This window comes from Niameybacter massiliensis (assembly GCF_001282685.1).
Classification (GTDB): Bacteria; Bacillota; Clostridia; order Lachnospirales; family Cellulosilyticaceae; genus Holtiella; species Holtiella tumoricola.
On record NZ_LN875035.1, the window covers coordinates 2,777,402 to 3,238,774 of the forward strand.

At 34.0% G+C, this 461,373-nt stretch carries 373 protein-coding genes, 11 tRNA genes, 1 pseudogene, 2 riboswitches and 2 other annotated features (2 of these 389 only partly in view); of the genes and pseudogenes, 94 read left to right on the forward strand and 291 right to left on the reverse strand.

Annotated elements, in window-relative coordinates; genetic code table 11:
- Together BN2390_RS18700 and BN2390_RS18705 are read left to right on the forward strand one after the other, a co-directional pair.
- Window positions 1-66, forward strand: the 3' portion of a protein-coding gene (locus BN2390_RS18700) for a threonine/serine exporter family protein (RefSeq protein ID WP_053985811.1). The gene continues 378 nt to the left of window position 1, outside the view; 66 of the gene's 444 nt are visible here — the last part of the coding sequence; the start codon falls outside the window, past its left edge; its stop codon occupies window positions 64-66.
- A gap of 142 nt (window positions 67-208) precedes the next feature.
- Entirely contained in the window at window positions 209-1,885 is a 1,677-nt protein-coding gene (locus tag BN2390_RS18705; protein WP_053985812.1) for a methyl-accepting chemotaxis protein, read from the forward strand.
- Between the two features lie 64 nt (window positions 1,886-1,949).
- On the opposite strand, the gene BN2390_RS18710 is transcribed toward BN2390_RS18705, so the two are convergent.
- Window positions 1,950-2,978 carry a hypothetical protein gene (locus tag BN2390_RS18710; RefSeq protein WP_053985813.1) on the reverse strand — a complete coding sequence of 343 codons (1,029 nt, stop codon included), beginning with the start codon at window positions 2,976-2,978 and terminating at the stop codon, window positions 1,950-1,952.
- A gap of 154 nt (window positions 2,979-3,132) precedes the next feature.
- On the opposite strand from BN2390_RS18710, the gene BN2390_RS18715 reads away from it, so the two are divergent.
- Window positions 3,133-4,431: a hypothetical protein gene (locus tag BN2390_RS18715; RefSeq protein ID WP_053985814.1), complete on the forward strand. Its 1,299-nt coding sequence runs from the start codon at window positions 3,133-3,135 to the stop codon at window positions 4,429-4,431.
- A 35-nt stretch (window positions 4,432-4,466) separates the two neighbouring features.
- Here BN2390_RS18715 and BN2390_RS18720 read toward each other — a convergent pair whose 3' ends face one another.
- From BN2390_RS18720 to BN2390_RS18730, 3 genes are all read right to left on the reverse strand, one after another.
- A complete protein-coding gene (locus BN2390_RS18720; RefSeq protein ID WP_053985815.1) occupies window positions 4,467-4,862 on the reverse strand; it encodes a SoxR reducing system RseC family protein in 396 nt (131 codons plus the stop codon).
- Window positions 4,862-5,521 carry a hypothetical protein gene (locus BN2390_RS18725; RefSeq protein ID WP_053985816.1) on the reverse strand — a complete coding sequence of 220 codons (660 nt, stop codon included), beginning with the start codon at window positions 5,519-5,521 and terminating at the stop codon, window positions 4,862-4,864. Before BN2390_RS18725 ends, BN2390_RS18720 begins: the two co-directional genes overlap by 1 nt.
- Before the next feature lie 117 nt (window positions 5,522-5,638).
- The gene (locus tag BN2390_RS18730; RefSeq protein WP_053985817.1) at window positions 5,639-6,976 is read right to left on the reverse strand and encodes an MATE family efflux transporter; all 1,338 of its coding nucleotides are present in this window, start codon (window positions 6,974-6,976) and stop codon (window positions 5,639-5,641) included.
- Between the two features lie 140 nt (window positions 6,977-7,116).
- Here BN2390_RS18730 and BN2390_RS18735 point away from each other — a divergent pair, with 140 nt between their 5' ends.
- Together BN2390_RS18735 and BN2390_RS22310 are read left to right on the forward strand one after the other, a co-directional pair.
- Complete coding sequence (locus tag BN2390_RS18735; RefSeq protein ID WP_053985818.1) at window positions 7,117-8,238, forward strand: sodium ion-translocating decarboxylase subunit beta; 1,122 nt, start codon at window positions 7,117-7,119, stop codon at window positions 8,236-8,238.
- A 19-nt stretch (window positions 8,239-8,257) separates the two neighbouring features.
- Window positions 8,258-8,377, forward strand: coding sequence for an OadG-related small transporter subunit (locus BN2390_RS22310; protein WP_198524947.1), 120 nt, complete (start codon window positions 8,258-8,260; stop codon window positions 8,375-8,377).
- Between the two features lie 113 nt (window positions 8,378-8,490).
- Here the strand turns inward: BN2390_RS22310 and BN2390_RS18740 are convergent, their stop codons facing one another.
- The 5 genes from BN2390_RS18740 to BN2390_RS18760 form a co-directional block, all read right to left on the reverse strand.
- Window positions 8,491-9,417 carry a polysaccharide deacetylase family protein gene (locus BN2390_RS18740; RefSeq protein WP_242847697.1) on the reverse strand — a complete coding sequence of 309 codons (927 nt, stop codon included), beginning with the start codon at window positions 9,415-9,417 and terminating at the stop codon, window positions 8,491-8,493.
- 177 nt (window positions 9,418-9,594) lie between these two features.
- Complete coding sequence (locus BN2390_RS18745; protein WP_053985819.1) at window positions 9,595-11,886, reverse strand: copper amine oxidase N-terminal domain-containing protein; 2,292 nt, start codon at window positions 11,884-11,886, stop codon at window positions 9,595-9,597.
- A gap of 125 nt (window positions 11,887-12,011) precedes the next feature.
- Window positions 12,012-12,473: a hypothetical protein gene (locus BN2390_RS18750; protein ID WP_053985820.1), complete on the reverse strand. Its 462-nt coding sequence runs from the start codon at window positions 12,471-12,473 to the stop codon at window positions 12,012-12,014.
- Window positions 12,474-12,525: 52 nt separating this feature from the next.
- A complete protein-coding gene (locus BN2390_RS18755) occupies window positions 12,526-14,076 on the reverse strand; it encodes an LTA synthase family protein (protein WP_198524948.1) in 1,551 nt (516 codons plus the stop codon).
- 258 nt (window positions 14,077-14,334) lie between these two features.
- Entirely contained in the window at window positions 14,335-15,120 is a 786-nt protein-coding gene (locus BN2390_RS18760) for a hypothetical protein (RefSeq protein WP_053985822.1), read from the reverse strand.
- A gap of 149 nt (window positions 15,121-15,269) precedes the next feature.
- On the opposite strand from BN2390_RS18760, the gene BN2390_RS18765 reads away from it, so the two are divergent.
- The 4 genes from BN2390_RS18765 to BN2390_RS18780 all read left to right on the forward strand — a co-directional run bounded on the left by BN2390_RS18765 (window position 15,270) and on the right by BN2390_RS18780 (window position 17,669).
- Complete coding sequence (locus tag BN2390_RS18765; RefSeq protein WP_053985823.1) at window positions 15,270-15,671, forward strand: tetratricopeptide repeat protein; 402 nt, start codon at window positions 15,270-15,272, stop codon at window positions 15,669-15,671.
- 12 nt (window positions 15,672-15,683) lie between these two features.
- Window positions 15,684-16,580 (forward strand): DUF5685 family protein, encoded by an 897-nt coding sequence (locus tag BN2390_RS18770; protein ID WP_053985824.1) that lies wholly within the window; start codon window positions 15,684-15,686, stop codon window positions 16,578-16,580.
- Window positions 16,581-17,123, forward strand: coding sequence for a hypothetical protein (locus tag BN2390_RS18775; protein ID WP_053985825.1), 543 nt, complete (start codon window positions 16,581-16,583; stop codon window positions 17,121-17,123). It abuts the gene before it with no gap.
- 87 nt (window positions 17,124-17,210) lie between these two features.
- On the forward strand, window positions 17,211-17,669 hold the full coding sequence (locus BN2390_RS18780; RefSeq protein ID WP_053985826.1) for a DUF4430 domain-containing protein: 459 nt from the start codon (window positions 17,211-17,213) through the stop codon (window positions 17,667-17,669).
- Window positions 17,670-18,053: 384 nt separating this feature from the next.
- Here BN2390_RS18780 and BN2390_RS18785 read toward each other — a convergent pair whose 3' ends face one another.
- The gene (locus BN2390_RS18785; RefSeq protein ID WP_053985827.1) at window positions 18,054-19,886 is read right to left on the reverse strand and encodes a family 10 glycosylhydrolase; all 1,833 of its coding nucleotides are present in this window, start codon (window positions 19,884-19,886) and stop codon (window positions 18,054-18,056) included.
- A 629-nt stretch (window positions 19,887-20,515) separates the two neighbouring features.
- Between BN2390_RS18785 and BN2390_RS18790 the strand changes: the two genes are divergently transcribed.
- Window positions 20,516-21,643, forward strand: a complete 1,128-nt coding sequence (locus tag BN2390_RS18790; RefSeq protein ID WP_053985828.1) for a GNAT family N-acetyltransferase — start codon at window positions 20,516-20,518, stop codon at window positions 21,641-21,643.
- 121 nt (window positions 21,644-21,764) lie between these two features.
- On the opposite strand, the gene BN2390_RS18795 is transcribed toward BN2390_RS18790, so the two are convergent.
- Complete coding sequence (locus BN2390_RS18795; RefSeq protein ID WP_053985829.1) at window positions 21,765-23,543, reverse strand: M3 family oligoendopeptidase; 1,779 nt, start codon at window positions 23,541-23,543, stop codon at window positions 21,765-21,767.
- Between the two features lie 169 nt (window positions 23,544-23,712).
- Here BN2390_RS18795 and BN2390_RS18800 point away from each other — a divergent pair, with 169 nt between their 5' ends.
- On the forward strand, window positions 23,713-24,282 hold the full coding sequence (locus BN2390_RS18800; protein ID WP_053985830.1) for a hypothetical protein: 570 nt from the start codon (window positions 23,713-23,715) through the stop codon (window positions 24,280-24,282).
- A 78-nt stretch (window positions 24,283-24,360) separates the two neighbouring features.
- The gene (locus BN2390_RS18805) at window positions 24,361-25,221 is read left to right on the forward strand and encodes a tetratricopeptide repeat protein (protein WP_053985831.1); all 861 of its coding nucleotides are present in this window, start codon (window positions 24,361-24,363) and stop codon (window positions 25,219-25,221) included.
- Window positions 25,222-25,269: 48 nt separating this feature from the next.
- Here the strand turns inward: BN2390_RS18805 and BN2390_RS18810 are convergent, their stop codons facing one another.
- The 4 genes from BN2390_RS18810 to BN2390_RS18825 form a co-directional block, all read right to left on the reverse strand.
- A complete protein-coding gene (locus BN2390_RS18810) occupies window positions 25,270-26,259 on the reverse strand; it encodes a 3-oxoacyl-[acyl-carrier-protein] synthase III C-terminal domain-containing protein (protein ID WP_053985832.1) in 990 nt (329 codons plus the stop codon).
- A gap of 33 nt (window positions 26,260-26,292) precedes the next feature.
- Entirely contained in the window at window positions 26,293-27,822 is a 1,530-nt protein-coding gene (locus BN2390_RS18815) for a methyl-accepting chemotaxis protein (RefSeq protein ID WP_053985833.1), read from the reverse strand.
- Window positions 27,823-27,982: 160 nt separating this feature from the next.
- Window positions 27,983-29,257, reverse strand: coding sequence for a metallopeptidase TldD-related protein (locus BN2390_RS18820; RefSeq protein WP_053985834.1), 1,275 nt, complete (start codon window positions 29,255-29,257; stop codon window positions 27,983-27,985).
- 12 nt (window positions 29,258-29,269) lie between these two features.
- Window positions 29,270-30,697, reverse strand: coding sequence for a TldD/PmbA family protein (locus BN2390_RS18825; protein WP_330373824.1), 1,428 nt, complete (start codon window positions 30,695-30,697; stop codon window positions 29,270-29,272).
- A gap of 177 nt (window positions 30,698-30,874) precedes the next feature.
- Between BN2390_RS18825 and BN2390_RS18830 the strand changes: the two genes are divergently transcribed.
- On the forward strand, window positions 30,875-31,216 hold the full coding sequence (locus tag BN2390_RS18830; protein ID WP_053985835.1) for a hypothetical protein: 342 nt from the start codon (window positions 30,875-30,877) through the stop codon (window positions 31,214-31,216).
- A gap of 66 nt (window positions 31,217-31,282) precedes the next feature.
- Here BN2390_RS18830 and BN2390_RS18835 read toward each other — a convergent pair whose 3' ends face one another.
- The 10 genes from BN2390_RS18835 to BN2390_RS18880 all read right to left on the reverse strand — a co-directional run bounded on the left by BN2390_RS18835 (window position 31,283) and on the right by BN2390_RS18880 (window position 43,443).
- Window positions 31,283-32,641 (reverse strand): SGNH/GDSL hydrolase family protein, encoded by a 1,359-nt coding sequence (locus tag BN2390_RS18835; RefSeq protein WP_053985836.1) that lies wholly within the window; start codon window positions 32,639-32,641, stop codon window positions 31,283-31,285.
- A gap of 504 nt (window positions 32,642-33,145) precedes the next feature.
- On the reverse strand, window positions 33,146-34,510 hold the full coding sequence (gene bioA, locus BN2390_RS18840; protein ID WP_053985837.1) for an adenosylmethionine--8-amino-7-oxononanoate transaminase: 1,365 nt from the start codon (window positions 34,508-34,510) through the stop codon (window positions 33,146-33,148).
- 79 nt (window positions 34,511-34,589) lie between these two features.
- Window positions 34,590-35,282, reverse strand: coding sequence for a dethiobiotin synthase (bioD, locus tag BN2390_RS18845; protein ID WP_053985838.1), 693 nt, complete (start codon window positions 35,280-35,282; stop codon window positions 34,590-34,592).
- Window positions 35,275-36,243, reverse strand: a complete 969-nt coding sequence (gene bioB, locus BN2390_RS18850; protein WP_053985839.1) for a biotin synthase BioB — start codon at window positions 36,241-36,243, stop codon at window positions 35,275-35,277. The genes bioD and bioB overlap by 8 nt, the downstream gene beginning before the upstream one ends.
- 20 nt (window positions 36,244-36,263) lie before the next feature.
- Window positions 36,264-36,839 (reverse strand): biotin transporter BioY, encoded by a 576-nt coding sequence (locus tag BN2390_RS18855; RefSeq protein WP_053985840.1) that lies wholly within the window; start codon window positions 36,837-36,839, stop codon window positions 36,264-36,266.
- 70 nt (window positions 36,840-36,909) lie between these two features.
- A complete protein-coding gene (locus BN2390_RS18860; RefSeq protein ID WP_053985841.1) occupies window positions 36,910-37,698 on the reverse strand; it encodes a response regulator transcription factor in 789 nt (262 codons plus the stop codon).
- A gap of 40 nt (window positions 37,699-37,738) precedes the next feature.
- On the reverse strand, window positions 37,739-39,403 hold the full coding sequence (locus BN2390_RS18865; RefSeq protein WP_053985842.1) for a sensor histidine kinase: 1,665 nt from the start codon (window positions 39,401-39,403) through the stop codon (window positions 37,739-37,741).
- Between the two features lie 147 nt (window positions 39,404-39,550).
- Entirely contained in the window at window positions 39,551-41,206 is a 1,656-nt protein-coding gene (locus tag BN2390_RS18870; RefSeq protein ID WP_053986373.1) for an ABC transporter permease, read from the reverse strand.
- A gap of 7 nt (window positions 41,207-41,213) precedes the next feature.
- Window positions 41,214-42,332 (reverse strand): ABC transporter ATP-binding protein, encoded by a 1,119-nt coding sequence (locus BN2390_RS18875; protein WP_053985843.1) that lies wholly within the window; start codon window positions 42,330-42,332, stop codon window positions 41,214-41,216.
- A gap of 97 nt (window positions 42,333-42,429) precedes the next feature.
- Window positions 42,430-43,443, reverse strand: coding sequence for an ABC transporter substrate-binding protein (locus BN2390_RS18880; RefSeq protein WP_053985844.1), 1,014 nt, complete (start codon window positions 43,441-43,443; stop codon window positions 42,430-42,432).
- 233 nt (window positions 43,444-43,676) lie between these two features.
- Between BN2390_RS18880 and BN2390_RS18885 the strand changes: the two genes are divergently transcribed.
- Window positions 43,677-45,659 carry a methyl-accepting chemotaxis protein gene (locus BN2390_RS18885; protein WP_053985845.1) on the forward strand — a complete coding sequence of 661 codons (1,983 nt, stop codon included), beginning with the start codon at window positions 43,677-43,679 and terminating at the stop codon, window positions 45,657-45,659.
- Window positions 45,660-45,757: 98 nt separating this feature from the next.
- Here the strand turns inward: BN2390_RS18885 and BN2390_RS18890 are convergent, their stop codons facing one another.
- The 5 genes from BN2390_RS18890 to BN2390_RS18910 all read right to left on the reverse strand — a co-directional run bounded on the left by BN2390_RS18890 (window position 45,758) and on the right by BN2390_RS18910 (window position 50,574).
- Complete coding sequence (locus BN2390_RS18890) at window positions 45,758-46,705, reverse strand: calcium/sodium antiporter (protein WP_053985846.1); 948 nt, start codon at window positions 46,703-46,705, stop codon at window positions 45,758-45,760.
- Window positions 46,706-46,965: 260 nt separating this feature from the next.
- Window positions 46,966-47,934: a siderophore ABC transporter substrate-binding protein gene (locus BN2390_RS18895; RefSeq protein WP_053985847.1), complete on the reverse strand. Its 969-nt coding sequence runs from the start codon at window positions 47,932-47,934 to the stop codon at window positions 46,966-46,968.
- A gap of 27 nt (window positions 47,935-47,961) precedes the next feature.
- On the reverse strand, window positions 47,962-48,714 hold the full coding sequence (locus BN2390_RS18900; protein WP_053985848.1) for an iron ABC transporter ATP-binding protein: 753 nt from the start codon (window positions 48,712-48,714) through the stop codon (window positions 47,962-47,964).
- The gene (locus BN2390_RS18905; protein WP_053985849.1) at window positions 48,711-49,664 is read right to left on the reverse strand and encodes an iron chelate uptake ABC transporter family permease subunit; all 954 of its coding nucleotides are present in this window, start codon (window positions 49,662-49,664) and stop codon (window positions 48,711-48,713) included. Before BN2390_RS18905 ends, BN2390_RS18900 begins: the two co-directional genes overlap by 4 nt.
- Window positions 49,654-50,574, reverse strand: a complete 921-nt coding sequence (locus BN2390_RS18910; protein WP_053985850.1) for an ABC transporter permease — start codon at window positions 50,572-50,574, stop codon at window positions 49,654-49,656. The genes BN2390_RS18905 and BN2390_RS18910 overlap by 11 nt, the downstream gene beginning before the upstream one ends.
- 190 nt (window positions 50,575-50,764) lie before the next feature.
- Between BN2390_RS18910 and BN2390_RS18915 the strand changes: the two genes are divergently transcribed.
- From BN2390_RS18915 to BN2390_RS18935, 5 genes are all read left to right on the forward strand, one after another.
- The gene (locus tag BN2390_RS18915) at window positions 50,765-51,556 is read left to right on the forward strand and encodes a helix-turn-helix domain-containing protein (RefSeq protein ID WP_053985851.1); all 792 of its coding nucleotides are present in this window, start codon (window positions 50,765-50,767) and stop codon (window positions 51,554-51,556) included.
- Window positions 51,557-51,635: 79 nt separating this feature from the next.
- A complete protein-coding gene (locus tag BN2390_RS18920; RefSeq protein WP_053985852.1) occupies window positions 51,636-52,976 on the forward strand; it encodes an MATE family efflux transporter in 1,341 nt (446 codons plus the stop codon).
- A 166-nt stretch (window positions 52,977-53,142) separates the two neighbouring features.
- Complete coding sequence (locus tag BN2390_RS18925) at window positions 53,143-54,390, forward strand: MFS transporter (RefSeq protein WP_053985853.1); 1,248 nt, start codon at window positions 53,143-53,145, stop codon at window positions 54,388-54,390.
- Window positions 54,391-54,402: 12 nt separating this feature from the next.
- On the forward strand, window positions 54,403-55,497 hold the full coding sequence (locus BN2390_RS18930; protein WP_053985854.1) for an ArsR/SmtB family transcription factor: 1,095 nt from the start codon (window positions 54,403-54,405) through the stop codon (window positions 55,495-55,497).
- 78 nt (window positions 55,498-55,575) lie between these two features.
- Complete coding sequence (locus BN2390_RS18935) at window positions 55,576-56,688, forward strand: DEAD/DEAH box helicase (RefSeq protein ID WP_053985855.1); 1,113 nt, start codon at window positions 55,576-55,578, stop codon at window positions 56,686-56,688.
- 226 nt (window positions 56,689-56,914) lie between these two features.
- Here the strand turns inward: BN2390_RS18935 and BN2390_RS18940 are convergent, their stop codons facing one another.
- Entirely contained in the window at window positions 56,915-57,772 is an 858-nt protein-coding gene (locus BN2390_RS18940) for a DUF368 domain-containing protein (protein WP_053985856.1), read from the reverse strand.
- Window positions 57,773-57,941: 169 nt separating this feature from the next.
- Here BN2390_RS18940 and BN2390_RS18945 point away from each other — a divergent pair, with 169 nt between their 5' ends.
- The 6 genes from BN2390_RS18945 to BN2390_RS18970 all read left to right on the forward strand — a co-directional run bounded on the left by BN2390_RS18945 (window position 57,942) and on the right by BN2390_RS18970 (window position 63,141).
- Window positions 57,942-59,012 carry a sensor histidine kinase gene (locus BN2390_RS18945; RefSeq protein ID WP_053985857.1) on the forward strand — a complete coding sequence of 357 codons (1,071 nt, stop codon included), beginning with the start codon at window positions 57,942-57,944 and terminating at the stop codon, window positions 59,010-59,012.
- A 2-nt stretch (window positions 59,013-59,014) separates the two neighbouring features.
- Window positions 59,015-59,728, forward strand: coding sequence for a response regulator (locus BN2390_RS18950; RefSeq protein WP_053985858.1), 714 nt, complete (start codon window positions 59,015-59,017; stop codon window positions 59,726-59,728).
- Between the two features lie 127 nt (window positions 59,729-59,855).
- The gene (locus BN2390_RS18955) at window positions 59,856-60,128 is read left to right on the forward strand and encodes an OadG family protein (RefSeq protein WP_053985859.1); all 273 of its coding nucleotides are present in this window, start codon (window positions 59,856-59,858) and stop codon (window positions 60,126-60,128) included.
- 15 nt (window positions 60,129-60,143) lie between these two features.
- On the forward strand, window positions 60,144-60,509 hold the full coding sequence (locus BN2390_RS18960) for a biotin/lipoyl-containing protein (protein WP_053985860.1): 366 nt from the start codon (window positions 60,144-60,146) through the stop codon (window positions 60,507-60,509).
- A 74-nt stretch (window positions 60,510-60,583) separates the two neighbouring features.
- Window positions 60,584-61,711: a sodium ion-translocating decarboxylase subunit beta gene (locus tag BN2390_RS18965; protein WP_242847728.1), complete on the forward strand. Its 1,128-nt coding sequence runs from the start codon at window positions 60,584-60,586 to the stop codon at window positions 61,709-61,711.
- A 5-nt stretch (window positions 61,712-61,716) separates the two neighbouring features.
- Entirely contained in the window at window positions 61,717-63,141 is a 1,425-nt protein-coding gene (locus BN2390_RS18970) for an oxaloacetate decarboxylase subunit alpha (protein WP_082238870.1), read from the forward strand.
- Window positions 63,142-63,419: 278 nt separating this feature from the next.
- Here BN2390_RS18970 and BN2390_RS18975 read toward each other — a convergent pair whose 3' ends face one another.
- From BN2390_RS18975 to BN2390_RS18985, 3 genes are all read right to left on the reverse strand, one after another.
- Entirely contained in the window at window positions 63,420-64,277 is an 858-nt protein-coding gene (locus BN2390_RS18975) for a DUF368 domain-containing protein (protein ID WP_053985863.1), read from the reverse strand.
- Between the two features lie 153 nt (window positions 64,278-64,430).
- Window positions 64,431-66,293, reverse strand: coding sequence for a M3 family oligoendopeptidase (locus BN2390_RS18980; protein ID WP_053985864.1), 1,863 nt, complete (start codon window positions 66,291-66,293; stop codon window positions 64,431-64,433).
- A gap of 143 nt (window positions 66,294-66,436) precedes the next feature.
- Window positions 66,437-67,189, reverse strand: coding sequence for an exodeoxyribonuclease III (locus BN2390_RS18985; RefSeq protein WP_053985865.1), 753 nt, complete (start codon window positions 67,187-67,189; stop codon window positions 66,437-66,439).
- Window positions 67,190-67,425: 236 nt separating this feature from the next.
- Between BN2390_RS18985 and BN2390_RS18990 the strand changes: the two genes are divergently transcribed.
- Window positions 67,426-68,055 carry a superoxide dismutase gene (locus BN2390_RS18990; RefSeq protein ID WP_053985866.1) on the forward strand — a complete coding sequence of 210 codons (630 nt, stop codon included), beginning with the start codon at window positions 67,426-67,428 and terminating at the stop codon, window positions 68,053-68,055.
- Between the two features lie 94 nt (window positions 68,056-68,149).
- Here the strand turns inward: BN2390_RS18990 and BN2390_RS18995 are convergent, their stop codons facing one another.
- The 6 genes from BN2390_RS18995 to BN2390_RS19020 form a co-directional block, all read right to left on the reverse strand.
- Window positions 68,150-68,785 carry a YczE/YyaS/YitT family protein gene (locus tag BN2390_RS18995; RefSeq protein WP_053985867.1) on the reverse strand — a complete coding sequence of 212 codons (636 nt, stop codon included), beginning with the start codon at window positions 68,783-68,785 and terminating at the stop codon, window positions 68,150-68,152.
- A 39-nt stretch (window positions 68,786-68,824) separates the two neighbouring features.
- Window positions 68,825-69,565, reverse strand: coding sequence for an NAD-dependent protein deacylase (locus BN2390_RS19000; RefSeq protein ID WP_053985868.1), 741 nt, complete (start codon window positions 69,563-69,565; stop codon window positions 68,825-68,827).
- A 95-nt stretch (window positions 69,566-69,660) separates the two neighbouring features.
- Window positions 69,661-70,194 carry a GNAT family N-acetyltransferase gene (locus BN2390_RS19005; protein WP_053985869.1) on the reverse strand — a complete coding sequence of 178 codons (534 nt, stop codon included), beginning with the start codon at window positions 70,192-70,194 and terminating at the stop codon, window positions 69,661-69,663.
- 722 nt (window positions 70,195-70,916) lie between these two features.
- Window positions 70,917-72,368, reverse strand: coding sequence for a DEAD/DEAH box helicase (locus tag BN2390_RS19010; protein ID WP_053985870.1), 1,452 nt, complete (start codon window positions 72,366-72,368; stop codon window positions 70,917-70,919).
- A 15-nt stretch (window positions 72,369-72,383) separates the two neighbouring features.
- The gene (locus BN2390_RS19015) at window positions 72,384-73,727 is read right to left on the reverse strand and encodes an MATE family efflux transporter (RefSeq protein WP_053985871.1); all 1,344 of its coding nucleotides are present in this window, start codon (window positions 73,725-73,727) and stop codon (window positions 72,384-72,386) included.
- A 300-nt stretch (window positions 73,728-74,027) separates the two neighbouring features.
- The gene (locus BN2390_RS19020) at window positions 74,028-74,711 is read right to left on the reverse strand and encodes a Crp/Fnr family transcriptional regulator (RefSeq protein ID WP_053985872.1); all 684 of its coding nucleotides are present in this window, start codon (window positions 74,709-74,711) and stop codon (window positions 74,028-74,030) included.
- A gap of 185 nt (window positions 74,712-74,896) precedes the next feature.
- On the opposite strand from BN2390_RS19020, the gene BN2390_RS19025 reads away from it, so the two are divergent.
- Both BN2390_RS19025 and BN2390_RS19030 read left to right on the forward strand, forming a co-directional pair.
- Window positions 74,897-76,363 (forward strand): SLC13 family permease, encoded by a 1,467-nt coding sequence (locus BN2390_RS19025; protein WP_053985873.1) that lies wholly within the window; start codon window positions 74,897-74,899, stop codon window positions 76,361-76,363.
- A gap of 26 nt (window positions 76,364-76,389) precedes the next feature.
- Window positions 76,390-78,276, forward strand: coding sequence for an aryl-sulfate sulfotransferase (locus BN2390_RS19030; protein ID WP_053985874.1), 1,887 nt, complete (start codon window positions 76,390-76,392; stop codon window positions 78,274-78,276).
- An 840-nt stretch (window positions 78,277-79,116) separates the two neighbouring features.
- Here the strand turns inward: BN2390_RS19030 and BN2390_RS19035 are convergent.
- The 10 genes and pseudogenes from BN2390_RS19035 to BN2390_RS19080 form a co-directional block, all read right to left on the reverse strand.
- Window positions 79,117-79,356 carry a hypothetical protein gene (locus BN2390_RS19035; RefSeq protein WP_053985875.1) on the reverse strand — a complete coding sequence of 80 codons (240 nt, stop codon included), beginning with the start codon at window positions 79,354-79,356 and terminating at the stop codon, window positions 79,117-79,119.
- 8 nt (window positions 79,357-79,364) lie between these two features.
- Entirely contained in the window at window positions 79,365-79,742 is a 378-nt protein-coding gene (locus BN2390_RS19040; RefSeq protein WP_053985876.1) for an SHOCT-like domain-containing protein, read from the reverse strand.
- A gap of 20 nt (window positions 79,743-79,762) precedes the next feature.
- Entirely contained in the window at window positions 79,763-80,125 is a 363-nt protein-coding gene (locus BN2390_RS19045; RefSeq protein ID WP_053985877.1) for a DUF2089 domain-containing protein, read from the reverse strand.
- Window positions 80,126-80,408: 283 nt separating this feature from the next.
- On the reverse strand, window positions 80,409-83,267 hold the full coding sequence (locus BN2390_RS19050) for a glycoside hydrolase family 38 N-terminal domain-containing protein (protein ID WP_053985878.1): 2,859 nt from the start codon (window positions 83,265-83,267) through the stop codon (window positions 80,409-80,411).
- Window positions 83,268-83,397: 130 nt separating this feature from the next.
- Window positions 83,398-84,078, reverse strand: coding sequence for a YoaK family protein (locus BN2390_RS19055; RefSeq protein WP_053985879.1), 681 nt, complete (start codon window positions 84,076-84,078; stop codon window positions 83,398-83,400).
- Window positions 84,079-84,196: 118 nt separating this feature from the next.
- Complete coding sequence (locus BN2390_RS19060; protein ID WP_053985880.1) at window positions 84,197-85,021, reverse strand: XdhC family protein; 825 nt, start codon at window positions 85,019-85,021, stop codon at window positions 84,197-84,199.
- On the reverse strand, window positions 85,014-85,805 hold the full coding sequence (gene yqeB / locus BN2390_RS19065) for a selenium-dependent molybdenum cofactor biosynthesis protein YqeB (RefSeq protein ID WP_198524949.1): 792 nt from the start codon (window positions 85,803-85,805) through the stop codon (window positions 85,014-85,016). The genes BN2390_RS19060 and yqeB overlap by 8 nt, the downstream gene beginning before the upstream one ends.
- An 18-nt stretch (window positions 85,806-85,823) precedes the next feature.
- A complete protein-coding gene (gene yqeC, locus BN2390_RS19070; RefSeq protein WP_053985882.1) occupies window positions 85,824-86,546 on the reverse strand; it encodes a selenium cofactor biosynthesis protein YqeC in 723 nt (240 codons plus the stop codon).
- A 141-nt stretch (window positions 86,547-86,687) separates the two neighbouring features.
- Window positions 86,688-87,425 (reverse strand): tRNA pseudouridine(38-40) synthase TruA, encoded by a 738-nt coding sequence (gene truA / locus BN2390_RS19075; protein WP_082238873.1) that lies wholly within the window; start codon window positions 87,423-87,425, stop codon window positions 86,688-86,690.
- Window positions 87,412-87,708, reverse strand: a pseudogene (locus BN2390_RS19080) (undecaprenyl-diphosphate phosphatase); the annotation flags it as partial. The pseudogene BN2390_RS19080 and the gene truA, both read right to left, overlap by 14 nt.
- A 132-nt stretch (window positions 87,709-87,840) precedes the next feature.
- Here BN2390_RS19080 and BN2390_RS19085 point away from each other — a divergent pair.
- Entirely contained in the window at window positions 87,841-88,728 is an 888-nt protein-coding gene (locus tag BN2390_RS19085) for an alpha/beta hydrolase (RefSeq protein WP_053985885.1), read from the forward strand.
- 83 nt (window positions 88,729-88,811) lie between these two features.
- On the opposite strand, the gene BN2390_RS19090 is transcribed toward BN2390_RS19085, so the two are convergent.
- The 5 genes from BN2390_RS19090 to BN2390_RS19110 all read right to left on the reverse strand — a co-directional run bounded on the left by BN2390_RS19090 (window position 88,812) and on the right by BN2390_RS19110 (window position 95,662).
- The gene (locus BN2390_RS19090; RefSeq protein WP_053985886.1) at window positions 88,812-90,560 is read right to left on the reverse strand and encodes an ABC transporter ATP-binding protein; all 1,749 of its coding nucleotides are present in this window, start codon (window positions 90,558-90,560) and stop codon (window positions 88,812-88,814) included.
- A 2-nt stretch (window positions 90,561-90,562) separates the two neighbouring features.
- Window positions 90,563-92,287, reverse strand: coding sequence for an ABC transporter ATP-binding protein (locus BN2390_RS19095; protein ID WP_053985887.1), 1,725 nt, complete (start codon window positions 92,285-92,287; stop codon window positions 90,563-90,565).
- A gap of 203 nt (window positions 92,288-92,490) precedes the next feature.
- Window positions 92,491-93,327: a carbohydrate ABC transporter permease gene (locus tag BN2390_RS19100; RefSeq protein ID WP_053985888.1), complete on the reverse strand. Its 837-nt coding sequence runs from the start codon at window positions 93,325-93,327 to the stop codon at window positions 92,491-92,493.
- A complete protein-coding gene (locus BN2390_RS19105; protein ID WP_053985889.1) occupies window positions 93,324-94,205 on the reverse strand; it encodes a carbohydrate ABC transporter permease in 882 nt (293 codons plus the stop codon). The genes BN2390_RS19100 and BN2390_RS19105 overlap by 4 nt, the downstream gene beginning before the upstream one ends.
- 122 nt (window positions 94,206-94,327) lie before the next feature.
- Window positions 94,328-95,662 carry an ABC transporter substrate-binding protein gene (locus tag BN2390_RS19110; RefSeq protein WP_053985890.1) on the reverse strand — a complete coding sequence of 445 codons (1,335 nt, stop codon included), beginning with the start codon at window positions 95,660-95,662 and terminating at the stop codon, window positions 94,328-94,330.
- A 207-nt stretch (window positions 95,663-95,869) separates the two neighbouring features.
- On the opposite strand from BN2390_RS19110, the gene BN2390_RS19115 reads away from it, so the two are divergent.
- Window positions 95,870-97,654 carry a sensor histidine kinase gene (locus BN2390_RS19115; protein WP_053985891.1) on the forward strand — a complete coding sequence of 595 codons (1,785 nt, stop codon included), beginning with the start codon at window positions 95,870-95,872 and terminating at the stop codon, window positions 97,652-97,654.
- 15 nt (window positions 97,655-97,669) lie between these two features.
- Window positions 97,670-99,205 carry a response regulator transcription factor gene (locus BN2390_RS19120; RefSeq protein WP_053985892.1) on the forward strand — a complete coding sequence of 512 codons (1,536 nt, stop codon included), beginning with the start codon at window positions 97,670-97,672 and terminating at the stop codon, window positions 99,203-99,205.
- 78 nt (window positions 99,206-99,283) lie between these two features.
- On the opposite strand, the gene BN2390_RS19125 is transcribed toward BN2390_RS19120, so the two are convergent.
- From BN2390_RS19125 to BN2390_RS19155, 7 genes are all read right to left on the reverse strand, one after another.
- A complete protein-coding gene (locus BN2390_RS19125; RefSeq protein ID WP_053985893.1) occupies window positions 99,284-101,044 on the reverse strand; it encodes a glycoside hydrolase family 36 protein in 1,761 nt (586 codons plus the stop codon).
- Window positions 101,045-101,348: 304 nt separating this feature from the next.
- Window positions 101,349-101,849: a hypothetical protein gene (locus BN2390_RS19130; RefSeq protein WP_053985894.1), complete on the reverse strand. Its 501-nt coding sequence runs from the start codon at window positions 101,847-101,849 to the stop codon at window positions 101,349-101,351.
- 166 nt (window positions 101,850-102,015) lie between these two features.
- Window positions 102,016-106,401: a PolC-type DNA polymerase III gene (locus BN2390_RS19135; RefSeq protein WP_053985895.1), complete on the reverse strand. Its 4,386-nt coding sequence runs from the start codon at window positions 106,399-106,401 to the stop codon at window positions 102,016-102,018.
- Window positions 106,402-106,728: 327 nt separating this feature from the next.
- Complete coding sequence (locus BN2390_RS19140; RefSeq protein WP_053985896.1) at window positions 106,729-107,076, reverse strand: DUF1667 domain-containing protein; 348 nt, start codon at window positions 107,074-107,076, stop codon at window positions 106,729-106,731.
- A gap of 10 nt (window positions 107,077-107,086) precedes the next feature.
- The gene (locus tag BN2390_RS19145) at window positions 107,087-108,343 is read right to left on the reverse strand and encodes an NAD(P)/FAD-dependent oxidoreductase (RefSeq protein WP_053985897.1); all 1,257 of its coding nucleotides are present in this window, start codon (window positions 108,341-108,343) and stop codon (window positions 107,087-107,089) included.
- Window positions 108,336-109,796, reverse strand: coding sequence for an NAD(P)/FAD-dependent oxidoreductase (locus BN2390_RS19150; RefSeq protein ID WP_053985898.1), 1,461 nt, complete (start codon window positions 109,794-109,796; stop codon window positions 108,336-108,338). Before BN2390_RS19150 ends, BN2390_RS19145 begins: the two co-directional genes overlap by 8 nt.
- 195 nt (window positions 109,797-109,991) lie before the next feature.
- Window positions 109,992-110,558 (reverse strand): glycerol-3-phosphate responsive antiterminator, encoded by a 567-nt coding sequence (locus BN2390_RS19155; protein WP_053985899.1) that lies wholly within the window; start codon window positions 110,556-110,558, stop codon window positions 109,992-109,994.
- A 247-nt stretch (window positions 110,559-110,805) separates the two neighbouring features.
- Between BN2390_RS19155 and glpK the strand changes: the two genes are divergently transcribed.
- Window positions 110,806-112,296: a glycerol kinase GlpK gene (glpK, locus tag BN2390_RS19160; protein WP_053985900.1), complete on the forward strand. Its 1,491-nt coding sequence runs from the start codon at window positions 110,806-110,808 to the stop codon at window positions 112,294-112,296.
- A gap of 47 nt (window positions 112,297-112,343) precedes the next feature.
- Window positions 112,344-113,048, forward strand: a complete 705-nt coding sequence (locus BN2390_RS19165) for an MIP/aquaporin family protein (RefSeq protein WP_053985901.1) — start codon at window positions 112,344-112,346, stop codon at window positions 113,046-113,048.
- A 72-nt stretch (window positions 113,049-113,120) separates the two neighbouring features.
- On the opposite strand, the gene BN2390_RS19170 is transcribed toward BN2390_RS19165, so the two are convergent.
- The 3 genes from BN2390_RS19170 to BN2390_RS19180 all read right to left on the reverse strand — a co-directional run bounded on the left by BN2390_RS19170 (window position 113,121) and on the right by BN2390_RS19180 (window position 118,809).
- Window positions 113,121-114,080: an RluA family pseudouridine synthase gene (locus BN2390_RS19170; protein WP_053985902.1), complete on the reverse strand. Its 960-nt coding sequence runs from the start codon at window positions 114,078-114,080 to the stop codon at window positions 113,121-113,123.
- An 85-nt stretch (window positions 114,081-114,165) separates the two neighbouring features.
- Complete coding sequence (locus tag BN2390_RS19175; protein ID WP_053985903.1) at window positions 114,166-116,487, reverse strand: ATP-binding protein; 2,322 nt, start codon at window positions 116,485-116,487, stop codon at window positions 114,166-114,168.
- 192 nt (window positions 116,488-116,679) lie between these two features.
- Window positions 116,680-118,809: a sensor histidine kinase gene (locus BN2390_RS19180; protein WP_053985904.1), complete on the reverse strand. Its 2,130-nt coding sequence runs from the start codon at window positions 118,807-118,809 to the stop codon at window positions 116,680-116,682.
- A 156-nt stretch (window positions 118,810-118,965) separates the two neighbouring features.
- Here BN2390_RS19180 and BN2390_RS19185 point away from each other — a divergent pair, with 156 nt between their 5' ends.
- Both BN2390_RS19185 and BN2390_RS19190 read left to right on the forward strand, forming a co-directional pair.
- The gene (locus BN2390_RS19185) at window positions 118,966-120,000 is read left to right on the forward strand and encodes a TFIIB-type zinc ribbon-containing protein (RefSeq protein ID WP_053985905.1); all 1,035 of its coding nucleotides are present in this window, start codon (window positions 118,966-118,968) and stop codon (window positions 119,998-120,000) included.
- Entirely contained in the window at window positions 119,997-120,797 is an 801-nt protein-coding gene (locus BN2390_RS19190) for a TPM domain-containing protein (RefSeq protein ID WP_053985906.1), read from the forward strand. The genes BN2390_RS19185 and BN2390_RS19190 overlap by 4 nt, the downstream gene beginning before the upstream one ends.
- 7 nt (window positions 120,798-120,804) lie before the next feature.
- Here BN2390_RS19190 and BN2390_RS19195 read toward each other — a convergent pair whose 3' ends face one another.
- The 14 genes from BN2390_RS19195 to BN2390_RS19255 all read right to left on the reverse strand — a co-directional run bounded on the left by BN2390_RS19195 (window position 120,805) and on the right by BN2390_RS19255 (window position 134,531).
- Window positions 120,805-121,497, reverse strand: coding sequence for a response regulator transcription factor (locus tag BN2390_RS19195; RefSeq protein WP_053985907.1), 693 nt, complete (start codon window positions 121,495-121,497; stop codon window positions 120,805-120,807).
- An 85-nt stretch (window positions 121,498-121,582) separates the two neighbouring features.
- Window positions 121,583-122,908 (reverse strand): MATE family efflux transporter, encoded by a 1,326-nt coding sequence (locus BN2390_RS19200; RefSeq protein WP_053985908.1) that lies wholly within the window; start codon window positions 122,906-122,908, stop codon window positions 121,583-121,585.
- A 129-nt stretch (window positions 122,909-123,037) separates the two neighbouring features.
- A complete protein-coding gene (locus tag BN2390_RS19205; protein ID WP_053985909.1) occupies window positions 123,038-124,675 on the reverse strand; it encodes a glycosyl hydrolase in 1,638 nt (545 codons plus the stop codon).
- Between the two features lie 63 nt (window positions 124,676-124,738).
- Window positions 124,739-125,395, reverse strand: coding sequence for a DUF488 domain-containing protein (locus BN2390_RS19210; protein WP_053985910.1), 657 nt, complete (start codon window positions 125,393-125,395; stop codon window positions 124,739-124,741).
- Between the two features lie 185 nt (window positions 125,396-125,580).
- Complete coding sequence (locus BN2390_RS19215; protein ID WP_242847698.1) at window positions 125,581-125,970, reverse strand: diacylglycerol kinase family protein; 390 nt, start codon at window positions 125,968-125,970, stop codon at window positions 125,581-125,583.
- Between the two features lie 102 nt (window positions 125,971-126,072).
- The gene (locus BN2390_RS19220; RefSeq protein ID WP_053985911.1) at window positions 126,073-126,837 is read right to left on the reverse strand and encodes a helix-turn-helix domain-containing protein; all 765 of its coding nucleotides are present in this window, start codon (window positions 126,835-126,837) and stop codon (window positions 126,073-126,075) included.
- 196 nt (window positions 126,838-127,033) lie between these two features.
- Window positions 127,034-127,633, reverse strand: coding sequence for a TIGR04100 family radical SAM protein (locus BN2390_RS19225; RefSeq protein ID WP_053985912.1), 600 nt, complete (start codon window positions 127,631-127,633; stop codon window positions 127,034-127,036).
- 157 nt (window positions 127,634-127,790) lie between these two features.
- The gene (locus BN2390_RS22315) at window positions 127,791-127,919 is read right to left on the reverse strand and encodes a hypothetical protein (protein ID WP_271012924.1); all 129 of its coding nucleotides are present in this window, start codon (window positions 127,917-127,919) and stop codon (window positions 127,791-127,793) included.
- 32 nt (window positions 127,920-127,951) lie between these two features.
- Complete coding sequence (locus BN2390_RS19230) at window positions 127,952-128,761, reverse strand: class I SAM-dependent methyltransferase (protein ID WP_053985913.1); 810 nt, start codon at window positions 128,759-128,761, stop codon at window positions 127,952-127,954.
- 131 nt (window positions 128,762-128,892) lie between these two features.
- On the reverse strand, window positions 128,893-129,921 hold the full coding sequence (locus tag BN2390_RS19235; protein ID WP_053985914.1) for a ribonucleotide-diphosphate reductase subunit beta: 1,029 nt from the start codon (window positions 129,919-129,921) through the stop codon (window positions 128,893-128,895).
- A gap of 21 nt (window positions 129,922-129,942) precedes the next feature.
- Window positions 129,943-132,231, reverse strand: coding sequence for a ribonucleoside-diphosphate reductase subunit alpha (locus BN2390_RS19240; protein ID WP_053985915.1), 2,289 nt, complete (start codon window positions 132,229-132,231; stop codon window positions 129,943-129,945).
- A gap of 227 nt (window positions 132,232-132,458) precedes the next feature.
- Window positions 132,459-133,163 carry a DUF554 domain-containing protein gene (locus tag BN2390_RS19245; protein WP_330373829.1) on the reverse strand — a complete coding sequence of 235 codons (705 nt, stop codon included), beginning with the start codon at window positions 133,161-133,163 and terminating at the stop codon, window positions 132,459-132,461.
- Between the two features lie 125 nt (window positions 133,164-133,288).
- Window positions 133,289-133,957 carry a hypothetical protein gene (locus tag BN2390_RS19250; protein ID WP_053985916.1) on the reverse strand — a complete coding sequence of 223 codons (669 nt, stop codon included), beginning with the start codon at window positions 133,955-133,957 and terminating at the stop codon, window positions 133,289-133,291.
- A gap of 4 nt (window positions 133,958-133,961) precedes the next feature.
- Entirely contained in the window at window positions 133,962-134,531 is a 570-nt protein-coding gene (locus BN2390_RS19255; protein ID WP_053985917.1) for an NADPH-dependent FMN reductase family protein, read from the reverse strand.
- Window positions 134,532-134,655: 124 nt separating this feature from the next.
- Between BN2390_RS19255 and BN2390_RS19260 the strand changes: the two genes are divergently transcribed.
- Window positions 134,656-135,264 (forward strand): TetR/AcrR family transcriptional regulator, encoded by a 609-nt coding sequence (locus BN2390_RS19260; protein WP_053985918.1) that lies wholly within the window; start codon window positions 134,656-134,658, stop codon window positions 135,262-135,264.
- A gap of 6 nt (window positions 135,265-135,270) precedes the next feature.
- Here the strand turns inward: BN2390_RS19260 and fliB are convergent, their stop codons facing one another.
- From fliB to BN2390_RS19280, 4 genes are all read right to left on the reverse strand, one after another.
- A complete protein-coding gene (gene fliB, locus BN2390_RS19265) occupies window positions 135,271-136,431 on the reverse strand; it encodes a flagellin lysine-N-methylase (RefSeq protein WP_053985919.1) in 1,161 nt (386 codons plus the stop codon).
- 191 nt (window positions 136,432-136,622) lie between these two features.
- Window positions 136,623-137,825, reverse strand: coding sequence for a cation:proton antiporter (locus tag BN2390_RS19270; protein WP_053985920.1), 1,203 nt, complete (start codon window positions 137,823-137,825; stop codon window positions 136,623-136,625).
- A gap of 361 nt (window positions 137,826-138,186) precedes the next feature.
- Window positions 138,187-139,050, reverse strand: coding sequence for a radical SAM/SPASM domain-containing protein (locus BN2390_RS19275; protein WP_053985921.1), 864 nt, complete (start codon window positions 139,048-139,050; stop codon window positions 138,187-138,189).
- 77 nt (window positions 139,051-139,127) lie between these two features.
- On the reverse strand, window positions 139,128-141,002 hold the full coding sequence (locus tag BN2390_RS19280; RefSeq protein WP_053985922.1) for an FUSC family protein: 1,875 nt from the start codon (window positions 141,000-141,002) through the stop codon (window positions 139,128-139,130).
- A 563-nt stretch (window positions 141,003-141,565) separates the two neighbouring features.
- Between BN2390_RS19280 and adhE the strand changes: the two genes are divergently transcribed.
- Window positions 141,566-144,181 carry a bifunctional acetaldehyde-CoA/alcohol dehydrogenase gene (adhE, locus tag BN2390_RS19285; protein ID WP_053985923.1) on the forward strand — a complete coding sequence of 872 codons (2,616 nt, stop codon included), beginning with the start codon at window positions 141,566-141,568 and terminating at the stop codon, window positions 144,179-144,181.
- 73 nt (window positions 144,182-144,254) lie between these two features.
- Here adhE and BN2390_RS19290 read toward each other — a convergent pair whose 3' ends face one another.
- The 4 genes from BN2390_RS19290 to BN2390_RS19300 all read right to left on the reverse strand — a co-directional run bounded on the left by BN2390_RS19290 (window position 144,255) and on the right by BN2390_RS19300 (window position 147,086).
- Window positions 144,255-144,842: an accessory gene regulator ArgB-like protein gene (locus BN2390_RS19290; RefSeq protein ID WP_053985924.1), complete on the reverse strand. Its 588-nt coding sequence runs from the start codon at window positions 144,840-144,842 to the stop codon at window positions 144,255-144,257.
- Window positions 144,842-144,976: a cyclic lactone autoinducer peptide gene (locus BN2390_RS21500; protein ID WP_242847699.1), complete on the reverse strand. Its 135-nt coding sequence runs from the start codon at window positions 144,974-144,976 to the stop codon at window positions 144,842-144,844. Before BN2390_RS21500 ends, BN2390_RS19290 begins: the two co-directional genes overlap by 1 nt.
- A 115-nt stretch (window positions 144,977-145,091) precedes the next feature.
- Window positions 145,092-146,084 carry a sensor histidine kinase gene (locus BN2390_RS19295; protein ID WP_242847700.1) on the reverse strand — a complete coding sequence of 331 codons (993 nt, stop codon included), beginning with the start codon at window positions 146,082-146,084 and terminating at the stop codon, window positions 145,092-145,094.
- Window positions 146,085-146,369: 285 nt separating this feature from the next.
- On the reverse strand, window positions 146,370-147,086 hold the full coding sequence (locus BN2390_RS19300) for a LytR/AlgR family response regulator transcription factor (protein WP_053985926.1): 717 nt from the start codon (window positions 147,084-147,086) through the stop codon (window positions 146,370-146,372).
- Between the two features lie 170 nt (window positions 147,087-147,256).
- Between BN2390_RS19300 and BN2390_RS21975 the strand changes: the two genes are divergently transcribed.
- Window positions 147,257-147,409: a hypothetical protein gene (locus tag BN2390_RS21975; protein WP_198524950.1), complete on the forward strand. Its 153-nt coding sequence runs from the start codon at window positions 147,257-147,259 to the stop codon at window positions 147,407-147,409.
- 44 nt (window positions 147,410-147,453) lie between these two features.
- On the opposite strand, the gene BN2390_RS19305 is transcribed toward BN2390_RS21975, so the two are convergent.
- From BN2390_RS19305 to BN2390_RS19325, 5 genes are read right to left on the reverse strand one after another with little or no spacing between them, the layout of a single operon-like run.
- On the reverse strand, window positions 147,454-148,668 hold the full coding sequence (locus tag BN2390_RS19305; RefSeq protein ID WP_053985927.1) for an ABC transporter permease: 1,215 nt from the start codon (window positions 148,666-148,668) through the stop codon (window positions 147,454-147,456).
- Window positions 148,665-150,461 (reverse strand): HlyD family efflux transporter periplasmic adaptor subunit, encoded by a 1,797-nt coding sequence (locus tag BN2390_RS19310; RefSeq protein ID WP_154668859.1) that lies wholly within the window; start codon window positions 150,459-150,461, stop codon window positions 148,665-148,667. The genes BN2390_RS19305 and BN2390_RS19310 overlap by 4 nt, the downstream gene beginning before the upstream one ends.
- 22 nt (window positions 150,462-150,483) lie before the next feature.
- Window positions 150,484-151,323, reverse strand: coding sequence for a carbohydrate ABC transporter permease (locus BN2390_RS19315; protein WP_053985929.1), 840 nt, complete (start codon window positions 151,321-151,323; stop codon window positions 150,484-150,486).
- A complete protein-coding gene (locus BN2390_RS19320; protein WP_053986376.1) occupies window positions 151,320-152,180 on the reverse strand; it encodes a carbohydrate ABC transporter permease in 861 nt (286 codons plus the stop codon). Before BN2390_RS19320 ends, BN2390_RS19315 begins: the two co-directional genes overlap by 4 nt.
- On the reverse strand, window positions 152,167-154,329 hold the full coding sequence (locus BN2390_RS19325) for an ABC transporter substrate-binding protein (protein WP_053985930.1): 2,163 nt from the start codon (window positions 154,327-154,329) through the stop codon (window positions 152,167-152,169). Before BN2390_RS19325 ends, BN2390_RS19320 begins: the two co-directional genes overlap by 14 nt.
- 171 nt (window positions 154,330-154,500) lie before the next feature.
- Between BN2390_RS19325 and BN2390_RS19330 the strand changes: the two genes are divergently transcribed.
- Both BN2390_RS19330 and BN2390_RS19335 read left to right on the forward strand, forming a co-directional pair.
- A complete protein-coding gene (locus BN2390_RS19330) occupies window positions 154,501-155,181 on the forward strand; it encodes a response regulator transcription factor (RefSeq protein WP_053985931.1) in 681 nt (226 codons plus the stop codon).
- On the forward strand, window positions 155,174-156,478 hold the full coding sequence (locus BN2390_RS19335; RefSeq protein ID WP_053985932.1) for a sensor histidine kinase: 1,305 nt from the start codon (window positions 155,174-155,176) through the stop codon (window positions 156,476-156,478). Before BN2390_RS19330 ends, BN2390_RS19335 begins: the two co-directional genes overlap by 8 nt.
- A 64-nt stretch (window positions 156,479-156,542) precedes the next feature.
- On the opposite strand, the gene BN2390_RS19340 is transcribed toward BN2390_RS19335, so the two are convergent.
- The 15 genes from BN2390_RS19340 to BN2390_RS19410 form a co-directional block, all read right to left on the reverse strand.
- Window positions 156,543-157,223, reverse strand: coding sequence for a Dph6-related ATP pyrophosphatase (locus BN2390_RS19340; protein WP_053985933.1), 681 nt, complete (start codon window positions 157,221-157,223; stop codon window positions 156,543-156,545).
- Window positions 157,224-157,242: 19 nt separating this feature from the next.
- The gene (locus tag BN2390_RS19345) at window positions 157,243-158,040 is read right to left on the reverse strand and encodes a Cof-type HAD-IIB family hydrolase (RefSeq protein WP_053985934.1); all 798 of its coding nucleotides are present in this window, start codon (window positions 158,038-158,040) and stop codon (window positions 157,243-157,245) included.
- Between the two features lie 117 nt (window positions 158,041-158,157).
- A complete protein-coding gene (locus BN2390_RS19350) occupies window positions 158,158-159,516 on the reverse strand; it encodes a TraB/GumN family protein (protein WP_053985935.1) in 1,359 nt (452 codons plus the stop codon).
- A 26-nt stretch (window positions 159,517-159,542) separates the two neighbouring features.
- Window positions 159,543-160,253, reverse strand: a complete 711-nt coding sequence (locus BN2390_RS19355) for a DUF3169 family protein (protein WP_053985936.1) — start codon at window positions 160,251-160,253, stop codon at window positions 159,543-159,545.
- Complete coding sequence (locus BN2390_RS19360; protein WP_456299453.1) at window positions 160,240-160,431, reverse strand: helix-turn-helix transcriptional regulator; 192 nt, start codon at window positions 160,429-160,431, stop codon at window positions 160,240-160,242. The genes BN2390_RS19355 and BN2390_RS19360 overlap by 14 nt, the downstream gene beginning before the upstream one ends.
- Window positions 160,432-160,573: 142 nt before the next feature.
- Window positions 160,574-161,089: a P-loop NTPase family protein gene (locus tag BN2390_RS19365; RefSeq protein ID WP_053985938.1), complete on the reverse strand. Its 516-nt coding sequence runs from the start codon at window positions 161,087-161,089 to the stop codon at window positions 160,574-160,576.
- Between the two features lie 27 nt (window positions 161,090-161,116).
- Entirely contained in the window at window positions 161,117-161,629 is a 513-nt protein-coding gene (locus BN2390_RS19370; RefSeq protein WP_053985939.1) for an NUDIX hydrolase, read from the reverse strand.
- A gap of 176 nt (window positions 161,630-161,805) precedes the next feature.
- On the reverse strand, window positions 161,806-163,185 hold the full coding sequence (locus tag BN2390_RS19375) for an MATE family efflux transporter (protein WP_053985940.1): 1,380 nt from the start codon (window positions 163,183-163,185) through the stop codon (window positions 161,806-161,808).
- Window positions 163,186-163,358: 173 nt separating this feature from the next.
- Window positions 163,359-164,138 carry a histidinol-phosphatase gene (locus BN2390_RS19380; RefSeq protein ID WP_053985941.1) on the reverse strand — a complete coding sequence of 260 codons (780 nt, stop codon included), beginning with the start codon at window positions 164,136-164,138 and terminating at the stop codon, window positions 163,359-163,361.
- A 48-nt stretch (window positions 164,139-164,186) separates the two neighbouring features.
- Window positions 164,187-165,311 carry a YibE/F family protein gene (locus BN2390_RS19385; protein WP_053985942.1) on the reverse strand — a complete coding sequence of 375 codons (1,125 nt, stop codon included), beginning with the start codon at window positions 165,309-165,311 and terminating at the stop codon, window positions 164,187-164,189.
- A 172-nt stretch (window positions 165,312-165,483) separates the two neighbouring features.
- Window positions 165,484-167,013 carry an alkaline phosphatase gene (locus tag BN2390_RS19390; RefSeq protein ID WP_053985943.1) on the reverse strand — a complete coding sequence of 510 codons (1,530 nt, stop codon included), beginning with the start codon at window positions 167,011-167,013 and terminating at the stop codon, window positions 165,484-165,486.
- Between the two features lie 133 nt (window positions 167,014-167,146).
- Window positions 167,147-167,779, reverse strand: a complete 633-nt coding sequence (locus BN2390_RS19395; protein WP_053985944.1) for a pentapeptide repeat-containing protein — start codon at window positions 167,777-167,779, stop codon at window positions 167,147-167,149.
- Between the two features lie 123 nt (window positions 167,780-167,902).
- On the reverse strand, window positions 167,903-169,327 hold the full coding sequence (locus BN2390_RS19400; protein ID WP_053985945.1) for a carbon starvation CstA family protein: 1,425 nt from the start codon (window positions 169,325-169,327) through the stop codon (window positions 167,903-167,905).
- Between the two features lie 120 nt (window positions 169,328-169,447).
- Window positions 169,448-170,203: a LytR/AlgR family response regulator transcription factor gene (locus BN2390_RS19405; protein ID WP_053985946.1), complete on the reverse strand. Its 756-nt coding sequence runs from the start codon at window positions 170,201-170,203 to the stop codon at window positions 169,448-169,450.
- The gene (locus BN2390_RS19410) at window positions 170,200-171,900 is read right to left on the reverse strand and encodes a LytS/YhcK type 5TM receptor domain-containing protein (protein WP_053985947.1); all 1,701 of its coding nucleotides are present in this window, start codon (window positions 171,898-171,900) and stop codon (window positions 170,200-170,202) included. Before BN2390_RS19410 ends, BN2390_RS19405 begins: the two co-directional genes overlap by 4 nt.
- A 136-nt stretch (window positions 171,901-172,036) precedes the next feature.
- Between BN2390_RS19410 and BN2390_RS19415 the strand changes: the two genes are divergently transcribed.
- The 3 genes from BN2390_RS19415 to BN2390_RS19425 all read left to right on the forward strand — a co-directional run bounded on the left by BN2390_RS19415 (window position 172,037) and on the right by BN2390_RS19425 (window position 174,504).
- Window positions 172,037-172,606 (forward strand): LemA family protein, encoded by a 570-nt coding sequence (locus tag BN2390_RS19415; RefSeq protein ID WP_053985948.1) that lies wholly within the window; start codon window positions 172,037-172,039, stop codon window positions 172,604-172,606.
- A gap of 62 nt (window positions 172,607-172,668) precedes the next feature.
- Window positions 172,669-173,373, forward strand: a complete 705-nt coding sequence (locus BN2390_RS19420; RefSeq protein WP_242847701.1) for a TPM domain-containing protein — start codon at window positions 172,669-172,671, stop codon at window positions 173,371-173,373.
- 189 nt (window positions 173,374-173,562) lie between these two features.
- Window positions 173,563-174,504, forward strand: coding sequence for a 2-hydroxyacid dehydrogenase (locus BN2390_RS19425; RefSeq protein ID WP_053985950.1), 942 nt, complete (start codon window positions 173,563-173,565; stop codon window positions 174,502-174,504).
- Here the strand turns inward: BN2390_RS19425 and BN2390_RS19430 are convergent.
- The 8 genes from BN2390_RS19430 to BN2390_RS19465 form a co-directional block, all read right to left on the reverse strand.
- On the reverse strand, window positions 174,497-176,635 hold the full coding sequence (locus BN2390_RS19430) for a transglutaminase domain-containing protein (RefSeq protein WP_053985951.1): 2,139 nt from the start codon (window positions 176,633-176,635) through the stop codon (window positions 174,497-174,499). The two genes, BN2390_RS19425 and BN2390_RS19430, sit on opposite strands and share 8 nt — an antisense overlap.
- 11 nt (window positions 176,636-176,646) lie before the next feature.
- Window positions 176,647-177,663 (reverse strand): DUF58 domain-containing protein, encoded by a 1,017-nt coding sequence (locus BN2390_RS19435; RefSeq protein ID WP_198524951.1) that lies wholly within the window; start codon window positions 177,661-177,663, stop codon window positions 176,647-176,649.
- 172 nt (window positions 177,664-177,835) lie between these two features.
- Window positions 177,836-178,792 carry an AAA family ATPase gene (locus BN2390_RS19440; RefSeq protein WP_053985953.1) on the reverse strand — a complete coding sequence of 319 codons (957 nt, stop codon included), beginning with the start codon at window positions 178,790-178,792 and terminating at the stop codon, window positions 177,836-177,838.
- A 161-nt stretch (window positions 178,793-178,953) separates the two neighbouring features.
- Window positions 178,954-180,903 (reverse strand): cellulose biosynthesis cyclic di-GMP-binding regulatory protein BcsB, encoded by a 1,950-nt coding sequence (locus tag BN2390_RS19445; protein WP_053985954.1) that lies wholly within the window; start codon window positions 180,901-180,903, stop codon window positions 178,954-178,956.
- Between the two features lie 9 nt (window positions 180,904-180,912).
- A complete protein-coding gene (locus tag BN2390_RS19450) occupies window positions 180,913-182,163 on the reverse strand; it encodes a glycosyltransferase family 2 protein (RefSeq protein ID WP_053985955.1) in 1,251 nt (416 codons plus the stop codon).
- On the reverse strand, window positions 182,160-182,804 hold the full coding sequence (locus tag BN2390_RS19455; protein ID WP_053985956.1) for a hypothetical protein: 645 nt from the start codon (window positions 182,802-182,804) through the stop codon (window positions 182,160-182,162). Before BN2390_RS19455 ends, BN2390_RS19450 begins: the two co-directional genes overlap by 4 nt.
- Window positions 182,794-183,639 carry a GGDEF domain-containing protein gene (locus tag BN2390_RS19460; RefSeq protein ID WP_053985957.1) on the reverse strand — a complete coding sequence of 282 codons (846 nt, stop codon included), beginning with the start codon at window positions 183,637-183,639 and terminating at the stop codon, window positions 182,794-182,796. Before BN2390_RS19460 ends, BN2390_RS19455 begins: the two co-directional genes overlap by 11 nt.
- A gap of 19 nt (window positions 183,640-183,658) precedes the next feature.
- Window positions 183,659-184,762: a glycosyl hydrolase family 8 gene (locus tag BN2390_RS19465; protein ID WP_053985958.1), complete on the reverse strand. Its 1,104-nt coding sequence runs from the start codon at window positions 184,760-184,762 to the stop codon at window positions 183,659-183,661.
- Between the two features lie 333 nt (window positions 184,763-185,095).
- On the opposite strand from BN2390_RS19465, the gene BN2390_RS19470 reads away from it, so the two are divergent.
- Together BN2390_RS19470 and BN2390_RS22320 are read left to right on the forward strand one after the other, a co-directional pair.
- Window positions 185,096-185,605, forward strand: coding sequence for a hypothetical protein (locus tag BN2390_RS19470; protein WP_053985959.1), 510 nt, complete (start codon window positions 185,096-185,098; stop codon window positions 185,603-185,605).
- A 134-nt stretch (window positions 185,606-185,739) separates the two neighbouring features.
- Window positions 185,740-186,840, forward strand: a complete 1,101-nt coding sequence (locus BN2390_RS22320; protein WP_053985960.1) for a DUF305 domain-containing protein — start codon at window positions 185,740-185,742, stop codon at window positions 186,838-186,840.
- On the opposite strand, the gene BN2390_RS19480 is transcribed toward BN2390_RS22320, so the two are convergent.
- Window positions 186,841-187,281, reverse strand: a complete 441-nt coding sequence (locus tag BN2390_RS19480) for a GNAT family N-acetyltransferase (RefSeq protein WP_053985961.1) — start codon at window positions 187,279-187,281, stop codon at window positions 186,841-186,843.
- Between the two features lie 147 nt (window positions 187,282-187,428).
- Here BN2390_RS19480 and BN2390_RS19485 point away from each other — a divergent pair, with 147 nt between their 5' ends.
- Window positions 187,429-188,772 (forward strand): MATE family efflux transporter, encoded by a 1,344-nt coding sequence (locus tag BN2390_RS19485; protein WP_053985962.1) that lies wholly within the window; start codon window positions 187,429-187,431, stop codon window positions 188,770-188,772.
- A gap of 515 nt (window positions 188,773-189,287) precedes the next feature.
- Here the strand turns inward: BN2390_RS19485 and BN2390_RS19490 are convergent.
- Window positions 189,288-190,790 (reverse strand): UDP-glucose--hexose-1-phosphate uridylyltransferase, encoded by a 1,503-nt coding sequence (locus tag BN2390_RS19490; protein WP_053985963.1) that lies wholly within the window; start codon window positions 190,788-190,790, stop codon window positions 189,288-189,290.
- 20 nt (window positions 190,791-190,810) lie between these two features.
- Entirely contained in the window at window positions 190,811-191,974 is a 1,164-nt protein-coding gene (locus tag BN2390_RS19495) for a galactokinase (RefSeq protein WP_053985964.1), read from the reverse strand.
- Window positions 191,975-192,295: 321 nt separating this feature from the next.
- Between BN2390_RS19495 and BN2390_RS19500 the strand changes: the two genes are divergently transcribed.
- Together BN2390_RS19500 and BN2390_RS19505 are read left to right on the forward strand one after the other, a co-directional pair.
- The gene (locus BN2390_RS19500) at window positions 192,296-194,833 is read left to right on the forward strand and encodes a glycoside hydrolase family 84 protein (protein ID WP_053985965.1); all 2,538 of its coding nucleotides are present in this window, start codon (window positions 192,296-192,298) and stop codon (window positions 194,831-194,833) included.
- Window positions 194,834-194,853: 20 nt separating this feature from the next.
- Window positions 194,854-195,891 (forward strand): aldose epimerase family protein, encoded by a 1,038-nt coding sequence (locus BN2390_RS19505; protein WP_053985966.1) that lies wholly within the window; start codon window positions 194,854-194,856, stop codon window positions 195,889-195,891.
- A 76-nt stretch (window positions 195,892-195,967) separates the two neighbouring features.
- On the opposite strand, the gene BN2390_RS19510 is transcribed toward BN2390_RS19505, so the two are convergent.
- From BN2390_RS19510 to BN2390_RS19560, 11 genes are all read right to left on the reverse strand, one after another.
- Complete coding sequence (locus tag BN2390_RS19510; RefSeq protein ID WP_053985967.1) at window positions 195,968-196,969, reverse strand: LacI family DNA-binding transcriptional regulator; 1,002 nt, start codon at window positions 196,967-196,969, stop codon at window positions 195,968-195,970.
- 273 nt (window positions 196,970-197,242) lie between these two features.
- The gene (locus BN2390_RS19515; RefSeq protein ID WP_053985968.1) at window positions 197,243-198,277 is read right to left on the reverse strand and encodes a carbohydrate ABC transporter permease; all 1,035 of its coding nucleotides are present in this window, start codon (window positions 198,275-198,277) and stop codon (window positions 197,243-197,245) included.
- Window positions 198,267-199,166 (reverse strand): carbohydrate ABC transporter permease, encoded by a 900-nt coding sequence (locus BN2390_RS19520; protein ID WP_053985969.1) that lies wholly within the window; start codon window positions 199,164-199,166, stop codon window positions 198,267-198,269. The genes BN2390_RS19515 and BN2390_RS19520 overlap by 11 nt, the downstream gene beginning before the upstream one ends.
- 17 nt (window positions 199,167-199,183) lie before the next feature.
- Window positions 199,184-201,748 carry a DUF5696 domain-containing protein gene (locus BN2390_RS19525; protein ID WP_053985970.1) on the reverse strand — a complete coding sequence of 855 codons (2,565 nt, stop codon included), beginning with the start codon at window positions 201,746-201,748 and terminating at the stop codon, window positions 199,184-199,186.
- A 4-nt stretch (window positions 201,749-201,752) separates the two neighbouring features.
- On the reverse strand, window positions 201,753-202,379 hold the full coding sequence (locus BN2390_RS19530; protein ID WP_053985971.1) for a Yip1 family protein: 627 nt from the start codon (window positions 202,377-202,379) through the stop codon (window positions 201,753-201,755).
- A gap of 13 nt (window positions 202,380-202,392) precedes the next feature.
- Window positions 202,393-203,862, reverse strand: coding sequence for an NHL repeat-containing protein (locus BN2390_RS19535; protein ID WP_053985972.1), 1,470 nt, complete (start codon window positions 203,860-203,862; stop codon window positions 202,393-202,395).
- Between the two features lie 14 nt (window positions 203,863-203,876).
- The gene (locus BN2390_RS19540) at window positions 203,877-204,764 is read right to left on the reverse strand and encodes a carbohydrate ABC transporter permease (protein ID WP_053985973.1); all 888 of its coding nucleotides are present in this window, start codon (window positions 204,762-204,764) and stop codon (window positions 203,877-203,879) included.
- A 1-nt stretch (window position 204,765) separates the two neighbouring features.
- The gene (locus BN2390_RS19545; protein WP_053985974.1) at window positions 204,766-205,686 is read right to left on the reverse strand and encodes a carbohydrate ABC transporter permease; all 921 of its coding nucleotides are present in this window, start codon (window positions 205,684-205,686) and stop codon (window positions 204,766-204,768) included.
- A gap of 19 nt (window positions 205,687-205,705) precedes the next feature.
- On the reverse strand, window positions 205,706-208,600 hold the full coding sequence (locus tag BN2390_RS19550; RefSeq protein WP_053985975.1) for an extracellular solute-binding protein: 2,895 nt from the start codon (window positions 208,598-208,600) through the stop codon (window positions 205,706-205,708).
- A 34-nt stretch (window positions 208,601-208,634) separates the two neighbouring features.
- A complete protein-coding gene (locus BN2390_RS19555; protein ID WP_053985976.1) occupies window positions 208,635-210,653 on the reverse strand; it encodes a hypothetical protein in 2,019 nt (672 codons plus the stop codon).
- Window positions 210,654-211,165: 512 nt separating this feature from the next.
- On the reverse strand, window positions 211,166-213,526 hold the full coding sequence (locus BN2390_RS19560; RefSeq protein ID WP_053985977.1) for a chitobiase/beta-hexosaminidase C-terminal domain-containing protein: 2,361 nt from the start codon (window positions 213,524-213,526) through the stop codon (window positions 211,166-211,168).
- Between the two features lie 159 nt (window positions 213,527-213,685).
- Between BN2390_RS19560 and BN2390_RS19565 the strand changes: the two genes are divergently transcribed.
- Genes BN2390_RS19565 through BN2390_RS19575 form a run of 3 tightly spaced genes read left to right on the forward strand, consistent with a single transcriptional unit; the run spans window position 213,686 to window position 218,509 of the window.
- Window positions 213,686-215,209: a sialidase family protein gene (locus BN2390_RS19565; RefSeq protein ID WP_053985978.1), complete on the forward strand. Its 1,524-nt coding sequence runs from the start codon at window positions 213,686-213,688 to the stop codon at window positions 215,207-215,209.
- A 16-nt stretch (window positions 215,210-215,225) separates the two neighbouring features.
- Complete coding sequence (locus tag BN2390_RS19570) at window positions 215,226-216,848, forward strand: DUF4838 domain-containing protein (RefSeq protein ID WP_053985979.1); 1,623 nt, start codon at window positions 215,226-215,228, stop codon at window positions 216,846-216,848.
- 38 nt (window positions 216,849-216,886) lie between these two features.
- On the forward strand, window positions 216,887-218,509 hold the full coding sequence (locus BN2390_RS19575; RefSeq protein WP_053985980.1) for a DUF4091 domain-containing protein: 1,623 nt from the start codon (window positions 216,887-216,889) through the stop codon (window positions 218,507-218,509).
- A 56-nt stretch (window positions 218,510-218,565) separates the two neighbouring features.
- Here the strand turns inward: BN2390_RS19575 and BN2390_RS19580 are convergent, their stop codons facing one another.
- Entirely contained in the window at window positions 218,566-219,351 is a 786-nt protein-coding gene (locus tag BN2390_RS19580) for a Cof-type HAD-IIB family hydrolase (RefSeq protein WP_330373837.1), read from the reverse strand.
- Window positions 219,352-219,558: 207 nt separating this feature from the next.
- Between BN2390_RS19580 and BN2390_RS19585 the strand changes: the two genes are divergently transcribed.
- Together BN2390_RS19585 and BN2390_RS19590 are read left to right on the forward strand one after the other, a co-directional pair.
- Window positions 219,559-220,284, forward strand: a complete 726-nt coding sequence (locus BN2390_RS19585; RefSeq protein ID WP_053985982.1) for a DeoR/GlpR family DNA-binding transcription regulator — start codon at window positions 219,559-219,561, stop codon at window positions 220,282-220,284.
- 672 nt (window positions 220,285-220,956) lie between these two features.
- Window positions 220,957-221,652, forward strand: coding sequence for a peptidoglycan recognition protein family protein (locus BN2390_RS19590; protein WP_053985983.1), 696 nt, complete (start codon window positions 220,957-220,959; stop codon window positions 221,650-221,652).
- Between the two features lie 428 nt (window positions 221,653-222,080).
- Here BN2390_RS19590 and BN2390_RS19595 read toward each other — a convergent pair whose 3' ends face one another.
- From BN2390_RS19595 to BN2390_RS19630, 8 genes are all read right to left on the reverse strand, one after another.
- A complete protein-coding gene (locus tag BN2390_RS19595) occupies window positions 222,081-223,898 on the reverse strand; it encodes an ABC transporter permease (RefSeq protein ID WP_053985984.1) in 1,818 nt (605 codons plus the stop codon).
- The gene (locus BN2390_RS19600) at window positions 223,895-224,578 is read right to left on the reverse strand and encodes an ABC transporter ATP-binding protein (protein ID WP_053985985.1); all 684 of its coding nucleotides are present in this window, start codon (window positions 224,576-224,578) and stop codon (window positions 223,895-223,897) included. The genes BN2390_RS19595 and BN2390_RS19600 overlap by 4 nt, the downstream gene beginning before the upstream one ends.
- Window positions 224,579-224,653: 75 nt before the next feature.
- Window positions 224,654-225,691 carry a sensor histidine kinase gene (locus BN2390_RS19605; protein WP_053985986.1) on the reverse strand — a complete coding sequence of 346 codons (1,038 nt, stop codon included), beginning with the start codon at window positions 225,689-225,691 and terminating at the stop codon, window positions 224,654-224,656.
- 8 nt (window positions 225,692-225,699) lie between these two features.
- Window positions 225,700-226,386 carry a response regulator transcription factor gene (locus tag BN2390_RS19610; RefSeq protein WP_053985987.1) on the reverse strand — a complete coding sequence of 229 codons (687 nt, stop codon included), beginning with the start codon at window positions 226,384-226,386 and terminating at the stop codon, window positions 225,700-225,702.
- A 578-nt stretch (window positions 226,387-226,964) separates the two neighbouring features.
- The gene (locus BN2390_RS19615; RefSeq protein WP_053985988.1) at window positions 226,965-229,526 is read right to left on the reverse strand and encodes a transglutaminase domain-containing protein; all 2,562 of its coding nucleotides are present in this window, start codon (window positions 229,524-229,526) and stop codon (window positions 226,965-226,967) included.
- 60 nt (window positions 229,527-229,586) lie between these two features.
- Complete coding sequence (locus tag BN2390_RS19620; RefSeq protein WP_053985989.1) at window positions 229,587-230,873, reverse strand: alpha-L-fucosidase; 1,287 nt, start codon at window positions 230,871-230,873, stop codon at window positions 229,587-229,589.
- A gap of 98 nt (window positions 230,874-230,971) precedes the next feature.
- Window positions 230,972-231,997, reverse strand: coding sequence for a glycoside hydrolase family 18 protein (locus BN2390_RS19625; protein ID WP_053985990.1), 1,026 nt, complete (start codon window positions 231,995-231,997; stop codon window positions 230,972-230,974).
- 37 nt (window positions 231,998-232,034) lie between these two features.
- On the reverse strand, window positions 232,035-233,465 hold the full coding sequence (locus BN2390_RS19630; protein ID WP_053985991.1) for an alpha-L-fucosidase: 1,431 nt from the start codon (window positions 233,463-233,465) through the stop codon (window positions 232,035-232,037).
- Window positions 233,466-233,658: 193 nt separating this feature from the next.
- Between BN2390_RS19630 and BN2390_RS19635 the strand changes: the two genes are divergently transcribed.
- Entirely contained in the window at window positions 233,659-235,305 is a 1,647-nt protein-coding gene (locus BN2390_RS19635) for a DUF4091 domain-containing protein (protein ID WP_053985992.1), read from the forward strand.
- 32 nt (window positions 235,306-235,337) lie between these two features.
- The gene (locus tag BN2390_RS19640; RefSeq protein ID WP_053985993.1) at window positions 235,338-236,591 is read left to right on the forward strand and encodes a Gfo/Idh/MocA family protein; all 1,254 of its coding nucleotides are present in this window, start codon (window positions 235,338-235,340) and stop codon (window positions 236,589-236,591) included.
- Between the two features lie 51 nt (window positions 236,592-236,642).
- On the opposite strand, the gene BN2390_RS19645 is transcribed toward BN2390_RS19640, so the two are convergent.
- The 9 genes from BN2390_RS19645 to BN2390_RS19685 form a co-directional block, all read right to left on the reverse strand.
- Window positions 236,643-237,812, reverse strand: a complete 1,170-nt coding sequence (locus tag BN2390_RS19645; protein WP_053985994.1) for an AI-2E family transporter — start codon at window positions 237,810-237,812, stop codon at window positions 236,643-236,645.
- A 233-nt stretch (window positions 237,813-238,045) separates the two neighbouring features.
- Window positions 238,046-239,545, reverse strand: coding sequence for a sulfatase family protein (locus tag BN2390_RS19650; protein ID WP_053985995.1), 1,500 nt, complete (start codon window positions 239,543-239,545; stop codon window positions 238,046-238,048).
- 46 nt (window positions 239,546-239,591) lie between these two features.
- Window positions 239,592-241,859, reverse strand: a complete 2,268-nt coding sequence (locus BN2390_RS19655) for a hypothetical protein (protein WP_053985996.1) — start codon at window positions 241,857-241,859, stop codon at window positions 239,592-239,594.
- A gap of 82 nt (window positions 241,860-241,941) precedes the next feature.
- Window positions 241,942-244,023: an alpha-N-acetylglucosaminidase gene (locus tag BN2390_RS19660; protein WP_053985997.1), complete on the reverse strand. Its 2,082-nt coding sequence runs from the start codon at window positions 244,021-244,023 to the stop codon at window positions 241,942-241,944.
- Between the two features lie 19 nt (window positions 244,024-244,042).
- On the reverse strand, window positions 244,043-246,001 hold the full coding sequence (locus tag BN2390_RS19665; RefSeq protein ID WP_053985998.1) for an alginate lyase family protein: 1,959 nt from the start codon (window positions 245,999-246,001) through the stop codon (window positions 244,043-244,045).
- A 10-nt stretch (window positions 246,002-246,011) separates the two neighbouring features.
- A complete protein-coding gene (locus BN2390_RS19670; protein ID WP_053985999.1) occupies window positions 246,012-248,189 on the reverse strand; it encodes an ABC transporter transmembrane domain-containing protein in 2,178 nt (725 codons plus the stop codon).
- Between the two features lie 27 nt (window positions 248,190-248,216).
- Window positions 248,217-248,675: a DUF1854 domain-containing protein gene (locus tag BN2390_RS19675; RefSeq protein WP_053986000.1), complete on the reverse strand. Its 459-nt coding sequence runs from the start codon at window positions 248,673-248,675 to the stop codon at window positions 248,217-248,219.
- Window positions 248,672-250,924 (reverse strand): ABC transporter ATP-binding protein, encoded by a 2,253-nt coding sequence (locus BN2390_RS19680; protein ID WP_053986001.1) that lies wholly within the window; start codon window positions 250,922-250,924, stop codon window positions 248,672-248,674. The genes BN2390_RS19675 and BN2390_RS19680 overlap by 4 nt, the downstream gene beginning before the upstream one ends.
- A gap of 14 nt (window positions 250,925-250,938) precedes the next feature.
- Window positions 250,939-252,099, reverse strand: a complete 1,161-nt coding sequence (locus BN2390_RS19685; protein ID WP_053986002.1) for a glycoside hydrolase family 88 protein — start codon at window positions 252,097-252,099, stop codon at window positions 250,939-250,941.
- A gap of 233 nt (window positions 252,100-252,332) precedes the next feature.
- On the opposite strand from BN2390_RS19685, the gene BN2390_RS19690 reads away from it, so the two are divergent.
- The 3 genes from BN2390_RS19690 (at window position 252,333) to BN2390_RS19700 (ending at window position 258,374) form a co-directional block, all read left to right on the forward strand.
- Window positions 252,333-254,057, forward strand: a complete 1,725-nt coding sequence (locus tag BN2390_RS19690; RefSeq protein ID WP_053986003.1) for a glycoside hydrolase family 35 protein — start codon at window positions 252,333-252,335, stop codon at window positions 254,055-254,057.
- A gap of 154 nt (window positions 254,058-254,211) precedes the next feature.
- A complete protein-coding gene (locus BN2390_RS19695) occupies window positions 254,212-256,560 on the forward strand; it encodes a glycoside hydrolase family 95 protein (RefSeq protein WP_053986004.1) in 2,349 nt (782 codons plus the stop codon).
- A 26-nt stretch (window positions 256,561-256,586) separates the two neighbouring features.
- Entirely contained in the window at window positions 256,587-258,374 is a 1,788-nt protein-coding gene (locus BN2390_RS19700) for an alpha-1,3-galactosidase-related protein (RefSeq protein ID WP_053986005.1), read from the forward strand.
- A 114-nt stretch (window positions 258,375-258,488) separates the two neighbouring features.
- Here BN2390_RS19700 and BN2390_RS19705 read toward each other — a convergent pair whose 3' ends face one another.
- From BN2390_RS19705 to licT, 5 genes are all read right to left on the reverse strand, one after another.
- Window positions 258,489-258,905, reverse strand: a complete 417-nt coding sequence (locus tag BN2390_RS19705; RefSeq protein ID WP_053986006.1) for a DUF1284 domain-containing protein — start codon at window positions 258,903-258,905, stop codon at window positions 258,489-258,491.
- Window positions 258,886-259,434 carry a biotin transporter BioY gene (locus tag BN2390_RS19710; protein ID WP_053986007.1) on the reverse strand — a complete coding sequence of 183 codons (549 nt, stop codon included), beginning with the start codon at window positions 259,432-259,434 and terminating at the stop codon, window positions 258,886-258,888. The genes BN2390_RS19705 and BN2390_RS19710 overlap by 20 nt, the downstream gene beginning before the upstream one ends.
- 304 nt (window positions 259,435-259,738) lie before the next feature.
- The gene (locus tag BN2390_RS19715; RefSeq protein ID WP_053986008.1) at window positions 259,739-261,160 is read right to left on the reverse strand and encodes a 6-phospho-beta-glucosidase; all 1,422 of its coding nucleotides are present in this window, start codon (window positions 261,158-261,160) and stop codon (window positions 259,739-259,741) included.
- A 67-nt stretch (window positions 261,161-261,227) separates the two neighbouring features.
- Entirely contained in the window at window positions 261,228-263,105 is a 1,878-nt protein-coding gene (locus tag BN2390_RS19720; RefSeq protein WP_053986009.1) for a beta-glucoside-specific PTS transporter subunit IIABC, read from the reverse strand.
- A gap of 141 nt (window positions 263,106-263,246) precedes the next feature.
- The gene (licT, locus tag BN2390_RS19725; protein ID WP_271010861.1) at window positions 263,247-264,101 is read right to left on the reverse strand and encodes a BglG family transcription antiterminator LicT; all 855 of its coding nucleotides are present in this window, start codon (window positions 264,099-264,101) and stop codon (window positions 263,247-263,249) included.
- A 365-nt stretch (window positions 264,102-264,466) separates the two neighbouring features.
- On the opposite strand from licT, the gene BN2390_RS19730 reads away from it, so the two are divergent.
- Window positions 264,467-265,597, forward strand: a complete 1,131-nt coding sequence (locus tag BN2390_RS19730) for a sensor histidine kinase (RefSeq protein WP_198524953.1) — start codon at window positions 264,467-264,469, stop codon at window positions 265,595-265,597.
- Between the two features lie 10 nt (window positions 265,598-265,607).
- Window positions 265,608-266,315: a response regulator transcription factor gene (locus BN2390_RS19735; RefSeq protein ID WP_082238882.1), complete on the forward strand. Its 708-nt coding sequence runs from the start codon at window positions 265,608-265,610 to the stop codon at window positions 266,313-266,315.
- A 53-nt stretch (window positions 266,316-266,368) separates the two neighbouring features.
- Here the strand turns inward: BN2390_RS19735 and BN2390_RS19740 are convergent, their stop codons facing one another.
- The 6 genes from BN2390_RS19740 to BN2390_RS19765 all read right to left on the reverse strand — a co-directional run bounded on the left by BN2390_RS19740 (window position 266,369) and on the right by BN2390_RS19765 (window position 282,728).
- Complete coding sequence (locus BN2390_RS19740; protein WP_053986011.1) at window positions 266,369-270,415, reverse strand: glycosyl hydrolase family 18 protein; 4,047 nt, start codon at window positions 270,413-270,415, stop codon at window positions 266,369-266,371.
- Window positions 270,416-270,699: 284 nt separating this feature from the next.
- Window positions 270,700-272,922, reverse strand: a complete 2,223-nt coding sequence (gene pflB, locus BN2390_RS19745) for a formate C-acetyltransferase (protein ID WP_053986012.1) — start codon at window positions 272,920-272,922, stop codon at window positions 270,700-270,702.
- A 264-nt stretch (window positions 272,923-273,186) separates the two neighbouring features.
- A complete protein-coding gene (locus tag BN2390_RS19750; protein WP_053986013.1) occupies window positions 273,187-277,101 on the reverse strand; it encodes a glycoside hydrolase family 2 TIM barrel-domain containing protein in 3,915 nt (1,304 codons plus the stop codon).
- A gap of 170 nt (window positions 277,102-277,271) precedes the next feature.
- The gene (locus BN2390_RS19755; protein WP_053986014.1) at window positions 277,272-279,065 is read right to left on the reverse strand and encodes an aminopeptidase P family protein; all 1,794 of its coding nucleotides are present in this window, start codon (window positions 279,063-279,065) and stop codon (window positions 277,272-277,274) included.
- A 261-nt stretch (window positions 279,066-279,326) separates the two neighbouring features.
- Entirely contained in the window at window positions 279,327-281,000 is a 1,674-nt protein-coding gene (locus BN2390_RS19760; RefSeq protein ID WP_053986015.1) for an amino acid ABC transporter ATP-binding/permease protein, read from the reverse strand.
- The gene (locus BN2390_RS19765) at window positions 281,001-282,728 is read right to left on the reverse strand and encodes an ABC transporter ATP-binding protein/permease (RefSeq protein WP_053986016.1); all 1,728 of its coding nucleotides are present in this window, start codon (window positions 282,726-282,728) and stop codon (window positions 281,001-281,003) included.
- A gap of 1,201 nt (window positions 282,729-283,929) precedes the next feature.
- On the opposite strand from BN2390_RS19765, the gene BN2390_RS19770 reads away from it, so the two are divergent.
- Both BN2390_RS19770 and BN2390_RS19775 read left to right on the forward strand, forming a co-directional pair.
- Entirely contained in the window at window positions 283,930-284,208 is a 279-nt protein-coding gene (locus tag BN2390_RS19770) for a CD3324 family protein (RefSeq protein WP_053986017.1), read from the forward strand.
- 139 nt (window positions 284,209-284,347) lie between these two features.
- Window positions 284,348-285,001, forward strand: coding sequence for a FusB/FusC family EF-G-binding protein (locus tag BN2390_RS19775; RefSeq protein ID WP_053986018.1), 654 nt, complete (start codon window positions 284,348-284,350; stop codon window positions 284,999-285,001).
- 114 nt (window positions 285,002-285,115) lie between these two features.
- On the opposite strand, the gene BN2390_RS19780 is transcribed toward BN2390_RS19775, so the two are convergent.
- From BN2390_RS19780 to BN2390_RS19840, 13 genes are all read right to left on the reverse strand, one after another.
- Window positions 285,116-285,595, reverse strand: a complete 480-nt coding sequence (locus BN2390_RS19780; protein ID WP_242847702.1) for an N-acetyltransferase — start codon at window positions 285,593-285,595, stop codon at window positions 285,116-285,118.
- Window positions 285,588-286,454, reverse strand: a complete 867-nt coding sequence (locus BN2390_RS19785) for a DUF4037 domain-containing protein (protein ID WP_053986020.1) — start codon at window positions 286,452-286,454, stop codon at window positions 285,588-285,590. The genes BN2390_RS19780 and BN2390_RS19785 overlap by 8 nt, the downstream gene beginning before the upstream one ends.
- A 219-nt stretch (window positions 286,455-286,673) precedes the next feature.
- Window positions 286,674-287,522 (reverse strand): carbohydrate ABC transporter permease, encoded by an 849-nt coding sequence (locus BN2390_RS19790; protein WP_053986021.1) that lies wholly within the window; start codon window positions 287,520-287,522, stop codon window positions 286,674-286,676.
- Window positions 287,522-288,364 carry a carbohydrate ABC transporter permease gene (locus tag BN2390_RS19795; protein WP_053986022.1) on the reverse strand — a complete coding sequence of 281 codons (843 nt, stop codon included), beginning with the start codon at window positions 288,362-288,364 and terminating at the stop codon, window positions 287,522-287,524. Before BN2390_RS19795 ends, BN2390_RS19790 begins: the two co-directional genes overlap by 1 nt.
- Window positions 288,365-288,444: 80 nt before the next feature.
- Window positions 288,445-289,791 carry an ABC transporter substrate-binding protein gene (locus BN2390_RS19800; RefSeq protein ID WP_053986023.1) on the reverse strand — a complete coding sequence of 449 codons (1,347 nt, stop codon included), beginning with the start codon at window positions 289,789-289,791 and terminating at the stop codon, window positions 288,445-288,447.
- A gap of 87 nt (window positions 289,792-289,878) precedes the next feature.
- Window positions 289,879-292,251, reverse strand: a complete 2,373-nt coding sequence (locus BN2390_RS19805; RefSeq protein ID WP_053986024.1) for a glycogen/starch/alpha-glucan phosphorylase — start codon at window positions 292,249-292,251, stop codon at window positions 289,879-289,881.
- Window positions 292,252-292,254: 3 nt separating this feature from the next.
- Window positions 292,255-293,739: a 4-alpha-glucanotransferase gene (malQ, locus tag BN2390_RS19810; RefSeq protein WP_053986025.1), complete on the reverse strand. Its 1,485-nt coding sequence runs from the start codon at window positions 293,737-293,739 to the stop codon at window positions 292,255-292,257.
- A gap of 145 nt (window positions 293,740-293,884) precedes the next feature.
- Complete coding sequence (locus BN2390_RS19815) at window positions 293,885-294,889, reverse strand: LacI family DNA-binding transcriptional regulator (RefSeq protein ID WP_053986026.1); 1,005 nt, start codon at window positions 294,887-294,889, stop codon at window positions 293,885-293,887.
- Window positions 294,886-296,832, reverse strand: coding sequence for a molybdopterin-dependent oxidoreductase (locus tag BN2390_RS19820; protein ID WP_053986027.1), 1,947 nt, complete (start codon window positions 296,830-296,832; stop codon window positions 294,886-294,888). The genes BN2390_RS19815 and BN2390_RS19820 overlap by 4 nt, the downstream gene beginning before the upstream one ends.
- Before the next feature lie 10 nt (window positions 296,833-296,842).
- A complete protein-coding gene (locus BN2390_RS19825; protein WP_053986028.1) occupies window positions 296,843-297,067 on the reverse strand; it encodes a hypothetical protein in 225 nt (74 codons plus the stop codon).
- 185 nt (window positions 297,068-297,252) lie between these two features.
- A complete protein-coding gene (locus BN2390_RS19830) occupies window positions 297,253-299,148 on the reverse strand; it encodes an endonuclease MutS2 (protein WP_053986029.1) in 1,896 nt (631 codons plus the stop codon).
- Between the two features lie 552 nt (window positions 299,149-299,700).
- A complete protein-coding gene (locus tag BN2390_RS19835; protein ID WP_053986030.1) occupies window positions 299,701-301,404 on the reverse strand; it encodes a methyl-accepting chemotaxis protein in 1,704 nt (567 codons plus the stop codon).
- A 181-nt stretch (window positions 301,405-301,585) separates the two neighbouring features.
- Window positions 301,586-303,613, reverse strand: coding sequence for a methyl-accepting chemotaxis protein (locus BN2390_RS19840; protein WP_053986031.1), 2,028 nt, complete (start codon window positions 303,611-303,613; stop codon window positions 301,586-301,588).
- A 404-nt stretch (window positions 303,614-304,017) separates the two neighbouring features.
- On the opposite strand from BN2390_RS19840, the gene BN2390_RS19845 reads away from it, so the two are divergent.
- The 4 genes from BN2390_RS19845 to BN2390_RS19860 all read left to right on the forward strand — a co-directional run bounded on the left by BN2390_RS19845 (window position 304,018) and on the right by BN2390_RS19860 (window position 308,584).
- Entirely contained in the window at window positions 304,018-305,604 is a 1,587-nt protein-coding gene (locus BN2390_RS19845; RefSeq protein WP_198524954.1) for a GHKL domain-containing protein, read from the forward strand.
- 20 nt (window positions 305,605-305,624) lie between these two features.
- A complete protein-coding gene (locus BN2390_RS19850; RefSeq protein WP_053986033.1) occupies window positions 305,625-306,353 on the forward strand; it encodes a LytR/AlgR family response regulator transcription factor in 729 nt (242 codons plus the stop codon).
- A gap of 187 nt (window positions 306,354-306,540) precedes the next feature.
- Window positions 306,541-307,455, forward strand: a complete 915-nt coding sequence (locus tag BN2390_RS19855) for a 5'-methylthioadenosine/S-adenosylhomocysteine nucleosidase (RefSeq protein WP_198524955.1) — start codon at window positions 306,541-306,543, stop codon at window positions 307,453-307,455.
- A 157-nt stretch (window positions 307,456-307,612) separates the two neighbouring features.
- Window positions 307,613-308,584 (forward strand): alpha/beta hydrolase, encoded by a 972-nt coding sequence (locus BN2390_RS19860; protein WP_053986034.1) that lies wholly within the window; start codon window positions 307,613-307,615, stop codon window positions 308,582-308,584.
- Between the two features lie 94 nt (window positions 308,585-308,678).
- Here the strand turns inward: BN2390_RS19860 and trxA are convergent, their stop codons facing one another.
- The 7 genes from trxA to BN2390_RS19890 form a co-directional block, all read right to left on the reverse strand.
- Entirely contained in the window at window positions 308,679-308,993 is a 315-nt protein-coding gene (gene trxA, locus BN2390_RS19865; protein WP_053986035.1) for a thioredoxin, read from the reverse strand.
- A gap of 85 nt (window positions 308,994-309,078) precedes the next feature.
- Complete coding sequence (locus BN2390_RS19870) at window positions 309,079-309,309, reverse strand: glutaredoxin domain-containing protein (protein ID WP_053986036.1); 231 nt, start codon at window positions 309,307-309,309, stop codon at window positions 309,079-309,081.
- Between the two features lie 2 nt (window positions 309,310-309,311).
- A complete protein-coding gene (locus BN2390_RS19875) occupies window positions 309,312-310,247 on the reverse strand; it encodes an NAD(P)/FAD-dependent oxidoreductase (RefSeq protein WP_053986037.1) in 936 nt (311 codons plus the stop codon).
- Between the two features lie 11 nt (window positions 310,248-310,258).
- Complete coding sequence (locus BN2390_RS19880; RefSeq protein ID WP_053986038.1) at window positions 310,259-311,635, reverse strand: FAD-dependent oxidoreductase; 1,377 nt, start codon at window positions 311,633-311,635, stop codon at window positions 310,259-310,261.
- Window positions 311,636-311,841: 206 nt separating this feature from the next.
- Window positions 311,842-312,015, reverse strand: a complete 174-nt coding sequence (locus tag BN2390_RS21980; RefSeq protein ID WP_198524956.1) for a DUF6472 family protein — start codon at window positions 312,013-312,015, stop codon at window positions 311,842-311,844.
- A 79-nt stretch (window positions 312,016-312,094) separates the two neighbouring features.
- Window positions 312,095-312,652 (reverse strand): TetR/AcrR family transcriptional regulator, encoded by a 558-nt coding sequence (locus BN2390_RS19885; protein WP_053986039.1) that lies wholly within the window; start codon window positions 312,650-312,652, stop codon window positions 312,095-312,097.
- A 147-nt stretch (window positions 312,653-312,799) separates the two neighbouring features.
- On the reverse strand, window positions 312,800-314,878 hold the full coding sequence (locus tag BN2390_RS19890) for a methyl-accepting chemotaxis protein (protein WP_053986040.1): 2,079 nt from the start codon (window positions 314,876-314,878) through the stop codon (window positions 312,800-312,802).
- Window positions 314,879-315,109: 231 nt separating this feature from the next.
- Between BN2390_RS19890 and dhaS the strand changes: the two genes are divergently transcribed.
- Window positions 315,110-315,685, forward strand: coding sequence for a dihydroxyacetone kinase transcriptional activator DhaS (gene dhaS, locus BN2390_RS19895; RefSeq protein WP_053986041.1), 576 nt, complete (start codon window positions 315,110-315,112; stop codon window positions 315,683-315,685).
- Here the strand turns inward: dhaS and BN2390_RS19900 are convergent.
- Complete coding sequence (locus BN2390_RS19900; protein WP_053986042.1) at window positions 315,678-315,923, reverse strand: hypothetical protein; 246 nt, start codon at window positions 315,921-315,923, stop codon at window positions 315,678-315,680. The two genes, dhaS and BN2390_RS19900, sit on opposite strands and share 8 nt — an antisense overlap.
- A 214-nt stretch (window positions 315,924-316,137) precedes the next feature.
- On the opposite strand from BN2390_RS19900, the gene BN2390_RS19905 reads away from it, so the two are divergent.
- Window positions 316,138-317,907, forward strand: coding sequence for an oleate hydratase (locus BN2390_RS19905; RefSeq protein WP_082238883.1), 1,770 nt, complete (start codon window positions 316,138-316,140; stop codon window positions 317,905-317,907).
- A gap of 69 nt (window positions 317,908-317,976) precedes the next feature.
- Here the strand turns inward: BN2390_RS19905 and BN2390_RS19910 are convergent, their stop codons facing one another.
- From BN2390_RS19910 to BN2390_RS22325, 26 genes are all read right to left on the reverse strand, one after another.
- Window positions 317,977-319,656: a DUF4932 domain-containing protein gene (locus BN2390_RS19910; RefSeq protein WP_053986043.1), complete on the reverse strand. Its 1,680-nt coding sequence runs from the start codon at window positions 319,654-319,656 to the stop codon at window positions 317,977-317,979.
- Between the two features lie 189 nt (window positions 319,657-319,845).
- Complete coding sequence (locus BN2390_RS19915; RefSeq protein ID WP_053986044.1) at window positions 319,846-320,763, reverse strand: lipoate--protein ligase; 918 nt, start codon at window positions 320,761-320,763, stop codon at window positions 319,846-319,848.
- Window positions 320,756-322,471 (reverse strand): dihydrolipoyl dehydrogenase, encoded by a 1,716-nt coding sequence (gene lpdA / locus BN2390_RS19920; protein ID WP_053986045.1) that lies wholly within the window; start codon window positions 322,469-322,471, stop codon window positions 320,756-320,758. Before lpdA ends, BN2390_RS19915 begins: the two co-directional genes overlap by 8 nt.
- A 72-nt stretch (window positions 322,472-322,543) precedes the next feature.
- Complete coding sequence (locus BN2390_RS19925; RefSeq protein WP_053986046.1) at window positions 322,544-322,897, reverse strand: carboxymuconolactone decarboxylase family protein; 354 nt, start codon at window positions 322,895-322,897, stop codon at window positions 322,544-322,546.
- Between the two features lie 137 nt (window positions 322,898-323,034).
- Window positions 323,035-323,457: a MarR family winged helix-turn-helix transcriptional regulator gene (locus BN2390_RS19930; protein ID WP_053986047.1), complete on the reverse strand. Its 423-nt coding sequence runs from the start codon at window positions 323,455-323,457 to the stop codon at window positions 323,035-323,037.
- Window positions 323,458-323,597: 140 nt separating this feature from the next.
- A complete protein-coding gene (locus tag BN2390_RS19935; RefSeq protein WP_053986048.1) occupies window positions 323,598-325,694 on the reverse strand; it encodes a methyl-accepting chemotaxis protein in 2,097 nt (698 codons plus the stop codon).
- 357 nt (window positions 325,695-326,051) lie between these two features.
- On the reverse strand, window positions 326,052-328,697 hold the full coding sequence (locus BN2390_RS19940; protein ID WP_053986049.1) for an FtsX-like permease family protein: 2,646 nt from the start codon (window positions 328,695-328,697) through the stop codon (window positions 326,052-326,054).
- Complete coding sequence (locus BN2390_RS19945; protein ID WP_053986050.1) at window positions 328,697-329,377, reverse strand: ABC transporter ATP-binding protein; 681 nt, start codon at window positions 329,375-329,377, stop codon at window positions 328,697-328,699. Before BN2390_RS19945 ends, BN2390_RS19940 begins: the two co-directional genes overlap by 1 nt.
- A gap of 70 nt (window positions 329,378-329,447) precedes the next feature.
- A complete protein-coding gene (locus tag BN2390_RS19950; RefSeq protein WP_082238885.1) occupies window positions 329,448-330,644 on the reverse strand; it encodes a sensor histidine kinase in 1,197 nt (398 codons plus the stop codon).
- Window position 330,645: 1 nt separating this feature from the next.
- Window positions 330,646-331,314, reverse strand: a complete 669-nt coding sequence (locus tag BN2390_RS19955; RefSeq protein ID WP_278308277.1) for a response regulator transcription factor — start codon at window positions 331,312-331,314, stop codon at window positions 330,646-330,648.
- A 161-nt stretch (window positions 331,315-331,475) separates the two neighbouring features.
- Window positions 331,476-333,047 (reverse strand): Na+/H+ antiporter NhaC family protein, encoded by a 1,572-nt coding sequence (locus tag BN2390_RS19960; protein ID WP_053986051.1) that lies wholly within the window; start codon window positions 333,045-333,047, stop codon window positions 331,476-331,478.
- 136 nt (window positions 333,048-333,183) lie between these two features.
- Window positions 333,184-333,359: riboswitch (Lysine riboswitch) on the reverse strand.
- A 118-nt stretch (window positions 333,360-333,477) separates the two neighbouring features.
- Complete coding sequence (locus BN2390_RS19965; RefSeq protein ID WP_053986052.1) at window positions 333,478-333,738, reverse strand: diguanylate cyclase domain-containing protein; 261 nt, start codon at window positions 333,736-333,738, stop codon at window positions 333,478-333,480.
- 78 nt (window positions 333,739-333,816) lie between these two features.
- Window positions 333,817-334,023, reverse strand: a complete 207-nt coding sequence (locus BN2390_RS19970; protein ID WP_053986053.1) for a hypothetical protein — start codon at window positions 334,021-334,023, stop codon at window positions 333,817-333,819.
- A 72-nt stretch (window positions 334,024-334,095) separates the two neighbouring features.
- On the reverse strand, window positions 334,096-335,244 hold the full coding sequence (gene fucO, locus BN2390_RS19975; protein WP_053986054.1) for a lactaldehyde reductase: 1,149 nt from the start codon (window positions 335,242-335,244) through the stop codon (window positions 334,096-334,098).
- Window positions 335,245-335,395: 151 nt separating this feature from the next.
- Window positions 335,396-335,944: a TetR/AcrR family transcriptional regulator C-terminal domain-containing protein gene (locus tag BN2390_RS19980; protein ID WP_053986055.1), complete on the reverse strand. Its 549-nt coding sequence runs from the start codon at window positions 335,942-335,944 to the stop codon at window positions 335,396-335,398.
- A gap of 19 nt (window positions 335,945-335,963) precedes the next feature.
- Window positions 335,964-336,377: a peptide deformylase gene (locus BN2390_RS19985; protein ID WP_053986056.1), complete on the reverse strand. Its 414-nt coding sequence runs from the start codon at window positions 336,375-336,377 to the stop codon at window positions 335,964-335,966.
- Between the two features lie 72 nt (window positions 336,378-336,449).
- Entirely contained in the window at window positions 336,450-337,028 is a 579-nt protein-coding gene (locus tag BN2390_RS19990) for a hypothetical protein (protein ID WP_053986057.1), read from the reverse strand.
- Window positions 337,029-337,182: 154 nt separating this feature from the next.
- Window positions 337,183-338,457, reverse strand: a complete 1,275-nt coding sequence (locus tag BN2390_RS19995; protein ID WP_053986058.1) for an alkyl/aryl-sulfatase — start codon at window positions 338,455-338,457, stop codon at window positions 337,183-337,185.
- A 132-nt stretch (window positions 338,458-338,589) separates the two neighbouring features.
- Window positions 338,590-339,408 carry a PepSY domain-containing protein gene (locus tag BN2390_RS20000; RefSeq protein ID WP_053986059.1) on the reverse strand — a complete coding sequence of 273 codons (819 nt, stop codon included), beginning with the start codon at window positions 339,406-339,408 and terminating at the stop codon, window positions 338,590-338,592.
- 94 nt (window positions 339,409-339,502) lie between these two features.
- The gene (locus tag BN2390_RS20005; protein ID WP_053986060.1) at window positions 339,503-340,864 is read right to left on the reverse strand and encodes a sensor histidine kinase; all 1,362 of its coding nucleotides are present in this window, start codon (window positions 340,862-340,864) and stop codon (window positions 339,503-339,505) included.
- Window positions 340,861-341,535 carry a response regulator transcription factor gene (locus tag BN2390_RS20010; RefSeq protein ID WP_053986061.1) on the reverse strand — a complete coding sequence of 225 codons (675 nt, stop codon included), beginning with the start codon at window positions 341,533-341,535 and terminating at the stop codon, window positions 340,861-340,863. The genes BN2390_RS20005 and BN2390_RS20010 overlap by 4 nt, the downstream gene beginning before the upstream one ends.
- Window positions 341,536-341,744: 209 nt before the next feature.
- On the reverse strand, window positions 341,745-342,779 hold the full coding sequence (locus BN2390_RS20015; RefSeq protein WP_053986062.1) for an S-layer homology domain-containing protein: 1,035 nt from the start codon (window positions 342,777-342,779) through the stop codon (window positions 341,745-341,747).
- 194 nt (window positions 342,780-342,973) lie between these two features.
- A complete protein-coding gene (locus tag BN2390_RS22360) occupies window positions 342,974-343,582 on the reverse strand; it encodes a hypothetical protein (protein ID WP_330373843.1) in 609 nt (202 codons plus the stop codon).
- Window positions 343,583-343,598: 16 nt separating this feature from the next.
- Entirely contained in the window at window positions 343,599-345,176 is a 1,578-nt protein-coding gene (gene abc-f / locus BN2390_RS20025; RefSeq protein ID WP_053986063.1) for a ribosomal protection-like ABC-F family protein, read from the reverse strand.
- Between the two features lie 183 nt (window positions 345,177-345,359).
- Entirely contained in the window at window positions 345,360-346,091 is a 732-nt protein-coding gene (locus BN2390_RS20030; RefSeq protein WP_053986064.1) for a TVP38/TMEM64 family protein, read from the reverse strand.
- Window positions 346,092-346,294: 203 nt separating this feature from the next.
- A complete protein-coding gene (locus BN2390_RS22325; protein ID WP_082238886.1) occupies window positions 346,295-350,695 on the reverse strand; it encodes a glycosyl hydrolase family 18 protein in 4,401 nt (1,466 codons plus the stop codon).
- Between the two features lie 53 nt (window positions 350,696-350,748).
- Window positions 350,749-350,835: riboswitch (cyclic di-GMP riboswitch) on the reverse strand.
- A 134-nt stretch (window positions 350,836-350,969) separates the two neighbouring features.
- Between BN2390_RS22325 and BN2390_RS21830 the strand changes: the two genes are divergently transcribed.
- Both BN2390_RS21830 and BN2390_RS22005 read left to right on the forward strand, forming a co-directional pair.
- A complete protein-coding gene (locus tag BN2390_RS21830) occupies window positions 350,970-351,698 on the forward strand; it encodes a LytR/AlgR family response regulator transcription factor (RefSeq protein ID WP_053986065.1) in 729 nt (242 codons plus the stop codon).
- Between the two features lie 503 nt (window positions 351,699-352,201).
- Window positions 352,202-353,026, forward strand: a complete 825-nt coding sequence (locus BN2390_RS22005; RefSeq protein WP_198524958.1) for a sensor histidine kinase — start codon at window positions 352,202-352,204, stop codon at window positions 353,024-353,026.
- 45 nt (window positions 353,027-353,071) lie between these two features.
- Here BN2390_RS22005 and BN2390_RS20050 read toward each other — a convergent pair whose 3' ends face one another.
- The 6 genes from BN2390_RS20050 to BN2390_RS20075 all read right to left on the reverse strand — a co-directional run bounded on the left by BN2390_RS20050 (window position 353,072) and on the right by BN2390_RS20075 (window position 359,402).
- A complete protein-coding gene (locus BN2390_RS20050; RefSeq protein WP_053986067.1) occupies window positions 353,072-354,757 on the reverse strand; it encodes a hypothetical protein in 1,686 nt (561 codons plus the stop codon).
- Between the two features lie 246 nt (window positions 354,758-355,003).
- Window positions 355,004-356,323, reverse strand: coding sequence for a helix-turn-helix domain-containing protein (locus BN2390_RS20055; RefSeq protein WP_053986068.1), 1,320 nt, complete (start codon window positions 356,321-356,323; stop codon window positions 355,004-355,006).
- A 93-nt stretch (window positions 356,324-356,416) separates the two neighbouring features.
- Entirely contained in the window at window positions 356,417-356,851 is a 435-nt protein-coding gene (locus tag BN2390_RS20060) for a hypothetical protein (RefSeq protein ID WP_053986069.1), read from the reverse strand.
- 248 nt (window positions 356,852-357,099) lie between these two features.
- The gene (locus BN2390_RS20065) at window positions 357,100-358,266 is read right to left on the reverse strand and encodes an iron-containing alcohol dehydrogenase (RefSeq protein WP_053986070.1); all 1,167 of its coding nucleotides are present in this window, start codon (window positions 358,264-358,266) and stop codon (window positions 357,100-357,102) included.
- Between the two features lie 43 nt (window positions 358,267-358,309).
- On the reverse strand, window positions 358,310-358,879 hold the full coding sequence (locus BN2390_RS20070; RefSeq protein ID WP_053986071.1) for a DapH/DapD/GlmU-related protein: 570 nt from the start codon (window positions 358,877-358,879) through the stop codon (window positions 358,310-358,312).
- A 19-nt stretch (window positions 358,880-358,898) separates the two neighbouring features.
- The gene (locus BN2390_RS20075) at window positions 358,899-359,402 is read right to left on the reverse strand and encodes a cyclophilin-like fold protein (protein ID WP_053986072.1); all 504 of its coding nucleotides are present in this window, start codon (window positions 359,400-359,402) and stop codon (window positions 358,899-358,901) included.
- A gap of 164 nt (window positions 359,403-359,566) precedes the next feature.
- Between BN2390_RS20075 and BN2390_RS20080 the strand changes: the two genes are divergently transcribed.
- Window positions 359,567-360,448: a LysR family transcriptional regulator gene (locus BN2390_RS20080; protein ID WP_053986073.1), complete on the forward strand. Its 882-nt coding sequence runs from the start codon at window positions 359,567-359,569 to the stop codon at window positions 360,446-360,448.
- 73 nt (window positions 360,449-360,521) lie between these two features.
- On the opposite strand, the gene BN2390_RS20085 is transcribed toward BN2390_RS20080, so the two are convergent.
- Window positions 360,522-363,785: a hypothetical protein gene (locus BN2390_RS20085; RefSeq protein ID WP_053986074.1), complete on the reverse strand. Its 3,264-nt coding sequence runs from the start codon at window positions 363,783-363,785 to the stop codon at window positions 360,522-360,524.
- The gene (locus BN2390_RS20090; RefSeq protein WP_053986075.1) at window positions 363,778-366,210 is read right to left on the reverse strand and encodes an efflux RND transporter permease subunit; all 2,433 of its coding nucleotides are present in this window, start codon (window positions 366,208-366,210) and stop codon (window positions 363,778-363,780) included. Before BN2390_RS20090 ends, BN2390_RS20085 begins: the two co-directional genes overlap by 8 nt.
- Window positions 366,211-366,357: 147 nt before the next feature.
- Between BN2390_RS20090 and BN2390_RS20095 the strand changes: the two genes are divergently transcribed.
- Entirely contained in the window at window positions 366,358-366,924 is a 567-nt protein-coding gene (locus tag BN2390_RS20095; RefSeq protein WP_053986076.1) for a TetR/AcrR family transcriptional regulator, read from the forward strand.
- Between the two features lie 167 nt (window positions 366,925-367,091).
- Here BN2390_RS20095 and BN2390_RS20100 read toward each other — a convergent pair whose 3' ends face one another.
- The 4 genes from BN2390_RS20100 to BN2390_RS20115 all read right to left on the reverse strand — a co-directional run bounded on the left by BN2390_RS20100 (window position 367,092) and on the right by BN2390_RS20115 (window position 370,118).
- A complete protein-coding gene (locus BN2390_RS20100; RefSeq protein ID WP_053986077.1) occupies window positions 367,092-367,433 on the reverse strand; it encodes an arsenate reductase family protein in 342 nt (113 codons plus the stop codon).
- 686 nt (window positions 367,434-368,119) lie between these two features.
- Window positions 368,120-368,620, reverse strand: coding sequence for a hypothetical protein (locus BN2390_RS20105; RefSeq protein ID WP_053986078.1), 501 nt, complete (start codon window positions 368,618-368,620; stop codon window positions 368,120-368,122).
- A 302-nt stretch (window positions 368,621-368,922) separates the two neighbouring features.
- Complete coding sequence (locus BN2390_RS20110; RefSeq protein WP_053986079.1) at window positions 368,923-369,582, reverse strand: DUF4367 domain-containing protein; 660 nt, start codon at window positions 369,580-369,582, stop codon at window positions 368,923-368,925.
- Complete coding sequence (locus BN2390_RS20115) at window positions 369,582-370,118, reverse strand: RNA polymerase sigma factor (RefSeq protein WP_053986080.1); 537 nt, start codon at window positions 370,116-370,118, stop codon at window positions 369,582-369,584. The genes BN2390_RS20110 and BN2390_RS20115 overlap by 1 nt, the downstream gene beginning before the upstream one ends.
- Before the next feature lie 309 nt (window positions 370,119-370,427).
- On the opposite strand from BN2390_RS20115, the gene BN2390_RS20120 reads away from it, so the two are divergent.
- On the forward strand, window positions 370,428-371,120 hold the full coding sequence (locus BN2390_RS20120; protein ID WP_053986081.1) for a YjjG family noncanonical pyrimidine nucleotidase: 693 nt from the start codon (window positions 370,428-370,430) through the stop codon (window positions 371,118-371,120).
- 128 nt (window positions 371,121-371,248) lie between these two features.
- Here the strand turns inward: BN2390_RS20120 and BN2390_RS21835 are convergent, their stop codons facing one another.
- Both BN2390_RS21835 and BN2390_RS20125 read right to left on the reverse strand, forming a co-directional pair.
- On the reverse strand, window positions 371,249-371,389 hold the full coding sequence (locus tag BN2390_RS21835; RefSeq protein WP_154668862.1) for a hypothetical protein: 141 nt from the start codon (window positions 371,387-371,389) through the stop codon (window positions 371,249-371,251).
- A 300-nt stretch (window positions 371,390-371,689) separates the two neighbouring features.
- Window positions 371,690-373,096 (reverse strand): MATE family efflux transporter, encoded by a 1,407-nt coding sequence (locus BN2390_RS20125; protein WP_053986082.1) that lies wholly within the window; start codon window positions 373,094-373,096, stop codon window positions 371,690-371,692.
- A gap of 222 nt (window positions 373,097-373,318) precedes the next feature.
- Between BN2390_RS20125 and BN2390_RS20130 the strand changes: the two genes are divergently transcribed.
- Window positions 373,319-373,750 (forward strand): MarR family winged helix-turn-helix transcriptional regulator, encoded by a 432-nt coding sequence (locus tag BN2390_RS20130; protein ID WP_053986083.1) that lies wholly within the window; start codon window positions 373,319-373,321, stop codon window positions 373,748-373,750.
- A gap of 243 nt (window positions 373,751-373,993) precedes the next feature.
- Here BN2390_RS20130 and BN2390_RS20135 read toward each other — a convergent pair whose 3' ends face one another.
- A complete protein-coding gene (locus BN2390_RS20135; RefSeq protein WP_053986084.1) occupies window positions 373,994-374,284 on the reverse strand; it encodes a hypothetical protein in 291 nt (96 codons plus the stop codon).
- 219 nt (window positions 374,285-374,503) lie between these two features.
- On the reverse strand, window positions 374,504-374,677 hold the full coding sequence (locus BN2390_RS22010) for a hypothetical protein (RefSeq protein WP_198524959.1): 174 nt from the start codon (window positions 374,675-374,677) through the stop codon (window positions 374,504-374,506).
- A gap of 268 nt (window positions 374,678-374,945) precedes the next feature.
- Here BN2390_RS22010 and BN2390_RS20140 point away from each other — a divergent pair, with 268 nt between their 5' ends.
- The gene (locus BN2390_RS20140; protein WP_053986085.1) at window positions 374,946-375,296 is read left to right on the forward strand and encodes a MerR family transcriptional regulator; all 351 of its coding nucleotides are present in this window, start codon (window positions 374,946-374,948) and stop codon (window positions 375,294-375,296) included.
- Window positions 375,297-375,385: 89 nt separating this feature from the next.
- Window positions 375,386-376,210, forward strand: coding sequence for a nitroreductase family protein (locus BN2390_RS20145; RefSeq protein WP_330373845.1), 825 nt, complete (start codon window positions 375,386-375,388; stop codon window positions 376,208-376,210).
- Between the two features lie 388 nt (window positions 376,211-376,598).
- On the opposite strand, the gene BN2390_RS20150 is transcribed toward BN2390_RS20145, so the two are convergent.
- From BN2390_RS20150 to BN2390_RS20205, 13 genes are all read right to left on the reverse strand, one after another.
- Window positions 376,599-377,045 carry an HIT family protein gene (locus tag BN2390_RS20150; protein ID WP_278308285.1) on the reverse strand — a complete coding sequence of 149 codons (447 nt, stop codon included), beginning with the start codon at window positions 377,043-377,045 and terminating at the stop codon, window positions 376,599-376,601.
- 203 nt (window positions 377,046-377,248) lie between these two features.
- Complete coding sequence (locus tag BN2390_RS20155; protein ID WP_053986088.1) at window positions 377,249-377,434, reverse strand: hypothetical protein; 186 nt, start codon at window positions 377,432-377,434, stop codon at window positions 377,249-377,251.
- 294 nt (window positions 377,435-377,728) lie between these two features.
- On the reverse strand, window positions 377,729-378,358 hold the full coding sequence (locus BN2390_RS20160; RefSeq protein ID WP_053986089.1) for a sce7726 family protein: 630 nt from the start codon (window positions 378,356-378,358) through the stop codon (window positions 377,729-377,731).
- Between the two features lie 695 nt (window positions 378,359-379,053).
- On the reverse strand, window positions 379,054-379,533 hold the full coding sequence (gene rlmH / locus BN2390_RS20165; protein WP_053986090.1) for a 23S rRNA (pseudouridine(1915)-N(3))-methyltransferase RlmH: 480 nt from the start codon (window positions 379,531-379,533) through the stop codon (window positions 379,054-379,056).
- 615 nt (window positions 379,534-380,148) lie between these two features.
- Window positions 380,149-380,283 carry a hypothetical protein gene (locus BN2390_RS22330; protein ID WP_278308278.1) on the reverse strand — a complete coding sequence of 45 codons (135 nt, stop codon included), beginning with the start codon at window positions 380,281-380,283 and terminating at the stop codon, window positions 380,149-380,151.
- Between the two features lie 82 nt (window positions 380,284-380,365).
- Window positions 380,366-381,205 (reverse strand): glycoside hydrolase family 25 protein, encoded by an 840-nt coding sequence (locus BN2390_RS20170; RefSeq protein ID WP_053986091.1) that lies wholly within the window; start codon window positions 381,203-381,205, stop codon window positions 380,366-380,368.
- A 204-nt stretch (window positions 381,206-381,409) separates the two neighbouring features.
- Window positions 381,410-383,056 (reverse strand): ABC transporter ATP-binding protein, encoded by a 1,647-nt coding sequence (locus BN2390_RS20175; protein ID WP_053986092.1) that lies wholly within the window; start codon window positions 383,054-383,056, stop codon window positions 381,410-381,412.
- Window positions 383,050-384,693 (reverse strand): ABC transporter ATP-binding protein, encoded by a 1,644-nt coding sequence (locus BN2390_RS20180; protein WP_053986093.1) that lies wholly within the window; start codon window positions 384,691-384,693, stop codon window positions 383,050-383,052. The genes BN2390_RS20175 and BN2390_RS20180 overlap by 7 nt, the downstream gene beginning before the upstream one ends.
- Window positions 384,694-385,438: 745 nt before the next feature.
- Complete coding sequence (locus BN2390_RS20185) at window positions 385,439-386,143, reverse strand: ABC transporter ATP-binding protein (RefSeq protein WP_053986094.1); 705 nt, start codon at window positions 386,141-386,143, stop codon at window positions 385,439-385,441.
- The gene (locus BN2390_RS20190) at window positions 386,127-386,906 is read right to left on the reverse strand and encodes an ABC transporter ATP-binding protein (protein WP_053986095.1); all 780 of its coding nucleotides are present in this window, start codon (window positions 386,904-386,906) and stop codon (window positions 386,127-386,129) included. The genes BN2390_RS20185 and BN2390_RS20190 overlap by 17 nt, the downstream gene beginning before the upstream one ends.
- A complete protein-coding gene (locus BN2390_RS20195; protein WP_053986096.1) occupies window positions 386,906-387,979 on the reverse strand; it encodes a branched-chain amino acid ABC transporter permease in 1,074 nt (357 codons plus the stop codon). Before BN2390_RS20195 ends, BN2390_RS20190 begins: the two co-directional genes overlap by 1 nt.
- Window positions 387,980-387,982: 3 nt before the next feature.
- A complete protein-coding gene (locus BN2390_RS20200) occupies window positions 387,983-388,873 on the reverse strand; it encodes a branched-chain amino acid ABC transporter permease (RefSeq protein WP_053986097.1) in 891 nt (296 codons plus the stop codon).
- A gap of 171 nt (window positions 388,874-389,044) precedes the next feature.
- On the reverse strand, window positions 389,045-390,220 hold the full coding sequence (locus tag BN2390_RS20205) for an ABC transporter substrate-binding protein (RefSeq protein ID WP_154668863.1): 1,176 nt from the start codon (window positions 390,218-390,220) through the stop codon (window positions 389,045-389,047).
- A gap of 192 nt (window positions 390,221-390,412) precedes the next feature.
- Between BN2390_RS20205 and BN2390_RS20210 the strand changes: the two genes are divergently transcribed.
- Window positions 390,413-390,967, forward strand: a complete 555-nt coding sequence (locus BN2390_RS20210; protein ID WP_053986098.1) for an FUSC family protein — start codon at window positions 390,413-390,415, stop codon at window positions 390,965-390,967.
- On the opposite strand, the gene BN2390_RS20215 is transcribed toward BN2390_RS20210, so the two are convergent.
- The 3 genes from BN2390_RS20215 to hisS form a co-directional block, all read right to left on the reverse strand.
- A complete protein-coding gene (locus tag BN2390_RS20215; RefSeq protein ID WP_053986099.1) occupies window positions 390,953-392,863 on the reverse strand; it encodes a glycosyltransferase family 2 protein in 1,911 nt (636 codons plus the stop codon). The two genes, BN2390_RS20210 and BN2390_RS20215, sit on opposite strands and share 15 nt — an antisense overlap.
- Window positions 392,864-393,235: 372 nt before the next feature.
- Complete coding sequence (gene aspS / locus BN2390_RS20220) at window positions 393,236-395,041, reverse strand: aspartate--tRNA ligase (RefSeq protein ID WP_053986100.1); 1,806 nt, start codon at window positions 395,039-395,041, stop codon at window positions 393,236-393,238.
- A 65-nt stretch (window positions 395,042-395,106) separates the two neighbouring features.
- Complete coding sequence (gene hisS, locus BN2390_RS20225; RefSeq protein WP_053986101.1) at window positions 395,107-396,372, reverse strand: histidine--tRNA ligase; 1,266 nt, start codon at window positions 396,370-396,372, stop codon at window positions 395,107-395,109.
- Window positions 396,373-396,503: 131 nt separating this feature from the next.
- Window positions 396,504-396,713, reverse strand: a binding site (T-box leader).
- Window positions 396,714-396,901: 188 nt separating this feature from the next.
- Between hisS and BN2390_RS20230 the strand changes: the two genes are divergently transcribed.
- Window positions 396,902-397,402, forward strand: coding sequence for a GNAT family N-acetyltransferase (locus BN2390_RS20230; protein ID WP_053986102.1), 501 nt, complete (start codon window positions 396,902-396,904; stop codon window positions 397,400-397,402).
- A 57-nt stretch (window positions 397,403-397,459) separates the two neighbouring features.
- Here BN2390_RS20230 and hemZ read toward each other — a convergent pair whose 3' ends face one another.
- The 7 genes from hemZ to recJ form a co-directional block, all read right to left on the reverse strand.
- Window positions 397,460-398,890 (reverse strand): coproporphyrinogen dehydrogenase HemZ, encoded by a 1,431-nt coding sequence (hemZ, locus tag BN2390_RS20235; protein ID WP_053986103.1) that lies wholly within the window; start codon window positions 398,888-398,890, stop codon window positions 397,460-397,462.
- 27 nt (window positions 398,891-398,917) lie between these two features.
- Window positions 398,918-399,556, reverse strand: coding sequence for an MBL fold metallo-hydrolase (locus BN2390_RS20240; RefSeq protein WP_053986104.1), 639 nt, complete (start codon window positions 399,554-399,556; stop codon window positions 398,918-398,920).
- Window positions 399,557-399,605: 49 nt separating this feature from the next.
- A complete protein-coding gene (locus tag BN2390_RS20245) occupies window positions 399,606-400,013 on the reverse strand; it encodes a hypothetical protein (RefSeq protein WP_053986105.1) in 408 nt (135 codons plus the stop codon).
- Window positions 400,014-400,071: 58 nt separating this feature from the next.
- Window positions 400,072-400,521 (reverse strand): D-aminoacyl-tRNA deacylase, encoded by a 450-nt coding sequence (gene dtd, locus BN2390_RS20250; RefSeq protein WP_053986106.1) that lies wholly within the window; start codon window positions 400,519-400,521, stop codon window positions 400,072-400,074.
- A 9-nt stretch (window positions 400,522-400,530) separates the two neighbouring features.
- Entirely contained in the window at window positions 400,531-402,768 is a 2,238-nt protein-coding gene (locus BN2390_RS20255; protein WP_053986107.1) for a RelA/SpoT family protein, read from the reverse strand.
- Window positions 402,769-402,900: 132 nt separating this feature from the next.
- A complete protein-coding gene (locus BN2390_RS20260; RefSeq protein ID WP_053986108.1) occupies window positions 402,901-403,413 on the reverse strand; it encodes an adenine phosphoribosyltransferase in 513 nt (170 codons plus the stop codon).
- 17 nt (window positions 403,414-403,430) lie between these two features.
- Entirely contained in the window at window positions 403,431-405,743 is a 2,313-nt protein-coding gene (gene recJ, locus BN2390_RS20265) for a single-stranded-DNA-specific exonuclease RecJ (protein WP_053986109.1), read from the reverse strand.
- 134 nt (window positions 405,744-405,877) lie between these two features.
- Between recJ and BN2390_RS20270 the strand changes: the two genes are divergently transcribed.
- Complete coding sequence (locus tag BN2390_RS20270; RefSeq protein WP_053986110.1) at window positions 405,878-406,240, forward strand: S1 RNA-binding domain-containing protein; 363 nt, start codon at window positions 405,878-405,880, stop codon at window positions 406,238-406,240.
- Between the two features lie 314 nt (window positions 406,241-406,554).
- Here BN2390_RS20270 and BN2390_RS20275 read toward each other — a convergent pair whose 3' ends face one another.
- Window positions 406,555-408,531, reverse strand: a complete 1,977-nt coding sequence (locus BN2390_RS20275) for a methyl-accepting chemotaxis protein (protein WP_053986111.1) — start codon at window positions 408,529-408,531, stop codon at window positions 406,555-406,557.
- Window positions 408,532-408,745: 214 nt separating this feature from the next.
- Here BN2390_RS20275 and BN2390_RS20280 point away from each other — a divergent pair, with 214 nt between their 5' ends.
- Window positions 408,746-410,239 (forward strand): methyl-accepting chemotaxis protein, encoded by a 1,494-nt coding sequence (locus BN2390_RS20280; protein ID WP_053986112.1) that lies wholly within the window; start codon window positions 408,746-408,748, stop codon window positions 410,237-410,239.
- A gap of 206 nt (window positions 410,240-410,445) precedes the next feature.
- Here the strand turns inward: BN2390_RS20280 and BN2390_RS20285 are convergent.
- The 6 genes from BN2390_RS20285 to BN2390_RS20310 form a co-directional block, all read right to left on the reverse strand.
- A tRNA-Lys gene (locus BN2390_RS20285) sits at window positions 410,446-410,518 on the reverse strand.
- A gap of 132 nt (window positions 410,519-410,650) precedes the next feature.
- Complete coding sequence (gene secF / locus BN2390_RS20290) at window positions 410,651-411,592, reverse strand: protein translocase subunit SecF (RefSeq protein WP_053986113.1); 942 nt, start codon at window positions 411,590-411,592, stop codon at window positions 410,651-410,653.
- A 3-nt stretch (window positions 411,593-411,595) separates the two neighbouring features.
- Window positions 411,596-412,864 (reverse strand): protein translocase subunit SecD, encoded by a 1,269-nt coding sequence (gene secD / locus BN2390_RS20295; RefSeq protein WP_082238890.1) that lies wholly within the window; start codon window positions 412,862-412,864, stop codon window positions 411,596-411,598.
- An 81-nt stretch (window positions 412,865-412,945) separates the two neighbouring features.
- On the reverse strand, window positions 412,946-414,301 hold the full coding sequence (scfB, locus tag BN2390_RS20300; RefSeq protein WP_053986114.1) for a thioether cross-link-forming SCIFF peptide maturase: 1,356 nt from the start codon (window positions 414,299-414,301) through the stop codon (window positions 412,946-412,948).
- A 112-nt stretch (window positions 414,302-414,413) separates the two neighbouring features.
- A complete protein-coding gene (gene scfA, locus BN2390_RS20305; protein ID WP_053986115.1) occupies window positions 414,414-414,551 on the reverse strand; it encodes a six-cysteine ranthipeptide SCIFF in 138 nt (45 codons plus the stop codon).
- A gap of 72 nt (window positions 414,552-414,623) precedes the next feature.
- Window positions 414,624-415,034 carry a TIGR04086 family membrane protein gene (locus BN2390_RS20310; RefSeq protein WP_053986116.1) on the reverse strand — a complete coding sequence of 137 codons (411 nt, stop codon included), beginning with the start codon at window positions 415,032-415,034 and terminating at the stop codon, window positions 414,624-414,626.
- Between the two features lie 97 nt (window positions 415,035-415,131).
- Here BN2390_RS20310 and BN2390_RS20315 point away from each other — a divergent pair, with 97 nt between their 5' ends.
- Entirely contained in the window at window positions 415,132-415,968 is an 837-nt protein-coding gene (locus tag BN2390_RS20315; protein ID WP_053986117.1) for a PHP domain-containing protein, read from the forward strand.
- A gap of 56 nt (window positions 415,969-416,024) precedes the next feature.
- Entirely contained in the window at window positions 416,025-416,513 is a 489-nt protein-coding gene (locus tag BN2390_RS20320; RefSeq protein ID WP_053986118.1) for a hypothetical protein, read from the forward strand.
- Between the two features lie 66 nt (window positions 416,514-416,579).
- Here the strand turns inward: BN2390_RS20320 and BN2390_RS20325 are convergent, their stop codons facing one another.
- From BN2390_RS20325 to BN2390_RS20335, 3 genes are all read right to left on the reverse strand, one after another.
- Window positions 416,580-417,212 carry a hypothetical protein gene (locus BN2390_RS20325; protein ID WP_053986119.1) on the reverse strand — a complete coding sequence of 211 codons (633 nt, stop codon included), beginning with the start codon at window positions 417,210-417,212 and terminating at the stop codon, window positions 416,580-416,582.
- 338 nt (window positions 417,213-417,550) lie between these two features.
- On the reverse strand, window positions 417,551-418,147 hold the full coding sequence (locus BN2390_RS20330) for a carbohydrate-binding family 9-like protein (RefSeq protein ID WP_053986120.1): 597 nt from the start codon (window positions 418,145-418,147) through the stop codon (window positions 417,551-417,553).
- Between the two features lie 172 nt (window positions 418,148-418,319).
- The gene (locus BN2390_RS20335) at window positions 418,320-419,054 is read right to left on the reverse strand and encodes a UTRA domain-containing protein (RefSeq protein WP_053986121.1); all 735 of its coding nucleotides are present in this window, start codon (window positions 419,052-419,054) and stop codon (window positions 418,320-418,322) included.
- Between the two features lie 177 nt (window positions 419,055-419,231).
- Between BN2390_RS20335 and treP the strand changes: the two genes are divergently transcribed.
- Both treP and treC read left to right on the forward strand, forming a co-directional pair.
- The gene (treP, locus tag BN2390_RS20340; RefSeq protein WP_053986122.1) at window positions 419,232-420,653 is read left to right on the forward strand and encodes a PTS system trehalose-specific EIIBC component; all 1,422 of its coding nucleotides are present in this window, start codon (window positions 419,232-419,234) and stop codon (window positions 420,651-420,653) included.
- Complete coding sequence (gene treC / locus BN2390_RS20345; RefSeq protein ID WP_053986123.1) at window positions 420,646-422,277, forward strand: alpha,alpha-phosphotrehalase; 1,632 nt, start codon at window positions 420,646-420,648, stop codon at window positions 422,275-422,277. The genes treP and treC overlap by 8 nt, the downstream gene beginning before the upstream one ends.
- Window positions 422,278-422,379: 102 nt before the next feature.
- Here treC and BN2390_RS20350 read toward each other — a convergent pair whose 3' ends face one another.
- The 5 genes from BN2390_RS20350 to asrA form a co-directional block, all read right to left on the reverse strand.
- Window positions 422,380-422,802 (reverse strand): VOC family protein, encoded by a 423-nt coding sequence (locus tag BN2390_RS20350; protein ID WP_053986124.1) that lies wholly within the window; start codon window positions 422,800-422,802, stop codon window positions 422,380-422,382.
- A gap of 260 nt (window positions 422,803-423,062) precedes the next feature.
- Complete coding sequence (locus tag BN2390_RS20355; protein ID WP_053986125.1) at window positions 423,063-423,389, reverse strand: nucleotide pyrophosphohydrolase; 327 nt, start codon at window positions 423,387-423,389, stop codon at window positions 423,063-423,065.
- Between the two features lie 207 nt (window positions 423,390-423,596).
- Complete coding sequence (gene asrC, locus BN2390_RS20360; RefSeq protein ID WP_053986126.1) at window positions 423,597-424,559, reverse strand: sulfite reductase subunit C; 963 nt, start codon at window positions 424,557-424,559, stop codon at window positions 423,597-423,599.
- A gap of 11 nt (window positions 424,560-424,570) precedes the next feature.
- Window positions 424,571-425,365, reverse strand: coding sequence for an anaerobic sulfite reductase subunit AsrB (asrB, locus tag BN2390_RS20365; protein ID WP_154668864.1), 795 nt, complete (start codon window positions 425,363-425,365; stop codon window positions 424,571-424,573).
- On the reverse strand, window positions 425,362-426,372 hold the full coding sequence (gene asrA, locus BN2390_RS20370) for an anaerobic sulfite reductase subunit AsrA (RefSeq protein WP_053986128.1): 1,011 nt from the start codon (window positions 426,370-426,372) through the stop codon (window positions 425,362-425,364). The genes asrB and asrA overlap by 4 nt, the downstream gene beginning before the upstream one ends.
- A 203-nt stretch (window positions 426,373-426,575) precedes the next feature.
- On the opposite strand from asrA, the gene BN2390_RS20375 reads away from it, so the two are divergent.
- The 6 genes from BN2390_RS20375 to mobA all read left to right on the forward strand — a co-directional run bounded on the left by BN2390_RS20375 (window position 426,576) and on the right by mobA (window position 432,958).
- A complete protein-coding gene (locus tag BN2390_RS20375) occupies window positions 426,576-427,268 on the forward strand; it encodes a Crp/Fnr family transcriptional regulator (RefSeq protein ID WP_053986129.1) in 693 nt (230 codons plus the stop codon).
- 71 nt (window positions 427,269-427,339) lie between these two features.
- Window positions 427,340-429,412, forward strand: coding sequence for a molybdopterin oxidoreductase family protein (locus BN2390_RS20380; RefSeq protein ID WP_053986130.1), 2,073 nt, complete (start codon window positions 427,340-427,342; stop codon window positions 429,410-429,412).
- Window positions 429,413-429,424: 12 nt separating this feature from the next.
- Window positions 429,425-429,829 (forward strand): 4Fe-4S dicluster domain-containing protein, encoded by a 405-nt coding sequence (locus tag BN2390_RS20385; RefSeq protein ID WP_053986131.1) that lies wholly within the window; start codon window positions 429,425-429,427, stop codon window positions 429,827-429,829.
- Window position 429,830: 1 nt separating this feature from the next.
- Window positions 429,831-431,069, forward strand: coding sequence for an NAD(P)/FAD-dependent oxidoreductase (locus tag BN2390_RS20390; RefSeq protein ID WP_053986132.1), 1,239 nt, complete (start codon window positions 429,831-429,833; stop codon window positions 431,067-431,069).
- Window positions 431,070-431,082: 13 nt separating this feature from the next.
- Entirely contained in the window at window positions 431,083-432,045 is a 963-nt protein-coding gene (locus BN2390_RS20395; protein ID WP_053986133.1) for a TDT family transporter, read from the forward strand.
- 322 nt (window positions 432,046-432,367) lie between these two features.
- Window positions 432,368-432,958, forward strand: coding sequence for a molybdenum cofactor guanylyltransferase (mobA, locus tag BN2390_RS20400; RefSeq protein ID WP_053986134.1), 591 nt, complete (start codon window positions 432,368-432,370; stop codon window positions 432,956-432,958).
- On the opposite strand, the gene BN2390_RS20405 is transcribed toward mobA, so the two are convergent.
- The 11 genes from BN2390_RS20405 to BN2390_RS20455 form a co-directional block, all read right to left on the reverse strand.
- Window positions 432,941-433,978, reverse strand: coding sequence for a sulfate/molybdate ABC transporter ATP-binding protein (locus BN2390_RS20405; protein ID WP_053986135.1), 1,038 nt, complete (start codon window positions 433,976-433,978; stop codon window positions 432,941-432,943). The two genes, mobA and BN2390_RS20405, sit on opposite strands and share 18 nt — an antisense overlap.
- The gene (modB, locus tag BN2390_RS20410; RefSeq protein ID WP_053986136.1) at window positions 433,979-434,635 is read right to left on the reverse strand and encodes a molybdate ABC transporter permease subunit; all 657 of its coding nucleotides are present in this window, start codon (window positions 434,633-434,635) and stop codon (window positions 433,979-433,981) included.
- A 4-nt stretch (window positions 434,636-434,639) separates the two neighbouring features.
- Complete coding sequence (modA, locus tag BN2390_RS20415) at window positions 434,640-435,434, reverse strand: molybdate ABC transporter substrate-binding protein (RefSeq protein ID WP_053986137.1); 795 nt, start codon at window positions 435,432-435,434, stop codon at window positions 434,640-434,642.
- A gap of 24 nt (window positions 435,435-435,458) precedes the next feature.
- The gene (locus BN2390_RS20420; protein ID WP_053986138.1) at window positions 435,459-435,953 is read right to left on the reverse strand and encodes a MogA/MoaB family molybdenum cofactor biosynthesis protein; all 495 of its coding nucleotides are present in this window, start codon (window positions 435,951-435,953) and stop codon (window positions 435,459-435,461) included.
- Window positions 435,946-436,383, reverse strand: coding sequence for an MOSC domain-containing protein (locus BN2390_RS20425; protein ID WP_053986139.1), 438 nt, complete (start codon window positions 436,381-436,383; stop codon window positions 435,946-435,948). The genes BN2390_RS20420 and BN2390_RS20425 overlap by 8 nt, the downstream gene beginning before the upstream one ends.
- Window position 436,384: 1 nt before the next feature.
- Complete coding sequence (moaA, locus tag BN2390_RS20430) at window positions 436,385-437,368, reverse strand: GTP 3',8-cyclase MoaA (RefSeq protein ID WP_053986140.1); 984 nt, start codon at window positions 437,366-437,368, stop codon at window positions 436,385-436,387.
- 17 nt (window positions 437,369-437,385) lie between these two features.
- Window positions 437,386-437,883: a molybdopterin-guanine dinucleotide biosynthesis protein B gene (gene mobB, locus BN2390_RS20435; protein WP_198524960.1), complete on the reverse strand. Its 498-nt coding sequence runs from the start codon at window positions 437,881-437,883 to the stop codon at window positions 437,386-437,388.
- Window positions 437,855-438,340 (reverse strand): cyclic pyranopterin monophosphate synthase MoaC, encoded by a 486-nt coding sequence (gene moaC / locus BN2390_RS20440; RefSeq protein WP_053986141.1) that lies wholly within the window; start codon window positions 438,338-438,340, stop codon window positions 437,855-437,857. The genes mobB and moaC overlap by 29 nt, the downstream gene beginning before the upstream one ends.
- Window positions 438,341-438,344: 4 nt before the next feature.
- Window positions 438,345-439,562: a molybdopterin molybdotransferase MoeA gene (locus tag BN2390_RS20445; protein ID WP_053986142.1), complete on the reverse strand. Its 1,218-nt coding sequence runs from the start codon at window positions 439,560-439,562 to the stop codon at window positions 438,345-438,347.
- A gap of 2 nt (window positions 439,563-439,564) precedes the next feature.
- A complete protein-coding gene (locus tag BN2390_RS20450) occupies window positions 439,565-440,590 on the reverse strand; it encodes a molybdopterin-binding protein (RefSeq protein WP_053986143.1) in 1,026 nt (341 codons plus the stop codon).
- A 258-nt stretch (window positions 440,591-440,848) separates the two neighbouring features.
- Window positions 440,849-441,880 carry a M42 family metallopeptidase gene (locus BN2390_RS20455; RefSeq protein WP_053986144.1) on the reverse strand — a complete coding sequence of 344 codons (1,032 nt, stop codon included), beginning with the start codon at window positions 441,878-441,880 and terminating at the stop codon, window positions 440,849-440,851.
- 228 nt (window positions 441,881-442,108) lie between these two features.
- Here BN2390_RS20455 and BN2390_RS20460 point away from each other — a divergent pair, with 228 nt between their 5' ends.
- Window positions 442,109-443,299, forward strand: coding sequence for a pyridoxal phosphate-dependent aminotransferase (locus tag BN2390_RS20460; protein ID WP_053986145.1), 1,191 nt, complete (start codon window positions 442,109-442,111; stop codon window positions 443,297-443,299).
- Between the two features lie 336 nt (window positions 443,300-443,635).
- Window positions 443,636-444,373, forward strand: coding sequence for a MerR family transcriptional regulator (locus BN2390_RS20465; protein WP_053986146.1), 738 nt, complete (start codon window positions 443,636-443,638; stop codon window positions 444,371-444,373).
- A 735-nt stretch (window positions 444,374-445,108) separates the two neighbouring features.
- On the opposite strand, the gene BN2390_RS20470 is transcribed toward BN2390_RS20465, so the two are convergent.
- The 13 genes from BN2390_RS20470 to BN2390_RS20530 form a co-directional block, all read right to left on the reverse strand.
- On the reverse strand, window positions 445,109-445,327 hold the full coding sequence (locus BN2390_RS20470) for a DUF4318 domain-containing protein (RefSeq protein WP_053986147.1): 219 nt from the start codon (window positions 445,325-445,327) through the stop codon (window positions 445,109-445,111).
- 159 nt (window positions 445,328-445,486) lie between these two features.
- Window positions 445,487-445,559 (reverse strand) — tRNA-Phe (locus BN2390_RS20475).
- Window positions 445,560-445,565: 6 nt separating this feature from the next.
- Window positions 445,566-445,637: transfer RNA gene (locus tag BN2390_RS20480), tRNA-Gly, on the reverse strand.
- Window positions 445,638-445,673: 36 nt separating this feature from the next.
- Window positions 445,674-445,746, reverse strand: a tRNA-Lys gene (locus BN2390_RS20485).
- Between the two features lie 36 nt (window positions 445,747-445,782).
- Window positions 445,783-445,857 (reverse strand) — tRNA-Pro (locus BN2390_RS20490).
- Between the two features lie 21 nt (window positions 445,858-445,878).
- Window positions 445,879-445,950 (reverse strand) — tRNA-Glu (locus tag BN2390_RS20495).
- Between the two features lie 18 nt (window positions 445,951-445,968).
- A tRNA-Phe gene (locus BN2390_RS20500) sits at window positions 445,969-446,041 on the reverse strand.
- A gap of 6 nt (window positions 446,042-446,047) precedes the next feature.
- Window positions 446,048-446,119 (reverse strand) — tRNA-Gly (locus BN2390_RS20505).
- A gap of 36 nt (window positions 446,120-446,155) precedes the next feature.
- Window positions 446,156-446,228: transfer RNA gene (locus BN2390_RS20510), tRNA-Lys, on the reverse strand.
- Window positions 446,229-446,264: 36 nt separating this feature from the next.
- Window positions 446,265-446,339 (reverse strand) — tRNA-Pro (locus BN2390_RS20515).
- 21 nt (window positions 446,340-446,360) lie between these two features.
- Window positions 446,361-446,432, reverse strand: a tRNA-Glu gene (locus BN2390_RS20520).
- 230 nt (window positions 446,433-446,662) lie between these two features.
- Complete coding sequence (locus tag BN2390_RS20525) at window positions 446,663-447,646, reverse strand: hypothetical protein (RefSeq protein WP_053986148.1); 984 nt, start codon at window positions 447,644-447,646, stop codon at window positions 446,663-446,665.
- Between the two features lie 182 nt (window positions 447,647-447,828).
- Window positions 447,829-449,337: a DUF1846 domain-containing protein gene (locus BN2390_RS20530; protein ID WP_053986149.1), complete on the reverse strand. Its 1,509-nt coding sequence runs from the start codon at window positions 449,335-449,337 to the stop codon at window positions 447,829-447,831.
- Window positions 449,338-449,855: 518 nt separating this feature from the next.
- Here BN2390_RS20530 and BN2390_RS20535 point away from each other — a divergent pair.
- Complete coding sequence (locus BN2390_RS20535; RefSeq protein ID WP_053986150.1) at window positions 449,856-450,476, forward strand: GDSL-type esterase/lipase family protein; 621 nt, start codon at window positions 449,856-449,858, stop codon at window positions 450,474-450,476.
- A 135-nt stretch (window positions 450,477-450,611) separates the two neighbouring features.
- On the opposite strand, the gene BN2390_RS20540 is transcribed toward BN2390_RS20535, so the two are convergent.
- The 5 genes from BN2390_RS20540 to BN2390_RS20560 all read right to left on the reverse strand — a co-directional run bounded on the left by BN2390_RS20540 (window position 450,612) and on the right by BN2390_RS20560 (window position 456,192).
- Window positions 450,612-451,172 carry a hypothetical protein gene (locus BN2390_RS20540; protein WP_053986151.1) on the reverse strand — a complete coding sequence of 187 codons (561 nt, stop codon included), beginning with the start codon at window positions 451,170-451,172 and terminating at the stop codon, window positions 450,612-450,614.
- A gap of 318 nt (window positions 451,173-451,490) precedes the next feature.
- Window positions 451,491-452,882, reverse strand: coding sequence for an asparagine--tRNA ligase (gene asnS, locus BN2390_RS20545; RefSeq protein WP_053986152.1), 1,392 nt, complete (start codon window positions 452,880-452,882; stop codon window positions 451,491-451,493).
- 69 nt (window positions 452,883-452,951) lie between these two features.
- Window positions 452,952-453,191: a binding site (T-box leader), on the reverse strand.
- Window positions 453,192-453,323: 132 nt separating this feature from the next.
- Complete coding sequence (locus tag BN2390_RS20550; protein WP_053986153.1) at window positions 453,324-454,115, reverse strand: TrmH family RNA methyltransferase; 792 nt, start codon at window positions 454,113-454,115, stop codon at window positions 453,324-453,326.
- Window positions 454,105-454,770 carry a potassium channel family protein gene (locus BN2390_RS20555; protein WP_053986154.1) on the reverse strand — a complete coding sequence of 222 codons (666 nt, stop codon included), beginning with the start codon at window positions 454,768-454,770 and terminating at the stop codon, window positions 454,105-454,107. Before BN2390_RS20555 ends, BN2390_RS20550 begins: the two co-directional genes overlap by 11 nt.
- Window positions 454,771-454,785: 15 nt before the next feature.
- Entirely contained in the window at window positions 454,786-456,192 is a 1,407-nt protein-coding gene (locus BN2390_RS20560; RefSeq protein WP_053986155.1) for a TrkH family potassium uptake protein, read from the reverse strand.
- Window positions 456,193-456,380: 188 nt separating this feature from the next.
- On the opposite strand from BN2390_RS20560, the gene BN2390_RS20565 reads away from it, so the two are divergent.
- Window positions 456,381-457,586, forward strand: coding sequence for an FprA family A-type flavoprotein (locus tag BN2390_RS20565; protein WP_053986156.1), 1,206 nt, complete (start codon window positions 456,381-456,383; stop codon window positions 457,584-457,586).
- Between the two features lie 58 nt (window positions 457,587-457,644).
- On the opposite strand, the gene pyk is transcribed toward BN2390_RS20565, so the two are convergent.
- From pyk to BN2390_RS20580, 3 genes are all read right to left on the reverse strand, one after another.
- Window positions 457,645-459,408, reverse strand: a complete 1,764-nt coding sequence (pyk, locus tag BN2390_RS20570) for a pyruvate kinase (protein WP_053986157.1) — start codon at window positions 459,406-459,408, stop codon at window positions 457,645-457,647.
- 39 nt (window positions 459,409-459,447) lie between these two features.
- Entirely contained in the window at window positions 459,448-460,419 is a 972-nt protein-coding gene (gene pfkA / locus BN2390_RS20575; RefSeq protein WP_053986158.1) for a 6-phosphofructokinase, read from the reverse strand.
- 148 nt (window positions 460,420-460,567) lie between these two features.
- On the reverse strand, window positions 460,568-461,373 hold the 3' end of the coding sequence (locus BN2390_RS20580; protein WP_053986159.1) for a DNA polymerase III subunit alpha. Its footprint extends 2,686 nt past the window's final position; 806 of the gene's 3,492 nt are visible here — the last part of the coding sequence; the start codon falls outside the window, past its right edge; it ends in the stop codon at window positions 460,568-460,570.

Below are 461,373 nucleotides of genomic sequence, written 5' to 3' on the forward strand. Positions count from 1 at the left end.
GCAGGTGCTATCATTATGGCAGCCCTTTTACCACTACTTTTCCGTCCTCGTAGACAAAAAATATAAGGAAGTGCTTTATAGCACTTCCTTTTTATTTACATCAGTTCAAACTTTACATATTTCTAATCTCTTTTTAACCAAAATTTAACCTTCTTTGAGTAAGCTAACCCTATATTACTTTATATTTACTACTCAAGGGGGCTTTCCATTGATAAAACATTTGACACGTTGTTCTATACGCCAAAGAAATCTTATAGGATTCTTTTCTCTTATTTCACTTCTTATTATGGTTTCTAGTATTTCATTATTCAGCCTAGATATCCTTTCCCGTAATACCGAGTCATTATATAACCAATCTTTTTCAACTGAACACTATAGTTGGGTTATTAAAAATGGCTTTAATACTTTAGAAAAAGAAATGTACAAAATCATCATCAATAATAGTACAAGCTCTATCCTTCAAACAAATGCAGATATGTTAAATGCCATTGGAAATCTCTATAGTATTAATGAAAATCCAGATATAACATATTTAGAGCAATTAGAAAATCTGGAACTTTATCTCAATGAACTTAAAGTATTTCATCAAGATATTCTAGCAGCTAGCTTAGCATCAGATACAGAACGTGCATTGTCTATTTTACAAAATGATTATGTTATAACAATCTCTAAAGCACACACTATTGCTACAAATCTTACAGATTATGCTCAAATGTCTGCTCAAGCTAAAATTGAACAGATCTTACTCTTAAAAACTATTGTAATCTCAATTATTGCTTGCCTTACTATAGTCAGTATTCTATTAGGCCTTTATATTTCATTTATTATTACAAAAAGCATCACACAACCTCTAGATACCTTTAAAGATTGCCTTACAAAATTTGCTGGTGGACATCTAAATATTACTGTTCCTTATAAAAATAATGATGAAATTGGTCAGCTTGCAATTTGCCTTGAAGAGTCTACCTCTACGCTTAAAAGTTATATTGAAGATATTTCTCATACACTTTCTCTTTTAGCGAACGGGCACATGGACATTCAGATTGCAAGCCATTATAAAGGAGATTTCAAAACAATTGAACATTCTATTTTACATATCTCTAATTCTCTTAATACAACCTTACATCAGATCCATTTAGCTACTCATGATGTAAGTGAAAATGCACTTCATGTGCTAGAAGGCTCTAAAGAACTTGCTGCACAAAATATTCATCAAAAGGGACTCATTACTCAACTTTTCAAAGTCATTGATGATGTATCTGTAAAATCTAATGAAAATACATTATCTGCCCATTCATTGTATGATCTATCTCTTGAACTTACTTCCTTTATCGAAGATAATAGTGAACAAATCATTGCTCTCACTCATACTATGGACGATATCAAAAAATCAACCTTTGATATTAAGCAGATTATAGAAGTTATTGATGGTATTGCTTCAGAAAGTCATCTTCTATCTCTTAATGCAACTATTGAAGCTTCTCGCTTTGGTAGTCAAGCTAATGCATTTAATCTCATTGCTAGGGAAATGCACGAACTCTCTATTAAAAGTGCATCCGCTGTCAAGAAGTCTACTACCCTTATTGAAAACAGTATAAATACTACCTTGAAAGGTAATGAAATCGTTCAACAAACAATAGATATATTAGACGTGTTAATTACCAAAGTCCACTCTACCTTATCTCCTATTACTTCTATTACATACTCTTCTAAAGAACAAGCTACAACACTTACTCATATGGAAGAAGATATAAAAGAAGTTTCAACTATTACTACAGATATTGCAGACTTTGCATCTAAAAGCGCTATGATTTCTGAAAATCTGGCTGCCAAATCTCAAGAACTTAATCTTCTGTTAAGTCAATTTACTTTTAATATTGAATAAATAAAGAGGGCTACCTACTAAAGGTAGCCCTCTTTATTTATATCTATCTACAATCCCACTTAAATTAGTTTCTAGGTTCAGGTCTTCTAGGAGTACATCCACAACCTTGTTCTAAACATTTTGGTCTTTCACCTACGTTAAGAGGTTGGATACATGGCTCAAGAAGATCGCCATCACAGAATTCTTTACAGCTACTTACTTCTGTACTGTTAACTGCTAAGAATTTAGGAGGTACACAAAGTCCTTCATGATGGAATTTGTATTGTACGAAGTAAACAACTTTGAAATACATTGTAAGACCAATTGCCATACAATCGTCATCTTTACCAATAACTTTTGCAAGACCTTGAGCTGAGATTCCTTGACGTAAGCTGTTGTTAGCTTCAAATTCACGGAATACATGATGTGGTTCTGGGCAGTTGCAGTTTTGGCAATGTTGATTTTCTACGAAACCAATATAGTTAATTGTTGGAACAAGTTTGTTACAACCTGCTGGGTTTTCTGGAGCGTAAGAAATACCATATGGTGTATAAAGATCAAATGCGATGTTGCTAGGATTAGTGTCTTCTGAGTAACCTGGGCAGTTTTCGCCTGGAAGGTATCTTAATGTCATCATACCTTCTTTACAAACTTTACAAGTAGAATCCATGATGCTTACTACGAATGTTACGTCGATGTCTCTTAATACTACTCTTGATAAATTAGGTGTGTTCTTGCTTGGTTTAATTTCTGAATATCTGCAGGTTTCTGGGCATATAAAATTGAAGTCGATATCTACTACTTTAACTTGGATAGTGTTTGCATTTTTCAAATCTAAAGTTGTAAGACCATCGAACACGATGTCTGTTGTACGATTTGTTGGTCCTTCACATGCGTCTACTAAATCATCTATTGAGAAAACACGGCAAAGATTAATACCGCATTCATCGAATACAACAGGAGCCATCATGGTTAAACATTTTGGTTCACCAATTGGTGGACACATTGCAGTTGCTTCAAGTTTAGTTGTTGTTTCACATGGATGACATATATCACAAATACCTGCATTAGGTGTTTTGAAAAATCTTGTGTCTGTATTTGAACATTTGCTCATAAAATTCAAACCTCCTACATGTTTGCTAAGGTGCATCATAAAATGTCGTTTTCAATACTATAATATGGAAATTCTAGTAAAAGGGTGACATTTATGTATAAATTAATTTTTAAATAAATATGATTATATTAAGTACTCAATAGGAGGTATCTCTATGCCCTTTTTATTACGTATTTCCGATGGTTTTATTATTGTAGATGAAAAGCCTAAACAAGGAGTCTTTTATCAACTTTACAATAAAGACGGTTTTCAACGACCTGTAATGATCTACCCAAGCTCTTGCTTGGCTTATAGTGTTGCCCTAGATCCACAAGATGTACTACATGTAGCAGTAGAAGGTACAAATCGCCAAGTTACTTATTACTGTTTTTCTCCTACTGCTCCTAGTAAACGTGTAGTTTTAGAAGATAGCAGGTCTATGTACTTATTTGAAAATCTCTCAATTCAATGGTTGGAAAATGAACCACATCTATTTTATACCGTTATCCACCCTAATGGACTCCATCGTTCATTAGTTCATCAAACGCTTTCATCTACTTCACCTACACTTGAAAATTTAGTAACTTCCTTACCACTTAGAACATCTCTAACTTATTACAAGATAAATTCTACCCTTTATATTCTATACCCTAACTTCGAAGAAAGTTACTGTCTAAACATGCTCTCTTTTACAAATCAAGAAAAAAGTGTTACAACTCTGGTCCGTTCACCTATTCCTATTATTGATTGGAATATGTGTAAACATCAAAATGCACTTTATCTTCTTTGCAAAGCAGACCAATATGGACATGCAAACTTCTATCTTACTAATTTAAGTACTGGAGAAAATCTCCCTGTACAGCTTCCAGATAATGCTAATAATCCAGTTCTCCTTAGCTATTTAGATACTTTATGGATACATTATGAGTCAAATAACCACTATTATACACTCCTTGCTCTGCCTGAAAATCAAACCTTTAGCAGTCCTATCTCAAGTAGCTTACAAAATCATATCAACACTTACACTTATATTGATTCGCTTCATGAAGACCTAGATGCCTCTGTTATCTATGCGAGCCTTTCTAACACCTTAAGATTATCTACGATCGCTGACTTAGATATCCGCAATATTCATCCTGACTTAGTTAATAAAGATGAACTTGCATTATTTTTAGAAGGCATTAACTTTAAGAGAACCCAATCCGTTGCATCTGTTTTGCCGCCTCCTTCTAGTCCTATAGATACAACTTTAAATACATCTTTTCAAGTACAACCTAATTTTATGAATACCTTTAGCCAAACCCCTATACCCTTTACACCAGACGCACCAATAACACCTTTAAATACACTACCTTCTTTATCTGATATTATGCCTACTTCATCATCTACACCACCTAGCTTTACTGCAACAAAAAAAGACCTCCATTCTTTATCTGAGGCCTTTATGAATACTGGTAATACTTTTGATTCTTAAAAGAGCTGTTATACATAACAGCTCTTTTTTATAATCTATTCCAAAACACGTACCGCTGCTGGGAGCATTTTGTTGTATTTATTCTTTTTATCTCCCCATTTTACACCTGCATAAATTAGTCCCATACAGATGATCCCTAAAACAAGAGAGGCTAGTTCCGATATAAAATATCCCATTCCTATTCCTAGTAAAAGTCCTAAAAGAGGTAAGCCATACATAATAAGAGTCGCTTTTAAAAAGGATGCTTTAGCTACATCTACTTCTACCTTATCCCCTATCTTACTATGGCACGAATTAACACATTTAAGGGTACATTTCTTAGTTTCACCCATCAGTTCACATGCATGACATTCACCACACATATCTTGTCTTTCCATCGTTACAATCGCAAATCCTCTTTCTAGCTTATCAACTGTCCCCACTACTGACATTAATGGTCCTCCTCATCGTGTGACTTTTTCGTTTTAATAAAACTTCTTGCAATAAGAATAAGCCCAATAAGTACCACAATAATTGCTGTAATATTAAAAAGTATAAGTCTTGCTACTTCTCCTAGCCCCATAGTAATAATGATAATTCCTACAATACCTAAAACTAAGCTAGGAATACCAGCCCATACCTCTTGTTCAATAAGAAATATAATAAAGAATGCAAGTGCAGTAAAGACAAAGCCCATTCCTAAAATCATGCTAAATCCAGAAATCACATCTGCAGAAATAAGAAAGATAAAGATTCCCCATGAAGTTAAAAGCGCTCCTGGGATTAAAAATGAAGACATCCTTTTAACAATAAATGCTACCATAAACATAAGTCCTGGTATAATAAAAACGCCTGAAAAATAATTCCATCCTTGAATATATTTATCAGCAATGAGTAGGATTCCATTAAAAATGAAGAAACTTGCTACCATTAAAGTTGAGAATCTTTTATTTCTAAAATAAGCTACAAATATTACGACTCCTATAATTAAACTTATATAATCACTTAGATATTCTCTTGGTAATAAACCATTTAAGTCAAGAAAAGCTACAATACCACTTAATACTAATAATAGACCTATATAAAGTCTAACATTATTCTCTCTCTTCACTCATTACCATCCTCTCCTATTTATAGTATATATCATATAATATCTCATTATAAAGTATATTCTATTAAACAACAATAGCAACCCCTTTAATCTCAAGAATATTATACAATATTCCTTCTATATCAAAGCACGTCCTCGCCAAGTTCCTTTTTTCCATCTTCTATAAACAAGAATGGCTCTTATAATCTCATCAAGGGCCATAGCAATCCATACCCCTACTAATCCCATACCTAGAATAATACCAAATACATATGATAATAGTGCCGCTACACCCCACATTGATAGTATCCCTATCATAACCGGATACTTGATATCTCCTGCTGCTTGCATCGAACGTATAATTACTAAATTAAATGTTCTTCCAACTTCTAAAAAGATTTGTATAAACATAATCTGTTTTCCCAATGCCAACATAGCTGGATCCTTTGTAAATAATCCAAAGAAAATATCACTTCCTAGATAAAGTAAAATGGCTACTACTAATGAGATAAGTACTGTTGGCCTAAGGATTTTCATTACTAATTCATCTGCATCATCAATATCTCCTGCTCCAATTAAGTGCCCCACAATAATTTGTACAGCCGATGAAATAGCCGCTGAATAGATACAAGATATATTCGTAATCATTGTACTATAAACTCTTGTTGCAACAACATATGTACCCATTGTATTGACAAATGCTAAAATACACATTTGCGCAATATCATAAGATAGTGACTCACCTGCCGATGGTACACCTATTTTTAATAAACTTGCTAAAGTTTCCTTAGGAAATGGTCTTAAATATTTGATGCTTATCTTGGCATCTAACTTTTTGCTAAATAACCACATAACTACAATAAGCCCTATGGATCTACTGATAACACTTGACATGGCAACCCCTGTTACACCCATTTGTGGCAAACCAAATAATCCATTTAAGAATATAAAGTTCCCTACTACATTAATAATGTTAATAATCATGGAAATAATCATAGTTTGCTTCATAAGACCATTACTTCTAAAAATAGCCGCATAAGACATAAATACACCTTGTAAAAAAATCATCCCACCCACAATAACAATATAAATGGTTGCATCTTGATATAATTCAGCTGGCATATTCATGAGTGTAAAAATAGGTTTATGGAAAATAATCATAATACTTCCTAAAACAATACTAAAAAAGAGATTTGTATACGTTGCTAAAGAATAAATCTCTGATACTTTTTCCTTATTATTAGAACCTAAAAATTGTGAAACTAAAATTGTTGTAGCCATAGTAATGATGTTAAAAGTAATAAGAAGAAGTGTCATAATCTGATTGACATTTCCAATAGCTGCTACTGATGTTTGTGAATATCTACTAATCATCATCTGATCCACATTTCCAATAAGCATCTGCAATAATAGCTCTACAATAATAGGCCATGTTAGCATAAATAGTGAAGTATTCTTGTTAATTTTTGTATTCATCTTGCCTCCTCAGTTGTTGTACGATATAAACTGTTTTATTATATCAATAACGCTTTCAAACTTCTACTGTTTTGGACTATTTATTCTTTCAATCTAATATATATAACTATAAATTATCCTTCGCTTAGGCAGGTGTTATTATGGAAATCTTGTACGAAAGCTTTAAACAGTTCACCTTTGGTCACTTCTTTATGATTCTCATCGGCTTTCTCCTCATCTATTTAGCTATTGTAAAAAAATACGAGCCTACACTTTTACTCCCTATGGGTTTTGGCGTACTTCTAGTCAATATCCCTCTTTCGGGTGCTATTACACAGGCTACCGAAGGAACCTCAATGGAAGGAATCTTAGATCTACTCTTTAACAATGGAATTGCCACTGAACTCTTTCCTTTACTTATCTTTATAGGGATTGGTGCAATGATCGATTTTGGTCCTCTACTTGAACGGCCTTTTATGCTCTTTTTAGGTGCTGCTGCTCAATTTGGTATTTTCTTTACACTCATCATTGCATTACTTTTTGGTTTTTCTCTACCCGAAGCTGCTTCTATCGGTATTATTGGTGCTGCTGATGGACCTACTTCTATATTCGTTGCAAGTAAACTTGCTCCAAACTTACTAGGTCCTATTTCTGTAGCTGCTTACTCTTATATGGCTCTTGTACCACTTATTCAGCCTATAGCTATTAAGTGTGTAACAACAAAAAAAGAACGTTGTATACGTATGACTTATACCTCTGGCCATATATCAAAACGTGCTAAATTATTATTTCCTATCATCGTAACCTTAGTTGCTGGTTTTATAGCGCCTCACTCTATTCCACTCATTGGTTTCTTAATGTTTGGAAATCTTATGCGTGAAAGTGGTGTCGTAGACCGTCTAAGCCAAACCGCACAAAATGAGCTTGTAAATATTGTTACCATTTTACTCGGTCTTGCTATTTCTTCTACTATGCGTGCAGATACTTTCTTAAAGACAAGTACAATCATTATTATTGCTATGGGACTTATCGCTTTCGTTTTCGATACTATCGGTGGTGTTCTTTTTGTAAAACTCATTAATCTTTTTAGAAAAGATAAGATTAATCCTATGGTAGGTGCAGCTGGTATATCTGCTTTCCCTATGTCATCTCGTACTATTCAAAAACTCGCTAAAGAAGAAGACCCTCAGAACTTTGTTCTTATGCAAGCTGTAAGTGCTAATGTTGCTGGACAGATTGCTTCTGTTATTGCTGGAGGACTGATTTTAGCTCTATTACTTTAATTTCAATAGGAGGCGTACTATGTTACAAGAAGGTTTTATGATTATGTTGGGTGGTATGGGTGGTATCTTTATTGTTATGGGTATCATCTATATAATGATTAAACTACTTAACTTTTTTGCTAAATCTCATTCTAAATAAACCAATCACATAATTCATATCTATTGCTACACATAAATAAATGAGCTCTAAAACTAAATTTATATTAGTTTTAGAGCTCATTTTGCATTAAGTAGTCTACTTCTTCATAGCTACTATTTTTTTGTTTTAATACGATAATAAAATTCCTGTGTCTGCTCATTAATAGCTTTAAAAACATATCCTTGAGATTTATAATAATTAATAATTTCAGGAAGTGCATTATAGGTATTCTTATTATTTGAGTTACAATGTGCTAGAATAATACGTTTTGTTGTATTACGGCTACATTTTTTTGCATTTTGAACCATCTGACTTGGTGATAAATTTGGATTCACACCATCTTCTAAGCTTACATTCCAATCATAAATTTTATACTCTTCATCATGTAGCTTATTTAAAAGTCCTTCACTAAGTCTTCCTGAACTACCACCTGGGAAGCGAATAATCTTTGGATTTACATCCTCGCCAAGTACTTCATGTATTTTGTCTGTTGTCTTTTCCATTTCTGCTAAGAAATTTTCATCGCTAGCATAAATAGATTTTAAGTTATGAGAATAAGTATGAAGTCCTATACTATGTCCTTCTTCGTGAATACGTTTAAGTACTTCTTCCCTTTGTATAATTTCCTTTCCTACTACGAAGAAAGTTGCTTTGACATCATGTTCCTTCAATATATCTAATATTTTTTCTGTCACTTTTCCTGTTGGACCATCGTCAAAAGTTAAATATACAACTTTCTCTTCCTCATCTACATTTTCTTGAACTTGTTCCTTTGATTGATTCTTTTCGGGATCAGGTTTAGGAATGAGAGGCTCTTCAATAAGTTGTTCCATTGTTTCATCTTTTATTTGTCCAATTGCTTTTTCTACATTGGGTTCTGTAGAATGCTCTTCATTTTTTTCTGCTGGTTGAGTCACAAATTGTTCCATAACCTGTTCACTTACTTGTCCTATCTCATGATTTAGGATAAACTGATTGCACCCAAGGACAACTAAGAAAGCTATCACAATATAAGATAGACTTAAAGTAATTTTTTTCATTCGACCATCTCCTTTGGGCTTATTATGTGCCATTTCATAAAAATAAAAGAGAGCAAAAAGATTGTAATTTCTACCAATCTTTTTGCTCTCTTTATTATTTCCGCTATTTATGTTAATTATCCTATTTCTCTATATGGATATTTTAAATCCTGACTTTTTAACTTTTTTATAAATAATCTATTTTCCCCATTGACTTTCTGGAATAAAGCCAAAGAGTACGGGTGCAGAAGATCCATTTGGTAACATATAAGTAAATGTTCTTGTTTCACCTGCTTTAATTACACCTACAAATGCAGCACGATTAGAACTTGGGAAATAGCCAGAAGTTGGTGTTAAGTAGGCTTTATCATTCTCCCACTTGATCGCACCTTTAAACATATTACCACGAGGATTTAAAATAACTGCTGTATCCTCTTTAGCAGTTACTGTAACATGATAGTTCACACCAAAGTTACCTCTATTAGCTGACTCTGTACCAAGTAAAGCATCATAGCCTTGTACCCATTCTGTTGCATCTTTTCCAATAACTAATTTTGTGTTTTCCTCTTCATCCCTTAGGTCTATCATAATATTTTTATCTAAAATGCCAAATGTTCCTCTTGGGTGTACATCTCTATCTGGTCTTGGCATAAGAGGGATATTTTCGATTGTATCATTTTGTCCAAGTAGTGCTACTGTAAAGGTTACAGGACCACTTAATTCTACATCAAACATTCCGGAAATTGCTTGACCTTTTAACCAGTTTTTATTTTGACTATCATAAATAATTTGCTGTGCACCTGGTTGTAAGTTTAGGCTTTGTACTGAATTATTATCTAAATAACTTAAAAGAAGTTGCTGTCCTACAAAGAGTACATCATCAGAAGGACCTTTTGTTGTAAGTTTAGAAATTGTTCCCGCTACAGGTGCTTCAGTATTATTTTTTGCAATAACAACAAGACGTTTTTTATCTAATTGGTTATCTGTACTGTCAAAGTTATTAATATGATGGAACATAACGCGTCCTGTTCCAATTAAAGTATCTTCATAAAGAAGTCCTTTTTGTGTCACTACTTCAGGAGAGTTACTCATCATAAGTAATCCTTTAGTATCTTCTAAGTACATTGCATCTGCTTCTTTATAGGTTTGATAGTTTGTTCCTTCAAAGTTTGCAATAGTGTTGCCTATATTACCCGATTTAAAGATTGCTTCAAACTCAGTTTGTAACGTTTCATCTGTTACTTCCACTGTTGTTTGTGCTTTTGTACTCCAATTTCCATATGCATCTTTTAATTCTAATGTTACTATGTATTCGCCTTCTGTGTAAATGGCAGTTGGTTTTGTAAATAAGTAGTTGTTTGCTGGATCTTTTGTACTACGATAAGTCCATTTTTCAGCTACAATATCTTCCCATTCTTCATTATCGTACTCATAATCGAAAGTAATTGCTTCACCTTGCTTATAGTGGCTCTTAACAGTCTCAAATGTTACAACTTCTGGAGCCTCATTTGGTAAAATCATAATAGTCTTTGTTGTCCATTCACTCCAAAGACCTCTCTCATCTCTAACCTTTAAAGCAATTTCATAATACCCTTGTTTTGGTGTTTTAAAAATCTTTTCAAGACTTGATGCTGTTTTCGTTTGATCGCCATCAATCATCCACTGGCGTTCTGTAATTCTATGTCCATCTGGATCAAAACTTGATTCTATAGTCTGTACAGTTTGACCTGCTACATAACTTTCTGATACAAATTCAAATTGTGCAATAGGTGGAGTATTGGGAACTTCTACAGGTTTTTCAATAGAAATTGTACGTGTTGGTGCATCGTATTCAATAAGAAGTTCAAATTGCTCTGCCATGAAACGTAGTGGTAAAAGTGTTGTACCATTTTCTACAATAGGTATAGCTTCTATTGCTACCTCTTCACCATTTACAAATGCCTTTGCTTCTTTTGTGCTTAGTACAACTTCTCTACCATCTTTTGTCACACGTACTTCTTGTGTTTCAGGCAACCACTCCACTTGAGCTTGTAGGATTTCTTCTCCTACAAATCTAAGTGGCAAATAAGTACGCCCTTCAACAACTTTAGGTGCTAAAAGAAGTTCTCTTTTTTCTCCATACAACCATACTGTTGTCTTATCTAAAGTAAGTAATACTTTATTAGGATCTATAACCTGTTCAGTTTCTCCTGGTACTTCCTCTGACACTTCCCCTTCCACTTCTGTTTCTTCTTTAGGTATTGTTTCTTCTAGAGTCCCTTCTGGTAATACAGGTGTCTCCTCTACTTTATCTTTTTCTGGTAGCACACCTGGATTATCACCAATTGGATTGCCATCTTCACCAATGACGATACCTAAGTTTTCATCTTTCCCTTGACTAGTTTCTATACTATCTAATACCTCTTTGATTGGATCGAGTTCTTCTGCTTGCACATAAATTGGGCTAAAAAAAAGTGTGCCAGCCATGAATAATGTCCAAATTTTTCGCATATATTCTAACCTCCTTGCCGGTTTAAACGCGTTCATTTTTAGTAACATCTTTCATTTTAACACACTTTAAATTTTTGTTAAGTTAGTTTAATAGAATGTTATCAAATTTTAACATTCTATTCTTATTATAAAATTTCTACCAGATACTCTTTATTTTCATATTGAGGAAATTTAGCTCTTTCCACTACAAGACCACATGGGAAGGTTGCAAAAAGTACCTCTTCAAAAGTTCCAGATAACTCACCTTTTGCCACAAGTTCATTAAAAAGTATTTCTGCCTGTTCTCTATGGCTTTCAAGAATAATATTATATGTCCCTACATGCCCCATATTCTTGCTAATTTCCCCTGTTTGAAGACGTTCTTGCACACGGTCATTTTGCATATCTATCATAATCTCTGCGATTAAAAGACTTGCAATATCATGCTCTAAAATAGCTTTAATACGTTCTTTAAGATCCTCATCATCTGTTCGATAGTATAATTTTGTAAGAGCTGTTAAGTTTGGCATTTTTAATTCTTCACCATTTGCTTTTACAAAAATCACTTCATCATTTGTATATTTAAGTGTATCAAGTTGTTTCATCATCAGTGTCATCTTCCTTACTGTAGTCTATTTTTATTCTTTTATTAGCTTATCATCAATTTTCTTCAATGCCAAGTCTATTATACTGAATCATCCATAAGTTATTGAGTGTTATTTTTTCTTGTTCTGTTAAGTCTTCTAAAGTTTTAATCTGCCCTTTTCCATCAATAACAAAATGCTCTCCATAAGCCTTTAATATCTTACTCGTATCTAAAAGGTAGTTCATATAGGCATCTTTATGATAACCAATATAATCTAATACTTGACCCCCTAAATACGTTGCATCAATGGTTCCAAAATCCTTCTGAGGTAAATTATAATTATTCCATATTACAAAAGGTGTTTGATAAAGTTTTACACAGTCTTCCTTATCAAAGTTCCCTTCTATAAAATGACTATCTTTATATAGTTCATATTGTTCATCTAAGGCTGGTAAATGATCACCGTACATAACAATAACCGTTGGTTCATCTACTTGACTAAAATAATCTATAAGCTGCTTCAATGCCTTATCTGAATCCTTTATGCTATTTACATAACTGGTTAAACTATTTAGCTGTGTATCTGATAAATTAGGATGGGATACCGTAATATTATTCGCTGTATAGGTATCACTATAAGGCATATGGTTTTGCATGGTTACAACATGATAAAACAAAGGATTATTATCTTTATGCTCATATAGATCTATAATTTTGTCTACTAAAGCTTCATCCGAGATATAGCCCCTTGCTAACTTAGGATTTTCAAAATCCTCACTTGCAATAAACTGGTCAAGCCCTAAGTTTGGATAAGCTTCATCACGTGAAAAGAACTTCTTCTCATATCCATGTAAAGCAACTGTCTTATAGCCTTCTGCCTTAAGTAACTTTGCCATACTTTGAGTATCTTCATGTACAAACTTACTATATGCAATATTGCTTGGGTCCGTAAAATATACAGATTCTCCTGTAAGAACCTCGTACTCTGTTTGACTCGTACGCCCACCATATATAGAAGTAGCAATACTTCCTTTTGCAAAGCTATTTTGATAATCTTTAAAGTTACTTAAAGGATTCTCTGAAAAACTTACTTCTTCTAGCTTTGTTACATCAAAGAACGATTCATTCATAATCATAATAATATTAGGTTTAACTTTCATTTCTTCTTCTGTACCCATTTGATAAGGTGCCAGCAGTCTTTGCACCTCTTCTTCACTGTAACCTTCTGGCTTCTCTAGCATAAGTTCCATAATTTCTTGAGTAAAGCCAACTATAAACCCATTTTCATTATACTGCTCATTTACTGTAAGATCTGAGGAATGAACGCTGATGTCCTTCTCACTAGGACACACTTTAACGCCTACTATTGCTGTTGTAAAAAATAAAAGAGCACAAAGTATTGTTCCAACAAAGCGATAACCTTTTTTTAACTCAATCCATTTACATTTAAATGCACTAATAATGATAGTGATAGACAAAAGTACGCCTATTACAACATTTCGCTCTATTCGTATATTCATCTCTTTACTAATACTCGCAGCTTCCCCTGCAAGTGCTAAATCTGCCGGTACTAAATATTCTCCACTAATGACAAACTTATAAAAAGAGATGATACATAGTGTCATATAGATTCCACCTACAATCAATACACTAGTTCCTATCTTATTAAACATTATGGAAAATATCATAAGTAAACTAAAAATTAAAATCCAATTTATAATAAAGCTTTTAGGATAGTCACATACCCACTTAAAAAGCCCAAAGAAATTCTGCCTGAGTAGTGCTTCCCCACAAAATAAAATAAGAAAACTAAATAGAATCATCCATCCTGAACTTATATAAAATTCTTTTTTTAAATCCCTTTTCATTCCCTCACCACATTCTTATAAAATCTTTTTACACCATCCTAGCATCTCTTCTCTAGTTCCTTTTTTATAGTCAATAACTCCAATTACTTCATCTTTATTAACAAAAATTCTATCATCTTTTTGAGGCAAATGCCAATAAAAACAACCTTCAGAGTTTACTCTTTTACTTAAATGTTCTATTTTAGTGCCTCCAAAAAGTTTTTTTACATAGTGATCGTATTCTAAAACTTCATCTCCTTTTTTTACCCATGTTTCATCTGCAATCAATGAGTTCAAATCTACAATATCTTCAACATGCAAATACTGTTTTTTCCCTTCTTCTTTTCTTTTATATAACGTTGCAGGGCTAAGTACTAATTCATATCGTAAGGTGGTTTCATACTTACTCCAATCCATATCTAATACATACTTATAGATGTCAGCAACTGCAGCAGGAAGTTTATCTGCCTCTTCCTCATGTTCATTACCTTCTTTTATTATACGCCCTTGCTCTTTTTGTACAACCTCTAGCATTGGTTCTATACGTTCGGCATAGATTTGTTCACTTTGTGCCACATATCGCTTTGCCTTCATAAGCCATTCATAAAAGCGTATGTCGTCAAAAAGAAAAATGAGACGGTTATTTTTAAAATTATTATACTTAAGAGGATATTGCATATATTCCAATAGTTTTTCAAAATCCTCATAATGATACACTTCCCACGAATCTGCTTTCTCAAATTTAACTTCTTTAATTTTCTCTTTGTAATAATCTCCTACGTATATTTCATGCTTATAATATAAAAATATAATTGTATCCATTGTTCTCATCCTACCTTCTGCTATTCAAATCATTAACTATTGTATACCTATTTTAATCATTAGACCACATTAATTTGTTATAGTATTTATGTACTTAACTTGCTATAATAGAATAAAATAAAAATGATAAGTAAAACGAGGTGATTTTCATGTCTTCCACTTATGAGGAAGTATGTACCCTTCTTTCTAATAGGGAATTTAAAAAAGCGGAATCTTGGCTCATTGGTCATCCTATTAAAGATGATAAATGGCATTTTTTATATAGTAAAGTATTAATGCAAAAAGCATGGTTTGACTCAGCTAAAAGTCATTTAGAAAAAGCTATTGCACTTAATCCTTCTAATGAAGGTTATAAAAAGCAACTTGCTAGCTTTATGGCTAGACCTGGTCGTTATAGTGATGACTACTATAATGCTAGACGCTATAGAAGACGTAGCGGATGCTGTTGTTGCTGTTGTGACGATGATTGTTGTCACTTTAGTTGTCTTGATCTTATCTGCCTAGACTCTTGTTGTGAATGTATGGGTGGCGATTTAATCGAATGTATTTAAAGGGGGCTTCTTATGTTTGGTTATGTTACACCCTTAAAAGATGAACTTAAAGTACGTGAATTTGAAGCCTTTAAAGCCTATTATTGTGGTCTATGTTCTCATATTAAGCAAAACTTTGGTCAACTTCCACGTATGGTTCTTAATTACGACCTCGTTGCACTGGCTCTTCTTTTAGATGGATTAAGTCCAAATAAAGCTTACGTACAAAAACGTTCTTGTATGGTACATCCTGTCAAGAGCAAACCTATGATTGTTAATAATGAAGCTTTAGACTACGCAGCAAGTATGAATGTATCCTTAGCATACTATAAACTTCTAGATGATGTAGAAGACGAACGCAATCTTAAAAGTGAAGCCTTTGCTTCACTTTTAAAACCCTACAGTTCTAAGTTTAGCCCTGATGTAGTCAAAGTTAATCACTTAATTGAACGTGAATTAAAAAATTTACATGTTCTTGAAAAAAATAAGGATTTTGATTCTATTGATGAAATCAGCCATCCTTCTAGCTTGATCGTGGCTAATATTTTAAAACACTATCCTTATTCTTTTGAAAATGATAGCCCTGAACTTCGAGAACAGCTTTTTGATTTTGGGTATGCCCTCGGAAAGTGGATTTATGTTATTGATGCATTAGATGATTTAGAAAAGGATATGAAAACTGGGCAATTTAATCCTATTGTTATTCTTTATAATCATGAAGATTTAAGCTATGAAACTTTAGTTAAAAAAATTCGTGAACCTATTAGTTTTACACTTTTAAACTGTGGCTATAACTGTAGCCATCTTTTAAAAGCATTACCACTCAAACGTCATCGTGTACTACTTCATAATATTATTAATTTAGGCATGATGGATAAATATAATAAAATCATTTCTCCTTGTGCCCATCATTGTAAGGGAGGTAAATAGATGTCTACAAAGCAACTCGTAAGTGGTAGTATTTTAACTGCACTTACTATTATTATCTTGTATTTAACTTTACTCATTCCAACAAATACACTGACTTTGCTTACATTAGCATCTATTACTGTACCTATTGCACTTATTCGAGAAAATGTAAAGACTTCCTTAATGGTCTATATAACCTCTAGCTTATTAGGGGTTATTCTTTTACCACTTAACATTAGTTTACTTTATATCTTATTCTTTGGCTGTTACGGAATCATTAAATATTTTATTGAAAAACTAAATCGTATTCCTCTGGAATGGTTACTAAAACTTATTTTTTTCAATATAATGTTTACTCTCGCCTATTTTTTATTTGATAACTTAATAACCCCTGGTGCTTTTGCTGGACTGATTAACTTAATACATCAGTTATTTCCTGGTTTACAACTTCCACCTACTGTTATTATTTTTGTTTTAGCTCAAATTGGTTTTATTATTTTCGATTATGCATTTACATTACTTATTGATTTTTATTATACTTACTGTGAACAACATATAAAGTAATATTATACTCTCTGTATTTGTAACTTCTTTTCTTTTATAGAATAGACTAAATACAGAGAGTATTTCTTTTGTTAAAGGATGATGACTATGAATAATTTACTTCCGTTAGCAGCACTAAGCTTGTTTTATTTAAATCATCAAAAAGCATCTTATAGACAATCTGACTCAGATACAATGCCAATTACTTTCTCTGTACTCGGACCAAGTGCTGCTACAATTTTACTACCTCCTACTCCAGAAGATGTTACTATTGGTGATTCCGTTCTTCAAGCCTCAATAGAAGTATTTACTAATCAAAACATCCCCTATGTATTAGGTGGAAAAAATAATAACGCTTATATTACAAGTATTAATAATATCACTCAAAACGATTATGGTAGCTCTAGTCGTTGGTTTTATAAAGTAAATGGTACCTTTTCATCTCTCCCTCCTACTGATTACACACTTAAAAGTGGAGATATTGTTGAATGGGTCTATACAACCAATGATGGCATAGATATTGGCGTACCTTTTAAAAACACTGCAGGAAAAAATAATACACCTTAAATAAATCTTAAACATACAAAAAGGAACGCATTCATCATTAAGATTCTGCGTTCCTTCTTTATTAATACCTTCTATAGATATTATTACTTTGGATATTCCGTTCCCCTACGTTCTCTATCTCTTATAGCACTTCTATCCCCTTATAGTACTGCCATCCCTTATAGCAATACTACTTCTTTTATTCCCCTGTTCTTGCTTTCCCCTTATGAGAATAGATTATATCTACTTTTTAGTGCCTTTTTTTATTTATGTAACGAACACTACAAACTTATGTAGTGAACTAAGTTATTTAATATAAATTAATATATGACTTACAAAAAATTAAACATAACTTTACAAATCAATAAAAAAGTAGTGTGTAGTTATCCTACACACTACTCAACTCTATTCAATTGTAATAATTTTACTACTACTATTCCAATCAACTTTGGCTCCTAATTTTTCACTAATAAAGCGAATGGGTACCATTGTTGTTCCATTAACCATTTGCGGTGCCTCAAGTAAAGTTTCAGTCTTCCCATTAACCATAGCCTTTTTGCTATCTATAGTTAAAACCATCATATTATTATCTTGTTGAATAATAATACTTCTACTTTCACTTTCCCATTCTACCTCTGCACCTAAGTTTTCACTAATAATACGAAGTGGTACAAGTGTTGTCCCATTTTGAATAAATGGTGCTACTGGTGGCTTAACTTGTTTCCCCTTAATAATTAGTTTGATTGTTCCATCACTTACTGTTTGATCATTTGAATTAGGTGGAATAATTACTTCTTGATCCTCCTCTTCAACTACTTCATTATCTCCTAGTATACGAACATAATTAGAACTTACAAAACCTACTTGTCCATTTGTAAGTCCTACTTGATACCATCCATTTGCCTCTGCAAAAATAGTTACTTTTGTCCCTTTATTCAATTTGCCAATGCTACTATAAGTAGTTCCTGGTCCTTCTCTAAAGTTAAGACTATCTTCTGTAACAACGCCCATTTTCCCTACTAATTCTGGATTAGAAGTATCACCTATTTGCCCACTATCTACCTGGTCATCCTTGATCTCATCATCACTATCATCTACCCAGGAGCCTTTATAGTAAGTTTGTAATGCTGTTGAGACACCTTTCCTATTATTCATTAAATCTTTCATACTGAAATAAATACTACCTTCAATCTGAGGGTATTTTTCATTTTCTTTTAACTGAGTAATCATTTCTTCTGCTACAGTATCTTTGTAGATACCTTGCCCTATGTAAAGTTTTACCTTTGTTCCTTTAACTTCATTTGACCACCACTCTACAAGTGTCTTGTAGTTAGCTGTTTGATGTGTTGTCTCCCAATAAATCTGAGGTACTACATAATCAATCCATTCATTTTGTATCCATGTTCTTGTATCTGCACAAACAGTGTAGTAAGACTCTCCTCCACCTGTGTTAGATCCTGTTGGATCACTTTTTTGGTTTTTCCAAATACCAATTGGACTAATCCCAAACATCACATTAGGCTTTGTACGTTCAATAACCTTGCTTACACGTTTTACCATATCATTAATATGTTCTCTTCTTGCATTTGCAGTAGGCCCATCTCTATCTTCACCTACTGGAAGTGGATAATTAGATGGATAGAAATAGTCGTCAAAATGAATACCATCAATATCATAGTTTTTTACAAGTTCTTCAACAGTATCTACAATGTGTTGCTTTACTTGTTCTAATGCTGGATTATAGTAATAAGCATTGTTATAAGACATTACCCACTCTGGATTAAGTCTCGCTGGATGGGTTAAACTTAAACTATTTAAATCTGTTCCTGATTGCGTTACACGATATGGATTTAACCATGCATGGATATCCATTCCTCTCTTATGTGTTTCTTCAATCATAAACGCTAATGGGTCATATCCTGGATATAATCCTTGTGTTCCTGTTAAAACATCTGACCATGGATTAATATTTGAGACATATAAAGCATCTGCCTTTGGTCTTACTTGCACCATAATCGTATTAATCCCAATTTCTTGCATACGATCTAATTTTTTGATAAATTCTTGTTTTTGAGCTGTGGCATTATTCTTATTTTGTACGCTTGGGAAGTCAATATTACTTACTGTTGCCATCCATACTGCTCGCATATCATCAGTATGCTGAGCTGCTTGTATTTGGCTTGGAAAAATACTTACCAAGGAGAATATAACAAGTAATGCCATCATTGTTTTTTTCATCTTTCTTCTCCTTTTTTGTCTTATTTTAATACGTTTTTATTATACTCATCTATTATATACCATAATATGCCTGTTTAGGGTTTTGTCATGAAATCGTAAAGAATTTGAAAAAAGGGTATGATTTTATACCTTTTGATAATACTAATTTATAAGAATCAACCAAGGAGGACATCATGAACAAACATTATAAAGATAATGGCAAAACATCTAGTGACCCTAAAACAGGTAATACAAAAGGTCATATTTCTTCAAAAGCAGGTATCAAAGATCCTGATACTAAATAAGACATCACATAATCCTATACTCTTACAACTTTAAAAGCCATGCATAGATTGTAACTATGCATGGCTTTATATTTATAACTGAATAAATTTCTATTTTACACACTCACTATCCTTTTACAGTATCTACAACAATCTCTTTAATAATATGTTTTTGACAAGTTAAATAACTATGCTCCCTATTACATTATCTATTTTTTAAATATTAGGTTTTTCAATCTCATAATTAATTTTATATTCTATTTGGACTAATACTCTTTTTTCTCGCTACTTCTTTAAAACTCTTGTTCCTTACTTTATTTTACTCTACAATAAAATTATATCTAATTTATTCTTATAGGGGGATTTATGATTAATTATACCATTGGTACATCATCTGAATACGCTGATTTATTGGATTTCGGTAATTACGTTTTTAAAATTGATTTTAAAGAGCTTCTTCCTAAGCTCTATGATGGAAGAGAAGATTTAGCACCTTATCATTTTATAGCTAAAGAAAATGACCGTATTAAAGCTATGGTAGGATGTTTTCCACTAACTTTACAAACTGGAGATCAACTTTTAAAAGGTATGGGAATTGGTACTGTTTCTGTTCATCCTTATAGTCGTGGGCAAGGACATATGAAACAACTTATGAAAAACGCTATGTCCTTTATTGAGACTGAACAAGCTGACTTTGCTATTTTAAGTGGCCAAAGACAACGCTATGAATACTTTGGCTTTACACCAACAGGCTCACTAATACATTTAGTTGTTGACAAAGTAAACTTAAAACACAAAGGAATTACTCATTCAACTACAGATACACTTAAGTCTTTTGATACGCTATCTCAAGATGATCTACAACAAATCTCAAATTGGCATCATGCTAAACCACTTCATAGCATTCGTCCATTAAAAGATTTTGTTGCTATTTGTAAATCTTGGGAAGCAAAGCCTTATGCTCTTTATAATGATGGAATTCTAAAAGGATATATGATTCTTGCTGGCTCTAATATTTTAGATTTCTACATTGAAGATACTAGCCTTCTTGGCTCATTCTTATCTTTAATCTTAAATAAACTAGATTTAGATGGTGTTAACTTATCTATTGGCTTACACGATCAAGAGAATCTTAAATACTTGATGAGTTTTGCGGAAAACTATAGAATGGCTACGGCAACACAACTTAAAATTGTAAACTATCAAAATTTCATTCAAGCCTTCCTAGAACTAAAAGCAAGCTATGAACCTCTTGAAAAAGGAAAACTTATTTTAGAAATCAAAGATCAAGTAATACTCTCAATTGAAGTTAGTGATACTATCCAAGTTTCACCTACAACACATACACCTGACATCAGTCTATCTCACTTAGAAGCCACACACTTTATCTGTGATCCAGTTAGCTTCATTCCTCAAGAACTAAGAAGTTTTAGTCACATTATTCACTCTTGGTTCCCACTCCCATTTAGCTATTGTCATACTGATAATGTGTAAGTATATAAGAAAAGGACTAACCTATTACAATTTAATAGGTTAGTCCTTTTTACTATAAAATAAATATTTGGTTAAGTGTGAGGGCATGTAAGTAAGCTTATTGTATTCCAACTTCTCAAATTTAAATTTCGTAGCTTAATTTGATAAATGTATCAATATCTTCTTCTATTGTTTTAAGAGATGCTTTCCAGAACTCAATATCATGAACATCGATGCCTGCGGCCTTTGTAACATCTACGATTTTATTTTTACCTGTAAGTGCAAGGATTTTCTCATATTCTTCTGGGAAAGTCTCTGGTTTTTTACAGTATTCTGCGTAGAGGCCTTTTGCAAAAAGAAGACCAAATGCATATGGGAAGTTGTAGAAGTTTCTGGTTGTGAAGTAGTAGTGTGGTTTCCATGTCCACATATATGGATGTAAATATTCTGGGTCCAAGCCATCACCATAAGCTTCTTTTTGTGCATTTAGCATGGCATTCTTAATTTCTTCTACTGTAAGTGGACTCACTTTACGTTTTTCAAATACTTCTGTTTCAAATAAATAGCGTGAATAAATATCTACAATAACTTGTGTTGCATCAGAAATCTCTGTTTCCAATATAGAAAAGGCTGCTTTTTTATCTACTTCCTTAATAGCAGCTTTTTTCACAATAGTTTCACAGAAAGTAGATGCTGTTTCTGCAAGCGGCATTGGATAAGATGTATTAAATGGTGATTCATTATTTAAACATGCACCATGGAACCCATGTCCTAACTCGTGAGCCATTGTAATAACATCACTAAAACTATTGCCATAATTAAGTAAAAATCTAGATTCTTTGATTGTACGAATTGTAGAACAGAATGCCCCACCACGTTTACCTGCTCTTGGATATACATCAATCCAGTGATTATCAAATGCTTTAACTGCATAGTTACCTAAGTTCTCACTGAACTTTCTAAATTGCTTTTCTACAAAAGCTTGCCCATCTTCATAACTATAAGTCATATCTGCATCACATACTGGTGCATACATTTCATAAAATGGTAACCCATTGTTATAACCTAAAAGTTCTGCTTTTCTTCTTAAATAACTTCTAAACTTAGGGAAGCTTTCACGCATTGCACCAAGCATTGCCTCAAGTGTCTCACGGTCCATACGAGATTGATTAAGTGTCATCTCAAGTGGAGATTCGTATCCTCTTAAAGCACATACAGATATAGCCTCTCCTTTAATACCATTAAGTGCAGCTGCTACACCATCCTCAATTTTTTTATATGACGCAATTTCAGCATGATATGCACGTTCTCTTACCTTTTTATCTGTGTCATATGCCATATTAAGTGCAACTGTTAATGGATACTCTTTCATCCCCTCTTCTTCTTCAATCTCTACTTTATGAGTAGAAATAATAAGATTCTTATAATCTTCCCATGCTGAAGAACCTGTTTCTTTTAATTTTGCTAACATGGTTTCTTCTTTTTCACTTAAGCTATGTGCATTGTTAGCTACAATTTCACTTAAGTAAAAATTATGTTCTTTAAGAAGAGATGACTTTTCTAATAATGTAGCTAAATCTTCAATTTGGGCAATCCATTTATTCACTTTCGCCATAGGTCCTGCTAATTCATTTCTTTTTGCTTGCAAAATTGCATTGTTCTTAATCGCAGGTTCATTTTTTGAATTTGTACTAAGGGTTAAATGAATAAATGCGCCTAATCTTTCTTGATAGCTATATAGTTCTAAATCTTTTTTCATAAAGTTCTCTAATTTTTCAACTTCATCCTCATGATTATTAAAATTTATGTCTATCCATTCTTTCATTTCATCAACTAAAATCGAACTTTTTTTTAAATCTTCTTTGAATTTCTCACTTTCAAATGAATCATATAAAGGGGTTAAGTCCCACTCTAATGCCATATTCACTCGCCTCACTTTCAATTTACTTTATTTTTTAGTTTTTGTTATATATTTCATATTATAAGTTAACATTTGACTTATGTCCATTAATCTTGTTTTTTTCTGTCATGTATATTTTTTTTATACTTGCAGATAATAAATGACAAATATTACTTATTGGAGGTTTACTATGAAACGTAAATTAGCTTTATGGGGCGTCATTGCTCTAACCCTTTCATCATTATTAGGAACTGTTTGGGCAGCCAATAAACTCTATCCTATCAAGGCATCCTTAAATAATAATTATAAGTATACCCTTGATGGCAAACAAATTATGAAGAACGTTCCTGCCATTATTTATAACAATCAAGTTTATGCTCCTATTTATAACCTAGCTAAAGATCTTGGCTATAGCGTAACAGTTACAGAAAGTGAAACAAATCTTGTAAAACCAACTACTAGTACACCAACTACTCCAGCTCAACCTAGTGATACTGTTACTATTGATCGTGCGCAAATCATTGCAATTAACTTTGCAGATGATACAGTGACAGTTGTTCCTGCCGGAAAATCTACTGATACTAAAAATCAAATCGTACTTAAAGTTACACCTGAAACAACTATCCAAAATAGTAAAAACAAAAAAGCTTATAAACTATCTGATTTAAATACAGGTATTGATGTAAAAGTTGTTCATTCTTCTGCTATGACTAAATCTATACCTCCTCAAACAACAGCTTATAGTATTACCATTTTATAACTTTACTCAATATTTTTCCTTCCTTGCTTTATATGCTATAATAAGAGCTAAACATTTATAAAAAGCAGAGGAAGAATTATGGATATAACACAGTTGGGCGAAATAGCCTACGAAGATGGTAAATATTTAAAAGCACTTAATTACTTTTTACAAGCTTACAACGAAGATCAAGATACCTATACTCGCTTAAATATTGCACTATGCTATCAAGCGTTAAATAATAAAGAACAGGCTTTTTCAACTTATGAAGCTATTATCAAGGAAGATCCAGATGAATCTATGGCCTATTATGGTATTGCTTCTTTATATGATGATGATCAAAACTATGAAATGGCCATTGCTCATTATCAAAAAGCTATTGAAATAGATCCTTTTTATGATAGAGCCTATTTTTTCTTGGCTAATGCCTATGATATCTTAGGAGAAACCTCTAAAGCTATCGAAACGTATAAAGCACTTCTTGAAATGGTTCCTGATGATTTTTGGGCACTTACTAATCTAGGATCTATTTATGAAATTCAAGGTATGATTGACTTTGCACATCAAATGTTTAAGCGTGCGCTAGCATTAGAACCACATCATTCAGTGGCACTCTTTAACATGGGTGTTATAAGCTCTAAGCTTAATCGTTACACCGAAGCCATTCATTATTACAAGCAATCTTTAACTCATGATACTTCTTATCCTTATACTTATTTAAATCTGGCAGTTCTCTATAAAGAACAAGGTGAAATTGAAACAGGATTAGAAATTCTCAATGATGGTATCTCTCATATTGTTGAGGAGGGTTTTCTCTATTATAATAGAGCTTGCTTCCACGCCTTACTTGGGCATCTTGAAGAAAGTAAAATAGATTTAGAAAAAGCAATCAAGCTTCATACTGGCTTTTTAGAATACTCTAAAAAAGACCCAGATTTAAAAGCTGTTTTATCTCATTAAAAAAAGGACCTTATAGGTCCTTTTTTGCTACTCATAAACTTTTATTACTTAATACTTCATAAGAATACTTACTATTGTCCAATGTGTCCCTACTGTCCACATGTTAATTAAATCGCCTCTTTGTATACGCTTTTCTTTTATAGCTTCATAAAGTGCTATAAAAGGTGACGATGTTCCTGTATAACCATACTCATTCCCTATGTATATAAACTTATCCCTTGGCACATCTAATGCCTTACTACAGTTTTCTACCAATCCTAATGCATATTGTGAAGAACAAACGAGTTTAATATCTTCTAATGTGTAAGCATTTCTATCTAACAGTTCTATTAATGCATCTTTCATATATCCCGCTACAAAATCTGCGTCAAAAGGTGTCCACTTCATATATAGTTCTTCTACCTTTTCTGTTACACATTGTGAAAAACCTTTTTGAGGGTACGTTACTAATCCCCATGTCTTACCGTCTGTACGATATGTACTATCAATAAAACCAGATTCTTGTTCTTTTGTTCTTTCTAAAATAACTGCACATCCTGCATCTCCAAATATAGGATAGGTATACTCATCTTTGTCTGTAGTTGTAAAAGTTAAGCACTCAGCTCCTACAATAAGTGCTCTTTTAAGATATGATTTGGCCTGCATAATTTGTACTACAGTATCAAAGCCAGTTAACATTCCTGCACAGTTAACATTGATATCCATAACCTGTGCCTTTCTACTGCCTTCAATAAGTCCATGTAAAATAACTGCCTGTGAAGGAATTAAATACTCTGGACTTTGAGAACAAAATACTATAATGTCTATATCTTCTCCCTTCAAACCCTCTTTTTCTAAAAGTACTTTTGTAGCTTCATACCCCAATGATAATGTATTTTCTTTTTCTCTATCAGCTATATAATACTGTTCTCTTCCATAACCTTCTAATAACCGCTCAATATTTTTTCCTTGCTTTTTAAAATGCTCAATATAAGAATCAGCGTATACAACATTTTGTCCTCGCTGAACTTCAATACCTCTAATTTTTATATTTGTCATCTGATATACCTCTTTTATTAGATATTAAAAGTATTATTTTAGCAAAGCTTGGATCTCATCAATAATTTGGTTTAAATCTTCGATATGACATACAATTTGTTCTATAGCATGTTTATTGTCTTCAACTAATTCTGTTATTCCCTCTACTTGAGTCACTTCATCTTTCATGCTATTTGTAACTTCTTCATTAAATTCTACCGTCTGCTTCGTATACCCATATTGTTTTTCTGCCAATTCATCTACAACGGTTACTTTATTAGCAGCTACTTTTAGCTGTTCTAACATCTGATTAATATCTTGTCCCATTTGAGTAATTACATTGTTATGATCCCCTATTTGCTTTGTATTTTCTCTCATAAGACCTTCTACTAAATTAGCATCTTGCTTGAAGTTATTAATCACTTCATTTACATTTTGTAAAGATTTTGTAGTGCTATCGGAAAGTTTCTTCACCTCATCAGCTACAACTGCAAATCCTCTACCATGCTCCCCAGCACGTGCAGCTTCTATTGATGCATTTAATGCTAATAAATTAGTTTCATTTGCAACCTGTTCTATAATATTTAATAGGCTATCCACTTGAGTTGTTTTACTTTGTAGCTCCTGTGCAACTTCTAGTGTATGATTGGTAGAAGTTGCAATTTCTTTATTAATATTTAAAATATTATTTAGCTGTTTCTCATTATTAATAAATAACTGCACAAGCTCATTAGAAATATTTTGTGTTTCTTTCATTTGGTTTGATATATTGGCTACCCCAGTTTTTAGATTTAAAAGATTTTCTCTACTTTGTGATGACTTATCAAGCATCTTAGTATTACCTTGTACGATTCTTCTACTCACTTCATATATATTTTCCATAGAAGCTGTTTCCTCTTGTGCAATACAAGTTAAGGAATGAGAAGCATCTGTCAACTTATCCATTAGTAAGCTTACTTTACTAATAATCATCTTTAATGCTTGGTTATTTTTCATCATACGTTCTTGCCCTACATTTGCCAAAATATGTCCTGAGAAATAGCTCATAACCACAATAGCAGCAGTATTTAACCCTCCAACTAAAATCAGTGCAATCACTTCATCTCCTACAGGAACACTTTTAAGCACTGTTATAGGGTGTGTCATAAAATACATTACAATGATGGCAATATTTATGATGACATTAATCACTGTAAGCTTAAAATCTTGCTGTAAGGCTACTAAAACTGTAAAGAAAATACACGTTGTCCAAAGTATTAATGATGGCATTAAATTAATTACCATTCCAAAGTTTAAAATACATATAATAAGTACACATGCTTTAAACTTTTGGTACGTCTTAATTACTATTTTATTTCCATCATACATTTTTTTTAGAATGTAACTTAAGATTATTATCTCTAATATTCCAATACATTCAAAAGCTATAAATCCTCCTATCGGTTTAGATGTGTAAAATCCAAATAACCTACACCCTAATGAAACAACCATCGCTGCAGCAATAGCCCCAACAACGATCCAATACGTAGCTTTTGCTACAGACGTCTGATAAAACTCTAACGTTGTCATCTCTTGATTATCCATATTGAGTTCTCCTGCTTTTTATATTTGTTTATGGGTAGCATAAATATTATATAATATTTTAAACACCAGTTCAAATTAGAATTGATAATTAAATTATGTTTTCAGTCTGATTTCATAATAAAAGAGACTATTGTGTCAATAGTCCCTTCCTTATTTTAACCTATTCTCCTGCAACCATTATATCTTCTAAGCAGATAGATACTGGACCTTCATAACCTTTTCTTACTTGACATTCCTTTGAAAGCATCAAATTATGCTGTACTTCTTGAATATTACCTGAAATTGAGCCACCTGTAAGTGGTGTAACTTTATCCCCTTCATGATAAAGAGCAAGTCTCATTTCTCCACCAAAATCTCCAGTAAAAGGATCTATTTGAAAATCGGAAAAGCTAAGGACTTCTAAATAAGTTCCTTGTTTCATTTCTTCTAATGTATGTGTACCTTCTGCAACTTTCACAGTACCATAAGACCCTGTTGGCTCTATACCTAGATAATGAGCAAACTTACATGCTCCATGAATAGTTTTTAAAACACCATCTTGAAGTAATACACGGTCTACCATTTTGATACCTTCACCACTATAGGGATCTGTTGCTTTTAATATAATATTTAGCTTATCCCCTTTTACATCTTCCCCTTGCACACAGTCTTCTACTTTAAAATTAGAGTACTTTGGATAAACCATGCTAGATGCAGATTTAAAGGTATAGTAATCTAATAAAGTTGCTATATGGATATCTGATAATATAACTTTGTACTTACCTGTACGAGGATTGTCTTTTGCTTGTGCTCTTAATGCCGTTGTTTCTAGTGCACCTTTTACTTTAAGTGCAAGTGCCTCACATTCTAAGTTTTCATAATAGAACTCATGATAGGTCTCTACATCTTGAGGCACTCTACATTGAACGACAAACTCTCCTTTTGCACAGTATTTTTCATAGGATACATCTATCCCTTCTGAATTTAAAATATGTATTGTACGTTTTTCAACGAAGACTTCACTTGAATTTATAAAAGTTTCTTCTTGCGTATCATATTTAAATAAGGCATCTGTAAGCTTTCTAATACATTCTTCTAAAGAATAACTTGCTAAAGAGGTCTGAGTACATATCTTATCTTCTTTCTCTCCTTTAGGTAAAGGATAGTAAAGATTGTTTGCAAAAGAAGCAGCATAATATGCATCTTTAAGTGTATCATCTACTTCTTCATAAGACATACTTGGATAAATCTTTGCTGTTGCAGAGCCTCTCATCTTTGTACCATCTTTTTCAAAATCACGAAATACATTAACAACATAGTGTGTTACTTTTTTCATGCGACTCATATCAAGTTCTTTTTTTACAAAGAATAACTCTACAGACTCTACTTCTGCTTCATTAATAAGATAGGTCTCTATCTGATTTGTTTTAAGTGCTTGTAAAATTTGTTCTTTCATCATCTTCCCCCCTTATCCTAATCTTACTCGTGTTTTAATATATGGACCACCAGTAGATACTTTGACCCATTCTTTATAGCCTTTACCACAAGCACCTGTACCTACTAATTGTAGATCCTTAGATACCATAGAAATCGATTTTAATAAATCTGGTACATATCCTGTTAATACAACTGGTGAAAAGATTTTACCTGTTAACTTACCATCTTTAATTTCTCTTGCAATACTTACCATACATTGGATTCCCCAGTTTTTAGGGTCTTCCATACCACTAGCACTTGCATCAAGTAGATAGCCATCTTGAATGGAAGCAATCATTTCCTCTAAACTAGAATCTCCTGGTTTAAAATAGGTATTAGTCATACGTGTATACGCTTTTCTTTCATAGCTTTCACGTCTACCATTGCCTGTTGGTCTAGTATCTAATTTCATAGAAGTTAATCTGTCACTAATACCTTGTTTTAAGATCCCTTTATCGATAATAACAATATCTTGGGCAAGTGTGCCTTCATCATCAAAGAAATAAGAACCTGTATTTTCTACACCAACTGCCCCATCATGCATTGTAACAAGAGGGGAGGCCACATATTCATCAATGTATTCTTTTGCAAGGGCACGGTCTTTAACAAACATATCCATCTCTACACCATGTCCAAAAGCTTCATGTGCAATAAGACCTGATACATCCGGTGCACAAATCACATCATATGTACCTGGTATCATTTTTTCACTATGTAGAAGTTCACAAGCTATTTGTACAATTTCTTCTACCGAGCTATCCATTTCATTTAATAGCTCACTTCCACAAGCCCCTGAGAAACCTTTATAATGATAGTTATTTTTGTTACCATCATCGCTCATACACATTAATGCACCCGTTGACCACATCAGGCTTTGCTCCAAATCTTTATTATTAGATAAAAAGCATTTACTAATTTCTAGGTATTCAAAATCTGCACGAAAATCAACAACTCTCTCATCTAAAGATTTTCCTTTAGAATGTAATGCTGTTAATATCTCTATGATTTTTTCATCCCCTAAGCTGCGTGGATGTTGGTCTATTTCTTTTGCTTTAGAGAAAGTACAGCTTTCTTCTTCAAGCTTTTCATATTGTCCTTCGGTAAGATTATCACTCAAATCTTCCGGCAACTTATTTACTTTCATAATTTGGTTTAAAAGTTCATCTATACTATTTGCATCTATTTCATTAAAAACATACTCACTATAGCCTATACCATTATAAACTTTAGCAACAAAGCCTCTTTCATCAAACATGCCATTTCCAATATTGGTCCCTGCACGTGATACCCGATAACTTTTCCCTTTAGCATCTGTCCCTAAAATAGAAGCATATGGGTAAACTTCTAATAACTTATTTAATAAACTTATCAAATAAGGCTTAACCTGTTTTAAATAAGGGCTCATTTCTACTTTCATCATTTCACCTTCCTCTTCTAGATTGTACTATACTTTTTTATTCTATTATGTAAAAATTCTAAATTCAACTCTATTTTCATATATTAAACATTAATTTTTGTTAATAAATAGTGCTTTTTATAAACTATATGGTATACTAAGACATATTAACAAATGAGGCGAAAAGCCAGGAGGTACTTTATGAAACTATCTGACTTTCATGTTCAAATAGGCACTAAGTCCATCAATGGAATATGGGCTGCCATTCTTGCAATCGTCATTGCAATCCCTATCCTTGCACTTGTAGGTGTTATTTTAGCAGGGGTATTTTCTATTGTTGGTGTCATCATTACAATCGCATTAGGTATAGCAGGTATTGCTATTATTATAGGACTTCTTTCACTCCTTATTCCAAAAAGCTGGCGTGAAAAACTAGGTATTCATGTAAACTTCTCTCGTGAGCATGCACAAACTTCTAAACCTAAAACGACGCCTGATGGAAAACCTATTATTGATGTAGACTTTGAAGAAGAAAATAAATAAAAAAGCTACTGCATTTAATGCAGTAGCTTTTCTTATATCTAATACTTCTAAGTAATTATGTACTTATTATACTTCTAACTTATAAGCCAACTGTAGCATTTGAGATTTTTCATTCCATAAGCCCAGTGTCTTAACTGCTCCATGAAACATATTAAGATGTCCTGCTGCCCCTGGGTGAATACAGGATTCATCCCCAGCTGCAATCCAACCACCGCGTTTAATCATTGCCAGATGAGCTTGGCCCATTTGCATCCATTCATCATAATGATTAATCAGTATAATTTCATTTTCTTTTGCACATTCTTTTATGGCTTCTACATATGGAATAAGTCTTATACCTCTTTCACTTGGTGCATCTAAACAAGGATTAGGTGCACGGAGCACAGGGATAGCCCCAACTTCTTTAATATCTTTTACTATTTTATAAAGATTTTTTCTAAAGGCTTCTAAACTCACGTCACTTACACAATCATTGGTTCCAAACATAATAAAGACCACATCCACATACTTTTTGTACATCTCAAATCGTGCTTTATAGTTTTCAAGTTGGTCTTTTGTTGTAGCACCTGATACAGCTGTGTTAATAACCACATCGCCCACTCTTCCATACTCATCTTTCAAAAATTGCTCAAAGAGTTGAGGAAAACTTGCATACCCATGTGTATGCAAGGCACCATGTGTAATACTATCTCCTATAAACAACCAACGTAATGGTTGATCTTTATCTCTTTGAATAAGTGACTTAATAGAGCAAGCATATGGATTTTCCTCTAGCGTACTTTGCCCCTTCTGATATGTCTCCACTACTTCATCTAATGCAAAAGTTGTTACATCACCAATAGTTCCCTGCATCAACTGGTAGCCTATCTCTAAATGTCCGAGTGTATCTAATTCACCTTTACTATAACTTTTTCCTTTGGTCACACATTGATTATAATGATCTATTAGTATAATCATATGATCTTCTTTTGCCATCTCTATCATTACCTGAGCACACTTGTGAGCTTGCTGATTAAGATCATCTTCTTTTGCAGGTACAGGAGTCTGCAGTATAACTACAGCACCTATTTGTTTTACTTTTTCTACAAATATTTTGAGTGCTTCTTCAAACATACTCACCGTTTCAAATTTACCGTGATAATCTTCTGGTCCTGCTAAAAAGGCTACTGCCTTAGGTTGATACATACTTACTAATGTATCAAATTTCTCATTAATTGATTTTATATTTTGACCTGCTTGAGCAGTATTGATTGTATAACGTTCTCTTGTCCCAACATGGTCATTATCTCGCTTTTCCCATCTAATATGTTCTTCAAAATGTCCAATGAAGTTTCTAGCGCCTTGTGTTTGATGCCATCCTCCTTGTACATTTATTCCTCCTGTAAATACCCATGTGTTACCACTCTCTAGATTAAATAAGTCCATGTAACCTTCTCCTTGTACATTTATATATAGAAAAAGCTAATTTAAGTTGTCCCCCCTTAAAACACATAGACAAACTTAAATTAGCTTCTTTGTAGTGCCCATTGAGCTACTACTACGCTATATTCTCCTTTATAAAACCTTCCTAGTACTATACTTTGCTTACCAGGTGCAGCAGTCCTTCACCTAATTCCTCTCTTAGTGAAAAAAGCATCCCTCTTTTTATTATACACTGCAAGGTTTCAATTTAGGCACCCTACACTTATGGATTACATTAAGTATAAAACTAGTCATGTCTATAATCTTATAGAATGTAGCTTAATCGTTAGTGCTATATAATAGCCACTTTTACTATTATATAGTTAAAGAATTGATAGCAATTCTTTTTACAATTTAATTATATAAACGTTTTTTAGACAAGTCAATAATATTTTGCTATCAATCAAAAATATACTTATTATAAATACCTAATATATATCTTATATAATGAAGAAACTCATTTTAAAATCAAAGCTTAGATTTGTTAATTACTCCATTAAAATAGGTTTCTATACTTGCTTTGCAAATTGCAATCATCTCATCCATTTCTTCTTCTGTCATACTAAGAGGTGGATTAAAATAGAGTACATTGCCTAATGGACGTAGTAATAATCCTTTTGACACTGCTATTTTATAAATCTCATATCCTATTCTTAACTCACTTGAAAATGGCTCCTTTGTCCTTTTATCTCGTACAAGCTCAATGCCATTAATAAAACCAATATGACGGATCTCACCTACGTAAGGTAAATCTCCTAGCGCATCCTCTACTTTCTTATGAAATAAAGCATTTCTACTTGGTAATCCTTCTAGTATTTTTTCGTCTTCAAAAATATTTAGTACTGCAAGTGCGCAACTTGCACCTAGAGGATTGCCACTATAAGTATGGCTATGCATAAAAGATCTCCCCTCTAAATAATCTGCATAAAAGGCGTCATATACTTTATTCGTAGTGGCTACTAAAGCCATCGGCATATATCCACCAGTCAAACCTTTAGAGAGACAAATCATATCTGGGCTTATACCTGCATGTTCACAAGCAAACATTTTCCCTGTACGCCCAAATCCAACAGCTATTTCATCTGCTATTAAGTGGATGTCATACTGGTCACATGCTTCTCTTAGCTTCTTCAGATAAATAGCTGGATATATTTTCATCCCTGCTGCTGCTTGCACCAAAGGTTCTATAATAAAAGCTGATACTTCTTGTCCATACATCTTTAATTCCTTTTCTACTTTCTCAAAGCATTCTGCTTGACAGTTCTCTCTACACTTTCCATATGGACAGCGATAACAATCTGGTCCTTGTACTCTTGTTACATCTATCATAAGTGGCTTATAAACTTCTGTATAAATATCTAAATCTCCCACTGATAATGCACCTATGGTCTCACCGTGATAAGCATCTGTCAAAGCCATAAAACGTTTCTTATTAGACTGCCCCGTTTGTGCATGATAATGGAAACTCATTTTAAGTGCCGCCTCTACAGCAGCGGAACCATTATCCGTAAAGAAAAACTTATCTAGCCCTTTAGGCAATACTTTATGCAACCTGTCACACAGTTCAATGACAGGCTTATGTGTAAAATTAGCAAAAATCACATGCTCTAAACTTTCTACTTGTTTGCAAAGTGCAGCATTGATTTTAGGATTTGAATGTCCAAATAAATTACACCACCAAGAACTTACTGCATCTAGATATACATTACCATGTGTATCATAAAGTCTAAGCCCCTTTCCTTTTTCTATCACTATAGGCTTAAAGCTTTCATAGTCTTTCATCTGAGAACAAGGGTGCCATATATATTCTAAATCCTTTTCTATATAATCCATTACCTCTTCACCTCTTCCCATTTCATTAATACCTATTCATTTTTTATTTAAATGAGTTTATTAGCATGAGCTCATCTAGCTAACTATATAGTTCAAGAAGCTTCTCTATATCTAACTCAGCTTGCTTCTCTTTGCATTTCATTCTTGGAATAGTTGCTATAACCTCCACTTTACTTAGACGTTCTATCATTTGCCTATTATCCTCATGTAATCTATTACCTATTTCATACTCATTAAGAATAATCCCTTTAATAGGTATTCCTAATTGTCTGATATAAGCAACTGTTAGTATGGTATGATTGATTGTTCCAAGTCCTGCACGTGCTACAATCACCACTGGAAGTTCTAATAACTTTATAATATCTTCTAACAAAATCACTTCTGTATCACTTACTTGAATAGGACAAATAATACCGCCACTTCCTTCAACAGTAATATACTCATATCTTTTAGAGAGCGCCTCATAATCTCTTTTGATCTTATCAAGTTTAATAGGTCTTCCTTCTATTTGTGAAGCAAGATGAGGAGAAACTGCTGTTTCAAAAGTATAGGAAACACATCTATCATATTCTTCCTCTATACCTGCTCTTGTCAAAACTTCCTTTGCATCACCTGGTATAAGCTTACCATCCTCATAATAACCACCACTTAAAGCTGCCTTATAATATCCTACTTGTATACCCTGTTTTCTAAGTGCCTCTACCATCAGACTGGTTACAAAAGTCTTTCCCGCATCGGTATCTGTTGCTGTAATAAATATTCCTTTACTCATCTAACTTCACCTCATACTCTAATCCTTCTAATAGTTTAAAGTCATCTTGAATGGTATTACCACATGTCGTAAGTAAGTTTCCACTAATCGTGGCATTGGCACCACCTTTAAAAGCATACCTACCTGCATCAGTTAACTGACTTCTACCTCCAGCTAAACGGATTTTAGCATCTGGATGAATAAATCGATAGATGGCTATGGTTTTTAAAACTTCTTCTTCTGCAATAGGCCTGATCCCTTCTAACGGTGTACCTGGAATTGGAACAAGAACATTAATAGGAATAGACTTTACTTCTAATGCCCTTAAGTCAAATGCCATATCTATACGATCTTCTAAAGTTTCTCCCATTCCAAATAAGCCTCCGCTACACACTTCCAATCCCACTCTTTTGGCTGCTTGTAATGTCTCTAGTTTATCCTCGTATGTATGTGTTGAACAAATAAAAGGAAAATAGCGTCTAGAAGTTTCTAAGTTATTATGATAACGCCTTACACCACTTGCCTTTAACTTCTTCATGTCCTCTTCTCCTAAAAGTCCATGAGAAGCGCAAAGTGAAATCCCCACTTTTGTATGTATTTGTTCATATATAGGAATAATAGCTTCCATATCTTTTTGATTTAAACGTTTACCTGAAGTCACAATGGAATAACGAAGTACACCTTCATCCTTATGTTCTTTACCATCTCTTAAAAATGTAGCTGCCTCTTGTAGAGGATATACCTCTGCTATTCCCTTATAGTGAGCTGATTGAGCACAGTACTTACAGTCTTGTGAACAAGCTCCACTTTTCCCATTAATAATCGCACACATATCAAAACTGTTCCCACAATGCTTTAATCTAATTTCATCTGCATACTGACTCAGTATAGGTTGAGGATACTGCATGAGCTTCATTGCTTCATCTTTTGTTACTTTGTAACCTTCTAATACCTTATCTTTAATTGCTGTAAGCCAATCCATCTTCTGACCTCCTAAAGTTATTATGCCACTGCTCTCATCTTCCTAAGAATAGGAATAAGTTTGGTACCAACTACTGCTGTTACAGCACATAGAAGTATATCACCAGGTGCACAAATAATTGCACCACCCCATACTGCACTCCAAAGTCCCATTTCATTTCCTATGTAAAAGTTATAAATGGCATACATGTAGATTACACCCAATACATACACCACTAATAATCCTACTAATGAAGCTATAAATAAATTTTTAAAGTTAACTGTTTTTAAGTATTCCATGCATTTCCCAATCACATAAGCCCCTACTATAAAGCCTATTAAATATCCAAATGTAGGTTTAAGTATATAGTGAAATCCACCACCTTCTGTAAAAATAGGAATACCTACTAACCCTACTAAAACATAAATAAGTTGAGATAATCCACCTATTTTAGCACCTAATAATACACCTGCTAGTGCACTAAATAGAAATTGTAGCGTAAAAGGTACTAGTGGTGGTGGTAATGGTATTTTAATAAATGCTCCTATAGCTGTTAATGCTGCAAATAATCCACATAATGTTAACGTTCTTGCATTAAATTGCTTAGTATTTTCCATATTTTTTTGCCTCCTTTAGTTTAAAAATAAGTTAACATACAAAAAAATATAAGTCAACTTAATTTTGCATTTAAGTTGACTTATATTTTTGATTCATAAATTCTTTTGGCGAAAGTCCTACCCATTTTTTAAATACTGTACAAAAACTCTTATACTCAGAAAAACCTACCTTTTCAGCAACTTCATAAATCTTATATTCATGACTTAAAAGTAACTCTGTTGCTTTTTGAATACGATAGCCATTTAAAATTTCTCCAAAGGTATGACCTGTTACTTGTTTAAACTTTCTACTCAAATAGCTACTACTAATTCCCATTTCATCTGCTATCAATTCAATACTTAAATGTCCGGTATATTCTTGCGCAATCATTTCTAATACTTTCTCAACTTGAGGTTGGGTCCCCTTTGCCTGCTCTAATAAAATGGCTGGGTTATAGAGTCTCTCTTGTTCTTTCGCTAATTGTTTAATATCTTGAATTTGACCCTTTTCTTCAATTTTTTGTCTCAGACGTGTTAATGCACTTTTTAGATTCTCCTCATCTACAGGTTTTAAAAGATAGTCAAAAACTTGTAACTTAATTGCTTGTTTCGCATATTCAAATTCCTCGTAACTAGTAAGTAAAATACTTTCAAAATCATGTATCTTCTTCCCTTTTCTAATCATCTCTATCCCATCCATTACAGGCATACGAATATCTGTAATTACAACATCTGGAAGATATTCCTCAATAAGTTCTAGCCCTTCTTGCCCATCACTTGCTTCTCCTACTATTGAGCATCCCATCTCTAGCCAATCTATTGTGCTTATAAGCCCTTTACGAATAATCCACTCATCTTCTACAATTATTATTTTTAGCATCTTTGTTCCCCCTACTACCTTGCTGCAGTCTCCTTAAATCTTATGAGTTCAAAAGTGGTAGTGTAATTTTAATAACTGTCCCTTCATCAAGTTGACTAATAATACTTAATCCATATTGCTCTCCATACATCAATTGTATACGTCTATGCACATTATATAATCCTATATGTTGATTGCCCTTCGTATGTAAAATTTCATTAATACTTGCTACCTTCCCAGCACTCATTCCCTTTCCATCATCATAGACCACAATAACTAGTTGTTCCTCTACTGCACGTATGGAAATCTTAATGGTAAGCTTCTTTTGGTTATTAAAGCCATATTTAATTGCATTTTCAATGAGTGGTTGTATAGTTAGTTTGGGTACTTTATAAATCTCTGCTTGATCATAGACATCTATAGAATATGCAAAACGTTCATGAAATCTAAATTGTTGAATTTCTAAGTAACTTCTTGTATAACCAAGATCCTCTTCAATAGTTACCTCCGAAAGGCCTCCATTAATGCTATAACGCAAAATAGATGATAGATTCAAAATGATTTTATAAGCAGTCTCTTGATCTAGTTTCATGGTATACCTTAACATTTCTAACGTATTAAATATGAAGTGAGGATTAAACTGACTTTCTAATTGTTTAATTTCTGATTGAATACTGTGGCGTGCCTTTTCTTTATTCAGTTCGATTAAAGCTTTAATGTCCTCTAACATTTGGTTATAAGCAGTTGCAATAAATTCAAATTCATCTTGTGTTTTTATGTCTAAATAAGTTTCTAAGTTACCCCTTTGGACTTCCTCAATTCCTTTTACAATCTTATCAATTACCTTTGTTTTATCATTAGCCACCTTCTTTGCCGCAAAAGATAGAGCACCTAATAATACAATAATCATAATAAGTAAGAACAAAAAGCCCATTCTTAATAAATCATCTAAGAAACCTATAAATGAAATCGTATAAACATATAAATTTTCTTGAAAAAGTGTAGATCTTGATATATAGACATCATTATCTATTAGTTTTAAATATCCCGTTTCATCTGCTAAGTCATTCCTGACTTTGCCGTTTTCATTTTTAAAGCTCTCATTGGTCGTAAGAATAATATTTTTATGCCTGTCTGTAATCATGATATTATACTGACTATTTTTCCCTACCATATTCTTTAGGCTATCTTCCTTAATGTCAAATACAATAAAGCCTACTATTTCTTCACCTTGGGTAATCGCCTTGCCTATAGAAAGAATCGTAAACTTATCATGTCCTAAGTAAGTTCTATTTGGCATAGTCCATGCTGTATCAGGCTCGAGTCTCATCTTCTTAAAAATCCCCCAATTATAAGTCTGTGTACTATATTCAGGAATTAACGTTGTATTACTCATAAGAATTTTATAGTCTGTATCAAAAATATAAAAGTTACATTGTAACTCTCTTTGGCGCATGAACGTATAAATATCTTCATACCATTTCTTCTCGTCTAAATGACTTATCTCTTTATTTAAAAGGTCTGCCAACTCCTCTGCCTTTATCTCATAAAAGTTTAATTCACTTTCTAGTTGACTTGCTAATACTTGTGTATTTTGCTCATTTCTTTTGGTTTGAGCAATATAACTCATACTATATAAAAAGATATAGCACCCTACACATAATAAAAGGGTTGGAATCAATGCATAAACAAAGAAAGACCTTCTTATCTGTTCACTAAAACGCATTCATCCCACCCCTTATTAACTTATTCACATTTTAAATACTGTCATTCTACTTTTTGCTAACGAGTTATGCACATACTACACATTATTTTGTTAATTATTTATTATTTTCTATTAAATTTTAACACATTTTCTTTTTATCCACAATCCTTAAAGACTAACCTCTTTACTTCCAGATAACTTAAAGAATATGAGTAAAGAAATAACTGTCGTTAAAGTTAGAATTGTAGATAGCGCTGCTGCTGTTCCATAACTGGCCCTTATAACTTCCGTATAAATTGCAACAGACATAGTCCTTGTAGAACCCGTATATAAAATAACAGAAGAACTTAACTCATTAATAACTGTAATCCAACTTAAAATAGCACCAGATAATACCCCTGGTAGCATCATCATCGCTGTGATTTTGAAAAAAGTCTTGACTGGTGAGGAACCTAAACTAATAGAAGCCTCCTCCATACTTGGACTAATCTGATAAAGAATAGCCGATGAAGACCTTAATGTGTAGGGCAAACGTCTAATGACAAAAGCCACAATCATAATCATAGCTGTTCCACTTAGTAGAAGGGGCTTGCTGTTAAATGCAAGCAATAATGTAATACCTATAACAGAACCCGGAATAATATAAGGGAACATGGTAACTGTATCAATAAATCCTGTAAAAATATTACGTCTTCTTGTTGAAAGATAAGCTATAAACATCCCTAATAATATAATAATCACAATTGCTACTAGCCCAAATAGATAAGTATGAGTAATACTATCACCAAGCTTATTGAAAACTTTAATATAGCTATCAAAGGAGAACTCTTTTACAAACATAGAACCCTTAGTCTTTAAGAAAGACGTGTAGATCACTGTAAGCTGAGGAATAATAGATAAGAATACAACAAAATAGATAAACAAATGCATAAGAACATTTTTATAACCTTTTAATGCTTTAGGTTGAATAGGTCTTAAAGAACTCATGACAAAAGATTTCTTATTTACAATATACTTCTGCCCTAAGAAAAGAACGGCAGTAATCAAAACCATGATTGTTGCCATTGCTGCTGCAAAATTACCATTCCCCCCCATCTCACCTACAAACTCTGAATAGATAAGAACAGGCATAACATTGTATCCTTCTCCAATAAGCATTGGCGTACCAAAGTCTGCTAATGCATTCATAAAAACTAATAGTGCGCCTGATAAAAGGGTAGGTAATATAAGAGGCATAATAATGGTTACCACTTTCTTCACTGCACTACATCCTAAACTTTCTGCTGCTTCACTTAAAGACACATCTATTTTCTTTAAAGCACCGGAGACATAAAGATAAATAAAAGAATATAACTTTAAAGTAAAGACAAGTACAATCCCATTAAAACCATAAATAGTTGGTATTTGTATATTAAAAACTTGGTTAAAGAATTGTGTAATCACACCACTACGTCCACATAAAACAACCCAAGAATAGGCCCCAATAAACGGTGGTGATAGCATAGAAATAATAATCAATATTTCCATCAAACCTTTTAACTTTACTTTATAAGAAGTCATAAAATATGCCATTGGTACACCTATGAGTACTGCACACACAGTAGCACAGGTCGTTACTGCAAAACTATTAAATAACCCTTGATAATAATATTTCTTAGTGAAAAACCGACTAAAGTTCGCTAGACTCCAAGCTCCCGTTGCTGGATCTTTAAAGCTACTTATAAGCAATGAAAATAATGGATAAATTAGAAAAAGGGCAAAGAGCAGAAAGATGATAATGGTAATCACTGACCAAAAATCCCATTTTATTTTTAAGCGTTTCACCTTTGTTTCATTCATATCTTTTCACATCCTTAATGAGACTCTTCTCACCATCTGCTGTAAACACATTCATCTTTTTGGCATTCGGTACCAGATGTACCTTCTCCCCTACATCATAGATACATGTTGCATGCCCAATATCTTGTGAAACTTCTACTGGTGGTAAATTAGGTACAATCATCTTCTCCTCAACTTCTACTTGATACGTGTTATATTTCCCGAGAAAAGTACTTGTATGAATCGTTGCACTTAATCCATCTTCTGCAAATTTAAATTCTTCTGGTCTTACTGCAATACATACTTCTTGCCCATTTTCAACTGTATCTAACAAATTATCCATCTCAACTTCATATCCATCATTAAAGACTACAAAGGTATGCCCTTCAAAGCACTTGATATGTCCTTTAAATAAATTGGAAGAACCTATAAAAGTTGCTACAAATTGATTATAAGGTCTTGTATAGAGTGTATGAGGCCTATCAATTTGTTGGATAACCCCATCCTTCATAACCGCAATACGATCTGAAATAGAAAGTGCCTCTTCTTGATCATGAGTAACATAAACCGTTGTAATCCCTACTTCTTTTTGAATTTCCCTTATAGCTGAACGCATTTCAATACGTAATTTGGCATCTAAGTTAGAAAGAGGTTCATCCATCAGAAGTACACTGGGATGGATCACTATTGCACGTGCAAGTGCAACACGTTGCTGTTGCCCACCTGATAATCTTTCTGGTAAACGTTCTTGATAATCACGAATCTTAACAACATCTAAAATATGATCAACTTTTTCTTTGATTTCTGCTTTATTAAGTTTACGTAATTTCAAGCCATACTCTACATTTTCTCTAACTGTCATATGTGGGAAGATAGCATAGTTTTGAAATACCATTCCAATATTACGCTTATGCGCTGCAACATCATTAATACGTTTTTTGTCAAAATAAATGGAACCATCTTCTATGGAATTAAATCCTGCTATCATACGTAATAGAGTGGTCTTGCCACATCCGGAAGGTCCAAGTAATGTAAAGAATTCTCCGTTTTTTACTTCTACTGATAAATCTGGAATAATAGTCGTTTCCCCAAACTTTTTAACTACATTTTGAATTGTAATAGCAACACTCATGGAATCCCCTCTTTTCTACGTTAAAAAGGGCTATCGCAAAAGCCGCCCTGCTCATCTTGGGAGAAGGCATTTTTACGATGGCCCCTTTGCCTAAACATTATTTTGTATAGATTTCTTTGAAACGATCAAGCCATACTTGTTTATTAGAGTTAACTACATTAATATCATCTTCAATGACCTTAATATTTTCATAAGGTTCAAGACCTTTTCCACCTGTAATATCACTACGTACAGAACGTCTATTAAGTTCTTCAGTAATCATTGTTTGAGCATCTTTGCTTGTTGCAAAATCTACAAAAGCTTTAGCATTGTCCATATTCTTGCAGTTTTTGATAATATAGATTCCATCTGGTTTAACAATCGTTCCTTCTTCCATGTAAACTACTTTTACAGGAGCGCCTGAATTAACATATTTAGCAGCACCTTCTTCAAATGTAAGCCCTACTGGATATTCACCATCTGCTACACCTTTATAAACAGCTGATGAACCTGAAAGTAATGTATTGTTTGTATTCTCCATGAATTTCTCTACATAGTCCCAACCTTGTTCTGGGTCACCATTGCCCATTGCATAAAGCATATTTACTAGGTGCTCAAAAGATGAGGAAGATTTAGCTGGATCAGCCATTGCAATTTTACCTTTAAGTGCTGGATTTAGTAAGTCTTCATAACCATTAACTTCAATATCCCCAATAATATTTGTGTTAATCATAATAACACTCGGTACAGCAGTAAAGCGTGTCATATTACCTTCTACATTCTTATAAGCATCTAAAATAGCTTCTTCATTAACAGAGGTATAAGGTTCAAAATAATCCTTAATAGGTTCTACTGTTGTGATTGTTCCTCCCCAAAGAATATCACCTAGTGGATTATCCTTTTCAGATTCTACACGCTTCATAAGCTCTCCAGTCCCAGCAGCAATTACTTCTACAGATACACCTGTTTCAGCCTCAAATTCAGCTACAAGTGGATCAATAAATTCAAGTGGATGAGGGCAGTATACAACTAAGTCTCCTCCCTTTGCTTCTGCCCCACCAGAAGCTTTAGCACAGCCACCTAAAGATAATGCCATTGTAAGGGCCATCAAACCTGCTACTAATTTCTTCATATAAAATCCCCCTTCATTCTTAACGCTTACTTATACTTATATCCTATCATTTTTATCATTTTTTTCTATCCTTATATCTTTTTATTTATACTTAATACTGAACAATTTAACAACATTTACTAACTCATATAAATAACATATAATATAAGATAGTATTTAACATCATATTTTCAATACGCTTGAAAAGAAATATTTCGATTTTACTTATAGAACTACATCAAGGAGAACTCAATATGAATACTAAAAAACGAATACCTATTCAAAGAGCAATCTTACAGATTTCTCTCACCTCAATTATTATTACTAGCTTAATTTTATCTGGAATGTTTATCACCTACACTATTAAGTCTAGCCAAGCTTTACTGAATAACACAATGGAAAGCTTTAATACTAGTGTTTTAAAAGAGATTAATGCACCCATTGAACAAGCTACACAAGTTCTACAAAATATAAAAGATACGCCTATTATTAAATCTTGGAATGGTTCAGATAAAGCAGTACAAGATCTAATGAAATTTTTCAATCAAATTTTAGCTCAATACCCTCAATTTACCCATATCTATGTAGGTTTTGAATCTAAACAAATGATTGCCACAGGCTCTGTGCCACCAGGCTTTGATCCAACAACTCGTCCTTGGTATCAAGAAACTAAAAATGTTAATCACTTAACAGTTAGCAAACCTGCAATAGATGTGGCTACGAATCATCTTGTAGCTTCTATCAGTGCCCCTATTACTACTATGAACGGTGTCTTTAATGGTGTAATTGGTGTAGACGTGGACCTCTATACTCTGGATGACATTATTAAGGAGCAATTAGACAGCCTTCTCTTTAAAGAAAGCAAAGTCTTTGCCTATTCAAATGATTTAATGGTTGTTGCTTCTTCTGAAGAGGATATTATTGGAGCAAATTTGAACGATTTAATTCCTAACTTCTCACCTGATCTTGATGAAATTGAAATGGATGGAACAACTTATTTAACAACAGCTACACAAGATCAAGCAGGCTATCAACTTATTACACTTGCTCCTAAAAACTTAGTGTATGGTTTTGTCTTTAAAGAAATGTTCATGGTTTCTGCTGTTGTACTTATCATTCTTATTGTTGCTTCTTTACTTATTACATTCTTTACAAGAAGGTTAGTTAAACCTATAGAAGTAATGGCTAGTGTTATGAACGCAGCCAGAGAAAAAGACTTAACTAAACGTGTAGATACCAATACTATTCCTATTCAAGAGTTATTCCTTGTGTCTGAGAATGTTAACCTCTTAATGGATAGTATGACTGCACTTATTGATACACTTAGTCATTCTTCAGAAACGCTAGCTTCTGATACACATTTTGCTCAAACAGCTATCAAGGAAAATTGTATAACCTGTGAAGAAATTGCTTCAGCCGTTACACATATTGCTGAAGGTGCAACAGCTCAGACAATGGCTACTCAAGAAAGCATTGCTATTTCACAAGAATTACATAGTTGTATTCAATACAGTGTTGAACAAACAACACAGATGTTACGCTCTTCTTCCTTAGTAACTGAAGCTATTGGCGATGGTGTCAATCATGTAAGTTTACTAGAAAAAGCTTTTGAAAATAATAAAGTTACCTTAGCATCTCTTCAGACACAAAGTGTAACGATTGATGATAACTCTAATAAAATCCAAAATATTGTAGGTACTATCCAACAAATTGCTGCTCAAACTAATCTTCTCGCCCTAAATGCCTCTATAGAGGCCGCACGTGCTGGTGAGTCTGGACGAGGATTTGCAGTGGTTGCAGAAGAAGTACGTAAACTAGCAGAAACTTCTTCTCATTTTGCTTCTGAAATTGAAATGATTGTTTCTGAGAATATTAAAAATGTTAAACTTCTCAATCACCATGTTGAATCTTTCCTTACTTCACAGCATACTATGCAAGAACATGGTTTAAATACAAGCAAAAGCTTTGATAACATTCAGCATAGTATTGAAGATATGGACAAAGTTATCAATGACATTGCACAACAAATTCATGTCATTGATCAAGGTAAAAATACTTTAGTAGAAAAAATTGAGCAAGTAGCTAATGTTGCTACAAATGCAGCAAGTGCTACAGAAGAAGTCAGTGCCTCTACTGAGGAGCAGGTAACTGCCCTAGAAAATATAATTAAAGGCACCACACATATTGTTGAACTTGCAAATGATTTTAAAACTATTACAGATGAATATCATATCTAAATAAATTAAAAGGGATGTATTGAAATGACTAAGTCATTTCAATACATCCCTTTACTTATAAACAAATATTAATATATATACCTAACTTTACTACATTATTATCTCACAATAATATAAGCCATATATGCTACATAAGTTGCTACAAGAATGCCACCTTCAACTTTATTAATACGTTTACTCATAGCAAAGAAGTAAGTTACAACTGTAATAACAATCATAATAAACATATCTGTAAAGATTGCACCACCCAGTTCAATTGGATTAATCGTTGCAGATACTCCTAAAATAAGGAAGACATTGAATATACAAGAACCAATAACGTTACCTAATGCAATATCACTTTCACCTTTTCTTGCCGCTACAATAGATGTAACAAGTTCAGGTAATGATGTTCCTACTGCAATAATTGTAAGACCTACTAATGTTTCACTCATTCCCCATGCAAGAGCAATATTGGTTGCACTATCTACAACAATATCTCCACCAATAACAATCCCTGCAATACCACCTAATGAAAATACAATGCCTTTCCAAAGAGGCATGCCTTCTATTTCTTCTTCCTCTTCACCATTTGCTCTAGCTTGAAGAGCAACTTCAATTAAATAGTACATAAAAATACCAAAGAAGATGAGTAACATGATTCCATCTGTACGAGATAATATATTAGCTGATCCACTTCCTAATACTGTATCTATTGCCATAATGAATAATGCTATTCCAGCAAGAATTGTAAATGGGAATTCTTTAACTAAAATAGACTTTTTAACAACTAAAGGACAAATCATAGCGGATACCCCAACTACCATTAAAACGTTAAAGATGTTTGATCCAACTACGTTCCCAACAGCAATACCGTTTTGTCCTTTCATAGCTGATGTAATACTTACTGCAAGCTCTGGAGCACTTGTTCCAAAAGCTACAATTGTTAAACCGATAATAAGTGCAGGTACTTTTAATGTTTTAGCAATAGAAGATGCACCATCTACGAAGAAATCAGCACCTTTAATTAAAAGTACAAAACCAATTAATAATAAAATATAATCCATCGCCTTATCCCTCCTGTTTCCTCTTTAAGTCAAGTAGCATAAAAAAACCTTCAGAATAATAGGTAGCACAAAGCTAGCTTATTATTCTGAAGGTCTTGCATCAAGATCGTTCTTGTTAATTAACCGAGTACCAACTTGGTACTGTCATGACGACTAATTATCACTATAAATAGTGTAGCTACTCCCCTTCAAGGTGTATAAAGTTGTCTACACGTTATTATAGCATATTTTCTTGGTTTCGCAATATTAATCCTTTCGCATTATTGAATCTTGGCACCAATTGCTGTTGCAATATCTTCTAACATAAGTTGTGTAGAAGTAAATCCACCACCTGATAAATACCATGGCTCAGGACTTAAGTATACAATTTGTCCTTTTTCATAAGCTTGTGTCTTTTTGACAAGTTCATTTTCAATAATTTCTTTAGCAGGTGTTGCATCGCCCATAATGGCTCCTCTATCAAGGACAAATAAGAATTCTGGGTTTTTCTCTAAAATATATTCAAATGAAATCGTTTGTCCATGTGTTGCATCTTCTAATGTTGTATCAACATTGCCAAATCCTAAATCATTAATGAATGAGAAACGTGAGTTGTTTCCATATGCATTAACTGATCCATCATTTACAAGTGTAATAAGAGCATTTGCATCTTCTTCTTTTACCTTTTCAGCTACAATAGCCATATTTTCTTCTAATGCTTGTAATTTTACTTCAACTTCTTTTTCTACACCAAAAAGTTCACCAACAAGTGTCATGTTATCTCTAAATGAATTAATGTACTGTGTATTGTCTATTGCCATAGAAATAGTAGGTGCAATCTCACTTAATTTTTCATATAAACTTGCTTGTCTACCACCAATGATAATAAGGTCTGGTTGTACGCCATAGATTTTTTCCATATCTGGTTCTTTTACTGAACCTACATTTACAATATCTTCTGTGTTAAAACCTTCAAGATATGATGTTAAACTATCTGTTGGGACTGCTGCAACAACTTCTTCTAATCCAAGTTCTTGAAGTGCATCTAAAATACCAAGTTCAAATACAACAACTTTTTTAGGATTTTTAGCTACAGGAGTTTCTCCTAAAGTATGTGTTACTGTTAAAATTTCAGCTTCATCTCCTGCTCCTTCTACTGAGGCTGTGCCTCCCATACCTTTTAATGCTACAAATCCTGCTATTATAAGGAGAATAATACCTCCTACAATTATCCCTACTTTTTTATTCATTCTAAATCCCTCTTTTCTTTCTTTTTATTAATAATACACACAGATGTTTTGTCCATTCAGACTATGAATGTCAAAATTCATCTCATAAATTTCTTCTAAAACTTGTTTTTTGATAATTTCTTCTGTTTTACCTGCTGCTGCTACACGACCTTTTTTAAAAGCAACAATATAATCAGAATAGCAAGAAGCAAAGTTTATATCATGCATAACGATAATCACGGTCTTACCTAACTCATGAGCTAACTTTCTAATGACTTGCATCATTTTTACTGAATGGTGCATATCCAGATTATTAAGAGGTTCGTCTAATAAAACATATTCTGTATCTTGGGCAATAACCATTGCAATATAAGCACGTTGTCTTTGGCCCCCACTTAATTCATCTAAATATTTATGTTCTATATCTGTAAGCTCCATATAATGAATTGCCTCATCTATTTGCTTTTCATCTTCTGGTGTCAAACGACCTGCAGAATGTGGGAATCTCCCAAAGCTTACGAGTTCTCGAATAGTGAGCTTAAGGTGATGATGATTAGATTGCTTAAGTATAGCTAACTTTTTCGCTAAGTCGTTGCTCTTATAGGCTTCTAGTGCTTGTCCATCTAACATAACTTCACCATTATCTCTAGCAATGAGTCTTGTAATCATTCCAAGCACTGTACTTTTACCAGCTCCGTTAGGGCCAATAAAGGATGTTACTTGACCTTTTGGGATAGTTACAGAGACCTCTTCTACTACTGTTTGTTTGCCGTATTTTTTTATGAGGTTTAATATTTTCATGTTTGTTTACTCTCCTTCAATAAAAGGTAGATAAAGTACAGACCACCTATTAAATTCACAACTACACTTAAAGTTGTTGTAAAGCCTAATACTTGTTCAACAATCAACTGCCCATAAAGTAAGGTAATACCGCCAAGCATCATTGAACCTAGTATTAAATAACTATGTTTATACGTCTTTAAAATTTGTCTTGCCACATTTACAACTAATAGCCCAAGGAAAGTAATCGGTCCAATTAAAGCGGTTGAAATGGAGATAAGGATAGTAACAACCACTATTAATTTTTTCACAATCCTATCATAATCAACCCCTAAGTTAATTGCATGGTCTCTTCCTAATGTCATAACATCTAAGTATTTTAAGTCATCCCATACAAACGGAATGAGTAAAAGCATAATAATAATTGCTATAGTAAGAATAGATGTATGTATGTTATTAAAACTGGCAAATAAATTATTTTGCAAAGCTAAAAATTCATTTGGATCAATTACACGTTGCATAAAGGATGATAGGCTTCCAAACAAAGTTCCAAAGATCATCCCCACAAGAAGTAAGAACATGACATCGCCTTTACCTCTTTCAAAAAGCACTTTATATAGTGCAACTGAAGCAAAGATCATAGCAGTTAAAGCAATCATAAAATTATATTGTTTGTTAACAATAAGTGGACTAGTTGAACCTAGTACAAAAACGATAAAGGTTTGAACTAATACATAAAGGGAATCTAGCCCTAATATACTTGGTGTTAAAATATGATTATTACTGATGGTTTGAAACACTACTGTTGCACCACCTATACAAAAGGCACTAAGTAGCATTGCAAATACTTTAGGAATACGATTTTTCATGGCATAGTCAAAATATGACCATTCCACTCCCACAAAGAGGAATAATACAATGCCAACGATGAGTAACCCTGTGAGCCAACCTATTTTACGTTTAGCTTGCATAGTTTTTCCTCCTTAAAATTAAATATAAAAAGATAACGCTTCCCACTACACCTACTGTAAGTCCTATTGAAATCTCATAAGGATAAATCACAATACGCCCTACTATATCACAAGCAAGTAAAAATACTGCTCCAATTAATGCTGTATCAATAAGCGTTCCTTTTATACGATCACCTTTATAAAGCGAAACAATATTAGGAACAATAAGTCCTATAAAAGGAATGCTTCCAACTGTAATAACAACACTTGCTGTTACCAGTGCTACAACACCTAATCCCATATATAAAATACGGTTATAGTTCACCCCTAAGTTGGTTGCAAAGTCTTCACCCATACCAGCAATATTAAAATGATTTGCATAGATGAATGCAATCATTACAAGTGGTATACAAAGATAAAGCATCTCATAGTTTCCTTTTAAAATCATAGAAAAATCACCTTGCATCCAAGCGCTTACATTTTGCATAATGTCATACTTATAAGCAATAAAAGTGGTAATAGATCCAATAATATTCCCAAACATAATCCCTACTAATGGAACAAACACTACATTTTTGAAGGTTATTTTACGAATAATAACCATAAATGTTACTGTACCAACAAGTGAAAAAATAAATGCCATCCCTGTTTTAAAAGCTATTGTTGCACCTGGTATCATAACCATTGCAATAACTATTCCTAACTGTGCAGCATCTATTGTCGCACCAGTTGTAGGTGATACAAATTTGTTGCGACTTAATTGTTGCATGATAAGTCCACTAATACTCATTCCCACTCCTGCCATAATCAAACTCACAAGACGTGGCAAACGACTAATAATGAATACATCTGTGTTTAAACTGGTAGCACCAATCAAAAGTGATGCTAAAGATAATGTAATCATAAGTATAATTAATAGAAAACGTTTCATTATTTTGTTCCGTCTCTTTCGATATTGATAATTCTTTTCACTTAGTGAGTATACACTTAGTTGATAACTATTGTCAATAAATTTTTAAGAATAATTATCATTTACAGCTTTGCTTGCAATTTTTTTCTTGTTTTTGTATTCTAAAATCAAAAGTTTTACTTAAAATTAAAGCCTAAATTTGAGGTGAATGATGAAACATTATTTAATTGGAGATGTGGCAAAGCTCCTACCTATAAGTAAAGATACGCTACGCTATTATGATAAATTAGGGCTTGTGAGTCCAAAAAAGTCTACACAAAATAATTATCGTTACTATACAAAGGAAGACCTTCTTACACTGACTTATGTTCTCGTTTTAAAGGATCTAGAATTACCATTAGAAGAAATCAAATTACTCATATGTAATAATTCTCTAGAAAGTTTCAAGCAGCTTCTAGAAAGACAAGAACAAATTATAGACTTACGTCTTGCAAAGTTACAACATCTAAAATCTAAGCTACACTATTTCAAAGAAGATATTGAAAAGGTACCTCAGCATTTTAGAAAAATCGATTGTATTATGAGCCCTTCTTTTGTTTATAAGACCCTATCTTCAGAGTTTGACCCTAATTATTCGAATATTATGACTGAAATGGAAGAGGCCCCTTATATTAAGGCCCCTGTATTTTCTGCTCTTATTTCAAAAGATACCTTTTCTACTAACAATCAATTTGACTTATTAGTTGTAAGCGGTCTTGCTGATGAACAAAGATTTTATCACTATCCTAAAAACTATAGTTATCTCAAGCCCACTTTATGTCTTCGTACAATTTTAACTATTGGTGAAACCATTTTAGAAGAAGATTTTGAACTTATTCGTAACTATTTAGAAAAGCATGAACTGACTCTAAACGGTGATATTCTTGCTCGTTGTATTGCCTTTGAGCATCATGATGAATTACCTGTTGAATACTATGAAGTTTTCATTCCCATTAAAAATTAGCAAAAAAACCTTGACCTTAGACTTACTCCAAGGTTTATTCTATTAAGATGAGCAAAATTTTTTAAAAGGGGGTTATCAGATGGATCATACTTTAGAACTTGGAACCGAACGCATCGGGAAACTCTTCTTGAAATATTCAATTCCTAGTATTATTGCTATGCTTTTCTTCTCTATATACATAGTGATGGATGGCATTTTCGTAGGGCAAGCAGTAGGGCCTAGTGCCTTAGCTGCTATTAATATAGCTATGCCATTTTTCAGTGTAGCCATGGCTATTAGTATTATGGTTTCTGCTGGTGCAAATACTATTGTTGCTATTGAACTGGGTCAAGGGCATGCAGATAAAGCTTGCAAAACTTTTAGTTTAGCTTTTTATACATTAATGGCTTTATCTATTACCGTTTCACTCATTACAATTATTTTCTTAGAACCTATTTGCCGTGCCTTAGGTGCAACAGATGAACTTATGCCTATGGTTAAAGAATACCTGGTTATTCTTTGTATCTTTGTTCCTGTATTTACAGGTGGTGGCTTACTTGCAAACGGTATTCGTAATATGGGTAAACCTAATTATTCTATGTTTTGTAATGTTATTGGTTCTGTCTTAAATATTGTATTTGACTATGTATTTGTTATGGTACTTGGCATGGGAGTCTTTGGTGCTGCATTTGCATCAGGACTGGCTTTTATGGTTTCATTCCTACTTGCTTTCTTCCCATATTTCAAGAAATCTAACATTCTTCATTTCACTAAATGTACAATAGATATTAAGAAAATTGGACGTTTCTTCTATAATGGTTCTTCCGAGGCATTAACAGAAGTTGCCGTTGCTTTTTCAACTTATATTTTCAATATTGTACTTTTAAAACAAATAGGTGAAGTAGGTGTCTCTGCTTTTTCTATTATCACTTATGTAACATCATTAGTTGTTGCACTTCTTCTAGGAATTGCAACAGGTATTGCACCGATTACAGGCTATAACTATGGTGCTAACAATAGTGAGAGAATTATTGCACTGAATCGTTTAGCCTTTAAGGTTATGCTCGTTATTGGAATTATTTGTACAGGTGGACTCTTCTTATTTGGAAAACCACTTATTTTACTCTTTGCACCAAATGATCCTGAGCTTATTGAGATGACTGTATGGGCTACTAAACTTTATGGTTTAGCCTTCCTCATCAACGGTATCAACATTTTAGGTTCTGCATACTTTACTGCACTAGAAGATGCCAAAACATCCGCTCTTATCTCTTTCCTTAGAGGAATGGCTTTCATTATCGTAGGTATTGTCTTCCTTCCTTCTATACTAGGAGAAGCAGGTATTTGGCTTACAGTATTCTTTAGTGAAGCAGTTACTTTAGTCTACACCTTATACCTCTTTAGACGATCATTTAAACAACTTCAAACTGAAGAATCTTAAATCACTTGATTCACATAAAAACTAGGGATATTGCCTAATGCAATATCCCTAGTTTTTTATTCTATCTATGCCTTTTCACCAAAATCTAAATTTAAATTTGACTATCATCTAAATTTATTTTATACTCATCACATAATATTAGATATTCATCTAAAGGAGTGTTTTTATGAACATCAATAATTCTTACAAAGCATTAAAAGGTGAAAAGGAATATTGGAAACTTTTCATCGCACATAATATTAGCCGTTTCGGAGATTCTGTAGATGCCATTGCATTTAGCTGGATGGCCTATGAAATTACAGGTTCTGCTAGCTGGTTAGCTATTATCATGGGGATTAATGCTATCCCTACTATTCTTTTTCAGCCACTCGCTGGTGCACTTGTTGAACGCATCAACAAAAAAATGCTTATGGTTCTTACAGACTTTGGTCGTGGTTTACTCGTTCTTCTCATTGCTATGCTTTTCTTATTTGGAGAACTCTCCCCTTGGACCCTTGCCATATGTACTTTCTTAATGTCAACTTTAGAAGCCTTTGGCTTACCTGCAAGTATGGCAATCTACCCTAAAATTATTTCTAAAGAGAAGTACACCGTTGCCACTTCTTTGAATCAGTCGGCATCCCAAGTCTCTCAAATTATTGGTATGGCGTTAGCTGGTGTCATCATTGGCTTTGGGGGAACTAGCGGTGCTCTCGTTGTAGATGCTATTACCTTCTTCTTATCAGGTCTTATTCTTTGCTTCTTAAAAACGAAAAACGATGTAGATACTTCTAATAAAAGTACAATTAACTTTTCAAGCTATAAGAAAGACTTCCAAGAAGGGCTTACATATTTTAAAGGTCATAAGCTTATCCTCATTATCTGCGCTATTGGGAGCTTTATGAATGTTGTTATCTTCCCCATTGGATCTTTACAAGCTGCCTATATCAATGAAAGTCTACAACTAGATGCTATTGCTCTCTCGGTAGCAAGTATTTCTTTAACCGTTGGTATGACAATGTGCTCTTATTTGTATCCTTTTATTAGTAATAAAGTTAAACGTTATAAGCTTTTTCTTTTCTCTTGGTTTATTATGATGATTTTATTTGTTGGACTTTTTATTAATGGACCACATCTTCCACTTTGGCTTATTTGGGGACTCTTAATCCTTCTTCTTTTCCTCGTTGGATGTTGCTGCTCTCTTATTAGCTTAGCGGTTAATGTATCTTTTATGGAACATGTTGAAGAAAACTATTTAGCACGTATTGGCTCTTTATTTAACAGTATGGTTATGCTAGCAACGCCTATTGGGTCATTCATTTTTGCAGGCATGGCAAAAGTGATGCATGTTAATCAAATCTTTCTATTTACTGGATTATTTGGTATGATACTCTTTATTATAATGTGTTTAAACAAAACTATAAGAGAATTATAAGAGGTGACATCATTGAACTATACCTTACACGAAACACTAAGTCCTATTTTAGAAGCTTACTTTGCACTTAACATGGTAGCAAATGGATCTAATCCTAAAGAAAAAGAAGCGCCACTTCTAAAAAATAATCCAGAGTTAAAAGCAGAATTTGATTCTATGATAGCATTGCCTTGTAAATTATATGACCTTGTAAAAGAACACTGCCCTTGTACCAAAGAACGTCTTCTCTTCTTTTTCAAACATTGGGAAGATCCTGGGCAATGTATTGCTAACCTTTTTCTCTATCCTTCATTAGATACTTCTTTTGAAGCTTTACAGATACATCTAAAGACATTATCGGATGATGAACGCTTTGAGTTTTTAAAACAAATTGTTTTACTTAGTACTTCTCTAGAAAATTTAAAAACTGATTTTAATGCCTTTACTTTAAAAACCGAAAGGGAACTGTTTCAATTTATAGAGCAATTAAGGCAACTTTCAGATTTAGAGAAATATCATATTACACTTGTTTATTATCAGTATGATACCTTGCTTACAGAATTGTACCAAGTGCTACAAGAAACCGCCCAACTTATTGCACCACTTCTAGAAGAAGCTAAGCCTCTCGTAAATACTTTTGTTACTGCTTTAGATGCAACACTTAAACAACAAGGTATAGACTATTTTAAAAATGCTTTGAATATTGCCTTACCACCTGATAGTAACATGATTATTTATCCTTCTCTTAGTGCCTATAATAGCCTTACCTTAGAAAACTTTCTAGGTGCTGGTGCTTATGATCATCTTGTCTTTGGCATTCATATTAGTAGATTAATAGAAATACGTAATGCTTATGTTAAGCAAGAAATGGATCTTACACCTTTTCTTAAAGCTATTGCCGACTCTAGTAAATTAGATATTTTACGCTACTTAAAAGAGGAACGTCTTTATGCAAGCCAGCTAGCTGAACGACTTGGTATTAGTAATGCAACCGTTTCTCATCATGTTTCAACATTACTCAGTTTAGAACTTATAAGCTGTGAAAAAGAACAAAATAAAGTCTACTTTATCTTAAATCAAACAAAGATTCATGATTATATTGATATTCTTAAATATCTTTTTGAGTAAACATGTCCTTTCCCTCATACACTATAATGTGTATAATAGGATTTAGTAAAATTTTTGAATCTAGGAGCATACACAACTATGGAAAATACATTTCAGGCCTTAGGCGTATCTGAAGAACTTATCAACGGCCTTTCAAAACAAAATATTACATCACCTATGCCAATTCAATCTTTAGTGCTACCAGTGGCTAAAGAAGGTAAAGATTTAATTGCTCAAGCACATACTGGAAGTGGCAAAACACTTGCCTTCTTACTTCCTCTTTTTGAGAAAATTAATCCATCTTTAAGACAAACACAAGCACTTATCTTAGCCCCTACTCATGAACTTGTTATGCAAATTCAAGAGCAAATTAGACTTCTTAATGAAGGATCTAATGCTGGCATTACTAGCCTAACCATTATGGGTGGTATGAATATTGAAAAACAAATTGAAAAGCTTAAAAAGAATAAACCACACATTGTTGTAGGTTCAACGGGTCGTATCTTAGACCTTATGAAAAAGAAAAAGATTACCGCTCATACCATTAAAACAATTGTTTTAGATGAAGCTGATAACCTTTTAGATAAAAATCAAAGTCACCCTATTAAAGATATTATTAAAGCAGTAATGAAAGATACTCAAATCATGCTCTTTTCTGCTACTATTAATCCTTTCACACTAACTAGTGCTAAAGAATTTATGAAAGAGCCTGTTATGCTTAATGCATGTACAGAAACGATTTTAAATCCAAACATTACTCATCTTTATACTGTAACTGAATTCCGTAAAAAGTTCGAAACACTACGTAAGATGATTAATATTCAAAACCCAACAAAGTCACTTGTATTCCTTAACAATAACCACGAAGTTGAAGTTGCTGTAGAAAAACTTAACTACCATGGCAAACTTGCTGGTGGCTTATATGGATCACAAACAAAAGAACAGCGTAAACAAACTTTAGACCAATTTAGAAGTGGTAAATTAGAAGTACTTGTATCTTCTGACTTATCTGCTCGTGGTTTAGATATCCAAGATATCACACATGTATTTAGCATGGATTTACCACCAAGTGCTCATGACTATCTTCACCGTGCAGGTCGTTGTGCACGAGGACATAACAAGGGGACTTCTCTTTCGATTCTGACACCAAGAGATTTAGCAACGGTTAAAGAATATGAGAAAAAACTTGGTATTAAAATGGAAGAAGTTTAGAAAAATATAAAAGGGGCCATAGATATGGTCCCTTTTTTTGTATAGTATGTTGAAAGCTACAGTCTTCTACTCATTAAAGCATAAACCATCTCTCAAACCAAGCGGCTCTAAAAAACAAAATAAGCAAGTAGAATAACGATTTATAGCTCTCCACTTGCTTATACGACCTTGGTTATATATCTCCTGTCCCTATTACATTCCTGAGGAGTGTAATAGGGACAGGAGGCTACTTGGCTAAGTTGTAGGCAATAAAACTCCCTAATACAAAACATAGGGTCGCTGTAATCCAGCTGAAGATACCATTTACAACTACTCCAGATGTAATCCATATAGCAATAGGTGATCCAATTACTAGCCCTATAATAGCCCAGTATACTAATGTCTCACATCGTTCTAAAAGGAATTCTATTATTTTAGCTATAAGAAAAATCCCAACAACTACACCTATTCCAAATGGAACAAGAGGCATTCCTGAGGCAATACAGGTTACCCAGTCTAAATGGATTAATGCTTTTATACAATGATTAATAGTTTCTATAATAGGTAAATAAAAACCCATAAGTGCTAAAATCATAGAACCACTTACTCCAGGGATAACCATTGTCGCTGCAGCTATAATACCAACTAAAAATAGCTCTATCCCTCCAGCTATACTCATCGTTAAGACCTCTTGCGTTGTACTCGTTTCTTTCATTAAACTCATTCCTACTACAATGACAAACATAACTAAAAAAGCTAGTATATAATTTCCTTTTACTGGTTTTCCCTTAACTTTTTTATATAGAATAGGTAATGCACCTATAATAAGTCCAATAAAGAATAAATTTGTTTCTAATGGATAGTATTTAAAAAGCCATTCTATACAAAATGACAATCCTATTATCCCTGCTACTGCTCCTATTCCATAAGGTAGTAAGGTTGTAATACTCCTTTTAGGTTGCTTGAAAAATTGTGTAATGGCTTGTATGATTTGATCATAAATCCCCATAGATACTGCAAGTGTTCCACCACTTACCCCCGGAATAATATTGGCTACGCCAATGATGGTACCTTTTAATATTTGTTTAACAAATGCTCCACTCATTATTTCTCTCCTTCGCGAGTGTTATTTATATATGTTCTATAATTTACCATCTGATTCCTTATTGCTCAATAGATTGTCTAACTTCTTAACAGTTTCTTAGCAGTCCTAAGCTATTGTCTTTTTTATTTATTATTGTATAATTAATCATCATTAAGATAGGAGATGTTTTATGTTTAATTCAAAGCTTAAAGAAACTTTATACAATCTTTGTATAACTGCTACATTACTTCTTTCAGCCACTGGATTTTCTTTCTTTTTTCATCTAGTCACCCAAAATGTAGCTAATGTTACTATTTTATATATTCTTGCACTTGTTCTTATTGCACGTTTCACCACCCATTACTGGCCTGGTATTGTAGCCTCTTTAGTTGGTGTAGTATGTGTTAACTTCCTTTTCACATATCCTTATTACGAACTTAACTTTTCTTTAAAGGGGTATCCTTTAACCTTTATGGGTATGCTTACTATTGCACTTATTACAAGTACGACGACTTCTCATATGAAAACTCAGTCACGTATTATTCATGAAAGAGAGAAACTTTTATTAGAAGCTGAAAAAGAAAAAATGCGTGCTAATTTATTAAGAGCTGTATCACATGACTTACGTACACCTCTTACAAGCATTATTGGTGCTAGCTCTACTTACCTAGAGCATGAAGCACGCCTAAAACCTAATGAACAATTAGATCTTGTACAACATATTCATGAAGATGCACATTGGCTCTTAAATATGGTTGAAAACCTTCTATCTGTTACCCGTATACATAACAATTCTACAACGGTTACTAAGTCTCTAGAGCCTGTTGAAGAAGTTCTTTCTGAAGCTATTTTTCGTTTAAAGAAGCGGATTCCAGATGCATCTATTACAGTTAAAGTGCCTGATGAACTCTTGATGATTCCTATGGACGCTATGTTAATTGAACAAGTACTTATCAACCTTTTAGAAAATGCCATTATTCATGCACATTCAACCCAACCTATAGAATGTACAGTTGATCATGATACAGACTCTGCTATTTTTCATGTTCGAGATTATGGCATAGGTATTAATAGTGAACATATTGACCATCTCTTTGATGGTACCTATTCCTTAAACACATCTAGTCCTGATTCAAAAAAAGGATTTGGTATTGGATTATCCATCTGTCAAACAATCATTGTTGCACATAATGGTACGCTCTGGGTAACACCTAATGCAATTGGCACTACCTTCTCTTTTAAACTTCCAAAGGAGGCCTAATCATGCCTAATAAATTATCTATTTTAGTTGTAGAGGATGAAAAGAATATCTGTGACTTTATTTGTACTACTTTGATAGCCCAAGAGTACAAAACCTTTAAGGCTTATTCAGGTTCTGAAGCTTTAGCACTTATTGCTTCTCATTGTCCTGACCTTATACTACTTGATCTTGGCTTACCAGACAGAGATGGCATGGAATTGATTCAATATGTACGTAGTTGGTCTCATATTCCTATTATTATTATTTCTGCACGTACACAAGAAAAAGATAAAGTAGATGCTCTAGATCTAGGTGCTGATGACTATATTACAAAACCCTTTGGTACTTCTGAACTCTTAGCACGTATCCGTACAGCCATTCGTCATAGTCATAAAACCATTTCCTCCTCTCATATGACTTCCCATCTTTTTAAAGCTGGTAGGCTGGAAATTGATTTTGATAAACGATTAGTGCTTATTGATCACCAAGACATTCACCTCACTCAAGTTGAGTATAAAATTGTATTACTACTTGCCGAAAACTCAGGTAAAGTCATAACTTATGATACCATTATGGCCCATATTTGGGGGCCTTATACCGATACAAACAATCGTATTTTACGTGTAAATATGGCCAATATTAGACGTAAAATGGAGCGTAATCCTGCTGAACCTGAATTCATCTTTACTGAAATCGGTGTAGGTTACAGAATGATTGAAGAAGATATTCATCCATAATACTTTCCCCTTTCTTGCTAAGATTCTGCTAAGAAAGGGGTTTTATTATTGTATACCCTTGAAAGTGATGCTATCCTAATCTTGTTAAATTTATACCATAATACATTTTTATAAAAGGAGATATTCTATGGAACCCTCAAATTTATTTGTATGCCTTATGGGGATGGGAACTGTATTCGCTTGCTTAATTTGTATTATTCTACTTTGTATGCTGATGAGCTTCTTATGTCAAAAAGTTCAGCCCACCCATACTCCTCCCGCTCCTACTCCATCTACTCCATCAGCTTCTTCGTCTATTCCAAATCATCAAGAGTTTGTTGCTGCTGTCTCTTGTGCTATTGCTGAGGATTTAGGCGAAGAAGTTAGCGGTATTCGAATTGTTTCTATTAAAAAACTATAAGGAAGGTGTCATGCTATGAAAAAGTATAAAGTTAATGTTAATGGAACTGATTATGAAATCACTGTAGAACTCCTTGGTGAAGTTCCTTCTCAAAACATCTCCTCTACTTCTAGTGCCTCTTCAACCTCACCATCTAATGTAAGTCCTACCCCATCTACTAATTCCTCTGTGACTAAAATTACTAGCCCTATGCCTGGTACGCTTTTAGCCATTAATGTTTCCCTTGGTGTAACTGTCAAAAAAGGTGATACACTTATGATTCTTGAAGCCATGAAAATGGAAAATGAAATTCTTGCACCTAAAGATGGTAAAATCTGTGCACTTCATTTCACAAAGGGAGCAACAGTGGAATCTGGTACACTCCTTTGTGAAATTCAATAGTACTTATCTAAAAGGAGATACATACAATGGAAACCTTTATAAATTTTCTTAATCAATCAGGTTTTTCTCTTATTATGGAAGATCCTAAAGTCATTATTATGCTCTTTATCGCTTGCTTCTTAGCTTATCTGGCTATTGTCAAAGGCTTTGAACCGCTTTTGCTTCTTCCCATTGCTTTTGGTATGTTGATTACTAACTTACCTGGTGCCGAAATGTATCATGAAATTCTATTTGCAGATGGCTATGTGCATTGGGATTTATTTGGAGGTCACTCAGGTATTACGCCAGGTTTAGTAGACTTTTTATATTTAGGTGTAAAACTAGGTATTTATCCTTGCCTTATTTTCTTAGGGGTAGGTGCTATGACAGACTTTGGCCCACTTATTGCTAATCCCAAAAGCCTCCTTCTAGGAGCTGCTGCCCAACTTGGTATATTCTTAACCTTTGTTGGTGCTAGATATTTAGGTTTCACACCTGCTGAAGCAAGCTCTATTGGTATTATCGGTGGTGCAGACGGTCCTACTGCTATCTTTGTTACAACCAAACTTGCGCCTCACCTACTTGGCCCTATTGCAGTAGCTGCCTATTCTTATATGGCCCTCGTGCCCGTTATTCAACCACCTATTATGAAAGCCTTAACAACTAAGAAAGAACGACAAATTGAAATGAGAGAACTTCGTCCTGTCTCTAAAATGGAAAAGATTGTCTTTCCTTTTGTCGTAACCATATTCATTGCGCTTCTTGTACCTTCTGCTACACCTTTAGTAGGTACATTAATGCTTGGTAACCTTTTTAGAGAATGTGGTGTTGTAGACCGTTTAAGCAAAACAGCACAAAATGGACTTATTAATGTAGTTACCATCTTCCTTGGCATTTCTGTAGGTGCAACTGCAACTGCGTCTACTTTCTTAAGTACTTCCACACTTAAGATACTGGTTATGGGCGTAACAGCTTTTGCTATTGGTACTGCCGGTGGTGTGCTTCTTGCTAAATTTATGAATCTCTTCCTTAAAAATAAGATCAATCCACTTATTGGTTCAGCAGGGGTATCCGCTGTTCCAATGGCAGCACGTGTCTCACAAGTAGTTGGTCAAAAAGAAAATCCTGGTAACTTCTTATTAATGCATGCTATGGGTCCAAATGTAGCTGGTGTTATTGGTTCTGCTATTGCTGCAGGTGTTCTACTTGCACTTTTCGGTTAAAGGAGATGGTACTTATGAGTCAAAAAATTTATATTACAGATACAATCTTAAGAGATGCACATCAGTCTCAAGCCGCTACACGTATGCGTATAGAAGATATGCTTCCTGCATGTAAATTGTTAGATGAGATAGGCTATTGGTCCCTTGAGTGTTGGGGCGGTGCTACCTTTGATGCTTGTATGCGTTTTTTAAATGAAGATCCTTGGGAACGCCTACGTACCCTTAAGGCACATATGCCTAATACTAAACTTCAAATGCTACTACGTGGGCAAAATATACTGGGCTATAAACACTATGCAGATGATGTAGTAGAAGCTTTCTGTAAGAAATCTATTGAAAATGGTATTGATGTTGTACGTATTTTTGATGCTTTAAATGATACTAGAAATATGGAAATGGCTATGAAATGTGTTAAAGAATATGGTGGTATATGTGAGGCTGCCATAAGTTACACAACTAGTCCCGTTCATAATGAAGACTACTTTGTTAAATTAGCTATTGAGCTAGAAAAAAAAGGAGCTGATGTACTTTGTATTAAAGATATGGCAAATCTACTCCTACCTTTTGAAGCTTATAACTTAGTCAAACGCCTTAAAGAAAATCTCTCTATTCCCATTCATCTACACACACATAATACAACGGGTACAGGTGATATGACTTATCTTTTAGCTATTCAAGCAGGTGTTGATATTGTAGATTGTGCCCTTTCTCCCTTAGCAAATGGTACATCTCAACCCGCCACAGAGTCACTTGTCGCTACCTTAAAAGGTACTGATTATGATACGGGTCTTTCACTAGAAAAATTAAGCCTAGCTGCTAGCCATTTTCGTACCGTAGCAGCTAAGCTTAAAGAAGAAGGTTACCTTGATTCAAAGGTTCTATCTGTTGATACCAACACCCTCCTCTATCAAGTTCCAGGTGGCATGCTATCCAACCTCATTTCTCAACTTAAGGATGCAAAAGCTCAAGATAAATACTACCAAGTCTTGGAAGAAATCCCTCGTGTCCGAAAAGACTTTGGTTATCCTCCTCTTGTCACTCCAACAAGTCAAATTGTTGGTTCTCAAGCTGTACTTAATGTCTTATCTGGGGAACGCTACAAAGTATTTACAAAAGAATCTAAAGGCTTGCTTCGTGGTGAATATGGTAAAGTACCTGCTCCTGTCAATCCTGAAGTAAGAGCTAAGGCAATTGGTGATATTCCCCTCATCACTTGTCGTCCTGCTGATTTAATTGAGCCTGAACTTGCAAAGTATCGCCAAGAAATTGGTACGCTTGCTCTCTCAGAAGAAGATGTTTTAAGCTATGCTCTATTCCCTAAAGTAGCTCAAACCTTCTTTGAAAATAGAGAAAAAGCTACTCATTCCTCTAAGTTAAATGTAGATAAAGTACGTTACCTTTATGTACAAGATGATTCTTTCTCTAATTGATATAACTTTCCCAATCCTATTCCATTTCGTTCCTCATTTCAAAAAAACACAGAGATTATTCCTTGATCTCTGTGTTTTTTACTTCGTCTATACGATCTATTATTTTTATACCTTCTATACTATTTCTATTTAAGTCTAATACCTATATTAGCTCAAATACCCGATTCCATCTATTGTCTAGATCATAACCGACATCTTAATACAAAAATTAAAGTCTTTAGCTCTTTTTAACCATTTAAGAAATAAACCCCTATATCCTTTTAGGAATAACCCAAAAGCTACTGAGCTAAATTATATGCAATGAAGCTACCTAGTATAAAGCATAAAGTTGCTGTCACTAAACTAAATATACCATTTACAACAACTCCTGATGTGATGAGAATCGCAATAGGTGAGCCTACTACTAGTCCGATAATTGCCCAATATACCAGTGTCTCACATCGCTTCAATAGGAACTCTATCATCTTTGCAATAAGGAATGTTCCAATAACAATACCTAACCCAAATGGTACTAATGTAATTCCTGTAGTAATACATGTAGCCCAATCAAAAATTACTAAACTTTTAATACAACTATTAATGGTTTCTATAATAGGTAAATAAAAGCCCATAAGTGCTAAAATCATAGATCCACTTACTCCTGGTATAACCATTGTTGCTGCAGCTATAACGCCAACAAAGAATAGTTCAATACCTCCACCTAAACTAATACTTAAAACCTCTTGTGTTGGTTTTGTATCTTTCATAAAGCACATACCTACTACCATTGCGAACATTATAAGAAAAGCTAGTATATGGCTTCCTTTTTTACCTTGCCCTTGAACCTTCCTATACAAAATAGGTAGCGAACCTATAATAAGCCCTATGAAAAATAAGTTAGTAGCTAATGGAAAATATTTAAAAAGCCATTCAATACAAAATGATAATCCTATTATTCCTATGACTGCTCCTATCCCATAAGGTAGAAGTGTAATAATACTTTTTTTCGGTTGTTTAAAAAATTGTGTAATGGACTCTATGATTTGATCATAAATCCCCATAGATACTGCAAGTGTTCCTCCACTTACCCCAGGAATAATATTGGCTACTCCAATAATTGTCCCTTTTAGTATTTGTTTTATAAATGCTCCACTCATGCTTTTTCTCCTTATCGAGTGTTTGATATACCCTCTAATCTATCACTGTATCCGTTATTTTTCAACAAGCTTCTTTACTAGTTTGTAGTCTTGTCTGAATTTAAGCCAATCATCCTTGGAGTCTTCCCTGTAATCTCAAAGAATATGCTGCACTCACTTTGTAAACGTTTCAAGCTCATCAATATATGCTTCAAAATGATCTGCTACCCTTTCATAATATTCTGGACTAGCTAAATTCATTCCTAATATTTCTTTTGTTAACTCATAACCTGTCTTATTTCCTCCACTTTCTAAAAAGTGCATCCAATTGGTCTGCATCTCTTCATTTCCTTTAATAACTTCACTTATAATAATTTCCGATGCTACTGATGCCGTAGCATATTGGAAAGTATAAAAATTCTCAAAGATATGAGAAATACTTGCCCATTCTCCTTCAATCGGATTACTTTCTCCAAAATAAATTCTATTTGCTTCTTTCCATAAACTATTAAGACGATCTGCCGTAAGGCTTTCTCCCTCTGCTACAAGAGTATATGCTTTTTCTTCAAAGGTTGCTATAACCATTTGATAGAAAAGGCTATTCATTAAACTGTCTGCCTTTAGAATTAAAGCTTGCTTCCTCTGCTCATTGGTTGTCCCTTTCTGGTACATCGTTTCATAAGCACTCTTTTCTGCCGTTAAAGAGGCAATCTCTGAAGCAAAAATATCTGTTTTCCATGTATTATAAGGCTGATTTGCTCTTGCTAATTCATAGTGTACGGCGTGTCCTAATTCATGAGCAACAACACCTAGTCCATAGGGCGTAGCCTCATAGTTTAAAATAACATAAGGATGCGTATCATAACTTCCTATTGTAAATGCCCCATCTATTTTATACGCTTCTTTAAATGGATCTATCCAATTTTCTTCAAAAGCTCTTCTTGCAACATCTGTATATGCAGTACCAAATAACCCATAAGCTTCCTCTATTAAGGTAGGTACCTTGTTATAATGATAAGTATCTTGAGAATAGCTTAAACTCAACTTTTTTCTTATTTCTAAATAACGCTCTAATAGGGGTTGCATTTTCATAATTTCTTCTTTTGCTGTTTCATAGACTTCTAAATCAACACCTTGCTTATCTGTTAGATACTCTATAATATTGTCATATCCTAATGCTTCACTAAAGATTATTTCTTTAGATACTTCCATATTATAAAGAGCAGCTAAGCTATATTGTTTTTCCCTAAGCCTTTTAACATAGTCTATATTCCCTTTAACCTCTCCATTATCAGCATATAAAATTTGTTCGTACACCGTATCTATCTGTTCTAGCATGGTCATCATTTTCACATAAAAGGTATAGCTCTTTGTATCTAGACCTTCTTCATAGATTTCTACTGCAGCTTCTAAAATTTTTTTATAAGGTTGAAAAACTTCCTTTTGTTGTAATGCTTCTATATCACTTAAACCATATTCACCTAATTCTAATAGTATAAATTCACTCTTTTGTATATACTCTGAAAGTAGCTGCCCTATCTTTCCTTTTTGTCCCAAGGCCTGTTGGTCAGACTGGTCTAGGCTGGTCTTTAATACTGTGTAAACAGATAATTGATGAATATTCCTACTGATTTGTTCATCTAGTTTTAAGCATTCTAGTAACTTATTTTCATCTTTTAGCTGGCCTTCATAATTTGTAAAGCTTGTAATGTCTTGAGTAACTTGCTTATAAGCTTTCTCCCATGCATTACTTGATGGATACAAATTTGTTAAATCAATTAAACTTTCCTTTACATTTTCCCCATTATTTTGAGGCACTAAATACTCAAAAAAAGGTATCAAAAGCAGTATAATCATTAAACTACAAACACATGCAATGATTCGTTTTTTTAATCGTTTTTGTCCTTGTTTTTCCTCTTCTAACTCATTTTCTATTTCTAATTCTCTTATCTCTTCTTCTATTTCATTTTCTTCTATTATTTTATCTTTCACTTCTTGGTGTGATTCTTTATCTATTTTATTAGATTCTTCATTCACATCTATCACTCCTATTTAACTTTATAACTTATTATAACATTTCCTTATCCGCTTTCATCTTATAATAATAAAACATATTTAAATTTTTTATAAAATTAAAAGAGGTCATCTCTATGACCTCTTTTCTCATATCTATATTCTTTTTATTTAAGTTCGATTCCTACTGGGCAATGGTCTGAACCCATAACCTCATTGTAAATCGTTGCTGTTTCAACTTGTTCTTGAAGGCGATTAGAAACTAAAAAGTAGTCAATACGCCACCCTGCATTTTTCTCCCTTGCTTTAAAACGATAAGACCACCAAGTATAAGCCCCTTCTTGGTCTGGATTAAAATGACGATAAGTATCTGTGAAACCACTTGCTAAAAGCTCTGTAAATTTCCCGCGCTCTTCATCTGAGAAACCTGCTGACCCTCTATTAGTTTTAGGATTTTTAAGGTCAATTTCTTGATGAGCTACATTTAAATCACCACAAATAATAACTGGTTTCTTTTGATCTAACTCTACTAAATAGGTTCTAAAAGCATCTTCCCACATCATACGAAAATCAATACGTGCAAGTTCTGATTGTGCATTTGGTGTATAAACTGTTACAAAATAAAAGTTTTCAAATTCTAGTGTGATTACACGACCTTCTGTATCTAATTCTGGGATACCAAGCCCTAACTTCACTTCTAATGGCTCTTGCTTTGTAAAAATAGCTGTGCCTGAATAACCCTTTTTCTCAGCATAATTAAAATACTGATGATATCCTGGTAAGTCTAACTCTAACTGTCCATGTTGCATCTTTGTTTCTTGTAAACAAAGAATATCTGCATCTACCTCATTAAAAAATTCCATAAAGTTTTTTTGTACGACTGCTCTTAAACCATTAACGTTCCATGAAATACATTTCATCCTTTGTCCTCCTCATTTTTCTCTATATAATCAATAAATAATAGTTATTCTTATTTAGCTAACTTTATTATAATCTATTTCTCTATCTAAATAAAGAATATCTGGTATACTTACATTATAATCACATATTTTCTTTTTATAGCATTACCTTATTAATAACCTTTTATTGATTAAAGTATAGTTCTTGGCATGGAGGTTATGATAATATTAACACATTATATCTTAGGAGGATTTATATGTATAACAAAATTGATTTACCTTATGCTTATAATGCTTTAGAACCTTATATCGGAGCTGCTACTGTTGAAACACATTACAGTAAACACTTACAAACTTATGTAGAAAAACTGAATGCCACTTTAGAATCTTGGGGCGAATGGGATTCTAAAACCCATTCTCTTGAAGCTTTACTCGCTAATCCTGAACAAATTCCAGTTGGTATTAGGCAAGCTGTTATTAATAATGGTGGTGGTGTTTATAATCACAATCTCTATTTCTCTATACTCTCTCCAAATCCTAAAAAACAACCTGAAGGTAAATTACTTGAAATGATTAACAAAACTTTTGGTGATTTAGCAGGTTTAAAAGATCAACTTACTAATGCCGCTATTAATCAATTTGGCTCAGGCTATGGTGTACTATGCAAAGATTGTAAGGGTGCTCTCTCTATTAAACAAGTAAAAAACCAAGATACGCCTCTTCCTGAAGGATTGACTCCTATCTTAAACATTGATGTTTGGGAACATGCTTACTATCTAGACTACAAAAATTTACGTATTGATTATGCTAATAAGATTTGGAATATCATTGATTGGTCAGCAGTAGAAACCCTTTATACTAAAGACTTAGACTGTCTTTGTAAATAATCCTCTCCTCTCACCCATAAATATACAAACCCCTACCTTCTAGTCATTTACTAAAAGGTAGGGGTTATTAATAACCTATGACTATTAAATATTTTTACATTTCTTCTGTAGGATTGATGTTTTCTGCTGTATTTAAAAGTGGTAAAACTACCTTTTCTACCCTTGGTAAGAAAAATTGTACTATTGGTCCAATAAGTAGAATACAAAGTATTGTTCCTATCCCAACTATACCGCCTAAGCTAATCCCTACTATAGCTGATACACCATCACATGCCATACGTACTTTTCCATATGGCTTATTAAGTTTCTCTACAAACATAAAATACATAAGATCATTAGGAGGTATGCCAAGGTCTGAACATTTGAGAATAGAAAAACCTATTCCAATAATTATACATGCCAACATGAAGAGTAAAATACGTACTCCAAAGCCATAACTTCCCATTTGTAAGGGTGCAATCAGTGCTAAATTAAAATCAATAGCAAATCCTACGAAAATCATACAAAGAAACGTTCCAAGCTTGATACTCTTACGATCAAGTATAAATAAAATCCCTAAAAATACAAAGGTTATAAGTCTATTTGCCCAACCAGGTGTGATATGTAAGATGGTTGCTAATCCTTGTGTAAATAAAGTAAACGGATCAGAACCTAAATTTAATTCAAGTAGCATTGCTACTCCTAAATGCAAAAATAAAAGTCCCCCAAAAAATGCAATTAATTTCTTCACGTTTTATCTCCTTCTTATATGGGTACTATTTGATTAATTTTATTGAATTCCTATTACTGCTTCACTCAATACTTGACCAATTGGCTCATGAATCACTAAATCTGCTTGATTGTCATAAGGTGTTGAACTCTTATTGATCAATATGAGATGTTTACCTTTAAAATAATTAATCAAACTAGCAGCTGGCTGTACTGCTAAAGAAGTACCTCCAATAATAAGCGTATCTGCCTCTCTAATTGCACGAACAGCTTCTGTAATTGTTGTATCATCTAAACCCTCTTCATATAAAACCACATCTGGCTTAACTGTCCCTCCACATGCACTACATGTAGGTACACCTTCTTTTGCCATAATATAATCTAAATCATAAAAAGCATGACACTTTGTACAGTAATTACGATTAACGGAACCATGTAATTCATATACTTTCTTACTTCCTGCAAGTTGATGAAGTCCATCTATATTTTGAGTAATAACAGCTTTAAGCTTACCCATTTCTTCCAGTTGTGCTAATGCTAAATGAGCTTTATTTGGCATAGCTTCTTTATAAATCATCTTTTCTTTATAAAACGTATAAAACTCTTCTGTGTGTCTTTTGTAAAAGCTATGAGAAAGCATAGTTTCAGGTGAATAGCCTTTGCCATTAGATGCTTGATATAGCCCATTTTCTGAACGAAAATCTGGGATATTACTTTCTGTAGACACACCAGCTCCTCCAAAAAAGACTATATTATTACTACTACTTAAAATCTCTGCTAACTGTTCTATCTTTTCGCTCATGTAGTCATCTCCATTTTTTATCATAGTATATTTATATACTCAATAAACCCGTCAAAATACTTCATTTTCACTTGATCTACTCTGAATATTTTAAGTTACATCTTATTAAGCGGTAATTCGTAAAGTTTAAACCAAACCAATTCAGGAATACCTAATCTTAAATCCACAATACCTGCTTCTTTATATCCACACTTTGTATAAAGTGCTTGGGCTGGTGCATTACCAATAGAGGCATCTAACCTAATTGCTTTAATCCCCTGTTCTTTTCCATAGTTTGCTGCAAACTCTAAAAGCTTCGTTGCAATACCGCGGCCTGTATACTCCGGGTGTATGGCCAATGTGTGTACTACTAATACCTCTTCGTTGTTTAATTCCTCGCTCCAGCTTCCTTCTTCATAAGCATCTGCCTGATCATGATTTAGAATAACTGTCCCAGCTAAATGCCCTTCTTCGTATATAACAAATAACTCTTCTTTTTGAATACCTGTTAATGCTGTTTCAGCATTGGGATACACACCCTTCGTCCATCCTGTATAATTCACATGGGTTGCTAAATAATCATTTAAAGTATCATATAAATCTCTCACCGCTTCTACATCTGCCATCATTGCACGTCTAATTTGATTCATTTGTTAATCCTCTTCGTTCTTATATTCCTTCCCTATTGTAACCACTTTTATATTGTTTTTCAACTATTCCTATGGTAATATACTTTCTACTAAATATAATGCCTAGAAGATTATTTGTCATTCTTCTAGGCTTTTATTTATATACTCTATTTTAAATATACTTTATTTTAATATGAAAGGAGAACTGATTATGTCTCGTACTACTCAACTTACCTTACAGCTCTTAGAAGATACCTATGGCGTATGTCGCCTAGCACCTACTCAATAAAAGTTACCTAGCCAGGTTCTGTAGAGCACCCCATCCCTCTCCGTTTATCAAGTCTACTAGAATGTGCACGCTCTTACTTTATGGGTTAGGATTCCATTTTCAAGGCGTCTTATCGAACACTTGGAGGCTTTGCCTTCAAATAAGAAATATTCACTCTAGTCTCTTCACCAAGATGTGTCACTGGAAGTGAAAACTTACTTCAATGAGTAGAAAAGGCCGGTGATGCGTAGGTGACCTCACTGGAGCTTTTTTCGAGGATGGACTTAGAATGTGTTAACGAATATGAAGGAAGGATTTTGTGCGAGTGTTTGAGCGCCAGCGAGTTTTCGCACATTCTGACTGAGTATGAGTTTACACCTTCTTAGTCCATTTGAGCAAAAGCAAAAGGGAGAGCGCACACGTAGTGCCGACCCCTCCTTCTTAACTGCTAAGTTTTCACTCTATAAGCTATTTACTACCTATCTGCCTTTGTAACTTTACGTATTCTTCCTTTAATCGGTGTGGTTTGAAGTTGATTAAGAACATCTTCACCTTTTCCATTTAAGATTTCTACGAAAGTTGAAACATCTTGTACGTTAATAATCCCTACATCATCGGCACTCATACCTTTTAAGTTGCACAATGTACCTACGATATCTACTGGGCGCATTTTGGTTTTCTTACCTGCATTAATATGGAGTTTAATAATGTCTTTAGATAACTTTTCACCTTTTGTTGGTGCAAGCTTAAGTGTTTTTTCATGGGTTTCATTAAACTTCTCAAGAGCTGCTTCTACATGTGCTACATCTGGTGGTGTTGTAACAGGTACTTCATAACCAATATAGTTATAAATAGCATCTAAGAATCTTTTATCTTGTTTAGTTGTAAGAGTAATAGACTTCCCTGCACGCCCCCCTCTTCCTGTTCGCCCAATACGATGTACATAGCTTTCTTTATCTTCTGGCACATCAAAGTTAATAACATGAGTAATATGGTCAATATCAATACCCCTTGCTGCTACATCTGTTGCCACTAAGTAACGGAACTTACCAGCTCTAAAGTCCTCCATAACACTAAAGCGGTCTCGTTGCTCCATCCCACCATGTATTTTTAGGATACGTACATCTTTTTCTTGTAAATAAGCTTCTATCTCATCTACTTGATCTTTTGTATTCGCAAAAATCATACAGCACTCTGGATTGTTTGAAACGAGTGTATGATAAAGTTCAGTTAACTTTTGCTCTCTTTCCACTAGATAGCAAACTTGTTCAATCTTATCTGCTGTAAGCTGTTTACTTTCAATACTAATATCTACTGGATGATTCATATACTTTTCACTAATACTTTGTACATTAGGCGCTAATGTAGCTGAGAAAAGTAAAGTTTGACGGTTATTAGGTAAGGCTTTCATAATACTTTCTAATTGGTCTAAAAAGCCCATTTTGAACATTTCATCTGCTTCATCTATAACCACATAGCGAATCTCTTCTGCTATAAAAGTTTCTCTTTCTAAATGGTCTAATACACGTCCTGGTGTACCTACAACAACGTGTGTTTTTTGTTTAAGCTCTTTTTGTTGAATATGAAAAGGAGCTTTTCCATAAAGCCCTACTGTTTTAACACGTTTAAAGCGTCCGATGTTAAAGAAGTCCTCTTTGACTTGTAGTGCTAGCTCACGGGTTGGTGTTAATACCAATACTTGTGGCTTATTTTCTTCCCAACAAAGCTTCTCACATAAAGGTATAGCAAAAGCTGCTGTCTTTCCACTTCCTGTTTGAGACTTAACTAATAAGTCCTTCCCTTCTAAAGCCCTCGGAATAACTGCTTGTTGTACAGGGGTAGGCTGTGTAAAATGAAGCCCCTCTATCGCCTTTAATAATTCCTCACTTAAATTATAATCTTTAAAGTTATTACTCAATGTTGTCATATTTTCTTCCTTTCTTTATTCGATCACAGTCTTCTTCCACCTGCCTGTTTTCATATAGATTACACAAATCACTATAGAAACCATAGAGGCAATAGGTGCTGCAAGACCTATTTCATAAAGTGTCATCTCTGTCAATCTACTTAAACCATAAGCAATTGGAATACGTACTAAGAAAGTAGCAATTAAACTATGTATCATAGCAAATAAGCTATGTCCACAACCACTTAAAAATCCGTTCATACAAAAGATTACACATACCATAAGGCAATCTATACTATAGGACCTAAAGTATAAGCTACTGGCTACTATAACCTCTTGGTCCTTTGTAAACATTCCCATCAAAAGGCTACTGTCTCCTTGCCCATAAAGTAAGCATAAGAGACCAAAGATTGCAGAACATCCAATACCTGTGTAGAGGCATTTTTTCGCACGTTCTACTTTCCCTGCACCCATATTTTGAGTAGCCATAGCTGCAATAGCTGAAGCAAAAGCTGTTGGAGGTAACATTGCAAAGACAATCACCTTTTCTACAACACCTACTGCTGCTGCATCTATAAGTCCTCTTGAATTAATAATAGCTGTAATAATTAAAAAGGATATATTTACAAGGGCATCTTGTAAAGCAATAGGTAACCCAACCTTAAAAATAGCCTTGATCTTTACTGGGACAAAACGAATATGCTGTCTACCAAACTCAAAAGGCACACCTTTTTTCTTCAAATAGACTAATGCCAACAAGAAACTAAGTCCTTGAGCTGTAATCGTAGCAACTGCTGCTCCTCTTGCTCCCCATTTTAATGCACCTACTAAAATAATATCTACTATAATATTAATCATACATGCAATAGCCACAAAAATTAAAGGGGTCTTTGAATCACCTAGTCCTCTTAATATACCACTTACACTATTATAACCTGTAATAAACAAAATACCTAATGCACAAATGTTTATGTAGTGAATCGTATCTTTCAATGCCTCTACCGGCGTATGCATAAATTGAGCAATTGGATTTGCCCCAAATGCCATAATAACTGTTAAAATGCAGGCAATCACAGCAAACAAACTTATCATATTACCTACAATTTCAGAAATAGCTTCTTTCTTATTTGCCCCTAAATACTGACCAATAAGCACTGTTCCTCCTGTTGTAAGGCCCACTACAATGCCTGTAATCGTCTGCATAACCTGACTTCCAGTAGCAACAGCCACAACACCTGCTGCATCTGCAAAATAGCCTACAATCACAAGGTCTGCTGCTCCATATAACGCCTGTAATAAGTTGGCAATTAAAAAAGGAATAGCAAATTTCAACAATGTAGGAAAAATACGTCCTGTTAAAAGTTCTTGATTGTTCTTCATTATTTTTTCCTCCTTTATTTTTACTTATCTTTGTGTCTTGCTTGCTTTTGTGTTTTGCTTGTTTCTGTATTTATCTCTTATCTATTTCATTAACAATCAAGGTGTTCTAGGAATACATATCTACTTGATTTTAATGTGAAAAATTAATTTAAAACAAAAAAAGAGCTGGATAAAATCACTAATTAACATTAGCAATCTTATCCAGCATATTGTATTCTATATACCCTCCGATTGAGCAACTTAATGGTATCACAGCATATTTTGGGTGTCAAGCCACCCTCTAATTTATTAGACTTTAGATCATAAAAACTCTTCGTTTCTCATATTTTGTGCCACTTCTAACAGTGCACCTTTATTTTTTATAATAATTTGATGGCCTCTTTTTTCTACCATTTCTTTTTTCTTAAATGTAGCCATAATACGTGATATAGTCACTGTATGTACACTTAAATACTTAGCAATCTCTATATAGTTAAAATGCTTATCTAATCTATCTTCCCCATCTATTTCACGACTTAATTTAAGTAAAAAACGACTTAGCCTTACATGGGTATACTCTTCTTTCTCCTCATGGACATGTCCTATAACTTGATGAAAATTATAAGCAATACTATGAGAAATAATATTGGCAAGCATTGGCTCTTGCTGAATGGCACTATTTAGTTGAGTATAGTAAATCTTATAAATCTTACATGTAGTCTTGGCTAAAAAATAAGATCTAGCATCACTTTTATAATTATAGCTACTTGGCTCTTCTGCTAAATTAAAGTACACCCCTCCCAAAATATCTCCAGCTTGAAAGTAATGATAGACAACTTCCTCTCCTGCTTTTGTATATCTTACAAGGCCACATACTCCCTCTTCAAGATAATAAATAGCATTTGCTACTTGATTATTTTTCCCAAGGCTTTCACCTTTTGTAATAACTTCACTAATACCTTGTTCCATGATTACATTAATAAGTTTTTGTCTCATTTGATTCATTTTACCATTATCCCCTTTCTGCCTATAAAAATTTAAAATTTTTAACATATGCTATATTTTTTTCTTTATAACACCTAATTCTTAATGTACATTATTTTTTTCATATCAAATCAATGTTATATTCAAGTTAGTTAATTTTTTATCTATCAATGGCGCCATTGGATTTTATTTTATTAGGAGGTCTTATGAAAAGTTCATCATCAAATGTTACAAAAAGCATCAATTCATCTCGTTCTCACTATATACATTGTCTAATAGGTTTTGCTCTTATGTTCATATTTTGGGTAATACCTCCCATTAATTGTATCACACCTTTAGGTATGCGTGTAGTAGGTATTTTGCTCTGTACCCTATATCTTTGGACAACAGTAGATACTATATGGCCTAGTTTTGTAGGTATACTTTTCTTAGGTATTTCAGGCTTTGCTCCAATGAATAGCGTAATTACCACTACTTTTGGTAATCCTCTCGCTATCCTTCTTATGTATGTTATCATTTTAACAGGTGCAATCTCCGAAGAAGGTATCTGTGAATATGTTTCAAGATGGTTTGTTACACGTAAAATCATTAATGGTCGTCCTTGGATGTTCTCTCTTATGCTCCTTTTAGGTGTTTATCTCTTAGCAACACTTACAATGGCAACTGCTACAATCTTTATGTTTTGGCCTATTCTTTATAGCCTTTTCCAAGTCCTTGACCTAAAAAAAGAAGATAAGTATACAACATTAATGCTTATCTCCGTTGTAATGGTAGCAACATTATCTTTTGCTTCTACACCATTTAAAAGTATTTTACCTGGATTACTAAATAGCTTTAAAGAAGTAACAGGCTCTAACATTGAATATCTTCCTTATATGTTTGTAGGAACTTGTATCTCTCTTGTAAGCATTCTAGGTATTATCTTACTTATGAAATATGTTTTTAAACCAGATGTAAGTAAGCTTAAAAATATACATACTGATATGTTCAATCAAAACCCTTTACCACCTATGAACACACGTCAAAAAGTTCTTATTGGTTTAGTAGGCATCTTTATTCTTTGGATGCTTGTCCCTTCACTCCTTCCTGAAGGGCCTATTAGAACCTTTTTAAATAGTACACAAAATGCCTCTCCTATTTTATGCATTGCACTAGGCGGGTTCCTAAAAATAGATGGCAGACCACTTATTCCTTTTGCTAAAATCACATCTAAATATATGTCATGGCCAGTATTCTTAATGGTTGCGTCTTCTAACTCTATCTTAAATGCACTAACAAGTGAGCAAACAGGTGTTACACCATTTTTACAATCTGCATTAATGCCTATTTTTGAAGGTAAAAGTGTACTTGCCTTTACAATACTCATTATGGTGATTTGTATTATTATTACAAACCTATGCAATAACATCGTAGTCGGAATGCTCTTTATTCCTATCATTAATATCTTTGCAAGTCAAAATAGCATTTCTCCAATTCCAATGGGTATAATTATGCTTTTTGTTGTATGTCTTGCACTGGTTACACCTGCATCTTCTGCACTAGGAGCTGCCTTACACAGTAATCAGGAATGGTTACAGGTCAAAGATATTTACAAATACACAATTATTATGAGTTTATTAACACTTATTGTAGCTTTTGTAGTTGGTCTACCACTACTTAATCTTATATTCTAATTATACCACTAAAGGAGGTCTTTAATATGTCAACTGAAATTAAACAAATCAAACACATTATTCATACCCAAGCTGAAGCTGAGAAAGCTTTTCTACAAGAATTTGAACAAGGTCATTATACTTTTTCCAATCCTCTTGTTAAATTAAATCCTTATACCATTTGTCCACTTACTGCACTTATTCTATTTAAAACAGAAACACCAGCCAGTGTAGAACTCACAGTAAAAGGTAAAGCATCTGCTGCAGATGTTACTCATCATTTCCCAGAAAATACTGTACATTACATCCCTGTTCTTGGATTATATGGTGGATATACTAACCAAGTTGTTTTAACACTTTCTACAGGTGAAATACATATTGTTTCTATTGAAACACCTGGTTTACCAGATAACGTTTATGCTCCAACCAAAATGGAAACAACAAGTGAGTATATGCAAGATAACATTATGTTTGTTACTTCTGCAATGCGTTCTGTAGCTGCTGGTTATGACTACAACGGAGATTGCCGTTGGTTTACAACTGAAAATCTTACTTTTGACTTAAAACGTATTAGTAATGGACGTATCCTTATTGGTTCTTACCGTTTCTTAGAAAAGCCTTATAATACTGTAGGTATCTTTGAAATGAGCTTACTCGGTAAAGTTTATGCTGAATACCGTATTCCAGGTGGTTATCACCATGATAAATGGGAAATGGAAGATGGTAATATTCTTATCCTTACTCAAGATTTCACTTCTCATACTGTAGAAGATATGTGTGTTCTTGTTGATCGTCACACTGGAGAAATTCTTAAAACTTGGGATTACAAAAAATTCTTACCACAAGATGTAGCTAAGTCTGGTAGTTGGAGTGACGATGATTGGTTCCACAACAATGCCCTTTGGTATGATAAAAAAACGAATAGCATTACACTCTCTGGTAGACATCAAGATATTCTTGTAAATATCGATTACGAGACTAGTGAAATTAACTGGATGCTTGGTGATCCTGAAGGTTGGCCACAAGAAATGGTAGATAAGTACTTCTTCACACCTGTTGGTGAAGGAGATTTTGATTGGCATTATGAACCACATGCATGTGTTATTACAGCTGAAGGCGACGTTATGGTATTTGACAATGGTCACTTCCGCTCTAAAAATCCAGAACACTACTTAAAAGGTGATGATAACTTCTCTCGTGGTGTACGCTACGCGATTAACACAGAAGATATGACCATTCGTCAAGTATGGCAATTTGGTAAAGAAAGAGGTAAAGACTTCTTCTCTCCATATATTTCAAATGTTGAATACTATGCAGATGGTCATTATCTTGTACACTCTGGTGGTATGGCACAAGAAGATGGTGTGACAGTTGAAGGTATAGGCAGTCGTGCTGCTCTTAACAATCCAAATATCAAACTTTCTTCTATTACAGTAGAAGTATTAAACGATAATGTAGTCTTTGAAATGCACTTACCTGCAAACTACTATCGTGCAGAAAAAATGCCTCTTTATGATGCAAGAGATCTCTTTACATTAGGTGAAGGTAAAATTCTCGGTACACTAGGTGTAACAGCTGAATTTGATACACCTATTGATGGCACTAGCCAAGCTACTGACCTAGCAAGTGAAAAATTTAATGCACGTTTCGAAGAAGAGTGTGACCGTTACGTATTCCACGCTGCTTTTGAAAAAGGCCAACTTGTTATGCTCGTACTTGAAGGGGATAACAATGAAGTTCATCGCTACTATATCTCAACTGCAGCAGGTGCTCCAAATGCCGCAATGTGCGTAGGTGTATTCCAAACAACTGATGAACGTATCGTACGTATGAACTTAAGTAAAGAAGGATTAAAAGGTTCTTTCGCTGCTAAACTTATTGTTGATATGGAAACTTATGATTTAGATACAACACTTACTTTCTCATCACTGTAAAAAATAAAATGTAGCCCTACACTTTTTACTTGAGGCGCTACATTTTATTTTTTTATCTTTTTATTTTATATTTTTCTTCATTTTCTACTTTAACTTAGTTAAATCTACTAATTAGCTTTTTTCATTTTTGCTTTATTTACTTGTATAACTTGTCTATTTTTGCTTTTTTATTTTAGATATTTTAACAACAAAATAGCTCTTTTCCTAGAAATTCACTTTTTTCATTTAGAGATAAAATCGATTAAAATTACTCCTATTTCACCTTGAAACCTCTTTTTATTTTTGTGAATAATGTCAATTGTATTTACACTTTACTCAGGTGTATAACTTTACTATAGTCACTACATTACAACAAAATCTAATATAAAAGTTTAGATGAAATCACCATCCTAGGCACATGGTCTTATCTAAACCACTAAGAAGAAGTTTGAAAAGTTTTAGCCTCCCCCTTCTAAGGCCATTTAAACTTATTCTTAGGCACTAAATGGGTTGACCGTGGCAGTCTTCTCATTTAGTTACATATCTATTGACACTTTTCTTAAAGCCATGTTCAATGCTATAACACACTTCATCTAAAGGTATGATTCAGATCTCTTTGCTTACGGTTAGTTACCCAGACAACCTGCAGTGATAACTATAATAATAGCTCTTTCACCAACGGAACCTCTGTTATACACACCAACACAAATAGTTCATACTCTCACCTTTATATGAATGATTCTATCGTACTGAACCCGTGCCTTACTCTTTAGTCAATAAATCATATTGCCACAAACACAACGAGCCAACCGAAGTCAGCCCATTTTAAGGGGGAGGCTAATTTCGGTTGGCTTGTTGTGTTTATACGATAATCTTCACTTCATCTCCATCTGCACTTTGTACATCTACAAGATGAAGTCCTTTATAACCCTTTAATGATTTTTTTATTACTTTACAACATTGCAAAATAGATTTCTTTTGCTCCTTAGATAATTGCTCCTTCACAGCAAACCTCATAGCAGCTCTTACACCTACTCCGCTTAAGCAAAGTGGAACAGGAATAAAGAATCTACGTCCCTCTGTCTTAATAATGATTCGCATAGTTTCACCTACTCAATAACAATTCTAACTGTATCTCCATCTGCTGAATCTACACTTACAATCTCACCCATTACTTCACTATCTAAGCAAGCAACAACAGTTTCTACAAGTTCTTCTACATTAACACCTTGTAATTTCCCCTTCGTTATAGGAAGTGTCCCTGAAACTTTTAGAATTTCTTTAATCACTTTAACTGGTAATTGTACATTAACTTTATCCCCATCAGCACTAAATACTTTGATTCTTAAAAATTTATCTTCATACTTTTTGGTACTTACTGCTGGTACATTAGAACTATTAAAAGCTTCCATTAATTCCTTTGCTTTATCTGCTGAAATCTTACCTTCTTCTACCATTTTTAATATACGTAATACTTCTTCATTCATTATATATTCCTCCCAAATCCCTATTTTTTTAATTCCTTAATTGCATCATCTGCTGAAATCTCACCTTTTTCTAAAGCATCTAAAATATCACTGTTTGCTTTAGACTGCTTCCCTTCTTTAGGTGTAAATCCTAAACTTATAATCACTTCATCTAACTTCGCTCTTACTGTGGGGTAAGAAATCCCTAGTTCCTTCTCTACCTCTTTAATACTTCCTCTACATCTAATAAAAGTCTCAATGAAATAAAGTTGCTCTGCTGATAAATAATCAAACCTTGAAAGCTTAAAATTATTCTCGATACTAGTATCACAATGTTGGCATTTCAAACGTTGTGCTATGAGTTGATGTGAACATACAGGACACTGGCTAATTATATTGTGCATTCATTCACCTCTTTCTAAATTCATTATATTCAGAACTACTCATTTTGTAAAGTGATATTTTAATTTTTTTATATTTAAAATTAAAAATATTAATATCACACGTATCATTATTTGATATTATCAATTTTAATATTAATTTTTTTAATTTATCTTTTTTATATTTTATGGTTCCATATTAAAAACACACCTATTAGAAGATTGAAGCGTTTATCTGTATAAAAAACCTATAGAATAGATTTTCACTATCTATTCTATAGGTTCTATTTTTAAATCCTTGGAAATTTTATTTAGCTTTAATACATAAAGTTTGAATACTATAAGGTGCAATGAGACTACTTACACAGTTTCCTTCTACTGTAAGCTCTTCCCCTACTTGTCTTTCTAAGAAATCAACAGGGTAGGCTGTCTCAATTTCTCTTGCAAATTGGCATGCAACAGTTGTCTCTAAGCCATTTACTTCATGGTAGCGTACAATCCATGCTTGATCTAAGCCCTCTGCCTTCTTAATAGTATCAACGATAATCCCTTCTCCTTCTACTTTAAGGAATGACATGGTTTGTGGCAAACTTCCTTCTTGATTTGGTTTACAACCAATGACATCCACTTGGTGGTTAAGGAGTGCGGCTTCTTGTCTAGCTTCTTCAACTCTACCTACACCTATTACAAAGTCAAAGCTATGTGTACCATTTTCAGGATGTGTATCTGGATGATGACTGCTTCTAAGAAGTGAAAGCGCTAAACTATTTTGAAGTCCTCTATAGCCATATTTAGATTCACTTGTTAAATAAAGTCCATAGTTAGACTGACAATGTGCCCATCCAAAGCTACTTGCTGGTACATCTTCTACAAGTGGCAAGCGAGTCACTTCGCCCATTGGCACGTCATAGATAAATTCTCCTGTATGTTGTTTTAAGTGAGCTTGGAAATTAAGTTGTGGTGTATAGGTAGTATCGCCTATTTCATTCCACATAGTCTCTACATGATATTCCACTGAATGTTTGCCTTTGTAAAGGGTTGCTGTCACCTTAAGTGTAGAATGAGCAAGTTTCATTGTATAGCTTAGACTCTCAGCAGTTGCCCCCTTATGTTTCTTAATATCAATACATTCTCTTTTTACATCATCTATGGTTACATAGCGCCCAACAATCCATGCATTAGCTTCTTTACCATCTTCTTTAATATAGTGGAAGCCTGCACCTTTTCCCTCTTCTAGCATTTCTTCTTCTCTTACTTTGTCAAAGAGTGAAGTCATATCTAGTGTTGTAGGATCAAAAGTTGCTCTTACATAATCATTTTCTAATGTATAATCCATATAAGTGTTCACACGAGAATCTTTTGCAAAGGCTGATGAATGACTCATGTCTTCTTTTTGTGTCACTAAAATGGTCTCATAACCATAGCTTGGAAGTGCCACTTCTACTAAAAGTCTAGTATACCAATGGCCCCAATATTGATTATATCCATCTTCTTGCTTTTCGAAGTTAAGTGCTTCTCCTTTTGAGTTGTATACTGCTAACTGATTCAAGTCTTCTTTGTAGTCCCATATCATCACTTCTACATAACGCATAGCTGTATAAGCTGTATGATTGAATAAAGTATAAAGTCTTGTTGCACCGCCATATCTGGCATTTTGTGAAAGGCCTAAGTTAAAGGATACGCCTTCTTTACCAATCATACGTCTTGTATGTACACCAACTCCAGCACCTTCTGCTGTTTCTACTTCATGGCTCAACTTACTTGTAATCTCTGTTGTATCAATTTGTCTAACTAGATTTTCTAACTCCAGTTTTCTTATGGTATTTGCTCCAGCCATAATGTCTTGGAATTTGCCTAATGCATATTCTCTTGTAAAGTTTATACCACATCCTGGTAAGATATCGTGGAATTGGTTAAAGAGTGTTTTTTGCCAAGCATCTTCAAAACCTTTATTAGAGTACGGTCTGCCTAATAAAGCATGTGTCATACTATTGATATATTCTGAATCTACAATTACATTTTCACTATAACGGTTTGCCATTTTTATACGTGAAGAAGATGTAAAACATCCTGTAAGTGTAAAGTTTAATTCATGATCCACAACAGGTAATGTGTCTTTTGCATGTTCGACAGCTTTGAAATAATTATGATAGGTACTGAATTTTAAAGTTGGATAAATTGGCCAAGTATTCATATCTTGAAGTTTTTCAATATCTCTTCTTGTTGGTCCGCCCCCATGGTCACCTACACCATAAACATACAGACCATCTTTAACCCCAAATGGATTACAGATTTCTGGAATATGACTAAAAGAATTACCTGTAATAGAATTCGCATACCAAATAGGTTCCCTATAAGCTAAAAGACTTGCGCCTGATGGAGATTGCCATTTGTATAAACTATGACCTTCTAAACCTCTACAGTGATAATAGTATTTCACACCACCATTTGCTAAAATTTCTGGAATATGGGCTGAATGTCCAAAGCAATCTGGCTCAAAATCTAATTGTAATGTATCTACATCTATATCAAAAAGTTTGGATAAGTAGTTTTTAGTATAAAGAATATGTCTTGCAAAGCTTTCCCCACTAGACATATTACGATCATTTTCAACCCATGTAGAAGCAGCTAGTTCCCATCTGCCCTCATGTACATATTGCTTGATTTCTTCAATCATCTCTGGACAATAGTCCTCAATGATTTGATAAGTAGATGCCTGTGATTGAGAATAGGTAAAATCTTTATATTCCCCTAAGAGATTCAACATGGTTCTAAAAGTATCAATGGTTACTGACACAGTCTCATGCCATCCCCACATCCAGTTCATATCAATATGAGCATGTGCCACACAGTGTACCGTATAAGCCTTCATTTTCTCACTTAAACTTATCATTTCTTGCTCAAATTCTAATACTTGCTCTTTTGTAATATAACCTTGTGTCTTTTTAAGGTTTAGGACTTTCTCACTAACACTTTCAATAAGAGCATGATCTGTGCCCTCTTGTGCTAATGAACATGCCATGGCAAAACGTATTTGTTGTAAAATACGGTCTTCCCAATAGCTTGTACCTCCATCTAGAGCTGGGTTATTCACCTCAACCATTTGATTCCAATAATGCCCGGTATAATCTTCTCTGTACTTCATCAGTTCATTATATGCTTTCATATCTTGATCATCCTTTTTAGTAGAGTGATTTTGCTATACCTCAATTATACCGAATTCTATCTCCTATCAACATGTCCTATCTTATCCTTTTCATGTACTTTTTTACCTATCTTTGACCCTACTAAATAGATTAAATATCTCTTCTTTTTTCTATATACAATAAAATAAAAACTAGTCCTAACACAATATTTGCAAGGCCCACAGCTTTGGCTTCATATTCCATTGTTATTAAAGCCCCCAACCATCCTCCTATTACGAACATAAGGGTAATCCCTAAATAGATCATTCCATTTTCTAATGCATCCGATTCTTTAGTTATAGAATAATGTGAAAAGCGCTCTGCCACGTTTTTTAAGTTACCTGTAAACATCACTGTTGAATAAGAGTTGCCATTGACCTTACGAAAGCCTTGTACTTGTAAGGCACATACAAAAGAAACCATAATATTCGCAATGACATTAAGTTTCCCCTCTGGAATAAACATAACGATAAATAAAGCTACTATCTCAATACCTAGTAAAAAGTGTAACCAGTCAAAGTACTTCCCTTCCTTCATTTTGAACTCTATAATTTTGGCAAGCCAAATTCCCCCTACAAAAGATGAAATAGGTAAGATATAATAAAGTACTTTTTCCAAATTACCTTGAGCAATATTATATCCTAACAAAACTAAATTGCCTGTCTGTGTATTGGCAAAGACTTTGCCCCTTGCTAAATAAGAATAAATATCTAAATAACCACCTACAAGTGCAAGGAGCATGGCAATACTAAAAGACTCTGCCAGTTTATCTTGCTTTAAAAGTTGCTTCATTGTTTTATCCTCTATCCTTATTTTCTTTAAAAATAGAGTTGTCCACTCTGCTTACTTTTATTCCAAAAAGAATCCACTGTTTATCGTTTTAAGCAGTGGATTCCTCTTATAACTTTTCCTATTCAACTATGGTTTCAATGAGTACTTTAACAATACCACCGCATACCATATTAATATTACCTTTTGCCTTACTTATCATATTACAGTCCATATATTCTGTAGTGTTTGTTCCTACTAATTCTTTTGCTCTTTCTATAACAAGGTTCTCTACATTGCCACCACCAACTGTACCTATAACTGTACCATCTTTTTTCAGTACTAAAGTAGATCCTATGCCTCTAGGCGCACTTCCTTTTTTCTCTACAATTCTTGCCAATACTGCTACTTCATCCCTTAACATGGCTTGAGTTACATCATTCCCTACATAGCCTTCACTACTTAATGTGTTTTTCACCTGTACAAGCTCTGCTGCCACACTTACTGCAATCTCTGCTGGTGTGATTGCACTACATGGAAGGCCTATTGGTGTATGTACTTGTTTAAGTAAAGCTTCATCATAGCCGACTTCTTTCATATGTTCCATAACTACTTTAATCTTAACTTTGCTTCCCATCATACCCACATATGCAAAGTCTCTATCAAGTACTGCTTTTAAGCAATCTGTATCATGTGCATGCCCTCTTGCAACAATGGTAAAATAGCAGACTTCAGGATGTTCAATCTCACGAATCGCCTCTACAAAAGGCTTACATATAACTGTTGCATTTGGAAATCGTTCTGTGTTGGCAAAGCTTTCTCTATCATCAATCACAACCACTTCAAAGTCTAGCATGTGGCCCATCTTGGCTATATAGTAGCCTACATGACCTCCACCACAAATAACAAGGACTGGTTTAAATCTTTCCATTTCTTGTGCAAGTTCCCTTAACGCTTCTCTATTCATTTTTACATGCTCCTCTCATAACGGCTTCTAATACGCCGCCACCTATAGATCTACTTTTATCAGATATACTAAAGCAATGCTCTCTTACGCATCTTGGGTCAATATCCCCACATTTAAAGCCTTTGGGCACCATCATGTTGTCTATTAACATCCCTCTTACTATTCCACTTAACTCTGCTAAAATAGGTGTATCATCTACATAGGCTACAATATCTCCTTTTTGTACCTGATCACCTATATGTGCAACAGGTTTAAATACCCCCTCTTTAGTTGAACGAATAATACGTTCTGTAGTATAGCCACCTATATCACCTGGAACACCTGTGTTAGGTATAGCACTTCCTTCTACAATAACACGTCCTAGATAATGTCCACGTTTTGTTTCTACTACATAATCACAGTCTTGTCCTGCTGTAAAGCCTGGTCCAACACCTATTACAATGGGTGCATCTTCTTTTTTTGTTCCTATATTACGCTTGGCTATAATGGCATCTACTACTGCATCTGGTTTAAGTGACTTGATAATTTCTGCTTCAGGATCAATAACTACTGGTATTTGCTTATGCTTTAAGGTGTTTTCTACCTCTTGTAGATTGTTACAAAGTACTGCTGTTACACCCTCTACACAGATACTTCCTGTATAAACTACGCTTGCAAAAGCTACGGTATGTCGTACAACTGTAGGCTTTGCAATCTCTGTCATCACAACATCAAATCCAGCTACACTTAATCTATAGCCAATGCCTGTGGCTAAGTCCCCTGCACCTTTTATAATGACTAACATCATCATCCTCCTCAATTCCTATTGAACTTGTTTCCAATATCCTTGGTTAATTGCTGCAAGTACAATTGTGTCTTTATAGTTTTCTTTTAAACACTGTGAAAAGCATTCTAATACTTTTGCTTCTATTAAATCAATCTGATTGATAAGGATAGTTTGTGCTTTCTCATCTATGCCTTTTTGCAATCCTACTTTACTTGTTATAAGGGTTATAATATCCATCTTACTGATGAGATGAGATGCCTGTACTTCTAATAGTGCCATTGCTCTTTCTTTTCTAAAACAGCAGGATTCAAGAGGTACATTTAAGGCTTTCATACCTACTACAATAACCACCTTCTGGGTAGATTTAGGGATAACAGGTTCATGCTCAGCTGGTACTTTGATAGGTAGATGCTTGGAGCCATCTCCTTCAACTAATACATATTCAGCCAACTGCTCCATCATCTCAATTTGTTCATCTGATACACTTGTAATTTTTCCTTCTTCATGACTTTGCCCTATAACAATGAGTGTGTTTTGCATTAAAGCTTCTCTTATTCGCTCCTTAGCTGGATTGATTAGGACAATTTTTGCTTGCTCTTTAGTCGGATAATACATCTTGGTCGTCGTTGTAACAATAACACTTTTATTTTGTGCCTGTAATTCCTTAGCTACTTGAAAAATAGACGAAGTCTTGCCTCCTCCTCCAACAAAAGTGGTTACCCCTGGATTAATCTCTAGACACTCTATAAGTTTTTTCATTTGCGTTCCTTCTTTTATAGTTTCCTATATTTAACAAATTCTACTTCTATTATAACTTACTTTACAATAATAGTGAACTAAAAAGCCCTTGCTAGAGACATTAACTTATATCTCTAGCAAGGGCTTTAAAATACCTTTATATTAATACTTTACTTCTACTAATGAAAGCGCTTTAGGTTTAGCTATAGGATAGCCTGCAGCCTTTTCTTCTTTATCCATTACTTCTTGTGTTTGTTTTGCTGTTACTGTACCTCTACCAGCTTCAATGAGTGTTCCGATAAGCATTCTTTGCATATGAAGTAGAAAATCATCTGCTGTTATTTTAATCTGAATCATATCTTCTGATTTAATAATTTCAATGCTATGAACTGTTTTTGTTGTTGATTTACCATTTGGTTTTAAACTAGTGAAGCTTTGGAAATTATGTGTCCCTTCAAAAACAGCAGCAACTTTTTGCATGTTTTCAAGATCAAAGTCCTCATCCATATGATGCACATATTTTCTTGTAAAGACATTTCTAGTCTTTCCACAATTAATAGTGTACATATAAGTTTTAGCTTTTGCATTATAACGGGCATGGAAACGCTCATGCACTTCTTCTATACTTTTTACCACAATATCTTCTGGTAAAAACTCATATAAATAATCTAACATAAGCTCAGGGCTTAATGTACATTCTGTTTTAAAATTTGCTACATAGTTTTCTGCGTGAACCCCAACATCTGTGTGACCACACCCAATAAGCTCTACTTTTTCCTCTGCCATCTTCTCAAGCACAGCTTCTATTTTAGCTTGTACTGTAAGATCTGTGTCTTTTTGAGTTTGAAAACCTTTATAACGACTTCCATCATATTGAATAACCATTTTAAAATTTCTCATTAAATTTACCTATATACTTTCTTTTGAATGTAGCCTTTATTATAACGTTGATTTTATGATTTAGATAGTCCCTTTTATTGGCTCTCCTTATAAATACAGTGAAGTGATGTTTCTTAATGTATTGCATTAACCCTTTAATAACTATAATAGATACTACAACGGCTACTACCATTGCCACTAATAATATGGTAAGCTCTGCACTTGTAAAGACAACTCCAAACTTAAGTACTTTAAGCAAGCTTGCTCCAAACATGACCGGAATAGCTAAGAAGAAAGTAAATTTAAACATTAATTATCAACGCTCTCTCATTCTAAATCATTGTTTATTAGACTTGCTTCCTTATTTACTTGTAATACTCTAGGTCATTATCTGTATATAAATGAGATGAATACTTTTATATTGGAGGAATATGCTATGGATTTACCTTTTCTTCCTGAAGAAGCACAAGTAACCTTTGATTTTTCTTCTATTAAGCGTAAATGGCTCAATGTCCCTTATGCAAATAAGTCCCCTGCCCAAAAACTTGATATTTTCTTACCTAATGGAAATGGCGACCATTATCCTGTCATTATTATTATTCATGGAGGTGGCTTTCGTTTTGGTGATAAACAAGGTATTGAATTAAAAATGGCTTTAGAACCTGGTGTTAAGCGTGGTTATGCCATAGTCTCTATTAATTATCGCTTGAGTACAGAGGCTACTTTTCCTGCTGCTCCCCAAGATGTTAATGCCGCCATCCGATTTATACGTAAAAATGCTTCTCTATATCACTTAAATCCTGACAAAATTGGGCTATGGGGTTCTTCCTCTGGTGGTAATTTAGCTGCTTTAGCAGGTACAACAGGATATACCCCTGTTTTTGTAGATTCAAGCTTGGGGGCACCTAGAGTTCCTTGGAATGTTCAGGCTGTAGTTGATTTCTTTGGACCTATTAACTTCTTAACTATGGATCCTCAATTTGTTATTAATGGGATTGCAGGTCAAGTTCATGATAGTCCTGATTCTTTTGAATCCTTATATTTAGGTGCGCAAATCACTAAAGTTCCTGGCAAAGTTAAACAAAGTAATCCAGAGACCTACTTAAACCGCAAAGCCCCTCCTTTTCTTATTGAACATGGTACAAAAGATAAAAATATTCCCTATCAACAATCTGTCGTCTTCTCTCAGCAATTAATGTATAACATCCCAGATACATTTATTAATCTCCGCCTTATAGATGGTGCTGGTCACGGTGGACCTCTATTTGAAACGCCTGATAATATTGACTTAGTCTTTAACTTTTTTGATCTTTATTTGACTTAATATATAATTGTCCTTTTATAACATAAAAAACTCTCAAGCTGTGGTATATCACAGTTTGAGAGCTTTTGTATTTTCGCTCTATTCTATATTGCAAATTGGCTATTATAAAGTTCAGCATAGAAACCTTTTTGCTCTAAAAGGCTTTCATGGTTGCCCTGTTCAATAATCTTGCCCTCTTTCATCACTAAAATGACATCTGCATTTTGAATGGTAGAAAGTCGGTGAGCTACAATAAAGGTTGTTCTACCTTTCATCAATTTATTGAAGGCACTTTGAATTTGAATTTCTGTTCTTGTATCAATAGATGAGGTAGCCTCATCTAAAATCAACATAGGTGGCTTACAAAGCATTACTCTTGTAATACATAAAAGCTGCTTTTGTCCTTGTGAAAGCATGCCGCCATCTTCACCAATAATCGTATCATACCCCTTAGGCAGACGTTTGATAAAGGAATGGGCATGAGAAGCTTTCGCTGCTTGAATGATTTCCTCTTCCGTAGCACCTGGTTTACCCATAATAATATTTTCTTTGATGGTTCCTTTTTTGAGCCAAGTTTCTTGAAGCACCATACCATAATTAGATCGTAGACTTTTTCTTGTCATCTGACGTATATCTGTTTCCTCTACACAAATTGTACCTTGATCTACATCATAAAAACGCATGAGTAAGTTGATAATCGTTGTTTTACCACAGCCTGTAGGTCCTACAATGGCTACCTTTTGTCCTGGCTTGATGGCAATATTAAAGTTTTCAATAAGTTTTTTCTCTGGTACGTAAGAAAAACTTACATCATTACAAGTAACTTCCCCTTGCACATCTTCTAATACAATAGCATTTGCTGGTTCTTCTACTTGTGGCTCTTCCTCAATAAGTTCAAAGATACGCCCTGCACAAGCAATGGCATTTTGAAGTTCTGTTACAACGCCTGAAATTTCATTAAATGGCTTTGTGTATTGATTAGCATAACTTAAGAAACAAGATAATGCTCCCACTGTCATTTTTCCTGTAATAACTGCAAATGCGCCTGTAAGTGCTACGCCAGCATAAACAATACTATTTACAAAACGTGTACAAGGATTCGTTAAAGATGAGAAGAAAATAGCGCGCAAAGAGTATTGAGCAAGTCTATCTCCAATTTCATCAAACTGCTTCATGGCTTCTTCTTCGTGACCATAGGCTTTAACAACTTTTTGATTGCCTATCATCTCATCGATGAAAGCTGTTTGTTCACCACGTGCTTCAGATTGTAATTTGAACATACTGTACGTTTTCTTCGCAATAAAACTTGCTACAAAAAGAGATAGTGGCGTTACAAGTACAACGACAAAAGTAATCCCTACATTAATCGTAAGCATAAAGATGAGTGTCCCTACAATGGTCATTACCCCTGTAAAGAGTTGTGTAAATCCGAGGAGTAATCCATCTGCAAATTGGTCTACATCTGTAATGACACGACTTACAATCTCACCTTGTGAGCGTCCATCTAAGTATTTAAGAGGAAGAATTTCTATTTTATCAAAAGCTTCTTCACGAATATCACGTACAACTTGATAGGTCACTTTATTATTGATGGTATTCATCATCCACTGGGCAAGAGCTGTTACACCTACCATGATTACAACGTTAATCAAGTGTCCTAAAATGCCTTCAAAATCTACACCACCATATACAATACCATCTATGGCCTTACCTATTAAAATAGGTACATAAAGGGTTAAAATAACAATCACAACAGCAAGTAGAATGGAAAGCGCCATCAGTCTAGTATATCTTTTAATATACTGCATGACTTTCTTAAGGATAGCTTGTTGGCCTTTTTTATCTTGTTTCATCCTTATGCCTCCTCTCTTTTAAATTGAGAATAATAAATCTCATTATACACTTCACAGTTTACTAAAAGTTCAGTATGTGTCCCTTTACCAACCATCTTGCCATCATCTAATACAATGATTTGATCAGCATATTGAATGGAAGATGCTCTTTGAGAAACTATAAAGACTGTGGGACTACCCTCTAATTCCTTAATTGCTTTACGGAGTTTAGCATCTGTTGCAAAGTCTAATGCGGAGGTACTATCATCTAAAATTAAGATTTCAGGTTTCTTCACTAGCGCACGTGCAATACTCATCCGCTGTCTTTGCCCACCTGATAAGTTCTTCCCTGCTTGGTCAATTTGCCCTTTCAAGCCTCCCTTACTTGCAACCACATCACTTCCTTGTGCAATCTCAATGGCTGCTTCTAGCTCTTCATGGGTCGCATCTTTTTTACCCCATTTAATATTACTTTCAATATCTCCTTTAAAAAGGACTGCCTTTTGCATGACAATCCCTATCTTATCTCTTAAAATGTCTGAAGCATAAGCTTTAACATTCTTTCCGTTGATGAGGACCTCACCGGATGTAGCATCATAAAATCTAGGAATCATATGTATAAGAGATGTTTTACCTGAACCCGTTCCACCTATAATACCTATTGTTTGGCCTTTTTGTACACTAAAATCTATTCCTGTTAAAGAAGCCTCCCCTGCACCTTCATAAGTTAAAGATACATTTTTAAATTCAACAACAGGTGCCTTGGTAGCTTGGCCAAAGATTCTTTCTAAGCCTTCTTCCATGCTGGATTGTATGTCAAATACTTCCGAAATACGATTGCCACAAGCTACAGATTTATTAATGGTAATGATCAAACTTGCAAGCTTAATCAGCTCCACTAAAATTTGAGACATATAGTTATAAAGAGCAACCACTTCCCCTTGGCTCAGTACACCATGATCCACTTGGATAGCGCCTGTCCATATCAATAGGACAATAGCCACATTAATAATGACATAGGTAAAAGGATTCATTAAAGCAGAAATTCTTCCTGCTTTTTGTTGTATCTTTGTTAACGCTTCATTTTTGATTGCAAAAGCTTCTACTTCCTCTTCTTCTTTACAAAAAGCACGAATAACACGCACACCTGCTAGATTCTCTCTTGTACTACCAAGTACACCGTCTAACTTTTGTTGAACTGACTTAAGCATTGGGATATTTAATAACATAATCCCAAAAACTACAAAAGATAAAAGAATAATCGCACCTACAAACAACATGGCTGACTTTACATCAATAGTAAATGCCATAATCATTGCGCCAAATACAACAAACGGTGAACGTAAAAATAGGCGTAACACCATGTTTACACCATTTTGTGCTTGATTGACATCACTTGTCATACGGGTAATCATTGTTGAAGTTCCTATTGTATCTACTTCAGTAAAGGATAACCCTAATAAATGCTCAAAAAGTGAATGTCTTAACTTGGTTCCAAACCCTACAGCAGCTTTAGCTGAAAAGTACTGGGCTGTGACAGAGCAAATAAGACCAATGAGTGCTAATAATACTAAAACGACAACCATTTTAGTAATGTATCCCTGATCACTAAGCCCTATCCCTTGGTCAATAATGGCAGCAACTACTAATGGCACAAATAATTCAAAAGAAGCTTCTAACATTTTAAATAAAGGTGCTAGTACACATTCTTTTTTATAATCTTTTAGATAGACTAATAATTTTTTCACCCGTTCATCTCTCCTTTTCTACAGTATATAGTATGACTTCAATTTAACTTCTAGTCAATTTAAACAGTCGTTTAAGTCACATACTAATATCTATTATAAATCTAACAAAAGAAGCTACACCCTTTGTTTACCAAAGGATATAGCTTCTTTTACTTTATTTTCATCTTTTCCTAACTGCAAATAACCTCTTTCTATACTCGTCATTATCCTTTTACAGCACCTGCTACCATACCTTCAATAATATATTTTTGTGCAAGAAGATAGACAACAATAATTGGTAAAATGGTAATAACAATAAATGCACATACATAATTCCACTTATAAGTCATAAATCCCACAAAATTATAAATTCCTAAAGGCAACGTTTGCATTTTGGAATCTGATAAGAAATAAAGTGAAATTTGGAAATCATTCCACACCGCCATAAAAGTTAAAATAATGTTCGTAAAAATAACTGGCTTTAGAAGTGGAAAAATAATATTAAAGAACATTCTAAATGGGCCACAACCATCTAACATAGCACACTCATCTAATGATACAGGAATACCTTTAATAAAACCTGTATAGAGCATAACACTTAGTGGTAAGCGTATAGCTATATGAATCAAAATAGGTGCTATGTAAGTACCACTAAGGCCTAATAACTTTACTATAACTACTTCTGGAATAAGCGCTAGAGGTGCAATAAGTCCAATAAGAAAATATCCATAAGTAAACTTTCCAAACTTATCATCTCTTCTACCTATAACAAATGCTGTCATTGAAGCAAGAATAACTGTAAAAAATACCACTGTACAAGTAATAAGCATACTATTTCCAAAGGCTCTAAAAAGCTTCCCTTCTTGAATAACATGAGCATAGTTTTCAAACATAAACTTTTCTGGTAAAGAAAAGTCTATGATAGCTGCCTCAGAGACACTTTTAAATGAGTTAAGAATTACAAGTGCAAAAGGAATAAGGACACATAATGTCATTATAGTGCAAAAAATATATACTATAGAAAGCTTAATGATCTGTTGTCTTTTAGCCGCTGTCATCATAGATCAATCTCCTTTCTTCTTAGAAACTTCAATAATGGTCCAATAATAAGAGTAATAAGTAAAAATTGAACTAAATTAATAGTTGATGCATAACCTAATGTTCCCACCGATAATGCATCATAAGAAAGTTTACTAAGTACTTGCGTTGCACCATTTGGCCCCCCATTAGTCATTGACATTACAATATCAAAAATATTAAACCCGCCAATAATACATAATGTAATGGTTACATTAAGCGCTGGTCTAATAAATGGCATTGTAATATTTTTAAACTTCTGAAATGCTGAAGCTCCATCAATACTTGCTGCCTCATACAACTCTTCTGGAATTGCTTGAAGCCCTGCTAGAACAATACATACGTTAAACCCAATCCACATCCATGACTCTACAATACATACTGAAAATAAAGCTACTTTGGGATCGCCTAACCAATTTAGTGCAAGAACATCAAGATTCAAAAATCTTAAAAACTCATTAAGAATACCTGTCTCTGGTTGCATGATAAAACTAAATACATATCCAATAACAAGTGCACCAATTGTACATGGTAAAAAAATAGCCGCTCTAAAAAAGTTTCTACCTTTAAATTTATTGTTAAGTAATAGTCCAAGGCCAAGGCCAAAACTTACTTTAATTAAAGTTGTAAGTAGTGCAAAAATACACACATTCATAAGGGCTTTAAAAAAGCTTGGTGACGTAAATAACATCTGAAAGTTATCAAATCCTATAAATTTAGGGCTATCAAAGTTAAAGATATTCCAATTAGTAAAAGAAAAAATAAATCCCCCTACAATAGAGCCAATATAAAAAATCGTAAAAATGACCAATGCTGGAACTGTCATATAGGCTGGATAATATTTTTTTTGATATTTTGTCATGTTCGTATTCTCCTTTCATTAAATGCATTTATATAGATTCCTCATATAGTCTCATAAAAAAAGAAGACAAAACATATCCGCTCTGCCTTCTTTTTAACATATAGGCTTATCAACTACTCCCTTTATTTATCAAATCCTTCAAATCCTAGTTGTCTACCTACTTTAACAAGCTCATCACTCCAGATCTTAGCTGCTTGCTCTGGTGTTTTTTGTCCTAAAAGTACAGATAAAAATGCACTGTCTGCCTCTGCTGAAGGTGTTACGATGTATGTTTGATTGTAGTGTTTTTGACTCATGTTATTATCAAAGTATACTTGTGAATCTGCAAGCGTACGACTTAAATTATCATTTTGCATATTTGTCCATACAGAAGTACATTTATTTGTATCAAATAAGTATTGAACAGCTTCTTCTGATGACATATAATTCAAGAAATCTTTAGCAACATCAATATTATTTGATTGGTTGGAAATCATCATTCCACCAGGCCCTGCTGCTGCTAAATAGCTTTTGCCATCTTTACTTGGTGCTGCAAACATACCAATCTTTCCTGCACCTGATGGTTCTGTTTTTGTATATTCTGGATCTGCCCAGTCTCCCATATACATCATTGCAGCTTCACCACTAGCTATTGCTTTTTGTGCCATTTCATAGCTTGCTGTTGCCATATCACTATTTACCCAACCATTATCTACCCATGATTTCATACGTGTAAACATATCTACTACTTCTGGTACTTCATCCCATCTTATTTCATTATTATTAAGCGTTTCCAGTAATCCTTCATTTGCTGCTAAAATATTCGGCCATTCACCATTCATAATTTGATTTACTGTCCAGCCATCTTTCATTGAAATATAAAGAGGTGTTACTCCTGCTTCTTTTAATGTGTTACAAACCTTTTCAAACTCTTCAAAAGTTGTTGGAATTTCTATATTATTTTTTTCAAATACTTCTGTGTTATAAACTATCCCAAATGAGTTAATCCCCCCTGATGGTAAGCAATATACTTTATCGTTTACACTAGCAAATTCTTTTCCTACTTCACTTAAATTTTGTACCCAATTCTCACCTGAAAGATCTACTAGATTTTTCTCATGGTTATATTTACTTCCTTGTGTCCCTGTTTCACCAATGAAAATATCCCACATACCACCAGAAGCCATTTTTGTAAGGAGAAGCTGATCAAATTGATTATCATCTACTGCTTGGATTTCTAAAATATTGCCTGTTTTTGCTTCCCATTTTTCTTTGTGCTCTTTAATCCCTGATATTTCAATATGAGTTGCTGGCATACCAATTGTAATAGTTACTGGTTTTTTAGATTCTTCTTGCTTTTGTGTTGTGTTGCTTTCTACTGGTTTTGTAACAGGCTCCTCTTTACTACCACAAGCAACTAAACTTGTTCCCATTAACCCTACTAATGCTAAACTTGCAAAACGTTTGATTGTTTTCATCTTTAAATCCCCTTTCATATCTGCATTATGTACTATATGGTCATTATAAAGCTATCATTATGACTTGAGAATGTACAAATCATAAATAGGCCCATGTATTTTTTTGACATATTAGCCTATACACAACTTTATCCATTTACTTTTTTGCACAAAAGTGCTAACATTTGATATATTATTTTTTGATTTATTTATACTAAGGAGTCTATCATGTACAAATCACACTTTAAAAATAAACTTTTTTTTTACTTTGCTTTAATCGCCCTTATTATTACAAGTATTATTTCTTTTATATTTTGTAAATTGTCCGTTGATAATCTTTTAAAGGCTCAATTGAAAAATAGTTATCAAATCACAAATAATATTTCTATACAAATTGATAATATGTTTAAGCCCTTGGAGATCGCAGCTACCACTCTTTCTAACGCCCCTCAACTAGCACCCCTTATTTATGAGCTTAATCAAGAAGAATCTATTTCTTCTTATGACTTATTAAAATCTGAGAATATTATTATGCAAAATTTAAATAGTGTACTATTTTATCTCAATTATGTAAGCGATGTTATTCTCTATAATAGCGAGAAACCTTATTTCTACTATAGCGGCCTTTTTATAGAAAAAAATCCCTACTTTTTCAAACAGCTTAATAATCTCTCAGATTACCAAAACTTTATATCTCAAGATGTACCTTTTCTACTTCTTCCACCTCATAACAATCTATGGCGTGGACATAGTGCACCAGTTACATCACTTATAAAAAAATATAAAAGTGTTTCTCATAATGAAACTGCTCTTATAGAAATTCAAATTCCTTATAATTATTTAGATAAACTTTTAAGTTCTCAATCTTTCAACGAAAATGCTCAAGTTGTCTTACTTGACCAAAATTTCCAAGTCATTTACCCATTCAAGCAAGAGGAACTAAAAATTGATCTAGATATCGTGGATGCCGTTCAACAAAATATTTCTAAAGGTATTACTTCAGACTATACTTATAAACATCTTTATAGCGTAATTCCCTCTGACTATACGGGGTGGTACACTCTTTTTATTCAAGATGGCTACTTTATACAAAAACAAATCAATTACTCTATTTTAAATAGTCTCCTACTAGGTATTGTCATTCTAGGTATTATCCTCTGTGTACTCCTACTTATTTTGACAAGACTTACTCAACCTTTAAACCAACTTATTTTACATATTAATAGTGCTACTGTACACGATCTTAATTTACGTGTTTTTTCAAAAAACATGAATGAATTTAATATGCTAAATGATACTTTTGATAAACTTTACATACGCCTTAAAGACTCTATAGATCAACTTTATGAAACAGAATTACGTGAGGCCCATGCTCAATTTGCAGCACTTCAAGCACAAATTAACCCTCACTTTTTATATAACACGTTAAATGCCATTAGTGCTGCCAGCGAGGTCTATGGAGCTCATACCACACCTATCATGTGCCAGCAACTTGCTAATATGATGCGCTATGTAACAGAACCTGGATCTACTACTTTACTAAAAGATGGCATTGCACACACACGTGATTATCTAGAACTGATGCGAGTACCTAATGAAGGCCTTTTTACTTATTCTATTAATATACCTATAGAATTAAGCTTTACCATTATTCCAAAGCTTATTATTCAGCCTATTGTTGAAAATAGTTTTAAGCATGCTTTCAAAGAAGTTCTCCCACCTTGGGAAGTTCTAATTAAAGCATGTATTATTTCTGAAACCCAGTGGTCTCTTATCATCACAGATAATGGTTCTGGCTTTCCTCATCACGCTTTAGAGGAAATTAATACATTTATGGCAAACTACCCATCTATCAAAACTACATCTCTAGAAATGCCTTTAACAATTAATGGAATGGGCTTAAAAAATATTTTTGCAAGAGTTTTTATGTATTTCGATAATCAGTGTGATATAAAAGTTGAAAACTTAGACTGTGGATGTTCTATCACTTTTATTTTTCCTATTACCTATTAAGGAAGGAGTTTTATAATGATTAAGATTTTTATTGCTGAAGATCAGCCCCTTATTTTAAGGGATATTTGTCAAAAAATTATGCGTTGTGGAGATCCCTTTGAAATTATAGGAGAAGCTACTAATGGAAAAGATGCTTATGAAAAAATTATGCAATGTCATCCTGATGTTATTTTTACGGATATTCGCATGCCTCTTATGGACGGGCTTAACCTTATTGAAAAAGTAAAATTAAGTCTCCCTGATATTAAATGTATCATTATCAGCGGTTATAAAGATTTTGACTATGCACGTGCTGCTATGAAACTTAATGTGGATGAATACTTACTAAAACCTATTCTTTTTGAAGATATTGAATTTGTTCTTAATCAATTAAAACTTAAAGTGTCTATTAATCAAGAGTCCTATGAAAAAGAAATGCTGAATTCCATCTTAAATGCATCACATCATAATCATCCAAGACTTCATATGCCACTTACCTTCAATGAATGTTACATAGTACTTTTAAATGCAGGTCCTTTTGCTCATTTTACCATTGACTATCTTAATCCTTTTGGTGCTGTCTGGGATAATTTAGATATTGAAAATTTAGGTGAAAATATTCTTCAAGAAAATGAAAAAATATATATTTTTGATGGTAAAACCCAAAATGAAAAGCTTCTTTTTATCGGTCTTAAAAATACTTCTTATAGCGCTATCTTACATTTTTTAAAGGACCTAGCTATAATGTTTGAAACCTTACATGCTATACTCTCTATTGCTGTTAGTAAACCTATGTATAGAATAGATAATATTGGTATTGAGAGTCAAGTCTTACGTACTTTAATGAAAAAAAACATCTTATTTGGGCAAGCTACCTTTATTGAATGCTCTCATATAAATCCTTATCTCAAACCTTATCGCACATTTATTTCTAGCTTACTTGAAAGAAAGTTTATTTTAGCTATACAAAATCATCAGAAAAAAAATTTCATCAAAGAATTAGAACTTTTAATTGACCAATTTCAAAGAGAACAATCTACTCAATATGAGATTACCAAAACACTCAAATATCTTGTATCTCTGTTTAATAAGGTAGATCATCCTCTTGCTCCTCCCTATATGGATATTGAACTAGAAATTGAAGAAACATTATCTAATGTCCATGATTACCACACGCTAAAAGAAGGTATATTATTTTCTTTTACTAATTTTTTAGATGCTGTCTTTTCTACTGCTATACCTGCACAGTCTTCTCTTCACTTAATCGATGATGCAAAACATTATATTGACCATCATTTTAATGAAAGCTTTACTATTAATGATTTAGCAAGTCGTAGTGCCTTAACACCTGCTTATTTCAGTAGACTCTTTAAAGAACGTCTCGGTGTAACACCTATTGAATACCTCACACAAATCCGTATTCAAAAAGCATGTGATCTTATTCTATCTCACAACTATACTTTTAAAGAAATTGCGGAACTCTGTGGTTACTCTGACCAATTTTATTTTAGTCGTACTTTTAAAATGATTATAGGCAAATCTCCATCTCAATATAAAGTTGAACATAGTTAACATACTATACAAAAAGCGAGTAAAACACCTTAATTTCAAGGCACTTTACTCGCTTTTTACTTTGTAAATCCTATTACCTTATCTTTGATTTGATTGGCATACTATTATTCCTGCTGGTGGTACATTAAAAGTATGTATACCTTTTATTAATTTCCCTAAATAAGATTCGGTTATAACACCTTCACAGTTATAAATAATAATTGTATCAAAACTTTGAGTTTCTCTAACCTTCACAATACATTCCTCTGTTAATGTACTATTTATAATAACAATCTCTTTTTTATTTTCCTCTATTGTTACAACTGATGAGCTATAGTACCCAATAATCTCTCTTTGTTCATCTACCACTTTTAAAATGTTATAATAATTAAATGGATTGAGTGGCATAAATTGCCCCTTTACAATAGTCTGTTGGTACTTATTCCACATATCAAGATAGAACTTAAGCATACGCTTATGACTTGGCTGTAAGTCTTCAATTTTCACAGATATCTGAGGAACACTAAAGAAAATATTCGTCAGCTGCATCGCTGCACTTTCTACTGTATCCTCTAAATGCCACATAATCATATCTGCATGTGTTGCACTTTTACCATTGAGTAATCTAATATCGGTTGTACGTACACGATTTTCAAAAGCATCCATTGGACAATCTACTGCCCTAAAGATATTACCATAGCTTCTCATAGCAGGTCCTGTATATGTTTGCCTAAACTCAATCATGACATCTGGTTTAATTTTACGCAGGCGCATTAAACACTCTTTTAGTAGTTTGTCTGATGCTTCTAATAAGCCTTCAATATCTCTTTTTTCATTTGGTTCTGGATAGTCATCTCCATTCACTACAAATTCATCAATAAAATCTAATTTAAAACCATCTAAATCCCAATCTAATAATGCCTTTTCATAGGTCTCTATAATAAACTCTCTTACTTCTTTATATCTAGGGTCCAATACAGCCCACTCATCTGTAATATAGGTTACCAACATATCCTTAAAACGCTCAAAGTTTTTAGACTTAGTACCAATAAAAGGAACTGGATACCAGACCATAAACTTCATACCTATTTGATGAACTTCTTCTACTAAAGTTCTCATATCTGGTATTTTAGAAGTTGCCACCTCCCAGTCACCACAATATGCATAACCACGGTTATTATCATCTGTTTGCCAACCATCATCCACAATGATTGCCTCACAACCATACTTTTTTGCTTGCCTACATTCATCTATAAGTTCTTGGCTACTAAGTTTTTGATGGTAAGTATACCATGTAGAATACATAGGTTTGTTGGCACACTCTGGTACAAAAGCAGGTTTATTATATTCATAAGTTCCCCACCACTTTTCAACACCTTGGAGGGCCTCATAATATGGAATATTTCTTGTATCAATGCGTAATTCAGCTGTATAAGGCTTACCCTCTAATACTTTGTCCTTAAATAACTCTAATGTACAACACACTTGTCCTGATTCTTCTACAATCAAAGATGTAATTTTTGTTTGATGGATAGTATCAGAAAAGGCCCATGTAAGTTTATTCGTATTATTAAAGTCCATCATACATTCTACTGGTGCTCCCGTTAAAGCATTACTCATATTAATGTTTTTGAACCAATCTAACGTACACGCTTTAATAAGATTGATTTTTGAGTGCCATCTATAATGCATCCCCATAGCTGTCATATGCCATTTTATTTTTAAGTTCTCTTTACTTATCTTTAGATTTTCTATTTGAAAGTGAATAATCGCCAAATCTTCTTCTACATTTTCTATATCTACCTTAACCTGATTTGTGTCTTGTATTTCAATCTCAAAATCCTCGATATCCCAATTCATCCTAGTTCCTCCATCTAATAATATCTTTTATCCTATATTATCTATTTTTTGCAGGATAAACTATGGATTATTTTATCTTCCTATATAGATTATTTATCAAAATACGCTTTTAAAAATTCTAGGCTTTAAAGTGTTTTTATCCATCCTTTATAATACATAAGTTAAGCTGAAGTATGAAAGTTTTAAATGCCCTAATACTACTGAAAAATACTCATTCTTTTCTTGCATATAACAAAAAACTCGTAAGTCATTGGTAGTCAATAACTTACGAGTTTCATTTTATTACACCTGATAGGATTCTAACCTATATAAACTGCTGAATGAAGTCTGCAAGTAAATAAGTTAATTCACCTGCATCATATACTTTTTCTGCCCAAGATTGTTTCTTAAGTCCCCCATCTTGATAAAGTACTTCTTCAAATCTATAAGCCTCATCTTCTAGACGAATAAGTAAGCCATAAATAAGGTTCTCACCTAGTTCTAAATCACCTAAGTCAATCCCTTTGTAATTTTGCTCTCTTCCATCAAAAACAATGAGTTGCTTCCCATCATCTACTGCAAAAGAAACAAATAAAGCATTTTCTTCTCCTTGTGCTAAATAACGGTCTACACCTTTTATGATGGTTGCAATGTTCATATGAGGCTCTATCACATCATAACGGTTACGGCAGTATTTGCCTTCTAAGTCATCATATTCCATAAGGACAAATGCTGCTTCTACATTATCTGCTACACGAATAAGGCCTTCTAAATCATAATCTGGTGCATAGTAAGTTAAATCGCTAATTTCTACGTGGTGTTCCATTGTCTTTCCTCTTTCTATCTCATAGCCTAGGAAGCTTTACTAGACTTCAGCTTCCTAGCCGTACTTTTATCTGTCTACTATTGTATTGCATCACTTTATCCCATGACAATATGTTTGGATAATAATTTTTCCCTATACGTTTAGACTTATTGGCTTAAGTATACCCCTATGCAAATAAATCTAAACTTAATTGGTTGGATTCAGATAAGTTTTGTAAAATACCTAACTCACACATCTTATCTGTAATGGTCTTACTTGCTTTTGTACGGTTTCTAAAGTCTTCTTTTGAAAGGAATGGACCATCTTTAATGGCATTCACAATACCTTCTGCCGCTTTTTCACCAAGTCCATCAATGGCACTTAATGATGGCATAATCTTACCATCAATGATTTGGAAGTTCTTATCATGTGCAATTTCTAATTCAATAGGTGCGAACTCAAATCCTCTCGCATACATTTCTTGTACAAGACGCATATCTTTAATTGTATCTTGCTCTTTGGTAGTCTGATTCTCTTTACCTTTACTTTGCAGTTCTTTCATATTGTACTCGAGACGTTCCTTTCCAAAGCACATAGTTTCGTAAGAGAAAGCAGATGCCCTAATACTAAAGTAAGCTGTATAGTAAGCCAGTGGATAAAATACCTTAAACCAAGCAATACGCCATGCCATCATAACGTAAGCTGCCGCATGGGCTTTAGGGAACATGTACTTAATTTTCTTACATGAATCAATATACCAGTCTGGTACATCGTGAGCAAGCATTTCTTCTTCCCATTCTGGCCTTAATCCTTTCCCTTTACGTACACTTTCCATGATGGTGAACGATAACCCTTTTTCTACCCCTTGATTGATGAGGTAAGTCATAATATCATCACGTGTACAGATTACGGTAGAAATGGTTCCTTTACCCTCTTCAATTAAAGTTTGTGCATTCCCTAGCCACACGTCTGTACCATGTGAAAGTCCAGATATACGTACTAAGTCAGAGAAACTTTGTGGTTTTGCATCTAGTACCATCTGGATAACGAAGTCTGTACCAAACTCTGGTACTCCAAGACAGCCTAACTTAATCCCACCTATATCTTCTGGCTTAATTTTTAGGACTTCAGTTGAGTGGAATAAAGACATAACCGCTGGATCATCTAACCTAATGGTCTTAGCATCTATACCCGTAATATCTTCTAGGCGACGGATAATCGTTGGATCGTCATGCCCTAGAATATCTAGTTTGAGTAAGTTATGGTCAATGGAGTGGTACTCAAAGTGAGTTGTAATAATTGGGGTTGTCGTATCATTAGCAGGGTGCTGTATCGCTGTAAACTCATAGATTTCTCTATCATGAGGTACTACGATAATCCCTCCTGGATGCTGTCCTGTTGTACGTTTAACACCTGTACAGCCTTCAGCAATACGTCTCATCTCAGCACGTCTTTTGTGGATACCACGTTCCTCATTGTATTTAAACACATAAGCAAGCGCTGTCTTTTCTGCCATTGTACCAATGGTTCCTGCACGAAAGGCTTTTCCTTCTCCAAAGAGTACCTCTACATATTTATGTGATTTAGCTTGGTAGTCTCCAGAGAAGTTAAGGTCGATATCGGGTTCTTTATCACCTTTGAATCCAAGGAATGTTTCGAATGGGATATCATGTCCTTCCTTATTTAAATCATGTCCACACTCTGGACATTTTCTATCTGGCATATCACATCCTGATCTTCCTGCATAAGCCTTAACTTCTGGTGAATCAAAGTCACAGTAATAACAGTTTGGACAAATATAATGTGGTTCAAGAGGATTAACCTCTGTAATCCCTGACATGGTTGCTGCAAATGAGGATCCTACAGATCCCCTTGATCCTACTAAGTAACCATGGTCATTAGAATCCCATACTAGTTTCTGTGCAATAATATACATTACGGCGAAACCATTGCTAATAATAGAGTTAAGCTCACGTTCAAGACGCTCTACTACAACTTCTGGTAGATTAGGTCCATAGATTTCATGGGCCTTATCATAACAAATACTTCTAAGTGTTTCATCTGAGTTTGCAATCTCTGGCGGACATTTATCTGGAAGTACAGGAGATACCCGCTCAATCTGATCATTGATTAAGTTAGTATTGGTAATAACAACTTCTCTTGCCTTCTCTTTCCCTAGATATTTGAACTCATCTAACATTTCTTCTGTTGTACGTAAATAAAGAGGTGGTTGATCATCAGCATCCTTAAAACCTTTACCTGCCATAATAATACGTCTATATACTTCATCTTCTGGATCTAAGAAGTGTACATCACACGTTGCTACAACAGGTTTATTATGACTTTCTCCAAGCTCTACAATCTTACGGTTATAGTCCATTAAGTCTTCGTTTGTTGTGGCAGCATATTTATCACTTCTAAGCATAAAACTGTTGTTACCTATTGGCTGTATCTCTAAATAGTCATAGAAGCTTACAATACGTGCAATCTCAGCTTCATCCTTTTCACGTAAAATAGCTTGGAATACCTCTCCTGCCTCACAAGCTGAACCTATAATAAGACCTTCACGGTATTTTTGAATCAGACTCTTTGGCATACGTGGACGACGTTGGAAGTAATCTAAGTGAGATGCTGAAACAAGACGATTTAAGTTAATACGACCCGTTTCATTTTTCACTAGAATAATCCCATGGTATGTTGGAAGCTTCTTAATATAATCTGGTGACACATCTACTAAATCATTGATTTGATCTAGTGTATGCACTTCCTTTTCTTCTAGCATCTCTATAAACTTCATAAAGATTTCCCCTGTTGCAGTAGCATCATCTACTGCACGGTGGTGATTTTCTAGACTAATACCTAAGTGTTTAGCAATATTATTTAACTTAAAATTCCCTAAGTGTGGCATTAAAACACGTGCTAAAGCAACAGTATCTAGAACCGTGTATTCACAAGGTAATCCTTGTCTATCTGCATTCGCCTTAATAAAGCTCATATCAAAGTCAGCATTGTGAGCAACCATAATACTACCTTCACAGAAATCCATAAACTTAGGTAAGATAACTTCTATAGTCGGTGAGCCCATAACCATACTATCATTGATCCCTGTTAAGTTCTCAATTTCATAAGGGATAGGAACTTCTGGATTGACAAACTCACTAAACTGATCAACGACTTTACCATTTACAACCTTTACTGCCCCAATCTCAATAATACGATTTTGATGTGCACTAAATCCTGTTGTCTCTAAGTCAAAGACTACATAGCTTTCACGTAAACTTTGATTCTTTGAGTTAATAATCATCTCTTTTAAATCATCTACAAAGTAGGCTTCTACACCATAGATAATTTTAAAAGGTTCATCCTTAGATACACAGTGGTTGGCAATAGGGAAGGCTTGTAAACAACCATGGTCTGTAATCGCTATGGCTGGCATCCCCCATGATTTGGCACGGTTGATCATCTTCTTAATGTCTACAACACTATCCATATCACTCATCATTGTGTGTAAGTGAAGTTCTACACGTTTTTCTTCACTCATATCCATACGCTTTGTTGTAAAATCTGCAATAGGCTTAATCCCTTGTACAGAACCAATACCTACTTCTCTATCATACTTATCTAAAATCGCCATACCTTTAATACGGTAGAAACCACCTTTTTTCAAGTTACCCATAATCTCTGGAAGGTCTTCATTCTTCACAAAAAGCTTCACTGTAATGGTATCTGTAAAGTCCGTAATATCAAACATAATGATTGTTTTTTCCATACGAATCTCACGGGTATCCATACCAACAATTTGTCCTTGGATAACAACTTCACCGATTTCATCCTGAATTTCATCAATGTTTGTCACTTCACCATCGCAAGAACGTCCATAAAATACATCTGGATCTGCTGGCTGTTTGGTATATTTCTTTGGTGCTGGTTTTTTCTCTTCTTCTTGTTTTTTGGGTTGCTCTTCGTCACATTTTGGTGTTTGTCTTACATTACCCATAACAGTATGCACCTCTCTTGCTAGCTTGTTTTCATTCTCTTCCATAAGTGTATTGTTAGAGAATGCTCTAAACTCAAATATAATTTGTGCATTCATGCTAAAACGATTCATAAAAATATCATGAAGTTGCTTCTTAATCTCTTCTGAACGTCGTCTTGCAAATAAACTGTTATCTAATGTAACGGTTAATGTATCACCTTCTACTTCCCATTCAGATAAACGCATTAAAGCAGAAAACATTTCACTTTGTGAACCTATTTCGTGAAGTAAACTACTTTTGTACTCCTGAACTAAATATTTCAATGTATACTGTTCTGACAGCACATACTGTTGGTCAAGTCGTACAGTTAAATCTGTTGTTGGAAATAGTTTATTTTTAATAGCATCTTGCATTTTCTCAATCTGAGCAAAATGAACAATCTGCCTACTTCTCATATGAATGGCTAGTGTGGTGGTAGCATTATCAAAAACAACTTTGTCTACCACTATGTCACGAAAAAGCTGATGAAGCTTGTCGTCTACTTTAAGTTCTGGCAATACTTCAAAAAAGCTTCTTACTTCTGTATCTTGACTCATGCTCTCTCCTCCACAATTTTTTTCAATATACCTATTTTATAATTGTTTGCTACAAATAACAAGGAACGTTAAGAAATTCTACTTCTTTATTTTAGAGTATCTACCATTCACCATTTACAAGTAATGAAGGGATTATCTAAAATACAACTCAATTACAAGAGCCTTGAAAACATTGATAATTTCAACATTTTCAAGGCTCTTGTAATTTTCTTAAAATATTTTTAAACAGTATAAGGGAAATTTGGGTGACCGGTACTTTAAATGGTTTAGTGGGGACGTCATCATCTAAAGCTAACGGGGATTGTCACCCAAAGGTTACGCTATCTTTTATTGATCTCTTGAAGCTACAAGTTCAACTCCAGTACCTAGTAAGTCAGCAACAAGTACGTCACCCATCTTAACTGGTGATTGAACAGTTAAGCTATTAATCACTTCCATACATTCCGGTATCATTTGCTTTGGAATATCTCCATTGGTTTTAACAGGCAAAGTTGGATGAATGGAACCTTCTATTTTTACTGTTGAAGTAACAACACGTGTTGGGGCAGTAACTTCCTTTACACCATATTCAGCACCTTTTGGGCAAGTATTGCCTGTTACACTTAATGTTTCTTCACCTGATACAGTTAATCTACAACCTTTAGGACATACAATACAAATAAGTTGTCTTTCCATTTTCTTCACCTCAATTAATCTCAATTTGGATTTCATTATACTCTGATTTTAAAAGCTTCTTAGGTAATACTAAGCGTTCCATTTCCGCTGGTAACATGTGTTCACGTTTAGCTGTTGTAATCACTTCATCACCTGCCTTTACAACAATATTCACATCATGAAGTACTTGATTGACTCTAAAGAATACTTCTACAAAGTTACCTACTCTATCGTATTCTACCTTCTGTGGTACTGTATAGTTAATGCAATTACCATTTTTGAGGGTGATGACTTGATTTGAATGTGTATAGTGTGACCCAATATACTTGGCTGCGGATTCACCTGCACGCATACTTTCTTTGGTTACAAAGTCAACAAGGTCATGTACATGGAGTGCATTTCCACAAGCAAAGATCCCTTCACATTCTGTTTGCATATCTTCATATACAACCGCACCATTTGTACGTGGATCAATAGCAATATTTGCGGATTTAGTCACTTCGTTTTCTGGAATAAGTCCAACGGATAAAAGAAGTGTGTCACAGTCAAAAGTCATTTCTGTACCTTTTATTGGTCTTCTATTTTCATCTACCTGACTTACAATAACTTTTTCAAGACGTGATTTACCTTCTACACCTGTTACAGTGTGAGAAAGGTATAATGGAATATCAAAGTCTTCTAAGCATTGTACAATATTACGGCTTAATCCATTTGAATATGGCATAAGCTCAACAACAGCTAATACTTTAGCACCTTCTAATGTCATACGTCTTGCCATGATTAGTCCAATGTCTCCTGATCCAAGGATAACAACACGTTTACCTACCATTTGGCCTTCCATATTCACATAACGTTGTGCTGTACCTGCTGTAAATATTCCTGCTGGTCTATCACCAGGAATAGCAATGGCACCTCTTGTTCTCTCTCTACATCCCATTGCTAAAACAACTGCTTTTGCCTGAATTTCCATATAACCTTCTGTACTATTCATTGCATAAATATGTTTATCTTCAGTAAGTTCAAGTACCATTGTATCTGTCATGACTTCTACAGTTGTATCTGCTAACATATGGATAAATTTTTGTGCATACTCTGGACCTGTTAACTGCTCTTTGAAGTAGTGTAAACCAAATCCATTATGTATACATTGATTTAAAATCCCGCCAAGTTCTTTATCTCTCTCAATGATTAAAATACTTTTTACACCTGTTTCATAAGCTTTATAAGCTGCTGCAAGACCTGCTGGTCCACCACCAATAACAACTAGTTCATAATTTCTATTATTCATGGTCAACGCCCCCTTTATTAGTTTTACCAATTAAGATATAAGAATCTAAGTCTTCTTGTCTTACTGCTTCTAATGGCATATTAAGTTCCCTTGCAATAATCTCAACAACCTTAGGGGAACAGAAACCACCTTGGCATCTTCCTGCCCCTGCACGTACACGTCTTTTAACGGCTTCTACTGTAGTTGCTGGTACTGGTGAATGAATGGCTTCAACAATTTCACCTTCTGTAATCTTTTCACAACGACAAACAATACGTCCATAAGCTGGATTTTCTTTGATTAATGCTTGTAACTCCTCTTTTGTAAGTTTCTCTAAAGACTTCACCTTTCTTATACCTTTAAATTCTGCTTTTGTTGCTAAGCTAAGGCCACTTTCTTCAAGCATTTTTACAATATCTATTGCAATGGCTGGTGCTGAGGTTAAACCTGGTGATTTAATGCCTGCAACGTTGATGAAATGTGCATTGGTTTTTGCTGGTCCTATAATAAATTCATCACGATTAGTTAATGCACGATTGCCTGAGAAGTTACGAATATTATCTCTATATACGATGTTACTGCATGTAAGTGCAGCCATTTGTCTTACATAGTCTAATCCACCTTGTGAGGTTGCTACATCATGTTTAGCACTTGCATCTGCGGCATCTGGTCCTACAATAAGATTGCCATGAGCTGTTGGAGAAACCAATACCCCTTTCCCCTTTGCTGTTGGACATTGGAAGATAACATGATTTACAAGTCCACCTTGTGCTTGATCTAAAAGGTAATACTGTCCTTTATTAGGTATAATATGAAAATCAGTAGGTTCAATCATATTGTAAACATCATCTGCATGAAGTCCTGCTGCATTAATGACATAGCGTGCTTCCATTATCTTAATTTCTTTTGCAGTCTTTACTTCTACTTTGAATAAACCATCTTCTTGATGAATATCTACCACTTCATGGTTAAGGAATACTTTGGTACCATTTTCTACTGCATTATCCATAAGTGCAATAGCAAGTTCATAAGGTCCTACTACCCCAGCAGATGGTGCATAAAGGGCACCGTGTATCTCTTTATTAATAGATGGCTCTTTTTCTAATACTTCTTCTTTAGTTAGAAGCTTTAAGCCTGGAACTCCATTTTCCACGCCTCTTTCATAAAGCTTTTGTAGATGTAATAAATCTTTTTCGTCAAAAGCTAGTACTAAAGAACCCACTTTTTTATATGGAACATCCAGGTCTTTGCATAACACTTCAATCAACTTGTTGCCTTCTACATTGTATTTTGCCATAAGTGTACCTGGTTCTGGATCATAGCCCGCATGTACAATTCCACTATTAGCTTTTGTTGTGCCTGATGCAAGATCATTATTTTTTTCTACAACTGCTACATTTACCTCATATTTTGAAAGTTCTCTTGCAATACTTGCCCCACATACGCCCGCTCCAATTATTATTACATCATACATCGTTAATGCCTCCTCTATAAAACTTGTTTTTGAAAAGCAAAAAAAGAGCAACGCAAACAAAGGTATTATATCCCTGTTTAGCATTACTCTTTTTCTCTGCTATCATGTATTGAATTATCTTTATCATATCTAATTTAGTTATATTTGTCAATTTTATTTAAAATTTAACAAACATTATATGTATATCGTCCAACTTTACATTTCCCAAACTTTTTGATTAGTTGTAGAAATAGCTATTGCACCACTTTGCAATACTCCTATAACGTCTTCTTTGTCTGCAATTAATCCACCTGCAATAAGAGGAATATCTATCTCTGCTACTAGCTTACCAATAATCTTTGGCGCTACCCCTGGTAAAATCTCAATAAAATCAATAAGATCTGGCTCTACAAGTTTCTTTATCCCCTCTAAAGACATAGAATCTAAAGCAAAGAATCGCATTACTGTTGCTAAGCCTTGTTTCTTAGCCGCTTTAATTACAGCAATCTTCGTAGAGATAATCCCATCTAATAAAGTATTTTCTTTTAAAAACTTTACACTAACACTCTTTGCTTCTAATCCTTCTACTAAGTCTAAATGAACCATTACAGTTTTCCCATGATCTTTTAGACGTTTAACGATTCCCCCTATATTGCAAATATCTCCATATAAAACAAAAACTACTTGGCTTGAAGAAGTTAAGCATTTTTCAAGTCCATTGTCATCCTTTATAGCTGCTACAATAGGTGTATCCTCTAATTGGTCAATAATTGTTCTATTCATCGCATAACATCCCTTCTATATACTCTCATTTCCTCCATATCACTTTACCATAATTTATACACTTTTCAAATTTCACTTGACAAATAATTAACTTTTGCAATCAATATTGACTTATAAAATTTATTTAATTATAATTCATTTATAACTTTTGCACAAGAGACCAAGAGTAGTGCACAAAAAACTTCAACAGTTTTTTTGTGCACTTTTTTATTTTGTGTAGAAAATAACCATTCGAGGGGGAATTGCAATGGCAAAATATGTTATGGCTTTAGATCAAGGTACAACAAGTTCAAGGTGTATTCTTTTCAACGAGAAAGGACTTATCGAAAGTGTGGCACAGAAAGAATTTACTCAAATCTTTCCTACTCCAGGTTGGGTTGAACACAATCCAGAAGAAATCTGGTTTACTCAACTTAGTGTAGCTCGCGAAGCTTTACAAAATGTTGACGCTACAGCTAGTGATATTGCTGCAATTGGTATCACAAATCAACGCGAAACAACTGTTGTATGGGATAGACACACAGGGGCTCCAGTTTACAATGCGATTGTATGGCAATGCCGTCGTACATCTAATATTTGCGATGAATTAAAAGCTGAGGGCTTTGATCAAATCGTAAAAGCTAAAACAGGTCTTATTATGGATGCTTATTTCTCTGGCACAAAAGTAAAATGGATTTTAGATCATGTAGAAGGTGCAAGAGAACGTGCTGAAAAAGGCGACCTTCTCTTTGGTACAATCGATACTTGGCTTATTTGGAACCTTACAAAAGGTGCTGTACATGTTACAGACTACTCTAATGCATCACGTACAATGTTATTCAACATCCACACCTTAGAATGGGATAAAGAAATCTTAGAAAAATTAAATATTCCACTTTGTATGTTACCAGAAGTTAAACCATCAAGCTGTGTATACGGCATGTCTGATCCTTCACTTTTAGGTGGTGAAATTCCTATTGCTGGAGCTGCTGGTGACCAACAAGCTGCTTTATTTGGTCAAACATGCTTTGAACCAGGTACTGCAAAAAATACATACGGTACAGGTTGCTTCTTGCTTATGAACACAGGAGGGCAAGCTATTGAATCTAGAAACGGCCTTTTAACAACTATCGCTTGGGGTATTGGTGATAAAGTTGAATATGCTCTTGAAGGCAGCGTATTTATGGCTGGTGCTGCTATCCAGTGGTTACGTGATGAATTACGTATTATTGATCATGCATCACATACAGAAACTTATGCAAAAGCTGTGCCTGATACAAATGGTGTCTATGTTGTTCCTGCATTTACAGGACTTGGGGCTCCATATTGGGATCAATACGCTAGAGGTGCTATCCTAGGCTTAACACGTGGTGTTAAAAAAGAACACTTCATCCGTGCTACTCTTGAATCTTTAGCATATCAAACATTTGATGTATTAAAAGCAATGCAAGAAGACTCTGGCATCGAACTTAAAACACTTAAAGTTGATGGCGGTGCTTGCGCAAATAACTTCTTAATGCAATTCCAAACAGATATTTTAGGAGTACCTGTACAACGTCCAGAAGTTATTGAAACAACTGCTCTTGGTGCAGCTTATCTTGCAGGTCTTGCTGTAGGCTACTGGAAAGATCTTGAAGATGCTCGCAACAACTGGGCTATCTCTAAAACATTCAAACCAAAAATGGCTGAAGAAAAACAAAATGAACTCCTTGAAGGTTGGCATCGTGCTGTTGGTCACTCACTTGGCTGGGCAAACTAATAAGCAAATTAATCAAATAAATAATTTAATAAACTGGGGGAATTAATATGTCAACATTTCTTGCGGAATTTTTAGGAACGGCTCTTCTTATCCTTTTAGGGAATGGTGTTGTAGCAAACGTATCTCTTAACAAATCAAAAGGTAAAGATGGTGGGTGGATTGTTATTGCTACTGGTTGGGCATTAGCCGTAGCAATTCCTGTATATATCTTTGGACCTATTAGTGGGGCTCACTTCAATCCTGCTGTTACACTTGCAAATGCATCAATCGGTAACTTTGCTTGGGCAGATGTACCAATGTATATCATTGCCCAAATGCTCGGTGCCATCTTAGGTGCTTGTCTTGTATACCTTCACTATCTTCCACACTGGAAAGAAACTGATGACAAAGGCGCTAAACTTGGTTGCTTTGCAACAGGTCCTGCTATCGAAAGTACAACTAGTAACTTTATCTCTGAATTTCTTGGAACTTTCGTTCTAGTATTTGCCTTACTTGGTATTGGTAATACAGTTATGGTAGATGGTCTTTCACCTATCGTTGTAGGTCTTGTTATTTGGGTAATCGGTCTTACACTTGGTGGACCTACAGGCTATGCAATCAACCCTGCTCGTGACTTAGGACCAAGAATTGCTCATGCATTTCTCCCTATTCCAAACAAAGGGGATTCTAACTGGAAATATGCTTGGATCCCAGTTGTAGCACCAATTTGTGGTGGTATTGTAGCTGCTTTATTATTCAATGTAATCTTCTAATCATACAAAGATATCATTTCTATAATAACTAAAAATAGGGATCACTTCATTTAATGAAGTGATCCCTATTTTTTACCATTTTAAAGCCAGTAACTTATTTTCTAAGTCATACCCTTCGTGACTTCTATTAAGCCCTTGTTGTATTAGTCTTTCCATATCTTGAGATAGCGGTGCCGCTATTTTCATATATTCTCCTGTGATAGGATGATAAAAGGCACAATAAGCAGCATGTAGCCCTTGTCTTGTAAGCATGTAATTATTCTCATTGTATAAAAAATCTCCAAGAAGAGGATGGCCTATAGCAGACATATGCACCCGTATTTGATGGGTACGTCCTGTCTCTAGTTGTAATGCAACAACTGACACTGCTTGCCCCTCTATTTGAAATACTTCGAGTCTACGATAATGAGTTACTGCACTTTTACCCTCTTTTTTATCTATTTTTCTTTTAATGATACTATCTTCCATTCTTCCAATAGGTAGATCAATGGTACCTTCTTCTTCTGTAATACCTTCTACAAATGCTACATAGATTCTACTTAAATGGTGTTCTTTCATTCGCCTTGATAGAATACTTCCACTAAGTAAGTTCTTTGCAATAATGGTTACGCCTGTAGTATCACGATCTAATCGGTTAATACAGCGAAATATATAAGGTCTATTCTGCTGATGGTAGTAATAGCTGATGGCATTTGCCAAAGTATTATCATAATTATTAACTGATGGGTGGATAGGTGTATCATAAGGTTTATTAACTACAAGAATATCTTCATCCTCATACAAAATATTTAATCTACCTTTCTTAGGAACAATATTTTCAGAATATGCCTGTTCTGCTAAACAAATCTCTAGAATATCCCCTGTTTTTATAATTTCATTTACACCTGCCCAAGTACCATTTCTTTTGATGCCTGCTTGTGTTTTCTTAAGTTCTATAACAACTGCTCTTGAGTACTCCTTTTCCTTTAGAAACATCCCAATACTCTTGCCATTATGTTGTTTTTGTATCTTATATTGTAACCTTCGTGTCATTTCTTCTCCTACTCTTTTGTTCTAATCAAAGTATAGTCATTTAATAATTAAATTATATCATAGTTTCAAAAGGTTACTGTAAAAGTTATATCTTATAAATATCCGAAAACTCTATATGGCATTTTTCAATTCTTCTTTGACTCATTTGACAATCATCTATATTTTCTATTAATAATTCTTCTTCAGCTTTTTGTATACGAGGTAATCTTATTTCAAATCTTGTTCCCTCTCCTAGACTACTTTCTACATCTATTGTTCCTTCATGAAGTTCTACTAGAGACTTCACAAGTGATAACCCTATACCACTTCCTTCACAATGTCTCGTTAAAACATCATTTACTTGCATAAAACGTTCAAAAATATAAGGAACCTTTTCAGATGGAATACCTATTCCATTATCTTGTACTATAATAAGTACCTCTTTTCCCTCTACTTCCATACTTACTTGAATCTTCCCTTCTTCTAAAGTGTACTTAAGTGCATTAGAAAGTAAATTAAGTATGATTCGTTCTATCTTCTCAGGGTCACAAGCAATGACTTCTTCTTCTACTTCTGTATCAAATATAATTTCTATCTCTTGATTTTTTGCATACTCTGCCACCGACATGACAATTTCTTCTACTACATTAATAATATTATAATTATGCATTGTTACTTCATAGTATCCTGCATCAATTTTAGTAACATCAATAAGGTTATTGACTAACCTTAGTAACCGATAACTATTTTGTCTCATAATACCTACATATTTAGTTGTTAATGATTGATTTTCTAATGAATCATTCATAAAACCTTCTAACATTTGCAAAGCAGACATAATAAGAGTAAGAGGTGTCTTAAATTCATGAGATAGATTAGCAAAGAATTCATTTCGCACTTTTTCTATTTGAAGTACCTCTTTTGCTAACTTTTCCTTCATCTCTAACTCTATCTCATAAGTAATATCCTTAGCCGCCGCAATAAACATGCCATTTGTTTTTTTATAATAGCCATCCCATCTAAGCCATTTATAAGTTCCATCGCTACATCGATATCTATTGATACAAGGTTCTTGTCTACCATATTGAATCCATTTTTTTTGTTTGATTTTTGCATTTTCATAATCATCTGGATGAATAATATCTTGCCATTTCATATTTAAAAATTCTTCTTCACTCCATCCTAATATTTGCATGCACCCTTCATTTCCCCATGTAAAGTAGCCTTGTGTATCTACTACTATAATAAGATCCGTAACAATACTTACAATCTTCCTAAGATCATCTTCAACATTAATTCTTTGCTCACATTCTTTTTGTAATTGATTACTTAAATATTGTGTAGCCAAGATAATGGCTATATGCTGACAGATACTGTTCATATAATAATTTTTCACAACAAACTGTTTAGGTTCTTTATCTAATATAATATTTAATAACCCTAATAATTTATTTTCATATACAATAGGATAATATAACGTATAAAAAATAGGTTTTGTTTGATCTAGCCTAATATTGTTTCGTCTAAATGGAAACGTATTGCTCCTAACAACAACCTCACCTCCATTTTTGATCCTTTCTGCTTGATGCTTTAATAATGGTAAATCTATACGTCCCCCAAATGCTTTCTGAATCCTTTCTATATTAAAGCAAGGTGTTATACACTCCTTTTCTTGGTTATAAAGCCATATATTTACTTGATTCGTCTTAAAATATTCTTTTAAACTTTTAACCGTGTGGTGTAACTTTGATAACTTATTATTTTCAGATTGATCTCTAACCAATTGACTATATAATATTTTTTGAAGTGTTATATCTTTAATTAAAACACCTATGTAAGTATCCTCATGTACAATAGGAAATTTCGTTGTTTCAAAATATTTTTCTTCTTCAACTACTTTTTCTTCAATAACGCATTCCATATTTGTTTCTAAAGTATAATCATCACTCTCTTTAAAAAATGTACTGTATTGTTCGCCCCAATAATTCTCATCTCTTTTGCCCATTATTTCATCTTCTGTAGCATTGATCCTCTCACGATAATGCCTATTTGCATAGATATAATTACCTAGCTTATCTTTAATGCAAACACTTTGGTTAAGATTCTCTAAGAACGCTTCTAACAACTGAGCTTTTTTCTTTTTATCTAGTATATCACTCCATTGAATTTTACCTAAGAAACATTGCTCCTCTTCAATAGTGATTTCATATGTCTGTAATCTTCCTGACTTCCACTTACCTTCACTATTCTTTATATATAAATGTATTTGTTCTTTATCAAACACAATTTTGTACTCTAATATCTGCATATCTATTAACTTATTTACATAACCTATACTTTCTTGGGAGGCCTTATTTAAGTACATAAGCTTTTTATTAATATCTAATATGCACATACTGTCTTCTAGTGTATTTAAAAACTGTTTCATACTGTCTCCTTAATGTGGATTATAATGCACTATCTACATTATAATATTCTAACTCATTTTTTTAGTATTTTGCATCTATTCTTTATTTAATATCTTTATATTTATCCATAAAATAAAGAAAGCTAGGATATGATTAATCATATCCTAGCTTATAACTCTATAAAACTTACATATCTCTATTTTATTTATGGCCTACTCTACTGGTCTTTGTGCTACCTGTGGCATTTCTACAATCGCTTTAAATAAGTCCCCATCTATCTCTAACTTTAGCGTACCACCTTGTACTTGTGCTAAGCTTGTTGCAATAGCAAGGCCTAGCCCAGAGCCTTCACTGCTTCTAGAGGATTCCCCTCTTACAAAGCGCTCAGTAAGTTCACTTGGTTCTATGGCCAGCGGCTCTTTTGAAATATTTTTAAGGATTAAGCACCCTTTACCTTCTTTTCTTACTACATCAACATACACCCTTGTATTTGGCATAGCATACTTACAAGTATTTGAAAGTAAGTTTTCTATAATGCGCCACATGTGTCTCCCATCAGCTAAGACTTCTACTTCTTCCGTTTGGTTAAATACAACTTCTAGTTCGCTTGCTTCTAAACGGTCTGTATATTCACCTACAGCTTGAATAACAAGTTGGTCTAATCTTGTTGGCATAAGTTCTGCCTTTATATTACCTGTTGCTGCTTTTGACGCTTCTACCAAATCTTCTACTAATTGTTTAAGTCGATGACTTCTTTCATCTAAAATCTCAATATACTCTGTTACTGTCTTATTCTCTATAGGTTCTTCTTTTAATAAATCAATATAACTAATAATAGAAGTAAGTGGTGTTTTTAAATCATGGGATACATTGGTGATTAGCTCTGTTTTTAATCTTTCACTTTTAAGACTTTGTTCAACGGCTGCTTCTAAACCGCCTCCTATATGATTGATCTGATTGGCTGTACGATTCATAACTGGCAAACTTAGTGATAATTTTACTTGTGAGTTTAAGTTACCTTTTGCCAGTGTCTCTATTCCCCTTGAGAGCCTCACATAGTCCATAGTGATTTTAATCATTAATAAAAGCATTAAACCATTAAAGCTAAAGAACATCAACCACATCAGCAGATTAAAAAGTCCCCACACATTACAAATCATATAAATAAGTCCTAAATTAATTACAACATAACCTATAATAACTAAGGCCGCTGCTAATGGTAAAGTTTTTTCATTCAATAAATCTTCTTTTGCCCATTTTCCTAGACGCCATACTAAGATGTAGCTAGACATACTTTTATTTTTAAAGTGTCTGACAAAACTTGATAAGACTACAAGAGTTATAGCTACACCACTTGCAATGAGTACCATGAGTACAAATTCTTCTGAGCTAAAGATACTGCCTAATGTATAAGGTACCCAACCTCTACTCACCATGATATCATTAATCCAGAAGAAACTAAAACTTGCCCATATAAACATAATAAACCCAAATCCAATGGCTTGTATTTCGAACGGAATCTTATCAAAGAAATTTAAACTTACTTCTCCACCTGGCTCTTTTTGTCCAATCACTTTAATCCATCCTATCAAATTAAGAAGCCCAAGAACAAAACTTAATGCACCAAAGACATAAATCATATCTTTATTTGCTGTAGCCTTTTCAAAGTTCATAGCCCTTTCATAAAAGCTATCTCCTGGTTGTAAATTCTCTTTAGTACGTACGTATATGGCATAGTTTTCCTTATTCGCCACACCACTTCCATTGTAGTAATTGCTATGAAACGTCCCTACACCATCAATATAGTTCCATGTTCTTTCCTCTTGAAAAGAACGTTTAATTTTTTCTCCATCCCCTGTAATTAGAGTTGGAGACTTTAAAAAGTCATCTAATACTGCATCCAAATTACTTCCTTTATAAAGTGGACTATTCGTAATAACTTTTCCTGTTCCTTTATCAATGCCTATATACTCTACATTCACATTATCTCTTACTAGTTGATCTTGAATAAATTCATAGTAATCATGGCGATCGGATAGTATACCCGCTATTGCCTGTTCATCACTTGTTACAGATGTATCTGCTGTACGATAGCGCTTAATATCCGCCGAGCTTACGCCGTCCTTCTCAAGGATTTTTTCATCTGCATAGCGTACAATCCAGTCCCTTACATAACCTGCTTTAGTAATAAGTTCATACTCATATCCATAGCTAGAATAATAATTTTTTTCTCTTGGCATTCCAGCTAACCCATACAAACTATAAATACCACCTATGCTGAATGCAACCATAGATATGTATAAAAGCAACTTCACGAGTTTGCTGTATCCTATATTTTTCATCTGTGATACACCACCTTTTCTTTCTTTATATCACTAGTCTAAAAGCTAGACTTTACAAAGACCTTCATAAATTTATTACGGTTTCTTCATATTTTATTTATTTCTGTTTAATGCTATAATAAACTCACAATATTTAAAATATAAGGAGTATACTAAATGTCTGTTGTTAGCTATGTGTGCCCACATTGTAGTGCCAAATTAGTCTTTGACCCCGAAATGCAAAAGTGGGCGTGTCCTTTTTGTGAAAGTAGCTTCGATCAACATGCTCTTGAAGCTACAGAGTCTACTCAAACCATTCAAGAACCTTTTACTGATACTGTAGATGCTACCATTATTTATAGCTGCCCTAGTTGCGGTGCCCAGCTCGTTACTGAACCCAATACCTCTGCTACCTTTTGTTGTTATTGCCACAGTCCTGTTGTTTTATCCCACCAGCTAAAAGATGACTTTAAACCTTCTAAAATCATTCCTTTTAAAACAACTAAAGAAGATGCTATTACATCCTTTAAAAATTGGTGTCGTGGCAAATGGTTTCTACCTTCAGACTTTGCTTCCCCTAGCCAACTTCAAAAACTTACAGGCATCTACCTTCCTTATTGGCTGATGAGCTGTGGTACTTCCGGCAACCTGGTTGCTAAAGCAAAAAATATAAGAAGTTGGTCAGATTCTAGCTATTATTATACAGAGACCCAAGACTATCTGATTGAGCGTGCCGGTTCTATGCGCTTTGATTACATACCTCATGATGCTTCGAGTAAAGCTGAAGATGCCGTAATGGCTTCTGTTGAACCCTTTAACTTTGTAGACCTGATAGACTTTTCTTCACCTTATTTATCTGGTTTCTTAGCAGAAAAATATGATGTGAAGCAAGATCAAGTTTATCCATTTATACAAAAACGTGTAGAAGCAGCTACTACTGAAGTATTCCGTGAGTCTATTAAAAGCTATAATAGTCTAGCAGTAACAAACTGTAATATTAACATTCAAGATGTACACTTTGACTATACACTGCTTCCTATTTGGGTACTTACTTATCTCTATAATGATAAAACCTACTTCTTTGTTATGAACGGTCAAACAGGCAAAATATTTGGTGAACTTCCTATATGTAAGAAGAAAGTAACTTATCTCTTCTTTATTTTAACCCTTGTTATCTTCCTTATTTTATTTATCGGAGGTGGACTATTGTGAGAAAAGTAACTTTATCTTCTATTAAACTTATGGTATTCCTTAGCCTTTTAGTCAGTTGTATTTTCCCTATGTATGGTGCTACAACTAAAATCTTTGATCAAGCAAACCTCTTAAGTAGCAGCGAAAAAGCTACTTTACAAACACAAATGGATGAGCTTATTAATACCTATGAGATAGATATTGGCATTGTAACGACTGATTCTATGAACGGTAAGTCCTCTCGTACCTATGCTAATGACTTTTATGATCAAAATGGATTGGGTATTGGTCAAGACTATAGTGGTCTACTTCTACTTATTAATATGGAAGACCGTGAAGTCTATATCTCTACTTGTGGTGAAGGTATTCGTTACTTTACAGATGCACGTATTGATTCTATTTTAGATGCCATGACAAGTAGCCTTGCTAACCAAAACTACAGTGCTGCTTGTACCACTTTTCTATCCAAAGTAGAATCCAATCTAATCTCTGGTATACCAAGTAATCAGTACACTGAACCAGAAGGCTTCAAATTCTCCTGGTCATCTACACTTCTTTATTTGGTTATCTCAGTTATTATAAGCTTTATTATTTGTCTTTGTGTAAGTAAAAGCTACAAAAGACCAACCTCCATATCCGGTCAGGCATATCTTAATCATGGTTCTGTTCACTTTACACGCAAAGAAGATACTTTCCTTGGACGTCATATTTCTAAGCGTAAAAAAGAATCCTCAAATAATTCTTCCAGTGGTGGGCGCAGTTCTACCCATACTTCTAGTAGTGGGCGCAGCCATGGTGGGGGTGGAAAAAGTTTTTAATTCATCTTTAAATCTTTTCCACCATATACCCACTTCCCCATACGACTTTTAAGTATTTAGGATCTTTAGGATTAATTTCAATTTTTTCACGTAGTCGTCTAATATGGACGGCTACTGTGTTTTCTGGGGCATAGGCCACTTCTTGCCAAACATTTTCGTAGATTTGATGCATAGAGAGGACTTGCCCCATATTTTTCATCAGATAATATAAAATTTTATACTCTGTTGGTGTTAACTTCACCATCTCACCATCTAATGTTACCTTCCCCGTTTCTGCATCTAACCATAAGCCACCTGTAGACAAAATTTGAGGTTCCACTACCATACTGCCAAGCGTTGTATAACGTCTAAGTTGTGACTTCACACGTGCTAGTAATTCTAACGTATTAAATGGCTTTGTAATATAATCATCTGCCCCAAAGTTTAATCCTGCAATTTTATCCGTATCTTCACTTTTGGCTGATAAGATGATAATAGGAATATTCTTTTCTTGTCTAATACGTAATGTCGTTGATAACCCATCTAACTTTGGCATCATGATATCTAATAAAATAAGATGGATTTTTTCTTTTTCTACCGCTTCTAAAGCTTCCATTCCATTAAAAGCTTTGACAACGCGGTATCCTTCCTTTTGTAAATGTAGTGCTATAGAATTCACTATAAGCTCATCATCATCACATACTAAAATGGTATATGTCATTTGTATGCCTCCCTAACTTTCAATCTTTGTAACTCTATTGTATCTTATAATTCCTACAATCACTTAATAAATTTCTTACGATTTCTTAAAAACTGGTCAATTCTTTAACTTTATAGCCATTATACATGATAGCTATAGCAAAACAAGCTGTGATTGCTTCTGTAAAAACAAAAGATACCCATACACCATTTAATCCAAATAGCATAGCTAATCCTATTACACTTGGAACAATCACAACAAGCCCTCTTAAGATAGAAATACTAAATCCTTTTTTTGTCTCTTCAATTGCTGAGAGGTAAGCTGCGCCTACTATATTAATTCCTGCAAAAATAATACCTATAAAATAAATATGCATTCCTGCTATCGCAAGTTCTGCAAGCATTAAATTTTGTTCTTTATTAAACACTGCTGCAAGAGGGCTAGCAAAAATATAAATGCCTATATATAAAATCACACCTAATCCTACTGCCAAGCATAAAGCATATTTTAATACTTGATACACTTTCTTCATGTCACCATCACCATAGTAACGACTCATAAGTGGTTGTATACCTTGTGCAATACCTGTAAAAAGTGCCAAACAGACTAAAGAGATATTTGCAATAATACCATATGCTGCAACTGCCACATTGCCAGCTAATTTCAAGATTACCAAGTTAAATACAAGTAATACAATTCCTGTTGAAAGCTCGGTTATAAATGCTGAAAGGCCCAAGCTACAACTATCTTTAATGGTACTTATTTGCACCTTACATTTTACAAAGTGTAAGCTATTGTGCTCCTTAAAGAAATGAGTTGAGAGTATACCAATGCTAATCATAGGTGCAATCCCTGTAGCAAATGCTACACCAAACATTCCCATTCCAAGAGAATAGATAAACACATAGTCTAATATAATATTGATTAAGCTTCCTACTACCATAGCCATCATAACTAACTTAGGTCCTTTATCATTACGTACAAAACAAATAATAATATGATTCAAAATAAAGAATGGTGCTAGAGATAAAATAGTTTTTAAATAGCTATTCATCATATTAAAAGTCACTGCATCTGCTCCAAGCCAACCGCAAATAGTCTTTGCCCCCATTAATCCAATGATACTAAGTACAAGACCAATGCCAACGCCTATCATTATGGTTTGACTAAATACTTGATTTGCCTCTTCCTTCTTATTTCTAGCCATAAGAATCGTATATCTTGTTCCACTCCCTATCCCAAGTAGTAGACCCATACCATTCATAAGACCAAAGATAGGTAATGCCAAGTTTAGAGCTGTTAGAGCATCTGCTCCAATACCATTAGCGATGAAATATGTATCTGCTAAGATATAGCAAGATATCCCAAGCATCCCTAACATATTCAAAATAACATAGCTCATAAAAGTTTTAAGTGTGTGATTGTTCTTCATAAATGCCTCCCTCTAATTTTACCGTTCAAACAAAAAAGTGCCTAAAATCACATTCCTTCTAAGACCTACGGAATATGTTTTAGACACTTCTATTTGCTTAATCCGGTGATTAAACAATAAGTGTATTATTTATTTTTGAATCGTGATGCTTTCTGTCTTTGCAACACGACTTTTTGAGTCGAACACTACAGCTTCTAATGTATTTTTTCCACTTTTAAGTTTAGCATATGGAACGGTAATTTCATATGGTGCAGTTGCACAAACTTCTAAGCGTTCTCCATTCAATTTATAAACAACTTGTGAAATATAAGCATCATAAGACTTCACCCAAGTACGTATTGTCATATCTTTTGTTGCTTTAACTGAACCTTTAATTTGCTTACTTGCTTTTGGGAGGTTGACTTGTTTTTCTACAAGAGGACCATTTACTACATTACTTAAGAAATATGGATCTTCTATAATTTTTTTGTAACGTTCTAGTACACCTTTACCTCCACCTTCTAGTAAGCTATAGTTTACACGATTTTTGCTTTTATCTGCTAAGTTATAGTTATTGGCACTATACCATTGAATACATTTTACACGTGGATACTTTGTTTTAATACTTTCATAGAAATAAGTCATCTTTGCCATGGCAAACTTAGAGGTATCTTGTTTGTTAGGTGCAAAACCTGCTTCATGACTGGCTGCATATTCACTAATCATAATCGGTTTTCTAGATGCATACTTGTTATAAATATAATCTAGTGATTCTAATGGGTTTCTTCTATCTGTAGGTTTTGTAATATCTCCGTTCTCAAACTGAGCACTATAAATACTAATACCTACCCAATCTACATAAGCATCTCCAGGATAGTACGCATCGACTTGGTCTAATGGCATTTCTGATGGTGACCATACCATCGCTACATTAGGTGCGATTTGTTCCATAATGTCATGTACCATCTTCCACTTTTCAATATATAAGCTTGGATTACCATTCCATGGCACCCATTTTCCATTCATCTCTGAAGCATAACGTAAAAATACTGGTACGCCTAAGTCTCTTAATTCTTCAGCATACTTTGTAATGGCTTCCTTTGTTACTTCTTGCAACCCACGATTTGGTTCGTAGGCAATATGTACTGCTGCACCAGCAGCTTTTATATCTTGTTCTTGTTCTTGTTGTTGTAAACTTTGATTAAGTGTTGTTCCTATTGAACCATAATCAAAGAAAGTCGCATGTTTCTTCCCTGTCATTTCATTGAACTCTTCAAATTCATTAAGGTCTCCACCCCAGTTGTAACTTGTATCTTTGAACTTTTGTTCTCCACCAATGAAAGCACCTATATAGGCCCCTCTTGCTGGTTCATACTTGGCAAGTTGTACTGTCTCAGCTGGTGCTTCTTCTACTTGGTAAAATTCTATGGTGCTATTAAGTTCATCAGCTTTACGAAGTGCTGCAAGATAGCTTTGTTGATTTTCCCCTTTATTTTTATAAAGTGCTGCTTGCTTATAGTAATGATCTGCTGCAAGTTGATATTTTTCTACCTTTTCATAAGCTTTTGCAAGCTCACTATGCACTGCTGCTTGGTCTGGTAGTTTAGTTGCAGCATATTTTAGTTCTTCTACAGCTTTTGCATACTGACCTTGTTGCATATAACTCATACCTTTTTTGTAACAGTTCCATCCATTACCACCACAACTTGCCCCTGCATAAGTCGGTATAGCAGCAAGCATCATCATTGTCCCTAATGCTAGACAAACCTTTTGTTGAAATGTTTTCATCTTCCATACTCCCTTGTCTAAATTTCTAGTAATTGCTAAAGTAGTATATCATAAATGCTCTACTCACGCATTAGGGTTAGGTTTTGGGAAATCATAATCATCTTTTAGTACACGCTTAGCATTGACAATAAAAATTTCTTTGCTACATTTTGCATAGGCTTCTTCTAACCTATCTTCTTCTGACTGTTCGCCCCTAAATAAATCAATCTGTCCATTGTCTGGTGCAAACTTCTCTTTCATTCTTTCTTCCATGTGTTGATGAGTTTCTACACTTCCATCATATAGAATATGCTTCACCTCATACCCCATTTCATAAAGTGCCCTTGCTACAAGTGTACTTCTATGACAATCTGTTGGATCTTTTTCGGCGCACATAAATGCTATATGATAACCTTTTTCTAAGCCATTTTGAACACGTGAAACGCCTTCTAGAAACTTATCTGTCTTAGCTAGTTTAGTAAAATCCAAATACCCTTCTTTAGTATTCAGTTCAATCTTATCCTTTATAATTCCAAAAGGTTGATCCATATGCAAATAAGCTATTCCATGTTGTTTGAGGTAAGCCTTAATAATTTCTTTATTAAATTGAGGATGAAATCCTGAATAAGCCATTGTACGTACATCAATCACACAGTTAATATGATATTTTAATAGAAGTTCTAAAAAACTCTCCTGTGTATGATGGGCGTAACCAATTGTATAAATAACCTGCTCTTCCATTACCGTGCTCCTTATATTTAGTTTTTTTCTTAGTATACAACGAGTCTTAAAGAATTATTAACTAAACTATTTTCTTATAAAAGCTATTCTTAGTATAACAAAAGGATATTGTAAAATAGCATAATAAGTAACTATTTTACAATATCCTTTTATTATTGATAATTTTTATCTATGATTTAATGATTCTATTTCAAGAGTATAGAAAAAATCTTAGGTACAAAAATAATCCCCCCTACAATTAATGCACTAATAGCACATACTAAAACAGCTGCTGCTGCTGTATCCTTTGCTACTTTCGCCTTAGGATGAATATCTGGCATTACCATGTCCACAATGGCTTCTACGGCACAATTAACAAGTTCTGCTCCTATGACCATTCCACATAAGATAACACAAATACACCATTCTATTATACTTATCTTAAACCCTATGCCAAATAAGATAACAAGGCACATGGCACATAGATGAATTTTCATATTTCTTTCGTTTAATATTCCTACAGCAATTCCCTCAAAAGCATGCTTAAAACTTGAAATTAGTGATTGTCGTTGATGTGACTTTTGCTTGATAGACACTTATTTTCCCCTATACTATTATTTTGATTCGTATAGTTAGCTTACTACAAAATAATACACACTTCTACCACCCGATACCAATTTATTTATGATTTCTTCTACTTATACGATTAATAATTGATCCATATGTTTTTTGTAATTATAAGGTGTATAAGAGGTGAAGCGTTTAAATTCATTGATAAAATGTGCCTGATCATAATAACCTAGCTGTTCATAGATTATACTCTCCTCATTATCTTCTATAAATCGAATAGCATTTTGGCATCTGATAATACTTGCATATCGCTTTAAAGTGATCCCCATAAAACGTTTAAAAACTCGGCTAATATAGCATTGGCTATATCCCATTTTTTCTGCCAAATGCCTTACACTCACCAAACCTGACGTTTTAACAATCTCTTCTATAGCCTTTTGTATAATATGATTAGTTTCATAGAATACTAAGTCTCCAAACTGTTCTACAAAGTATCTTACTAAGTCCTCTAATCTATCATGGCTAGCCAAATATTCTATCATCTTACTTGTTGGTAATTCTAAATCTCCCTCTTGATTTAAAACATATCTATTATTAATGAGTTCCTCTATGCTTATATGATCTATATCAGGAATAATACCTAGATTGAATTTAATCCCAAAACATCTATCATATTGCCCTATAGAAGATACACTACCTTGTAGAAAGCTCCCACACAAATGGATCTGGCCCTTTCCTTCTTGCCATACGAATTGTATATCCATACAACCATCCGGTATAACCGTAATAGGTTCATGGTTAGGATTATTAAATAAATAAAACTTATTATACTTTGAATGTTCTACTTGTATTTCTTGATAATCCATACTTCTTCTAATACAAAAATTTTTCATATCCCACCTCAATCTTTTCTTTATTAAAGTGTGTACGACTCCTTTCTACCATCTTTAAACTAAAAAAGGCGCCCTAGGAATAACTCCTAAGACGCCTTTGTCTATATCTTCATATGTAATTGTATTCAATTTCATTCTTTTAATATAATATATTATACTCATTATTCAAAATTTGTATTGTAAAAAATGATACTCTTTATTTTATCATTTCTCTTACGCGAAGTGCAATACCCATTTCTGATGCTAGCCTTTTACACCCTTCTATCTGTTCCCCACTAAGAATGTCTACAACTGAAAAAGTTATTTGTGGAATAACCTTTTTACATTCACTCGCAAAGTAAAGAAGATGGCTAAAACTTATCTCACCAAATTTAGGTCTTGCTATTTCTAAGTAACTCTCTACATCTGGAGCATTTAAACTAATAGAAATAGAATCGACTAATCCTTCTAATGTTGGAGCTGTTTCTTTCTTATGAATCAAATCTGCTAGCCCATTTGTATTAATACGTATAGGTGTTTTACTTTTTGCTTTAATCCACTTACATATCTCTACCACTGTATCTAGTCTTTCAAGAGGCTCACCATAACCACAAAATACAATTTGATCATAGTCTTCTAAATTATGTTTTTCAAACGCATCTATGATTTCTTCTAAAGTTGGTTCTTTCTCTAACCACAAACTTTCACATTCCCCTACACTATCATGTTCTAGTCTTACGCAAAACACACACGCACAAGGACATTTATTCGTTATATTTACATATAAGCTATTGTCTATCTTATATAAGATGGTCATCTCCATCCCTCCATTTACTCAAGAATACCCATACATTTTCATGATCTATGTAAAAGGTATTTTTACATAAATGAAATAGAACTTCAATACATCCTCATGTCCCTTTTGAACGAATTACAATCTATACCGATACAATTCATTTCTTATATAACTTAGATTATTTCCTCTTCCCTCTACCTTCTCTTGTCCAAATTAAATAAGCTATTATACCTATAACAAAAATCCAAAAGAGTATATCTATGCCTAATGGTACCTCCTCAAAAATAATCGCTCTATTCATATACATTTCTCTATTCCCCCTAGAATATGTCTACTTCTCTAAATTTCCTTCTTTACAATCATTACAACATGTTCTGTTGCATCTCTATATTGAGGAAGTTCTGCATATTCACATGCCTTTTCTACATAGTTTGCATAGACTTCAGGCATATAGTTTGCTAAGTTACTAAGTTCTACGTGCATTCCTGATATATAACTTTCAGCACCTGCATAAGAAACCAACTGTAATCCTGACTTTTCTATCTCTTCTAACACCTTTGGTGGTGTTGTAAAATAGGTCTGGGTAAAGCTTTCTTCTTCACTAAACTTCAAGTCTCCATTTATATATCTATCAAAATGCTCCTTGTCTAAAAAGCTCTCTGGAAACTCATATAGGCTCGCCTTAAGTGCGCCCCACGTATTGATATATGCAATAAGGATTATGCCTTCATCTTTTACAATTCTTTTGGCTTCTCTTAAAATATGTAAACGGTCTGCTTCTTCATGTAAATGATACATTGGCCCCATGATTAGTAACCCATCGAAACTATTATCTTTAAATCCTTCTAACTCTAAAGCACTTTGGCAATAATAATTTTCTGCCTTCAAACCTGCCATCTCTATTTGATCTTTTGCAATATCCAATTCCCTTTTTGATAAATCTAATAAAGAAACTTGATAACCTTGTTTAAGGAGGGCTAATGAATAGCGTCCAGGGCCTGAGCCAATATCTAAAACATGACCATTCTTTGGAAAATACTTTTCTATAAGATGTAAAGTCGTTTTGTATTCCACTTGACTATAAGGATTGGCAAGTCTTTGCCACTCTCTTTCTGCTTCTTCATCATAGTATTGTTTTACAACTTCCATTACAACGCCTCCTTTTATTTTTCAGAATATATTGTTCACTATCTTATCCCATATTAAATCTTCTGTCAATTCTTTTTTTATAAAAAATAATCCTAAGCCTCTCACAAGAAACCTAGGATCATTTATACTTTTTATTCTAATTCATCTATATCAAAAGCGGCGGCTTTGGTATAGGTTGTTACTTTTGCCTCGAAGAAATCAGTCTTTGTATTATTTAAGTTTGCAAAGCTTTCTATCCATTCCATTGGATGTGTTGTAATCTCTGGGTAAAGAACATTTAATCCGATTGCCTTTAATCTTAAATTGGATAAATATTTGATATATCTATCAATAAGCTCATCATTTAAACCTAGTATTTCATTATTGGTTACATATTGTCCCCAACTGATTTCATGCTCAACAGCGACCCTCATCATCTCTACTAGTTCGCTTTCAAATGCTGGTGTAAAGATACTTGGATTCTCTTTTTTAAGTTCTTTTAAAACATTTTGGAACAACACAAGATGAGTAATTTCATCTCTATTGATATATTTAAATAACGTACTTGTTGCTGTCATTTTACCTTGTCTTGCTAATGTATAGAAGAAGCTAAAACCTGAATAAAAGTAGATACCTTCTAAAATATAATTTGCCATAACAGTTTTAATAAAGCCTTCTTCTGTAGCTTCCTCATTAAATGCTTGATAAATACCTGCTATAAATTTATTTCTTTCTAATAAGTGCTCGTCATTTCTCCACATATCATAGATTTGATCTCTTGTAATGGGATTGGTAACAGAGTCTAATATATAGGAATAACTTTGTGCATGTATCTCTTCTTGAAAAGCTTGAATATTTAATAAGGAGGATACTTCTGGTGCTGTAATATATCTAGAGAGATTTGGTAAGTTTTCACTTTGTATAGAATCTAAAAAGTTGAGGAAAGAAATGATTCTATCAAATGCTCTTCTTTCTCCATCTGTTAGATGAGGAAATTGTTTAACGTCTTCACCTAGTGAGATCTCCTCAGGTATCCAGAAATTATTAAGCATCCCTCTATACATAGTATTTGCCCAATCATATTTGATTCTGTTCCATTCTCTTAAATTAGTTGTATCTCCACCAATTAAAGAATGGGTACCTCTTATTCCATTTTCATTAAATATCATTTTTTTCTTCATTATCAATACTTCCTTCCACTCTTAGCTTGAACAGCTTGTACATTCATCCATTTCTAAAGATTGGTTTCTGATATAGTAAATCGTCTTTACACCCTGTCTCCATGTTTCCATATACATTTCTAAGATATCTTTCGCTTTTATTTCTGGTGTAATATAAAGGTTAAAGGACTGTGCTTGATCAATATGCTTTTGTCTTACACCACAAGCCTTTATACTCCACTGTTGATCAATTGTATGAGCTTCTTTATACGTCCAAAAGTTTTCCACTGATAAATCTGGAGCTGTCTTAGGTGTAAAGCTACCTTTCTTCTCTTCAATGAAGAACTTTTTAAATATAGGATCTATCCCTGCTGTAGTATTTCCTATATTAGATGTACTTCCCGTTGGCGCTATAGCCATAATATACCCATTTCGTACACCGTACTTTTTCACATCTTCTTTTAACTTAAGCCATCTAGAAGATGTGTAACCACGTCTTTCAAAGTAAGCACCTGTATGCCATTCAGAACCTTCAAACTCAGAATAAGCACCTTTTTCTTTAGCTAACTCCATAGAACCTTTTATAGCCTGATAAGCAATTTCTTCAAATAAAGTATCTGCTACTTCTAAGTGTTCTTGGCTTTCCCACATAATATTTTTCTTCACCAGGTAATGATGATACCCACTTGTTCCTAGACCAATTGCTCTATATTTATCACTTGTTAACTTCGCTTCAGCAACAGGTAGGTCATTAAGAGACACTACATTATCGAGCATTCTAATTTGTAGAGGAACTGTTTCTTGTAACTCCTCTAATTCTGTTTTTCCTAGATTGATAGAGTTTAAGTTACATACAACCATATCCCCTGGAGTGATGGTACTTCTAATTTCTTTTTTACCTTCACCTATTATTTCTTCATTTTCAAATACACTTTCACTTGTATTTTGAGTGATTTCATGACAAAGATTTGATGCATAAATCATTCCAGCATGCTTATTGGCATTGTATTTGTTCACTGTATCTCTAAAGAATATAAATGGTGTGCCTGTTTCAACAGCACTCTTTAGTATCTTTTTCATAATATCTAAAGCATCTACCTCTACTCTAGGTAACATTGGATTATTTTCACACTCAACATATTTACGTGTAAATGCCTTATCCTCTACATCATCAAAAGCATCCTCTAAGTAGTACCCCATTAATTTATGAACACTATAAGGATCAAACAATGACCACTTTTGTCTCTTTTCTAATCTCTGCATAAAGAGGTCTGGTATAGATAATGCAGTAAATAAGTCATGGGCTTTTCTTCTATCATCACCATTATTGGTTTTAAGATCTAGAAAATCGTAAACGTCTTGATGCCAGATATCCAGTGTTACTGTTGCACCACCTTTTCTTTTCCCTAATTGATCTACTGCTACAGCTGTATCATTATATAAACGTACCCAAGGGATAACGCCCCCTGATGCATTTTTGTAACCTCTAATCTCACTATTTAGAGCTCTTATTTTTCCTAAATAGATACCCATTCCTCCACCATGTTTGGATACTTGGGCGAATTTCTGATTGGTATCATAGATAGACCACAAATTATCTCCCACTGTTGAAATAAAGCAACTACTTAATTGATAAGTCGGTGTTCCTGCATTACCTAATGTAGGTGTTGCTACTGTCATCTTTAACTGGCTAAGTAAATCATAGAATTTTTTTGCATAATAAACTTTGTTTTCTTTTTCAGGAATAGCTAGATGCATAGCTATTGTCATAAATCTTTCTTGTGGCAACTCTAATACTTCTTTTCCAAATCCTCTTATCAAGTATCTATCCACTAAGAGCTTGACCCCTTCATAGTTAAATAAGTAATCTCTTTCTGGTTTAATATATTCTGCAAGTTCAAGAATCTCTTCTTTCGTATACTCCGTTACGAGATACTTGCCGTATAGCCCCTTCTCTTCTAATTTATATATAAGCTCTAAGTAACTGCCATACCCGAAGTGGTCATATCCTCTATTTTTCTTTGCTTCTTTATATAAATCAAATAATAATAATCTAGCTGCTACATATTGCCAATTAGAGTGGGTTACCTTTGTACTTCCACCAAATTCATTTGCTTTTGTTTGTATAACCTTTCCTATCGCTGTTTGTATAAGTATCTTCTGTATCTCAGCTGTTGTCATCTCTTCTCTAAACTGAATGCAAGAATCTAATTCAAGTTCTATAGGGTCACATCCTTCAATCCCCTCGCAAGCCATATTAATCATTCGTTTTGTTTTCTCTACGTTTAATTTTTCCAACCTACCGTCTCTCTTACGAATCAATATATCCATTAGTCAGGCCCCTTTTCTTACCATTTGTATATCTATTAAAATTATTGTTTTTTAATAATATTTATCTTTTACGTATATCTATGATAGCATACTCTATTTATTTTTTGTACAACAACTTCAGTCTAAAATTTCCTCCCTTCTTCTCACCCCTTGGTATATCTATATAAACTTTATAAAAAAATAAAAAAGATGAGTAACTGTCTATAGCTACTCATCTTTTCTCTTCTCTAACCTACTATTAAAAACCATATAATCGGGATAATCAACGCTGGCAATAGGTTTGAGACCTTTATTCTCTTAATGTCTAAAAGGGATAGACCTATTCCAATAAGTAAAATACCACCTACTGCATTCATCTCTATCATCATTGCATCACTTAAATACGGCTGCACTGTTTGTGCCATTAAAGCAATACCACCCTGATAGATTAAAATAGGAAATGCTGATAGGGCTACGCCTATACCCATACTACTTGCAAAGATTAGAGCTGAAATACCATCCATAATACTTTTTGTATATAAGATTGTATGGTCCCCTCTAAGCCCACTATCTAGTGCACCCATTATGGCCATCGAGCCTACACAAAAAAGTAGAGTAGCCGTAACAAATCCCTCTCCTATTCTACTTTCTTCTTCTAAACCTGTTCCACCCTTCCCCTTTACTTTATCTTTTAACCAATCTCCAACTTTATTAAGCTTACTATCAATATCGATCCATTCTCCTATCAATGCACCAATTACTAAACTTACCACAACGATTAGCATATTCTGTGATTTAATTGCAAATGTAATACCAATAACAGCAGTTACTAGTCCTAGTGCACTCATAATCAAATCTTCATAACGTTTTTCTATGCCTCGCTTTAATAAAATCCCTAATATACTTCCTACTAATATTAATAATACATTTACAATGGTCCCTAACAAAATCATCCCTTTATCACTCCTAACTTACCTCATGTTATAATCATTCTTTATATAACCGATAGTACATCATTGGATAAAATTATAATTTATATTTATACCAAAGTAAACATACTTATAAAAATTGAAGTAAATTAATAAATACGTTGTCTTATCATTTTTACGGACACTTTTCCCTTTTTTGCCCTATCCTTCCAAAATTGATTCCCCATTTGATTGAACATCCAAATTGGTATTTTAGGACTTACTAATAAATCTTGTTGTTTTGTTTCTTCTTCATTTAAAATAGCTCTGCTTAAAACTCTAAGAGCATTACCTATTTGACGTTTTACAACAAACTCCATAGGCATCTGATCACGTGTTGCATACATCATTTCACCTGCACCAAGGCCTAGTCCAAACTGCCAGCTATAACCTATTTTTTCTGTAAAGAATCTAAGATTTCTTAAAGCATACTTATTTTGCTCTCCTTGTAAAAATCCATTATTACATAATGCATATACCCTGGTTTTAGGTTCTCTTAAGTTTGGATAAACTTCTAAATAAGTTTCAAATCCCTCTAAGAAAGATAGTAGACCAGCGTATAATGTATCTACATAAAGGGAACAACCTATCACTAACTGATCTACCTGCGTTAACTTTTTATAAGTACTGTCTAAATCCTTCTGCTTGATTACTTTGGCTACATAGATTTCTTCACATTCCACCTGTTCTCCTAAAAGCTTTTTTAACTCTTCTATGTAATAATGAGTAACACTGCGTTCTTGCTTTGGACTACCATTTAAAAATATTACTTTTTTCATTTTCTTATACCTCCAGCCCTTTACAAAGTTCTATTAAGGCACTAACAATCTCTTCTACTTTCTCTTCACTTTCACAAATGAATGTATAGCCTTTTGACTTTTTCATATTAATACTATTTGCATTGATAATCCCTTTAAAAGTCTCTACTTCTTCCTGACTTAAATCTTCTCCATAGCCTACAACAATAAACTCTGGGTACTTTTTGTAACGTGGTTGATGGTGTGTCTCACCTTTAACTGTTTCAAAAAAAGGTAATACATTAGGTATGTTACGGTCTAACATATTCTTAATCACCGGCTCATACGTTCCATATTTAATTTGAGTAATCAGAATCACAGTATCATTACTTATATATGCTTTGCTAAATTCAGTTTGTTTATCTTTGATGACACATGTGCCAGGTGTTTTTACCCAACACCCAAAACATCCTAAGCAATTTTTACTTTCTTCTATATTGGCACCAAAAGTTTGTATAGGATATTCTTGTTCTTTCAACCTACTAAGTATTTCCTCACGAAGCCTTTTACCAAGAATATGAGTTGGTTTTTCATTATATGATACAAGTACTTTCATTTTTACACCTCGCTTAAGTTGACACTGTCAACCTTTTTGCCATTAATATAGCACCCTACGTTGACACTGTCAACCCAGAGTGCTATACTTTTAAAAAAATATATTAAATAAGGATGAATTTATTATGACACCCTCTCATGTGACTGATGACTCATTACGCACTAAACTTATCCAGACCGGACTACGCCTTATTGCTACAGAAGGCTATAATAATCTCTCTCTTAGAAAAGTAGCTAAACTATGTGAGGTAAGCCATAATGCCCCTTATAAGCATTTTGCAAATAAAGAAGAATTGGTTCAAGCCATTATGCAAGAATCAGCTAAGGAATTTCAAGCTGCCCTAGCCCCTATTCTTACTCATTACCACGATGCCCCTAAAGAACAGATTATAGAACTGGGTGTAGCCTATGTCACCTTTATGGTAGCTAATCCTGACTACTTACAGTTTTCCTTTATGAATCAATCTCCTATACCTATTTGTATAGAAAGTGGTATGTTCCATCCATGTTCTAATCCATCTTTTAATGCTTTTAGAAGCACAGCGCTTCGTTATCTAGAAACAGTAGGAGCTGACCTAGCACTTTATGATACTTATGTGCTTTCTATGTGGAGCCTTGTCCATGGTCTTGCTTCACTCTTTGCCAGCGGAAGCATTACAAGTGTAGAGCCTGCAGAAGTCGTTGCACGACACACAATTACAACCAGCCTAAATACTATGTTTGATTCCAATTAATGATTATTAATCTGTAAAATAACTTAAATAGCCATCATTATGGTCATAAGTTTTAGTAAAGGATTGAATAAGCTTGATAGCTTGTTCCTCCTTTATGACTTTTCTGCCTGCTGGTGTAGCTAGGCCCATTCCTATGAGATGTACTTTAATAAGTGTATAGTATAATAACATCCATTCATAACTTTCAATAGGTGTTGCACCATCTAAAGGTATACAACGCTCATAGATATAGTTCACTAAATAATTTTCTAAAATATGGCCTTTTTGTTCTAAGAAGTCCTTATAGCAACTTCTCTCACCCTTTAAGTAAGTTTTATAAGCTTGCTGTAAAGTTGCAGTCTCCTTTGTTAATCCTAACCCTTCTAATACTTGGTCTAAGCACTCAGCATAACGCTCAGATGGTAGTTCCATATCTTGCTGTAAGAAATACATTCTTTCAATTAGAATGCCCGCATCTACTTCTCTTTCACCTTTAAAGTTTTCACCTGTATACTTTTGCACAAATCCTGGTATTTGTTTTGTTTTTCCTTTTAATGCAAGTTCTGTAATTCCAAGCATTAATCCTTCTACATGTGTTAATCTCTCTTCTAAGTAGAAATTCCTATTTTGTAATAGACCAATCGCCTTATCTCTTATAATAAAGAAATAATCTTGCCATTCTTTTGGGTTTTCTATATTTAAGTCCACATCTGCACTAATTGTTGATTCATTAAATAGCTTTTCTGATAAGCTAAAAGTTATTGGTTTTTCTTGTAATAAGATTTGACGTGCTGCTTCTGGACAAGAAAATGTCATTGAATATTCCATAGTATTATGGATGCGATTTAATGTTCTTGGATAGAGTCCACAAGTATGGCTTAAATAGGATTCACCTAGGCCACTATAGATATCACACCATCCATCTTGACTTAAAAATGCACAACGGTTATCTTTTAATTTAATTTGTGCTGCACAAGCCTTAGTTGCTTTTTGCTTACAATCTACAATGTCTTGACTAAATCTATTTTTAAGTTCTGCATGCTCAACTTTTTTATATTTATCGTAGGTACCAGCATCTACTTCAATGGACCATCCTGCACAGCAAGTATCTTCACATTTACCACCTATACATTTAAAGTCCTTAATATAAGAAGGTACTATACGTTTATATTGTTTTTGTTCCGGCATTTAATTCATTCTCCTTAACCTGACATGTTTCCCTTATTGTATCGAATTTCTAGCTAAAACTCTAGTCTCTATATTGAAAACCTTTGTAAATAAATAGAATTTCATATCTTTCTATATAAATAAAGCTAGTAGAATCTAAACTTAATATTAGTTTAGATTCTACTAGCCTAGTTTGGTCTGCTAGCAATTTGCTATTGTACACAAGCAAGCGTACTTTTCTCCACTTGATCCTCTTTTTTATAAAGTAATTTTAGTATAATTGGTGTTATAACAGATGATACAATAACAAGGAAAATAACCGCTGTGAATAAACTTGGTTCCATAAGTCCAGCACTTAAACCTTTTTGTGCAACAATAAGTGCCACTTCTCCTCTTGCCATCATTCCTACACCTACACGCAATGCTTCATGTCCAGAGAATCCTATTAGTTTTGCACCTATACCACAGCCTATTATCTTTGCAAGTAATGCTACAAGCACAAAACATACTGAGAATAATAATACTGTCGTTGTTACACCTGTAACTTCTGTCTTAAGTCCAATACTTGTAAAGAATATAGGGCTAAACAACATATAAGAATTTATATCAATTTTTTCAACAATATACTCTGAAGACTGTATATTACATAGGATAATTCCTGCTACAAAAGCGCCTGTAATATCAGCTATACCAAAGAAATGTTCTGCTATGTACGCCATCAAAAGGCAAAGTACAAATCCGTAAATTGGGATTCTCCTTTTATGAGGATACTTCTTATCAAAGTATTTAAAAAGTAAATTAATTATTACCCCTCCAATGATAGCAATCACAAAAAATGCTACTGTATTAAAAACAACTTTCATTGGAGCTGCTTCTGGATTCTTGAGTCCAATTACAAAAGTCAATAAAATAATCCCTATCACATCATCTACAATGGCTGCACTTAAAATAGCTGTGCCTACTTTTCCTTTTAATTTGCCCATCTCACGTAAAGTCTCAACAGTAATACTTACTGATGTTGCTGTAATGATAATCCCTATAAAAATTGCTTGATAAAAGGCCTCACTTCCTACAGGTGCAAAACCATTAAAGCAGGAATAAAGTAGATAGCCACCTCCTAAAGGTACAATAACACCTAATGAAGCAATGCAAAGTGAAGCAAGTCCTGTATTTTTAAGTTCTTTTAAATCAGTTTCAAGGCCTGCAGTAAACATGAGCATAATTACTCCAAGCTCTGCCATCTTGACTAAAAAATCACTCTCTTTTACAATTCCTAACACATTAGGACCTATAATAAGCCCTGCAACCAAAATACCTACTACTTGCGGTAAATGGATCTTTCTAAAGGCAATACCAAATAATTTTGATGCAATTAATATAATTGCTAAATCTAGAAAGAACTCATAAGAAAGCATATATTTCCCCACCCTTGTTCAATATTTTTTATCCAATTACCTATTATATACCCATTAGTTTAACTTTCAACTTTTGTAATGTTTTTCATTTGATTCTCATTTAAAGATCTCAAATTATTTTATTAATTTTTTATACTATTTTTTATATAAAACAAAATATCATGTAATATTTTTCATTTTTATCCGATTCATCATATGCATTTATTACAATTTAAACTCTAGTATATTTATATTTTTCTACACCTATTTCATTAAATTATTTAATTTTTCTAATTCCTTCAAATCTGCTTTTAACTTAAAAATTGATTTAATAAAAAAAGAGATATTCTAATTAAAAGAATATCCCTTTTTTATACTTTAATTAATAACGTTTTGCATATCCGCAACGTTTACAAAGTTCTTCTACTGCTTGACGATTTGAGAAACCTTCATAAATTCTCCTAGCCCTTGGTCCTTCTATTATTTCACCTAAAGTCTTCTCAAAAATATTTCCTAATGGAATATTTCCTTCACTATCTAAACAACACGGTACTACTGTACCATCTACATGAATACCTATTTGATCTCTAAGCCCATAACAAAATACTTGCTTGGCTGTATCTATCTTATCTATGTCTGGCCACTCAAACTTTTCTGCCATATTAAGATATAAGTGATGAGCAAGCTTACCGCCTCGCTTCTCTAGTAATAACTGTCTCACTTGTAGGTCTAAGTTCTCCTCTAATAGGCTAATAATATCTTCATTTAATGCATTATCTGCCTTTAGTTCTTCTGTATCCATATTCCACAATCTAATAGCACAGATAATATCTGTTTTCTGAGTAGCTTCCTTTACAAACTCTGTAACCTCTTTCACATATGTTTTAAGATCTACTTCACTACTATTTGCCTCAAAACTATGAAGTGAAATATTAACTTGTCTTAAATGACTTGATGCCAATAAAATATCTTTGACCTTAGGTAATAATGTTCCATTAGTAGTTATATTAACTGTTAACCCTGCTTGATTACTTATCTCCAAAAATGTTTCAAGTTGAGGATGCAGGGTAGGCTCCCCCATTAAATGAAGGTAAATATAATCTGTATAAGGCTTAACTTGTTCTATTATATGTTTAAAAGCTTGTGGCTCCATTACTTGTAATTTTCTTTTTGTCTTAGGACAAAAATTACAACTTAGATTACATATATTTGTAATTTCAATATAAACTTTTTTAAATCTTTTCATTGAGTCGTATCCTACTTTCTAAGGTATGTCCTTTTATACTCTATTTGTATTATAACATAAAAACTAAGGAGCCTTACTTACTCCTTATTTTTTATACTTTCTTCTTCTTGTAGAATCTCAACAATAATACTTAGAATAACCTTATCATAAATATCTTCTGCTAATTGAATTTGTCTTTGACCTTCTTCAATAGCTGGTATTAATTCAGCTTGGTTACCTTTCAAAAGGTTACCTATATCCACTAAAACATGCTGTACATTTACACTTATCTCATGATGAGTCGCCCATATATAAAGCTCATAAATAGTAATTAAAAATAGCCTATAGTCTTTTACCATATCCTGATTTTCTATATTTACTGCTAACTGATTATTAAGTTTGATTCTGTCTTCAATTAAAGAGGTTAAGATAAAAAGATTCTTTAACTTATGCTCATTACCATTTCCTCTAGTCATTTCATATACAGTATTCATCATATCTTCGATTGTTATTCTATACAATTTCTCAAGTTGTTTATTATGTGTTTCTAATCTATATGGAAGAATAAATCTATTAATCACTAATGCAATGATTGCTCCAAATATAACAAAAAGAATACGACTTTCTGATAGTACTAATGCATCTCCCATCAATGCTGCTGCACCAATAGCTGAAACAGTCACACAAATGGTTGTATGTCGATACTGTTTTAAGTAATTCCCAATATATCCAGCGCCCATTAAAATTATAGTACGTATAGTTAAATCATGAAAAATACTAAATAAAATAACAACTATAATCGATCCTATAATCGTTGCAAAGATACGATCCTTTAGTTTCTGCTTTGACTGTTCATATATAGGCACAATCAAAGAAAAAACTGTAAACATAATCCATCTTCCCTCTGTTAACTTAAAAAAGTCTGTTAAAAAAGCCGCTAATGTAATACCTATAGCAAGACGGCATGCATAAGAAAACTTAATAGAATTTCTATCTAACTCTATTTTAAAGACAAAATGTTTCTTAAATCTCTCTAAATTATATTGGTTATTTTCTATCTTACTTAATTCTTCTAAATTATTTTTAATAAAGCTCAGATGATTAAGAAGCTTCAAAACTTCTATATCATTAATTCTTTCTATCTGATATTTACTTAATAAGGTCTTAAAGATCTCATCTAAGCAGTCTATTTCTGCTAAATCATTAAAGCATTTACTTATTTGATCCAGTATGCTAATAAGGTCATCAATCATTTCTTGTTGCTCTGCTTCATACTTAACTTTGTCTAAAAGATAAGAAATTTTTTCTAAAGAAACAGCTAAGTTAAGCTTGATCATTCCCTCCTCCGTTAGATAAAAATCTTCTTCTCTTCTATCATAAAGTAGTGTAGTGAATAGATGAATCTGTTCTCTAATATCTTTATCTATCCCCTCATACTGTTGGTTTACCTTAATATACTCTGCCTTTTTAATAATATTTTTACACAGTTGTGCTAATAGCTGATTACCTACTTTTTTAAACTTATTTTTATTAATAACTAATTGAGACACCATAATAAAGATTGCTCCACATACTAAGGCGCTTAGTCTGTTAGGTATCAACTCTATACTAACTGGCGTTGCTAGTATAAACAAATACTCTAATACGAAAGGCATATACATAGGCTTCTTCAAATTATATAAAAGGCTATAGCCCAAAATAAAAATAGCTATAAAGTTAATAGGAATACCTAACCAAGTATTCATACTAGCCAGTGTGCTTGCACATCCAATAAATAAGTTTAAAGCAATAAGAGTAAAAGTATTTTTCCACGGTGCTAAAGTTAAATCTCTTTCTAAAAACATTAGCATAGCTGTTATGGTGGTAACACCGATTAAAGTATTTTCATTTCCAAAAATACTTTTGAAGATAATAATAAATCCTATAATTGCTACAAATAGAATTGTCTTTGACATAATGAGCTTTTTATTCATTTATATTCCTCCCCTTCCTATATACTTTTATTAATTTCTTATAGAGGTTCATTCTATACTTCTTTTCAACCATCTAATTACATTAATTACTTTACAACTTTTTTGTTGCATTCGCAACTTTTGACTTAGTAATAGATATTTCTTTAACAAAAAAAGATATTTAATAAAAAGACTGCTATCTTAATATAGCTGTCCTTTTTATTAGATATCTCCTTATATTTTTAGCTATAAAAATATTGTTAAAAATTAAATTTTCATATATTCCTAATATATATTTTAAAATTATTTAATAAAAATAGTTTATTTATTATTTCTGCCAATCTATTTCTCAAGATTTTTTTGTCATATAAGCTATTTTTTTATAACATATGTTTATTTTTTTATGCAATTAATGCATTTTTCTTTGACACTTACCACTTGTTAAATAATTGACAATTTTAAACTCCAGTAGTATTATTACAATGTATTCAAAATAAATATTAATTTTATATATTTATATGTAAATTAATAGTATATATAACAAATACGATATCTAATTATTGTTTATAAGGGAGGCTGTTATTATGGCTACAGAAAAAAAAGCACCTGTTGAAGCTCCTGTTGTGGATGCTCAAGCTATGGTTAATGAATTAGTTGAAAAAGCAGATAAAGCACTTGAAGAGTACATGAAACTCGATCAAGAACAAATTGATAAAATCACTCAAGCTATGGCCCTTGCTGGTCTTTCAGCTCAAATGAAGCTTGCTAGAATGGCTGTTGAAGAAACAGGACGTGGCGTTTTTGAAGATAAAGTTACAAAAAATATCTTTGCTACAGAATATATTTATCACAGTATTAAACATGACAAAACTGTTGGCTTAATCGAAGATAATGAAGATGAAGGTTATATGGAAATCGCTGAACCAGTTGGTATTGTTTGCGGTGTTACACCTACTACTAACCCAACTTCAACTGCTATGTTTAAAGCAATTATCTGTGCAAAAACACGTAATCCTATCATCTTTGGTTTCCATCCATCTGCACAAAACTGCTCACGTGAAGCTGCTAAAATCGTAAGAGATGCTGCTGTTGCTGCTGGCGCTCCTGAAAACTGTGTTCAATGGATTGAATATCCATCAATTGATGCTACTACAGCTCTTATGAACCATCCAAAAGTTGCGATGATTCTTGCTACTGGTGGTTCTGCAATGGTTCGTTCTGCATACTCAGCTGGTAAACCAGCACTTGGTGTAGGCCCTGGTAACGTACCTGCTTTCATTGAAAAAACAGCTAACTTAGAACAATCTCTTACAGACCTTATGCTTTCAAAAGCATTTGATAACGGTATGATTTGTGCTTCTGAACAAGCTGCTATCATTGAAGCACCTGTTTATGATAAAGCAGTTGCTTTCATGAAAAAATTTGGTTGCTACTTTGCAACTAAAGAAGAAATTAAAAAACTTGAACCAATTGTTATCAACCCACAAAAACAAATGGTTAATCCAGATATCGTAGGTAAATATCCATATGAAATTGCTGCTCTTGCAGGTATTACTATTCCAAAAGAAACAAAAGTACTTTGCTGTGAAATTGATGGCGTTGGCGAAGAATATCCTCTTTCAAGAGAAAAACTTTCTCCAGTACTTGCTGTTGTAAAAGCTAAAGATGCTGAAGATGGTATCAAAAAAGCTGAAACAATGGTTGAACTTGGTGGACTTGGTCATACAGCTGTTATCCACTCTACTGATGAAGCGCTTATTGAAGAATACGGTGAAAGACTTAAAGCTTGTCGTATCATTGTAAACTCTCCTTCTGCTTTTGGTGGTATTGGTGATGTTTATAACTCAATGATGCCTTCATTAACTCTTGGTTGTGGTTCTTACGGACGTAACTCTACTTCTTCAAACGTTACAGCAATGAACTTAATTAATAAGAAAAGGGTGGCAAAGAGACGCGTGAATATGCAATGGTTTAAAATTCCAGAAAAAATCTATTTTGAAGCTGGCTCAGTTCAATACTTAGCAAAAATGCCAAATATCTCTCGTGCATTAATCGTAGCTGACCCAATGATGGTTAAACTTGGTTATGTTGATCGTGTAACATACCAATTAAATAAAAATCCTAATAAGCTTTCTATTGAAATCTTCAGCGAAGTTGAGCCAGATCCAGACCTTGAAACAGTAAGAAAAGGTGCTGAAGTTATGCGTTCATTCCAACCAGACGTTATCATCGCTCTTGGTGGTGGTTCTGCAATGGATGCTGGTAAAGCTATGTGGCTATTCTACGAACACCCAGAAGCTGACTTCGTTGGTATGGCACAAAAATTCTTAGATATTAGAAAACGTGTTTACAAATTCCCACACATGGGTAAAAATGCTAAATTTGTAGCTATTCCAACAACATCTGGTACTGGTTCAGAAGTAACATCATTCGCTGTTATTTCAGATAAATCTAAGAATATGAAATACCCTCTTGCTGACTACGAATTAACACCAGATGTAGCTATTATCGATCCTGAATTTGTAATGAGTGTACCTGCTAGTCCTACTGCAGATACAGGTCTTGATGTATTAACACATGCTATTGAAGCATATGTATCTGTACTTGCTTCTGATTTCACAGACGCTCTTGCAATGAAAGCTATTCAACTTGTATTTGAATATTTACCACGCTCATACAAAAATGGTGCTAAAGACCCTGAAGCAAGAGAAAAAATGCACAATGCATCATGTATTGCAGGTATGGCCTTTACTAATGCCTTCTTAGGTATTAACCACTCACTTGCTCATAAACTTGGTGGTGAATTCCACATTGCTCATGGTCGTGCAAACGCTATCCTTCTTCCACATGTTATCGCATACAACGGTGAAACAAATCCAACTAAGTTTATGGCATTCCCTAAATATGGTAAATTCACTGCTCCTGAAAGATATGCTGATATCGCTAGAATGTTAGGACTTCCTGCTTCTACTCCTGAAGAAGGTGTTAAATCTCTTGTTCAAGCTGTTCGTAACTTAATGAAAGAACTTAATGTTCCATTTACATTAAAAGAAATGGGTATTGATGAAAAAGTATATCTTGAAGCAATCAAAGACCTTTCATATAAAGCATTCGAAGACCAATGTACAACAGCTAATCCAAGACTTCCAAAAGTTCCTGAATTAGAAGACCTTTACAAAAAAGCTTACTACGGTAAATAAAACATTAAGAAGAGGTAGCCCATATGGACTACCTCTTCTTAATGTTTTTCATAGCTTTAACCTTTTTATATCTTTAATCAGTTTGTCTTACTCCTATGTAGTTCTTGATTTGTCCTAGGGTTACCATAACCCCTACACTAATAATAACTACTTTTAAAGTTATAACTATTTCTTGATTGCCTAGAATACTAAACATTATCATCATTACTAGTAACAAAGATAAAATAATTAATGCTATTTTTTTAAATACTCGTTTTTCATTCAAGCTTAATGGCTTATTAGTATCTTGTACTGGTACTAATGTTACTATTATGCCTAATGCTATGCACAATAGTAAATTCCCTATTCCTTGACTCTTGCCTAGTAGATCTATTCCCATAAAACATACTATAAGCATTCCAACCGAAAACAAATAGCACCTTATCCTTGTCTTTGCGTGATATCCCCCTGCATATGACCTTAATGGAATATATGCCATCATAAAAATAAGACTTGCTAATAGTTTATTAAAGAACATACCCAGAACCAGTGTTGTACATATATTAATACCTATTAATATTACTTGTTCAATCCCATAGATATAAATGGGTTTATCCTCAGGTACAATAACTTTATTTTCTATTAGATAATCCGCCATTTGTTGACTTATTGCTGATAACATTAAAATTTACTCAACTTTTTAGCTTCATCTGGAAGTTCTGGTTGGTGTACAAGAAAAACACAAGCACTATTTGAATTAAATGCAGTGATTACTAGTGCAAGGCTTGCTACAATTCCACTTAATTTTAATAACATATTTTTCATCTGGCTCTCCTCCTTCAGCTATATTTACACTAGTAATTATACTACTTTTTCACAATATTTGTCTATTTATGTAATAAATTATAATATTATTTTTAATCTCTTATTTTCAATCAATATACATTAATGCTAGAGCAGAAAAAACATTTTCTGCATACTCTATTTCTAAGGAACCATCATACTTTTCCAATGTACGTTTAATGCTTTCTAATCCTATACCATGATTTTCTTTATCTTGATGGGTTGTCAGTATAGACTCTCCGTCTTTTTCTATCACACCATTAAAAGTATTTTCAACTTTTATAATCAGTACTCCTTTTGTATACTTTATCTTGACATGAATATATTTATGTTCCTCTATTTTATTTACTGCATTGATAGCATTATCCAATAGGTTTCCTAAAATAACAGACATGTCAAAGGAAGATAACTCTAGTTCAAAAGGAATATATAGTTCAGCAATTACTTTTATATTCTCTTCTACTGCTTGTTGTAATTTAAAATTTAAAATACTATCTATTGCAATATTACCTGACTGAGCATATTCTTGTTGTAACTCACAAACATCCATTATCTCACTAATATGTTTGATTGCATTGTCTTTCTCATCTCGTTCAACTAAGGCAAGTAACATATATAAATGATTTTTTAAATCATGCTTTATTGTTCTTGTTGTTTTTACTGAAGATTTCATCATATTAAATTGTTTTTCATAATACATATTTTGTTGAGCAATCCACTTTTTCTCAGCTTCTTCACTATACATTTTTGAAATAACATCATATAAATAAAATGTTCCAAAGTTCATCAATAATAATAATGCAATTATAATACACATAACAACATTTGAAATAACATATGTTTTGAAAAGTACTAGAATAATATATAGTGACGCCACTGGCATAAGCAATAAACAAACCCAGTATGATATTTGTACCTTTTCACCATCTTTAATCCTTTTAAATTTGCTTAAGCACGTAATTATACTGTAGTTTGCAAGTGCTAACACTACTAGTGTATAAGATAAGGAATAATCATTTTGAGCCATAATATCAAACTTTATACCCGAAAGCATAGTAATAACGATAATTTCTATACACATTGAAATTAAATAAATAAAGGCAACTGCTATCGTTCGTTTTTTTAAAGGTGCTTTGTAGTTTAAGGTCAAACAAAAATAGGCAATTATATTCGTCATTAACATGATAATGGGTATCTTAACAACCAAATACATAAATGAACTACATAAAAAATATAAAATATAAGATAACTGCTCTATCCTTTTATTGCAATCTTTATTATAAAAAAAGATCATCATAAACTTATACAATGTATAAGTTCCTAAAATATTAGTACATAAATATACTCCCTCATATAATGTCATAATCTAATTATCCTTTTCTAAACTTAATTGGATTTGTCTTATTTCTTTCCTTCTAGACTGTCCTATAGGCAATAAATCATTATTTGTCATAATGACTGCATCATATTTAAATCGACTTATATGTACGTAATTAACTACATAAGATCTATGTATTTGAAGAAATTGGTACTGTCCTACTCTCTTTAAAACATTTTCTATAGAATCATAAAAGGTTTCTTCACCTTTTATATGTACCATACGTATTTCTCGATTTAGGCTTTCAAAATATAGAATATCTTTGATAGGTATACTATATTTTTCAAACCCTTTTTTATATGTAAAAGATCCTCTTCTTTTATCTGCTAATCTTATAGCTAACTTCACATCTTCAATTACCTTGTCAGCTACTAGTGGTTTGGGTAAAAAATGCATTGGCTGTACATCAAATAATTCTCTGTCATAATGATTTTTTGCTGAGATATAAACAATCTTTGTCTCATAATCATCCATAATCTCTCTTATAATTCTTCCAACTTGAATGCCATTAAGTTTTTTCATTTCAATATCTAGGAATATTAAATCAAAACTATTCTCTTTTTCTAGATACTTACATAAAGATTCTCCATTATAAAAAATCTCTACCTCTATCTTCATAGTAATAGTTTCTTGAAAATTTAAAATAAGCTGCTCTATATCGGCACATATTAATCGGTCATCATCACATACTGCTATTTTAAACATAAATATTTTTTTCTCCCTCTGATATCATTATTCACTGAAATATATTATACATTATGTAGGCAAAAATAAAATAAAGATTTATTTTATTTATTCCGTATGCAATTATTATTCTTGCTCATACTAATAACGTGCAAATTATTTTTACTATAATCCTAGGGAGGTATTTCAAAATGGGAAAAAAACCAAAAACTCCAACCTGCAATGCATGGGTTAGTAATACAAGTGATGAAAGCGTGAAATATTTTCATGATAAAGCGAAGAAATCTGCTGGTGATAACCAATGGACTTCTACTTGTGTAACAAAAGGATTATTAAACAAATAATAGTACATCAAAAAGGGTGTTGCATAAGATTATGCAATACCCTTTTATTCTTCTAAAATAGTTCTCCATTTATTTATTAAAGCATGTATACCTAAAAGTAGAGGAATACTACACCAAAAGGCTGGTATAATCAACACACTACCCTCTATTATATAAATACTTATAATGCTTATAAAGCTTATGATTATTGACATCAGTATACATCCAAAATACTCACTTGTTTCTTCAAATACTGCCTTTTTAATAATCATTATACACCCTAGTAAACTCACAATAAAGCTACTCATGAGTACAACATACACCTCTTGATACCACCCATCTGCTATAGAAGTTGGTAGCATTTTTAGCATCTGCTCATTGGCTCTAAACTTCTCTAACAAGCTGGACCAAAATGCAAAGTCTGACCACCTATTGGGTATAATGTAAGAAGGTAATTGTATCGAAAGCTGTAATACCTCACCCGTAACCCAAGTTATACCTATAGCTATTATAGAAAGAACAATTGCAGATATCCAATATCTATGGGTTCTATAAATATAGAAATACAGCTTAAGCATTCCATACACACCTAATAGACAGCCAGGTATAAGCGCTAGATAACTTAACAAAATACTTTTTAAGGATAAATTGTTGTATATTCCCTTTGGTAAATTATATTTGAACTGCAAAGTATTAAGTGTTTCCTCAACATTGTCATTATCTATAAACTCAATTCGAGCTACATTAAATTTAGCTTCTTCATTAGTTGTATCAGATTGGACAATAATACTTTTTGATTTGTCTTTTAATATACCTCTTATAGTATAGTCTTTATCTTGAAGTGTAATCTGCTTCCCTACTACATCTGTATTTCCCCATAATTCATAAGCTACTTGCTCTGTAATAATGGCTCCTTCTAAATCATTTTCATAGAGTCCATTTCCTATTAATTCTTTGGTTTCAAATAATAATCTCGTATTACCATAAACCTTAAGTTGATTTCCTTCAATACTCCTCCCAAGATCTTGATTCTTCATGGTTTGTTGCGTTTCCTGATTCCAAGCTACTAGACCACTAATAATTCTATCTTTACTTTCTAGCTGGTCTTTTAATACACTTTCTAGTTGATCTCCTGTTAATCCTTCTTTCTCATAGTGTAACTGCACCACATGATCTAAGGCTTGTATTTTCTGTGCATTGACTAAGCATATACCCCACGCAAATAAGGTAACTGCTAGAATACTTATATAAATGAGCACATGCTTAGTACACTTTATCATTGCTCCATCAGGCGTACTCTATCGCCTGACTTAATTGGTTTATTCGACTTGATAATAATATTATCTTGTGGACTAAATGCCCCTTCTACAGCTACAGAACTTTCATTACTCTCTTTTTTCATCACATTAACTCTTTCTGCAACCATTTCTTCTCCCAAAGTTGTTACCTTTTTCTTTGCCACAAGTACATAATAGCTTCCATTATCTTCTTTTAATGCTTCTACTGGCACGATCGAATTATATTGTTCCGATTGATTTGTTACTTCAAATGATGCATTCATACCTGGAATGCCTTCTGGTACAGAAATACTTATTTTTTTCTTACTTCCACCTTCACCTTGGACATATGAAATATTTTCTACTATTGTATTTTCTAACGGTCTTTTTTCGCCTTCAAGGGTTACAATAACCTGATCCCCTACTTGTATGCCTTCACTTTTTTCCTGACTAAGTTCTACCTCTAGTACATACTTACTATCATCACCTATAAATGTAACTAATTCACCACCAGTAGTTACTTGACCTTTTTCAACTTTAATTTCTTTAATCATTCCATCTGCTGGTGCTACAAGCTTACCGCCTTCTGCTATAATCTTTTGAATACGGCTAATTTCCTTTTCTTTAGCTGCAATATCCACTTGCATAAGTTGCTTTTCTATTGCTTGTTTTTGCTCAGATTGTTGCTCTTCTAAATCCATATTATTTTCTTTTTGTACTGCCAATTCTACTTCTTTTTTAGCCGACTCTATTTGTCTATCTAGATCTTTAATAAGCTCTTCTTGTTCTATAATAAGGTCTTCTTGTAAACGTTTCTGTTCTTCTACTACACGCTCCGCTGCTTTTACTTTTTCTTCTTCTTGTTTTAAAAGTTCTTGGTCAACTTCGCCATTTTCCAGTTGAATCACTTTGTCTTTAGCTTTTTTAAATTTTTCTTCTGCTTCTTTTACATTTCTATCCCAATCTGACTTTGTAATGTTATATTCCATTTGGGCACGGTCTACAGCTTGCTGAGCACTGGTAATATCCACACCTTGGCCTGCTGTCATCCAGAAGTTTTCTTTGGCTTCATTTAAAACCTGTTCTGATCTTTTAAGTGCTTTATCTCTTTCATACTTTTGATTTTCTAAATGGCGCTTAGCTTCATCTTCTTCTTCACGCGCCTTCTTAAGCTGCTCTTCCAAATTACTTCCTTTAAAAGCTTCTAAATCTTTCTTTGCACTAAGCAAATCTTCTTCTGCTTGTTTAATTTTCTGTTCACCTCTACTGATTTTAACTTTCCCCTTCTCAGTAGCATTTAACTTTTCTTCCTCAAGCTTTGTAACTTTGTTATTCGCCTCTTCAAGAGGTGAAAGTACTGTACTATAATCTTCATTTAACCCTAATTGTTGTAATCTTAATTTTAGTTTTGCTAAATCATCCTGAGACATCTCTAACTTTTCTTGTAACTCTTTTGCATCTAGTTCTAAGATAGGCTCACCTTTTTTAATACGGTCATCTACTTCTACAAAGATGTCTTTTACTTTAAGCCCACTGCTTGCTTCCATACTCTCTTCATCTTTTGCTTTTAATACACCATTTCCTTGTATTTTGTGTTCAATACGCCCTCCCTTTGGGAGTGCAATTGTAACTTGTGGTGTTGTTAGTGCATTCGCTGTTCTTGACAGTCCTGTCAAAGTGACCATAATAATCAGAAATCCTGCTAGACCTTTGATTGCCACTTGTTTTACTTTATCTCTATCCTCTTTTGGCGAGGGTAATTGTCTTTGAAGTTGCTGCTTTAATTCTATTTTCATCACGCTTACCTTTCTTGCCACTCTACTCTTTTAAACCTGCAACTCGAATGCCTGCTTCTAAATCATTTTGTCCCCATAAGAAGACAAGAAGAGCTGGTATAAGCATAATAACTGAAGCAACAATAGATACACCTAACTTATCTATTGCTATATTAGGCAGATATAAAGATAGTGGCCATAATGATTTATTTTGTAAAAATGTTAAAGGCTGTTCTATCATATTCCAGTACTCTAAAAAGCCTAACACAAGTGCTGATACAATTCCTGGTGCTCCAAGGGGTAACCCTATGTATAAGAACGTTTTAAAATGTCCTGCCCCATCTATTTGAATAGCTTCTATCATAGCTTCTGGGATAGATTTAAAAAATCGATACATAATGAATACTGGAAAAGTGGAAAAGATAGCAGGCAAAATAATCGCAAGCCTTGTATCTAAAAGTTGTAACTTATCTAATACTAAATAGTTAGGTACCATCGTTACCTGAAATGGCATTAGCATTAAGGCTATGTACATTGTAAAAATCGTTTTCTTAAAAGGAAATCTAAACCTTGCAAACGCCCATGCCGCCGGCATACCAAAACATACTTGCCCAATAAGAATAGGTACTACAATTTTAACTGAGTTCCAAAACATAGCAAAAAACTCTGGTGAATCTAACAATAGCTCAACATAAGGCATAAGCGTTGGATACTTAGGGATAAGAGGCCAGTTAGCAAGGCCAGATTTTCCAGCAAGTACTGGTCCAAATCCTGCCCTTATTTCATCTAGTGGCATAAAAGACCCACTAAAAAGCATCCACAAAGGTAACCATACAATGAGGGCCAGTATACTTACAAATGCAATCGGTATATACTTTTTCATCCTTCCTCATCCTCCGCCCATGTTTTTTGCAAGATTAAAATTAATATAAAGATTACAAGAGATACAATTGTTGCTGCTGCTGATAACTTATCAATATCAAGGGATACAAACCAGTTATTAAACAGATGCTGTAACATATACATACTGTCATGAGGGTAGTCCCCTGCGATCAAATAGGCTTCTCTAAATACTTTAAAGGAATTAAGTAATGAAAGCACAACAATTGTAAATAAGGTTGGTAAAAGCTGAGGAATTGTAATCTTAGTAAATTGCTGCCATCCATTTGCCCCATCTACCCTAGCTGCTTCATATATAGCAGGTGATATAGTGCTAAGCCCTGCTAACCATAGCACCATATCATACCCTATATTACGCCACAAATAACTTAATATTAAAATCCAAAAAGCCCAGTCACTTTTCATCCAGTCTACACTTTGTCCTCCAAGTGCTAGAATGCCTTTACTTAATAATCCATTTTGATGAAATAGAACTTGCCATAGTAGTACAACTGAAGCCACTGGGATTGCCATTGGTAAAAGAAAAGTCATTTTAAAGACTTTAGCACTTTTATTTAGCTTGTTAATAAGAAGTGCTAAGCCTAGAGAAGTAATGACGAGTACTGGAATACAAATGGCTATAAACTTCAAAGTATTCCCTGACGCTAGCTTAAAAGCTTCATTTTGAAATATAGTGCTATAGTTTTTAAGCCCAACGAATTTACCACTCATTGCTCCAAAAAAAGACCTTCTAATAACATCCATGAAAGGAAGCATAATAAAAATCATAACCCCTAATAAGCTAGGTAATAAGAAGCAAAATGCAACCTTCCACTCATTCTTTTTTTTATTCTGCCAAATAGGCTCTTGTACGTTTTGCAACTGCACTTGCAGCTTCTTCGGCTGTTTTCTCACCATTAAAGTATCCTTTCGTTTCTTGTATAATTAAATTTAATAACACTTCATCTTTTACTACTGGTATAGTAGCTTTTTCTGCAAGTTCCTTCACTTTTGAATAAACTTCTTGTGTTACCTCTATCATTGCAATTGGTTTTTCAAAGCTTACTGGATACGATATAAAGTTTTGTTCTGGGTTTAATACAGCTTGCTCTTCAAAAGTTTGTTTATGAACAGGTAATCCATCTCCTAGATTTACACTTTGTACTTCTTTTGACATTGCTAATTGAACAATCTCTCTTGCAATATCTTGATATTTACTATTTGCATTAATTCCAATAATACCTCTAGGCTCAAATGTACTTTCTTCACCTGCAAATATTAAGTCAAAATCTCCATCTCCTTGTTGAGTGATCGCAGAATATTGATAATTTAGGCCATCAAAACCAGAAATATTTTCTAAATGAAGTTCTGTATCCTTACTAGCCATATACTCTGTTGAAAGGAAGTTCCAAGCTATCTCATCTTGTTCTCCCATGTTATCTACCTGAGTTAATTCTTTTATAGCTTCTAAGAAAGTTATGAATTCTGCCTCTTTAATTTGTCCTTTTTCATCAATCCAAGTATGAGCTGTTGGGCCATATAGAAGATTCATAAGTTTTTCAGGTGACATCTTATAAAATACTTCTTTGTCTGGGTTAGACTTCGCCCATGAAGCAAGGTCCTCTATACCTTTAATATTTTCTATAATAGCTTTATTTCCCCACATTGTTGGAAGTGAAAATCTAAGAGGTAATGTATAGATAGAATTCTCCTCTTGAAAAGCACCAACAATATTTGGTAACCATTCTCCTTGTTCAATTTTCTCTTTTGCCCAATTACTCATATCTAACAATACACCTTTTTCAATATAAGATTGTACTGGTAGACCATCTAAAAGTAATAAGTCCGGTCCTTTTCCTGCTAATAATTGTGTGTTAAGGGTACGTATAGCATCTGCTTTTGTCATACTTCCCCCTTCTTCAACCCCTACTTGAATATTAATAAATACACCAGGATTTTGACGTTGATACGTTGCTATTGCTTGTCGCATGGTTACATTATCTTCTAGCATATAGAGGTTTACTTCTGTAGTTGGCTTAGTTGGTGTATTTGGATCAAAACGATAATGGCTCAGTTGATATCCCATATCTCTATCATAGAAGAGGACTAAAAACTCTTCATCACCTTTAACCATTCCATTTTCTATATATAGTGAAGGCATTCCAAAAGAACTAAGTTGTCCTTCAATAATTTGTTCCCATACACTTCCGCCTTTTGCAAGTCTGCTCACCCCTTCTTCATTGATGAGATAAGCATTTCCATCTGAACTCACTTCTAATTTGCTTCCCCATAATGAACCTTCACATGGAATAAATGTTTTCTCCTTGGCTGTTTCTAAGTCAAAAGTAACTAGCCCACCTCTTAAGGTATCTAATAACATGACTTCATCTTGATTAAAGCCAAATTCACGGTCCATTCCTGTACTTAAGTATTCTTTAATCACTGCTCCTGTTGTACTATCTAAGACTACAACGCCGTTATACTGTAACCCTACGGCAATGTTACCATCAGGTAAAGCTTTTATCCCTGTTACAGAATACGCTAAATCATTTGTATCATAGGGTACTTCTTCTAATGCTTCATTATTTACTACTTTTGCTATATGTATCTTGTAATCATCATCAAAATAGGATACATAGATAGTGCTTTTACCATCATGAGCAATTTGTATCCCCATATTATTCTCTTCTACTAATTTTTCAAACCACTTAGCTTCTTCTTTCACCCATTCTTTACCATCTTTTGATGTATAAGTAACCCCTTTATTATTGGCAGTATATCCATATACTTGAATACGTTCATCTTCTAAAACTTGATAATGTACTAAGCTTTTTAGATCCTTTGGAAGTTCTATATTTTCTTCTATATAACGACCCATAGGTGTATCCTTAGAATCTTGATTGGTTGTATTTACTTCACTTTTTATTTCTTGATTGCTACATGCAGTTACTGACATCATTGTTGTTACTATAAGTAAACTTGCCATTAATCTATAAATATGTTTTTTCATTTTTGTTCTCCTCTTCGATTTCATTAACCTTATCTTAATAGACTTACCTCTAAATAACCTCTAAAACTTAAAATTTCTTTGTACTAATTTTATCCATTAAAGGATATTTAGAGATAAATGGGTTAAAATTGAATTATAAAAAGAAGCAACTCACTATAATGGAGGAACATTATGCGTATTTTACTAATTGAAGATGATCAAACTTTATGTAATACCATGGGCTTACAACTTCAAAATCAAGGCTATACTGTAGACTGCTGTTATGATGGAGAAGAAGGTTTATTCTATATCAAACAACAAGTACATGACCTTGTTATTTTAGACCGTATGCTCCCATCTTTAGATGGTATTCATATTCTTAAAGCAATGAGAATGCTACATATTAATACACCTGTGATTATGCTCACTGCCCTCAATAGTATAGGAGATAAAGTCGTTGGTTTAGATGCTGGTGCAGATGACTACCTAGCAAAACCTTTTGCCATCGAAGAACTCCTTGCACGTATTCGTGCCCTTAGCAGACGCCCTGTGGATTGGAGTACCACTGAACAGCTTATATTTGGAGATGCTACTTTAGATGCCACCGCTCTTACACTAACAGGACCAAAAGCTGTTTGCTCTCTTTCTAAAAAAGAAGCTGAACTCTTTGAAGCCTTTTTTAAACAACCTAGGACGGCACTTCCCCGTGCTTTCTTGCTCTCTAGAGTTTGGGGACCTGATACTGAAGTAGAAGAAGGAAATTTAGATAACTATATGCATTTTCTAAGACGTAGACTACGTACAGTAGGGTGCCATATAGAAATTAAAACCCTTCGAGGGGTTGGATATAGCTTGGAACATACCCATGCTTAAAGGACTACGTTTTCAACTTGCTCTAATCTGTAGCACAATCACAGGTTTAATCTTATTTATCATCTGTCTTATCTCTCTACAAATTTCAGAATCTCAACTAAATAGTAGAAATCAAATAGCCTTTGAGAATCAGCTTCAGACTATTTCTTATCAGCTTCAAACACAAAGAAATATTAAAGCTTCTTGGCTTGCTCAATTAGAGGCAGACAACAAACTTATTATTTATATAGAAGATAATGGTCATCCCTTTTTCTTCAAAGGTGCCTGGTCTCCCTCTACACCTCGTCATGACCTTCTTCAACAAGCTCATAAAGATGCACTAGAAATTCATGGTTTTGATAAAGATGTACCTGCGACTTCAACCTTATCTATTGATAAGATATTTTTTAGAATTCAAGGTGATACGAATGACTCCTACCGTGTAGGTATTGCACGTATCCCTTCTTCTGTAGGCAGCTATACGCTTACACTCCTTCAAGACCTTTCAACTGAAAAAGCGACGATTATTGAAACCCGTATCCTGTTTATTTTGATTAGCTTTACTGGTATTTTGCTTCTTAGTTTATTTAGTTATTGGTTTGCTGGACGAGCTATTATCCCTATTGAAGAAAATCAACGTAAGCAAGTTCAGTTTATTGCCGCTGCTTCACATGAGCTTAAAACGCCTCTTGCAGTAATAAGAAGTAGTAATGCTCTCATTCAAAGTCAAAACCACCAAGAAGCACAACTCTTTACTTCTCAAATTGAAAGAGAATGTACAAGGCTCACACGTCTTATTAATGACTTACTTCTTCTTGCAACAGCAGATGCACACACTTGGTCTATTCATAAGGAACCTGTTGATTTAGATACACTTCTGATAGACCTCTTAGATACATTCTTACCTCTTGCGGCGCAAAAACAACAGCATCTTACTCTTCATCTTCCTGATGAGATGCTTCCACCTATTCCATGTGACCAAGAGCGTATTGAACAAATCATTACTATCCTAATTGACAATGCCCTGCACTATGTACCAACAGGTGGTCATATTACTATCGAGCTAAACAAAACGCCAGGGTCCTATATCATTAAAATTATGGATGATGGACCTGGCATCTCCAAAGAACATGCACCCCATATCTTTGACCGCTTCTATAGAGTAGATGCTGCAAGAAAAGATAAAAATCACTATGGTTTAGGACTCAGTATTGCTAAAGAAATCATTCATCTTCACAATGGTTCTCTTACCCATTCTCCTACGCCTGGTGGTGGATGTACTTTTAAAATAGAATTGCCTTATTTACCTACGAAATAAAAGAAAGGTTGCAGCCCTATATCTATGGGCTACAACCTTTCTTCTTATTTGTCTAAAGCACTTTTTATCTATCTAATGCAAGTGATAAATACATATATTCACCACGGCTTGTTATTTCACCATCTTTTACAGGGATTGGCTTTTTGAATAATGGTCCATCTATGACTGTAGTATGGAACTCACCCGCTTCACCACAAGGATCTATACCACGTTCTTCTAACTCTTGCATATACTCTTTTGTTAGAATTCTGCCTAAATCCTCTGCTCTCATTCCTTTATTTAAATTAACTGTTACAATCTTAGTAATAAAACCTGCCTCAATAAAAGTTTTAACAACTTCTCTATGGTCCATTTCCCATAAAGGCATACCTAATCCCAGTCCTACACTTTCTGTTACACGTTCATGCCAACATTCATGTTCTGGTACATCAATATCGCCTGTTACAAGCACTTGTGCACCTTTTTCTTTAGCTTCTTGTAGTAACTTTATGAATACTTCCTCATATCCTTCCCAACTGGCACAACCTATATAAAGAGGTACACCAATAGCTTCTGCTTGAGCTTGTAGCATTTCCTCTGACAATCCATGAGATCTAGAACGTATTCCCTTTTCTTCCATCATAGCAATAATACCAATTGCTTCTCCTTGTTGCATGGCTTGATAAAGTGCTAAGGAACTATCCTTACCTCCACTATAAGAAGCAATAAACTTTTTACCTACTGCACCCTGTTTCCAATTTTTCATTGATAGACACTCCTATTTTCTAGTTATTTAAAATATATTTTTCAATCCCTATAGCTACGCCATCATTATGTACAGTATCTGTTACAGCCTTAGCATATTGCTTGACTTCATCAGTTGCATTTCCCATAGCAATACCATAGCCTACTGTTTCTAGCATCTCAATATCATTTTTTCCATCTCCAAAACCATAACTATCTTCTACTGGAATACCTAAATATTTAAGAATTCTTAAAATTCCTGTTGCCTTTGTATTACGTCTTGGATAAAGTTCAAAAGCCTTAGCACTAATGCTATGCCAATAATCATAATCTGGATGTGCCTTGATAAAGTCTAGGCATGTTTCATAGGCTTCTTCTGTTGGACAACGCATTTCTATCTTTTGTACTTCAATTGTATCTATGTCATACTCACGTTTTACAAGTTGTGGAGATGCACCTACACCTAAATAAAAATTATAGTATTCTTCATAATCTGCTTTCATATAAGAGTAGTATTCATCTTCTAGTATGTATTCCATTCCTAGTTCTTCAAATGTTTCTACTGCTTTATTTACAAATGCTTTATCTATTTTATCTGTGAATAGTGTTTTATTATTTAATATAACTTGTGCACCATTTGCTAAAATCAGACCATCGAATCCAAAGTTCATGATTTCATCGCTTATAAAAGCATAAGGTCTACCTGTTGCAATAAATACATAATGGCCTTTGGCTTGTACTTTCTTTATTGCTTCTTTCACCTTCGGTGTTATATCCATTATTCCATCCCAGCTATTAATTAATGTTCCATCAATGTCAAAAAATATTACTTTTCTCATGTTGCCTCCTCTAATGCTGTCAGTGTCACCCCCTATTATAGCATACAAAAAAGCCTACGAAATAATTGATTAATCATCTCGTAGACTTATTATATTTCAAACTATTTTAACAAAATCCTATCTTTCTACTACTTTAACAGTATAACCTAATTCTTGGAGACGTTTAACAATTCCTTCTTTTCCTATCATATGACCTGCACCTACAGCTACAAAGTAATTTGCATCTGTTGTGTCATTTAAGTATTCTACTACTTTTTCTGTCATATGTGCATCACGCCCTTCAAAGAGAGCTTTAGTCATAATATCTCCACTTTCAATACCTGAATCTTTAGGATAGCTTGCTTCAAATCCTTCTATATCTCTTACCTTCATCATTTGTATCCAGCTATTCATCATTTCTACTTCAGCTTGTGCAGCTTCTGCAGTTTCTGCATTGCCCTCACCAGATTGTATTGCCTCTACCATATCTAATCCTGCTTTTAAGCTTTGAATTTGATAATCCACAGGTATGCCATCAAGTAAATCTGCTTGGAAGGCATAGCCTTCAATTTCTAAGATTTCTTTGTCTTCTAATAGGGCTTTTGAATAAACATAAGCATCTATAACTGGATAGGTTGCTACTGCTTCTAAGCTTTCTGTATCTTGTGCTGTTAAGGCTGTTAATGTATTAGAAAGTGCCCAAGGTTTATAGTATTTTGTTTGTTCTTCTGGTACTCCATATTGTTCCATAAGCGCGACAATACGTTTATAGGTTTCTTCATCTACATGATTATCTAATGTTGTACCATCTAAGTACATTTGCTTTTGTGCTAAATACATCATTCCTTCTTGATTGGCAAAATCTACTTCAAAAGATACTTTATCAGAAGCTTCAATAGCTTTCCTTAACCCTTTGCTTAATGGATATACTTCTGATTTCCCAATATGTACAGTACCAAGTAAATAAATTGTATTATTTTCATCGCTTACTTCCCATAAGAACCCATCTGTGCCTAACCCAAGTTGGTCATATACGCTTTCTACTACACGTGATGCAAAAACAAGTGCTTCTTGTACCGTACATGGTTGCTGTAATCTAAGGTCCTCTTTACCATAACCTTTGATAATTTGATTTTCGCTCATATAAGCTATGTAGTCATTCTTTAAGTCTAATCCACTATAATCTTTAAGAACAGTATAATAAGCTTCTAATACTTCTCCTCTTGTTGTACCTAATTTAACTTCTGTATTTGTACTAGCAACAAGTTTTGCTTCTATACATTTATTTCTAAGCCCTTGTATAATAAAACTCATTTGTTCTGGAGATACAACATTATTCAGTCCTTTTTCAAAATCTTTTGGTGCTACGCCATAGGCCTCTGCATCATTTAATTCACTTAATGCCCATTTTGCTGGATCAACTTCCCCTGCAAAAACTGAAACGGAGCTTGCTAACATGACTGTCATTAATCCTAAACTTAAAACCTTTTTAAACATCTTCAAATACCTCCCACAATAATTTATTATTTGCTCTTACTATAATCTTTGTTGCTATAATAAGTCATCAAAATAGTTTGTACTGCCCAAATGATTCCAATTGGTAAACAAATAACTGGGCTAACGTTAAATACCAAACTTATTCCATAACATAATAAGAATAAAAACACATAGATAGGTGTCATCATTGATATTGTTTTAAAACACGCTTTCCCTACTTTATCTTTTTCAAATTCATCTAGTTTATCAAAGTGATCTCTATTAAAGTTCACTTCTAATGGATCTGCATCAAGTTCTGGTCTAACCTTTTTGACTAAAGCAATATGTGCTACCTCTCCCCAAAAAGCTAATATAACATTTACAAAAAATAATGTGGCAAAAGGTGTATCATTAAAAATATTTATGCCTAATGCAGTAAAGTTTATGACTGCACATAAGGTAGAGCACATCATCACTACACTCATTGCTTTTTCATGAGTATCGTAGAAAGAGCCTTCTTCATCACAATAATGTTCTTTTTTCAGTTTCCCATTAAAGTAAAAATACCCTCCAATTCCTATGATACCTGATATAAGACCAATTATATATAAACTTGGTGATATCCCTTGGGCAACGCTTATAATTGTATTTAAATAATTACTTCCTTCTATCATGTTCATCAAAACTCCTATTAACCCACCAATAAAACCACTTATTACAATAATCCCAATTCCCTTTTTCCAATTATAGCTTTTCATTTTCTTCATCCTCCAGCCAAAATAGCTCTTCTACCTGCTTATCAAATATATGTGCAATCTTGATTGCCAATACAATTGAAGGATGGTAGTCTCCACGTTCAATACTACTTACTGTCTGCCTTGATACCCCACAAAGCTTCCCAAATTCTGTCTGACTTATACCCTTTTCTTCTCTCATCTGTTTCACACGATTGTACAGGGGCATTCCATTCACCTCCAACTTGACAAGTATACTTGTCATAGTGAAAGCATATCACTGACAAGTATACTTGTCAACACAAAAAAAATAAGAGTTTATTTTAAACTCTTATTTAATACCCCTATCCATCAACAAATTCTAGAATTTTATCTTCTTTTATATAGACATCTTTAGAACGTCTTAGAAGAATTAACTTATCACCATATTTAAAAAGCATCTTTTCAAATTTGTCTCTACTTTTTTCAAAGTCATCTGACCAGTTATACATAGACCTGAGCATGCTTAAAGTAGGTGTATAATGGCATTTTTCTAGACCACAAATTTGTTTAAGGTATCTACTTAAAATCCTTACTTTACGCTTCCATAATGGAGGGTCTAAAAAGACAATTTTATCTGCTATATCTAAAAGTTGATGACAACTTTTTCTATAAGTACCTTCGATAATCCAATCACCTTTTTGGTCGATTTTCTCTATAATCATTAGTTGTTCTTCTGGCGTTCTTTTATATCTTACGCCATCTTTCTTCCCATATATAATGCAGTCTAGTTCGTAAAAAGGTATGTCTAGTTCTTCTGACCACCTTCTAGCCAATGTTGTTTTACCACTTGCCACTATCCCTACAATATAAATTTTCATTGTGTTCTCCCCCAACACCTATTACTTTTATTTATTAAATATAAAACGTTCAACATCCTCTCTTATAGGTAGTAATCTTTTTGCAACCGGTCCTGCAATAAGCCCTGACTCTATCATTTCATCTAATACTTCTAGACTTACCCATTTAGCATCTACAGTTTCACCTTCTTGCATCACTAATTCATCACGGCCTATATCTTTTCTTACAATGTATAAATCCACAAAAGCACTCTCTTCTTTAATGGTTCGTAAAAAGTAAAGTTCTTCCTCTTCTACCTTTATACCTGTTTCTTCTAATAGTTCTCTTCTTGCACCTTGTCTACTTGTTTCTCCTGCTAAGACTGAACCTGCTGTATTCTCCCAAAAGTTTGGGTATTTATCTTTTTCCGGATGTCTTAACGTAGTGAGTACTTCATTTTTACTATTTACAGTCCAAATACTTACCACTACATGATATTCACCTAGGACCATTGATTCTGGTCTATTATGTGTTCTATTTAAAGGTTGTCTTTGTTCATTATATAAATCCCATTTTTCCATTGTGTTTTTTCCTAGCCTTTCTATTTTAAGAAATTCTTTTATCTAACGACTACATGTCTGAATATTTCTATTATATCATAGGATACCTTTCTCTATTCTTAATTTTATCTTACAATTTCTATACATTAAAAAGCTGTTATACATATGTACAACAGCTTTTCTTATTTCTAATCTCTTTAATCTGTTACAAGATTTTGTATCCATACACCTTTTCTCAGTAATATATACCCTAGCATGCATTTGAAAATATCAACTAACTGACACATTAAATACACTACTAGAATATTAATGCCTGTATAATAGGCTAGCATAAAAGCTAAAGGTATACTTACTAACCATAAATAAACACTATCAAATATAAAGGTAATAATCGTCTTGCCACCTGAGCGAAGTGTAAAGTAAGTTGCATGTAAAAAGCCGTATATAGGCATACATATGGCTGCAATACGTATAAACCAAGCTGCTAAATCTTTAACTTCATCTGTCGTATTATAAAGCATCGGGAATGCTGGAGCTACAACTACCATAACCCCTCCTAGTATTAAGCAACAACAAACAGAAAAGAAAATCATCTTGTAAGCTGTTTCTTTCGCTTCATCCATTTTACCTGCACCTAATAGTGGCCCTACAATAATCGCTACTGCATTACCTAATGCTAAAAATACTATGTTAAATAAATTGGCTATAGTATTGGCTATATTAATCCCTGCTACTACTGATAATCCTCTAACTGAGTAACATTGCATCAATACTGCCATACCACCTGCCCACAATCCTTCATTAAGTAAAAGTGGCATACCTTTTATGATAATTTTATTTGTGAGGGCTAGTGGTACCCTTAATGTTTTATAAGCACCTTTTATAAATGGATTCTTTTCGTGATGTCTATGCGTCCATACCACTACAATAAGACACTCTATAAATCTTGCGATGATCGTACCTATAGCTGCTCCTGCAATACCTAGTTTGGGGAATCCAAAATGTCCAAAGATTAGTAAGTAATTTAAAACTAAGTTTACTAATACTGCAGCAATCCCTGCCTTCATAGGTACTATGGTTTCTCCTGTCTCACGTAAAGTACCACAATACGCTTGTGAAATGGCAAAAGGTATAAGCCCAATTAACATGATACGTAAATACTCTTCTCCATATGTAAGCGTATTACCAATGTCTCCCGAGCTACTTCCTTCATGTAAATAAAGGGCGATTAAACTACTTCCACATGCTCCAAAAATAAGTATTGCAATAGCTGTAATCATTGCACAAATAATAATTTTGAAACGAAAAGTATCTCGTACCCCTTCATGATTTTCTTGACCAAAAAATTGTGCTGTAAAAATCCCAGCACCTGATATCCCACCAAAAATACATAAATTAAACACAAATAGCAATTGATTAACAATGGCAACCCCAGACATAGAATCTGTCCCCACTTGGCCCACCATAATATTATCTATTAATCCTACAAAGCTTGTAATTCCACTTTGAATCATAATAGGTACTGCAATGGCCAATACCATCTGATAAAACTTTTTGTCACCTATCAATTTCTTCATGATAGTTCTCCCCCCGGTATCTTCGCTTATTTCATTTTCATATTATTTTCTCATAAATACAAAAGACACACAAGTGATTATTCTCCATCAACTTATGTGTCTTCTCTTACATCTCATGTTATCTATTCTTTCATCATTCCTTTGAATGAATAGGTATTTAAAAAAGTCTATGTTTACCATACAAACTCAACTTTTTTTAATCCGTATTGATCTGCAATCTGATAACCCTCTTCAACTTTTGCAATAATATCAGTTGGTTTATGTGCATCTGAATTAGCTAGTACCTTGCAATCATACCCAGCTGCTAGCTCCCAGAATCCTTTTAGTGGATACTGTTTTCTATAACCTTGTGGTGTCATAATCTCTGGTTTTCTTAATCCGTATCCATTAATCTCTAATGGCATATTATAGTGACTTGCTGCTTCAATAATATATTTAGAGGCTGCAATCGCTTCTTCATCCCATGGTAAATAAAAGTGTCCAAACACATCCGGATGTGCTACAAACTTAAATAATCCTGTTTCCATTGCTTTTACTAGATAGTTGGCATAGAGTTTAAGCTCTTCTTTATCACTTTTAACCATACCTAGCCTATTCCATGGTGAAGTTCCATGAATCATATGCCCTGCTAAAATTAAATAATCTGCCCCATATTGTCCTCTTAGCACTTCATTATAAAATGAACTATAATCTTCAATAAATTCACATTCAAACGCCTTTAACAGTTTGATTTGTGGATATTTTGTTTGTGCCTCATCAATCTCCTTAATATAGTCATCTAATTCCTCATATGCCATTCTTACTTCTGGCCAAAGGCTATTATTTGGAAATGGAGTATGATCTGACATCCCTAGTATTTCTACACCTGCACTTACTGCTGCTTCTACGTAATCTATAACTTTTCCTGTTGCATGCTTACAACATTCCGTATGCGTATGATAATTGGCTAACATAATAAACTCCTTTATGGTCCGACATTCATCGCTACCCATTATAGCACACTATTTTTCCTTTTTGTATACATAGCTACAGATCATCGTTGTAAGTGGTGAGACAATCACTAGACCTATACAGCCTACAAATGTATGTAAAATTTCACCTGCAATAGATTTGGAATTTAAAATACTTATCATTGGTGTACCTTGTGCCATATAAACCATCATAACTGTAATAAAACTTCCCATATAAGCTAAGAGTAATGTTGTCGCTTGAGATCCTACTACAGACCTTCCGATTCTCATACCTGACACCCAAATCTCTTTGCTTGATATGTCTGGCTTTTTCTCTACCACCTCTTCTAGTGCAGCAGATAAATCCATTGCTAAGTCTACAATTGCTCCTGAACAAGATAAGTAAATTGCAGCTTGATAGATTTGTGTTAAGTTTAAGTTTTCAAACCCCGCGTATAGTAATGATTCAGACCACGCCATAACCGTTCCATCTATTTTGAAGATGGCTCCAAACCCCATTGCCATAAAACATGTCAATATAGAAGCGAGCCCCGTACCTGCTATTGCACAGTAGGCCTTCTTTGTAAACCCTCCAACTAAGATTAAAGTTACTGTAGCCATTGTTAACCCAATAACTAATCCTAATATCATAGGCTGATAGCCTTTTAAAAGCATTGGAATTAGTAATTTCCATATACAAAGTAAACTAAATATAAAAGATATAATCGTTCTAATACCTACTGTTCCAGAGAAAATAAGTAATGCTGCCATAAATACAAGTACAATAAACCATTCAGCAGATAGCCTATAATGGTCAAGCATATTCACAAATAGGATTTCTCCTGATTGAGATTTTTCAACTAATACAAGTGCTGTATCACCTACTTGAAATAACTTATCAAACTCTAACTTACCTGTTAGAAGATTGACTGCCTCTACTTGTTCCCCCTTAAAGGTTCCACCTAATAATTCTACTTGGCACACTTGGCTTCCTTGTCTAAGTAGACCATTGTTATATACTGTACTTTCGTTAGTTTCTAAGACCTTTGCCTTAACACTTTCTGCATTGACATACATTTGTTTTTCAAACCCTGTAGGAATGATAAGTAGTATGCCTATCAATATAAGACATAAAAGCGAAAAGATAACATTTTTATTTTTGAGAGCTGCTTTCATTGATCACCTTACTCCTATCCATTGATTCTATATTTCAAGTCTAACCATCCTATAGACTTATTCCTATTTAAACTATAAAAGGTGAGGATAACTTTTATTTTTAAGTCCCCTCACCTTTTACTCCATTTAGACTTTTTTTAATAACCCAACCTTACTTACTGCTATGTATTACTTATTCAAGGCCACAGATTGTTACAAGTTTATTGAAGATATCTGTGTTATCATAAGCACCACTGAAAAGTTCTTGACCTTGGCCCATTGCGTATACTGGTACTGGTACACCTGTATGTGAGTAAGAAGTCCAGCCAATACCTGCTTTATTATTAAGAAGGTGTGTAAGTGTTACACTAAGTGGTTCATATCCACCGTAGAGAAGACCTGCTTCTTGGTCTTTAGAGCGATCTGCTGATGCTTTCATTGTTTCTTCAAATGCTTTTTCTAACTTGTTGTATTCATAATCTGTAAGCACAAACTCAGGGTTTTTGCTTGCATCTTTATCTTTTGATGTCATAAGCCCAAAGTTTTCTTTGATCGTTGGAAGAAGATCTTCAAGTTTTGCTGTCTTAATATCTGTAGTCGCTTTATAATCAGCAATGAGTTTATCAAACTCTACATAACTCATTGTTTGATTTTCTAACATATCAAATGTTGTATTGTAACCAGTTGTTGAGTATCCGATGCTCATACCACCTGTTTCATGGTCACCTGTTACAAGGATTAAAGTTTCTTCTGGGTGTTTGTTTGCAAAGTCTATAGCTACTTGAATGGCTTCATCTAATGCAATAACATCCCCAATGTTACTTCTTGCATCATTTGCATGACCTGCCCAGTCAATTTTTCCACCTTCAATCATCATGAAGAATCCATCTTCATTGTCTAATACTTCAATACCTTTTTTAACGAAATCTTTAAGTTCTAAATCCCCTTTTTCACTATCAAGTGCATAGCTCATAGCATTTGACTCTTGGAGTTTTGGACTGATTGCATAGACTTTACCAGAATCGCTATCTAATGCTGCAATCTCTTCTTTTGTATCAGCAATTGTGTAGCCATTTTCTTCTATAATTTCAAAAGCACTTTTTTGATCTTTATTTTTACCATTTGGTTGTGCTAATGAACCACCTGCAAAGTAATCAAAATCGCTTTCAGCAAGTTGGATTGCAATATTGTACATATTACTTCTTGATACTTCATGAGCATAGAAAGCAGCTGGTGTAGCATGGTCAATAGAAACACTACTTACGATACCAATTTTATAGCCATCTTCTTTAAGTTTTTCTGTAATACTTTCTGGTTTTGTTTCTTTGTCAGCGTTGTAACCAATTACACCACTATGTGTTTTAACCCCACTAGAAATCGCTGTAGCTGTTGAAGCTGAATCTGGACAGAAAGATGTAGAATCTTGTGTTGTTGCTGAACCTACAACTGGGAAGCTACTTACTGCAAGTTTGCCTAAGTTAACGCCTCCTTTTTCTGTCGCACCTTTGTATACTTGTGCTGCATTAAGCTGTACATAAGACATACCATCCCCAATGAATGTAAAGATATATTTTGGTTTCTTATATTCTACCTTCTTGGTATTTGCTGCAGCAGCTGCTACGATTGGTGTTGGACTTGCTTGCATTTGTGTTACCCCTACAAATGATGATGCAAGTACTGCCATTCCTACTAGTGCTATAACGAATCTTTTATTTAATTTCATGTTTTGATTTCCCCTTTATTATCTGTTTTCTTCAGTTAAAAGAATAATATTATGAGGTTAAATCCACATTGGACAAATATTAGATTTATATTAAATCTTTGTTAAATAAAAAAAAGACTGCATAGGCAGTCTTTTATAGAAATCCGGCTTCTTTATAAGTCTCTAACATTTTAAGTAAATAACTTAGTGTACAGAACTCTTTGTCTAAACGTGGTTGCATAATTTTGAATCCACGAATAAGTGCTTTTTCCTCGTAGTGTGCAAGTAAACGTATTACACTAAGTGTATTAATGTCACCATCTTTTGTATCTAGTACACGTGAAGCTTTCACATATTCATTTTCCATAAGGCTTAAGATGGCAGCTCTAAGTTCTTCACTCATTTCAAGTTCTGGCATACATTCATAAACTGTAATACCTTCATCATTTAAGTTTAAGTTAGCTGCTACACTTACATCTGTATTTAGAAATACTGTATTTTTAAATGTTGCTCCACTGAAGTCTGCACCATTTAAGTTAACCCCTTCAAAAATAGTATCTTCAAATTTAGCTTGTTTGAATTTACTCTTCTTACAATTTGTTCCTACTAATTCAGCTGATTTAAAGGTACATTTATAGAAGTTACATCCTTTGAAATGTGCCCCTCTTAAACTGGTAAAGTCAAAATTTGAACCTGAAAAGTCTACATCAAAACAATTACTTTTCTTTAAGTTATTGTACATGAAGTTCTTCTTAAGCTTTTGTGTATTCTTAAAATTAATAGCCATGTATCCTCCAGCTAAAACAAAATGTTTTAGTTTCCTATTTATTATCTTCTTATACTATATAGGATAATCGATTAAAGTCAATCCGCAAGGTATATTCAGATATTATTTTAGTGATGCTGAAGTCTATGCATCTAGGCTACTTTCCTCTTTTTTACGTAATATGGTTGTTTTAAGGAATATTCCTAAACATACTATCGCAAAGATTGCGCCTACTGGATAAGAAATAGCTGTTGAAAGCTTAAAGCCCTCTGGTGCTTGTAAAATATAAGTACAAGAAACAGCTGACATAAAGGCTGCTGGTGCTGCTGCAATCCAATATTTTGCTTTGCTCTTATAAAGATATACCGCTGCTGCCCAAAGTGCGATCATGGCTAATGTTTGATTTGACCAAGAGAAGTATCTCCAAATAATATTAAAATCTATTTGTGAAAGAAGTCCACCTACTGCTAAAAGTGGCACTGCAAGGATTAATCTATTTTTCATTGGTAATTGATTTTTGCCCATCCAGTCTGCAAGGGTAAGTCTTGCGCTTCTAAATGCTGTATCGCCTGAAGTAATAGGACATGCAATAACACCAATCATTGCAAGTACGCCACCCATAGGCCCTAAAAGTTTAAATGAAATATCATAAACAACACCTGCTTGACCGCCCATTTCAGTTAGTGCTGCTGATAAACCGCCTGTTGTTTCATAGAAGGCAACACCTGCTGCTGCCCAAATAAGAGCAATAATCCCCTCTGCTACCATTGCACCATAAAATACTTTGCGTCCATCTTTCTCACTTTTAATACAACGTGCCATCATAGGTGATTGAGTTGCATGGAATCCTGAGATGGCCCCACAAGCAACGGTTATAAACATCATTGGCCAGATTGGTAAATTATCCGGATGCATATTAGTAAGTGTTAACTCTGGAATATGATATCCCTGTACTAAAATACCACCACCGATTCCGAGAGCCATAACAATAAGAGCTAATCCAAAAACTGGATAAATCTTTCCGATTAATTTATCAATAGGTAATAATGTTGCTAAGAAATAATATATAAGTACTACAATAAGCCAGAAATTAGTTGTAAGTGTATCGGGTGTAAGTCTTGCTAGCAATCCTGCTGGTCCTGTCATAAATACTGTACCAACTAATACGAGAAGAACCACAGAAAAAATACGCATGACTGTTTTCATACCATTCCCTAAGTACATACCTACTATTTCAGATATACTTGCACCATTATGTCGTACAGAAATCATACCTGATAAATAATCATGTACACCACCAGCGAAGATGGTTCCAAATACAATCCATAAGAATACAACTGGTCCCCACAATGCACCAAGTAGTGCACCAAAGATTGGCCCAAGACCTGCTATGTTTAGAAGTTGTATCAAAAATATACGTCCTGTTTTCATCGGTACAAAGTCTACACCATCTTCCATCGTGCTTGCTGGTGTCAGCCTGTCATCAGGGTTAAATGCCCTTTCAACTATTTTTCCGTAAACAAAATACCCTCCTATAAGTAGGGCAAGTGCAACAAAAAATGTAATCATAAATATCCCTCCTTGTTTTATTATATATTAACAAATTTATAGCAAAACGTCAGAATTTTATGTTTAAAATGTATATACTCTTGTTTAAAAGGTTTGATTTCACGTTTTAAATGCACAGTTTTAACTTAAAAAGTATTCTTTCAATTTCTTAATATGATTACGACTTACAGGAAGTGCCTCTCTCTCGAATCCTCTTAGCTTAACAACGTACATATTATTAAAACTTGGTTCTATTTCTGTTACATACTTTAAGTTAATCATATAGCTCTTATGTATCCTTAGAAAATGTTCCTTCCCTAACTTTTCCTCAAAATACTTTAAGGGTTGCCCACTTTGCAGTGTACCCTTAAAAGTATGTATTTTGCACGCACGTTCATCTACTTCTATAAAGGCAATCTCTTTAATATCCACTAAATTTAACTTTTTATCTGTACCTATAGCCAGCTTTCCAATTTCTCTTGCTTGTTCTTTTACCTGTAATGCTTCTATAGATTGATCTCTTAAAACTTGCTTTCTCTTATGTTGCCTCATAATCTTCTTCATAGTAAGCTCTATTCGCCTTTCATCAAAGGGCTTCATAATATAATCTATTGCTTCCATTTCAAAAGCTTTTACAGCAAATTCATCATATGCAGTAGCAAAAACAATACTCACCTCAGGTAGAACGCCTTTGACTAAAGCCGCTAACTCTATGCCTTGTACATCTCCTAAGTTAATATCTAAAAAAATCACATCAAAAGGTATCTCTAAAACTTTTTTCATAAGACCTTGTCCACTATTTGCCTCTTCAATCTCAACATAAGGCAAATACTTTTCAATAAGATATCTTAACTCACTTCTCGATGGTCTCTCATCATCTACAATAGCAATTTTCATGCTACTTCCCCCTTTCTCATCAAAGGTATATGTATGGTACAAATGGTACCTTTACCTATATTTGAATCAATTTGTAAACCATTCTGCTCTCCATAAACACTTTTTAACCTTCTATGTACATTAGATAAGCCTACTTTCCCTTTTGCCATTTTATTTTTGTAGAGATCTTCTAGTAAACCTTCTTCTATCCCTTTACCATTATCACTTACTGTAATGATAACTTCTTGTGCTTGTTGTGTGACAGCAACGATTACTTTACCGCCCTCTGCTCTACTCATGGCACCATGTTTCACAGCATTTTCTACAATAGGTTGTAAAATAAAGTTGGGCACTGTACAGCAAATCCCTTCTGGCATGTCTATTTCTACTTGTAACCGCTCTTCAAACCTGGCTTTTTCTAACTGTAAATAGGCTTTAACATGCTCTATCTCCTTAGCTAAACTTATAGAATCTAAGCTTTCCTCTAAAGTATTTCTAAAATAAGTACTTAACACAATAAGTAACTCTCTTGCACGCTCTGGTTTCTCCCTACACAATGCACTAATTGTATTTAAAGCATTAAAAAGAAAATGAGGATTAATTTGAGATTGTAAGGCTTGGTATTCTGCCCTTTGCCTTAACTTAATTTGATTATCTAGTTCTGCTAACTCTAATTGGGTTGAAAATAATTTGGCTAAACCATCTACAAAGCCTATTTCTGCTTGTATGGCCTTCTTAGATTTGTTAATGAGAACAACCATGCATCCTAAGCATTCATTATGTTTTATAATAGGTGCAATGACTACTGTAAACATCTTAAAAGATTTAAAGATTTTTTCCCCTAGCTCATGCTTATCTGCTACTTGTATCTTACCTGTTATACATGTTGTCTTAATGAGTTCCTTTAAATAGGTACATTGACTAAACTGTGCCTTTTCTAATAATCCTGCACAACTTAATATTTCTTGTTCATTTGTCATGGCTACTCCTGATACATCAGACATCTTTAAAATAGTTTGAGCCATATCCTGTAAATTTTGTTCATTATAAAATCCATTTTTAAAATAGGGTAAACATCTATCGACTATTTTTAAAGACAGCTTAATACGTGTTGCAGCTTCATAGTCTCTCTCCATAACAATAAAATCTAAAATATTAATAAAGACTCCTACACCTACTGCATTTAGAAATACCATAGGTATAAAGATTGCTTTTACCACTTCTACTGCTTGATTAAATGGCCTTGCTACAAGCAAAATGACACTCATCTGTACCAGCTCAGCCAAAATAGTAACACCTATTATATACATCCCTCTTTGTTTTGATTTCTGTATACGATTTGAGAATAATCCTGCTATTAGCCCTTCAAGTATAGTAGAAATGGCACATGCTGTTGCCGTAAATCCCCCTATATTAATAAGGTATCTATGTACACCTGCTATAAGTCCAGCACCTACACCTGCTACAGGCCCCCCGATGATTCCTGCTGTTACAATAGCAATAACCCTTGTATTTGCTATTGCACCTTGTACGCTGATTCCTGTATAGGTTGAAACAATCCCCATTCCTCCAAATATAACTGCCAGAATAATCTTTGAGTATAATCTGTCACTATCATTAAAAATAAAATCTTTTATTATAGGAATACGTGTAAATAAATAAGCCATAAAAACCAACATACTAATATTTAAGCAAATATTTCTTAATATTGGATCCATCATTATCACCCTAAAATTGTATTTTATTTTCTAACTTTTTAAATTTATTATAGCATAAATATTAAGGTTTGTTCATTCTATAATCCTGTTCATTTCTACACATACTATTTCTATATTAAGAAAGGAGTTTGATAAGATGAAAACAGGCTGGAAAGTACTTATTGGTATCATTATTGTGATTGTACTCCTTGCTATTCCTACTGTTGGCAGTTACAACAATCTGATTACGCAAGAACAAAATGTCAATACAACGAAGTCCAATATCGACACACAACTTCAACGTCGTATGGATCTTATTCCAAATCTTGTAAATACTGTACAAGGCTATGCAACTCAAGAAAAAGAAATTTTTACAGACATCGCCAATTCTAGAAGTAAACTTGCTGGTGCGACTGATGTAAAAGAGCAAGCTGCGGCGGATAGTGAATTAAGTAATGCTCTATCTAGATTACTTGTCATTGTAGAACGCTATCCTGACTTAAAGTCTAATCAGAACTTTCAAGACTTATCTATTCAGCTAGAAGGTACTGAAAACAGAATTGCTATTGCAAGACAAGACTATAATACTGCTGTAGCAAGCTATAACAATCAAAAAAGACGTTTTCCTACTAATATTGTAGCTTCCCTATTTAATTTCCCAGATTATCCATTATATACAGCTACTGCTGGTGCTAATGAAGCACCGATTGTAGACTTCTCTGGCTGATTATGCTAAATAAATCTAAACATTGGAAGCTCATAACTTTAGTTCTAATAACTGTTACACTTTTGAACTTTGTTTCTTTAGCTGCTACACCATCTCTCCCCTCACCTACAACATACAAATACATTAACGATTATGCTGGCGCAATCTCTAAGCAAGGTCTAGATTATTTTGTAGAAGTAGGTACACAAGTAGAGCTCTCAACAGGTGCACAAGCTATTGTTGTTGTGGTCCCTTCAACTGAAGGTATTCCTATTGAAGACTATGCCATTAAACTTTTTAGGAGCTGGGGTATTGGTCATGCGGAGGAAGATAATGGTTTGCTTATTCTCCTTGCTACAAAGGATCAGCGTTGGCGCGTTGAAGTAGGAAGAGGATTAGAAGGTCTTATTCCTGATGCACTTAGTAATCGTATTATGACCAATATAGCAAAACCCGAATTTATAGAGGGCCGCTATGAAGAAGGTCTTATAAAAGCTTATGATAGCTTTAATGCTATTTTATTTGAAGAATATGGCGTTACGCCTTCTACAAATACACAACCTCATAAACAAACTTCTATTGCACCTATCATTATTGTCTTACTTCTTCTAGATATTGTTCTAAATAGAGGACGTATTCTCTCTAGCCTACTACAAATCTTCTATATTTCTAGTATTACTGGTGGTGGCAGAGGTCGTGGAAATGGTGGTGGTCCTGGTGGATTTGGAGGAAATGGTGGTTTCGGAGGCGGCTCTTCTAATGGTGGCGGCTCAAGCGGTGGATGGTAATAAAAAAGAGGTCGCAACTTTGCGACCTCTTTTTGAGATGTCCTACTCTTAAAATATTTAGTTGTACCAGAACTAAAATACTTCCTTCATTAGTATGGCACCTTTCAAAACAAAATAATCATATCTGTTTGACTTTCTCCCTAATCCTTTCTAAGATAGAATTAACAAAACTATAGAGGGGTGTTAGAAATGAAATTAGTTATTATAGAACCATTAGGGGTAGATGAACAAAAGTTACTTTCTTTAACACATGATACTTTAGGACAAGACATAGAAGTTATTTACTATGATACACGTACAACTGATACGGATGAACTTATTAAACGCGGTCAAGATGCTGATATCATCGCTGTATCTAACTTGCCTTTATCTCGTGAAGTCATTGCAGGGTGTACCAACCTTAAGATGCTTGCGGTTGCCTTCACTGGTGTAGATCACATTGCACTTGATGCTTGCCGTGAACGTGATATCACTGTTTGTAATTGTTCTGGCTACTCTAATGCTGCCGTTACAGACTTAGTATTTGGCATGGTGGTTGGACTCTATCGTAATCTTATTCCTTGCAATGAAGTAGTACGCCAAGAAGGTACAAAACAAGGTTTAGTTGGATTTGAATTAGAAGGAAAGAAATTTGGCATTATCGGTACGGGGGCAATTGGTATGCGTGTAGCTAAAGTGGCTGCTGCTTTTGGATGTGAAGTCTATGCCTATAGCCGTACTGTTAAAAATGAAGAAGGCATTCATTATACTGATTTAGATACACTTCTTAAAACTTGTGATATTGTCTCTTTACATGTCCCACTTACACCATCTACAACACATCTTATTAATGCAGACAAATTAGCACTTATGCAACCACATGCTCTTCTCATTAATACAGCACGTGGTCCTGTTGTAGACACTAAAGCCCTTGCTGATGCACTTTTCAATCATCAAATTGCCGGTGCTGGTATAGATGTCTTTGAAGTAGAACCTCCTGTACCTTCTGACCATCCACTCTTTAGTGCTCCAAATGTTATTGTGACACCACATATTGCTTTTGCCACTATTGAAGCACTTGAAAAACGTGCTGTTATTATGCTAGATAATGTTAAAAACTTCTTATCTAATACCCCTACAAATGTTATTTAAGTATTTTCCTTAAAGATGTGTGAAGCCCACGCATCTTTTCTTTTTGCTCCTGTGTCATGCCTTGATTGCTATATTTTGCGCGTAAATAGAGTTTTGTCATTTCTTCAAATACATTTGTGCCAAGTCTTTCATCTACTCTTTTAGCAAAAATAAGCTCAGTTTCTCCTTCTTCTACTTTAAGTCCTTTCATTGCTAGCCTTGTTAATCCATCAGAATACTCCTCTAAAATATATTCCCTTGGTAATAGCTTATCCTTCTTCATCCTTCTTACAAAAATAATACTCCCCAAAATAACAAGTATAGTACTTACTAGCATACCCATTATACCCTTTAGCTTGCTATAAGACTTGATCACAGGTGATTGTGGCTGTGAGTTGTTTATGTTACTATCCTCTAGCTCAATAGGCTCCATTTCTGGATAATAGGGATCTGTCGTCCCTACATATCTTTGTCTTAATACCCCTTGATAAGCTGGAGTTGGTTCAAAGAGCATCCACCCAAATCCTTCAAAATACACTTCTACCCATGCGTGTGCTTGCTTATTGGTAATCATATAAGTACTGGTTCCTTGTTGATAAACTGCTGGTGTTACATAACCTTCAACATAGCGACTAGGTAAGTCTATGCATCTAGCTAAAACCGCCATTGCTGTTGCAAAATAGGTACAATAACCTTCTTTTTTTTCAAATAGGAAGGTATCTACAAAATCTTTACGTACATTATTTTCTCCTGGTGTCAAAGTATAAGTATATTGAGAGGCCAAATAGCTTTCTATAGCACGTACTTTATCATAAGCATTTTCATAGTCTTTTGTAATTTCATAAGCCAATTCTCTTACCCGCTCAGGCACAGTATTGGGTAACTGTGTATAGGCCTCTTGTATCTCCTCAGCCCTTATCATCCACTTCCCTAACTCTTCTCTTGTTAGAACACTTGTATCACCTATTTTCCTATATTCAGCGTACAGACCTTTTTTACTTTTCCTGATAGCCTCTTTAAACTCTTCTGTATTATATTGTGGGGTATAGCCATGAACACTATAAGTAAATCCCTTTCCAAAGGCTGACCCCATATATAAGTTATCTTCATGTATTTGGTAAAACTCTTTTACTTCTTGAGACACAGCTAAATTACTACTTTTAGTTGGGATAAACAAAGACTGAGTCAATATATCTTTAAACTTAATTCGATACAGTTGATCTCTATATAGTCTATCTTCTGATGCATTGGATAATAAGCGCATACCTTGTATCATTTCAAGGGTATCTAAAAACTGATACTCACCAATACTTTTTACAACAGGGTTCTCTTCTTCATTAGTCCAGTAGTTCCCTCTATAAATACTTTTTGTATCCGCTTTAAAATAAGTACTTTTTGTCGTTGTTACCTCTAGTACTTCTTCATTGCCTAAGACAATATCCCCACCTAACTTACCTTTGTAAGGATAATATTTTGTATAGGCATCTTTATGTTCTCCTGACTCCTTCTTATCTAATAGTCTATGTAATGCAGTAAATTTAATGGGTGCTGTAGAAGCACTAAATACAGTGAGTACAAATGTTAAACCACAAATTAAGCTGGTGATTTTGAAATAACTCATTTTCATCTTTCTACTTTCTTCTGCTTCATCTAAAAGCTTCAAATAATAATCGTAGAAAAAATATAGTAAGGCGATTATCACAAAAAGCATTAGCCCTACTCCATTAAAGTCCTTTTCCCAGAAAATAATAAAACCATAAAGACATACCCCTACCATCATAAGAAGTACTTTATTAAAGTATTTTTGGGTTAAAATATATACAACGAGTGTAATACCTAAGGTTATACCAAGCTCCAATCCATTTGCTTTTATATATTGCCCCAATTGTTCTATACTACTTGTCCACTTTTCATGATTTTTTAAAAGGATTGTTGCAGCACCAATAAGCCCTATACTCCCGGCTCCTGCTATAAAGGTATAGAAATTCTTCAAAACTAAACACCATATGATATAACCTATTATCGTCGCTATAGCCACTAACATATATTTCCCGGGAATACCTATTAAATAAAGTGCACCATAGATTAAGCTTATGCTCATTCCTACTCCAAGACATATTTTAACCCATTCACTAAAGAAGTTCCGTTTCATCCCTTCCCCTCCTAGCTATTTAGAACTTGATTAAGTTCATCGTCTATATTTATTTCATAATAGATTGCACCTAAACGAATAAGTGCTTCACTAATCACATTCTTTTCATCATTTACAATGCCACCAACTTGTTCTGGATTCACGTAAATCAAAATGACTTGTTTATCTTCACTTATACACCTATTAACTTGATCATAAAGCTCATAATTAAGGTCACTGGTTATACCTATCCAATAACTACGACATACTTCAAGCTCTGGTATCATCTCAAATACCTTATCTATTGGAACCTGACTTTGAAACTTCATTTTGAAGAGTAACTCGTAAAGTTCATAGAAATAGGCTAAATCTTTACCTTTATGAATACGAAGTTCCTTTTGGAAATAGCAAAAAGTTGTAGGAATTTCCTGATTTAGGCAATAGTATAAAACAGCTACTGCACATTCTACCAACTTATCTTCTAAAATGGTTTGCGCCTCTATTTCTAAATAACCTTGTGGCACTAAATCTAATACCACATAAACTTTAGCTATAGCCGTCGCATCTTCGCTTTTCACCATAAGCTTTTGCTCCTTTGCACTAAGCTTCCAATGCACTTTATGCATACTATCTCCATAGGCATACTCACGTACATCTGAAATAAGCCCACCACCACTTTTAATACCATTGATAATCATTTCTGATTCTTCTTCTGCATTGGGATAAATAGGTAACTTCTCTAGCACTACGATTTTAGGATATACTGTTACCTCTTTAGGCTCCATGACTTTATAAGGCATACGAAAAATGCCTAAAAAATCCGTAATGTAGACTTTATGAACACCTATTTCATAGCAACCTCTATATTTACATTCAATTTCATATCGAAAGGTCTTTTTACTTTTTGCTGGTACGCACATTCTCTTGGTCTCAAAGTATTTAATTAAAATGCTATCTATTCCATAAAACTCAACTTCTAAATTAGGATAAAATAAAGACGTTTCATTTGAAGTACTAAAGTTAAATTGAATACGTTCACCTTTAGTCATAAATTTCTTATTTATTTCTTGTGTATAGGTAAATTTAGAGTAAATATATAAAACATGAATCAAACATATAATGGTTAAAAAAATAAGGGGATAAGCCAATAACGAACTTCCTATCCCTCCTTTAAAATAACAAAAAACTAAGGTTAATAAGAGTAATATGCTATAAAGTATTCTATTTTTGATCATAAGCTTTCACCCTAGGCATCCTAATGCCTTTCAAAATACGTCCTATAATATATTCAGTCGTAATTTGTTTAAGTTTTGCTTCATGCCTAAGATGAATACGATGTTTGAGTATAAAGGGTGCCATCATCACAACATCATCTGGAATCACATAGTCTCTTCCCTCATAAAATGCCCACCCTTGAGCTGCTCTTAACAAGTTTAAAGACCCTCTTGGACTTGCCCCTAATAAAACTTCTTCTTGTGATCTTGTTGCACTTACAATCTCTACAATCAACCGATTAATAGTTTCATGTACATAAACCTTTTGAACTGCTTCTTGTACCGCTATAATCTCTTCCCCTGTCGCAACAGGCTCAAGTGTATGTAATGGATTCTCTTCTTTATATTTACTCAGCATAGCCACTTCACTTTCATAACCTGGATAACCAACACTTAACTTCATGAAAAAGCGGTCTAACTGTGCTTCTGGTAAAGGAAATGTTCCTAAGTGCTCTACTGGATTTTGTGTTGCCATAACCATAAATGGTGTTGGCATTACATAGGTTTTACCATCAACGGTTATTTGTCCCTCTTCCATTGCCTCTAACAAACTAGATTGGGTTTTTGGTGGTGTTCTATTAATCTCATCTGCTAATATAAATTGTCCTAAAAGTGCACCTTTACGGTATTCAAACTCCCCTGTTTTTGGATTAAACATTGAAAATCCAAGTAGGTCAGACGGTAATACATCTGGTGTAAATTGTATTCTATTAAATGTTCCATCTATAGATTTTGCTAGTGCTGCAACAAGAGTCGTTTTCCCCACTCCTGGAACATCTTCTAAAAGTATATGACCCTTACATATTAAGGTGAGTACGGCCATTTCTATTGTCTCTCTCTTACCTAACATAACTTTTTCTATATTGTCTACAATTCTCTTCACTACCTCTTGATTATGATCCATAGCCTTCCCCCTTAGACGTCTATTATCTTCTCAATTTAATTGTAGTTCGCCAAATTATCATTTGTCAAAGTTAAATAGTCTGTTTTATCTAAATTCGTTATTATAGTCAAAACAAAGGTCTAGATAAGCATTTTACCTAGACCTTCCTTGTACAAAACTACCTATTTATTTTTTCTATAGACAAAGTAAACAATGATTAATCCGCCCATCAGCACAAATATACTAATCACCAAAATACCTTCTTGTATTCGCCCTTCTGTAGGCTTATTAGCAGAAGGATTATTTACAGTTTCTTCTTTAGAAGTTGAAATGATTTGGGGTACTTCTATTACCTCTGCAAGAGAGGTTTGTCCCTCACTATCAATGATTAACTTTTGCCCCATTAAAGAGGTTGGGTTCACTTTAGTATTTAGCAAACGATTCAGTTCCTCATGAGATGCCACACTAATCTTTAACTCTCCTTGCTCTTTACCTTCTTTAGGTTTTATCGTACATACTATACTTTCTGTATTAAAAGTTGTCACAGCACTCTGAGGCACCACTTCATAAATAATACTTTGATATTGATTATACTCTGGGTCTACTGCTTCTCTTGTAATATAAATGCTTCCTGCTCGTTGTGACATATTTGCCCCAATCTTTGTAAATAACCTTGAAAGCACTTTAAGATCTGCTTGATTTAAATCTTTTGGTAACACAAGTTGTATAGGCTGTAATACGCCCTCTTTTACAAAGGGGTAAGGAAACATTTCAAAGGCATAGGTTTTTACTACACCTGCTGGCAAATAGAAATAGGAATCTTTTAAAATAAGTCCCCATGGTGTATCTTCTTCCCTTGTTATACATTCAGCTTTATTAATTTCTAAATCAAAAGCTATGGTTACTTTTGTATTATTTTTTATTCGTATATCTTGTGGGATAGTGAGCTCTATTGTATCATCATCTGCTCTACTTCTATCTAATAAACTACTAGAAACAGCTTGATCATTAATATAAAGGGTTACTAAAGCATGTTCAAAATCTAAGTTTTTACTATATCTTGTGTGTAAAACCAACTTAGCACCTTTTTGTAATATCAATTCATTAGGTACTTTTAAAAAGATATTTGCTTTATTTCTATGCTGACCTGTTATATAGATAGAATCCAGTCCCATTTTCTCTAGTGTATAGTGACTTTTACCTTTTTCTATCTGGGCTTCTTCAAAAGCATTCTCTTCGTTTATAACAAGATAATTAGACTGTACAAGACTTCTTACCTCTTCTGCTCCCAAGAAATCTATACCACGCTCTAGTGCCTCCTTCGTATTCCCACATAAGATAAGCCTATCATAATCTGATGTCCTATCAAGTAATATACCAACAGATTGTTCTCTTGGTAATGTTAACTCAGGATAGTAGATACTAAGCATTTTTTCATTGCCTATAATGATGCTTTTCTTATATTCATCTAAATTATCCGTTGGCTTGATAAAGAATTCATCGCCTTGGCTGGTATACTCACCTAAAGTTGTGATAATTTCTAATGCTGCTGCTAGCTCCTCATCTGTATAATCCTTAGCAATAATAATAGGAATGGTATCTTCTAATTGCTTTCGCATAATAGGATAGGGGAATTGGCCTATTGTTAGCTCATTGGCTTCTGTATACGTAAGTGTAAGCTGTGATTCTTTAAATAAATTGAGCCAGTTTGCAGGATTCACAGAATCTGTACATCTTTCTTCAGATAACCTTAGATAGCCTTTTATACTTAATTTATTAAACCCTTCTTTTATATTTGCTAGAGGTATCCCTACCTCTAATTGATCTGCTTCAAACTTTTGGCTAGGATTAAATGAATAAAAAGGTTCATCGTTTAAATAAAGTGTTATTGTAGACATATCTGTTCGTATTAATTGAGTTGTTAAATAGACTAAGTTTAACTTAGCTCCTGTAACTTCCCATGGTTCCTCTACATAAAAGTACCAATCCTCTTTTCCAAAGTTACCATTCACTTGTCTATTGGTCCCTAGTGTATAACTTACCTCACCTGTTCTAACAGCTCCAAACACTGGTTGTATAAAGCATATAACCAGAAGGATTATTAGACCGGTCCATTGTTTTAGCATTTTCATTATGTCCTCCTAAAATCGCTCGGTCTTGTACCATTTAACTTCTGTCTTTAATATACTATCCTTAATATAATGATAAAGTCCCATCAGTGTTACAACTGCCCAAAGCTTGGAATAGGTAAAATACATGAGCATGGCTATTAAAATATTCTCGGCATATAATTCACCCTTTTCTAGCATGAGTGCCATAGATATAGAAAGTATATACACCACATAAGCTAGAAACCATAAAATCAGACTATATCCTACTACATTGATTGTAATAAGATGTGTTAATCCAAAAATAAATAGTACATCTGAAACAACACTTGCTGTTAAACCAAAAATATAAATTGCTGTAAAATAGATAATATCGAATTTAACAGGTCCACTTTTTGGATCAAATACATATTTCAAATCTTTGAAAATCACATAGATATTTCCCTTGGCCCATCTTGTCCTTTGCTTCAACCAAACTTTGATGGTTTGTGGCTCTTGCTCCCATGTAACAGCCTTTGGCATAAACATAATTCTATAACCCATTCTATACATTCTAAAGCTAATCTCTGTATCCTCTGCTAAAGCCTTTGTATCCCATCCACCTATTTCATCAATAATACGCCTTCTTAGGATAAAATTAGTACCTGGAATTGTACATAATTTGAGAAGTTTCCATCTCCCTGCTTGAGCCATCCATTGAAAGAATAACGTTTCTATATTCACAAACTTAGTCAATAAGTTATGTTCCTTATTTCGTGTTCTAAACTTCCCAATTACTGCTCCTAATTTGTCATCTCTTACAAGAGTCGTTACCAAATAAAGTAGAGCCTTTTTCTCTGGTGTATTATCTGCATCATAAATAGCAATAAACTCACCCACACTTTCCTTATATCCAATATTAAGTGCATTAGACTTACCTTTTCCTCCTGTAACTGCATCTGTATTGATTACCTTTAGACATACAGGATGCCCTTCATCTTGGATACGCTTTAAAGTCTTAGCTGAATCATCACTAGAGTTATCATTAATAACGATGACTTCATACCTATCTACGGGATAGTCAAAGCTTAATAGAGACCGAACTGTCTTTTCAATAACTATCCCTTCATTATGAGCTGGTACCATAATAGACACCATAGGATAGTATTCTAACTGTGTATCAATCCAAGTGTTATCCATTTCTTTGCTATACAAATAGCCACCTATTCCTAATACTATATTTACAAGAATAACAACCCATATAATAATTAACGAAGCAATAAATAAATACTCGATTAGACTCATATATTTCCTTTCTTATAAAATTTTCTTTTTTCTCTTTTCCTGCCTTCTCTAATGAAATAGATAAAGGCGATAATAGCTAGAATCATGACCCATCTTATCATACGATTAAATCTGCTTATATCTATTACCTCTTGCTCTATATTTTGTCCTGTATTTTCTTCTATGATCTCTTGTTCTATATATTTAGGCATTCTAAGTAGTCTTACATACTGCTTCGGTAAAGGACTTATTGGGATTTCTAGATCCCCCATATTTTGTATAACTGTTTTTATATTTTCGGTAGCTGCATCAACTCGAATAGCTATTGGTTGTTGACTCGTTGTAAAAGCTTCATAGCCATGTAAATCTAATTCACTACTCTCTATCATTGTAAATAGACTGATCTCTTTTAGAATGGTATTTCGCTCCATATAAGGCTCTGCCTTCTCACCTGGTAACAGAATGCCTACCTCTTCTTTATCTAATTCAAGAGTATAGGGAATATGTGCTGCTTTTAAATATTCAGTAGCCACTTCTAACCTATCTCCTGCTCCTCTATCATTACAGGTTAAAATCAAAAATCGAGGTCCTATATCTTGTCCTACTAGATTGAGTATGGTGCATAACCATACACCTATAACAACTACGATTCTATACATCATATTCTAATTCTCTATTCACTTGCTCTATATATTCAAGAGGTGAAGCTATACCTTCATGATACTGTTTAAAAGCAATTCTTAGCTCAATCTCAATACCTTTAAGAGGTGATGTTTCATCAAATTCCAATTCTGTTATCTGTTGTTTAATACGCTCTCTAATCACTTCTTGATAGGTCTCATCCATGACTAAAATAGAAGCAAAACTTTCTTCTTCTCTTAGACTATACGTTGCATCTTCTTCACGTAGCGTACTAATAATAGCCTTGCCAATCTGCTTTTGTAATTCATCATATGCTTTTTGTCCAATAATGCCTTTAATGCGCTTCCCATAACGTAATTTAACGATCATGACGGTTAGAGGTAGCTCTTGTCTACTACATAACTTCATATACATTTTTAAATGTTCTAGAAAGGCACTTGTATTCTTTAATCCTGTTAACTCATCTATTCTTACTAACATTTGTTTTTGTAAATTCAATTGTTTATTAAATTTTTGTAGATTGTTGATGGCTTGTCCTAAAGCACCTATGCTCAGATAAAAGGCGGGTAAAATAATAAAACCACTTGCTTCAAAAAATGTAACTACTCCTTGACTTTGATGAATCATAGCAAGCAATATGGTACCGTAAATAAAATCTCCTATCATGCTTAAACAAAGGGCCACACCAAATCCTGTATAATACGAAATAATTGATCCTATACACAGTGCGCCCATAAAATAATAAACGATAAAGTCCGCTCGCTGTATACCTGTTGTTAACAATAAAATAAATGTAAAAATAATCATCAAACTTATTCCTGCATAAATGTCTGCTTTTATTCTAGTTATTTTCATAGTATCACTTCCTTTATTTCTAGAAAGCTAAAAGTGCTTGTAAATTGTCATAAGAATATATTTCTTCACTTGCCTCGTCTCCAAACGCTCCTTTTAACACACTATTCTCCGTTTGAATTTGAAAGCTTAACATTTTATCCATTGCGAGATCATAAAGTTCTTGATTACCTATCACCTTACCTATTTGAGCTATGCCGGCATAAATGGCTGTAGACTCTATATCCGTCGTTGGCATACCTGTTAAAGTATTATATGTTCCATAAACTGCTCCATTTTTTAGCTCCTCTAATAACCATTTAATCGTCTCATCTTTATGTTGTCCCACCTGTGCTAATTGCAAAATAGTTAAAACCCCTTCTGTCATACGCCACTCCTTGCCATGGTCATACGATTTGGTTTCATAATCATATTGAAAAGCGTAAAAGGGAAATACCTTGCCTAGAAATCCTTTTTCTATTGTTTTCAAACTCTTCCTATATACCTTTTTCCATGCTGGATTAATATCACTTAACTTCCACATGGTTTCAAGATCAAAATAGCAAAGAGGTATGGTGTCTACAACCTCTTCTACAAGCCCATCATAACATCCATACAACCGCCCTTTAACTACATTAGTGTTATAAAACTTTTCTTCTATTTGTTGTACCAATGTACTGTACTCAGGATTATTCCATTTAATACTTGCTTCATAAAGTGCCCTTAAAATTCTTAAGTCATCAATCGCTGCATTGCTACTTGCAAGCGTCTCATCTTCTTTGCTACGCCATACCAATATCCCATTTGCATTTATCAAATATTGATTAACAAATGTTACTGCTTGTTCAAATTCTTCTGACTTATCTTCTTTTACTAAATACAACATATAGAGTCCTTGTGATTCTGAAAGTACTTCATGTCCTGTAGCCCACTCATTGGCCATTGTAGTAGGATGGTAATTTGTATAAATTCCTCCTAATTCATTCATGAGATATTGCTTTATAAAGTTATAACAAGCTTCTTGCTCTTGACTATTACTCATAACTTCAATTACTTTATTATTAACTACGGGGCCTTGGTACTTAATAATAGCAATGCTTACTATAATCAATACACCTATTAAAATTACAACATTTTTTTTATACATATAATATTCCAATCTATAATTTTCGCTTATGGTCTTATGATTTTCTCATCTTTATTATTATATAATTTGAGAGACTTTATTTATATCTATCTACTTTTAACCTATCTAAATCTATTCAACAGAAGATATAACATAAAACATATTAAATAGTAATAGGTATTATAACCAGTCTATAACTATATTAAAATATTTATTTTAATATAAAAATAAGTTACGTTTTAAATCCATAATACAAATTCTAAAGAAACCTTAAGAATTTAGATATTTCATTTTAAGAAGTTTCCTGTACACTATATTTATAAAATAAAAATAATCTATGGGAGATTTAAACTAATGGAAAAAAATCGCTTTTTAACTTTTCTTTTTTCACTTATTCCGGGGGCAGGACATATGTATTTAGGACTTATGAAAAAGGGTGTCTCACTTATGCTCGTTTTCGGACTTGTATTCAGCTTATGTAACTTCTTACATTTTGGACTTATCAGCTTTATTCTACCTGTTATTTGGTTCTACTGCTTCTTTGATAGCTTAACACTTTCTCGTTTTAATGCACAGGATCGTGCCATCGATGAAGCCAACTTCATGGAAAAAATGAATCAATTATTAAAACAAGATTGGCAACAAATTTTAACGACTTATCGTACACCTATTGGAATCGCTGCACTCATTATTGGGATTTATGCTTTCTTTTCTAATTTTGTAATGCCATATCTTTATCAATTTGGTAACTGGGGACATAGATTCTATAGCTTATTCTACAATATTCCTACTGCAATCTTTAGTGTTGCCCTCATTGGTGTCGGTATTTATCTGCTTACACGCTATCATGCAAATAATGATTAATTATAAAAAGGACGTATAAAACGTCCTTTTTTGTTTATTCTCCAATTTTAACCATGTATCCTACTTTTGCATATTTAGGTTTTACTCTATACATAATAAATAATAAATTTTTAATATAAAAGGAGATTTAAATTATGTCTAACCGTTCAAAAAAATGGATTCTTCTATTAGGAGCATGTGTTTTATGTAGTGCACCACTTTATGCTACTATTACAGAATCTACAAATACTCGTGGAGAAAAACCTTCAGTAACACAACCTCAAGCTAAACCAGAAACAAAACCTACACCAGCCCCTACTCCTGGTCAAAGTACTAAACCTGCTCCAGCTCCTACTCCTGGCGAAAGTACTAAACCTGCTCCAGCCCCTACTCCTGGTGAAAGTACTAAACCTGCCCCAGCTCCTACTCCTGGCGAAAGTACTAAACCTGCTCCAGCCCCTACTCCTGGCGAAAGTACTAAACCTGCCCCAGCTCCTACTCCTGGTCAAAGTACTAAACCAATGCCTGCTCCTACTCCTGGCGAAAGTACTAAACCTGCTCCAGCCCCTACTCCTGGACAATGTACTAAACCTACTCCAGCTCCTACTCCTGGACAATGTACTAAACCTACTCCAGCTCCTACTCCTGGTCAAAATACTAAGCCAATGCCTGCCCCTACTCCTAACTGTAAACAAACAGGCTACTATAAAGCATTTGAAAAGGCTATGGCTGGTTACGAAGAAACCACTTCAAAACTTCAACCATCTGGATTCGTTGATATTGACTTCTTAGAAGAAATGATTCCTCATCATGAATTAGGTATTTCAATGGCTGAAAACATCTTAAAAACTGCAAAAAATGATGAAGTTAAAGCCATTGCAACTTCTATTGTAGAAAGCCAAAAAGCTCAAGTAGGACAAATGACTAAACTTGAAGAAAAATTAAAAACAAAAAATTGTAAATGCGACAAAAATAATTCTTGCGCAAATGAAGAAGAAGCTAAATATTTAGCTAAATATAAAGAAATCAATGAATCTATGATTAAAAAGATGAAAGCTCTTGTTGCTACTTGTAACGATGATGCAGATTTCATTGCTGAAATGATTCCTCATCATGAAGGTGCAGTTGAAATGGCTCAAAACATTCTCGAATATAGCCATAATCGTGCAGTTAAAAAAATAGCTAAAAACATAGTTAAAGAGCAACAAGCACAAATTAAACAAATGCAAACTTTACTTGCTACTCTTCAAAAATAATTAATTACTCTTCTTACCCATTAACACCATATCTTCGTAGTCTTTATAACCTCTACGTTGATAGTACCCCTGTGTAGCCTCAGCTCTACAGGTTAATAAAACAATATCATTAATACCTTTTTCATAAAGGTGCTTTTCAAATTCATTAAGGAGTTTTGTGCCTCTTCCGCCACCACTAAGTGTAGGATCGGTACAAAACTCTTTTATTTCAAACTTAATCCCATCATAGTATTGTTCTTCATATCCTAATATCATGCCAACAAGCTTGTCTTCTTCATAGGCTACTAAACCATATGAAGCCTCATGACTTAACATTTGTGAAAGCCTTTTACTTGCAGTTTGTATTGTCCATTTATCATTCCATGGTGATGCATTAAATGCCTTAATATAGATATTAGCTATTTCATTTAGATGTTCTTTTGTTAATCTTTCAAATCTCATCTTTTACGCCTTCTCTCTTAATAAATATAAGTATCTACTATTATATATGTTAATCCATATTTTTGTCACAAAATAATTGCATTCTCTATATGATAGACTTAGAATAAATGAGGCAATTAAATTTGTTTTACATAAGGAGATTTTATCGTGGATCATTCAATGAAAAAAACGGTATGGCAAAACTACGTAAGCTATTTATTACCTACTGTTATCGGTATGGTAACCTATAGCTTATACTGCTTGGCTGATGTTCTATTTGTGTCGTTAGGGGAAGGTAGTAATGGACTTGCAGCTTTAAACATTTCCCTTCCTATCTTCACCATTTATTCTGCATTAGCTATTTTAATTGGGGTAGGTGCTTCTATTACAATTGGAGTTTTAAAAGGAGAAGGAAATCTAGATGGAGCCCATAAAACGTTGACTATGGCTATTTCCACAGTTACATTACTCGGTACTTTGTTCACTCTACTAAGTATCCTTTTTACTAAAGAATTAGCGCTACTATTAGGAGCAGATACGACTATATTAAAAGACGTTATTGGCTACTTAATCCCCGTATGCTATGGTGTCTTATTCTATATGCTTGCAGGTAGTCTAACTGTGCTTGTTCGCTCAGATGGTAATCCAAAACTTGTTATGGTTGCAGGTATGACCGGTAATCTGATTAATATTATTTTAGACTATATTTTCATTATACCTCTTGGTTGGGGAACATTTGGTGCAGGCCTAGCAACCGCTATTGGATTTACCATTAGCATGTGTATACTTTGGTTACACTTTATTATGAAAAAAAATACAGTTCATTTTACAAAATCGTATTTTGATATAAATTTATTTATTCGTATGATTAAAAATGGTTTAGGTGCTAGTTTATTAGAAATATCTACGGGTGTTACAATCTTTCTCATTAATCTAGCCCTTATGAAAGTAAGTGGTGCAACCGCTGTAGCCATATTTAGTGTCATTTCTAATATCGCCTTCATCGCCAAAGGCCTATTTGGTGGTATGGCACAAGCTAGCCAGCCTATTATTAGCCTTAACTTTGGTCTTAAGAATTTCGGGGTGATGAAACTTGCCAATAACTACGCAATGTGGGTAGCTGGTAGCGCAGGTCTTATTTCCTTTATCCTATTAGACCTATTCTCTAGACCTATTATCAGTGCTTTAGTCTCTACTGACCCTCAAGTAATTGAACAAGGTGCACTGGCTATACGCCTTTACTTCTTCGCCTTTGCCTTTACTGGATTTAATACAGTACTTATGTATTACTTCCAGTCCATAGAATGTTCTTTCTACTCTACAATCATGGCATTTTTACGAGGTATTGGACTTATCTTCATCCTTCTCCTCATACTTCCACGTTTCTTAGGAGAAGCAGGCATCTGGCTCGTACTACCAGTTACAGAACTTATCATCTTTGCAGTATTCTTCAGTGTTAAACAGCTCTACAGCAACAAACACTTAAATCATACTCTAGGTGTTTCTGCCTAAGCACATATCACACCTAATAATAGAGACAACATAAACAAGGCAACGACTTGATCAAAAGTCGTTGCCTTGTTTTATAGGATGAAAACTTTTAGTATATGATGTAGTCCGATCGGCACTGCCCTTTTCTACTCTATGAAGTAAGTTTTCACTTTCAGTGACACCCTTAAAGAAAAAAGTTGGGTAAGCATCTCTTCTTTGAAGGTAAAAATTTCATGCACCCTATCTATCTTTCTACCGGCAGAATCTAGAAAGTAAGGGCATGCATATACAGTAGACTTGAGAAAGCGAGATGGTTAGGTGTGTTCTCTGGAACCTGCCTACGTAGCTTTCAGAGAAGAAATGTGCGAAATGAAAAAATAACGGTTTTAGGTGTGCTGTCTGAACGAAGTGAGTTCACACCGTTATTATTTTTGAATGAGCTACATTTCTCTGAAAGCGAAGTGTAGCAGGTGAAGGAGAATCCACCTAGCCAACACGCTTAAGTACACTAAATATAATCATGCCCTTACTTAACCCTATTCTGCTAAACTTCCAAAGGTTTCAATAAAGCGTTTGAATCCAGCTATACCTTCTTCATTTAATTTATAAACACCAGCATCTTCAAGTACTCTTACGAATTTATCTCCAAGTGCTTGCTTAATATACTGTTCTATATCCATTGCTTCATTATAAGTAGCTTTTAATCCATCTGCCCAAAGCATATGATTTTCTGCTACGTCAGCTACTTCTCCACGTACATACTTCTTCACTTCTTCTAATTCAGTTAGAAGTCTACCTGGTAAAATAGCGAGTCCCATTACTTCAATCAGTCCAATATTTTCTTTCTTAATATGTTGTACATCTTGATGTGGATGGAATATTCCTAGCGGATGTTCATCTGTTGTACGATTATTACGAAGTACTAATCGCATCACATACTTACTGCCTTCACGCTTACAAATTGGTGTAATCGTATTATGTGGTGTATCTTCTGTATAGGCTAAAATATCACATATTGGATCACTATATGCTCTCCAAAGCTTTAAGATTTCATCGCTACATTTCGCTAATTCTTCTGTTGACTCACCTACTAGCTCAATCGTTGAAAGAGGCCAGTTTACAACTTTCCCTTGAATACTTTTGTATTTAGGTAAAGTGAACTCAAAGAGTGTTGTTGCTTCATCCATAGGGAATGTATGACGTCCACCTTGGTAATGTTCATGTGAAAGAATAGATCCTCCAACAATAGGTAAATCTGCATTAGAACCTATGAAATAGTGTGGAAACTGTGTTGTAAAGTCTAATAAATTATTGAAAGTGCTTGCTGTAATTTGCATTGGTGTATGCGTATCAGATAATATAATACAATGCTCATTGTAATATAAGTATGGTGAATACTGCATAAGCCATTTTTTATTATTTAATTCTAAACGAATCATACGATGATTTGCTCGATCTGGGTGTTTGATTGTACCTTCATATCCTTCATTTTCTTGACATAAAAGACATGTTGGGTAATTACTACTTGGAGCTAATCTTTCTAGTGCAATTTGCTTAGGATCTTTTTCTGGTTTTGATAAGTTAATTGTAATTTGAATTTCTCCATATGGAGAATCCACATTAAATTGTTTGTTCTTCGCTAACTGTCTCACCTTGATATAAGTAGAAAGTTGGCTAAGTTCATAGAAATAATCTGTTGCAGCTTTTACATCATTTTTATAAAGTTCAAAGAACTTTCTATTAACGCCTGATGGTTTATCTAAAAATAGATCCATAAGGTGGCTAACGAATTGATCCTTAGCCGCCATATGTTCTTCAATAAGTTCTTTTTCAAGTGCAATCTCTAAAAGTGCATCTAAAGTTTCATATTGATTGGTTTCTACTTTTTCTGAAACCTCATAATAGTCTTCTTTAAAAAGTGCTAACACTCTATTTCTAATGTAGATTGCATCCATTTCTTCAATAAGATGATTCTCTATATTAAGTTCTATAAGTCTATCGATAAACCCACATAACTTCTTAGTTAAATTCTTTTCCATCTTTACACGCCTCCTAGGAATTAATCCACTCTAATTGGTCCATCTCCTATATTCGCTACAAAGAAAGAAGCTTCATATCCAATAACTTCTTTATACTTTTTGCCTACTTGTTCAATAAAGTTATCTACGCTTTCATTTTCTACAAGTGCGATACCACATCCACCAAAACCAGCACCTGTCATACGTGCTCCAAGTACACCTTCTGCTTGCCAAGCAGCTTCAGCTAATGTATCTAATTCAATACCTGTTACTTCATAATCTTTACAAAGTGAAGTATGAGAACTATTAAGTAATCGGCCTAATTGAACTAAGTCACCTTCAGCTAAAGCTGTTGTAGCTTGTTTTACACGCGCATTCTCTGTAATAACATGGTGTACTCTACGGTATTCAACTTCTGTTAAAAGTTCTTTATTGGCTTCTAATTCTTCTAAAGTAATCTCACAAAGGTTATTTGCCGTGCATACTGTTTGAAGTTTTTCTAAAGCACTTTCACATTCACTACGTCTTTCATTATATTTAGAATCAGCTAATTCTCTACGTTTATTAGTATTCATAATAACAATGCTATGTTTTTCTAATTGTAATGGATGATAAGAGTATTCTAATGTATTACAATCTAATAAAATCACATGATCTTTTTTTCCTAAAGCAATGGCAAATTGATCCATGATTCCACTATTTACGCCTATGTATTGATTTTCAACTTTTTTACCTAATAATGCAGCTTCAACTGGTGTAATTGGTAATTCAAATAAATCTTTAAAAATTGTAACAGAAAGCATTTCAAGTGATGCTGAAGAAGATAGACCTGAGCCATTTGGTATATTGCCATATACAACAATGTCAAATCCATGTTGTAACGCATAATCTTCTTCAATAAGTGCTTTTGCCACACCTTTTAAATAATTTACCCAGTTATGTTCTTTATTGTATTCTAAGTTATCTAAGCTAAATTCAATAATCCCTATTTCTTCAAAGTTTATTGAGTAGGCCCTTACTAACTTATCTTCTCTTTTACCTACTAAAGCATAGGTTCCTAAGGTAATAGGACTTGGGAAAACTAGCCCTCCATTATAGTCAATATGCTCACCTATAATATTAATTCTACCAGGTGCAAAGTATTTTCTGTCTGCAGCTTTACCAAATTCCTCTTGGAACTTTGAACTCATTTCTGCAAAATCCATTTAATCAACTCCTTAGTGTTTTTTTACTTTATTTTACCTTATATTATCATATGTTTACTAAAAAAACCACTGAAAATTTTATCTGAATTTTATTTTTTATAATTTATTTTTGGAAACCTTTTTCTTCATATAGTTTCTATGCTAGTTTTTATTGTAAATTCTAATTTCATATACTATTTTTCATATAGATTTTACAAACTCAGAGGCCAAATTCTAGTGACAATACCTAAATTATAAAAAGTACATGAAAAATAGTAAAAAATATAGTAAAATATTAATAGTTACAATCTAAACATATTAATTTTAAGAGAGGTATTCATCATGTGTACGACTTACACTATTTTTCCTGTACCACAACAAGTTATCTATAATAACAAACAACTTACAATCACTAAAAATGTTGCTATTTTAGCAGAAGCAAAACCAAAAACAGCAACACTTAATGCATTAGAAAAAGCACTATCTTCTATTGGCGTAAATTATGAATTTGTAGAGCAACCAGTAGATGGTCAAACTCATATTTATCTAAAAGACCAAGCAACTTCTACTACTGCTTTAGAACTTAATAAAACAGAAGGTTATACACTTTCTATTACAGGTGATACATATTGTGATATTACAATTGCTGGTTGCGATATTGATGGTATTCATTATGGGGTAATTACACTTAGTAAAATTTTTAGCCAGTTAAACAATAATACAATTGAATCTTTATCAATGACTGATTATCCTCAAATCCTTTACAGAGGTTATATTGAAGGTTTCTATGGATTCCCATGGAGCCATGAAGATCGTAAAGACTTAATGGTATTTGGGGGAGAACAAAAGCTTAATACATACATTTATGCTCCAAAAGATGATCCATATCATAGAAGTCACTGGAGAGAACTCTATCCAGCTGATAAAGCAAAAGAAATTGCAGAACTTGCTTTAGTTGGACATGAGAATAACGTAAACTTTGTATGGACTATCCACCCTGGTGATTCTATAGATTTAGACTCTGAAGCAGATTTCAAATCAACCATTGCAAAGTTAGAACAGCTTTATGATCTTGGCGTTCGCCAATTTGGTATTTTATTTGATGACATCGGTGGCTATCCAGACGGGGCTCAACAAGCACGTTACATCAACCGTGTAGATAGTGAATTTATTAAGCCAAAAGGAGATGTGCGTCCACTTCTTACTGTAGGTACTAGATATTGTGAAGCTTGGGGACCTTCTATGGAGAAATACTTCAAACCTTTTGTTGAACTTCTTCATGATGATGTTGAAATTATGTGGACTGGCTCTGCTACAATGTCTAATGTGTCTAAAGAACAATTTGATGCACCAAAACGTACGATTAACTCTGATAAGAACTTATCTGTATGGTGGAACTATCCAGTTAATGACTACTGTGATGCAAAAATGCTTATGGGTAAAATTGAAAACCTTAATCCTGATGTAGACAACATTAACGGTTTCTTCTCAAACCCTATGAACCAAGCTCAAGCTTCTAAACAAGCTCTTTTCTGTATTGCTGACCACAACTGGAATACAGCAAGCTATGACTGTGAAGCAAGCTTTGTACATTCATTCAAGGCTATTGCACCTGAAGTTGCTAACGAACTTCAAATCTTCGCTTCTAACTGTTCTTATGTAAAAGAAGACGGTGGTGTAAGTGGCACATTCTTATTTGATGAGTCATGGTACTTAGCATCTGATATTGAAGCCCTTGCTACTCATTTAGAAAACGGTACAGATTTAACCCAAACTAGCAAAGCACTTCTTACTGAATTTGCTAAAATGGAAAAAGCCATTGATACGATTGATGCTAAATGTACAAATAGTGCACTTGTTGCAGAGCTTCGTCCTTTCTTAGACGCTACTCGCCTTATGGGACAAGCTGGTCAAAACACTATGGAAGCACTTCTTGCATTACAAGCTCATGATATTAAAACAATGGAAGCAAGAAATGAAGCTGCACTTAAACAACTTGAAGCAATGGAAGATTGTAAAGTACTCCGCCTCAAAGATGGTGCCGAAAGATACTTTACTGTAGATGTTGGTACACTTCGTATCAAACCATTTTTAACAGAAACATTAAAGAAATCTGCTATCCTTGCTGGTATTGAGACTGCTCCAATCACACTTAATTATGATATGAATAACATTGCACTTGCATCTTGTGGTGTAACTGCTTGTGCTTCTGGTGAAGTACAAAAAGATCAAGAACCAGAAAAAGTAATTGATGGCACAATTAGAAGTGGTAAATGGTGTTCTCGTGATTACAGACCATACTTAACTCTTGACCTACAAGAAGTTAAAAACATTAAACAATATCGTATCATTAACTGTGGTCACCCTGAAGCTGGTGAAACACGTATTTGGAATACAAAAGCTTTACAAATTCTTGCAAGTACAGACGGAGAAAATTATACTGTAGTTGATGAAGTTAAAGATAATACTGAAGATATTATTAACAGAATGCTCTTTACACCTGTAGATGCTAGATATATTCGTTTACAAATCATTGAGCCAGCTCAAATTAGCATCAATGGTGGCGGACATACAAGAATCTATGCATTTGAACTCTTTGAAGAAGGTTATCCATATCAATCAAGAAAAGTTCAACCTTCTGAAATTGAATGCACTACAGATAACCAAGTTGTTATCCGTAATGTAGATAAAGGTGATGTGATCAACCTTTACACCGATTTAGATGCGACTACACCTGTTGTAACTTCACCTGAAGTGCTCGACGGTGAGACATCTGTATGCTTCAATAATCTTCCACTTAATACATTTAATACGCGAATCTTTGTAGAACGTACTGCTAAAAACTATCTTCCAAGTGTTAGAACTTCTAAAGGATTATAATAAAAGGCTGGAGGGCATATATGAAAATTAATGTAGAAACGATTAAACTAGGCACACTTTCAGTACAGAAGATCAACCTTACCAATGATTTAGGTATGGAATTAGAATGTTTAAACTTTGGTGGTGCTATTACAAAGCTTACAGCACCTGACCGTAATGGTGTATTTGAAAATATTATACTTGCTTACAAAAGCTTAGAAGATTATCTAGAAAATCCTTCTTTCTTTGGTACTGTTATTGGACGTACAGCTGGTCGCATCCACAAAGGTCAAGTGACTATTGATGGGCAAGTTTATCCTTTAACACCAACTCAAGGCATCCATACACTTCATGGTGGTAAGGAAGGTTTCCACAAAAAACTTTGGGATATTGAAACATTCGAAGCAGAAAATAAAGTAGGGGTACACTTCTCTTATACTAGTGCTGATATGGAAGAAGGTTATCCAGGTAATTTAAATGTAAAATTTACTTATACCCTTACAAACGAAAATGCTTTAGAAATTTCTTACTGTGCTACAACTGATAAAGATACGGTTGTCAATCTTACTAATCATTCTTACTTCAACTTATCAGGATATATGAAGCAAAATATTGCACCACAAATCCTACAAGTTAGTAGTAACCAAGTTCTAGAATTAGATAATGATAATATTCCTACTGGTACTGTATTAGATGTAAAAGAACATACTACTTTTGATTTCAATGCACCTCGTGCCATCGGCGTACATATTGAGGATCCATTTATGAATCCACAAAGAGGTTACGACCATCCTTGGCTTCTTACACCTAATACTTCTGCGTGTGCTAGTCTCTACGATGAAGTATCTGGAAGACAAATGATAGTTTCTACAACTGAGCCTGCTCTTGTTCTTTATACAATGAACTTTGCAGATCCATACATGCTAGATAATGATACACTTGCTTCTCCTCGCCGTGCTATTTGCTTCGAAACACAAAAGCCACCTATTGGCCATAACGAAAGTTTCAAAGAATATAGCCTTTTAAAAGTAGGTGAAGTATTACACTCTACTACAGAGTATAAATTTACTGTTAGATAATCAAAAAGAATGCCCCTAAAACATTTACTTAATGTTTTAGGGGCATTCTTACTTTATAGATTATTTACTTTATAAGTTATTTGCTTATTTTTTTTGTACTTTCTCTTATAACGAGTTTGTTAGAAACGATAATTTTCTTACTGATGCTACTTCCCTTTTCAATCTCATCAATAAGAATCTGAATACCTGTTTCTCCCATTGCATCTGGATAAATCTTAACTGTTGTAAGTGCAGGACTTAAAAATTGAGCTGTTTGAATATCATTGAAACCTACAATACTAATATCATCTGGTATATTAAGACCTTTTTCATTAATAGCACGGTAAGCACCTATAGCCATTGTATCACTTGCTACAAAGCAAGCTGTTGGTCTTTCATCCTTTTCAAGTAAGCCCTTCATAAGCTTGTATCCATCTTGTAAGCTAAAGTTACCCTTATATACCCACTCTGGATGATATTCTAAATTTGTAAACATATATTGTATATAGGCTTTTTCACGAGGATCTTCAATCTTTTTAGTACCATTGTTGATAACCTCTTCTCCACCAATGTATGCAATATGTGTATGCCCTAATGATTGTAAATGTCCAAGAGCTGCTATTGTCCCATGTTCATAATCTGTTGTCACACAATCATATTTATTATAAGCTTCAATATAGTCAACAATAACAATATTTTTACTAATAGCTTCTAACTTACCAATTTCATCTTCTCCAAACTTACCAATTCCTATAATACCATCTACATCTTTGTATTCTCTAATATTTTGAATACTATCGATAGTCTTATATGCATACCCTCTTTCTTGACAACGCTTTTCCGCTGCTAAACGAATAGCTAAGTAGTAAGGATCATTTAGTTCTTGCTCTTGTGTATACCAATTTAAAATACCTATTGTATACTTGTTACTTTTACTTTTTCTTACACGTAAAGTTGTATAGTTTAATTCCTCTGCTGTTTCAAATACTTTTTGTTTTGTTGCTTCTGAAACATTAAGTGTCTCATCATAATTTAGTACTCTCGAGACTGTTGTAATGGATACTCCAGCTTTATCAGCTATTTCTTTAATTGTAGCCATATTTTCCTCCTTATTTTCATATTCTTATATTTTTACACATATATCTCGTATTATATATCCCACGCTTGATCCATAACTATCATCTATCATACTCTATCTTCTTTTATTAGAAGTAAATGACTGCTATGCCCCTAAATAACAACTTCTAAACTAAGAGGTCTGTTTATGAAATCATACCACTTTCATATAGTGTCTGACAAGCTATTTTTTACTAAAAAAAGCCACAGACTTATATTGTCTGTGGCATTTTTTTATCTGCTGCTTAGTATCTTATTATCCAACGATACCTGAACGCTCTAAACTTTCTACTAAGTTTCTTTGTACGATGAAGTATACAATCAGTAGCGGAATTAAGAAAATGATTAATGCCGCTTGCTTTGTTGCATCAAATGTAAGCTGGCTTGTTAAGAATACATTGAACTGATCGAAAAGAATAGAGTTAATTCTATCTCTTTGCTCTGCACCGAATAGACGTTGTAGTACAACACTTAAATATGGTCCATCTGGATGGAAGTAGTTCGTATAGTAAACATCCCCATAGTTCCATACGAATGAAAGAACACCAACTGTCATAATTGGAGGCATTGCGTTAGGGAACATAATTTTAAAGTATGTACGATAGAAACCACAACCATCAATTACAGCTGCTTCTTCAAACTCATTTGGCATAGTAATAAAGAACTGTCTAAAAATGAAGATGAAGAGCCCTTGTTTTACCCCAAATCCTAAAAAGGCTAATATATAAAGTACAAATGGTTTATTAATAAGGTCTATTGTCGAACCATTCATAAGTGTAATTAAGCCAAAGATATCAAATTGTTTGAAGTGAAGGTATTGAGAAATTAATAATGCTTGTGGTGGTACTAAGAATGTAAGTACTACTAAAGCAAATATAATATTTCTACCTTTGAAATCAATTCTAGCAAGTGAGTACCCTGCCATTGCACTCATAAATACTTGAATTACAGCCATACTTAATGCGTAAAGAAGTGAAATGATAAGCCCCATAAAGCTTCCACCTAAGGCAATCTTGAAGGCTGCCTTAAAACTAAGAAGAGAGAACTCTTTTGGAATCCAGATAACGTCAGGGTTACCTAAGTCAGCCATTTCTCCAAAAACTAGTGGGAAAAGTTTTAACATAGGATAAAGGATTACAAAACATAATCCTAGTATAAGTGAGTAAAAGCAAAGTTTGTACCCAATACCCATAGCTTCTTTTTTAATACGATAGCCATCCCATGGGATCTTTGCACTTTTTAATTCTCTCGCTTTCACAAATCTGTCGTTACTAACTACTTTATTTGCCATAATCTAGTTTCACCACCTTCTTCAAGAACCAGCTAATAAATACAAGTAATACAATTGCATTAACAATAAAGATAATAGAAAGTGCAGAACCTACACCAATTTTACTCTTAATAAAAGCAAAGTTATGAATTTCTTTTGTTACTGGTGAGCTTAAGAATAGCTCAACAAGTGTGTAGATTGCTACGAAAAATGTAATGTTTGCTGTTGAAGGAATTGTAACCTTCCAGAATGTTTCGTATGTCGTTGCACCTTCAATTTTTGCTACTTCATAAAGAGCAGGGCTGATAGATTGAAGACCCGCTAAGAAGATTAAAGTTTGTACCCCTGATTTTGTAATCAGTGTAAAAATACCTGTTATCGTACTTTGAATAAAGGCTACAACTTCTGGAGGTAATCCAGTAAACTGCAGTATAGACTCCGCAAAAGACGTTTCAGCAAATACTGCTGTTGTTGCTGCTTGTGTCATCATACCTGTATCAATACTCATCATGCTTACTACAACATCTAATCCAAGAATAATTGGTAAGAAGAAAATGATACGTACAATAGCTCTTCCTGGGAACTTAGCATTAATAATTAATGCTAAGAACAAGGAGAAGATTACTGTAAGTGGTACATTGATTAACATCTTTTGATTTTCTTCAACAAGTAGTCTAAGTACTTGAGTATTCTCTGTTGTTACTTCTGTTTTAAATAGATCTATATAGTTCTGTATACCTGAGAATGCTAAATTCATCCCTCCAGCTTCCCCTACAGATACATGGTTAAAAGAATAAACTGTTGTGTTAATAATAGGTATTGCAAAGAATGTAATAAACCCGATTATCCAAGGCAAGATAAAAATAAAGCCGTGTATTTTTCTCTTTGTTGAATATTTTAGTGCTCTCATTTTATATCCTCCCTCAATTATTTAATAATCTCATACCCTACTGCATCAATTGTACGTCCTTCAACTTGTACTGGATATGGATTGTAGTTTACAAGCACTTTTGTACCATTTGCATACTCTGTTTCAAAGGCACCTGCTTCAAGCATTCTATGATTTTTAATTTCTCTTGTACCAATTGTATTAAATGCTTCACTGTATTCACTATAAAGTGCTTCCATCTCTGGTTTAAGTGTGTTGTAATCTACACTTAAATACTCTCTATATTGTGAATCTTTTAATACATCTTGGTTTGTTGCACTTATTGTAAATTTAGGATAACTACCTACTTCTAAAGCTTGTAATAAGTAATAATCTTTACTTTCTTTAGACATATTCACATTAAGCGTTGTATACTCTACTAATCCATTCATTACAAGTTGTCTAAATGGAATACTTGAATACATTGTTCCATAGTTACTGCTCTCTCTTGAGATATTTACTGCATAATCACAGTAAGGTAATGTATTCATGTTTGGATTGTTAAAGGCTAATACCTTATTCTCACTTAACTGAGCTAATCCATTTTCAATCATCACATTTGCTTGTACAGGTGTTAAGATCTCTTCTTCTTTATAATTTGCATAATAAGTATTTGGTACATCACCAACTGAAATGTTATTAATTCCTTCTGTACCTTTTACAAAACGATTAACAATATCTCCAAAGAATTTTGGATGCATACGATAAGTAGGTTCAAATTCTGGTGAATATTTACCTGTTGTGTAATCGTAATCATAAATTGCTACTGGTTTACTATCATAGTTATAAAGACCATGCACTTTTGCACTAAATGGATAACTTGTATCTTTGATTGTCATTAAGTCTGTTCCAAAGAAAATTTGATCATTACTAGCTTCTACTGCTTGCACTAATGCGTCAAATTCTTTTTTACTACCATTTTCTTTTACAAGGCTTGCTTTTGATTGAAGACCTGTTTTCTCTCCACCAAAGAACGCACCTTCATAGTTAAGAACAAGATTCATATCGCTAAGCTCTTCCACTATCGCTTGCGCTTGTTCATAAGTAGTCATTGAAATGGTTTTATCATATGGTACCCCAGCAATACGTGCTGGAATAGTAAGTGCGCCAAGCATATCTATATACATTTTTGGCTCAGTTACATAATTTTGTGTTAAACCATGTTTCTCAGTTAAATATTCTTTATAGGTATTTGCCATATCAAAATAGGTTACTGAGTCGTTGAAAAGTTTATAACGTACTGTATAGTCCATATCAATTTTGCCTGTAGATGCTAAGTATCTACTATCGTTATCACTATATGGTCCCATCAGCTTAACCCTTGAATATTGCATTACATCTACAGATGGATAAACCTTGTTGTTTACACTTCCTCCTGTAGAGATATCGTTCGTCCCCAGACGTACATTAACTGTTGCGAGTTCTGCTCCTGATTCAATAATCCCCATAAATCCATGCGTAGCATTTTCATCTTTGCCATAAGTCATACCAAATACTGGCATATGAATGTCTTCTTTGAATGTTGGCATTTGATACATTTGATCATAGTATGTATTATCATAAACTGGTCTTGAATATTGTGGGTATGCTGCATTGTAAGAATTTAATTCAAATAATGCCCCAGCTCCATCAGGAACCATGATATATCCATCTTTAACATCTTCTGAAGATGCGTGTCCAAAAGTAGCATAAGCTTCAATGTTTTGTAATTCGAAATAATCATTTCCACTTGTACACTCAGAAGTTGGTACATTAATAACTAAGTCTTCTCCATCAAGTGTAACATCTACTACAATTTTAAAGCTTGCAATTTGTGGAATTTCAATATCTAAACCAGCAGCCTCATTATCTGCTTTTACCATTTCTTCTGTATAACCAATGATTTGTACCATTTCATTAAGTTGTTTTACAGCACTTGGTGGTAAAGCTTTGGCATCAACAATTTTAAATCCACCTTTTGTTAAGTCTTTCATATAGACTTTCTTTAAAATGTTTTTGTAGTTTGCAGCTTGTTTATCAGTGATAGCCCCTTCTTTGGCCTTCTTCTCTATTTCATCATAAAATCTTGAGTTAAGATATTCACTTTCAATATAACTTGGTAATAACTGATCAGGCTTTTTAGTTGAAGTTTCGAAGTATAAAGTAAGTTTTACCCCATCTTCAATTCGGTCAATACTATAATTACCTGGTTCAATGACGTCTACAAAAGCGTCCCATTCGTTCTTTTTATTATCTCCACTTAAATAAGAGATCGTTAAAATCGATTTATCCTTGTTATTACTTGGTGCTGCAACTTTACTTGTCCACTCTCTGCCACTTACTTTATCTGCTACTCTAATATCAAGTGTATCAGTATCTAAGTGAAGCTCTTTAGTTGCAGATTCTGCAACTAAGAGTTCGCCTTTTTTAATATCTATAGATCCTTTAACCTCTTTTATCCCTTCTCGTTCAACACTTGCAACTTGTGCTGCTTTAAGTGTTAGGTGAGGAATGACCTTAACTGTTCCTGCTACTAAAACTACTACTGCTACCCCTAGAATAATATTACGTATCTTTTTATTCATTCTCTCACCACCTTCTAATAAATTCTTGTCCTAATGTTGATATAAAACTAATAACTTGTTCCATTAAAGAGAAGTAAAGTACACTAATGAAAATAATAACGATTGCAGCAACTGCTGTAGTAATTAATGTAATTACACTCTCTTTAGCTGTATATTCATGTACAGTTGTAACACCACAGAATACTAAATAATAGAACCATAACATTCCTACTGCATTAAAAGCAAAGAGTAAACTTGCTTCCTCTAAAATAATAATGTTACTGATTGCAATTGTAGCTACTTGGAATAAAAGCATTGGGCAAATCGCATATCCTATAACCATGTAAAGATCTTTGATTTTTCCTTTACCATTACACAAAGTAGATACACTCCAGTTACTTACAATAAATAGAAGTAATGGTGCTACTGTTAAAACAAAAGTAGCAATACTATTGATTTTATACGCTGGGAAACTATTAACTACAAATCCTGTATATTGATTATTTAAAATCATTGCTATTCCATATGCTAAAATTAAAACTGTTGCAAGCCATATGTTACCTTTTCCACGCCATTTAATTTCATAAAAAGCATCGAATGGGTGAAAAAGCGTATATTTTAGGTATTTAAGCTCTTCTACAACTTTATTCATTTTTACACCCTCCTTACATTTTCTGCTTTTTATAATAGCGCCATTCAGAGAAGATTACCCCGCCTATCACTAATACAAATGTAGCAAAAATCCAACCAAAATGATCTTTAATCCAAATACTTCTGTAGCCATTAAATGCTTTAGAATAGTATTCTTGGTTGTCTCCAAGTTTAAAGTAATACATAGCTGTTTCATAATCTTCTTTCATCAGATAGGATTTACCAATGGTTGAATAAGCCATTTCATAGTTACCATTGATTGCAACAGCATTTAATAAAAGTTCTGTTGCTTTGTCCCACTCACCATTAAAGTAAGCTTCTGAAGCACTAAGCGCTAATTTACCAAATTCAGTTGGCGCATAAACATACGCTGCTTTCATTTGTTTATCTGTTATAACAAGCTTTTCTCCAAGCCATGCAATAGAAGAAGGATCTGCAAATTCACCTTTCATGTAACCTTTACCACCAAAGATGTTCATAAGTTCTCCATCAAAGTTATAAATGAAGATACGTCCTTTTTCTTTATCAAGTACTGCATATGTACCATAGTCAGTAAGCGCAATATCTGTAAATTTACTAATACGTGCTACTGATGTTGATGTTGGATCTGTATTTAAATCACCACGTACTTTCCAGAATCCATTTTCACGAAGTACATTTTCCCCTTTTGGGTTAAATCTAAATACTGCATCTTGTGCACTGCTATCTTGTGTTGTTGCATAAATAAAACCTTCATCATCAATTTCGATATTGTTGAATGATGGCGCTAAAACTTTTTGCATTTTAGCTTTTTGTTCTTCAGATGCTTGTTGTCTCCAGAAGTAATCAAGTAAATTTACTTTTGGTTTGTTAACCCCAAAGTATCTTACAAACTCACCATCTTGGTTAAGTTCAATAATCCCTTCAAATCCTGATTGTACAACTACATAGATTCTATTGATTCTATCTACTGCAATCTTTGAAGGTTTAAATACAGTTTGTCCAACCATATTTGTTGGTTGATTAATAATTTTCTTAAGTGAAAAGTCTTTTTCATTTAAGACAACAATTCTTTGGTTACCAGTATCAGCAATATAAATCTCTTCTTCTGGTTCATGTACGAATACACCTTCTGGTGCATTAAGTACAATTTGTTTTTTTGTTTTTTCGTCAACTGCAATTTTTCCTTCTGCATTACGTACTACTTTAATAGAAGTGATAAGCTCTAAATCTGGATTAAATACATTTACTCTAGATTCTACGCTATCAACAATATAGATTCTGTCGCCTGATACCGTTACATCATCCATACTTGAAACTTTTACTTCTCCCATACTTCCTTGATCTATCGTTGTATACAGTTCAAAGAAAGGAATATCTTCAATTACTCTACCCCAATAGTCATACGCGTAATTCATCTCACGTGTGTTTTGTCCATATACAAAACTTGGGATACAGAGCATTACTATCAAAAGATAGGCAAAAAAGTTTTTCCCTTTACGCATCTTACTCACCCCCATTAGTCTTTCATTCCTGATGTTGCCATAGTCTCAATAACGTTAGATTGAGAAATTACAAAGACAGTAACCGGTACGATCATCATAATTAGCGAAACAACTGATGCTACCCCTGTTCTTGCAATACCCCCTCCAATAATTTGAGATAATGAGTAACTAATTGGCTTTAAGTTTTCAGAATAGATAAAGTTACCACCTGTTGCTCCCCAAAGTGTTTGGAAAGATAAGATACAAAGTGTAATCCAAGCTGGTTTACAAAGTGGAATAATTACAGTCCAGAATACTCTTATTTCACTTGCTCCATCAATCTTAGCTGATTCAATAAGTGCCATTGGAATCTGAACGATAAAGTTCTTCATCAGATAAAGTCCAAGTGTTGAACCAATAACTGGTAAAATAACTGCCCAATATGTATTAACCATTCCTAACTTACTCATGATGATATAGTTAGGTATAGCTGTAACTGATGCGTTAAACATAAGTGCATAAACGATGATATTAGACATCACTTGTGAACCTGGGAACTTATACTTAGCAAGTGGATACGCTGCCATTGTTCCTAAAAGTACTGTACCAAAGGTTCCAAGTAATGTTATAAGAAGTGTATTAAATATGTATCTTGAAAATGGAACCCAAGAGTTATTGATAATTGTTGATAAATCATAAAAGTTATTTAAAGTAGGGTTTTGAACAAAGAGTTTTGGTGGGAATAAGAAAATCTCACTCATCGGCTTAAATGCATTGTTGATTGCATATAAGAGAGGATAAGCACTAAAGAGTGCAAACCCTCCAAGAAGGATCATCAGACCAAGGTCGCCACCAATACTTCTATTTCTACGTGTAAATTTTCTACTATTAATGGATTGTTTAACTTTTTGTATAACGTTCATATTAATCCCCAACCCTTCTCAGCATTTTTTGAACGATGATATTGGCTATTAACATAACGAAGAATAATACTGTCGCAATAGCACTTGCATATCCCATTTCAAATCTTACATTACCGTAGTCATGTAAGTGAGTAAGAATGGTATGACCTGCATAATCTACTGATGGGAATCCCGCAAGCTCAATAGATATAGCTGATACAGATAGTGAGTTTGTAATCTGCATTACCGCACCGAACATAAGCTGTGGTTTCATAGATGGAAGTGTAATGTGCCATAATTCTTGCCATCTATTTTTAATACCATCCATAGCTCCTGCTTCATATAATGACTTGTCTACAGTTTGTAAACCAGCGATGAATGCCAGGAAACTTACCCCAAGACTTAACCATAATTGAACTACAATTAAGATTGGTAAGATGTAATCTGCATTTTCAAACCATAAGATTGGTGAATCAATAAGACCTAATTTCATAAGCCATGCATTTGCAAAACCATACATATCAGATGAGAAAATTAATTTCCAAATAAGATATACGTTACCTGATATTGATGGTGCGTAGAAAATAAGTGTTAAGATTGCACGTGGTTTTGGTGGTAATTCGTTGATTAACCACGCAAAGATGAAACACATAATATAACTTATTGGCCCTGTAATAAAAGCAAGTAATAACGTATTTTTAACGGCTATAAGAAAAACTTCATCTCTTGCCAAAAGTTCGATATAGTTAGCAAGTCCAACAAAGTCTGGTGCTTCTAACATGTTAAAGGATGTAAAACTAAGTCCCATTGCTACAAGTACAGGCACTAAGTTAAAAATCACGAAAATAATCGCAAAAGGCATAATGAGTAAATATTTTTCTTTATGTAGTCTCCATGCTTCCTTTAAGGGTAGGCGCCCTTTTTTGTTTGTTGTTGTTTCCATGCTACCCTCCTCATTAAATTTATTCTGATTCTACAGTTGATAAATTAAATTCCTTACGTTTTTTTGTAAGCTCATCATTAATTTCTTTAGCATTTAAGTAAAGTGCTTCTCTTGGGTTTTGACCATCTGTTACAACATTTTTGAATGCGTAACTTACCATACGAGATGTCATATAACCACCTGGTACTTCAGGTAATCCTTTAGTTGCTCTAAACTGTTCTTTTAAAGCTCCTGCATCTTTAACTGACCATGGAAGTTGTTCTACAACATCAACATTAGCACTTGGATAACGTGCTGCTGGTCCCATAATCCCTTCAATAGTGGTTCCGTATTCAAGCTGTACTTCTTCGCTTGTCCACCACTTCATAAATTCCCAAGCTGCATCTCTATTCTTACCTTGTTCAAGCATAATACATTGTGTTGTACTAGAAACAAGTGTATTATCTACCGTACCATCTTCTTTTACTTTTCCTGGTACTGGTGAGAATGACCAAAGTCCACGAATTTCTGGAGCTGATACTTGTAACTGACTATATACCGTATAAGGTGCTATACCCATTGGTACTTCCCCTGTTCTGAAACGGTTAGCAAAGTCTGCAACTACTGGTAAGTGATAACTTGTAAAGAACTGTGTATAATCTTGGAAGGCTCTCATTGCCCCTTCTTCATATAAACCTGTTTCAATACCATAGTCATTTCCTTCTCCAAGATACATATCATTTCCACCTTGGAATACTAGTGATGCATACATTGTTCCATTTGGATCTGCTGTTCCAGCTGGCATATAGAAGTCGTAGTTATGCATTTGCAATACTGGGATAATCGCTTTTACTTCCTCCCATGTAGTTGGTACTTCAAGTCCTAATTCATCTAAGATATCTTGTCTGTAGAATAACATCATAAATGATTGTTGTTCTGGCATCCCAAAGATACCTTCTTGGAATGTAATACCTTCAAATGCACTTGGCTCATACTGTGTATACATTTCGCTAAAGCCATCAAACTCATTTAAATCTACAAGTGCATTACGCACTGCAAAGTTCATAGCTTGTTGCTCTGTAATACCCGTTACAATGTCTGGGCCTCTTCCTGCAAGAGTAGCAGGAATGATTACACTTTCTGGAATAAGTTCTAATTGAACATTAATACCTGTAAGTGGTGTAAAGCGTTCTTCAATTAAGTTCATCATTACTTGAGCCTGGTCACGACCTGTCCCAATCCAAACTTTAATTGATTCTTGCTTTTTATCAACCTTCCCTGACATTTGCGTATTATCATCTATAAAAGTAGATAAGAATCGTTGTGATTCATACGCAAAGTTCTCAACAAAGCCTGCTTCTGTTTGTATAAGTTCTTTTTGCTCTGTACCTAATGTAATAGAATCTACTTCAAGTGGCATAGATGCTACTTCCATATTCCATAGACCTAGTGAAGAAATATTATTTTTTAACTGGCTAAGCTCTTTAACAACAAGTTCTGGATTTTTTGCCAGACGTCCAAGTTGTATGACAAGCTTATCGATAATAACTGAGTCTTCACCTTTTTCACCTGTAATGCTGATAACTTCTTCTAGTATATTTCCAAGTCTCTCTGATTCTTGCGTAAATATATCTTTAACTTCTGGAAGTTTTTTCTCGATTTCATAGTCAATGTAACTGTCTGGAACCGTACCTGTTAACTGAATAATTTTACGGTAAGTTTCATTGAGGACAAATAAACTTTCTTGAACTTCTGTTGTGGCCCTATCAAATTGGCCTAATACTGTCTCTAATGTAATTGTGTTAATTCCCTTTTCAAGAGGAATTAAATAGGCTCCATCATCATTTCCAATAACATAGTTCTTAAATCCTGTGCTATATGGGAAACCTATACTATTCGCTTCTTTAAATGGAACTTTTCCATTAACTAATAATTTTCTGTATGATACTCCACCACGATTACTGCTTTGTCTTGCTGTAAAGGATACTTGATAGAGTCCTGATTCAGGAACTTCAACTTCCCATGTTATACCATCCCCTGGTGTTTTCCAGCTGTCTCCACCAATTGTATTAAATACTAAATTAGATGGATGTGATGGTTCTATTCTTGGACTAGAATAATTTGTATTAATTAATATTGCTCTTGAAGATTTTAATACATTTTTTGTGATGCCTTCGTTGCGCTCTGCTTGCCCTACAAGAAGGTTACCCTCATAAAGAGGGTAAGTGCCTTGTAGTTTATTAATGGTTTCTTCATAGCTAAGGATTGGCTCATCTGCCTTAAAGACAAGATTTGTGATTTTTACAGGTTCTTTGATTGCTTCAAAAGTAAGAGTATGTGTTCCTTGTGATAAGTAAAACTTATAAGGTTCTGTTCCCCTTCTTTGAGCATCTTCTACAAAGGTTTGTTTTGGATTGATAAGTTCTACGGTATTTGGTCTTATTTCATTATCGTTTCTAACTTCAATTTCAGCTGTCTCATTTGCCCATGTACGTTCAAAACTTAATTGTTCCATACCTTTAAAGCAAACTTGATCATCTAGGTACATTTTTCTTTCGATAGTAGAATTTTTACCTTCTACAGGTAAAAATCCTACTTCTAAGTTATAAAAACCTGGTGTTTTAACGTCAAACTGCCATGTTACTTTACCCTCTTCAGGTGTAATTACACCTTCTTGGTCTGTCGTTACACGAGTGCCATCTGCAGCAGTATAGTTATTAATATCTACTACAACTTCACCTTTTGACATATTTCCTTGATATCCGTTAGAACTTAAGTAAGACGCATATGTACTTTCATAGAATTCTTCTCTATCCGTTGGTACACCTATCGTATACACACCTTGCTTTGAGTCGTTAGCACCCTTATAGCTATAACCAATGGCAGCAAGGGCAACCAATGATAATATCAAGCTTCCTACAAGCTTCTTATTCATTGCCTCGCCTCCTAATATGACTAATTACTTATTTTTACTCTGCTACAACTTGTACTTCAATTGTTTGTGTTGCTTCGTTGCCTGCATAGTCTGTTACTGTAATTGCAACATTGTATGTACCAGCTGTTGTTGTATCAATTTCTGATAAGTCCGCTACTACCATTGATTTAAGGTCTAAACCATCTTTATCTGTAGCTGCTTCTACGAAATCGTTAGCCCAGTTAATGTTTGCTGATTCTTCACCTACAGTGATTGTTCTTACTTCTTCTTTCATTGTAAGTGTTGGTGCTGTTGTATTATTACCATCATAGATTGTGATATTGATGTTTTGTTTGCCTTCATTTTCATTTGAATCAGAGATTGTACCTACAACACCTTTTGAGTAAACGCCTACTGTGTTGAAGTCTGTTGCTGATGAATCCCATTTAATGTTTGCTGCATCAAGTTTACCATCAACATTATCTGCTACTGTAAATTCACTAGCCCAATCAATTGATGCTGGATCTGTTCCTTTAGGGAATGCGTATGTTTTACCTGCTTCTACTTGTGTAAATGCTGGTGCAATATTATCTTTTACTTCTGTACTATTTAATGTTGCTTCTACACTTGCAATTTTATCTGTGATAATTGCTTTTTTAGCTTCTACTGCTACTTCGTAGCTTGGTGAACCATCTACACCGAAGATTGAGTCTCCTGCAATCTTCATGAAGTCCCAATAAACGCCTGTCATGTTAGAAAGTTCGTTTACAACTGTTGCTTCTGTACTTGAATAGTAGATATCTTGCATATCAGCGCCAATTTCTTCATGGAATAAGTCAATTCCAATTCTGATTGGTGCTTTTTCATCTGCTCCACCATTTACTTCTTTTGTTAATTTTTGAACTTCTGAGTTAAATAATTGGTATGTTTGAATTGCTACTGGAATTTTAGCTTCATCTACACCACGAAGGATTGCCCATGATTCTCCACCTGTACGAACTTGTCTGTAGTTTGGATCATCAAATGCCATACTGTCTGGTCTTGGGAAAGGAATAAATCCTAAAGATTGACCACGATCAGCCGCTTTTGCTGCCGCTCCACTTGAACGCCAGTCTTCGATATTTGTGAATACTGATTCACCCATTTCGAATGGTGCACCTTGTGCATTGTAAGGTCTGTTACTTGTACCTTCTACAACTTCTGTAACAAGTAATCCTTTGTTGATTAAACCTTCAACGTATGCTACAGCTTCTTTTGTACCTTTAGATTCAATTCCAAGCCCTTCTTGGCCGTAGATACTTCCACCAGCTGAATGCATTGCTTGGATAAGTGTTTCTGTGTAGTCTGTTCTGTATGCATCAATTCTTTTTTCTGGTCTTTCTGGTGCCTGACTATTTGCATAGTGTGCATTGATTTTAGCTAAGTAATCTTCAAATACACTCCATGTCCATTTACCTTCTTTATAAAGATCTGTTGGGTAAATTGTTTTGCCGTTTTCTTTTAAAGCGTCAACTTGTTCTATGTAATCAATGTTATAGAATAATGGTGATAACGGATGTGTTCCACCGCCTGATACTTCAATAAAGTATTGTTTACCATAGATTGGTGCTGGAATCTCACAATCTGGTAAAAATGCGTCCATATAATTATCTAATGGTTGAAGCACGTTTTGTCCTAAAATAGTTCCTTGTGAGTTAGCATATAAGTTAACAACATCCGCAACCGGGTCACCAGCCATTACACTTTGTAAAAGTACTTCTGTTGTATCTCCAGGGAATTGTACCCACTCAATATCAACGTTTAATTCATCTTTTACTTTTTGCATTGCCTGAATACGGATTTCTCTGTCAACTTCATTCATTGCATATTCGCCTGTTACAGGATCTTTGTAGTTAGGATTCATAGAGTTTGCAGCATGTGATCCAATACGGATTACTGTTGTTTCACCTTTATCTCCTTTTGGAGCTGTATCAGTATTATTACCTGTTTCAGCACCTTTTCCCCCTGCACAACCTGTTAGAGCTATTGCACCCGCTAAACCTAATGCAAGCACTTTAGAAAATTTCTTTAGCATTTTCTGCTACCTCCTCTTGATGTGTTTTTAAGCTTACAATTTAAATTTTTCCCTTTTCCCAGATGTTAATTATTGTGTACTTAAAAGAGTTACTTTAACTTGCAAGTCTTATCTATCTTGATTGATTACCAATTAAGACCTTTAAGAATTTCACTAAAACTTTTTACTAAAAAAACCATTTGTTAACTAATTTTTACATACTTGTTAGAAAAAGTTTAATTGCACTTTTACACAAAAATCATTTTTTTATTCGTGTAATTTAAGTATATTTTACAACATTTAGTTCTAACTTACAATACAAATATAAAATTTTTACTTTTTTTAGCACTATTTTTTTATTTTAAGTTCAAAAAAACTAGATGGCCCAAATTTTACCACCTAGTTTTTTACCAATTTATTTACCTATCTTATTTTACTACTTTATTTTACTACTTTACCGTAACCCTAATTTTTATAGATTTTCACACAAAAGTTATGTTTTTTCTTTATAGTTACTTAACTTTTCTGTTACTTTATCTTCCTTGAACAATAATTTCATCTGCAAAAATGAAATAGAACTTATGTGGCTTAGCTTTAACTCTTACATATCTTGCCTTTGCTTGTAGCTCCATTACAATATCCTTAATTTCAATATCAGGATCTCCACTTTCAGCATGTACATGATTTGTTCCTACTTCTTCAAACATTTCTCCATCTTGTGAAATATAGAAAGTTACATAATCAGGATAGTATGGACCTGATCTTTTACTTTGCATCAATCCAATATTAATACTAGAAATTTCTCTTTCTACGCCTAAGTCTACTACTACATCTAATACGTCTGTTGTAATGAGCCAGCAGTTATCTACATAATTAAGGCTACCTTTCTCACCATCAATTAAGTCATTTGCCCCATTACGGTTAAATACTTTTCTTTCATCAAACTTGGTAGGACTTGTAATAGCTACCCTTGGTAATGTATTAAAATATTTAGCCTCTATTACGTCACTTGCAATACGCCCTTCTTTAAATGCACGTGCTTTAATGACACAATCTTCTCTTACTTCAACAGCTTCCTTATATATAGAAGATTCTTCTGTTGGATCTGTACCATCTACTGTATAACGAATCACTCCACCATCATTGATATTGGTCATTGTACAGTATACAACCTCATCATATTGCTTTACTTTTGCACGATGAGACATGATTGGCTTAATAAGCTTAATCTTTGAGATTTTTTCTTCATCAACCTCTACAGCTTTTTCTACTTCTGCATCAAAAGCCACTGCATGAGTTAAGTACTCTTCATTAAAGATTTCTAATTGCTGTAATTCTACACAATCATTCATGATAAAGGTACAGTTAGAATCTGTTGGTATAATCATTACACCGTCATCTTCTTTTATACATTTTCCATTTTCTACTTTCATACCATAAGTGAATCCTTCATGAGTACAAATTAACTTATTATCTCTAATTTCCTCTAGAACAGGTAATGTATTGATTCTAATACCCCATTCTATTTCAGTTTCTTTACTTTCCACTTCAAATTTCATAGCTGCTTGGGTATGGGTGATGATCATTTTAGCTTGACCTTCCATATTCCATGTAGCAATCCATATCTTTTCATCTTCTTTTGCTTCAAACTGAACTGATTCACCTTTTAATACTGCACCAGTCTTTAAATTGATAAAGTCAATACTTGCTCTTTTTTCCTTTGTGCTCCAATAACAAGCATTGAGTATTGGTAGTGCATCAAAAATACTTTCATTATTATCTATGTAATCATTAAGATATCTTGACTCATACTTTTCATCAAATAAATATAAATCTCTAATACTTAAAACACCTTGATCTAGCATCAAACTGCTACGATAGAAACGACTGCTATACCAACACGTTTTAAGATCAAATGTTTCGTTCCAGTCTGTAGTTGCTGTATAGGTTACAGGTGGTGTAAGTTGATACTTCTTCTTAAACCACATAGAAGAATCTCTAAGACTTTCTACTCTAACTTTATTTTCTTTTCTAAGGTCTGCAATATGACGCATTTGCATTTCAAATCCATCTCCAACATTCCCCCAGATAAAGCTATTTTCTTGACCTGCTTGTGTATAGCCATAACCTAATTGTTCTTCTTCTGTAATACAATTAAATAACCATTTTACCCATGTTTCTGACTGACCACATGTCCAAGCTGGCTCTAATGTATAAATACCACCTGCTCCTGGTCTCACTTCTGCTTCAAAGTTATAGATTGGATCTGGTCCTAGTAATTTAAAGATAGGCATATTCACTTGCATCTCATGGCTTTGAGCTGGAATATTCTCATTCACTTTACTTGGATAGTAAGCACCATTTACATATCCGCCCCAAAGTGTAAAACCATCTATTCCTTTTTGATCTCTACAAAGCGCTCCACCTATAACACCATATTTTTCTTTTGCATACTCAAAAGATACAATATCCATTACCCATGAACCAATTGTTTTAGGATAGTAACCATACACTTCTTTGAAGTCTTTCATATAAACATCTATAAGTTTCTTTCTTTCTTCTGGTGTATAAGCAAGGGAGTACCCAGCCTTAACATGAAGGTCAATCACATCACAACCTTTCCATGTTACACCAGCTTTATCTGCCATCTCTTGTGTAATTTCCCACCAAGCGCCTACTTCATCTTTTTCATCAATCATAGACTTAATAAGTTCTGTATAACGTTCATCCATAACTGCATCATGTTTTAAGGCATAGGTTGCTGGAAGTTGATGTTGCTTTAAAATGTCCATTTCATTTTTCAATGTATCAAAATCTTCCTGAGTAAAAATGCCATCATTATAAGTTGACTTACGAACAAAATGATAAATATTTACTAATGCTTGTTTTTTCATGCTTTAATCCCTCTTTTATAGTCTTTTTGTTTAAAATAGATAAAATCTATCATACAACATAATTAACATAATTCATATATTTTTTCACTTTTTTATAGTAAAATTTTAGTTTTTATTTTATTATAGGAGTATTACCACGAGTTTGAAAGGAGCATTAGTATGTTTGCACAAAATGTTTTACCTCAATCAATAGTTTTTGAACACAATCAAGATTTCAATTCAAATTATTTCCGTATCCCATTTATGACTATCACCAAAAAAGGTACGCTCATTGCTGGTAGTGATATTCGTTATGTAGATGCTAGCGACTATAATATGATTGATATCGGTATTGCTAGAAGTGAAGATGGAGGTAAAACTTGGATAGATAAACAAATCGTTCATCATAGACGCGGTATCCATCCTGAACATTCTAGAAAAATGGATGGTTGTATCGTTGTTGACCATGTGACTGGACGTATCTTCTTATTCGCTTTAGCACTTGACTTACATATGCATTTAGATTCTGATAACCACAAAATGCAAGACTTAGTTTATGCCTATTCTGATGATGACGGTAAAACTTGGTCTGAAGAAATTAGCCTCAAAAAATTCTATGACGATGGTTGTAACCTCTTCCTTCAAGGACCAGGTAATGGTATCCAATTAGAAGATGGTACATTGGTTATACCTATTCAACGTTGGGTTCCACCAAATACTAACATTCGTTCAACAGCGGGTATTGTCTACTCTACTGACCACGGCGAAACTTGGCATCAAGGTGAGACACGCATTGATACCTATACTTCAGAAAGTTCAGTTGTAGAATATAAGTCAAATGAAATCCTTATGTCCTGTCGTGCACCGCTTACTGATGCACGTGCCTTCTATACAACTTCTGACTTAGGTAAGACTTGGGTGCCTCATATTTCTAATAATACTATTTACGAACGTGGAGGCTGTCAATCTCCTATTCTTAAATTCACTGCACCAAACCACAAAACTTATGGTGTATATGCCACACCTCAGCATTCAGGCATTTCTTGGGAACGTAATAAGCTTACACTTATGGCTACTGATGACTTCATTCACTGGAATACTATTGCTGAAGTTATTCACGACTCTAATGATGGTTATTCTTGCTTTACTTATGACGAGACAAACCAAGCCCTCTACCTTCTTACAGAACAAAGAGGAAATATTGTTTGCCACAACTTAAGTTGCTACCTTCCTGCTATTATGCAAAACCATACAACTTATGATCACCAAGCAATAAGTAAGGTACACCGTTTCCCTGTATACTCTATGGGACATTACCTTAATATGACACACCAAGATGAATGGTACAAACTCCTTACATTAAAACTTAAGGCAAATAGCTTTGCTTTACTCAATCTTAATGTCTTAGGTTTCCATCATAATGACACCATCATCTTACGTGCTAAGCAGCACAATACAGATGCACATGATTTAGAGCATATAGAAGTAACTTCTACGTTGCCACTTCAACTTGTTCCAACACTTAAAGAAGATGATTACTTTGTATACGAACTCTATCTTCAAGCAACTACTCTAGATACATTAAGCTTAGCTGTTCAAAACTGTATGATTTCTGATTTAGAACAAGCTGTTCTTCAAATCACAACATCTTTCCAAGATGCCACCCTTGAAAGCAGCGTAGAAACACTTCCTACTACTATCTAAAATTTTGGAGGCTTTTATGGACTTTAATTTTGCTAAGAACAACCAAGTACTATGCAGTATTCATCCAACTGACACTAGCTACCGCAGCGCTACTATTCTTGCAGATTATCTAAAAAAAATCACACATCTTAACTTCTCATTAGACTCTAATGAGAAGTTAAGTCATCAAGTTATTTTCAAAACATCTAACGCCTACGGACATAACGGCTTCGCTTATTACACTGTGCAAAGCACTGATCATACTGAGCTTATTTTTGAGGCAGAAAACGAGCAAGCTTTTGTTTATGCTATTTATGATTTTTTAGAAAGATTAGTGGGTTGTCGCTACTTCACACCAGATATAGACTTCATTCCAACATGCCCTAACTTATCTGTTGAACTGAATCACTATAGTTATATCCCTCCTATTGAATACCGTGAAATTTATTATAAAGCTTTTGAAAATAAAGCTTTTGCAGAAAAACATAAAGCTGCTCAAAGTAAAGTTCATGAAGGTTGGGGATTTTGGTGTCACTCTTTCCAAGAGCTTTTACCAAGCAAGGAGTACTTCGAAGCACATCCTGAGTATTTTGCTCTTCTAAACGGTGAGCGCCATCCTCAAGGAGAACCTTGCTTAAGTAATCCTGAAGTTCAAAAGATTATGATCGAAAACCTTAAAAAGTTTATGGATGAGAAACCTGATTGCCTATATTGGTCTGTTAGCCAAAATGATGACAACAACTACTGCCAATGTGAACACTGTAAAAAGCTTGATGATTATGACGAAAGTCCTATGGGGTCTGTCCTTAACTTCGTTAACAAAGTAGCCAATAGCTATCCTGACAAAGTTATTTCTACACTTTCTTATTGGTATACAAGGAAACCACCAAAGCATACCCGACCTGCAAAAAATGTACATATTATGACTTGTAATATAGAAGCAAATAGAGGCCTTCCTATTGCCATAGATCCTACTTCAAAAGAAAGTAAGGAAGAATTAGAATTTTGGGCAAGCATCTCCGAGAATGTTTCTCTTTGGGATTACAATATCCAATTTAGAAACTTAGTGAGTCCTTTCCCTAACTTACGTACCCTTGCTCCAAATATGCAATTCTTTGTCAAAAATAATGTGAAGCTACTCTTTAGTCAATGCAATAGAGAAATAGGTGGCGAATGGAGTGATCTACGTGGTTACTTACTAGCAAAACTAGCATGGGATCCATACTGTGATATAAATATGCATCTAGAAGATTTCTGCAAAGGGTATTACCAAGAGGGTGCACCTTTTATTCTTGAATATATTAAGACCATTCATGATGCACAAGAAAAACACAATCATCGCCTAGATATCTTTGGTAATCCTGAAGATGCTAAGAAGACCTTTTTAACTAAAAAGCTTTTCAAATACTATGTAGAACTCTTTGACAAAGCAAAAGCAAGTGTAGCATATGATGAAGACTTATTACTTCGTGTTCAAGTGGCTGCACTTCCTATAGATTATGCGGGTATCTATCTTAAGTACGGTACATCCAAACAACAATTAGAACGTATTGCACGTTTTGCAAAGGTTGCAAGAAAGTGCCAACTTCATATGGTTGAAGAATGGAAGATTACTGTTGACCAATTTGTTACTGACGCATTATCCCAACTTGATTTATAAATTTACTATATCATCCAAAAGGAGATTGTTATAAAGTCATGAAGCCACATTTTAACGTAGGTATTTTCGATGAATTAGATGCTTTATATCCAGATACAAATGCACATTTAGGCAAAGAAATTTATCAAATCAGTAGCGCTTCTAATAGTTTTGCTAGCGCTCATCTTATGGTTTCAGACTTAACACCAGGCGATTGTGTTACTTTTGAAATTATAGGTCCTCATGGAAACTATAAGCTTTTTGAACTTGTTCCTGTACCCGTTGAACATAATACAGGCCTTACTACTCGCACCGAATGTATAGATCATATGTATAATCCTTATACCATTCGCCGTGCACCTTTTATGATTTATGAAGCTTTAAGACCTATGCGCAATATCTTACAAGCAACTGGTACTTCTTTAGCTGTAGCCTTTAGATCTCTTGTAAACGTATCTAAGTATACTCAGCAAAAATGGGATATTCTTATTACAGTTGGCACTTTAACAAGAAAGGTAACACTTATTGTAGATGCCTTCCCTGTATGCGTACCACCATGTGGCAAAGACTCTCATAAGTATGTCAATTGGATCAACTTAGATAACGTAGCCGAATTACACTATTGCACACCTTGGAGTGACAGATGGCTTGCACATGTAAAATCCTATTTCAAATTAGCGCATTATGGAAGGCAGAATACAGCTTGGCTACAACCTACTCTTTTCTTTGAACAAACCAAGGACCATACACTTGTACTTAATGAAAAGAAACTTGATAAACTTATTCAAATCATTGATGAATGTGGCCTGTATTATATTCAATGTGCTACTGTAGCTGGCAGAAAAGATGGGGATTGGATGGCAAGTGAGGCCGAAGTGATGATTACTGGTGAACCTATCCCAGGCTCCGGAGAATCTACACTCGCTTCTATTGGAGAACAGCTCTACACTTATCTTGTCAAACACAATTTAGAAGAACGTTGGATTCAAAGCTTCTTTGATGAACCCTTAGATGTTTCTAGTACTGTCTACAAACAGGGTGTATCTATTTTGAAGTCTGTTATGCCAAACATTCCAATTGTAGATGCTAACAAAACTTCTAGAGCTATTGAAGGAAGCCTTACTATCTGGTGTCCTAATGTTGCTGATTACGAACATGACTTAGACTTTTATAATCACCGTATCTCTGAAGGGGATCGTGTATGGGTTTATACATGTTTAGAACCTACTGGCCCATACCTCAATCGCTTACTCGATATGGAAAGAATCCGTACTGTACTTTTTGGTTGGGTAGCTTCTTTATATGATGTAGATGGCTTTTTACATTGGGGTGGAAGTTATTTCAAAGTCAATCCTTACGAGCAATCTTGTGTATGTATGAATACTGAGGAATATACAAACTACCATAGCGATTATGCTTCACAGCTTCCTGCTGGTGATTGTGGTATTTTCTACCCTCATTTCAGTGGCGCCATTTCTTGTACACGCCTAGAAGGGCATCGCATTGGCTTTGAAGACTTAGAACTGATTCAGTTACTTAAAAAGATGAATCCAGCACTTTGTGATCAACTTGTACATACCTTAGCACGTGGTTATAAGGATTATGAAACAGATCTAGCGCTTTATCGCCAAACTAAGCACACCCTACTTTCTACCTTGAATGCATTGCAAACTATAGATTAATCACTGTATACATAAAAAAGCTGGCTTCTCACCTTAAGAGAAGCCAGCTTTCTATCTTAAATAACCTTAAAATGTTTCAATGCATTCATAATACCATTATCATCAACTTCTGATGTAATATAATCCGCAACAGCTTTAACATCATCTGTTGCATTTCCCATAGCTACTCCAATATTGACATATTGAAGCATATCTTTATCATTGCCTCCATCACCAAAGGCCATTGTTTCAGTAAGATCAATATCATAATACTCTAGCACCTTCCCAATACCCGTATTCTTCCCACCATCTTTAGGAATAATATCTGTGAACGTTGGATGCCATCTAGCTGCTTTACAATTTGGAAGATATCTTAGCACTTCCTCTTCTTCATCTTCTGTAATGTATATACTTAATTGATAAGTTGGTTGAGTCAGTGCACGCACAGCTTCATCTACATAGAGTTTAGGCGCAGCAGTTCCTAACTTCGCCCAAAGATTATTAACCTTTTCATTTGCTTGATTAAAATATACATAATCGACTTCTACAAAGCTACAAGCAATCTCTGATCTTTCTTCTAAGTAAGGAAGTATACTTTCTATATCCTCTTTTGATACCGTTTGCTTATGAATAACCTCCTTTTGATTAAAACAGTATTGTCCATTCATAGCAATATATCCATCAAACTCAAAATCAATGTATTCTTTAAGCACTGATAACTGTGAAGGAGAACGCCCCGTTGCAATAAATATTTTAATGTCTTTTTCTCTTAATGCTTTTAATGCTTGTTTTGTCGTTTCAGGAATTTGATGGTTTTTAAAACTTACTAATGTCCCATCGATATCAAAAAAGATTGCTTTCACCATAGCTAATAAGTCCTTTCCGTTATTAAATAAAATATCACGCTAAGCTTGACCTTATCACGCTATTTTTTACTTACACCCCTATTATAATCCTTATATTAGACAAAATCAATACAAATTAATACAGAACAATAATAAACAATAATAAGTAATATTTCTTATAAAGCTATGTTATAATATTCTCATCTTATAAGCGAGGTAAATAAAATGTTTTTAGAAGAACGCCACAAAAGAATTTTAAATAAACTTACTGCCGAAGGTCGAGTAAAAGTCAAGGACTTAGCAAAGGAATTCAATGTCACTGAAGATTGCATAAGAAAAGACTTACGTGAACTTGAGAATAACCAAAAACTAAAAAGAGTCTATGGTGGCGCCATTCCACAAAGAACTCACCAAGATCTAAAAACTATCGATGAAAGAAAGAATATTAATCTTGACGAAAAAAGAAAAATCGCCAGAAGTGCCTTAACCTTTATTCAAGAAAACGATACGGTTTTTTTAGACACCTCTACCAATACCCTTGAGATTGCAAAAGAATTAGCAACAGCCAACAAGAAAGTCACTGTTGTAACCAATATGTTAGAGATCGTATTCCAACTTAAAGCTCATCCACATATTAAAATCATCTGTATCGGTGGTGAATTCAACCATGAGGTTGGTGCAATCGTTGGAACAGCTACGGAACACTACATTAGAAGTTTTACTTATGATCTAGCTTTCATTGGTGCTTGCGGTGTCAACAAAGATAGCGGCTATGTCAGTACTATTAGCCTTGTTGATGGCACCACTAAAAAGACCATTATTGAATGTGCTAATAGAAGTTATCTCGTTATTGAAAAAGAAAAGTTCAACTATGATGCTTTTTATAAATTTGCACGTTTAGAAGAAATTACCGGTATTATAACGGAAGATGAAGTTATATTGGAGCCTTAACTTCCATCAAAGGATGTAGCTACTTGTTTTAAGTCTCATTAGGTAACTTGTACAATGCCGAACCAAATTTTTTAGTATAATTAAATAAATTTTATTTTTTCATTAGAAAAAGTAAGGAATTCCCTCTCTCAATTTGTATATATAGAGTGTAAGGACAATATGGCTAACAAATCCAGGCTGTTAGTGATATCCCTTACCTAAGAAAAAGTCCAATACATATCTAGGTCCTCCCTCTTACCTTCATGTGTACACACTTTTTCTTAACAACTAGATCTGCTACGAGTGGTGGCAAACTCCACAGGTCTAAGGTACTACCTACTCACTTTCTTTTAAGCCACGTTAAGCTTCTCCTATATCATAAGCACTTCTGGTCTACGCTCATAAAGTGATGCCTCCTCACAAGTCCTTTAAGAAGCCAATCGCCGTGATACATGCACTGCATCCCTTTCACCAACAAACGCTTACTTCAAGCACTTGCAAAGATACACACCTACAGCCACTACCTTCCTTGCTTATTCACTTTGAAGTTTAACGTAACTTATTTTGTGAGCCCTTTTGCCACAAACACAAAGAAGCTAACTTAAGTCTGTCCATTGATAAAAGAGGGAAGACAGCCTTAGGTTAGCTTCTTGTGCTTTTCAGTTATATTCTGCTAGAAAGGAGGTGAATTCCATGCCACTTTCCATACAACAAGCACTTCTTACACCCAATATCTATAGCCGCCCTCAACTTCCACTTAAGCAAGTCAAGAAGCTTGTCATCCACTGGGTTGCTAACCCAGGCAGTTCTGCACTTGCCAATCGCAACTACTTCGAGAATCTTAAAAATGGCACCCGAGGCATCTATGCTAGCAGTCACTATATCGTAGGACTAAAAAGAGAGATTATCCAGTGCATCCCCGAGACAGAAGTGGCTTACCATGCCAAAAATGCCAATACCTACAGCCTCGGTATAGAAGTCTGCCACCTAGATGCTACAGGCGAGTTTAGCCCTACTACCTATGCAGCACTCATAGAACTTTGCACCCACCTATGTTATACTCATACACTAGACCCAGCCACTGCTATCATCCGCCACTACGATGTTACCGGCAAAATCTGCCCTAAGTACTACGTCCATAACCCAGCCGCTTGGAGCAAACTCAAACACGATGTGGTCGCTAGCCTTAATGCACATTACTTACAAGTTTATCCCGATAACTTACCACAGCTTCTACCCCTTCAACTCAACGGTACCCTTAGGCAAGTATCAGGTTTTGTTAAAGATGATCAATACTATGTCAAACTACGAGACTTGGAAGATTCCTATATTCAGATCGACTATGACGAAGTAAAGAAAATGCCTGTGCTAAACCTTAAACCATTGTAGAATTACAACCCCAGCTTGAAAATCATTTCGGCTTATGATTTTCAAGCTGGGGTTATTATTTAAGTTATCTATTGTAAAGGATGATATCATAGTGAATAGCCTGATAGGATTCGAACCTACAACACACAGTTTAGCAAACCTGCTGAATTGTCATATAGAGTTCATTCACTAAAGGCTATACTCTTTGATTTCCAACGAATATGATCTTTTATTGTTTTATTTTTCCACTTTATTCTAAATTTTATTTAAGATTTTAATACAATACTCATTTTTCATGTCATTAAAACCTTTTGTGTTTTTTGTATCTTATCATTAATAAATCTATATATTAATAAAATTCATTCTACCACTTACAGTTTCTGCTAGCAATAAAAGGATTATTCGTGTTCTTCCTTGTTTAAAAACAAATTCTGTTTAGTACTGATTTGCTACATGTTATGCTCGTTTATTGTATCAATTATCACCATGTTTCGAATTCGTTTTAATGGTGCATATATCGCAGCCGCAACCGCAAAGCATAAAAACAAAAGAATTATGATGATCGGCAAAACTGGAAAACTCCAAGTTGCATAGCTAAAATGGCTGGTAATAAGACTGTTATATAAAAATTTACTCATACCCAAGCCAATTGCACAGCCAGCAATACATCCAAACAACGCATAAGTAAATGCTTCAGCCGCTATCATTTTTGCTATTTGATGTGTATTCATCCCTACTGCACGCATTGCTCCATATTGTTTCATTCTAGCAGACACGCTCATAGAAATATTATTCATAATATTCAATATAGCAACCAACGTAATAATGATTAAAAATGCATATATGCATAAAACGAATGCTATATAAGTGCCAGAAGTCCGTTGGTCTCTCTGATCTCTAAAGATATATTTATCATCTGTTAGGTTACGAATTGCTTCCACGTTTTCATCAGTAGCTCCTTTTTCCATTTGAATCATAACAAGTGAATAATTCGTTTCTCCTATTAACCTCTGAAATGTTTTGTCTGAAGTAATGATTGTCATCTTACCGTTAGTAACTCCATCATTACTGAATGGATCACATTTTAATAAGCCTGCAATTTCTAATTTTTCAGTGCCTACTCTGATTTTATCTCCGATTTCCCAATTACTGTCTTTATCCCAAGTCGTTAAAACATAATTGCTATCTCCATATACTTTTGAAATGTCACTACCTCTTTTTAGCATATTATCTTTTGTAAGACAATCTAAATCAAATGCATCATAAGAGATAATATCTACCACATTTGATGACATGTTCTCATTGTTCATTTCTACTAGAACATCAAATGAACTTCTGCGTCCAAAAATATGCTTTATCTCCTGCATATCGTTCATATTATCAAGCAGTTCACTGTCTATTGAATTCGAACCGTCTATACTCCAGATTTGAAGATCAGCAGTACTATACGATTGTGGCATAAGGTAGCCAACGAAATCAATTAGAACCGAAAAACACAAAAAGAGAATTATACTAATTGCAAATGATCCTGTCATAAGTATTAGTTTTTTCTTTACTTCTACTGCATGATGAATGCCAAGTGCAGTCTCTATCTTAAAAACATGCGTATTTATTTCATAATATGCCTTACTCTTATATTCTGAATTGCTTGAAATGGCTGTAGCAGGAGATACCTTTGCTGCCTGTTTTGCCGGAGTTCTAGCAGCAATCAAAACGGTAACTGTTCCCATCACCACTCCACTGATTATACCAATTATACTAATACCAAACAGTGGGATAGTCGTAAATTCTTCACCAACACAAAACCGTAAAATCGCACATAATCCCCATGTAGCTACAATTCCAAGTAGAACTCCTATTGGAATTGCTACTGTACACCAGTTAAGAGCTTCTAGCCTTACAAAACGGATAATCTGCTGTTTACTCATTCCAATACATCGCATCATTCCAAAGAATTTTGTTCTTTGGGCAACATTACTATTTATACTACTTGAAATCATTAATGTACCTGCTATCATGATCAGTATAAATAATACAATAGCAGTTGGGAAAAGTGTTTTCCCCATTTCACTACCCAGAATATCATGAATCTTTAGCGCCCCATGTTTGGAAACTAATCTTGTTTCCTCCATTCGGATGCCCATCTCTGCCATGCTAAAAACTGCCGTTACTAAGAATACTGCAAAAATAATACATAGAAGTGTCATGCGATTTTGACGTTTATGCATCTTTGCGGAGATTGAGATAAGATCTAAATAACTTTTCATTCCACACACCTCTCAAAATCAGTTAAGACACCGTCCGATACTTGTAAGACACGATCTGCAGTCTGGGCAATTCTACGACTATGCGTAATCATGACAATCGTTTGCGCATAGTTTTTGGAAGCTTCCTTTAGCAATGCGATTACTTCACTGCTACTCTTAGAATCCAAATTACCTGTTGGTTCATCAGCTAATATTAGAGACGGACGCGTAATTAACGCACGTCCAATGGCAACTCTTTGTTGTTGCCCACCAGATAATTGACTTGGTAGATGATTTCGCCGTTCTTTTAAGTTCAATACTGTCAGCAGTTCTTCCAAATACTTTTTATCTGTCTTTTGATAATCAAGTAGTAATGGGAATATAATGTTCTGCTCAACTGTAAGTTCCGGAATTAAGTTAAATGCCTGAAAAATAAATCCTATATTTCTACGGCGAAAGACTGTAAGCTCCTTGTCTTTCATTTGAAAAGTATCATTTCCATCAATAAAAACAGTTCCAGAAGTAGGCGTATCGAGAGCTCCCAATAGATTAAGAAGCGTACTTTTGCCAGATCCAGACTCACCAACTACCGCCACAAATTCTCCTTTTGGAATAGAAAAGCTTACGTTTTTTAATGCTTGTACAGCAGCTTCACCTCTACCATAAGTTTTAGAAATAGATTTCACTTCTAATAAGTTCATTCTATTACCTCTCTTTCTGTTTCAAACTATATCCAAAGAATACTGTACGAATCCTACTAAAAAATGAATTTCACCTTACAATTTTGTAGGAATTAAAAAATTAATAACAAAATTAGTACCAATGCCTAATTCACTATCCACTTCAATCACACCGTTATGCGCCTCAATAATAGCCTTAGAAAGCGGCAATCCTAGCCCAATTCCTGGAATATCTTTTGAAAATCTACTACGATAAAAGCGTTTAAAAATAAAGTATCGGTCCTCTGGGTAGATTCCGCTGCCATTATCCTTTATCATAATCTGCACAACTGAGGCAAATTGCATCCACTCAATATGTATTTTGTCACCCTTTTTGGTATGATCAAGTGCATTTTTTACAATATTATCAATTGCCTCAATGAGCCAATCCTGGTCACATAACAAGGTTATGGTTTCATCTCCAGTCAAACTAATTTCCTTTTCTTCCTGTTTTACACGAAATAAAAAATGTTTTTGTACTCGTTTCATCATTTCTGATACGTTCTCTTCCCTTTTATTAATTAAGATAGTTCCCGCATCAAACTTTGCAATTTTCAAGAGATTTTGTACAAGTGTTTCTATTCGATCCAGTTCCTGCTCCGAAAGATCTATGAATTCTTGGATTGTTGGCAGATTTTCTGCTTCACCTTGTAGAATACCGTTATATATATTAAGGGCTGCAAGCGGTGTCTTTAACTGATGAGAAATATCTGCTATCGTATTTTTCAGGAACTCCTTTGATCTTACTTCATTTTCTACATGGGCACTTAAAATCGAAGCTAAGGAATTTACCTTGTGGAATAACTGATACAACTCCCCCTCTTCATTACAAGCAATCCGGGCATTTGGATTACCCTTAATATATTCTGCAACTTGTTCAGTAGCTGTTTCAATGATCTTTTGCTGCTCCTTAAAATACCTGTAACAAACGATCATAATTATCATCGCCATGCACAAGGAACATAGAAAGATATAAAGTGCTGAATTCTTAACACCATACTTCATAAAAATAACTGCTGCAATAGAAAAGGAGGCTATACACGCCCATATTCTATAAAAAAGAGTCTTTATTTTATTATTTACTAGTATTTTCATTACTCACCTCAACCAATCAAATTCCATTTGTATCCCATACGACGAATAGTAATAATCCTTTTAGGGTTGCTTGGGTCATCCTCAATTTTCTTGCGCAATCTACGAATGTATACAGTTAGTGTATTACTATCTACATAGTTTTCATTGCAATCCCATAACTGCCCTAAAATTTGTTCTGCTGAAAATACTCTTCCGGGATTCTCCATAAATAAGCACAGCAACTTATATTCTCCTGTGGTTAATTCAATCAGTTGATTATTTTTATAAACTTCACTTTTTAGAAGCTTTACTTTTATGTTATTTGAATTCAATTCTGCTTCTGTCTGGGCAAAATTATTACTTCTACGAAGCAATGCATTTATTCTGGACATAAACACAGCTAGCTTAAAGGGCTTTGTAATGTAATCGTCTCCGCCTAAATCAAGTCCCATTATAATATCAGTTTCTTCATCAGCCGCTGTTAGGAATATAATGGGCACCTTTGAGGTCTGTCGAATTTTTTTACATATATCAAAACCACTGCCGTCCGGCAAGGAAACATCTAAAATTACTAAATCGTATTTGCCATCTAACCACATAGTATCAACTTCGTAACTAGTACGAGCAATGTCCAATTCATAGCCCTGTTTTTTTATAGAAAAAGTCAGTCCATTAATTAAACTCAAATCATCCTCAACTAAAAATATCCTTTTCATTTACTTTTATCATCCTTTAATTTATTGAGTTTGTACTCATATTAGTAGTTTACTCTACATCTCTCAGAATCACCTAGAATGTCTTATTTTTAAGTTCTAAGCATATTACATGCAATAATAATTGATTTTCATTATACCCCTTTACTCTAATAAAATAGTATCAACAGAATTATATTAAAAATTAATAGAATAGCTATTGAACTTTACTTCAGTATACTATACTCGCACTGAAACATTAGGATTTTTTTCATCCTGCCACTTCCTTACACTAATTCATGACTTAATCAAATTAATATTTCCTTATGTAATATGTTCTTATGAATATAATTTACTAAAGCAAAATACTTATAAAACTGTCATTCGCTATATCTCAATGAGTGTCCTCCATTTGACGCCCTAAAGATGACGACTGCTTGGAAAAAGGTGCTATTACTCATCACTAATTGTAATTTACCGTTATCTCCTTATTAAAGCAAAAAGCCCTACAACCCTTGATAACCAAGTAATTGTAAGGCTTTATTCATTGCACCTGATAGGATTCAAACCTATCACATACGGTTTATTAAACCGCTAAATTATTATTTACTTTCAAGATATTTAAGAAGCATTGTTCCAATACCTACGTTATAGCCTGCAATTGCCATACTTGCAATCATAGGTTTATTCATAACAAAGGCAAGAGGGAATTTCTTATCTAAGATATCAAAGTCTTCGTATAAGTATACGAGGTCTTCTTTCTTATAGCCTACATAGACTTGAATAAATGGCAGTGCTTGTAATGTTTTTTGTAACGTTGGATTCTCTAAATCCTCTGTTTCTTCTACTACAAGGACAACATTTGGTTTTTGTTCTAAGTACTGCTCTTTTGCTTTAATCATTTCATTGAGAAGATGTTCTGTTGGCTCTGCACCTGCATCAAGGAAGGCTACAATATTTCTTGTGTCTTCTATCACTTCTGAAAGCTCACATATATCTCCATTTGTATTCATGAAGTTTGTTTCTTTTACTACGATTTCTTTTTGATGTGCGCTATTTACTTCTGCAAGCTTCACACCTAATTCTACTGTTTCATTTTCTTTAATTGCTACATAATAAAGGTTAGCATGTACTGTACCTGATGCTTCTCTATTGACAGTGATTACACGGTACTCACCTGCTTCAACAAGATAGCTCATTTTGCCCTCAGCCCAGTCACCTGTCTCTAACCAAAGTGTACGGTAAACACCATTTACATAGCGCCCTACTGTATAAGTCTTCATATATTCATGAACAGTTTCATCTTCAGCTTTTAAAGTAAGTGTGCTATTTTTAACGACTTCTTCTTGTTGTACGCCTACTTCAATTTCTACCCAAGTTCCATCTTGGAAGTAGCTCATATTACCATTTTCTTTGTTTAATCTTGCTGGGATACCAAGTGTTCTACAAATCGCTACAAATAGAATCTTTTTAGATGCTACGTGTCCAAGTCTTACTTTCATAACACCTACAGGTAGTGCACATAAGTAACCATTTTGAGCACTTGTAGCTGTTGCAATATATTCATCTACAAAGTCATAAATACTTCTTGGATTTTGTTTAAAGCTTGCAACTTGTGCCCCGTCAAAGAATACTTCTAGTCCTTGACGGTAAGGTGTGATCTTTTCTGTTGCAATACGTGGTGCTAAGATCCCTTTTACAAATACTGTTTCTTCAAAGTTATCTTTGAACTGCATTGCATGTTGTAAGTGTGCTTTTAAAGTTTCACAGCTTGTATCTGAAAGATCTTTTGTATTCATTGTATCAAGCATCTTCACTTTATAAGCGAGAAGGTCTTTTGTTGCTTCATCTGTAAAGAATGCTTGAATCTCTTCATAATTACCACGTGCAGATTCTAGGTGTTTAGCTACACCTTCTTCAAATGGTGCAAAATCCTTTGCCCATTCACGTGCTTTATCACCTAAGAAGAATGTCCCTGCAAAGGCATTTCTTATACTTTGTGCCTCTTGATGGCGTGCTTCATGACGTTTTTTAGTTTCTTCGTCAATGGCATTCTCATCTGGAGATGCACCTTTTGGTGGTACAAGTGTAATCGTTTCTACAAGTCCTGGTGTACGTTCTTTATCTGTAAGAACAATAGTTAAATGATCTTCTAAACGTACATCGATTTGGTCATACGTTGCAATGCCATCTTTATGTACATAGATTAATAGATCTCCAAATCCTGTTGTAAACTTGGCTTGACCTAATGCATTTGTTTCAAGCTCTGTAAGAGGGAAAAGTTCTCCGTAGTTGACTACTTCAAATCTTACTTTTGCACCTTCTACTGGATTGCCTGCTGGATCATTAACTGTAATCGTAATTTCTTTTGTTGCTGCATAACGATCTAGAGTATTGACTTCTGTTGCACTGTCTGTTTGACGTGTAATCAGTTCATTTTCTACCGTTGTTGCAAATACTTTGCTACCTATAAGCATCCCACGAGATGCTGAAAGTTGGAACCAACCTGAATCAAGTGTCGCTTCTGGCTCACAAGCACCTAAGAAATGCCACTCACCGTCTGTCCATACTTCTACCCATGCATGGTTATCATCACAGTGTGCCCATCTTGGTGTGTAAGCTTGTCTTGCAGGAATCCCTACACTTCTAAAGGCTGCTACGCCAAGTACAGATTCTTCTCCACATCTTCCATATGCATTACGGATAGTTGTAAGTGGATCTGTTGTTCTTGAATCTGTTGTTTGATATGTTGCTTTTTCAAAGCACCAATAGTTGATAATAAGTGCTGCTTCTTGCATGCTCTTACCTTCAATTCTTGGGTAAAGCTCTTCAAAGAAATCATCTTTATAAAACTCAATGTACTCATTACTCATACGGTATTGAAGGACATAGTTTAAGAATAACCCACCTGTAAGTTTATCTCCCCAAGGTACTATTTGACGTACTTTAAGCGCTTGTCTTACAAACTTAAGGAAAAGTGCACCATCATGGTTTGCAAGGTCTTGTTCTGGCATGAATGCATAAAGGTATTTTAAGCAAATAGCTTCATCTTCATTACACTCAGTAAGTACCCCAAAAAGCTCCTCTTCTCTATGTTTAGCTGCTTCCCTTACAGCTACGAAGCGTTCTTCAATAATCTGTCTGTGTTCATTACTTACTAACATAATACGCCTACTTTCTAGTTCAACATTTTGTTGTTATTTATCTCTTCTATTATAAACAATTTAGTTATGAGTAACAACTGCTCCTGATCCACCATACATATCAATTTCATCTTCTAATTCAACTTTTATAACTGTAATATGTTCATGTGCATCTTCTGGTGAAATATTGATCCAAGTTGTACCTGGAATATTGAACCAAGGCACACCACCGTGTACGACATGCGTTAATTCCTTACCTGTATGAAGGACAGTGATACGTTTGATAGGTGTTGATAAACCTTTTAAGCATAAGCTTTCTTGTGGTGTATCATGTACAAATAAATAAACTGTTTTCTTATCTTTAGAAAGGGTACTTCCTCCAGCCCAGTAACGAAGCATAATGCCTTCATTTGTACCAAATACAGCTTCTTCATTTTCTTTAATCCATTTACCAAGACCTAATAAAATTTCTTCTTGTTGTGGTGGAATTGTACCGTCTTCCATTGGCCCAATATCAAGAAGCATATTCCCTCCCATACTGATACAGTCTACAAACATTCTAAGAATTTGTTTAAGTGTTTTGTAGTGTGTATCACGTGGTTGATACCCCCATGAACGGTTAATGGTTGTACAGAATTCCCATGGACCGTCTGGACGTGTGATTGGTATACCTTGTTCTGGTGTTTTGTAATCTCCATGTCCTGCAAAGCGTGAGTTAATAATAATATCTTTGTTGAAGCTTTGTAGGTAAGTTTTGAACTCTGGTAAGCCCCATTGCTCAGCACTTCTTTCCCAGTCCCCATCAAACCAAAGTAGATCAACTGGACCATAGTTTGTAAGAAGTTCTCCTAATTGATTACAGTTGAATTGAATAAAGTTTTGCCATCTTGCTTCATCTTGTACACCATCTGTTGGACTTGTATATTTGTTCACTGTACTTAAGTCTTCTGGTACTCTGCCCCCTTCATATACACTTGCATAGTCTGGATGAGACCAGTCAATAAGTGAGAAGTATACACCTGTTCTAATACCTCTTTTTTGGATAGCTGCATTAAACTCTTTGACAATATCTCTTTTGGCTGGTGAGCGTTTTACTACACTTAAATCACTATACTGTGTATCAAACATAGCTACACCATCATGGTGCTTAGATGTAAGTACTGCATAACGTGCACCTGCTTTTTCAATAAGCTCTGCCCATTTATCTGCATCAAAGTTCTTTGCTGTAAAGCCATTTAACTGATCTAAGTATTCTTCGTGTGAAAGTCTACCGTGATAGAATGACCAAGATTCTGATACCCCTTTTACTGCATAAATTCCATAATGAATAAAAATTCCAAGCTTCGCTTCGCTAAACCATTGTTGCATTGTTCTATCTCCTTTTTCTATCTATTAATCTATTAATCTATTATTTTATTTTCTCTGGTAAATACATAGAAGGGGTAAGGCATTTCTGCCTCACCCTATTAGCCTTCTATTTCTTTTCTCATAACACCTGTTAAGGTTCTTGTTGTATCTGTACAATATTCCCAGTACATAATACCACCTAAATTTTGCGATTTCATATAAGCAACCTTATGATGAATAGATTCTGGATCATCATAAGAAATGAATGTATTCCCATTAAATAAGTATGGTGCTTTTGCTACATCATCCCAATGTCTCACAAATCCATTTTTATTGATATACTCTTCTACTAGCTTACAGTAACCTGGTCCATATGTACCTACAGTCTCTGCCATTTGTAAATAACCATGGTCAACATCTGGTACACCTCTCCACATTCTGCTATAGAAAGCTACACCAATCACTATTTTTTCTGCTGGCACACCAGCTGCCATAAAGTCATCTACTGCTTCCTTTGTACTAAAGTCGAAAAGGTCTAATTCTGAAGGATATAAGTTGGTATGATGCCCTGTTAAAGTTTGGAATCCACCTCTTAGGTCATAGGTCATAAGCTGTACATAATCTAAGTACTTAATTGCTTCTCCCATCTCCACACCTTTTAAGTAGTACTTCCCACCACCCGCTGCAATGGTAAGCATATACCCTTTATTCTCTTCATCAAAAGCTTCTCTCATCTCTTTTAGAAGTAGAGTAAAGTTTTGTTTATCTTCTCTACAACCTTTAATCCCTGCTACTGTGTAAGATGGATACTCCCAGTCTAGGTCTATACCATCTAAGTTATATTTCTTTATCCAATAAAGTGCGCTCTTAGCTACAGACTTTCTACCTTCTTCAGTAGCTGCTGCTTCTGAGAAACCACCTGCACTCCATCCACCTATAGATAAAATAAATTTGAGTGTTGGATTAAGCACTTTTAATCTCTCCATTTGTTCCACCACGTCAAAAACATTCCATTCTATAGCACTATTTATAATATGTCCAAAGGCAATATTAATAATATCTAAATTTCTTGCATCATCATCTGTTACCGTCTTTAGATCTTGCGTATGAACATATCCTATTAATCTATGTTTGTTTAAACTCACTGTCTTCTTCCCCCGTTGTTCCTATTTCTAGCATCAATTATTGTGCCTCATAAATGCCAACAAATTTAAGTGTTGGATAAATTCTAGATGCTGTAATACGTACTTCTACAACATCTGTATTTACTGTATCAAACTTACAAATACGTTTTGAGCCTACTACAGTTTTTCCATAAACTTTTTCCATCTCATTAGCTTTTTTAACCCAGATTTCGAAGTTTTCAATACGTTGACTTTCTGTAAGCTCTTCTTGTAATACAACATGATTGATAACATAAGCTTGATCAAGCTCAAAGCGTAAAGTAACACTTTCTTCGTTTTGTGCTGACTTAAAGTAGCCTCTATCTTCTGTTAAAACATGAGTTACATCATATGCGTTTTCATATGCAGTATCTGTTGTGACTTTCGCTTTTGGTGCAACATTTGAAGCAAAAGCTTCCTTAATATATGTACCTAGTTCTTCTAAACGTTTTGCATCATTTTCATGTACTAAACCTCTTGTATCAACTGGAATATTGAGAAGTAAAGAGGCATTTCCACCTACAGAATTGTAGTAAATTTCTAATAAAGTTTCTAAGCTTCTTACTTTGTCATCTTCGTGTTGATGATAGAACCAACCTTGACGGATAGATGTATCCACTTCTGATGGATACCATACAAATTCTTTTTCGTCTTTTAGAACTTCTAAGCTACCTAGATCTTGATCTAAGAAAGAAACTGGTCTTTCTCTAAAGGCTTCATTATCTTCTTGTTGTGAATGCTCTGCTGTATAAGCAGGATCTGTTAAACGTTTTGGTACCACGTTCCATTCAGACTCTCTACAATGTCCAGCTTCATTTCCACACCATCTAATATCTGGTCCTGAAATATTGATAACTGCGTCTGGTTGAAGTTCTCTGATACATGCGTAGTATCTTTCCCAATTGTAAATTTGTTTTTTACCATTTGGTCCTTCTCCACAAGCACCATCAAACCATACACTAAAGATTGGTCCATAGTTTGTAAGAAGTTCTGTAAGTTGATTGATGAAGTAGTCATCGTATTTTTCTGAGTCACCATATACTGGGCTGTTTTGATCCCATGGTGATAAATAGACTCCAAACTTCATGTCGTATTTTTTACAAGACTCTGCAAGTTCTTTTACAAGGTCCCCTTTGCCATCTTTGTATGGGCTATTTTTGATACTAAACTCTGTATATGCACTTGGCCATAAGCAGAAGCCATCATGGTGTTTGCATGTAAGAAGAATGGCTTTCATCCCTGCTGCTTTAATAGTTTGTACCCATTGATCTGTATCTAATTCTGTAGGGTTAAATCTAGCTGGATTTTCTTGCCCATTCCCCCACTCACGATCATAAAAAGTATTAATCCCAAAATGAATAAAAGCATAGAACTCTAACTCATGCCAAGCAAGTTGTCTTTTAGAAGGGACAGTACTTACTAATCTTTCTACTAACGTATTTTGTGACATTTACTTACCTCCTAGAATATGTGTCCTTTCTATTTTACTATGTTTTTGATAAAAAAACAGTAAAATTAATTATATTTTTTATTATTTTTTGTCTGTTTTTTTATTGACACTCAATTTTTATACTATTATAATTTATACAATCTAGCATTATATAATTTATACAATAAAAATTACATTAAGGAGATTACATTAGATGTTATCTACAATTTTACTTTCTTCTTTAGAAAAAGTTTTTCCTCAAGAACAACCTATTTCTACTCTTGTATCACAACCTTCTATCTTCAAAAACGAAACTTTCAACTTCCAAGTTGCTTATCAAAGCACAGACCATGCTTGGCTTTGGAGAGGCCCTGTTACTGTTTCTATTGAGTCACCCCTTAAAGAATATATTAGCGTTACATCTGTAGGCTTAGTACCTTCAAACTATCCTGCACCTCCAGATGCAGAGGAAGAATTCTTTACAAAGATGCCTTGTTTACTTCCTGATGTACTTGAGCCACTAGATAATAATTGTATTAAGATTATTCCAAATCATTGGAAAAGCTTATGGATTGAAGTTACAAGCACAAATACGCTTCCTGCTGGTACTCATCCTATTACAATCCTCTTCCAAGATGCTTCTGGTGCTGAAGTAGCAAGAGAAACACTTAACTTAGAAATCATTGACGGACTTCTTCCTAAACAAACCCTTATTCATACAGAATGGTTCCATACAGACTGTATTGCTAACTTCTATCATGTAGATGTCTTCTCTGAAAAGTATTGGGAGCTTGTTGAAGCTTATATGCAAACAGCTGCTACTCATGGTATCAACATGATTCTTACACCACTCTTTACACCACCTTTAGATACTGAAATCGGTGGTGAACGTCTTACAGTTCAACTTGTTGACGTAACTGCAGACAATGATACATATAGCTTTAACTTTGATAAATTAGGTCGTTGGATTGAAACTGCTAAAAGAGTGGGTATTGAGTACTTTGAGATGTCTCATCTTTTCACTCAATGGGGTGCATTTGCTATACCTAAGATTATGGCAAATGTAAATGGTGAACTTACTCAAATTTTTGGTTGGGATACTTTAGCAAAAGACCCTGCTTATAAAACTTTCTTAGATACATTTTTACCACAACTTTTACAATACCTTGAAAGCTACGGATTAAAAGATAAATGTTACTTCCATATTTCAGATGAACCAAGCTTAGAGCACTTAGAATCTTACAAATTTGCACTTAGCTTAGTAGAAAAACACCTAGAAGGCTATCCAATTATTGATGCACTTTCTAACTTAGAGTTCTATCAAACAGGAGCACTTAAATTACCGATTCCTGCAAATGATCATATTCATCCATTTATAGAGGCTGGTGTACCTAACCTTTGGACTTACTACTGCTGTGGCCAAGTTCACCAAGTAAGTAACCGTTTTATGGCACTTCCTAGCTTCCGTAACCGTATTATTGGATTACAACTCTTTAAATATGATATTGTTGGCTTCTTACACTGGGGTTATAACTTCTACAATACACAATACTCTAAAAAGGCTATTGATCCTTACAAAATAACAGATGCTGGTTCTGCTTTTGCTTCTGGAGACTCCTTCTTAGTATATCCAGGTGAAAATGGACCTGTTGGTTCTATTCGTCTTAAAGTATTTACAGAAGCATTATATGACTTACGTGCAATGCAGCTTCTTGCATCACTTACTTCAAAAGAACATGTATTAGAACTTATGGAAGGTAGCCTTGATACACCTATTACTTTCTCAAACTATCCACATGATGCAAATTACTTATTAAACTTTAGAGATGTCATTAATAACGAAATTAAAAAGCATTTATAAATAAATCTAATTTACTTTAAAGGAGCTTAATCATGAAAACTCAACTTAATATCGGTCTTATTGGTGCCGGTGCACGTGGTATGGGCCTTTTACATGGTGTTATTTTACATATGGAAGATATTAATATCGTTGCTGTATGCGATACTTATGCTGACCGTGCTGAAGGTGCTGCTAACGCAGTGAATGCTTCACGTGGTACAACACCTGTTGCTACAACTGACTACAAAGAAATCTTAGCAATGCCAGAAGTAGATGCTATTGTCATCTCAAGTGCTTGGACTGGACATATTCAAATTGCTATAGAAGCTATGGAAGCTGGAAAATATGTAGGTATGGAAGTAGGCGGTGCTTACTCTGTAGAGGAATGTTGGGATCTTGTAAAAGCTTATGAAAGAACAGGTGTACCATGTATGATGCTTGAAAACTGCTGCTATGGTCGTGAAGAGCTTATGGTACTTAACATGGTTAAAAAAGGAATCTTTGGTGAAGTAGTTCATTGCCAAGGTGGATATCAACATGACCTTAGAGAAGAAATTGGATATGGGAAAGAAAACAGACATTATCGTCTCGTAAACTACTCAAACCGTAACTGCGAAAACTACCCTACTCACGAAATTGGGCCTATCGCTAAAGTGCTTGATATCAACCGTGGAAACCGTATGCTTTCATTAACTTCTATGTCCTCTAAAGCACGTGGTATGCACGAGTATATTGCACAGCATAAATCTGATGATGAAACACTTATGAATAGACACTTCACTCAAGGTGATGTGGTAACAACATCTATCAAGTGTGCTCATGGTGAAACAATCATTATCACTTTAGATACCACTCTTCCTCGTGCTTACTCTAGAGGATTCAGAGTACAAGGTACAAAAGCAATGTTCCTAGAAGATAACATGACTTTATTCCTAGATGGAGAACATAATCAATATGACTTCAAATGGAATGAACAATGGGGTAACGTTGAAAAGTATAGAGAACAATATGATCACCCACTTTGGAAACAATTTTTAACTGAGGGTGTACAAGGCGGTCATGGTGGCATGGATTGGCTCGTTCTTAAAGCCTTCTTTGAATGTGCTAAAGCAGGTAGTGAAGTACCTATCGATGCCTATGATACGGCTGCTTGGATGTGTATTGGTGCATTATCTGAACAATCTATTGCCATGGGTAGTATGCCTGTTGCAATCCCAGACTTTACAAATGGAAAATGGATGCATCGCCAAGAAGAGACTGCAAGCAAATACTGCTTAAGTCGTGTATGCGATGAACTTTACAAATAAACAATAAAAAAAGAGACCGTTTATAAAACGGCCTCTTTTTTTATCAGTATTCTAATGCTTATTGTCTTGGATTTTACCTTCAATTTTTTTGTTATTAACATGTTTTTCATTTAAACGCTTATAAGTATCTTCTCTTAGAAGAGTATAGATAACTGAGCACATTGGCACCATAACAAGCATACCTAATACCCCAAACATATTCCCCCCTATTGTAACAGCAATTAATACCCATATTCCAGGAAGCCCTATTGAACCGCCTACTACACGTGGATAAATGAAATTTCCTTCAACTTGTTGGAGGATAAGGAATAGGATGATAAACCATACAGCCTGTACTGGTGATGTTACAAGGATAAGGAATACCCCTATAAAGCATCCTAAAAAAGCACCAAAGATAGGAATTAAAGCTGTAAATCCTATTGTTACTGAAATCATTAAAGCATAAGGGAATCCTGTTAAAGACATGGTTATAAAAAATAGAACACCTATAATCACAGCTTCTAAACATTGTCCCGTAAAGAAATTACTAAAAGCTTTATTCGCAATTGCTATAATACGTAATACCTCGTCTACTCTACGCTCTTTTCCATATGCATAGAATACCTTTCTCACTTGCATTGCTAGCTTTTCCTTTTGTAATAAAACATAAATAGCTAAAACAAGCCCTAGTACAAAGGTAAATACACCACTAAAAGTAGCTGATATTGCACTAAAGGTTGATCCCGCAAAAGCTGCTGCTCCATGTTGGACCCATTCTAAGATTTTCTTACCTATTTCTGCCCAATCAATAGAAACCGTAATTTGATTTGCTAAATCTGGGAAATGTTCTAATAAATTATTAAGTATATTTTGTACTTGTATAACAAATCCTGGAACACTATCTTTGATAATTAAAATAGTACGTATAAGCTCTGGTACAATAATAACCATAACAAGAATAACAATAGATACCATTAATACCATAGATAATACTAAGCTTATTGGTCGTTTAATTTTCTTTACAGTTTCTGTTTGTTTTCTAAAAAACGTTTTTTCTATGGCCCTCATTGGGATGTTGATTAAAAAGGCAATTGCAAGCCCTAGTATTATAGGTGCAAATAAACTTATACCATTATTAATCCAAGACATGACTTCTATATTATTTTGTAATGCCCAATAGAATATAATAATTGCTATAATACCAAAAAATATTTTTTTTAAGTTTTCTTTTTTTATTTCCATTCTTTAGTCTTCTTTCTATTGATTTTATATTACTCTACATTAGAGGTTATTACTTTGTATAACCCCTCTTACTCCCCATGTGTTTTGACTCTTACATAGTTTCTTTATATACTTTTATGCTATTACTGTCAAGAAAATAGTTATTCTTATAAACACATTTATACTTTAAGATAAATAATTTAGTTAAAACTAGAACAAGCTCACCTAAAGTGAGCTTGTTCTAGTTTGCCTATTTATTGCTGAATAAATACTGTCTTACCTTCTTTATAAATACCACAACGTCCAATTTGCCCTAACCCTTTGACTGGCTCTGCTTTGCCATCTACTCGTGGATCTACATATTTATAGTACCATCCCTCTAGACGTGCAAAGAGTTCTTCTTTTTTGTCTTGATAATCTGGGTGATTTACAAGATTCACTTTTTCTCCTGGATCATTGACTAAATCATAAAGTTCATGTTCTCCATATGGATAACGGTGAATGTATTTCCATTCCTCAGTACGAATCATACGGGTTGGACCGTATTCATCCATAATAATAATTTCACCTTGATCTACTGGCTCTTCACTTTTTAGAATTGGTAAGAAACTTTTCCCAGGTAAAATAGACATATCAATATTATGGTCTACTTGTAAGTAGTCTAATAGTGTTGGTACAACATCATAATGACTTACAAGTTCTTTCTTCACTTGCCCAGCCTTAATCCCTTTTGGATATCTGATTAGCCCTGGTACCTTTACTGCACTGTCATACATATTAAGTGGGTATGTTCCATTACCCTTTCCGATAATCCCATGCTGACCTACACTCATACCATTATCTCCTGTAAAGAAAACAATGGTATCATCTGCTAGGCCTTGTGCGTCAAGATAGTCAAGAATATCTCCTATCCCCTTATCCATTGCAGATATGGCAGCATAGTAACCTTTTAAGCAGAATTCTTTTACTTTTTTCATCTGCTCTTTTGTATGTCCTTTATATCCACTCCATGGATGGCCTTCTTCATCTTCTACTGATTCACATGGACAATTTTCATACATACTGTAAAATTCTTCTGGATGTTCATGTCTATCAAAAGGCGCATGAGGCGCTGTATAATGTACACTTAAATAAAATGGTTCGTCTTTACCTTTTTGCATATGTAAAAAATCTAAAGCTTTATCTGTAATGTGGTCTGTTAAATATTTACCTTCTGGCAAGATATCAAACTTCCCATCTACTAGTACTGCAGAATTATAATAATGGTCTCCACCAAGTGCTATGGTTTGCCAATAGCTAAACCCTGCTTGTGCATGTCCACTATCTCCTAAATGCCATTTCCCACTTAAGCCACAAGTATAACCTTCCTTAGCTAATACTTCTGTAAAACAAGTATGCCCTTCTAAATAGTTGACCCCACGGTCACCCTTTAGCTGCTGTGTAATCCATCCAAACTTTGGTTCAACTTGTTCTTTGTACATCTCCTTTAAAAGTCCTTCACTAGCGTCTGATTCATTAGCATGGCCTTTACTAATCCAGTCATGTACACCATGTTGTGATGGAATCTTACCTGTAAAGAATGAAGCTCTTGCTGGAGAGCAAACTGGTGATGCACAAAAGAAGTTTTCAAATCTTACACCTTCATAGGCAATACGGTCCAAGTTTGGTGTTTTAAGTTCTTTGTTTCCTGCACATCCTAAAGACCAATGTCCATGGTCATCTGAAATAATAACAACGATATTAGGCTTCTTCATCTTAAATCCCTCTCTTCTCTCTTCTTTACTAGATTTTTTATTTAAACTATCTTAAAATACTATGCATACCTGCTTCTAAGTGCTGTGTTTTATCCCATCCTTCAATATGTACTGTACAAGGTCCATTTATAGAGATAACGATTTCTTCTACTAGATCTTCACTAGGAGTAATAAACATCCCCTCAGCTGTTTGAGCTACTTTGCAGTTATAGTTTAAGAGTTCCTCTTGATCTTGGTGAACATAAGCTTTTGTAAGCGCTACTTCCTCTAAACATTTAAAATGCTCATGTACATCATTATCACAAGCACCACCTTTATAATGCCCCTCTTGTTCTCCACGATTTGGAAAAGCATAGCAATGGGTTACTTGTTCTTGGTCACACTTCCACCAATCTGATACCATAGAGATATATTCTTCTCCCACTACTTTAGATACTAGCTTACCTTGTCCTGGTACTTGTTCATTGGGTACAAAGATTTGTGCTTCCACATAAGGGTCCACAATGAAAGCCCATCTTAACTCTCCTGTTTCAATATCAATTACTTGCATACTTGCCCCTAATGTATCCATTGTATCTTTAAGATACGCCTTGTCTCCTGTTAGACGATATAAGTAATAGGTTGCATAAGTCTTCCATGATGTCCATCCATGTGGACTTGTCATCATATTTTGTGGAATCATAACATCATACATGGTTTCCCAGAATCTAAGAGTTGCACCACGCATACGACAATCTGGTATTTGTTGTAGTTCTAAGCACTTATGTTTTTCTAACATATAGCGGGCTACTTCTTCATACCCAGCTCTCGCTTCTAAGTCTTCTTGCATCAAGGCAAAAAGTCCTAGTTGTAAACTACTACAAGAAATCATACCATCTTCAAAAGTCATCTCACCTTCTGTTTGAATATCATCTCTAGAATCTCGTAGTTCATCTATTGCACGCTTAATGCTTATATAATGTTTATCTGCTAGGTTTTGCCAGTAATCTTCTTTTATTTGTCTTTCTACTTGGTAAAGTTCTATAAGGCTCTTAGCAATATAGATAACACAAGTATAATGCACCCCATACCCGCATCGGTAAGCACCATCTGCACTTTGATACTTCATAACGTGTTCTGCCAGTCTTGCTCCACGTTCTAAGTACATTATATTTTGAGTAGCCTCATAAGCATCTGCTAAAAGGCTAATCATCAGTGCCGTATTTTGAATACGTCCTGGCTCTGCTGTACCTACTGGCACCATTTGCTCCATATCATGCATTACTCTAAAGACTTCTTCAAACTTCTCTTCTAATTGTTTGTCTAACGTTGCATCTGTTTGATACTTTCTAGCTAAGAAACTAGAAAAGAAGCCATACCATCCTTCTGTATGTGTTCCTGCTTTTTGTTCATACTTCAGTGTGGCTTTACGTGCTTCATAGAGATAATAAGACCATGGTTTTCTTACATAAATAAGTGCTTCACTTACTTTATCATTATAAGAAGCAACCACTTGCCATACACCGTATTCATTAAGTGCTTCCATCTGTTCTTTTGTATAGATTTTCCCTGAAGGAGATGTATAGGTTACTTCTCCCTTACAACTTATAGAAGGCTTTTCACCATATTCGTAAGTGTACTTATCCATAGTTGGTAACGCTGCTTGTGTATAGGCTTCTACAACTGGTTTAATCTCTGCTTCACTCTCTACCAACTTAAGGAGGACTTCAAAAACTTTGGTCTCTCTTGGTTCAAGGTGGTCTAAATCTTGTGGGTGACGTTTAGGTAGTGGCCCTTTATTCAAGAGGTCTAAGCTCATTGTATAAATACGATGTCCTGTATCTGTTGTAGAACCGCCATAATCTGCACGACTATAACAATGATGCCATGATGCGACTGGACCTTTTGTGGCAATAGCTACTACTTTGCCTGCTGGTGTACGCATATATCCCCAAGTATGAGTCTTTTCTGTACGTAACATAGTACAGAAGAATTTATCATTCCACTCTGGGTAGCCTACCATATAAGTATCTATGCCTAGTCTCAGCTCACACTTTTTAGGTGCAAAGATTTCTTCTCCTTTATTCATCAGAGCAACTTTTATTTCTACCCCTTCATTTTCTTCTACATAACTTAGTTCTACGTCCACCTTACCATATTGCCCTACAAACTTATCATCACTTACTTTATTTACAATAATATAGGTTGGCTCAGATTCTTTTTGATGAGGCCATATGAGAAGCGCTGGCCCTCTATACCCATCTTCTCTAAATTGAATGGTTGTATCTTTCCAAGTAATGCTTTGGAGTATCCCATTTGCTGTTAATTTAATCATTTCACTCACTATCCTCCATGTGCTTTTACCCTTCGTAGTGTTTAAAAAATTAATCTTTTAATTACTCAAAATAAGTATTCACTTAAAAATAAATGTCTTGAATATGTTTAATAATTTCTTTCAAATTGCCTTGTGGCTCAGTTGGATAAGTATTATGACCTACTGTCCATGTTTGTTCCAACTTATACCAGTCAATCTCTTCTAACGTTGTATTTGATTCAAGTGCTTCTTCTAATGCCTTAAAGTAAAGTGCCCATCTTTTTGCATAGAAATCTTTTGTGAGCCCGCCCCATTGACGATGAGAATAATCACGTAAAAGTACCGATCCTTTCTCATTAGCCCATAGAGTAATAATGGTTCTAGCATTCCATTCTAAATAATCTTTTTCTTTCTCTGTCCCACCTAATGCTCTTGCCTGCTCTAGATAAGTTCCCAGTAAAAAGTCTGGATGAGCACTTAGTAATTCATCCATCTTCACTACCATCTCTAAAAATGTTTGACTTTCTCTTTTAAAGGTTTCAAGTTCTTTATTTTGATAAGCTTGAGCCCATTTTTCATATTGAAATCTTCCAATATCGGATAAAGCTTGTCTTGTCACATCTACAATATCATATAAGTAACCTTCTGAATCCTTCAATATTTCATAGTCTACAAACAAGTACTTGCTTGCCTTAACCATAGCTTGTTGGTCATAGTAATAAGACTTAGGCCCCCAAGTTGAAACGTTCTCAATATCTAATCTTGGTCTGCCACAAAAGATACTTTCTACGCCACCTTCTTGCCTTCTTGTACAATTGTAGATACTTTCTCTTAAAACTTTCCAAGCTGCTTTACTAGCCTCTGATGCCTTACCATATCTTCTTAAAATATAGTTTTCTATCCACTCTTCTAGTACAACCTTCTCTTGGTTCCAGCTGGTATCTAAAAGTAAATCCCATACTACCGGATTATTATCGATCCCTTCCATGGTCATGCCTACACCGAGCATCTTACCTGCTTCTTCATTATGATAGGCCTCAATATGACCATTAGCAGTAGCTTGCAAGTTACCATAGAGACCATTTTTACCTCCAAAGTTACCAAGTACGCACCATAACCATGGTATGCCTTTATAAGCTTTTCTCTCTTGCCATGTTGGGTTTGCTTCGCACCATAGGTCTAAAATGAGAGTATGAGTTGGATCTAATGCCTCTACTGTTACATCATCTGGGTTGCCACCCCAGCCCTGAATAATCCAAATTGCTTGTGGGTCATGTTGTAACATTTTATCTTGAATCATCTTGATACAGTGTCCTACATCTAATCCGTCTCTATTGCCTCCTTCATGGAACGGGTCAGTACAGTAAAACGGACTCTCTACACCAAAGATTTCTTGTTGTTTAGCATAGAAAATATCTGCTACTTTATCAAACATAGGCGTACCTGGAATGAGTAAATCTGGTCTATTTAAATCACACCAAAAACCTTGTTGCAATGTATTTACATCTTCATAACGTTCTTTGAAATTTCTAGGAATCATTCCACTATATCCTTGCATAGCAGGTATAATCCCAAGTTCTTCCATACGTGTATGAATTTTCTTAGCTAATGCTACACGTCTTTCGAACCATTCATCTGTATAATCACTTCCCCAGCCTTCAATATTTTGCATCCATTGCCATGGCAAGAAGGCTGGACCACATATAAATGCTTTAGCTTCTTCATTACTATAACCAAGTTCTATCAGTGTTTGTCTCCAAACTTCCTCATGTCCTACTAAGCTCAGTGCTAGATTGATACCATTTAGAGCCATCCAATCCAGTTCCTTTTCCCATCTATCCCAGTCCCAAAAAGCCATGGAATAGCCATATGTACAGTAATTCATATAGTACTTATAGGTATAAGGTGTTTGCTTGTAAATCGTTTCTTGTAAAGTTGGCCATTCCCCTTCAATCTTCTTTTGACACCCACACCAAGTTAAATTGATCTTTAAATAATGCTTTAAATACCAATGTACTCCCGATGCAGCTGCTAATGCTGTTGAAGCTATGACCACTATTTTATTATCCTTACTACTTAGCTCAAAGTAATCTGTTTGTGTTTTTCTATCTTCTAGTCTTATCACAAATTGCTCTGCTGCACTTTCTCCTAGAACACGACTTACCAAGCCATCAATAACTTGCATGTATTTACCTCCTCTAGCTTTATCCAACAATGGTATGTACTTTAGTTTGATCTTCTGTTTGCTTAATGAGTGTCACTCTACCATAAACATCTTGCCCTTCTACAACAAAAAGACGTCTATAAGTCTCGTCATGTTTAATAACAAGGGTATATTTTTCATTTTCATAAGTAATTCTAATTGCCTCTAGATGCTGCCCATTTGGTACTTCTTTACCCTCTGTATAAACAGGAACATATTCTACTTGCTCTCTACTTTCCTTATGAACATCTCCTAAAATCATAACGGTTATAATACTTCCACTTCCCTTATGCTTTAATGTGGTCTGAAGGACTTGTTGAGCTTGAAGTTGATTATACGTCTTGGAGGTTATCCCCTCTATTACTTTTTTATCTATTGGCTGTAAATGATATAAGTTTGCCTTTACATTATTTCCTTTGAAGGTAACTGCTTCCCCAACTTCTAAATGACCCTCTCCAAAATGAAAATACTGTTCATAAGTATGCTCTTCTTTTGCAGTAAACTCATCGACTAATACAACAATATTGGGCTTAATCACAATTACTTTACGATTGATAAATACAGGATCATCTAGATCCATATATCCTAGATGTGCTCCTTCTACATAATCATAAAGTTCATGATTCACAAACTCTCTTTGTACATGAGGTGCTACTTTACCATAGCCCCATGTATCAATAATTTTAGTAAATGGGACGCCATCTACCACAACTGTATTGTGTGCTGTCGCACTTTTTAAGCTATAGCGTTCTTTAGAGTCTGTATAAGTATAACGTCCTTGATCCTTTAAGACATCTTCTCCTAAATAAGCCACATCTACATGAAGTAAATCTACATGCCCATGTCCTCCACCTAGATTGCCACACTTAAAATGAACATAAATACCGTCTTCATCCCAAGTATGACGCATACAATAGTTGCCACTTTCTCTTAAAGCTTTTGAACAAATTTCTGGATAATAGCTTTCTAGGTTGTCATATACCTTTACACCTTGCATACCTATATCCCAAATACTTTCAAAATCTACCTTTTCATAGCCTAATGCTTTATAAATAGGATTTTCATATAAGTAAGCACCTCTTACCAATATATCCCTTAAATCCATAGCATCACTATCTCCATTTGCTAATTGGATATGATTTGGCTTAGTCATATAAATATGTGCTTCTAGCATTTTATTAACTACTTGATGATAATGAGGGGCTAATGTAATCCCATTGTTTTTTGCACATATCCCTACATCTACAAGTGCTCTTAAAACTTCGTTGTGATAAAGCTGTGATTGTTCCCAGTGCAATCCATCATCTAGAACTTGGAGCTGTACTGCTTTATAAAGACGTTCTTTGGCTACTTGAACATAATGGTCATTCCCCAGAAATACACCAGCTACAAATAGTCCATGATTTTCTATAACACCCCAGTTACTCAATCTTCTAAAGTCATCATTGTGAGCTAAAATATGCTCACAATGATGTTTTAAACTTTCTTTTAAAGCAATAGTAACTTCCTCATTCCACTGTAGGCTTGTGCTAAAAATCTCATAAGCTTTTATCCAATTCTCACAGCGTAATCCTGTCTCTATTGTACGCCAAGTAGTATATTGACTTTGATCTGTCAAAGGTTGATGTTCTATCCAATGCATCAAAAGTCTAATACCTTCACTGACGTACTCTTCTTTTTCTGTTAGAGCATAAGCTTGTGCTAGTGAAACAAAGTAACGATGGCGATTCATAGCATACATCCACTCTGGATCTCCAAAAGGTACTAAATCCCATCCTATATTATCTCCTTCAAAGGTTACAGCGTCATAAGTTCTCTCCATTTCCCACTTGCTTTCAAACAAGAATCTATGACCAAGTACATCTTTTGCAACTTTCAAAGCTAAGATACTTTCCTCTTCACAGTACATCTTACAATAACTTACAATTTCTTCTAAACCTTCTCCAATATATGTTTGCATACCCCACCTCTTATTGCTTCATATGTGTAGTTTGTTTTTGAGCCATAACTAAGTTGTAGTAAATACCTTTTTTCTCTAATAATTCTTCATGTGTTCCCATTTCAGCAAATGTTCCTTTATCAATAACAAGAAGTCTATTTGCCTTTTGCAAAGTAGAAAGCCTATGAGCTATAGCAAAGGTTGTTTTACCTTGCTTAAGTCTTTCTAATGCTTCTTGAATTTTTTTTTCTGTCTCTGTATCTAGTGCTGAAGTTGCCTCATCTAAAATTAAAATCTTTGGATTATGAAGTACAGCTCTAGCAATAGCAACGCGTTGTCTTTCTCCACCTGATAGAGTATGGCCTTTTTCACCAATTACTGTATGGTAAGCATCTGGTAACTTAACAATGAACTCATGTGCATTGGCAACTTTAGCTGCTTCTATAATTTCATCAAGTGTTGCATCTGGTTTAGCATAACGGAGATTATCTATAATCGTTCCTTCAAAGAGGAATGTCTCTTGAAGTACAACACCAATCTGACTTCTTAGAGCCTGTGTCGAGTAACTTCTAATATCTATCCCATCAATTGTAATCTTCCCATCTGCTACATCATACAAGCGCATTAATAAGTTAATAAGCGTTGACTTACCTGCTCCTGAATGCCCTACAATCCCTATCATTTCTCCTGCCTTAACTTCAAATGATACATCTTTGAGTACTGGTTCATAAACTTTGTAACCAAAACTTACATCTTGGAAAACTACATCTCCTATAATTTCCTTTTTAATAGGTTCATCAATCTCTTCCATCTCACATTCTTCATCTAGAAGTTCAAAGACTTTCCCTGCACTTACAAATACATCTGCAAATACCCTCGGAAGTTGAATTGCCCATCTTAAAGGTACATAAATCATAGTAATATAAGTTGTATACTGAATCAGTTGCCCCAGTTGCATTTTCCCACCTAATACTAAGTAACCACCCATCCATAGAACTAAAAACTCTCCAAGTCCCATTAAGTATCCTATGTAAGGATAAAACTTAGACCAAAGTGTCTCTGCATTAATCATGGCATCTTTAACTTGGTCTACATTTTCCGTATATTTCTTAATTTCAATTTCTTCATTTCCGTAGGCTTTTACAACACGAATACCACTTAAAATATCATGAAGTGCACTACTTGCCTTTTCATGTTTACGCCATTGTTTCCAATATCTAAGTCCCATCTTATCCTGCATTTTTGTAACTGCATATAAAACAGGTGGAAGGGGTACTAATACCATAAGTGCTAAACGATAGTCCATCACAAAGAGTAAAATACTTAATACAATCAAGGAGAAGATACGATTAATGGCATCTCGTCCATAGTTTGATATAAACTCTTGTATTTTCTCTGTATCACTATTAATACGATTCATTAACTCCCCTGGTGTACGGTTAGATACCGTACTTAATGAAAGCTCTTGAATCTTTACAAATACTTGATTACGTAAATCTCTTGAAATACTATTTGAAAGAAGATTGGTCCACTTCATAACAAAGCGTTCAAACCAAGTAATGGTTGCAAATACAGTTAAATAAACAGCTAATAGAATCAAAAGATGTGGCACATTTTGATTCTTTGGTACAATATAATCATCAATGATGACACGTAATATGTACGGATTAACAATCCAAAGCACTTCCATTACAAGTGTTCCAAGTAAGGTATATAAAAAGACCTTCTTATAATCTTTACCAATTGCAAAAATCTTTCTCAGTACTTTTGTTTTACTTTGACATTTAAAACATGTCTTACTCCCATTTAAAAGTGGGAAACCACATTTCGGACAGATATATTCTTCTTGCTCTTCTTCATAAGTGCTGTGCTCACCTGTCTTGTGGTAATAATTGATAAGCTTCGCAAGTTCAACATAGCGCTTAAACCATTTCGGTTTAAAACCACAAATCATCTGTTCTTCTTCATCTATTTTTGCACTAAACAATCCACTTCCTACAAGTTGCTTTGCTTCACAATCTTGTAGTTTTTCTAATGGATAACTTGCTTCTAACACTTTATTTTTAAAAATATAAAATAGACTTTTAGTTATAACAACATTACCTTCCTCACTTTTGCCATCAAAACTCAGGTCAAAAGGAAGGGCATAGAGAATGTCCCCTTCTACTTCACGGCTTACCTCTATGGGAAGTTCAAATTTCAGTCTCATAGATTTTCTCCCTCTAAACTTATTAGATTATAAAAATACGTCTAACTTCTGTTTACTCAATTGGTCTAATGTATTGAAATCACTAATGCGATATTTATTTCCTTCTACATCTGTAATACTTAAAATCTTATTTTTAATTAAACGGATATTACTTACAAAGTCTGCAATACATACTTCTTTTTTTCCTGCTGTTGTATCAAGGTCTACATATAAGAAGCCCATCTTTTCTTTTACTTGATTTACTTTTGTGATTTCTGGCATGTAGTATTTGTAACTTAAGTAGTCTAAAAGCAAAGTACGTTCTTCTTCTCTTAAGTCATTGAGATCCTTTAAAATTGTAATTTCTTTATTCTCTTGATCTAACAATGCAATATATTTTTTCTCATATTGATAAGGAAACAGTCTTACAACATTGACTTTTTCATAAGTTTCCCCATCTTTTATAACCTTCAAAAATCCACTTGGCATCTTTTCTATTTGAATCATACGCTTATCTGTCCTTCTTCCATAAATTTGATTGCTTCTGCTTGAAGCTGGTATAAGTCATAATATTTACCTTTTTGTTCAATGAGTTCCTCATGTGTACCTTGTTCTAGAAGCTTCCCATCTTCTATAACTGCCAGTTGGTCTGCATCTCTTAAGGTTGAAAGTCTATGTGCAATGGCAATAATTGTACAGCCTTCTTTTAATTCATCAATTGCTTCTTGAATCTTTCTCTCTGTTTGCGTATCCATAGCTGAAGTCGCTTCATCTAAAATAAGTAGTGAAGGCTTCTGCAAGATTGCCCGGGCAATGGATAAACGTTGTCTTTCTCCACCAGATAATCCAACACCTCCTGCCCCAATAATGGTGTCATACGCATCTGGAAGCTTAATAATAAATTCATGAGCATAAGCTGCCTTAGCCGCTTCAATAACTTGATCCATAGTTGAATCTGGATTTGCATAACGGATATTATCTGCTATAGTTCCTACAAATAAATAGGTTTCTTGAGAAACAATACCTACATGTTTTCTTAAATCATGATTTTTAATCTCTTTAACATTTACACCATCTATTAAGATTTCACCATTTGTTGGATCGTAAAGACGTGAAATGAGATGGATAATAGTTGATTTACCAGCACCGGTCTTTCCTACAATCCCAAACATTTGACCTGCTTTTACACGAAGTGAAATATCTTTAATAATAGGACGACCTACTTCATACTCAAAACTTACTTCTTTAAGCTCTACGGATTCACGAATTTCTTCTAAAGGTACAGGATGTTCACTCTCTGTCACAGTTGGTACTGTATCAATAATCTCAAACATTCTAGATGCTGCATCCATACAGTTAGACCATCTATTCCCAATATTTGCAAAGAACATGACTGAGCTTTCAATCATCCCTGTATAGGAAAAGAGTATGTATAAGCTACCTAATGTTAAACTTCCAAAAATAATTGAAAATGCACCAATAGCTAATACTGCTACATTTGAAAATCTATAAATTAAACGTACCTTAGGCATCATATAAGCTGTGCGATCCCCTATTTGATAGCTTACATGATAAAACTCTTTATTCTTTTCATCATATCTTCTTACTTCTTCATGTTCCTTAGCAAAGGCTTTGACTACACGTTGCCCATTTAAGGATTCACTTACAACGGCTTGTGTTCCCTTAACAGCACGGTGTCTTCTGCGCCATAATTTTCTTTGTTTTTTTCTAAAGTTCTTTAGAATCATTGTAATCAAAATAACTGATCCAAACATAACAAGGGTAATCTCTACACTAATCCATAGCATAATACCAAGAAGCCCTACTATGGTTACAAAGCTTACAATCCCATAAGGCAATACATCTACGAAAAACCAATAAATGTTCATGGCATCATTTTCAACTCTTGTCATAAGAGACCCTGTTTGTTTACTAGAAAAGAATGCTACAGGCAATGTTTGCAACTTAGAAAAAATCTCTACTTTAATATCTCTTGTAATCTTTGGTGTAATATGTGCTAAAATGAGCCCATATACCATGGATAAAATAACACCAATCAATTTAACTAGTGCAATTAAGATAACAATCAATGTTACCTTTCCATACCAGCCTCCACCTTCTGTAAGTACCTCATCATATAAAAGGCGTGTACTAAAGTATGGTGCAATTAAGTTAAAGATAGTACTCAATGTAATCATAACCATAACAGTTATAAATTCTTTTTTGTAGTTAAGGTACTTTTTAAGTAACCTTTTAAAAGTTGTTTGCTTATCCATACAATTCGGACATACTTTACGCTCTTGATTTGGGTATCTTGTATGGCATAATGGACAGTGCGTTTGTATCTCTTCAAGTAACGTATCATCAATTGTTTCTTTATTTTTTGTTTTTAATAAGCGTTCTTTAAACTTGTCAAAGACGTCACTCATCCCTAGTGAGAATCTTACAAGAGGTCTTTCCCCCTCTTTTGTAGTCATAAGCAAAATAGCTGTTGTACTATAGCGATAAATACTTAAATCTTCTATTTTGTCTAATGGTATTTCTTCATAAGATTCCACTTCAAATTGTTCTACATCTATCTTTTCATAACCCTTTAAGATATACAGCTGATCTTTGTCAAAAGTAAGATGTACATCTATATAACAACCTTCTTCATCTAAGTCTGCCTTAGCACAGTAAAGTAAGCCCTCTTCCTTAACCCCTCTTTTTACAAAGGCTTCTTCTACATACCACGGCATGTCATAAAAATATTTCAAAGTCTTGCCCCCTTCTACCAATACGACTTCCAGTCTTTTAATAGTCTTACTATAGCTTCTACATAATAGTAATCTCCCCATACATTACACTCATCTACACCATTATCTTGTACCGTATTATAAGGAGATTGTTTTGCATAAGTTCCATGCAAAAGTTGCCCGTTAGAAATCTTAGTATCTTTTACTGAATAATTATCGATTAAAGATTTCAAGATTTTCTTTGCAATGGATTGATAATAAAGTGCTGCTTCTGGTTCTAGATACTTGCTCATTTCTAGCATACCGCATACAGCAATTGCTGCTGAAGATGAGTCTCTTGGCTCATTACTGCCATCTGTAAAGTCAAAATCCCAGTAAGGCACTAAATCTTCTGGCAAGTGTTCAATAAAGAAATCTGTTACCTTTCTAAAAAGTTCGATATAACTTTCATCTTTTATGTATTTGTAGCTTAGAGCTAGGCCATAAACGCCCCATGCTTGCCCTCTTGCCCAAGCTGATCCATTTCTATAGCCTTGCGCTGTAACCCCTTTTACGCCATCCCCTGTTTCAGGATCAAAGTAGTAGGTATGATAAGTTGAATGATCTTCTCTTACAATATGTTTAAGACAAGTTTGAATATGTTTTCTGGCAATCTCTTCATACTTTTTGTCTTCTGTTACCTCTGTTGCCCAATATAACAATGGCAAGTTAAGTAGACAATCAATAATGAGCCTGTAGTTATCTGGTGCACCAAGTGTTCCCCAAGCCTGAATGAATTCCCCTTTTTCATGGAATCTACTTATTAAATTATCTGCTGCAAGAAGCGCTGCCTGCTTTCCCTCTTCTGATCCCACTAACTTATAGGCTGCTACACAAGATAAAGAATATAAAAATCCCATATCGTGGTGATCTACACCTATACGTTTTTCTATTCTCTCAAGAAAACTTTCCACATGCTGAAGTGCTAAAACCTTAAATTTCTCTTCACCTGTCATTTCATAAGCTAACCAAAGTTCCCCGGTATAAAAACCTTCAGTCCAATCATAATTTCCTCCTCCTTCATAAAATCCATTATGACTTACACATTTTTTGAATTGTTTCCCTAGGCTACTCATAGCATTTTCCGTCTGTTTAATGCAGTGTGTAAGTGCTACTTGTAGTTCCATTTGTGAAACTTCCAAACTGTTTACTCCCATCTTTACTTTCTCCCATCTGTGTTTTTAGTATTTTTTTACTGTCATCATCTATGTAGGTCTACCATGTTGTTATAAAAATTTCACAAAAATAATTGTAAAATAAAATTTACAATGTACTTTTGTTTATATTATACTATAATTAACTAAAAAACATCTAGTTAAAGTTATTTTTTATGCAGTAAAAATCACTTAACTTTTTACTAATTTAACTTGACACACAGAAAGGATTACTTATGCTATCATTAACAAACCAAGAACAACCTATTATCAGTGGTGCCATACACTACTTTAGATTACTCAAATCTGATTACAAAGACCGTTTACTCAAACTCAAAGCTTGCGGTTTTAACGCTGTGGAAACTTATATTCCTTGGAATCTTCACGAACCTAATAAAGGGGAATTTGTATTTGATGGTCACTTTGATCTTGAATACTTTTTAGAACTTGCAAATGAACTTGAAATTGCAGTTATTTTACGTCCAGGTCCATATATTTGTTCTGAATGGGACTTTGGTGGGCTTCCTGCTTGGTTACTCCAAGATCGTAATATGGTACTTCGCTGCTACGATGAGATGTATTTAAAACATGTAGACGATTGGTTTGATGAACTTATCCCTCGTATTGCACGCTTCCAATCTACAAGAGGTGGCTCAGTAATCGCTGTTCAAGTTGAAAATGAATATGGTAGTTATGGAGACGACAAAAAGTATCTGAACCATATTAAAGAAGGACTTATCAATCGCGGTATTGATGTACTTCTGTTCACTTCTGATGGTGGCCCTGACCATATGCTTACAGGTGGTACGCTTCCTGATGTATTTAAAACAGTTAACTTCGGTTCTGGTGCTGACTGGAACTTCTCTCAACTTAAGAACCGTCAGCCTGACCTTCCTGTAACTTGTATGGAATTTTGGGATGGTTGGTTTGATCACTGGGGTAAGGAACATCATACACGCCCAAGTCATGAGGTTGTAGAAGTTTTAGAAGATATGATTAAGCACCAAGCGCATATTAACTTCTATATGTTCCATGGTGGTACTAACTTTGGTTTCTATAATGGGGCAAACTACTATGACAATGATGGTGGTTACTTACCTACTGCAACAAGCTATGATTACTGCGCGCTTCTTACAGAAGCTGGTGATATTACAGAAACTTATCTTAAAGTACGTGAATGCCTTGAAAAACACTTCGGCAAAATTCCATATGAAGTGCCTGCTAATACAACTAAGAAAGCTTATGGTAAAGTTCAATTTGAAAAACAAGCGCTACTTTTCGATAACTTAGATCATTTAGCTACAAAACATGAATCTGCCAATGCACGCAACATGGAACATTGGGGACAAGACTATGGCTATATCCTTTACCGCAAACATGTAGAAGGTCCTCGTCAAGAATTACATATTGGATTATTAGAAGTAAGAGACCGTGCTCAAATCTTTGTAGATCATAAAGAACTTGGTATCTATATGAGAGGAGAAAAACAAAACTTATCCTTCCCTATTCCTAAAGATGGTGTACAACTTGATGTGCTTGTAGAAAACTTAGGACGCGTTAATTATGGTCCTAAACTTAAAGATTATAAAGGGGTTTCTGAAGGGATTACTCTAGGCGGTTGCTTTACTTTCGGATACGACGTTTACAACTTAGATATGAAAGACTTATCAAATGTAGCATTTAAAGAAGGTATTTCTGAAACTGATAAACCATGTTTCTATCAAGCTACACTTATGGTAGATGAAGTGGCTGATACTTTCCTTAAATTTGAAAACTTAACAAAAGGCTTTGTAGTTATTAATGGATTCAATATTGGTCGTTACTGGAATATAGGACCACAAGAAACATTATTTGTACCAAGTGGCTTACTTAAAGAAGGTGCAAATGAAATTGTTATCTTTGAACAACATGGTACTAAAGAACCAAGTATCGAATTTATCGATCATGCTATCCTTGGATAATCTCTAAATAGCTATTCTTCACTCCTTAAATGATTTTGAAACATTTAGGCTTAAAGGTAACTTTAGGGTATAAGATTCTATATCTTATACCCTAAAAACTTACGAAACGTTCTATTTTTATATTTTATTATACTTCTTAAAGGGGTCATAACAGATGAACACACTTAAACTTTGGTACAAACAACCTTCTCCTATATGGACCCATTCACTTCCTCTCGGGAATGGGCATTTAGGTGCTATGGTAGACGGTGGTATTTATAAAACACGTTTTCAACTTAATGACGATACACTTTGGTCAGGCTACCCTCGTGATCTTCATCTTGTCAATGATGCAACTGCTTATGAACAAGCTAAAGAAGCAACTTTAAACCAAGACTATCAAGAAGCTGAAAAAATCTTAGAAGACAAGTTACTTGGAGGTTGGACAGAGGCCTATCTACCTCTTGGTGAACTTAGCCTATCTTTTCCTTTTGATCCAGCTCTTGAGATAACAAACTATACACGTACGTTAGATTTAGAAACAGCTTGTCATACTACCCAGTACACTATTGGTAATACTACAATCTGCCAAGAATCTTTTATTAGTGCACCTCACGATGCACTCTATATTCATTTAACAAGTAGTACTAAAGGTTTTTTATCTACAACAATCAACCTTACTAGTCCATTAAATGCTACAACTCAAGTCAAAAACGATGGCATTGAATTAGATGGCATTGCTCCATCTCACGTAGAACCAAACTATGTACATTGCCTACCTGAAGAAGGCGTTCTTTACTTTGATGAACCTGAGAGAAAAGGTATGCGCTTTGGTACTACCCTCAAAGTACTTACTGAAGATGGTGTGTGTTCTTACAACAATGATGGGATAGTCGTTGAAAATGCTACAACCATTACTATCGTGCTCAGTGCTAAAACAAGCTTTAATGGTGCATTTAAACACCCTTATCTAGAAGGCATGGACTACAAAGCTTATCTTGACAATACATTAGCACAAGCTACTGCTATTGACTTTGCTACTGCAAAAGCTTTACACATTGCCGATTATACAAATTACTTTAACCGTGTAACATTAGAACTTCCTACAAATGAGCAAGAGGCACTTCCTACAGATGAGCGTCTTAAAGCTTTCACCCAGGATCAATCTGATACTGGTCTTGCTTCTTTACTCTTCCACTATGGACGTTATTTACTCATTTCCAGTTCTAGACCTGGCACCCAAGCCGCCAACCTTCAAGGTATATGGAATGAGGAACTACGTGCACCATGGAGTTCTAACTATACAGTCAATATAAATACTGAAATGAATTACTGGCCAAGTGAAGTATGTAACCTCTCAGAACTTCATACACCTCTCTTTGACTTAATTCATGACATTAGTATCAAAGGACAAGAAACAGCTAAAAAATACTACAATGCTTCTGGTTTTGTAGCCCATCACAATATTGACCTTTGGCGACAAACAACACCTGTAGGCAATCACGGTGCTGGTAGTGCTGTTTATGGCTATTGGAACTTAGGAAGTGGTTGGTTAAGTACACATCTTTACCAACACTATCTCTATACATTAGATCAAAATTTCTTAAAAGAAATTTATCCAATTTTAAAAGGTGCAGCTTGGTTCTATAGTGATTTACTCGTTCAAGATTCCAAGGGGCACTACTTCTTACCAATGTCTACGTCACCAGAAAACTGCTTTAACCATAATGGCCAGTCTTTAAGTGTATGTGAAACAACAACTATGACTACTGCTATCGTTAAAGAAACCTTCAAAAACTTTTTAGACGCTATGGTAATCCTTGGTCTTGATGATGCCCTTCAAGCTACATTATCCACTCAGCTCACCAGTTTCCTTCCTTACAAAATAAGTGAACGTGGTACCCTTACTGAATGGTCACATGATTTTGCTGAGACAGACCAAACACATCGTCATGTATCACACCTTTATCCATTATTCCCTGGTGAGGAATTTAGCTTTAAAGCAACACCTGAACTTGTAGAAGCAAGTAAACAAAGCCTTCTTGTTCGTGGTGATGATGGTACGGGGTGGAGCTTAGGTTGGAAAATTAACCTTTGGGCTAAACTACGTGATGGTAATCATGCACTCAAACTTGTAGAACGTCAACTTCGCTTAGTAGATAATACTTCAACCGAAATGTATCACGGTGGTGGTACTTATACCAACCTCTTCGATGCCCATCCACCATTCCAGATAGATGGTAACTTTGGTGTAACCTCTGGTATTTGTCATATGTTGGCTGAGAGTCATATAGGAGAAGTTTATCTTCTACCTGCTCTACCGGACAAATGGCATACAGGCAAAGTAACAGGCATTAAAATTAAAGGTAATATTACATTAAATATGAATTGGAAAGACGGACAGCTTTTAGAAACGACTTTTGTTTCTCCTATTTCTCAAACACTAACCGTACATTACAATGGCCGTACAACTTCCATTCATCTATTAGCAAACCAGCCTTATTCTTTTATAAAACTAAGATAATTCTATATTCCTTAAGGAGCATTACTATGACTACACTTAATACGATTTATGCTAAAGATTTTGGTATCCTACCAAATACTAATCAAGATATGACTAAGCTTTTCCAAAACATGTTTGAAGCACATCCAAATCATGCTCATTTTGTACTTGAAAAAGGTACTTATAAGTTTTCTTCCGATGAAGCTACACAAGCTGACTACTATTTTTCTAATACAGATCAAGAAAATCCACGTCATCTTTCTATCCTTATTAAAGACATGGACAATATTATTTTAGACGGTGGTGGTAGTACTTTTATCTATGCTGGTCAAACTACACCTATTGCCATTGACCACTCATGTAACATTACTGTAAAAGATATTACTATAGATTGGGATATTCCTCTTTCTGCAGAAGGTGAAATTGTTGCTGCATGTGAAGAATATGTAGATATGCATATTGATAACAAGCTCTTCCCTCACTATGTAAAAGATAACCTACTTTGGTTCAAAGGGGAAAACTGGGATTCTAATACTTCCGTACTTTATGATCCATTCTGTGAGTTCAACCAAGTAACTAAAAAAGTGGCTTATCGTAGTGGTGATGCATTCCATCCTCATGGTCATACACAACTTGAGAATGGGCTTATCCGTTTCCATGGCCCATTTCCTCATATCCCTACAGTAGGAAACTTTGGTGTACTTAGACACAATAGACGCTTACATCCTGGTCTCTTCCTTAACCAAAGTAGTGATATTGCTCTTCACAATATCACTATTCATAATACTGGCGGCTTAGGGATCTTAACGCAATTTTGTGATACTATCCATTATAAAGCTGTACGTTTTGAACCAAACCGTACAAAAGGCCGTCTGGTCGTAAGTGGGCATGATGATGGACTTCATTGTTCTAATAATAGAGGAGCTATCACAGTAGAAAATTGTTGGTTCTATGGTCTTATGGATGATCCTATTAATGTTCACGGTACTTCCGTACGCATTACAGAAGTTGTAGATAGCCATACTTTAAAAGGTATTTTTGTTCATCACCAAGCTTACGGATTTGACTGTTGGGCTGAAGTTGGTCATGAGATTTCCTTTATTGAAAACTTATCTATGGCTCCTTATGGAACAAGCAAAACAAGAGACTTTAAGCTCCTTTCTCCAACAGAATTTGAGATTACTTTTGAGGAAGCTATTCCTCAAGGCATTAAATCTGGAGATGCATTAGAAAACCTTACAAATTCACCAAGCTTACTTTGTAGAAATAACTACTTTGGTAGCTGTAGAGCACGTGGTGTACTTGTTTCTACTCCACGTCAAGTAATCATTGAAAATAATGTTTTTGACTCAGCTGGTTCAGGTATTTTAATTGCTGGAGATGCTAACTATTGGTATGAGTCAGGTGCTTGTACAGATGTTATTATTCGCAATAACCACTTCAATGAATGTGTAAGTTCTATGTACCAATTCTGTGAAGGTATTATTAGTATTTGTCCTGAAATTCCACAACCAGCACTTGATAAACCATTCCATAGAAATATCCGCATTACAGATAATACATTTACAGCTTTTGACTATTCTGTACTCTACGCTCTTAGTGTAGATGGTTTAGAATTTAGTAATAATAAAATCATTAGAAGTTATATGTATGAACCATATGGTAACCGTCATCATATGATCAACCTAGAGTATTGTCAGAATGTTCGCATTGAAAATAATGCACTGATTGGTGAGGTTCTCGGTCAAGATATCCACACAAAAGGTATGAACTCTGGTGATAACCTAGAAGAAGTCACATCTATTTCTTCTACAGGGGTACTACAAACATTATAGAAGTCATTAGCTTCTTTATATTATTAAACATATTGCAATAAGATTCTCTTACTAATCACCTCGGTAATTAAGGTACATGTAAAAAAAGGTATCGCTTCTAGGCCATACCTTTTTTTAGTCTATCCAACTACGTTGTTGTTTTTCTATTTTATCTTTACTACATACACCTTTTTTATACCATTCACAGCTACTACAAATAAAACTAAAAAGCTCATAAGAATAGTCACTATAAATCTCATCTATAATCTGCTTAAAAGGATAAATCTTATGTTCCTCTAATTTATATTTATCTAATGTTCCTTGGTCTAGTAATTCTACCTTTTGAGAACTTCTACATATAGAATCTTCTAGATAAGGGCAAGCTTTACACAGGCTATCACTTCTTTTTTCTAGCAGTATCAACTGCTCCTTATCCTTTCGTAGCTGCTCTACAATCTGAGTCATATTACTAACAAAGTCCTCACTATATCCTTTGCCTTCATAAAAAAATATACAATTTATATGATGTGGTCTAAGCCTTAATACTTTCATTTAATATCCCTCTAAGCTGTTTTTTCATTTGGAGTCCCACTCCAACAGCTACTCCTGTTAAAATAAGGTCTTTTATAATATAGGGATATACTCCTGCAACCATTGCTTCCTGGAATGATAGATTAAGTACCCCTTTTAGTTGTAATGTCCCTATGAAATAGTTCATTATAAGTCCTATGTAAGCCCCTAATATAAGTATTTTTTTATTCTTTTGCTCTGCTGCTTTTCCAATAATAAATGCAAGCACAATAAATCCTGTTATATATCCACCAGTAGGTCCTACTATCACGCTAAACCCTCTACTAAAATTAGCAAATACAGGAATACCTATAGCTCCTATTAACGTATAGACAATCATGGCTAATGTAGATATCTTTGCTTCTAATATAACTGCTAATAAGACAGCCCCAAAAACTTGTAATGTAAGTGGAACGGTTGGAAATGGAATAGCTAACTGTGAAAATACACCCATCAATGCAGCGCTTAGACCTACAAGTGTCATCTCTTTTGTCGTAATCTTTCCCTTCATCTTAATCCCTCCCTTAGTTTCTTAATAGTTATATCATAACTTATCCATTCTTTTTAGTAAACCTTTTAACTCCAATAAAGTTTACTTTTAAACCTTATCTTTTATTTAATTACATTTTATATATCTTCTATTTATAATAATATACTCATCCTTTATTTAATCTTATTACCCTATATTAATCTCCTTATATTTCTATAATCATTTAGTTACTAGAGATAATCTATGGTATCTGTTTCCTCCTATGGAACAATAATTCCTTATACAAAAAATAGAGTGTCTGAATAGACACCCTATTTTCTATTTATTATAACCCGTTATTAGCAATAACGTTTTTGTACCAATCAAATGATTTTTTCTTGTAACGTTTTAAGTTTCCATTACCTGCATTATCTTTATCTACATAAATAAAACCATAACGCTTCTTCATTTCACCTGTTGATGCACTGACTAAATCGATGCATCCCCAAGTCGTATAACCTAATAAATCAACGCCATCTAATTCAACAGCTTTAATCATTTCTTTAATATGTGCTTCTAAATAAGCAATACGATAATCATCTTCTACTGTTTCATTTTCACCCAGTACATCTACTGCACCTAATCCATTCTCTACGATGAAAAGTGGTTTTTGATATCGATCGTATAAGGCATTCATTGTAACTCTAAGTCCTATTGGGTCAATCTGCCATCCCCATTCACTCGCTTGTAAGTGTGGGTTTTTCAGTGTAGCAATAACATTTCCTGCTGTTCTTTCTCCCACATTTGGATCTTTGCTTGCAAGTCTTGATGTATAGTAGCTAAAGGCAATATAGTCTACAGTGTTTTCTCTTAAAATACGTTCATCATCTGCGTCAACTTCTAATTGGATATTATTTCTTTCTAAGAATTTCTTAGCATAAGCTGGATAAGCTCCTCTTGATTGAACATCTATAAAGAAATAGTTATTTCTATCTTTCTCCATAGCTTCTAATACATCCTCTGGCTTACAGCTATATGGATAGAATTGACCTGCTGCTAGCATACAACCCACTTTATTTTCTGGATTAATCTCATGAGCTAACTTGGTTGCAAGTGCAGAAGCCACGAGTTCATTATGAGCTGCTTGATATTTAACTTGTAGCTCATTTTCTCCTTCTTTAAACATAATACCTGCACCCATAAATGGTAAATGCATAAGCATATTAATCTCATTAAATGTCATCCAATACTTAACTTTGCCATTAAAACGTTTAAAGATGACTTCACAATATTTTACGTAAGCATCAATCAGTTTACGACTTCTCCATGAACCATATTCTTGTTCTAGAGTTAAAGGTACATCAAAGTGACAGATGGTTACAACAGGTTCAATGTTGTATTTAAGAAGTTCATCAATAAATGCTTCGTAGAATGCTAAACCTTCTTCATTTGGTTCACTTTCTAATCCTGTTGGGAATATTCTAGACCAAGCAAATGAAAAACGATAGCACTTAAAGCCCATTTCTGCAAATAATGCAATGTCTTCTTTATAATTATTGTACATATCAATGGCTTCATGAGAAGGGAAATATGCATCTTCTGATAAAGCATTATAATGTAATTTTCCTTGCATTACTGCTCTACGATGTTCTCCCCAAGGAATCACATCTACTGTGCCAAGACCTTTACCTCCATCTAAATATCCACCTTCACATTGGTTGGCAGCTGTTGCACCACCCCATAAAAAATCTTTTCTTAATCCACTCATTCTCGTTCCTCTTTTCTCAAAAGGGGGACATAACTATGCCCCCTTATCATTTCATTCTATTGTTTTATTATTTAAGTACTTTGATGATTTCATCCCCTAATTTTACTAAGCGATCATCAATTGCAAAGATATTTGTAAAATCATCTGTATTTGTAATTAATACTGGTGTAATAACGTCGTATCCTTCTGATTTAATGCCTTCAATATCAAAGTCTACAATAGGTGTTCCAACTTCTACTTTATCTCCTGCTGATACATGTGTTCTAAAGTATTTTCCACCTAATTTTACTGTATCTAAACCGATGTGCATAAGAAGTTCTACACCATTTTCATCTGTCACTGCGATAGCATGCTTTGTATCAAAGATCATTGTTACTGTTCCTTTTACTGGTGATACAAGTTGTCCTACAGTTGGAATGATAGCCATTCCTTTACCCATAATTTCTTCTGCAAAAGTTGGATCATTTACTGCTTTTAGAGGTACAGCTTCACCCATAAGTGGTGCACAAATTGTTGACATTTCACCTGTATGAACTTCTACTTTTTTCTTATCTGTTACTACTACTGTTGTATTTGTTTCTTCTTGTTTTGGATCTTTGTAAAGAATTAAGCACGCTACGAATGCTACAACAATACTGATTGCTGCACCAATACATGCATAAACGAAGTTAGACATGCCGTCTCCACCAATATAACTTGGTAAAGTTAAAACCCCTGGAGAACCACCTGCAAAGTTTGCTACACGGAAGATCCCTAAGAATAAGCCACCTACAGCTCCACCAATCATTGATGCGTAAAGAGGTGTTTTAAATCTTAAGTTAATACCGTATAATGCCGGCTCTGTAATACCACATACACCTGTAATACCTGCTGAAGAAGCAAGCTGTTTGATCTCTTCATCTTTTGTTTTAAATGCTACTGCTAAACTTGCTGCACCTTGTGCTACGTTTGATGCTAACATACCTGGATAAATAATTGTGTCATAACCCATTGTCATACGATTGTTAATACCGATTGGAATAAGACCATAGTGTGTTCCTGTCATAACAAGTAATGGTGTTAATCCACCAAGAATTGTAGGTACTAACCAACTACAGTAAGATTCAAGTGTTTTAATACCCATACCAATTTTATCACTTACAATATATCCAATTGGTCCAATAACAACTAATGTGATAATCCCTGTTACTAATGCTGTAATAAGTGGTTTTGAGAAGAATTTGATTGCTTTTGGAGAAATTCTATCAGCGATAGGTTCTACATAAGACATGAACCAAACACCTAAAATAATAGGTAATACGCTAGAAGCATAACTTGCTGTTGCAATTGGTAAGCCAAAGACTCTAATTGCTTCACCTGATTCTTTAGCTGCATTTACCATACTTACAAAGTTGGGATGTAAAAGCATACCACCAAGCATCATTGCAAGATATGGATTACATTTAAATTTCTTAGCTGCTGAGCTTGCAAGTAAAATTGGTAAGAAGTAAAAGGCTGCATCTGCCATAAAGTTAATCACTTGATAACTTTGAGCATCTGGTGTTATAACTTTACATGCTACTAAAATTGCAAGTACAGCTTTCATCATACCCGCTGCTGTAATAGCTGGTAAGATTGGTGTAAAGATACCTGAAACTGTATCAATGACTTTTGCTAATGGTTTCTTATTATCTTTTTCATCAGAACTGGTTGCACCATCTAAGTCAACTAATTCCATGATTTCTTTATATACGCTACCAACATCACTTCCGATAATGATTTGGTATTGTCCACCATTACTTACTACTCCCATAATACCTTTTGTATTTTTGAGTTGTGCTGTATTTGCTTTCTTTTCATCTTTTAAGTTAAATCTTAATCTTGTCGCACAATGTGTAAGGCCTGAAATATTACTTTCGCCTCCTACAAGTTCCAATATGGTTTTTGCTAATTGTTTGTAATCCATAGTACTTACCTCCTGTTATGTATAATGTGAACGGTTTTCGACTAAAAAAGGGTATAAAAAAATACCTAAATAAAAATCAATTAGTGACTTACTAATCCATTTCTATTTAGGTATAGCCTACTTAAAGTAACAATCCTAATATTACTGCATGGTAATACGCTTAATATGAATGGTTAAGTAAATCATCTCATCTTCTGATAACTCCCACCCATACTCTTGCTTAATATAATCCTGTATCTTCTTGGTACATTCATATTCTTTTTTATATTGATTCTTTAATGCTTGAATAAACTGTTCATCTTGGTCTTCCATCGCACTTCCTGTAAATAATCTTTGAGCAAAGAACTTAAGGTGTGTGATAAATCGCTCATAATGAATTGAATACTCATCTAGTTCCAACTTAAAATGATACTTAATGATTTTCAAAATTTGTTGAATCATCTTAGTCATATCTGTTGTCTTTTCCATAGACAAGTCATCCATTAATGCATTTACTAAATGTAAGGCTATAAATCCTGCTTCATCCTCTGGTAACTCAATGCCTAATCGCTGTCTAATAATACTGAGTGCTTCTTTCCCTACTAAGTATTCATGATTATATAGCTTTTTAATTTCCCATAATAAAGCATTTTTAATATTAATACCCTTTTCATATCTTTCTAATGCAAAGTGAATATGATCTGCCAATGTGATATAAATATTTTGATTCAACTTCTTACCTAAAGAAGATTTTGCGAAATTAATAATTTCATTAGTAACTTGTATATGTTCAATAGGAATATTCTCAAGTAATTTAATAAGTTGATTGGAACTACCTTGTTCCTTACAAGTGTAGACCTTCTCTATCAGTGATTCATCAATTTCATCACCAGGTACTTTTTTAAATCCTAATCCACATCCCATTACTAATATTTCATTATTATGTTCATCAAAGGACTTAATTAAGTTATTATTAATGACTTTAACAACTTTCATAGGTTTTGCCCTTTCTTTCATTTAATCAAAAAAGGCTATACCGCCCCCTGTGAACATAATCATAAAGATAATTATTTTTTCACAAAAGTGGTATAGCCTGCATTACCAGTAACAATCCCTTTATTTATACATATATCATACTACTTCCACATAATCATGTCAATACACCTTATAGTTTTTATCTTAAAACAACATTTTTAGCTATCACTTTTTGTACATATTAAACAATTCTAGTAGTTTTCTATAACATTTACGCAGCATTTCAAAACGCTCTAAATTATTTTACGATTGTTGTCGAATATAATTTATATAAGTATATGCTGTTATTAACATATTCTCTCAAATACTATAATAGAAAGGATTTGATCATGTCTCCCAAACAGGCTTTGTCTGATATATTAAAAAAGGCTACATTAACCTTAGAAGATAATAAAACCGCTGCCTTTGAAATCATTAGTACCTGCTACTCTAACTATAATCAAAAATTACAAGAACTTATAGAAATTGAAAAAGAACTGCCTTTGATTATTACTCAGCTCAAAGAACTTAGTGTACTCGATAAAGAATTTCGTCAAAAACTTTCTATTTGCTCCTATGACTTTTCACAACAAGGTCATGAGCATTTAAAACGTCTTTTTGAAGAAGCTAGTATTATACATACACAACTGCTTCAGCTTGAAAAGCATGAGCAAAATTTAATTAAACGAAGAAATATTTTAGAGGTGGAATTACAAAAAAATATCTCAGAAATTCATCTTGCAGAAAGTATGGTTCAGCAACTAGCAATCTCTCTTACTTATTTGCAAAATGGAATGAATCAATTAGATATTTCTACAGCTCAAGAAGAGACCGCTTCTATTCAACACTATCTATCCTTATTTAAATTTGTGGAAAATGAAAAACTTAGCATTGCTCGTGATCTACATGATGGACCTACTCAGGAAATTGTAAGTGTACAAATGCGACTAGATTTTTGTAAAAATATGCTACTTCAAGATTTAGATAAAGGATTTCTACTTATTGATCAGCTTAAAGATAATCTTTCACATGCCATATCTGAAATACGTGAAATCTTATTCCGCATTACACCTGCTCCTTTAGAATCTCTTGGTTTAAAAAATTCAATCGATAATATACTTTATAATAGTTTTAATAATACATGTACTAAAGTACAATTTATCTATAATGTAAGTTCCTCCAATATAGATATTGAATTTCAAGGTTCTATCTATAGGATTGTTCAAGAACTTATTTCTAATATAAAAAAGCATGCTTATGCACCTCAAGTTACACTCACCCTTTGTCAACAAGAACAACTTATTCATATAGAGGTTATTGACAACGGCGTAGGATTTGATATAGATGAGTATCAAAAAAACTTTTCTTCCTCTTCAAAGTCTTATGGTTTCACCAATTTATATACACGTATTAAAGAACTTAATGGTTCTATTAAAATAAAGTCTTCCCAAGAACTAGGAACACATTTTAATATAAAAATACCAATCATTACTATATAGGAGGTTATATATGGGTAACTCTATTAAAATTATTATTGTAGATGACCACCCTCTTATCCGCGAGGGAATCAAGCAAATTCTTTCCTTCTCTGAAGATGTCTCAATCGTAGGAGAAGGTTGTAATGGTCAAGAAGCACTCTCACTGGTTGAACAAGTACCTTGTGATTTATTACTCTTAGATATAAATATGCCTGTTTTAGACGGCATTGGCGCACTAAGAGCCTTAAAGGAAACACATCCCACTTTGAAAGTTTTACTTTTATCTGTGGCAAGTGATTTATCTACTTTTAAAGAAGCACTAGCCCTACAAGTTAATGGATACATTTTAAAAGATTCTGCTGGTACTACTTTAATTGATGCAATCAAACATATACATGCAGGTAATGTTTTTATTGATCAATCATTAAATAAACATGTTTTTCATTTAGTACAAGAATCCTCCTCAACTGGTTCTATAGCTCCTGAACCTTCTCCTACTCCAGATACTTCACCTGTTCTTACTCCTTATACATTATCTATAAATGAATTATCTGATAGACAAAAAGCTATTTTATATTTGATTTCTAGAGGCCTTAGTAATAAAGAAATTGCTTCCCAACTTTTCTTATCAGAAAAGACTATCCGCAATAATATCACTCTTTTATTCAAGAAAATCAATGTTAAGGACCGCGTACAAGCTACCCAATTTGTACTCAATTATGGTAAAAAAATAGTTTAGAATAAAAGCTACTCTTTTCTCAGGACAAGGGTAGCTTTTATTTTATATACTTATTATTGTACTAATTCCCATGAATCATCACTACCTGGCTCTGTATTAGTCCACCATTTTGCTCTGTATTGTACACCTTGGTAAGTTACAATATCTCCTGCAACATAAGCATTACCTGGTATGTATCCTTGATTATTTTCTTCACCTTCATCACCTTCTAATCCCCAAGATGAATCGCTACCTGGTGTTGAATTAGTCCACCATTTTGCTACATATGTTTTACCATTGTATACAACACGGTCACCTTCTACATATGTTTTACCTGGAATATAATCTTGGCTTCCATCTGGGTTAGTTTCTATCTTTGCTTCCCATACGTCTGACTGACCTGGTATATCCCCTTTTGTCCACCATTTTGCTGTATACTCTTTGCCGTTGTACATCACCTTATCACCAGCATTGTAAATTTCTTCTGGGTTATATGTATTATTAGGATCTGGTTTTTCTTTTACAACTACTGTTCTTGTTGCTGTTGCTTCTAATCCTTTTGAATCTGATACTGTATATACAAGTTTATATGTTCCTGCTACTTCTGTATCTACTGCTCCATTTACTTTAATAGCAGATGTTAAATCACCATCTTCTTTATCTGTTGCTGTTACACCTTCCATTGCATCAAATGTGTCACCTACTGTAAGGATTACATCTTGTACACCATGGATAACTGGTTTTGTATTTGCTTGTGGTATTTCACCTGTACCAAAACCTTTAAAGATATTTGTAAATGCATATTGACTTGGAACACCTTGATTATTTTCAAGTTGTGCATCTCTGTTCATTGACCAGAATGATGTCATACCAATTCCCTTTTCAATTGCATGATCAACCACTAGCTGTGCCCATTCCGTTGTAAAGATTGGGTGTGCTTGTCCTTCAAATCCAATTGAAGGTGTTGTTCCTAATTTTGCATAAGCTTCTTCATCTGTTAATGTTACACCTACAAAACGTTTATAGTAATCTTTTAATTGGTCTTTTGTACTATCTACTGCACGAAGTGAACCTGTACCATAATTTTCTCCTGGTAAAAGCATTGCCTCACCATAGCACATAGTCATTAAGTTAACTACACTTACTTCTACACCTTCTGCAAGATATGCTTCTAACACACCTAAACCTTCACTTGTTAAACCACTTGGAAGCACTGCTAATGTGAGTACAATTTCTACACCTGTAGCATCTTGTACTTTTTTGATTGCTTTAGCATTTATAATATTTTGTTGCTTATTCTGTGCAGAACCTTCAATGTCTAAGTCAAGTCTTGTAAGTCCATACCCTGTTACAAGGTCCATATATGTATTTGTTAAAACATCTACGTCTTGTGTTGCTTGCCAGAATGCTGTACCTGCTAGACCACCTAGAGAAATAGTTACATCTCCACCCATTTGACGAAGTTCACGGATAGACTTTTTAATTCCTAAGTATTGATCATTATTTGGATTAGCTTCGCTAAGTGCATCTAACCCAGCCCATCCCCATACAAGTTTACCATCTTTAATTTGTCCAGCTACAGATTGAATAAACCCTAAATTAAAGTAGTTTACACCTGTATCTTCTGCAAGTTTAACTAAATTTGGTGCTCCATTGTTTCCATATCCAGGTTTTGTAATCCAGCTCCCCATATCTACAAATGGTGCATTTACTTGTTTTGGCCATACAATACCTTCACCTACACCAAAATCACTTTCTGGAATCTCTGGCACTGTTACTTCTTCTACTACTACTTGTCTTGATGCTGCTGCTTCTAGACCTTCGCTGTCTGCTACTCTATAAGTTAATGTATATGTACCTACATTAGCAGTATCTACATCACCTTCAACTTGAATAAGATGTGTTAAATCACCGTCTTCTTTATCTGTTGCTGTTACACCTGCCATTATATCAAATGTGCTACCTACTTTAACTGTTACATCATTGATACCTTTTAATTCTGGCGCTTGGTTAGGTTTTTTCGCTGCAACAGTAATTGTTCTTTCTACTACCGTTTCTAACCCTTTACTATCTGCCACTTTATAAGTTAATGTATATGTACCTTCTATTTCTGTATTTACGCTACCCTCAACAGTTAAAACATGTGTTAAATCACCATCTTCTTTATCACGTGCTGTTACACCCAGCATTGCGTCAAATGTATCACCTACTGTAATGGTTTTATTCTCAGCTCCCTGGATAACTGGTGCTTGATTTACTTGTTCTGTAGATCCATAGATTGTTTGACGTTTGATTTCTTTACCTTGTTTATTTAAACGTTGTGCAAGCTCAATACTTTCAATGCCGCTTACATCTTCTACTGGACCATTTGCTTTTAATCTAAAAGTATAGGTTCTACCAGCTTCAATTTGACGTGCATCATATACACTACTTAAATCTACAACTGTGTATTCACCTTCTTGTGTAACTGTACCAGCTTTATAATCTCCACTTGTTAATAGACCATTTGCATGTTTAATATAAAACTTTGGAAGGGTAATGGTTTCTGCCATTTTTTCTGTCGCACTAAGTACTGTATTGCTTTCTTCTAGTACTTCATTATTCTTGATAGTGATTTCATAACCACCTGTATTTCCCCAAGACTCCATATAAGGTGTAAGTGTTACTGTAATATCTAAATCCGCATATACAATCTCATATTGTGGAAGTACTGCATTGCCATAAAGTCCTTGTTTAGTAGCCTTTGTAAGTTCATCACGTTTGCTAGATCTAGTTGGTGCATCCATAGATGCCATCCATGCAATCATACCACCCAAATCATTTTCATTTACGTAGTTTGCTTTTTCTGTAATTGAACGTACATTATCATAAGTAAAGAATGCTCCCGTTTGTTCACTGTATAAGTATGGCACCTTCGCTTCATCGTCCCAGTATTCTTTAAGTCCTGGATAAGCTGTTTTAAGCTTGTCTAAGTTTCTATAAGCCCATACACCAGAACGGCGTCCACCATCTCCCATTGTTATAGGTGAATCATTTGCTGCACCTCTTGACGGTGTAAAGTCAGCATCTTTTCCTACAATTGCCGCTTCACCAAAGAGACCTGGATTACTTGGATCTGTTCCTCCAGAAACCTCTTCCCATCCACGTGTGTAGTATGCAGCTCCAACAACTAATTTTTCTGCTGGTGCACCTTCTCCAATCATATACTGTACTGCTTCATCAATCGTATACTTTCTATCTTTATATGGATCATTTGAATTTGGATAAAGGCCCGCTTGATGTCCACTAATCTCATCAAATGCACCACGCATATCATATGTCATTAAATTACCAAAGTCGATAATCTCAAACATTCTTTGTACATCTACACCTGTAGCTAATTTATCTTGTGATGCTGGAAGTGCTACTGATAATTCATACTCTTTTCCAAGTTCTACTTCTTTTATATTAAGTGCCTCTCTAATATCTTCTAATAATAAGATATAGTTTTCTCTATCATCTGGTCTTGCGTTTGGTGTACCCTCATCATTTTTGTTATCTACAGTATCTGCTTCACGTACAAATGCTGGATACTCCCAGTCAATATCTACAAAGTCCATATTGGTATACTCTACGAACTTAACGATATTCTCTACAAATTTTGCTCTTTTAGCTGGGTTTGCTGCCACTTCTGAGAAATCTCCTGATTTTGACCATCCACCAATAGAAACTCCAATTTTTAAGTTTGGATTTTGCGCACGTAACTCCACTAATGCTGGAAGAATACCCGCACTAATATCTCCCCAAGTTACCCCTGGTTGTCCTAATGGATTTCCTATTGCTGCATCTTTGTCTGTAAAGATTAAATTACCTTGGTTATCAAAATCTAGGAATGCAAAATTCAAATGTGTTAACTGATCTGCTGGAATATCTTGTGGATAGAAATTCCCTTGTCCTCCCCATACAGACCAATCTCCATAATACATAACATTTCTTTTTGTATTTGCTTGACTCTTATACTCAAAACTACTTGTTTCTAATGCTTGTAACTGTACTGGATTTGTGATTACCATACCCCCAAGAACCATTGCTAATGTAGAAACTAATGCTGCTCTACTCATGAATCTTTTAAATAATTTCATTATTTATTTCCTCCTTATATTTTATCTCTATATTTTTTATTTATATTTTTATATTAGATACTCTTTTATGTCTTATATTCGTTTTAATCACGGTTTAAGTTATGATAATTTTATTATAGGTACTCTATTTGTCCCTTGTCTATGTCACTAATGTCCCTCATTTATATCCTTTTTGTCCCGACTTCAAAGGACATCCTTTTAATGAACACATAAAAAAGCTAGTTTAAGCATCTGTCTGCGTATAACAGATTGCCTAAACTAGCTTTTATTACTTTAATATTCTATTACATTCTTTCGTGGAATGTTCTACTGATAACGTCTAATTGTTGTTCTCTTGTTAATTTGATGAAGTTAACTGCATAACCTGATACACGAATTGTTAATTGTGGGTATTTTTCTGGATGATCCATAGCATCTAATAAAAGATCTTTATGAAGAACGTTTACGTTGATGTGTTGTCCTGTTTGGCCAAAGTAACCATCTAAAATACCTACCATGTTGTGTACACGTTCTTCTGGTGTTTTCCCTAATGTTTGTGGTACTAATGAGAATGTGTATGAAATACCATCTTGTGCATGTTCGAATGGAATTTTTGCTACTGAACTACATGCTGCAAGTACACCTTTTGTTTCTCTACCATTCATTGGATTAGCCCCTGGTGAGAATGGTACACCTGCTTTACGTCCATCTGGTGTAGCCCCTGTTTTCTTACCATATACAACGTTTGATGTAATAGTAAGAACAGATTGTGTGTATGTTGAATTTCTGTATGGTGTATGTCTTCTGATTTTTTCCATGAAATCTTTTGTAAGCATTACAGCAATGTCATCTACACGATCATCATTGTTACCGTATGCTGGGTATTCCCCTTCGATTTCAAAGTCAATTGCAATACCTTGTTCATTTCTGATTGGTCTAACTTTTGTATGTTTAATAGCTGATAATGAGTCAGCTGCTACTGCAAGACCTGCTATACCACATGCCATAGTACGGAATACTTCTGTATCATGAAGTGCCATTTCAATTCTTTCATAGCAGTATTTATCATGCATGTAGTGAATGATATTAAGTGCATCTGTGTAAGTTTTTGCAAGCCAATCTGTAGCAATTTCGAAGTTTTTCATAACTTTATCGTAATCTAAAACTTCATCTGTCATAGGTTCGATACCTGGAATAACAGCAACACCTGCTTTTTCATCTACCCCACCGTTAATTGCATAAAGTACAGCTTTTGCAAGGTTTGCACGTGCACCGAAGAATTGCATTTGTTTACCAATTCTCATTGGAGATACACAACAAGCAATACCGTAGTCATCACCAAATTGTGGTCTCATTAAATCATCACTTTCATATTGGATAGCTGAAGTATCAATAGATACTTTTGCACAGAAATCTTTGTATCCTTGAGGGAATTTTTCACTCCAAAGTACAGTTAAGTTTGGTTCTGGAGATGGTCCAATATTGTAAAGTGTGTGTAAGTAACGGAAGCTATTTTTAGTTACAAGTGAAGCACTTCCATCTTCTAAGATACCACCAAGTGATTCTGTAACCCATGTTGGATCACCTGAGAATAAATCATTGTATTCTGGTGTTCTAAGGAATCTGATGATACGAAGTTTCATAATGAATTGGTCAATAATTTCTTGTGCTTCTTTTTCTGTAATAATACCTTCTTCAATATCTCTTTGGGCATAAATATCAAGGAATGTACTTGTTCTACCAATTGACATTGCTGCACCATTTTGCTCTTTTGTTGCTGCAAGGTATGCAAGATATAACCATTGTGTTGCTTCTTGGAAGTTATTAGCTGGTCTTGATAAATCAAATCCGTACATTTCACCTAGTTGTTTAAGTTCTTTAAAAGCTTTTACTTGTTCTGCAATCTCTTCGCAATCTCTTATTGTCTCAGCTGTAAAGATTGTAGATTTAGCTTCTTTATCTTTAAGTTTTTCTTCGATTAATCTGTCTACCCCATATAGTGCTACTCTTCTGTAGTCACCAATGATACGTCCACGTCCGTATGCATCTGGAAGACCTGTTACGATACCTACTTTTCTAGCTTTGCGGATATCTGCATTGTATACATCAAATACACCTTCATTATGTGTTTTTCTGTATTTTGTGAAGATCTCTTTCATTTCAGGTTCAATTTCATAGTCATATGAATTTAAAGCAGTCTCAACAGTTCTAATACCACCAAATGGTTGTACTGAACGAACAAGTGGCTCTTCTGTTTGTAAACCTACTACTTTTTCTAAATCTTTATTGATGTAGCCTGCATTGTGTGAAATGATTGTTGAAATTGTTTTTGTATCTACAAAACAACCTCTTTCTCTTTCTTTCACCATAAGCTCACTAAGTTGTTCCCAAAGTTTTGTTGTATTTTCTGTAGGGCCTTCTAAGAAACTTGCATCCCCTGTGTACTCTGTATAGTTGTTAACGATGAAATCTCTTACATCTACTGATTCATTCCATTTACCTGTTTTAAAGTTTCTCCATTGATTCATAATTTGCAGCTCCTGTCTATGTAAAGTAATTTGCACTTTGTATACTGTATACACGCTTTCGATGAATTAAATATACCACACTTTATAAACTTAATCAATAATAATTATTAAATAATTTATATTTTGTTCTATTATTTTTTATCATATAATACAAAAAATGATTTATTCTTAGTAATCAGCTGAAATACCTTATAATGAAAAATCCCTCTAAACATACATAATAAAAGGCTATGTAACTTTATCGTTACATAGCCTCACTTATTTCTATTGATAATGAACTTGATATGTTCTTGTCTTTGTTACATCACCATTTTCAGGTATGATTTCTATAGTAGTAATACCATCTTTATCTAATGCTGGTACGATTGTCACATTAGCATGTTTTGTAGCTTCAACATGTACCTTAGGCATATTGCCGTCTTGTATTTTATAAGTACAGTTTAAAGACTCATCAAATGTATCTATAATGTTATGATCATCTAATTCAATCTTTGCCACTTCATAGCTATCATAAGCGATTGCTTCTTTACCATACACTTCTAACTCTGTAATGGCAATCCCTTTCATATCTGCTTTCTTCTTCATATTTAAACGAATTGCATAAGTGCTAACTATATCAAAGCTAAAACTATTCATTTCTCCTGCACCTACATGTTCTGTATTAGGAGCTACATGCTCTACAGCTCTCCAGTTATTAGAATCTGCTAAGTCTCCTTCTACAACATGACCAAATTTGCTAGGGATACCTGGTTCTTCATTTGGCACATAATATTCAATAGTAAAGCTTTCTGGTGAGCTTACACCATGGTCTTCAAAGAATCCTACTTTTATGGTATCAATATAGCGTTTTGTAATATTACCACCTTCTGCAAAGAGAATACCTACCCAGTCCTCATCTCTACCTTCTACTTGCCAGTTACTCCATCTATTATGACTCTCCACGTCAAAAGCAATAACTGTATCATTAACTGTTGCAATGTTATCTCTTGAGCCTTCTGCATCATTTGTGAAGGATGCAAGCGCTGCTGGGAACTCAGATCCAGTCCATTGTTTTGCATAGTTCATACTTGTTTTAACCGATGATTTATCATCTGTAATTCTTATACTTGCCTCTACTGTTTGAGAACTTCCTTCTATTATTCCTACAACTTTTGCTTCTCCTACTTTGGTATAATCTACACCACTTTGATCCCATTTAACTTGTTTTTCTTCTTTTGCACCATCACTATAATAAACATTTACCTTTTCTGGAAGTGTTGCTGGAATATATGCAACTGTAGCTACCGATACAGCCTGTACCCCAATGATTCCTCTAATTGTCACTACTGCACAAGCTTTAAGGTTTTGTCCCTCTACTGTTCCTAGTACTTCAAATTGGTTATAGTACATGCACTGTTCTTTTTCAATTGGCGCCCATTCAACTTGGACTGAATCTGGTGCTCCTACATTAAACTTTGCTCTAATTATTTTTGGTAATGTCGGAACTTCTCCTACTTGCGCTGTTACTCGAACTGGAGCAAAGGCAGTAACCTGTTTTTCTATACCTTCTTGTTTAATCTCTTGTTCTTGTAAATCATACCCTAAGCCTTTTGGCATTTCACACGCCATCGTCATTACACTCACTTCATCAGTTACAAGGCCTTCTGATAATGCTTTTAAGGTAAAGTTACCAGTTTGAGTAGTAGATTGTACGATAACAAGTGCCTTTCCATTAAAGGCTTTACGTTTCCATGTTCCATCTACTTGTTCTTGATAACGTTCATGGCTAATTGGATTACCATTATCTACACCTACAATTCTACCTTCACCACTAATCTCAAAGATTACTTCATTGTCTGCTGTTGGTACGAAATTCCCTTTAGCATCTACTACATCTACTGTAATATAGCAAAGGTCTTCTCCATTTGCTTTGATGTTTGTTCTATCTGTATGTAATTGAATACCATATGCTTTATCTGCTGTTACAATGGTTTGCTCTGCTACTACTTCACCTTGATTATTTTTTGCAAGCGCTTGAATAGTTGTACCTGGTACATAAGTATAATCAAGTCTCCATTCTAGGTAAAGCTTGTCACTTGTTTCTGAGAGCTGTTGATATTTAAACCCATAGTCTGTTTCCATCTGAGCAAATGATTGAGTACCTTGGCTTACACCATTAATTACAAGCTCAATATGTGGCGCATTTGAATATACTCTTAAAGGAATTTTACCATCTGCTCCTGTTACGTTATTTCTTAAGGTTTCATCTTCAAAGTTCCAATGAGGAAGAATGTGTACCATCGGGCTTACCTCTAAGTTTTTCCATACACTTTGGTAAAGGTAATAATCATCTTTTGGGAAACCTGCAGTATCTACTATTCCAAAATATGAGCTCTTTGGTGATAAGCTATGTCCAGGCCCACCTGTATTATGCCAGGGTGTAGGTTCACCAATGTAGTCAAAGCCTGTCCATATAAACTGACCTGCTACAAACTTACGATCTCTATCTTGAATCCATGCACGGCTTGCAGTTGCTCCCCATGCTACATGGTCATTATCATAAGAGGATTGTTGGTAATCTGCATGTTCTCCTGAATCATGACTTCCTATTGTATCAGGATGACTATAAACTCCTCTTGATTTAGTTGCTGATGAAGTTTCAGAACCATAGATTGCCCAGTCTGGATGTTTTGCATGAATTGTATCATAGTTGCCTTCTGCGTAGTTAAAGCCTACAGTATCTTGTACCTCAGCTATATCCTCATGACCACCTTCTCCTGTGCCAAATCTAAATTTATCAGCACCTTGTGTAATGCCTCTAGTTGGGTCTACTTCTGCTACCCATTTCTTCATGTTTTTGATTGTTTCAAGGGAACGTTCATCTCCTGAAGCTTCGCTTACTTCATTTCCTACAGACCATTTAATAATACATGGGAAGTTACGTCCTCTCTTTACCATACGTTTGAGGTCAAACTCTGCCCAAGTTACTGTATTTCCCCCTTCTGGATGACTACTAGAGCCTTGGCTAAAGAAGCGTCCAAGGTCATATTGTTTCTTGCCCCAATACCATGTATCAAAAGCTTCATCAATAACCATAAGTCCCTTCTCATCACATATTCTAAGAAGTTCATCTGCTGCAGGGTTATGGGTTACACGTATTGCATTAGCTCCCATCTCTTGCATAATTTCCATCTGACGTTCTATTGCACGTGTATTGGCAACAGCTCCAAGTGCTCCTTGGTCATGATGCATACATACCCCTTTGAGCTTCATCCATTCTCCATTCAAGAAGAAACCTTCATTGGCATCAAATTTCACCCATCTATACCCACATCTTGACTCTACAGTATCTACAACTTGTTCGTCTACAATCACTTCTACACGCATTTTATAAAGATTAGGTGTATTAACAGACCAGAGTTTTGGATTTATAACAGCCATATCCTGTTCAAAATAGCACACTTCTCCTGGTTGAATGTCTTTGCTTGCACACTCTTGTGATTTTGAAACTTCTTCGTTTGCATAGTCTAAAAGTGTAGCACGTACTTTTACGTTTTGCACTTGAGTTGATGCATTTTTAACTTCTGTTTGAATATGTGTTGTTACTGATCCTGATTGGTACTCCTCTTCAATATGTGGTGTTGTAATAAATGTACCATATTCAACAATATGTACTGGTTCTGTAATAATAAGTTCTACTTGACGGTAAATCCCACTTCCTGAATACCATCTACTACTTGGTTGTTCATTTACGACCTTTACAGCAATAATATTTTCAGTCATTCCATCTGCTGAAACATATTCTGTTATATCATATGTAAAAGGCATATAACCATTTGGATATTTTCCTACTTGCTTTCCATTCACATAAACAGTGCTATCCATATAAACACCACCGAAGCGAATAAACACTCTTTTATTCTCTAATTCTTCTGGTAATACTAAAGCTTTTCTATACCAGCCAATACCACCATCTAGATACCCTGCTTCTGAACCTACTAAAGAATGTTCTATATTAAAGTCAAATTCAATACTCCAATCATGAGGTAGATCTAACTTTCTCCATGTCTCATCATTATAGTTTACTTGATAAGCATCGCTTATATCTTCTCTTGGATGGTTACAGTCACCAGCCCAGCAAAACTTCCAGTCTTTATTTATTTTGATTACACGGTCTATTGTTGTATTCTTCGTTGTCATTTAATAATCTCCATTCCCTAAAATATTTACTTAATACCTTTCTTAAATTTTACTACTTTTTTACTATTTTTTAAACTAGTATTCTAAAACTTATTAAAATATTTTTTAGTAAATTAAAAAGTGGTCTCTAACTCATCGTTAAGACCACTTCTAATATTTTGTATTTTTGTCTAAATAGCTCTTGTATAAATTTTAAGCCATTCTTTTTCTGGCTCTGATAAGAAAGGTGAAACCTTATCATATACCTCTTTGTGATAAGCATTTAAGGCTTCTTTTTCATGTTTATTCATCAAGTTTGGATCAATCGCGTCTAAATCAATCGGCGCAAAAGTCACTACTTCAAACTCTAAAAATTGCCCATACTCGTTTTGTTCAGCTTTTCTTACCACTAACTCATTTTCAATACGAATACCATGTGATCCTTCTATATAGATACCTGGTTCATTGGTTGTCACCATACCCACTTCTAACTCGCAGCTATCATTACGTTCTGGTACTATTTTCCACCTAAATCCATTTGGTGCTTCATGTACATTGAGTAAGAAGCCTACACCATGGCCTGTACCACATTTATAATCTAGCCCTAAATCCCATATAGGTCCTCTAGCTAATAGATCTAGATTATATCCTCTTACACCTTGTAAAAATTTTGCACGGGATAAGTTCAACATCCCCCTCACAACTGCTGTAAAATGCTCTTGTAACTCTTCACTTATAGCTCCTAATGCCATTGTTCTTGTAATGTCTGTTGTACCTTCATAGTATTGACCACCTGAATCTACGAGGAATAATCCTTCTTCCATTAGAGGATAAGCACTTTCTTTGGTTGCACTATAATGCATCATCGCTCCGTGCTCTTTGTAAGCCGCTATTGTTCCAAAGCTCGGTTCAATAAAGCCTTCTTGTTCTCTTCTAAATGCTTCTAACTTTTCACTTGCACTAAGTTCTGTTATTTCTACCTTACCTACATTGGTTTTAAGCCAATACATAAACTTTGAAAAAGCTACTCCATCTTTGATATGGCTTTTACGAATACTTTGTAATTCCACTTCATTCTTCTTCGCTTTTGCAAACATGGTTGGATTAGGTGCATCTATTTTTTGAGTTTCATTTGGGATATTGTAATAAATTGCATAGTTTACTTTATTACTATCTAAAAGAATATGTTCATCTGTAGCCAATTCTTTAACATATTCATAAATTGCTTCATACCCATGTAGCTTAATATCCGTAGCCTTAAAAATTGCTTCTATATCTGCATTAAGTTTTTCCTGATTTAAGAATAGATGAACCTCTTCAAGTGTAATTACTGCATATGCAAGTACAACAGGATTAAACTTTATATCTCCCCCTCTTAAGTTGAAAAGCCATGCAATATCATCTAGTGTTGTAATAATGTGAGTCGTTACATTTTTTTCTTTCATTACTTCTCTTAGTTCACTAAGCTTCTCTTCAACACTTTTACCACAGTATTTAGTATCTAATATGAATGCTGGTGCATTTGATAAAGTAGGTCGCATCTCCCATACTTCATCTACTAAGTCATAGCTATAAACCACCTTAATATGCTTAGCTGCTAATTTTTCATTAAGCTTCATACCTTGTTGTGCGCTCACTACACGTCCATCAAATCCTAATGTTCCCTCTACTGGCATAACATCAACAATATATTCTTCTACTGTAGGTACACCTGGTTCTCCTGATTTAAAAAGTTTAATTCCTGTATCTTCTAACTGTTTTGCAGCTTGAATAAAGTATCTTCCATCTGTCCATAATCCTGCTTCATCCATTGTTACAACTACTGTTCCTGCAGAACCTGTAAAGCCTGATATAAATTCTCTTACTTTAAAGTAATCTCCAACATACTCACTTTCGTGAAAGTCTGAAGATGGAATCATATAAACATCAATTTGATGCTTTTTCATATTTTCTCTAAGTGCTTGTATTCTTTCTCTAACAGTCATCTCTACTTTTCCACTCCTTGTTATTTTACTCATGCTTATTTGAGTACTAAAAATATTATTTTTATGGTTCTACCTTAATATAGCCCATCTTTATTTCATATATATTTTTCTAAACGTATTATACAGCATACAAAAATATCATTCTATAAACTCTACTAAATAATTTTCTTAGATTTTGAAAATTAAGCTTATCTAAAATCTCCAAAAGGCATATATCTTCTTAGATATATGCCTTTTACTACTTTATAAATAAATATTATTTTAAACGGTTTGAATTAACTTTTTATTTTCTAACTTATAAACCTTATCACAAATGGCTGTTGTAGATTTTCTATGAGAAATTAAGACAATTGTCTGTTCTTTACTATTTTCTTTGATTGCTTTTAAAATTTCTGCTTCATTAAGTGTATCTAGATTACTTGTTGGCTCATCTAGAATAAGAACATCACTTTGTCTTAAAAAGGCTCTAGCAAGTCCTATACGTTGCTTCTCTCCAGAAGAAACCGAACTTCCGAGTTCCCCTACCCTACTCTCATACTGATGAGGTAAACTCATAATAAAATCATGTATAGAAGCTTTCTTCGCAGCTACAATCACTTCCTTTTTTGAAGCTTTTGGATTACCTAAACGAATATTATCTAATATACTTTCGTTAAATAAGAAGGTCTCTTGACTTACTAAAGTCTGTGAATCTCTTAAAGAACTTGTCGCAACCTCTTTAATATTTTTCCCATCAATAGTAAGTGTACCACCTCTTACATCCCAAAATCTCATTAGTAGTTTAACAAAAGTACTTTTTCCGATACCACTCTCACCAATAAGTGCAAGTTTATCACCTTTGTTAATAGTAATAGATGCTTCTTCTAGAATCGTTTCTGTACGATTGTTATAACCAAAATCAACCTCTTTATAATCAATACTTTCATTTGCTAAAGAAGTCGTACCTGCAACTTCTTCTACTTGTGGCACCTCATCTAATAAATCAAATAGTCTTTGAGCACAAGCAAAAGTCTGTAAGAGATTATTAGATAAATTGCTTAATGCAACAACTGGTCCAAAGGAAGACGCAATAATAACAATGGCTAAAAGATACTCACTAAAGTTGATTGTACCTGATTGAAGAACGAATGCCCCCATAACAACACAACTTAATACAGCTAACATAATCATTAAGTCTGCCAGCGCTCTAACTAAACCTTCATGAGCTTTAAGCCTTTCTTGGCTCTTATTAAGTTGTTTAGAACTATCATGAACTGCTTGTAATCTACTAGAACCATTCTTATAAATAAGAATTTCTTTTAATCCACGTAATGAATCAAGTATAAACTGATTGGTTACAGCAAATGTTTTGCGATAAGTTACACCTGCCTCTTTTGCAAATGCAGAAGAAAAATAAGGAATTGCTAACCCTACTATAAGGAAGAATCCACCACCCAATAACCCAAAGTATGGATGAATACTGTATAAAAGAACTGTAATAATGGTATTTGTAATAATAGCAATACTAATAGGTGCAATGGTATGAGCATAAAAAACTTCTAGTAATTCAATATCAGAAGTTACCATTGCAATAAGATCACCTTTATCTTTACCTTCTAATTTAGCTGGTGCTAATTTACGAAGACACATAAAAATCTTATCTCTTAAAATAGCTAAAATCTTAAAAGCTATGTAATGTCCTGATAACTGTTCACCATAGCGTAGGAGTCCTCTAATTACTGCACAAATTCCCATTACCCATAAGCAACCTGTAAAACTTATAAATGTTATTTCACCTATTAAAGTACCAATAGCAACTGCACTAAAACTTGTAATGGTAATAGCTGCTAAAAAGCCTAATACACCTAGTGTAATAGTAATCATCATAACAGGTGCTAAAGGTTTAAGCTCCACAAGAAGCCTTTTCATAATTGAAAAACCTGATTGACGTTTCATCTACTCTACCTCCCTTACCTGTTCTAATTCATTTTGCTTATTCACCATTCTAAAATATTCGCTTTGGTTAGCATATAAACTTTCATGGGTACCACTCTCTACAACTTCACCTTGTTTCATAACATAAATGCAATCTGCATGCTTTACATTCACTAGACGATGAGAAATAACCAGTACCGCTTTTGTTTTTGCTAACTCATGAATAGCTTTCCATATTGCTTCTTCACTTTCAATATCAATATTTGAAGTTGCCTCATCAAAGATCATGACTTCTCTATTTGCCAAAATAGCACGCGCTAAGGCAAGTCTTTGTTTTTGACCACCTGATAGAAGATTTCCACCCTCTCCAACAGGTGTATCTAACCCTTCTTTTAATGAGCTCACAAACTCACTTAACTGAGCAAGTTCAAGGGCTACTTTTATCTCTTCATCTGTCACATTCAACTTTGCCATAAGTAAATTTTCTCTAATAGTTGTTCCCATGATATAACTATTTGTCGAAACTAACGTCATATGATTGTAGAGTTGGCTACTACTTATATCATTAAAGTTCACTTCTCCCCATTTTATATTACCTTTATGTACTTTATAAGTTTTCATTAAAAGGGATGCAACGGTACTTTTTCCACTTCCACTTTCACCTACTATAGCTGTAAGATTCGTTGGCTTAATAGCAAGAGAAACTTGTTTCAAAATAGGTCTTGTTTCATCATAACTAAATTCTACATTTTCTAATGCAATTGACTCTTCAACCTTAATTGTAGATTTCTCTACCTCTTCTGGCTCTTTGGCATCTAATACTTTAAAAATACGATCTGATGCTGCCATTCCATTCATGGCAATATGGAAATATGAACCTAGTAAGCGCATTGGAATAAAGAATTCTGCCGAAAGTAATGTAATAATCAAAAGATGACCTACGAGAATTTCACCTCTACTATATTGAATAAGTGCTGTAATTGTCCCTGCTGCTGCACCACCAAAAGCAACTAAATCCATAATATTGATTGAGTTAAGCTGCATACTCAGTACTTTCATTGTCATGATTCTAAAGTCTTCAGCTTCTTGATTCATCTTTTGATGACGTTCTTCATCTTGATTAAATACTTTTAAAGTTGTTAATCCTTGAAGATTTTCTAAGAAAGTTCCACCTAAGTTTGAGTAGCTTTTCCAATAATTTTTTAAGATACGCTTTGCAATTTTCATAATCGCAATAATAGAAATAGGAATAAGAGGTACAGATATAAGTAAAATAAGCGCTGCTTTAAAAGAATATGGCAAAATGACTACAAAAAGTGTTAATGGTGCTAATAGCGCATAGAAAAATTGAGGAAGATAACGTCCAAAGTAAACCTCTAACTGTTCTACCCCTTCTACCATTATTTGAACAAAAGATGATGTGCCATCTACTTGTTGATAGTTTGTTCCCAGTCTTAAAAGCTTCTTATATATTTGGTCTCTTAATCTGACCTTTGCATTTTCAGAAGCTAATGCGGAAAATTTCCCATAATATAAGTTACTAATAAATCGTCCTCCTAAAAATAGGATTAATGATAACATAGATAATAAACTTACTTCTTCATGAACTATAAGTTTATTAATAAATTGTCCAATCCATAAAATAATAGAGATATTACATAGAAGAGCAATCCAGTTTGCAACTACAGTCAGTATCATATACTTCTTTGACTCTTCACAAAGGCCAATAAGCCTCTTATTGATCATCATAACTACCTTCTCCTTCTTATAATCGAAATCGCATTTCAAATGATATTTATTATCAACTTAATTTAGATTACAACAATTGATAACCATTGTCAATAAAACCTTTCTATTTATCCTTATATATATTTCTTCTATTTTTTATGTTTGTCGCTTTTTTTCATTAATTTATTACAAAAGTCGATTCTTTTTTCCCTTGTGTCCTATTGTATTTTATCTAACCTTCAAGTGTCTCTAACACTTATGTCAAGTTAGATTGTCACTATTTTTATCCTAAAGTATAGTTTCTTTATCAGCATTTATACTTAATAATGATTTGCCATTAAGTTTAGTTGAACTTGACTCTATTTTTTATCTATGGTATTCTTGCTTTCGGTAAAAACAGTTGTTTAATCTATATTGATTTTAAATTAGCTTTTTAATTACTAGAATTAACTTGCTTAGTCACTAGAACTCACTTGCTTAGTCACTAGAACTCACTTGCTTAGTCACTAGAACTTACTTGCTTAGCTACTAGAACTTACTTGCTTAGTCACTAGAACTTACTTGCTTAGCTACTAGAACTTACTTGCTTAGTCACTAGAACTTACTTGCTTAGCTACTAGAACTTACTTGCTTAGTTACTAGAACTTACTTGCTTAGTTACTAGAACTTACTTGCTTAATTACTAGAACTTAACTTGCTTAATTACTAAAATTCTTCACTATAAAATTTTATTTCTTATTACAACTTATGTAGTTACACATCATCTACTATTAAAATTGTCTTCCCCAGACCAATATAAATTATGATAAAAGGTTCAATTTTATCATCTCCCCTATATCTCAAGTACAACATAAATAAACTACATAGGTTTTTATAATAGAATAAGAGTAGCCTAATTTTTATTAGGCTACTCTTATTTTTATCTGAAAATATTTCTATTTCTATGAACTCGGATATCATTCGAAAAGTTTTAGGTACTTAAAAATATTATATTTATGCTATAATATTTACAGCGTATTGGAGGTGTTTTGATGAAGGTCTATAGTACATTCAGCTCTAAAGCGACTTGCTCCTTGCAAAGACTACAACAAAGCCAGCTATGCTTTGTGTGGAGCCTAAGCCTTTAAAGTAGCTGAAGCACATTTACTTATTAGGTTCTGTAACACATAGCTTTTTGTATTCTTTGCTTTAATATTGCCATTAAAGTAAAAGGAGCATAACTATGAAATATGTTAAAGCACAAGATGTGTTACCCGAAGAAATCTTAAAACTCATACAAGAGTATGCGGATGGACAGTATCTTTATATTCCTAAAAAGAATAATACCCACACTCCTTGGGGTGAAGAAAGTGGTATTAAAGCTGCCCTAAAGATTAGAAATAATGAAATCTATTATAAATATATACATGGCGCTACAATCAACGAGCTCACACAAGAATACTATTTGTCTGCACAAAGTATTCGTAGAATAATTAATACAACCAAACTTCTTTGCTCATAATCTTAGCAGAATTATTTATGAGCTTGAAACTCATACATGTTTTAGATTAAGATGATGATGACTACTTTGTACTAAGCAGTCATCATTTTTTATAAAAGTTATAAATTAAAATCTAATATATAAAAAGGAGCTAAGTATTATGGAACCTTTTATCAAAAAACACGAGTATAACGCCATTAGAAAATATTTACGTGATTTAAACAGTACATTTAGAAATTGTACGGATCAAAAAATTATTGAGACTCATAAAGCTAATATTGGAGAGAATATCCTTCATCTCTTTTCTAACTTATCTGATGATCAAAGAGCATTAATTGATATTAGTGCCTTAAATGATTCTTTCTCTATTGATAACTACATCTCTAACTTAGATCATTATGTATATGGAATGGCTGATATTACTCCCGCTGCAATCCGTAAAGTATTTAAAAAAGAAAAGAAGCTTAAGCTCCCATCAGGAGAAGTTCTCACTTCAAAAAAGGTCTATCTAGGGTGGCTTGATGAGTCTATTCGTAAACTTTTCCTCATCTATAATCTAGATAATAAATGGATTGGTATGGCTTGTAGAATCCCTAATACTAATTCTACTAACACACATATCTGCACACTTTGTAATCATGTAGGTAAAGAGGATGAAGTGACCTTCGTTTCACCTATCTGCAAAATGTCTGACCCAGATGCCTATAAATCTATAGGGTTTCATATATGTTTAGATAGTGAACAGTGTAACGAACGTATTACCTCTACTGAAAAATTAGAGAAGCTTCTCAAAACAGTTAATAACCTATCCTAAAACTCAATTCTTCTTACAATAAAAATTCCAAGATAGCTACTCGTTCTCTGGAATCTTTATCTAACCAATAAGGAGGCTGTACTATAGACAACCTCCTTGTTCGTTAAATTTAATTTATTTTTCCCATACCATAAATATTTCAACTTCACCTGTACTCTCATCTATAGCTTTACTTTGTTTATTAAATCCTTGCTTTTCGTAAAAAGAAATAGCCTTAATATTTTTTTCATATACTTTCAAGCTAAGTTGGTTGTACTGCTCTTTTACTACTTCTACTAATGCTTGTCCTACTCCTTTTGATTGTTCCTCTTGTAATACAAAAAGTCCTGCAATATATCCTGAATTAATCCCTATAAAACCTTGTATACGTCCTTTGGTCTCATAAATATAGACTTCAGCTTGAGGCAAAATCTCTTTAACCAAATTATAATTGTTGTTCCAGTAATCCTCTGTAATAAAACTATGAGCTTGTATATTCGTATTTCGCCATATCTCCATTACACTTTCTAAATCCTTACTGCGGAGTGCTCTTACCATATAATCTCCTTCTAAAGTTTCCTTTTTTATTCTAACAGTACTTCTATGGCTATTCATCTTCTTTATTATGCTTTTCTATTTCCACTTGTAAATCATCTCTAATATTTGTAAGTATATCACATTGCTTTTGTAACAACTCACTATTACGTGGTGCACTCAATAAAAGTTCTATATTCTCTATAAGCTCATTAGGACAATACTTCATATCCTTTAATGCTTTCTCTAACTTTTTATCTCCTGTAAAATATACTTCATTTAAAGCAAATATCACTTGTATCATATCCATAACTGTATGCATAACAATAGGTCCTGTAAATAGTAAATCCATTCTTTTTATAGCACTTTCATAATGAAAATTATCAAGCCAAGTATTGGCTCTATCCATAAAGCAATTAATAATTGATTGTTTTAACTTCTTTGGATAAATCTTTAATTCTTTTTGATAGCTTTCCAATATACCTTGAGGATCCCATATAGGCTTGATAAAGCTTAACTCACATAAATAGATAAATGTATAATATCCATTAGAAGTCCATGTTGCAGGAATAATTTCAAATTCACCTTCTTTACTTTGTGCAATCCTTTTTTCCATTTGTGCAAAGGTACGTACAGTTGTCTCAATAGGTGTTCCTTGGAAATAGAAATCCATAGACCCTCCCCATGGGTACTCTTCAAAGCTTGGTGATATCCATGGCGTTGTCCCAGCATCTGCTATTTTCTCTATAATACACTTTCTTTCTTCAAAGCTTTTCGCTTCCTGTATAAACATAAAAATATCAATATCTGAATTCTCATCTGCCACGCCTTTTGCATGGGCACCTGCTAATGCTAAAATACATTCACCATTTACTGTAGATTTAAGTACTTCTATAATACAGTCCAATTTTTCTTGAATTTTACGGCTTATCCCACTCATATTTTACCTCCCTATAATCAGACCAGATTCTTGTTTTGTATCCTTATTATAGAAGAAATGCTCAAAAACAAAAGCATGAATATTGCACAAACCTAGTACAATCTTGCCTTACTTATAAAACTAAAACAGCAAGCAAAACTAAGTAGCCTTAACTACTTAATTTTCACTTGCTGTTTTTAAGTATATTTTTTATATAAAATCTTATATAACCTTTTAATATTATCCTTTAACTGCACCTGCAGCAATACCTTTAATAATGTACTTTTGACAAGTTAGATAGAAGATTACAATAGGTAAGATAGCAAGTACTAGCATTGCCATCATTGCTCCCATATCAATAGAGCCATATCCACCTTTAAGGTATTGAATAGCAATTGGTATTGTTTTGTAATCTGTTCCTATTATTAAATAAGGGAGGAGGTAGTCATTCCAAATCCACATTGTATTTAAAATACCTACAGTAATAGCGGTTGGCTTTAAAATAGGGAATACAATTCCAAAGAAGGTTTGGAAAGGATTGCAACCATCAATAAGAGCTGCTTCTTCTACATCAATTGGGATTGCCTTAATAAACCCACAGAACATAAATACGGATAAACCTGCTCCAAACCCTAAATAGATTAAAACGATACCTATAGGATTATCTAGATGAAAGACATTCGCAACTTTTGTCATTGTAAACATAACCATTTGGAATGGTACAATCATAGAAAAAACAAACATATAATATAATACTGTGGTAAGCTTCGTTTTTACTCTTACAAGGAACCATGCTGTCATAGAAGTAAATAAAACAATAGCAACTACTGAAAATACAGTAATAAATAAAGACCAACCAAAAGCCTGTATAAAGCCTGTTTTTGTTACCCCGTTAATATAATTTGTTATACCTGCAAAAGTCTCTGCTGTTGGAATACTAAATGGCATATCACTAATATAAAGTTTACCTTTAAAAGAGTTCATGAGTACAACCATAATAGGTGCAATAAATGCCAACGCTAGTATAACTGTTAAAACAAATAATGATCCATCTAGTAATCTATTTTTTGGGCTACTTTCTCTTTCCATTAGTTTTCAACCTCCTTACTTCTAGTAAATATAAGCTGTGGTAAAGATATAAGTGCTACCAAGATAAAGAATATGACAGCTTTTGCTTGACCTACTCCTTCCCATCCTACTCTACCATAGAAGGTGTTATAAATATCTAATGCTAACATCGCTGTTTTATTAGAAGGTGCTCCCGCTGTTAATGCTAAGTTTTGGTCAAATAATTTAAACGCATTAGAAACAGTTAAGAATAAACAAATTGTAATTGAAGGCATAACTAATGGTACTGTAATACTACGTAAAAGTCTAAATGATGAAGCACCATCAATACGTGCTGCTTCAACTATAGAATCAGAAATATTTTGAATCCCTGCAATATAAATAACCATCATATAACCTATGAGCTGCCAGTTCATTAAGATTACCAATCCCCAGAACCCATACTCTGGTTTATATGTAAGTGTCACCCCGAAGTTTTGTAATACACCATTTAAAATAAGTTGCCAAATATAACCTAGTACAATCCCACCAATAAGATTAGGCATAAAAAATACTGTTCTAAAGATATTGGTTCCTTTCATTCCTCTTGTTAATAAAAGTGCTAATAAAAATGCGATTGCATTAATCGTAATAACTGATACTACTGCATATTTAGCAGTAAACCATAGTGCACTTAAAAATCCTTCATTTGAAAAAGCTTTTATATAGTTATCAATTCCAACCCATTTCGCATCTGTTACTGTTGTAAATTCAGTAAATGATAATACTACGCCCAAAATGAAAGGGATTAAAAATGCAATACTAAATGCAATTACTGTAGGTAATACAAAGAACGGAAAATATTTTTTAATCGTCTTCTCCATAAAACGCCCCCCTTAAGTCCTTCATAAGATTGATAAAAGAGTGAGTCAGATCAACTTACACTCACTCTTTTTTTTGGGTATTATTTTGCTTTTGCTGCACTTTCACGTGCCCAAGATTCTGTTACAACTTGACGTACTTCTTCCCAATTCTTTTGGCCTTGTGCATATTCTAATAATGCATCGCCAAAATCATTTTTAAATTGTTCACTTGGGAATCCTGCGAATGTCCATGGTACAGATGTTACATCTTTTTCCATCCATCTAAGTACTTCTCTTGCTAATGGATCAGCTGGTTTTTCATTATCTTCAAAAGTACTAAATGGAGAAATGAAACCTAGGTCATTTGTTACATAGGATTTACCTGTTTGACTTTGGAATAACCATTCTAAGAATGCTACTGACATATCTTGTACTTCTTTTGATACTTTGCTATTGATTGCAAAGTAGTTTTCTGTACCAATACATAAACCTTGTTTTTCTTCACCTGGCATACCTGTATAGATTGGTAAGTATTTAATATCATCTGCATTTACTACGTTACCATCTACACCACTAATTTGTCCCCATGCCCAGTTACCATTTTGTACCATAGCTACTTGACCAAGAGCGAACTCTGCCATAGAATCATCTACTGATTTACTACCAAGAAGCCCTGGTTCTGTTGCTGAATTATTAATGTATAAATCAAAGATGTTCTTATAATTATCTGAATATGTAAAGTCAATTTCTGGACTATTTAAACTTGCTAAGATAGTATTATCAAACTCTTTGTTATTTAAGAATTCATAATAGAAAGGTACATTTGCTAAGTGAGTTTGCCATCTCCATTGTTCTCCGCTACCTAATGAAGTTGATGCAAATACGCCTTTAATACCTAAGGCATCTTTGTGTTTAGTCATATCTGTTACAACATCTGATAACATATCAAAATTAGTAATCTCATCTGCTGAACTGATTGATACTGCTTTATCTGGTAAAGCAAAATATTGTTCCATAATCGCATTGTTGTAGATAATACCATATCCTTCAACTACGTAAGGAATACCATATACACCATCATCTTTTGTTACTGCTAAACTTGGATCAGATAAGTAGCTATAAAGTTTAGTATCTTTAAGATCAAGACAATAACTTGCCCATGCTTCATACCCTACAGGTCCGTTAATTTGGAAAATACTTGGCGCTTGTGATTTTGACATTTCTGATTTAAGTGTTGTTTCATAAGTTCCACTAGCTGCTGTTACAACTTTAACCTTTACCCCTGTTTCTTTAAAATAATCTTCTGCTATTTTGTCATAAATCTCTGCTATTTCAGGTTTAAAATTTAAAAAGTAAATTTCTTTAGCTTGCTCTTTTTGGCTACATCCAATCATAGAAAAAACCATTGCACTACTTAAAAGTATACTTGCCATTTTTCTCATTTTCATATGCGTACCCCTCTTTACATTTATTATAAATTTTTATAACCTTCTTATTTTCGTTTCGGTAACGTTTCCATTTTGTTGTATTTTCCCCTATATTCTAATAGGTTTAATGTCCCATAAATCTTTAGCATATTCCATAATCGTTCTATCACTTGAAAATACGCCTGCATGTGCAATATTCATTAAGCACATTTTAGCCCAACTCATTTCATCTTGATAAGCTGTGAAAACTGTTTCTTGGGCTTCTTTAAATGCTTTAAAATCTGCTAATAGATAGTATTGATCTGGTTCATGCCAACTTGTTCCTTCAAGTAAAGAATCATGTAATTCTTCAAATTCTTCTGTTCCTCCATCAGAAAAAGTTCCATCTATTAAACTATCTATAACTCTCATAAGATTTTTGTCATTTTCATAAAATGTTTGTGGATCATACTCATCTTCTATTTGGGCTATATCTTCTACTCTTAAACCAAAGATAAAGTTATTCTCCTCTTTGCTTGCTTCTACAATTTCTACATTGGCACCATCATAAGTTCCAAAAGTAGGAGCCCCATTTAGCATAAACTTCATATTGCCTGTTCCTGAAGCTTCTTTTCCTGCCATAGAAATTTGTTTTGAAACATCTGCAGCTGGGAATAGCTTTTCTGCTAAAGATACACGATAGTTTTCTACAAACACTACTCTCATCTTTTGATTTACTTCTTCATCTTCATTTACTAGTTGTTGGATTTGTCCTATAAACTTAATGATAGCTTTAGCACGTTCATATCCTGGGAATGCTTTTGCACCAAAGATAAAGGTTACTGGCGGCATTTCTTTAGTAGGATTTTCTTTTAATTCATAATACAAATCTAATATATAAAAAGCATTTAATAATTGGCGTTTGTACTCATGAAGACGTTTAATCTGAATATCAAATAGTGAACTTGGATCAATCTCAATCCCTTGTGTCTCTTTAATATACTCTGCAAGTTGAACCTTCTTGGTATGTTTAATATCCATAAGCCTTTTTAAAACACTTTCATCATCTACATACTTCTCAAGTTCTTCTAATTTACTAAGATCCATAACCCAGTCTTCATTTCCAAGAAGTTCTGTAATAAGTGCTGATAACTCTGGATTACAAAGACGTAACCATCTTCTTGGTGTAATTCCATTCGTCTTATTTTGGAACTTTTCAGGATAGAGTTCATACCACTGATGAAGTTCTCTTTCCTTTAAAATATCTGTATGAAGTTGTGCTACACCGTTAACTCCAAACCCTACATGAATAGCTAAATTAGCCATATGTACTTTTTCATCTTGTATAATGTGGAATTGTTCTAATACTTCTTCTTCATAATCTTTGTCTGCTAAAGTAGCTTCAAAGTATTCATCTAATTTAATGATAATCTCACTTATTCTACTAAATAATTGCTCTATTAAATCCATTTCCCATTTTTCAAGGGCTTCTTGTAAAATAGTATGATTTGTATAAGCAAAAATTCTTTGGCTAATTGCTAATGCTTCCTCAAATTTCATGCCCTCTTCATCTACTAGAAGTCTTATAAATTCTGGGATTGCAAGCACTGGATGTGTATCATTTAACTGAATCACATGCCATTTATCAAAAGTTGTAAAGTCTAATCCATGCTCTTCTTTATGGCTTCTTATAATATCTTGTAATGAAGCACTTACCATGAAGTATTGTTGTCTAAGACGTAAGAGTTTTCCTTCTTCTTTTGAATCATTTGGATAAAGTACGCGAGATATATCTTCTGCTCTATTTTTCGCTTGAACGGCTTCATCATACTCTTGATTGTTAAATAATTCAAAATCAAAAGACTCTAAAGATTCTGCTTTCCAAAGTCTTAATGTATTCACATTTTTAGAACCGTATGCAATGATAGGTGTATCATAAGGAATTGCACGTACTGTAAAATCATCAAATGTAACTTCAACAGCTAAATCATCTTTACGAATACTCCAAGGGTCTCCATATTTTAGCCATTCATCAACACATTCAACTTGACTTCCATCTACGATTTTTTGGCTAAATAATCCATTGCTGTAACGAATTCCGTATCCTGAAAGTGGTATATTCATTACTGCTCCTGAATCCATAAAGCAAGCTGCTAATCTACCTAATCCGCCATTTCCAAGTCCTGCATCTTCTTCTATTTCTTCAATTTCATTAAGATTAATATGCATTTCTTCCAAGAGTTCTTTTACTTCATCATAAACTTGCATACTCATAAGGTTATTGCCAAGTGCTCTTCCCATTAAATACTCTGATGAGAAGTAATAAGCTCTTTTTTGCTTATTATATATTTCTTGAGTTTGATTCCAGTTTTCTACGATCGCTTCTAAAAGTGCTAGTGATAAGCTATTCCATATTTGATAAGATACTGCTTTTTCAATAGACTTTCCATACTTTACTTGGCAATTTCTTTGCATGCTCTCTTTTAATTTTTGCTTATTCATAGGTCATTTACACCTTCCATAGAGTTTTGTTAAATTGTAAAGTTTCTCTGCCAACGCATCTGTTAAACTTGCTTCTGGCATACGCCATATCCAATTCCCACCTAAAGTTGAAGGTAAATTCATTCTAGCCTCATTTCCAAGGTCTAATAAGTCTTGCATCAGTGTAATTGCTACATCCCCTACACTACTCCATGCCCCTCTTATAAATCCCCAGTTTTGTCCTTCTTCATCATTAAGATGTAAATATGTCTTTGCATATGCTACATCCTCTTTCATTCCCGTCGTTTCCATCCAACCCTTTATGGTATCATTGTCATGGGTACCTGTATAAACAATACAATGTTTATAATATGTATGTGGTATGTAGTCACTTTGCTCCCTTGTGTCAAAAGCAAATTGTAATACTTTCATACCCGGATAACCGGTAGCATCTCTAAATTCTAGAACTTCATCTGTCAAAAATCCTAAGTCTTCTGCAATAATATTAACTTCACCTAAATCTTCTCTAATCTGTTTGAAAAGTTTTAATCCTGGACCTTTAACCCATTTTCCATTTACTGCTGTCGTTTCTCCATATGGTACTTCCCAATAAGATTCAAATCCTCTAAAATGATCAATACGTATCACATCAAATAACTTTAAGCTTTCTTTAATGCGCATTACCCACCAAGCATATTCTGTCTTTTCTAAGTAATCCCAATCATATATAGGATTACCCCATAATTGTCCTGTCTCGGAAAATGCATCTGGTGGACATCCTGCAACTGTTATTGGATTTTTGTCTTCATCTAATTTGAATAACTCTGGATGTGCCCATGTATCACTACTATCACTTGCTACATAAATAGGAATATCTCCTATGATTTGAATACCTAGTTCATTCACATAAGCCTTCAATTCATTCCATTGTTTATAAAACTCATACTGAATGAATTCCCAAAATCCAATTTCATCAGCTAAACTCATCCTATAATGTTTCATACTTTCTTCTTTGCGTAACTTAATATCTAAATCCCATTCTTGCCAACTTACAAAATTCATTTTTTCTTTGATTGCCATATACATGGCATAATCATTAAGCCAACTCTTATTCTCTACTACAAACTCTTTTATTTCATTATTTAAAACCTTTTTAGCTTTTAAATAAGCCTTTTTTAATACCTTATATCTTGTATCAAACAGCCACTTATAATCAACTTGATTGTTTTTGCCTTTGTAAATTACTTGTTGCAAATCTTTTTTCTCTAGAAGCCCTTCTTTAGCCAAAATATCTAAGTCAATAAAGTACGGATTGCCTGCAAACGCTGAGAAGGATTGATATGGCGAATCACCATACCCCGTATGTCCTAATGGTAGTATTTGCCAATAGCTTTGCCCTGATTCCTTTAAGAAATCTGCAAATTTATAAGCACTTGCTCCAAAAGTTCCTATCCCATGTTTTTCAGGTAATGATGAAATATGCATAATAATACCACTACTTCTTTTCATGCTGTCCACCCCTTTTGGTATCGTTACCGGAAACGTTTCTAATAAGATATTACAAAAAAAATAGCAACAATACAATATTTTTATAACTTTTTCTTTAATTTTGTGTAAAATTTGCATTATTACTATTTATTTTTGTGAATTTTTACTATATTTCTATACAAGAATTTCCTTCTATAAGATCTGCATCTAATAAGATAGATATGGACTGGTTATTGCCATTCAATTGTTCAAAAAGTAAATCAGCGCTCAATTTGGCCATTTCTTCCCTAGGTTGTTTAACTGTTGTAATAGTTGGTGTGTAATATTGTGCAATATCCATTCCATCAAATCCTACAATTGAGATATCCTGCCCTATTTGTAACCCACTATCTGTTATAGCTTTAGCCACACCTATAGCCATACTATCTGATACAGCAAAAATAGCCGTAGGTTTCTTATTCTGTAAAAGCTTTATTGTTTCTTCATAAGCTTTCTCCATAAGATAGTGCCCCTTAAGTACATTTTCTTTATCAAATGGTATATCACTCTCTTCAAGTGCTCTACAATATCCCTTGTATCTTTCTAAGCTGGCTGCTTCTTTTTCATCACAGATCATAATACTAATATCTTTATGTCCTTTTTCAATCAAATAGTTAACCGCTTTATAAGCAGCCTCTTCATTGTTAATATCAATAATAGATACATGCTGCTTATTATTCATAGCAACAGGTAGGTTAATAGAAGTTAAGATGATAGGTACATCGATATGTTTAAAGGTATCTTCCTGTATATCATTAAACTTTCCACCAAGGCATATAACACCTTGTAATTTTCTTTCTTTTATAAATCTTAACGTACTCTCAATATCATCCTCTTCAACTTCTGTATGTTGTAAAAGCATTGTATAACCTTCAAATTGAATTTTTTTACTGATTATACTAACCATCTCAGATAAAAAAGGGTTGAAAATCCCTTTAATCAGTATACCAATATTTTTTGTACTGATTTGTTTAAGTACCCTAGCACTACTATTGGGGATATAGTTATATTCTTTTATAATGTTTAAAACATGTTCTCTTGTTTCTTTTTTTACATCTGGGTGATTGTTCACCACTCGCGACACTGTACTTACCCCTACACCCGACAACCTTGCAATATCTTTAATATTCATTTATCTCTTCCCTTCAGCCTTACAAATGTTTCATTGTATGTTACTTGTCCACCTATATCTGATATTCCTGATTCAGTTATCCAATTAGGATTCCCATGTTTTTTCCACCAACCTACATACATCATAACAATATGGTCACCAATATGATCATCTATCTCTAATTTTACTTGTATTGCACCTTTTTCAGATTCTAAATAGATGATTTCACCATCTTCAAACTCATGTCTTTTTGCCATTTTAGAATTAATATAGGCCTTTGCTATCCCATCCCTATCCATAAAATGTTGACTAAATAAAGAGTCTCTACTATGATTGGTTAGCAATCTAAATTGATTATCTCTTTGCCCATGATTTTGTTTATCCTCTTCAGTAAATGCATCTTTATTAAAAAGAATTTCAAATTTTCCTGATGGGGTAAGAAATACCTTATCCTTCCAAGCAATGCTTTCATGTAAAGTGAAATAATGATTGATTAAATACTCTAAGCTCATTTCTTCGTGCTTTTCTTTGAGTGGTTCTATTACTTTATCTAAATATTCTCTCTTGCTTACTTGGGGATAATCTTTTAACTCTAGCTTCATAGCTAAGGCTCTATAAAAAGCATACTCATCCATTAATGCCTCTTTAGGTTCTAACGCTTTCTCATTATAAGTTATATAAGGATTTGTCATTGAACTAAAAAGTAAATCTTCACTTTCCAAAACTGTTGTTGTTGGAATGAATAAATCACATACTTGTGCTGTATCAGTTAAAAACAAATCAAAGCATACTTTAAACTCAATCTTTTGTAAGGCTTCTTCTAAGCTTCTAAGATCTGGTAGCTGGTTAAGTAAATTACTTTTTGTTATAACAGCCATTTTGATAGCATTTTCCCTAATAAAATCACTTATATGACTTACATAAAACGCTCGATTATCAGCATAACTCTCACTATTATATGGATCTAAATTTAGAACACTTGGGTAAACTTTATTTGCATAGTTAACACCACCACCGCTTACGCCTATTTGACCTGTTAATGCTGCTAATGCATCTATCAGCCAAATTGTATTACCTCCGTAAGCATACTTTTGTAAGCCATATCCTAAAAGAATGGTTGCATAGAAATCTGTATACTTCTCTACTAAGAAGTCTACTTCAGCTTCTGTCACACCTGCTTTTTCACATAGTTTTTCCATATTAAATGTTTCCACATAATCCCTATATGCCTCAAATCCATTGACATATTTTGATATATATTCTTTGTTATATAGGTTCTTTTCAATAATTTTTTTAGCCATTGCTAAAGCTAATGCACCATCACCACCAGCTTTAATCCTAATATATTTGTCTGCTTGCGTAGCTGTTGCAGTACATATAGGATCAATTACAATGACATAACTTCCTTGTTGCTTAGCTTTCTTAATCATTTGCATTGTATGAATTGTTGTATGTGCAGGATTTTTGCCCCATACTATAATCGTCTTACTATTTAACATATCTTCTAATGCATGACTTCGTACATCTCCAAAGTTCTGGTTCTGTGCTGCAATACCTGCACTCCAGCAAGGCCCGCCTTTTTGCTTAGAAACACCACCAAAAAAGTTAAAAAATACATCACCTATACTTTTAAGTACACTTCCACTTCCATACTGTTCATAATACAAAATAGACTTTGAACCATACGCTTCTTTATACATTCCTAATTTTTGAGCCATAAGTTCTATAGCCTGGTTAAAAGAAATCTCTTGCCATTTTCCATCTACTTTAAGTAATGGACTATATTGTCTCTCTGAATGATTGGTACGGTCTAAATGCATTAATCCCTTTTTACAAATAAAACCTTTGGTATAAGGATGTTCCTTATCTCCTTCAATTTTTATAACTTGATTTTCATCTACATAAACATTAAATTTACAACAATCAAAACAATCTAGTGTACATCCAAGACTTAATTTTTTCATATGATCCCTCCTATATATTATTTATTTTACCCTTTATTTTTTTTAGGAATTGATCTTTAAGTGCATTTTTATCTTCTAATTCTTTTATTTTCTTATTTAAATATTCTATATGCTCTATGGTCACTTTAGCTCCATTTTTATTAACTACATCATCACTTTCTAATACTTCATTAAGCCAGTGTAAGGTTGAATTTTTTATCATTTCATTATACGTATTGTCTTCTCTACCAAACATTATTTGTTCTCCTTCTATTCTCAACTAGTCATCTGCTTTTTATTTATTATAAACTATATAATACCTCAAAATATAATCTTTTTACTTTTTTCGCCTTTTATATCTATTAAATTTAAAAAATTATTCTATAAAGAAAAGCCTTCAACATACTTACTATATGTTGAAAGCCTTTTAAATTAATCTTTCTAATTACTTATTCTATTTTCTTTACGAATTTTCTTAAGCGCTTTTTTTGAACCTCTTGCAAGATCATGCTCTAGCTTTCTTTCTTTGAAACTTGTAAAAAGGCTGTCTAGATCATAATCTGCAGGATATAAATCTCTTGCACGGAGTTTTAATTTCACTCTTCTCTCATCTGCTTCTACTAATTCACCTTTATAAAATATAATTAGAGATTCTAATTGAGTCTTTGGCTTATAAACGATTGCTTCTTCACCATACTCTAACAATATAACTTTATCGCCCTTTTCTAATATTTCTCTTTGTACTTCTTGTTCTTTGGTATTCTCTATCTGTAGTCTTTTTCTCTTAGGCTCAACTGTCTCGTAGTTATAGCATTTTTCTTCCATATAACGTGCTGCATTCTTTAGAATATCTGCTCCAATGCCCATCTTCTTTGCGATCCATAATGCATTACTTTCTCCTGCTTGACCTATGAGAAGTTTATAAAGAGGTTCTAAAGTTTCTCTATTAAATTGCATCGCTGCATTTTCAAAGTCAGGATGTCCTGCTGAGAAATCTTTGATTTCATTGTAGTGGGTTGTTGCAACCGTAATAGCACCTTTTTGATAGAGTGCTTCTAATATAGCAATAGCTAGCGCTGCACCCTCCCCAGGCTCTGTCCCACTTCCTATTTCATCAAACAGAAGTAGAGTAGATTTATTTGTGTTATTTACGATTGAGGCTAGGTTTTTGACATGAGATGAAAAAGTACTTAAAGCATTCTCAAGGCTTTGACCATCACCAATATCTACATATACTTTATCAAACACAGACATCTTTGTGCCTTCACCTACTGGTATATGAAAACCTGATTGCATAGCAAGTGTTAATAAGCCTACTGTCTTTAAAACAATTGTTTTCCCACCTGCATTTGGACCTGTTATGATTAAGCTACGATAATCTGTCCCTATCTTAAAGTCTAGTGGTACCACTTTACCTTTTAGAAGAGGGTGACGGCCTTGCTTAATCTCAACCATGCCATAATCATTAATTTGCGGGCTTCTTCCATCTAAACTTTTGCTATATTTTGCTTTAGCAAAAATCATATCATATTGTCCCATAACTTCCATATTACGTTTGATACTGTCACACTTTTCATATACAAGACCTGTTAGGTAAGATAATACTTTATACTCTTCCATAGATTCTTCTACTTGTAGATTCAGTAACTCCGCTGTATATTTATTTACACTATTGATTTCCATGAATGCTGTTTTATCTGTACTTTCAACCACAGTTCCTTCAACTTTGTTCTTATAAGCAAGTTTAATAGGTACAGTTAATTTTCCTTGCCTTTTACTAATAAAGAACTCTTGAATATAAGATTTATTATGAGGATTTTTTAAGAACTGGTTCAATCTTTCTTCTATTTTATCTTCTGCTATTGCCATATGTCTTCGAATCTTCTTTAACGTATTACTGGCTTCATCGCAAACTTTATTGTTACGTACTGCATATTCTATTTCTTCTTCAATAGCCGGAAAAGGTTGAATACATAGGCTATAGCCTTGTAGCATGGGTGCTTCGATGCTCCTATCCTTCATATAAGTTTGGATCTTCTGACATCCTCTTAAAAAGGCTGCAATTTGCGTAATTTGTTCCTCGTTTAGGATGATATCCTTTTCTACCTTCTCTATAAGCTCAGCAATATTTGAAATCCCTTGTAATGGTACACTCCCTGTACAATCAAGTAGGCGTCTTGCCTCAGTTGTCTCCTCTAGTCTATTTAATACTACTTTTTTATTGCCACTTGGCATTAAATCTCTTATAAGCTTTTTCCCTAAACTACTTACGCAGTAAGATTCTACGATTTCTTTCATCTCGTTATATTGTAATTTTTCAAATACTTCATTATTCATTGTTTATAGGTCTCCTTTAATTTCAATCACTACTTGGACCTTTGCTTACACATCTACAAATAAATACAAGATAGCATACATGCTATTTTTAATTAGATTTTAATATTCTCGTCTTATATAACTCTATCCTAAATTATGTCTTTTACCACATCTAGGACTATCATCTTTTTATTTTTTAATATGCTATTAAATCTTATCTTTCCTAAAATATAAAAAAAGCAGCGTACAAAAATACGCTGCCTTCACTTATACCATTTCTATTATACATTATAAATAGCCTCATTCTACCATGCTTAAAGCATCTTCAATAAGTAGGCATAACTATAATGTTGACCGAATAGACATGTTTAGTTGTGCGTTTTGTATCTTCATAGATTTGCAAACAAAGGTATCACAAACAAAGGGTATAATTACCCCTAGTTTTAATAACTTTTGTTTACCATATTTAATTAATCTATTTTAGATACCTCCACACTCACAAACATGTCTCCTTTACTATTATGATGATAACATTATATGCAATAATGCTGTTGCTGTCAAAGTAAATTTATTCTATATCTTAAATTCATCTATCTTATTTATAATGCCATCAATCAATCCATTTAACTTTTCAGCACTATCTGATACTTCTTTAGATGCACCATTAATATTTTGTGAGAAATGATGTATTTCATTCACTAGTGCTTCAACCTCTTTAGAAATATCAAAAAGATACTTAATTTTTCCACTAACCTCTTCCTTTTCTTCTCTTAATTCAAAGGCTTGCTTTAACGTACTTTTCATTTTAGGAATGATAGTTTCTATGCGTTCTATAATTTCTTCGAAAACACCCACTGTTTCTTCTGAAATATTCATCTGTTTCTTAACATCATCATCTAGGTTACTAAACTGATTCACAACTTCTAATGTTTCCCTAGATACCTCTTTAATTTTATTAATAATTTCATCCGATAATTGCTTTGTTCTTAATGACAAAGTTTTAATTTCTTCTGCTACAATAGCAAAGCCTCTTCCTGACTCTCCTGCTCTTGCAGCTTCAATCGATGCATTGAGTGCTAGTAGGTTCGTCTGATTTGCTATATCTGTAATCAGTCCTGATATCTCAGATATTTGAATAATATGCTTTTCTAAAGTTGTAATCTTCATATTAACATGTTCTAAGGTATCCCCTACCTTCTGAGCTGCTACCCCTAAATCCTGAATGGCTTTTGAACTATCTTGGGATTTTAAAGTAATGGCATATGTATTATCTTGTATTGCTTGTAAATTCAAGTGCATCTCATCCATATTTTGCCCAAACCCATCCATAAACTCTACAATGTGACCTAGCTCATTATTTTGTTTAAGCATTTTGTCATTAATTTCTTCAATAGATTGAGTGGTTGAGGCAGTTGCTAAATGTACTTCATCAGATGTAGTATTTAAATCTTTTGCATTCTGATCGATAACTTGAGACATTCCCTTTATATCACTAACTAATGAATGAAGTTTTCTTACCATCTCACCAAAGTTATTAGCTAATTGTCCAAACTCATCTTTCTTACTATCTTCTATATTTAAAGTTAAATCACCTTTTGAAACGATATTCGTATGCTCTACTATCGAACGTAGTCTTCTAGCAATACGTTCAATAACTAGATAGGCGCTTAACATTGAAACTAAAATCAGAGTAATTCCCAAAACAATCATTCTGTTCTTTATCACATTTACTCTATCAAAAACTTCTTCGGCGCCGTAATCACATGCTAAAATACCTACAGACTCTCCCATTGAATTTTTAATAGGTACCACTGCGCTCAACATTTCTCCATATTCCCGATCTAAAGCTATCTCCGTGTAGCCACTTTTGCCTTCCTCCATTGCTTCTTTAAATAGCTCTGGATTTTCTGTCGACTCTTCCGCTTCTCCAAATATATTGGCTTCTTCATCCAAGAAAACATATCCATAGTTTTCTTCATCTAATTTCATCATTGCATATATATAGGTGGCACCTGTATCTTCTCTAACATCTTTTAATAGTTCATGCATTTGTAATATGTATGCTTCATCTTCTCCTTCACTTTCAATAAGTTCCTCAAATTTATCTCCATCAATCTGATAGATTAATGTTTGTACTATTGCTAACGCCTGCTCCCCTACTAACTTCTCCGTTATATTATTAAGTGATGTAATAGAAAAATAGCTTAACAAACCACTTAATAGTACACATAACCCACATACAAAAATAATAGCCTTTCCTTTTATAGATAGATGCATTCTGTTTCTCCCGCCTGATAGTATTTTTCGAGCTTAATTTTATTTTTTATACTATAGTTTAGTATTTTGACACACAATTTTATCATTGCTCTCTCCTCCTGTCAATCATACTTTGCTACCTTATAAAATCATTTGATTCTCTCCTTATACTCTCTTCATCATCTAACTAAATCGATTGTTACTATCTAAAAAACTTTAACTTTTCTTCTAAGTTACTCATCACATCTCTCAGTACTTGTGAAGATTGATAAATACTTTCTCCTATTTCATTAAACTCTTCTGTTGAAGCCGCTATCTCTTCTGATGTTGCCGCTATATCTTGAGAGATATCTTGAGATATTTCTATTTCACCTATTACTGTTCCTTTATATACATTCATATATTCAAAAGCATTCGACATATTATCTAAATTACTTACCATTTGGCTAACCTCTTGTAAAATCTTTATAAATGATTCTTCACTTTTTTGAATGATAGTATTTTGCTCTATAATCCCTTCTTTTAACTCTATTGCTTCTGATACAATAATTTCACTTTCATTTCCAACTCTATTTAAAATACCTTTAATTTCTGATGCTGATTTTTTACTTTCCTCTGCTAGAATTCTAATTTCATTAGCTACTACGGCAAATCCTCGTCCTGATTCGCCTACACGTGCTGCCTCTATTGCTGCATTAAGTGCTAATAAATTAGTCTGCTCTGAAATTCCATCGATAACTTTTGTTATAGAGTCAACTTCTTTTAAACTTGTACTCATATGGTTAATATTTGCTTCAAATACCTTAAATGTATCCATTACACGTTCTGCTTTTTCAAGTAATATAATAAGCTCTTTCTGAGTGAAATCAGCTTTATCATTAATAATTTCTGCTGATTGTTCAGATTCTTTGACCCTTACTCCAAGATCAATAATCTTCTCTTCAAATAGCGTCATTTGAGTAGATATAGTCACCATGTTATCTGTTTGTTGCTGACACCCTTCTGCTGTTCCATTAATAGCTATAGCTATATTTTTTGCATTCTCTGACATAATTTCTGCTGTATCACCTAATTGATTACCCTCTTGCTGCAATAATATAGTTGTATTTTTTGTGTCATCAATAATATTCTTTATTGCTTGCTGAGTTGCAAAAAGTGCTTTCCATACTTCGGCAATTTCATCTTTTCCCTTAATCATACTTTCTTTTGGTACTTGTGAAAGATTACCGCTAGACATATTTGTTATATAATCTTGTAATATTGATAATCTTGTTATAGCCCTTTTCAAAATAATATACAGACTCATCCCCAAAATAATGACCATTCCTAGTAAACTATATTTAACATAGCCTGAAATTTTTTTCGTCATGCTAAGTATTGCATCTTCTTCTACTCTTAATCCTAGTGACCATTCAGATTTACTATTAATAGGTTCATATACTAAATAACTTCTTCTCCCCTCATCATTTCTATACTGCTCAATCCCCTCTTCTCCATTGATCATTACTTGATGAATTTTTGATAGTTCAACATCACTTCCTATTGTCTTTGCATTTTCAATACAGTTCATAAGTTGTTTAGCAAACTCTATATCTTTATAAGCAATAATTGCCCCATTCTCATCTAGTATATATGCCTCTCCTACCTCACCATAATCTAATTTATCCAGTAATATTGATAATGCAGCAGCATCATATGTATAAGTGTATACCCCTATTATTTCTTGTCTATCATACATATTATGAACTGGTACTGAAATGCTGTAGCTAAAATCCCCCGTCTGCCTATCTACTACTGGCGAACTATAATACACCTCTCCTCTAATAGCATGTTGAAATTGCTTAGACTCTGATAAATCTATATACCCCATATTATTGGTTGCCATCGTTTTGCCTTGTATATCTGCAAAACTTACAACTGATCCTGCATATTCTGGGTTAACAAAAAGCTCTAATGTCTTTAATCTTTCCTGATCTGTTAAATTTGGATCTTCTATACTTGTGTTATATATATCCTCTATAACATCGTGAATTTGCATATCTATCATCTGAGAGACCGCTTCATTAATCATCTTTGTTACATTTTGTGCATTCCGCAAAGAATCTTGAATAACTACTTCTGATAACTGCTTATTTAAACTCATTACAATAGTTGTCGTTAGTACCATTAAAATTAAGGTAGGTACAACAATAAGCTTAAACTTTAATCCTGTATTTATATTAAATTTCATTTTCTTTAGTCACCTTTTTCTTATTTTTCTTTAGAATATTTTTTCTAATATATAATTATTTTCCTTGAATAATCATTTCTCTTTTACGATTATAGATTTTTTTTTCTAAAACTCAATCTTCTTGTATTATTTGGTCAATATAATGTTGTAGACAGAACTCTAAATAAAAAGATTCACATAAATTAGATTTAAAATTATAAGGAGTTATGATAAAATTAAGCTTAAACTTTATTCTAAAATCTTTATTTTTATATTAAAAGGAACCTCTCCCTATGAAATCTAAGTCATTAGTACGGACATTTCGAATTACTATTACACTTACTATAGTAATTCTCATTATATCCTTAGGACTTTTTTTTAAATTCTTTTTAAAACACGAATTTGAAAAATTAAAAAATGAATCTTTGTTATATGAAACAAAAAGCTTAGGTGTTTCAATTGAAAATTTATTTTCTGATTTATTATTAGGAGCCCAGAGACTTTCTCAAAGTGATGAGATTCTATCTTACTTTGAATTTAACACCTCTCCTTGGCCTCTTACTCCTAAACATTTGAATCTTCCAGATCAAAGATTAGTTATTTCTAATATATGGCTCTATAAAGTGGGTGACCTTTCTCCTATAGAGCATGAGCTTCTTCGTGAACACGATTTTAACCTACGTGAATGGTATCAAGAACTTGTTATAGACAAAAAAAGCTATAGTATTTCGTCCCCTTATGCGGATTACTTTACAGGTAAACAGGTCGTAACAATTGCTACACCTACTATAAAAAACAATCAAATTATTGGCATCCTAGGTGTAGATATTATTGTTGAACAACTTGTAGAACTTCTTGATTCTCAACATTTAGGAGACTCTGGATATTTAAGTATGATTTCTAACCAAGGTCTCATTATTTCTCATATTAATGAGGATTTACGCCTGCAACACATAAATGATGCTGGTATAGATATAACTTTTAAACAAACCATCAAAAATGATCGGGAACAAGTTATTCGCTATACACAACATAATCAATCATTTTATGGTGCTATATATAGTGTAGAGCCTGGTAACTTTAAGATTGTAGGAAGTATGTCTAAAGGAGACTTCTTAAAACCCTTATATCCTATGTTTTTTATTCTTGATATCATGATAACAAGTACATTAATTGGAGGTATTTTAATCATTTATATGATTACCTCCTGGTATACCAAGCCCCTTAAGCAAATTAAATACTACTGTGAGCAACTTAATCAAGGAAATACTGATTTTGATATCTCACATAATCTGGCTAAACGTACTGATGAGATTGGTATTTTAATTAATAACATTATTAATTCCCAGCTAGCTAAATCCGAACAGTTGCTCATCGCTGAACAACTTAAAGCTCAGCTTATTCATTATAAATTTTATGAAGAATATATCGAGACATTAAAAACATTTAAACATGATTTTAAAAATCATGTTATTATCATCAATACACTTGTACAAGAAAATAGACTTTCTGAGCTTCAAGGATATATGAAAAAATTAGGAGCTGAATTCAATCACTGCAACATTCCTTCATACTGTGAAAACTATGTACTGGATGCACTCCTGAAATACCATATAATGAATCCAGAAAATCAAGATATTATCTTTAATATAAATGCCTGTTTACCTCAAAATATCTCTATTGATAATACTGACTTATGTATTATTATTGGTAACTTATTAAATAATGCCTTAGAAGCAGTACATATGAATAAGATAAACAAAACAATCGATCTAAATATCTATATTAAAAATACTTTTTTATGCATCAATATAAAAAATACTTATGAACAGCAGAATATAAAAGAAAATAATCAGTATAGGACAACAAAAGCTTCTACTTTCTCTCATGGTATTGGCCTACAGAGCATTGAGCATATTGTAGAACTTAATAAGGGCGATATGAAAATCATTGATGTCAATCAAATGTTTGAAGTGAAAATTGTACTTAAATGCGTTACTAATCCATTCTAAATATATCGTGAGGTAGATTTATGATTAAAATAGCCATATGTGATGATGAATTACTCTATATCGATAAAATCGAATCTATTCTAAATTTAATCGCACATAAAAATATATTAGAGATAACTATTGATAAATATCAAAGTGGTGAAACATTACTCGCTTCAATAAATAATTCTAATGTTTCCTATGACCTTATTTTCTTAGATATTCTTTTAGGCAGTACAAATGGTATCCAAATAGCAAAATTATTAAAACCTTTATCTCCACAAACACGTATCATTTTTTTAACTAGTTCTTCTGAGTATGTATTTGAAGGATATGATGTTGAAGCTTTTCATTATTTACTTAAGCCTCCAAATACTGAAAAAATTGAAGAACTCTTATTGAAATATCTTTCAATACTTTCTTCCAAAGATATATTTTACTTTCCTGTAAAAACTAAACAAGGAATTGAGAATTTCTTACTTACTGAGATTACCTTTTTTGAAACTTTTAATAGGATTATTACCATGCATTTAAAAAATGGTCAGTCTCGAACCTTTTATGCCAAATTAGATGATTTAGAAATACAATTAAACACCTCTGGATTTATCAGATCTCATAGAAGCTACTTAGTTGCACTAAAATATATTCAAGAAATTAAATATAATGAAATCTATTTAACTACAAATCAAGTAATTCCAATTAGCCGTCGTAATATTACATCAATTAAAAATTTATTTTTTGAGTACTTAATGCAAAATAATTCCCTTTAACCTAAAGCCTAAATCACTTAGTAATGAGTGATTTAGGCTTTTTCTTAATCCAACTTTTCTTCCTTATTTTTCCGAATATTTATTGTCATTTTTAAATTATTGTTCGATTTTATTATTGACTCCTCTTACTTCTCCTTATATAATGAGTTCATAAATAGACTAACGTTCAACTTGAGGAGATACTAACATGAATAAACTTTTTAAAAAAGCTCTCACACTTTTTGCAGTAGCATCTATCGGTGCTGTAATGATGGGTGCAGCACCTGCAAATACAGTTAATAACGAAACGATTCCAGCGATCAAACTTGTTGAGGCAACTCAAAGACCACTTCTTATCCAAGGTGCAATGGATGTTGAAACTGAAATTATGATGGCAGCACTTGAAAATCCTGAAGATATTACTTTAGGTGTTTGGAAATATACAACAGGTACATTAAATGGTTATCCTGTTGTAATCTCTAGAACACGTATTGGTATGGTCAATGCAGCAGCCTCTACTACACTTGCTATTGAACATTTCAATCCTGTAGCAATTATTAACCAAGGTACAGCAGGGGGACATGATCCTGAACTTCATAAATATGATATTGTACTTGGTAAAGAAGTAGTAAACATGGGTGCATTCAAAACAGACTTTACAGAAAAAGGTGAAGGTATTCATCCAACAGCCTGGAAACCTATGACTCTTGAAATCGTACATAACCAAACTGGTGAATGGACTGAAGTAGGTAGTTTCCCTGCTGATGAAGCACTTCTTGCTGCAGCAAATAGCGTAAAGGATACGCATACAAAAGGTAAAGTTGTAGAAGGTACTGTAGGTTCAGCTGATGAATGGAACAAAGAAATTGATCGTATTTTATGGCTTAACGAAACACTTGGTACATCAGCTGAAGAAATGGAAACAGCTGCTGCTGCTCAAATCGCAGCAACTTATGATATTCCATTCTTGAGTATTCGTATTTTATCAAATAATGAAGTACATAAAGAAGCTTATGACCGTACAACAGGTGAAGATTCTCAAGCTTTCACTTTACAAGTTGCAAAAGCATATATCAATAACTACTTATTAGTAGAGACTGAAGAAGTCACTACAACAAAATAATTCATTATCCCCCCCGCCTAAAAAATATTTCTAGGTAGGGGGGATAATCTTTTTTATAAATAATTTTTGCTGTTATTTATTTTGATAATCAAATATTTCTTTCATCAAACTTTCATGTTATAATATGAAACACTAAAAGACATCAAGGAGTGTGACAATGAAAATTTTTAAAAAGATTCTAATCGGGATTATTACTTTTACTATACTTATAGGCACTATTGGCATAGGCTTTGGTGCAAATTATTTATATAACTTAGCATTAAATCCATATACATCAAAAGATTTAATTTTTGGTTCGGATGATGAAGATTCTAGTGATATGGTGAGCCAAAATGAAACCAGCGGTATAAGTACTGTAGATGACCGAACATGGTTATTAGAACACAGTGGCTATGAGGATTTATTCATGACTTCTCGAGATGGCTTAAAACTTCATAACTATGTGCTTACTCAATCAGATTCTAATAAATGGATGATTGCTGTACATGGCTATACTTCTGAAGGTATATTAATGGCACCTTATGCTAGAAAATTTTATGATATGGGCTATAATGTAATCATTCCAGACCTTAGAAGCCATGGTCAAAGTGAAGGTGACTATATTGGAATGGGATGGGATGAACGTTTTGATATTATTGATTTAGTTAACTATATTGTAGAAAATAACCACGATGCTCAGATCGCTCTATTTGGTGTTTCGATGGGCGCTGCAACTGTTATGAATGTCTCAGGTGAAGAACTTCCAAGTAACGTTAAGGCCATTATTGAAGACTGTGGCTATACCTCTGTTTGGGATCAATTTGCTTACCAACTAGATGACCTTTTCGGCCTACCAGCTTTCCCTATGATGCACACTGCAAGCTTAGTTGGTAAATTACGTGCTGGCTACTGGATAGGAGAAGCTTCTAGTATTGAGCAAGTCAAAAAATCTATAACACCTACACTATTCATTCATGGTGATGCTGATGATTTTGTTCCATACTTTATGCTAGATCAATTATATACTGCTTCAAATGCTGAGAAAGAAAAGTTAGTCATAGAAGGTGCCGGACATGCAAAATCAAAAGATGTAGATCCAGAACTATATTGGTCGACTATTACAAATTTCTTAGATAAATATGTAGATTAAATTACTCATTACTTATTTATAACCTAAACCTAAAAAAGTAGGAGCTTGGATTAAAGAGCTCCTACTTTTCTCTATATAAATAACTATAAAATAGCTATTTAACTTGTTCTATCATTGATATTAAGGCTGTCTTAGGTTGAAAACCTACACTTGTATGAAGGATTTCTCCATTCACAAACATCTTAATAGTTGGTATACTTTGAACACCATATTGTGCTGCTAATTCTGTACTTTCATCTACATTTACTTTTACTATTTTGGCATTGTTTACTTCAGCTTGCACTTCTTCTAATATTGGTGCTAACATTTTACATGGCCCACACCAATCTGCGTAGAAGTCTACTACTACAACACCCTCTGCCTCTAATACTTCCTTTTTAAATTCATCTTTATTAATATGTTTGACCATAAATAGTACCTCCTATATTTCTTATCTTTATTCTACCTAGTATCCTTATTTTTAACAATTAGGCACTTTAAAGTGACCGCTCATATTATAAAAGTGCCAAAGCTTTATCGATTGCTGCTTTATCAAAACCAATAATAACATGTTCATTAATTGTTGTTACAGGTACTGATCTTTGCCCTGAAACTTCTAAAACAATATTTCTATCTTCTTTTGCATCTGCTACTGTTACTACTTCATAAGGCACATTTTTACTTTCTAAATATTTTTTAACTTTTTGACAAGGTCCACACCATTCTACTGAATATACTTTAATCATTATTATCTCTCCTTTTGTGTTGTTATATATTGTTCTGCTTTAAGTGCAGCTATTGTACCATCTGCTACAGCAGTTGTAATTTGCCTAAATTCTTTTTCTCTTATATCACCCACTGCATAGACACCTCTAATATTAGTCTCCATACTTTCATTGGTTGTAATATACCCTGCAGATGTTAGATGAACATCTTCTTTAAATAGTTCAGTTTTCGGTTCTGTTCCTATATAGCCAAAAACTGCTTTAAGAGGTATCTCTTTGGTTTCTTCTGTTTTTGTATTCTTTATAATTGCCTTATCTACAAAGGTTTCGCCGGTTACATCTACAAGATCCCAATTGTACATAATTTCAATATTAGGAGTCTTCTCTACTGCTTCTAATACTTTTGCCTCGCCTTTAAAGTAATCATATCTTCTAATTATAATAACTTTAGATGCAAGTTTTGCTAAAAACATAGATTCTTCTAATGCAGCATTACCTCCACCAATAACAGCAATGACTTCATCTTTATAACTTGCACCATCACATACACCACAGTAATGAATACCTTTTCCTAAATACTTTGACTCACTTGGAATAGGTAACTTTTTAGGATTGGCTCCTGTTGCAATAATCACTGCTTTAGGTTTATAGATATAATCTCCTGTTTCAACAATCTTTTCTTCATCCTTTAATGAAACACGCTCTATAAAATCAAATTCATCAATTTGAGTCCCTAAAGCTACTGCTTGCTGCTCTATTTTATCTGCAAGTTCATTTCCTTTAATACTTTCAAATCCAGGATAATTTTCTATAGTATAACTTAATCGAACCTGACCACCTATAATATTATTTTCTAATACTAAAGTTTCAAGACCTGCTCTTGTTGCATAAATTGCAGCTGTTAGTCCTGCAGGTCCTGCTCCTACAATAATAAGATCTATTTCTTTAATAGGTTTCATAACTTTGCTCCTTAGATTAATCCAAATAATTCATTTAAAGCTTCACTCATCGTTGGATGTGTAAAGATATGATCTCTTAAAAATGTATAATCTTGATCTAATTCCATAGCTGTACTTACAATATTTATCATCTCACTTGACTCTGCACAAAGTAATGTACATCCTAGTATTTTGTTTGTTTTTGCATCAACTATTGCTTTCATTACACCTTCTATTTCATTAATCACTCTTGCTCTTGGCACTGCTGCAACAGGAAGCTTTGCAACTTTGATATCATATCCTTTTGCTCTTGCTTCACTTTCACTTAATCCTACTCTAGATAGGTTTGGTTCAATAAATACTGAGTAAACTGTAAACTTTCTATCCTCTACTGTACGTTTCCCTTCACCAAATAAATTATCTTTAACGATTCTAAAGTCATCTAGTGAAATGTAAGTAAATTGTGGACCTCCATTTACATCTCCTAATGCCCATATATGTGGTGCACTTGTTTGTAGTCTACTATCCACTACAACTGCACCTCTTTCATTAACCTCTACGCCTGCTGCTTGAAGATTAAGTTCTTCTGTATTAGGTTTTCTACCTGTAGCAATTAATACAGCATCTCCTATAAGTTGCATTTGTTCATTAGATACTTTATTCGTATAGTTTACAACAACTTCATCCTCTTTGTTTTCAAAAGCATCTACCTTTGAATTAAGTACAAAGTTAATACCTTTCTTTTCTAATACCTCTTTCACTACTTCTGAAATATCTTCATCCTCTCTCATAGCAATACGATCTGAAGATTCGATAACTGTTACTTTTGAACCAAAGGTTGCATAAATAGATGCAAACTCTAAGCCTATATAGCCACCACCAACGATTACTAAATGCTTAGGTAATTCTGTATGCTCCATAATCGTTGTACTCGTATAGATTTTATTACTTTCATGAATACCTGGTATATTAGGAACTATTGTTGTAGCTCCTGTATTAATAAATATCTTTTCACCTTTTAGCTCTATCATACCCTCTGTAGTTTTAACCTGAATGATTGAGTCTGATACAAAAGAAGCGGCTCCATTATAGATTTCTATATTAGGATTATCATTTAACATATTGAAATTTTTAGTTCTAAGCATTTCTACTAAACTATGTTTTTCCTCTATCGCTTGTCTATATTCTGCTGCCTTTTCCTCAAAACTATTAAGTCCCTTATAAAGGGCTACTTTTGCTTTGTGAACTAATTTCTTAGTAGGAATACATCCGATATTAATACAAGTTCCACCATACATTTGCTCTGACTTTTCAATAACTGCTACCTTTTTCCCTTGCTTTGCCATAAAACCTGCTAATGTTTTACCGCCTTTACCAAATCCAATAATAACTGCATCGTATTGATTCATTTTGCTTGCCTCCGCTGTCTATTTTTTATCTTATCTAAATTGTATCCCCTGACTACTGTATAAACAATTAGGTACTTTTAAGTAACTACTACATTCATTCTGTGTGTATTTAGAAATTTTCTTGTACTTTTGTGAAATCATTTTTGTATGTAAATAAAAAAGCTGATGATTGAAAGACCATCTTCCAATCACCAGCTCTCATGTTATTAATTTTGTTTACGAACGATAGTATATTCATCACCTATTTTAAAATAAGGACACTGCTTGCTTGGATGATAATTCATTCTAGCAAAGTCATCCTCATCCATAATAGGCGCTACACTACATACATACTCCCTTATTACTTCATCATATTCTAAATGCATACAATTCTCACACATTATACCCCTCCTTTTATTTTTCTGTCTTCTTCTATTATATGCCCTTATATCCTCAAACTAAAGCCTACTCCTATAAAGGTTACATCCTGATTCCTTCAATTATAATATTAATCATTTCTTCTAAAGCCTCTGTATATCCTATTTTTTCTTTTATTAATATATCTTTCTTAATAAATGCTTCAATAGATGAACAAATTATAGTCTTTAATATGATTAAGTTAATAGGCCTAATTTTACCTTCTTCTATAGCTTGATTAAGAAGTTGAATGGTATCTGTCCAGTCTTCATCTATTTTTAAAGTGATTTTATTATAAATCTTTGGATATCTCTGTTCTAACTCATACAGCTTTCTAAAATCTATATTCGTGCAACATTCTGGTAAAACGATAATAATTTTTTTTATTTTTTCTATTATCTCTAAAGATGTATCTTCAAAAATTTCTCTTTCACCTTTTTTCACTTGAGCGAAGAACCTTTCTATTACTTCTAAAAATAGTTCCTCCTTACTCTCAAATTCATGGTACAAAGTTTTTTTACTTATCCCTAAATGTTTAGATAAATCATCCATTGTAAACTTTAAACCTTTTTCATTAAATTCTTCTATGGTAGCCTCTATTATCTTGGTCTTTAAATCCATTACTTATCTCCTCTGTGCCTCCCATATTATCATCTATTGCTTTTTATTTTACTAGATATTCTCTTCATATAAAATAAGAATAAATAATTTGTTCATAAAAAAGGTACACAAAGTGGTCTAATCATTTTGTGTACCCTATATCTTGTATTATATATTAAATTTCTTTAGCACATCGTGGACATCTTGACTAATTTTGTCTGTGTCTTCTGCTAGCTTACTAACACTTTGAATTCTCTCCGTAATAGATGTAGTTGTTTGTGAAATTTCTCCTGCCCCATTAGCATTCTCTTCTGCTGTTGTAGCAATCTCCCCAGCTGCCTTAATCACTGTATGGGTATAGTCTTGAATTGTTTTGATATTTTCATCAATACTTGCAATAACTTCTTTAATTTGATTTGCATCCATTTGATATTCATTGGATATGGCAAATATATCTTCAATAACTACACTCATTTGTTCATCTATAAAATTAACTGCATCATTTGATGTTCCTTTAAGTTCATCAATTGACTTAAATACTTCGTTCAGTACAGACTCTATTTGATTTAAGTTTTGGCTAGATTGGGTAGCTAACTTTCTCACTTCTTCAGCAACTACTGCAAAACCTTTACCTTGTTCCCCTGCTCTTGCTGCCTCAATTGCTGCATTGAGTGCTAATAAATTGGTTTGCTCTGTTATACCTCTAATACTTTCAGTAAGTAGATTAATTTCTTTAATTACTTCTGATTTTTTTATAGCACTAATTAATCGCTCTCTAATATCTTCTGATTCTTTAGTAGCTTTTTGCGCTCTCCCAGTATTATTCTTTTTAAGCTGGGTCACTTTTTCTTCTATTGCTCCAATAACCCAGGTTCCTTGTTCTGATACTTTCTCAATTTCATCAAGCTTTTGCCCTACTATTTCAACAGAACCTGCTACCTCTTGAGTAATAGAACTAGTTTCTTCTAACCCTGCATAAAGCTCTTCAATCACTGACATATTAGATTCTGCATCATCTAATATGATCCCTATACTTTCTTTAACCTCAGACATATTCATTTTTAGCCCTGTTACATGACCTGTAACTTGTCCTACAACCGTTCTAAATGTAGTTCTAATCTTGAGTAAACCATTACTGATTGTCCCCATTTCATCTTTATAGTTAGAAACTTTCAAAATATGTTTAGACTCTCCGTCTGTGGCTAAGTCTAACTCTTGAGTTGTATTCATAAGTTCTTTAATCCATTCAACTGGTTTTAATACTTTATTGGCAGTAAGTATGATCATTAACAATATTGCTAAAATAATAACTGCACTTGACACTGTAGTCATTTTATTTAAATGGTTTATATAAGGTACAGCAATCTCATCATATGCCACACTCACAAATAATACCCAACCTGTATTTCTGATTGGCATATATTTAGCCGTTTTTTCTACATTATTATAGTTATAGGTTATTTCTCCAACTTCTCCACTTTGAATATCCCTATTTTGATATCTCTCAGTAATATCCACAGTTTCTTCTATCGTACTTTTAACACCTGTCTCATCTACTGGATGTGCTAGTCGAATGGCATATTGGTCTAAAATAAAAGGATATGTATTAGCCGAATTATATAAATTAATATCATTTATAACATTCATAATTTCATCTGTAAAAATACAATTGATTGCTACCCCCAACATTTCGCCATTATTTCCTATAATAGGTGCTGTAAAAGCTACAATATGTTTTTGGTTTGATTTTGAAATAAGTAGCTCACTTACAACTGGCTGCTGAGTTTGCTTTGTCTTTTGGAAATAATCACGTTCGCTAAGATCCATTCCTTCAGTATTAACACCACTATCAACTACTACCCTTCCATTAAGATCTAATACATAGTATCCTTCTTTATTTGATTCCCATCTGACTCTTTCTGTAAGGTTCTCTCGTATATTTTTTTTAGTGTCTGTAACATCTACACCTTTTGAATAATCTTCCATCATATGAATAATATTTGTATCATTTGCTATAATTTCTGTCATCTTAAATTCATCATCTACGATTTTTTCAACTACTCTACTATAAAGTAAAGTCTCATCATCTAAAGAGGTCGATATAATATTTTGGATAATTGTATTTCCTGTATTTTTTATAGTAGCTGCTAATGTAATTAATCCTATTACCAAGATAAATACGGTGGGTAATAAAATTTTGTGTCTCAATTTTAAGTTCATAAATCTTGCTGTCGATAATTTTTTCATTAATTCCTCCAGTATGTGTTATAATGTTTAGTCAATTATTAGGCTGTCTGGAAACTTTTATATTATTTTAAGTTTCCTAATTTACTTGTCTATTTTACCATATTTTACATCTACTTCAATAATTATTTTCAACTTGCACCCATATAATTACACCACTATAAAATTCATCTATTCTTTTTCCTCAAAAACTGATATATTATTGCTAATACACTATGAGACAGGAGGGATACTATGTCCGATTCTATCATTACAAAAAAAGCGCTTGCTAATGCCCTTAAAGATCTCATCTCTACTAAATCTTTTGACAAAATATCTATTTCTGATATTACTAAGGCCTGTGGTCTTAATCGCCAGACCTTTTATTATCATTTTCAAGATAAATATGAATTATTAACTTGGATTTATTATACTGAAGGTTTTGCATTTGTAGTAGATGGCATTACTTTTGAAAATTGGGATCAAAAAATCCTTCTTCTTTTGGATATTATGAAGAAGGATCAGCTATTTTATTGCCATACAATAAAAAACGATAGCCAGTATTTCATGGACTATCTTTTAGAAATTACATGTGCTTTATTTAACGAAGCTATTAATGCTTTAGATATTCATCAAAAAATACCTGAAGATCAAAAACAATTCTTCTCTGAATTCTATGCTTATGGTATTTGTGGCGTTATTCTTTCATGGGTTAAAGGAAATATGAAACAACCACCTGAAGAAATTGCCAAAAACTTTAAAAAGCTTGCTAAACATAGTGAACAGCTAGGCTACAACTTCTACCTTAAAGAACATGAAGATTTTAGCTAAGATGAAATGTCTGAATCACCCATGTTTTTAGTTCTTCCTCATTATCTGTATCAATTTGTTCCATTAACTGATTATAATAAGTATTTAATGCTTCTTTTGTTAATGGTTCTTCACTTAAATCTTTTGCTAGTTCAATCACATTACGGCAGGTTCGCTCTTTAGATTTTTGTCTATTCTTAGATAAATGCCGAATAGCAACACTTAAAGCAACCTGCTTTAATCGATTATCTAGGCCCATATTTATCTCCCCTTTCTTAATCTACAATCAGTTTAAGACTCCCCTCATCTAATATATATATACAGTTTTTAAGTTTTGTCTATTTCTTATACATTCCTATGAATTTGTCTAATTACCTTTTCAAATTTCTGCTCTATACTAGCCCTATAAATGAGACATCGTTTCAAAATATCACATTATATATCACAACAATAACATGAATTGAGGTATGGGTATGAACAGAAAACAACAGTTAAATAAATATCTAAAAAAACACACTAAAAAACAACCTAAAAATTATACTGGTGCTCTTTTAGCATTAGGTGCAATCACTACTGCTACAGCTACTGCTGTTGTATTATCAAAGAAAAAAAACTCCTCTAAATCTAAACACGTTTCATTACCACAGTACATTGACCATAATGAACAACAAGTTTATTTTGTAGGTGGTGGCTTAGCTTCACTCGCAGGTGCTGCTTATCTTATTCGTGACTGTCACTTCCAAGGTTCTAATATACATATCTTAGAAGGTATGAAAATACTAGGTGGAAGTAATGATGGTGCCGGTAATGTTACTAATGGCTTCGTATGCCGTGGTGGTCGTATGCTTAACGAAGAAACATATGAAAACTTCTGGGAGCTTTTTGCTTCTATTCCTTCTTTAGATATGCCTAACATGAGTGTTACAGAAGAGATTCTTAACTTTGATCATCTTCATCCAACCCATGCTCAAGCACGTCTTATTGATAAAGATGGGGTTATTCAAGATGTAACAAGTATGGGCTTTAATACTCAAGACCGTGCACTTCTCGGAAAACTTATGATTACACCTGAAGAAAAATTAGATGATATGACTATTGAAGAATGGTTTACTAGTAGCCCACACTTTTTCACTACTAACTTCTGGTATATGTGGCAAACTACTTTCGCTTTCCAAAAATGGTCTAGCTTATTTGAATTCAAACGTTATATGGAACGTATGATTTTCGAATTCTCACGTATCGAAACACTAGAAGGGGTTACACGTACACCTTATAACCAATATGACTCTGTTATTTTACCATTACGTACTTACTTAGAAGGTTACGGTGTTAACTTCCGCACAGATGCAACTGTAACAGATATTGACTTTAAAGATGGCCATGGTATCACTGCATCTGCTATCCATGTTCAAAACGCTGAAGGTGAAGAAGACGTTATTACTTTAAATGCACAAGACCTTTGTATTATGACTAATGGATGTATGACAGATAGTGCTACTCTTGGTGACCTTCATACACCTGCTATTTATGACCCAAGTCATCCAATTTCTGGTGAATTATGGGCAAAAGTAGCAGCTAAAAAAGAAGGCTTAGGCAATCCTGAACCATTCTTTGGCTATCCAGATGAAACAAATTGGGAAAGCTTCACTGTAACTTGTAAAGGCAACAAGCTTCTCAAAAAAATAGAACAATTCTCTGGAAATATTCCTGGTAGTGGCGCACTTATGACATTCAAAGAATCTAACTGGCTTATGAGTATCGTTGTAGCTGCACAACCACACTTCAAAAATCAACCTGCTGACACTACTATTTTCTGGGGCTATGGACTTTTCACTGACAAAGTAGGTAATTATGTAAAAAAACCAATGCGTGACTGTACAGGTGAAGAACTTCTTACCGAACTTATCCATCATTTCCACTGGGAAGATGAATTAGATGAACTTATGGAAGACGTTGTTAATGTTATTCCATGTATGATGCCTTACATCGACTCTCAATTCCAACCTCGTAAAATGTCAGATCGTCCAAAAGTTGTACCTGAAGGCTCTACTAACTTTGCAATGATTAGCCAATTCGTTGAAATTCCTGAAGATATGGTATTTACAGAAGAATACTCTGTACGTGCTGCAAGAATGGCAATCTATAAATTAATGGGCGTAAAAAACAAACAAATTTGTCCTGTTACACCATTTAAAAAAGATAAAAAAGTCCTTCTTAAAGCGTTAAAAACTTCTTATAGATAAATTAGTTTAATAAAAGCGTGTTACCCCTATTCTATAACTTCTTTGGGTAACACGCTTTTTGAGTTTTATCTACTTATATTTCCAAGTCTTTTCATCCTTAAGATAATTATCTTGTGCAATAATTTCTTCATTTTTTGCAACTACATAATCTGTCATACCATGATTAACAGAATTGATATTCAGGATATCTATAGCTTCTTGAGCTGTATAGATAAGAAGTGATTTTGCTTCATTATTAGGATGTGGTAGTGTACTTATAAGACGTAAATTATTTCCACTATATATTTGATCTGCAACAATTTTATCCTTTGTTATTTTAAATGGAAGCTTTGTCTCATATGCTTTTAACCATAAGTTTCCCTCTACAGTCCCATAAGCAATGATATTCTTATCACTTAAATCCATTTGTAATGCTTCCTTATCTATTATAGCTGTTGCCTGCATACCAAGTTTATGGGTTAATAGATTCACTATTGCCATACAATACTCTGTAATTTTCTCTTGTACTAAAGTATTTTCTTGACTAGGCATAATAACAACTGTTTGACCGTCTATTTGTAAGGCTGCATTAATAGGCCCTTCAAATGGCATTGTATAAAAACTTGAATCTAACTCCTGAAGATTTAACTCATTAAGTAATTTAACAATCTCAGGATAAAAGGCATTAAAATCTTTATATTCTTTTCTATTTTGTTCATAACTTGCTATTTTGTCAGATAATAATTCTATATAGAAAAATCCTTGTCTTTTTTCATCTTTTATTGCTTTTTCATAAGCTTCTTGGCCACTTTCATATAAAGTACGTCTTGCTGTAATCGTGCGGATCAGATGCTCATTTAACGCTGTTTCCCAGTTTGAATACGCTAGTCTTTCCATTTTAACTGCAATAGGTGCAAAAAGTGCATCTGACTGAGTAAATTGATTTTGAAATACCTCTGTCAAAGGATTAATAAAAGAATGACTAAATTCATGCCATACAAGGTAATCAAAACTTTGTTTGTCACCAAATACTGGAATATCTTCTACTACATCTACAGGCCCTAGAATACTATAAATATCATCTTTCCCTTCTGCATCAGTTAATCTTGGTCCAAATCCCCCACCTCTATGTAAAGGTGCTAATATAATATTATAGCTATTATTGTGTATATTGTAGTACTCTTCTAACTCCGTAATATAACTTTCTTTTTCAAGTACTTGACTTACTTGTTTAATCATCTTCTTATAAAATGATTCATGCTCTAAATAAAACTTTTGAAAATTTGTATCTGCTGCAAACTGCTTAAGCATACTTGCAAAACTTTTAAGTTGTTCCATACTTCCTGCTCTTAAGACTAGCTTTTCATCTAATTCTTTATTCTCGTCTAGTTCAAATGCATTTGTTAAATATAACATCATCGTTGGTGGTGCATCATAGCTAAATCCCTTCATACTCATCTTACTAAATAAAGTTACAGCTGGATGTGATGCAAATGTTGAAAACTGATCTAAAACGTCTTGCTTATAAGTGAAATCAAGGTCTGTCATTAATCCAAAATTTTGATTATATGTACTAAGTATTTGAACCACTGAAAGTAACTCTATACGTGGGTCAATAGATACATTGCTCCCGTTTACTGTTGCTTGTACCGGCTGTAACAGATCCATCTGCTCTTTTGACTTTGCACTCAAACTCCCACTACTTAAAAATACTGTACATAGCACAATGAAGCACAAGTAAGCTACATTTTTTCTTTCTAACCTATTCATACTACCCCTTCTTCCTTTTTCATTTTATTTCTCCATATAGATATACGTTTTTCACTTTAAGAAGTTGGAACTTATTTTTATACCATTATTTAATTTTAATAATTTATTATCGATATATATAATCTAAAAAACTCTTCTTTCTAAGAATAGGCAAAAAAATAGGAAGCTCTGAAGCTCCCTATTCTCTGCTTAAATGACTTGTTTTAAAATATTCTTTATGACTTCTTCATCCATATATTGACCTATAATTTTTTGTTTTATGATCTCTATAGGTAATGTTTCTAATAGATCAGAATAAACCTGTACTTCGTCAATACATCCGTCTTTAACTTGTAAAACTACTTGTACTAATCCTTTTGATGTACGTTCTTCTACTAAAACATCAAATTTTGGTGTTTCACCATAAATCCATTTCTCATCTTGATAACTTTCAAATTTCTTTGGTTTATAACTGGCCCTATTTATTGCTTTAACACTATCTAATTCTCCATAGACATTTTCAAAAGCATTTATAAGATATTCTTTTAAATTTTCTAATGTTATGTGTGGATTAAGCTCTTTTAAGTTAATCACTCTGCTTCTAACAGACTGAATCCCTTTAGACTCCATCTTCAGTTTAGAAGGTGTTAATACTTTCTGTAAGTACTTGAAGTCTACATCAAACATCAATGTTCCATGATGAAAATAATATTCATCGTCTTCATAAAATGCATGACCTGAAAACTTTCTTCCATCTGCTAGTAAATCATTACGCCCTGAATAGCTAATCTCTACTTCAAAAAAGCTAATAGCTTGTTTTAATACCTCTAACTGTTTTTCTAAATTACTATTTTTCTTTTTCGTTATGAATGTAAAATTAAGATTCCCAATATCATGGAATACTGCTCCACCACCAGAGATACGTCTAGCAAGGTATATATTTTCTCCTCTTAAATAATCTAAGTTACACTCTAACCAAGGATTTTGATTTCTTCCAATAACAACTGTCTTTTCATTTTGCCAGAGATATAAAATGATATTTTCATCATCCACTGAATAGAGTAATTCTTCTTCTAGTGCTAGGTTATAGTAAGGATTAAATTCTTCGGAAATAATGACTTTATTCATGGAAATGTAATGCTCCTATTCCCAGTCCAAGTGTACATTCATGAATCACTTCACCTGTTGTTGGATGGGCAAAAATAGTTTCTATAATTTGCTCTTCCTCTAACCCATTTTGAATAATCAATGTTAGGCTACTGATTAAAGTAGATGCATCCACACCTATTATAGAAGCACCTATTACTTTATTGGTTTGTACATCCTTAATCATCTTAATAAAGCCTTTTTCTTCTCCCATTGTTAATGCTTTTCCATTAGCAGCAAATGGGAACTTACTTACTTTAATATCTATTCCTTTTTCTTTTGCTTGTGCCTCACTTAATCCTACACTTGCTATTTCTGGTGAGGTAAAAATCACATTAGGAACGTTCTGACTAGAAAATGCTTTCTTCTCTCCAAGTATCTGATCAACGACGATCATCCCTTGATGTGAAGCCGCATGAGCCAATTGAATTCTATTATTTACATCACCAATGGCATAGATATGTTCTATGTTTGTTTGAAGGTATTCATCCGTTTTAATACCTCTACCATTTTCTAGAAGTTTTACACCTGCTTTTTCTAAGTCTAAACCTTCTATATTAGGCTCTCTACCTATTGCAACAAGTACTTTCTCGGATACAATATATTTTTCTGCACCATCCTTTTCAAATACAACGATTGCTTCTTTTCCTTCTGTCATTTCAACTTTTTTAACTTTTGAGTGGGTATATACATCAATGCCTTTTTCCTTAGCACTTCTAGTTATTTCTTCAGATATTTCTTCCTCTACCATTGTTAAAACTCTTGGCATATATTCAACAACTTTTACTTTCACACCAAACTGTGCATAGATAAATGCAAATTCCATACCTATAACACCACCACCAATAATCGTCATTGATTTTGGCAGCTCTTTTAGCTCTAATGCGGTTGTACTATTCAAGATACATGGTAAATCCATTCCTGGAATATTTATCTTTGAAATTTTTGAACCTGTAGCAATAATAATATCTTTAGATTGAATAGTAATTTCATCTCTTCCAGATTGGACAAAAACTGTTTTTTGATCTATAAACTTACCTGTTCCTCTTATATGCTTAATATTGTTTGCTTGAAGTAAATAATCGATTCCACCTACTAGCGTTTCTTTAATTTGATCTTTACGCTTAATTACTTTCTCCATATTAACCCTTGCATTCTCACAGCTAAGGCCAAAATCTTCTGCATGTGTTAAGTGATGATATACTTCTGCTGATTTCACAAGTGATTTGGTTGGAATACATCCCACATTGAGGCAGGTTCCCCCTAGATTCTCTTTTTCAATCAGTATAACTTTTAAACCTTTTTTAGCAGCATAAATTGCTGCTACATAACCACCTGGTCCACCACCAATAATAGTTACATCAGCTTCAATATTTTCTTTCTTTCCTTTCATCATACTGCCTAGATAATCAAAGCTTGTTTTTGGAGCTGCTTTTTCTACAGTTTCTTTTTCTATAGCATCTCCTTCTAGTTTTATAAGTAGATCCCCAATGCTTACTTCTTGCCCCTCTTGAACACATATATCTATTACTTTGCCACTTGATAAACTCTTTACTGGTGTATTACCTTTCTTACTTTCTATCTGCATTAATATTTGGCCTTCTTCTACAACTTTTCCTTTTTCTATACTAAGTTTACCTACTATTCCACTTTTGCTGTGACCGTTAAGCTTTTCAAGTTTTATGTCCATTGTAATCCTCCTATATTAAAAGGCTAATGCTCTATTGAATACTCAATAAATACCTTAGCCTTCATTCACTATCTATTTAAAATCTTTTTCAAATTCATCTAATGAATCTTTTAATAAAGTTACGCTATATGCCATGCTTGGGCCACCACCGAAAGCTACAGCAACCATTGCTGCTTCCATAATCTCAGCTCTTGTTGCGCCTGCTTCTAAAGCTTTATATACATGGAATACAATACAATATTCGCAGCGGTTATATGCTGCAATTGCAACACTGATTAACTCTTTTGTTTTTGTTTCTAAACTTCCTGGTGCATAAGTTGTACCTAATAAGTTCATGAAAGCACCTACATGCTCACTATTGGTTTGACCTAATTCTTCAAGGCCCCCCATAAAATCATTTAACATTTGTCTTGGATCTTTTTTCATTACTTATACCCTCCTCATTTAAAAACATTACTGTATTAATATTTAACATATTAATACTTAGCATGTTAAGTATTTGGTAATTAAAATGCTAACATATATTTTATGTAAAATCAATATGCTAGCATAATTTTTTACTATTATTTAATATTATTAATCATTTTTTCCATTACTTGAATAAAAACTTCCAGTTCTTCTTTACCTACTGCATTTGTAATATCAGTTGAAAACTGCTCTCCTATAGGAATCAACTTTTCTCTTAGTTCATTACCTTTTTGTGTTAAAACTAAGGTACTTATACGCCTATCATTGGCATCCTTTTCTCGTATAACAAGTTCATTCTTTTCCATTCTATCTATAAGTCTTGCTACAGATGGCTCAGTTGTACTAATCTTATCTGCCAACTCTCTTTGAGTTAATCCTTTTATTTCCCCTATATAATAAATCGCAATCCATTGAACTCTTGTAATATTATATACTTCTAACCTTTTTTCAAAGGCTTGTGCTAATGCCTTCGCACCTCTGCTTGTTATAATACCAATACAATCATCTAAATTAAACATGCCTGTCTCCCTACTATTTCCTACATTTAAATCACTTTTAATTATTATATCTTATTTATAATCACTTTGAAATAGTAAGCTATTTAATACTTATTTTATAAGCTCTTATCTGTATTAGATAGGCATCTCTTAATGAAACTCTAGATTGTAAATCTAGAAGCTACCTCTGACAGTTGTTCTGCTACACTTTTATTTGTCATACTCTGTTCTTTTATTTCATTGATATTTTTATTAATATTATTAGTTTGAGATGCAATATTTACTACCCCTTGTGTATTTTCTGAAATAGCAATAGCAATGCCATCTATTGTCTCTGTAATAATTTGTGAGTACTGAGTTAATTCATGAGATCTTTGTTCTAACTCTTGTAATGCATTGTATACTTCATTTGCATCTGTCATATAGCTTTTTGCATTTTCCAAGGTATTTTCTACATTCTCGTCAATTTGTTTTTCCATAAAAGCTAAGGACTCTTGTGCGCTGTCTCTCATCTCATTTGTCGCTTCCATAACTAATGCAATTACTTCTTGTATCTTAGTTACTGCATTTCCTGACTCACTAGCAAGAGCACCTATTTCATGTGCTACTACCCCAAATCCTCTCCCTACATCTCCTGCTCTTGCGGCTTCTATAGATGCATTGAGTGCTAAAAGATTGGTTTGCTTTGTAATCGATTCAATACTCTCTACTAATAAATAGATTTGAGAGATAACCTCTGCCTTTTTGAGAGCTAATTCCATATTATTTTTGACATCATTATAGCTAGCTTTAACAATTTCACTATCTTGAATTGTTTTATCTTTAATTGTTTCACTATTTCTTGCAATATTTAAAGCCAATTGACTACTTTTACCTATATGATCTGTAATCACTCTAATATTTCCATTAATACTTTCTACAGTCGAACTTACTTCTTCTGTACTTGCATTGATTTCTTCCATACTTGCAGACAATTCTTCAACTACTACTACTGTCTGCTCTGATTCCTCTAAGGAATAACTTGCTAAGTTATCTACTGTTTGTGCACTTATCATAGTTTGTTCTGCATACTGTATAAGCTCACTTACTACTTTTTTCAATGCTTCTGTAGTGGTAGCTGTAGCTTCTGCCATTGTACCTACTTCATCTTTAAGTCTTCTTAATTTATGTAAATCCTCGGAATCACTTAGATCTAGCCCTGCTAACTTTCTAACAATACCTTCTATCTTACCTAGCGGCTTAGAAATACTTTGGACATATAAATAAGCTGCTATCATCCCTATTAATAGAGATACAACTAAGATCACAAGCCCACCTTTTTGCATATCTTTAATAGGCTGCATGAGTTCACCCTGGTCTATACTAATCCCTAGTAACCAATCCGCTTGGCTTACTTCTATGTATCTCATCACTCTTTCTGTACCTTGACTCATACTTTGATAAGACAATTCACCTATTACTTCTTCTGAATTACTTGCTAACTTTAACGCAATTCCTCTAATGTTTTCATCTTCATGCAATTTACCAACATATTCTGCATTAGGATGAGCAATTAATACACCCTTTTGGTCTAGCAGCATAGGATAAGTATTTTCTGTTCCTAAAATTTTTGCACTTTTTAACTCTTCTGCTATTTTGTTAGTTACAATAATCGTACTAATCATCCCTACTGTATTGCCTTCTTCATCTATGATAGGCACACATATTGGTACTACCTGCTCACCTGTATCTCTAGATGCCATGCTAAACCCTACATAAGGCATTCCCTTATTAATTGTAGCCGAAAAGTATTCTCTTTCTGACACATTGTCACCGATGACACTCTCTTGGGCAGACATTACAATTTCTCCATCTAGATTGACAATCATAATATTCTCAACCTCTGGATTACTTTCGACTTCACTCATTAATTCTTCATTAATATTCATTTGTTGGTTATTAAAATCACCAAATTGATTCTGTGGTTGATTGCCAACCTGTTCAGGTTCTATTATCTGTACAGGTCCCATTGTTCTTTCTACTCCTGTTACACCCTCTACAATTCTTCTATCAGCTGCAAATAGATTACTTATAGCAAAATGCTTTTGAATCTTTAAATCGATTACTGATTGATACATTTTTAGATTTTCTTGTATACTTGCCTCTGTTAGCTTTTCAATATTCTTTTTTGCCATACTATTACTCACACCAACAGTTGCCGAGATACATAGAATAAGTAACACTACAATCATGATACTAAGCTTTTGTTTGATTTTCATTGCTGTCTCCTTATGTTGTCTTAGACTTTTTATGATTTGATTCATTCACTGGATTTCAGTTTATACTATTCACAAAACTTAGTTTCATATCATTAATCCCCATTTTTTGTTTCATAAATAACTTCTTGTATTTAAGCTTATTATAAGTCGCTTCTCTGAGACTTCCCCATTTAAATATGTATTTTTTATATTTTGATAATAAATTTCTATGAATAATATAGATTCATTATATACTTATCAACTTCTGTTAATCAATTATATTTTTACCTATGATTAACTTTTATCTAATTAAATATTTAACTATTTACTATAAATAAAAGCTAGGAATTATCTTGCTCATTCCTAGCTTTATAAGCTTTACTGCATTTCATCTTTGATTACATCTATAATTGTTTCTTTTATAACTTTTCTTGATAAGAAATAAGATAAGCTAAAGATAATACTTGATAATATTATTGAACCTATTATGAAAAATCCATAAGGCAGTATACTCCAAATATTCATCCAACTAAATCGTGCTGTCGTAAGCATCAATATTCCAACTCCAATCAATATTGGAATGCTATATATGATAGGCTTAATACTATAAAAAGCACTTTCTAAAAGAAGTATTTTTTTAATCCCTGCTGGTGAAATCCCAACACTTTTAAGCATAGCAAATTCTTTTCTACGTATATTCATTTGATTGCTTAATGTGCTATAAATATTAACTATACCAATTAAAGTAATAAAACCTACACCTATTCCTGCAATCATCATAATAAGCTGTGTACTTTTTTGTTGTCCTTCTCTTGAAGTAATTATATCCCACATTCTAAAGTTAGCTTTATCTTTATGTCTATCATAGATTTCTTCTATTTGTGCTTTAACTACTGGTATATCCTCTTCAGCTACCTCTAGGTAACTAATATCTCTGTTATAGCGCTCTTGGTTCCTCTTTGTAAAGTTAGTCACAAGTCTTTGTGACATAGACTCGGGTATAATCAAGATTACGCGATAATAGTCATAATATCTTCCATGGTCAATGATTTGGTCCGTTACATAGCCAACCTCTACATCAAAAGTATAAGGCACTGTTGCTTTATCTATTGAATCTAAATCTTCTGTTACTGTGAGTACTTTGCCTTTTTCCCAATCAAAGAGTGGGATTGTTTCTTGCTCTTCTCTTATTGCCCTATTATTATAAGTTGCAAGATTATAAAGGATTGCCTTGACCTCTTCTCCTTCATAAAACTCTGCTGCATCAGCACCTATTCTTTCACAGTACTCATTAAAAGATGCATCATCTATGGCTAAAAACTCTGTAGTAAAGTCATATTTACCATCTACCCACTCTGCTTCTTGCTCTAAATAGGTTTTCTCCCTTGCTTGAAGTTCGGGTGATAAGTCTTCTAGTGACACCTGAGTCTGTCCATAAAGTGTTCCTTTATTTCTTTGGACCTTCTCCACTTCATTAATAGCTCTTACTTCCCTATCTAACCGTTCAAATTCATCTTGTCCCACATCACTTAGATAAAGTTTCATTTCATAATTTATAGGTCTTGGCTCATAGCTCACTGATAAATTCCATACATTAAGATAAATGATTCCTCCCATTAAAATCACAAAGCTTATAGTGAGGAAAATATAGGCTGTCCTAAATCCTTTTCGATGTGCCCTATTAGATTTAAGTGCTAAAGTACCTTCATAACCTAGTACTTTACCTATCCATTTTGAAAAGACTGTATCTTTTAATTTTTCTACTTTATAATCCCCTTGTTTAATGGCTACAATAGGTGATAACTTAGCAACCTTTCTTGCTGGGAAATAAGCTGATATTAATATAATAGCTAAAGTCATTACAACAATCATAACAACAGTGCCTATAGATATGTACACATCTACATGAGCATTCATTTCTAATGTTTTATAAGTTGCATTTAAATAGTTGAACACTAAACTTGCAATACCATATCCACCTAATAACCCAATAGGTATACTTATACTTCCAAGTAATATGCCTTCAAATAATACTGAATGCCTAATTTGCTTCGGTGTAGCACCAATACTTTTAAGAAGTCCTAAATATTTTACACGGGCATTGGCTGATACTGCAAAAGTATGATAAATAATGGTTACAAAGAAACTCATAATAAATAAAATAGCAACACCATAAACCATCATCATACTCCTAAACTGATCTGTAACACCCTCTTCAAATACCCCGTAACTTTCTAATAAATCATAATAGTATCTTACAGGATATCTCCCCTCGACATCTGCAGTAAGCCCTATATTTTGTGCAATCTGAGGTGTCAGTTTGTAAGTATCTTTTACATTCTTAAACTGCATATTTACAATATATGTTCTATCTTCACGTATTTCATCTGAATAGCCTATACTTATATAACTTGGTATCTCACTATACTCATAATAAGCATCCAATATTCCCACAATCGTGTAGGTTTTACCTGCTTCTACTACTTCAAATAATTCATCGTCTATTAGCCCATCCCTTACATCAATAGACTCACCTTGTGCCACACGTTGTCCTTCATCTACAGTCATCTCACTGCCTATTTTATACTGGGGATTATCCTTAAAGAAGTCTTCTGATATAGCAATTTCACCTTCTTTTTCAGGTAGCCTGCCTAAAATGGCCATATCTTCCCATCCCATATCATTTCTATAATTTTTGTCTAAATCAATATGAGCAAAATAAGGTCTACCTTCTGTCTCATTGGGCCTAAGTGCATAAAAATTTGTTTTAATAAAGGTCTTTTCTACTTCTGGATTCTCCTTAACATAGGCTACCTGCTTGGCTGAAATATCTACAGCAAATGCTCCATGCCATTCTCCTGCACTTTCTATCCATAAGGCAATACTACTCTCCTTATAGGAATGGGCACAAAATATAAGTGCTGAAATAAATACAGTGGCTATCAAAATAGCAAAACAGCTAAAGAAAGCATGACGCTTATTACGTTTTAGATGGGTTAGTGTAAACCTACTCATAATATGCATTACTTATTCACCTCATCAGAAACAATTTTGCCATCTTCAATCTTAATCACACGGCTTGCTTCTAAGGCAATTTGCTCATCATGGGTAATAATGATAATAGTTTGTTTATACTTTTTATTGGACATCTTAAGAAGTTCTATAATCTCTTTTGAATTCTTACGATCAAGGTTACCTGTTGGTTCATCGGCTAATACTATAGCCGGATTATAAATCATGGCACGTCCTATTGCCACACGCTGTTGTTGCCCTCCTGAAAGCTCACTTGGTAAATGGTTTAACCTATCTTTCAAACCTAAAATAGAAATAATCTCTTCAAAGTAGCTTTCATCTATCACTTTTCCATCTAATAAAGTGGGTAATAAAATATTTTCCCTCACATTTAATGTTGGTACTAGATTAAAGAATTGATAAATAAGCCCTACTTTACGTCTTCTAAATATTGCCATCTTATTCTCATTGAGTTTGGATAAGTCTACACCATCTACAATAACCCTACCACATGTTGCCTCATCTACTCCACCAATCATATGTAACAATGTAGATTTCCCTGACCCACTTGCCCCTATAATCGCTACAAATTCACCCTTTTCAATAGAAAGATTAACATGATCTAGTGCTTTTACTTGCATATCATTCTTACCATAAGTTTTACATAGGTCTTCTATTTTTAAAATTTCCATTTTAATTGCTCCTTTGTTCTTTGTTATAGTACCATTTTAATTTTTCTAAATGACATTAAAGTGACAAAGGTTAATAAAATTTAATTTGAAACTGTGTACCCTCTTCTACATTCTCAACTTTAATTGCTCCATTTTGCTTTTCAATAATTGTTTTTGCCATTGCAAGACCTATCCCAATACTTTCTTTAGAAGCATTCTTACCCTTATAAAACCTAGTAAATATATGTGGCAAGTCCTCTATAGAAATGCCTCCTCCTTGATCTTGTATGATAATCTCTGTATAAATAGGATTCTGACTCCATTCTATTTTTATCATGGCCCCTTGTGGGCTATGCTGTACACAATTATATAGAATGTTATGAATGGCTTCATATGTCCAATTTCTATCCCCCACAAAGTAGGCTTCTTCCCCATCTTGTTGTATCTGAATTTCTTTTTTCTTTATAGGACCTTCTAGCATTTCTACGACTTCTTCTATAAAACTTGGAATAGCTATCTGTTGTCTTTTTAATTTAACTGTGCCTGCATCGAATTGAGCCAACTTTAGAAGAACTTGTACAAGCCCACTTAATCTTTCTATTTGCATATTAAGTTGATCAATAAAATATCTATTTTGTTCATCTACTTTACTATCTAACAATAAATCTGTCATAATCCCCATAGACGTCAAAGGTGTTTTAAACTGGTGACTAATGTCTGCAATATTTCTAGCTAAGTTTAGTTTTTCTTTTTCTTGCTCTTCTTTACTTTCTCTTAAAGCAAGGGTCGTTTTATAAATTTGGTCTTCAAATATAGAAAGCTTACCTTCACTTACACCTTCAATATTTAATTTGTAATTTCCTTTTGCAATTTCTATCAAATAGTTCTGTAAATGTCCAAATCTTTGCTTGAGTATTCTATAAATACCATATGTAGTAATAAGTATGATGCTAAAAATAATCCCCATTACTAGGCTATTCACTTTCATTAAGCTTTCTAGCCCTCTTTGATTATGCATCAGTTGTAGAGTATCTCCGCCATAGCCATACAGTGTTAAAATAGCCTGCCCCTGTAAAATATCCCCTTCTTCTAGTTGTTTTAAACTTTGTACTATGGCTACTTCACTTTCTGGAATCTCCTCTACTACCTTACCAACTATAGCTGCGATCTGCTCATAATACATCTGACCTATTTTTTCATAACTTATATAGCTTGCAATCCTTCCAAAGGTCATCATGATACAAAAGCCTATTACTACTATAAAAATAACTTTCCAATAATTCCTCACCTTATACCTCCAATCGGTACCCTACACCTCTAATGGTTTGTATTAACTTTTCAGTAGGCTCTTCTATTTTCTCACGCAACCTCTTGACCATTACCGTTAAGGTATTATCATTTACAAAGGTACCATCTATTCCCCATAAATAGTCTAAAATACGCTCTCTAGAAACCGTACACTCTTTATTCTCCATCAATAATAGAAGTAACTTATATTCACTTTTTGAAAGGATTACTTCCTCTTCTTGTTTATAGACTCTTCCTTGATTTTTATCTAATCTAATATTTTTACATTCCAAAATATGAGTCTCTTCCTTTTGAGTTCTTCTTAAGACTGCCTGTATTCTAGATAATAGAATTCTCATCCTAAAAGGTTTGGTAATATAGTCATCTGCTCCCATATCTAATCCTCTTATCATATCTTCTTCTTCATCTCTAACAGTCAAAAAAATGATAGGTACTTCACTTTTAGCTCTCACATACTCACAAAAACTATACCCTATGCCATCAGGTAAGTTTAAATCTAATATGATTAAAGCTATTTCTTCATTAAAATATCCTTTTGCCTCTTTTATATTGCTTACTCTACATATATGATAACCTTCTTTTTCTAACGCAAAAGCTATACCCATAGCAATGGTTTCATCATCTTCTACCAATAATATTTGTGTTGTCACTTACTATCTCCTTTGCCTTAAACATTTAATTGCATATTTTTATACTTATCATAGTTTTATTAAAGCTAAAAAACAATATAAAACACATAAAAAATCCTAGGAAATAATCAGCATCACTGCCCTTATTCCTAGGATTTCTTCTTATATTATATACCTGTAGTTTATGCTACGTTTACTTCTTCAGCACTTGCTACTTCTTGTTTTTTAGTAAATTTATTTATGATTGCAAGTGTCGCTAATAATAATACAATTGAACTACCAAGTGTAATCCATACATTTGCTGTGAAACCAGCAATAATGTAACCTACAAAACAACATCCTGCTACTACTAAAGTATATGGAATCTGTGATGATACGTGATCAATATGATTACATCCAGCTCCTGTAGATGAGAGAATTGTTGTATCTGAAATTGGTGAACAGTGGTCTCCGAATACTGCACCAGCAAGTGTTGCTGCAAGTGTTGCTGTAATAAGTTCTGGCGCTACTGCTGCACAGATCATTGTTACGATAGGAATAAGAATACCAAATGTTCCCCATGATGTACCCATTGCAAATGCAAGTCCGCCTGCTACAAGGAATACAATCGCTGGAATAAGTGCTGGTGGCATATGAGATGCTGCTACTAATCCCCCTACGTATTCACCTGTATTTAAAAGGTCTCTACATACACCACTAATTGTCCAAGCAAGTGTTAAGATAATGAATGCACCTACCATTGATTTAACACCAATGCCGATACCATCCATGAACTCTTTGAATGTAATAACTTTACGTGGTACAAAGAGAAGGAATGCTACAATAAGTGCTCCAAAACCAGCTAAAGCTAAAGCTGGACCTGCATCTGTATTACCAAAGCCTTCTGCTAAAGTCATACCACCTTCGAAGTATCCTCCTACATAAAGCATAGAAAGAACTGCAAAGATAATAAGAGAAAGGATAGGAATGATTAAGTCAAATACTTTTCCTTTTGAAGAAATTTTTACTCTAGCAAGTTCATCATCTTCGCCCTCTGCTGAAATGCCTTTGTTTTCTTTACCTTCTCTTGCTGCTTTTTCAAATTTAGCCATTGGACCAAACTCAATATTTGTTACACAAAGTACAACAACCATGATTAATGTTAAAATAGCGTATAAGTTAAATGGAATAGTTGCCATAAATGTTTCCATACCATTAAGTGGTACACCGTTTACATCTAATCCACTCATTTGTGAAATAACTGATGCTGCCCAAGATGAAATTGGTGCGATAATACAAATTGGTGCTGCTGTAGCATCAATAATGTACGCAAGTTTCGCACGTGAAATTTGATGTTTATCTGCTACTGGTCTCATTACTGTACCAATTGTTAAACAGTTAAAGTAGTCATCAATAAAGATTAATCCACCTAATAAAGATGTTCCAAGTTGTGCACCTTTTTTAGATTTAATTTTGTTACTTGCCCAATCACCATATGCTCTTGAACCACCTGCCATTGTAATAACAGCTACAAGTGCGCCTAAAAATCCTAAGAATAAAATGATTGATGCATTGGCCCCTAATTTATCTGCCATTAATGTAAATGTTACATCTACTGCTTTAACAATGCCCCCGCCTGTGTTAAATGCATAAATAAGTGTTCCTGATAAAATACCTACAATTAATGAGGAAATAACCTCTTTTGTCATTAGTGCTAGTGCGATCGCTATAATTGGTGGTAAAATCGATAACCATCCGATATCAATTGCTTCCATATTATTTCTCCCTCCGTTTTTCTTAATTAAAATGAATTTAAGTAACAAAAAAAGTCTTGAGCAGATCACTCAAGACTTGGATTCCGATTTAGCAAGTACCTAACTACTAGGCCTTTACTCTCATTCAACAATAGACTCTCGTGATAGCTCCCCACAAATAAATTTGTGACAGTGTTATACATGTTCTATATAACCCCAACGTTATAGCATTAAAGCATTAACTATACGCTTCGGCGATTAGTCCTTTCTGTTTGCTTCACTGTGCTTAACTCCACAAACATACTCTTAAAAACCGCAACCTCTATCTACTTCTTATTTAATTGTTATCTTATGCCTACACTATATAACATAAAATTAATCTTGTAAAGCATAAATTTTAATAAAATGAGGTAAGCTAATATATTTCTCACTCCATGACCTCACCAAAAGCTTACATAAAACGACTCTTTTCATCTCGTTTCATTTGTATTTTATTCCTATATATTTTTTCATCTGCTTGCTCAAAAACATCTTGATAGGGCTTATGTATAAGCTTATTATAAACTGCTACACCATATGCTACAAAAACCTTAATTTCAGCTGGTAAGGCATCATTATCCTTACCATTAATTTCTTGAAATTGCTCAAATAATTCCTCATAACATTTAAGCTCATCTTTTTCTAATATAACTACAAACTCATCTCCATCCATTCTATATAACGTACTTTTTTAATATTAGATTAATCAATATAAGAAAAGCACTTCATACTGAAGTGCTTTTCTTATAACTTACTTATATAACTGTCTATTTAGTAGAAAAATATTTTCTATTTCTTTTCCTTGTGTATCATAATATTTTACTTCTGCCCCAGCTATATACCCTACACTATCTCTATCTAGTACACTACCTTGAATTTTTAATAATTCCTCTTCATTCATTGGCAATTCTACTTCTTTTGTTTCCTGATCCCGCGTGCAAACTATTTTGACTTTCATCTGAGTATACTCCTTTTTGTCATTAGTATGCACCTCTTTTGCGTAATCATGATATTTATTGCAAATTAAATATTATAAGAGTGATTCGTATAAAGCTTTAATCTCTTCTACATTTGTTTCTCTTGGGTTACCTGGTCTACATGCATCATCATAAGCTGACTGAGCAAGGAAATCTACATCTTCTGGTTTAACAATTGCTTTAAGGTCTGCTGGAATACCTACATCTGCTGAAAGTTTTTTCACTGCATCAATTGCAGCTTGTCTGTATGCTTCCACTGACATTTCATCTACACCACAAACGCCCATTGCTCTAGCAATTTCTCTATATTTTTCACCAGTATATTCTGCATTGTAAGCCATAACGGTTGGAAGAATAATCGCATTTGCTACACCATGTGGTGTATCATAAACAGCACCTAGTGGATGTGCCATAGAGTGAACAATACCTAACCCTACATTGGAGAAGCCCATTCCTGCAATATATTGTCCAAGCGCCATACCTTCACGGCCTTCTGCTGTATTCGCAACTGCGCCACGTAAAGATTTTGCAATAATTTCAATAGCTTTAAGATGGAACATATCTGTCATCTCCCAAGCTGCTTGAGTAATATATCCTTCAATTGCATGTGTTAATGCATCCATACCTGTTGCTGCTGTAAGCCCTTCCGGCATACTTGCCATCATATCAGGATCCACTACTGCAATAACAGGAATATCGTGTGTATCTACACATACAAATTTTCTATTTTTCTCTACATCTGTAATAACATAATTAATCGTTACTTCAGCTGCTGTGCCTGCTGTAGTAGGTACTGCAATAATAGGCACACTTGGTTTTTGAGTAGGTGCTACACCTTCAAGACTTCTTACATCTTCAAACTCTGGGTTATTAATAATAATCCCGATTGCTTTAGCTGTGTCCATAGCAGAACCTCCACCAATTGCAATAATATAATCTGCACCTGATGCTTTGTAAGCTGCTACGCCTGTTTGTACATTTTCGATTGTTGGGTTTGCTTTAATATTAGAGTAAATTTCATATACAAGATTTGCACCCTCTAATACTTTAATCACTTTGTCAGTTACTCCAAATTTAATTAAATCAGGATCTGAACAAACAAACGCTTTTTTAAAGCCTCTTTTTTGTACTTCTCCTGCAATCTCACAGATTGATCCTTTACCATGGTAAGATGTTTCATTTAATACTATTCTATTAGCCATAACTTCCCCCTGTTTATATCCTATTGATCTTATGATTAAATCTATTATTAGCATAACGAATAATATGTCCAAAAAACAAGTTACACATCTTCTAGTTTGTCAAAAAAGTGACAATCATTATTATGTGTCACTTTTTTGACAAACTCTGCTTCTATATATCTGAAAGCAAATTTGCTAATCGATCTGGTAAAGCTTCTATTAATAGATTAGTAATTTCTTCTGGCGCTGGTCTATCTTTCTTATTTACCCATTCTACTGTCATATAAATAGAACCCCTACAATACATTCTTAATAAAAATGCTAAATCTTCTTCTAAAGGTTTATTGGTTTTAGAAGTAATAATCTCTTCATAAAACTTAAAAATACAATCATAGTCATAATTCATCAATGAATTATAGTCATTAGACTGAAAAGCACCTGAAAAGAATATACACTCTTCTTCAATAAACCTAAACTTCTTATGCAACCCCTCTCTTAAGCTACAGCTAACGCCCATCTGCTTAAAAGATTTCTGTACCAACCTTTCAAAGTACCAATTTACTAAATCATATTTATCCTGAAAATAGCGATAAAAAGTTTGCCTAGTCATATCACACTCACTTACAATGTCCTTTACTGTAATCTTATCTAAACTTTGTGTTTCCATCAGTTGTTTGATGGCATTGGCCAATTTGTATTTTGTTTTATCCCTTTTGTCCACCTAAACCCCTCCGTACATTTTAAATTAAGATTCCTCTACAATGATCCATTTCATGTTGAATCACTTGTGCAACAAATCCGTTAAAGTGTTGCTTTTTCTTCCTAAAATTTCTATCACGATACTCTACCTCAATAGAGGAATATCTTGTTGTTTTCTTTGTTCCTGTATGAGATAAACAAGCTTCTTCTGCTTCGTAAGTGGATTGACTATGCTTAACTATTTTAGGATTCACCAATGGAATAAAGAATTCTCCCATTTTAACTACAATAATACGCACCTTTTCTCCGATTTGATTGGCTGCAAGTCCAACACAAATGTCATCATTAGCCTTTGCTGTATCTACCATATCATCAATAATATATAAATCTTCTTTTGTTGCCTCTACGGCTTTTTGTACTAATCTCTCATTATCTTTTACTATTTCTCTTATCATTTTATATTCCAAGACAATTTTGTCTTTTTCCTTTCTTCATCAGTCTTATTTATGACTATATTATTTTAATTATTATTCTTGATATTGTTTTAAAAATTGCTCAAAATCTTTAGTTTTCTCCCAAACATCTACTGCATATGCATCAAGCAAGTACAATATAGAATCTTCTACAAGAACATATTCACCATCTTGAGTACCTATGCCCTCTCTTGTAACAGATAAGCCCTTCTTTGTATAATGTGCTTTACCTGCTTCAAAAAGCTGCTCTCGACTTTTGATGTATTTTTCCACATCATTATTGGGAATAGAGTAGGCATCTACAGTTGTCATCCCCTCTATATACGTCTTATTCTCTACTTTTTTCTTATCCCATTGGTGCACTGGATACCATATAAAATCAATTACATTATCTCCTGGTACAAAAGAGTATTTGCTTAACACATAAACATAATTATTATAACTTATCTCAAAGTACTCGGGCATCTCTTCAAATCTCATTGTATAGTTTATCCAAGTAAATGTTTCCTGCTTATCAACTGTCTTTTTTACAAAGGGAATCAACTCTATAAAACTATGGACAGTTTCTTCACTTTCAAAGATACCTACTACATAACGTCTATCTTCTTGTTGAAGCTCTAATAAATAACTCATCCATATCCTCTTTTCTTAAAATCTTACCTCTATTATAGCCAAATAAGCCTTATCTGTAACTTTATTTTTTCGTAAGAAAGCTACTCATAAACAAAATGCGCCCCATAACGTGGGACGCACTTTTAATTTGATGTTTATTTATAAGTAGGATTCATTATTCTTCTAATAATGCTTTAGCTGCTGCTATATAGTAGTGGCGACCATTAGCACTGGTTTCTAATCTGGACAATGCCATAAGCCCTTCTGACTTAAGAACTTTTGCTGTCTTCATTTCTTCATTTGCATTAATAAGGAGATCACATAATTCTACTGCCCATTGGGGTTCCTCTTCAACTAATGCCTTTTTAATTTCAGCTATAACTTTTGTACTATCACCTATTAATCCTATCATTTTCTCTCCATAAGTCTTAGGAGCAAGCTTATTTAAATGGGTTGGGTTACCATCAAACCAACCTACATATCCATTGTAGATACTACGTACAGACCATGCAACTGTACCATAGAACTCCCCTAAGTAAGGAAGATTTCTAAGATGTTCAGGTAAAGTAATAGTTGTTGCTAACTCATCTACACTTAGCCCTTTATTCATTCCTTCTAGTGTTGCTTCTAACACATACTCTACTGCATCTTTAAAATTACCTAATACTTCTTGTACAGCTGTCTTTCCTAGAAGTGGTTGTGTATGTCCTGGTAATACATATTCTGCTGGATAGGATAAAATTAGGTTCAACGTATCTACCCATGCGCTTACATCTCTATATTGACTACCGCGTAGAGCATAGAGGTTTGGCCAACACCCATAATAATTATCACCGCAGCAAATCACTTGCTTCTCAGGTAACCACACAAAGATTTGGTCATCTGTTTCTCCAATTGCTAAAACCATCTCAAGTTCTACACCGTCAATAATACGTTTTACCTTTTCTTCTGTATAAATAGTTGTCGGCGCTAAAGGTGTGCCTTTACCTTCACCAACAACAAAACCTTCTCTAATCCCTATACCTTGTGTAATAACTTCTTCATCTGTCAAAGTATAACCAAATTGATAGAACGTACGTTGTTTTAGAATATCATTAATTTTTTCCATACGCCCTAATAATGGCTTCTTAGGTGCAAATGCAATAACCTCATTTAAAGTCTCTGCAAATGCTCCTGCTCCACCCCTATGATCTGGATGTCCATGAGTATAAATCAATGTTTGTACTGGTTTACCTATAAGTTCATCAATGATCTCTTTTAATTTTTTAGCTCTTTCATCTGTATCTAATGCATCTACTAAAATCACAGAATGCTCTGCTTCTATAGCAATTGCATTACTATGTCCATAACCCATTATATGATAAACGCCATCTGTAACCTTTGTTACAGTCGGTGGATATGCTATCGCTGCAAAGTCTCTTAATAGTGCTTCTCCATTTTTCTTTAACAAGTTGAATTCCTCCAGTACTGCCATTTATTCTTTTAAAATTTATCTTAACTGTAAATATTCAACTTTGCTAGTAAGCACTTTAAAGTGCCTTAGTTTCCTTTTGGATACTAAGGCACTTCAATTTAAGACTTTTTAGTCATTATCTACTTCAAATTCATTGTCCATTTCAAAATCTACTATATTTCCACTCACTGCATTAATTTCATAATTGTATTCTACCCCATTATGATAAAATTCAATTTCATATACTGTTATACCATTATCATGGTCAATACCTGCTTTTGTAAAAGTTACTGCTTCTCCAGTTAACTTTGCATGTGAAAGAGCAACTTCTTTTGCTTTTTGTACGCCAATTGTTCCTTGTGATACTGTTGGTTTAGTTGATACTACTGGTATCATAGTTTCTTGATCTTTACTAAATTCTCTAACTTGTCCAGTTTTTGCATCTATTTCATAATCATATTCTGTTCCATTATGGTAGAATTCAACTTCATATACTGCTACACCATCATCATAATCAATATTGGCTTTTGTAAAAGTTACTTGTTGTCCACTTAAATTAGCATGTGAAAGTGCGGCTTCTTTTGCTTTTTGGGCACCTATTGTTCCTTTTGATGCTGTAGTATTTGATGTTGTTGGTTTAGTTGATACTACTGGAGCCATTACTTCTTTATCTTTACTAAACTCTCTCACTTTACCATTAAGTGCATTAATCTCATAATCATATTCTACACCGTTATGGAAAAATTCTACTTCATATACTGCTACACCATCATCTGTATCCATTTTAGCTTTAGTAAAAGTTACATTCTTTTCATTTAACTTGGCATGTGCTAATGCTACCTCTTTTGCTTTTTGGGCACCTATTGTACTTGCTGCCACCATTGTTAATGCCATACTACCTACTGCTACAAATGTTGTGATTGCTGCTACTTTATTGAACTTTTTCATATATAAGACACCTCTCGTGGTTTAATTTTTGCTTGATAATGTTATTTTAATAGTGAAAGATTAAAAGAACATTAAAACCCACGATAAATTTTAATTATTCTTTTTTAAGAATTAATGTAAAGGTACTCCCTTTTCCAAATGTACTCTTTATCTCCATCTTACTATCGTGTAGCTTCGCAATTTGCTTAACCATAGAAAGTCCTAGTCCCATAGAATAACTTCCACCTTGATTACGGGATTCATCTACTCTATAGAATCTTCCCCATATCTTATTTAAATCTTCTTGTTTCACTCCAATACCATCATCTATAACAGATAAATAAATTGCATCTTTTCTATCATTTAAAGTAACCAATATATGTCCATTTTCCTTGCCATATTGATATGCATTAGTGATTAGATTGATAAGAAGTCTAGATATTAATGTTTGATCTACATAGGCATAGATATTGGATTGGATATTACATTTAATTGAAATATCTTTAATTTGTAAATAAGCTTGTTCCTCACAAATATTTGAGACTAACTCGCTTAAATTAATCTTTTCTTTATGAACTGCCTGTGTTTGTTGATCTAATCGTGTAAAAGCTAGAAGCTGCGCAATTAGTTTTGACATCTTAAAACCTTGTCTTTCTATAACTTCTAAGGCCTCTTTGTACTCTTCATTGTTCTTGTCTCCATCAAGGGCATACTCACATTGTGCTAAAATAACTGCGGTCGGTGTTCTTAGCTCATGAGAAGCATCTGAAGTAAATTTTTTCTCCGCTTCAAATGCATCTTCTAACCGTTCAAACATTTTATCAAAGCTATGAGCTAGGCGGTAGATTTCATCATTTCTTTGTTCCATTCCAAGCCTTTGAGAAAGATCTTTTCCCTCTGCAATCTTTTCTACTGAATCAATGATTTGCTCAATAGGTTTAAAGGAATGTTTTGTTAAACTATAACCTACTATTGCTGCAAGTATGGTGAGTATAGGCAATGTAAAAAAGGATATTTTAATAATCGTATCAATAGCGCCTACTTGATGCATCTCTTCTTTAGGTGCCATTCCCCTTAGCCATAGATTCCCATAATCCTTTATTGGTACAAGCACATCATAAACATAATAACTTTGATTACCTGTTACAGTCTCGTAGATACCTCCTTCTTGTAAAGGTATTGCTTCTGTAGAGATACTATGTTCTTGGCCTGATATCAATGCCCCCTGTTCATCGTAAACAAATACAAAAATTCCATATTTATAAGGTACAAAATCTTCATCAAAATCTAATCTGCCATTTTCATATTCAATTTCTCCAATATTACTCTCCACTACGTCTTGGAGTTGCCTTTTATAGTTCTTTTCTATTGTTATCCCTGATACTAATAAAATTGCACTGAATGCTAGGATCACAATTAATATCATACCTGATGTAAAACAAAGGGTGATCTTACTCTTAATCGATAACTTTTTCATACTTCTTCCCTCAAGACATATCCAGCTCCTCTTACAGTATGAATCAGCTTATTGTTATAGGAGTCATCTATTTTCTTTCTTAAATAACGAATATATACATCTACAGCATTGGTTCCACCCTCATAGTCAAAATTCCATAAGTTGTTCTCTATCTTTTCCCTAGATAACACCTTCCCTTTGTTGCGTATTAAATACTCGAGTAATGAAAATTCTTTGGCTGAAAGGGTAATCACTTCATCTCCTCTTTTCACCATATGGGCTGATACATCAACACTTAAATCTGCAAGCGTATAGACACTAGTCTGTACGCCTGCTACATGACGTGTCATCACACGCATTCTTGCCATAAGTTCCTCAAAAGAAAAAGGCTTGATTAAGTAATCATTTGCCCCCATATCTAACCCCTTCACCCGATCCTCAATAGAATCCCTAGCAGTTAGAAAAATAACTGGAGTCGTATTGCCATTTCTTCTCATCTCTTGTATGACCTCTAACCCATTCATTTTAGGCATCATAATATCTAATATCACTACATCATACTCTGCAACACCCATAAAATCTAATGCCTCTTGTCCATTAAAGCAAGCATCTATTGTATAACCTTCTGATTTTAACTTCTTTACAATAATATTATTTAAGTCTTGTTCATCTTCTGCTAATAATACTCTCATCTCTGTCCTCCTACTTCTACTATATTTAGTATGCTCCATTTCATAAAATAAAGCATGCTTACTTTTATCTTCTTAGATATGTACATTATAAGTTATCACAGCGTAGATAACATTAATATCTATTTATTTTAACTTCTTAACAAATAAAAATAGAGAGTTTTATCTACTCTCTATTTTTAATATGATTTGTTACATCACCAATATTCATTCTATTTAGCTATTGGTACTAATGTAATTGTCTTTAAAATGTTACCTACCTCTTGGTGATAATTACCTACTAATTGGGCTTCTGGTGTTTGAAGTTCAAAAGGCATATCCTGAAGTCCCATAAAAGCAACGACTAAGCCATCTTGCCTAAACACCTCTGTTGGGAAAGGTCCTCCCTCTGCTTTGACAGCATCATATTGCTTCTGTGTATAAATGGACAAGCTGCCAATATTAGCACTATGATCATCTTTAGTAAATTTAAATAGAATCAATGAATAAGTTTCATTCTCTCCAATAGGCTGCTCCATTTGATCTAACTGTACATACGGTGCAATATAATTAGGAAAGCCTATCTTAAGTGCATACTGTTGTGTGCCCTCTTCTATTATAACTGAACTTCCATTACTATTTAGTACATTGGTACAATACCTCATAAGTATGTTAGATGCTTCTGCTCGTGTTGTTATAGCTTGAGGCTTTAATTGTTGCCCTTCTACTCCAGAAATAATATTGCTACTTCCAACTCCCCAACGCATAGGATTCCTAGCCCATGTAGAAACCTGTTGTTCATCTACATATTCTCTAATTCCCATTCCCTCTATAGGTGTTTCTAATCCTATAAACTGAGTATAGTTATAAAGAATCGTAACCATTTCTTCTCTCGTAATGGGTTTATCTGGCTTAAATAAAGTTTTGCTATAACCGGATATAATCTTATTTTCTACACCCCATTCAACTGCTTCGGCATATTTTGCCTCTTTACTTACATCTGTAAAAACAAGTTTATGGTCAACATCTGGATTATTTGCCATATGATATAAACTCAATATAAATGTTCCTCTTGTCATCATCTCATTGGGAGCAAACTCATCTTCAGCTACCTCATCTATAATCCCTTTATTATTTATAAAGTTTACTGCATCATAATACCAATCAGATTGCTGTACATCTTTAAATGTATGATCCATTGCCCAAACAGGTGTCACTGATAATATTAAAGAAAGGCATCCTACGGTCAAGAATTTTAACTTTTTCACTTTAAAACCTTCTTTCGATTCATTGTCATTTATTATAATCAAAATATTCCATCATCTATATTTTATAGACGTATTTAAAGCTTAAAAAGTTTCATTTACATTTAAACTACTTATAAATTTTATCTTATATATTGTTACTACTTAAGTGATTGTATAAAAAAATAGAGAGTAAATATACTCCCTATTTCTATAGATTAACCTCTTTTATTAATCTCATCTGTTAGCAGTGCTTTTGAAATATACATTGCATCAATTATCTTTTTAAAGCGTGTGTAATGGGATGTACCTTCTGCAAATTTCCCTTGGCCTTTTTCACATTTACTAATAATCGAAGCGATTGGGGCGATTGCTTCAATCAATTCTTCTTTTGTATATTGCTCCGCCACATCTTCATTGCTTATTAATGCTTTTGAAATGTACAACGCTTTTATTCTATTCTTAAGAAGTGTATGCGAAGAAGTGCCTTCTGCAAATTTAGGCTGCATTTTTTCACAATTACTTATGGTTGAAGATACAACTTGTAATGCTGCTACTAACTCTTCATTGGTATATTGGTGTATGGCATTCCTATCTACTACTACAAAAGATAGGCTGTCCTCTATAAATTGAATATAACATCCTTCTGCTTCTAAATAGCTTTTGATAAATACTCTCGCTACATCTTGTTTTCCATCACAAGCACATGCTCCCATACCATAGGTCGTAGCATGTATTTCATCATGACACTCCACCTTAAAATATAACTCTTTTTCAAATAAGGCTGCATTCAGATGAACCAATAGATTATAAGTTAATGTTTGCATCTATTTTCTCCTTCCCTTAAAGTTGAATCGTCTTAGTCGCTATTGCTTTTCCAAACCAGCTATCATGTTCTACAAAAATCATGGTTGGTTGATATTTAAGAATTGCCTTTTCTAATTGTTCACTAAAATACGTATCCATATAATTTAAAGGCTCATCAAATATAATTAAATGATTGTCTTCTGCAAGTACACGTGCAATATTAACTTTCTTCAATTCTCCACTACTATACGTTTCAAGAGGACGTACTAAAAAATTTTCCGGTAGCTCAAAATAATCACATAGCTCTAGGAATTTTTCATAAACGGAGTCTCCTGTAGTATATTTAAATCCTTCTTTTATATACCCTGTTTTCCATGTTGGCTCTTGGGCTACCATAGCAACTTGTAACCCCTCTACATATTCTATCCCCTCATTAGGTAGTTCTCTGTTTAAGATTTTTAATAGCGTACTCTTACCTACACCATTTTTTCCTTTCACCCATATACGTTCTCCAGCGCATACTTCGAAATTAAAACCTTTAATAATTTGCTTCGTGTGGTCTGTATATCTAAAGCTTAGCTCTTTTATTTTCACTAAACATTTTTCTTCAATATCTTCTCTTTGATGCATCACAAGAGGCTTCACTTCTTCATAGTTTTGAAGAAGTTGTTTCTTCCTATCAATATGATCTTGCACTCTTGATTCAGAACGTTTGGCTTGCTTCATATACGTCTGTACCCCATTTGCTCTACCATTAGATGCAAATTGATATTTCTGTGTATTACCTATGCTTGCCCAGTTTCTACTTTCTTTTGCACTACGTTCTAACTGACCTATTTCTTCTTCTAATCTTTCTCTAGTCCTTAGTTCGTACTCTTCTTTTTTATCTTTGTTATGCTTCCAACTGGAATAATTCCCTTTTTCTATGGTAATATCCTTCTTATTAATAGAAATAACATGATCAATCACTTGGTCTAGAAATTCTCTATCATGTGATACAACAATGAATCCCTTTTTCTTTTTAAGATATTGGGCTACAGCATCTTTTCCTTCTAAGTCTAAATGGTTGGTTGGCTCATCTAATAAAATAAAATGTTTTTTTCTTAGGAACAAAGTAAGCAGCATAATTCTCGTTTTTTCTCCACCTGATAAGGTGTCAAAATCACGTTCAAGCAACTCTGGATCTAACTTCATTTCATCCATTTCTTTTAAGATTTTACTTTCTATTTCATAGCCGTCTCTTTCAAGATACATTTCTTGTAACTTGGAGTATTCATCAAATCTTGCTTCATCATTTTGGCTAATAATAGCCTCCATAGTATCTTCTATAGATTTAAAACCACCAACATTTTCTTTAATAATATCTTTAGTGATTCTATACTCACAGTCATTTTTATAAGGGAAATATTCTACATCCACAGGTATGTTTATTTTTCCAGTTGTAGGCTCTAATTCGCCTTTTAACAATCTTAATAATGTAGTCTTTCCTCTCCCATTTCTCCCAATCAATCCTAACTTCCACTCTGTATTGATGACCAAATTTACATTCTCATAGACAGGATTATAGAAATCTACATAATAGTAGCTCATTTTATTAATGGTTATTTTCGACATATAGCCTCCTTGTTGGCCTGTACTAAAAAAGCAACAAAAAAAGAGCTCAAGAAGTAACTTGAACCATGGAATTATTTTTCTCTGATTCTCATTCTTTTCTCGACCTCTTCAATTCATTATTTTTAACACATTATAAGATGCTTACTCTATTTTGTCAATCTTCCTAACTTTTATTGGCTCTTTCTATTTATCTGTTGCTACTTTAGAATGTTTACTCATAAATTTACGATTGATCCAAATTCCAACAACACTTACAATCCCTACTACTACAAAAGTTATTAGAGATGTTCCTACTTCGCCTTTTTGTAATGCCGCTCCTGCAAAAGTAGATGAGATAACTGCTGGTACTCTTGCTATAAAAGAAATAATAAGAAATTTACTTAATGATAAGTCTGTAAATGGAATAAAGTATGTCAATATATCCTTAGGCGTTCCCGGTATGAAAAAGAGTATAAATACCAGTTTTTCTATCTTTTTATTGTTCTGTAAAAACTGAAGCTTTTCAAACTTACTTTCATCTATAAATTGTTTTATAAAATCATATCCTAATCCTTTTACTAAGTAAAAGATGATGACTGATCCCATAGTAATCCCTACTTGGCAAACAATATATCCCCACCAGGTTCCATATAGCATACCCGCTAATACTTCTACTGCTTCTCCTGGAATAATGAATACAACCACTTGTATGATTTGAATGATTACAAAGAACATCATTCCCCATATACCTTTATCCCTGAGACTGTCTACAATTAATGTTCTTCCTTCTTCTGATAAAAACTGTTGTGCATAGGGAAGTGCCATCACCCCTATCCCCATAATCAATCCCACAATAATAACAAGGGCACTAAATTTATAAATAGCAGGAAATGTACTCGACTTCTTTTTGCGTAATGTTAAAGTTGTTTGTTGCATATTTTAAATGTCCTCTCTAGCTGTCTTCTTCATTTACAACTAGTTTAACGAATACATCTTAATATTCCTGCCTGTGATTCCTTAATATTTCTTTAAGATTTCTTAAAGAAATTTCTAATACACCTTAAATAAATAAAACAAAATCCCTTCTAGTCTTAATGATTAGAAAGGATTTTGTATTTTTATACTTTATTAGTTATCTCTTACTTTATTAATTCCCAAGATTCATCACTACCTGGAGTAGAATTTGTCCACCATTTAGCTTTATATTCTTGCCCATTGTGTACGATGTACTCTCCTCCTACACAAATCATTCCTTCATACCAGTTAACAGTCCCATCTTCATTTGGCTTAACAATTTTCTCCCAAACTTCTGATGTACCTGGTGCCTCGCCTTGAGTCCACCATTTAGCCTTATACTCTTGTCCTTTGTAGATAACTATTTCTCCTCCATAGTAAATCTGTGTTGGATCATAAGTATCTCCATCAACTACTTCCTCTTTAACTATCACTACAATAGTTTTAGTAGTTGTTAATCCTTTGCTATCTGTTACTGTATATGTCACTCTATATTCACCTGATGTCATAGTATCTACATTACCTGATACCTCAATCTGTGAAGTTAAGTCACCATCTTCTTTATCATAAGCTGTTACACCTGCTAAAGCATCAAATGCGTCTCCAACAACAATCGTCTTATCCTTAGCTCCAGAGATAACTGGTGCTTCATTTTGCTCTGGCTCAACTACATCTTCTTCTACTGTAACGATAATAGTTTGAATAGTTGTTAACCCTTTATTATCTGTTACTGAATATGTCACTCTATATTCACTTGGTGTCATAGTATCTACATTACCTGATACTTCAATCTGTGAAGTTAAGTCGCCATCTTCTTTATCATAAGCTGTTACACCTGCTAAAGCATTAAACGCTTCTCCAACAACAATCGTCTTATCCTTAGCTCCAGAGATAACTGGTGCTTCATTTTGCTCTGGCTCAACTACATCTTCTTCTACTGTAACGATAATAGTTTGAATAGTTGTTAACCCTTCGCTATCTGTTACTGTATATGTTAATGTATATTCGCCTGGTGTCATAGTATCTACACTACCTGATACTTCAATCTGTGAAGTTAAGTCGCCATCTTCTTTATCATAAGCTGTTACACCTGCTAAAGCATCAAATGCTTCTCCAATGATGATATTTTTGTCTGCTAATCCACTAAACTTCGGTGCAGTATTTGGAGTTGGCAGTACTTCATCACTTCCAAAGTTTTTAAAGAAGTTAGTATGTTCATATGGTGCATAGATTCCTTTATTTGGGTCTGCCATAGAATCTCTATTGATTGACCACATAGAAGTCATACCAATACCTCTATCAATAGCATGCTCTACTACTAACTCAGTCCACTCTTTAACGAAAATAGGATGAGCTTCTCCTTCAAAACCTACTGAAACAGTTGTACCAATTTTTCTATATGCTTCTGCATCTGTTAACTCTATATTTGCATATTTTTTGAAGTAAGCCTTTAATTGATCTTTTGTACTCTCTACTGCTCTTAATGAAGCCGTTCCATAGTTCTCACCTGGAAGCAATGTAGCAGAGCCGTAGCACATTGTCATAATATTTACTAACTCTACATCTACACCTGCTGATAAATAAGCTTCTAATACGTCTAATTGTACTGGTGTTAAACCACTTGGTAATACTGCTAAAGTTAATACAATTTCTACGCCTGTTTCATCTTGTACTCTCTTAATAGCCTTTGCATTAGCCTCATTTAAAGCTTTGTTTGTTGCTTCTCCACCTTCTATATCTAGATCTAATTTTGTTAATCCATAGCCTGTTACGATTTCTTTATAAGTGTTGTATAATACATCTACATCTTGAGTAACTTGCCAAATAGCTGTTCCATTTAATCCACCTAGAGAAATAGCTACATCTCCGCCAAGTGCTCTTACATCTTTAATAGCTTGTTTAATACCTTGGTATTGAGTGTTATCTGCATTCTTTTCATTTAATACGCTATAACCTCCCCATCCCCAATTCACTTTATCATCAGCTACTCCACCTGTAGCTTGAATAAATCCTAAATTAAAGAATTTAACACCTGTATCTTGTGCAACTTTCTTTAAGTTTAGAGCACCATTAACTGAGAAGTCTCCACTATTCCATAAAGTCATATCTGCAAATGGAGCATTTACTTGTGCTGGCCATTCTATACCTTGTCCAACACCGAAATCTGAATCTCCTACTGGTGGTGCTACTACTTCTTCAACTGTAATTATTCTTGTTTTAGAAGTTTCTGCCCCTTCACTATCTACAACTGTATATGTTAGTGTATAAGGTCCTACTTGATTGGTGTCTACTTCACCTTCAACTACAATTTTATCTGTAAGATCTCCATCTTCTTTGTCTGCAGCAGTTACTCCTGCCATTTTATCAAATGTCTCACCTAATTTAACGGTCTTATCTGTTACACCTTTAATAACTGGTGCTTGATTTGGTAATTTAGGTTCTACTGTTATCGTTCTAATAAGGGTTGTTTTTAAACCTTCTGAATCTGTTACCATATATGTAAGAGTATAAGTTCCTACTTCATTTACGTTCACTTCACCTTCAACTACCACATTAGCCGTAAGGTCTCCATCCTCTTTATCAAGTGCTGATACACCTGCCATCGGATCAAATGATTGCCCTACTGTAATTGCCTTATCATTAGCTCCTTTAATAACCGGTGCTTGATTACCTTGTATAATATCTCCATAAATTGTCTGACGCTTAATTTCTTCTCCAGATTTACTAATACGTTGAACAAGTTCAATGCTTTCAATGCTACTAACATCTTCTACCTGTCCTGTTGTTTTAAGTTTGAAAGTATAAGTTTGTCCTGGTTCTATAGCTTTTCCATCCCATATACTTCCGAAGTCAACAACTGTGTACTCTCCATCTTGAGTCACTGTTCCTGCTGTATAGTCACCACTCATAAGAGGCGTTCCTGTATGTTTGATATAAAGTTTTGGAAGTGTAATTGTTTCAGCTATTTTCTCAACAGAAGATAATACTTCTCCACTTTCTTCTAATCTTTCATTATTTTTGATAGAAATTTCATAGCCACCTGTATTGCCCCATGATTCATTATATGGTCTAATAGCTACTTCAATATCTAAACCTGCATAAACAATCTCATACTCTGTTAGTTTACCTTCTCCGAATAAACCTTTTTTTGTTGCTTTAGTAAGTTCATCGCGTTTACTTGAAGTGGTTGATGCATCATTTGATGCCATCCATGCAATAACTCCACCGAGATTATTGTCATTAACATAGTGCGCTTTTTCTATAACAGATCTTACATTATCATAAGTGAAGAATGCACCTGTTTGTTCACTATATAAATATGGTGCTTTAGCTTCATCATCCCAGTATTCTTGTAATCCTTGGTAAGATGCCTTAAGTCTATCTAAATTTCTATAACTCCAAACACCACCACGGCGACCACCATCACCATTTGCTACTGGCAACTCATTGTTTGCCCCTCTTGATGGTGTATGATCTGCATCTTTTGTTACAATAGCTGCTTCTCCAAATAACCCAGGATTTTTAGCATCTGTTCCTGCTGTCACTTGTTCCCATCCACGAGTGTAGTAAGCAGCCCCTACTACTAGCTTTTCAGCAGATGCACCTTGCTCAACCATATAATTTACTACTTGATCAATAGAATATCCTTTATCTATATATGGATCATTTGAATTTGCATAAAGTGGTGTTTGATGTCCGCTAATTGGATCAAATGCTCCTCTCATGTCGTAAGTCATAAGATTTCCAAAATCTATAATTTCGAACATTCTTTGAATATCTACACCATCTTCTAATTTATCACGTGATGCTGGTAATGCTACTGATAATTCATAAGTCTTACCAAGCTCTACTTCTTTTTTATCTAATGCATTTCTAAGATCTTGAAGTAATAAGATATAATTTTCTTTATCTTCAGGTCTTGCATCTGGTGTACCTTCATCATTTTTATTATCTACTAAATCAGGCTGTCTTACAGATGCTGGGTACTCCCAATCTATATCTACAAAATCCATATTAGTGTATTCAACAAATTTCATAACGTTTTCTAAAAAACGTGCTCTTTTTGCTGGATTTGCTGCAACTTCTGAGAAATCCCCTGATTTTGACCATCCTCCGATTGAAACTCCAATTTTTAAATTAGGATTTTTTGCACGAAGTTCTACAAGTGCTGGTAATATCCCTGCATTGACATCTCCCCATGTTACACCTGCTTGTCCTAAAGGATTGCCTATTGCAGCATCTTTATCTGTAAAAATAAGATTACCTTCACTCTCAAAATCTAAGAATGCAAAGTTAAGATGTGTTAATTGATCAGCAGGTATATCTTGTGGGTAGAAATTTCCTTGTCCTCCCCATACTGACCAATCTCCATAATACATAACATTTCGTTTTTGATCTACATTTTTCACAATACCTTGGTGCTCATTTGTTGCAGCATAAATCTGCATTGTAGGCGCTACATTAGATACTATCATTGTAGCCATAAGTGTTTTGGCAAATGCCACTTTAAATTTTTTACTTTTCATATTCTTCTCCTCAAATTAATTTTTTGAAAATCAATCCTTGAAGTGTATCACTTCTAGGCAACTGGCTGGCATAGCTCATTAGGCCTTAGCCCCTATAGCTTTGCGTGAATTACATTTCCATAATCTTGCTTTTTTCTACGTCGTTTACAGTGAAAGTATATCTATTTTAAAAAAACAAGTATATACCTATGAAAGTTTTGACCTATCTTTTGTAACTTTTGGACTGATAATGTATAATTTAAGTAAATCTTCTATTAAGAAAGGAGTTATTTATATGTTAAAAATAGGTTTATGTGATGACCATCCCATGTTCCTTAATCAACTCTCTCATATACTCAACCAAATATCATCGACTTATAATATAGCTTTAGAAATAACCTCTTTTGAATCAGGAGAAAGCTTGCTAGACTTTTGTTCTAGTCATCCAGACTACTTTGATATTTTATTTTTAGATATCTTAATGACTGGTATTAATGGAATTGATACGGCTTCAGGTATTAGAAATTTCTGTGGTGATGTCTATATTCTTTTTGTCACAAGTAGTAAAGAATATGCTTTAGACAGTTACAGTGTAAATGCCTATAGCTACATCTTAAAGCCCTTTTCATTAGAAGCTATACAGCCTAAATTATTAGAGCTTTACGAAAAAATCTCTTTTACTAAGAAAAATATAATTTATGTAAAAAATAATCAAGACATCTATACCCTACACTTAGATCATGTAGTCTACTTTGAATCTAACCTTAGAAAGATTACTGCCTTTATGAAAAATGGTGAGCGTATTTCTTTTTATAATAAAATGTCCAATTTAGAAGAAGACATTAATAATGCTATATTTTTAAGATGTCATCGAAGTTTTCTAGTAAATTTAATGTATGTAAAAAGTTTAGTAGGATGTGATTTATTAATGACTAATAATCAAAAATTACCTATTAGCAAAAAATATTTATCCTCTGTTAGAGAGGCCTTTACTAACTATATCAGAGTTAAATTATCTACATAATTGGAGGGAACGTTATTCTTTTATATTATTTTTTAATTATGTTTTTTTCTATTTTATTTGTTTTGTTTTATATTACAATTAAGCATTTAAATTTTAACATCAAGAATTCAATCTTTATTGTTACAGTATGCTCTACTTCAATCTTACTATTACTTTTAAAAGTATTCTTTGATAAAATAACTATTCTTTCGCTCTGTTTGTATTTAGCTATAAGCTGTATTACTTTTTATATTATTTTTTCACATAAGAAGTTAATTGTATTTTTACTTAGTTTAAAATCCTATTACCTATTCTTTGTTGCTTCTTTGATTGTCTTTAGCTTATGTGAATTAATGCTCCAACAGAATCTATACCTTATTATAAAATCAAAATTTTTATTTTCCTTTGCATTTTTTATTGTGCTACTCTTCTACGGAGCATTTGAAATACTCTTAATAAAGGGGTTAGATAAGGAAAAACTTGAATATCTATTTACCTCTATTAATAAGATCGTTCCTATATCGATGTTTGTTTTACTTATAGGTAAAAATTGTAGCTTACTTTATATCTTATTATTTTCTAGACATGCTTACTTAGTCACCATTGTTATTTTAGCTTCTACGCTTCTAGAGGTATACTTTGGAATATTTGCAGTCATTGCTATCATAAAAGGCTATGACTTATCAATCTATAAACATAAAAATAAAATACTTCATATGCAATATGATTTACAGATATCTAATCTCCAACAGCTAGAGGAGTATCAATGTGAAATAAGACGAATAGCTCATGACATACATAATCATAAAACTGTTCTGTACAATCTTATTGAAGAAAAAGATTATCATACTGCACTCAATTATCTACAAAACTATGGCAATGGATTTAACCATAAAAAGCTAGAAATACTTACTAACCATAAAATATTAAATGCATTATTATTAGCCAAAAAAGAAAGCTGTACTAACAACAATATAAAATTAGATTTAGATATTAATATTCCTAATACACTTAGTTTATCTGACTTTGATTTATGTATTATAATAGGCAACCTAATGGATAATGCTATAGAAGCTAGCCAAAAAATTGTGCATACAGGTAATGCTTATATTAAAGTTAAATCATCTATTATTAATCAAAACTTTATATTTGATATACAAAATAACTTTGATAACTCAATTAATATTAACAATCATAAACTATTAACCACTAAAAAAGATAAAATTAATCACGGTTTAGGCCTATCCAATATTCAATCTACTGTAGATAAATATCATGGAACATGTGAGCTAACCTTTGAAGGAGATGTCTTCTCTTCGTTAATTATAATTCCTCTAGAGGATAATTAAAAAACACCAGTCAAATGTACTTTTTTGACTGGTGTTTTGGGTATTCTAAAGCGAATATTTTATGAAAGCTGCTGCTCCTAATGATAAGAAAATAATAACTGAATTCAATCCAAACTTTTCTTCATTTACCTGACTACTCACTTCTTTTGAGACTTTATTCTGTATACGCTCTCCTTCTAGTAATTCACTTTGAACAAAAATATCTGGTAATACATCGTTCTTTAAAGAATCTTCTCGTATAAAATTTTCCTGTATAATCTTCTCTGTTAATGAATTATTTGTAGGATGTGTCTCTAGTAAAATCCGTTCTGTTAAGTAGTTTTTAGGTAAATAACCATGTTGTAACAGATTACCTTGTAAAGGACTTTTTTCTAAAGCCACTTGTTGCTCATTGATACTACTATTTTGATCTTTTATATTTTTGTTCTCTATACCTTGTAATACTTCCTTTTCTAAGTCTCCTAACATTTCTATAATAGGTATATAGGCCTCCTTATCCTCTTTCTCGACTCTGATTTCTATAAAAAAGTCATTTTTAGTTTCTGCTTTTAGATCATTCCCAGTAGGAACAATATCCGATACCTTCATTATGTATGAAGTAAAATCAGCTCTTTCTCTTTTTCTCACAAAGAGCACATTTTTTCGTCTTTGAAGTTCTGTTAAATAAGCTTTCATAGTAGCAACCTTTTCTTGAGATGTAAGGTTATCTCCTAAGCTCACAATAAGTGGATCCTTCAAGCTTGTCCCACTTCCTCCTAAAATAATAATATTCTCCCTATCTCTACTTTCCTCATCATTTGGAACATCGAGGTCAGAAGGTATTTCACCTTCACTAGGTGGCTTAAGTAAAGATCCTGTTGGTAATGTTTGATTACCTCCATTGGGTGGCTTAACTACTTCTTCTGTTATAGGTTTTTGATTATCTTCAGTCGGTGGTTTACTCTCTTGGATAGGTGGCTTTATCTCTATTCCACTTGTTTCTTCATCTTGAGGTCTAAGATTTCCATTATTATACTGATTTACATTAGTGAGTATGCTTTTTAACTTAGAATAGGCAACATCATTTTTAGAAATCCTCACTTCAATCTTATCATTATTTATATCTATTATATGATACTCATAGTACTCATCCGTATATACGCCTTCATGCCTTAACGCACCTAATAATACTATCTTCCTCATATAGCTTTCTAAGGCACTTTCCCTTTGTATGGAAGAGACAATTTTTTTATTCACTTCTACTTGAAGAATCGTACTATTTTGTTGAAAAGGTCTTCTCAAAATAGGTGTAACTTGCTCACTTACTAATGATTGACTTTTCGTATCTTTAGGGTAATTTCTAACATTTACAGTATATTCTCTAGTCCTATCACTTCCATCAATCGCTCTTGCCATCACCCATACAGTACTTTGAGCTTTACCTGTGATTTTGGCATAGTTACCAGAAGCCTCAAAATCTATACCACCATTATTTCCTGTTACTTGCCATGTTACCTGCTTCTGAGTGGCCTGTGTATCTACAGATCCCTTTATCCTTATATCTGCTCCTACATATAAAACTGCATTTTCATATAATCCCTCTATAAAAACATCTTGAGCTAAGTTTATATTTTGTACATGGGCCTGGTTAGTCTTCTCTATAGAAACATTACTTAAAGGATTTGCAAAAATGCTTATCTGTAATAATAGGGTCAATAATATACTTATTAATATTGCTTTTTGTTTTTTCATATTTCTAACTCCATTATATTAGACTACTATATTTATTAACTATTATTTTCATAGTATAACACATTTCTATTAATCATTTAAATTTCTTACTTATCTTCTACTATAAAAGATAAACTCTTATCTAATAATTTAATATAGCATCCCTCTTTTTCCAAATAGCCTTGAATAATTATATAGCATTTATACTCCTCAGTTGCCTTTGTAGTAGGGTTAATGCCACATAAAAAAGAGAGCTTTGTAGCTCTCTTATATTTTAAAAATATCTTCTTTATTTTCCCATATCCAAATAAGCATTTCACGATTTTGTAGTGCACAGTCCTTATAAACTTCATGATCAACAAGCCATGCAATAAAAATCATCTGAATGGAATAGATCACATAAGGAATTGCTTGTTTTTCTTCATCCGTAAGCTGTGCAATTTGGTCATAACCTTTAATAATGCCCTTAAGTATTTCAGGCCACTTCTCATATCCGTCCTCTACTTCCCTAGATTCTGATAAAATGCCTGTGGCACAATAACAAGGGTCAAAGAGTCTCACATTACGTTCACTTATAGTGAAATCTATGAACCCTGTAATATGCCCTTCATCAAACATAATATTAGAAGGATTAGCATCTCTATGAATCACTTGTCGTGGAAGTTGATTATAAAGCTTAGGGAAGTTCTCCATATACTCTAAATAAAATGCTTCTGGTAGCGGGCATTCCCATTGTTCCATCACCGTTCTAGTCTGTGGCATCGCCCAGTTCATAACCACTTCTAACATATTGGTATCATTGACCTCTAACATATCATCTTGAGCTAGCAATGCTTGATGAAGTTTCCCAATAGCTTCTCCATATTGAATAGCAATTTCAACTCTATTCTCTTGATATCTTTCTTCAACAGGTAAAAAGGAACCAGGAACTCTATTAGTAACAACGAAAAACCTATCCCCTTCAACAATAAATTCTTCTCCTTGTTTTGTAGGTATAGGGCAGGGTGTCACAAGCCCTACCTTTGCAAGTGCTTTAGAAATTGCAATGTGCCCTCTAAGCTCTGCAATATTTTTACCTGTTTTAAAAATAAACTCATTACCAATGTTCCAAGTATCTCGTGACTGCATTGCGCCACCTGCTGCAAAAGTAGGTTCAATTTTCAACGTTCTATCAAGCTCCCAATTTAATAATATCTCTTTGATTTGTGTGTTTGTAAGCATACGCTTTGCCTCCTCCAATAAACAAACTGCCTTTGGTTTTTTAGCAGTATTTAATTTAAGAAACTTAGAAGGAGAACATCCAAACTCACGTTTAAAAGCCTTATAAAAACCAGCATGTGTATCAAATCCATAAAGTAATGCAGTATCAACCATTTTACCTGTCTGGCTTATTTCATAAATAGCATGTAGAATACGCCTCTTAGTAATATAAGCCGCTACTGGCATTCCCACAACATCTGAAAAAAGATGACAAAAATGATAATTTGAAAATCCCACCCTCTTTGCAACTTCAGATATTGAAAGTTCTATCTTCAAATTTTCCTCGATATAGTCTATGGCTTTTTGTAATAGTTCAATAGTTGACATGTTTGTTCTCCCTTCGCTTCTTCCCTCTCGGTAATTAAAGTTTATCAGAAGATTATCTAGAAAATATTTCCTACGTTGTGATGATTAAAGTCGTTATCTTTGAGCAAGGTATTCTCTAATGCGTGGTTTTAACTTCTGCTTATCCTTGGAATACTTCAAATAGTACTCTAAACTTTGCACCATCATGCTTTGCCCCTCTATTAAGAGTACTTCAGCGTCTTTATTAAATTCATCTTGATTTATTGCTTTACTACTTTCATAAAATAAGCAATGTACTTGCTGACCTTCTACTTCTATAAAAAAGTACTCTAAGCCTATGTCACAAACTCTTTTACTTGAACTCATCTTATAATCTTTAAACACTTCCTTAACCCTTTCTCTTTCACTGTACATAAAGACTATATCGATATCATCCATTTCAAAGTCTATTCCATGAATCAAGACCGAAGTTGAAGCATCAAAATGATAGCTTATATTGCTTTGCTCCAATATGTTAGCTAAATTTTTTATAACTATCCTCTGTTCCATTAGTCTATCCCCCATATCTTAGCTATGAATTATCTTTACTTAAACTGAATTTATAACACGTTTAGCGAACACATTTTAATACTTACTTAAAGCTTCTTAAAGAAAATTATAATGTATTCTTCTTTTAAAATCTCTATATTACTAAAAAGTTCTTTTTGCTTTATAATGTCTACTTCCTTTTGAGCAGAGTAATAAAAAACAAAAGACACTACTTTTATCAATAAGTAGCGTCTTTTACTATAATCTTATTATAGTGATTGCTTTAAAATTTGGATGATCTCTTCCTTAGTTAAAATCTTATATCCTCCAGGTAAAATAAAAGCACCATCTGCAATATTACTTAGCATCTCTTCTGTTACTCCTAGCTCTGTTAAATTCATTACTAAGCCCAGTTCTTTCATATAGTTTTCCATTTGATCAAGCCCTATTTTTGCTACTTCATCATCGCTTTTACCTTCTGGATTAACATTCCATACATTTATTGCATAACGTTTAAATTTAGCAAGACCATATGGCATAATATGGCGATAATACGGCATTGATATGGCTGCAAGTGTCATTCCATGTGTTGCATTTGTGTGACCTCCAACTGACTGTCCAATCATATGAACCATCCAGTCCGTAGTTTTTCCTTTAGCAACTAATGTATTAAGTGCCCATGTGGCAATCCACATTATATTACTTCTTGCTTCATAATTTTGAGGTTCTTTAAGTGCTATTTTTGAACTATTAATTAATGATTTTAATAATCCCTCCATAATATAATCTGAAGTATTATCATCCGTTCCAGAGAAATACTGTTCTAAAATATGAGACATTATATCATAAAAACCAGCTACCATTTGATACTCGGGTAATGTATAAGTATAGATTGGATTTAAAATAGAGAATTTAGGAAATACCTTATCTCCAAATACATGACCAATTTTCAATTTGCTTTTAGAATTTGTAATGACAGATCCACCATTCATCTCAGATCCTGTTCCTACCATTGTTAGAATACATCCTACAGGAATAATTTTGTTATCTACATCTTCCATACGAAGATAATATTTTTCCCATGGATCTTCTTCACAATGAGTTGATACTGAAACTGCTTTTGCATAGTCACAACAAGATCCTCCACCTACTGAAAGAATTAAATCAACATTATTTTCTTTTGCAACTCTACAACCTTCGTAAAGTTTTTCTAGTGTAGGATTTGGCATAACCCCTGATACTTCAAAAACATCTTTATCTGCATCTTTTAAAATCTTTATGACATCATGGTAGATACCATTCTTTTTAATAGAACCACCACCGTAGATTAATAGCACACGTTTACCATAAGTAGCAAGCTCTCCACCCAAATAAGAAAGTGCGTCTTCTCCAAAATAAAGCTTTGTTGGATTTGAGTACTCAAAGTTTCCTAACATATATAACCTCCTATTTTTAATTACTATATTTTATCCCTATAACTTACGCTTCTATATTTTTTATACATCTTGCAGGATTTCCACCCACCACTGTTTTTCCCTCTACATTTTTTGTAACAACTGCTCCAGCAGCTATAACAGCCCCCTCACCAATAGTTACACCAGGTAAAATAGTTGCATTGGCTCCAATCCATACATTCTTACCTATATAAATGGATTTTGGAATGAGATTACCTCTCTTTTCAGGTACCATACTATGATTCAATGTGGCTAGCACAACATTATGTCCAATAAGTACGCCATCTTCTATAGTAATACTACCCTGATCTTGAAACCTGCATCCAGAGTTGATAAATACATTTTTACCAATTACAATATTCTTTCCACAGTCCGTATAAAAAGGTGGAAACATACGAAATGATGGATCCACTGATTTCCCAATAATCTCTGAAAAACTCCTTCTAATTTCTTCAGGCGTCTGATAAGAATTATTTAGTTTATTAGTAAGCTTTAGAGCTTCCTGTGAAAGATAGCTCATAAATTTATGTATCTCTGAATTTGCATCTATTTCCTTGCCACTATTTAAGCACTCTAAAAATTTTTCTAAATTCACGGTTTCACTTCCTTTTTATCTACTCTTTTACTGCAAAAGTAATCTCTACAGTTCCATTTCCAAGTACTTCAAAAAGTGAATCTGCATTCTCCACATAACCAAGATCCGTATATTTATAAGAAGAATCAAAGTCTTTATAAAATACCACTAAACAATCTGAACCATAAAGTTTGAGATCACCTGCTTTTATTTCTACCGTTGTTATCTCATTAGTGGGTAAACTACTATCCATATAAGAATACTTTTCATTGCCATTCAATTCATTAAGTGTAATGGTCATGGGTAACAAGTTTATAAATGTTCTAACTGTCTCATTATCATAGAGTGTAATACTATAAGTTTCAGCACCAATTATCATTTCTAATTGCGGTACCCTACCATCTACTTGTTGGGTTACGCCTATACTATTAACAGGTAACTCTATACTGCTAGGTAATTTTTCGATGAGCTCAATCCTATTTCCACATCCACTTATTATTCCAAATAAAATGAATACAGCTAGACTATTTATGATTTTATGCATCCTATTCCTCCCCTTATTTATAACCCCCTTATTGATGTTTAGTATAAATGCCAAGAATAGATATATCCAATACTTATATCAAATACTCAAGTATACTTGACAGGCATATCAAACCCTCCTAAAATTGACTCATTATAGTATGTTTTAGAAAGGAGGATTCTCTTATGGAGTTACGTGTATTACAATATTTTCTTGCTGTAGCTAGAGAACAAAGTATCTCTAAAGCCGCCGAATCCTTACATCTATCGCAACCAACACTCTCAAGGCAAATTCGCGATATGGAAGAAGAATTAGGAAAGCAATTACTGATTCGTGGTAATCGTAAGATTACTCTTACTGAAGAAGGCAGGATTCTACGAAAGCGTGCAGAAGAAATCATCAATTTAGTACAAAAAACGGAAAAAGAAATTACATTTACTGATGATACTGTGAGAGGTGATGTTTATATAGGTACTGGAGAAACAGAGGGTGTACGCTTACTTGCGCGTGTTGCTAAAGAACTTCAAAAGGTATATCCCCAAATTCATTATCACATCGTCAGTGGAGACTCTATGGATATCATGGAACATCTAGATAAAGGACTTTTTGATTTTGCTATCTTACTAGATCCTGCGGATGTATCAAAGTATGAAGCTATCAAACTTCCTTATAAAGATATTACTGGTGTTTTGATGCGCAAAGACAGTCCTCTAGCCAAAAAAGAAAGTATTCATACTTATGAACTAGCAGCTCTACCCCTTATCGTCTCTAGGCAACAACTCAAAAATGGTATTTTGGATTTTTTAACTTCCCAGTCAGGTACTCCCCTCAATATTGTTGCATCTTATAATCTAATATTTAATGCATCTCTTATGGTAGATGAAGGTCTTGGATATGCTATTGGTCTTGATAAGATTATTAATACTACCGGTAACACAAATCTAACATTTAGACCAATCACTCCACCTGTTGAAATTGGAATGCATTTTGTTTGGAAAAAATATCAAGTTTTCTCTAAGCCTGCTGAAATCTTCTTACAAAAACTCCTTACTTCCTTAAAAGAATGATTTAAACATATAAAAAGAGTGAGGTTATTGCTATTAAGCTTAACCTCACTCTTTTTATAATTTAGATAGATATTTAATCTGTCAGTTCTATTCCTTCTTCTCGATTGCGTTTTTTCCTTCTTCTATGGAAGAAAACACTCCCACCTACAATAAACATGCTGATTGCTATCCCTATAATGATTTCCTTTATATAGTTTGGACCTTCTACACTCGTACTTCTCCATGTCACCTCATGCGTTGCCACATCAAAGTAAATATATTTACCATCTCTTTGGTATGCTTGTTGTTTCCAGCTCTCTCCCTCTTTAACTTCTAAAGTTAATGTCTTGTTTGAATCAGGTACTAGATAACGTATACGATGTACTTCATTACCATCCTCTGGTATAACCACATGCCATTCTTCTATGGCTACTTTATCATCTGACTTATTTTCTATCTTCTGTTGTGGTAAGTTTTCTACGACTAGTTTATCTGTTTCATTAAATAATCCTTCCACTAGGACAATAGGCATAGCCTGGTCAAGACGTTGCTCACTTTCTAATGTAGTCACAAGTGAAGAGTAGACTGCATCTACATAGACATCAAAAAGCATGCATTCTTTATCAAAGTCTTCCCATTTACCATAGTAATTCTCTCTATAAGGCACTTCTGGTAACATCCCTTTGTCAAATGCTTCCCCGTATGTAACCTGTACTTTTTCTAGTAACTTATCTTCAACCATAAAGTAAACGGCAAGTTCTGAGAATGACTTAGGCATTCCCTCAAGGGTTATAAAGTCTTCGTACGCCAATGGTTCTGCTTTTCCAGCATAGCTAATATTATCAATAGCACCTAAATCACCCTCAACATAGTAGTTACCTCTAACTTGACCGCCACTTTGGACTTGACCAGCAACAGCCCCTCTATAGTCATTGCCTGCTTCTATCTCTATAAGAGCACCGCAGTCTATAATATCCTTGCCTTCTCCTGCAATCCCTCCTATATAGTCACCACCTGATAAGAAGGTTTTTGCATAGCTTGAACGAATGAGAGACTTAGACTTTCCTGCAATACCACCTACATAGTTTCCACTCTCACTTGCTACTTTCCCTTCACTTACCGCATCAACAACATATCCAAGTTGCATCAACCCGACTACGCCTCCAGCACTATCTTTCTTTGCCTCTACTTCGCCTATGTTACGGCAAGAACGTAGTACTGCCCTTGTTTGGAAGACAAAATTAATAGATTTATCCCCCTTAACTTCAAGGTCATCTTCAGGGTCAAAGCTCTTTTCAACAGCCATAGCTCCAGTAATTCCCCCAACATTAATATCTCCTTGTACAAAGCCTTTATTGGTACTATTAGCTACTTTACCTTCTGTCTGACTCTCTGTATCTATTTTAGAAATATCCTCTGTATAATTATCTACAGAAGGTTCAAAACTCATAACACTTTCTGTAATATCTAATAGAACATCTAGGACAACAAAGAACTGGTCGGTAATTTTCCCTAAGTCATCAAAAGCTAAATTCATTTGATTATTGATGATAACATTCAGTTCCCCTAAGGCATCTGAGGTTTCATGCATACTGGTATAGAGACTTTCCTTTGTGTCTTGATAGATACTATCTCCTACTGTAAAAGTTACTTCAGGCTGTTCAGATAAATAAGTGATGACTTCTTCTACGCCTTCTAAGCTATCTGAAAAATACCCTGCTGCTATTTCAATTTCATCTAAAGCATTTCTAAGAGATTTAATAGCCTTTGCTCCATATTCATTGCTATCTTCTAGATTGCTTAATAACTTAGAAAAATTGTTACTGCTACTTTGTAACCTACTTAAGCTACTTTCTAATGCACCACTACTTCTCTCAAAAGATAACCTTGCATCTCCAAGATATGCAAATGCCTGCTCTATATCTTTATTTGCCAGTGTCTCTGCTGCTGTAATGATTAGGCTATTACCTCTTTTTAAATAATAAACAGCATCTTCTAGTTCGTTTAATGCACTGCCTACTTGGTTAGAAACATTCTCTAACTCACTAATGCTTCTGCCCATACTATTACTAAGTTTCACCATATAATCCATAGATTTTTGTACCGGTGCTATGGCTTCTTCCATACTTACTGCCATATCTGAAAATGCCTCTGTCACAGGTACTAAACGATCAATAGCTTCTGCTATCGTCACACTTATACGATTAACCTCTCCTACATTTGTATCAATAATCTCACCTGTTTGATCTATAAGCGATTCTGCATGTGCCTGCGCTGTATCAACATAAGTCTTCATCTGACTCAGTTGTCCACTAATTAAATCTGTACTCCCCTTACCATTAGTCATAGCACTTTGTAATAAACGCTCTAAAGTGTTTAGCTCATTTCTTAAGGTGTCTAGTTGTGACTTAGAATAGGTTAACAAGGTATAAGGCTCCATTTGCCCAACGATACCCCCTACTTCCTTACGTCCATAGATGGTACCTATGTTGGTACAAGTATTGATATACCCAGATTGCCTTCCTGCAATACCTCCGATATTATACCCTACGTGCTTATAACCTACTGTTCCGCCATTATTACTATTTTGTATCATTCCAGTATTTAATCCAGTGATCCCACCAATATCTGTAATATCCGCACTGATTTCAGTAACCTTCGTTTCCTCATCAACAATTTTCTCAAAGGTAATATCTTGTTCTATCACATGCGTATTAATATTTCCTTTATTGGTACTTCGTAATATGGTCCCTCTATTTTCTCCTGCTACACCACCAATTTGATGCTGTCCATAGACTGTAGCATTCACTAAGCAATCAATAATTTTACCAGATGCTTCGTTTACACCTACAAGCCCTCCAACCTGCTTAGTACCTGTTACCTCTCCTACAAAAGTACACTTCATTAAAGTTCCTTTGTTCTCACCAACAATACCACCGATGACCTCTTTCGAACCTGTAGGATTGATTTTCCCCTCTACTTTGAGGTTCTTAACGATACCCCCTTCTTCTAAATAGCGGAAAAGTCCCTGACTAGCACCTCCCTCTTCTAGTTTAACACCACTAATGGTATAGCCTGCCCCATCAAATGTACCTGAAAAAATAGGAATAGGCATAAACGTTTCCTGGCTTAAATCTATATCGTTTTGTAAAATAATTTGTTTTCCTTTTGACCAACTATCTAAACGTGCCTTTTTAGCTACCTCTATAAATTCTTGTGCATTAGAAATAGTAATCGTTGTCTCCTGTCCTTTTACAGTAAAAAGTGGAAGCAATATAGGTGCTATTAATAAAAGAACTAATAAGAGTGCTACAGGACGCTTCATTGGATTCGTTTTTCTACAGTTGCTTTTATACATGTGCTGTTTCCTCCTCTATTTCTTCTACTTCTCCTGTACTTACCATAGCTTTTAAATCTCCTTCTAGAACACCTTTCATTTCCATATCTACTACACCAGATACATATCCTCTTACTCTACCATTAACAAGCAATTTCCCTGTGCGCTCCTGTACTAAGGTAGACTTTTTCTGTGCAAAAGTTGTACGCTCTATGATGCTATCACCTAGTAATAAAATCTGAGGGAGTACAAAGATAACCAATATCATAGAAATAATCGTTCCACGTCCAATACAAAGGCCTAATGCAGCAATTGTTCCATCTGTTGAAAGCTGACTAATCACTATCCCTGCTGAGGCTAAGATGACACCTGATGTAAGGATCGTTGGAAAGCTCTGATTCAGTGCCTCTACTATAGCTTCCTTAATAGGTAAGGTCTTCTTAAGTGCCATATAACGACTTGTAATAACAATGGCATAGTCAATATTTGCTCCCATTTGAATAGAAGACACAACTAAATAACCTAAGAAAAAGAGTGGTTTATTCTGCAAATAAGGGAAAGAGAAGTTCATCCATATACTTGCTTGGATTACAATAATCAACAGTACTGGTAAGCCTGCTGATTTAAAGGTAAACATGAGGATTAATATAACAAACAATGCCGATAAAATACTAATAACTAAGTTATCTGTTGCAAAGGTTGAAGATAAATCATAGTTACTTGTAGAGTTCCCTACAATATAAACATCTTCATCATAATACTTAGCAGCTACCTCATGAATCGTATCTAAAAAGGCAAAGGTCTCTTCACTTTCCTCTGGTAAGTTTAAATAGATAAGCATACGACTATAATCTTCGCTCATCAACTGTTTCTTCGCATCTGTTAACTGACTATGTAAATCTTCAAGCTCTTCTTGAAGTTCATCCTCTAAAGTTACATACCCCTTATCCACTTGGTCATATAAGAACATAAACATATCAATAAGCGGTACACTATATTCTCCAATATCACTTACTATCTTGCCATAGTCTTCATCATTGACTGCATAAGCCGCATATAAAAGCTGTGCCACTTCATAGTCTAGATCAATCAGTTCAGAAAAGGCTCTGGGTGTTAAATAATCTGTGAGTACATAATCATCCATAGCTTCTGTGGTGGCTAAGCCTAAAGTAGAATCTACTTCATCATAACGCTCTAGTTCTTTTAGGAGTTTCCCCTCTGATATGTAATCTCCCGCTGGTACTACAAGGGCAAGCATATTATTTTTCCCAAAAGTATCATTGACCTTATCTTCTGCCATCTGTACCGCATTTCTTCTAGGTGCTCTTAAGTCTGCTACACCAAAGCTAAATGGACATCGATTAAAGAAGACAAAAGAAGCTAAAACTAGAATTACAAATACTGGTGGTATCACATACCTTGTTTTCACTGCAAACTTCCCTAATCCACGAATAGAAGGAATAAAGTTACGATGCTGTGTTTTATCAATGAGTTTGCTAAATACAATAAGTAATCCTGGCATTAATGTAAATACGCTAAGTAAGCTTAAAATAATGGCTTTAATCAGCACTACAGCTAAGTCTCCACCTATTCCAAAATGCATAAAGACAAGAGCAAAAAGCCCTGACATAGTTGTTAAACTACTAGACGCAATCTCTGGTATAGCTTTGGCCAGTGCCGCTATACACGCTTCACGTACAGGAAGGGTTTCATGCTCTTCTGTAAATCGATGACATAAGATAATGGCATAATCAATCGCTAGTGCTAACTGTAGTACAACGGCTACTGAGTTAGAAATAAATGAAATCTTACCTAGTAAGAAATTAGTCCCCATATTTAGTAGTGCTGCTACTCCAAATGTTAAGATTAATACGGGTATTTCCCCATAGCTTTTTGAAGTAAAGAATAAAACCAACACAATAATGACCGCAGCAATCACTACAATAACCTGCATCTCATCAGCCAGTTGCTTAGCTGTGTCCACCCCTATAGTTGTTGAAACATAAGAGTCATACGGCGCTATCACTTCTCTAATTTTCTCCATGGCTACAAGACTTATTTCATCTTTATCCGTTCCTTTAAATGAAACCTCTATAAGTGCTGAGGCATTTTGATAATATTTATCTTCTTGTTCTAAGGTAACACCAGATACCCCTTCTATCACCTCTATCTCAGAGGCAATCTCTTTAGCGTGATCATAAGAAATATTGGCTAGCATAACCTTCGCTGAACCAAAGGTGGTAAACTCTCTTTCCATAATCTCAACACCCTGCCGTGTCTCGGTATCCTCAGCTAAATACGCTGTAATATCATTCTCTACTTGTACCCAACCCATTGCATATATACTAAATATAATTGCAAATAAATAAAGTAGGAAAAACAAATTACGTTTATCTACAATAAAGGTTGCAATCTTTTCCATGACATGCTGTGATCCTGCTTTCATAACGCTACTCCTTCCAGTTTTTGAGATAATTGACATCTGTCTATTTGTAAATTATAATAAACTTCAATTATTACAAAAAGGCTCAATATCACCTTTTTGCCACTTATTTTACACTTTACTAGAAAGTGTCTCCGAAAGAGGTCTACCATGGAAAAGAAAATGGATTTAAGAGTTTATAAGACTTATACTGCATTAGCAACAGCTTTCATACAGCTTTTAGAAAAAAAGAGTTTTGACGATATCACTATTCAAGAATTATGCGAACTTGCTACCATTCGTCGTGCTACCTTTTATAAACACTTCGCAGATAAATATGAGTTCTTTGTGTTTATGATTAAATGCTTAGAAAACCAATTTTATGAAAAAAACCCTGATCTTCTTACTCATCAGCGTTCTAAATATCACTATATTAAGCTCATACACTATACCCTTGATTTTATCTCTCAAAATGAGGCACTGGTTAAATCTATTTTCAAGAATAGTGTATCTGCCCCTTTACTTAGTTTACTTACTCAGCAGACCACTAAGATCCTTGAAGAAAATCTAAAAGAAGATATAAAGCACGGTGCTGTCTTTCCTGCTAGTCCTGAAGTACTTGCATCCTTTATGATAGGTGCTTTTATTCATACAATCTCTTGGTGGGTATCAACTGATATGCAAATGCCAAAAGAAACCTTAGTCAAACAACTTATCGGTATTATTGATAAGTTTTAATAAGCTCCTCCCCTATCCTATAAAATTTAAAGTTATACAATAAAAAGAGCGGTGGTGCCTTCGCTAAATAAAGATTCACAAATAAAGAGGCTACAACATGAGTATATTCTTACTCTTGTTGCAGCCTCTTTTATTTGTGATAAAGTTCTTCCTATTTAATACTCTTTTTACTCCCAAGTTTTCCATACTTCTGGCTGATAGCCGATTGTCGCCTGTTTGCCATTTCTTACAATAGGTGTTTTAAGTAGCTGTGGGTACTCTAATACCCTTTTTTCTTTGTTCATATGTGAAGCATATTGAATACGAGATACAGCCTCTTTATCTTTACAATTTTCATCAATCATAGCTACGATGCCACCCACAGCTTGTTTGACACTGTTAAGTTCACCTTGACTCATACCCTTTTCTTTCATATCAATCAACTGATACTTGACACCACGTTCTTTAAAGTATCTCTCTGCTTTTTTTGTATCAAAGCATTTTTTAGTTCCAAAAATTTGTATGTTCATTCTCATGTTCCTCTTTAAATGATTTATTCTTATGTTTCTACTTTTGCCTCTCATTATATACTAATCAACTTGTAGAATATAGTCTAAGGAATATTAATTTTGAAATAGGTAACAAAAAAAGATACTACCTCCTCCGAGAAGTAGCATCTTTTCTAAATACTTACGCATTAAAAATATCAGTTAAAGTAGAAAAAGTAATTTAAGACGTAATAATCTTAAACAACCTTTTAATTTATATCGCAAAAATAGAGAGCAATTTGCCCTCTATCTCATTTTACATCCTTTATAGTACAAGCTTTATCACAATTAGTTATTCTAAATACTAATATTATTATGGTTTTGAGTATCACCCTCTCTATCTGCCTCACCTATTTGGTGTTCTATGGTGATGACTGATTGGAATCGTATTGATAGTTCAATAACTTAATTTTATATATTTAAAATTTCTAATTTAATTTTGTAAACGTCCTAATTAACATGACTACAATATATATCAAACATAATACACTAACCAATCGCCAAATATATTCTGCCATACTATCTTCCCTCATAATATTTTCAGATACTTTAAATCGCATCCAACATGTTTAATGTACAATCTAAAGCTATAAAAGGAACTATAAACAGCCACTTTTATAGCTTATTGATACTAGAATAAATATTCATTAACATATTAATAAATTACATTATTCATTAATATACATATCCAGCCATTCCTTATCATCTGTAATGCATATATATATTTTTTTCTTAATTCTTTCTTCTTGCTCTTCGCTTTCCATCTTTATACCATATACATACTTCCATTGGCTCCCTAGAATTCCAATATCTCCTTTTAAGTTTAATAGCTCATCTACTTTTTTATAAATTTCCGGAATATAGCTGTCTTCTTTTGCTTTAGCAATTATTATATACTCATTATCTTTACTTATTAATGCTATATCGTTTATCAAATCGCTTATTTCACTTAATCCCAATTCATTTATATCTGTTATTATACTTCTTTCTTCTTCGAATTTCTCATAATTCATTAATTCCTTAATCATTTCAAACGCAGAAATATCAGTATATGAATTGGGCTCAAAGGGATCATTTATACTATCGTTTTTCTTAAAATTTTTTGTGCATGAAACAGTTACTAAGATTACTATTATCGCTAATGTTATTGTTAAAATTCTTTTTTTCATATATTTCTACTCTAATGCCGATGCTGGTACTTGTGTAAAATTAGGCGATAATATTTTAATCTTATAGTTATTCTTAGCATTTGCTGAAGGTACAGAACTTGTATTCATTTGCTTTTTCACTATATCTCCCCTTATCCTTTTATTAATATCTTCCTTCATTAGCTACTAAATTTATGCTTCAGTTTTGCTACCGCCACCTGTCTTAAACTTAATAACTAGATAATAAGAATCCCCCTTTCATCTGCTATATACTTATATAACGAATGAAAGAGGCTATTAAGGACACTTTTATAAAAACTTTTTTACTTTATACTTAAACTTATTTTCATAAGTTCTGTTTTTTCTATTTCTGAGGATATTTTCATCTGATATTCTCCTTGTATCCACATTATATTTTTTATTCCCTTATTTTCATAATAATAAAACTCTCTATCATCTAAAATCAATTTTTCTAATACTGTACCTTCAGTATCTACTATAGAATTATTTGTATTTATTTCTATTTTTCTAAACAGGATTTCTTTTCCTATAGCATTTTTATAGGTAATATATACATCATTAAAAATCTGTTCTTTCTCGGTAATTTCAAAGCCTTCTGGAAGGTACTGCGGCAAATAACTTTCTTGTATATCTTCACCATATTTACCCTCATGCTTTTGATATGAAATGCTTGTAAACTTTTCAAATACATCCGTAATCAACTCTATAACCCTTACCCTAACTGCCTCTACACTCATACTTAAACTTCCTACAATACCTACTATTAAAATAGCAATACCTATTTTTCTAGCTAATCCAGAAGATTTATTACATTTTTCACTCTTAATTAATGCATACATTTTTTCTTCAAATGCTTCTGTAAATCTATGATCTTCTTTATCTTTATTTTCAAGCTGTTCTAGAATAATTGTTTCTGCTTCTCTGGCTGCTTTTATTATATCTAAGTCATCTATTTCATCCATTATCCTACCTCCTTTAAAAATTCCTTTAATTTTCTCTTTGCGCGTTGTAATCTTTTTCTTACATTCTCTTCTGATAAACCTAATAAATTTGCTATTTGTTTATCTGTATAATGATGACTATATTTCAATAATATAATTTCTGAGTAATGATGTGGTAAGGATAAGATTGCAGCTGTTAGTGGATTTTCTACTTTATCGATAACCTCTTGCTCAACAGTCGTACCCCTATGCTCTATTAATGTTTCTTCATTAATTTGAACTGTATTTTCTCTTTTTCTCTTTCTATATAAATCAATAGCTGTATGCTTGACTACTATAACGATAAATCCTTTTGTTTTAGGACACTCTACATTATTAATTTTATTTAAATGCTTCATTATTTTTATAAATGACTTATGTACTGCATCTTCTGCTAAGTATTCATCATTTAAAATATCATTGGCTATATGAAACATAAGCTGCCTATAATTAAAATAAATTTTTTCAAACTTACTTTTCTCTTCTTCCGTATCTAGCATCATTAGATAAATGAACATTTTCTAGCCCCCAACTTTTTTTACAAATTTCTACTCTACTTTTATTATACTATTTCAATAACCTTATTGTAAAAATAGAATGCCCTATATCTATATCTACATCTAACGTAAGTAAAGGCATCTTATAAGAAATCAACTATTAGTAGGATATATAGCTATAGTTCAATATTTTTCCTAGGAAAGGTAATAGGATCTATGGTATTTTAAATAGGTGTTGTACTTCATACAAAGTTTGATAAAAAGTACAAATAAAAATAACGTAAACTACTTAATCATTAAATTATTTATAATAAAATAGGAGGACATATTATGAAATATGAAGTTATATTATTTGATGCAGATGAAACCTTATATGATTTCAAAAAATCTGAAAGAGAAGCATTTAAAAATACAATGTTTAAGTTTAATATAGACTATAATGAGGATTATCATCTAAAAATTTATAAAGAAATAAATACAGCTCTATGGAAAGAATTTGAACAAGGACTTATTACCCAAGAAAAATTAAAAATAGAAAGATTTAAAAGATTATCAGACCAATTAGATGTAAGTTTTGATGCGCCTAAGTTTGCAAAATTATATATGGAATATTTATCGGATGCATCCTTTTTATATGATGATAGTATGGAGCTTATAGAAACGCTAAATAAGTCCTACAGACTTGCTATAGTCACTAATGGCCTTACCTTAGTCCAAGATAAAAGGATCAGAAAATCTATTCTAGCAAAATATTTTGAAACTGTAGTAATCTCTGAAGAAATATTAATCTCAAAACCTGATCCTAAAATTTTTGAACATACTTTAAAACATATGAATTTCTCTGATAAAAGTAAAGTCTTAATCGTAGGAGATAGTTTAAGTTCTGATATACAAGGTGGAATAAACTTTGGTATAGATACCTGTTGGTATAACCCTAATAAGATTGTAAATAATACTTCAATCACACCTACTTATGAGATTTCTAATTTTGATGAGCTTAAGTCTCTGCTACTTCATGCATAAAAATGCTCCTGTAATTTTCAAAATAAACTAGACTCTCAATGTTCCTATATCTTGAATCGCCCATTTTTCTTGAAATAAATAAGGCTGGTAGCCCTAACTCATGCCACCAGCCTATTTATTCTACGTCATTAATACATATTCGTTCCATTTACAAGTGCATAACAAATATTATGCATTGCATTTTTTAGTCCATACCCTATTCCAATAGAATCTTTTTTATAGGAATCTTTTAATGTTTTCTCTGAAGCTAATAATCCCATTTCTAACATTAAATCATTCCCATTTTTCGCTGCTAAGCCAGCATCTATTCAAGATCCGAGACATGCATCCGTTGAAACAACACCTCTAAATCCCCATTCCTCACGTAATAAATCCTGTAGTAATTCAGAAGAATCTCCACACCATTTACTTCCTAAGAATGAGAAAATAAATTTCTCTCATTGCTTGTTCATTTCCCCAAAGGATAATACTACCTCTCGCATTTAATTCCACATCCTTACATACAAAATGCTTCATAAAAGCAATGAGCCATTTCCCTAAATATCAATATCATAATACCTTTTTAATCTTTAAGCTACTTTACTTAATTTACTTTCCTCTTTATCTTCTAGTGCATTTATTTGCTTCCACTTCATGCTCATTAATATCATAGTTAATATAAATGCTAATATATCCGCTATAGGTGCTGCGTAAATTGCTCCTTTTATTCCAATTACTATTGGTAATATAAATAGCCCTGGTAAATAGAAAATGATTTGTCTTGAAAGCGATAGTATGCCTGATTGCATTGGTTGCCCTATAGCTTGGAAGAATATTACACAAACAATTTGGATAGCATTTAATATACATCCTGCTAAGAAAATACGGAAGTACATAACTCCGAATTCATTATACATTGCATCCCCTGCTCCAAATAAATTAACGATTTGTTGAGGGAAAAATTCAAAGCAGATTAATCCTAAAGTAGATACAATAACTGCTCCTGTTAAAGCTATTTTAACCGTTTCTTTTACACGGCCCATTTTTTTAGCTCCATAGTTAAATCCTAATATTGGTTGAGCACCAACAGCTATCCCTAATAATACAGACAGCATAATTTGATTCACTTTAGTTACAATTCCAAATATGGATAAAGGAATTTCGCTACCATATACAGATGCCGCTCCATATTTTGTTAACACATTATTTGTAGCAATAGCTACTATAGCAATAGCCGCTTGTGTTATAAAACTAGATATGCCATATGTTAAAGTAGTTTTACAAATTCTAAAGTTAGGCTTTAAAAACTTAAATTTAAATTTAATATTATTGAATTTCTTAATATATAAGATACCAAGTATTGTACTAACAAGCTGACCAATAATCGTTGCATAAGCTGCACCTTTTACACCCATGTCCAATGTAAAAATAAATATAGGATCAAGTACTGTATTAATTAGAGCACCGCATAGCATAGAAATCATTGCAAACTTAGGATTTCCATCTCCACGTATAATCGAATTAAATCCAGTACTAAACATAGCAACAGGTAGTCCAATAGCTATAATTCTTGTATAATCCATTGCATATGGCATAACAGCTTCTGTTGCACCAAACATTCCTAAAATTTGTTTTAGGAATAGACTGCTAATAAGAGCAAGTACAATACCTGAAGCAGCAAACATCGTTATGGCATTTCCTACAATAAGTTCTGTGCTCTTAGTATCTTTCTCGCCTATCTTTAAACTAAAGAAGGCTCCAGCCCCATCTCCTATCATCAATGCAATCGCAAGTGCAATAACTGTCAATGGGAAAGCTACGCTCGTTGCTGCCGTTCCAAAATAGCCAACTCCCTGACCGATGAAGATTTGATCCACTATATTATATAATGCACTTACAAGCAGCGATATAATACACGGTATTGAAAACTTTAGCATAAGTTTTTTTACAGGTTCACTAGCTAACTGCTGTGAAATTTTATTTTCTACTTTGCTCATCTTTATTTCCTCTTTTTCTTTTTGAACTTTAGTGGCTTCTCATTCCATTTAACCTTATTATTTAATTTTTACATTGTAAACCTGGTTAACATTATTCATAATATCATCACAACATTAATAATGTCAACTTAATTTACACCAACATTTACTTATAACTTAAAATGGATATAATAAAGATATAGTAAACTAGGTCTAAACTTAATAATATAAAAGGAGTTCCCTATGCAATCATATTTTGAAAATTTAAACATCATTGACTTGATAAGTGAAAAGCATGCCCAACTTCGTAAAATGGTAAGAGATACTTGGGTAGAACAAGGAAATCACTATTTAACAGATACAGAATCTTACATCCTGGCTCTAGTAGAAAGAAGTCCTATGACTGTGGCACAACTAGCGCGAATTATTGACATCTCACGTCAAGGTGCTCATAAGTGTGTGCAAGGCCTGATCTCTAAGGGCTACATTAAATCAGAAATCCTAGAAGGTAACTGTAAAAATAAAGTCCTTACACTAACTCAAAAAGGAATACTATTCCGCCAAGAAACACTCACTATAAAAGAAAAGTTTGAGCAAGATATAAAGACATCTATAGGTGAAGAACATTTCAATCTAGTAAAACAAACCCTTCAGAAAACATGGTTTCCAGAATAATTCATTTCACTTTTACACAAATAAAAAGCTTTTTCTTGGTTTGAATTAGATAGTGATCATCCAAACTAAGAAAAAGCTTTTTAACAAGATTATTTATATCTTAGGTATTTAATTATTGATATAAGATATATTTTTTTTAATATTTATATCTTATGTTGGTTAATTCCTTTTCTTTATAGAATCATATATTAATGCCAATGAACCATTAATTTCAAGTATAGTATTTAAAATTGAAATTAAAAATTACTCTAAATCTAATCGTTCTCTCCAGTAGTCTAAAAACATATCTTCATTAAATTTGACTACTTCTTGCTGCTGATTCATTATCCTACAGAATTTACTCCATTTATCTCCCTCTTCATTAAGTACACTGATAATGGCTTCATCCTCAACTGCATTCCTAGATTTGACAAGCTCAGCTGTATCATCTAAAAAAGCTAAAAATACACTAGAACAGATGTCTTTGAGCTGTGCTTCATCAGTCGCTTCATTAATTTGCGGTAAATATTGATTAATATAATCTTGAGCTTTCATCTTTTTACTTCCTTTATCTGAAAAATTCTTTCATCAAGACTGTAAGGTATCATTAATCTTTCACACTTAGTCTCTTATTAAATATGCCACAAAACACTCATAATTATTAGGATATTGTTTTCGATCTACTTTCTATCTTCTGTCTTATATTCATTGGTTTAAAAAACATAGCATTTTTTATAGTAAGGTTCTCCGTAACGTACTCTACAGAGCACATTTTTATTTTAATATTAGTCTACCTCTTCCATTTTTACATATTTCTGCCCAAATTAGAATATTAACTATTGGTGTAATTCTTCTAAACACACTCTCTCCTATGGATTTATCATAAACTTCTTTTGCAATATATCCTTCTATTGAATTTGTAGGTAGTTTTCCTTTGCATGACTTCATTCACTATTTCAAATGGTATTGGCTCTCCCTCTGCTTTCAAAGTAACAGTTGTTTACGAAAATTTATTGGTATTCTTATAATTTTATAAACCTTGTTATTTCTAAAAACTATTTGTTTTAAGTATTTTTTAACAAATAGTTTTCTAACTCATAATACTACTATTAATTTTAAATCTACTTATCTTCATTTCATGACAAATCACTTTTATAAACTCTATAAGATAAGTTATAATGATTAAAATTAATATTAACTATGAGGAGTACATTTTATGGAATATAAAATAAAAGAAGTCTCTGAAATAACTAATATATCTCAATCAAAAATAAGATATTATGAAAAAGAAGGATTATTACCTGGATTTAAGCGAGATAAAAATAATATAAGAGTATTTTCAAAAAAAGATATAGAACTACTAAATTTAATTCGGTGTTTAAGAAATATAGGAATGTCAGTCAAAGAAATTCGTACTAATTTAGATATTCTATCAGATAGTAGAAATAATCAATTAGCAATAAATATTTTAATGGAACATCGAAGCAAATTAGAAAAACAAAGAAAAATACTAAAAAGCTATATCGAGAAAATAAATTTAAACCTTGAAAGTAGACAAAATAATTAGTATAGATTTTCCTTTTAAAATACTTGACTTAAACTATAGTTTAATAACTATAATTATAAACACCAAGATATATAAGGAGGTATTTTATAATGATTGTAAATACTGATAAGTGTATAGGTTGCACTTTATGCAAACAAGATTGTCCAGTAAATGATATAGAAATGATTGATGGAAAGTCTCATGTAAAAAATAAAACTTGTGTAAAGTGTGGACATTGTATTGCAATTTGCCCTGTAAGGGCTATATCATGTGATGATGAAAAAGATTATTCAATGAGTGAAGTAAAAGAATACAACATTGAAGAATTTTCAGTAAATCCAGATGTGTTAATGAATTTTATGAAATTTAGAAGAAGTGTTAGGTTATTTTCAAACAAAGATATTGAAGAAGAAAAGATAGATAAAATACTTGAAGCAGGCAAATTTACTCAAACTAGTGGAAATTTACAAGATGTTTCATATGTGGTTGTAGAAGATAAAATACAAGATCTTAGAAAAATAGTGCTACAGACTTTAAATAACCAAGCTGATAATTTGTTGAATGATGAAACTACGACTCCCCAAATTAGGATGTATGCTAATATGTGGAAAGCTATGTATAAAAACTTTGTAGAGAATCCTGATGGAGAAGATAAACTATTCTCTAAGGCTCCTCTATTGATAGTAGTAAAATCAAAAAACATTGTAAATGGAGCTTTAGCAGCATCAAAAATGGAACTTATGATAAATGCTTTAGGACTTGGAACATATTTTAGTGGATTCTTATCAAGGGCTGCAAACTTTAATCCTGAAATAGGTAAGTTTTTACAAATAGATGATAGTGAAGAATTAGTTGCATGTATGGTGATTGGTTACCCAAAAGTACATTATAAAAGAACTGTCCCAAGAAAAGATGTACACATAACTAGATTATAATTTAAAAATCTTAAAATTGTATGCAAATACTAAATCATCGTAAATATATTGTTGTATTAACTATAGTTTAGTATTTAGTTCAGTTAAATTACATATAATTTTGGATAAAACATACTTATTTACAGTTTAACTATAATTAATTTATTAAAGGGCTTTCTATTTGATTAAATTTTAAATGAAAAAAAATGTTATGTTATCATTATCCTTTTAAATAAAAACTTATATTCTAATTAGAATATAAGTTTTTATTTATGAAACCGTGCTCCTTTACTTGTGATACGATTCCCCTTCTATTAGCATCTGCTACCCTTTTCTCCTCAAATCCTTATTTAAAATGTAATGATAAAAGATAGTACTCTTCAAAGTAGTATCTTCCTTAAACAATTAACTATTTGTTGGCTTGTAATTCCTTTTTGATTTTGTTAGCAATTTCTTGGGAGTATTCAAATGGTCCTTCTGGATAAGTCCATCCGAAACCATCATTTGAATAACGAGGGAATATATGAAGATGAAAATGTCCAAAATCACAAAATTCTCCTCCATTTTGCATTATACTATAACCTTTTATATCGTATATTTTTTTATAAGCTGTTACTATTTTTTGTGCTAAAACTAACATTTCATTTAGCATATTCAAAGATACTTCTTCAAGTGAATCAACATGTGTTTTAGGTATAATTAACACGTGGCCTTCATTAATAGGGTCTATATCCAAAAATGATATAATTGACTCTGTTTCATATATTACCTTACATTCAATCTCTCTATTAATAATTTTACAAAATACACATTCACTCATTTTTGCATTGCTCCCTTTATTCCCATTCCTCGGTATTCTGGTGCTCTTTCAAAGCAGACAATAGAAATTGTCTTACCACAAGTTTTTTCTCGTGCAAATTTAGGTACAAATCCTTCATAACTTTTAATATCCGCTGAATTGCACCATCCTATGGATATATTATCATCAAAAGCTAAATATCCTTGTATTTATTTTATCAGCAGTTAGCATCTCTATAGCATATTTACGTACGGTTTCTTTTACCCATGTATTTTGAACTCACTTATCATTCTTTCAATTGTTTCTTTATCTTGATTCGGAGAAGTACAATAGCATTGACCATTAGGATTACTGTCCGTAAATGCAGGATTATCAAAGAAATCTAGGTAATCTAATATTAATTCATGTGTTAAAGATTTAATTAAAAAATTCATTGCTTTTTTCATAGTATCCCCCCTATAAATACCAATTTGTTATTCGATAAAACATCTATTTCAAACTTCTATCTGATTATATTGAAATTTTCACTCTAATTTCTCCACCTCATAAATTTTCTTACGAATAGCAAGTGTAGGTTTGCCAAGCCCTTACCGCCGCAATGGTGACAGTCACCCGATAATTCAACTACAATTCAAAACCATCATGAATTTTATTTTTATTATGTGATATAACCAATCTTCATACTAGGTACTATCTCTCTCCAACGATTAACTATTTATTTGAATAAACTAATATATATTTTAACTATTTCTTATACGTCTTGTTTTACTTCGTCGTGGTTTACGCCCATTTTCCACTCTATAGGCACTGATTTTTTCGGCTATTTGGTTATAGTCTCGTTCAAATAGTTCTTCGCTAATCTGATGCTGCAACACTTCTAATGATAGTTTTTCAATGATTTTCTCTATGACAAAAGCCTTGCTCTTTTGCTTATAAGCTGGCAATTCCTGTACCTCTTGTATATGGGCTAACTCTGGTCGCCATAGGATACTTAACTTCCTACTTAACTCCATCTTTTCATTGGTACATGCCTCTCTAAGTACACAAAAAGCTATATCTTGTTCTCCTTTTTCTACCATGATAATCCCCCAGTAGTCAGGTACTTGTTTTTCGATTGTTCCTATATGGGTAGCCCCCACTACTACATAGTTATAATCAAAATAGATGTCGTAGTCCTTTACCTGCCTCACTAGGCGTACATAGGTGTCTGCATCGCTTTTTATTTCTATCCCTACTATTTTATTTTCTAGTACCATCACAATATCTGCTCTAGAACGCCCCATTTGCTTCTCTTCGATGATACGATTTTTGCCATATCGCTCATCTAAAAAGGTAAACAGAGGCTCTCTGATGTCTTTATCATATAGCATGATTTTTCTCCTATCTTATCGTCCTTCTCTTTAGTTTACTAAATCATCTTGCAAATTCAAATAGCTGTTTGCTACATAGGTAGGTTCCCCCCTCTAGGATTAGCATACACATCAAATTCTCCTGTTAGTAATATACATAACCACTATTGATTCCTAAAATTGCTTTTTTCATCAAAATAGGCTATGCAACCTACTTGATTGGATAGCCTACTTTTGCACTCTATACTGGAATGTCACAATATACCCTAGCGTGATTTTATGGATTTCACGATGAATTTCGCGTGCCCTTTCTTTTCTTCATCTCTTTCCCCTTTGCACTGTTCGTATCTAGCTTACATTCCCTCTAACGTCACTTTCGTGCTCATAATATATTGATATCGTCAATATTAGTTTACAATTTCTCCTCAAGCATATTGCATACTATACTGCCGTCGTAGGCGGATTAACTGTCTTCCACTAGGAAGTGATATTTAATTCTGACTATACCACACTTAATTTACAGAATAGATATTTATATACTCAACAGAAGGAGTACTTGCAAAAATGATTACTTATTACAACAATAGGATTTTTCTGCATATGATCACTAGCTTAGTCTGTTGCAGCAAGGCATAATTTTTCAAAAGATGATTTAGATTGAGCTAGACTATTTATTTGTTTAACTATACTTTCATTAATTCTAAAAGGGCTATCACTTACTTGTGGTACGGTTCACCATTATTAATTCTATACCCTCTATAAATTTGCTCCACCAACATAACTCTAAAAAGTTGATGTGGGAATGTCATTTTTGAGAAGGATAAGCTATCATTTGCTCTTTTTAAGACTTTATCTGAAAGTCCAAGTGAGCCGCCGATAACAAATACGATATGGCTATTTCCTTGTACCCCACAGTTTGCTAACATCTGAGCAAAGCCTTCTGATGTCACCATCTTACCGCCTAGATCTAGTGTAATCACATAAGCTGTATCTTTAATCTGTGCAAGAATCTTGTCCCCTTCTTTATCTTTGATTTGGAGTTCTTCTTTTTCTGAAGCATTGTCTGGTGTTTTTTCATCTACTAATTCAATAATGTTAAGTTTGCAGTATCTGCTTAGTCTTTTGCTGTATTCATCTATCGCTTGTACTAAATATTTTTCTTTAAGTTTGCCTACGCATACGATTTCTATTTTCATGTGTCTCTCCTAAGTGTCGTTTTTCCTTATTATAACATGCCTTGCATCTTCCCTATACCTATCGTTATCAGATTTATTTAGAGATTTTTTCTTAAAGTGTTACTTTAAGCTAGCATATTGCACAAAAAATTTTTGATACTTTTTCTATTCAACCTGTATAGTTTGATTCTTTTCTTCTTTTTATATCTATCAACTTAGCACAATTTTAAATCAATTTCTTAGAAATTCACTTTTTTTATTTACAGATAAAACCGACAAGATATTTTATATTTTTCCATTTATGGACATTTGAATATTTATGTATCTTGTCAATTGCACGTGACTAGGCATTGGGTGTATAACTTTGTTATAGCATCGTTAAAGATCTCAATCCTAGGCAGAATTTTTAATGATACCACTAAGATCGGTTTGAAAATTTTTAGTCTCCCCCTTCTAAAAATGGACAAGCTTCTTCTTGGGACTAGATTGAATGTTGGTGGCAATCATCTAATCTAGTACATATACCTCTATTGACTTTTTCTTCTAAGCCGCGTTTAACTGAATATAAGATTTAATTATAGGCATGATCTGGGCACTTTGCTTATGGTTAACGGACTAAGCAACCTACAGTGATAACTAATGAATAGCTCTTTCACCTATGGAACCCCTACTCAGTACACCATCACCAATAGTCCCTACTCTATCCTCTACCTTAAATCTTCCATTCCTTTGAACAAGTGCTTGCTTCTTATAGTCAATAGTTCTTGCCACACAATAATACAAGCCAACCTAAGTCTACCCGTTTTAAGGGGGAGGGTACTCTTAGGTTGGCTTGTATTGTTTTTATTAACTTTTATTGTGCTTCACTTATTTCCTCAAACCATAGATTCATATCTACACCACCTGATATGCCTGCCACACTACCATTATCGGTATACTGCCACATTTTAAATTCATAAGGGTAACTTGGTTCTTCTCTATACTCTGCTAACCAGATATCATATGTACTAAGCTCACCTAATTCAATGACATCTTGTAACCAGTGTCTATTTCCATAGATCATAACTTGGTATCCTGCTTGTTCAATCTCTTCACAAAATGCCTTTGTAATCTCTGTAATTTCATCTTTTGTTAAATGACTAATACGGTCATTCTCTTCAATAAACTCTAAGTCAAAGACGACTGGATAGGTCACATCATGTTTCTTGATTTGTTGTAATACAAACGCTGCCTCTTCTTTTGCTTCTTCTGGTGAAATAGCTTGTGAGAAGAAATAAACACCTACGTCTAAACCTACTTTGTTCGCTGAAGTAACATTATAAATAAAGGTTGGATCTTCTTTAATATTACCTGTCTCGTAGCCTCTATAGCCTACTCGTAACATGGCAAAATCAATATTTTCATCCTTTACTTGTTTCCAATCAATCTCACCTTGATATTTAGATACATCAATGCCTAGCTTTGCTTTTATATTGCTATCATTGTACTGCTTCTTGTCATTATGTTCTTCTAAATATGTCCAATCATAACTATGTAGTGGGAATTCCTCTATGTATTGATTCTCTATTGTTTCATCTTTGTACTTCATGGGGATTACTTGTTCTTCGGGACTATAGCTCAAACTAAAAATAGTTCCACACATATACATACTTAACCCAATAATCACCAGATGCATTTTACTTTTTTTAGTCACTTTCATTGCTCCTCATCTGTGTATCAATCTCTCTATGGTTAATATGATAGCCTACAAAGAACATCTTTCTCTCTTCTTCGCAAGCTATCATCAAAAATCAAATCCTTTTTCCCTTTTAATCCTTATTCTACATCCAAAAGCTTACAAAAGAACCTATAAGTTTCTTACGAAACTGTCATAAATAAAGTCACCTTAGTCAGTTAATTAACTTGCTTGTTTCGCATGCTTTTGGTAAGGATAAACCTTCTTATTCTTTACCATATAGATTTCATTGTAGTCCTTTTCATGCTCTTTGAAAAGTACATGTGTAACATGAATAATGGTTACACCCTCTAAATCTAAGAGACTCTTTTCAATTTCTTTAGCTTTTGCTGGATCTAAAGCTGAAAAGGCTTCATCTAATAAAATTAAATCTGCCTTTTCAAGTAGAGCACGGGCTATAGCAATACGGCTCTTCTCTCCCCCTGAGACATTCTTCCCATCATCATAAAGCATTCTTTCTAATCCATCTGGATGATTATTTACAAAGTCGGCCAGTCCTGCCTTTTCTAAAGCCTCCAAGATTTCCTCATCTGTATAGGTTTTATAAAGCGTTAAGTTATTGCGTAAGGTATCTTCAAAAATAAAGACTTTTTGATCGATGTTACTAATTTGTTTAAAATAAGCCTCTTTTTTAATAGAGCTAAGAGGTGTATCCCCCATCCAAATGGTACCTTCTATTGGATTAAAGTATTTGCGTAGCAGCTTTAATAAAGTAGACTTACCGCCTCCACTTGGTCCGATGACGAGATATTTCTCTCCTGTTCTAAAGGCGACATTCACATCTTCTAAGATTAGCTGTTTCTTTTCATAACCAAAGGATACCCCTTCTATACTAATGCCTTTACCCAGTTCACAATGCTCTATTTCCTCTTTAGTCTCTTCATGATTTGTAAGTGTAGCTTCTATTTTCTTAATGATGCCTCCTACTGTAGCAATTTGTGGCATAGCTTCACTAATCATCATCATTGGCCCAAGTATTCTAAACATCCCTTCTACAATAAGGAGCACACCACCTATGGTACCTTCCCCTTGTAAAGCCAGATAACCTGCAACGCCCATGACGCCTAATATCATAAAGTTAGATACCGTGTTTTGCATACAATATACATAGGAGAGTAAACGATCAATCAAGTACCCTCTATGCTGAACGGTCTCACTTTTTTCATCAAAGTTATTTTGAATACGCTCTTGTAAATTGTTATTACGAATAATGTGGAAGGCTGATAATACCTCTTTGATATACCCTGTATACCCTTCAAATAAATCACTTCTTGCAGTTGTTTGCTTCGTAATAGGCTTTTGTAGTAAAAAGGTAAGTCCTGTATTAATCACTACAAGTACAAGTCCTAATGATACAAGCTTTGGATTAACCGTAAAGATCATCCACATCCCTGCAATAAAGACAGCGCCCCCATCTATAATGGAATATACAGGATTGATGAGCTTTTGCTCTAACGTATTAAAATCATTGGTTAATGCAGATAAATACTTGGCGTTGTTCTCTGAATAGAACTCACTAATATTTTTAGCATAAACCTTTTCTAAATAATAATCCTTCATCAACTCATTGGCTTTTCGTTTATAAAGATTCTTTGTACAAGTTACAATAATAGCAATAGGTACCAACGTCAGTGCAAGTCCCATCACTCTCATACTCTCCGTTGTAAATTGCTCCATTTGCTTTCCTAAAGCTAAATCAAAAAGCCCCATAAGCTGAATCATTACATAGCCTTCTAATAAACCTAGTACTAAAGTAAATCCTACAGCCATCAATAAATACGGCCATACTTTTGTTAAGCGTTTTAGCATACGCTCACCCCCTCAAAATAATCTTTAGCATCATATTGATTCAATCTACCCGCCTGTAATTCTAGAACATAATCATAGCCTTCACTTATTCCTTCATAATAACGATGACTGATAGCAATGACCGTTTGTGGTAGATTTAAGAATACCTTCTCTATTTCTCTTCCTAATGCTTCATTTAAACTTGCTGTCCCCTCATCTATAAAGAGGATTTCTGCATCCTTTACAATGGCACGTGCAATAGCAATACGCTGTCTTTGCCCTCCTGATAGATTCTTGCCATTTTCAAGAAGCGGTGTCTCTAAGCCTTCTTCAAGCTCTGCTATAAGACTTTCTAGTCCTGCTCCTTTTATAGCCTCTTGCATAAAGGTTTCATCTGTCTCACGATAGAGATTGATGTTGTTACGTATAGTGTCCTCAAATAAGAAGATATCTTGGTCAATAACTGCTACTTTTTCATTAAAGCTTCTTTCATCAATGGTTCTATAGTCTATACCATCCACTTTAATACTTCCTGTGTAGTCTTCATTCAACATTTGTAAGAGATGAAGCAATGTAGACTTACCTGCTCCACTAGCTCCTTTAATTAAATACTTTTTCCCCTTTTCTAGAGTCATGTTAGTATGGTCTAATAGCTTACGCCCTTCATAACCAAAGCACACATCTTTAAGTTCAATTGTACGATCAAACCGAAAAGCATTTGACTTTGTTTCTTCTTGTGAGATCTCTAAACATGTTAACTTCTCATAAATTTTAATAGAAGAACGCATGACATTGACTAATGGCAGACTATCCATCACACGGAAGATAATTTGAGTACTGAGTTGAAATAAGAAAACTGCGATACCAAAGCCTAAGCCGCCTCCTATCTTCCCTCCTAAGTAGAAGATGACCCCTGCCATGACAAAGTAACCCACAAAGATTAATACATTTTGTTGTATCTCTGAATAGTTATTAAAGGCTTGCTTTCTTGCCTCCGCTCTTGAGATTTCTTTCTTATTTTTCTCTAAGAACTTATCTTCCATATTCCCAAGCTTAATAATCTCTAACCCGTTAAAGGTATTACTCATATTAAGGGTTAGGGCTTCATTCCCTTCTGATACAGCTTCTTGTAACTTCTGGGTACGCTTTAAAAAGAGTGTACAAACCCCATAGCAAATCATAGATACAAGGAATAATCCCCCTGCAAGAACTGGCTCATAACATGCAATAATAATTAATCCAATGATATACATACCAAATCCTGAAATCAGATTAAGCAAACTGATAAAGAACTTCTCCTCAATTAAATTCACATCATTGGTCAATCTTGAAACATAATTTTCTTTCGATACCTTGCCAAATTGTTTTGGACTCATTTTAAGTACTGTACCAAAGGCTTCTGCTCGTATATCCAAAAGGACTTTACGCATATACCCAATACGTAAAAATCTAGAAGATAAGTAAAGCCCAGCGCCAATCAGTACAATAATGACACCGTAGCCAATACGTGTCATAAAAAGTTCCATACTTCCTTGCTCTAGTGCATCCATAATATAGCCTGAAAGCCCCATGATCAATAAGTCACTTACTATAAAGAAGCAGCTTGCAATCATATAAATAATAAATTCCCATTTTCTCTTTAATAATAATGTTTTCATAAACCCTCCTAGAAATTACAAGGGCTCTTCGTTGCAAATAGATTATATATCTAAACATTTAAACGCACAAAAATAGGCTATAGGAAATACTACTTCCTATAGCCTCACTTAGCCTACTATGTTTACCACTAGCATCTGTTATACACCATCATTCCTTAACTGGAATAAACAGTTGCCCTATCTCTGGTTCACACGCTCTAGACTAACTCTATCTATAGAAAAGTAGAGTTTAACTGAATATATACTATCTGCATCAAAGAACACACCTTTAAGCATAGGAAACAAACCTATACTAAGGCCTCAAAGTAATTTTGTTAAATTCTTTTTGATATTTTGGTGTCCTTTGCTAATGATACTTCTGTATCAAATTAGCAGTATAGTATTCTACTCATCCTCTACTTTCCTCCAATTCATTAATTTATTGTATAATTATAGTATATTAAAAATCATTTGTAAACCTTTTTATTATTTTATACTTTAATCTACAAGTTATTTACTTCTATTTTTATCCTTAAGCATAAATTATAATTTTATTGTATTGTTTAACATACTTTTAACATACTTTACCTTTAGTTTTTACATCCTACCCGTATACTCATTGTTGTACTCTGATATGAGCTAATCGGGTATAATTTCTTCAAGACTACATCCTATCCTCTCGATACATAATTCGAGACGAACAAAGACCTACAAGCGGGCTGATCACCCCCATTCTTGTAGGTCTGTTTTTTATTTCGTTATCTTTCTATTTTTTCTTGCCTAAATAAGCTTCTTGAATCTTTTCATTATGAAGCAATCCCATTCCTGTTCCTTCTAAAATAATATTCCCTGTTTCTAAAACATACCCATAGTCTGCACATTTTAAGGCTAGGTTGGCATTTTGCTCTATAAGCAGGATTGTCATACCCTCTCGATGAATGGTCTTAATAATCTCAAAGATATCTCGAATAACTAAAGGTGCTAATCCGAGGGACGGTTCATCCATCATAAGCACTTTAGGCTTAGACATAAGCGCGCGTGCCACAGCTAACATTTGTTGTTCCCCACCTGAAAGGGTCCCTGCCATCTGCCAATGCCTTGACTTTAAAATAGGAAAAAGGTTATAAACCCACTCTATATCTGATGCTAAATCATCTTTACGAAGATAGGCACCAATCTTAATATTTTCTAATACGGTTAAGTTAGGAAAGATACGCCTTCCCTCTGGTACAAGTGAGATACCACTACTCACGATTTGATTAGTACTTACCCCCATAATGCTTTGCCCATCTAATAAGATATCGCCCGAGTCTGCTTTTACCAACCCCATAATAGACCTTAGAATGGTACTTTTCCCTGCACCATTAGCACCTATCAGTGTGACAATATGGTTCTTTGGAACTTCTAGACTTACCCCCTTAACAGCTTCTATGCCTCCATAACTTACTTTTAAATCACTGATTTTCAGCATCTTCACTCACCCCCAAGTAAGCCTCTATAACCCGTTCATTTTGTTGAATCTCCTCTGCGGTTCCTCTTGCAATTAACTTTCCAAAGTCTAAAACATAAATACGATCTGATATTTCCATAACTAAATCCATATGATGCTCAATCATAAAAACTGTTAAGTGAAAGGTATTTCGGATACGCTTAATAAACTGAGTGAGTTCCAAAGTCTCTTGAGGATTCATCCCTGCTGCTGGCTCATCTAAAAGTAAAAGCTGTGGTTTGGTCGCTAAAGCCCTGGCAATCTCTAAGTGACGCTGCTGCCCATAAGGCAAGCTACTTGCCTTTTCATCTTTCACCTCTAATAAGCCGACTGTTTTTAGTAACTCAAGAGCTTGCTCCTTCATAGCCTCTTCTTCTTTTCTTGCCTTGCCTGTTCTAAATACTGTGCTGAAGAAGTTATTTTGTAAATTCATATGCTGAGGAATAAGTACATTTTCAAATACTGTCATTTCTTTAAACAGACGAATGTTTTGAAAGGTACGTGCAATCCCCTTTCTTGTAATGCGGTCTACCCGCATGCCTGTGATGTCTTGCCCTTTAAACTGAACCTTTCCCTGTGTTGGTTCATAAACACCTGTCACTACATTAAAAACCGTTGTTTTCCCTGCACCATTGGGCCCAATAAGTGCAACGATCTCACCTTCATGTACTTCTAAATCAAGTCCATCTATAGCTACAACACCACCAAATTGCATCATAATCTGACTAAGGTTTAACACATCCATTAGCACCCCTCCTTTTGTTTTTTCTTATTAAATTTTGTCTTTAAGTTTTTAAAGAAAGAGGCGATGCCTTCCCAAGTAAATTCATTTTGCCCCATGATCCCCTTACGGTAATACAGTACAACCAACATTAAGATAACAGAGAAGACAACCATTCTAAGTCCTGGCCTAAAGAGAGGAATGCTAACGCCAAATAAGGTTGCTGGTTCATCTAAGAACCTTAACCATTCTAGCCCTGCTGTTACAAGAAAAGCCGAAATAACTGTTCCCGAAATACTGCCCATTCCCCCTAATACAATAATCAACAAGAAGTTGTAAGTAAGGGTGAAATAAAATTGCTTTGGATCTACTGTTCCAAGTAATGCCGCAAATAACCCTCCACCAATACCTGCCATAAATCCACTAATAATAAAAGAGAGCATCTTGTGCTTAAAAAGAGAGATGCCCATAGCTTCTGCTGCTACTTCATCTTCCCTTATAGATTTAAATGCTCTACCATAGCTAGAACGAATGAGTAAGAACATGAAGATAATAGAAAGCAGCATAATCCCAAATGTCCACCACATGCTTGTAATGGTTGGGATATTTTTAATTCCTAATGCACCATTTGTAATCGTCTGTAAGTTAGTAAATACAATACGTATAATCTCTGAAAAGCCCAATGTAGCAATCGCTAGGTAATCCCCTTTTAACCTAAGGACTGGTGCCCCTATTAAAAAGGCAAAAAAGGCTGCTACAAGTCCTCCAAGTAGCAAAGCCACTACAAAAGGAAGTTGAATGTTGGCAATAGCTGGATGCATCGGTTCTAAGTAATAAACCATTTCACGCTCTGCTAAGGGTACTGTAAAAATCCCTACACAATAAGCACCAATGGCCATAAAGCCTGCTTGCCCTAGTGAAAAAAGCCCTGTAAATCCATTAATCAAGTTCATAGATAACCCAAGTATGGTGTAGATGGCACATAAGTTAAGAATACGTTTTAAATAGCTATCAAAAAAGATATTGCCCAATGCAACGAAGATGCCCAGCACGATTATCGCCCCTAAAGTGAGCATCATTTTTTTCTTCTTCGTCATCTTTTACACCTTCTCTATAACTTTCTCACCCATTAAACCACTAGGCCTTACAAGTAAAATAATGATAAGAAGTACAAAGGCAATAGCATCTCTATATCCTGTTAAACTGGTAAAACAAGCAACTAAAAGGACTTCTACAAGTCCTAATATAAAACCACCAATAACAGCTCCTTTCACATTACCAATACCACCAATAACGGCTGCTATAAAGCATTTAAGCCCAGGCATAACCCCCATCATTGGCTGAACTTGTGGGTATTTCATCCCCCATAAGATAGCACCAATAGCTGCAAGCCCTGACCCTATAGCAAAGGTTGCTCCAATAACTTTATTAATCTCTATCCCCATAACCTTTGCGATCTCATGATCTTTAGATACTGCACGCATTGCCATTCCTAACTTGGTCTTATTAATAATAAGTAATAATAGCCCTAATAAAACTAAGGTCACTATAGGTACAACGATCATCAACGGTTGAATACTTACACCACCTATTGCTATAGGTGTGGTCATAAACGTAAACTCTGGAAAGGCTTTGGGCTTACCTGAAAACAAGAAGGTCGCTAAGTTCTCTAAGAAGAATGATACCCCTATGGCAGAAATCAAAATAGAAGACTTAGGTGCATCCCTTAAAGGCCTATAAGCTGCCTTTTCTACTAAAGCACCTAGTATTACTGTACATATTACAACCAGTATAATGGCTATGTACCAAGGAACATGAAAAACAGTAATACCGAAAAAAGCAAAGTAAGCTGACATCATAAAAATATCACCATGTGCAAAATTAATCAGTCTCAAAATCCCATAAACCATTGTATAACCAATGGCAATTAAGGCATATAAACTTCCTAACGAAATACCATTTGCTAGATGTTGCATCCACGTACTTAACATATCATGCCTCCTTTTTCTATACATACCTTACAACTGCTTCTCTTTTGTTAAGTACACCTTGGAATACACTCTCCTACGGCTTCTTCCGAATATTTTAGAAGGGGTTAGCCATTAGATGCCCCCGGCAAGGCTAACCCCTCTATCCCTACTATTTACCTCTTACTTACTTATCTATTCCTTAATAACAACTGTGTCAGAGTAGACAAACTTACCATTCTCTACTTTTTTGATAATCGCCATATTCTTATCTGCATCGCCTTCTTCGTTAATGGTAATCATACCGGTTACCCCTTCAAAGTTTGCTGTTTTTGCAAGTTCGTCACGGATTGCTTTCGGGTCACTACTACCTGCACGTTCAATAGCATCTAAAATAAGAATATAAGCATCATAGCCTAATGCACTTACAGCTGGAACACTTTCTCTATCTGGGTATTCAGCTTTGTATGCTTCTACAAACTTTTTAGCTTCATCTGTAGCAGGTGCTGTATCATCAAAGAATGTAGAAAGAACAACTCCTTCAACTTCTTTGCCACCTACTTCAATAAACTCATTTGTTTCCCAAGTATCTCCCCCTACAAAAGGTACGGTCATTCCTAAGTTACGTGCTTGCTTAATAATAAGTGCTGATTCTGTAAAGTTACCTGGAGCAAAGACTACATCTGGATTTGCTTCTTTGATATTAGTTAAGATACCAGAGAAGTCTTGGTCATTTGTATTGTAGTTACCCGTTGTAATAATACAATTAGGATCACCTGTTAGTTGGGTAAAGGCATCGACGAAGAATTTTGCAAGACCTACTGCATAGTCATTAGATACTTCTTGAATGATTGCAGCTTTTCTATAACCTTGTTGGTAGCAGTAGTTTGCCATAACTGTTCCTTGGAATGGGTCTAAGAAACATACACGGAAATAGTATGGATTATCCTTTGTTACAAGTGGATTGGTACAAGATGCACCTACTGCTGGCACTTGATTAGATTTGACAATATTTCCTGCTGCAATAGAAAAGCTAGATCCCCAAGAACCAATAATAGCTGATACTTTATCTTTTTCGATCAAACGTGCAGCTGCTGTTGTTGCTTCTGCTTTATCTGACTTATTATCCGCAATGACTAATTCTACTTTCTTCCCTAACACTTCTGGATAAAGTTTATTGGCAATCTTCATTCCTTCAACTTCTAATTCTCCACCTGCTGCATTAGCACCTGTTAATGGCTCAAACACCCCAATTTTAATAACATCCCCACTACTACTTGAGCTTCCCGTACCGCCTCCTGTACTATTGCAACCGGCTAACGATGTCATGAGCATCAGCCCACATACTATAAGACTCATCAATTTTTTCATAATTAAACTCCCCTTACTACACATTATTGTTCTATAAATATTCACATGTCCTGTTGAATATGCAATATCATACATCCTTTATGGCCATAAAAGTCATATAAATACAATTATTCTTGTTTACTTTCTAGAAAACTATATTATAATAATAGGCGAGAATAAGAATGAATTTTGATAGTTAGAGGTTTAGTAGAAATGAAATATCGTTTTAAAATCGGAATGCGTACTATAAAGACATTGCTCGCTGTTGCTATTTGTATTATCTCTTTAGCATTTATGGGCGTTCCAGATCCATTCTTTGCATGTATTGCAACAATCTTTGTTATCCAAGGGGATAAAGATGGATCCGTTCAAAATGCTAAAAATCGTGTTTGGGGAACTCTTTTTGGAAGTATTATTTCTAATATTGTCTTCCTTTGCTTAAGTTTTTTACCTTATAATGCTTATGTTCAAGCCCTTGCAGCTTGTTTAAGTATCTTTTTACTGATTCAAATTGCATTATACTTCAAAAAACCTGCTGCTATTTTCCCTGGATGTATTGTTATTTGTGCAATTCTTTGTACAACAACTAATATCCAAATGCCATTTATTTATGGTATCAAACGTACTGCATATACACTCTATGGAGCCATTGTTGGGCTTGTAGTTAACTTATATGTATACCCTCATCACCTTCACAAGCAAAGTATCATTTGTGATGATGAGGACGAATTAGAAAATGACAAAAGAGTAGATTCAAGTCCAACTTGAATCTACTCTTTTGTCTATATATTTCATTTCTTTTTCGACCTCATAAAAGGCCTTCATATGATCGGTATAAATTTTAATAATAGCACTCATCTGTTGAGAACTTAAATGTGTAAATTCTATACCAATATGCTTTTTATATTGTCTCGCTAGATACCCTTCAATTACAATGGTCTCTTCTTCATTTTTTAAGTAAACTTTTATAGATTGTCCAAGTTCAAATTCTGCTAAAGACATAAGTTCCATGCCTAGACCTTTTTCCGATATATCCTTTAGTTGCCCTTCATATGAATGCTTATCACATTCAATATTTATATTCATAGGCCTTTTAAGTTCTATACGCTCTACATTTCTATAGATTGGCTTTTGATAGGCTACATAAATACTAACTACTGCACCTATAAAATTATAAATACTCCATAACATATTAATACTATAAGCACCCATAGTGATTGTATTTGTTACAAGTGCATATGTTCCTATAATCCATGCTAACACAGATGCGCTTGCAATTATAATATGAGGTAAACTCCCTCTAAATTGAAAATAAGGCTTAGTACTTACCACCTCTTTAGGCGTTACATTAAATCTGATATTAAGACAGAACAATTCCTTTAATACAGACAAAGTAATATGTGGTGCCATAGCTACTTCATATACATGTGACCATCTCAATGTCCTAGTATTGGGAGAAAAGGCCTTAAAAATCAAGTATTGCCCTAGTAAATAAGGAAGGAAATACTTCAAAATCTCTTGAACAGAACTATCAATCATCAACACTCCAAATAGCAAATAGCATAAAGGTGCCATGATGAAAATCATCTTTTGAACACTACTAAACCAATAAAGTACCCCATCAAAATATGCTATTTTTTGCTTCCATTTCAATCCCTTCATCGTTAATGGATTAAAATGCTTAATCACTTGTAGATTCCCTCTACACCATCTATCTCTTTGCTGAATCAAGTCTGTATAAGTTGTTGCACTTAGTCCTAATACAAGTACTTCATTAATAAAAATGGTTTCATATCCTTGTGCTTGTAAGAGCATGCCCACTGCCATATCTTCTGTGATTGAACAAGTAGGATAGCCACCTAGTTCGCATACATATTGTTTTCTAAATACAGCATTTGTTCCTACATGTAGTACGGCACCTATCGCTGCTCTTGCTTCTTGTACATCCCTCATAAAAAAGTCTTGTTCATTTGGAATGCTCTTTCCTAAATTATATTGATACATATCTTGGTTGTAGTAAACTTGTGGTGTCTGAACAAAAGCTACTTCTTCTTTTTCAAAATACCCGATAGTCTTCTCTAAAAAGGCTTGGGTTGGGATCATATCTGCATCTAAAACTACAAAAAGATCTCCCTGTATATAATTTAGTGCATTATTAATATTACCTGCTTTTGCTCCCTCATTATCTATACGTGTTATATAACCTACGCCATACGCTTTACATAATTGCTCCAAAGTACTACGTTTACCATCATCACACACATACACTTTCATCTTGTCTTTTGGATAACGGATATTTAAGCTAGCTGCAATCGTCTTTTCAACTAATTGAATAGGTTCATTATATGTACAAATTAATATATCTACAGTGGGGAGGGGCTGCTCCCTATAACTTTTTAAGTTTTTCTTTTCTATCTTATAGGTTTTGGAAAACATATACTCAAAAATCAAAAATTGAGAAATACCTATCATTTCTGCTCCAATCAATAAGCATCCTGCAATAAATGAACTTGGTGAATGGGTAGGAATAGCTGTAAATCTCCAAATAATGTAGATTAATAAAATTACTGTATTTACTTGAATAAATAAAGGTCTTAGCCTAGGTTTCCACTTCGTCAAAGCTAACGTTAATAAAAGTAGTATAATTGCAAAATAAAAGTACATGGTGTCATCCTCTCTAGTGCTCCTATTATACAATAACCTTTTTTGTTTAACAACTATTATGTCTACCATTCTAACTTGTATTTCATTCCTTAAAAACATAAAAAGATGATTTCCGGGACTATGGAAATCATCTTTTTATGTTTCTAACTATAATACTAGAGGTAATTTAAATAATTATTATGTATGTCTTATCTGTGGTAAATTTATAATAACACAACTGAAAACAATTATTAATATAAAATTGAGATTTATTTTCATTTAAATCCACTTTTCTTATTTTCGTATCCATAATTACCTCTTTAGGTAAATATTAAAGCCTCTAAGCAAATGGTTAAACCATCTACTTAGAGGCTATTAGTTATTTAAATGAAATTATGCTTGTGGTTCTTCTTCTTTTACAAGTTCTTGAATCATAAGTGCTAATTCATCTAATTGTTTTTGTTCTACTGCACCTGGTGCTTCTGTCATAAGACAGCTTGCATCTTTTACTTTAGGGAATGCGATTACGTCACGGATGTTATCACGTTTTGCCATAAGCATTACAAGTCTATCAAGACCAAATGCTAAACCGCCGTGTGGTGGTACACCGTATTTGAATGCATTAAGTAAGAAGCCGAAACGTTCGTAAGCTTCTTCTTTTGTAAAGCCAAGAAGGTTAAACATTTTCTCTTGAACATCTCCTTGGTAAATACGGATACTACCGCCACCAAGTTCATAACCATTTAAGCAAAGGTCATAAGCTTTAGCGCGTACTTTACCTGGATCTGTTTCCATAAGTGCAATATCTTCATCTTTTGGCATTGTGAATGGGTGGTGCATTGCTACATATCTACCAGCTTCTTCATCGTACTCAAGAAGTGGGAAGTCTGTTACCCATACAAATCTATATTCATCTTTGTTAATAAGATCTAAACGTTTTGCTACTTCTTGACGGAGTACGCCAAGTGCTGCATAAACTACAGATGGTTTGTCAGCTACAACTAAGATAAGGTCGTTATCTGTTGCGCCCATACGTTCTTTGATTGCTGCCACTGTTTCTGGTGTTAAGAACTTAGTGAATGAAGATTTTTCTTCTCCATCTGGTCTAACTTGAAGCCAAGCTACACCTTTTGCACCAAAGTCTTGACCTACTTTAACTAAGCTATCAATTTGTTTACGTCCAAGGTCACCCATACCTTTTGCATTGATTGCACGTACAGAACCACCATTTGCAAGCGCATTTTCAAATACAGCAAATCCGCTATCTGCTACTACATCTGAAAGGTCAGTAAGTTCTACACCAAAACGTAAGTCTGGTTTATCACTACCAAAGCGATCCATAGCTTCTTGGTATGTTAATCTTTGGATTGGAAGTTGTACTTCATGTCCTAATACTTCTTTGAATACGTGTTGGATAAGTCTTTCGTTAATACCCATTACATCTTCTTCATCTACGAAGCTTAACTCCATATCGATTTGTGTGAATTCTGGCTGACGGTCAGCACGAAGGTCTTCATCACGGAAACATTTTACGATTTGGAAGTAACGGTCATAACCAGATACCATAAGAAGTTGTTTGAAGATTTGTGGTGATTGTGGTAATGCATAGAAGTTACCTGGATGTACACGAGATGGTACTAAGTAGTCACGTGCACCTTCTGGTGTTGATTTTGTAAGCATTGGTGTTTCTACTTCAAGGAATCCTTGTTCTTCTAAGAAGCGTCTTACAGCACCTGTAGTTTTGCTACGCATCATAATTGTATTTTGCATATCTGGACGACGAAGGTCTAAGTAACGGTATTTAAGACGTAACTCTTCTCTTACATCACTATTTTCTACGATTTCGAATGGTGTTGTTTCAGCTTCTGCTAAAATACGAAGTTCTTGTACTTCGATTTCGATATCACCAGTTTTCATTGTTTTGTTAGCATCTTCACCACGTGAACGTACCACACCTGTTGCTGCAATAACATATTCACTTCTAAGTGTTTCAGCTTTTTCAAATACTGCTTTGTCTGTTTCTTCACCAAAAGCTAATTGAAGTAAACCTGAACGGTCTCTTAATGTGATGAAAAGTAATTGACCTAAATTTCTTCTTCTTTGTACCCATCCCATTACTGTTACAGTTTCACCAACGTTAGCATGGCTAAGTTCTGTACAACGATGGGTTCTTTTTAAACCTTGCATTGATTCTGACATATGCGTTCCTCCTTAAAATGTCTCTATTTATGATATGACTTGATTCCATTAATAAAAAATAAGTTCTATTTTGCTAATTCTTCTTTCATTACACTTACAAGGTCCGCAAATGCAACTTCTTTTGTTTCGCCTGTTTCCATGTTTTTAAGATTAATAACTTGATTTTCAAGTTCACTCTCACCAATAATTGCTGAGTATTTCGCACCAATTTTATTAGCAAACTTCATTTGAGCTTTTACGCTTCTTTGAAGATGATCACTTTCTGCACTAATACCTGCACTTCTAAGCTCTGTAATAAGCTTGTAAGCTGTAATTGTTGCTTCTTCCCCTCTGTAGCCTAAGAATAAATCTCTTGTAGCTGGTGGAAGGGTATTCCCTTGTTCTGCTTCTTTAGCTAAGATAAGACGTTCCATACCTGCTCCAAATCCTACTGCTGGAGTTGGTTTACCACCAATTTCTTGAATGAGGCCATTGTAGCGTCCACCACCACATACAGTACCTTGTGCACCAATATCACATGATACAAATTCAAATACTGTTTTTGTATAGTAGTCTAAACCACGAACGATTTTGGGATCTACTACAAATGGGATTCCCATAGCTGTTAAAAGTTCTTGAACTTTTTCAAAGTGAGCTTTACAACCTTCTCCTAAAGTATCTAATACTGTAGGTGCATCATGGAACATTTCTTGACATGCAGGGTTTTTACAATCAAGTACACGAAGTGGATTTTTCTCACGACGTTCATTACAAAGTGGACAAAGTCCATCTTTCTTAGTCTCAAGAAATGCTTTTAATGCTTCGTTATATTTCTTACGACACTCTGGATCTCCTAATGAGTTGATATGAAGTTCAACTTTGTTAATGCCCATGCGTTTTAAAAGTTCATAACCAATGCTGATGATTTCTGCATCTGCTGTTGGAGAATCTGAACCAAACATTTCAACACCAAATTGGTGGAATTGTCTTTGTCTACCTGCTTGAGGTTTTTCATATCTAAAAGTAGGTGACATATAGTAAACTTTAATTGGTTGTACATCTGCGCCCATATTGTGTTCAATATAGCTACGTGCAACCCCTGCAGTACTTTCTGGTTTTAAAGTAATTGCATTTTCCCCTTTATCAATAAAAGAGTACATTTCTTTTTGTACAACATCTGTTGTATCGCCTACACTTCTTTGAAAAAGGTTTGTAAACTCAAACATTGGTGTACGAATTTGAGTAAATCCAAAGTCATCACATAAGCCTCTAATGGTTTCTTCCATCTCGAGCCATTTTCTCATCTCATCGCCAAAAATATCTTTGGTTCCTTTTAATGCACGGATTTCCATAAGCATCTCCTTTTCATCCTTTTATTCACAATTCAAAAGTTTATTTTTAAAAATTATGCACAATTTCAACATTTTCATGCACATCCTGTGGAAATAGGTTTTAAACAATAAAAAACGCCCCTAGCATAAATGCCAGGGACGATAATATCGCGTTGCCACCCTGGTTCAAAACCCAAATAAACTTAAGCTTTGCACCTTCATTAGCCGATAACGTAGCCACACGTCGTATCCTACTTGATTCAAATACACACTCCGAGATGTCTTCTGATCTGGTGAAGGCTTGCAGCCATAGGCCTTCTCTCTGAAAGGTAGATCGTACTCTTTCTCATCATAGATTTATGTATTAAGTTAGTTGTTATTTTAAAGCTGATAGCACTTTTTGTCAAGGTTTATCTCTTTAAATTGTGACTTTACCTAGGTAATTGTTAACATAAAATTTTTATTGCATTTTAAAAATGTCATTGCTATAATACTGTCATCACTGACACAACTTACAAAAACATATATTTTTTACAGAAAGAGGGATTTAATGATTCGACGTGCTCAACTAAATGACCTACAACAATTACTAGATATTAAAGAATTAGTTATAGCTGATATGGCTAAGCACAATATTTTTCAGTGGGATCATACGTATCCTAATCAAGACATCTTAACTCAAGATATCGAAAATGGAGATTTATATGTGATAGAAGAAGATGGCGTTATCTGTGGCTTTGCTTGTATTGATACCAATCAAGCTCCGGAGTACCAAACACTTAACTTCAACGCTCCAGAAACTGCATATGTTATTCACAGACTTGCTATTCATCCAGGCTACGGTGGAAGAGGATATGCCTCACAGATTATTAAATTCGCAGAAGAACTTGCACTTCAAGAAGGCGTACGTGACCTTCGTATTGATACCTTCTCACAAAATCACCGTGCACAAGGCTTATTTAAAAAACAAGGTTTTGACTATATAGGAAATGTATTTTTCCCACGCAAGCAAGAACCATTTTGCTGTTTCCACAAAACTATTAGCGCATAGAGTATATAAAATAAAAAAGGGAGGTACTTTATTCTCATTAAAGCATCTCCCTTTTTACTATCTATACTTTTCGAAACCTTCTCGCTTACGTTCAATCATTTCATCAATACGTCCAATGTAATCTTCAAGACTTTTTACATTAGCAATACGATCAATGCGTTCACCATTTTGGTAGACCATTTTAGTAATAGCTCCTGCTCCTGCTGCAATAATGCTTTCACTTTCTTCCATGATTTCAACATTATAGACGCATTCGTAACCTGGTTTTGCATAGCCTACGTTCTCAAAATTACCAAGCATATTTTTCTGGCGATACATATAGTAAGGCGCAAGCCCCATTGCTCTACATGCTCTTTGACTAATGTCTAACATTTGTTCAATCTTTGTTGCTTCTGCCAATTGATAGTCATCTTGTTGCTCTTTAAGACGTGACGCACGCTTGATTGCCATTGTATGAACTGTAATATTTTCTGGCCCTAACTTCTTAAGTTCTTCTAAAGTGTGACGTACTTCTACTACACCTTCGCCAGGAAGTCCTAAGATAATGTCCATATTAATATTATCATGGCCTAGCTCTCTTGCTATATTAAAAACTTCAATAATATCTTCCACTGTATGATGGCGTCCAATGGTATCTAATGTCTTTTGGTTCATTGACTGTGGGTTAATAGAAATACGACCTACATCCATAGCTTTCATAATCTCAAGTTTTTCTCTTGTGATCGTATCTGGTCTACCTGCTTCTATTGTATACTCACCAACATTTTCTAGATTGAAGCTTGCTTTAATATGTTTAAGCAAACGTTCTAATTGGGCTTCATTTAAACTAGTTGGTGTACCTCCACCAATGTATAAGCTACGTATTGGATGATCCTTTTTAGCTTCTGCAATAAAGGTAATTTCTTTGCAAAGAGCATCTAAATAACTCTCTACTTGATTTCTCTTTGCTTCTAATGAATAGGCTGTAAATGAACAGTATACACATCTTGTTGGGCAAAATGGAATCCCTATATAAAGGCTGATTTCATCTTTTTGATTCTTCTCTAAGATTTCTTCTTCTGCTTTTGCAACTTCCATCATTAAATCTATTTTTGCATCTGAAATACGATAGACGTCTTTAAGCCTTGCTCTAAGAACCTTATCACTCATACCTTGTTTTTGATAATCATGAACAATCTTCGTTGGACGAATCCCTGTGAGCATCCCCCAAGGCATTTGCTTACCTGTAAGTTGATAAAGTACATCATATACTGCTTCTTTTAACACTAGCTTACGATTTTTCTTGAGTTTAATTTCATTATCTGCTGGTTCTACTTGTCTTGTACATTCATATAGAACTACACCTACTTTGAGAAGTTTGGCACTTGCCTCATTCCCCTCTAAAGTACTTTGTAAATCATATTCACCTTCCATATAAGGTTCAAAAAGGTGAATAATATTATTTATTTCAAATTCAGTATCATGACCGATACAAGTTAATTTTATCATTTTTATCTTCCAATCTATTTCATCATATTATTCGAACATGTTGAAGTAAGGGTTATGAAGTATTTCATCTCCTACTGTTGTTGCTGGTCCATGTCCTGGGTAAAGTACTACTTCTTTATCCAATGTGAAGATTTGTTCTCTGATGCTTTTAATAAGGTCTACACTATTACCACCTAAGAAGTCTGTACGTCCTATAGAACCTCTAAAAATAATGTCACCTACAAAAGCAACTTTATATTTTTCACTATAGAAAGCCACACCATCTTTTGTATGCCCCGGTGCATGGAGTACTTTAAAGCTAATATCTGTTCCGTCTAATGTAATGATATCTCCATGTTGTACATATTCATCTGCTTGTAAAGTTAAAGCACCACCGAGCATTGTAGATAAGTTATAAGCTACATCTTCTAAGTAGCGTTTACCTTCTTCATGGATCACGACTTTACATCCTGTATGATGTCTTACTTCTTCTACCGCACCAATATGATCAAAATGTCCGTGTGTTAAAATAATTTTTTCTACTTTTAATTCTTCTTGATCTATTTTCTGATTAATAATTGCTGCATCATCGCCTGGGTCTACAATAAATGTTTTTTTTGTTGCTTCATCAATAATAAAATATGTCTGTTCTGCTAATGCCCCAACTGATAAAACTTCTATTTTCATGCTGCACCTCTTCATGTTTAAATTCTATCTATAACTTCTGATAATCTTTCTACTCAACTTCTTCAACTTTTAAAACGCGTAATAATTCGCTTAATGCTTCTTTTTTAACACATCTTGTTGGTATCCACACTTCTTTATTATTTTCTTTCACAATAATAATATAATATGTTTTAGCTTCCACTTTCTTTATATCATCTATCTTTATTGTATGCTTAATGAAAAACCAAGTGTACCAATTAATTCCCTCATTTGTAAGTTCTATATACTTCATTTTTGAAGTATATAAAAACACACTTCCAACGCCAATTCCAATAAGCGTAACAACTAAATCAAGCATATTAACACTACCAAATATGCGATATAAGTCTATATTATTCTTAATAAGGAACACAGCTAAAAGGATACTCAAAAAAGATACTAACTTATCTGTTGCAGTATTTCTTCTATAAATTATCATGCCTTTCCTCCCTTTGGTCAATTCGAAAAAGAGGGACTGTTACGCCAGTCCCTTCTTTCTAAAATGTTTTATCACTTTCAAGTAATATTGTAACAGGCCCATCATTTACAAGTGCAACCTGCATATCTGCTTGGAACACACCCGCTTCAACTGGAACTTGGCCCATACGTAATTTATCCATAAACGTTTCAAACTTGCCTCTTGCAACTTCTACATCACCTGATGCAATAAAACTAGGACGCATACCTTTTACTGCACTTCCGTAGAGTGTAAAGTTGGGAACGATTAAAATTTTCCCATCTATATCCCCTACTGACAAGTTCATTTTACCAGCTTCATCTTCAAAAATGCGGAGTCCACTGATTTTATTAATAATATAATCCATATCTTTCACTGTATCTTCTGCTTTGATCCCTACTAAGACAAGTAGCCCATGCTCTATAGCACCTACTACTTCTCCATCTATCGTAACAGAAGCACTACTTACTCTTTGTACGACTGCTCTCATAATAACTCCTTATGATGAGACACGTTGAATCTCTACTACATCTTGAATCTGCATCACTTTGCGCGTAAGCTCATCAAGTTGATAAGTATGATTAATTTCAATACGAATATTGAAAATAGCCTCATGATTTTTTGTTGTTCTTGCATTAAGTGATTTAACAGGTACTTTCATATCTGTTAGAATCTTAGAAATATCTAAGATAATACCCATACGGTCACTACCTGTAATTTGAATCTCTGTAATGTATGTTCTACTAATCTCTTCTTCATTGAACCATTGTGCTTCAATGAGACGTTCTTTCTCTTCTTCACACATATGGATAATATTTGTACAGTCTTGTCTATGAATAGATACACCACGTCCTCGTGTAATATATCCTACGATTTCATCACCTGGAAGTGGACGACAACATTTGGAGAAACGTACAGCTACATCGCCTACACCGCGAACAACAATACCACTTTTACTTTTCTTGGGTTGTTTTTCTTCTTCATAATTAAAGTTTTCTTTAGGTGCATGATTATCTAAGAACTGTTGTGGTGTAATTGGTATTTTCTTAACCTTAATATTTTCATCAATTAAACGTTGAATAATCTGTTTTTCTTTAATGCTACCATAACCAATAGCTGCACATACTGCATCCCAATTTCTAAGGCCATAGCGTTTGCATACATTCTCTATACATTTTGAATCTGAAAGTGCTGAAAGAACATAACCTTTTTGTCTTGCACAAGTTTCAAGTAGCTCTTTCCCACGAATAATGTCTTCTTGTTTGAATTGTTTTCTAAACCATTGATTAATCTTAGTTCTAGCTTGTGTACTCTTGACAATGTTAAGCCAGTCACGACTTGGTCCCTTTGAGTTAGGGGATGTTAAGATTTCTACGCGATCACCATTTTTAATCACATAATCTACTTTTACAATCTTACCATTAACCTTTGCACCTACCATTTTGTTTCCGATATCACTATGAATAGAATAAGCATAGTCAATAGGAGTTGAGCCTTTTGGTAATGTAATCAGCTCACCTTTTGGTGTAAAGATATACACTTGGTCTGTATAAATATCTAAGTCTAGCTTTAAGGCATTCATGAACTCTGTATTGTCGTCCATATCTCTTTGCCATTCTAGAATTTGTTTGAGCCAAACTAATTTTTCTTCTGACTTATCTGGCATGGAACCAGACATATCACCATCTTTATATTTCCAGTGAGCAGCGATACCATACTCTGCAGTACGGTGCATATCTTCTGTACGAATTTGAATTTCAAAAGGTGTCCCTTCACTTCCCATTAAAGTGGTATGAAGTGATTGGTACATATTAGACTTAGGCATTGCAATATAGTCTTTAAAACGTCCTGGAATAGGCGTATAAAGTTCATGGATAATTCCAAGTACACCATAGCAATCCTTTACATTCTTCACAATGGCACGCACAGCAAATAAATCATATATTTGATCTAGAGTTTTATTTTTATTAACGATCTTTTTATAGATACTAAAGAAGTGTTTTGGTCTACCTTCTACGGTACACTCAATATTTGCTTCATCTAGTTTTTCCCTAATTTGTTTTACGATTTGTTCAATATATTCTAGACGTTCACTACGCTTTTTAGAAATCTTTTGTGCCAAATCATAATATATTTCTGGCTCAATATAACGTAAAGATAAATCTTCAAGCTCAGCTTTGATTTTACAAATACCTAATCTATGTGCGATTGGGGCATAGATAGTAAGTGTCTCTTCTGCAATACGTTTTTGCTTATGGGGTGGCATAAACTTTAATGTTTGCATATTGTGAAGCCTATCTGCAAGCTTAATAAGAACCACTCTGATATCTTGTGCCATGGCCAAGAACATCTTCCTATAGTTCTCTGCTTGAATCTCTTCTTTTTGTAATTCTACGTTACTAGATGCATACTTGATCACACCAAGCTTAGTAACACCATCTACAAGTAATGCTACTTCCTTATTAAACAAACGCTCAATATCTTCTAACGTATAATCGGTATCTTCTACAACATCATGTAAAATCCCTGCTGTAATAGATTCGATATCAAGTTCTAGATCTGCTAATATATATGCCACTTGAAGAGGGTGGATAATATATGGCTCACCAGACTTTCTAAGTTGCCCCTCATGGGCTTCTTTAGCAAGCTTGTAAGCTTTCTCTACCATACTAAGATCATCTGATGGATGGTAAGAGCGTATTCTATTAATTAGCTTTTCATAAATTGCTTCAGGCATTGTCTACCCCCTTTTTTCGTCACTTGCATATATTTATTATATCTATTATAGTCATGTTAGAATAAAAATTCAATGCTATTGTACATAAAAAGACACGTAGTGGATGGCTACGTGTCTTTTTATTTGTCATAATTAGTATTTGAGTAAGGAAACGATATTTTGTCCTTTAAGGATTTCTCTACCGTTTAACCCTTCAAGTTCAATGAGATAAACTATTTTTACAACTTCACCACCGAGTTTTTCGATGAGGTCAACGATTGCTTTTGTTGTACCACCTGTTGCAAGAAGATCATCTACAATGATTACTTTTTGGCCTGGCTTGATTGCGTCAATGTGCATTTCAATTGTATTGCTACCATATTCTAAATCGTAGCTTTGGCCGATTGTTTTATAAGGTAATTTGCCCGGTTTTCTAACTGGAACAAAGCCTTTTTGAAGTTTGTAAGCTAAAGGTACACCAAAGATGAAACCTCTTGATTCTGGTCCAATAACGATATCAAAGTCTACATCTTGTACTTCTTCTGCCATTTTATCGATAGATTCTTGTAATCCTTTAGCGTCTAGTAAAAGTGGAGTAATATCTTTAAATAAGATACCTTCTTTTGGGAAGTTTTCCACATCTCTAATTAATGAGTTTAAGTCCATTTTATACGTCCTCCTGTTTACCTCTTTTTCATACTTTGTGCAAATTCTTGCAACCTCATATAACGTCTTGAGTGTTCGAGTTTTGTCTTGTTGCCTTTTAATAAGGTATAGATAACTTTCTCCTCTTCAATGCTGTAAGCAATAAGCTCAAGCTCTGTAAAGATATCTAGTATCTGTAACAGTTTATATTCTGTCATGTCATAACTCATAAACATTTCCACTATTTTGTGTAAATAGACACTGCCTTGTTGATGCTTTAAGTACTTATAGACTGACTTGCAGTCTGTGTAACTTGGTACCATTTTAGATATTTGCAAAGTATGTTGTTCCAAAGAGGTATTCAAACACCTATAGGTCCCTTCACTTGTAAAGTCCCATTCATAACATTGGCTATTATCTTGATGAGCTTTATGGGGCATCACAAAAATCGCGGGTGCCTCTTTTAAAGACCAAAAATCATTATAACATATTTTAGGTAAGATAGTAACTTTTTTTTCATGTTTACTCATCAATGTAAATATTTCCATTAAGCTATGCTCTGTAAATACCGCAAAGCTAGTATTCCCATGACTTTCATCTTTAATTAATTCTACTCCAGATGGTACCTTTGGCTCTTTGCAAACTTCATAAAGGGCTCTATAATACCTACTTTTTAAAATAGCTTGTTCAGATGACATAATATCTTTAATACGTAGTTGAACAGAAACCTTACCATTCCAAACATTTTTTGTAATTTCGCAAGCTATAATAACTTCTTCACCTTCACTTAAACAATCTGCAAGCTCACCTTTATCAAATCCAATGGCATGCAATACAGTATGATGACTCTGAATAGCAAGTTTTAAATGTTTGTCGCCTCCTATTTTCTGAGCATATTGAACCAAACCACGTACTGCAAATGTAGGCGTAGGATTACATACTCCAAAAGGCTCTAACCTTTCAAGTTCTTCACATATCCCTATAGAAATTTCTTCTGGGCGTAGTTCTAAATCAATATCAAGGGCTGGTGTTAGGAGTTCTTCATTTAATACAGTCTTTGCATAGGCATTTAAATCTCTACAAAAGGCTTCTAGCTTATCTTCCTCTAGTGACAGACCTGCAGCCATCTCATGTCCCCCAAAACGTGTTAAATGCTCCTTAACATGGGTTAATGCTTCAAAGATATTAAAGCCTTCTACACTACGTGCTGACCCGGAATAGATACCATCTTCTAATGTCAACACAATTGTAGGCTTATAGTATTTATTTAAAATACGAGAAGCTACTATTCCAATAACACCATGATGCCATTCCTTACCTGCTACGATAATCATATCTTCATTTTTAGTATCAACATGTGCCTCTATATAAGCTTCTGCTTCCTTTAATATAGACTGTTCCATTTCTTGACGTTTTTTATTCTCTAAATCTAGTTCTACTGCAATAATTTTTGCACGTTCTTCGTCTTTAGTTGTTAAGAGTTCTACACCTATCTTGGCATCACTAATTCGACCTGCTGCATTAATACGTGGTCCAAGCTGATACCCAATTACATTAGATGTAATTTTTTGATCTCCATTTTGTACGATATCTAAAAGTGCTCTAAGTCCTAAATGCTCAGTTTCTTTCATTTGTTTAAAGCCTAAATAGGCAATGACACGATTTTCTTTCTCTAATGGTACCACATCGGCAATTGTCCCTAATGCAACAATATCAATATACTTCCATATTTTATCTACTACATCTTCTTTAATTGCAATAGCATGGATAAGTTTAAAAGTTACTCCTACTCCTGCTAGGCAATCAAAAGGATATGTAGTATCGTGCCGTTTGGGATTAATAACGCAAAAGGCTTTAGGTAAGATTTCTTGGCATTCGTGATGATCTGTAATAATCATATCAAGGCCTAATTCATTTGCAAAAGCTACCTCTTCTGTTGCTGCTATTCCCGTATCTACTGTAATCACTAAGCTTGCATATTGATTAATCTTTTCAATGGCTCCTTTATTTAGTCCATAACCTTCTTCTGTACGATTAGGTATATAGTAAGACACACTATAACCTTGTTCAGTTAAAAACATAAATAAAATAGAGGTGCTTGTCACACCATCTACATCGTAGTCCCCGTAAATCACAATATGTTCTCCATTATTTTTTGCACGTTGAATACGTTCTACTGCCTTATCCATATCATTAAGCAAATAAGGAGAACTTAGCTGTTCTTTTGAGGGTGTTAAAAAGCTTTCGATTTCTGCTTTATCTTGTATACCACGTCTATATAAAATTTTATTAACAATATTACCTTGCTTTGGTTCTTCTTCGCTATGCCATTTGTATTTATTTGGTAACAATCTTTTTCACCCTCTCTGCTTCGTACTGCTATTATAACATATTTTTCTCTTTCTTTATTTATTTTTATATCTATACAATAGATTTATTCTTATGATATAATTTATACGTTATTTACTATAATAGGAGTGTTATCATGACTGAAAAATTTCAAGTAGGACAAATTATCGAGGGTACAGTAACTGGTGTTAAAGCATTTGGCGCATTCGTTTCATTAGATGAAACAACTCAAGGGCTCGTTCACATTTCTCATATCACTCATGGCTTTCTAGAAAATATAGCTGACGCTGTTAAAGTGGGAGATACTGTAAAAGTAAAGATCTTATCTATCGATCCTGCAACAGGAAAAATATCTCTTTCTATGAAAAATGCAAAACCAGCTCCACAAAGAGCCCCTAAAAAAGAAGTTCCTGTGGCAGACTTTGAATCTTTAATGAAAGGTTTCCTTAAAGATTCTACTGATCGTCAAACTGACATTAACAAAAGACTTAATCGCTAAGGGTTTATGAAGAGAACAAGTATATAGACTTGTTCTCTTTTTTCTTTGTTATTGGTAAGTTTTTGTTAGTTAATTTAAGCTAATTTTATATTTTTTATATTGCAGTTATATTATATTTTTGACCAAATCGCAAACTTATTGTACGATTTGTGAACTATTATGAACTTTTATCTAAAGCCATTGTTTTATCTCTTTTAAGGTGCTATTATTAACTCATCCGAAAGAGCTAATGAACTTTAGTTTATTCATCTCCCCTTTATTTTTTGTATATAGAAAAACCACCTTAGTTTCATGATCTAAGGTGGTTTTTTATTTTAAGAGAAATGATTAACTTCTTCTTCTAATGTTTGTGTTACTTTATAAAGTTTATCAATGCGTTTTTGCATATCTGCAATATAGTGTAATTGTTCTTGTGTTGTTGCTGAGACTTCCTCCGCAACAGCTGATGAATCTTGTCCCTCAACAGCTACACTACCTACTCGTTTATATACATCATCTTTTTGCTCATTAATAATCTCACTACTTGCAGCAATCGCTTGTATTTTTTCTAACATCTCTATAATGGCTGTATTAACCTTTTCAAAGCTTGTTTCTGTTTGTTGTACCGCACTATATTGTTTTTGTAATACATCTTTACTATCTTTAGCTATAGCAACTGTGGCCTTAGATTGACCCTGTACCTTACTAATAAGACTTACTATTTCTTCTGTAGCAACTTGACACTGATCTGCTAATTTACGTACTTCATTTGCAACAACTGCAAAGCCTTTTCCATTCTCACCAGCCCTTGCTGCCTCAATACTTGCATTAAGAGATAATAAATTAGTTTGCTGAGCAATACTACTTATCGTTTCAATAATCATTGTAATCTGTGAAACACTTTCATTTACTTGATCGATAGATTCAAAGATTGTCTCAGATATGCTATTATTTTTAACATTTGCTTCTTGTAAAACCTTTACAAACTGTAGTCCATCCATCGCAATTTCTTTCGTTGTGTCTGACACTCTACTAATGTTAGAGATATTTTCTGCTATAGTTTGAATCTCCTCGCCTAACATGCGTACGCTAGCTACTGTACTTTCTAATTCTTCAGCTTGATTAGATGTATTATGTGCAATCTCATTAGTAGCTTGTGCTACTTGATTGGTTGATTCTTTTACATTTTCTGATGCTTCTGAGAGGATTCTAGATGACTTATTGACACTCATTGAAGTATCTTTAATTTTTCCTATCATCCTACTAAGGTGCGTAATCATTTCATTAAAGTCTCTAGCTATGTCTCCTAACTCATCTTGCTTCTTTAGAATGTTCCCTTCTAAATAGGCATGACTGAGTTCCCCCCTTGCTGCGGTATTAAGCTTTTGTGATATCAGTTTAATAGGATTTGTTAAGGCTCTTACTAATAATATAGCAATAAATGCTGCTACAATAACAATTAGAACTGCAATCAATATTAGATTAACAATCATTTGATTGAGTTCAGTATAAGCTACTCTTTCATCATTTTCTGCTACAATTCCCCAATCAATTTCTTGTAATGGGCTAAAGCTTGCTAAAATATTCTTGCCTTCTTTCTTATACTTAATCGTTCCTATTTCTTCATTAATCACCTTTTGTACAGGTTCATAATCTAAATAGCTTATAATTTCCTCCTCAACCTCTACATCAGGATGAGCAATTAAGTTCCCTTTATCATCTACGATATATGTATTAACACCTGTTTTTTCATGCTCCATCTTAAGCATATCAATGAACTTTGAAATGTCTATGTTCACTGCACATACCCCTGCTGCTTGCCCATATTTCATCACTGGAGTATAGTACATGACTATAACGTTATTATTCTTTTGTGAAATCATAACATCTGTAAAGCCCTCTTGTCCCTTCATTCCATTAATGAAATATTCACGGTCTGCTCTATTAACTAATTTATCTTTTCCTTTAGAATTATAAATTTGGTCCCCTTTAGGATTTAAAACATATACATCTGTAATAACTTCACTTAACTGGATTGCTTGCCTTGCACGTTCTCCAATAGCCTCATATGTCATTTCTTCTAATATGCCGATATCATTAGCGAGTAGCTTTATAAGTGTTTTTGCTTCTTTTAAAGGTTGTTCTATACTCACACTTATAAGGTTTCTATTATTTTCCTGCACCCAATAAACTTCTTTGACCTTATCTACATAGACCTTTGTTCCCATATAGATACTTACAATGGCCGTTGGAAGAATTGCAATACATAATATCAGCACCATTATCTTTGCCTTAATACTTTTTAGATTCATAGTTTCCCCCTGTTATAACACTTGATGATTTTTATTATTTTAAATTAATGTTTTGTTTTCATTCTTTTTGTTTATTTTATCATTAATTGCAATATTTTCCTACATATTCTATCATGACTTGTGTTTATTTTCAATCTAGTATATAGTTATTCTTAGTTAATATTTAAACTTATAGTATCTAAATATACTATAAACAAATTATTTAGGAGATCTTATGACAGAATCAAATATAAAAATACTCACAAACAAAAATTTCTTACTTTTAAATTGGATCTTAGCCATTGTTTATTCATTCGGTATTTGCTTTTCTTATTATCGTGGCTCTATTGATCTTATCCCTACGATATTAGTTATTACCTTTATGTTAGTTCCTGTTTGCATAAGTACATTTGTTTATCGTTCTAATCCAACATGTCACTTTATTCATCGTATCTGTGCGGCCCCCTTTGGAATAGGTTATTTGATTGGTATTTTATCTTATCGTTCACTTGTATCACCTATGCTCGTTATACCTATGCTTATAAATGCTAGTTTCTACCTAGATCTTGGCCTACTGAAACGTGTTTTTGTAGCAGTTATTGGTATGAATCTTATTTGGTGTACGCGCTTCTATGATGCTACAACCTCTACAGTTATTCTCATGCAATTTTTCATTTTAATCGTTGTATTTGTATCTATCTATATCGTTACAAGATTTAATAAAATGGTCAGAACTTCTGTTATTGAAGAAGGTAAAAAGGTCAGTCTTGCTCATCAACAACAACTAGAAACTATTGAAAAGCTTACTCAAGCTATTAATCTTTTGACACAAAACACTTCTAACTTATCCTTTACTATTGATGCTGTTGAAGGTGGGTCACAAGCTATTTATGAATCTATTAAAGTCATTAATACAGGTTGTGAAAATACTACAACAAATATTATGCAACAAACGACTGCAACCAATAATATTCAGGAGCAAATTAAGGAAACATCCGAACTATCAACTAAAATCAACAAATCCTCTGAAGAAGGATTCCTTGTCTTTAAAGAAGTTCTAGATACAATTCAAGCATTATCAACTACTTCTACTAAAATTGATCAAAAAAATACAACTTTGTATACTGTCTGTGAACGTTTAATTCAAAAAACGAAAGAAGTTCAAGGTATTATTTCTATGATTACAAGCATTTCTGAACAGACTAATCTTCTTTCGTTAAATGCTTCTATTGAGGCAGCTCGTGCAGGCGAAAGTGGACGTGGCTTTGCTGTTGTTGCAAATGAAGTTAAGACACTAGCTGAGCAAAGTAAAACTTCTGCTAGTGCAGTAGGCACTATCCTCTGGGATTTACAAGTAGAAGTCGAAAGTGTATTTGAAGAAGTCTCTTCTCTTACACATATTAATTCAGAAGCTATCAATCTTATTTCAACTACAGATACTCAAATTAACACCTTAAATCATCTATTAGTAACTTTAAATCAATCACTAAGTATTATTAATCAAAAGATCCTCAATACACTTGATTCCAATGAATCTATTGAATCAAGTATTAGACAGGTAAATGCAATCTCACAAGAAACACTCTCTCACACTCAAGAAGCTTTTGCTCATATTGAAGAATACTTATCTGAGACTGAGCACGCTAAAGCCTTTATTCAAGACCTTACACAGCTTACGAAGGACCTAGAGTCTCTTGTATCTCGTACTGATGCTCAAAATATCAGCTAGATTGATTGTATTAATATTTCTTCTTTTTATAACAAATAGGGGACTATTACACTTGAATGTAATAGTCCCCTATTTGTTGTTCAGAAACTTCTCAGCTATCGTCCTAATAGCTTAAATATAAATGATTTATCTGCTTAAAATAGCGTCTTAGATGATCTCCCAAAAACAAAAGCACGTATAGATAATCTATACGTGCTTTAAAATAGTGAACCGTCTGGGACTCGAACCCAGGACCCTCAGATTAAGAGTCTGATGCTCTACCAACTAAGCTAACGATCCATTTGTTGTAAATTTGTTTACTTGATTATTATATACCTACTTGTACAGAAAGTAAAGTATTTTTTAGATAAAAGCGTCCGAAAAACTTATTTTTCAGACGCTTTTGATATTGTATACATTATAGTGCATTTATTATTTCTTTTTAGCTTTAGACTCTGTTACTTTGTTCTTATTACGATTTCTTTGGAACTTTCTCATTTCATACCATAATGGGCTGGCAATGAAGATTGATGAGTAAGTACCTGCAACAATACCAATTACAAGTGGGAAAGCAAATTCCTTAACAGAAGATACTCCAAGAATGTAAAGAAGAACAACCATTACTAATGTTGTAATTGATGTATTGATAGAACGTGTTATAGTTTGTCCCACACTCATGTCAATAATTTCTTCATCACTTCCTTTGATTCTTCCTTTATTCTCACGAATACGGTCAAAGATAATGATTGTATCATTAATAGAGTACCCAATAATAGTAAGCATCGCTGCAATAAATGTATTATTAAGTGGAATTCTAAATAATGCATACACCCCTAACATAATAAGTACGTTATGAAGAAGGGCAAGTACAGCACTTGCACCAAATTTAAAGTCTTTGAATCTAAATGAAATGTAGATAAGCATTAAGATTGCCCCAAGTGCAACTGCTTGTAAAGCTTTCATTTTGAATTCTGGACTAATTGTTGGAGAGAAGTTATCATCTTTTAAAAGAATGTCACCTTTTTCTCCTGTTAAATTATATTTTTCAACTAATGCATTATAAAGTTTTGTTCTCTCTTCTGATGTAGTTGGGTGCATTGTAATAATAATTTGAGTTGTACCAGTTACCTTTTGAATACGAGGTGCTACGTCTGGTAAGAGCTCATTAATAAGTGGCATAATATCAGTTTGTGGATCAATATCTGTGCCTAGATCCATTTGCATAACGGAACCACCTTTAAACTCAATATCATAGTTTAAGATGCCTTGTCCACGTGCTGCATTAAATGGCATTGCGAGGAGCCCGATAAGAATGAGGACTGAGGAAAGAATGAAGAAAATCTTTCTTCTTTCGATAACTTTTAAATTATTCATCGCTTATGCCCTCCCCTCTTCAGTCTTTTGTTTCACGCCATATAAAGCTGGCTTATCAATACCCATACTCACTAAAAGTTTAAGTAAGAACCTTGTTACAACAAGTGCTGTAAACATAGATACTACAATACCTACTGCAAGTGTTGTTGCGAAGCTCTTAATAACCCCTGTACCTAATGTATAAAGTACCGCTGCTGCAATAAGTGTTGTTACGTTACCATCTAAAATACCGCTGAAGGCTTTGTTGAAACCTGCATCGATTGATGAACGTACACTTTTTCCAGCTTTAAGTTCTTCTTTGATACGTGTAAAGATAATAACGTTCGCATCTACTGCCATACCAATTGAGAGGATAATACCTGCAATACCTGGTAATGTAAGTGTTGAACCCATTAAGCTTAATGCAATCATAAGAAGTCCTACGTAAATAATAAGTGCAAGGTCTGCTGCCATACCACTTAATCTATAAAGCACAACCATGAATACTAAAATAAAGATAAATCCAATTAAACCTGCTTTAATACTTGTCTCAAGTGCACCCATACCAAGTTTTGCACCTACACCATTTGAAGAAATATCAGTAAGTGCGAAAGGTAATGCCCCTGCATTAATACGTTCAGCTAATTGCTTAGCTGAGTCTGTTGTAAAGTTACCTGAGATCATACCATTTCCATCTGTGATTGCATCTTTGATGTTGGCAGAACTAATGACTTGTTCATCAAGTGTAATATAAATACCTTTGCCTATATTGTTTTTTGTAAACTCAGCAAAGAGTTTTGTTCCTTCATCATCCATTTTGATTGAAACAACTGGTTCTTGAGCACCCATATTATTTGTAACAATTTGAGCGGTTGCTTCTTTAATATTCTTACCTGTTACAACTTCGTTACCATCTTGATCGTAGAATTTAAGCATAGCTGCTGCACCGATACTTTTGATGGCTGCTTGTGCATCGTCTACCCCTGGAATATCTACACGAATACGATTATTTCCCTCTTGAGAAACATCTGCTTCTGTGTACCCCTCTTTGTCTAACCTTGTACGAATCATTTGTACTGCTGCTGCCATATCGGATTCTGTTGGATTCTCGATAGCTGCTTCATAAACGATGTTTACCCCACCTTGGAGGTCAAGTCCCAGTTTGATATTTTCAATACCAAATGTGTTCTTTTCCCCAAGCCCAAAGTAAGCAAGATATGAAAGACCGGCTGCAACAACAAGCATAAGTACAAACAAACCAATACTTTTTAGCTTTTGATTGCCTTGTTTCATTCCTTTTTCCTCCTTCGTGCCTTTAAACTCACTAAATTAATTATATAATTTTTACTGTTTTTAGTCAAATTATCCTAATGTTTATTCACTTAATTCCGCTTTTAAGCCAATAGCACATTCAAGACGTTTCTTTTGCATTTCACAGCCAACTTCATAAGTTGAGTTAATATCTCCATTAAAATTATAAGAGTTTGCTGCACAGCCACCACTACAGAAGAATTTTGCCCAACATTCTGTACATTCATGCTTGCTGTATACATTACATTTCTCGAATTTTTTACGTTGTTCGATGTTTTCTACGCCTTTCCAAACATCACCCATTTTAAACTCTGGCATACCTACAAATTGGTGACATGGATAAAGTTCACCTGTTGGTGTTGCTGCAAGGTATTCTGAACCTGAACCACAACCTGCAAGACGTTTATGTACACATGGACCACCTGTTAAGTCAACCATGAAGTGGAAGAAGTTAAAGCATTTACCTTCTTCTTTGTGACGACGAAGCATTTCTTTTGCAAGACGCTCATATTCACTACAAATTGTTGCCATATCTCCTGCTTGAAGTGCATAATCCATTTCTGCTGGTGCAACTACTGGTTCCACAGATACTTCATCAAATCCTTGATCTGCCATGTGAAGTACATCACTTGCAAAGTCTGTATTATGATGTGTGAATGTTCCACGGATGTAGTATTGTTTACCACCACGTTTTTCTACAAGCTTTTTGAACTTAGGCATAATCACGTCGTAGCTGCCTTTTCCATTGCATGTTGGGCGCATATGATCATTTACTTCTGGGCGTCCATCAAGACTAAGTACAACATTGTACATATTTTCATTTAAATAATCGATGATTTCATCATTAAGAAGAACACCATTTGTTGTCATTGTAAATCTGAAATTTTTGCCTGTTTCAGATTCAATACTTCTTGCATATTCTACTACACCTTTAACCACTTCAAAGTTCATAAGTGGTTCTCCACCAAAGAAGTCTACTTCGATATTTTTACGGTGTCCTGAGTTTTTAGCTAAAAAGTCAATAGCTGCTTTACCTACTTCAAGAGTCATCATCCCACGGTCACCATGGTATTCTCCCTCACCTGCAAAACAATATTTACATTTTAAGTTACAGTCATGTGCTACATGTAAGCAAAGTGCTTTGACAACTGGTTCTCTATCTAAGAACGCTGGTACAAGATCTTTATATGTATCCTCAGTATCAAGCATACCTTCTTCTTGTAAAGTTTTAAGCTCATCAATTGCTTCTGCTAACTCTTCTTTGTTATATTTATTTTCATATTTTGTTACAACTTCCTCTTTTGACATAGCAAGTACATCTTCTACGATGTCATAAGCTACATCATCAATAATATGGATTGCACCACTATGGATATCCATTAAAATATTTGAGTCCTCAAATCTAAATTTATGTATCATCTTTTTTTCCTTTCTATGTCGTAAGGCATCTATTATAACTGGATTTGGGTTTAAAGGGGCCTAGCATGAATTAAGCTTTCAACCTAAGTTGAAAGCTTAATAAAAGTCAAACTTATTTTTCGCAAGCTTGATTCCCTACAGTACAAGATGTTTTACATGCTGATTGGCATGATGTTTGGCATTCACCACAACCACCTTTAGCGGCACTGTTTTTTAAGTTTTTAGTGTTAAGTGTTTTAACGTGTTTCATTGCATTTCCCTCCTCGCTATAAACCTTGAATATTATACCATATCCTGTGATATTTGAAAACATGGCTAAAAATTATTTTTGGTTTACAACAGAGAACATACCAGCAATAGCGCTACTAATGAGTACAAGAACAGCCACGATTAACATGTAAGAAATATTAAGTCCTTTAGCTCCTCCTGTTAAAGCACCAATAAGTATAAAGATGATTAAGTAACTCATTCCACCAATCAAGCCCCACTTGTAGCCCTCTTTCCCCTGTGGCTTAGCTGTGTCATACCCTACTAATGCTGCTGACGCAATTGTACCAATAATAATGATCCATTTTTCAAAATTTGGGCCAAGATTGGTATATGTAATAAGTAATGCTGCAAAGATAATAAAGATAGCTGTTAATGCATATGCCACAAGATTAGATTTAAAAAGTGTAACTGCAAGATCGCCTACATTGATGCTAGATTTTTTCTTACTCTTATGTTTGCTCATTTTCTCCCCTCCTTATTTAATGGCATTCTTATACATTTTACGTTCGAGGAGGCAGAAGTATGCTAAAATAGAAGTAATTTATTAAAGGAGGTTATTTATGAAACGTATTGATTTACATGTTCATTCAAATAAATCAGATGGTACCCTAAGTCCAAGTGAAGTAGCTAAACTTGCACATGCACAAGGCTTATGTGCTATCGCACTTACAGATCATGACACTATTGCTGGTATCAAAGAATGCCAAGAAACCGGCGAAAAATTTGGCTTAGAAGTTATTCCAGGTATTGAACTTTCTGCTGATTATCATGGAAAAGAAATTCATATTCTAGGTCTTTATTTAGATTTATCTAACCCTATTCTTCACAAAACACTAAAGGCCTTTGTAGAAGCACGTGAAAAGCGTAATCAAGAAATGCTCGCAAAATTCCAAGCCTTAGGTTTTGACATTACTGAAGAGGATCTAGGACCACGTGACCAACTCTCTATTATTGCCCGTCCTCATTTTGCACGTGCTATGATGAACAAAGGCTATGCTAACTCTATGGACGAAGTCTTTGAAAAATATATTACACCAGGTAAACCTGCTTATGTACAAAAAGCAGCACCTACTTTCAAAACGTGCATCGATTTAATCCATCAAGTAGGTGGTAAGGCTATTCTAGCTCATCCCTATATTTATAAATTTGTTAATCAAAACCCTCTTCCAATGTTGGACGAGTTACGCTATAACGGCTTAGATGGCGTAGAAGTTATCTATCCAAAGCACTACGAACCAGAAACGCATCGCCTCACTCAATACTGCAAGAGCCATAATCTTATTATTACAGGTGGTAGCGACTTCCATGGTGATAATAAGCCTAATCTTCAAATTGGTTGTGGCTATGGAAAAACAGAAGTGCCTTATGAGTTATTAGAGCAATTTGTAAAAGCGTAAAAATAAGCTTCATTCTCCCCTTTATGACATATATTAATATTAAGGGGGGTGTTACATTGAAACGAAACATAACTTTTATTCTTTTCCTCTTAGGCATTGTTGTAATTTTTTTAGTTTATAGACGTTATCCCTTAGATTCTAATCCTAGAACAATTCAACAGGTAGCAAAGAAAACTTTTAATTGCCCTGATGCACAAATTGTTCAACTGAGCCAGGATTCTGCAAAAAGCACTCAAGTTCTCTCTGACCGTTATGATACTTACTTCACACCTCAAGCTTTAGAAACTTTTTTAAAGCAACGATACAGTGATAAATATCATTTTCTTGCAAAGGAGTCCAATAGACAGATTATCTTCGAGAAGATGACAATAAAAAAGGACTTAAATAGTCCTATCACTTATTACTTTGATATAACACTTAAAGTTAAATCTACCACTTCATCTACCCATACACTAAAGGTAACTGGAAGTGTACAATTTATAAATAATAAAATAATTTCTATCCATTTTGAAGACCAGGACTTAGTATCACTTCTGGCGCCATAATGATTAGAAATACTATAAAAGGGTATTGCACACTTGGTTGCGCAATACCCTTTTAATTTTAACGTTCTATTTAGCTTCTTCTACTTCAATTTTTTCTGAGTACTCAAAGTGTCTTACTTGACCTGTTATAAGACTTACTGTTACAAGTACATCATCTTCATTATTATATTGGAATCTAAGCCCTTTATATTGTTTGTTTGTCATTGCTTTTTCGATTCCAGTGTATACAAGCTTACTTGGGTCTTCAACAATCTTCTTCTCAGTTAAAAACTGTCTTGCAATTTCTTCTAGGTGTGATTCTTCATATTTTAAAGGTTCTTTATCTGAAGCCTCTACTACAATCGCTCCTGTTACAGCATTTGTATTAGGATCTACACTTACACCATAAGAATAAAGTTGATTTGGAACTGGATCACCTTCTACCATTCCCCTAATCATATTATTTCTGTGTAAGTAAGTAGCTGATGGTAAATCTACAAGCACATAGTTTTTACTTGCTTCCACTTTACGTTCTACACCATCTTCAATATTCACGTCAAAATAAGTTGTAATAGCATCTTTTGCTATATCATAAAGTTCTTGTACAGCTGCCTCATCTGTAATAGGCTCTGTTTTTGTCGCTTCTGGACCCATGCTACATCCTGTTAAAAAGGCACCTAACATTGTCATAATTCCTATTGTAAATAAAAACTTTTTCATAATTCCCTCCTACATGCTTTTCTATGTTGATTATATAAGGTCTATTTAAGACATTATAGGAGTATACTCCCGAAATATGTATAAAAAATAAACAAATGGATATTTCCTGGGCAATTTTATACCTTCATAGGGATAAAGGAATCAAGAAGTGCCTCTGTATATTCATACCTTTCTCCACTTTAAATACATAATAAACCATTAATGATCATAATGGTTTCTATTAGATTCATGCCTTGTTCTCTATTAATTTCTCACAGTCTTCTACTGCAAACCTACCTTCAATTACCATTCTCTCAAGATCATTTAATGTTATACTGTTCCACCCCTAAACTTGTTTCTTACTTAATAATTAATTCACCAAAGAATTCTGGTTTATGAAATGCTGGGAATGGATTAGCAATTGGATTCCAACTTCCATAATGTGGCGTATGTGTATCATCACCACATTTATAGAAATTACCTTTAATCTTATCAGCAATGATCTCTTGGCCATATACCGCTTTAATAAATGTATCTGGAATCATAAGTTCTACTTCCCAATAACCTTCTCCTTTTGTAGCTACTGGTGTTGGTACATCAAACCCTTTATCTTTTAAGTAGAAACGGCCTCCTGGTTGACCATACTCACAAAGTACTGCTCCGTTGCTATTCATTTCAAAGTTAACATAGCCTGTACCTTCTACTTCTGGATAGTAGTTTGCGAAAAATTCCATACAACTATCTTTATAGACTGGATCATTTGCTTCGGTATATACCGCCCTAGGATTTTCTTCCTCACATCTCATTTTAAGGCAAAATCCTTGTCCTTCAATACGATATAACCATGCAGTTGTTGTAGGCATATAATCTGTACCCCATGGATAACTTGCAATACTTATTGGTTCAATCTCTTTCCAATCTACTTTTTCTGGTTTTACTTGAATTGTATAACTCATAACATCCTCCCATAATTCGTTCTTATTTTCTTTAATTCAGCTAATGCTCTACTAAATTTTACCTGTAGTTTCATTATGAACTATCCTTTATTATCTTGCAATATTTCTAAGACTATCTCAGCATATCCTACTTTATGTTTTCCAAATAGTTTTCTGCGATTCTCCTGCTTCTCTATACTAAATATGGACGTGTTCTTTGGGCAAATTGATGGAATTCAAAATGTTTAGGACTATGTCTAGACTGAGTAAATTCAAACATAACACCGTCATCATTATACGTGTAGTTACTTACTACAGCTACACAATTTAATCCATCTAATTGTAGGTACTCCTCGTCTATTTGAGTAATAGGTTCAACCGTGACAATACGTTTAGCCGTCGTAATGTGGATATCTAAAGTATTTTCTAGATAGTTATAAATAGATTCCTCTGCAATTTCAGCTGTAAGATGTGAAACGACTTTGGTTAAAAAATAATTATGGTCAATAATAAGCGGCACATTCTCTAGAAAGCGTACCCTTTGCATATAATAAATTTCTTCCCCTACAGGGAATGACGTTCTTTTATGGATTTTTTCATCAACTATAAGTTTTACAAACAGAATGACTTTTGTCGAATAAATCGTCTGATTTCTTTGTGTTGATTCATATAAAGATTCTATTCCGCTTAGAGAGTACTGAGAAGTTCTATGAGGTTGGTAAATCACCCTAACCCCTTTTCCTTGTAATGACTGTACATAGCCTTCATTGGCAAGACTTACCAATGCACGTCTAATGGTATTTCTTGAACTGTTAAATTCTATAACAAATGTATTTTCTGAAGGAAGTAATTGTTGATACTCATATTCATTAGCTTCTATACGTTCTTTAATGATTTGATATATTTTTTCATATTTTGCTTTCGGCATTATAAGGCTCCTTAGTATAGCTTATAAACAAGATTTCTTATGGTGAGTATATGATGATTAAATAAATTTTTCAAGTCAAAGATTGACACACTTGTTTAAACAAGTTATGATAAAGATACTCAATAACTTGTTTAAACAAGTACATAAAAATAATATACTAATTAGGAGAATAATAACATGGGAAAATTCGAAAAAGACTCTCAAGCATTATTAGAATTAGTTGGTGGAAAAGAAAATATTGCAGCACTTTCTCATTGTATGACTCGATTACGTTTTGCACTCGTTGATCCAAAAAAGGCTAATGTTGCTGGAATTGAAAAGCTTTCTTCTGTCAAAGGATGCTTCACACAATCTGGTCAATTCCAAGTCATCATAGGAAATGAAGTTTCGCAATTTTACAATGAGTTTACAGCCTATTCAGGTGTAGATGGTAGCTCAAAAGAATCTGTTAAAGAAGTTTCAAAAAATAATCAAACCTCTCTTCAAAGAATCATGACAAATATAGCTGAAATCTTTGCACCACTTATTCCAGCTATTATTACAGGTGGTTTAATTTTAGGATTCCGTAATATTATTGGAGAACTTCTCCTTTTCAATAACGGTACACAAACACTTACAGATATCTCTCAATTCTGGGCTGGAATTAATAGCTTCTTATGGCTTATTGGTGAAGCGATCTTCCACTTTTTACCTGTAGGTATTACTTGGTCTATTACTAAGAAGATGAATACTTCTCAAATACTAGGTATCGTTCTTGGTATTACCTTAGTATCACCTCAATTACTTAATGCATACGCTGTGGCAGGTACGCCAGTAGGTGAAATTCCTGTTTGGGACTTTGGTTTTGCACAAGTTCAAATGATTGGTTACCAAGCTCAAGTTTTACCAGCTATTTTAGCCGGATTTACACTTGTATACTTAGAACGTTTCTTTAGAAAGATTTGTCCATCTGTGATTTCTATGATTGTTGTACCTTTCTGTTCATTAATACTTTCTGTAGTTATTGCACATATGGTTTTAGGTCCAATCGGTTGGGCAATCGGTTCATTTATTTCAGGTGTAGTTTATGCAGGATTAAATAGCTCTTTCAAAGTAGTCTTTGCAGCTTTATTTGGTTTCCTTTACTCACCTCTTGTTATTACAGGATTACATCATATGTCAAATGCTATCGACTTACAGCTTATCGCTGATTTTGGTGGCACAAGCCTCTGGCCTATGATTGCACTTTCAAATATTGCTCAAGGGTCAGCTGTTCTTGGCTATATGTTCTTAAAACGTAAAGATCAAGCACTTAAAGAAATTACAGTTCCTGCTGCTATTTCATGTTATCTAGGCGTTACAGAACCTGCTATGTTTGGTGTTAACTTAAAATATGTCTTCCCATTCTTCTGTGCAATGGTAGGTTCTGGGATTGCAGCTGTAGTATCTGTTGGATTCGGCGTAATGGCTAATTCAATCGGAGTTGGTGGACTCCCTGGTATTTTATCTATTCAACCACAATCAATGCCAATCTTTGCTCTATGCATGTTAATCGCTATCGTAGTACCTTTTACACTTACTTATATGGTTGGCAAAAGAAAGGGAATTTGCAATGAATAAATTTGAAGAAGCCGTTGTTTATCAAATCTACCCAAAATCTTTCTTTGATACAACTGGAAATGGCTTAGGAGATATTAAAGGCGTTATAACAAAATTAGATTATCTTCAAAATCTAGGTGTTGATTACATCTGGTTAACACCTTTTTTTGTATCGCCTCAAAGAGATAATGGCTATGATGTAGCTAATTATGTAGAGATTGATAAAATGTATGGCACAATGAGTGATGTCGATGCACTCATTCATGAAGCCGATCAAAGAGGTATGGGGATCATGCTAGACATGGTCTTTAACCATACTTCAACAGAACATGTTTGGTTTCAAAAAGCATTAGCTGGTGACCCAGAATATATGGATTATTATATTTTTAGAGATGAGCCAACCAATTGGCAATCTAAGTTTGGTGGAAGTGCATGGGAATATGTAGAACATTTAAACAAATGGTATCTCCACTTATTTGATGTGACACAAGCTGATCTAAATTGGAATAATCCTAAAGTACGTGAAGAACTCAAAAATGTTATCCGTTTTTGGAAAGCAAAAGGCATCAAAGGATTTAGATTTGACGTTGTTAATCTTATTTCAAAACCTGAACTTTTCGAAGATGATCATGAAGGCGATGGACGTAGATTCTATACTGACGGTCCTCATGTTCATGAATACCTTAAAGAACTTGTTCAAGATACAGGTATCGAAGATATGATTACTGTTGGAGAAATGTCTTCTACTTCTATTGAACAATGTATGCGCTATGCCAATCCACAAGAAAAAGAACTGGCTATGTGCTTTAACTTCCACCATCTTAAGGTGGACTACAAGAATAATCAAAAATGGGTTTTACAAGATTGTGACTACGATTTATTAAAATCACTCTTCGATGAGTGGCAAACACGCTTACAAGAAGTAGATTCTTCTTGTGCAGTCTTTTTAAACAATCATGATCAGCCAAGAAGCGTTTCTCGCTTTGGGGATGATACATGCTACTGGGACATCTCTGCTAAGATGCTCGCAACTATGATTCACTTTTTAAAGGGAACACCTTATATCTATCAAGGTGAAGAAATTGGTATGACCAATGCCCACTATAAAGAAATTGATCAATATAGAGATGTAGAATCTCTTAATTACTACGATATCCTCATAAATGAAGGTAAGCCTCAAGAAGAAGTGATGCATATCTTAGGTGAACGTTCAAGGGATAACTCAAGAACACCTATGCAATGGGATGCTTCACTTAATGCTGGATTTACTAGTAGTACACCTTGGCTTGGAGTTAATACAAACTATACTCAAATCAATGTAGAAAACCAACTTGATGATCCTAACTCTATTTTTAGTTATTACAAGCAACTTATAACGCTTAGAAAGCAATATAAAGTGATTGCACACGGTCATTATGTACCTTATGAGACTTCAACCCCAAGTCTCTACATCTATCAAAGAGTGTATCAAAACGAAAAATGCTTAGTGCTCTTAAACCTTAACAAGGAAAATAAGACAGTGTCATTAGATAATCTAAGAGATTTCAAACCTTTAATTCATAACTATGAAGATCTCCAAATGACTCATAAAACAGTAGAATTAAGACCTTTTGAGGCTATTGTACTCCTTAGTACACCAGCTTAAATTAATATTTACTAGTTGAATAAAAAAGATAAGAGGCAACACTTCTTGGAGGTGTTGCCTCTTACCTTTTTATATGAAATTCTATTCTACTTGAAAGACTAGCTACTTCACCCTGTTAAACATAGGATGCTTTTCATCAAATTGAACTAAGTCCCATAGATTCCCATATAAATCTTTAAAAACAGCTACTATTCCATAATCCTGTTCTTTAGGTTCTCTCACAAATTCTATACCCATTGTCTTCATTTCATTAAAATCACGCCAAAAGTTATCTGTTCCTAAGAATAGAAAAACTCTCCCCCCTGCTTGGTTACCGATAAAAGGTACTTGTTCAGACTTTGAAGCTTTTGCCAACAATATTGTCGTTCCATTAGACCCAGGTGGTGATACGACTACCCAGCGTTTATCTTGCTCTGCTTGATAAGTATCTTCAACTAATGTAAAGTGAAGCTTATTCGTATAAAAGTCAATGGCTTCATCATAATCTTCTACCACTAAAGCAATATGTACTATTGATTGTATCATTTTCTACTTCTCCTCTATTGTACTCAGAAAACTATTTATTTCATTTAATGTAATACTCATGTTAGCTCAATTAGTTAAATAATAATGGAACTAATAAAACCATTATACTCCCTATTATCGTAACTATAGCTACATATATAGTCTTTTTTCTTACCTCTTGCATAAGAATTTTTCCTTTCTATTAAATAGATCATCTCAATCGAACAAATAACTATTTTATTAGTTAAGAATAACATTTAAAAAGCTTTACAAACTGGAATTTACCATCGTTGCATATTGCTCCTGTGTTTCTCTAAGTATACCTTTTCAAGTTCCTCTGGTGTAATACTATAGCAAAGCAAAACATCATTGAAATACATCATAACATCACACATTTCTTCAATAAAATGTGTTCGAACTTTACTGTCACACAAAATTTTTGCATCTCCGTTCTTTTTTATGATGTCACTTACCTCACCTAATTCGCCATATAGCCATAATAGTTTTTGCCGAGCTTGCTCAGGTGGTAAACCACCCCATTTATCCTTGTACTTCTCTTGTAATTCCTTCTGCATTTCCTGCATAATCTCAAAAGTAAGTTCTGTCATTACATACTCCCATAAATTCTATTTTTTTACCTTTAAAGTTCCTCAATAAGTTCTAATTTATCGACTTATAAAATATCTATTTTAAACTCTATCTTATAAGTTAAAATACTTCAACAATTAATACATCTAAACAACAAAAAGGGAGCGTTTCTCAACACTCCCTTTATTTTATCTCTATTCAATTCCAACCTAGCTCACTCTATGCTCTTAATAGTGAATGCCACTCCAGTATACATTGTTAATCACAATAGCTTCTTCTGGAAGGTTCACATCTTTAAGTGCCCATTTTTTGAACTCCATAAAGCCTGTACGGTCAACAATATATCCTATATGTTCTTTTCCGCCTGGAGCTCCTCTATCAATATACTCATTTACATAGTCATACGTGTTTAAGATGATTTTGATAATACTTGCTTCATCTGCCCATACAATGAAGTCTTCTGCAAGTCTTGGGTTTTTCTTACCTGTTCTACCCATAATAGCAAGTCTGTAGTATTTTTCTTTACTTCTTGTCCATGCACCTGTTGGACATGCATTAATACAAACACCACATCCTACGCATTTATCTGCTTGACGTTCTACACGGTAGTTCTTAGCGGATAAGCAACCTACTGAGCGTGTTTTACATCCTTTTACACAAGCACCACAAGATACACAACGGTTAGGATCATATTGTGGCATTGTCATTCCAATAATACCAAAGTCTTGCATTCTTGCTTTAATACAGTCATTTTGGCAGCCTGTTAAACCTACTTTGAAGTGAAGGTCATTTGGGAAAATAGCTTTTTCAATCTCTTTAGCAAAGTTTGTTGTATTGTAATTCGCAAACGGACATACTTTATTACCAATACATGCTGAGATATTACGTGTACCTGCTGATGTATAACCTTTTCCTGGTACTTCTTGATTAATTTCAAGCCCTTCAATAAGAGGTTGAAGCATCTCATTGACTTTATCTATATCTTCAAATTTGATACCTAAAATCTCAAATCCTTGACGAATAGTAATGTGTACTTGACCATTTCCATAGCGCTCTGCAATCTCTTGAATTTTACCAAGGTATTCTGCTTTAATAAGACCACCTGGAACACGTACTCTTGATGCTGTAATACCTCTTACTTTAGTTACCCTAAAAGCATTCTTTTTAAGTTTCTTTGTATTAATATCCATCGCTATTCCTCCTAGTCTCTTAATAACTTACCTTGAGTATAATTAAATACAGGTCCTTCTAAGCAAATGTAAGTGTCACCAATCTTACAATGTCCACATTTACCAATTCCACAGCACATTTTACGTTCTTGAGAAATCCAGATATTTTCTTCTTTGATTCCACGTTTTAAGAATTCTTGTACTGTAAATTTCATCATAATAGGTGGCCCAACAACGACTACTTGTACATCTTCTAAATCTTCAATTGGAAGTTCAGGAATGTATTTTGTAACAAGTCCTACTGGCCCGGTGTAGTCTTCTGGTGCCTGATCTACAGTAACTGTAATATCAGTGGTTTCACTCCATACTTTTAAATCATCTTTAAATAATACATCTTCTGGTGATTTAAATCCTGTGATAAGTGTAAGCTTCTTGCATTCTTCTGGGTGTTTCGCAAAGTGATCAACAATACCTCTTACTGGTGAAAGCCCTGTTCCCCCTGCTACAACAACTATTTCATGATTTCTATAATCATTTAAGTCAAATCCATTACCATATGGACCTCTTAAAAAGAGTTTGTCTCCTACATATTTTTCAAAGATTTCATTGGTTACTTTTCCTACTTTACGGATAGTAAGGTCAATAGTACCTTCACCAATACCACTTACTGAAATAGGTGCTTCACCGTATTTAGGAAGAGATACTTCAAAGAATTGTCCTGGCTTTACTTCACCTGTAAATGCCATACGGAACGTATACTCTATCTCTGTATGTTTAATAACTTCTTTAATTTCTGATATAAAAGGGATATATTCGTTTTTCATTATTTTTGAATCTCCTTCATGCCATCTGATAATTTATTAATACATGCTGAAAATGAAATATACTCTGGACAGATATCGTCACAACGTCCACAACCTACGCACATATGATGACCAAAGCGTTTTTTGTAGTCATGTACTTTGTGTAATACTTTAAAGCGCATACGTTGTCCTTTATCCCCTCTAAAGCTATGTCCGCCTGCCATCTCTGTAAATCCATCAACTTGACAAGATGCCCACACACGGCGACGTTCGCCTGCTTTTTTGCCATCTGAACCTTCATAAAATACGTCTTGCATCGTAAAGCATGTACATGTTGGACATACAAAGTTACAGCGTCCACATGCAATACAACGTTCGTTATATTCATTCCACATTGTACTATCCATAATATCTGATGAAAGATTCTCTGGAATATTTACTTTTGTTTGATTCTCTGTTACATAGTCTGGTTTTACACTTACTTCTTCTACTTCTTCAAGTCGTGCTAGAAGTGCCTCAAAGTTTCCATCAATGAAAGCTTGATCCCCTTCTACCTTGATATAAGCATCATAATTTGTAGTAATATTTGTACCCATATCTACGCAAAAACAACTATCAAATGAGCTTGTACATCCCATTAAAATAAATTTTGTTTTTTCTCTAATTCTTTTATAGTAAGCATCTTCAAAACCATTTCTAAGATAGATGTCGTCCATACGTTTTACAGCGTGTAAGTCACAACTACGTAAAAAGATAATGGCACCTTTTTTAGGTGCGTCTGATTCTTTGATCTCTTCTTCTGTAAAATAAAAGAGTGTCTCTGAAATAGGTGTTAACACTTCTTTATAAGAGAACTCTGACTTGTGTTCAAAATTAATTTCTCCTAAAGACTCTACTGTCCCATATCTTACACGATCAGTATCAGAATAAGTACCTTCTCCTAAAAAAGTCTTTGGTGCATAAATGCTGTATTCTTTTGATAGTTCTCTTAAAATGCTATCTAAGTGTGCTGTACTTGTTTTATATCCCATTTTTTACACTCCATTCTTTTATTTTCCATACTCGTTAATTCGTTAACACGATTTGCTGTTGCTAGTATATTAGATATCCAAATAAAAGACTGTGATGTTTATCACGTTTAACCTTACTTTTTGTTTACCATTTTATTTTTCTTGATTTATACATATAATAGGGATAGAAAATATATAAAATAAAATATAAAAGGGAATAATTTATGGCACCTATTACAAATGATATATTAGAACAACTCAGTTTATTTGAAGGACTCCACCCCTCCACTTATGCCCATTTAACACGTATCGGGAGAGTGGAGTCTTATAAAAGTGGCGCACATCTTTTCTTAGAAAAAGATCTACTCCATTGTTTTTACATTGTATTATCAGGTACAGTCTCTATGTATAAAACAAACTCTAATGGACAACTTAAGACAATTTTTATATTTGGCAAAGATACCTTACTTAATGAAACTATTTTTGATAATATGCCTGTATCCATTAGCTGTAAAGTTCATGACGACTGTACAGTCCTTGCTTTTTATCGCTCGGACCTGCTTCCTCTATTTCAGCAAGACTTTAGACTTACTGAGAACTTTGTCAATCATTTAAGCAAGCGTATCAGACGTCTTTATAGACAGATGAAAAATTCTACTTCTATTATCAAAATGGAAAAGAAGCTTGCTGCTAAACTTTTGAAATTGTCTCAAGATTATGGTACACCACAAGATGATGGCATTATGATTGACTTTCCCATTACCATTACTTCCCTTGCTGAATTATTAGGATCTTACCGTGAAACCATTTCACGTGCACTTAAAATTTTGGTGGAAAAAAATCTTATTGTTTACGAACATAAGTATATTTTTGTCCCTGATCCTAATGCCCTTTCTACATTTTTTAAGGCACCGTGAGATTAGTCACGGTGTCTTTTTTAATAAGCTAGTATACTTATGTTAATTAATTATCAAAAGGGAGGTTCTCCATGAAAAAAGTACAATCTACTTGTAATGTATGTTCCTTAGCTTGTAATCTTGATTTCTATGTAGAGAATGAACAGATCGTAAAAGTGTTACCTACCAAAACTTATCCTGTTAATAAGGGATTCTCTTGTATTAAAGGTATCTCACTGGATAAACAAAATACTAAATTTAAACCTTCACCTTTCCCAAAAATTCGTGATGCACAAGGTGAACTCCAAGAAGTTTCTTGGGATGAGGCTTACAAATATGTAGCGGACAAGCTTCTTTCAATTAAAGAAACTTACGGTGGAGATAGCATTGCTGCTATTAGTACTGGTCAATTACCTCTAGAAGAAATGGCTCTCTTCTCTCACGTTATGCGTAACTTTTTAAGAGGTCATGTTGATGGAAATACAAGACTTTGTATGGCAACTTCTGTTGTTGCACACAAACAAAGCTTTGGATTTGATGCACCACCTTATACATTAAATGATTTCGAGTTATCCGATACCATTTTCTTAATTGGAGCAAACCCTATTGTGACACATCCTATTATTTGGGATCGTATTCGTCGCAATCCAAACAAAAAAGTTATCGTTATCGACCCTCGTCGTTCTGAAACAGCTCAAAAATCTGATTACTTCTATCCTATAAATGGTAAATCAGATATTTACCTTTTCTATGGTCTTGCAAATATTCTTATTGAAAAAGATTATCTTGACCATGACTACATTGAAGCACACACTGAAAACTTTGATGGTTTCAAAGCACTTGTAAGTAAATACACACCTGATGTAGTAGCTGAACAAACTGGTCTTAGTGTAGATGCTTTATATGAAATGGCTGAACTTATTCATACAGGTAAAAATGTATCTCTTTGGTGGACAATGGGTGTTAACCAAGGTTATGAAGCTGTAAGAACAGCTCAAGCTATTATCAATATCGCACTTATGACAGGTAATATCGGTCGTCCTGGTACTGGCGCAAACTCTATTACAGGACAATGTAACGCTATGGGATCACGTGTATTTAGTAATACTGCCGGACTCTATGGCGGTGGTGATTATGATAATGCTGTAAGACGTGAAGCTGTATGCAATGCCCTTCAGATTACAGATGAACAACTTATCAATAAACCAACCCTTCCTTACAATGCAATTATCGAAAAAATTCATAGTGGTGAAATTAAAGCACTTTGGGTTGTATCTACAAATCCTCGTCACTCTTGGACTAACAACGCAACATTTGCAGAAGCTATCAAAAAACTTGACCTCTTTATTGTTCAAGATATTTATGACGATACACATACTTCTAAAGATGCTGGTGTATTCTTCCCTGTAGTTTCTGGACTTAAGAAAGTTGGGACTTATATCAATACGGAAAGACGTCTTTCTGCAATGCGCCCTGTCTTAGCAAAAGAAGATAATGAAAAAACAGACTTTGAAGTATTCTACGAAGTAGGTCAAGCCCTTGGTATGGGATCATTACTTGACTTATGGAAAACACCACAAGATACTTTTGAGCTTATGAAAAAGTGTTCTAAAGGTATGCCATGTGATATTACTGGTGTAACTTATGAAGCACTTGATGGAACACATGGTATTCAATGGCCATTTAGAGAAGGAGATGTCTTAACTAATGATGAACGTCGCCTCTTTGAAGATGGAAATTACTATACACCTTCTAAAAAAGCTAAATTTGTATTTGATGAAATTATGGAAAACCCATTACCTACAACTACTGAATTCCCTTACATCTTAAATACAGGTCGTGATACTGTAGGTCAATGGCATACTCAAGTACGTTCTAGAGAAATTGGTGTAGCTTCAAAAACTTATGCTGATCAAGCTTATATCTATATTCATCCTACTCTTGCAAAAGAAAAAGGTATTGAACAAAATGAAATCTTTGAAGTCTCATCAATCAACGGTCAAAGTGCTCGTTTTGCTGCTAGAATCACAGAAAATGTATCTGAGAATCAATTGTATGCACCTATGCATTACATTGAAACCAACAAACTTACACCTTCTCTTTATGATCCATTTTCAAAAGAGCCATCATACAAAACAACACCAATCAACATTTATAAAATATAGGAGAATATGCTGATGAAAAGAATTAAAATTGATCGTTCTAAATGCGTAGGCTGCCTTACTTGTGTCACAGCTTGTATGGTTAGTAATGATAGTTTAGACCCTCGTAATCGTGTTGTAAGCGATAGTGAAAATAAATATGCACCTATATTTTGTCGTCATTGTGAAGAGCCTGAGTGCGTCTTCACATGTATGACAGGAGCTATGCGTAAAAACCCTGAGTCTGGCCATGTAGAATATAATAAAGATCAATGTGCAAGTTGTTACATGTGTATTATGGCATGTCCATATGGCGTACTTAAAAGTGACGCTCTCAAACAAAAAGAAATTATGAAATGTAATATGTGTGAACATCGTGAAAATGGGGCTATGTGTGTTGAAAAATGCCCAATGCATGCTATTACATTAGAGGAGGTCTAAAATGAAATATGTTGTAATCGGTGCTTCTGCTGCTGGAATTAGTGGTGCAAAACGCCTTCGTGAACTAGACCCACAAGCTGAAATAACTCTTATTTCAAAAGATGAACATATTTATTCAAGATGTATTATGCATCACTATATTGAAGGTATTCGTGATCTTAATCGCCTTCAATTTGTACCTTCTAACTTTATTGCAACCTATAACATTAACTGGATTAAAGGTGAATGTGTCACTCAAGTTGATACTACAGCTCAATCTGTAACAACTGACAAAGGCACAGTTGTTAACTTTGATAAACTTCTTATTGCTACAGGCTCACATGTATTCTTCCCACCTATCCCTGGTCTAAAAGAAGCTAAAAATGCTATTGGCTTCCATGACCTAGATGAGTGTGAAGCCATCATGGAACAAGCAAAAACAGCAAATCATATTGTTGTAATGGGGGCTGGACTTGTTGGTATTGATGCAGTTTCAGGCTTACTTCACTACAATAAACCTATTAGTATTGTGGAAATGCGTGACCGTATGCTAGGACTTCAACTTGACCCTGTTGCTGCTTCTACTTATGAAAAAGCCTTTGATAAAAAAGGTGTAAAACAATTCTATAACTTAGGTGTCAAAGAACTTCACTTAAATGACCAAAATGAGATTACAAGTATCACATTAAGTAATGATGAGGAACTTCCTTGTGACTTACTCATTGTAGCTTCTGGGGTACGCTCTAATGTAGAATTCTTAGAAGGAAGTGACATTGAAACAGATAGATTTGGCCTTATTATCGATGCACTTGGCCAAACTTCTAACCCTAATGTTTATGGTGCTGGAGATGTGACAGGTCGCAATCCAATTTGGCCTGTAGCTGTTAAAGAAGGAATTGTTGCTGCTAGTAATATGACAGGCCTCGCCAAAGAAATGACTGATTTCTTTGCAAGTAAATCTACTATGAATTTCTTAGATATTCCAACCTTGTCATTAGGCCTTACCCATCCTGAGAATCCTGATGACTACATCATTGAAACTGAACAAGATGATCAAGGCAACTATAAAAAGATTGTCCATAAAGATGGCAAAATCTACGGTGCAATCCTACAAGGCAACCTTGACTACTCTGGCGTTTTAACTCAGCTTATTCGTTACCAAATTGATGTATCTAAAGTTAAGAAGCCACTCTTTGAAATAGACTACTCAGATTTCTTCAATGTTACTGAGAACTTTGAATTCACTTACGAAAACCAATAATAAGGAGACTGTTATGCCTCAAAAATCACTTAAAAATCATATTTCACTACTTCCTGTAGCTATTTTACCAACTATGGTAGGTGCTGCGACATTATCAAATATGTGGTCACCACTTGGATTTACTTGGATCCGTCACATAACAATGTGGGCGTCTGCTCTTGTTTTACTTTGCTACATTGCTAAAATAGCACTTCACTTTGGTACTTTCAAAAAAGAATATATGGCAACTGTACCAGCTAGTTTATATGCTGGTGGTACAATGATCACAATGATCTTAGGAAACTATATTTTCGAATTCAGCCCTGTAATTGGTAAAGCTCTCTGGGCAATTGGTCTTGGATTACACACAATCCATTTACTATTCTTTATCTATAACAATGTTATTAAAAACTTTGATAAAAATACTTTCATTCCAAGTTGGTTTGTAACGTTCAATGGGATCATGGTTTCAACAGTTGTCGGTGTTCCAATGAACGAGCCTACAATTGGTAAAATTGTTGTTTATTACGGACTTATTGTATTTGCTATTTTACTTCCTTGTATGGTTGTAAGACTTATTAAAAATCCTATTACAACAGGTCCACTCTTCATGACAAAAGCAATCATTCTTGCTCCATCTAGCCTTTGTCTTGTAAGCTACTTAAACTTTATTACTGAACCAAATGTATTCATCGTATATGCTTTATATGCTATTGTGTTTATATCACTTATTTATGTTATCATCAATTTACCAAAATTCTTCTCATTCTCTTTCCATCCAGGTTTTGCAGGGCTTACTTTCCCAATGGCTATTGGTATTGTAGCATCTAACAAAATGTCTGCTTTCCTTGTTGGACAAGGCTACGAAGCTTTCGGTGAAGTAATTAAACAAATTACAGGTTTCCAACTTTATATTACAACTGTCATTATCGGCTTTGTATTATTTAACTTTGTTAGATTACTTGTTAATAGCTTTAAAACAAAGGATGCAGCCTAATACATAAACTGTATCAAACAAATAAAATAAAAGGGGGATGCTGTTCTATACAGCTCCCCTTTTTTATGCCTCTAAACCTATTGCTAAATTCAATTTATCTTATAAAAATACTCAATTTCATCCGCTATAAAATATTTATTCTCTTTCCTTGTTAAATGAACCTATAGCAAGTATACTTAAATACACTATGTACAAACCGCTGAAAATGAAAAGCATGCCTTAGCCTTTTGGGGTAGACTAAGACATGCAAACCATTTATAAAGGATGAGGGTTACCTTAGTAGTATACCCATTTTATTTTAAAATATAGAAAGGATTTGATTATGCAACATTTACCTAATTTAGCAACACTCATCTTAATGGGTGGCCAAAATAAACGTATGAACGGAGAACATAAAGCTTTTCTTTCATTACACGAAAAGACTTTTTTAGAACATATTATTGAAAACTTAAATCCATATGCACCTACCTATTTATCTGTAAACACTCAATCTCTCTATGAACACCTTAATTATCCCCTTATAGAAGATAAGTACAAAGATATTGGTCCTATAGGTGGTATTTATACTGCTCTTTCTAGTATTCCTGAAGAATATGTATTTATTACAGCTTGTGACATGCCTTTTGTGAATGGAGAGCTTATCACATTCTTATATAATCAACTTGACTTAGACACCTCTTGTGTCGTTATGAGTGATAAAGATGGCCGTTTTTATCCTTTAGGTGGTATCTATCACAAAAGTATGCTCCCTCTTATAGAAGCTCAAATTGCTGAAGGTAACTATCGTTTAGGTGCATTATTAAAACGTACCCATGCCAAAATCATTCCACTTAGCCAAGCCCCATTTGAAGAAAAACTCCTCTGGAATATTAATACACCAGAAGAGTATAAAAGTTTATTGCAAGAAAAGTAATTTAGTTTGATCGATTAATACTTTAACCTTACCTGATTTTATGATAGATTCTACTTCTTGATATTCTCTTTTGCTACATGTATAAATCAACTTAGAATCTTTAAGATGAAGTATAACCTCTACCTGTTCAGGCATAATGACTTGTTCTCCTACTTGTGCAAGTAGACCTTCTTTATTATCAGTAGAGACTAGCTTTAAATCTGACTGACGTATACCAGCCCATTTTGCTTCCTCTACATTTTTATTTAATTCAAGATCCCAAGGCTCTACAATAGCATAGCTATCTGATACTTTATAAAGGGGTGCCACATTACGGCACCCTGTAAGCCTTGCTCCTGCTACTGAATGACACTTATCAAATATATCTTCCTTATTATCATACTCTACAATACATCCATCTGACATAATGGCAATTTGGTCACAATACTTGTAGATCTCCTGCCTATTATGTGATATGTAAAGTACACTTCCCTTAAACATTTCTAATGCACGCTTAAAGTCTTCTGCTATGGTCCACTGCAAGTGGCTATCTAAAGCTGAAAAGGGTTCATCTAGCATCAATAAATCTGGTTCTTGAGCGAGTATCCTGGCCAGGCCTACTCTTTGCTTTTGCCCACCTGATAACTTATTAGGTTTTTTATGGCCTAATGTCTCTAGTTCTAGCATTTTAAGCAGCTCGTTAATCTTCTCTTTTTTACCTTCTTTAGGGCCTTTCATGCCAATAGCAATGTTATCATATACACTCATATGGTTAAACAATGCATAGCTTTGGAACATAAGCCCAATGTTTCTTTCACGAGGCTTAAGGTTAATCTTCCGATTTGAGTCAAATAGAACTTTATCATTTAAGATAATTGTTCCATTATCTGGTGTTACAATACCTGCTATCATTTTAAGTGTCATCGTCTTTCCAGAACCTGAATAACCTAAAATGCCCGTTATACCATCCTCAATTTCTAAATCCACTTTAAGCAAAAAACTTTCTAACTTCTTTTCAACATGCATCTTTAGACTCATCATTTAGTTCCTCCTGTTGTAACGGTTCATTAAACTTAGCATCACGCAAGAAATTACTGTTATAATAACCGTCCAAAATGCTGCTAATTCAATTTTCCCATTAGAGGTTGCAAAATAGATAGCAAGAGGTATGGTCTGAGTCACTTTAGGAATATTACCTGCTACCATTAAAGTAGCTCCAAATTCACCTAATGCCCTTGCAAAAGCTAAGATTAACCCAGACATAATTCCTGGGAAAGCTTCTGGGATTAAAATCTTAATAAATATTTTAAATTCGGATAACCCCAATGTTCTAGCTGCCCAAATAATCTCTTCATCAACTTGCTCAAATGCACCTTTAGTTGCTCGGTACATGAGAGGAAAGGACACAACAACTGCTGCAAGTACCGCTGCTGTTGGTGTAAAAATAATATTAATATTCAGCTTCCCTAGTAAACTGCCTAGCCAACTATTTTTACCACATATCACTAGAAGGATAAATCCTATAACTGTTGGAGGAAGTACTAAGGGCAGTGTAAAAATAACATCTGCAATCCAACGCCATCTTCCCTTTATATCTAACGTTAACCTTGCAATGATAATTCCAAGTACAAAAACAATCAAAATCGCAGTAAAAGAAATTTTGAGTGATAGAATTAATGGACTTATTTCTATCCCCATTATACTACTCGGCTTTCTCTGCAGGTGTAAAACCATATGATGCAAAAATTTCTCTAGCTTCTTCTGTCCCTAAGAACTCAGTAAAAAGCTTTGTTTCTTCTAAGTGTGTTGTATTTTTGATAATTCCCATCGCATACATAACAGGCTTATGCCAACTTTCATCAGCTACATCACTTATTACAACTTTATCACTAATCATTGCATCTGTTTCATACACAACACCTGCATCTGCATTTCCTGATTCTACCCAAGATAGTACTTCACGTACGTCTTTTGCAAAAACTAATTTTTCTTCTACCTCGTCATAAATTTCTAATGTATCTAATACTTCTTTTGTATATTGTCCAACTGGTACACTTTCAAATTCACCTACTGCAAGCTTTGAAAAGGTACCTTCCCCTAATCCTTTAAAAGTCAGTATTTCTCCATTTTGAGGTGTAATCAGTACCAAACGATTACGTAGTAAGTTCTCATTGGTTCCTGCTTCTAAAAGCCCTGCTTCCTCTAACGCATTAACTTGTTTCGTTCCTGCAGATATAAATAAGTCAACGGGAGCACCTTGCTCAATTTGTTGTTGTAGCGCCCCTGATGCACCAAAGTTCATTTTAAGTGTGATATTAGGATACTGTTCTTTAAAAGCTTCCTCAAGAGTTGCCATACAATCTGTCAAGCTTGCTGCTACAGATAAGGTAAGCTCTGTTGGTATATCAGCTTTTGCTGTACCTTGTCCACTACATCCAACCAACATCATTAAACTTAATCCGAATACCATTCCTATAAGCTTTTTCACTTTTCTCATCTTTTTTTCTCCCCTACTTTCTTTTTATTCTGGTCTGGCACATTCACTACTACTTCCTTGTAGTATACCTATTCCATGCTCAAGACTACCTATAATACTCTCCAAATTCTCACGTACAGCCTTTGGACTACCTGGTAGATTCACAATAAGGGTATCTCTTCTTATCCCAGCTACACTACGGCTAAGCATGGCTCTCGGTGTAATCTGTAAGCTGTAATATCTCATAGCCTCTGGTATACCTGGAACTTGTTTTTCAACAATATCAAGTGTTGCCTCTGGTGTACAGTCTCTTTTAGAAAAGCCTGTCCCCCCAGTTGTTAAAATAAGGTCTACCTTATAACTATCACACCATTCTTGCATCTTCCCGCTAAGCTCATGTCTTTCATCAGGTAAAACAATATAGTCTGTAACTTCCCAACCTTGTTGTGCTACAATCTCACGAATAACTTCTCCGCTTCTATCTTCTCTTTCACCTTTTGAGCCTTTATCACTAGCTGTAATAATACCTACTCTAATCATTTGTGATCATCCTCATCTCATCACCAACTTTAATCTCTCCACCTTGGATAACACGTGCAAATACACCTTCTCTTGGCATAATACAATCACCTACTTGATAGTAGATTTGGCAATGATGATGACATTGTTTGCCTATTTGTGTCATTTCTAAAATAACGTCATTACACTGGAATCTTGTACCTACTGGTAGGTGTTTAAAATCAAAACCTTGTACAATAAGATTTTCACCAAATGCACCTGGTTCTACCTGTGCACCTCTTTGTTTAAAGGCTTCAATTTGCTCATAATCAATTAAACTTACTTGTCTATGCCAATCACCTGCATGGGCATCATTTTCTATTCCAAAGTTTTCGATAAACTTACCTTCTTTAATATTGATCTTTTGTGTACCACGTTTTTCACTGATACATAACGCCATAACCTTTCCCATCTTAGCCTCCTATTTGTGCCATCATTTTATCTTCTTGCTCATCTATCGCTTCTACTACTTCTTCAAAATAATGCTTATCTGGTTTTACATGAATAGCTTCTGCTATTGTAAGCATCAAGTCCTCATCACTTATTCCATTACGCAAAAGTGCCTTTAAATCAACACCTGCTTTAGAATGTAAACAAAGCTTTAAAAAGCCTTCTGCTGTAAGACGTACTCTATTACATGCATCACAGAAACAATCGCTTACTGCACTAATAAAACCTATCTTTCCTTTAAAACCTTCTATCTCCCAGTACTTAGCTGGCCCATTGCCTAGTTGCTTTTCATAAGGTATAAGCGTGCCAAATTCTGCTTCTAGTATTTCTAGTACTTCTTCTTTACTTATACGCTCAAATTGCTTCCCAAGTCCTATTGGCATAAGCTCTATAAAACGTACATTGATTCGGTCATGCTCTGCGAGTCTCGCTAGATGGCAAATCTGCTCTTCATTTAAGTGTTTAGCAACTAAAGCATTCACCTTCACACTTTTTAAAGAGCTATTAGCAGCTTTTCTTATGGCTCTTAACACTTTATCAAAACCATCTACCTTTGTAATGTTTTTAAAGTGCTCAGCCTCTAACGTATCTAAGCTTACATTAATTGCAGTAATTCCAGCCTCAATGAGATCATCTAACTTTTCTTCTAAAAGTAAACCATTGGTAGTCAGTGTGATTTCTTCAATTCCTTCTATAGCTTTAATTTGCCTTACTAGATTTACAAAATCTTTTCTTACTAAAGGTTCACCACCTGTTAGTTTGATCTTTTTGATTCCAAGCTTAGCTGCACTTGTACAAACTCTTGTGATCTCCTCAAAAGTAAGTAATTCTTTTTTGTCTAAACAAGCTATTCCTTCTTCTGGCATACAATAGACGCATCTTAAATTACAGCGGTCTATTACAGATATTCTTAAATAATCAATAGACCTGTTTTTTCTGTCTTTCATCTATTCTTTCTCCAGTCTTATTTATTTAAAATAATCTTCAAAACACTATCTATATCATTTAAACCTATAACAGGTATATTTGCCTCTTTTAATGGTACATCTGTGACAATAGCCATCAATGTACTTGGGTCACAGACACTAGTCTTGGAAACTGCACTACGGATGATCTCTATTTTAGGAAGGCTCGAGTACTTCATCCCTTCAACAATGACAATATCCATATCTTGCTGATATTGAAGCATATCTAAAATGTCCGGTTTCTCATAATCCTTTATCAACATCATCTTTGAATTTGAGTACACAATCACACTCTTCGCACCAGCAGCCTTGTGTCTATAACTATCTGTTCCTTCATGGTCTGCAACAAATTCATGACCATCGTGTTTAATGACACCTACTTTGTAACCTAAAGCTGTCAGTCTTGTTACAAGCTTTTCTACTAAAGTAGTTTTGCCTGAGTTTTTAATCCCACTTACAGCAAATACCTTAGGCTTCTTCTCTTTTGTAATGTCCACTTTTACCACCTTGCTTTTCCATAAGACAGATATTTGTAATTTCCATATTTTTATCCATTGCTTTACACATATCATAAATAGTTAATAAAGCAATATTTACACCTGTTAAAGCTTCCATTTCAACACCTGTTTGACCATTTACTTTTACTGTACAAGTTGCCTCAACACTTAATGTCTCTGGTTGTAATTCAAAGTCTACCGTACATTTAGAAATCATAAGGGGATGGCACATTGGAATAAGGTCTGATGTTCTCTTTGTTCCCATAATGCCTGCAATTCTTGCTACACCGAGGACATCACCTTTTTTTGCTGTTCCATTACAAATCGCATCATAAACTGCTTGATTTACTTTGATTGTACCTTTTGCTGTAGCAACTCGTGTTGTCACGTTCTTCTCTGATACATCTACCATTACTGCATTACCCGCTGTATCAAAATGTGTTAATTGTTCTTTCATCTTCTCACCCTCTTGTATCTACTAAAATAACTTTTACTTCTTCTCCTATATCTAGCCCTGTAGAGCCTGCTGGTATATCAATAAGCGCATTACACAAACTCATGGTATAGAGTGCCCCTGACGCATGGTTATTGTGATTAAGCTTCACCTTACCATCCTCAAAGTAAGCTCTAATGAAACGTCTTTTAATACTTTTCTTTTTAAATTCATTTTCCATAATACCTGTTGTATGAATAGGCTTAAGCATTTCATCTTGAGTAAGATATGCTACAACTGGTCTAATAATAAGTTCAAAATTAGCTAAAGCCGCAAAAGGATTACCTGATAATCCAATTAACAACTTTTCTTTATAGCATGCAGCTAAAACAGGTGTTCCTGGCTGGATTGCAATTCTCCAAAAGAGACGTTTTGCACCTAGTAGGTTAATCACATCATGCATGATATCTTTTTTACCTACAGAAACACCACCAGTTGTCACCATTAAGTCTATTTCATCCCAATGTTCTTCTAAACATTTAGCTACTGCTTCTGGTGTATCTTGTTGCATCTTGAGTACTTGTATCTGGATACCTAACTCCATTGCCTTTGTTTGTATCATCACTTCATTGGCATTATAGATTTTACCTGGTTTTAGGTCTTCTCCTATAGGTGTTAACTCATCTCCTGTACACAATAGTCCCATCCTAAGTGGTTGTCTTACTTCTACTTCTTGGAATCCCATACTTGCAAGAATGCCTAACTTAACTGGTGATAACTTCTCTCCTGCTTTTAAAAGTAGATGACCTTCTTTAATATCTTCTCCCTTAAAGCAGTAATTATCAAAAGGTTTAAGTGCTTTATAGATTTGAACTTCTACTTCACCTTCATCTGTATCCTCTTGTCTAAGTACACAATCACATCCTTTAGGAATCGGTGCACCTGTCATAATTCTTACTGCTTCTTGACTGTTAACTTCTGCCTCATAGTACTCACCAGCATATACAACACCTTTTACTTTTAAAGTAACTGGTCTGTCCATACTTGCACCACTACTATCTTCCGCCTTAAAAGCGTATCCATCTAAGGGTGAACGATCAAAGGGTGGATTAGAAATCGGTGCATAATAATCTTTAGCTAATATACGTCCATTTGCCGCGTGGAGTAATAATTTTTCTACCTTAATATCTATCCTACTAGCCTGTTCTAATAAGTCAAGTGCTTCTTCTAAACTTATGCCAACCATCTTTATTCTCCTTTTCCAAAGGAACAATGAGGATAAACACATGGTTTACATCCTGTACATAAACCACCATGTCCTAATTTCACTAAATCACGTTTTACTAACTTCTCACCTGCCATCACACGTGGCAATACTAAGTCAAATACTGTTGCCCCTGCATACATAACGCATCCAGGTAAGCCCATAATAGGAATATCCTTTTCATAATATGCAAGCAAGAACATCGCCCCTGGTAATACAGGTGCTCCATAAGATACAATGTGTGCGCCAACTTCTTTAATAGCTGTTGGTGTCACATCATCAGGGTCTACACTCATTCCCCCTGTACATACAATCATATCTGCCCCTTCTTCTAAGAAAGATTTGATTGCATCTGTAATCATCTCTATTTTATCATCTACAATACGTTGTCCAAGCACTTCTGCTCCAAACGGCTCTAGCTTTTTACGTATTACAGGTCCAAAAGCATCTTTGATACGACCTTTAAAGACTTCACTTCCTGTTGTAACAATACCAACTTTTTTATGAAGATAAGGCATAATCTTTAAGAGTGGTGTATCCCCTCCTACTCGTTTTACTTCTTCCATTACTTCTTTTTCAATTAAAAGTGGTATGACACGAGTACCTGCTAGCTTATCTCCTGCATGTACCATTGTATTAGTATGACGTGTCGCAATCATCACTTGATCAATACTATTCACATCTATTAAGCGTTCTGTATCTACTTTCAATAATCCATCACAAGTAGCAATAGCTTCTATCTTTCCTTCTTTTACTTCCGATGGAGAAATATATTCATTATCACAAAGGCTATATAAGATTTCTGCTGCCTCATTTTCATGAAGCATCTTCTCATCTTTTTCCCATATATATAAATGCTCTTTACCAATGGAGAGTAAAACAGGAATATCTTCTTCTGTTACAACATGGCCTTTCTTAAAAGCTACACCTTTTTTAACATCTTTAATGATTTGTGTTATATCATGACACAGTACATGACCTACTGCATCCTCTGTACGAATTTGTTTCACCTTATTTACCTCCTCTAATAATTGTTATTAGTTAAGAATATTAAGATTATTGTTAAAAAATCTACAATCCCTATTTTAACCCATGTTCACATTTTTTTCCGTAACAAATATCACACTTTTTATTGGTTATCTTTCTTCTATATAAAATAATCTATGCAATACTTGTCCTTTCTATCATACAGGATTTTATATTTATAGCAAATAAGAAATAGGGCATATCCCCTATTCACTAGGAAATATGCCCCATATCTTATATCTTTATTGTGTAATATAGTAATAAAGTAATTTAATTGTATTCTCTAATCCATCATAATGAGTGCGTTCCATACCATGAGATGCATGTACCCCTGGTCCAATAAGTGCACCACGAATATTATTTCCACCTCTTAATGCCGCACCTACATCTGATCCATACATTGGATACACATCTACAGCAAAACGTAAACCATTTACTTTAGCTAATTCTATAAGCTTTGATGTCATTTGGTAATCATATGGTCCGCCTGAGTCTTTTGCGCAGATTGATACATCTTGTTCTGTACAACTTAAGTCTTGACCAATACATCCCATATCCACTGCGATCATCTCTGTAATGTCTGCTGGGATATAGCTTGACCCATGACCTACTTCTTCATAAACAGAGATAAAGATTTTAAGTGTATACGTTGGGATAATTTGTTCACGACTAAGCATTTCTAGTAAGCTCATAAGTGCTGCAACACTTGCTTTATCATCGATAAAACGTGATTTAATATAACCACTTTCTGTGATTGTTGTTTTTGGTTCAATGAAAATATAATCCCCATTTGCGATACCTAAAGCTTCTACATCAGCTTTTGACTTTACAACTTCATCAATACGTACTTCCATATTTTTTGCATCTCTTACTTTAGAAGTTGCATCTTCATAAACATGAGAAGATGGGCTCTTGCTTAAGAATGTTCCTGTATAGACTTTACCTTCACGTGTACGGATTTTGCAGTATTCTCCATCAAGTGTTGGTAAAATCGGGCCACCTACTACTGTAAAGTTAAGTGTCCCGTCCCCTGTAATACTTCTTACCATTGCCCCTAATGTATCAACATGTGCTGAAAGCCCTATAACCTTACCTTCTTCTTTACCTGGTACTGTAATAATGCCGCAACCTTTTTGTGTTGTTTCAAAGGCATATCCAAAAGATTTAGCATAACCTGCTATCTCTTCCATAATTTCAAAACAAAATCCACTTGGACTGTGATGTTCTAATAATTTTTTAGCTGTATCTAATACAAACTGTTTATTAATTTCCATTTTAAAACCTCCTCTATTAAGCGCTCTTCTTTTGTCATACTCTAAATAAATATACTTTTTGAATTAAGCTATTCACTAAATGATTAATATAAGTATATACCTTATAGCCTATTTCTATTATGACCTATACAGTAAATAGTTTCAACTCTTTCACAATTTTTGTTTTATTATAAAAAATATTGTATTATAATTAATTATACTTTAATACTTTATCAGAGGAGTGATGAAATGATTTCAGATAAAATGAAAAACCTCGTTGCAAATAGCTCAACGATTCGTGCAATGTTCGAAGAAGGCAAACGCCTTGCTGCTATCCATGGTGAGGAGAATGTTTTTGACTTCAGCCTTGGAAATCCTAATGTGGTTCCACCAGATTCTGTTAAAGAAGCCATATTAGAAATTGTTAATGAAGAAAATCCTAATGTCCTTCATGGTTATATGAACAATTCAGGCTATGAAGATGTTAGAAATACAATTGCTACTTTCCTTAATGGGAAACACCAACTCAACCTTAAAGAAAATAATATTGTTATGACTTGTGGTGCTGCTGGTGGCTTAAATATCATCTTAAAAACCATATTAAACCCAGAAGACGAAGTGATTGTTTTGGCACCATTCTTTGGTGAATATCGTAACTATGTGAGTAACTTTGATGGTAAACTTGTCGTTGTGCCACCTGATACAACAACTTTCGAACCCAATATGGAGGCATTAAAAGCTGCCCTCACCTCTCGTACAAAAGCAGTGATCATCAATTCACCTAATAACCCAACAGGTGTTATTTACTCAGATAGCGCCCTCAAACAACTTGCTTCTATTTTAGAAGAAGCACAAGGTACATTTGGGACTTCTATTTATCTTATTTCAGATGAACCTTACCGTGAAATTGCTTACGATAACGCTACTGTACCTTATGCACTTCATTACTACAACAATACATTCATTGGCTACTCTTATAGCAAATCACTTTCTCTTCCAGGAGAACGTATCGGCTATATTGTTGTTCCAAATGAAATGGCCGACTTCGACGATGTGATGTCTGCACTCAATGTAGCCAATCGTATTTTAGGCTTTGTTAATGCACCATCTCTATTCCAAAAGGTTATTGGTAAATGTATTGAAAGCGAAGTTGATGTATCTATTTACGAGCGTAACCGTGATCTACTCTACAACCACTTAACAAGTATAGGTTTTGAATGTATTAAACCTGAAGGTGCTTTCTATCTCTTCCCTAAAACACTTATTGAAGATGATAAAACATTCTGTGAAACAGCTAAACAATTTAATTTACTTCTTGTACCTGGATCAGCATTTGGTTGCCCTGGTTATACACGTTTAGCTTATTGCATCAGTTACGAACAAATTGAACGTTCTCTACCAGCATTCACTAAACTTGCTGAGTACTACAAAAATAATTAATCAGAGACCTTAGTTTGTGCCAAAACCTGCAAAAACCTTTAAAATGCCTACTAAATGTATACATAATCCTAACTACTTGGATCAATAAATAACTTGAAAACCTTATTTCTTAAAATGGTTCTAAAGTAAATATATTTTTAAATATAAAGCGTTAACTTTATTTATATAGAAGAGCTATAAAACTAATGAATTTCTTAGTTTTACAGCTCTTCTATTTTTATGGCTTCATAAATATTCATTTTATCCATGTGTTGACTCTTACGTTACGTCATACACTATACTACAAATGAGCAAAAAAATAATCTATTTTACTCGTACTAGGAAAGAAGGTGTAACATGGAACTTAAAATCAAGGAAGTTGCTAAGCTTACAGGTGTAACTGTACGTACACTTCATTATTATGATGAGATTGGTTTGCTTCATCCAAGTCATATTACAGACGTCGGTTATCGCCTTTATGATGATGAAGTACTTGCTCGGTTACAACAAATTTTATTTTTTAAAGAACTAGAATTTCCGCTTAGTCAAATCAAAGAGATTATGGCAAATCCACACTTTGATACTACAGATGCACTTCTTCATCACAAAGCACTTCTTATCAAAAAGCGAGACCGCCTGAGTAATCTTATTGACTTGGTAAATACCACTTTAGAAGGAGAACATGAAATGAATTTTGATGCATTCGATATGACTGAAATAGAAAAATGTAAAGAACAATATGCCGAAGAAGCTGCCAAACGCTGGGGAGATAGTGATGCCTATAAAGAAAGTGTAGCTAAGACAGCTTCCTATGGCAAAAAGGAGTGGAATCAAGTGAATGAACTCGCAAATGAAATTATGAAAGCATTTGCTGACAATATGGATAAAGAGCCAAGTGACCCTGTGGTTCAATCTCTCGTTAAACAATGGCAAGATCATATTACAAAGAATTTCTATCACTGTACAAACGAAATCTTAGCAGGACTTGGACTAATGTATATAGGCGATGAACGCTTCACTAAAAATATAGATACACACAAAGAAGGACTTGCTCAGTTTATAAGTGATGCTATTGCAGTTTACTGCACAGAATAAATATTTGTTTAAGTGAGGGGGGAGTTATATTTAGTCTACTTACGTGAGTTGGCTAGTTGGATTCTCCTTCACCTGCTTCACTTCGCTTTCAGAGAAATGTAACTCATTCAAAAATAATAACGGTGTGAACTCACTTCGTTCAGACAGCACACCTAAAACCACTATTTTTTCATTTCGAACATTTCTTATCTGAAAGCTACGTAGGCAGGTTCCGGAGAACACACCTATCCAGCTCACTGAGCTAAGTCTACTAAATATGTATGCCCTCACTTTGTGGGCTGCGCCTGCGAAGAGATTACTAAACTGCATGTAGCTTATATTCTAAGTCCATCCTCGAAAAAAGCTCCATGGAGGTCACCCACGCATCACCGCCCTTTTCTACTCAGAAAGTTAAGTTTTCACTCCCAGTGACACGCCGTGGTGAAGAGATAGGAGTAAATGTTTCTTCTTCGGAAGGAGCTATTATGTGATGGGCTGTAAGGTAAGTTATTGTATGGAAACTTCCTCCGCAGACTTTTTAGAGAGGCTTAGTGAATGGAATCAAACTGGTTTTAGGGAAATGTTTGAAGAAAAGTGAACTTCTTTTCTGAGTTTTGACCGTTAGTTTGATGAAATGAACTTAGCCTCTCTTAAAAGTTGGAATGCAATAAGCTTGCCTACATGCCCTCACACTTAACCAAATATTTAATTGCTGAGTTAATCTAACCGTCTTATTCACATCAATCTACTTCCAATCTAAATTTGTACACAATGAATAATATATCCACCTCTAGCCATATCCACTTGAGCTTCGTAAAGATCTTTCCCTAAATAAAAAGTAACAGGTTTTTCTTTGCTTACAAATTCTAAAGGTTCTTTATCTCCTTGACTATATTTCTCTATATAATTACAAATATCTTCTGTAGTGGGATAAGTAAGTGACTCTTCTAAATCAATTAGGAAACCTTTTTTCATATTAAACCCCTCTTTTCTTTTTCATTTTATTAAGTACTATATTCCTACTATAAACCTTCCACAAGCTAGAATGTCAATAATTTTCCACAAAATTATTTTTTTAACGCAAAAAAATCCACAGAATAAACAGGTTATCCGTGGATTAAAACAAAAAAAGTATGCCCAGAGCCGGAATCGAACCAGCGACACGAGGATTTTCAGTCCTCTGCTCTACCGACTGAGCTATCTGGGCATATCAAGCGCGAGACGGGATTCGAACCCGCGACCCTCTCCTTGGCAAGGAGATGCTCTACCCCTGAGCCACTCACGCATTTAGTAGTACAAATGTACTACTGGTATTCAATTATGAGCCACCGGAGGCTCGAACTCCGGACCACTTGATTAAAAGTCAAGTGCTCTACCAACTGAGCTAGTGACCCTCATTAATTGTAACAGTTCCTCGACTAGGAACTAAATCGGGGTGACAGGACTCGAACCTGCGGCCTCCTGAACCCAAATCAGGCGCTCTAGCCAAACTGAGCCACACCCCGCCATGCTATATAATATAGCAATGACCCATAGGAGAATCGAACTCCTGTTACCGCCGTGAAAGGGCGGTGTCTTAACCGCTTGACCAATGGGCCTTATATTTTGTTAGAACATGCCCAGAGCCGGAATCGAACCAGCGACACGAGGATTTTCAGTCCTCTGCTCTACCGACTGAGCTATCTGGGCATATCAAGCGCGAGACGGGATTCGAACCCGCGACCCTCTCCTTGGCAAGGAGATGCTCTACCCCTGAGCCACTCACGCATTTAGTAGTACAGATGTACTACTACTATTCAATTATGAGCCACCGGAGGCTCGAACTCCGGACCACTTGATTAAAAGTCAAGTGCTCTACCAACTGAGCTAGTGACCCTCATTAATTGTAACAGTTCCTCGACTAGGAACTAAATCGGGGTGACAGGACTCGAACCTGCGGCCTCCTGAACCCAAATCAGGCGCTCTAGCCAAACTGAGCCACACCCCGCCATGCTACAAAATGTAGCAATGACCCATAGGAGAATCGAACTCCTGTTACCGCCGTGAAAGGGCGGTGTCTTAACCGCTTGACCAATGGGCCTCAACGACATTTATAATATCACACTCATTGACGTAAGTAAATACCTTTTTTCACTTTTTTTATCTTTTTTTCTTTTTTCTTCGATTTACTCTTCTCTTACCTTTGATAGTATTACCTTTTAGCATCGAATTTATTTCTAACTATTTTTTCCTCTTACGACATTTTTATCTTTTAGACTTATACAATTTAAAAAGAGATAGTATCTCTTCATACTATCTCCCTATAGACTATTAAAATATTGGCACTAAAACAGATTCACCGCTGCCCATATTGCTACTATTCTTAGAAGAACTAAAGGTAGCAACCGTATTATATGGTGTTATATACTGCATACCACTCTTGGTCCTAAGCGTAAAATATACTTCATAATATATACTATCTTCTTTTCTTATATACTCTGCAAAATCTGCTGTGTATATAAGCCTATTATCGTCTTCCCCTACTTGTTTCAAAGCCGGTATATGCTTACCTTGTAATAATTCCGAATAATCCTCTTCAATATAAGTTGAATTTGCTACAGCACTCGCTTGGGACGCACCATAACTATAGTTTGAGTTACCTTCTTCAATATATCCATTCTCTTTAAGAATAAATTCGGCACTTTCAATGCTCTTTTCATCAAATGGTAATCCTTCTTCATTTTCTCCAAACTGTATTTTAAGTCCCATATATTCTTTAGGACTACTTTCCTCCCCATAATCCCATTCACTTAATACCGTACATTGTAAAATGTCATTAGTATACACTGGCTCTAATGCTTCTTGCCTTACTCCCCTCTCTGATTTTATTACAAACATAGGTTTCAAAATGCTAACCATATCTACTAAAATAACTGCTTCATTATTTGCATTTACTTCTTGTTCATATACTTGCCCATCGGCTGCTATTCTAGCAATCAGCTTCTCCGTGTTTGTTATTTCCTTTGGCACTGCTTGCATAGTTACAGCTATTTGATCATCTTGTATTTTTAGTTCAACAGATGCCTGTGAAAAAATACTTTGTTCTTTCTTTAATAATTCTTCTATATTCTCATATTCATCCTGCAAATTATATCGTATATTTTCTATATTGCTATATATGTTATTTTCTAATCTAGAGTAGTCATCCCTTAAATTTTGGACTTCTTTTTTTATGCTATAATTATCCCATAAATTTATTCCTATAATCATAACTGTAAAGATTATTATAACTTTCCTAATATAATCTTTGTCCATATTCTTTCTCCCCTCTTATACTAGTTTCTCTTTTTCTTAATTTTTTCTACCTCTATCATATCATACCTTCGCCAATATACTAAATCTTTCATACAAATACTTCGTTCTGTAAGATTACATCATAGAAGAAAAGGGCTGTTATGCTACTTTTAGTAACATAACAGCCCTTTTCTTCTATATTATTAGTTATTGTAGTATAAGTTATCTGTTGGGTAATCAGGATCACATGTTACTTCAATACCTAATTTTCTAAATGCATTTTCATTATTATGACTTAAAATAGTTGTTGAATGTGCTTCACAGCCTTTAAGCATTTCTAATTTTTCAAGTGCTAATTGTGCCATTGGATTTGTTGCTGCACAAATAGTTAAAGCAATAAGTACTTCTTCACAGTTAAGTGCTGCATTTTTGTTTTTTAATGTCTCTCTTTTAAGTGTTAAGATTGGTTCTAGGATAACTGGAGAGATGAGGTGCATTTCATCAGCAATGTTTGCATAGTATTTAATCCCATTGATTAAGGCAGCACATGTGCTATCCATTAAACTTGAAGATTTACCTGTAATCATTGTTCCATCATGAAGCTCAATAGCTACAGCTGAACAAATTTCATTTTTCTCTGCTGCTAATTTCATTTTAGCTGCTGTAAGTCTTGCTTCTACAACTGATTTACGATCTTCTTCTTTAAGTTTAAGCTCATTCATGATTAATTTAACATGTTGAACTGTATCTTTATCTGCATGGCCTTTTTTATATTCACATGCTGTTTTAAAGTATCTTCTAATAATTTCTTGTCTAGATGCTTCTTTAACAACTTCATCATCTACAATACCATATCCAACACGGTTAACGCCCATATCTGTTGGTGATTTGTAAACTGCTTCTTCACCTGTGATTTTTTCAATAATACGTTTTAAGATTGGGAATGTTTCAAGGTCACGGTTATAGTTAACAGCCATTTGATTGTATGCTTCTAAATGGAAAGAGTCGATCATGTTAACATCTTTAAGGTCTGCTGTTGCTGCTTCATATGCAATGTTAAGAGGATGTTTAAGAGGTACATTCCATACTGGGAAAGTTTCAAATTTAGAGTAACCTGCTACACGGCCTTGTTTGTTTTCATGATAAAGTTGGCTTAAACAAGTTGCAAGTTTACCACTACCTGGTCCTGGAGCTGTTACAACAACGATTGGTTTAGTTGTTTCAATATAAGGATTTTTACCATAACCTTCATCACTTACGATTGTATCAACATCAGTTGGGTATCCTGCTGTTGCACTATGTTTATAAACTTTGATACCACGTCTTTCAAGTTTATTGATGAATACAGTTGTAGCTGGTTGCCCTTCAAAACGTGTAATAACAACACTATTTACATCTAAGTCATATTCTCTAAGATCATCAATAAGTCTTAAAACGTCCATATCATATGTAATACCGAAATCACCACGGATTTTGTTACGCTCAATATCTCCTGCATAAACACAGATAATGATCTCTACTTTATCTTTTAATTTATGAAGAAGTTTGATTTTTGCGTTCTCATCAAACCCTGGTAAAACTCTTTTTGCATGCATATCAAATAAGAGTTTTCCTCCAAATTCAAGATATAATTTATCGTAATTGTTTACACGTTCTAAGATGTACTCTGACTGCTCTTGTAAATACTTATTATGGTCAAATCCTATTTTCATTGTTGTATCCTCCTCGTTTTGTCCGTTCAATTCAAATCTCAAGTATATATCATACCTCTTTTATTTCTATTTTAGAAGACTGAATATCTCCTTTTTATTCCAAGAATTTTCAAGGCTTTTTGTTGTATTTTTACAAAGTTACTTAATGCTTATTTATAGTGTTTTTTCCTTGTGCTATAATGGAAGATACCCCCCTAAAATCATTCAATCAATTAATTCTAGATTTTTATAGAATATACACAAAAAACCACAAGAATTATTCTTGTGGTTTTTTGCATTCTCTTACTATTTTGAAATCATACCAAGTCATCTCAAAATAGCCTCTTCCTTATCCACTACTACAAACTAAACTTCAGTAATTTTCATTCTTAGTATTGAATATCAGGCACATATACTCATTTATCAAATTTTACTTTAATTTTTATTTATTTTTTACTAAAATATTATTCATTTTTAGATTGTTGTGTATTATAATTAAGTTGTCTTTTAAATACTCACTATATTTAAGGAGAAAACTTATGGAGCACCAAAATTCTATTTCAGAAACTTATATTCAGTCACCACAACCATGGCCTTATGTGCTTAATCGTCGTGAAACCTTTGAAATTCTTCCTCCAAAAGAAGGATGCATTTTATTCGTAGGCGATTCTATTACACAAAGAAATGAATGGGCTGAGATGTTCAATAATCCTAATATCATTAACCGTGGAATAGATAGCGATCGTCTCACTTGGCTTAATGAGAGAATGCCTAACCTATTAGCAAACAAACCATCTAAAATTTTTATCAAAATAGGTATCAATGACATTATGGATGGTAAACGTGCTATGCAAATGCAAGAAGAGTACAAAGTAATCTTCGACCAATTTAAAACACTAGATGATTGCACAGTGTACGTTCAAAGCTGCTTACCTGTTAATAATACTGTTTACGAACATCCTATTGATAATACTGTAGTGCAATCTATCAATGAAATGCTTGAACCTTTAGCAAATGAATATGGCTTCAAATTCATCAATCTTTATGAGCATTTTGTAGACAGCAATAATGAGCTAGTAAGTGATTACACAAGAGATGGTGTACACTTAAATGGAACAGGCTATCTTGTTTGGAAAAAACAAATTGAACAATATGTGTAATGACTATATAAAAAGAGGTTGCCCCTTATGCAACCTCTTTTTATATAGCCTTATCTTTATGCTGTACACAGCTCCTAGAATAAGTCCTTTAACTTAATGTAACCTTTTATATTTGTTATATACTATCTTTAATTTCTATTCCTTACTCTTCTCATTTGTTTTATCATCTTGGCTATCTTTTTCATCTACCTCTTTTGGATTTGTTTCTTCATTTATTTGTTCTTCTGTTTGTTGATCTCCATTTTGAGTAATAGCGCCAACTTCGTTTTCAGGTTCCCCTACTAATTTACTCTTGATTTGTGGAAAGAATATAATAGTAGCAATAATACCTAGAACCATTACTAGCCTAATGTATCCAAATACTATACGAAGTTCTGCACGGTTGCGCATCTTTCTATCTGGTGGATGTAATAGATCTTCAAAGGCCTGCCCTATTCTAGTAGGAAACTGATACCATCTCGTTGGCGGAAACTTTAAAGGTGTATATGCTTTTCCCTTAAACATATAAAGTTTTGCCTTCCTCGAGAAAAAAGGTTTATGCAAAATCCACCCTGTTGAATCCCACTCATCTACATAATCAAAATCATATTCAAATCCTATTCTCTTACGTACTTTGATTGTCATTACCTTAAATTTCAATTTACTATAGATAAATTTTTCAAAGTAACTATCAATTTTTTTATGTACTGTATTCATACTGTCCTCCCTTAAGTCTATTCTCTAATTTCTATAACCCCTTACTATTATTTTACAATAATATACATAAATTTCCTATACACTTGTTAAGGGAATCCAACCTATCATAATGTGTTTAAAGCTCTTACTGTTAATTTATTTATCAACTATTGCTTCATAAGTTATACTCCAATACATCTAATAAACTTTTTTCTAGATCTTTTATAATATGACTAGAAACGATTATTTGAGTATATATATGAAAAAGATATAAAAAGACATAAAAAACAGGAATAACTTAGCTAAGCTAAATTATTCCTGTCTTTATTTACTACATTCTTAGAAGTCAGCTTGACCTGTAGTTCTTGGGAATGGGATTACGTCACGGATGTTTGTCATACCTGTTACGTACATAATTAATCTTTCAAATCCTAAACCGAATCCAGCGTGTCTAGTACCACCAAATCTTCTAAGGTCTAAGTACCACCAGTAGTCTTCTTCTTTAAGACCAAGCTCTGCCATTCTTTCAAGTAAGACATCAAGTCTTTCCTCTCTTTGGCTACCACCGATAAGCTCTCCTACACCTGGTACAAGAAGATCTGTAGCTGCTACAGTTTTATTGTCATCGTTAAGTCTCATGTAGAATGACTTAATTTCTTTTGGATAATCTGTTACGAATACAGGTTTTTTGAAGTGCTCTTCAGCAAGGAATCTCTCATGTTCTGTTTGAAGGTCACATCCCCAATGCACTGGGTATTCAAATGTTTTACCACAGTTTTCAAGAATTTCAATAGCTTCTGTATAAGTTACACGACCGAAGTCTGAGCTTACTACATGGTTAAGTTTATCAAGTACACCTTTTTCTACGAATTGGTTGAAGAAAGCCATTTCTTCTGGTGCATTTTCTAAGATATATTTAATAACAAATTTAAGCATATCTTCTGCAAGTCTCATATCATCTTCAAGGTCTGCAAATGCAATTTCTGGCTCGATCATCCAGAACTCAGCTGCATGTCTTGGTGTATTTGATTTTTCAGCTCTAAATGTTGGTCCAAATGTATAAACATCTCTAAATGCCATTGCAAATGTTTCTGCTGAAAGCTGACCACTTACTGTAAGGTTAGCCATTTTACCGAAGAAATCTTCTTTGTAATCTACTTTACCTTGATCATCTAATTTAGCACCTACTTGTGGAAGTGTTGTTACTTGGAACATTTCTCCTGCACCTTCACAGTCACTACCTGTGATGATTGGTGTATGTGCATATACGAAGTCTCTTTCTTGGAAGAACTTATGAATTGCATATGATGCTAAAGAACGTACTCTAAATACTGCTGCAAATGTATTTGTACGAGGTCTTAAATGTGCAATTTGTCTTAAGAACTCAAAAGAGTGACGTTTCTTTTGAAGTGGATATTCTGCTGGGCAACTTCCTTCTACAACAATCTCTGTTGCTTTAATCTCAAATGGTTGTTTTTGCCCTGGTGTTGCTACTAAGTCACCTGTAACGATGATTGCTGCACCTACGCCTAATTTTGCAATGTCTTTGAAGTTATCTAATTTGTCTTCAAATACAACTTGAACACTTTTGAAGAATGTTCCATCATTTAATTCGATAAAACCAAAAGTTTTTGAATCTCTAACTGTTTTTACCCATCCTGCTACTGTAACACTTTTGCCTACATACTCATCTGTACTATGGTATAAATGTCTGATTGCTACTGTATCCATTTTTCCATCTCCTTAAATTTGTAGTAATTTAATAAAAGACAATAAAAAAAGCTCCATCCCTAATAAAATATAAGGGACGAAGCTAAATCTCCGCGGTACCACCCTAGTTGACCTACTGGCCCAACTCTTTGGTTAGTATATCTAATAATATACTCTAGATGTAACGGTCTAGTCCCGTCTAAGCCTACTCATTACTTTTCGGTTAGAAACTCCAAGATGTTCTTCATCTAAAACTTGTTACCAAATTTCCACCAACATTGGCTCTCTAAAAACGCTGTTTTAGACTACTCTTCTTTTCATCGTCTATTATCTATTCATACTGTAAAATATGCTTCTCATTATAGAGTGTTCCATTCATTTTGTCAACACTCCTAAATCTCTATCTATAGCTTATCCAAATCAACCTGACTTCTATACATCTTATACTTTAAATAAAACACTTTATTGGGTACGTTGACGCATAACTTCATACATACAAATAGATGCTGCTATTGAAGCATTTAATGATTCTAAACCACCTGGCATAGGGATATATACCTTTTGATCTGCAAGTTCTAAGGCTTCATTAGAAACGCCATTACCTTCATTGCCAATGATAAGCATATTACCTTTTGCAAAGTCTGCTTCTGCTACCTTACAAGCTGTTTCATCTAATGCTGTTGTATAGAGTGTTAAGTTATTTGCTCTTGCCCAACTAATATAATTTTCTAGGCTTTCTCCTACTACAATAGGTACATGTAATAATGCTCCCATTGTACTACGTACTGTTTTAGGACTATATAAGTCTACACATCCTTTTGTAAGGAAGATTGCTTCTACTCCAAATCCATAAGCTGTACGAATAATGGTCCCTAAGTTACCTGGATCTTGTAAGTTCTCAAGTAAAAGATAAAAACCATCTGATTTTGCCTCTATTTTATTTAATGTGAATTCTTTCATTTTTACAAGAGCCATAATCCCTTGAGGTGTTTCCGTTCCACTCATTGTCTTAAATAATTCACTTGGTACCACAAGATTTTGTTTTGTTCCTGCAACTTTAAGCTCTGCTTCATCAAAAAGATCACTCATGACAATAGTATCTATCTCATAATGCTCTGGAATCTCATTGACGCTTCTAATCCCCTCTACCAGGAAAAGCCCTTGTTTTTTACGTTCATTTTTCTTAGCCTGTAGTACTTGGATATTTTTAATGATTGGATTACTTGCACTACTAATAAATTTGCTATTTACCATGTCTCTTAGCCTCTAAATATTGAAGTTGCTTATTACTTCCTACTACAACAAGCGTATCTTCTGTTTCTAAAATATAATTTGGAGAAGGTGAAATATCAATAGAACCACCACGTTGAACAGCAATAATGTTAATACCATATGCACCACGTGGATCTACTTCTATAATGCTTTTCCCTTTCCATTCTGGTAGGATACCTAACTCAATAATACTGTATTCTGATGATAATTGAATATGATCTAGAATATTACCTGAAATAAGGTTGTTAGCAATACGCATCCCCATTTCTTGCTCTGGTAAGATGATACGATCTGCACCTATCTTACGCAGTACACGTTCATGTATTTCGCTACTTGCTTTAGCTACAACATATGGAATACCTAATTCTTTAAGCAAAAGTGTTGTCATGATACTTGATTGTATATCTTTACCAATAGCTACGATTGCTACATCAAAGTTACGAATACCAAGAGATTTAAGTGTATCCATATCTGCTGCGTCAGCTTGTACAGCATGGGTTACAAGTGGTGCTATTTCTTGTACACTTTCTTCTGATTTATCTACAACCATCACTTCATAACCTGCTTCTGCAAGTGTTGTTGCTAAGCTAATACCAAATCTCCCAAGTCCAAAAATAACAAATTGTTTCCCTCTCATAATGCCTCTCTCCTTTTAACCTACCATGACTTTCTCTTCTGGATATTGAATACTTTGTTTTTCTTTTGCTTTCTTTTGTCTTACCATCAATGCTACTGCAATAGTAACAGGACCAAGTCGTCCAATAAACATTAATATAATAATCATAATCTTACCTATTGTTGTAAGACTTGCTGTAATTCCTAAAGTTAATCCTACTGTAGCGAATGCAGATACTACTTCAAAGAGTAGATCCAAAAACTCTACATTTTCAGTTACTGTTAAAATCATAAGCATTCCAAATATGGCTGTAATAGCAATCATAATAACAGTGAGTGCTCGTGTAATCACGGAGCCTGGAATACGTCTATTATAAATTTCTGTACTTTCACGTCCTTTGATTGTGGACATAGCACATAAAATAAGTACACCTATTGTCACTGTTTTAACCCCACCAGCTGTACCAGCTGGAGAACCACCAATAAACATTAAAATAATTGTCATCAGCTTAGATGCTGGAGTAAGATCTGCTAGTGGTAATGTATTAAATCCGGCTGTACGAGGAGATACAGATTGGAATAAGGATGCATAAAGCTTGTCTTTAAAGGATAGTGCCCCTAAAGTACTTGGATTTTTAAATTCTACTATAAAGAAGAAGAGGAAACCAAATACGATTAAAAAGATCGTAATTAACCATACAAGTTTTGTATGTAGAGGCATTTTATAAAAAGCTTGTTTCCAAGTAAAATGCTCTGCTGACTGTCTCTTTATCTTAATCATATTATAAGTATCCATCCAAACACAAAAACCTAGTCCTCCTGCAATAATAAGTCCCATAATTGTAAAGTTTACAAGTCCATTCCCTACATATGGTGTTAAACTATTGCTTCCTACTAAATCAAATCCTGCATTACAGAATGCAGATATAGCGTGGAAAATAGAATAACCTATTCCTTTTATAAGTCCATGCTCTGGTACAAATACAAAAGAAAGTAAAAATGCCCCTATTCCCTCAACAAAGAATGTTAGCATAACAACAGCTTTTGTAAAACGTACAATTCCTGCTACTGTATTTGAGCTAAATGCTTCTTGCATAATTAATCTATTTTTTAATGTAATTTTCTTGCCCATAAAAACAAAAATCATGCTTACTAAAGACATGAATCCTAGTCCACCTATTTGGATACAAAATAGAATAATAATTTTTCCAAATAATGACCAATGTTCAAGTGTATTCACGACTACAAGGCCTGTTACACATACAGCAGATGTAGATGTAAATAAAGCATCAACAAAGTTTGTTGTTTCACCACTTTGACTACTAATTGGTAACATCAATAATACTGTAGCTACTAAAATCAGACATAAAAAACCTGCTACTAATATTTGAGACGGACCTAAGCTGCTTTTAAATATCCCATGCTGCTCATTTAGATTATTCATCTTCTTAACCTCTCCTATGATTTTCTAGTTTATGTAATCGTTAGATATTATACCACACGCTAATTTAAAATACAAAGCTACTAACGGTTTTTATTAGGTTTCACCTTTTTATTTATAATCATGTATATAATATTTGCCACTTTCCATACTAAATGATAGATACTTATATATTTCGAAAGGAGCTCACTATGAATCATCCTATTAATATTTGTCCGGATTTTTTTTGGTTAGGTGCCCTAGATCCTGATTTACGAGTCTTTGATGTAGTCATGGAAACCCAATATGGTACAAGCTATAATAGCTATTTATTAAAAACCGATACTCACAATATTCTTTTTGAAACCGTTAAAGAACATTTTTTCGATACATTTTTAGCAAAACTCCAAACACTTTGCTCCCCTTCTGATATTGATTATATTGTTATTAATCATACCGAGCCAGATCATGCAGGTAGCTTAAATTTATTATTAGATTATGCACCTGATGCAACAGTTATTTGTAGTAGTGTTGCCTTAAAGTATCTCAGCCAAATTATTAACCGTCCTTTTAAACATCAAGTGGTTAAGGATAATGAACAACTCTGTGTCGGCAACCGCAACCTGCGCTTTATTATGGCACCTTTCTTACATTGGCCTGACACCATGTATACTTATATTGAAGAAGATCATATTCTTGTAACCTGTGACTCTTTTGGAGCTCATTACGCGCACTCTGATATTTTTAGAAGCACTCTTGAAGAGAACTTTGAAAATAACTATCTCTCTGCATATAAATATTATTTTGATATGATTATGGGGCCTTTTAAACCTTACGTTCAAAAAGCCCTTCAAAAAATTAACACTTTACAGTTAGATTATATTTGTCCTGGTCATGGACTTATTTTAGATGGTGCACAAATCCCAAAACATATGGCATTATATGATGATTGGTCCCGTCCTGTAGTACGTTCTAAACCGTCCGTTGTAGTTGCCTATGTATCAGCCTATGGTTATACAGAAAGCTTAGCTGAAGAAATTGTCAAAGGTCTAAAATCAACACGCCAAGATATTGATATCTTCCTATTTGATCTTGTTACAACACCTTTTGAAAGAGTTCTAAAGGAAGTAGAACTCTGCTCTGGCCTACTAATAGGGTCACCAACTATATTACAAGATACTCTGCCTCCTATTTGGCAACTTCTTACATCACTTAATCCAACCATTCATCGTGGCAAAAAAGCAACAGCTTTTGGATCTTATGGCTGGAGTGGTGAAGCTGTAGACTTTATTATTGATCGTCTTGAACAACTTAAGATGAAGATCCTTGTTCCACCACTTAAAGTCGTCTTCAAACCAAGCTCTGATAATTTGGCTGAGGCTTTCAAACTAGGTGAAGAATTTGGTAAGAATTTATAGTATCTCTCTCTTTTTAATACAAAATGTGGAGGCTGTTTTACCAGCCTCCACATTTTATTTATTCACTTATAATAGCTCCGTTATATACAAGCCCTTTATCACTATCAACTGTAATAGTTGTTGTATTTCTTACAGCCTCTACTACATTTTTAGCTCCAATAATAACTGGAATATCTAATGTTCTCCCAACAATAGTTGCATGGTTATTTTCTTCATGACTACTATCTTCTACTACAATAGCACTTGCTTTTTTCATATATGGTAAGAAAGAGTTATCCGTTTTAGCTGTAATAAGGATATCACCTTTTTTGAAGTATTTATCCGCTTCATCTAATACTTTTACAACACTTGCTTTACCTGTTACAGACTTTTTACCATAACCAATACCCCTAGCAAGAACATTACCTACATATTGAGCTTTTAAGATATTTGTTGTACCTGCAACACCTACTGGTACACCTGCTGTAAGAACAACTACATCTCCTTGTTTTGCAAATCCAAGTTCTTCTGCTTTTTTCACTGCAACTGCAAAAGCTTCATCTGTAGACTCTTCATCAATATTCACAATGAAAGGTGTACATCCCCATACAAGGTTAAGTTGACGTTGTACACGTTCATCTGTTGTACAAGCTACAATTGGACATGTTGGCTTGAACTTAGATACTGCACGTGCTGTGTGTCCTGATTTTGTAATCGTTACAATCGCACATGCTCCAAGGTCTGTAGCTGTTTGACATGTTGCATGACTAATTGCATTTGTCATACTAAGTTTGCCTTCACCAAAGCTCATTGGTAAGTTATAAAGTTTACTTGCATTTTCAGCTGTAATTGCAATACGATTCATCATTCCAATCGCTTCTAATGGATAATCTCCTTTAGCTGTTTCACCAGAGAGCATAATAGCTGAAGTACCATCAAAGATAGCATTTGCTACGTCACTTGCTTCTGCACGTGTTGGGCGTGGGTTACGAATCATAGAATCTAACATTTGAGTTGCTGTTACAACTGGTTTTCCTAAATCATTAGCTTTTTTGATAAGTTCTTTTTGAACAATAGGTACTTCCTCTGCTGGAATCTCTACCCCAAGGTCACCACGTGCAACCATGATTGCATCTGCTACTTGTAGAATCTCATCAATGTTATTTACACCATCGCGATTTTCGATTTTAGCAATAATTTGTATATCTCCACCACCATTTGCTTCTAATACCTGACGAATTTTAACAACGTCATTTGCGCATCTAATGAATGAAGCTGCAATGTAGTCAAATCCTACTTCTGCACCAAACTTAATATCTGCTAAATCTTTATCTGTAAGTGCTGGTAAATTAACAAATACATCAGGAATATTAATCCCTTTTCTAGAACCTAAAATACCACCATTTTCTACAGTACATTCAACCTCTGTACTTGTTAAATTCTTTACTTTAAGCTCGATGAGACCGTCATCAATAAGAATACGACTGCCGCGTTTTAAATCATAAGGAAGATTTTTGTAAGTTACGCTTACTCTTTCCTCATTTCCTTCTATTTCTTCTGTTGTTAAGGTAAATGTATCACCAATATTTAACTTGATATCTTTGTCATCTGCCATAACCCCAGTACGAATCTCTGGACCCTTTGTATCTAAAATAATAGGAATAGGTCTTCCCATCTCTTTTCTTACTTGTTTAACTCTTTCCACTGTTGCCCCGTGAATTTCATGGTTATCATGTGAAAAGTTAATACGAATTGCATCTGCCCCTGCTCCGATAATATTACGAATGCTGTCTACATCTCTTGTTTTTGGCCCAAGTGTACTGATAATTTTAGTTTTACGCATCTTTATTCTCCCTTTTAATATTTTAGGTCTTGTTAGGGTTTAGCAAAGAATATCTGTTAAGCTATACATATAAGGATCAAGTTCCTTTTTCATTTTCAGTGCTTCATTGATATCGTAATCTACATATTCTCCTTTAACATAAGCTACTACACGTTTTGCTTTCCCTTCGCAAAGTAAGTCTACAGCTTTTGCTCCCATCATAGACGCATGCATTCTATCCACTGCTGTTGGAGAACCACCTCTTTGAAGATGCCCAAGTATTGTCGCACGTGTTTCAATACCTGTCATATCTTCAATCGTTTTGGCTAATTTTTCTGAACCGCCTACACCTTCAGCTACAACAATAAGGAAATGTTTTTTTCCTTTATGCTTATTTTCAATAATCTTTTTAACGATTTCTTCATCTGATGGTCTTGGCATCTCTGGTAACAGTACCATTTCAGCCCCTGAATTAATTGCACACCATAATGCAATATATCCTGCATTACGTCCCATAACTTCTACTATTGAACATCTTTGATGTGAAGTAGAAGTATCTCTGATTTTATTGATTGCATCCATTGCTGTATTAACAGCCGTATCAAATCCAATAGTATATTCTGTACAAGCAATATCTAAGTCAATGGTACCTGGTACACCAATTGTATTAATACCTAGATTTGCAAGTTTTTCTGCGCCTTGGAAAGATCCATCTCCACCAATTACAACAAGTCCGTCAATACCGAAAACGCGGCACATATCTGCTCCTCGTTTTTGTCCTTCAGGTTTTACGAACTCTAAGCATCTTGCTGTCTGAAGAATAGTTCCACCACGTTGTATAATATCAGATACACTACGTGTATCCATTTCGAATACATCTCCTGCAAGTAACCCATTGTATCCTTTACGAATTCCCATTACTTTAATACCACGTGCAATGGCAGTTCTTACAACAGAACGAATTGCTGCATTCATCCCTGGTGCATCTCCACCACTTGTTAAAACACCTATTGTTGATACTTTTTGATCCATTAGATACAACCCCCTGTTGCTGTAATTTTTTTTGACTTGCCCTCATTAAACTTACTTCAACAATTCCATGACTTTATAAAAAAATAACTTTATTCGCATTATATCTTAATCGTTTTAATTGTACATAACAATACCAAAAATTGCAATATTAATCCGCTGTTTTTGGTACTACTACACATTCAGAACCCACAACCATCTTGAGCTCCTGTACAACTTTATCATTAATTATAATATTGTATTTAGCCGGGAAAGCTTTTTTACTATGATCCTCTAATGATTCTACTATTATCTTTGTATTTCCAGGATATTTTGCAAAAATACTTAGTAACTTATTACGGACTTCTTGCGTACGTTTTGACTCATCTAAGCGAAGCAGTAAATGATCCGCTTCAGCTACAGGATTTAGTAATGCCTCTAATGTTGTCATATCATCTGCTAGTACGACTGCAGCTTCTTCTTCTTTAATTGAAATATGTCCTTTAATAATGAATACATGTTCAGGATTAAGTTTCTCAAATTTTTCAAACTGATTTGGAAACACAATACATTCTAAGTTTCCAGTTGTATCTTCAATGGTTAAGAATGCCATTTTTTTATTCGTCTTTGTAAAAATTACTTTTTTCTCAGTCAGTAGCCCACCAACTACAACTTGTTGCCCATCTGTAAGCTTGTAATCTTGACTTACCTCTTCACTACCTTCTTCCTCTATTTCAAGGTCAACGGCATGATGACTAATATAACGTTCTAATTGATTATTTACTTTATCTAATGGGTGACCACTTAAATAGATTCCCATAACTTCTTTTTCATAGTTCAAGATTTCTTTCATTTCAAACTCTGGAATATTAGGAAGATGGTCTTGATTTAAGCCTGACTCTTCTTCCTCTTCTCCACCTAAAGCAAAGAGATTGATTTGACCTTGAATATTATTCTTGCGGTTTGCTGCAATACCAT

Excerpts from the sequence above, each read along its gene's own strand:
- BN2390_RS18710 (WP_053985813.1), bottom strand. The coding sequence starts at position 2,978 with ATGAGCAAATGTTCAAATACAGACACAAGATTTTTCAAAACACCTAAT.
- BN2390_RS18715 (WP_053985814.1), top strand. The coding sequence starts at position 3,133 with ATGCCCTTTTTATTACGTATTTCCGATGGTTTTATTATTGTAGATGAA.
- BN2390_RS18720 (WP_053985815.1), bottom strand. The coding sequence starts at position 4,862 with ATGTCAGTAGTGGGGACAGTTGATAAGCTAGAAAGAGGATTTGCGATT.
- BN2390_RS18730 (WP_053985817.1), bottom strand. The coding sequence starts at position 6,976 with ATGAATACAAAAATTAACAAGAATACTTCACTATTTATGCTAACATGG.
- BN2390_RS18735 (WP_053985818.1), top strand. The coding sequence starts at position 7,117 with ATGGAAATCTTGTACGAAAGCTTTAAACAGTTCACCTTTGGTCACTTC.
- BN2390_RS22310 (WP_198524947.1), top strand. The coding sequence starts at position 8,258 with ATGTTACAAGAAGGTTTTATGATTATGTTGGGTGGTATGGGTGGTATC.
- BN2390_RS18740 (WP_242847697.1), bottom strand. The coding sequence starts at position 9,417 with ATGAAAAAAATTACTTTAAGTCTATCTTATATTGTGATAGCTTTCTTA.
- BN2390_RS18745 (WP_053985819.1), bottom strand. The coding sequence starts at position 11,886 with ATGCGAAAAATTTGGACATTATTCATGGCTGGCACACTTTTTTTTAGC.
- BN2390_RS18750 (WP_053985820.1), bottom strand. The coding sequence starts at position 12,473 with ATGATGAAACAACTTGATACACTTAAATATACAAATGATGAAGTGATT.
- BN2390_RS18755 (WP_198524948.1), bottom strand. The coding sequence starts at position 14,076 with ATGACACTATGTATCATCTCTTTTTATAAGTTTGTCATTAGTGGAGAA.
- BN2390_RS18760 (WP_053985822.1), bottom strand. The coding sequence starts at position 15,120 with ATGGATACAATTATATTTTTATATTATAAGCATGAAATATACGTAGGA.
- BN2390_RS18765 (WP_053985823.1), top strand. The coding sequence starts at position 15,270 with ATGTCTTCCACTTATGAGGAAGTATGTACCCTTCTTTCTAATAGGGAA.
- BN2390_RS18770 (WP_053985824.1), top strand. The coding sequence starts at position 15,684 with ATGTTTGGTTATGTTACACCCTTAAAAGATGAACTTAAAGTACGTGAA.
- BN2390_RS18775 (WP_053985825.1), top strand. The coding sequence starts at position 16,581 with ATGTCTACAAAGCAACTCGTAAGTGGTAGTATTTTAACTGCACTTACT.
- BN2390_RS18780 (WP_053985826.1), top strand. The coding sequence starts at position 17,211 with ATGAATAATTTACTTCCGTTAGCAGCACTAAGCTTGTTTTATTTAAAT.
- BN2390_RS18785 (WP_053985827.1), bottom strand. The coding sequence starts at position 19,886 with ATGAAAAAAACAATGATGGCATTACTTGTTATATTCTCCTTGGTAAGT.
- BN2390_RS18790 (WP_053985828.1), top strand. The coding sequence starts at position 20,516 with ATGATTAATTATACCATTGGTACATCATCTGAATACGCTGATTTATTG.
- BN2390_RS18795 (WP_053985829.1), bottom strand. The coding sequence starts at position 23,543 with ATGGCATTAGAGTGGGACTTAACCCCTTTATATGATTCATTTGAAAGT.
- BN2390_RS18800 (WP_053985830.1), top strand. The coding sequence starts at position 23,713 with ATGAAACGTAAATTAGCTTTATGGGGCGTCATTGCTCTAACCCTTTCA.
- BN2390_RS18805 (WP_053985831.1), top strand. The coding sequence starts at position 24,361 with ATGGATATAACACAGTTGGGCGAAATAGCCTACGAAGATGGTAAATAT.
- BN2390_RS18810 (WP_053985832.1), bottom strand. The coding sequence starts at position 26,259 with ATGACAAATATAAAAATTAGAGGTATTGAAGTTCAGCGAGGACAAAAT.
- BN2390_RS18815 (WP_053985833.1), bottom strand. The coding sequence starts at position 27,822 with ATGGATAATCAAGAGATGACAACGTTAGAGTTTTATCAGACGTCTGTA.
- BN2390_RS18820 (WP_053985834.1), bottom strand. The coding sequence starts at position 29,257 with ATGAAAGAACAAATTTTACAAGCACTTAAAACAAATCAGATAGAGACC.
- BN2390_RS18825 (WP_330373824.1), bottom strand. The coding sequence starts at position 30,697 with ATGATGAAAGTAGAAATGAGCCCTTATTTAAAACAGGTTAAGCCTTAT.
- BN2390_RS18830 (WP_053985835.1), top strand. The coding sequence starts at position 30,875 with ATGAAACTATCTGACTTTCATGTTCAAATAGGCACTAAGTCCATCAAT.
- BN2390_RS18835 (WP_053985836.1), bottom strand. The coding sequence starts at position 32,641 with ATGGACTTATTTAATCTAGAGAGTGGTAACACATGGGTATTTACAGGA.
- bioA (WP_053985837.1), bottom strand. The coding sequence starts at position 34,510 with ATGGATTATATAGAAAAGGATTTAGAATATATATGGCACCCTTGTTCT.
- bioD (WP_053985838.1), bottom strand. The coding sequence starts at position 35,282 with ATGAGTAAAGGAATATTTATTACAGCAACAGATACCGATGCGGGAAAG.
- bioB (WP_053985839.1), bottom strand. The coding sequence starts at position 36,243 with ATGGATTGGCTTACAGCAATTAAAGATAAGGTATTAGAAGGTTACAAA.
- BN2390_RS18855 (WP_053985840.1), bottom strand. The coding sequence starts at position 36,839 with ATGGAAAATACTAAGCAATTTAATGCAAGAACGTTAACATTATGTGGA.
- BN2390_RS18860 (WP_053985841.1), bottom strand. The coding sequence starts at position 37,698 with ATGCTAAAAATAATAATTGTAGAAGATGAGTGGATTATTCGTAAAGGG.
- BN2390_RS18865 (WP_053985842.1), bottom strand. The coding sequence starts at position 39,403 with ATGCGTTTTAGTGAACAGATAAGAAGGTCTTTCTTTGTTTATGCATTG.
- BN2390_RS18875 (WP_053985843.1), bottom strand. The coding sequence starts at position 42,332 with ATGAGTGTTGCTATTACAATTCAAAATGTAGTTAAAAAGTTTGGGGAA.
- BN2390_RS18880 (WP_053985844.1), bottom strand. The coding sequence starts at position 43,443 with ATGAAGAAATTAGTAGCAGGTTTGATGGCCCTTACAATGGCATTATCT.
- BN2390_RS18885 (WP_053985845.1), top strand. The coding sequence starts at position 43,677 with ATGAATACTAAAAAACGAATACCTATTCAAAGAGCAATCTTACAGATT.
- BN2390_RS18890 (WP_053985846.1), bottom strand. The coding sequence starts at position 46,705 with ATGGATTATATTTTATTATTAATTGGTTTTGTACTTTTAATTAAAGGT.
- BN2390_RS18895 (WP_053985847.1), bottom strand. The coding sequence starts at position 47,934 with ATGAATAAAAAAGTAGGGATAATTGTAGGAGGTATTATTCTCCTTATA.
- BN2390_RS18900 (WP_053985848.1), bottom strand. The coding sequence starts at position 48,714 with ATGAAAATATTAAACCTCATAAAAAAATACGGCAAACAAACAGTAGTA.
- BN2390_RS18905 (WP_053985849.1), bottom strand. The coding sequence starts at position 49,664 with ATGCAAGCTAAACGTAAAATAGGTTGGCTCACAGGGTTACTCATCGTT.
- BN2390_RS18910 (WP_053985850.1), bottom strand. The coding sequence starts at position 50,574 with ATGAAACGTTTTCTATTAATTATACTTATGATTACATTATCTTTAGCA.
- BN2390_RS18915 (WP_053985851.1), top strand. The coding sequence starts at position 50,765 with ATGAAACATTATTTAATTGGAGATGTGGCAAAGCTCCTACCTATAAGT.
- BN2390_RS18920 (WP_053985852.1), top strand. The coding sequence starts at position 51,636 with ATGGATCATACTTTAGAACTTGGAACCGAACGCATCGGGAAACTCTTC.
- BN2390_RS18925 (WP_053985853.1), top strand. The coding sequence starts at position 53,143 with ATGAACATCAATAATTCTTACAAAGCATTAAAAGGTGAAAAGGAATAT.
- BN2390_RS18935 (WP_053985855.1), top strand. The coding sequence starts at position 55,576 with ATGGAAAATACATTTCAGGCCTTAGGCGTATCTGAAGAACTTATCAAC.
- BN2390_RS18940 (WP_053985856.1), bottom strand. The coding sequence starts at position 57,772 with ATGAGTGGAGCATTTGTTAAACAAATATTAAAAGGTACCATCATTGGC.
- BN2390_RS18945 (WP_053985857.1), top strand. The coding sequence starts at position 57,942 with ATGTTTAATTCAAAGCTTAAAGAAACTTTATACAATCTTTGTATAACT.
- BN2390_RS18950 (WP_053985858.1), top strand. The coding sequence starts at position 59,015 with ATGCCTAATAAATTATCTATTTTAGTTGTAGAGGATGAAAAGAATATC.
- BN2390_RS18955 (WP_053985859.1), top strand. The coding sequence starts at position 59,856 with ATGGAACCCTCAAATTTATTTGTATGCCTTATGGGGATGGGAACTGTA.
- BN2390_RS18960 (WP_053985860.1), top strand. The coding sequence starts at position 60,144 with ATGAAAAAGTATAAAGTTAATGTTAATGGAACTGATTATGAAATCACT.
- BN2390_RS18965 (WP_242847728.1), top strand. The coding sequence starts at position 60,584 with ATGGAAGATCCTAAAGTCATTATTATGCTCTTTATCGCTTGCTTCTTA.
- BN2390_RS18970 (WP_082238870.1), top strand. The coding sequence starts at position 61,717 with ATGGTACTTATGAGTCAAAAAATTTATATTACAGATACAATCTTAAGA.
- BN2390_RS18975 (WP_053985863.1), bottom strand. The coding sequence starts at position 64,277 with ATGAGTGGAGCATTTATAAAACAAATACTAAAAGGGACAATTATTGGA.
- BN2390_RS18985 (WP_053985865.1), bottom strand. The coding sequence starts at position 67,189 with ATGAAATGTATTTCATGGAACGTTAATGGTTTAAGAGCAGTCGTACAA.
- BN2390_RS18990 (WP_053985866.1), top strand. The coding sequence starts at position 67,426 with ATGTATAACAAAATTGATTTACCTTATGCTTATAATGCTTTAGAACCT.
- BN2390_RS19000 (WP_053985868.1), bottom strand. The coding sequence starts at position 69,565 with ATGAGCGAAAAGATAGAACAGTTAGCAGAGATTTTAAGTAGTAGTAAT.
- BN2390_RS19005 (WP_053985869.1), bottom strand. The coding sequence starts at position 70,194 with ATGAATCAAATTAGACGTGCAATGATGGCAGATGTAGAAGCGGTGAGA.
- BN2390_RS19010 (WP_053985870.1), bottom strand. The coding sequence starts at position 72,368 with ATGACAACATTGAGTAATAACTTTAAAGATTATAATTTAAGTGAGGAA.
- BN2390_RS19015 (WP_053985871.1), bottom strand. The coding sequence starts at position 73,727 with ATGAAGAACAATCAAGAACTTTTAACAGGACGTATTTTTCCTACATTG.
- BN2390_RS19020 (WP_053985872.1), bottom strand. The coding sequence starts at position 74,711 with ATGAATCAAATGAGACAAAAACTTATTAATGTAATCATGGAACAAGGT.
- BN2390_RS19025 (WP_053985873.1), top strand. The coding sequence starts at position 74,897 with ATGAAAAGTTCATCATCAAATGTTACAAAAAGCATCAATTCATCTCGT.
- BN2390_RS19030 (WP_053985874.1), top strand. The coding sequence starts at position 76,390 with ATGTCAACTGAAATTAAACAAATCAAACACATTATTCATACCCAAGCT.
- BN2390_RS19035 (WP_053985875.1), bottom strand. The coding sequence starts at position 79,356 with ATGCGAATCATTATTAAGACAGAGGGACGTAGATTCTTTATTCCTGTT.
- BN2390_RS19040 (WP_053985876.1), bottom strand. The coding sequence starts at position 79,742 with ATGAATGAAGAAGTATTACGTATATTAAAAATGGTAGAAGAAGGTAAG.
- BN2390_RS19045 (WP_053985877.1), bottom strand. The coding sequence starts at position 80,125 with ATGCACAATATAATTAGCCAGTGTCCTGTATGTTCACATCAACTCATA.
- BN2390_RS19050 (WP_053985878.1), bottom strand. The coding sequence starts at position 83,267 with ATGAAAGCATATAATGAACTGATGAAGTACAGAGAAGATTATACCGGG.
- BN2390_RS19055 (WP_053985879.1), bottom strand. The coding sequence starts at position 84,078 with ATGAAGCAACTTTTAAAGCAAGATAAACTGGCAGAGTCTTTTAGTATT.
- BN2390_RS19060 (WP_053985880.1), bottom strand. The coding sequence starts at position 85,021 with ATGAATAGAGAAGCGTTAAGGGAACTTGCACAAGAAATGGAAAGATTT.
- yqeB (WP_198524949.1), bottom strand. The coding sequence starts at position 85,805 with ATGTTAGTCATTATAAAAGGTGCAGGGGACTTAGCCACAGGCATTGGC.
- yqeC (WP_053985882.1), bottom strand. The coding sequence starts at position 86,546 with ATGAAAAAACTTATAGAGTGTCTAGAGATTAATCCAGGGGTAACCACT.
- truA (WP_082238873.1), bottom strand. The coding sequence starts at position 87,425 with ATGAGAAATTTTAAAATGGTTATTCAATATGATGGAAGTCGTTATAAA.
- BN2390_RS19085 (WP_053985885.1), top strand. The coding sequence starts at position 87,841 with ATGGATTTACCTTTTCTTCCTGAAGAAGCACAAGTAACCTTTGATTTT.
- BN2390_RS19090 (WP_053985886.1), bottom strand. The coding sequence starts at position 90,560 with ATGAAACAAGATAAAAAAGGCCAACAAGCTATCCTTAAGAAAGTCATG.
- BN2390_RS19100 (WP_053985888.1), bottom strand. The coding sequence starts at position 93,327 with ATGATGACAGCGGCTAAAAGACAACAGATCATTAAGCTTTCTATAGTA.
- BN2390_RS19105 (WP_053985889.1), bottom strand. The coding sequence starts at position 94,205 with ATGACAAAATATCAAAAAAAATATTATCCAGCCTATATGACAGTTCCA.
- BN2390_RS19110 (WP_053985890.1), bottom strand. The coding sequence starts at position 95,662 with ATGAAAACAATCAAACGTTTTGCAAGTTTAGCATTAGTAGGGTTAATG.
- BN2390_RS19115 (WP_053985891.1), top strand. The coding sequence starts at position 95,870 with ATGTACAAATCACACTTTAAAAATAAACTTTTTTTTTACTTTGCTTTA.
- BN2390_RS19120 (WP_053985892.1), top strand. The coding sequence starts at position 97,670 with ATGATTAAGATTTTTATTGCTGAAGATCAGCCCCTTATTTTAAGGGAT.
- BN2390_RS19125 (WP_053985893.1), bottom strand. The coding sequence starts at position 101,044 with ATGAATTGGGATATCGAGGATTTTGAGATTGAAATACAAGACACAAAT.
- BN2390_RS19130 (WP_053985894.1), bottom strand. The coding sequence starts at position 101,849 with ATGGAACACCACGTAGAAATTAGCGATTTAACTTACTATGCACCAGAT.
- BN2390_RS19135 (WP_053985895.1), bottom strand. The coding sequence starts at position 106,401 with ATGAGTCAAGATACAGAAGTAAGAAGCTTTTTTGAAGTATTGCCAGAA.
- BN2390_RS19140 (WP_053985896.1), bottom strand. The coding sequence starts at position 107,076 with ATGGAAAGACAACTTATTTGTATTGTATGTCCTAAAGGTTGTAGATTA.
- BN2390_RS19145 (WP_053985897.1), bottom strand. The coding sequence starts at position 108,343 with ATGAATAATAGAAATTATGAACTAGTTGTTATTGGTGGTGGACCAGCA.
- BN2390_RS19150 (WP_053985898.1), bottom strand. The coding sequence starts at position 109,796 with ATGTATGATGTAATAATAATTGGAGCGGGCGTATGTGGGGCAAGTATT.
- BN2390_RS19155 (WP_053985899.1), bottom strand. The coding sequence starts at position 110,558 with ATGAATAGAACAATTATTGACCAATTAGAGGATACACCTATTGTAGCA.
- glpK (WP_053985900.1), top strand. The coding sequence starts at position 110,806 with ATGGCAAAATATGTTATGGCTTTAGATCAAGGTACAACAAGTTCAAGG.
- BN2390_RS19165 (WP_053985901.1), top strand. The coding sequence starts at position 112,344 with ATGTCAACATTTCTTGCGGAATTTTTAGGAACGGCTCTTCTTATCCTT.
- BN2390_RS19170 (WP_053985902.1), bottom strand. The coding sequence starts at position 114,080 with ATGACACGAAGGTTACAATATAAGATACAAAAACAACATAATGGCAAG.
- BN2390_RS19175 (WP_053985903.1), bottom strand. The coding sequence starts at position 116,487 with ATGAAACAGTTTTTAAATACACTAGAAGACAGTATGTGCATATTAGAT.
- BN2390_RS19180 (WP_053985904.1), bottom strand. The coding sequence starts at position 118,809 with ATGAAAAATATAGGATACAGCAAACTCGTGAAGTTGCTTTTATACATA.
- BN2390_RS19185 (WP_053985905.1), top strand. The coding sequence starts at position 118,966 with ATGTCTGTTGTTAGCTATGTGTGCCCACATTGTAGTGCCAAATTAGTC.
- BN2390_RS19195 (WP_053985907.1), bottom strand. The coding sequence starts at position 121,497 with ATGACATATACCATTTTAGTATGTGATGATGATGAGCTTATAGTGAAT.
- BN2390_RS19200 (WP_053985908.1), bottom strand. The coding sequence starts at position 122,908 with ATGAAGAACAATCACACACTTAAAACTTTTATGAGCTATGTTATTTTG.
- BN2390_RS19205 (WP_053985909.1), bottom strand. The coding sequence starts at position 124,675 with ATGAAAACATTTCAACAAAAGGTTTGTCTAGCATTAGGGACAATGATG.
- BN2390_RS19210 (WP_053985910.1), bottom strand. The coding sequence starts at position 125,395 with ATGGAAGAGCAGGTTATTTATACAATTGGTTACGCCCATCATACACAG.
- BN2390_RS19220 (WP_053985911.1), bottom strand. The coding sequence starts at position 126,837 with ATGAAAAATTTTTGTATTAGAAGAAGTATGGATTATCAAGAAATACAA.
- BN2390_RS19225 (WP_053985912.1), bottom strand. The coding sequence starts at position 127,633 with ATGACCATCTTATATAAGATAGACAATAGCTTATATGTAAATATAACG.
- BN2390_RS22315 (WP_271012924.1), bottom strand. The coding sequence starts at position 127,919 with ATGTATATGAATAGAGCGATTATTTTTGAGGAGGTACCATTAGGCATA.
- BN2390_RS19230 (WP_053985913.1), bottom strand. The coding sequence starts at position 128,761 with ATGGAAGTTGTAAAACAATACTATGATGAAGAAGCAGAAAGAGAGTGG.
- BN2390_RS19235 (WP_053985914.1), bottom strand. The coding sequence starts at position 129,921 with ATGAAGAAAAAAATGATATTTAATGAAAATGGAATAAGAGGTACCCAT.
- BN2390_RS19240 (WP_053985915.1), bottom strand. The coding sequence starts at position 132,231 with ATGGATATATTGATTCGTAAGAGAGACGGTAGGTTGGAAAAATTAAAC.
- BN2390_RS19245 (WP_330373829.1), bottom strand. The coding sequence starts at position 133,163 with ATGATTTTGTTAGGGACCATTGTAAATGTATTATTAATATTAGTAGGA.
- BN2390_RS19250 (WP_053985916.1), bottom strand. The coding sequence starts at position 133,957 with ATGAAAAAAGTAATATTTTTAAATGGTAGTCCAAAGCAAGAACGCAGT.
- BN2390_RS19255 (WP_053985917.1), bottom strand. The coding sequence starts at position 134,531 with ATGAAAGTACTTGTATCATATAATGAAAAACCAACTCATATTCTTGGT.
- BN2390_RS19260 (WP_053985918.1), top strand. The coding sequence starts at position 134,656 with ATGACACCCTCTCATGTGACTGATGACTCATTACGCACTAAACTTATC.
- fliB (WP_053985919.1), bottom strand. The coding sequence starts at position 136,431 with ATGCCGGAACAAAAACAATATAAACGTATAGTACCTTCTTATATTAAG.
- BN2390_RS19270 (WP_053985920.1), bottom strand. The coding sequence starts at position 137,825 with ATGCTTTCTTATGAGTTCTTTCTAGATTTAGCAATTATATTAATTGCA.
- BN2390_RS19275 (WP_053985921.1), bottom strand. The coding sequence starts at position 139,050 with ATGAAAAGATTTAAAAAAGTTTATATTGAAATTACAAATATATGTAAT.
- BN2390_RS19280 (WP_053985922.1), bottom strand. The coding sequence starts at position 141,002 with ATGAATAAAAAGCTCATTATGTCAAAGACAATTCTATTTGTAGCAATT.
- adhE (WP_053985923.1), top strand. The coding sequence starts at position 141,566 with ATGGCTACAGAAAAAAAAGCACCTGTTGAAGCTCCTGTTGTGGATGCT.
- BN2390_RS19290 (WP_053985924.1), bottom strand. The coding sequence starts at position 144,842 with ATGTTATCAGCAATAAGTCAACAAATGGCGGATTATCTAATAGAAAAT.
- BN2390_RS21500 (WP_242847699.1), bottom strand. The coding sequence starts at position 144,976 with ATGTTATTAAAATTAAGTGGAATTGTAGCAAGCCTTGCACTAGTAATC.
- BN2390_RS19295 (WP_242847700.1), bottom strand. The coding sequence starts at position 146,084 with ATGTGTATAGAAATTATCGTTATTACTATGCTTTCGGGTATAAAGTTT.
- BN2390_RS19300 (WP_053985926.1), bottom strand. The coding sequence starts at position 147,086 with ATGTTTAAAATAGCAGTATGTGATGATGACCGATTAATATGTGCCGAT.
- BN2390_RS21975 (WP_198524950.1), top strand. The coding sequence starts at position 147,257 with ATGGGAAAAAAACCAAAAACTCCAACCTGCAATGCATGGGTTAGTAAT.
- BN2390_RS19305 (WP_053985927.1), bottom strand. The coding sequence starts at position 148,668 with ATGATAAAGTGTACTAAGCATGTGCTCATTTATATAAGTATTCTAGCA.
- BN2390_RS19310 (WP_154668859.1), bottom strand. The coding sequence starts at position 150,461 with ATGAAAATAGAATTAAAGCAGCAACTTCAAAGACAATTACCCTCGCCA.
- BN2390_RS19315 (WP_053985929.1), bottom strand. The coding sequence starts at position 151,323 with ATGAAAAAGTATATACCGATTGCATTTGTAAGTATACTGGCCCTCATT.
- BN2390_RS19325 (WP_053985930.1), bottom strand. The coding sequence starts at position 154,329 with ATGAAAAAACATATTTATAGATTAATGGCAAGTTTACTTATAGTAACA.
- BN2390_RS19330 (WP_053985931.1), top strand. The coding sequence starts at position 154,501 with ATGCGTATTTTACTAATTGAAGATGATCAAACTTTATGTAATACCATG.
- BN2390_RS19335 (WP_053985932.1), top strand. The coding sequence starts at position 155,174 with ATGCTTAAAGGACTACGTTTTCAACTTGCTCTAATCTGTAGCACAATC.
- BN2390_RS19340 (WP_053985933.1), bottom strand. The coding sequence starts at position 157,223 with ATGAAAAATTGGAAACAGGGTGCAGTAGGTAAAAAGTTTATTGCTTCT.
- BN2390_RS19345 (WP_053985934.1), bottom strand. The coding sequence starts at position 158,040 with ATGAGAAAAGTAATATTTTTTGACATTGATGGAACATTAATTAATAGC.
- BN2390_RS19350 (WP_053985935.1), bottom strand. The coding sequence starts at position 159,516 with ATGTTTAAAAAGGTTTTAAGTTTAGGATTAATGACAGTCATGTTAGCA.
- BN2390_RS19355 (WP_053985936.1), bottom strand. The coding sequence starts at position 160,253 with ATGAAAAGCTATAATTGGAAAAAGGGAATTGGGATTATTGTAATAAGT.
- BN2390_RS19360 (WP_456299453.1), bottom strand. The coding sequence starts at position 160,431 with ATGAGAGAAGAAAAGGGTATAAGTCAGACAGAATTTGGGAAGCTTTGT.
- BN2390_RS19365 (WP_053985938.1), bottom strand. The coding sequence starts at position 161,089 with ATGAAAATTTATATTGTAGGGATAGTGGCAAGTGGTAAAACAACATTG.
- BN2390_RS19370 (WP_053985939.1), bottom strand. The coding sequence starts at position 161,629 with ATGGAAAAATGGGATTTATATAATGAACAAAGACAACCTTTAAATAGA.
- BN2390_RS19375 (WP_053985940.1), bottom strand. The coding sequence starts at position 163,185 with ATGAAGAAATTGATAGGTGACAAAAAGTTTTATCAGATGGTATTGGCC.
- BN2390_RS19380 (WP_053985941.1), bottom strand. The coding sequence starts at position 164,138 with ATGTTAGCCAATTATCATACGCATACGGAATGTTGTAAGCATGCAACA.
- BN2390_RS19385 (WP_053985942.1), bottom strand. The coding sequence starts at position 165,311 with ATGAAAGCAGCTCTCAAAAATAAAAATGTTATCTTTTCGCTTTTATGT.
- BN2390_RS19390 (WP_053985943.1), bottom strand. The coding sequence starts at position 167,013 with ATGAAATTAAATAAAAGATTCGTTATAGCACTAGTAGGAATGGCAGTA.
- BN2390_RS19395 (WP_053985944.1), bottom strand. The coding sequence starts at position 167,779 with ATGGCTATTAATTTTAAGAATACACAAAAGCTTAAGAAGAACTTCATG.
- BN2390_RS19400 (WP_053985945.1), bottom strand. The coding sequence starts at position 169,327 with ATGATTACATTTTTTGTTGCACTTGCCCTACTTATAGGAGGGTATTTT.
- BN2390_RS19405 (WP_053985946.1), bottom strand. The coding sequence starts at position 170,203 with ATGAAAATTGCTATTGTAGATGATGAGAGACCATCGAGAAGTGAGTTA.
- BN2390_RS19410 (WP_053985947.1), bottom strand. The coding sequence starts at position 171,900 with ATGGATCCAATATTAAGAAATATTTGCTTAAATATTAGTATGTTGGTT.
- BN2390_RS19415 (WP_053985948.1), top strand. The coding sequence starts at position 172,037 with ATGAAAACAGGCTGGAAAGTACTTATTGGTATCATTATTGTGATTGTA.
- BN2390_RS19425 (WP_053985950.1), top strand. The coding sequence starts at position 173,563 with ATGAAATTAGTTATTATAGAACCATTAGGGGTAGATGAACAAAAGTTA.
- BN2390_RS19430 (WP_053985951.1), bottom strand. The coding sequence starts at position 176,635 with ATGAAACGGAACTTCTTTAGTGAATGGGTTAAAATATGTCTTGGAGTA.
- BN2390_RS19435 (WP_198524951.1), bottom strand. The coding sequence starts at position 177,663 with ATGACTAAAGGTGAACGTATTCAATTTAACTTTAGTACTTCAAATGAA.
- BN2390_RS19440 (WP_053985953.1), bottom strand. The coding sequence starts at position 178,792 with ATGGATCATAATCAAGAGGTAGTGAAGAGAATTGTAGACAATATAGAA.
- BN2390_RS19445 (WP_053985954.1), bottom strand. The coding sequence starts at position 180,903 with ATGAAAATGCTAAAACAATGGACCGGTCTAATAATCCTTCTGGTTATA.
- BN2390_RS19450 (WP_053985955.1), bottom strand. The coding sequence starts at position 182,163 with ATGAGTCTAATCGAGTATTTATTTATTGCTTCGTTAATTATTATATGG.
- BN2390_RS19455 (WP_053985956.1), bottom strand. The coding sequence starts at position 182,804 with ATGATGTATAGAATCGTAGTTGTTATAGGTGTATGGTTATGCACCATA.
- BN2390_RS19460 (WP_053985957.1), bottom strand. The coding sequence starts at position 183,639 with ATGAAAATAACTAGAATAAAAGCAGACATTTATGCAGGAATAAGTTTG.
- BN2390_RS19465 (WP_053985958.1), bottom strand. The coding sequence starts at position 184,762 with ATGTATAAAAAAAATGTTGTAATTTTAATAGGTGTATTGATTATAGTA.
- BN2390_RS19470 (WP_053985959.1), top strand. The coding sequence starts at position 185,096 with ATGGAAAAAAATCGCTTTTTAACTTTTCTTTTTTCACTTATTCCGGGG.
- BN2390_RS22320 (WP_053985960.1), top strand. The coding sequence starts at position 185,740 with ATGTCTAACCGTTCAAAAAAATGGATTCTTCTATTAGGAGCATGTGTT.
- BN2390_RS19480 (WP_053985961.1), bottom strand. The coding sequence starts at position 187,281 with ATGAGATTTGAAAGATTAACAAAAGAACATCTAAATGAAATAGCTAAT.
- BN2390_RS19490 (WP_053985963.1), bottom strand. The coding sequence starts at position 190,790 with ATGGAAAAGAATTTAACTAAGAAGTTATGTGGGTTTATCGATAGACTT.
- BN2390_RS19495 (WP_053985964.1), bottom strand. The coding sequence starts at position 191,974 with ATGGATTTTGCAGAAATGAGTTCAAAGTTCCAAGAGGAATTTGGTAAA.
- BN2390_RS19500 (WP_053985965.1), top strand. The coding sequence starts at position 192,296 with ATGTGTACGACTTACACTATTTTTCCTGTACCACAACAAGTTATCTAT.
- BN2390_RS19505 (WP_053985966.1), top strand. The coding sequence starts at position 194,854 with ATGAAAATTAATGTAGAAACGATTAAACTAGGCACACTTTCAGTACAG.
- BN2390_RS19510 (WP_053985967.1), bottom strand. The coding sequence starts at position 196,969 with ATGGCTACAATTAAAGAAATAGCTGATAAAGCTGGAGTATCCATTACA.
- BN2390_RS19515 (WP_053985968.1), bottom strand. The coding sequence starts at position 198,277 with ATGGCAAATAAAGTAGTTAGTAACGACAGATTTGTGAAAGCGAGAGAA.
- BN2390_RS19520 (WP_053985969.1), bottom strand. The coding sequence starts at position 199,166 with ATGAGAGCACTAAAATATTCAACAAAGAGAAAAATACACGGCTTTATT.
- BN2390_RS19525 (WP_053985970.1), bottom strand. The coding sequence starts at position 201,748 with ATGAATAAAAAGATACGTAATATTATTCTAGGGGTAGCAGTAGTAGTT.
- BN2390_RS19530 (WP_053985971.1), bottom strand. The coding sequence starts at position 202,379 with ATGAATAAAGTTGTAGAAGAGCTTAAATACCTAAAATATACGCTTTTT.
- BN2390_RS19535 (WP_053985972.1), bottom strand. The coding sequence starts at position 203,862 with ATGCGTAAAGGGAAAAACTTTTTTGCCTATCTTTTGATAGTAATGCTC.
- BN2390_RS19540 (WP_053985973.1), bottom strand. The coding sequence starts at position 204,764 with ATGAACGTTATACAAAAAGTTAAACAATCCATTAATAGTAGAAAATTT.
- BN2390_RS19545 (WP_053985974.1), bottom strand. The coding sequence starts at position 205,686 with ATGGAAACAACAACAAACAAAAAAGGGCGCCTACCCTTAAAGGAAGCA.
- BN2390_RS19550 (WP_053985975.1), bottom strand. The coding sequence starts at position 208,600 with ATGAATAAGAAGCTTGTAGGAAGCTTGATATTATCATTGGTTGCCCTT.
- BN2390_RS19555 (WP_053985976.1), bottom strand. The coding sequence starts at position 210,653 with ATGCTAAAGAAATTTTCTAAAGTGCTTGCATTAGGTTTAGCGGGTGCA.
- BN2390_RS19560 (WP_053985977.1), bottom strand. The coding sequence starts at position 213,526 with ATGAAAAAACAAGCATTAGTAAATATTTATCATTTTGTTCGTAAGTCA.
- BN2390_RS19565 (WP_053985978.1), top strand. The coding sequence starts at position 213,686 with ATGTTTGCACAAAATGTTTTACCTCAATCAATAGTTTTTGAACACAAT.
- BN2390_RS19570 (WP_053985979.1), top strand. The coding sequence starts at position 215,226 with ATGGACTTTAATTTTGCTAAGAACAACCAAGTACTATGCAGTATTCAT.
- BN2390_RS19575 (WP_053985980.1), top strand. The coding sequence starts at position 216,887 with ATGAAGCCACATTTTAACGTAGGTATTTTCGATGAATTAGATGCTTTA.
- BN2390_RS19585 (WP_053985982.1), top strand. The coding sequence starts at position 219,559 with ATGTTTTTAGAAGAACGCCACAAAAGAATTTTAAATAAACTTACTGCC.
- BN2390_RS19590 (WP_053985983.1), top strand. The coding sequence starts at position 220,957 with ATGCCACTTTCCATACAACAAGCACTTCTTACACCCAATATCTATAGC.
- BN2390_RS19595 (WP_053985984.1), bottom strand. The coding sequence starts at position 223,898 with ATGAAAAGTTATTTAGATCTTATCTCAATCTCCGCAAAGATGCATAAA.
- BN2390_RS19600 (WP_053985985.1), bottom strand. The coding sequence starts at position 224,578 with ATGAACTTATTAGAAGTGAAATCTATTTCTAAAACTTATGGTAGAGGT.
- BN2390_RS19605 (WP_053985986.1), bottom strand. The coding sequence starts at position 225,691 with ATGAAAATACTAGTAAATAATAAAATAAAGACTCTTTTTTATAGAATA.
- BN2390_RS19610 (WP_053985987.1), bottom strand. The coding sequence starts at position 226,386 with ATGAAAAGGATATTTTTAGTTGAGGATGATTTGAGTTTAATTAATGGA.
- BN2390_RS19615 (WP_053985988.1), bottom strand. The coding sequence starts at position 229,526 with ATGTTAGTAAGTAATGAACACAGACAGATTATTGAAGAACGCTTCGTA.
- BN2390_RS19620 (WP_053985989.1), bottom strand. The coding sequence starts at position 230,873 with ATGCAACAATGGTTTAGCGAAGCGAAGCTTGGAATTTTTATTCATTAT.
- BN2390_RS19630 (WP_053985991.1), bottom strand. The coding sequence starts at position 233,465 with ATGTCACAAAATACGTTAGTAGAAAGATTAGTAAGTACTGTCCCTTCT.
- BN2390_RS19635 (WP_053985992.1), top strand. The coding sequence starts at position 233,659 with ATGTTATCTACAATTTTACTTTCTTCTTTAGAAAAAGTTTTTCCTCAA.
- BN2390_RS19640 (WP_053985993.1), top strand. The coding sequence starts at position 235,338 with ATGAAAACTCAACTTAATATCGGTCTTATTGGTGCCGGTGCACGTGGT.
- BN2390_RS19645 (WP_053985994.1), bottom strand. The coding sequence starts at position 237,812 with ATGGAAATAAAAAAAGAAAACTTAAAAAAAATATTTTTTGGTATTATA.
- BN2390_RS19650 (WP_053985995.1), bottom strand. The coding sequence starts at position 239,545 with ATGAAGAAGCCTAATATCGTTGTTATTATTTCAGATGACCATGGACAT.
- BN2390_RS19655 (WP_053985996.1), bottom strand. The coding sequence starts at position 241,859 with ATGATTAAATTAACAGCAAATGGGATACTCCAAAGCATTACTTGGAAA.
- BN2390_RS19660 (WP_053985997.1), bottom strand. The coding sequence starts at position 244,023 with ATGCAAGTTATTGATGGCTTGGTAAGTCGTGTTCTAGGAGAAAGTGCA.
- BN2390_RS19665 (WP_053985998.1), bottom strand. The coding sequence starts at position 246,001 with ATGCAAACATATATTGGAGAAGGTTTAGAAGAAATTGTAAGTTATTGT.
- BN2390_RS19670 (WP_053985999.1), bottom strand. The coding sequence starts at position 248,189 with ATGAGACTGAAATTTGAACTTCCCATAGAGGTAAGCCGTGAAGTAGAA.
- BN2390_RS19675 (WP_053986000.1), bottom strand. The coding sequence starts at position 248,675 with ATGATTCAAATAGAAAAGATGCCAAGTGGATTTTTGAAGGTTATAAAA.
- BN2390_RS19685 (WP_053986002.1), bottom strand. The coding sequence starts at position 252,099 with ATGGGAGTAAACAGTTTGGAAGTTTCACAAATGGAACTACAAGTAGCA.
- BN2390_RS19690 (WP_053986003.1), top strand. The coding sequence starts at position 252,333 with ATGCTATCATTAACAAACCAAGAACAACCTATTATCAGTGGTGCCATA.
- BN2390_RS19695 (WP_053986004.1), top strand. The coding sequence starts at position 254,212 with ATGAACACACTTAAACTTTGGTACAAACAACCTTCTCCTATATGGACC.
- BN2390_RS19700 (WP_053986005.1), top strand. The coding sequence starts at position 256,587 with ATGACTACACTTAATACGATTTATGCTAAAGATTTTGGTATCCTACCA.
- BN2390_RS19705 (WP_053986006.1), bottom strand. The coding sequence starts at position 258,905 with ATGAAAGTATTAAGGCTTAGACCACATCATATAAATTGTATATTTTTT.
- BN2390_RS19710 (WP_053986007.1), bottom strand. The coding sequence starts at position 259,434 with ATGAAGGGAAAGATTACGACAAAAGAGATGACACTTGTAGGTCTAAGC.
- BN2390_RS19715 (WP_053986008.1), bottom strand. The coding sequence starts at position 261,160 with ATGAGTGGATTAAGAAAAGATTTTTTATGGGGTGGTGCAACAGCTGCC.
- BN2390_RS19720 (WP_053986009.1), bottom strand. The coding sequence starts at position 263,105 with ATGGATTACAAACAATTAGCAAAAACCATATTGGAACTTGTAGGAGGC.
- licT (WP_271010861.1), bottom strand. The coding sequence starts at position 264,101 with ATGAAAGAAAGGGCAAAACCTATGAAAGTTGTTAAAGTCATTAATAAT.
- BN2390_RS19735 (WP_082238882.1), top strand. The coding sequence starts at position 265,608 with ATGGGTAACTCTATTAAAATTATTATTGTAGATGACCACCCTCTTATC.
- BN2390_RS19740 (WP_053986011.1), bottom strand. The coding sequence starts at position 270,415 with ATGAAATTATTTAAAAGATTCATGAGTAGAGCAGCATTAGTTTCTACA.
- pflB (WP_053986012.1), bottom strand. The coding sequence starts at position 272,922 with ATGAATCAATGGAGAAACTTTAAAACAGGTAAATGGAATGAATCAGTA.
- BN2390_RS19750 (WP_053986013.1), bottom strand. The coding sequence starts at position 277,101 with ATGACAACGAAGAATACAACAATAGACCGTGTAATCAAAATAAATAAA.
- BN2390_RS19755 (WP_053986014.1), bottom strand. The coding sequence starts at position 279,065 with ATGACTGTTAGAGAAAGAATACAAGCACTTAGAGAAAATATGAAAAAG.
- BN2390_RS19760 (WP_053986015.1), bottom strand. The coding sequence starts at position 281,000 with ATGAAACGTCAATCAGGTTTTTCAATTATGAAAAGGCTTCTTGTGGAG.
- BN2390_RS19765 (WP_053986016.1), bottom strand. The coding sequence starts at position 282,728 with ATGATGATCAATAAGAGGCTTATTGGCCTTTGTGAAGAGTCAAAGAAG.
- BN2390_RS19770 (WP_053986017.1), top strand. The coding sequence starts at position 283,930 with ATGAAATATGTTAAAGCACAAGATGTGTTACCCGAAGAAATCTTAAAA.
- BN2390_RS19775 (WP_053986018.1), top strand. The coding sequence starts at position 284,348 with ATGGAACCTTTTATCAAAAAACACGAGTATAACGCCATTAGAAAATAT.
- BN2390_RS19780 (WP_242847702.1), bottom strand. The coding sequence starts at position 285,595 with ATGAATAGCCATAGAAGTACTGTTAGAATAAAAAAGGAAACTTTAGAA.
- BN2390_RS19785 (WP_053986020.1), bottom strand. The coding sequence starts at position 286,454 with ATGAGTGGGATAAGCCGTAAAATTCAAGAAAAATTGGACTGTATTATA.
- BN2390_RS19790 (WP_053986021.1), bottom strand. The coding sequence starts at position 287,522 with ATGGAAAGAGAAAGTAGCCCAAAAAATAGATTACTAGATGGATCATTA.
- BN2390_RS19795 (WP_053986022.1), bottom strand. The coding sequence starts at position 288,364 with ATGGAGAAGACGATTAAAAAATATTTTCCGTTCTTTGTATTACCTACA.
- BN2390_RS19800 (WP_053986023.1), bottom strand. The coding sequence starts at position 289,791 with ATGAAAATGAGAAAAATGGCAAGTATACTTTTAAGTAGTGCAATGGTT.
- BN2390_RS19805 (WP_053986024.1), bottom strand. The coding sequence starts at position 292,251 with ATGAATAAGCAAAAATTAAAAGAGAGCATGCAAAGAAATTGCCAAGTA.
- malQ (WP_053986025.1), bottom strand. The coding sequence starts at position 293,739 with ATGAAAAGAAGTAGTGGTATTATTATGCATATTTCATCATTACCTGAA.
- BN2390_RS19815 (WP_053986026.1), bottom strand. The coding sequence starts at position 294,889 with ATGAATATTAAAGATATTGCAAGGTTGTCGGGTGTAGGGGTAAGTACA.
- BN2390_RS19820 (WP_053986027.1), bottom strand. The coding sequence starts at position 296,832 with ATGAAAAAATTAAGTCTTGGATGTACACTAGATTGTTTTGATTGTTGT.
- BN2390_RS19825 (WP_053986028.1), bottom strand. The coding sequence starts at position 297,067 with ATGTTTGGTAGAGAAGACAATACGTATAATGAAATGATAAAAAATTCA.
- BN2390_RS19830 (WP_053986029.1), bottom strand. The coding sequence starts at position 299,148 with ATGAATAATGAAGTATTTGAAAAATTACAATATAACGAGATGAAAGAA.
- BN2390_RS19835 (WP_053986030.1), bottom strand. The coding sequence starts at position 301,404 with ATGCATCTATCTATAAAAGGAAAGGCTATTATTTTTGTATGTGGGTTA.
- BN2390_RS19840 (WP_053986031.1), bottom strand. The coding sequence starts at position 303,613 with ATGAAATTTAATATAAATACAGGATTAAAGTTTAAGCTTATTGTTGTA.
- BN2390_RS19850 (WP_053986033.1), top strand. The coding sequence starts at position 305,625 with ATGATTAAAATAGCCATATGTGATGATGAATTACTCTATATCGATAAA.
- BN2390_RS19855 (WP_198524955.1), top strand. The coding sequence starts at position 306,541 with ATGAATAAACTTTTTAAAAAAGCTCTCACACTTTTTGCAGTAGCATCT.
- BN2390_RS19860 (WP_053986034.1), top strand. The coding sequence starts at position 307,613 with ATGAAAATTTTTAAAAAGATTCTAATCGGGATTATTACTTTTACTATA.
- trxA (WP_053986035.1), bottom strand. The coding sequence starts at position 308,993 with ATGGTCAAACATATTAATAAAGATGAATTTAAAAAGGAAGTATTAGAG.
- BN2390_RS19870 (WP_053986036.1), bottom strand. The coding sequence starts at position 309,309 with ATGATTAAAGTATATTCAGTAGAATGGTGTGGACCTTGTCAAAAAGTT.
- BN2390_RS19875 (WP_053986037.1), bottom strand. The coding sequence starts at position 310,247 with ATGAAACCTATTAAAGAAATAGATCTTATTATTGTAGGAGCAGGACCT.
- BN2390_RS19880 (WP_053986038.1), bottom strand. The coding sequence starts at position 311,635 with ATGAATCAATACGATGCAGTTATTATTGGATTTGGTAAAGGCGGTAAA.
- BN2390_RS21980 (WP_198524956.1), bottom strand. The coding sequence starts at position 312,015 with ATGTGTGAGAATTGTATGCATTTAGAATATGATGAAGTAATAAGGGAG.
- BN2390_RS19885 (WP_053986039.1), bottom strand. The coding sequence starts at position 312,652 with ATGGATTTAAAGACCAAGATAATAGAGGCTACCATAGAAGAATTTAAT.
- BN2390_RS19890 (WP_053986040.1), bottom strand. The coding sequence starts at position 314,878 with ATGAAAAAATTATCGACAGCAAGATTTATGAACTTAAAATTGAGACAC.
- dhaS (WP_053986041.1), top strand. The coding sequence starts at position 315,110 with ATGTCCGATTCTATCATTACAAAAAAAGCGCTTGCTAATGCCCTTAAA.
- BN2390_RS19900 (WP_053986042.1), bottom strand. The coding sequence starts at position 315,923 with ATGGGCCTAGATAATCGATTAAAGCAGGTTGCTTTAAGTGTTGCTATT.
- BN2390_RS19905 (WP_082238883.1), top strand. The coding sequence starts at position 316,138 with ATGAACAGAAAACAACAGTTAAATAAATATCTAAAAAAACACACTAAA.
- BN2390_RS19910 (WP_053986043.1), bottom strand. The coding sequence starts at position 319,656 with ATGAATAGGTTAGAAAGAAAAAATGTAGCTTACTTGTGCTTCATTGTG.
- BN2390_RS19915 (WP_053986044.1), bottom strand. The coding sequence starts at position 320,763 with ATGAATAAAGTCATTATTTCCGAAGAATTTAATCCTTACTATAACCTA.
- lpdA (WP_053986045.1), bottom strand. The coding sequence starts at position 322,471 with ATGGACATAAAACTTGAAAAGCTTAACGGTCACAGCAAAAGTGGAATA.
- BN2390_RS19925 (WP_053986046.1), bottom strand. The coding sequence starts at position 322,897 with ATGAAAAAAGATCCAAGACAAATGTTAAATGATTTTATGGGGGGCCTT.
- BN2390_RS19930 (WP_053986047.1), bottom strand. The coding sequence starts at position 323,457 with ATGTTTAATTTAGATGATTGTATTGGTATTATAACAAGCAGAGGTGCG.
- BN2390_RS19935 (WP_053986048.1), bottom strand. The coding sequence starts at position 325,694 with ATGAAAATCAAACAAAAGCTTAGTATCATGATTGTAGTGTTACTTATT.
- BN2390_RS19940 (WP_053986049.1), bottom strand. The coding sequence starts at position 328,697 with ATGCATATTATGAGTAGGTTTACACTAACCCATCTAAAACGTAATAAG.
- BN2390_RS19945 (WP_053986050.1), bottom strand. The coding sequence starts at position 329,377 with ATGGAAATTTTAAAAATAGAAGACCTATGTAAAACTTATGGTAAGAAT.
- BN2390_RS19960 (WP_053986051.1), bottom strand. The coding sequence starts at position 333,047 with ATGGAAGCAATTGATATCGGATGGTTATCGATTTTACCACCAATTATA.
- BN2390_RS19965 (WP_053986052.1), bottom strand. The coding sequence starts at position 333,738 with ATGGATGGAGATGAGTTTGTAGTTATATTAGAAAAAGATGAGCTTAAA.
- BN2390_RS19970 (WP_053986053.1), bottom strand. The coding sequence starts at position 334,023 with ATGAAAGTCAAAATAGTTTGCACGCGGGATCAGGAAACAAAAGAAGTA.
- fucO (WP_053986054.1), bottom strand. The coding sequence starts at position 335,244 with ATGGCTAATAGAATAGTATTAAATGAAACATCTTACCATGGTAAAGGA.
- BN2390_RS19985 (WP_053986056.1), bottom strand. The coding sequence starts at position 336,377 with ATGATAAGAGAAATAGTAAAAGATAATGAGAGATTAGTACAAAAAGCC.
- BN2390_RS19990 (WP_053986057.1), bottom strand. The coding sequence starts at position 337,028 with ATGAGTTATTTATTAGAGCTTCAACAAGAAGATAGACGTTATGTAGTA.
- BN2390_RS20000 (WP_053986059.1), bottom strand. The coding sequence starts at position 339,408 with ATGAAAAAGTTCAATAAAGTAGCAGCAATCACAACATTTGTAGCAGTA.
- BN2390_RS20005 (WP_053986060.1), bottom strand. The coding sequence starts at position 340,864 with ATGAAAAAGTTATCGATTAAGAGTAAGATCACCCTTTGTTTTACATCA.
- BN2390_RS20010 (WP_053986061.1), bottom strand. The coding sequence starts at position 341,535 with ATGAGAGTATTATTAGCAGAAGATGAACAAGACTTAAATAATATTATT.
- BN2390_RS22360 (WP_330373843.1), bottom strand. The coding sequence starts at position 343,582 with ATGCAAACATTAACTTATAATCTATTGGTTCATCTGAATGCAGCCTTA.
- abc-f (WP_053986063.1), bottom strand. The coding sequence starts at position 345,176 with ATGTCGAAAATAACCATTAATAAAATGAGCTACTATTATGTAGATTTC.
- BN2390_RS20030 (WP_053986064.1), bottom strand. The coding sequence starts at position 346,091 with ATGCAACAAACAACTTTAACATTACGCAAAAAGAAGTCGAGTACATTT.
- BN2390_RS22325 (WP_082238886.1), bottom strand. The coding sequence starts at position 350,695 with ATGAAAAGTAAAAAATTTAAAGTGGCATTTGCCAAAACACTTATGGCT.
- BN2390_RS21830 (WP_053986065.1), top strand. The coding sequence starts at position 350,970 with ATGTTAAAAATAGGTTTATGTGATGACCATCCCATGTTCCTTAATCAA.
- BN2390_RS22005 (WP_198524958.1), top strand. The coding sequence starts at position 352,202 with ATGTTTGTTTTACTTATAGGTAAAAATTGTAGCTTACTTTATATCTTA.
- BN2390_RS20050 (WP_053986067.1), bottom strand. The coding sequence starts at position 354,757 with ATGAAAAAACAAAAAGCAATATTAATAAGTATATTATTGACCCTATTA.
- BN2390_RS20055 (WP_053986068.1), bottom strand. The coding sequence starts at position 356,323 with ATGTCAACTATTGAACTATTACAAAAAGCCATAGACTATATCGAGGAA.
- BN2390_RS20060 (WP_053986069.1), bottom strand. The coding sequence starts at position 356,851 with ATGGAACAGAGGATAGTTATAAAAAATTTAGCTAACATATTGGAGCAA.
- BN2390_RS20065 (WP_053986070.1), bottom strand. The coding sequence starts at position 358,266 with ATGTTAGGAAACTTTGAGTACTCAAATCCAACAAAGCTTTATTTTGGA.
- BN2390_RS20075 (WP_053986072.1), bottom strand. The coding sequence starts at position 359,402 with ATGCATAAAATCATAAATAGTCTAGCTGTATTCATTTTATTTGGAATA.
- BN2390_RS20080 (WP_053986073.1), top strand. The coding sequence starts at position 359,567 with ATGGAGTTACGTGTATTACAATATTTTCTTGCTGTAGCTAGAGAACAA.
- BN2390_RS20085 (WP_053986074.1), bottom strand. The coding sequence starts at position 363,785 with ATGTATAAAAGCAACTGTAGAAAAACGAATCCAATGAAGCGTCCTGTA.
- BN2390_RS20090 (WP_053986075.1), bottom strand. The coding sequence starts at position 366,210 with ATGAAAGCAGGATCACAGCATGTCATGGAAAAGATTGCAACCTTTATT.
- BN2390_RS20095 (WP_053986076.1), top strand. The coding sequence starts at position 366,358 with ATGGAAAAGAAAATGGATTTAAGAGTTTATAAGACTTATACTGCATTA.
- BN2390_RS20100 (WP_053986077.1), bottom strand. The coding sequence starts at position 367,433 with ATGAACATACAAATTTTTGGAACTAAAAAATGCTTTGATACAAAAAAA.
- BN2390_RS20105 (WP_053986078.1), bottom strand. The coding sequence starts at position 368,620 with ATGAAAAAAAGAATTTTAACAATAACATTAGCGATAATAGTAATCTTA.
- BN2390_RS20110 (WP_053986079.1), bottom strand. The coding sequence starts at position 369,582 with ATGGATGAAATAGATGACTTAGATATAATAAAAGCAGCCAGAGAAGCA.
- BN2390_RS20115 (WP_053986080.1), bottom strand. The coding sequence starts at position 370,118 with ATGTTCATTTATCTAATGATGCTAGATACGGAAGAAGAGAAAAGTAAG.
- BN2390_RS20120 (WP_053986081.1), top strand. The coding sequence starts at position 370,428 with ATGAAATATGAAGTTATATTATTTGATGCAGATGAAACCTTATATGAT.
- BN2390_RS21835 (WP_154668862.1), bottom strand. The coding sequence starts at position 371,389 with ATGTTAGAAATGGGATTATTAGCTTCAGAGAAAACATTAAAAGATTCC.
- BN2390_RS20125 (WP_053986082.1), bottom strand. The coding sequence starts at position 373,096 with ATGAGCAAAGTAGAAAATAAAATTTCACAGCAGTTAGCTAGTGAACCT.
- BN2390_RS20130 (WP_053986083.1), top strand. The coding sequence starts at position 373,319 with ATGCAATCATATTTTGAAAATTTAAACATCATTGACTTGATAAGTGAA.
- BN2390_RS20135 (WP_053986084.1), bottom strand. The coding sequence starts at position 374,284 with ATGAAAGCTCAAGATTATATTAATCAATATTTACCGCAAATTAATGAA.
- BN2390_RS22010 (WP_198524959.1), bottom strand. The coding sequence starts at position 374,677 with ATGAAGTCATGCAAAGGAAAACTACCTACAAATTCAATAGAAGGATAT.
- BN2390_RS20140 (WP_053986085.1), top strand. The coding sequence starts at position 374,946 with ATGGAATATAAAATAAAAGAAGTCTCTGAAATAACTAATATATCTCAA.
- BN2390_RS20145 (WP_330373845.1), top strand. The coding sequence starts at position 375,386 with ATGATTGTAAATACTGATAAGTGTATAGGTTGCACTTTATGCAAACAA.
- BN2390_RS20155 (WP_053986088.1), bottom strand. The coding sequence starts at position 377,434 with ATGAAAAAAGCAATGAATTTTTTAATTAAATCTTTAACACATGAATTA.
- BN2390_RS20160 (WP_053986089.1), bottom strand. The coding sequence starts at position 378,358 with ATGCTATATGATAAAGACATCAGAGAGCCTCTGTTTACCTTTTTAGAT.
- rlmH (WP_053986090.1), bottom strand. The coding sequence starts at position 379,533 with ATGAAAATAGAAATCGTATGCGTAGGCAAACTTAAAGAAAAATATTTA.
- BN2390_RS20175 (WP_053986092.1), bottom strand. The coding sequence starts at position 383,056 with ATGCTAAAACGCTTAACAAAAGTATGGCCGTATTTATTGATGGCTGTA.
- BN2390_RS20180 (WP_053986093.1), bottom strand. The coding sequence starts at position 384,693 with ATGAAAACATTATTATTAAAGAGAAAATGGGAATTTATTATTTATATG.
- BN2390_RS20185 (WP_053986094.1), bottom strand. The coding sequence starts at position 386,143 with ATGCTGAAAATCAGTGATTTAAAAGTAAGTTATGGAGGCATAGAAGCT.
- BN2390_RS20190 (WP_053986095.1), bottom strand. The coding sequence starts at position 386,906 with ATGGATGTGTTAAACCTTAGTCAGATTATGATGCAATTTGGTGGTGTT.
- BN2390_RS20195 (WP_053986096.1), bottom strand. The coding sequence starts at position 387,979 with ATGACGAAGAAGAAAAAAATGATGCTCACTTTAGGGGCGATAATCGTG.
- BN2390_RS20200 (WP_053986097.1), bottom strand. The coding sequence starts at position 388,873 with ATGTTAAGTACGTGGATGCAACATCTAGCAAATGGTATTTCGTTAGGA.
- BN2390_RS20205 (WP_154668863.1), bottom strand. The coding sequence starts at position 390,220 with ATGAAAAAATTGATGAGTCTTATAGTATGTGGGCTGATGCTCATGACA.
- BN2390_RS20210 (WP_053986098.1), top strand. The coding sequence starts at position 390,413 with ATGAAATATCGTTTTAAAATCGGAATGCGTACTATAAAGACATTGCTC.
- BN2390_RS20215 (WP_053986099.1), bottom strand. The coding sequence starts at position 392,863 with ATGTACTTTTATTTTGCAATTATACTACTTTTATTAACGTTAGCTTTG.
- aspS (WP_053986100.1), bottom strand. The coding sequence starts at position 395,041 with ATGTCAGAATCAATGCAAGGTTTAAAAAGAACCCATCGTTGTACAGAA.
- hisS (WP_053986101.1), bottom strand. The coding sequence starts at position 396,372 with ATGGAAATCCGTGCATTAAAAGGAACCAAAGATATTTTTGGCGATGAG.
- BN2390_RS20230 (WP_053986102.1), top strand. The coding sequence starts at position 396,902 with ATGATTCGACGTGCTCAACTAAATGACCTACAACAATTACTAGATATT.
- hemZ (WP_053986103.1), bottom strand. The coding sequence starts at position 398,890 with ATGATAAAATTAACTTGTATCGGTCATGATACTGAATTTGAAATAAAT.
- BN2390_RS20240 (WP_053986104.1), bottom strand. The coding sequence starts at position 399,556 with ATGAAAATAGAAGTTTTATCAGTTGGGGCATTAGCAGAACAGACATAT.
- BN2390_RS20245 (WP_053986105.1), bottom strand. The coding sequence starts at position 400,013 with ATGATAATTTATAGAAGAAATACTGCAACAGATAAGTTAGTATCTTTT.
- dtd (WP_053986106.1), bottom strand. The coding sequence starts at position 400,521 with ATGAGAGCAGTCGTACAAAGAGTAAGTAGTGCTTCTGTTACGATAGAT.
- BN2390_RS20255 (WP_053986107.1), bottom strand. The coding sequence starts at position 402,768 with ATGCCTGAAGCAATTTATGAAAAGCTAATTAATAGAATACGCTCTTAC.
- BN2390_RS20260 (WP_053986108.1), bottom strand. The coding sequence starts at position 403,413 with ATGGACTTAAACTCATTAATTAGAGATGTGGAAAACTTCCCAAAAGAA.
- BN2390_RS20270 (WP_053986110.1), top strand. The coding sequence starts at position 405,878 with ATGACTGAAAAATTTCAAGTAGGACAAATTATCGAGGGTACAGTAACT.
- BN2390_RS20275 (WP_053986111.1), bottom strand. The coding sequence starts at position 408,531 with ATGAATCTAAAAAGTATTAAGGCAAAGATAATGGTGCTGATATTATGT.
- BN2390_RS20280 (WP_053986112.1), top strand. The coding sequence starts at position 408,746 with ATGACAGAATCAAATATAAAAATACTCACAAACAAAAATTTCTTACTT.
- secF (WP_053986113.1), bottom strand. The coding sequence starts at position 411,592 with ATGAATAATTTAAAAGTTATCGAAAGAAGAAAGATTTTCTTCATTCTT.
- secD (WP_082238890.1), bottom strand. The coding sequence starts at position 412,864 with ATGAAACAAGGCAATCAAAAGCTAAAAAGTATTGGTTTGTTTGTACTT.
- scfB (WP_053986114.1), bottom strand. The coding sequence starts at position 414,301 with ATGATACATAAATTTAGATTTGAGGACTCAAATATTTTAATGGATATC.
- scfA (WP_053986115.1), bottom strand. The coding sequence starts at position 414,551 with ATGAAACACGTTAAAACACTTAACACTAAAAACTTAAAAAACAGTGCC.
- BN2390_RS20310 (WP_053986116.1), bottom strand. The coding sequence starts at position 415,034 with ATGAGCAAACATAAGAGTAAGAAAAAATCTAGCATCAATGTAGGCGAT.
- BN2390_RS20315 (WP_053986117.1), top strand. The coding sequence starts at position 415,132 with ATGAAACGTATTGATTTACATGTTCATTCAAATAAATCAGATGGTACC.
- BN2390_RS20325 (WP_053986119.1), bottom strand. The coding sequence starts at position 417,212 with ATGAAAAAGTTTTTATTTACAATAGGAATTATGACAATGTTAGGTGCC.
- BN2390_RS20330 (WP_053986120.1), bottom strand. The coding sequence starts at position 418,147 with ATGAGTTATACAATTCAAGTAAAACCAGAAAAAGTAGATTGGAAAGAG.
- BN2390_RS20335 (WP_053986121.1), bottom strand. The coding sequence starts at position 419,054 with ATGCCGAAAGCAAAATATGAAAAAATATATCAAATCATTAAAGAACGT.
- treP (WP_053986122.1), top strand. The coding sequence starts at position 419,232 with ATGGGAAAATTCGAAAAAGACTCTCAAGCATTATTAGAATTAGTTGGT.
- treC (WP_053986123.1), top strand. The coding sequence starts at position 420,646 with ATGAATAAATTTGAAGAAGCCGTTGTTTATCAAATCTACCCAAAATCT.
- BN2390_RS20350 (WP_053986124.1), bottom strand. The coding sequence starts at position 422,802 with ATGATACAATCAATAGTACATATTGCTTTAGTGGTAGAAGATTATGAT.
- BN2390_RS20355 (WP_053986125.1), bottom strand. The coding sequence starts at position 423,389 with ATGACAGAACTTACTTTTGAGATTATGCAGGAAATGCAGAAGGAATTA.
- asrC (WP_053986126.1), bottom strand. The coding sequence starts at position 424,559 with ATGGATATTAATACAAAGAAACTTAAAAAGAATGCTTTTAGGGTAACT.
- asrA (WP_053986128.1), bottom strand. The coding sequence starts at position 426,372 with ATGGGATATAAAACAAGTACAGCACACTTAGATAGCATTTTAAGAGAA.
- BN2390_RS20375 (WP_053986129.1), top strand. The coding sequence starts at position 426,576 with ATGGCACCTATTACAAATGATATATTAGAACAACTCAGTTTATTTGAA.
- BN2390_RS20380 (WP_053986130.1), top strand. The coding sequence starts at position 427,340 with ATGAAAAAAGTACAATCTACTTGTAATGTATGTTCCTTAGCTTGTAAT.
- BN2390_RS20385 (WP_053986131.1), top strand. The coding sequence starts at position 429,425 with ATGAAAAGAATTAAAATTGATCGTTCTAAATGCGTAGGCTGCCTTACT.
- BN2390_RS20390 (WP_053986132.1), top strand. The coding sequence starts at position 429,831 with ATGAAATATGTTGTAATCGGTGCTTCTGCTGCTGGAATTAGTGGTGCA.
- BN2390_RS20395 (WP_053986133.1), top strand. The coding sequence starts at position 431,083 with ATGCCTCAAAAATCACTTAAAAATCATATTTCACTACTTCCTGTAGCT.
- mobA (WP_053986134.1), top strand. The coding sequence starts at position 432,368 with ATGCAACATTTACCTAATTTAGCAACACTCATCTTAATGGGTGGCCAA.
- BN2390_RS20405 (WP_053986135.1), bottom strand. The coding sequence starts at position 433,978 with ATGATGAGTCTAAAGATGCATGTTGAAAAGAAGTTAGAAAGTTTTTTG.
- modB (WP_053986136.1), bottom strand. The coding sequence starts at position 434,635 with ATGGGGATAGAAATAAGTCCATTAATTCTATCACTCAAAATTTCTTTT.
- modA (WP_053986137.1), bottom strand. The coding sequence starts at position 435,434 with ATGAGAAAAGTGAAAAAGCTTATAGGAATGGTATTCGGATTAAGTTTA.
- BN2390_RS20420 (WP_053986138.1), bottom strand. The coding sequence starts at position 435,953 with ATGATTAGAGTAGGTATTATTACAGCTAGTGATAAAGGCTCAAAAGGT.
- BN2390_RS20425 (WP_053986139.1), bottom strand. The coding sequence starts at position 436,383 with ATGGGAAAGGTTATGGCGTTATGTATCAGTGAAAAACGTGGTACACAA.
- moaA (WP_053986140.1), bottom strand. The coding sequence starts at position 437,368 with ATGAAAGACAGAAAAAACAGGTCTATTGATTATTTAAGAATATCTGTA.
- moaC (WP_053986141.1), bottom strand. The coding sequence starts at position 438,340 with ATGAAAGAACAATTAACACATTTTGATACAGCGGGTAATGCAGTAATG.
- BN2390_RS20445 (WP_053986142.1), bottom strand. The coding sequence starts at position 439,562 with ATGGTTGGCATAAGTTTAGAAGAAGCACTTGACTTATTAGAACAGGCT.
- BN2390_RS20455 (WP_053986144.1), bottom strand. The coding sequence starts at position 441,880 with ATGGAAATTAATAAACAGTTTGTATTAGATACAGCTAAAAAATTATTA.
- BN2390_RS20460 (WP_053986145.1), top strand. The coding sequence starts at position 442,109 with ATGATTTCAGATAAAATGAAAAACCTCGTTGCAAATAGCTCAACGATT.
- BN2390_RS20465 (WP_053986146.1), top strand. The coding sequence starts at position 443,636 with ATGGAACTTAAAATCAAGGAAGTTGCTAAGCTTACAGGTGTAACTGTA.
- BN2390_RS20470 (WP_053986147.1), bottom strand. The coding sequence starts at position 445,327 with ATGAAAAAAGGTTTCCTAATTGATTTAGAAGAGTCACTTACTTATCCC.
- BN2390_RS20525 (WP_053986148.1), bottom strand. The coding sequence starts at position 447,646 with ATGGACAAAGATTATATTAGGAAAGTTATAATAATCTTTACAGTTATG.
- BN2390_RS20530 (WP_053986149.1), bottom strand. The coding sequence starts at position 449,337 with ATGAAAATAGGATTTGACCATAATAAGTATTTACAAGAGCAGTCAGAG.
- BN2390_RS20535 (WP_053986150.1), top strand. The coding sequence starts at position 449,856 with ATGGAGCACCAAAATTCTATTTCAGAAACTTATATTCAGTCACCACAA.
- BN2390_RS20540 (WP_053986151.1), bottom strand. The coding sequence starts at position 451,172 with ATGAATACAGTACATAAAAAAATTGATAGTTACTTTGAAAAATTTATC.
- asnS (WP_053986152.1), bottom strand. The coding sequence starts at position 452,882 with ATGGATACAGTAGCAATCAGACATTTATACCATAGTACAGATGAGTAT.
- BN2390_RS20550 (WP_053986153.1), bottom strand. The coding sequence starts at position 454,115 with ATGGTAAATAGCAAATTTATTAGTAGTGCAAGTAATCCAATCATTAAA.
- BN2390_RS20555 (WP_053986154.1), bottom strand. The coding sequence starts at position 454,770 with ATGAGAGGGAAACAATTTGTTATTTTTGGACTTGGGAGATTTGGTATT.
- BN2390_RS20560 (WP_053986155.1), bottom strand. The coding sequence starts at position 456,192 with ATGAATAATCTAAATGAGCAGCATGGGATATTTAAAAGCAGCTTAGGT.
- BN2390_RS20565 (WP_053986156.1), top strand. The coding sequence starts at position 456,381 with ATGAATCATCCTATTAATATTTGTCCGGATTTTTTTTGGTTAGGTGCC.
- pyk (WP_053986157.1), bottom strand. The coding sequence starts at position 459,408 with ATGCGTAAAACTAAAATTATCAGTACACTTGGGCCAAAAACAAGAGAT.
- pfkA (WP_053986158.1), bottom strand. The coding sequence starts at position 460,419 with ATGGATCAAAAAGTATCAACAATAGGTGTTTTAACAAGTGGTGGAGAT.